Here is a 461373-nt window from a genome sequence, read left to right as displayed (position 1 = left end):
TTTGTTCATACCAAAAGCTGATTTAGCATTTGAAATAGATTATCCAAAAGGCTATCTTTTAACTTCAGAATTAAATTCAAATAGCTATGTTCAAAACCCTAAAGATCAAACAATTATATTGTCTGGTAAAAACCGACTTAGCACTAAACTTTTTTTAAGAAAAACTAAAGATTTCAAATACATTCAAAATGATAGTTTGACTCTTGTTTCTAGCATAAGTGATGAAGGGTTAGAGACCATTGATAAGGTTCTAATTACTGATAAGGTTTTAAAATTTTTAGATGAAAACCTAGGGAAGTATCCGCATGAAAAGTTGTTGCTTTCACAGATTGATTATGATAAAGACCCTATTTACGGAATGAATTTTTTACCTAAATTCATAAAGCCATATCCAAATCATTTTCAATACGAATTAAAACTTTTAAAAATATCTCTTCATAATTATCTCGAAAACACACTACTAATAAACCCAAGAAAAGAACAATGGCTTTTAGATGCCTTTCAGATATACTATGCAATGAAGTATGTAGATAATCATTATCCTGACATGAAATTCTTAGGTTCAATTGCAGATCTTTGGGGGGTTCGTTCGTTTCATGCAGCCGATATGAAATTCAATGACAAGTATACCTTAGCCTTTATGTTAATGGCTCGAACCAATAGAGATCAAAAGCTTACCATGGCTAAAGATTCTCTCTTAAAGTTCAATGCAAATATTGCCAATAAATACAAAGCTGGTGTTGGCCTAAGATATTTAGACGATTTTGTAAATCATGATGTGGTTGAAAATAGTTTATCATCCTTTATAAAGGCCAAAAAATTAAAGGAAACTTCGGCTAAAGAGTTTGAATCTTTTATTAAATCAAAAACCAACAAAAACATTGACTGGTTCTTTAGCGACTATTTAGATACCAGAAAAAAAATAGATTTTAAAATTAGAAAGGTTATTAAAAATAAAGATTCTGTTACATTAACTATAAAAAACAAACGAGGTAATAGTATGCCTGTTTCTCTTTTCTCATTAAGAAATGACACCATATTATCTAAAAAATGGATTGAAAACATATCTAGCAGTAAAACAATTACCATTCCAAGAAATGATGCCACAGAACTTGTTTTAAACTACAATAAAGTGATTCCAGAAATAAACATTAGAGATAATTGGAAATCACTAAAAGGCTTTTTTTTCAACAATAAACCCTTGCAATTTAGGGTGTTTCAAGATATTGAAGACCCTCATTATAATCAGGTTTTCTTTATGCCTGTAGTAGAATTTAATAATATTTATGATGGTATTACATTTGGTTCTAGAGTATATAACAAAACGGTACTAAGAAAACTTTTTAATTATAGAATAGAACCTCAATACGCCCTTAAATCTAAAACCTTTACAGGCTCCGGATTTGTATCCAATACACATTATTTTGAAAACTCAAACCTGTATAATTTAAGTTATGGTATCGGTGCAGCCTATTCGTCTTATGCCGAGAATCTTTTTGTTAGACAAATCACACCTTCAATATCCCTTTTGTTTAGAGAAGACAATGATTTTCGATCAAATAAAAGACAATCTTTAACTTTTAGATATGTAGATATTCATAGAGATAAAGACGAAAACAACGTTTTAACTTCTACAGAGCCTAATTATGGCATATTCAATGCGCGTTACATCAACTCAAACGACAATTTGATTAACTTCAATAAGTGGTATGTAGATTTTCAGGTGGCAAAGAACTTTAGTAAAGTGGCTTTTAATTATGAATACAGAAAACTGTTTGAAAGTAACAGACAGCTAAATTTAAGAGCATTTACTGGTGTATTTCTAAAAAACAATACTGATTTAGATTCAAACTATTTTAGTTTTGCTTTAGATAGACCAACAGATTATCTATTTGACTATGCATACCTAGGACGTTCTGAAGCATCAGGTATTTTTAGTCAACAATATATTACTGCTGAAGGTGGTTTTAAATCCAAATTAAATACACCATTTGCTAACCAATGGATTACCACTCTAAATGCAAGTACAACAATTTGGAAATACATATTGGCATATGGAGACATGGGACTCGTAAAAAACAAATTTGATACAGCTCATTTTATGTATGATTCTGGAATAAGAATCAATCTTGTTGCAGATTATTTTGAAATTTACTTACCGGTTTACTCAAATAGGGGCTGGGAATTAGGGCAGCCTAATTACGACCAGAAGATTAGATTCAAGTTCACAGCTGACCCTCAAGTTCTATTCGGTCTATTCAGAAGAAGATGGTTTTAACATGTTCTTTTTTACATTATTCTTATTAAAACATTGTTTTTATTAATTATTATATAATTATATATTGTAAATAATTAAAATGTATTAATTACTTATCAATCATTTACACATCCTGATAATTGCATAAAAGTTAAAGTTTGATTACTTTTGCGTGAGTGAAAAAATTCCAATATGCAAGGTATTCCTAGTTTAAAAAATATATCGTTTGAGGATTTCAAAACCGAAGTTATCAGTGATTATAAAATAGCTGTAAGAAGTAGAGAGTGTAGTTTATTAGGAAGACGTGAAGTACTTACAGGTAAAGCAAAATTTGGAATATTCGGTGACGGAAAAGAGATACCTCAGTTAGCAATGGCTAAAGCCTTTAAAAAAGGTGACTGGAGATCAGGTTATTATCGAGATCAAACCCTAATGATGGCCTTAGGTGAACTTACTGTTGAACAGTTTTTTGCCGGATTATACGCAAATACAGATATAAAACAAGAGCCAATGTCTGCTGGAAGACAAATGGGTGGTCACTTTGTTACCCACAGTTTAGATGATAATGGAAATTGGAAGGATCTAACAAAACAATACAATTCTAGTGCAGATATTTCTTGTACTGCCGGACAAATGCCTCGTTTACTAGGGTTAGCACAAGCTTCGAAAATATTCAGAGAAGTAGAAAATATCAAATCTTCCAATTTTTCAGTTAATGGAAATGAAGTAGCTTGGGGAACTATTGGAAACGCTAGTACCAGTGAAGGCTTATTTTTTGAAACTATTAATGCTGCTGGAGTTTTGCAAGTTCCTATAGTGATGAATGTTTGGGATGATGAGTATGGTATTTCTGTACATGCCAAACACCAGACTACAAAAGAGAACATCTCCGAAATATTAAAAGGGTTTCAGCGTGATAGTGAAAACAAAGGTTTTGAGATTTTACGCGTTAAAGGTTGGGATTATGCTAATCTTGTTGAAACCTATCAAGAAGCAGGTGATATAGCTAGAAATGAACATGTTCCAGTATTAATTCATGTCATGGAGCTCACTCAACCACAAGGACACTCTACATCAGGATCTCATGAACGTTATAAAAGCTCTGAACGTTTAGAATGGGAAAGACAGCATGATTGCAACTTAAAAATGCGTGAGTGGATGATTGAAAGTGGTATTTCTACTAATGAAGAGTTAGTTGAAATAGAACGCATTATTAAAAGAGAAGTTAGAGAAGCTAAAAAGAATGCTTGGAACACTTTTTTAAGACCCATAATAAAAGAAAAAACAGAATTAGTTTCAATACTAACTCAAATAGCAACTAAATCTTCTAACGGAGTTTTTATTTCTAAATTAAAAGACGCCGTAGCAAGTGTAGATGAGCCTACCCGAAAAGATCTTCTTTCTAATGCTAGAAAGACTTTACGGTACACAATTGGAGAAACATCAAATGAAAAACAGAAGCTAGCGCAATGGATTGACCGAATTTTTGAAACCAGTCAACCTAGATTTAGCTCACATTTATATTCTGAGACAGGGCATTCAAACACCCGTATTAAAGAAGTAAAGCCTACATTTAATGAGAACGCTCAACTAGTTGATGGTAGAATTATTTTAAGAGATAATTTTGATGCTATTTTCAGCAATTACCCTGAAGCTCTGGTATTTGGAGAAGACACCGGTACTATTGGTGATGTTAATCAAGGTTTGGAAGGATTGCAAGCTAAATATGGTGAACATAGAGTTGCAGATACTGGTATTCGTGAAGCTACTATTATTGGACAAGGAATTGGTATGGCCTTACGTGGTTTACGTCCAATAGCCGAAATTCAGTATTTAGATTATATTCTTTATGCTATTCAAACAATTAGTGATGATTTAGCAACAACTCACTACAGAACTAAAGGCAAACAAAAAGCACCATTAATAATAAGAACTAGAGGTCATAGATTAGAAGGAATTTGGCATTCAGGTTCTCAAATGGGTGGCATTTTAAATCTAGCAAGAGGAGTTAATTTACTAGTTCCTAGAAGTATGACTAAAGCTGCTGGTTTTTATAACACTTTACTTCAAGGTGATGATCCGGCAATTGTTGTAGAATGTCTTAATGGCTATAGATTAAAAGAAAAAATGCCTAATAACCTTGGAGATTTAAAAACACCAATTGGAGTGGTTGAAACCATAAAAGAAGGAAATGATATTACGCTTGTTTCCTATGGCTCTACACTTAGAATTGTATATCAAACCGCTAAAGAGTTATTAAGTTTAGGTATTGACGCTGAAGTTATTGATGTGCAGTCCTTGTTACCATTCGATTTAAATCATGACATAGTTAAGAGTGTAGAAAAAACGAATCGTCTTATGATCATTGATGAAGATGTACCTGGTGGAGCTTCTGCTTACATTCTAGACGAAATACTTAACAAACAAAAGGCTTTTCAGTATTTAGATAGTGAGCCAAAAACATTATCTGCTAAGGCGCACAGACCTGCCTATGGTGATGATGGAGATTATTTTTCTAAACCTTCCGCTGAAGATATTTTTGAGGCAGTTTACGGAGTTATGCATGAATTAAATCCCACTGATTTCCCTAAACTAAGGTAGAATAATACCCATTTTTATCATGAATAAAAATCTTATTGATTTAGCGCTATTAATTCTTAGGTTTGGTTCTGGAGGATTAATGCTAACACACGGTATTCCAAAAATTTCAAAGTTATTTGAATCGCCTATTAAATTTTCCAACCCTATCGGTTTGGGTGAAACCCCTTCCCTTATTCTCACGTTAATTGGAGAAGTTCTTGCTCCAATATTTATGATTATTGGTTTTAAAACCAAAATAGCTTCAGTACCAGCTATAATAACAATGTTTGTGGCCGCTTTTGTAATTCACCTTAGTGATCCAATTGGCAAAAAGGAAAAAGCAATATTATACTTAATGTGCTTTGTTGTTTTATTTTTAACAGGTGCCGGTAAATATTCTATTGATAGTTTTAAAAAAAGTTAAGCACTATAGGTTGATTGGATTATTACCCCATTGAACAGCAAATACAATTATTTGATTAATTCTTAATTGACATTCCTCAATAAAATAGTTAAATTCGTTCAACTTTCTTTTTAATCAACTAACAACTATACTATGAAACCTGTTTTTAGACTGTTAATCTTATCATTAGTCTCTTTAACCTTTTCTTGCCAGAACAAAACAGAAAAATCTGAAATTACAAAAATCAATTCTATTGAAGAACCAGAAGTAATAGCAGATAATCAAGACACTTTTTACCAATACTCTATCTGGTTTGCCTTTGTAAACAAAGTTTTTGATGGAAATTTAACAGTAAAAGAGCTTAAAACACATGGTGATGTTGGTCTAGGATCGTTCGATTTTTTAGATGGCGAATTGGTGATGCTTGATGGAGTACCTTACCGAATAAGAGAAAACGGTGAAATAAATGTTGGACAAGATAATGACGAAATAGTTTATGCAGATGCGGCTTTCTTTGATAAGGAAGAAGAATTTACTATTGAAGAACCTTTTAATTTTTCAGATTTAGCTTCAAAATTGGATACTAAAAAGAAATCACCCCATTACTTCTATATTTATAAAGTTCACGGTTCGTTCAAACATATTAAACTTGGCGGTGTACCAAAAGTAGAAAGGCCTTTTACTGAAGGGTTAGATGTTCTGATTCCTAATAGACCTGTTTTTGAAGCTGAAAATATTTCTGGAACCTTGGTTGGTTTTTATTGTCCAGATTATATAGGTGATATTAATGCTAGAGGGCATCACTTTCACTTTATAAGTGATGATAAAAAATGGGGTGGACATGTTATGGATTTTGAATCTTCAGGGGCGTTAGAAGTACAATCAGACACAAAAACAAAATACGAATTTGATTTGCCAGTTAGCAAGGAATTTGAAAACGTAGATTTAAGTAAGACGTTTCAGTACAACTAAAAATCATGTTTAAAGAATACCTTTTCATCCTAACACTATTTAGTGTTTCACTCTTTAGTTGTTCAACTTCAACTGAAATAAAATCTCCTTTGGTTGATTTTGCTAGGGAAAAGATTAATGAATCACTTGAAGAAAGTGGACAGGAAACACTTAAGATTACGTGGGTAATAGATAGCCTTCAACAAAAAGCACAAGCCTATAGCATCACTGTAAATTCAGATGAAATAACAATTATTGGCGGGGACGAAAGAGGATTAATGTATGGTGGTTTAGAGGTTGCTGAACAATTAGCATTAAATGGTGGAATTCAAAATACATCACATGAACCATTCATTCAGAATAGAGGCTTAAAAATGAATATTCCTTTGGATGCACGTACTCCAAGTTATGATGATTCTGGAGATGCAGCTATAAGAAATGTAAAAACCGTTTGGGAATGGGATTTTTGGAAAAACTATTTAGATCAAATGGCTACTAATCGTTACAACGTTTTGTCTCTATGGAATCCACATCCATTCCCTTCTATGATTAAACTAGAGAAATATCCTGATATAGCATTAGATGATATATACACTACCAGTTATAAACCTAACGGATTAGAAAATGAAATGGGTGACCCTGGACTAGTGTCCACGGTGGTTTTTGACAATTTAAAACTAGTTAAAAAACAATCTATTGATGATAAAATTCTTTTTTGGCAAAAAGTAATGCAATACGCCCATGATAGAGGCATTGATATATACTGGATTAATTGGAACATCTGCCCAAATAGTGTTGCTACGCCTGTTGAACCTATGTATAAAACCTATAGAATAAACATGCGCGATGAAAAACCTGGTAAACATGGTATCACTCATCAAATGGATAATCCTATTACAATAGCATATCATAGGGCTGCTACCAAGCAATTTTTAAAAACCTATCCGCATGTAAAGGGAATTGGCATTACTTCTGGTGAACACATGCCCTTAACTTGGGAAGGTTCTAACCGTGAGGAATGGGTTTGGAACACGTACGGAATGGGTATTCTAGACTTTAAAAAAGAACAACCAAATAGAGAAGTTAATTTCATTCACAGAGTTTGGCATTCTGACATGGAGCAAATAATGAAATATTGGGGTGATTACCCCGATACTTTTGATGTTAGCTTTAAATATGCCAAGGCTCGTTTATATTCTTCGCCTAGCATCAATTTCTATGATGAACACATTGAAAGCATGAAGCAATACGGTTTAAAATCTTGGTGGAATCTTAGAAACGACGATATTTTTGTACACCGATGGGCAAATACAAATTACGTTAGAGATTTTATTGCCAATATGCCTGACGACACCAAAGGCTACTATATGGGTTCTGACGGTTATGTGTGGGCAAGAGAATTTATAAGTAAAAATCCGGAGCTTTCTGGTGAATACGAATTTGATAAACACAAATTCCGTTTTATGCTTTGGGGAAGATTAGGTTATAACAATAAGCTTTCGGAAGAAATTATTTTTAAAACTTTCAAAAAACAATATGTTTCAGATGATGCTAAATTATTGTTCAATACGTGGCAAACCGCTTCTAAAATCATTCCTCAAGTAAATAGGTTTCATTGGCGTAATTGGGATGCAGATTGGTCTGTAGAGTCTTGTAGAGCACGTGAAAAATTAGGTGGCTTTAGAGATGTTTTCGATTTTGTTAATAATCCAGTAATGCAAAATCAAAATCTAATCAACTGTAAAAATTATGTAACAAAAACTCTTGCCAATGAAGGAATTACAGAAATAACACCAGTTCAAGTCACTGATAGATTGATTTCTTGGAGTAACACAGCAATTAACAACTCAAAACAATTATTCGCTGATAGCACGGCATCTGTTCAAACAAAAGCATTACTTTCGGATATTAAAGCTATGGGATATTTGGGCTTATTTTACGCAAACAAAATTGATGCAGCAACCAATTTGGCTTATTTTCAACAAACAAACGAAAAAAAATACAGTCATATTGCTATTAATTACATGAAAAGATCCCTAGAAGCTATTCAACAATATGCTAGTATTTCAAACACTAATTATCATTCTCAAATGTTAGCACGCCCGGGAGCCTTAAATTGGAATCTTATGGTTAATGAAGTTAAAAAAGAAGTAGTAGCAGTATCAAATCTATAATAAATGAAAGCGGTCTCAGTAAAAGAAATTAAGCAAGAACTCAATACACTTTCTCATAAAGAAGTTCAAGATATTTGTTTGAGATTATCACGCTTCAAAAAGGAAAACAAAGAACTACTCACCTATTTGTTATTTGAATCACATAACGAAACTGGATATATTGAAAGTGTGAAAGCCTATATAGATGAAGAGTTTGAGGTTATTAACAGAGATAGCTATTATTACATTCGTAAAAGTGTTAGAAAGATTTTACGGAATATAAAGAAATATGTTCGGTACTCTCATAAAAAAGAAACTGAGGTAGAGCTCCTACTCTATTTTTGTGAAAAATTAAAGGATTTCACACCAAGTATTAACCCTAGCACACAATTGCAAAACATGTATAATCGGCAATTGTTATTGGCTAAAAAACATATTTCAACATTACATGAAGATTTACAGTATGACTTTAATACATTGATTGAGGACTTTTAAAATGTTATAAGTTAACAACTTAAGCTATTTACGACTTGGTTTTGTGTGAAAAATTTGCGAACTTAAACCATCTTCAAATTTGTTGGAAGAATTTGTTACTAATCAAAACCCTCAGAAAATGAAAACAGTTGGAATTATAGGCGGCTCAGGATTTATCGGAAGTCACATTACAAAAAAATATTTACAAGAAGGTTTTAAAGTCAAAGTATCAGCTACTGATATTTCTAAAACAGAAAAATATCAGCATTTAAAAAACCTACCGAATGCAGAGAATTTGGAAATTCTACCATTAAAAGTTGAAAACAAAAATCAGCTCACAGAATTTATTAAAGATTGCAGTATTGTAGTTCACGGTGGTACACCATTTCAATTAGACGTTAAAGATCCAAAAACTGAATTATTTGACCCTACTATTAAGGGAACAGAAAACTTTCTAGAAGTAATCACAGAAATACCAGATGTTGAAAAAGTTGTTTTTATAGCATCTGTTGCCGCATATAACACCAATTTCCCTATGCCTCCAGGAGGAAAACAACCTAATGAGAATATGGATGAAACTGATGAACCGTTTATGAGCGAAGAAAGTCATCCGTATGCACAAGCAAAATTTATTGCCAACCAAACAGTAGAGAAGTTCATTAAAGAACATCCAAATACCAACTTTGAAATAACCAGTGTTTCACCTGTGGCTGTAATGGGAAAATCACTTTCAAACAGGGAAGATTCTACGTCTTCTGGATTGCAATTTTTATTCAAAAATAAAATTGCCCCAAACCCATTTGTACAAATGCTATTTGATACTGATGCTGAATTTGCAATCGTAGATGTTAAGGATGTTGCTAATGGCGTATATAATGCTAGCCTTAAAAGTGGCCTTCATGGTAAGAATTATTTATTAAGTAGTGAAAGTTGGAAAGTCTCAGATATTTCAAAAATGCTTAATAACGAAAAGATAAATGGCAATGCGCACGTTTTCTATAAAAATAATAGTGCAAAACAAGATTTAGGCATTGTGTTTAATCCAGCTATTGTTCCACTAAAAGAATTTAGCAATTAACTAATAGACCTCTTCTCAATATTATATTGAGAAGAGGTTACACTAAATTTCTAAGGTAATTAAGTTAACCATTAAGTTGTTTGTTTTCTTGATTTTATTAGAAAAATCAATGAACTTCATTTAACTTTGGATATAAATAAAATAGAATACAATTTATATCCATAAGACCATTAAACGAAATACAAATAGCCCCAACTTCATTTATTAAGTTTCTTCAAATTCAGGGGGTAAAAATCAATTCATATTAAACCTTACAAATCATTACGCTTTGTTTGAATGCTAGCAGCATTATTTTATCTTTGCGCAATCAAAAGGAAATAGACTTTATGAAGATTTCATATAACTGGTTAAAGCAATTCATTAAAATTGATTGGGCACCAGAAAAAGCAGGGGAATTACTCACAGATTTAGGCCTTGAAGTTGAAGGTATTGAAAGCTACCAATCTATAAAAGGTGGTCTTGAAGGCGTTGTTGTTGGAGAAGTTTTAACTTGCATAAAGCACCCTAACGCAGATAAATTAAAAGTTACTACGGTTAATATAGGTGAAGATACTCCTGTACAAATAGTTTGTGGTGCACCTAATGTAGCTGCTGGTCAAAAAGTACCTGTGGCAACTATTGGAACTACATTATATACTGAAGAAGGTGAAGGCTGGAAAATAAAAAAAGGAAAAATTAGAGGTAAGGAAAGCTTTGGGATGATATGTGCCGAAGACGAGCTTGGTTTAGGAAAATCTCATGATGGTATCTTGGTTTTAGACCAAAACCTTAAAGTAGGGACAGCTTGTGCTGATATCTTTAATATTGAAAATGACCATGTTTTTGAAATTGGATTAACGCCTAATAGGGCTGATGCCATGGGGCATTTAGGTACTGCCAGAGATTTAAAAGCAGGCCTATTACAAAAAGATCTTAATCTAGAATTAATCACACCATCTGTTAGTTCTTTTCATGTTGACAATAGAACGCTTAAAATTGATGTAGATGTCATCAATAAGGATTTAGCACCAAGGTATTGTGGTGTTACTATTTCTGGAATAAAGGTAAGCGATTCTCCTGCTTGGTTACAAAATAGATTAAAAACCATAGGTTTAAGTCCAATTAATAATATAGTTGATGCTACTAATTATGTTTTACACGATTTAGGTCAACCCCTCCATGCATTTGACGCCGTTAAGATAGCTGGAAATAAAGTTGAAGTTAAGACCCTGAAAAAAGGAACAAAATTTATCACTTTAGATGGTGTTGAACGTGAATTACATGAAGATGATTTAATGATATGTGATGCCGAAAAACCAATGTGTATTGCTGGAGTTTTTGGTGGTATACATTCTGGAGTAACAGAAAGTACAACAAGTATTTTTCTTGAAAGTGCCTATTTTAACCCAGTTTCTATTAGAAAATCAGCTAAACGTCATGGCCTAAATACCGATGCTTCTTTCCGTTTTGAAAGAGGTATTGATCCTAACATCACCGAATATGCTTTAAAGAGAGCGGCTTTGCTAATTCAAGAACTTGCAGGAGGAGAAATAACTAGTGATATTGTTGATATCTATCCTAATAAAATAGAAGATTTTCAGGTGCGCTTAAGTTTTGATAAGGCCAAAAAACTCATAGGTGAAGAAATACCAAGAGAAACTATTAAAAGTATTCTGACTTCTTTAGAAATTAAAGTAAATAATGTTACAGAAACTGGCCTAGGGTTAACGGTTCCTGCTTATAGAAATGATGTTCAAAGAGAAGCCGATGTTATTGAAGAGGTTTTACGTGTATATGGCTACAATAATATTAAGACAACCGAAAAGTTAAACGCTTCTATTTCTAGTACATCACGTTTTGACGATCATAGAATCCAGAATGTAGTTGGAAATCAGTTGGTTTCTCAAGGGTTTTACGAAATAATGGCAAACTCTTTAACAACTACCAAATATGTAGAGCTAAGTAAGCAGTTGAAAGAAGAACATAATATTTCTATGTTAAATCCTTTAAGTAGTGATTTAGGGGTAATGAGACAAAGTTTATTGTTTTCAGGCTTAGAAGCTGTAAGCTATAATATTAACAGAAAACAAGACGATTTAAAGCTTTTTGAATTTGGTAAGACCTATCATCAGTATAATGAGACAAGAGAAGAGTTTAAACATCTTTCTGTGTTTGTAACTGGAAATCGTTCACAAGAACGTTGGACTAACAGTGTTCAAAAAAGTGATTTCTTCTTTTTAAAAGGAACAATTTCAAGTATTTTAGATAGATTAGGTTTATCAAGATATAAAGTATCACCAGTCAAAAATGATGTTTTTAGTGAAGGTGTAAGTCTTTCTTTAGGAAAAAATAAACTTGTTGATTTTGGATTGGTTAACAAAAAAGTTTTAAAACATTTTGGGATTTCTCAAAATGTATTATTTGCTGATTTTAATTGGGATACTATTTTAGATATGGCTAAACATAACAAAGTTAAGTTTAAAGATATTCCTAAATACCCAGCTGTAAGACGAGATTTCGCTTTACTTTTAGATGAAACCGTATCATTTGAAGATATTGATAAAATTGCTTCTCAAACAGAAAAACAACTATTAAAAGATGTTGATTTGTTTGATGTTTATCAAGGTAAAAACTTACCAAAAGGCAAAAAGAGTTATGCAGTTAGTTTTACATTGCAAGATGAAAATAAAACGCTTACGGATAAGCAGATTGATAAAATCATGAAAAAGTTACAGACTAATTTTGAAAAACAATTGGGTGCTGAATTGCGATAACAGAGTATTACACCTAATTACTGTATTTTTAGTTTTAGGGGCTTTTACAATTAGTTTCGGTCAACAGCTTGAAACAGTTTCCAAAAAGGACTCTACTAGTTTAAAACAATTACTTAAGCACGATTTAAAATCTAGCTTTAAAAGTGTTGGATATGCCTTTACAAGACCAATCCATTGGAAAGGAAAAGATTATTTAAAATTAGGCGGTTTAATTGGTGGCACAATTGCTTTATCGGCAGCTGATGATGAAATTAATAGTTTCTTTCTTCAACAACAAGATGATTTCCCAAAGTTTATTAGGGATATAGGATGGTATTTTGGTAGTCCGCAAAATTACTTTATGGCCAATGCCAGTTTATATGGAGTTGGATTATTCACAAGAAATGAGCAAATTAGAAGAACTAGTGTTTTAATAATTTCATCATCGTTTACTACAGGAGTCATATCATCACTATTGAAAAGTTCTGTTGGAAGGGCAAGACCTAAATCAGGTTTAGGCAACTGGGAATTTGAACCATTTTCGGATGAACCCAGATTTCACTCTTTTCCGTCAGGACATACAGCACTTTCAATTACAGCTGCCCATGCTATTGCTAAACAATTTGACAATACTTGGGTTAAAATTGGGATTTATAGCATTGGTGCCATTCCTCCTATTAGTAGATTAGTTGATAACGCCCATTGGCTTACAGACATAGCTTTTAGCACTGCACTTAGTATTATTGTTGTAGATAGTATTGAGAAGTTTTTACATAAAATCGACTTATATCAAGAAAGAGCTTCAAAGAAAAATAAAATTTCTTGGAATGTTTCGTTTGGAACAAACAAGGTGGGACTAAGAGGTGCATTTTAATTATTTCTACTTTTAAGGTACCAAATACTTCTAGGAAATTTCCTTAAAATTTCTTATATTTAAGAGAACTCAAAATCTTAATGCTATGACAGATTCAAATTATATAAAAGTGTTTACAGGCAATTTAATTATTATTCAACGCATGATAAGTGAACTTGAAAAAGTAAATATTAGTCCAGTTATAAAAGACCAAACTGATTCTGGCATTATAACAGATATACTAGGAACTTCAGTTTCGCACTTTCAAGAAATTCATGTTCATAAAGATGAACTTGATAAAGCAGTTTTAGTAATTGAAGAAGTTAATTCTGAACTGCAAGCCTAATCTCACCTACGTTAGGGATTGCATCGGCATCCTTTTTTGAGTAGCGAAAAAAAGATATAGAGGAAAACCCGACCCGAAGGGTAACTCCCTAATTAAACTTTAAATTAAACCGTTACACCGTACATTTTATTCCGCAATTCTTTAATTTTTGCATCTTGCATATACTCATCAAAGGTAGTGTATCTGTCAATAATGCCATTTGGCGTTAGTTCTATTACCCTATTGGCAACGGTTTGAGCAAACTCATGGTCATGTGTTGTAAATAAGACAGTACCTTTAAAGTTTTTAAGCGAATTGTTGAATGCTGTGATACTTTCTAAATCTAAATGATTGGTAGGTTCATCTAATTGTAATACATTGGCTCTAAGCATCATCATTCTACTAAGCATACAACGTACTTTCTCTCCACCTGAAAGCACATTACACTTTTTAAGTGCTTCTTCACCGCTAAAAATCATTTTTCCTAAGAAACCACGAATGTTTACTTCTTCACGCTCTTCTTCTGTTTGGGCCCATTGACGTAACCAATCAACCAAGGATAAATCGCTATTGAAAAATTTACTATTATCCAAAGGAAGGTAAGATTGCGTAGTAGTAATACCCCAAGAGAATTTACCGGCATCAGCCTTTTCATTATTATTTAATATTTGGTAAAAAGCGGTAGTAGCCCTAGAATCTCTAGAAAACACAACAACCTTGTCGCCTTTATTAAGGTTCAAATCAATATTCTTAAATAGTAATTCACCATCTATAGAAGCCTCTAATCTTTCAATGTTTAATATCTGATCTCCTGCTTCTCTATCGCGTTCAAAAATAATAGCTGGATATCTACGAGATGTTGGCCTAATATCTTCAATATTAAGTTTGTCAATCATCTTCTTTCTACTGGTAGCCTGCTTACTTTTAGCAACATTTGCTGAAAAACGGCGAATGAATTCTTCAAGCTCTTTCTTCTTTTCCTCAGCCTTTTTATTTTGTTGTGCTCTTTGGCGTGCGGCCAATTGAGAAGATTCATACCAGAATGTATAATTACCGGAGAAATGATTTATTTTCCCAAAATCAATATCCGAAATATGCGTACAAACAGCATCCAAAAAGTGACGATCATGAGAAACTACTATCACACAATTATCATAATTTGCTAAGAAATTCTCTAACCAAGAAATAGTTTCATAATCTAAATCATTGGTTGGCTCATCCATTATCAAAACATCAGGATTTCCGAAAAGTGCTTGAGCCAATAACACACGTACTTTTTGTTTACCATCTAAATCACTCATTAAGGAATAATGTAATTCTTCCTTTATTCCTAGATTAGATAACATAGCCGCTGCATCACTATCTGCATTCCAACCATTCATTTCTTCAAATTGAACTTGAAGCTCCCCTATTTTCTCAGCATTTTCATCCGTATAATCAGCATATAAAGCGTCTATTTCAGTTTTAATTTTAAACAACGGTTTGTTACCCATTAAAACTGTTTCTAAAACAGTATGTTCATCATATAAATTATGATCCTGCTCTAAAACAGACATACGTTTACCAGACTCCAAAGACACGTGGCCTGAGGTAGCTTCTCTCTTTCCAGATATAATCTTTAAAAAAGTTGATTTACCAGAACCGTTGGCTCCAATAATACCGTAGCAATTTCCTTGGGTAAAAGTAGTATTCACTTCATCAAAAAGAATACGTTTTCCAAACTGAACAGAAAGATTTGATATTGATAACATATGCTTATTTTAATTTTTTGGCAAAAGTAGAAAAATGAATTGGTAAGTGGAAACTTATACCTTTTAATTTTAATTGATAATCATCGGTTTTTAATACCCCTTTAACTTATCAAAATCAACATTTAACAACGCATTAACAACAGTTTATAATTACATAACATATTTTTGTATAACAATATGTAACTGAAGAGGGATTTATGAAGTTATACCTTTCATTAATAGCAATAGCACTTATGTTTTTTAGCTGTAATAACAACAGCAATAAGACGAAGGTTGAATTTGCTTATATAGGAGGTGAAATTATAAATCCAAATTCTAAGTTTGTAATTCTTGAAAAAGGAACTACTGCCCTAGACACTATTAAACTGGATGGTAGAAATAGATTTATTTTTAAAGTTGATAGTCTAAAAAAAGGGCTTCATACCTTTAGGCATGGCGGAGAATACCAAATGGTTTTAATTGAACCAGAGGATAGTATCTTATTCAGATTAAACACTTTAGAGTTTGATGAATCTCTAGTATTTACAGGTAAAGGTTCTAAAAAGAACAACTATTTTATTAATGAATTTCTAGAAAATGAAAAGGAAGAAACCTATGTGCTTAAACTTTGCCAATTAAAGCCTGAAGCGTACCAGAAACATATAGATTCCATTAAAAACAGAAAGACAAAAAGCTTAGAACATTTTGAAGACAAGTATGAGGTTTCTGAATTATTTAAAAGAATAGCTAAGGCTAATATTGACTATAGCTACTACTCTAGTAAAGAAGTCTATCCATTTGCTCATTATGGAAAAAACAAAGGAGCCATATTAAAATCGCTGCCTGTGGGGTTTTATGATTATAGAAAGGACATTGATTACAATGACAACTTTTTAAAGGACTACCCTAATTACTATAATTTTTTAAGACGAAATTTCAGCAATTTATCTCTTGAGACACATTATGATCATGCCAAGAGTAAAGCTTTTCATAGGAACATGCTTTGTTATAACTTAGATAGATTACATCTTATTGATAGCTTAGTTACTAATTCTACTATAAAAGATGAGCTATTACATCATTTTACTATAAAATATATTTCTCTAAGTAATAACTCTGAGAGTAACACTATAATTCTAAATTCTTATTTAGAGAAAACTTCTAATGAAAAAGATAAAGCACTTATCTCAGGTTATGTTAATTCTTTGAAGGAACTAGGAGAAGGAACAAAGCTTCCAAGTTTACAGGTTGTAGATTATAATAATGAGGAGTACGAACTTAATTCTATAATAAACAGCCCTACAGTAATTTCATTTTGGTCTAGCACTTTATATGATCATTTTAAAGATAGTCATCATAAATTAAAAGAGTTAAAAGAAAAATACCCAGAAATAAAGTTTGTTACTATAAACATTGACGATATGGGTGTAGAAAAAACAAAACTATCACTAAAGAGTTGTAGATTTAACTGTAATGATGAGTATTTGTTTAAAAACCCTAAAGAATCAAAACGTTTATTGGCAATTTATCCTATGACCAAAACTATAATTATTGACCAAAACAAAAAGATAGTAAATGCCAATTCTAATATGTTCTCTGTTAATTTTGAAGAGCAACTTTTGGGGTTAATAAACAGATAGTCATCTAACTACCAAAGTGTACACTTTAGAGGTATTATCTGTGCACAATGGGTCATGATAACGTTCGTTACCATATTCATCATAGTAGTATTCATTTATAGCATCAACATCTAAGGAAACTCTTATAGTAAACCTTCCTGATTCCTGGGGAACACCTTCAAAAATAACTTCTCTGTATTCATAATAAACTTCAAGACCTTTTGGTATATGTCCTGAAACATTAAAATAATAATCATAGCCATCATCAAATGGTTCATTTTTTATCTCTGCTAAAATAGAATCAAAATAATATTGATTAACATAACCTACTTCTAAATCTCTATTTTGTAACTCCGGACGAACGTTAATAATACACTCTAAAATATCTTCACATGCAGTAAAAGAAAACATGGCAATAAGAAGAAGAATTGATATATATTGTTTCATGATTGATGAATTTTAAAACAATAACATCAAATAACATACCAAAATAATTGGTGTTTATCAAGCTGTATTTTGTTAATCTGCTGAGATATAATATATTTTTTCGCCAGTGAGATTATTAGTTATTGCCAAAGTATCTGTTTCTAGTAATTTATGGAACCTGTTATCATTAATTCTCACATGTTTTTGGTAAGCCATTGTCTCAAAGAACTCCTTATATTCCATTATTCCGCAGGTATCATTAATCATAACTTTAGAACACATTTGAAAATCATATCCTGCTTTAGTTTCTAAAATAAAAGTTTTGTTATGTGGTGTACAGAAAACTCCAACACACCTTTCACTACCATCTATTGCAACATAACTATGTCCATGAGGAGCTGGTAAAGGCCAAAAGAAACATGATGTACATAACAATAATATTAAAATGACTAAACACCTCACAATTTGTAGTGGTTCATCAAAAGTTTTTCATAAACTTTATCAGGTAAGATTCGTTTTAAAACAATTGAAAATTTTTGCATAAACTCCCCTACTTTGTAATGAACTTTCGGGTTGTTAGTGTTAATTATTTTAAAAACTTCCTTAGCCATTAAATTAGGGTCGCTACCAGAATCTACATGTGCATTCATCAAATCTAAAGTATTCCCGTATGGTCTTTTATAAGGAGAATCTTCTAATAATGGAGCGTGATATCTTCCTGCAGCAATATTTGTAGCAAAATCTCCAGGAGCCACATTTGTCATCTTTATATTAAAGTCTTTAAGTTCCATTCTAAAAGCCTCCGTAATTAATTCTAAAGCTCCTTTACTGGCACTATAAACACCTCTATAAGGTAAACCCATATAACCTGCAATAGAGGTTACGTTTATTATTAAACCATCATTTTGTTGACGCATTTGAGGCAATACCGTTTTAATAACATTTATGGGGCCAAAAAAATTGGTATCAAAGTTGTTCTTTAATTCTGTCTCTGGTATTTCCTCAATTGGACCAGTAATACCTGCCCCTGCATTATTGATTAGAACATCTATTCTCCCCTCTTTTTTAATTATTGTTTGAACAGATTCAACAATTGTGTTATTCTCCTTTAAATCTAATGCTAATATGGGAAACTTACTCTCTTTATAATTATCAGGATTTCTACTAGTGCCATAAACCACAAAACCTCTATCAAAAAGAAATTCACCTATAGATTTACCAATTCCTGAAGATCCACCAGTAATTAAAACAACTTTAGACATAAACTGAAGAAAAATAATTAATCAAAAATACAATTTTAATAATGAGAATAACATTCTCACAAGAATACAATAAACAAAAAAATCTTGATTCGCCAACGCTTTCAAGATTTAAGTTTTTTGTACAAAAAAAGGCAAGCTACCTACATCACACCGCTACGACCATTTACCTTTGCTGCGTTCCCGCCCTGGAGGATTCAACAGGAGCTGGTTGTGTAGGACTTGCCGGCTGCAAAGATACAACCCTTTTAAAATTTTCACAATGATTTTCTAAACTGATTTTAAATAAATATCTTGCTTTAAATTAAAAAAATACCATGCCTACATTCAAGTATCTCTTAATCATATTTTTAAGTGGTTTTATAATTTCTTGCGGGTCCAATTCCGGGAAGAAAAAAAATGATTTTATCCTTCAAACAAATGCTGAAAAAGGAAATATAAGTAATAATAATACTTTAAAACTCTCTTTAATCAACAAAAAGAACCATACTATAGACTCTGTAGCATACACATTAAACAATAACAGAATTAAGGAGAACACTGCCTTAAATAGTTTTAAGCTAGGGAAACAAACTATTGAGGCCAAAGTATATTTTGATAATGAAGTAGAAACTATAACCTCTGCAGTTACTATTCTTAATAGTATTGCACCTAAAATCTTTTCTTATAAAATCATTAACGAGTATCCTCATGATATTACTTCCTATACTCAAGGTATTGAATTTCATAATGGCTATTTATATGAAAGTACAGGACAATACAAAGAATCTAAGCTTAGAAAGATAAATTATAAAACTGGTGAAGTTTTAAAGAATATTAAACTGGCAGATGAGTATTTTGGTGAAGGACTAACCATTTTAAACAATAAGGTGTTTCAACTAACATGGAAAGAAGGAATAGGTTTTGTTTATGATGTTGAAACTCTTGAAAAAACAAGCAGTTTTAAGTATGGCAATAGTAAAGAAGGTTGGGGCTTATGTAATCATGATAATGTCATTTATAAAAGCGATGGTTCTGAAAAGATATGGCTCCTAAATCCAGAAACTTTGGTTGAAGAAAGTTATATTCAAGTATGTACTAATAAAGGTAAAATATCGCAGATTAATGAAATGGAATGGATTGATGGCAAGATATATGCTAACCGGTATCAAAAAAATGGTGTAGCTATAATTAACCCGCAAAATGGTGGTGTAATTGGAGTAGTTGACTTTACACCATTAAAAGACTTGGTTACTCAGCACGAAAAACTTGATGTTTTAAATGGTATAGCCTACAATCCAGAAACCAAAACCGTTTTTGTTACTGGAAAACGTTGGGATAAAGTATTCGAAATTGAGATTGTAGAATAATAAATATGCTCTAAAGATTAAACCAATTCTTAGTAATTTCCTTTTCTATAATTTGGTTCCCTTTATGAACAAACTCATTCTTTAATGAGTTATATTCATAATCTTCACCCCATTCTTTGAAGTTTTCAGCTACTTCTTTAATAGAATCGCAAATAAAATTAATTTCATCATTAGTCATGGTTGGATGAATGGACATACGAATCCACCCTGGTCTTTCAATTAAACAACCATCTAAAATCTCCTTTTCTATGGCTTTTGAAGTGGGCTCATCAACATTTAACAGATAATGCCCATAAGTACCAGCACATGAACAACCACCTCTAGTTTGAACTCCAAATCGATCATTTAATAATTTAACCACCAAATTATAATGAGCATCATCAATATAAAACGAAAATACTCCCAACCTATCCATATGTTTTGGAGCAAGTATTTGTAGGTTATCAATTTTAGAGAGCTTTTTAAATATAACCTCATTTAACTCATGTTCTCTATCCAAAATATTTTGAACTCCCATTTTTTCTTTCAACTGAATGGAAAGCGCTATTTTAATGGCTTGTAAAAACCCTGGAGTCCCTCCATCTTCTCTAGTTTCAATATCATCAATATAATCATGATCTCCCCAAGGATTGGTATAACTAACTGTTCCTCCACCTGGGTTATCAGGCACTAAATTTTTATAAAGCTTTTTATTGAAAATTAATACTCCTGATGATCCTGGTCCTCCTAAAAATTTATGAGGAGAAAAAGTGACGGCATCTAAATACTCGTATTCATTTGCTGGATGCATATTAATGTCAACGTATGGTGCAGAACATGCAAAATCAACAAAACACAATCCGTTATTTTGGTGCATAATACTTGCCACTTCGCTGTAATTTGTTCTAATACCTGTTACATTAGAACATCCTGTTATTGCTGCAATTTTAATAGGGCAATCTTTATGCTTTTCTATTAACTTTTTTAAATTTTCAGAACACGGTAAACCTTTATCATTTGAAGGGATAACTTCTACTCTGGCAATGGTTTCTAACCAAGACGTTTGGTTAGAATGATGCTCCATATGAGACACAAAGATAATGGGTCTTTTTTCTTCTGGAACCTCTGTGTTATCCTTTAAGTTTTCGTTAAGTTTAATACCTAGAATACGTTGAAACTTATTTATGGCACCTGTCATTCCTGTACCAACTGTAATAAGTACATCGTCTTTGGATGCATTTACGTGCTTTTTAATAATATTTCTAGCCTCGTGATAAGCCAATGTCATGACGGCACCTGTTGTTGATGTTTCAGTATGTGTATTGGCTACATAAGGCCCCATCTCATTTAAAATCTTTTCCTCAATAGGGAGGTAAAGTCTTCCACTAGCTGTCCAATCGGCATAAATTACTTTTTTTCTACCGTAAGGAGAATTGAAATATTCATCTACACCAACCGTGTTTTCTCTGAAAGCACTGAAATATTCCTCTAGGTTTGAATTACTTTGAGGTTTAGAACCAAATACTTTCTTTATACTTTGAGAAAATGTATTCATAATATAACTTTTAAGAAACAATCACCTTGGTAAAATATCTAACCAAGGTGATTCTTTACACTAAAACAAAAACCTTTTATTTAAAAAACTATTTTTTAAATTTTGAAACACCTCCTTTTAACCAAGTATAATACTCATCAACATCTGGTGTATAAGCAACAGGATCCAGCAAATTTTCTTCGTTATGATCCATTAGTACGTAAAGTGGTTGGGCATTAGATTTGTAGCGCATAATTTGTAATTCTGCCCATTTATCTCCTATCTTTTTAAATGGTTTTCCTGGATATAAATACTCTGATATTCCTTGTTCACTTTCATAAGGCTTACGCTTCTCATCTACATAAAGAGAAATCATTACATACTCCTTTTTAAGTAATTCTAGAACTTTTGGAGCTGACCAAACATATTCTTCCATTTTTCTACAATTCACACAAGACCACCCTGTAAAGTCTAAAAGAGCAGGCTTACCTACTTTTTTAGCATACGCCAACCCTTTCTCATAGTCATGGAACATAACAATATCATGAACACCATAATGCGCATCTTCAGGCAATCCTTCATGAGCTGATACTCCTCCAGACCCTAATTTAGTATATCCAACCCCATGTGGAGATTCGCTATAATTTAATGGTGGCGGGAAACCACTAATTAGTTTTAGTGGTGCTCCCCAAAGCCCAGGAATCAAATAAATGGTAAAAGCTAAAACTAAGAGCCCTAAACTTAATCTTCCAACAGAAATATGAGTTAACGGTGAGTCATGTGGCAATTGAATTTTTCCGAATAAATAAAATGCCAAAGCCCCAAAAACTGCAATCCAGATTGCTAAGAAAATCTCTCTTTCAAAAATATGCAATTGAAGTACAAGGTCTGCCGTAGATAAGAATTTAAACGCTAATGCCAATTCTAAGAAACCTAAAACAACTTTTACCGTGTTTAACCATCCTCCAGATTTTGGTAGAGAGTTCATCCATCCTGGGAATGCTGCAAATAAACCAAATGGTAATGCAATTGCTAATGAAAAACCTAACATACCAATAATGGGTCCAACTTTATCACCACCAGAGGCAGCTTCAACTAAAATGGTTCCCACAATAGGGCCAGTACATGAGAATGATACAATGGCTAATGCTAAAGCCATAAAAAATATACCTACTAAACCACTTCTGTTTGATTGAGCATCTACTTTATTTGCCCAAGATTGTGGTAACGTTATTTCAAAAGCACCTAAGAATGATACTGCGAAAATGATTAAAATCAAGAAGAAAATTAAGTTGAACCAAACATTTGACGCAAGAGCATTCATTGCCGCTGGTCCAAAAATGGCAGATACAGCAACACCTAATAGAACGTATATAACAACAATAGAAACTCCATAAAAAATAGCATTTCTTATACCTTGTGCTTTATTCTGACTTTGTTTAGTAAAGAAGCTAACAGTTAAAGGTATCATGGGAAATACACATGGTGTTAATAATGCTGCAAACCCCGATAAAAATGCGATAAAAAACAAAGCAAACAGTCCTCTTTTTGATTTTCCTGGAGCAGATCCTGAATTCCCTGAATCATCATTAGAATCAGATGCCGTTGTTGCAGCAACAGCATCACTAGTTTTTTGATCTTTACCTCCTAAATTGAATGTCAATTCAACCTCTTTTGGCATTAAACACTTTACATCATCACAAGTTTGAAATTCAACAAAAGCTGTAAGCGTATTTTCATCACCAACAACTTCAATCAACTGTTCAAATTTGGCACTAATATCGAAAGACTTAATATCCATTCCATCACCAAAAAGCTCAGTATACTCAGTATGTCCTTCTTCTTCAGTGGTATTTCCTTTTAATTTAAACGCTCCATTAGCATCATCATAAGTAAATGTTGTCGCAATTGGACCTCCATCTGGAACATTCTGAGAATACAAATGCCACCCAGGTTCTATGGCTGCTTTAGTGATTAATTTATACTCTGTATCTGATACTTTTTCTACAGAAGTTGCCCATTTAATTGGATCATATATCTGAGAGTTACCAATGGTAATACAGAATAACGTTATTAAAAAAATGATTTTTTTCATAATGGTTAGTTTAATTGAATCTCAATTTATTTAATGCTAAAAGTTAGTTCTTTTTCGGTTGGTGGTAAACAACGTGTATCATCACATACCATGAACTCTACAGCGCCAGATATATCAAACGGTGACTTACCTCTTAATTTGATTCTTTGTTTAAAAGAAGCTTTATTTTCGAAAAACTTTATTTTCATTCCAAAGATGGGATCATCTACGGTATGTCCTGCTTCCTCTTTAGTATTGCCTTTTTTAAGATAATTACCGTTTCCTTCAAAAGTAAAACTAGTTGCTATAGGACCACCTTCAGGTACAGTTTGTGAATATAAATGCCACTTGTCTTCAATTGTAGCAGTTGCCACCAATTCATATTCAGTGTCTGAAATTTTATTCACACTAGTTGACCATTTTACCGGATCTAATATTTGAGCAAAACCATTTGTGTTAATGGTTAAAACTAATATTACTAATAACTTTTTCATAATTATTTATTGATATTTCTATTTAAAAAAGGGCTATTGAGCAATAGCCCTTTTTATCATCTTTCTTATAAACTTATTGACTGACTAACTCAAAAAATTACACTAAAACAAATGTAAGAAGAAAGATGATTTTGTTTCATTTTAAATTTTATTTTGCTGGTTTAAATACTATTTCAAACGATTTTCCTTTTACCTGTAACTTTTTTGCTAAAGCTTGAATGTCTTTTATAATAATATTGTTTACAACATCTTCAAAATTATTAGCATCATTCATATTGTAACCATCCCTATAAAAAGTGGTTAACAAGGCCATATCATAACTATTATTGCTCTTAGATTGTTCTCTAGATTTCTTATAGCTAGTAAGTGTTTTATCTAAATCATCTTGCTTTATTTCTCCATTAGACATTTTAGTTAATTCATTATGAACAATAGCAATAAGTTTTTCAGCCAAATCAGGGTTACAATCAAAACTAATTGACATATATGATAAGGCTTTAGGTTCTTTTGTTAAAAAAGCTTGGGCTCTTGGACTATACACACCACCTTCTTCTTCACGGAGTGTTTCCTGTAATCTTAATTGCATAATAGCGCCTAAAGCTTGAGTAACAAACCTATTTTTTACAGTATAATCATTAGCTATTTTGAAAGATATATTCACATTAGTTTTAGGATCTTCCATTTTAAGGAAAACGTCTTCATCTACCTTATCACTAGCCCAAGATTGGGTTACATCTTTATAGGTTTCAGTACCAGTAGTTGTTGGTAAACTAGCAATATACATTGATAATAACGGTTCTAACTGTTCTGCTTTAACATCACCTACTATGAAATATTCGAAATCAGCTGGATTATCGAATCTGCTTAAATACACAGATTTCATTTTATCAAAAGTAACATCATTCACAAAATCTTGGTTAAAAACACGCTTTCTTGGGTTGTCGTTACCATATAAGGTAGTAGTGATACCATCCTTCATTTGCTCACCAATGTCTTTGTTTCTTCTTATTAAATAATTATTAATCCCTCCTTGTAATACCTGAAATGCTTGTTCATCAAAACGAGGTTTTTCAAAGTATAAGTGAACCAATTGTAACATGGTTTCTACATCTTTAGTTGTAGAAGACCCTTTTAAGTTTTCTGTAGTTTCTCCTAAACTTGGAGACATAGTAGCCGTTTTACCCGCTAAAACTTTAGGTAATTCTGTTGCTGAGTAATCTCCTAATCCAGACATTTGAATTATGTTTCCCAACAAATTAGCTGAAGGCAAATCTTCATCACTTATTAACGAATTTCCTCCATAACTAATTGCATTAAAAGCTACCGTATTTTTCTGCTTATCAACAAATTTGTAATGTACTTTAATGCCATTACTTAGGGTATAAGTTGTTGAGCCCAAGTCAGCATTGTTTTCAGTTTTAACAATACTTCCTTCGTTAATGGTTAAGCCAGAAATTAATGTTTTACCATCAAAAGCTTCTGTATAAGCCGTGATTTTTGGATCATTTTCAACCAATTGAATAATTTCCTTAGCCTGGGCTTCGGTTAAGTTGTTTTTACCTTCAACACCAGTTACATTAAGGTATCGGTTATTTTTAGAATACAATCTTTTAATGGTATTATGTAAAGCTTCTGGAGTGAATGACTCAAATAATTGTTTAGTAATTTCATATTCCTTTGCAATATCTGCAATAGTCTTATTGTTTAGATAATCATCTTTAATAAGATTAATTATTGAACCATGTCTTTTATCATCTTTCTTAGCTATTTGAGTTTCATAATAATTTGAAAACTCCTTAATAGTTCTATTAATTTCTGATGATGTATAGCCAAACTTAACAGCTCTTACCACTTCAGTTAATACAGCTGCAAAAGCTTGCTGTTGTTGCCCTGGTTTAGGGGCAATTCTTATTCCAAAAGCATTATTAGCTCTTGCCATAGATCTGTAACCTGCTCTAGCTCCCAAAAACGATGCATCTGGTTTTTGAGCTTCTTCATTAATTCTTGCAGACAGCATTTGAGTAGCCATAGATTCTAAAAGCGATGCTTTTAAATCTTCTACCGTTTGATCTTTTAATGATTTTTTATGACGAATCCCAAAATCTAACATAGATGTAGAAATTTCTTTATCCATTCCTAAGCTATAAAGCATCTCGCTATTTTCAGGAACTTCAACAATAAAACGCTCCCTGGGGTTTTCTATAGCTGGAATTATAGAGAATAGATTTTTTATTTTGCTTTCAATTTCGTTAACATTAATATCTCCAACAATAGCAATAGCCTGTAAGTCTGTACGGTACCAATCATGATAAAAATCACGTAAAGCTTTATATTCAAAATTCTCTACAATTCTCATCAAACCTATTGGCAATCTATCCGAATATACTGAATGATTAAATGTTATTGGAAGTGAGGTTTGATATAATCTCATTTGTCCATTTTGGCGTGTTCTCCACTCCTCCTTTATTACTCCTCTTTCAGCATCTATTTCATCATCGGTCAACAATAAATAATTACACCAATCATGTAATACCAGTAATCCTTTGTCTATAAGTTCTGGCTCTGTAGGTACATTGTCTATATTGTAAACAGTTTCATCAAAACCGGTGTAGGCGTTTATATCCCTACCAAAAACTAAGCCTTTTTCCTGAAACGTGTTTAAGATTCCTTTTCCTTTAAAATTCTCGGTTCCATTAAATGCCATATGCTCTAAAAAGTGAGCTAATCCTTGTTGGTCATCGTTTTCTAAGACAGAACCTACATTTTGAATTATATAATAACTAGCAGCATCTTTTACTACATCTGTACTCTTTATATAATAGGTAAGACCATTTGGTAAAACTCCTTTTTTTATGCTTTGGTCTACCGGGATTGGTGCGCTTAAATCTTGCGCTATTATACTTAAACTAAAAAATAAGCATATTATAGCTGATAATTTTCTCATTTTGTATTTCAGGTTTTTATGTTTATATAAAAGACGTATTATAAATCAAAACCCCTTATTAATGAAATGTTAAAATTTGTTATAATTATAAAAAGTAGAACCTCAAATGCGTATTGCCTTTCAGAAAATACGTGAAGGATTTGAAAATGATCCTACTATTTTGATTTTTATTTCTAAATTATTCTAAACTTATTTTCTTAATGATTTGTTATAATGTGTAGTTAAATAAACCCCACTACTTATATTTGTTTTTCAATTTAATTAATATATGCTTTTAGTTTTTAAAAATAGTAAGTCAATTGGCTTAACTATTATTTTTTTTCTACTTTCTCTTTTTACTCTTTTTGGCCAAAGTAAAAATATCAGTATTACAGGAAAAGTTTTAGAATCTTCAACCAATCAACCAGTAGCATTCGCGACTGTAATTTTGGTTGAGCATGAAACTAAAAATAATTTAACCGGTACAACCACCCAGGATGATGGTACTTTTAAGCTAGAAACTGAAGCTTCAAACTTTTATATAGAAGTTAGTTTTATTGGATTTAAAACGAAATCTATTAAAGATTTTAAAATAGCAAAAGGAAAAATTCAACTAGGTAATATAACAATTGAAGAAGATTTAGAACAACTTAACGAAGTGGTTGTTGAAGCAGAAATATCTAAAACCGAATTTAAGTTAGATAAACGTATTTTTAACATTGGCAAAGATTTAAGTTCTACCGGAGCCAGTGCGTTAGAGGTTTTAAACAACGTGCCGTCTGTAAATGTAAATATAGAAGGCGCTATTAGTCTTCGTGGTAGTCAGGGAGTACAAATACTTATTAATGGTAAACCATCAATAATTGCCAGTGACAGTGGAAATACACTGGGAACTATTACAGCAGATATGATGGAACGTGTAGAGGTAATTACCAATCCATCTGCTAAATATGATGCAGAAGGAACTTCGGGAATCATAAATATCATTCTGAAGAAGGAAGAGCGTAAAGGTTTGAACGGATCTGCAAGTGTTAATATTGGAGACCCTTCAAATTACAGTTTCGGTATGAGTTTAAATAGACGTACAGAGAAATTTAATCTTTTTAGTCAAATAGGTATTGGTTACCAAGAATTGCCAAATCATAGAAAAAGTATCAACAGAGATTTAATTGAGAATACAACTTTAAAATCTAATGGGACTGAATATAGAAATGAGACTTATTATAATATCATCTTAGGGACAGATTATCATATTAACGAGAACAATATATTAACGCTTTCAGGTAGTTTTGCATACGAAATTGAAGAACAACCCTCAAGTTTTGATTTTGATTTGTTTGATGGCACGGAACGGTCTATCTGGAAGAGGACTGAAGAAACAGAAGCTACAAATCCGAGGTATCAATATGAGCTACAATACAAAAAAGATTTTGATGACCACGAGGATCACATGCTCCTATTTAGTGCCTTAGGCCGGTTTTTTGGAAAAGACCAATCTTCTGATTTTAATGATGTAACCCTTGCTGGTCCTGACAGAGATGCAGATCAAAAAACCCGCACCGACTACAAAAATGCTAACTACACCTTTAAATTAGACTATACAAAACCTTACAACGAAAAATTCACCATTGAAACCGGTGGTCAATATGTGTTAGATAATACTACTAATGATTATGAAGTTCAAGATTTAGTTGGAAATGTTTATGAAACAGATCCCAATCAAACCAATATTTTTGAATTTGATCAAAACGTATTGGGTGTTTACGGAACCGCAGCTTATGAAGGAGAAAAATGGGGTATTAAGTTGGGATTGCGTATAGAAAATACAGACATTGAAACTTTGCTTGCTGATACCAATGAAAATAATGATCAAAACTATTTAAACCTATTTCCGAGTTTTCATTCTTCCTATAAACTTAGTGACAGTTATTCATTACAAATAGGCTATTCAAGGCGTATATCAAGACCAAATTGGCGTGATTTAAATCCATTTTTTAATATTAGAAACAACTTTAATATTAGAACCGGGAACCCTGATTTACAACCAGAATTCACAGATTCTTATGAATTAACCAATATTTACAATTTAGGTAAAGCATCCTTAAACTTTGGAGTATATTACAGGTATACTACCGATGCTATAGAAAGAAGAATTTCAACTTTCGAAGATAATGTGAACACATATAAGCCGTATAATATTGGTACTAATGATGCTTTAGGTATTGAAGTTAATGGTAAGTATCCCGTTGCGAAATGGCTAGTATTTAATGGAGATTTTAACTATAATTACTTTAAGCGTAAAGGTGAGTTTGAAGGTACTTCTATAGATTTTAATGCTGACCAATGGTCTGGAAAATTGACTAGTAAAATTGGTTTTCCGGGAGATATTGATTTTGAAATTACAGGAAATTACCGCTCAGGTACCAAAACAGTGCAGGGTAAAACTGCTGAAATTCTTTTTGCTGATTTAGGATTAAGAAAAAAAGTTCTAAAAGATAAAGGCACTATTAGCATTAGTGTTCGAGATGTTTTCGCCTCTCGAATAGAAGAATTTGAAACAATTCAAGATGACTTTTATTTATTTAACCAAAATCAAAGAGGTCGGTTCATCATATTTGGATTTAGCTACGGTTTTGGAAAAGGTGAGGCTATGGAGTATGGAGGAAAACAAAGTGGTGGCGGAAGAAGGCGTTAAACCATTTCAGCTTAACACCTTCTTTCTAACTAATTAAAAATAATTCTTATCTATTATTCTGGAATGTAGCTTTTATCTTTTACTAACATCCACTTATCTAGTTCAAAACCATCTTCTCTCATAGAGAAAGAAACAATGTATTCATCGGCTTTATCAAATGTTAATGTAATTGTTTGTGCATATCCACAATGGTTTTCAGGAACACGTTGTGCTGAAGACCAAGTCCAATTATGCTTTCCTTTACAAAGTTGAATTCTTTGTCCGCTTTCAGGCCATTCGCCATTTACACCAACATGTAAACCATTATCTTCTGGTCCAGTAGAATAAGCTCTTACCCAAACATAATAAGTTCCTGGAGTGTTGATTTTCACTTTATAAGATACCATACCGCCGATTCCTGGAACCGGAAAAAAGTTTTCACCCACAATCAACTTATCATCATGTGTTTTTCTTGTATCAGGCATAGCTTCAATATAAGCATCACCACTAGCTCCCTTTAAGTGGTCGTCATGACTGGTAAAAGGGAACTTTCCTCCTTTTTCATGTACATAGAATTTTCTTGGACTTCCATTATTTGAATTGTAATGAAATGCTTCGCCTTCAACTGCTAGCAAACCATTTTTTTCTTCAAAAGCTTCTACATCTTCTAACTTTTCATTTAAATCGAAAATCACGGGTGTCAATCTTAAAGATTTCCATCTACCACGAGACCAAGCAGTTTCATCAGCCTCTGGAATCTTACCATTAGTTAAAGCTTTTGAAGCTATTTTAATAGTATCACCCTTTTTCAAATATAACTTACCTACCGCCAAACTTGTGTTTTTAAATGATTCTGGAGTTTGAGGATTTTTAAGAAATTTCATTTTTTGTTTATTGACAGTAATAAAATAAGTTGATTCCCCATCATTTTCGGCCATTGTATTCAACTCACCAGAATAATAGCCTGTTTCCCCTTTAAAAATGGAAGAGGCACTCGCAAATTTATCTCTTTGACTTTTGTTACCAGCGTTAATAGCAAATGTTCCTCTTTTTTCTTCTTTATAATAAATTGCTTCGGAAGTTTTATCAATTTCGAAGTCTCCAATAGCATTTATGGTTATGCTGTTATTTGGAGTGGCAACGACTTTCTTTTTTGACTTATTTTGAATCAAGGCTACCCAATCTCCTTCCGCCGATGGAGGTGTTCCAATAGAAACAAGGCCACCACCTTTTATAGTTTTTGTACTTCCTGTTAAAAGAGCACCACCTGTTCTTGGATTATACCATTTCACGGAAAACTTTGCTTTTATTCCGGATAAATCTAATTTAGTTTCTTCTATTTTAGGTAAATAAACAGCGTAAATTGAACCTTTTTTAGCGTATACATAATCATGTTCATTTTTAGTAAGTCCATCATTTGAAGTCATTGTTTCAAATGGTAGATAATTATTAAAAAATTCCAAGGCAAAACGTGTTTGATCCCAAACATTATTGCGGGATCTCCAATCTTCACAAGTTAAATCATGATGTGCAAATTTGTATCCAAAATACCATTCTACGCCAGCGCCTCCTGCCATTAAATTACCCCAAAGCACTTCAGCTCTAATATCGTTATGTTCAGGATCATCGGCATCCGGTTTAGCACCTGTACTAGCAGGCCCAATCTCATCTTGACAAACTACCCATTGTTTACCAAATTTACCTGATTCATTTATCCATTTCACAGTTATATCGTGTACATTCACCGGATAGTGTGTTTGCATTGAAGGACCATCTAAATATTCATAACCTAAAAGCGGCGTTAAAAACAAGTCTTGTGCAGGTGTTGACGCATGAGTATGTAATACCACAAAATTCTGATAAGGGTCATGGGTTTTTATATATTTAGCCATGGCCTTTCTATCCTTATCTGTTTGTCCCTTAGGAGTCCAATGTAACGGACCATTCTCTTCACCTAAATTCCAGGTAATAGCTAAATGATGTGAAAAACGAGCAATTAATTCACGGTAATACAGTTTACGTTGTGTTTTTGTTTCACCAATATCTAAAAGTAATTCGTTCTCTGTTTCTTGAGTTACTATATGGAGCATTAACCCTAAATCATCCATATAATCAAACACAACTTCCCACTGATCTAACTTACTACAGTCAAATCGGTAACGCTCGTGTCTATTAGTCCAAGGCCATACATCTTTCCCATCTCCTTGAACATTCATTGTTAAGAAATAAACAGAGTTCATCCCTTCAGAAGCCAAATAATTTAAAGCTCCAATAATATTTTTACCTTTACCATTTTGCCATGTTGGATTACCTTCTTTCCAATCACTTGCATGAGCTTCATATTTATGAGAAGCTGGGGTTTGATCAAACTCATAATACCCTAAAAAACTCTCAGGACTATCAGCTCCTCCTTTTAAAAATGCTTCTTTTGAATCTGCATATCTTAAATATCGGTCACCCGTATATTTTAATCTTCCTTTTGTTCTGAAAGCAGAACCATCGTTATCAGATTCTCCTATTATAAATTTACCTTTAGCTCCATCAAAAGCTACTGCTTCACCTGCATGAATATCATCATTAACCGCTATATTCTCACCTTTTCTAAAAGAAACTTCATAAGACCACTCGCCTACTTCATCTGGCATAAACCTTACTTTCCAGATATTTCCTGATTTTGCACTAGTCTCTCCTGCATTTCCATCGGCAGCGAAAAAACCAGGAACAATCATAGTTTTATTTTTATTCTTAAAAATGACATTTAAACGATAGTTTAAAAACGGATTGTTTTCATCACTTTCACTTAATTGATCACCTTCAAAACTTAGGGTTATTTTGTGCCATTTTTTTAATGCACCTTCAATTTTTTGCGCATTCACACTACTACAAGTGAGAAGCAGAATTCCTAACAGAAACGATAGTTTTTGCATGTTAATAATAATTTAAGATTTAGTTTAGTTGATAATATTTATAAAGTTACTGGAGCGTTAATTTCGGCTGATTTATAAACCGCTTCCTGCACCTGTAATGTTTTAAGATAATTGTCTCCACTGGTTTCAAAACGTTCACCAGAAATTAGTTTGTCAATAAAGTCCCTTTGGAATATATAACAGCAATCACCTGCAAAACCTACATCCTTATGCACATAATTGTGCTTTTTCTCACTTTCTCCTAAGTTTTGAACCGTTATAGTCCCGTCTGAATACAATCGAATTGATCCTTTTGATCCATCAATTAAATATTCCCCGAAAGTATATCTTGATTTTTTAAAGTTGTTTTCGTTATAGCGATTTGCATCCCAAATGGCGTGTGAATTATTCTCGAAATTCAAAACCACCAATCCAGAGTCCTCCCCTTTTATAACAGGATTTAATCGTTTTAAAATAGCGTAAGCGCTGGTAACTTCACCAGCATGATAACGGAATGTATCAATAAAGTGAACTCCGGTTTCGTAAATAAGTAATTTTTTATAATCTCTAAAGTAAGGCTGTCTTCCTAAGTAAGCATCTTCTCCCCAACCATCACCCATTCTGGATCTGAAATTAAGACTGAATAAATCACCTATATCGTCGTTATTTATAATCTTTTTTATTTCTCTATGCCATGGTTGAAACCTAAAGTTTTCATGCACTACAAAACGTACGTTTTTAGTTGAAACATAATCAACAATCTTTTTAGACTCTTCGTATGTTGGTGCCAAAGGCTTCTGACAAATAATATGAACCCCATTATCTGCAGCAAACTTACACATTTCAAAATGTGATTCTGGTGGAGTGATAATATCAACAAAATCTGGTTTCTCGGTAAGAATCATTTCCTTATAATCTGTGTAATGATTCTTGACACCGTAAGGCTTCATAATGCCTTTTGCTCTTTCTAAATTAGAATTGCATAAGGCTGTTATTTCAACTTCAGGAATACGTTTCCAAGCTTCGTACTGAAACCTGCTAAAATATCCTGCACCTATGGCTACGCCTTTTAATTTAGTTTGCATCATTTAATTTTTTATTCGGATTCATGAAAGACCAACAAAAGATAGCCACCACCCCTAAAGCAGCAGCTACATAAAAGAATGGCTCATTAGAACCTGTCCATTCTTGTAAATAAGGAAATGCCAAGGCCGTTGTGAAAGCACCTAAATTTCCTGCCATATTCATCATTCCTGATACTTTACCAGAATTCTCTTCACCAATATCCATACAGAATGACCAAGATGGACTCAATGTCATATCAGCCCCAAAAATAGCGACAGATAAACATAATACAGCTCCTAAGGCACTGTCCATATATAAACTAGATAAAATACCTACTACAACCAATACAAAACCTATGGTTGCAGGTAATTGTCTTGAACGTTTCCACTGCCCTTTTCTGTAAATGCTGTCTACCATAAACCCAGACACCCAATTTCCCACAGCACCAGCTAGCAATGGTAACATAGCATAAAACCCTGTAGCAACTAAACTAAGTTCATATTTTGCTTTTATGTAAGGGAATAACCAAGTAAGCATAAAAAAGAAAATAAAATTACTCCCTATATACTGAATCATAGCTAGTATAACATTTTTTGAAGTTAGAATTGTCTTTAGAGGTAAATTTCCGCCTTCTTTTTCTACCTCTTGCTGCCTGTTTTTAACTATGAATTCTTTTTCAACTTCTGATAAGCCAGAATGTTCTTCAGGTTTATTTCTGAAAAGGAAATAAAAAACTATGGAACAAATAATACCAACGGCGCCAAAAAAGTAAAAAATAGCACGCCATCCCCATGAATCAATTAAATACGCCACTAATGGTAGTGCAAATGCAGCTCCCAATCTAGATCCTGAAAAATTAATGCCTTGAAAAACACCTCTTTCTTTAGTTGGTACCCAAGAAAACGCTGCTCTAGAAATATTAGGGAAAGCTCCTGCTTCACCAGCTCCAAAAGTAAATCTAAAAAAGAGCATAGATATATAATTCCATGCTGCTCCAGTTAAAGCAGTAAATATCGACCATAATACCATGATTGAAGTCATTACTTTTCGCACACCATATTTATCACCTAATGAACCACCTGGAACTTGGAATAATGCATAACCCAAGGCAAAAGCACTCAACACCCATCCCATTTCAATATCAGATAAGGACAAATCGGATGCAATAGAATCTTTTGCTGAAGATATACAGACCCTATCAATATATAATAAAAGTGTTATTAAAAAGGATCCTGCAAAGAACCAATATCTTTTAGTTGGAACATGTGAACTCATATTTTTAGCTTAGTTTAGTTATAACTTCTTTTAATGTTTTTGTTGTCCCCACATTACCGGGAAATACTATATATGGTAATGTAGGGAATTTTGTTTCACTACCCATTTTCCATACTGGGATACCGGGTTGAATTTGGCCAATTACTTTAGAACGCCTCATTTCTAATCCTTTAATTGCAAGGTCATGTGATGTAATACCACCTTTAGCTATTAGGTATTTAGGCCTTACAGATAAACCATTTACGATACCTACCAATGCCTTTGATATAGTTGATGCAATGTTAATGGTTGATGAAGTATCTGCTCCCGTAACCAATTTTCTACTAGTAAATACAATAGTGTTTTTACCTATTTTTAGGTTAGCATCTATTTGATTGATAACTGTAGTTAAATACGTCTTAGAATTACTGCTTAAAACTTGTTCAACATTAACTTCAAGTGTGGTGGTAGCATCAAATAGTTTTAAAGCTTCCTGAAGTTGTTCCGAAGATTTTTTTATATAAGATCCAACAATTGTTAAACCGCCATGAGAATTTGATTCTTTTAATAAGTCATCTTGATTTAATAGCCCTTTAGGTTTCAAACCTATATATGATGGTACGAATGAGCTAGATGTTCTGTATACAATTTGTTTTCCCAATTTTTCAGCACCTAATAAAGCATTGGTTACCTTATCCAAATCCGAATAGTTAACACTATTGAAAATGCAATAACTCCCTGCAGGTATCTTTAAAATATTTTCAGAAAGCACATCGGTATTACTCTGTCTAATTGTGTCTAATGAAATTGAAAAAACCTCTGTTGATTTTATTACTCCTCCTGACTTTTCTTCAATATACTCTTTTAGATTAGCCTTGGAATATTTAAAAGAATGATCTTGAGCAAATGGTGTTTCATTTACAGGAATTAGATCATCTTCATCTTGTATATAATGCGTATCATTAACGGTAACACGCTTACCTTCAAACATAACTGGAATAAAAACAGTAATAGCCTCATCTAAACCCAGTGTTTCTTTAAGCGTCTTTGGTTCTAAAGGGAAATGTCCACGCAGAGTGGAGTCACTTCTGCTTATAATACTGTAGTTTTTTCCTGTTATTTTAGAAGCTTGATAGATGTTTTGTGCTATTTCATTATAAATACCAGAGGTCTCAACAGCACTTAAACTTCTAGAATTAGTTAACAGAAAGAAGGTAGACGATTGATTGAATTCAGAAATTAAAGTCTTAACATCCCAATTAGTTAGAAGCGGAATATCATAAACTGTTTGATTTCCTGTTGGGTCATCATCAACAACAATACAAACCTTATTATTCGCTTTAAATAAAGACTTATTCAAAGACCTAAAGTCGGTTTTATCTTCCTCTGGTAATTTATTTAATATGTCTAATAATGAAACATTCATTAATACTTTTCTATAGCTATAACTCTTGCTGGAGAACCATCACCTTCACCTATTTTTAAAGGCAATGCAATTAATTCAACACAGTTAGATTGTAGTTTTTCAAGATTGGTTAATCCTTCAATAATCACTACGCCCTTTAATAATATTTGATGGATTTTTGTAACCTCTTCAATATTGTTAACATCAGCAACCGATGGCGGTTCTACACCAATCATCTTTACCCTTTGCTCAACACACCAATTTGCCAAGGCCTCACTTATTCTGGGTAATTCATCTCTATATTTTGGAGTATTGGCATACTGTGACCAATCTGTCCAAAAAATCAAACTATCGCCAGCAGTGAATTGCTGAATGATTTCATCTGGTAAATGTGCAACCTTAAGAATGCCTTTAGAACCTATATGACGAACATCTATAACCCAAGCTTTTCCAACAAAATCTGAAACTGGAATTTCATCAATAGTTTGCTTACTTACATTAAAATGAATAGGTGCATCCATATGCGTACCACAATGCGAATAAAAAGTTAAAGTACTCGCATTCCATCCATCTTTTTCAATAGTTCTACTAGTTTCTTTAGAGAAACCAGTAAAACTATTGGTATATGTTAATGTAAGATCTACAATATTCATTTATTAAAGATTTTTAATCACTGCATCTGCAACATCAGAAGTTTTTGCGCTTCCTCCTAAATCAACAGTTAAAACACCTTCAGAAGTAGATTTATCAATTGCTTCCATAATATTATTAGCAGCCTCCACTTCACCTAAATGCTCTAACATGATAGCCGCAGACCATATTTGTCCGTAAGGATTTGCAATATTCTGTCCCGCTATATCCGGAGCCGAACCATGAATAGGTTCAAACATTGATGGAAACTCTTTTTCAGGATTAATGTTTCCACTTCCTCCTAAACCTAAACTTCCCATAACAGCACCTCCCAAATCACTTAAAATATCACCGAAAAGATTGGTAGTTAAAACTACATCAAAAATCTCAGGTTTTAATACAAACATAGCTGTAGAATTATCAATATACATTTGCTCATGTTCTACATCTGGGTATTCTTGAGCCACTTCTTTAATTACTCTATCCCAATAAGACAAGCTATGAATCAAGGTATTAGACTTTGTAATGTGTGTTACTTTATTTCTTCTAGTTCTAGCTAACTTAAAGGCATAATGAGCTACTCTTTCTATACCCTTTCTTGTAAAAACACTGGTGTCTGTACCCATTCCGTTTGCTTCATCTGGTAAGTACTGCCCTCCCATTTGTACAAACTCTCCTTCGGTGTTTTCTCTAACAATTACAAAATCGATGTGCTTTTCTGAACGTAAGGGACGTGTAACCCCTGGATATGTTCTTACTGGTCTGTAATTCACATATTGATTAAATCCTGTACGAACTTTAAAAGTGTAATCTTTCGCAGGAAGTGTATCATCTACCGCAGGTAATCCAACAGAACCAAAATATACTGCATCAAAATTTTTAAGAACCTCTAACCCATTTTTTGGCATAAATTCTTCATTTTTAAGGTAATATCCTGCCCCCCAATCAAACGACTCCGTGTCAATTGTAAAGCCATGTTTTTCAGCAACAGCTTTTATTACTCTTAATCCTTCAGGTACAATTTCATTTCCAATGCCATCACCTGGTACAACTGCAATGTTATAATTTTTACTCATTTGATAAATTTTTGCGCAATTTATTGCACTAATTCTTGTTTTATTAAATTTTCAATGCAAATATAGAATAATATCATGTAAAATCATTAGAAAATGGCCTGTTTTGATGATTTTTTTGCGCAATTTATTGCATAAAACAACCTAATGCCTTAGTTTTGAGCGGAATTAATTAGCTTTAATGAAAAAGAAAACAACCTTGCTAGATTTGGCAAATGCCTTAGGTATTTCAACTTCTACCGTTTCTAGAGCCTTACAGAATAATCCTAGAATAAGTAAATCTGTTCGGGAAAAGGTGTTAGACCTTGCTAATGAATTAGATTACTTCAGCAACAAATTTCCCGATGCAATAGCACCTAAAAAACTAAACGCCATAGGTGTAATTGTTCCTAAAATAAGTTATCATTTATATGCTATGGCTATTAGTGGTATTGAGAAAGTAGCTGAGGAAAATGGTATGCACATTATTATCTGTCAATCTGACGAATCTTATCAGAGAGAGAAAAGTTTAACCAAAGAACTTCTTGATATAGGGGTTTCCGGATTAATTGTTTCGCTAGCGGGTGAAACCAAACAATTTGATCATTTTCTTGAATTGAAAGAGAAAAACATTCCATTAGTCTTTTTTAATAGACAATGCGATGAAGTCGAAACAGATAAAGTAGTTATTGATAATTTTAAAGCATCTTATGATGCAACTGAACACCTTGCTTCTATAGGATGTAAGCGTATAGCTTATATTGGAGGTCCAAAAATACTTCAGATAAGTAATACCCGTTTACAGGGTTACAAACAAGCTCTAATTGATGCTAATATTAAAGTAGATGAAAAGCAAATTGAATATTGTAATTTCACCCGAGAAAGTAATTTAAGTGCCGCCAGAAAACTTTTGTACTCTCCAAATCCACCAGAAGGCATTATAGCCTTTAGTGATCAAGTGGCTATTGCAGCAATGTTAGCAGCCAAGGAACGCGGATTAAATATTCCTGAGGACCTTGCTATAATAGGCTTTAATAATGAACCCGTTAATGAGCTTTTGGAGCCCTCTTTAACAAGCATTGACCAGCCAGCCTATGCAATGGGCTATGAATCGGCTCAATTAATTTTTGAAAGAATCAAAAACCAGTCAAAGCCACATACCCAAAAGGTTTTAAAGTCTGAATTAATTATTAGAAATTCTACTAATAAGAATAAGTTGAAGTAAAACTATACAGTTTAGATCAACTTTAAACGTTTGTCTTCTTCATTAAACCATTTGTTCCATTTTAAGTGATTATTCCTTGGTATTTTTACATTAAATACTACACTATCTAATAAGATAATATGAATACCATGAAGAGAACTCTTTCCATTATATGTCTGCTAATTATTACTGCCTGCAATACGGACAAAACAGAAAGAAACACAATAAATACCCAAGCTTTTTCAAATAGTGAAATTGATGCTAAGGTTGATTCCATTATGAGTAAAATGACACTTGATGAGAAACTAGTTCAAATTGAAGGTATACGTCCTAGAGATATTATGGTTGACGACAAATTTTCACCAGAATTAGCCAAAGAGGTTATGCCACATGGTATTGGTCATTTTTGTCAATTCTCATCAGGTTTAACTTTGAGTCCCAACGAATTACGAGATTTTGTTAGAGAAGTACAGCATTGGTTAATGACGAAAACCGAAACCAAAATACCTGCTATTTTCCACGAAGAAGCTATAACAGGATTTGCTACACAGGGGGCTACTACCTATCCGCAACAAATTGGCATGGGCTGCACCTGGAATCCTGAATTAATTCAAGAATGTTCAAACACAACCCGATTAAATATGCGTGCTGCAGGAGCAACTTATGCTTTATCTCCTATGTTAGATATGAGTCGCACCGCCCATTGGAGCCGTTTGGAAGAAAGTTATGGTGAAGACCCTTATTTAACCTCTTGTTTAGGAGTTTCCTTTGTAAAAGGTTTACAAGGAAATAATTTTAAAACAGGCGTTGCTGCAACAACAAAACATTTTGCAGGTTATGGCACACAAAATGACAATCCGAAGGAACTTTATGAAGATTATATCATGCCTCATGAAGCGGTAATGAAATTAGCAGGTTCTAAAAGCGTCATGCCTTCCTATGGGAAATACAAAGGAGTAGCTGTTGCTGCAAGCTCTGAAATGTTAACCGATATTCTGCGAACACATCTAAAATTTGACGGTGTTGTAATTAGTGATTACGGTGCGGTTAGCCTTATTCATAAAGGTCATAAACAAGCTAATTCTTTAAAAGACGCTGCCATTAAGGCTTTAACTGCTGGTATTGATATTGAAGTTTCAGCACCTGTTGCATTTCCTTTTTTACCTGAGGCCCTTGAAGAGGGATTAATTTCTATAGATGTTATTAATACTGCCGTAAAACGTTCATTAATAATGAAAACTAAATTGGGATTATTGGATTCAAAACCTCAAATAGGTATAGACGGAAACCTTAATTTTGACCCTCCAGCTTATCGGGATTTGGCATACCGAGCCGCCACTCAATCTATTGTATTATTGAAAAATGACGGTATTCTTCCACTAAAAAAAGATATTAAAAAAGTGGCCCTACTTGGGCCAAATAGCTCAACATATTATTGCATGCTAGGTGATTACACGTATCAATCCATGATATCATTTTGGCATAGTAAAGAGTTTGATCCAGAAAACCCAAAGCTGTATACATTACATGAAGGATTAAAAAGTCGTTTAGGGGAGCATATAGAAATAATGCAGGAACGAGGTTGTGACTGGAGCGCCCCACTAGAATCGATAATTGATAACAATGGATTAGGTGATGATAGATTAAGTAAACTTAAAATGATGACCATTAAAGGATTGCCTCAACCCGATTTAGAGAAAGCCGTTGCCTTTGCAGAAAAGAGTGATGTTATTATTGCAGCTGTTGGCGAAAACCTATACTTATGTGGTGAAGGACGCCAACGCAAAGGCATAAAGCTACCTGGTGAACAAGAAGCTTTTGTTCAAAAACTCATTGACACTGGTAAACCTGTGGTTTTAGTACTTTTTGGTGGAAGACAGCAAATTGTTAGTAAATTTAAAGATAAATGTGCTGCCATAGTACAAGCTTGGTTTCCGGGTGAAGAAGGCGGAAATGCTATCGCTGATATTTTGGTTGGCAATACAAACCCTTCTGGTAAATTATGTGTTACATATCCAGCTACTGAAAGTAAAATGGAAACCAATTACAAAAACGGATATGATAATGTTGACATACAATATCCGTTTGGTTATGGTCTTTCCTATACAAATTATGAGTATACAAGTTTAGAAGGACCTCCAGAAGTAAACCTGAACGATGACAGTTTCACACTTTCATTACAAGTAAAAAATACTGGAGAAATGGATGGCGATGAAATTGTTCAACTTTATGTTTCTCCAAAGGATACTAATTCAACCATGAAACCTATTCAGTTAAAAGGGTTTCAAAGAGTTTCTTTAAAATCTAAGGAACAAAAATCTATTACTTTTGAAGTATCTCCTGAGCAACTTGTTCAGTTTAAAAATAACCAATGGATTCTTGAACCTGGAAATTTTGAATTTAAAATTGGTGCTTCTTCAACAGATATTCGTTTAAGTGCTCCTGTTGAAATAATTGGCGAAAACAAAATACTTGAAGACGGAAGGCAGGTTTTCTTTTCTCTTAACAAGTAGAAACTACACCTTCACCCTTAACAAATTTCGGGTTTCTTTAATAAAAGTTTCAGCGTTATCAATGGCTTCCTGAATATTTTTATCGTCTGAAAAAAAGTACTTTCCAGCTAACATATCAGCTTTTCCACTAATTATGGTTTCTATTAAGTCAATAGAGTCTTGGATATCGGACATCTCACCATATTTGAGGATCTGCTCTAACTCCGGCATATATTTTCTTGCAACATTTGATTCTACCAATTCCTCTGTTCTATCATTTCTTATAAATCCGGGATTAAAAGCAAATACTTTAATATTTAAGTTTTCCTCTTCTAACTCCAAATTAACCGTTTCAGAAAATTTAACAACAGCCGTTTTAGCGGCTCCATAAGAAGAACCATATGGTTTGGGTTTCTGAACACCTCCACCACCAAGATTGATAATGTAACCTGAATTTCCTTCTTTCATTACATTAATTGCCGTTCGTGTTCCCACAAAAGCCGTGTATAGGTTTAGAGACACTTCTTTCCACCAATTTTTTGGTTCTAACTCCCATGTTGGACCAATGGCATTGTGGTTATTAACGCCAACATTGTTTATCCAAACGTCTATCCTATCAGACTCCTTAATGATACTTTCAACAACAGCAACTAGCTGTACATCATTCATCATGTCAACAATTCCAAACGATGCGCTCCCTCCTTCAGATTGAATATCTTCTACCAATTCTTTTAAAGCTTTTTCTCTTCTTCCTAAACAAATTATATGATGACCGTTCTTTGCTAGCCCTTTAGACAACAAGCTTCCAACACCTCCACTGGCACCCGTTATCACAATGTTTTTTTTATTCATACATGCGACTTTACTCTAATATTTGATTTGCTTTTTCGATTTCCCTCTAAAATAGTCATTGAAGTCATATGATGAATGTTCGCTTAAAGACGTCCATTCTTTTGGAATATTCATTTGAAGTTTCCTAATGATTTTTTGATACTTTTTGTTATTCGCCAGATTATACCACTCGTTAGGATCCTTTTTCATATCGTATAATTCGAGCGACTCATCTTCATATTGTGTTAGCCTATATCTTTTACCTCTAATGGCTATATTCCCCTCTCCATAAAAACATAGTGCTGGATTTTTCCACTTCGTTTTAGGCTTTATTACTAAATCTTTTATAGAGTTTCCTTCTAATTGATTTAAGGAAGGCAAATTGCACATATCTACCAAAGTTGGATACATATCAATTAGCCCAACGGGAGCATCACATTGTTTACCCTTTATTTGATTTACATCTTTAATTACTAAAACTGTACGCGTATCTCGTTCCCATAAGGCCTGTTTTGCCACCCTATTCTTTTCTCCTAAATGATACCCGTGGTCAGACCATAAAACTATAATGGTGTTGTTAGCGTACTCTGAATTTTCAAGGGCATCCAATACTTTCCCCACTTGAGCATCAACAAAAGCAATACAAGCTGAATAAGCTTGTATGACTTCCTTCCACTGCCCCCATTTTATAAGCTCTTCAGTAGTTGGCATCATTGGCGCCTCTGCCACTTTTTGGGCCATCAGAGAAATATCATCAAAATCGTCTTTTTTATATGGTGGGGTTTTTATGTTTTCTAAAGGAAACATATCGTACCACTTTTGCGGAACATGCCAAGGGACATGTGGCTTATTAAAACCAACTCCAAGAAAAAATGGCTTATTATGCTTTTTACTCAATTTGTCTACCGCCCATTTTGCAATTTTATAATCGCCAACTATACTATCGTGTTCTGGATAAGCACCCCAATCAGTCATGGTACGACCTACTTTATGAGGTAATCTTGCTGGGTCATAATTCACCCTTTTTTCGGGCCTAAGGCCATCCCAATTATGATAGCCTCCATATTCCTTAAAAGTACCCGCAGCATCTCCTCCATGATAAATTTTCCCTACAGCCATGGTCTTGTACCCAAATTGTTCAAAATAATCGGGCATAAAAATAGATTCGCTTGCAGGCCTACTTGCCTTTTTTATACTCTTATCAGTAACTTGCAAATAATTCCCAGAAGTTGAAGGATAAAGCCCTGTCATAATACTGGCCCTTGATGGTCCGCAAATGGGAGCTTGACAATGTGCATTTTCAAACAATGTTCCTTGTTTTGCTAGTCTATCAATATTAGGAGTTGGTACACTTAAAGGACCATTCATGCAACTTACATAATCGTTCAAATCGTCTATTGCGATAAACAGCACATTTGGCTTGTCTTGAGCTATAGTAAATTGTAAAACGAAAAAGGCAAGGCTTAAAAACTTAAGTTTCATTATCAAAATTTTTTATTGTTCACCAAAAAAATTGAGAAGGTGGTCACGTCTTCTAATTTGGTATTTATATTGGTTTTTATAAGACTCTCTTAAATCTAAGGCTTTTACGGCAGGTATTAATTTTTCACCAGATTCCCCAATCCATTCTACCATATTTAAAGCAGTTAAAAGCGCATAAGAACGTTGTTCTATAAGTTGCCTGATACACGCCACACCTTTGTCAACTTCTCCATTTTTAGTAAGAATCCATGCAGCCATAGCCTGCACTTCGTGAGACTCGTCATTGATTCCCTTAAAACCACTTTCTTTATCATTTAATAAAAAACAACCTACGATACCCCAATAACGTTCTCCAAGATCGTTGCTCTCTAACATCGCTCTAAGCTTAGACAGATTATTCGGATTCTTATCTAAAGCTAAGTCTGCTGCATTTAAAATTTTTTCGATATTAAATAAATCCTGATTTCTTGAAACTTCATAAATAGTACTGTTAGCTTCTTTTGCTAAACGTGCCATTTCGGACTCAGGAAGTAAGCCTGCATCGTTAATTTTAATCTGTTTTTCACGTAAGGCAACGCGCATATTAACTGCAACAGAACTAAATTCTTGATTATCTATTAAATTATTCACACAATCTGGGTCATTGTGCATATCGTAAAGTTCTTCTGTCCAACCTTTAGGTTTAAAAAACCTTGATTGCACTTCAGTTACATCCCCCTTTTTAACCGCTTCCTCCCAAGCTTGAGTTGCCTTCATTCGCCATAAATACTCCAAATATTGCATCCATGGCAAATACGGCATATAGTTTCTAATATAGAGATAGCGCTTATTGCTTACCGCCCGGGCATTATCAAAACGTTCATCCATTCGTCCGCGGAAAGCGAAATGATATTCTTGTTCTTTTTCGGTATCAGCACCTAGAAATATATTTCCTTGCATATAATCAGGTACTTCACTTCCGGTAATACTCAACCAAGTTTTAGGCATATCAACAAAACTTACCAATCTGTCTATTTTTGCTCCAACTTCATCCGCAGGCCAAAGTTTTTTATACTTTTCAGGAATACGAATTACCAACGGACAATGTAAACTGTTTTTGAAAAGGTAACGTTTGCTTCGTGGTAACACGCCTCCATGGTCTGACACATAAACTACAATGGTATTTTCTGCTAAACCTGCTTTCTCAAGGTTTTTTATAGCATCTCCAATTTGAGAATCCATTTTTTTGATGGCATCATGATAGTGCGCATAGTTTTTTCGAATATCAGGAATATCGGGATGGTATTCTGGTATCCTAGTTTTATTTGGGTCATGATTGGTATTATCAATTTCACCAAAGGCTCTACTTTCATGTGATGCTTGAAAATTAATAACCTGAAAAAATGGTTGTTGCTGTTTGAGTGTCTCCCAATTTAAAGTTTTGGGGTTATCCCAAGGCTCATCATTTCTACCTCCAATGTTATAATCTTTCTTTGCGAAATTACCTGTATAATAACCGTTTTCATTTAAAAAATCTGGATAGTATTTTATTTTATTATGTGGAATTTTGTATGAGCTTCTCATAGGGTGTGTACCCATAGAAATTGCCATAACACCCGTTATCCAAGTGCTTCTTTGTGGTGCGCAAACTGGTGCATTAGCAAAGGTGTTCATGTATTGAAACCCTTCTTTAGCCAAGGCATCAATGTTAGGTGTTTCGGCATTTGAATTACCATAACAACCAATCCATTCGGCGCTGTTATCCTCGCTTGTCAACCAAAGAATATTTGGTTTTTCATCTTGCGCATAAATTTCAACAATACAAAAAACCATTATAATAAATAAACTAGAAATACTTAATCGTTTCATTAATTTTATTTTTGACTCACTAAAAGTACGGAAACGATTTAAACTAACAGAACTGGAAATTACGCTAAAGTCATACTATACCAATTTAAGTTAAAGCCCTTTATTAATCTTCTTTATAACTAATTCGATCACGAACACCTCCACTTTTACGATGAATAATCACATCAGCATCATAACGTTTAGCTAAGGTTTTAGCCTTGGTAATTGCGGTACTTTGTTTCCTATGTTTAGAGGTTATACGCTTATTCCCTTCTCTACGAACAGCCCAACCTTCTTCATAAGGAACAACATGCTGGTTCCAAGTACGTTTGCGCATCTTGGCATATCCAAGAGCTTTGATGATAGCCTCTACTAATTCTTGTAAAATATTTAGTAAGGTGTTTTGTTTTGACATGAAAGTTATTGTTTTTGTAAATAGTTTCTGTTGATACCAAGAATAATGGAATTACAATGCTATTTATGACATTAAACCTCCAAATTTTCGGCAATAATTTTCTTTATTTTTTTGTTAAGAGAAGTCATAGCACTGTAACTGGTATGTTCTAAAACGATAACAACCAAATCATCTTCTAAATACTTTGTTAGTCCCGTTCTAAACCCATTCCATTTGCCGTGGTGGTATATAATTTTTTGCCCTTCAGTGTTAATTCTAAAACCGAAACCATATGGTACTTTTCTTCCATAAACTGTTTCTCCTTCTGAATACATTAGATCTAGCGACTCCTGCGAAATCAGTTTTCCACTATTTAAGCCCAGCGTCCACTTATACAAGTCTTCGATGGTAGTATATACATTTTTATCTCCTACAATAGCATCATTAACCGTATTATTAATTTTAAGATGCCTCCAACCTTTATACAATCTATATCCATCCAATTGATTTTCATGAATACTATCATTTTTTGGATTGTAGACATATGAATATTTCATCTGAAGAGGTTCAAAAATATTACTTTTTAAAAATGAACTAAAAGAAGTACCCGAAACTTTCTCAACAATAGAAGCTAGAACAAAATAACCCGTGTTTGAATAATCAAAATTACGACCTGGTTTAAAGTAACGTTGCACATTACTTGACTCCAACAATGCCATCATTTCACTGTTTGTTGGTGCTTCTTTACTCCTCCATTTATGTTCTGCCACCCAAAAATAATTGGGTAACCCTGCGGTGTGATTTAAAAGGCTTCTAATAGTTACCTGTTTATAGGGGAATCTTGGAAAATAAGCTGTTACGGTATCTGAAAGCTTAATTTGATTTCTCTCATTCAATAACATAATCGCAGCAGCAGTGAATTGTTTACTTACAGAAGCTAATTGGAATACCGATTTTTCGTTCAATGGAGTTTTCTTTTTGAAATCAGCATACCCCACTTGATTATTATACAAAATGTTTCCCTTTTTTGCTACTAAAATGGCCCCATGAAAATCATGTCTCTTATTAATACGTTTTAATAATGAATCGAGCTTATAACGTAGATGTCTAATTTCCTTCTCAGGATAGTACTGTATTGAAATCTGAGACTCACTATTGGTAGATTCAGTAGTAGTTATTTCAGTTTCAACAACCAAACTCTGAGAAGATGAAGAATTATTATACAAAAAAAAGACAGTTAAACCAATTATTAGGCTTAGGTATATATTTCTAATTCTTTTTTTCAAAAATGGAGCAAACATAAATTTCGTGCCAAGTTAATAATCATTCAGAAAAATTCAAAATGCTTTTATTATGCTTATTGATTATCCAATGCATGACTTATCCATTTCATTTCTGTGTATGCGGCAATTATTTCCCAATACAGAAATTAGCAAAAATATTCCCTAACAAATCATCAGAAGAAATCTCACCTGTAATCTCACCAAAATGGTATAATGCCTGACGAATATCAATAGCTAACAAGTCTCCAGATAAACCAGTTTCGAGCCCATCTTTTACTTTTGAAACTTCTTCTAAAGCTTTTAGTAATGAATCGTAATGTCTCGTATTAGTAATAATAGTGTCATTGTTTTTTAAGGCTCCGGTATTTACAAAACTTAATAAGGTGTCTTTAAGTTCTTCAACACCTTTACCCTGTTTTGCTGACATTAATTGAATTTCAGGAATTTCCTTTTGAATGATTTCAACTTGATCTTCTTGAATCTTATCCACTTTATTGGCCAACGCAATAAGCGGTTTTTGAGGATATTTATTCTTTATTTTTTCAAGCTCAACCTTAAACTGATTGCTTTGATCTTTAAACTTATCGGCATCAAACAAATAAATAACCACTTGAGCTTGATCAATCTTTTCAAAAGTCTTCTTAATACCTATACTTTCAACCACGTCTTTAGTTTCGCGTATACCAGCTGTATCGATAAACCTAAAGCCAATACCACCCACAGAAATTTCGTCTTCAATGGTATCTCTTGTAGTTCCAGCAATATCAGAGACTATGGCTCTATCCTCATTTAATAAAGCGTTCAATAAAGTGGATTTACCCACATTTGGCTCTCCTACAATAGCGACAGGAATACCGTTTTTTATGACGTTACCAACGGCAAAAGAATCTATCAATCGTTTTAATACTAAGGTAATTCTATCAATTAAATCTTTGAATTGGGTTCTGTCGGCAAATTCAACATCTTCCTCTGCAAAATCAAGCTCTAACTCTATAAGTGAAGCAAAATTTAAAAGCTCTTCTCTTAATTTAGCTATTTCGGTTGAAAAACCACCACGCATTTGTTGCATTGCAATTTGGTGAGAGGCTTCATTATCACTGGCAATTAAATCTGCAACTGCTTCCGCTTGACTTAAATCTAATTTGCCATTTAAAAAGGCTCGCAGTGTAAACTCCCCCGCACTAGCCATTCTACAACCATTTCTTAAATATAATTGTATAATTTCTTGTTGAATATAATTGGAGCCATGGCATGAAATTTCCACAACATTTTCACCAGTATAAGAATTGGGATCTTTAAAAACAGATACTAAAACCTCATCAAGTGTTCTTTCTCCATCAACAATATGACCTAAATGAATGGTATGGGTTGGCTGCTTAAATAACTTTTTGCCAGAAACCGATTTAAAATGTGCATCGGCAATAGTAATTGCATCCTTTCCGGACAAACGAATAATAGCAATGGCTCCAGCACCTGAAGGTGTTGCTAAAGCAACTATGGTATCAGTATTAATCATGCCACAAAAATAAACAATTTGAAACGCTCTTAAACTTATAATTCATTTGTTTCAGCTTAATAACCATTTGTAGCTTTAAAATACTATTTAAGATTGGAAATTTGCAGTAATAATTTACAGATTATACTACCATGTTTAAATATAAGTTTGCTTGTTTTTCTTGTTTCGCTTTATCGTTTTTATTATTGAATTGTAGTGGAAGTGATAGTAATGAAGACGTTAAAGAAGACCCCGTAATTGATACTATAAATCCGAGTATTAATTGTCCTGTTGATATAAATGTGTCTATAGATAATTTTTCCACTATTGCTGTGGTAACCTATACAGAACCTACAGGAACTGATAATGTTGCCGGTGCTACTACTAAGCAAATAGCAGGGTTGCAATCGGGTGATGATTATCCAATTGGAACCACAACAAATACTTTTGAAGTTACAGATGCTGCTGGTAATAAAGCTAACTGTAGTTTTAATGTTACAGTTACTCAAAATGGGCCATCAGAGGATATGCCATTTTTTGTTGAGACTAATTATACTCCGAACGGAAAAAAATGGACTAAAGTAGATTCTATGTCCGACGAATTTAATGGCAATGCGTTGGATGAAGTTAAATGGAAAAACACAGACCCTAATCAATGGATTGGAAGACCACCAGGGCTTTTTAAGAAGAATACGGTATCAATTGCTGACGGTAATTTAAGGCTAACGGCCGATGAATTGCCGGCTCCAGAAGTTGTTAATGGACATAACTTTACGCATGCAGGTTCATACATTACATCTACAACATCAATTGGTCCAGGGCATTATTTTGAATGTAAAATGAAGTCTAGCCAAACCTTTATGTCATCTACGTTTTGGTTAATTAATAAACGAAACGAAGGTACTGGTTGTGATAGACGCACCACCGAATTTGATATTCAAGAATGTGTTGGTGAAATAACAACTACGGCAAATTGGGCACAGTCTTTTAATAGTAGTATGCATTCTAATACTCATAGTAGAAATAATGATTGTCCTGAAACTCCTACTGGCTCAAATGGCAATAGTGAATCTATAACTGGTAAAACCTATGACGATTACCATGTGTATGCAGGTTGGTGGAAAAACCCAACAGAAGTTGAGTTATTTTTAGATGGTAAAAAAGTTGGAACAGTAACTCCCCCTTCTAGTTTTGATTTACCCATGTACATGAAACTGGTTGTTGAAACATACGATTGGAATCCAGTACCTAATGGTGGTGGAATGAACGGCAGTATTGAAGAACGCACTACCTCTTACGATTGGGTACGTACTTGGAAATTAGAAGACGAATAGCCTATTCTGTAGTTTCAACTAAATAAATCCCATCAGGTTTTATTAGAATTTGCTTTTGCTTATAAAGCGATCCTAATGCTTTTTTAAAGCTCTTTTTACTCATTTGGAGCTGTTCTTTAATAGCTTCGGGATTTGATTTATCAGTTAAGTTAATAAACCCACTATTGTCTTCCAGTTCTTCTAAGATACGTTGTGCATTAGGTTCAATGTTTCTATAACCAATTTGTCCTAAAGCAATATCTAATTTATTTCCAGGACGTACTTTTTTAACGATTCCTTTTAGCTTATCCCCTACACTTATATCTGTAAAAATATTGTCTTTATAAATTAGTCCAATATGTGTTTTATTTACAATAACATTCCACCCAATATCTGAAGGATGAGAAGCAATTAATTCTACCTCATCAAATTCCTTTACAGTTAACTCTTTATTACTTAAAAAACGATTTGTTTTACCAGAAGCTGCTAGTCTATCAGTTCTCTCATCTAAATAACAATGTACCAAATACCAACCACCAGGTTTCATTTTAAATGCCTGCTCTTTAAAAGGACAAAACAATTCCTTAACTAAGCCCCAATCTAAAAATGCACCATAATCTGTTACCTGATTACAACGCAATAAAGCAAACTCACCAAGTTGTATATAAGGTATATCTGTGGTTGCAACTAAACGTTCTTCATTATCTAAATACACGAACACATCAATCTTGTCCCATATTTTGAATGAGTCTGGTACATACCTATTTGGAAGTAGAACCTCTTTGTCTTCGTTATCAATTAAATAAATACCGTGGTCTGATTCACGGAGTATTTCTAATGTGTTTATTTGCCCTAATTGCATCATGTGGCAAAGGTATTAATATTAAATTCTAGAAAATAAAAAAGCGCCACAATAATTGCAGCGCTTTAGATATATTGAATAGTAGATTCTAATAGGCAGATTCTTTTCCAAAATGTTTAGTCAACAAATAATAAACTACAGCTCTATATTTATTTCTGTTAGACTTTCCATATTGATCCATAACAGCGGCAATACCGCCATCTAAATCTGCACTTGCACTTAAACCTAATTTCTTAATTAAAAAGTTGTTTTTTACAGTGCTTAATTCTGATTCATCTGAACTTGAAACAGTTGAAGAATCAGCATTGTAAATAGATGGACCACAACCAATAGTTACCTTAGTTAATAAATCCATGTCTGCGTTAACACCACATTTGTCTTTTAAATCTGCAGCGTATTTAGCAATTAATTCGTCACGTTTACTCATGATAAAAAATGTTTAATTGTTTATAAAATACTTTAATTGATAGCTGTTCTAAAGATACCAATTTTTAGACACAGCATTTATAACAAAGTCACATTTTCACTTAATAAACTTAAAATAGTTTAGAAGAACTTCGTCATTTAGGTTCTTAGGAGTGAATACTTCTAGTAGTTTTGGTTTGGCTCCTTCTGAATAAAAAGATTGAAGATTACTTTCTAGTTCTAATTCATTTGAAGTCGTTAAATATTCTAAACCATACATTCTACATAAATGTTCTGCGGTTAAGTTATGATTGGTTTCAAAATATGTATTGAAATTATCGGTATTCTTATGCCCCGGCAATATTCTGAAAATACCGCCTCCTTGATTATTAATGACAATGATTCTAAAACTTTCAGGAATGTGGTCATTCCACAAACCATTACTATCATACAAGAAACTTAAATCGCCAGAAATAAGTGTAGTTTGTTTCTCGGTAGCAACAGCACAACCAATAGCTGTAGATGTACTACCGTCAATACCACTGGTACCTCTATTACAATATACCTCTAGCGTCTTGTTTATATTGAATAACTGTACGTAGCGTACCGTTGAGCTATTACCCAGTTGAAGAATAGTATAATTTGGAATAGCTTTTAAAATAGATTGAAACGCTTTTAAATCTGTAAAATCAATATTGTTTAAGTATTCGGTATGTTTATAGCGTCTCTCTATCTTTATAGTTTCCCAACGAGGTCTGTAATCACTAGAAATAGACTTTGTTTGAGCTAATAACTTAGAGAAAAAATAATTGGGTTGAGTTTCAATAAATCTATTTAAGCTGAAAAAAGTATCATTGGCTTTTATAGTGTCAATATGCCAATGATGTTTTGGTTTCTGATTCCTTAAAAAGGCTTTGATCTTTTTTGAAACAATTAAACCTCCAAAGGTTAATATAATATCTGGTTGCAGATTTTTATACCCAGCTTCATCTAAAGGTGCAATGATTTTATCTATACTCGGGAAAAAGTTTTCATGATGAATATTTGAAGTTGTTTCAGTAAATACGACAACACTGTCGTCATTTGCTAAAATATTTAACCATTGCTGTTCAATTTGATTGGGCTGCTTTACCCCTACCAGAATCATTTTTCTTTTGGCAGCATTCCAATCTTCTATACAATTGTTCAGTAATGATTCATCAATCACTAATGGTTTTTGCTTTATGGGAATCACTTCTGGATCAACTGTTAATTTTTCAACACGATCATATAAAGGTTCATCAAATGGAGCATTAATATGTATTGGTCCACTTTTTTGAAAAGCTATATTAATTGCTTTGTTGATTTCCAACTCATTAAACTCCTGAATGGATTGTTTTAAGCCTAACAAAGTTTCAAGCTTATTTTCAAGGTTTTTAAAAATAGGAAGTTCTTCGCCTACTTGGTTTTCATCTTCCTTTAAATCCAATTTTAAATTTGCTGAATAGAGAATATGATTTTCAAATACATTTGGCTGATTAATGGTTTGCCCATCTCCTACACCAATTAGATGCTTTGGTCTATCGGCCGAAATAACAACCAACGGAATATCACTATAATACGCTTCGGCCACTGCCGGATAATAATTTAAAAGTGCACTACCAGAAGTACAAACTACTGCTGTTGGTTCCTGTAATTGTTGTGCTATACCCATAGCAAAAAAAGCAGCACAACGCTCATCTACAATACTATAACACTTAAAAAAATCATTATTGGAAAAGCCAATGGTTAAAGGGGCATTCCTGCTTCCTGGAGAGATAACAACATGCTTAATACCTTTAGCCTTACAAAGCTGTATAACGGTTTGCGCAAGTGGAATTTTCGGGTATATCATTATACGTATAAAATGAACCGCTAATGTAAGAAATCCGACTTAAAAGTTCTTGAAACATCTAACTAAAAAATGTGAAACCCTAGCTGACATTGTAATTACAAGATACTTTTAATCACCAAAGACTTTGCAATTGTTTCTTCCCATTCTTTTTCAGGATCAGAACTTAAGGTAACTCCACCTCCAACATAAATAATAGCTTCAGAATTTAGTAATTGCATGCAGCGTAGGTTTACATAAAGCTGAGTGCTATTTTTGGTTATTGAATAAGCTCTATTTTCAACATTACGTCTTCCAGAACGCGGAGTTTTAGTAGTTTCTAAATTTAATTCACCTAAAAAACCCGTATAGAACTCGCGGTTGTAGCTTTCATGCTCTAAAATAAAATCTTTAGCTGCTTGCTTTGGTAAGCCACAAACAGCTGGTGTTGGGTGAATGGCTAAAATGACTTTCTTTAAGTTAGAATCTGATTTTAAATGGGCCGAAATCATGGTTTTCAAGTGCAATAAATTCCCAGCTTTAACTGTATTGGTATCTGAAATCTTGATGCTTTCGGCGGATGGTTTTAAACAATCTACAATAAAATCTGTAACAATTTTTTGTTCCTGAATTTCTTTGTCTTGCCACTTTACATCCATCGTTCCATTATAAACTTGTGTTCCGGCTAATGCCATGATTGAAAACCGATTACCTTCAATTTTTACCAAAGTTTCAGGGGTTGCACCCAACCACAAGCCTACTTTTGGATGATACCAACAATACACAAAAGCAGATGCATATTTGTCTAATAGTTTTTTGAATATTGAAATAGGATTTGCTTCGGAAAGGCTTACTGTTTCCATTCTTGACAATACCACTTTTTTAAACGAATCATTTATGATGGCTTCAACGCCTCTATTAACCATTTTAATGTGATGGTTTTTGGCTTTTAAAACTGATTGAGATTCATAATGAGATGTCTCGACTACATCAGACGTAAAAAAAGGAATGTTAATTGATTCTGAGTTTTCTAAAGGAATTAAAACCGTCTCTTCTCTATCATCAAAAGGTGAAAACACAAAACCTTGTTCTGTAAATTCCGATGTAAAAAATAATTCGTTAGATTGTTGTAATAAACACTTAACCTCAGTTTTATTAGGTTTTCTATATAATACAAATGGTAATTGCTGATTGTATTGTAATTCAATTCGTTTAAAAAAATCTTCCAAAGTCATGTAGTTATTTGGTTCTTGGAAGAGAAACAGTCGTCAATTTACACAACGAGATTAAATTATCATCATCATCCGTCACTCTAATTTCAAACAATTGTGTGGTGCGCCCTCTATGAATAAACGTTGCCTTAGCATACACATTTCCACTACGCACACTCTTTATATGGTTGGCAGATATTTCAATACCTCTTACAAAAAACTGTTTGGTATCTAGAAATAATTCGGCAGCAAAACTTCCGCAAGTTTCAGCTAAAGCCACGGTGGCACCTCCATGCAATACGCCATCGGGCTGATGTACTTTTGGTGTTACAGGCATTTTTAAAACCAAAAAATCATCGCCAAAGTCAATCATTTCAATATTAAGCGTCTCTAACAAAGTGTCTTTTGCTATAACTTGAAATCGCTCCTGAATTACTTCTTTAGATAATTGCATAGAATAGTTTATTTTTAAACTTTGGTGCGTAAAAATACGAAATGCATCTATAATTTTAGTTTCATTTTAAAAGATTCCTACCTTTACTGGAATGACAAATTATGAAAATACCAACCCTTGAAGATAACCGTGTAAAGCTCACTTTATTAGGTATGAGCAATTATAAGAATTTGCTTGAGATTGCCCAAGAACCTAACTTGGTTCAATATTCTCCTAGTAAGATTGATACACCTGAAGATTTAAAGGACTACGTGCAAACAGCTGTTGATGGTTATTATAACCGAACCACTATTCCGTTTATAATTTTTGATAAACAAGCCAACGCCTTTGCCGGTTGTACACGCTTTGGACTTATTAATTGGAAAAACAAAGTACTGCACATTGGTTGGACTTGGATTGGACGGGATTTTCAAGGCACAGGACTTAACAAACATATGAAGTTTTTAATGCTTCAATATGCTTTTGAAACTTTAAAGTTTGATAAGGTAGAATTTAGAGTTGATGAACGTAATATACGTTCCAGAAAGGCTGTTGAAAAACTAGGAGCAAAACTAGAAGGTGTTTTACGTAAAGATACGCTTATGCTTGATGGGTTTAAACGAAGCACCTGTTGTTATGGAATTTTAAAGGAGGAATGGGAAGAACTTAAAAAAACAATATAAATACCTTAGTACAAAGAATACTGTCTCCCCTCAATAACCAAATAAACTGGTTTATGCCTTGTTGTGGGCTCAAAAAGAAGGGTTTGTTTTAAGCTCTTTTTTGGCTTTATGGTTTTCTTTTTTTTGCTTAAAGTTGGCAATCTAAGAGAATAAGTGTTACCCACTCTATCTACACCAAAAACTTCATATAAATTTATAACCACAGGAGTATTTCCATTATTCTTAATACTTACTTTGAATTCACTAAGTGAATTTGTCATATTACTTCTATAATTATATCTTGAAAAGGCTTCTACCCTCTTTAAAACAATCACTTCAACATGCTTCAAGTCTGGGTTTTGTGCAAAAGAAAACAAGAAAAAACAAAAGCAGATGACTGCTATAACGAATTGATTTGGGCTCATAGACAACAATTAATCACCAGGTGTCGTCTTAGTTGTAATGAGAACCACCCCATTAGCTCCTCTTGCTCCATATGCAGTTGCAGCAACTCCCTTTAACACGGAGACATTTTTTATGTTTTGAGGAGCCAGATTACTCAACATATCAAAGGCCTGCACATTCCCATCAATAACAATTAAGGCTGCACCATTGCCATTAATAGAACTCTTACCACGAATTACAACGTCAGAACCGCTCACCCTAACATTGGGAATTTGATTCAATATTTCATACACACTATAAAAATCAGAATAACTCTTATCACGCGTATTTACCGAAGCTACCGCATTAAGATTTTTTTCATCTAGTACATGTCCGTACGCAACAGCCAGTTCTTGATTTTTTGAATTGGGCTTAAGTATTAAATTTATAAAAGCTGTGGTAGTATTTTCAGTCACTTTGAAGCTTTCCGAATTAAATCCTTTGGCACTTACCCGAATTTTATCACCAGGTAAACAAGTAATCTTAAAAACGCCTATTGTATCTGTCAACACTATTTCCTTTGTTCTTAGTAATTTAACCTCAGCTTTAACAACGTGAATATCTTCAAAGGTTGTAACAACACCTTTAATGGTTCTTTCTTGAGCATTAGCATCTGAAGGGGTAAAGAATATTATCCCTAAAATCAAACTAAAAACAGTTAGAAATAGGTTTTTCATGGCTTATGATATTTGAATAATTCAAATATTAAAAGTATAAAAATTATACCATTAAATCTAAGGGTATATAGCTTGTTATTCCCTTAATTTAAAAAGGATATCTAACAATTCAATATTAGGGGCTTCAACAATCTCATAAGCCTCTGGAATACTAGCTGCTAAATCAGATGCTCTAAAAGCTTTAAGTGATTCTATAGAATCCCAAACGTAGATACCTCCGTATTGGCCAGTATCTGCCATTTTAACGTAATATTTTTGCAGCAGTCCCGAGATAGCCTTAAATTGAGGCTCTCGTTCTTTAGCTCTTCTTAAAAGTTCATCTTCAGGAAGGTTAGATTTTAATCTTATTATTTGTAGAATCATAATAATAGATGTTATATGTTGGTTTTCTTATTAAAAAAAATCAGTCTAAAGGCTCTACCCACAAATTTCTAAATTGTATTTTTGAACCTTCTGCTTGTAGACCAATACTACCCTTGGTAACCGAACAATTGGTGGCTACATTTTGAAGTACACCATTTACCATTAGCTCAATTGTATCACCTTTACAAGTAATATCATAGCTATTCCATTCTCCAGCTAGATTTTCGCTTGAAGATTCATATTTAGAGATTAATGGTTTATGTTCTGCAGTAGATGTATAAGTGCTATCTGCAAGTGTTGCGCTTCTTCCTACTCCGTGAACAATGAAGTCACCGGCATTTTCGTGTTTTAACTGACCCTGATAATGCCCAACCCAAATTAAATCATCTCCAGAAGTATGCACAAAAACACCACTATTTGTTGGCTCTTCTGGGTAACGCCATTCTACATGTAATTTGTAGTTTGAATATTCTTTAGTAGTTCTTAAATAACCAATAGGAACACCTACAGTTTCAATCATACCATTATTCACATAAAAATAATTATTTGGATTAACGGTGGAGTCACTTACAAAAATTGTCCAACCTTCTAGATTTTCACCATTAAACAAGTGCTCTCTTTTTGATGTACTGCATGATGCTAACACCAGGACGAAAATTATAATTGGGAAGAATGCTTTCATAAATCTATAGATTAAATTTCAATAAATATAAATGAATAATATTATAAACCATTATTTAGCAAGAATGGAAAAGTTAGTATCTTAATTCCCATATACATTTGTAGTATCAATACAATAAAAATGAAACAAACGAATAAAGCGTTTTATCAAGAAAGACTCAATATTATCATTGAATACATCAATAATAATTTAGACAGTGCAATTGACATTAAAACGCTTGCAGAGATCTCTAATTTTTCACCCTTTCATTTTCATCGTATTAGTAGAGCGTTATTAGGCGAGCCTATTGGAGCATATATTTCTAGAACGCGTATAGAAACTGCTGCCAAAATAATTCGATATTCAGATTTAGACATGGAAAGTGTTGCTTATAGTGTGGGTTTTGAAACACCATCATCATTATCAAAAAAGTTTAAATCTCATTTCGGAATTTCTCCTTCGGCATATCGAAAAAACAAAAGTTATACTTTAAAAACTGTAAAAAAAATGGACATTACATTAAACATTAAAAAACCAAAAATTTTAGATATTGAAGAGCAACGATGTATTTACTACAGAATGCAAGGAGCTTACCAAACACTAAATTATTCTGGAGCTTGGGAAAAGCTTTGGGGACAAGTAAAGGAGCAAAAACTGTTTACCAAGGGCATTCAGCACATTGGGCTTCCACATGATGACCCGAAAGTAACTAACGATGATAAAATTAGATATAACGCGTGTTTGATAATACATAAAGATGCTAAACCATCCGGTGATATTGGTACTAAAACTTTAAAAGGAGGTAAATTTGCAGTGTTTTTATATCAGGGCTCCTACAAATATTTTGAACAGGTTTACAACTATCTATTTAATGATTGGTTGCTAAATAGCGAATACGAAATAAGAGATGAACCAGTTAGGGAAAGGTACATCAGTCACCCAGATAGAGTGGCAGAAGAAAAACTAAAAACAGAGTTTTATATTCCAGTGAAGTAATTTATTAAACGAAACTTGACAAATCTAAAGCATTAATCTGCCCATGTGAAGCATGGGCAACAACTACTCCTTCTTTAACAACCAAAAGTTGAGGAGATTCATGCCTAACCTGAAATTTAATCCCAACTTCATTAGACACATCTCTATGATTAAGGATGTCCAAAAAGTATAAATCCAAATCATCCTCAGTAAAATTATAAGAATCAATGAACTGATTCATAACCATTCTGCTAATACCACATCGGGTTGAATGCTTAAATATAACTTGTGTTTTTTGGCTAGATTTTACTTTAATAGTTTCTAATTGCTGCAAGTCGTCTAAGGAAACCATGGCAAAATCTTTTCTTCCTTTTTTACAGCGGTTTCTGAACCAAATATTTTATTTAATAATCCCATATTTTTTTTGAATACTTATCTTTTCCTAGCCTTAAGTCGAAGTTATTACTTAAACTTACAAACTGACGAAAAGTCACACCAACACACTGTTTAAACGACATTTTGTCTTACAAAAATGCTTGGTAAGGTTATTGACAAAAACAAGATGTAAAGAAAATAAATTTAAGCTATGAACTTTGATAATTATACAATAAAATCACAAGAGGCCATTCAACAGGCGCAACAAATTGCACAAGGATATGGTCATCAACAAATTGAGAACGAACATCTCTTCAAAGGTATTTTTGAAGTAGACGAAAATGTGCTGCCTTTTATTCTAAAAAAGCTAAATGTTAATGTATCTATACTGGAACAAGCTTTAGATAAACAACTAGAAAGTTATTCAAAAGTTAGCGGTAGTGAACTCATGCTTTCGCGTGAAGCAGGCAAAACTTTAAATGAAGCTGCTCTTATTGCTAAAAAAATGAAAGACGATTATGTTTCTGTAGAACATTTAATTATTGCTGTATTTAAATCAAAAAGTGAAATTGGTCAAATGCTAAAAGACCAAGGTGTTACCGAAAAAGGTTTAAAAGCAACTATTGAGGAGCTACGAAAAGGTGAAAATGTAACCTCTCAAAGTCAAGAAGACACTTATAACTCTTTAAGCAAATATGCAAAAAATCTAAACCAACTTGCCAAAGAAGGTAAGCTTGACCCTGTTATTGGTAGAGACGAAGAAATAAGACGTATTCTTCAGATTTTATCTAGACGAACCAAGAACAATCCCATCTTAGTAGGTGAACCAGGTACTGGTAAAACGGCCATTGCTGAAGGGTTAGCTCATAGAATTATTGATGGTGATATTCCTGAAAATCTAAAAGATAAACAAATATTTGCCCTAGATATGGGAGCCTTAATAGCTGGTGCTAAATACAAAGGTGAGTTTGAAGAGCGCCTAAAGGCTGTTATAAAAGAAGTAACAACAAGCGAAGGCGATATCGTGTTGTTCATTGATGAAATTCACACTCTTGTTGGAGCTGGTGGCGGACAAGGAGCCATGGATGCTGCAAACATTCTAAAACCAGCCCTAGCACGAGGAGAGCTTAGAGCTATTGGAGCCACTACATTAGATGAATATCAAAAATACTTTGAGAAAGACAAAGCTTTGGAGCGTCGTTTCCAAAAAGTAATGGTAGATGAACCGGATAATGAAAGTGCCATTTCAATCCTTCGTGGTATTAAAGAGAAGTATGAAACGCATCATAAAGTCCGCATCAAAGATGAGGCTATTATTGGCGCGGTTGAGTTATCCACACGCTACATAACTAACAGGTTTTTACCGGATAAGGCTATTGATTTAATGGATGAGGCAGCTTCAAAACTTCGGATGGAAATCAATTCTAAACCTGAGGAATTAGATGTCCTTGATAGAAAAATCATGCAGCTGGAAATTGAAATTGAAGCCATTAAGCGTGAAAAAGATGAAAGTAAGTTAAAATCACTTCGCTCGGATTTAGCAAACATTAAGGAGGTTAGAAATGAACTAAATGCAAAATGGAGGAGCGAAAAGGAAGTGGTTGATAATATTCAAAACACCAAGCTGGATATTGAAAACTTCAAATTAGAAGCTGAACGCGCTGAACGTGAAGGCGACTACGGTAAAGTAGCCGAATTACGCTATGGAAAAATAAAACAAGCTCAAGAAGCCCTTGAAGCACAACAAGCTATTCTTGCAAGTCAACAAGAAAATGCCTTAATAAAGGAAGAAGTAACTTATGATGATATTGCTGAAGTGGTTGCAAAATGGACAGGCATTCCGGTGACTAAAATGGTGCAAAGCGAACGCGAAAAGCTTTTAAAATTAGAAGATGAATTGCACAAACGTGTTGTTGGACAAGAAGAAGCTATTGTTGCTGTTAGCGACGCTGTAAGACGCAGTAGAGCTGGTTTACAAAATCCACAAAAACCTATTGGTACATTTTTATTCTTGGGAACAACAGGTGTAGGTAAAACAGAGTTAGCAAAGGCTTTAGCTGAATATTTATTTGATGATGAAAATGCACTAACTCGTATTGATATGAGTGAATATCAAGAACGTCACGCGGTAAGCAGATTGGTTGGTGCACCTCCAGGATACGTTGGCTATGACGAAGGTGGACAATTAACAGAAGCTGTTAGGCGTAAACCCTATTCTGTTGTGCTTTTAGATGAAATTGAAAAAGCACATCCAGATACGTTTAATATTCTATTACAAGTATTAGATGAAGGCAGATTAACGGACAATAAAGGACGGGTGGCAGATTTTAAAAATACCATTATCATCATGACCTCTAACATGGGAAGTCATATCATTCAGGAGAAATTTGAAGCTATTAAAGATATGGACACGGCAATGGAATCTGCTAAAGTTGAAATCCTAGGCTTACTAAAACAAAGCGTAAGGCCAGAGTTCTTAAACAGAATTGATGACACCATAATGTTTACACCGCTTTCAAAAGAAAACATTGTAGATATTGTTGGTTTACAATTAAAAAGTGTGACAAAGATGATAGCGCAACAAGGAATTACATTTGACGCCACTCAAGAAGCTATTGCGTATTTAGCTGATAAAGGCTTCAATCCTGAATATGGCGCTAGACCGGTAAAACGTGTAATTCAAAAAGAAGTATTGAATGCTTTGAGTAAAGAAATACTCGCTGGTAAAATTACAACAGATAGCATAATTTTACTGGATTCGTTTGACGATAAACTGGTGTTTAGAAATCAAGGTGACTTGGTTGCTGAAGAATTTTAAAAATAATCTATAAATTGTTGTAACAATTCTTAATTTCAATAGTCTATTAGTTGGTTGGTTAGTTGAAAAAGCAACGTGAATTCTTTAATTAGATGATCGTTGCTTTTTTTATTGAATATCTTAATATAAAAAGCGGGCAGTTACGATGAAATGATCTCTAAATCCGGTAAAAATCATAAATCTTAGTTTAAATGCAATATTTTGAAAACTAAGAAGTTAAAAAATTATGAGTTGTCGTTCGTCGAAAATTAGCTCTTAAAGCAAATTTTAACAGCAATTATTTATAATTTAGTATCAAATGTAAAGCCCCAACTCTACATTTAAAATAATGATTAATAGCAACTATTTTATTTTATCTTAATAATAAAATAGCCCCTAAAACCTACTTATTAAGAATGAACATTTTTAAACACATTGAATTAACCCAGTTAGATCCGGCTACTACAGAACGTGATATTATTGACTTATGCCTTATGGCCAAAGAACAATATGTACACTCGGTCTGTATTAATAGTGCCTACGTTGCTTTAGCCAATGAATTATTAAATGACAGCGATATTAAAATATGCTCTGTAATTGGCTTTCCTTTTGGAGCTACCGATACCGCCTCCAAAATTCATGAAGCCAAAAGCGCTATCGCAAACGGAGCTACAGAAATTGATATGGTTTTGAATTTAGGCTTATTAAAAAGCAAGAATTACGTATCTGTATTAAAAGATATTAGCGATGTAAAAATAGCAATTGGAAACATTCCTCTTAAAGTTATTTTAGAAATATCTGAATTAAACAAAAATGAAATTATTAAAGCATGCCAAATATGTTTGGATGCTAAAGTTGATTTTATTAAAACGTCTACCGGATTTTCTAAAGGAGGAGCCACTTTAACTGTTGTAAAGATTATTAAAAAAACTATTAGAAATAATATTAAAATTTGTGCTTTCCATGGAATTGAAGATGAAGAAGCAGCTGTAAAATATATAGAATTAGGTGTAGATAGGATTGGTGTTTCAAGGCAATTTAAAACTAATAGTATGGCAGCTTAATAACTGTTAAATTACTCAATATATTTTAGGCTATATAGGTTATTCAACTTTATAGCCTTTTCTTTGCTAAACTGATTTTAATCATTGTTTAAAGATGAAAAAAAGAAGCATCTTAGCATATTGAAATTAAAGGTTGATTTCAAATAAAAATAACCTTAACTTTAACATAGTTTTGAAACCCTTAAACACCTATATAGACCACACACTTTTAAAAGCAACCGCAACAAAAGAAGATATTATTAAACTTTGTGAAGAAGCCAAGCAATATCGGTTTTTTTCTGTTTGCGTTAATAGCTGTTATGCTGCTTTAGCAAAAGAACAATTAAAAGACTCTGATGTAAAAGTTTGCTGTGTTATAGGTTTTCCTTTGGGAGCTATGTCTACCGAGGCCAAAGTGGCTGAGGCTAAAACGGCATTGGTAAATGGTGCCGATGAGATTGATATGGTAATCAATGTTGGGCTTTTAAAGAGTAAAGATTTTGATGCCGTTTGGAAAGATATCGAAGCGGTAAAACTATGCATGCCAAATAACATCTTAAAAGTTATTTTAGAAACATGTTACATTGAGGAAATAGAAATTATTAAAGCTAGCGAACTGGCTATTCAAAGCGGCGCAGATTTTATAAAAACCTCTACGGGGTTTGGGACTGGTGGCGCTACCAAGGAAGATGTTAAAATTATGGCCAGTATCTGTAAAAAATGTATAAAAATCAAAGCTTCGGGTGGTATTAAGGATACTAAAACGGCTTTAGAATATATAAATCTTGGGGTAGACCGAATAGGCACTTCTTCTGGAATAGCTATTATTGAAGGAACATCTTCTAATTCAAATTATTAAAATTTATGAGCGTACATATTGAAGCAAAAAAAGGTGAAATCGCAGAAACTATTTTACTTCCTGGAGACCCTTTACGTGCTAAATGGATAGCTGAAACTTTTTTAGAAAATCCAGTTTGTTTTAATAAGGTTAGAGGTATGTTGGGCTATACAGGAACATACAACGGCAAAAAAGTCTCAGTAATGGGAACAGGTATGGGTGTGCCTTCAATATCTATTTATGCTCATGAATTAATAACCGATTATGACGTTAAAAACCTAATTAGAGTTGGAAGTGCCGGATCTTATCAAAAACACGTAAAAGTAAGAGATGTTGTTTTGGCCATGGCTGCATCATCAAACTCTGGTGTAAATGAATTACGCTTTGACGGTGCAGACTATGCACCTACCGCTAATTTTGAGTTGTTTCAAAAAGCAGTTGAAGCCGCAAAAAGTAAAAACATAGATATAAAAGCTGGAAATGTATTTACTTCGGATGAATTTTATGCTGACGACTTTGAATCTTATAAAAAATGGTCCAAATTCGGAGTGCTTTGTGTTGAAATGGAAACAGCTGGATTATACACCGTAGCTTCTAAACATAATGTAAATGCCTTAACCATTTTAACTATTTCTGATTCTTTAGTAACCGGTGAACGTTTATCTAGCATAGACCGAGAAACCACTTTTAAAGATATGATGGAAATAGCTCTAGAGCTGGCATAATTTTAAAACATGAGATTTTTACTTTTAATTTTTGTTGTAGCTCTTACTTCTTGTGGAAAATCAAAAGATGCAAATATATCTAACAAATCAGATGCTTCAACATATTACTTTATTCGTCATGCTGAAAAAGACAGAAGTAATCCTGATTACAAAAACCCACATTTAACTGATATTGGTGTTCAACGCGCTGAAAATTGGAGCAAAATTTTAGATAGCATTAAATTTGACTTAGTATATTCTACTGATTATAATAGAACTAAAGAAACTGCAAAACCTACGGCTCTTAAAAATAATATTGAAATTACTATTTACAAGCCTCATCCTATTAAAGCAGGTACTTTCTTAAAAAACACCAATGGCAAAACTGTATTAATTGTTGGGCATAGTAACACAATACCTTCGTTTGTTAATGCCATTCTTAAACAAGAAAAGTATAATATTATAGAGGATAACAATAACGGTAACTTGTATATTATTTCAATAATTAATGGTAAAGTTTCAGATAGATTAATATCCTTTAATTAACCTTCACATTTTTTAATTGAATTTTAGAAAGCAACTCCAATCCATTGTTTTCAAAAAGAATCTCTAAGTTTTCCAAAGACTCACTTTTTTCTTTTGGTTTATAGTTATTGTAATCAACAAACCTGATACCGTTTACGAATCTTTCATTGTAAGCTTCTCTAAACCTTAATCCAATACCGTGGTTTTCGGCATAGGAATATGATAAATAATCAACTTTAAAAGTATCTTTATTAACAAAATAAAAGAAAATATCTTCATAATCTTCTCCTCCACATTCTTCATTAAAAATGACTTTAATTTTGTGGTAAGTATTGCCTTTTATGTTAACATCATTTAAATACGATTTATTAACCGCAGCATCGTTCAAGCCATAAGGTAAAACAGAAAAATAGTGTACAGAGTTTACAGATGCAGAGTACCTTGGTATCATACTATCTGAAACTTTCACTAACACATCATTAATTGTCCTTTTAAACCCAGAATTACTTAGTTTATCTGTGAATATAAGTGAATCCTTACTAAAGCTTCTTCCTAATTCAAAAGATCCATTATTTCTAATTGCGATATAATGAATATCTCTAAAATCGAATTCAATAGTTGACGTTTTAATTAAATCACCACCAGAAACTCTAATTGATTTATCAATAGTTACATTAGCATCTATAGGTTTGTTATTACAACCAAAAAAGTAGAATGCAACCAAAATCAATAATACAGTTCTTTTTAGCATAAACTGAAATTTCAATATCTGTCGAGAAAATCTAGAATACTTTACCTAGTTTTTAAAAGTTTCTTCGTGAACAACATTGCCATCGACATCATAATGAAGAAATTGAATTATTGGAGTTCCTGATTCCCTATATACTTTAGTTGCTAAAAACCCTCCTTTTACCCTTAAAAACTTATGCTGTGGAAGCACATTATCTTGACTCCAACCTCCAGCATGAAAATCGCTTACAGCACCTTGACTAAATTCTCTTAGCCCACTCACAGGATCTACCGAAGCATATTGCCAATGCCTATCTCCGTTAACTACAAAAACATTATGTTTAGCAAGATATGCTCTTAGCCACTCGCCTTCTGTTTGAAAGGCTTTGTTAGAGTGATTATCATTCTTTCCTTTAGGTCTATCGGGTCCAACAATAGGCGTTGGACTTATTAAAACTTTAAAAGTAGCATTTGATGATTCAAGGGTATTCCTAAACCATTCAATTTGTTCTTTACCCCATATAGTTTTGTCTTTACTATCTTCAATACTATTATCTGATCTAAACTCACGTACCTCAACAAACCAAACCTGCAAATCTTTCCCCCATCTTTGAGTTCTATATGGCTTATCACCTATTGGTGTTTGTTCATACCAAAGTGCTAAACCATCTTCAAAAGTTAATTCTCCTAAAGGTTTTTTCCCAGGATAAGCATCATCTCTAAGTAAATCGTGATCATCTTTTTCTATATAAAGTGGCGTTTGCATGTAAAACTCTTTTAATGAAGGCCATGAATTCATAGCGTGCCACTTATGTCTTGCCATTTCAATAGTTTTTACAAAAGGCCCCGGTTTATCATAATACACATAATCTCCAGTTTGAGAATGAAACTTTGGCTTTAGCTTTTTCATTTCATCATAAATCTTGAATCCTCTTTCAGGGTCATCATGACTCCAAAAAAACTGACATGTTGAGGAAGTAAAGAATATAGGACTAGTATCATCGGCATCCGGAGCTGTATTAAAACTTCCAAAAACTGTTGTTTCAGGTTGTCCTTTACCCATTCTACCAGTAAGTTTAACCTTGTAAAACATGTTGGGTTTTAAGCCTTCTACCTTTCTTTTATAAGTGTAATCTTTTAAAGCTGACACATAGGTCCAATCAATAATAATAGTGTCATTTTCAGAAACCAACTTCACTTTTATTTCTCCAAAACTTCCTTCTACAGCACCATCCATTTCATTAACAGGCATATTGTTATTAAAACTTTTGGGAGATCTAAACGTCTTATCCTGTCGTACGTGCTGTACAGGAACAGGTTTAGCTGATTTACATAATCTGGTCCAAATTATTGCTGAGTTCTGAGAAACTTCACCAATTTTAAAACCAGTTGTGAAGTACACAGCATCATTTTCTATTTGAGCGTGCATTGAAAAATTTAGAAATACAGCTAAAATACAGGTACAAAAAATCGGTTTAGGTAATGTCATTCTCAACCTTTTATTCTAGTATTAATGATGTTTTAGATTTTAAAACGGGATCGTTATACGTTTTTAACTGCCTTATAAGTTCAGATTTCATCTCTTTTGAAATTTGCTCGTACCCTTTTTGATTATAGAAATTAACGATTTCGTCTGGATCTATTACTAAATCAAATAACCAAGGTGAGTCTTTTTTAGATAATACTAATTTATAACGATTATTCAAACCACATACCCAATTACCTGCTGAACTTGTAATATATGTAATACGATCATCTATTAATTCTTTGGTGGTATTAGCCAAATCATTTGAAGCATTCAACCCTTCACTTTCTGGTATTTGTGGCATATTCATTAATCCTAAAACAGTAGGTGCAAAATCAACCATGGTTAAAGCCTTTTGAATGGTAATACCTTTATCTATTTTTTTGGGATATCTGATAACAAAAGGAACCTTGGCTGAAGTCTCATAAGGCAAACCTTTATTATGGCGTCTGTGTTCTCCCATTAAATCACCATGATCTGAGGTAAAAACTACAATAGTATTATCAGCCAAATTATTGTCATCTAAAAACTTTAACAATCTCCCTACATTATCATCAATACATTTAACCATTCCAAAATACCCTTGCATTTTATGTTGTTCCAAATGATCTGCACTATTTTTTCCCGTAGGTTCTACCCATTTTGGAAAGTTTTCTTTTGCAACTTTCATAGTTTTAGGCTTTTCAAATTGTAAATGGTCAAACATTGTATCATATGGTGCTCTTACAATATTTGGAGTATGTGGATCTGGAAGAGATATCATAACACAAAAAGGACCATCTTTATCCGCTTCCATAATATCAAGAGCCTTATTTGTTAAAAAATCTGTAGTAAACGTGGTTTCATCAGCTTGTTTAATACTCACTTTTACATTTTGAGTTTGAGGATTAAACTTTCCAACTAACTTAGGTTTACCATCAACTTCATCTAAAAGTTTCCAATGTCCTCTGTTAAACATGTATTTATTATTACTAAAACCAAATTGTCTTTCTGGAGAAAACCCAGGTTTAGCATCACCATCTAAATGCCATTTACCTAAATATGATGTTGCATAACCTTGTTGTTTCAACACTTCCGCAAAAGTCACTATATCATCCTTCATAGGAATATTATTAGAAACCACAGCCGTTTTAACTGGATACATACCTGATACCATTGAAGCACGAGAAGGTGAGCAAACCGGAGAAGACGCATAAAAATTCAAACAAATGGCTCCTTCATTTGCAATTCTGTTAATATTAGGTGTTTCTACCTCCACGCCTTTCCCCCAAACAAAAGCTTGGTCTTCACTCATATTATCCCGATAACAACCTAAGGTTCTAAAATTATGCTCGTCGGTATGAATAATTAATAAATTTGGTTTTTCCTGAGCTTTACAACTCAATGTTAATAATAGAGTTAAAGAAAAAAATATCTGTCTCATAGTTAAAATTTTATATTATAAAACTACATTATCAAATCTATAGAAATGTAGCTATTAATAATATTAATGTTCTTTTAGGTAAAATAAAAAAGCTTAAATCATATCTAAACAAAAAGAAACCATTTGCCCTGTAAATTTTTGAGAAAGCACATTTATTGAAGATTCTTTTAGTTGCAATACTCTTGGATAACCACCTGTAGTTTGACAGTCACGCATTAAAATGATTAGTTTTCCTGAAGGTGTTAGTTGCACCGTACCCGGAAGGACAAGTGATGTAATAATAGGCTCTAAACTATTTTCAAGCGGCTCATTTAATTGATAAGCCATCCTATTATTGTCTTTTGAAATTGTAAAGTCTTGATTAAAAAGTAACTCCTTTTGACTTTCTGAAAGCGTCCCAAATTCGGAGCCTTTGAAAACTTCTATGCCTTTTGAATTAAAATAATCAGTATTCATTTTTATTGATGCATGCTGATTTTCAAATAACTCGCTCTTGATAGAAACTTCTAAAATATCGTTTTTCTCAATTTTAGATTGATTTGTTATACCAGCGTACATACTGTAACTCTCCATAACCTTTTCGGTTGAAAAACCGCCAGAAACCGCTAAATAAGATCTAACACCATTGTTTAGCTTACCAAAAGAAAGAACATCTCCTTTTTTTACTGAAATAGGTTTATTATTCAGAATGAATGTGTTGTTTAGTTTAGGTGACATGTCCGCACCAGAAATACAAATGATTGTATTACAATCAAACTGAAGTTTTGGCCCTAACATGGTCATTTCTAAAACCGGAAGTTCATTGTTATTCCCTAAAATAGCATTGGCAAATGATGCTGCTTTTCTATCCATAACACCAGAACACGGAACTCCATACTTTTGATAACCAAACCTTCCAAAATCTTGAATTGTTGAATACATTCCTGGATTTAAGACCTTAATCACGAATCACCTCACTTTCTATTTGGAATACACCAGCTTCAACTAAAGTTTTTATATTTAAATGTTCCTTTTTTGAAACAGGATAAAACTGAATTCTGTCTCCCGCACTTGCAAAACTTGGAGATTCGTTTTTTATATTAAAAAAGTCTATTGGGGAATTGCCTATAACATTCCAGCCTCCGGGGCTTTCGTTTGGGTACACTCCTGTTTGCCCACCACCTATGGCCACAGCACCCTTTTCAATTCTTAATCTTGGAGTAGCTTTTCTAGGGGTATGTAATAAATCATCTAATCCTCCTAAATAAAGAAAGCCAGGTAAAAAACCAATGAAATAAACCATGTAGACAGATTGTGAATGAAGTTTAATTATCTCTTGAACAGATAACTTTTTTGAACTTGCTAATGCTACTATATCAATTCCGAAATCAACATCATAACAAACTGGTATTTTCCATAGTCTAAAAACTTGTTTTCCATTATCAGTATTCTTTCTATATACTTTTTTTATGGTCTCAATTTTGTCTGTAAAATCAATTTCCAAGGAATCATAACCAACTAATAATGAATTATATGCGTGATTCACTTGAATTGATTCTTCTTGTAAAAAGTATTCAATTTTCGACTTAAAACTCAAAACATCATTAAGAATAGATTCATCAATAGCCGGTGGCCATTCAACTAAAATAGAGTGCTCTCCAAAGCGTTTAAAAGTTAGTTGATACCCCATAAATTATTGAATTCTAATGTCGTTTTTAGTCAATTGTTCGTGCAATTTCCTTACTAATTTAATGGCTTCTGGGTTATCACCATGAACACAAATAGTTTGGGCTAATATTTGCTTTTCATTTCCAGCCGAAGTTTTTACAGATTTATTCTGAACCATGTTCAAAACATGTTGATTCATTGTTTTTTCGTTAGTGATAATGGCATTTTCTTCCCGCCTAGAAACCAAACTTAAATCATCATTATAGTTTCTATCTGCAAAAGCTTCATAAGTAATACTAATATTATTCTTTTGTGCCACCTCAGCAATAATAGATTTATAAGGAACGTATAACTGGACAGGGCGGTGCATACTTTTAATAACTTCAACAATAACGTTAGCTACCTTTTCATTTTTAGCCGCCAAATTATAAAGTGCTCCGTGAGGTTTTATATGATGTAATGTGGCATTTTCCTCGTATAACACCTTCAATAAATCTGTTATTTGATGCTTTAACGATGTAAATAATGCAGCGCAAGAAATATCCATTTTAACCCGACCAAAATTCTCCTTATCCGGAAACGATGGGTGCGCCCCTATTTTAACCTTATGCTTTTTGGCTAACCTAACTACCTCGTGCATGGTTTCTTTATCACCTGCATGTCCGCCACAAGCAATATTACAAGATGATATATAAGGCATTAACTCTGATTCGTTGCCTACCCCTTCGCCTATATCGGCGTTAATATCAATTATGTAATGATTCACTAAAAAATATTTAAACCTAATACTTTATTAAGTGCTGCCACCGAAAGTAAAACCGTTATCCCTAAGATAATAAATCCTAAAACATTTTGTTTGATATTGTTTTTATAAGCACCCAAAACAGATGACTTGTTCATAATCCATATTAAAACAATAGCAATAACTGGTAATAGAATTCCATTGGCAACTTGAGCAAATTTAATAATATCAATTGGTTTAAGACCCAATGATGATATTATAACCCCTAAGATCAAAATAAACATCCAAACAGCCTTGAACTTTTTAGATTTTAAATTTGATTGCCAACCCAAGCAACCGCTAGCCACATAAGCTGCCGCCAAAGGTGCCGTTATAGCACTAGTTATTCCAGCTGCAAACAAACCAACGGCCAGAAAGTATTTAGAAAAGCTTCCAAAAAGAGGCTCTAAGCCTTTAGCCAAATCAGCCGCATTTGTTACGCCTTCAGATTGAATTGCTGCCGCAGAAATAATAATGCACATAGATACCAATCCTCCTAAAACAACAGCAATAAAAGTATCCTTTCTAGCTAATGATAGATCATTTTGATTATGCCATTTTTCCTTAACCAACGAAGCATGTAGAAACAAGTTATATGGCACCACTGTGGTACCTATTAGCCCAATAATAATTAGCATACTTCCCTTGGGGAATTTAGGAACAAATACTCCTGAAAATACAGTCGCTAAATTCGGTTTCGTCATGATTGCTGTAGTCAAAAATGCTAAACTCATAAATATAACCAACGCTACTAAAACACGCTCTAGTAATTTATAATTCCCTATATAGAGTATTATAAAAGCAATCAAGCCAATAAGCATGCTTAAAATATTAATTGAAAAATCACCAATCTCAACATTAGGATTACCAACTAGTGTTTCCATTCCTAAAACCCCACCAGAAATATTACCAGCTTCATAAACGGCATTACCAATAACAATAGCCGATAAAATTAAAATGATGGTAAGCGTTTTTAAAATAGGATGTTTAATTTCAGTCCTAATAACTTCTGACAACCCTTTTTGTGTAATAATACCTAATCTTGCCGCCATTTCTTGTAAAACAATAGTAGCAACTATTGAAAGTAACATAGCCCAAAGCAAAGCATAACCAAAACTAACACCAGCTACAGTACACATAGTAACAGTTCCGGGACCAATAAAAGCTGCTGCTACTAATGGTCCCGGTCCTATATTTTTAAATATCTTTTTCAAAAAACTATTTCTATTTAAGTTGACTTAGTAATTCATCAACCGCTTTTTTTAATTGTGTATCCTTGTTTTTAGCTTTGTCATCAGGGTTATTATGCACCAAAATATCTGGTTGTGCAGGTCCTAATTCCATATTAGATTCCGTTTCTTTAACATACCATCCTCGGAATGGCATTCTAACATAAGAACCATCAATTAACCTCGTTGATCCAGTTGATATAACTGCTCCAAATGTAGGCACACCAACCAAAGTTCCTAAATCTAAAGCTTTATAAGCGTGCGAAAAAATTTCAGCATTAGAATAACTATTCTGATTACATAAAGCAATAGAAGGTTTGGTCCACGAAGCCAAAGGTAAACGTTCACTAAATGGATAATGGTTCTTGAATTTTTTATGTTCTGATGCTAAATCTTTAGCAGCACCGCGAGGAACTGTATACGCATGCTGTTTTACATTTAATACGGCCATAAGATAATCTGTAGTCCAACCACCACCGTTAAAACGCACATCTATTACAACACCTTGTTTACCATGACCAGCAGCCATCAATTCACGTTCAAAACGTTCAAAACTAGTCCAATTCATTCCTTGAATATGAATATACCCTAATTTTCCGTTAGAGTATTTATTTGTCAACTCTTTACGCTGTTTCACCCAAGCATTATAATTTTCTGCGCGATTACTGCTCTTAGGCCTAAGTATAACTTCTTTAGAAGTTCCTCCTCTATCAACTTCTAAATAAATCTTTTCGTTTGAAGTTCCTTGTAATAAGCTATAAGCATTCAGATTTTTAGAAAGATTGGTCCCGTTTATAACGGTTATTACATCTCCAACAAAAAGTTTACTTGAACTACGATCACCAGGCATATCAGAGACAACCGAGGTTACCTTAAGATTTCCCTTAGAATTAGGAATCACTTCAATACCCAATAATCCAGTAGACTCTCTCTGGGTTTGATTTCGTGTTTCTACCCTATATAATCCCATGTGGCTAGCATTAATTTGCCCAAGCATTCTATTAAACATGGTTTGGAAATCAGCGCGTGTTGAAGCACCTAAAGCCAAAGGTTCATATTGCTTTCTTAAGCTGTTCCAATTTTGTCCATGAAACTTAGGGTCATAAAAACCATCATTGATGGCTTTCCAAGCTTCATTAAAAATTTGTTTGGACTCTGTATTATAATCAATATCTAATTTAGCCGAAAACGAAAGACTTTCAGATTTACCACTAGACATATTTATATTGGCTAAACTTCCTCGTTTAGTATAATATATCTTTGTTAGCTTTTTATCTGCTGCAAAATTTGAAGGCCCACTATTATTTGATGTAATGGCCTTTTTATCTTTACCATTCCACTTAATCTTAAACAAATCAGATTCTATATCTGCGTTACCTCTACCTCCATTTCCAGTAGTATAATAAATTGTTTTACTGTCTTTAGAAAACAATCTTCCAAATTCACCACCAACAAAGGATGTTACTTGAACCTGACGCTCATGAATATCTTGAAAATCAATTACAACAGGTTCCACCTTGTCTTTTTTACCGTCTTTATCCTTTTTATCAGAACCATTTTTACTTTTGGCATCCTTCTTTTCATCTGAATCTTCATCCCAGTCTTGGGTTGTTTTTTCCCAATCTGCTTTTGTTAACCAGGTAAACCAAACATCATAATCACCGTTATTTCTATTGGAAGAAAACATCAGCTTCTTCCCGTCAGGGCTCCAAACCGGATTTCTATCTTGTTTTGGATGCATTGAAATATTAATTGGTTTTCTAGAATTATCAGCTTTGTGAATAAATATCTCACCATTAAAATCTAAATTGGTCAAACTATATACTAACCATTTTGAATCTGGAGACCAAGAAACTTCTCTAGCTGAAGACCAACCATTTAAAAGCACTTTTTCATTCGATAATTTTCCTTTAGCATCAATGTTAGCAACTACCAATTCTCCTCTTCCTCTATTGTATGCTAAAGATTTTCCATCTGGAGATAACCTTAAATTTGTTTCAGACTCATCAGTTTTTGTTAGTCTAATAACTTTGTGCTTTAAACTTTTAAAGATATTAGACTGATTTTCATCATTTGACTTTGCTAGGTAGATATCATTTTGCCCATCTCTATCTGAAATAAACACTACTGTACTATCATTCAACCATGTAAACGTTCTATCTCTGTAAGCCGAATTAGAAATATTTACAGTACGCTTTTTGTCTTTATTAGTTTCTCTTAAAAAAATCTCTCCTCTAATTCCTAATGCACTTAACTTCCCGTTTGGTGAAATAGCCACCTCACTAACATTACTAGAATATGTTTTATGCACTACAGGGTCAAATCTATAGTCCGACGTTATTTTTATTTTTATTTCCTTTTGTGTTTTTGCAGGTAAATTATAGACAAAGATTTGATTGCTTTTTGTCATTATCATATCTGCACTATTTCTACTTAAATGAAAGGAAAAAATCCCCATATCCTTAAAGTCGGTTACCTGAGATATGTTTCCACTCTTTTCTCCAGAACCATTAAGAATTAGTTTATGAACGTTATATTTTCCGCTTCTTGACGATTGAAAATAAACAGTGTTATCATCACCCCAATGTGGGTAAAAATCATTTCCGTCATAATCCGTGAGTTGTACATATTTATCGGAACCAATATTATACAACCAAATATCTCTATTTGCTGGTCCTTGATAAGCCTCTCTTTCAATACGGCAGGTACCCCTTGTAAAGACAATAAACTTTCCGTTTGGTGATAATTTAGCATCAAAGCCTGTTGCACTCATATATCTATATGGTGTTCCTCCTTTTTCATTTATTATATGAGTCTCTCCAGAACGTTCTACCTGAACAAAATTTCTTTTTGTTGAAAAAATAATGTCACCTTTACTGGTATAATCCGTTATCATATCGGATGCAGAATGATGTGTAAGCCTCTTTGAAAGCCCTCCATTAGATGGAATTATATAAATATCATTGTTCCCATACCTATCACTTTGAAAAGCTATAGACTTACCATCTGCACTCCAAAAAGGCCTAGTATCATAAGCTTCATGAACCGTTAAACGCCTTGTATTGTTTCCGTTAATATCTGATGTCCAAATATCGCCTTGAAAATTAAATGCAATAGAATTTCCATTTGGACTTAAAGCAGGAAAATTAATAATTGGGGATTGAGCTAAACCGTTTGCAATGAGAAAAACACTTAAAACTGCAAACAACTTCAGGGAAAGTTTCATATTCTAATTATTTTATAATTTAAAGGCTAAAAATAATATTAATTACACTAGAAACGGAACATATTAATTATAAATTAACATGATTTAACAAATAAAAACTACTATTTGTTACTTAACAGTATTCAATGCATAAATAGCGAAACTACCCAACCAGTGACTTCCCATATAATCATCACCAAAAATACTTGGCAACGAATAATTTATATGTTGATTTGCCACGTTCTTAAGGTGTTCGTAATCAGGAATACTAGCAATAGTATTTAAGTTCCAAGCTCTTGAAAAATTTACGCCATCTAAATGTACCAAATGACCATCAGTTCTATCAGATACTATACCGGGTTCTAAACTGTAGTTTTTATATTTTAATTGAGGTAGAAATGTACCTAACCAAGTTTTAAATTCTTCATGAGACAACAAACGTTTCATCAACGCTGCCTCTTCTAAACAAGGTGATAAAAAATCACTTCCGCTAGGTTCCCAAGACATCGGGCAATTTTCATCATTTTTAAAGAAATACAGGGCTCTATCTTTTATGGCTTTCTTTAATTCTGCATGATTTGTAGTTTCGGCATAATCATATGCGAACGATAACCCAAAAGCTGTATTAGTATGAGTTCCAACTCTTAAAGCATAATTAAGTTTTGGTAAATATTCAATATACTTTTCACAGATTAAATCTGTTAACGGTTGCAAGTTAGTCTCTAAAGTTCTAGCAGTATCATTATCCCAAGTATGAAGTTCTTCTGCCAGTTTTAAAAGCCAAGTCCAGCCATATGTGCGCTCATAAGATTTGTTGAGTTTTCCATGAAAATAAGCTACTTCTGCTTCAATGTTTTCTTTTGAAATATTGTTCAGCAAGCGTTCTTTAATTTCTTCGGCTTTTTCAAGGTTAGGAAACTGTTTTAATAAACTTACCAAACTCCAATGCCCGTGGACCGATGAGTGCCAATCAAAACACCCATAAAAAGCAGGGTGCAATGTTTTGGGAGACAATAAATCATCGTCACTGCCTAAAGTTTGAGACAACTTATTAGGATATTCAATATTCATACAATGTAGTGGTAATTCGGCCAATTTATTTGCTTGATCTAAATCTAACTTTGGAACTGGAGCCATTGTTTTATCTTCCATAGGTTGCACATATTTTATAGTTTCTTCTTTCTTAGAAGTGTTACAACTTATTAAGAATAACACTAATAAAGCACCAATAATATTTTTCATGTTTTGCAAAAATTTATTTCTCTTTTATGACGTTTAAATAAGCTAAAACCCCTAGAAGGTAATATTTTGAACAATACTTACCCATTTTTGACTATTTGTTGCACTCATACTTTACGCCTCCATAATATTAATAAATATATTTGTGTAAAACTACAGCTAAACAATAATCGCTTAGATATTCTAAACTAAAATGACACATAAATTTACAACTACAATCTTATCATTATTTTTTTCAATAACGTTTTTTGCACAACAAAACGATTGGGAAAACCCTAATGTAAATCAGATTAACAGATTACCAGCAAAAGCTACTTTTTATAATTATGACAGTGCCCAAGGTGCTTTAGCCGATACCCGAGAAAACTCAACAAATTACAAATCTTTAAATGGTGATTGGAACTTTAAATGGGTTGCAAAACCTGCTGATGCTTCTGATGATTTTCAAAAAAGTAATTTTGATGCCTCCAATTGGGACAAAATAGATGTGCCATCTAACTGGGAAATGAGGGGTTACGGAACACCTATATATACAAATTCAACCTATCCGTTCTTCAATGATTATCCTAATATCAATCATCATGATAATCCTGTAGGTCATTATATTAAATCGTTTACTATTGATGAAAGCTGGAATAATAAAGACATTATGCTTCATTTTGGTGGTGTATCGTCAGCTTTCTATGTATGGGTTAACGGAAATTTTGTTGGTTATAGTGAAGATACCCGATTAGCTTCTGAATTTGATATTACAAAACATATAAAACAAGGCGAAAACAAAGTAGCCGTAAAGGTTTACCGATGGTGTGACGGTAGTTATTTAGAAGCTCAAGATCACTGGCGTATGAGTGGTATTGAGCGCGAAGTATATTTACAAGCGGCCCCAAAAGTGAGGTTATCTGATTTCACGGTTAGAACCGATTTAGACGATAATTATGAAAATGCTTTATTACAAATTAGACCAGAGCTCATTGCCAATATAAAAAACAAGTACGTTGCTAAAGTTGGTGAATTTGGAAACACTAACCTGAAAACTACTGTTGACAATTGGGAATTAATCACACAATTAATTGATGCTGAAGGCAATAAAGTAGGTGAACCAACAGCTACGAAATTTGGTAAGATTTTAGGTGAGAATTATCCGCAACGTGATAATGTATATTTCGGGTTGATTGAAACCGAAGTGAAGGCACCCAAAAAGTGGTCTGCAGATGTTCCATATTTATACACATTACTACTTACTGTGAAAGATGATAAAGGGAACGAAACTCAACACACTAGTACCAAAGTAGGATTTAGAGAAGTTCAAATTGATGAACGCGGGCGTTTTCTTGTAAACGGAAATCCTGTTAAAATGATTGGTGTTAACCGTCATGACCATGACCATATAAATGGAAAAACGGTTACCAGAGAAGACATGGAAGTAGATGTAAAACTACTTAAACAATTCAATTTCAATGCTGTTAGGACATCGCACTACCCTAACGACCCATATTTCTACGATTTATGTGATAAATATGGAATATATGTGATGGATGAGGCCAACTTAGAGACTCATGGTGTTCGCGGACTGTTGTCTAATGTTCCTAATTGGAGTAATGCTTATTTAGAACGTGCGGTGCGCATGGTAGAGCGCGATAAAAACCACCCAAGTATTGTTATGTGGAGTTTGGGTAACGAATCTGGTACAGGACCAAACCATGCAGCTATGGCTGGTTGGATAAAAGAATTTGACCCAACACGTTATATACATTATGAAGGTGCTCAAGGCATTCCTTCTCACCCAGATTATAAAAAGAATTTCTTTAAGCATAGTCAAGGTAATCCTTCCGATGCACCATGGGTTGACATGATTAGTAGAATGTATCCGCAGCCACAAGAATTGCAAGATTTAATTGATGACACTGCTAGTTTTCAAAACACTCCAGTACTTATGTGTGAATATGCACATGCTATGGGTAATTCTGTTGGAAATATGAAAACTTATTGGGATGTTATCTATAAAAACGATCGTGCATTAGGTGGATATATCTGGGATTGGATTGACCAAGGAATTCTTAGAAAAGATGAAAATGGAAAGGAATATTATGCCTACGGTGGTTCTTATGGAGATACACCCAACGATGGTAGTTTCTGCATAAACGGAATTATAGCTTCAGACCGAACTCCAAAACCTGAAATTTATGAATGTAAAAAGGTAAATCAACCAGTAGTTATTTCTTCTGAAGATGCATTAAGTGGTAACTTTGAGATTTTAAATCGTCACCATGCTACAGATCTATCACAATACAATGTGTCTTGGAATATAACAGAAAATGGTAAAGTTATTCAAAGTGGTGAATTAGGTGCTTTGAGTACAAAACCGTATAAGTCTGAGAAATTAAATATCGATTTTAAAAAGCCGAAATTAAAAGCTGGCAGTGTTTATCATTTAAACATTATTGGCAAACTAAACGACAACACTTTATGGGCAAAAGCTGGTTACGTTGTTTTTGAAGACCAATTTAAACTAAATTATGAGGTTTCTGAACCAAGCCCATTAAAGATCAACAGGTCGTTAGTTGTTAAAGAAAGTGATAACACAATCACTGTAAATAACAATTCTATTTCATTAGAGGTAGACAAAGGCACTGGCTATATTACTAAGTACAAAGCAAAAGGTGTTCACATACTAGATTCTCCTTTAAAATTGAATTTCTGGAGAGCAGAAACTGAAAATGACGAAGCTTATAGAAAAGCCATGAAATTACAGTCGGAATTTGATTGGATGCATGCTGGCGACAAAATAAGTGTTGAAAAAATAAGTTTTGAAGCACCAGAAAAAGGAAAAGTAATTATTTATGTTAAAGGAAATATTGCAAACCCAAAAACATCTGTTGGCTTTATATATACTGTTCTTGGTAGTGGCGAAGTAAAAGTAAATTACAAAGCTAATATTGATAAAAACGCACCTAACGCTCCTAGAATTGGTATGACGTTCGATATTGCCAAAACTTATGGTAAACTAAGCTATTTAGGTAAAGGTCCACATGCTAACTATTCGGACAGAAATTATGCATCTCATGTTGGATTATATTCCGGGAAACCAGAAGCTATCAACTACAAATATGTGTATCCTGAAGAGTATGGCAATCATACCGAAACTAATTGGTTCCAACTAACTAATACTGCAAACAAAGGTATTTTAGTTAAAGGTGAGCAACCATTAAGTTTTAGTGTGGTGTCTTATAGTACAGATAATTTACAAGAAGCAAATTTCTTAAACGAATTGGTAGAGCGTGATGTGTATACTGTAAATATTGATTTATCTCAGCAAGGTGTTGGTGGAGACAATACATGGTCTCATCGTGCTCAAGCACATGAGGAGTTTAGAAATAAACCCGGTCTTTATAAATATTCGTTTTACTTAGTGCCTTTCAGTTCTAAGGTTAAGGCCGAAAAGATTAGTTTCTAATAATAATTCATTAAAATAAAAAGGGTGATTTTCAATGAAAATCACCCTTTTTATTTTAATACTACAAACTTCTAATCATAACAACAATAAATACTAACCTTGAAACTCTTTATGTCCATCACAGATTTGCATAGAAGGATGAAGTGCAACTTTTCCATCATCAGACAAGACTGCTTTTCCACGGCTAATCAAAAAATCTAGAGCATATTCTTTTGGAAAGGCATTTCCTGAGCATGCCCCAAAGTGAACATCTTTTCCCCAGGTATTACTGATAGCTTCAATTAATTCTTCGGGTGTCCATTGCTCATCGCTTTCTTCGATTAAAAAAATCACCTCATGTATATGCTTAATATTGTTCATGTCTTTTTCTATTTGTTGAATGCCTTGTTTTAAGAAGAAGGAACAGTTTAATTTCAGACCTAAAGGTCTTTATTTTATAAAAACTGTTCTATGATAATTGTCACCTTTAAAGGAAACAGACACTAGAGTGAATTTAGTTCTTTATCAATAAACCATTAATACCCAATAGTTACCGCCACCACCATGCTAATAGCTGCCATAACCATCAACATTATAAATATTGGCATTACAAAACGAATCCATTTAGTAAACGACACGCTAACAACACCAATCATAGCCATTAAAACAGCGTTAGTTGGTATAATTAAATTTGAAAAACCATCACCTAAAATAAAGGCTAAAACAGCCGTTTGACGTGAAAATCCTAATATATCCGCCAAAGGCGTCATAAGAGGCATAGATACAAGGGCTTGTCCGGAAGCGGATGGAATAAAGAAATTTAAAAAAGATTGAAACACCAACATACCTACTGTAGCCACCGATTTTGGTAATACAGATAAGGCATTTGAAAAATGAAACAAAATAGAATCCATAATCTGACTTTCTTGCATCACTACTGAAATCCCTCTAGCAACACCAACAATAAGTGCTGGGATTATCATCATTCTTAAGCCTTTTTCAAAAGCTGCCATAGATTCCTTACCAGACATACCGCTAATCCACATTGCAGCAAGACCAATACCCAAAAAGCCAGCACTCATTTCTAAAAGACCCCACCCCATTAATTGAACTGCAGCCAAAATACCACCATATCCAACCACAAGTACAACAACTATTATAAGATGTTTTTTAGACAATATAACACCTGAAATCTCATCTGTACTTAAGTTATCATCTTTAGAAAATTCAGCCAATGACACTCTCTTTTTTGCCCGAACCCTATTTCCATAACGCATTAAATAACCAAAGCCTAAAACAATACCGATTAGAAAGATAACTACTCTAAAAAGTATACCACTACCAATTGGTAATTCAGCAATCTGTTGCGCTATCTGAACTGTAAAAGGGTTAGTAATAGCAGTAGACCAACCAATTGAAACTGGTAAAATCCCAAGAGCTACTCCAAACATTTTATCATAGCCTTGTTGTTTTGCCAAAACCACCAAAATAGGTATGAGCGGTATCACTTCAATACTAATTCCCATAAATGAACTACCGGCAGAAATTAAAATGTAAATAAGAAGGAATAACAAGGTTGGCGAATTTTTAAACCTTTTTATTAAGCCAGCAAGAACAGCATGAATAGTTTTAGTTTCTAATATTAGAGCAAAAACAGCACCTAAAATAAATATGTAGAAAATAAGTGTAGCAGATTGTGTTAATCCCTTTGGAATGGCTAATAAAACGCCAAATACTGAGTTGGGAGATGCTTGTCCTATTTTAGGTTCTTCAATAAAAACACCTTTTAGAGAATAGTTTTTTGGAATCTCCTCAAAACTACCAGGGACCACTACACTTTGCTCAATTTTATGAACTACTCTACTTTCCCGTTGGTACGCCCCCGAGGGAATGACATAACTTAATGCAGCACAAAAAACAATTATTAAAAACAAGAAAATAAAGGTGTGCGGAATTTTAATGTTGCTTAAATTCATATAATGCTGTTTTAATTTAAAGGTTCTTGTTTAAGTTGGATTTACCCCAACCAACCTTCTCTATCTAAACTTCTATATTGAATAGCTTCACTAATATGTGAGCCATTTACGTTTTCTGAACCTTCTAAATCCGCAATAGTTCGTGCTACTTTTAGAATGCGGTCATAAGCTCTCGCTGATAGATTCAAGCGCTCCATAGCTGTTTTTAAAAGCTGCTTAGAATCTTCATCTAAAACACAATATTGTCTAATCTGTTTAGTATTCATTTGAGCATTGTAGTGTACGCTTTCATTTACCTCAAAACGATTACTTTGTTTATTCCTAGCAGCTGTAACACGCTTTCTGATATCTACAGAAGACTCTCCCTTTCTGTCTTCCGAAAGCTTCTCAAAGGGAACAGGCGTGACTTCTATATGAATATCAATTCTATCTAACAATGGCCCTGAAATTTTACTCAAATAACGTTGCCTTTCAGCAGGACTGGATGTTACAGGCGCATCAGGATCATTAAAATAACCTCCTGGACTTGGGTTCATACTTGCTACTAGCATAAAAGAAGACGGATATGTAACCGTAAACTTAGCTCTTGAAATGGTGACTTCTCTATCTTCTAAAGGTTGACGCATCACCTCTAAAACACCGCGTTTAAACTCTGGTAATTCATCTAAAAATAACACACCATTATGCGATAAAGATATTTCTCCGGGTTGAGGATAAGCACCACCACCAACAAGTGCCACATCTGAAATAGTGTGATGAGGGCTTCTAAATGGGCGTTGTGCCATGAGCCCAGTGTTTTCTCTAACCCTGCCAACTACAGAATGTATTTTAGTAGTTTCTAAGGCTTCCTGTAATGTCATTGGTGGCAAAATACTTGGTAAGCGTTTTGCTAACATGGTTTTTCCTGCTCCCGGTGGACCAATTAAAATAATATTATGTCCTCCAGCCGCAGCAATTTCCATACAACGCTTAATCCCTTCTTGCCCTTTTACATCTGCAAAATCATGTTCTGGAAAATCTAGGTTTTTTTCAAATTCTTTTCTGGTATCAATAATGGTTTGCTCTAAAGCCTCTCCTTTATCAAAATAGTTAATAACCTGTTTAATATTATCAACTCCAAAAACCTTCAAATCGTTTACTATAGCAGCCTCTTTAGCATTCTGATTTGGAAGAATAAAACCTTTAAAACCTTCTTCTCTAGCCTTAATAGCAATAGGTAAAGCGCCTTTTATGGGTTGTAGACTTCCATCAAGAGACAACTCACCCATTATTAAGTATTTATCTAACTTTTCTGCCTTAATTTGATTGGAGGCGGTTAAAATTCCAATGGCAAGTGTTAAATCGTACGCACTACCTTCCTTACGTAAATCGGCTGGTGCCATGTTGATAGTGATTTTCTTCCCGGGAATTCTATAGCCGTTGTTTTGAAGAGCCGCAGCAATTCGGTAATTACTTTCTTTAATGGCATTATCCGGCAAACCTACAAGGTGATAACCTATTCCAGAATCTACATTTACTTCAACGGTAATGGTGGTAGCTTCAACACCAAAAACCGCACTCCCAAATACTTTTTTAAGCATATAATTAGTTTTCAGCTTAAATGTAAGAAAAGTATTTTAACCTTGAAACTAGCTTTTCTGTTTTACCCCTTTTATGGTATATGTAGTTACCACATCGTCATTCACTTTTAAATGAACATCATACAACCCTCTTTTAAAAATATGTTTAAAAATTAAAATCCCTTCATTTTTATTGTATGAAAACGGTTTTATTGCTTTACCTCCAGAACCACTATCTATAACCAAACTAAATTTACCAATAGTATGATTATCTGCTACTTTAAATTTGAAGACAACCTCATTGTTTACAGGTGTTTCAGATTTCATCTTGACAGGTTCTACAGGGTGTATTTTATGCTTAAATGTATTACCATAAACCAACGGACCATTTAAAAAATCTTCGGTAGTTATCTGGTTTTTTGTCAATATCCATTTGGTATTTAACGGATAATGGCTTTTTACAAACAATTCTGGGTCTGCTAAAAAATAACCGTCGTTATACTGAGCAACAAAACTACCATTATCATAATGAAAAAAACCACTAGACCATGTAGGGTCAGACAAGTACCATTTCTCCTTTAATTGAACTACATTCCATGAGTGATTTGGAATACTTAACTGCCCCACATTAGAAGAAACCGTTCTTCCATAACCATGAACCATTTTGCAATTTAAACCAGCAAAAGAACACAACTCCTGAAGTAAATAGGCATACCCCGTACAAATGGTCTTCTTATTCTTAATAAGCTTTTTAAGTGCTCTTTCTTTAAATTCAGTATTCCAATCATGAAGTGAAATACTATCATTTTGAAATTTTCGTCTCTTTTTTAAATTGAGTAAATGATTACTATAATCATTCTTAATATTTAAACATACCCAAGTGTAAAGAGCTCTAAATTTTTCAACATCAGTATCTAGGTTTGAAGTAAGATTATGGGCTAATATTGGTAAATCCTTTAAAGACGCTCCTCGAAATTGTTTGGCAATGTCATCAGCTTTATCAAAATTAATATGCACAAAATCTGACCTTTGTGCATATTGTTTAAAACTTAAAAGAAAAAGTAGTAGTAATAAATACTTTTTCATTTAAAAAACACCTTTTATTTTTTGCCAAAGCGTGCGTTTAGACTTATAAGTTTGGTTTGTATCGACAGCTCCCATTAATTCAACAAGTTCTGCATCCATAGTAACATTAAGAACTGTTTGATCTTGAACTATTTTAACGCGCTTTGGTGAATAACCTAAAAAACTAAATACCAAAACATCTCCTTCTTTTAATTTCTGAGGAAACGTGTATTTCCCTTCAAAATCAGTTGCTGTTCCAATTTTTGTTCCTTTAAGTACAACACTTAATCCTGGTAAGGGTAAGTTTTCATGATCTAATACAACACCGGTTAATAACTCAGATTGCACATTGGTTTCACTTTGAGTAGTTCTAGTTTGTTGCGCATTAACATTTTGAAAAGCGAATAGTGATAAAACCACAAATCCTAAAACACTTAAGTAATTAAATAATCTGCCTTCTTTTAAGGAAGGCTTGTTTGACGAAAGATTGTTTGTTTGTTTCATTGTATTAAAATTTTATGTTCAAACGAAACTAGGCATAAGATACAAAAAAGAATACTACAATTGAGTGAACAGTAGGTTAGAATGAGTGAACGTGTTACTTGTAGTAAACTTTTTCTTGTTAAACACAAAAAATCCCGCAAGCACGCGGGATTTTCCGATTTGAAATAGTCATGATAAACCTGAAAAATCAGATTTAAATTTTAATATTATTTTGCGGTATTTAAAAATTTAGGCTTAATAACTAACATTGCCCAAGCCCAATTTTGTCCGCTTGCGGCGTTACTTTCGGTTACATTTTTCAACTCATACATTCCATCTGCTGCGAATAAGTGTGAATAACCTAAAACTAAAGCATAACCTTTAAATGCTTTTTTGTACACTAAATCTATTTCTGTACCTAATGATTTCTCTCCACTTGCTAATTCTTGTTCTGCACTGAAGTTAAGTATTTTGGCCATTAAACTAGATGTATCACTTAATTTGAAATCTGCACTAACATGTACATCAAATAAACCAACATTGTTTGCATGGTTACCTACGTAGAAATAATCCATAAATCCATTAAACTTATGGTTTGTTCCGTATAAAGGAAAGAATGCTCCTGTATTAGCAGCATCTGTTTCATCATTTCCACTGATAATCTCTAATCCAGCGCCTAACTTTACTTTATCAGATGCTTTTAACCCAAAATCTAACCCAAGTAAATAAGCTCCTTTAACATCTTTATAAGATGTTCCATATATTGCTTCACCAGTTTGTAAATAGGCGTTGGCAGCTATAGTTAATGCATCTTTACCAAATTTTAAATGTGCTCCAATAGTTTGCAAATTAGCAACATCATTTAAACCAGCTGCATCATTTTGAAATCCGTTATTCATTAATAATAAACTACCTGAAAAATTCTCCCATGATTGACTTAAGTGAGCCATTTGCATAGTTTTATAAGAAAAGAATCCTGAAGTATTATATACGTTATTAGCTGAAATAAATCCAGTTGGATGTGAATAATCCTGATTAAATGCAAAGGCTAAATCTAGGGCAAACTTATCTTTCTTATACTTTAATAAAGCGGCGTCATGGTTACGACCTTGTTGTGCCCAGTCTAAACCACCTAAGATACGTTGATCATCATATGATAATACTTGACGTCCCAATTTAGTTGACCAATTTCCACCTAAATTAAGTTCTGCCCAAGCTTGAAATATAGCAAATGAATTGTTTTGATCATAAGGTAGAATTTGTCTGTTTTCACCCCAAACCATGATGTCTTGAAAGCTTATATAAACTTTGTAAGCATCGGTTGAATATCCTGCATTTAATCGTGCTCTTGTTGAAATACCAAATCCTGGTTCCGTAGACTCCGGAAGTATACTTCCAAATCCGTGACGATATTCAGTACGTGGTCTAAACTCACCATCTAAAGTAAATTGTGCTTGTGCAAATTGAATTGCTAAGGCAAAAATTGTTAATAATACATATTGTTTTCTCATGTTTTCTAATTTTGAAATTTGATTTGTTTTAAGGTTTTAGTTTTTATTAGTTATGGTAACATGTTCGTGGCAAATATAAAAAGACCTGAAAGTCTCTTTTATGACAAAACTCATGTTTCAAACTGCTTTTTTTCTTTAAAAATTTAATGTTCTAAAAAATCTATAAGGTGTTTTCTGTACTTGTAATAATCATCATGTTCTAATACCGTTTTACGCGTTCTAGGTCTTTCAAAGTCAATATTTAAAACATCACCAATTTTAGCTCTAGGACCACTAGTCATCATTACTACTCTGTCTGCCAAAAAGATAGCTTCATCAACATCGTGAGTAATCATAACGGCTGTTATTTTTTCTTTGTTCCATATATCAATTAATGTATCCTGTAGCTCCCCTCTAGTCAATGAATCTAACATCCCAAATGGTTCATCTAATAGTAATACCTTTGGTTTTATAGCAAAAGCCCTGGCAATACCAACACGTTGTTGCATTCCTTGAGATAAATCAGAGGCTCTTTTATTAAACGCATCTTCTAACCCTACTTTTTGCAAATAGTATTTAGCAATATCATTACGCTGCGCTTTAGTAGCATCGGGAAAAACTTGATTAACTCCTAATAAAACATTTTGAAGTGAAGTCATCCAAGGCATTAAGCTTGGTGCTTGAAAAATAACACCTCTATCTGGACCTGGACCTTTAATATGCCTTCCTAATACCGAAATATTTCCTCCAGAAATTGGATTCAATCCTGCTATCATTGAAAGCATAGTAGTCTTGCCACAACCTGAGTGCCCTATAATGGTAACAAACTCTTCTTTTCTAATCTGAAGATTTAGATCTTCTAAAACTACATAATCACCTTTTGGTGTTGGATAAACTTTCTTTAGCTGCTTTAAATCTAACATCACCTCATTTGAAGGGAAAAGACCATTTTCTACAAAACCTTTAGTTTTCTTTTCTGCTGTAATTGTACTCATATGATGCTATTATTTAAATTGATAAACAAAATCTTTTGGTGCTATATCCGGAAGAACAAACTCTTCTTTAGCCTCAGACTTTCGGTCATTCCCTATATCCATTAAATACTCTATAATGGCGTTACGAGTTTGCTTATAATTCTCGTTATCATTCATCTCGGTTTTATCTCGAGGTCTTTCAATATCTATTTTAAACTCTGGACCTAAGGTTGCATTTGGTCCTGGTTTCAAAGGAATAATTCTATCGGCCATATAAATGCCTTCATCAACATCATTGGTTATTAATAATGCAGTGCGCTTATCTTTCCCCCAAATGTTTAAGATTTCATCTTGAAGATTTCCACGCGTTAAAGCATCTAATGCCCCCAATGGTTCATCCATTATAATCATCTCTGGTTTCATGGCTAAAGCTCTTGCAACTGCAACCCGTTGACGCATTCCTCCAGACAATTCCTTTGGCCGTTTGTTTATGGCGTGTGTTAAACTTACCATGTCAACATATTCCTTTACAAGCTCATTTAATTCTTTCTTGCTTTTCTTAGGAAAGGCTTCCTTTACTGCCATATACACATTCTGTCCAACTGTTAACCATGGTAATAGTGAGTAATTCTGAAAGATAACTCCACGTTCATGACTGGTTCCTGAGACAGGATTTCCTTTAAAAAGAACTTCGCCACTTGTAGGTTCTAACAGGCCATTTATTAAATTTACTAAGGTTGTTTTTCCACTTCCTGTAAACCCTACAATGGCTACAAACTCACCTTCTTCTATAGAAAGGTTGATATTTGAAAGTACTTCAGTAGCATATTCACCTTGACCATAAGTCTTATGTATATTATTTAATTCTAAGTATGCCATTTTTTCTGTGTTTAATAGTTCTTTTGTTGATCTGCTTATTCGAATTCACGATTAAACATTTATACAAATCCACATTATTTATATCGCGTCTGTTTTATCAAATGACACCCAGTTTTGTATGGTTAACATTAATCGGTCTAATAGGAATCCTATAATACCAATCACAAACATGGCAACAATAATTTTTGCGTTAGAATCATTCGCTCCATTTTGAAATTCTTCCCAAACAAATAATCCTAATCCAGGGCTTTGGGCTAATAATTCAATTGCAATTAAAACCATCCACGCTACAGATAAAGTAATTTTCAACCCAGTAAATATTAATGGTAATGACGATGGTAATACCACTTTAAATATTTTTTGGAAAGGCCCCAGCTTTAATACTTTGGCCACATTTATATAATCTTTATCCACAGATGAGACTCCCATGGCTGTATTTACTAATGTTGCCCACATGGAACAAAGTCCAACACTGATAAACGAAATGGTAAACGAACTATCCTCGTTAGAATCAATTAATAATGTTTTAACTATCATGAACACGAGCAAGTACCAAACTACAGGTGATACTGGCTTAAAAATTTGTATAAACCAGTTAAATGAACTTTTTAAAGTTGCACTCAATCCGATTAATATTCCTAATGGAACAGCAATTAATAAGGCTAATAGAAAACCGGCAAATACAGTTTTTAAACTTCTGAAAATTTGATCTACAAATGAAGGTCTACCGGTATAAGTAATTGCTGCCTTACCTTCTGCAATTCGCTTTTCATTTAAAGAAGCCGTTTTTTCTGCAAATGCAGCTTTATCAGCATTTATAATCTGATGATCTTTTAACAGGGATTTATACGAATCCCAAACCTGAACTGGAGATGGCAGCGTATTTGGCTGACAACTGATGTCTCCCGAAGCAATACATTCACGCATTGCTTCGGCAGCTTCAGGACCCTGATCTTTTAGTGCTTTTTCAATTTTAAATTCGGCCTCTGTGTTGTACAAAGACATTGAGCCCATGTGCCACAGACCAAGAAATAATAGAATGGAAGCAATTGGTACGACTACTTTTCGTAGGAAGCTTGTCAAATCTTCCTTTTCTAACTTCCCGGTAAATAAATCCTTTAAGGTGCTTAAAAAACCTAATCCTATAAATTTGGTTACTCTTCCTAATGTTATACTTTGCTTCATGACTTTCAAACTATTTATTCAGTGATTTTTTTATTGTACAGCCTTGTCTTTATTACCTATTGAAAAACTGTTAATATATCCAATTGGATCTTTGGCATCGTAGGTAGTTCCATCTATAAAATCAGCAGTTACAGGCTTATACCCGTCTGTTGTTGGAATATCAGAAGCAGGAATATTACCTTCCTCAACTAAAAGTTTTGCTGCTTTTGTCCAAATATCAGGACGGTAAATATCTTTTATAGTTTCTCCGTACCAATCTTCTGGTTTTGCTTCTGGAATTTGACCCCATCTTCTCATTTGAGTTAAGAACCAAATACCATCTGAATAGAACGGATAAGTAGCGTTGTACTTGTAGAATACGTTAAAGTCTGGCATTTCTCTTTTATCACCTTTCTCAAACTCAAATGTACCTGTCATAGAGTTTGCTAATACAGCTTCATCGGCACCAACATACTGAGACATAGATAATATTTTAACCGCCTCTGCTCTATTTCCTGGTTCATCTAACCATTTACCAGCTCTAATTAAAGCTTTTGTAACTGCTACTGCGGTATTTGGATTTTCTTCTACAAATTTCTTTGTCATTACAAATACTTTCTCTGGATTGTTCTTCCAGATATCGTAGTTAGTTGTAACCGGCACACCAATACCTTTAAATACAGCTTGTTGATTCCATGGCTCACCTACACAGTATCCATAAATAGTTCCTGCTTCAAGAGTTGCTGGCATTTGTGGTGGAGGTGTTACAGATAACAAAACCTCAGCATCAATTTGTCCTTGAACGTTTTCAGCTGTGTACATTCCAGGGTGTATTCCTGCCGCCGCTAACCAATATCTAATTTCGTAGTTATGTGTAGATACAGGGAACACCATACCCATTTTAAAGGCTTTACCATTACTTTTATAATCATCAATTACAGGCTTTAAAGCATCTGCCTTAATAGGGTGAACTGGCTTACCATCAGCTCCTTTTGGTACATTTGGTTTCATTTTAGACCAAACATCATTAGAAACTGTAATACCATTACCATTTAAATCCATTGAAAATGGTGTTACTAACTCTGCTTGACGTCCAAAACCAGCTCCCGCTGCAATTGGCTGACCCGCTAACATATGAGAACCATCTAACTGACCATCAATAACACGGTCTAATACGTTTTTCCAGTTTGATTGTGCTTCAACAGAAACAAATAATCCTTCATCTTCAAAGAATCCTTTTTCTTTAGCGATAGCTAAAGGTGCCATATCTGTTAATTTGATAAACCCAAAAGTTAATTGAGGTTTTTCAATATCTAATGTTTTTGTATTTGAAGTTTCAGTTGAAACGTTTTCTGCTAGAGTTTCATCTTTCTTCTTATTACCACAAGAAAATAGTAAAACCGCCATTGGCAGAATTAAGATTGATTTTTTGATTAGTGCTTTCATATTTACTGTTTTTATTGTTTCTAAGTATTATTACTTAATTTCAAGGCAAATATATAAGTAGCCTAACTTCCATTTCATGATGAACCCCATAGCCGAAACACTTTTTACGCCACAAAAAAACCTGCCTTTTGGCAGGTTTAAAACTTAACTATTTGATTATATGTTATTTGATAAATTTTATCATATAAGTACTTAAAGTTTTAAGCATACTTATAATTACGTATTTACTTAATTTTTTTGATATGCGGCATTCATCATTACATTAGACATTGTGAAATAAACATCTACCCAAGCATTTTTCACTTCGTATGTAAAATCATTCCCTAAACCTTCTTCCAATGTAGCCAACAGAGCTTCACCAACTATTTGATATTGAAAATGCTCTACTTTATATTCCAAATGGCGTCTCCCAAGATCTTCTAAAACCGGAATAAGAGTTTCAAAATTTGTTAATCCAGAAATAGCGACACCTAACATTGAAATAAGTTTCCTTGACTGCAATTGCATATCCGCTTGGTTTTTTGGAAATAAATGCCTTGAGGAAGGATCTAATTGAAATAATTTATGATAGAACATTTCAGCAACAGTATCTGATATTGGTCTTACCTTATTAAATGATTCTTGCACTAGGTAGATTGTTTTGCCATCCATATAGTAATAATATTTAAATTTATACTCCCTTATATCATAAGGACTAACACAACAAATCTAATTACTACAGAGAAGATTACATATAGTATATCGCAGTATAAAAACTGATTTTACACCATACTAACAAGATATAATATTTATACAGAACTAGTTTTTATCTATTTCTTTTAGCCATTCCTCTTGAGATAGAGCAATATACTTTTTGTCTGTACCGTATGGATCGTCTTCACCGTTAAAATATTTTTGAACGTCTAGCAGTGGTATAGTATCTTTTATTTTGGTAGGAACTTCGTAACGATGATTCCCATGAAAATCATGACACTGAATACAGGTGTTCCATTCCTCTTTAGCAATTAAGTCTTTATGAGAAATATCGATAGGGTCTTTTTCAACTACCAAATCCTGATGGCAATTCATACAGTAATTCGCAGTTTTCAGTGAAACACGTTCTTTATCATTATGTTCAGAGTGACAGGTGATACAAGTTGTAGCATCAATTACCTTTACAGCTTGCTTAAATCTAGGCTCAGAAAATCTATATGTTGGATGCCTGTCATTTGCCCTATCATGACATTCCAAGCAATTATCTACAGTTACGTTTTGTGTTCCAAAATCTACGCCTTGACTTCTTGCCCCGAATGCATGAGATATATTTGATTGTACCTGTTGCATTAAGTTACCTTTAGCATCATTATGACAGGTTACACAGGATAGATCTTGATGCCCCTTATTCATAGGGCCTATTGATATATATTCCTCTGTAGCGTCTAACGTAAATAAATAAAAGAGGGTACTTCCAATTAATAAACCTATAATTCCTCCAATAACCTGTCTTTTTCGTAAAGGGCTTACTTTAAACATAAAACTATCACTTTATTTATATTTCTATTACAACTTTTTCACTTAAAGGGTATGTAATACAGGTGAGTATGCTTCCACTTGCTACATCGTCATCGGTTAAAAGGTGTCCGTCAATCATTTTTACTTCACCTTCAATACATTTTGCTTTACAACTAGAACACATTCCTGATCTACAAGAATATGGTATTACTATATTATCAGACATTGCCTGATTCAAAATGGATTTATCTCCCCTCACTTTTATTAAATGTTCTTCTCCGTTGTACTTTAAAGTAACATCACTCAATAAGTCTTTACCTGATACTTTCACCTGAGGAGCTTTAAAAACCTCCAGCTTTATTTTATCTCTAGAAATCCCATTGTCTTTTAAAATATCCTTTATCTTTTCCATATACCCAAAAGGACCGCATATCATATATGCGTGATTCTCATAGGTCAAATCATGTTTTAAAAATATTTTATCAATGAGCTCATGAGTTGCCAAACCAACATGGTAATTATTATTAGGTCCATTATAAAAAGAAACAATGTGTTCTGTAGCAAACTTGTCTGGATATTCATTTTCTAAAGATTTAATCCCTTCATGGAAAATGATAGACTCCATATTTTGGTTGGCATAAACCAGAAGTACTTTAGAATCTTTTTCTTCCGTTAAAACAGACTTTATTATAGAAAACATTGGTGTTATCCCACTTCCTCCCGCAAACAAAATATATTGTTTTTTGGACTTATTATTGGGACTAATACAAAAAGTTCCTGCTGGATCATCAACTTCTAATTTATCTCCTACTTTTATGTTATCATGAACATAATTGGAAACTAGTCCTTTTTCAACACGCTTTATTGTAATCTTTAAATCTTTATCAGTGTACGGGTTACTACTAAAGGAATAAGCACGTTTCTGAATCTTTCCATTAATAGAAACATGGATAGTCAAAAATTGACCTGGTCTATATTTAAGTTTCTTAAAAATATTTCCATTTTTAAAACAAAGACTTACAGCATCACTGGTTTCCTTGATAATATCTTTTACTACTAACTTCATTTGTTATTTATAATAAAACACCATAACAATATGGAATACCATAAGTATGGTAATGATTAATGAAAGTGCTACGTGACTAATCATCCAACCCTTAAAAAAAGTTTCATTGTTACTTTTTATAACATCTAGATTGAAATACCCTAATATGGTATTTGAAAAGAATATATAAGACAGCAATAGCAAATAGCCATAACCCAAACTAACGCTATGAAAATAAAACACTAATGGACTTAGTGCCCCCAACCACTTATGAACATTCTGCATAGGCATAGCATATTTTCTTAGCTTTTTACTTGTTCTAACAACGGATAGCAGCCATTGAAAGACTATTAAAAGCGCTACCAATAAACCGGACCATCTTTTATACATTTGGTCTTGTTGAAATTCTTCTAGCCCACTCCACTCTATTTTAAAAAAGAATTGAACAAAGTATGCCACAAAAAGAAACAAGCCTAAATATGTAGATTTATTATTGCTTAATATCATATATATGCTGAAAATTAATTGAAGTTATAATCTGAATCTCAAAACCATAATTAGCAATGAGTTAGACTGTATTAAAACTTAAAAATTAACTATTTTGAAGCCACTAATTGCTTCATAGTTTCATAGGAAGCTAACTTTCTAACACTATCTAAGAAAACTTCAGGAGTTGGCAAATAATTACCCTCTGCAGGCCATTTTTTTCCAATTTCTGGCTTCTCACTGTCTTTAAAAGCATCTATTTCATCTAAGTATTCCATATAAATTTCAACTGTTCCTTTGGCATAAGAATTTAAAACTGCAATTGTCTCTTTATAAGATAAAGAATCTTTAGGATATTGCCAGGTAGTAGCACCCATAACATCACCTAATTTCCAATCTGATTTTGCAGTTTGCGGATGATCATTATGACAAGAAACACAAGCACCTGCACTGGCCAAATCAGCAAACATTGCCGTATGTAATTTTTGGTCTTCATCATAAAAGAATTGTGGTTTTTCATCCTTCTTTATCTCATTAAAAAGTTCGGCTTGTTTACCTTCAAATTTATTAGCTGCATTTACAGGAAAATCAGATCCTAAATATAAACCTAAAGGAACAGGGCTTTTTCTAATACTTGTAGCCACACCACGTAAAAACAGGGCTGGTAAAGGGCCTGCCTCAACATCATCTTTTCTCCAATCTTCATCAAATTTCATCCCTTGTGCTTTTCCTTTACCAACTATGGCTTTTGTATAAAGAGTTCTTGTAACATCATTCTCTTTAGCAACCATTTCTAGTACTTCTTCAACCGAAAATGCTTTTTCTTCACCTGCTATCTTAGCCCCTTCCTCCGGAACTCCTCCACAAGCTGTTAACATGATTCCAAAAATTGTTAGTGTTATAAATTGTATTTTAATTTTAGTAGTTTCCATTTTTCTTTCTTTTATTATAATTATTAATAGGCTGCTTCAATCATTACATCTGCCATTGTACCATAAACAGAACCCCAAGCCTCTTTAATTTCTGGAGTAAAATCATCACCTAAACCTGCCTCTAACGTACCTAACAAAGCGGTCCCAACCGTTTCATAATGAATAGGCTCTACTTTATAATCTACATGACGTTTACCTAAATTTTGCAAAATTGGAACTAAGGCTTCCAAATTGCTTAATCCTGCTACCGCAGCCGCCAGCATAGACATTAATTTGTTACCTTGTTCTTTCATAGCACCTTCAGCGTTAGGAAATAGAGGCTTCAATTGTGGGTCTAATTCAAAAAGCTTAGAGTAAAATATTTCTGCAGCAGCCGGAGCTATAGGCTTAACTTTTTCAAAAGATTCTTGTACAAGGGTAATTGTTTTTTGTTCCATAATTTATATTCTTTTTTTACATCCATAATACTTAGAAAAACTCATAAGTATTAATACTTAATTTATGAAACAAAACTAAATGGACTAAATTGAATTAAATATGGATATCTGCAGAAGAAAACATCTTTTTACATCTGTATTGTACCAAAAATAAAACAGCCTAAAAGCTGTTTTAACACCATGTTTTGAACATGAGAAAATATAAATTTTGAATATTAGCTGTCTAGGAAGAAGTTATGTTCGCTTATTTCTTTTCTAAGAAGATCTATGTTATTAATTCCAATCTTCTTACCACTAGCTCCAATTAATCCTTCTTTTTTTAAGGCAGAAAAAACTCTTATAACTTGTTCTTCAGAAGTTCCTGCATAATCGGCGTATTCTTTTCGGCTTAAAGGAAGGTTTAGAAATCCATTTACTTCACCAAACTTTCGGTTTATATATAAAATGGTATCTACTACCCGCTCCCTTACCGTCATTTGAGAAATAGACTTTACTTTGTTTTCACTTCTATTAAGCTCATTAGCATAAAATAGCATCATAGCATAGGTGAAATCAGGATTATTCATTAACACCTCCTGAAGAAACTCTTTAGAGAAATAATGTAATTCAGCATCCTGTAAAGCAATGGCACCAATAGAATAATACTCTTGTGTACCAAAGCCTCTATGACCTACAATTTCACAGGCTCGAGCAAAACGCACAATTTGTTCGCGACCGTTTATTCCAGTTCTAAAGACCTTAACGGTACCACTTTTAATAAAGAAAAGACCATTAACTGGTGCTCCTTCAATAATAAATTGCTGTCCCTTCCTGCATTTTAAAACTGTATTACTTTGAGGCACATCCGGATTGAAAAGTATTTCGGAGAAATTATGAATTAAACAACTGGTTCTCTTACAAATATTACATTCACCATTAGTGGAAGGGGCAAGTTTGGACTTTAGAAAGGAAGCAGTTGTAAGCATATTACATAATATTAAATTCAAATATACGTAATAATACTTAGTTTTTTCTATGCGAGCATATTTTTAGGAGGCTGATAAAAATGCCCATTCTTTTTTTTGATACTAAAAAAATAGGCCTATGAAAATTATCAAATATGCAACAGGCTTATTTTTTATATCGAAGTTTTCCTATTTCAATTCCAATAGCTGTTTTGGCTAAAATGGTAAATACAAATGCTCCTAATGCCCAAATTCCTAAGGTTACACCAATTTCAATTCCCGTAGGTGTGTATTCAGCTATTTTACCATAAGGACCAGGAATAAATCCAGGTACTATTAATCCGAATCCTTTTTCTATCCAAATGGCTATAAATAGAATAAAACATGCAAAGAATAACACTTTAAAGTTGTTCCTGAGCTTATGGAACGTAAGTATTACAGTTGCCAATACATTTAAAGAAATAGCTGTCCAAATCCAAGGTAGTAAGGCATTCTTACCATCTAATCCAAAGAAAAGATAATATGCACTTTCACTATGGTGGGTTGGTGCATAAAACTCTTTAAATAGCTCAGAAATAAGCATAATCAAATTAATTTGTGCAGCAACCGTAACTACCATTGCTATTTTCTTTATTGTCTTATCTTCTATTTTAAATGTGGTATAACTCCTTATAATTGCCAATACCAAAATTATCAAAGCAGGTCCTGCTGCAAAGGCAGATGCTAAGAAACGTGGTCCTAATAAAGCATTATTCCAAAATGGTCTTGCTTGTAAACCTTGGTACAAAAATGCTGTAACTAAATGAATAGCTACTGCCCAAAATACAGATATAAATGCACCGGGTACATAAACACTTTTCTTAGATTTTTTGCCTTGATAATGTCTAAACAATATATAAAAAGGTATGGTAATATTTAAAAACAGGTAACCATTCAAAACCAGTACATCCCATGTTAACATGGAATTAGGAAAGTTAAACACACCAATTCCAGGAATCATATGCCATAAAACCGATGGCCCTCCCATATCTGCAATTACAAAGGCTAAACACATAATTAATGCTGCTACTGCAACTCCTTCTCCAATTAATACCGCTTGTTTAAAGTCTATATCTTTTAATACATACGTTGGCATTACTAGCATTACTGCAGCCGCAGCTACTCCTACTAAAAATGTAAAATTCGATATATATAAACCCCAACTAACCTTATCTGTCATTCCGGTTACACTCAATCCTTGATCTAACTGAATGGAATAACAATACATACCCACTAACATAATAAAGGTAAGTGCAGCCATCCATAAATGGTACTTTCTTGAACCGTGCGTTATAGTATCTAAACTATCTCTAATTAAACTTTTTAAAACTTTAAATCGTCTCATGTAATTGATTCATTATTAATCCATAAAATACCAGAACTTCGGTTCCGTTCCTAGGTCTTCTTTTAATCTAAATACCTTTTTGTTCTCTAACACCCATCTAATAGTACTTTTTGGATCTAATAAATTTCCAAAAATACGAGCACCAGTAGGACAAGCTTCAACACATGCCGGATTCTTTCCTGCCCTAGAACGTTGTACACAGAACGTACATTTTTCCATAACCCCTTTCTTACGTAAGCGATTACCTAAATAATGTTGATTATGATTAACCTCAGCCTCTGGCACTTCTGGTTTACTCCAGTTAAAACGTCTACCATCATAAGGGCAAGCAGCCATACAATATCTACAGCCAACGCACCAATCATAATCTACCACAACTAAACCATCAGCTTCTCTCCAAGTGGCTTGAACAGGACATACTTCTACACAAGGAGGATTATCACAATGAAAACACTGTGTTCCCATGTAAAAATGCCCTTCAGCAGGCACTTCATGATAGTAATTATCATCAGCTTCATTAAAATTAAAACCTTTACCGTCCTTCATTTCATGAATTCTGATATACTGCATCTGAGAATCTCTGTCTTGGTTATTTTCCTCTACACAAGCATTCACACAATCCATATACCCTTGACATTTAGATATATTAAAAGCGTAACCAAACAGTACATCATCCTCTGCATTTTTAGAAGACATGCTTATATTTTTCCCTGTTCTCAATTCATAAGAACGCATCAATCTATCAACCGTAGCTTGTTTTTCTTCATCGGTCATCAATTTATAGTTTCCTTTAAATTGTTCTTCCCAATCTATTTGTGCTTTTTCTTTGCTTTCATCTCCACTAATCATACTACATGATGTACTTACTGCTCCTGCTCCTATTAACAAGCTAGCTGTTAATTTTTTGAAAGCCGAACGTCTATCCATTTTCACATCAAAAACTTGTTCAAAACCATCTTTGACTCTTTCTTCTCCTATAGATGCATTAATTGCAGCCTCAGCAAAGGCTTCATCAGTCATTTCGGTAGTTTCTGATGCATGAGAACCACAACCTCCTGAAGTTTTTCCGCAACCACAAGATCCTGATGACTCTTTATCCTTTCTTCCAAGATTTAAAGAAAACCATTTTTTGTTATTATTACTCATACCTTAAATATTGTAAAACCTTAATATCGTTTTATTAATCTCTTTCTTTAACTGTTTGCGTATTGTAACGTACTGGCCATCTCGTCTCAAAATGAGGCTTATGTGGGTTATGGCAATTAACACAAGTTAATGAAGCCCTTGGAGGAGCCCAACCACCAATACGTTTTCCATGTGCTCCACCTTTCCAATCTTCAAATTGCTTGGTATGACACTGGTTACATAAATTATAACTGTTATTAAAATCAATATCATTACCTGTTAAACTTTTCAAATTATCCATGTTATCTGGATTATGACAAGTCACACAATTCATTGTGTTTTCATTAGCATGATTTAACTTAATATCCCAATGCGCTTTCTTAACATCTTTACTTTGCATTTTAGCCAAAGGTTGCGTATGACATTCTGTACAGGCATATGATTTTATTTGCCCTTTTCTGTCTGGAATTAAAAACGTGTGCCCATCTTCAGAAATTTCTATAGTCTTAATGTCTTCTAGATATTGTTCTGATGAAATAGAAGTACCATGATAATTTTCACTTTCAGCTTCTATCTTTTCAATAACGCCATGATATTCACCTTCTCCATGCTTACATGAATAAAACACGATTAAGAACACAAAGCCACAAACTATTTTTCTCATTATATATTTATTGCACGTCATTATTAGCTCTTTTAAAAGTTCCTATATCGGTCATTTCTTTATTATTAAGAACATGACACTGCCTGCAGTTTACCCGCTCTGGATGCGATACCCTTATTTCTTTTGGAGCACTTGGTCCTGCATGACAAGCTAAACAGTTTTCATGTAATTGAATTTGATGCGGTATTACGGGTGGACTGCTCAATAAAGCCTTATTGATTCCAGCTTTTGGCGCATTTACCGCGGCATAAACACCAGGTTTAAACAAAGACTGTGTGTTTTGTTCTACATGACATTGCTTGCAGTTTACCAATTCAGGATGAGGACTTACAGGTGCATATGCATTGAATTTTTGCACAAACCCACCATTTTCATGACATTTTAAACAAGCTTTGCCTCCCATGTTTTGAGCTTCATTCACAACATGAGGTATACTTGGAGGCGCTCCATGATACGCCCTATTATCATAGTATGAATTTAATGATCGCTCATGATTTGCATCAACAGGCATATTACCATAATCTAATGCAAATTTTGATCTTTTAAACACCCCTGATTCCGAAGGAATAACAGAGATACTTTCGCTGCTATATTCTAAAGGAATATAGGCTTCTTCCAGTCCTGTTTGATAACTAAAATTCCAAATTGTAATAAACGCAATAAAAAGAATTACAAATAGAGATATAATACCTAGCCTTTTTTTCATAATCTATGCTTTTTCCACTTTAACAGCGCACTTTTTATAATCTGGCTCTTTAGAAATTGGACAAAATGCATCTAATGTTACATCATTAATTAGCATATTTTCATCAAAGAACGGTACAAACACCTGACCTTTAGTAGGCAAACCTCTTTCATTTATTGATGCTGGTAACACACATGAACCTCTTCTTGAACTTACTTTTATATTTACTCCATTTCTTATTCCCAATGCTTTAGCATCCTCTGGATGGAACTCCACATAAGCATGAGGCATTGCTTTGTGTAAAACAGGAATTCTACGTGTCATAGATCCGGTATGCCAGTGTTCAATAACACGCCCCGTATTTAACCAAAATGGATATTCATTATCTGGTGATTCTGCTGCTGGTTCATAAGGACGCTGCCAAATTACCGCCTTCCCGTCTGGTTTTCCGTAAAAGTCAAAATCTGTATCTTCTTTACACGCAGGATCATATTTCGAATTAAATCGCCATTGCGTAGATTTCCCATCAACATAAGGCCAAATAGCTCCAGATTCTTTTTTCAGTACTTCTAAAGGTGCCATTCCATGTTTTTTACCTTCATGAAACTGACGGTACTCATTATATATCTCTTCTACGTGATTGTCTTCTGAATATGGAAATAAATCGCCATAGCCCATTCGTTTTGCCACTTCAATAGTCATCCACGCATCTGGTGTTGTTTCTCCCGGTCCTTCAACCATTTTGTCCCAGTGTTGTGTTCTTCGTTCTGAATTTCCATACAAACCTGATTTTTCAATATGCCATGATGCTGGTAAAATAACATCAGCTACATCTGAAGTTGGTGTAGGAAACACATCAGAAACAACTACAAAACAAGATTCCTTTTCCATTCCAGGACGAAATCTACTTGTTTTTGGTAATGACACTAATGGATTAACAACCTGTGTCCAAATAAATTTAATATCGCCTCTATCAACAGCTCTAAACATTTCTGTAGCATGGTATGTTGGTTTTGATGGAATTCTTTCTACAGGAACTTTCCAAATTTTTGCGGCTAATTCCCTATGTGCAGGATTCATAACCACCCCTTTAGGTAGCTTATGAGTAAATGTACCTACTTCACGAGCCGTTCCACAAGCTGAAGGTTGACCCGTTAATGAAAATGGTCCGTTTCCGGGTTGTGAAATTTTACCTGTTAATAAATGAATGTTATACATTAAATTATTCATCCAAGTCCCTCTTGTGTGTTGGTTCATTCCCATACACCAATAAGAAACTACCTTTTTATTTGGATCTCCATAAATATTTGCCAAGTACTTAATGTCCTTTACAGACACTCGTGAATATTTAGCCACTTTCTCTGGAGTATAATCTTCTAAAAACTTTTTAAATGATTCAAAATCAATTTTCTCAGGTTTATCCGTGAAACTAAACTTATCCTCAGTACCATATCCTATATTGGTTAATCCCTTACTAAAATTACAGTGCTTTTCAACAAATGAATTATTTACCCAACCATTGTTTATAATTTCATAACAAATAGCATTTGCTACCGCTAAATCTGTTTGAGGTTCAAATAAAATTGATTTGTCTGATGCTGTACTAGAACGTGTTGTTCTTGTTGCGAAATCAATTATTTTAGCTCCTCTTCTATTCTTTTGCTCCAACATTCTAGAGAATAAAACAGGATGCATTTCAGCCATATTATTTCCCCATGTAATAAAATAATCGGCATAGTCAATGTCTTCATAACAACCCATTGGTTCATCAGCTCCAAATGTTGTTAAAAAACCTGCAACTGCGCTTGCCATACATAAACGAGCATTACAGTCTAAGTTATTTGTACCAATAGCACCTTTCATTAATTTAGAAGCCACATAACCTTCAGGAATAGTAGACTGTCCCGAAGTATACATTGCAACAGAATCTTTACCATGCTCTTCTATGGTAGATTTCATTTTGCTTGCCACTAAATCTAAGGCTTCATTTATTGGCGTTTTTACATATTTTCCATTCTTTTTAACCAAAGCGTGTGTTAATCTATCACTAGATTGTATACACATAGTTTGATGATAGCCTTTAACACAAAGCAGCCCTTTGTTTACAGAACTATTAGGGTCTCCTTTTACGGCAACGGCCTTACCATTTTCCACGCCTACTAAAATTCCACAGCCAACCCCGCAAAAACGACAAGGTCCTTTTTTCCAATCTAAATTACCTCCTTTAGGTAGATTTTTTTCTTGCTCTTCCGCAAACATTATTCCCGGGAACATTGTTGCAGCAGCAGTCATAGCAGCCGCTGTAGCCATTTTTTTTAAAAAACTTCGTCTGCTGTTAAGAACACTATTAGATAGAGTAGTTTGCATATTAATTATTTTTAGGTGCGTCAAATCCTGAAACCATTGCAAGTAATTTTAAACTCTCAATAGCTTCTAATTTTTCTTTTAATTGTTCGTCTTCTATTTTATCGTTGGTATCTGTTACTATAATGAGTAAATCTTTGTTTTCTGCAGGAATAACATCGCAATTAGAGAGTTGCGATATGGCTTGAATAAGCACTTCCTTTTTCCCATCATGAGGATGAGCTAAATAACTTTTAATCGGCATTTTAGTGTTTTCTTTTCTTATTTCGGATGTAAATATCCTGTTTAATCGCAGGAAAAAAACTGACTTTTGTCATGTTTCCATAAAAATTAGAATCGCTATATTTGCACGGATATAACGATAATGAAAATGATTTCTATTGAAGATGCTATTTCAGCTGTAAAAAACAATACTTCACCTCTGTTTGAAAAGACTACAAAGGTTGTTGAAAAAGCGAATGGCTATATATTATCTGAAGATGTATTATCACCAATAAACATGCCTCCTTTCAGGCAATCGGCGATGGATGGGTATGCATTATATTTACATGATGATTTAGCCTATAATTTAATTGATGAAGTAAAAGCAGGGGATGAACATCAGCCCGTTTTACAACTAGGAGAAGCCGTTAGAATATTTACCGGAGCTGCTGTTCCTAATACTGCAAATGCAGTCATGATGCAAGAAAAAGTTAAAGTAAATGGAAGCTATATTGAAATTGAACATCAGTTAAACTTAGAACATAATATCCGCCCATTAGGAGAACAAGTGAAAGCAGGTGCTATTGCCTTAAAAAAAGGCACAAAATTAACACCAGCAGGAATTGGCTATTTAACGTCTTTAGGAATTACCGAAGTTTCTGTTTTTAGAAAACCTAACATAGCTATTGTTACCACCGGAAATGAATTAATTGAACCCGGGCAACCGTTAACTCACGGCAAAATTTATGAGAGTAATTCTAAAATGCTCCAAAGTGTTTTGTATAGCCTAAAATATTATGATGTCTCTCTTCATAAAGTTGAAGATGATTATAGTAAGACGATTGATTTACTTAAGTCTGTGGTTAGTAAGAATGATTTGGTTTTAATAACCGGAGGCATATCGGTTGGAGATTACGATTATGTTGGAAAAGCCTTAATTGAAATAGAGGTTGAACAAGTATTTTATAAAGTGAAGCAAAAACCTGGAAAACCTTTGTTCTTTGGAAAAAAAGGAAACACTTCCATTTTTGCATTACCTGGAAATCCTGCTGCTGCCCTATCTTGTTTTTATGCTTATGTCTACATCGCTTTGCAAAAAATGATGAATAGAGAGCCTTTGGAATTACAAAGAGTTCAAGCTTTATCTACTTCAAAATTCATAAAGAGAGGTGATAGACCGCAATTTTTAAAAGCCATATTTAACAATGGTAAAGTGGAACTCTTAGAAGGTCAGAACTCCTCTATGTTGCAAACTTTTGCATTATCAAATGCATTGGTTTTTGTTCCAGCAGAAGTATCCGAAGTCAGATTAGGCGATGAATTAGAAACCATTTTATTACCGGTTTAAATTAAAAATTATGAGTTATAAGATTAAAAGTAGAATCTGGATTGAGTCTGAAAACAATGTATTACTTGGTGAAGGGCGTGTGCACTTGTTAAAAGCAATTCAGGATACAGGTTCTTTATCTAAAGCTGCCAAGTCACTTAATATATCTTATAAAAAGGCGTGGCAGCTGTTGGATTCTGTTAACAAATCAGCAAAAAAACCTGTTACCATTAATAGTATTGGCGGTAAAGGTGGCGGTGGTGCACAACTTACGGAATATGGAGCATCCTTAATCAAGGCTTTTGACGAAATTAACATGAATTGTTGGGCATTTCTAGATGACCAACTTCAAAAACTTGAGCGTTTATAAATGTTGGAGATAGAGAACATATATATCTTTTTACTAATACTTCCTATAGTCTCATTCCTTTATTCTAGTGTGGGGCACGGAGGCGCCAGTGGTTATTTAGCTTTAATGGCTATATTTTCATTTGCTCCAGAAACTATGAAACCCACTGCCCTACTACTAAATTTGTTTGTGGCCGGAATTTCGTTTTATTATTATTATAAAGAAGGGTACTTCAACAAAAAATTATTTATCTCATTTGCTATAGCCTCGATTCCATTAGCTTTTCTAGGTGGAACTATAGAAGTAGACGCTTCTATTTATAAAAAAATACTAGCCATATTATTGATATTTGCAATCCTTAAAATGTTGAATGTTTTTGGAAAAGAAAGTGATAGTATAAAACAGATTAAGATTTGGCAAGGATTAATAGTTGGTGGTGTTATAGGATTTTTTTCGGGGCTAATTGGTATTGGTGGTGGTATCATTTTAAGTCCGGTTATTTTGTTATTGCATTGGGGAAGAATGAAAGAAGCTGCTGCAGTTTCCGCCTTATTTATTTGGGTGAATTCAGCCTCTGGTCTAATTGGTCAATTAAGTAGTGGCGTTAAATTAGAAATGGCCTCTTTTGTATTAGTAGCCATTGCTCTTATTGGTGGTGTGTTAGGTGCATACTACGGAAGTAAAAAAATAAACAATAAAAATTTAAGATACATATTAGCATTCGTGCTTATTATAGCATGTGCAAAATTAATGTTCACTTAAAATGATAAAAAATAAAAACATAACGGGTATTATTCTAGCTGGAGGTAAAAGCTCTAGAATGGGGGCCGATAAAGGTTTTATAAAACTTAACAATAAAAGCTTTGTCGAGTACAGCATTAAGGCTCTTAAACCTTTAGTGAATGATATTATCATTGTATCTGATAACCCTGATTATGATGCTTTTGGATATAAAAGAATTTTGGATGAAATTAAAGATGCTGGCCCTGTAGCGGGTATATACTCTGGGTTAAATGCGTCTAAAACTGAAAACAACTTAATATTGAGTTGTGATATTCCGCTGATAAAAACGGGAGTTCTGGAAAAATTAATTGAAAGTATTGACGATGATTCAGAAGTCATCCAAATTGAAAGTAATGGTAAATCCATGCCATTAATTGCGCTTTATAAAAAACAAAGCGCTCAGGTATTTATTGATGCATTGCAAAATGATGAACGTAGATTGAGGAGGGTTTTAAATTCTTTGAAAACGAAAAATGTGGCATTGAATGACGAAGAACAAAATACAACTATGAATGTAAACACAAAGGAAGAACTAAAAACTATTGAAGATGCATATAAGGATTAAATATCTTGGACAAATAGTTGAAGTTACTGGTAAAGAAGAAGAAACTTTAGAAGTAGCTGGAGGACAAGTTTCAGATTTATTGGATGTTCTTAATAGTAAATATAACCAATTAAAAAACAAAGATTTTCAAATAGCACAAAATCAGGAATTGGTTTCTCTGGAAACGGAATTAACCGGTTTTGAAATTGCATTATTACCGCCATTTGCCGGAGGATAAATTATTAAATGATTAGATATAACAGACATATCATTTTATCTGAAATAGGTCTTGAAGGTCAAAACAAACTTTCAAAGGCCAAAGTATTGGTTATTGGTGCAGGTGGTTTAGGCTGTCCCGTATTGCAATACCTTGCTGCAGCAGGCATTGGTACTCTAGGTGTTATTGATTTTGATAAAGTAGAACTTTCAAATCTGCAACGTCAGGTATTATTTGGTTCGTCTTCAATAGGAGAAAACAAAGCCCTTGCCGCTAAGAAACGATTAGAGGACCTTAACGGCAATATAGAAATTAAAGCGTATCCGGAAGTGCTCACTTATCAAAATGCGCTTGAATTATTTAAACAATATGATATTATTGTTGATGGTTCTGATAATTTTGAAACGCGCTATCTGGTTAATGATGCCTGTGTAATTACCAACAAGCCTCTGGTTTTTGGAGCTATTTATAAATTTGAAGGACAAGTTTCTGTATTCAATTATCAAAACGGTCCAAGTTACCGTTGTCTATTTCCGCATCCTCCAAAAAAAGATGCGGTTCCTAACTGTTCGGAGATAGGTGTTTTGGGTGTACTTCCAGGAATTATCGGTAGTATGCAAGCTAATGAAGTTATCAAAGTTATATTAGGCATTGGCAATGTGTTATCGGGGAAATTACTTTGTTACAACACATTATCAAACCGAACATCTACCTTAAAAATTAACAAGAATGATACTGTCATTAATGACGTTTTGAATATCCAATCTACTTTTAAGGATAAAGCTTTAAATATCAATTGCGAAACTAATGAGATTGCTTCAATTTATGATTTAGCGACTAAAGAGAACATACAATTCATAGATGTTCGAGAAGTTCATGAGCAACCTAATATTGAAGGTACAAATGTCCTATCAATTCCTTTAGGTGTACTTCAAAACAATTTAGAACAATTAAAAAACGACACAGACAATTACTTCTTCTGTCAGTCTGGAGCACGAAGTAAAAGAGCTGTGGGCTTTTTAAAAGAACAAAATATAAGAAACTGTTTTAGCATTCAAGAAAGTGCAGAAGAAATAAAAAACTATTTAGAAGAACAACATAAAGAAAAGACCGATGTCAGATAAAAAACCAAAAAACGTATTTAGAGAAGGCCCTATTTCCTCAGATTTTATTGGAAATTCCATTTATAAACATCAAAGCAAAACAAGTATTGGTGCACATAACATTTTCCTAGGTCAGGTAAGAGCCGATGACATTGACGGAAAAACAGTTTCGGCAATTGAGTATACTGCTTATGAAGATATGGCTAATCAAAAATTTCATGAGATTAGAGAATCTGCCTTTGATAAATTTGATTTGACCTGCATGCACATTTACCATAGTTTGGGTAGTGTTAAAGCAGGTGAAATTTGTCTTTTTGTTTTCGTGTCTTCACCAAGACGTAAAGTAGTTTTTGAAGCTTTAGAATATATTGTAGAGGCCATAAAAGCCGATGTACCTGTTTTTGGTAAAGAGATTTTTGAAGATGAAACTCATCAATGGAAAGTTAATAGTTAAGTTATGGTAGATATCACACATAAAAGTACAACGTTAAGAACTGCTGTGGCTCAAGCTGTAGTTAAGGTTAGTAAACCAGAAACTATAGAGGCAATTAAGAATGATACTGTACCAAAAGGCAATGTTTTTGCAATGAGTAAAGCTGCTGGTTTATTGGGTGTTAAACGCACTCCAGATATTTTACCAGATTGCCACCCCTTACCTATTGAGTTTACCGGTGTTGAATATGAAATTAATGATTTAGAAATAACAGTCCTTTTCACTGTAAAAACCATTTATAAAACAGGTGTTGAAGTTGAAGCAATGCATGGAGCCAGCGTAGTTGCCCTTAATATTTACGATATGCTAAAACCAATTGATAAAGGCATAGAAATTCATGCTATAAAACTTCTAACTAAAAAAGGTGGTAAATCTGATTTTAAAGACCGCTTTAGAAAAGATTTAACAGCTGCTGTTGTTGTGTGCTCTGATACTATTTCTGCTGGTCACAAGGAAGATAAAGCAGGAAAAGCTATTATTGAAAAACTAAAAGCAAGTGAAGTAGCTATTTCAGAATATGTTATTATTCCAGATGAAATTGATGCTATTCAAAATAAGGCGAAGTCTTATCAAGAACAAGGAATAGATATGGTAATTTACACCGGAGGAACTGGTCTCTCAGGAAGAGATGTAACACCAGAAGCTTTACTACCATTATTAGATAGAAGAATCCCTGGTATTGAAGAAGCTATTAGAAATTACGGACAAGACCGTACCCCCTATTCTATGTTATCAAGAAGTATTGCCGGAACTATCGGGAACACATTGGTTCTAGCTTTACCTGGTTCAACCAATGGTGCAAAAGAATCTATGGATGCTATATTTCCATCTGTGTTACATGTATTTAGAATTTTAAAAGGTGCTAGACACGATTAATGACAAAACAAAAAATCATATTACAAGATAAATTCGGTAGAGACCACACTTACCTGCGTATCTCATTAACAGAACGCTGTAATTTACGGTGTACGTATTGCATGCCTGAAGAAGGTGTACAGTTGTCTCCTAAAAGTCATTTAATGAGCTATGAGGAAGTTTATGATATTGCTAAAACCTTTGTTGACCATGGTGTTACTAAAATTAGGTTAACTGGAGGCGAACCTTTTGTTCGTAAAGACATCCCTGTTATTCTTGAAAAGTTAGCATCACTTCCAGTTGAACTTTCAATAACCTCCAATGCCGTAATTATAGATAAGTTTATACACGACTTAAAAGCGAATGGCGTTAAAAAAATCAATGTAAGTTTAGATTCTTTAAGTAGAGATAAGTTTACTCATATCACTCGTAGAAATCAATTTGATAAAGTTTATAAAAACATTCTACTACTAGTTAAAGAAGGTTTTACAGTTAAGGTGAATGCTGTCTTAATGAAAGGCTTTAATGATGATGAAATTATTGACTTTATTAACCTCACTAAAGATTTACCTGTTTCTATTCGATTTATAGAATTTATGCCTTTTGATGGAAACAAATGGGATATGAGCAAAATGGTTTCTTACAAGGACATCATGGATAAAGTTAACCAACACTACCCTGTAGACATAGTTGAACGCTTGCAAGACGCTCCAAATGACACAGCCAAAAACTATACTATTAAAGGTCATAAAGGTAGTTTCGCCATTATAAGTTCTGTGACTAATCCGTTTTGTGATTCTTGTAACAGATTGAGATTAACAGCTAATGGTCAATTAAAAAATTGTTTGTTTTCGTCCACTGAATCAGATTTACTTACAGCTCTTAGAAATGGAAAATCAATTGAACCAGTCGTTCATAAAGCAGTACAATCCAAATTCAAAATACGTGGCGGTATGGATACTTTGGAAAAGCTCCAAAAACCAGACTTACATGGAAAAAACCGTAGTATGATTACAATTGGTGGATAAAAGAAATAAATTCTAATAAGATTGTAATTTAATCACTAATTAGGCTTAGAATTGAATATTATCTGAATTACGATACCCTGGATTATCTTTATACCAATCTTTGAATTCTAACCCTCCGGAAATTGCCCATGAATCAAAATGGTTGTAAGCCTTATTTACAGCTTTACTTTCTTTTGGCACCTTAAAATCATGTACAATATTAATAGCCCATGGGAACCCATTATTACTTATATAATTACCATCCGCATCATTATTAGTACCTTCTACTTCAAAAGTATTTAATCCAAGTGTGGTTGTATTCATGTAAGCTAAATGCACTTCCTTTTCTCTTAATTTATCTATTATCATAAAAGGGTTAAATGGTGCAGTTCCTAAATCATTGGTACTTACAGGAGATGTGAATTTAACCGATACTTTATTTTCGCTATTTAACATAGAATTAGAATCATCAAAAATTATTATTACAGCATTATCTTGACCTGCTTCCGTTCCATTTGCATTCTGATTAATATAATTGTGTGTTAAAATATTACCAGAAACACTTTCTATTTGCGATGGTAAAATTGATTCCAATTCAATACCAAATCCATTTGTGAAACTTGCTCTATTTGATTTTGTATTTATCATAAAATCTAATTGCACAGCTAAACCTTCGGCATTCAAAACAGCAACAACCCTATAATTTACAGCTAAATCATTAAAATCATAATCACCGTTTGTAGGCCATAAATCTTCAAAGGCTACAGTTCCCCAACCATATTTACTTGGTGTAAACATTTCAAAAGCTTTATTTGCATCATCAGGATAGCTATCATCTCTATCAACAATGCCATCACCATCAGTGTCTGGATCTTCTTCTGTTTGAGTAAATACCCTAAATGTTGTTAAATCATTAATAGTTCTTCCTAAGTCTGTGTTATTATTAGCGCTAACTCCATAATTATATTGCCAACCACCCGTTTGAGTATCCATAATAATTAAATCAGAACTATTAGCATTATTGGCGAGCCATAATTCCTGATTAGAATCAAAGGTCATTGAAGTAGGTTGAAATGGAAGATTATCTGAGCTTATTCTCGAACTTTGATATTCATTATTTGCATCCAATTCTAATCTGTAAAGACCAGAAAAGGTACACAAAAAGAGTGTTCCATCTTCTGCAAAGGCTAAATCACCACCACTTGTGCTATGCAATCCATTAATAACCCAAGTATTTAAATTAACACCATTTGTTGGGTTATATGTATATAGTTTATTCCCTGTAGAAAAATAAAGTAGTCCATCCCTATAGTTATAATCTAATCTTGGTCCGCCTCGACCAATATTAGCAACAATTTCCCAAGTATCATTTTCAATAGAATATTTCATCAAAGGATAAGGGCTGCTTTTTCCTATAGAATACAAGGTTTTATTTTCTTGGTCTATCGCACATGTCCAACTGCCCATAGGCATATCTGATAAATCAGTAAGATTACCAGTCAGAGGATCAACTTGAAATAATTGGGCTGAACCATTAACACAATATAAAAAATCGCTCACAATATCTGGAAAACCAGACTTCCCTGTCACACTTTTATTTGCTAAAGCATAATTATAATCAACTTTTTGGCCAACAATATTTTCAATAGAAGATGTATATTTTAAATTATCATTCCTTCTTATGTATACCTTATCATAATATTTTGGTAAACTTATTGTTTGACTTAACACACCCTTAAATGGTACTCCTGAAAAAACTAATTTACTTATTAAATCAGATTTGTAAAGATCTTCTGTTACTATTTCTCCTTCTTGGTTTTCAAACGTTTCTGTTCCGGCAAAGTATTTTTTATCTGAATAAGCATAAATATCATATCGGCCACTGCTGGTGTTATCATTTATTGTAATCTGCACTTCATGTTGGGTGCTAAAATCAAATCCATTTGGAACATTTATGGATATACCCTCCTCTTCTATCACAATATTCTCCTCTTCAATCTCAGGAACTACGTCACAAGAACAAACGAAAAAAAATAATACACTAAAAAAGGAAAGGCTATTCAAAATATTTTTCATAATACTCATATGTTGAAAATTGATCATAATATATAATGTAAACCCTAAATAATAGGTTACTATTTAAGTACAAATCTATTAATAGATTATCCTTACTTTTTAACTAATCTATGATTGACAATTTTAAAAGGTTGGTAGGCTTATTTATGTAGACGAATGGTTTTTTTAACAATCTCACCTAAACACGAAGGTTTATTCTCTAAAAGTTTTCATCATATTTATTCAACAAATGCTAGTCCATCAGGAACTTGACCAGTGGTTATCGTACTAACCAAAGTAAAATTTTTCATATCAACAACTTCAACCTTATCAGCATTGGAATTAGACACAAAAGCATACGAACCATTAGGATGCATCAAAATCCCAACAGGTCGAGGTGTATGGTAAAGTACTCTTTCTATAAAACCTTTTTTACCAGGAATACTTATTGTTTTTATTAATCTTTTAAACTGTCTATTAAATACAGTTATCGTTCCATCCCCAGAATTTGTCACCAAACAATACCTACCGTCAATAGAAAATTTGAGTCTTAAAGATTCATTTCCAGTTGGAATAGTATGTGTAATTTGATAAGTTTTAGTATTAATTACCGAAATAGAATTATCTAAATAATTAGTAACCCAAATTTCGGATCCATCAGGCGTAATATCAATACCTTCTGTTCCCAAACCACAAGGAATTATTCTAATTAATTGGTTTAAATTAAGATCAATTACACTAACCGAATTTGAATTAACATTTGTCACATAAGCAATAGGTTTAATTGGATGAAAAACTAAGAGATGACTGTAAATTTGCTGAGTTGGTATTTTATTTTCTACAATTCCAGTTTCGGTATTAACCACTAATAAATCATTACCTATACCCGTAACAATTCCGACTTTATTGCTTAAAGAAAAATTAAGAATTCCAAATGGTCTTATACTCTGCGCAAGCTCAATAGTTTTTTCAACTTTATTAGAATTAGCATTGATAATGGATATACTTTTACCTGCCAAATTTTGGTTTCCATAGTTTGCAACAACAACTTTTCTAGAAGGGTTTAAAGTTGTTATTTCACGAGGCCCTGAATCCATATATATTTCGGTCAACTCTTTACCATGAAATAGATCAAAAACTGTAATACTACTACTCAGTTTATTTACAATGTATAATTTTCCATTTGTTTGAATTGTATAAGAAGCTCTTCTTATTACAGCAGTGGAAACCACATAGAATACCAATAATAATAAAGCAATAAAGGCTAGATATTTAATGTGCTTCATAATCATTTAAAAATTACATACTTTTAAATTAGCAGCACTTTAATTACTGTTGATGATTAAGGTTAGTATAATGATTTTCAATATTCATTTTTGCCAAATAATCCATAACAGGAAATAAACTTTGAAACATTGTAAGTCTTATACCCTTCTTATTTAGAAAGCTTTGATTATAATTTAATATATCAACTTGATTATCTCTAATTGCTTTAAATAATAGACTTAGGTCTTGATATTTAATTAAACTATTGGTATTAATATAACCCAAATACTTTAAACTAAATTGGTTAGACATAAACCTAGCTCCTGCCTTGACTGCTGAATTACCTGATTTAAATCTTTTTATATCGACAATAGAAACATTAACACATTGTTCCTTTATCTCCTCCAAAATATTATAAGTATTGTCTTTACTGTTATTATTAACCAAACAGATCTCTATATCTTTTAATTTATTTAAATATTTAGCACAATGACTTATATCAATATCATTTTCATTATTGTAACATATGATTATGATTCCTAATTTCATTTTCTATTTTTTTGATATGTATTAGAGTTCTTTATTAAATAGAGTTATAACATTAAACGGCTCTTTTTGCCCGTTCCCAATTTACAGACTGTGAATTCTTTATATATCTAAAAAATCCAAGTACTACAGAAAGGTTCATGATGAAAAAATAATAAGGAACAAACAAAGCCTTTACTCGTGTTGATCTATTTTCCAAAAACCAACCTAGTAATGCGGCAAAATAAAAAAGTATCTGAAGCCAAAATAAAATGGAATAAAGTCCAACTTCAAACATTCCTATTCTATGCGCCAGTAAGAAAGAAACTGGAATTATTAAAAGCAAACATAAGGGCGTTAAAGTCCATCGTAAGACGCGATGTGATATATATTGAAATGAAAGTGTTCCAAATTTAAAAACATTAAGTAAAGACCTCAACCTTACTATTGATTGGATCCCTCCAGCCGAAATTCTAATTTTTCGTTTTAGTTCTTCTTTTACATTAGCAGAAGCTGTTTCAATAGCATATGCCTCTGGGTCATACTGTATTGTATACCCTTCCTGTGCAACGCGTAATGAGATTACAAAATCATCAAGCAAGGTGTCTTTTTCTACATGACGATATAATTTTGTTCTTATCGCAAATAATTCTCCAGCTGCCCCAACTACAGAATAAAGTTCTGCATCCCATTTCTTTAAGGTTGATTCATATTTCCAATATAAACCCTCACCTGCGCCTGAGGCAACATCACTTTCTTTATTTATTATGCGCTTTTCTCCAGAAACGCATCCTACAGTTGCATCACTAAATTGATTCACAATTCGTCTTACAGATTCTTTACCTAACATGGTGTTAGCATCACTAAAAATGACAATAGGCGTTTTTACAAATTCCATGCCTCTGTTCATTGCTCCTATTTTGCCATTTCTTGCATCTAAATGATGTACCGTAGTATTTGGATATTTATTTAATAATTCTGGTGTGCCATCATCAGATCCATCTGTAACCCAAACAATATTTAATTTATCTATAGGATATTCAAGCTTTAAAGAATTTTTCATTTTTGCCTCTACATAATTTTTTTCATTATAAGCGGATATAAATAAAGTTACTTCTGGTTCATAAGAACTATCTATATCTACTTTATTACCAATTTTGAAGGTTCTTCTAATCTTAATTATTAAATATAATAGAATACCATAACCAATATATGTATAGAACACAATAAATAATAATATCCAAAAAAACAGTTTTAAGAATTCCATGAGTTTAGTTTTTAATTTTTTCCCAAGAGCTTGTCTTGAAATTGTATTGTTTTATTATTCTAGCCGGATTACCAACGGCCACTGAATAAGGTGGAACATCTTTAGTTACAATGCTACCTGCTGCCACAATAGAATGCTTGCCAATAGTTACACCAGCTACCACTACTACATTTGCGCCAATCCAGGTTTCATCTTCAATAACAATTGGAGCTGTAGATACACCTTGCTCATGAATAGGAAGTGTTATATCTTCATAATTGTGATTTAAACCTGATAGGGTTATGTTTTGAGCCAAACGTATATCATTACCAATAGTTACGGGACCAATTATAGTATTACTCAATCCTATTTTAGTTCTATCTCCTATAATTACAGGACCAACACCATTGTTTATAGCCGAAAAATCTTCGATAGTTGACCTGTATCCTAATTCAAACTTATTCCAAGGAGTTACATCTAAACGTGTTCTTCTTCTTATGCGGGCTCCTTTCCCTTTTTTATGGTAAAATGGATTAACAAACCACTTTACCCATAATCTTGGTCTTGTCTGATTTGGAATAAGAATTGACCAATGTACAAGCTTCTTTAGCCTATCATTAGATTTTATTTTCTCTTTTAATCCCATTTCACTTTGTGTTTAGTAGCCGTTATTATAGCATTATAAATTGCTTCAACATTGTTCGTCCAAGTATGACTTTTAGCTACATTAATTCTATCTTTGGCACGTTCTTTTGAGTCTTCTATTAAGGCCTTTTCTATTAATTCTATGTATTGTTCTTTTGTAGAGCCTAGGTAAACAGAATCTTTAAACATCTCCATGGCTTTAGTTTTAGTTGCAATAATAGGTTTACCCATTGCTAAATATTCATCGATTTTTCGTGGATAATTCCCAATGGTTAAGTTGTTTATCAACTGTGGGTTCATAGCCACATCAAACCCTTTTACATAATTTGGGAGTTCAGAACTATCTTTTCTTCCTAAAAAATACACGTTTGGCAAGTTGTGTAATTCGGACTTCTTAAAATCCTCATCTTCTGGCCCAACCAAAACAATACTCCAGTCTTTTCTTTCGTTTGCAATGTGTTCAAGTAGTTTAATATCAAGCCTTAGTGTTGTTAAAGAACCAACATACCCAATTACTGGTGACGGTATATCATTAAAGTCATTAGGTACTTTTATAGTATCATCTTCATCACTAAAATGAGAAACATCACAACCTTGTCCTACCATATAACTATGAGGATTATATCTCAAACCAAACTCAGCAAAAAAATCAGAGTTAGTAGTAAGTACATCTGCTTTTTCAACAACGTGCGGTTCTATTCTCTCTCCATGCTTTTGCCAATAAGGTACTTTTACAAGATAATCCCTCATATAGTATGCATACACTTTTGGTTGAAGCAATTCTTTTAAATGAAGTCCAAGAAACATTGAGCTATCATTAAACAAAATGAAATCTGAAAAGTTTAAGCGTTTTATCGCCGATTTAATATCACTTGATAATAAATGAGCATTCCGCTTATTTAAAATTTTAAAAATACTGTGAGAACCAACCCAGTTTATAGATTCTACTGTGTTTTTGGGATAAACATTCCAAAGGTTATCACTTATCTTTTCAAGATTCGGAATTTGCCCTTTTGCTATTCTAATTCTTTTTTGAATTCTTTGATTATTCTTTTGTTTTATTCGTGTTATTCTATCCATTGGTGGATTTACATAAAGCACTCGATTATCTTTAGCAAATTCAAGGGCTATATTTTTGCAATTACTTCCAATTTCAATATCCCATGGTTGAATACCAATAATGACAATATCTTTTCCTTTTATCATAACCTTAGGTGTTAATTTCTTTATATAATTGTTTGTATTGCTCTAAAACTTGAAATGCCATTTTATTCCAAGAAAACTCTTTACTTCGTTTAAGTCCCCTATGAATTAGCATGTTTTTATAGTTTTCGTTAGAAACAATCTTCAGCATTGCACTAGATATATCCTCTATTTTATTTGGATCAATTAAGTGAGCTGCATTACCTGCTACTTCTGGCATTGAAGAAGTATTTGATGTAATAACTGGAACACCACAAGCCATGGCCTCTATAATTGGTATCCCAAATCCTTCCCTTAGCGATGGAAACAAAAAAAGTTGAGACAACTTATAAATTACTGGCAAGTCTTCATCTGAAACATATCCAGTTAAAATAATGTGATTGTAAAGATCTATAGCTCCAATGTCATTTAATGAAATTTTTAGGTCAGCATCTTTACATCCGAGCATCAAAAGCTTTTGTTTGGAAGTGGTTCTTTCCAAAAAATCTTTGAATGCTATCAGCACTTTTTTAGTATTCTTTCTTGGGTCTTTATTAGCTATATGCAGAAAATAGTTTTCCGGTAATTTATACTTTGATTTTACCCTTTCTATGTGATCAGCATCCATATTTACCGTAAATGTTTTATTCACTCCATTATGAACAGCTTTAATTTCCTTGTGTTTTAGCTTAAAATATTTAGTTATGTTCTCTTTTTCAAAATTTGAAACAGTAATAAGACGTCTACTATTCTTTATCACTTTACTCACAATAACCCTTCTATATAGATTGCCAAATTTTTGATATAGAGATGCTTTATTAAATAACAAATTCAATATACTACCTTCCATATAAATAATATCATGAAGTGTTGTAATCAAAGGAATGTTCTTATAATAAGGCGCAGTATTACTAGTACAATGTAATATGTCACAATTATATGATTTGGCAATTCTTGGCAATTTAAACTGCTCCCACCATGGATAAGGGCCACCCGGAATTTCTACAACCTTAAAGTTTGCTGTACTTTTAATTGCTGATTTATCCTGGTCAGGTTTTACAAAAATGAAATAATCATTCTCTTTATCTATAACTTGAAGATTTAAAATTAATTCACGAGCTACTATGTCCATACCATGCTTATGAGGACGAAATAATCTTTGAGCCTCTATACCTATTCTCATAATTTTTAATTTTTGATTGTTCCGTGCACGGTATGAATAAATTTCTTGTTCGCTCCTTTAAGTTTGAAAAGCAATAGTGCCATTCTAATAAAAGCCGAGGGCAATGAAATCAATGCTTTTAATGTCTGTAGATTATAAAATGATCTTGGTAGAGCTAAAACAAATGCAATAACTGTTATAAGCAGATTGAAATACCAGAAATTAGTAAGGCTTGGGTATTCCATGTTAAATATAAATGGTAAAGCAAAATAAATTAAGGATATAAAAAAGGTTAATCCAATAAGCAATATTCTTGGTGGAATCAACATTTGCCAAAGTTTATCAAAGAAATTAATATTACCTTTTAAGAAAAGTTCTTTACAACCACTGCCAAAGTATTTTTGTAAATAGACAAACTGTGTTGAGAGCCATCTTCTACGCTGGTTAGAAAAATCAGATGATTTTTGAATTTTTTCGTCCAAGACAATGGCATCTTGTAAATATTCAATTTCAATTTTATTCATGGCGAATTTAAACTCTAACTCCTTATCAAAACCTCCAATGGCCTTAACTGATGCCATCATTGATTTAAACAAATTGTAATTAAATGCCATTCCCGAACCTATTAGTCCAGAGGATAAACCCAAAACTCTATGACCTTTTCTAAATATGTGATTGTTTATTTCTTCACTTGCCGCATCTAATATGGCAAATGAGGTATTTAGATTTTTTGCCTTTCTATGCCCCTGTACTATTTGGTTTCCTTTTTGAAAAGCATCATTGATTTTCACCAAAAATTCAGGCTCCATAATATTGTCAGCATCTAAGACTAAAGCAACATCATAAGACTTACTAAGGTTGTCCATTGCAAAATTTAAAGCTTTAGATTTTGTACTTCTCTTAAATGATACCTCTGTAAGTATAATTGGAAGTTCATTTAGAGCTGCTATAGTTTGTTTTTTTAAAGAATCGGCAATAATTACCACATCAAAATATTCAGTGGGATATTTTTGCTCTAGTGCCATTTTAGCTACTTCAACAATCACAGTGTCTTCCTTATATGCGGGAATAAGTACCGCTATTCTATTTTGGACTTTACTATAACTAACTCTACGATTTTTGTAGAAATGGCCAGCAAAAGCAAAAACAAATATGTATAAACTGGACATCATGAAGTAACCAAACACACTGTATTCAATTCCTTTTAAAATATATTCTATTAATTGCATAAAAGACATAATTTTTAAGTGTTTATAAAACCACAATTATAAATTGGTACTTGTTGAGGCTTCTTTAATGGTTTGCTTTTGATTCTGAACTTTGAACTTTCTAATTGTATCTCTTAGCCTTAATCCATAACGATGAAGAAAAGGAAGGTATTTACCGCTTTTTAAATTATATATCATGGACTCAGAATCATAAATCATTTTAAAATTTTCTGTGCAGAATACAGGTTTCTTTGTCTTTCTATTGATTTCAATAGCTTGACACAAGTCACTCTCTACAAATAAATTGTAATTACTTAATTGATATTCCTTTGCTTTATGTCCAGCATGATTGTTAGCTTTTTGTCTCGCTTTCATATCTGGTAAATCCAGCATTACTAGTTTATCATAATGAATTCCATTATTCTTCAACCAGGTTTCTGTTTCAGTTCTATATTTTTCAAGTCTAGAGGTTACAATAGTCCCTATTTTACTCCCTGGAATATAAAGTGGTGCTGCATTAAGTAAAAAAGACTTATACAAAGCACCATCATCATTTTGCTCTTTTGATGGATCAACACAAAGCACACCATCAATATCAAAACATGCTTTTTCCAGAGTTGTATGGTTAAATATATTCCACTGAAAATATCTAGGTGTAGGAATGGCTTCAAAAGCAATATCTGCCATATTTTTGTTTTCTGGTGTAAAGTAGATTGCACAATATTTAATGTTGAATTTAGACTCTAAATGATTTAAATCTTTTTTACATTCTTTTATAGCTGATCCTGAAGCAATAGAGTCATCAACTACTAATATATTTTTATAATGACTTTCATTAAAAAATTGCTTCCTTGCTCCAGATTTGTAGATAACCCCATTCATAAAAGAATGAATATCAGTATAAGGTAAATTAAGGTATAATGCCATTAAATTAGCTGGTAACATACCACTTCTAGGAACTCCAACAATAAGATCAATATCTCTTGGTATTAAATGAAGCTGTTTAAGAATTACATTGTTTAAATCGTCTATACTTCTATAGTTCATAATACTAAATTTTTATAGTACAAACTTACATTTAGACAATACCGTATTGAGGGATATTTCGACGGATAGAGGTTTAGTGTAGTTGAATGGCAGTTTTTTGTTTCAACTTGTCCATTTTAGGTGAAATAAACATAAAAACCATACCAACATACATAAGTATACCTGTTGGCATTTGTCCGAATACACCATTACCATAAGAGGCCATCATAATTCCGGCCATACCACATACCAAAGCACCAATTTGGGATTTTAGCCAATCATCCTTTATCTTATACATAACATTATAAGCTCCTGTAATTAAAATAAAAAAGATCATAAATAAGTAGTAAATAAGCCCTACTGCTCCAGTATCTGCCCAAATCATTACATACCAACTATCAGTAGCGGTATTTGCCAAAAAAGTATGAGGTGTAAAACGTTGCCCCCAATTTCCTGTGGCCCCAACACCACCACCAAAAGGACGGGAAGCAAGATATCCCTTTAATTTATTCTGGTTAGCTAGTCGTACCTGAAGAGAAGCTTCATTTGGATCGAAAGCAGTACGCATCCTTCTAATTTCTGCATTACCTTGACCAATAGTTGTATAAGCAAAAAATATAAATACGGATATACCCAATATACCTCCTAAAACAAGAATTTTTATATTCTTTTTAAGAATTAAGAACATAATTCCACCTAGGGCAGGTACGGCAATAGCACCTCGGGTTCCAGAGATTAGCATTCCCAAAAAACCAGCTAACGCCACAAATGCAAAAAATGATTTTAATTTTAAATTACCCTTTTTGAATAAAGCCAAAATACCAAATACAACTCCAGCATGTCCTTGGGATGCACCAAATTGTCCAGCATCAGAATAAAAAGAAAAAACTCGAAGTTTTCCAAAAAGTATGTGAGTTTCAGCACCTCCTTGATTTAACCATCGCTGCTCAAAAGGATCTACTCCAAAATGGAATTGTTGAAATCCTTTTAGAGTCCCTAGTAATGATAAAATTCCCCAAATAATAAAAAAAGTATCTAAATCCTTTGACTTATTAAATAGTATAAATAACAACGGTATGGAAAGCCATTGATATAAAGCTACACCACGCATGGCATAAAACCAGGCCTCAATACTTTGAGCCTCAGGATTGCCTATTTGAAGTAAAATATAACCCATCCAAATAGTTACAACCCAAGTTAAACTTGATTTTGCTTTTATCCAATGAATTTTTTCGGCAAATGCTTTGAAAAATAATGCTATATATATTAGCACCAACAAGGCATCTATTGTTAAACCCCAAGGTGCTGTAACATATCTTCCCGCACCTGTAACAAAGAACCCCAAAATAATTAAAAGAAAAATACCCGTTTTTGGGTTTTTAAATATTACATACAATAGGGCAATAACAAAAAAAAGGGTAAGCCATAATATAAAGCCTAAAATTTCAATTTTAATAATAACTAAAGCCATTAATAATGCAATAGCAATTACAGGAATTAGAATATTGAGATTAGCTAATCGTAGGGAACCAGAATTGGCTTCAAAAGGGTTTATATCATTATTAAATGAACTCATACCTTTTTTTAAACCTTAAATTGTTGTAAAAGAACCTTAGTTTGAACCCATAGACCATTATAAAACCTATTGCCGCTTTTAAATATTTCAATTGAGGTTATTTTACATTCCTTATTAAGGAAGTACCAACCTAATCCTATTCCAATTGAAGTAAACACCAACGTAGATACGGCAACTAATTCTAAGGAATTAAAAATGTAAACAGCAATTAAATCACCAATAATATTTGCGCCTAACATTACTATTACTTTTAAGGCATTAATATTAGGTTTATTAATACTATCTAAACCTATTCCTGTCATTCTATCTATAGGTAGAAGTAGACCATATACAGAAAGTATTCTAACAAGTGTTACAATATTGAAACTTGTAGTTTCTGGATCTAAATATTGATAACCTGAAATTAATACAACAAAAAATTCAGCAAAAACAAACGTGATTATAGAAATAAACAAGAACAAATATGTTAAAGCGCCAGAGTATGAATGAAATAGGCCTTGTACTTTTTTAATATTTCCTTCTAAACTGGCTTTTGACATTTTAGGAAAAGCTGTAGCAGCAAAACTTCTCAACGGAATTTGTTGTAATTCTGTTAATTTTAATGGAATACTAAACAATGCAACTGCAGCAGTTCCTAGAGGGCTTATACTTATAATAAGTATGTCAGCATTCCTTAATAAATTTGTTCCTATTAATGTAAATGTACTATACTTACCAAAATTTAATAGAGTTTTATTGGTTCCTTTATTCGCCTTTTTTATGAACTTTAAACCATCCCAGTTATTAATAACACAAAGCGTAGATGTAAAAAGGTTTATAATAATCAATGCCCAAACTAATTCAATAACAGAAAGATTAAACACGATATAATTAAGGACTAAAAACAAAAAGAACAAACCACTATTAATAGCTTTTATAACAAGCATTTTTCCATAATTCATTTTTGCCTGCATTACAACAAGCGCATTGTTCCATGGTAGGTTTACAAATGCCAATATAGGGTACCAAGAAAAAAAGAGAACATAACCAGAATTATTTATAGAATCTTTAAATAGGAATTTAAAACCAATTAGCAATACTGTTATTATCAGAGTAGTAACAAAACTTATAAGCACATTAGAACCTATTAATTGAGCGCTTGCCGTTTTAGACGCACCACTTAAGAATCTAACCAAACCATTATTAGTTACTCCAAAACGTAACATTTCAACTAAAGCTCCTCCCGAAATAAATAATACCCATTGTGCAAAATATATTGGATCTAGGCCCCTAGCCAACAAGGCAAAACTACCAAGACCAAAAACCGCAATAATAAGGTTTCCCGCTAATGACAAGAAATTATCTTCTTTTAAAATTTTTGCTATAAATTGATACATACTTGTTATATATGACTTTCTGAATAAAACTGTAGCCTAAGAATATTTTTTATTCGTTTTCTGAATTTTGACCTTTGCTTAACCAACTCTCCTACAAGTGCCTCTACCTCATTTAATTCTACACCATTTATAATAAACTGTAATTTTGAAGGTGTAAGTTCTTTGACATTATTTAACAAGCTCTCATCCGCTTTAGACCAAAGTCTGTTTGACCTACACACGAGTAATGCTATATCTGAATTTATCATTAAATCTGCCGGATAATTAACTTCTAAAATATTGGGCAATTCGATAATCACAAAATCAGGAATTTGGTTTGATTTCTTAGGCATACTACCATTCAAATCTTCAAAAGTTTTAGCATTATAAAATGTTTTATCTACATTATATGCTGTTACATCTATACCATCTGTTTCTTTAATAGAAGCTTTTAAAAATGGATGATTATAGTCATTTCTTGGGTCTTGATACCCTAAAAGTTTATGCAGCAAAGAGTGTTTGGTTGTATTATTTTTTTGTTTTTCAATATTTGAATGATTCAGGAATAATACTGTTTTATCTGATTGCTCAAGTTTTCTGGCTATATTATTTGCAATTACAGTTTTACCTTCATCCTTTTGCATGCTGAAAATGGTTATCACCATTGGCTTGTTGACCGACTTTTGCTTTTTTAAAGTATGATTTAAATTTTGCATTGATAGTTCCATCAGTCTATCTTGAACACTTATCAAATCTATCAGTCCATTTGTTTTAAAAAGTTTAGCTAACATTCCCATTGCAGGAATATTGAGTTTGCCCTCAGCTATATCAATATTTTTTAATGTATTATCAAAAAATTCCATTACCAAAATGACTCCTAAAAGCATAATAAAACTTACTAACAAGACAGCAATAATGATTAATTTCCTTTTTGACGGCATAGGTTTTAAAGGATAATATGGCGGATCTACGGCTTTTAGGTTACTTGATAACTGGGTATCTTGATATTTTAATTTAGCAAGATTAAGTCCGTGTAAAATCTCAAGGTATTCTTCTTCGGCTACATTAATTTCACGCTCTATACGCTTAAGATTTGCACCTGCTGGTGCATAATTTGCGTATTTTTCTTCAAACTTTTTATTACGTGTATCCATAACATTAAGTTTGGCCTTTAGGTCTTCTGTCTCTACAACTTGGTCAACCCATTGAGGTAAAACTTTTTTTATAGGAACACCTTCAACGCTATTTTGAAATGAATATAACTGGCTTACACTAGATTCTATTTCTTCTTCTAGATTACTAGCTTCTTTTTTTAAGCTATTAAGATCATTTAACCGTTCTTCAGATTCTAAAGATTTGGCTTCCATCATCACAATCTTATATTGTAAATCTCCTAGACGCTTTTTGTTTTTTAAAATTTGGTCATTCTTATTCTGAATTAATTCTTGAATTTTTAGCTTTTGCTCAAGTTTTCTAGTTGAAGCCTCTGAACCCGCAAGATCAGCTCTCTTATTGCTGTATTCTACCTCAAGTTCTTCCTTAACAATAGCCACCGCCTTACTTTGCTCATAGTAATTAATTATACTATTATCTTGATTAAATTTTAGTAGTCGCTCTTCAATAGCTGTTAAGTTTTTTTGTGATTTTTCAAGTTGAGATTCAAAATACTTAACCACAGCATCAGACCCATTTTCTTTTAAATCTTTATACTTTCTTATACATACCTCATTAAAAATGGCCAAGGTTTGTTGACAAATACCTGGATCATCCGCCTCATAACTAATTTTCACTAAATCACTATTAGAGATACGGATAGATTTCACCTTTGATATAGTTTCTAATGAATATACTGGGTGTTCAAAATTTAATAAAGAATAAACAAAATTCACATTATCACTATTCATTAAAGCCATTAGGTTAGAAACCGTTTGCTCATAATCTATCTTATCAATAGATTCAGGTAAAGACTTTACCCCTCCATTATCATAATCATATGGAATTGTGTTTTCTGAATTAGTTTTGGATGATCTTACAACATATTTATATATGTCTTGTGGTATTTCGTTTTTAAGTTCATTATAGTTTTTACTTGAAATAAATCTATCATCAGGACCATCCAACAATAAATGTTGACTCAATAATCTTACTGCAACTTCTTCTTGAGTTTCTCTAGAATTAATAATGTTTATTAAGTTATCAAATGCAATATTGGATGCGAAATAATTAAAAGACTTATCCATATCTATAGATGAGCCAGAAGCCAAACCTGTAAATAGCATTGTTTGTGAGTAATATTTATGATTTGGATTACTTGTTAGGAGTATTGCAAGGCTACCTATTAGTAATGGCACAAATACTAGTATTACTTTATGCTTTAATATTAATTTTATGAAGTCTATAAGTTTCATTCTTTGGGGATTAAAATTATTTTAATAACCTTTTTAATATTTTGAATTAATTGCAACTCTTTTTTAATAGGTCAAACTTACATTCATAATGGAGACAATGGTGATATATTTCGATGGTTAGAACTTATGTGTAGTTGAATGGAATCTATTTTATGTCAAAAAATTCCATTTTGAATTAATTTGATAAAGTGACAAGAGCTAAAAGAGACTTTATTTAAAAGAAGAAAGCCTTAAGGAGAAGAGTTATTCTTAGATATTTAAATACTTAGTTTATTTGAAAGCCAACTAAGTTTTCTAACAATTTTTTAGAAATTAAAAAATCGGATTTTGCCTTCATGAATTCAGCTGCAATTCTTGATGTCATGTCTGAGATTCTAACATATTCTGTAATTTCAACTAGCCCATTTTTAAATTCCTTTTCTACCATTTCCATGTTTACTCTGGCATTACCAATGTTTTCAGATCTTAGTTCAAGTAAACTTTGCTTAAGCACCAAATCTTCATAATATCTAATCACAACTTCTATTAACTCATCTTCTTGTGATTTCACCATACTTTTAGCCTGTTCAAATTCAGCTTTAGCTTGTTTAATTTGAGATTTCCGGTTTATAACATCAAAAACAGGGATTTTTAAATATAACCCAACGTTATAATTAAATTGTTGTGTATTACTGGCTAGATTTACTGTTGAATTATCTCCAGTCACTGTTGCAAAATTGTTGAATGTTCCATATCTCGAATCAGCTTGAACACCAAAGTTTCTAGTCCAATATTTTCGTTTTGATTTTAGGTTAGATTCCTTAGCTTCTATTTCTAAACGTCTATACTTCACCAATCCGTTATTAACTAATGCAGAATCAATTAAAGTCTGCAATGATGGTATTAGAAGTTCAATAGATTCTGATTTAGAATCAGAATCCTCGTTCTGCGCCTTAACTTGTTGAATAGTTAGGCAAAAAAGGATCATGTATACTAATATTATTATCTTACTTTTCATAATAAAATTCCAATGTTATACTGAACTTTTTTGTAATAAGGCAGGTATTGTTTTCAAAATTATTTGAACATCATACCAAAAAGAATAATTGTTCCCTATAAAATAATCAGCATATTTACTATCTAACTGCATACGTTCTTGTTCTGACATATCTCCGCCTTTTCCACGCAATTCAACTTGCCATAAACCTGTTATACCTGCTGGTGCTAGAAAGCGTTTTGACAGTTCATCCTTGGTAAGTAGTTCTGCCTCATATACGGGTAGAGGACGATTACCAACAATAGACATATCTCCTTTTAAAACATTAATTAACTGTGGCAATTCATCAATACTTGTATTCCTTATGATTATACCAACTTTTGTAATTCTAGGATCATCTACTATTTTTATAAACGTTGATTTGTTTTTTTCTACTTCTTTTTTCTGATAATTATACCAGTAGTCACATATTTCATTATTGTCTACATGCAGAATTGGTGAACAAAACTGACCTTCATTTAACTTTTCACATTTTGGACAGGTCTTATTTAAGTTTATTGTTACTTCTGGTTTTTCCGAATTATATTGATTTTTTTCTTTTGCAAGTTTTTTTATTAATTCATCAGATCCCGTTCTCATAGACCGCAGTTTATAAAAATCAAATGTTTTTCTACCAACACGTTTTGCAATGTAATAGACTTTTCCCTTAGACTCTAATCGAATAGCTAGCATTATTATTAACAATAAAGGTGATAAAGCAATTAATGCCAATGAAGCAAAAACAATATCAAACACTCTCTTAGAAATAGGAATCTTATACTCTACTTTTTGATCTAAATCTTTACTTACTTTATTTCCATTTCCTTTGAAATTCTGTAATGATTGTGCTTTATCAATTATATGGTTAACCTCTGTACTTTTAACAACAAAATAATCACTAACACCTTTCTTAAAAGACTCTTCAAAAAGGTTTTTATTATACTCTTCAGATAATAATATAAAAGGTATATTCTTAAAAACTGGTTTTTCTTGAATACTTTCATATAAAAACATTCCACTATTACCAGGTAAATTATAATTACATATAATAACAGATATATCTTTAATTTTGTTTAAAAGTTTTAAGGCTTCTAAAGAATTACTCGCTGTAATAATTTCAAGATTTTTCTCTTTAGCACACTGGCCATAAGTTTCTGGTGAGTTTCCCACATAAAGTATAGTCATAACAAAAATATTTAATGAGTTTTTATGATTAGATTTGATTTAAAGGGTAGGTAATATTACCAATTACTAGAATAATGAATTGGGAATAAATTCTTTTTAACTACTTCCTCCAGTTCTTCAGGATTAAATGGTTTCATTAGGTAATCTTGAGCTCCTAATTGATAACATTTTATACGTTCTTTACTTTCAGTACGACCAGAAAGCATAATGACTGGCGTGTGCTTAGTATATCCCTTTAACCTAACTTCTTTCAGGAAATCGAAACCATTCATTTCAGTCATTTGAATATCACTTATGATTAAATCAGGTAAATCCTGCTCTAACCAAACTAATGCTTGTAATCCAGAGGTTTTAGTAACAACATCATATTGCGTTGACAAAAAGTGCTCTAATAATGTACATGTTGTTAATTCGTCATCGACAATTAATATTTTTTTCTTCATGATTTTGAATTTATTTTTATGTTTTGGATTTAGATTATCGTTTGGAAAAACCTTATTGTTTTTTCTAAACCTGTATCTAGTTTTATATTGGGGGTCCAGTTAAGTTCTTTTTCCGCAAGTGAAATCTCTGGCTTTCTCATCAATGGATCATCAGACGGTAAAGGCTGATAAATAATTTTTGACTTTGACCCTGTCATCTTTATGACTTTTTCGGCAAGCTCAAGAATTGTAAATTCACTTGGGTTTCCTATGTTTACAGGTCCAGTGAAACTATCTTGGGTTGCCATCATTTTAATCATACCTTCGACTAAATCATCAACGAATTGAAAACTTCTAGTTTGTTGACCTTTACCATAAACAGTAATGTCCTGGTTTTGTAGCGCTTGAACAATAAAATTAGACACCACTCTACCATCATTTGGATGCATTCTTGGACCGTAAGTATTAAAAATTCTAACAATCTTTATTCTAACATTGTTTTGTTTTTTGTAGTCACTAAATAATGTTTCTGCAGCACGCTTACCCTCATCATAGCAAGAGCGTTCCCCAATTGGGTTTACATTTCCCCAATACGATTCTGGCTGAGGATGAATCAACGGGTTACCATAAACCTCACTAGTTGAAGCTTGCAATATTTTTGCATTTACTCTTTTAGCCAAACCCAACATATTAATGGCTCCCATTACAGAAGTTTTTATGGTTTTAATAGGGTTATATTGATAATGCACAGGTGAAGCTGGACACGCTAAGTTGTAAATTTCGTCAACCTCAATATGGAATGGATTTATAACATCATGACGTATCAACTCAAAATATGGATTACTTAATAAGTGTACAATATTTTGCTTTTGTCCTGTGAAGAAATTATCTAAACAATAAACTTCATTTCCTTCATTTAGTAATCTTTCACAAAGATGAGATCCAACAAAACCAGCTCCTCCGGTTACTAGAATTTTTTTTCGTATCATAATAATTAATTAAATATTTTAATATGATAAACTTACTTCTGGTCTTAAAACGTCGCTATCAGTATTAACTCCAATACAGAAATAATCAAATCCATTTTTCTTCAGTTCACTTTTATCATATATGTTTCTTCCGTCAAAAATTGCTGGAACATTTAATAGTTTATGCATTATTTTAAAATTTGGAATTCTAAACTCTGACCATTCTGTTAAGACAGCTAAACAATCAGCGTTTATTAAAGTCTCGTATTGATCTTCACAATAAGTTATTGTATTTTCAAAATGATGTTTAGCTTCATTTAATGCAACAGGATCATATGCCCTAATATTAGCGCCTGCCAATAATAATTTTTTAATAATTTCTAATGATGGTGCTTCACGCATGTCATCAGTTTGTGGCTTAAAAGAAAGACCCCATAAAGCCACTGTTTTTCCTTTTAAATCGCCATCATAATATTTCATTATCTTATTAAACAAAACTGATTTCTGAGATTTATTTACAGCTTCTACTGCTTTTAATACTTTTAGCTCGTATTCAAATTCTTCTCCAGTTCTAATTAAGGCCTGCACATCTTTAGGAAAACAAGAACCTCCATATCCAATTCCTGGGTAAAGAAATTTGTTACCAATTCGGGTATCTGATGTTATTCCTTTTCTTACTTTATTAATATCTGCTCCAACAATTTCACAAAGGTTTGCAATATCATTTATAAAACTAATTTTAGTAGCTAACATAGAATTTGCTGCATACTTAGTCATTTCTGCAGATATAACATCCATAAATATAATTGGATGACCGTTAAGCGTAAATGGCTTGTATAGCGTATTTAAAAGTTCTTCTGCTCTGGTACTTTCAACCCCAACAACTATTCTGTCCGGTTTTAAAAAATCGTCTATAGCGGCACCTTCTTTAAGAAATTCAGGATTTGAAGCAACATCAAAATCAATATTAACTTTTCTTTTATCTAATTCTTCTTTAATGGCGTTTTTTACTTTTAAAGATGTGCCAACAGGAACTGTACTTTTAGTTACTACAAGTGTATAATCATTCATATGTTTACCACAATCTCTTGCAACTTGAATAACATACTTTAAATCTGCACTACCATCTTCATCTGGTGGTGTTCCTACTGAAATAAAAACAACATCAGAACACCTTAAGGCATCCGATATCTTTGTTGTAAAATGCAATCTCCCTTTATTCATATTCCTAGTGATCATTTTCTCTAATCCTGGTTCATAAATTGGGATAATTCCATTTTTTAGATTATCAATCTTTTGTTGATCAACATCAACACATGTAACATTAATACCCACTTCTGAAAAACAAGCGCCTGTTACAAGTCCAACATAACCGCTTCCAATAATTGTTATATTCATAATATTAATTTTTATAAAATATTTTTCTGATACAAACTTAATATGATGGGAAACCTTATTTAGGTTAATTTCGATGGATAGTAATTAACTGTAGTTGGATGGTAAATTTTTAATGTTTAAGGAAGTATTTAATAATATAAATGAATTGAAGGGTCATTATTTTATTAAAGCATTAACTATAAATGACTTAACATGGAGAAAAAAAAACAGCAATTCCCAACTATTAAAACTAAAGTTGACAATTGCCGTAAAATAAATTTATTTAAAGATTTAAAGGTGAACTTAAGTATTGGTTATACTTAAAATTAACTCACTTTTAAACTGGGTTTAAAGAATTATATTGATTATAAATATCCTTGCTTCCATATCCAGTAAACCACAAACGCTTATTGCTTTTAGAAGCTTTAAAATAAAGATCTAATAATGTTGACACCCCATTAGAGTTAATTTCATTAACACCCTCTATATTTATGGTTAACTCGTTATTCAAGTGCAGCAAATGCGTAAAATGATTCTCTAACAAACTCGAGGTTAATGTATTTATACTACCATCTAAATAAAATGTTCCTTCCTTTTCTGTAATTTTAAGTGACATGTTTAAAAGTTTAATAATTTCTATAGGATAAAACTAACCTGAATCCGTAAAGGAACTAATTAATTTCGTTTAGCAAATAGTTGAATGTGTTCATCAACAAGTAACTATAGATGAAATGCATTAAACCGATAAAAATGATTTAATATGTTTAAAAATAGATATTGAAAATCTACCTTATTTCTGAAAAGAAAAAAATAATAAGTATTGACTAGAAGAAATTATAATAAATTTAGCCGTTTCATCAATTCAGGGCGATTTGAACGACTTACCGGAATAACATCTTTCTTAATTAAAACACTATTGTCTTCAATGTCAATTATTTTTTTAACGTTAATTATAAAAGAACGGTGTACCTTTAAAAATAAATCTATGGGCAATTTATCTTCTATTTTCTTTAAAGTAGAATGAACAGTATAATTTTTATCTTCTGTCTTTATTTGAATATAATCTCCTTTAGCTTCAACTAAATAAATACTGGGTATATCAATTTTAATTAAACGTCTATCAATATTTACATATAAGTCATTACCTGATGTAGTCTCTATATTTTCAGCACCCGAATTTGTACCCTCTAAACTAGGTTTAAACACTGCATTTTCAGCCTTCTGAATGGCCTTTGTAAAACGTTCAGATGAAATTGGCTTTACTAAATAATCTACTATGCAATCATACTCAAAAGCCTGTATGGCAAAATTTGCATCAGATGTGGTAAGTACTATTTTTGGTGGATTCTTTAAGGTTTGAATAAAATCAATTCCAGTAAAGTCTGGCATATGAATATCTAGAAAAATTAAATCAACTTCATTCTGATTCAAAAATTTTATAGCTTGAATTGCATTAGGAAACTCTTCTATAACTCTCAGATTGTTAAAACTTGAACAAAAATGACTAATTATAGCTCGAGCCGCAGCCTCGTCGTCAATAATAATACAATTCATATATACTAATTATAATTTTTCTAAATAATTAGTTATGCTTATTAAAATAGATTCGAATTCTTGACCAAGGTTGGTATTGCCTTCTAATAAATTATTCTCGAATGCTACAGCAATCTCATAACTTTTTTCAAGGCCTAAAATACTAATTTTATGTTTAAGTTTATGCACGTTTTCCGCTGCTAACTTAAAATTATTGGATTTGTAATTCTGGTAATAAATCTTCCTCTCATTTGGAAACTCATCTTTTAAAATGTTTATAAGTTTCTCTTCAAAGAGTTTATCACCTCCTGACATGCTGTGAATATATGATAAATTAGGTTGCTCCATGCTTATTTTTTTAAAGTGAAATAAAATGTTGTTCCTTCATTTATTTTTGATGTTAACCAAATCTTACCGCCATAAAGGTTCACTATTTTTTTTACTATTGACAATCCAATACCAGTAGATTCTGGGTTATTTTCAAGTTTCTGAAAAGTTTTGAAAATTTTATTAAAATAAGACTTCTCTATGCCTTTACCATTATCCTTAACAAAGAATTCCCAAAAGGCATTTTTACTTAAAACACCTATTTCTATAATACCAGATGGTTTGTCATTATACTTAATAGCATTATCAATAATATTTTGAAAAAGTTGCTGAAGTCTAAATTTATCACCTTTTAAAATTGGCAATGGCACTTTTTTCACAATTGAAATGTGGTCTGGTACTTGAATAGTATCTTGAATATAATCAACTAGTTGGTCTAAATTAACATCATAGAGTTCTACTTGATTTTTACCTATAGTTGAATACTCTAATATTCCATTTATAAGCGTATCTAATTTTTCAACATTATTTCTTATCAGATTAATGCTCTTCTTTCCATTATCATCCAATTTATCATGATAATCATTCTTTAACCAGGTTGTTAATGTTTCAATGCTTCTTAATGGTGATTTCAAATCATGAGACACCATATGAGCATAATCCCCTAGCTCTTGGTTTTGATGTGCCAATTCATCCATTAACTTTTCACGTTGCTTATTAATCTTTACAATTTCTTTGGTTTGATTATCTATTAACTCTACTAATTTTAAACCGTCAATATCGGAGTTATCGAAACTATTATTTTCTGGAAGCTCATAAAACTTAAGGGTGTCAATAACACGCTTTAATTTATTTATAACTTCCTTTTGAGCATTAGCCTCTTGTTTTAATTGTTGATTTGCAATTGATAATTCCTCAGAACTTATAGACATTGCCCGTTGTTGCATAATAAATTGCTCTTCAAAATTATAGTAAGACCTATCTACCGCATCTAAAAAGATTTCAATATCTTTTGATACCAACAAATCCTTAGGCAAATATTTGCGTATTTGACGTTTTAAAAGTGAATTCATTATTCGCTTATTAGCGTTATTGTCATAGTTTGATTATGTAATTGGCAATTATTTTCTCCATGAAATGGTGCAATTTCTCCGTATGAATAAAATCCGCAAATAGCAGTATCTTGTCCTACTACGTCAACAACTTCTTCTATCTCATCTTCAACGCGCTGATCTAAAACTAGTTTTCGGCCAATACAACTAACCAATAAAGCTAATTCAGGCTTCTTTGTTCTTAACTCCAAAGCTTGTCTTGCTGCTCGTTCAGAAGCATTTGCAATATTATCAACATTAGTCATCATAAGCTGTACTTTAGAATTTTCAGGAATATCTCCTGCTAGAATCATAGTATTACTATTTTCATCTATATTTAAAATTGTTCTTACAAATGACTGTTCCTCCTCAGTAGATTTCACATCCAAAGGGTATAACAAAGCTGCAGCTGGGAGTTCATTAGATTTTTCTCCTAAATACTTTTTATACAAATCTAAAGCAGGCTTATCATCTAATTCATACAACACATTTGACTTAGATTTAGTAACGTTGCGCTCTGGTCCAAAAGGGGTCCAACCTCCATGAATAGAAAAAGAAATTTCTAAAGATTCACCATAAAAACCTATAGCCACAATCTCACCAGGTCTTGGATTTTCGTTATAAGAAGCCAAGGTTTTTTCAAATCGAGCTGCGTCTCCACATAAACCACCCGTAATTAATATATTTTCATTACTGACAGAATTCATACCTTTGGTTAACTCACTCCCATTAATAAAACTTCCTTCACTTAATACAAAAATGTATTTTAACCCTTCTTGAGGAAACTGATTAACTAGTTCTGCTCCGGTTTTAAAACTATTTAAATCTGAATTAAGAACATTACTTGTTTTAATTAAAAAAGAGCTTTTTTCAAACTCTATAGCTGTTATTGTGATACTATCTTCATCTACAGTTTTACTTGTAATATCTCCGCTAGTAGACCCAAATACAATGTCTCCATCAGGGAACATAGTCTGTATTTCATCATAGATATTATTATCTTCTAATAAAAACCTATTGCCCAATACTAAAACTAAAGGTTTAATAAGAGCAATATTTTGAGTCAAATACGTCCAAATTCCGTCTTTTCTTTTTACAATTTGTACGGTTTTCATTATTTATTTTTTAAGTGTAAAAAAGAAGGTAGAACCGGTTCCTAAACTACTTTCTAACCAAAGATCACCTTCATGTAAATCGACAATTTTTTTTACAATAGATAATCCAATACCTGAAGAGTCTTTACTTTTATTTAGATAATTAAATATTTTAAATATTTTCTCATGATGCTTTTCTTCAATTCCAATACCATTATCTTTAACAGAAAACTCATAATGTTGATCTAACTCCCGGCAATTAACTTCTATAAAACCTTCTGCTTTATCACAATATTTAATGGCGTTACCAATTAAATTTTGAAACAGTTGCTCTAATTTAGTTTTGTCTCCATTAATAATTGGTAATTCGGTATTTGCCTTTAAAGAAATATGTTCTGGCAGATATATAGTTTCTTTTATTTCTAATAAAACATCATTTAAATTAACAGGCTGATTTGACTGCGTTTCTTCACCAAGACTTGAATAGCTAAGAATATTTGAAATAAGTTGTTCCATTTTCTCTAAAGTAGATTCTATGAGACCAAAGTTTTTTAAACTTATTTCATCCAATTTTCCGAAATTATCTTCTTTCAACCAACTCACTAAAGCATTTATACTTCTTAATGGTGATTTTAAATCATGAGAGACAACATGAGCATATTCATGTAATTCATTATTACTTTTTTCAAGATCAATAAGTAATTTTTCCTTTTGCTCTTGTAATTTTTTAAAAGCGGTAATATCCAAATGAATACCTATTGAACCAATTACTTTTCCTTCTAAATTATAATTTGGTGCCCCACTAACCAGCCAATATCTAATTTCACCAAGCTTGTTTTTAATTTTTAACTCGTAAGAATTTGAATCTCCTTTTTGGCGTTTTAAATTTTCGTTTTTAATAATCTCAGCAACCTCACTATCAAGAAATAGGTCACTTGCTACTTTACCCAAAAGTTCATCTTGGGCATATCCAGACATTTCACAAAAACTTGAATTGCATAATAAAATTTCATCATCATTATTAACCTCCAATAAACCTAAGTTCATGTTGGCTGTAATAGCCCGATACTTTTCTCTTTCAGCCTCCAAACTTTTTTGATACTTATTATCTTGAGTAATATCCCTCAATATGCCTTGTGCAGCAACAGCAATACCCTTATCATAAATAATGCTGGCATTTACATGCACAAGTTTTATATCATTTTTGTTTGTTTTTATGTTAATTTTAAAATCTTTAATAGAACCTTCTTTCTGTAAGGATTTAAACGATTGAGAAACATAATCAATATCTTCTGGAAGTACCATATTCATAAGATTCCCGTCAGATTTATCAGATTCAAAATCGAATAAATGAGCAGCAGTAGCATTCATTTTTAAAATGTTTCCTGCTATATCAATAATAACATAGGCATCAACAATATTTTCAAAAACACCTTGAAGTTGAGAGTCTGTTTTTGTTAATTCAGACTCCACTTCCTTATACAATTCTTCTATTTTTTTCTTTGAATAATAGAGCTCTGTAGATTTTTGTTCTAAAATTTTTTCGGCAGCTTTTCTTGCCTTTTTTTCTCGTTTAAGAGCACGCTCTAATATGTCAATTCTATCTTGACTCATTAATTTTTATTGATAATAAACTTTACCTCAGTACCATCATTTTTTATTTTTTCCAAAACTATGGAAGCAGTTGTATTAAAGTGCTGAAAGGTTTTGTTCATTAAACCTAAACCAAAATGATGCATTGCTCTACTCGATTTATAAATCATAATTAGAGAATCATCTGTTTTTTCTACAAGCTCAAATGTTGGTAACTCTGCATCTGGATAAATTTTAATTACCTCTACATGAATATGATTTTCAATAGAAGCTAACATTTCTATCGGATCTGAATACATTTCAAAAAATAACGGATAACTTTTTTCTAAAACTGAAAAAAAATGCTCCGCATATACTAAGAGTAAATCATCAATGGCAATACCCGTATTTGAACTTAAATTTTTTAATAATTTAAGCATCTCAGAAAAGTCATATGTTCCTACTGAAGTGTAGGCACCACCAGACTGCAATTCAGATTGTTCTATGATTCTATCAACCATTTCTATACCAAACTTATCTTCAACTAAATCTAAGAATTCCGTAAATACAATACCTTTCATTTATATTTTTATTAATTCGTTAATACTCCAATAAGACAAAATATTTTCAATTTTAAAGACATAATCCTCATATTTTAAAGGTTTTAAAACATAACCAGCAATGCCAATTTTAAAACATTCTAATAAATCTCTTTTATTATTTGATGTTGTTAAAATAATGGTAGGTAAATACCTTAAATTATCATCATCTTTTAAGATTTTTAAAAACTCAAGGCCATTAATTTTTGGCATATTTAAATCTAATAAAATTATATCTGGAAGATCGTCCTTATTTTTTAAAACCTCCAAGGCTTCCTCACCATTATTAGCTTCAACAATTTTATGATGGAGTTGTAACGAAGATATAGCTCTATTCAACTTCATTACTTCTATCATATCATCCTCAATAAGCAAGATTTTCAAACAATTATTCATTTAATTTTTTTTAAGTGTGAAAATAGAACAAATCTATGTTTTAAATGATAAGTGTTCGATTAATTCAAATTAAGTATAGGTAAGATACGATTAAGTGTCGACGAATGGTATTATATAAAATAAGACATACACCCATTCAACCACTAGATAGAGATTCATGAATTCAAATTATATTGACTACTAAATTTTAAACAAATCAAAAGACAAAACCTCATCTTTATAGGCCACAGAGATCTCTTTTTTAATAAGTTTATTAGGCAAAGGAATAATTTTTTTAAAATAAGCAGAAGGATAACAATATGAATGCTTTAAGCTTTTAACCACATCTGGCATCATACATTTACTTTTATCTGTTGTTAAAACAAGGTGGTTTCCACTTATATAAAAGTTAAAATCGTCTTTAATATAACCAGGTATTTTTAATTCATAGTGAAAACCAGTTTCACTTTCCTGAATTGAAAAATTGTCTGTTTCTAATTTACTGGGCGCTTTAACATTTGATGCATGAGTAGTTTTATATCTGCGTCTTTTGTAAAAAGGTGTGCTGATAGCTGGTGTCATAATTTTACTGAGGGAATAAATTAACTATTAAATGACAATTAAAATAGAGTAGAATTCACCAAAACAACTTAGAAAAAAGCCTAATTTGGAATATTTTTCTATCTAGCAGAAGATCAATTAAATTTACGTCAAAAATCTGAATTGGGCAATATAAATTTTTTGTTTGGTAACTGTTTTTCAAAACAAAATGAAAAATAAAATAATGATAGTTTATAAAATTAATTTCAGAATAATGAGCTTATAATTTTAGAAGTCTTATAAAATTTACAATAGCATTTATTAATCCATCCATTTTCATTTATCCATTCTAGCTAAAAGCACTGTACTATAGATAAATTAGTTTAATTTTTAGGTATATTTGAGAAAACCAATCCAATAAATATGAAGAAGATTATTCCCTTCAGTATTATTTTATTTTTTTCAATATCCATATTTTCCCAAGAAACTGAAACATACTTTAAATCTTTGAAATTCAGGAATATAGGCCCTTTTCAAGGAGGTCGATCAGTTGCAGTAAGCGGAACTTCCTCTGACCCTTTTACTTATTATATGGGCTCTACGGGTGGTGGATTATGGAAAACAGTTGATGCTGGTCAAAGTTGGAAAAATATTTCAGACACTTTTTTTAAAACAGGTTCTGTAGGAGCTGTAGCCGTATCCGAGTCTAATCCAAATATTGTGTATTGTGGCATGGGAGAACATGCTGTTAGAGCAGTAATGACATCTTATGGAGATGGAGTTTATAAATCAACGGACGCAGGAAAGACATGGAAAAAAATTGGTCTTGATAAAACACAACATATTTCAAGAATTGTAATTCACCCAACTAATCCGAATATTGTTTATGTAGCCGCTCAAGGTGCTCTTTACGGACCATCAAAAGAGCGAGGTATTTATAAATCTATTGATGGCGGAAAAACATGGAACAATGTACTCTTTATTAATGAATTAACTGGGTGTAGTGAAATATCGTTAGATGTAAATTTCCCTGAGATTATTTATGCTGCAATGTGGCACCATCAAAGAAAACCTTGGAAGATTATTAGTGGAGGCTCTGGTAGCGGATTGTATAAGTCTGTTGATGGTGGCGAGACATGGAAGCCTATTAACAAGGGAATCCCCAAAGAAAAAGGTAAAACAGCTATTTCCGTTTGTCCTTCAAACTCTAGCAAAGTATATGCCCTAATTGAAAGTGATACTAATAAAGATTTAGGCGGTTTATTTGTTTCTTCTGATGCCGGTGAAAAGTGGACAAAAGTTAGTGGTGATAATAGATTAACTCAACGCGCTTGGTATTACACAGAGGTTTTTACTGACCCAAATAATGATAATGTAGTTTATGTATTAAGTGCACCAGCATTAAAATCTATAGATGGTGGTAAAAATTGGACCAAGTTAAGTGGAACTCACACAGATTTTCATGATTTATGGATTAATCCAAATAACTCCAAGAATATGGTGATTGCGAATGATGGAGGTGCTGGCATTTCTTTTAATTCTGGCAAATCATGGTCTACTCAATCTAATATGCCAATTGCGCAAATTTATCGTTTAAATGCGGACAACCTATTCCCTTATAATATATATGGTGGACAACAAGATTTTCCTTCTTTAAAAATATCAAGTCTTTCTTATGGCAATCCTTCTATTACTGAAAGTGATTGGTCTAATTCTGCTGGTGGTGAAAGTGCCTTTTTAGCCTTCGATCCAGATAACCCAAAATACGTTATGGGCGGGAGTTATTTAGGCTCTATTAATGTTCTCAATACAGAATCGAATACTAGAACTAAAGTAATGGCTGCTCCAATTCAATATTTAGGTGAAGAAGCCAGAAATATGAAATATCTTTACAATTGGAATGCTCCCATATTAAAATCCAAACATAATACAAATACATTCTATCATTGTGCTCAATTAGTATTAGAGACTAAAGATATGGGGAGCACATGGAAAGAAATCTCAAAAGATTTAACTCGTAACCTTAATGAGAAACAGGGAAAAGGTGGTGGCCCATACACCAATGAAGCCGTTGGAGGAGAAAACTACGGAACTATAAGTTACATGGCAGAAGCTCCCCAAGAGAAGGGCGTTTTCTATACTGGTAGTGATGATGGTTTAGTTCATCTCTCAAGAGATAATGGAAATACTTGGATTAACATCACTCCTAAAGACTTAAAAGAATGCTTAATTAATGCTATTGAAATATCCACTCATAATCAGGGAACGGCCTATATAGCCACAACAAGATTCAAGTTTAATGACCACACACCTGCCATTTACAAAACAACAGATTATGGAAAAAGCTGGAAAAATATAAGCTCTAATATTCCTTATGGTGCTTTCACTAGAGTAATTAGAGAAAGTCCTACTCAAAAAGATTTACTTTTTTGTGGAACCGAAAAAGGTGTTTTTATTTCGTGGGATGGTGGACAAAATTGGAAGTCCTTTCAATTAAATTTACCCATTACACCTATAACTGATTTAAAAATCCATAAAGGAGACCTGATAGTAGCAACCTCTGGTAGAGGAATCTGGATTCTTGATGATTTAACCATTTTATCTCAATACAAAGGTAAAACAGGAAGTCTAAAACTATATAAACCTAAGAATGCGTACAGAGGTTATTGGGGAAGTCAATTAAACAATAATAACAATAAATTTAAAGGGATGAGTACCTTTAGTGGGGTGAATCCAGCTAACGGAGTGGTTATTTATTATGAACTTCCAAAATTTAAAGATTCCACTCATATTAAATTAGAAATTAAAAATAGTTCAGGTGAGCTAATAAGGTTTTTTACGTCAAAGAAAGACTCTTTATTTAAGAAATATGAAGGAGGACCTCCTACTCCTTCTAAACTCGACAAAAAAGAAGGTTTAAACAGAATTGTTTGGGATATGAGACATAAAACCATGCCCGGTGTTCAAAACGTTTATATTGAAGGAAGTTATAAGGGCCATTTGGTTTCGCCAGATATCTATCATATAACTTTGAAAATTGGAGATTCGATTTCTTCTAACAGTGTAGTCAAAATTGTTGAAACGCCCTTCCATAGATTCAGTAGAGATAATTATAAAGCCTATGATTCTTTTATGGCTGAAATGGAGCAAAATTTAACTGATATGCATAAATACACTAATTTAATTTTTGATTTAAAAAGGCAGTTAAATGAAACTATTACTTTTTTGAAAAAGACTCCTGAAAATAAAGAATTAATCACAGAAGCAACTAACCTTGTTAAAAAGCTGAAAAAATGGGATGACGAAATGGTTCAACGTAAGTCTAAAGCTTATGATGATGTTGAAAATTTTCAAAATAAATTTACCGCTAATTATTTATTTTTAATTAACCAATCAGAGAACATCTTGCCATTAATAAACCAATCATCTAGAGACAGAAAAGAGGAGCTTGATAAGAAATGGATTATGTTAAAAGAGCAAGCAAAAACTTTAATAAAAGAAGATATTCCTGATTATAATAAAGAACTTTGGGATAAAGGTATTGGAGCTATAAAAGTTAAATAGACCAAAATCTTTTTGTAAAATTTAATCGAATGGAAGAAAACAATCAGAGGTGATATTATTTAAAACCAAATCTAACCCAAACTCCAAAGTTTGCCTGATGGTTTCAGAAGCATCTTCATGACATTGCAAGCATGCCCCGACTAATAGCATTCGTTTTTGCTCTTCAACCGTAAAAGGTCTAAAATCATGTCTAGTTGAATTATTTTTATTAATATAAACTGTTTCCAAAAATGGTATCCATGCATCTTCTGGTAAATTATCATGACTGTTTAAAGCGTATTCTGGTGTAAAAACCCACTTCCCCTTTTTATCCTTCATCTCATATTCTAAAACACCTTTACCATACCCTAAAGCTGCCGGATTGGAATGACATGACTTACAATCTCTAACCTCTTTTGTTGTTGTATGCGGAGAGTTTGGAGCATACAGCCTGTGAAATTTCATCACCTCATCTTCTGATTTGTTTGAAAAACTAGACATATCAATTGTCATAATCATTCCCGGAACAGCTGGTTCAATAACTTTACCTTCTTTATTTTCACGTACACCCATCGCAGGTAAAGAAGATGAAAATTCTGCTACATATTCTTTCCATTGCCCTTTTACATACCTTTTATCTAATAAGTCATAGGCACGTGGTTCTAAACTATCAAATTCATTATGACATCCAATACAACGCGAAGTCCATGAAGAGTGACAAGTTGAACAACTCACATTTTTATGAACATTATCTCTTGAACATATATCAGACTGAGGGTTTAAACTATGTAAACCACCATCTTTTTTACTTATTAAATAGGCATCCCCAATAGAGTCAACAAATGTATTCACTAAAGGGTGTCCACTCTTTTTCACAGCTATCATTTCATTATCCTGATGCTGATAATCTCTATGTAAAAAGACTAAAGAACTTTCTTGGTCTAAAGAATCATAAGGAATAGTATTAGGTTTATCTCTAAAGTGACAATCAGCGCACTGAATTTTTACAGCTTGCTCTTCATGGGAGTAAGATTTACCATCTCCCATTACTTCATGCGAAGAATGACAATCTATACATAATAGGCCTTTGGTGTGATGTACATCTGGCTGCAAGTTTTTATAAACACGCTTGTCATCTAAAACCGTATAACCTAAACTGTCCTTAACTTCAACTTCATCTAATAAGGTTTCTTGCAAACCTATATAATTAGTAGAAATTCTGCTAGAACGACTGTGGCATCCAAAACAATGCGTATCATTTACAAAAATATCTGTGGATGGGTGAAATTTAGGAAATTCATTTTTATTTGAAGTAATATACTTTTGTAAATCCTCCTTCGCTTTCTCCGAATAATTTAAATGACAAGCATTACAGCCTCCTCCTCTACTTAATTGATTAATCTCTCCATAAGTAACTTTTTCTGCACCTAAATGACAATTAGCACATAAATCTCTCAAATGCTTATCAGAAGCTGAATGTTTTAAATCTTTAATATGGTAATGATAATCTAAACTATCAGCCTCCCCAAAAACAAACCTATCTACTGCAACAATACCACTATTCGTAGTCATTAATGAGTTTTCAACCTTGTGGAGCTCATCAGCATGACATTTTCCACAAGTCTCTTTAGCGTTAGACAAGTTTCCAGGAATTAAGACCATGCCTTTGTGTGCTTCGTCTTTGTCATTAGATAGAATATTTCCTAAATGACAACTTGCACATCCAATAGATTCCGGATTATGATATTCTGAATATCCTTTGGTGTTCTGGTGACATTGTAAACAAGATTCATCTGAAGTATATGAAATGTCTTCATTTTTATTTTCGTAAATACCTTTTGGTGCAAACCACTGCGTGTTCCGAGCAAAAAATAATAATGCAATTATTAAAAAAACTAAAGCAAAAATAGCCTTCGAATATATCTTACTCTTCATCAATTAATTAGTTATTCAAATTTACAATAAATATAAACCATAAGCCCTAAAACCCTTGATATAGTTGGGGTGAATGTAACATTTGTTACATTTAAAATGCTGATTTTATGACATTTATCATAATCCCAACTAATATTAGGCAATACTTTTATCCAGAATAACACATAGTGTATATGAGTACCTCAAGAAGAAAATTTATTAAAATTTCAGCACTTGGTTTAGGCGGTGTTGTTGCCTCAACTTCAGCCTTAAATTTTGTTGGTTCAAAATCCTATTTGAATGAACTAGTTGCGCAAAATGTTATAAAGAAATTAAAAAAGACTGCAACATATTGTGAAGTTTGTTTTTGGAAGTGTGCTGCCTGGACTTATTCTGATGAACAAGGAAATATTAAAAAAATAATTGGTAATGAAACAGACCCGCATTGTTATGGACGCCTATGCCCTAGAGGAACTGGTGGTGTGGGTATGTATTCTGATGAAGACCGATTAAAAACACCCTTAATTAGAACCATTGTAGATGGTGAAGAAACTTTTAAAGAAGTTAGTTGGGATGAGGCTTTAGACTTAATTGCTTCTAAATTTAAACAGATTAAAAGCTCCTATGGGGCAGAATCTATTGCTTTATTAAAACACGGTTCACCAGGGAAACATTTGGAACACTTGTTTAAAGCTTTTGGCTCTGACACCATTGCGGAACCCGCCTATGCCCAATGTAGAGGGGCTCGTGAAGCTGGTTTTGCTTTAACTTATGGGTCTTGGGTTGGATCACCAGAACCTACAGATATAAGAGATACTAAATGCTTGGTACTAATAGGTTCTCATATTGGTGAGAATATGCATAATACCCAAGTTCAAGAGATGTCTGAAGCTATAGACAATGGGGCTACCATCATTACCGTAGACCCTAGGTTCTCAACTGCAGCAAGTAAATCTAAACATTGGTTGGCCATTAAACCTGCAACAGATATTGCACTTATGCTAGCATGGATGAATGTTTTAATTGAAGAAGGTTTATATGATGAAGACTATGTAAAGAGATATACCACAGGATTTAACGAGCTAAAAGACCATGTTTTAAACTTCACGCCCGAGTGGGCGTATGGTATTACAACTATTAAACCAGAAGAAATAAGAAAGACCGCCAGAGCCATGGCAAATGCTGCTCCATCGGTTATAGTACATCCAGGACGCCATGTTAGTTGGTATGGAGACGATACACAACGGGCAAGAACAGTGGCTATTCTTAATGCATTATTAGGTTCTTGGGGACGCCGTGGTGGTTTCTATTTTAAAGAAAGTATTAAAGTACCTAAATTCCCTTCTCCAAAGTATCCACATCCAAAATGGGATTGGAAGAATATCTGCGAAAAATACCCAATGGCTCAAATGGGAATTACAACAGAAGTTATAAGAGCAGCCATACCTAATAAAGAGAATAAATATCCTGTAAAAGCTATGATGGTTGCAGGTACAAATATTACGAAATCAATTCCTGAAAAAGAATTGCTTGAAAAGGCCATGAACGAAATGGAATTTATTGTTGTCATGGACACCATGCCAATGGATGTTACAGGTTATGCTGATGTAGTCTTACCAGAGTGTACTTATTTAGAGCGTTATGATGGTATTCGTTCCGCAACAAACAGAACACCTTCTATTGCGGTTCGTGTTCCTGCAGTACAACCAAAATACAATTCTAAACCAGGTTGGTGGGTTGCGAAACAAATTGGTGAACGTTTAGGCTTGGGTGACTATTTCAATTACAATGATTATAAAGAAGTTATAGAATGGCAGTTAGAGCAAATGGGAACATCATTAGAGGAAATGAATAAAATTGGGGTTAAACATTACCCAAGAAAATCTGGTCCTTTATATTTAAAAGAAGGTGAAAACTACGAATTCCCAACCGAAAGTGGTAAGATTGAATTGTATTCTAAAGAATTGAAAAATCTTGGATTCGACCCGTTACCAAATTACACAAAACACCCTGAACCTCCACAAGGTTTTTACAGGCTAAATTATGGTAGAGCACCTATGCATACATTTAGTAGAACTGCCAACAATCCTAATCTTAACGATTTAAAAAGTGAAAACAACTTATGGGTCAACCCAAAAGTAGCCAGAATAATTGGTTTAAGAAACGGGCAAGAAGTGTGGCTGCGTAATCAAGATAAAATCACTTCAACTTTTGGAATAAAAGTTAGGGTTACAGAACGCGTTAGATGGGATTCTGTTTACATGGTTCATGGGTTTGGACACGATAATAAAAAATTAAGTCGCGCCTTTGGAAAAGGAATCAACGATACGCAAATGATTTCTAAAACAATGGTAGACCCCATAATGGGTGGAACCGGAATGCGGGGGAATTTTGTTGAAATATTAACCGAAGATCCTCACAAAACATTAGAAGTATGAGATATGCAATGGTTATAGACACATTAAAATGTGTAGGATGTAGTGACTGCGTAGTTGCTTGTCAAACAGAAAATAATGTCCCTATAGGATATTGTAGAGATTGGATCACAGAAACTGTAAATGGAGCCTATCCTAATATTGAATTAGAACTAAAATCTGAGCGTTGTAATCATTGTGAAAATGCACCATGCGTCAGGTGTTGTCCAACGGGAGCAAGTCATATTATTGATGGAGGCATTGTTTTAGTTACTCCTAACGAGTGTATAGGTTGTGGTGCATGTATAGAGTCTTGTCCATATGATGCACGGTATCAACATCCTGATGGTTATGTAGACAAATGTACATTCTGTCACCACCGATTGGAAAAAGGACAACTACCAGCTTGTGTTTCTGTTTGTCCAACTAAGTGCATGTATTTTGGAGATTTAGACAATCCAAACAGTGAAGTGTCTAAACTACTAAAGAATAGAAAATATAAGACATTAGCTCCTGAAGCAGGGACTAAACCACATGTATATTATTTAATATAAAATTATAATTATGCAAGAAGAATTATTTACAAGCGGAAGAAACATTCCTAATATAGATCCTTCATTAGAAGTATGGCATTGGCCAATTTCCGTATATCTATTCTTAGGTGGTCTAGCGGCAGGAATATTACTCTTTGCCGGTGTTATTACCATTCTTGGTAAAGACAAAGAGTACCCAACTACAGTAAAATATGCGTCTATGGTCCCTCCAATAGCCTTAACATTAGGGCTATTAGCTTTAGTTTATGATTTAACAAACCCCTTGTACACATGGCAATTATATACAACAATAAGATTAGAATCACCAATGTCTTGGGGAGCATGGGTACTTCTAGTAACAACACCTTTATCTTTTTTATGGGTATTTAGTTATTTCTCTGAACTATTCCCAAAATGGAATTTACGATTTGATTTTCTAAAAACCTTTATGAAGTTTCTCAAAAGAAATAGAAAAAATATGGCCTATGCCTTAGTGCCTCTATCAATAATATTAGGTGTTTATACCGGAATTTTATTGTCAGCATTTAACGCAAGACCTTTATGGAATAATGCCATTTTAGGGCCACTATTCTTAACATCAGGATTATCTACTGGAGCCGCTACCATAATATTATTAGCTAAAACAGCAAAAGAAAGACATCTTTTTAGCAAGATAGATTTGGCACTTATCATAATAGAATTAGGTCTTATTGTACATATGCTTATGGGAATGTACGCTGGATCTCAAGTTCAATTAGATGCTATGAACTTATTAATTGGAGGTGAATTCACCTTAATGTTTTTTGGCTTTGTTGTAATTCTTGGGTTGATAATACCTGGAATCCTTGAAGCATTAGAAATTAAAGGCTATAAAGTACCAGTAGCTATACCGGCAATCCTCGTCTTGATTGGAGGGTTAATTTTCAGATTTGTAATGGTTGAGGCGGGACAATTAACTAGATACCTCTATTAAAAACGCTATGAAAAATAAAACACAAAACAGACATATTTATTGGAATCCATATTTTGGAGGATTCCTTTTAGGAATATTAATAATATTCACTTTCTACATCACTGGTAGAGGCTTAGGCGCAAGTGGTGCCATGAAAAGTAGCGTAGTTACCATTGTAGACGATGTTTCTCATGAACATGCAGAAAAAAGTGCGTATTACAGCAAATTTATTTCTGGTGACAAATCACCAATGAACAACTGGATTGTTTTTGAAACCTTAGGAGTTCTTATAGGGGCTTTTATCTCTGGAAGTATATCTGGCAGAATTGGTTGGAGGGTACAGCACTCGCCAAAAATTACAAGAAGACGCAGATTAATATTTGCTTTTGGTGGAGGTATTCTATTCGGAATTGGTGCTCAAATAGCTAGAGGATGTACAAGTGGCGCCGCATTAAGTGGTATGGCTGTTTTATCTACCGGAGGTTTTATTACTATGCTTGCCATATTTGGTACAGCCTACTTATTTGCTTATTTCTTTAGAAAAAACTGGATTTAATTATTAAAAAAACAAATTTATGGGACCACTAATTCCTTACGATATAATACCTTTTGAATGGAGCAGCATTATAGCCATAATAATTGGTCTATGCTTTGGATTCATTTTAGAAGCCTCAGGGTTTTCTTCTTCAAGAAAACTTGCCGGTGTATTTTATGGGTATGATTTTGCCGTATTTAAAGTATTTTTTACTGCTGCTATAGTATCTCTTATAGGTCTTTTATATATGGATTATTTAGGGCACATAGATATTAGCATGCTTTATATCCATCCTACATATTTATGGGGCGCTATCATTGGTGGAGCAATAATGGGTATTGGATTTATTGCAGGTGGATTTTGTCCTGGCACTAGTTTATCAGCAGTAGCCATAGGGAAAATAGACGCCATAATTAATGTTTTAGGTATTATGGTTGGCGTATTTATTTTTTCAGAATTATACCCACTTTTCGAGCCCATATATAATGGTTATTTCTACGGTAACATTACACTAGAAGACTCCTTAGGTATAAACCCCTACTGGTTTGTATTTATATTAACCATAGTTGCTATCATCATGTTTGCAGTAACGGATATGATTAGAAAACGTGTAAAAAAAGTATTTTACTAACTAATAACTTACAAAAATGGTAAATAGAAAATTAGTTAAATTTTTATCATTACGATACAAAATACTGGCATTCATATTTATTGTGCTGGCAGGTGGTTTAGTATTGTTACCAAAACATGAAAAGCAAGAAGGTATCAGTCCTGAAAAACTATTAGCCAATACTATTAACCCTGAGAGATATATTTCTACCGATGCTCTTGCTGAAAAAATGATTAATCAAGACCCATCTTTATTATTAATTGATGTTAGAAACGAAAGTGATTATAAAAAATATACACTTACTAACGCCATAAACATTCCATTAAAAAATATTTTAGATGAAGAATCTGAACCTTATTTAAATCAAGATGCCTATGACGTTATTCTTTTTTCAAATGACCATTTTCATGCAGACCAAGCTTGGATACTGTGTACCAGATTAGGTTACAAAAACCTTCATGTATTAAATGGAGGAATTAACAGTTGGTATAATACAATAATCAATCCTAAAATGCCTACAGAAGATATGGCTCATACAGAATTTGAACTGTATGCTTTCAGAAAGGCAGCCAGCATGTATTTTGGTGTAGCCTATCCAGAAAAAGTAAAAAAAGCAACAGTCATAAAACCGGTTACAAAACCATCTATTACTGCAGCTCCTAAAAAAGTTATTGTAAAGAAAAAGAAGAAAAAATTGCCAATAGAAGGTGGTTGCTAATATTCATATTCTAAAAGAACTACGATGAAAGAATTAGAAAAAACTAAACGTTTATCAATTGCAGCAGTATTAACCATTCTTGTAATTCTCATTGCGCTTTTATCATATAAAAGGCCTGAACATTTGTATACTGTAAATACGCAAGACACCCTAGAAAAAGTAGTTAATAACAACTATTTAATTACCCTAGAAGATCTTAACCAAGAAAACCATGTTTTAGTAGATGTGAGAAATTCATTTGATTTTAATAAAGGGCATCTAGATAATGCTATCAATATAACCTCACCAGAAATTCTGGAAGATGACAATTCAAGAATTATAAATAAAATAAAGGAAGAGAATAAAACAATTGTTCTATACGGTAACACCCCAAATGAAACCACATTACCATATCTACTATTATCACAATTAGGGTATGATAATTTGAAAATACTAACAGTCAAAAATAGTTACAATCAAAATAAACTCATCACAGAGAATTTTGTTATTGAAAATAATGCAACTGATATAGACGCCTTTATTCAAGAATCTGTAAAGAATAAGGAGGCAGCTATGAAAAAGCTAAAAGCTAGGGCCATACCAAAAGTACAGCCTACACCAAAAAAGGTGATACCAGTTAAAAAGAAAAAGAAAATGCCTATTGAAGGTGGTTGTTAGATTATTAGGCTAGAACGTATACTCTGTTTCTAAAATTAGAATTTCAATTGTTTGAAATCAAATCAATATGAAAAATAAAGCGCTTTTAAAAGCACAACTTATGGCTTGCTTTTCTGATGTTTTTGAAACACCATTAATCAATGAAATAGCTGAACATAGTCTGCATAGATTCTATAACAAAGGAGATATTGTAGTTGATTTAGACATGGAAATGACACACATTCCTATTATCATAAATGGACTAGTAAAAGTTACAAGAGAAGACATTCATGAAAATGAAATATTACTTTACTTTTTAGAAGAAGGTGACACCTGTGCGTGCTCTATTATTAATTGTATTAGTAAACAAAAGAGCATAATTAGAGCCACAACCGAAGTTAGAGCTGAAATCATTGAATTTCCAGTAAATAAAATTGAGGAATGGATGATTAAATATAAATCCTGGCGCGTTTATGTTATTGATAGTTATCATCATAGATTGGAAGAACTCTTGGTTGTTATAAAAAATTTAGCCTTCAAAAATTTGGATAATCGCTTGTATGCATATCTTTCTCATCAAGCTAAAATTAGACACACAGAAGATTTATCAATCACCCATAGAGAAATTGCAACCGATTTGAATACTTCCAGAGTTGTTATTTCAAGAATTCTAAAAGTGTTAGACCAAAAAGGAAAAATAAAACTTTCAAGACACAATATCCATGTTTTTGGTTCTTGAAATGTTTAGTAGGAAATTCTAAAATCTGACGTTTTCACTTACCGCTTTTCTTACCGAATCTCACTCCAATTTTCGAGCTTTCTTCAAGTTAGAAATTTACATTAAACCAAAGGAATAAAAAACGGCTTATCCTTCCCTATTTATCTAATCAATAAAATATTTAACTAATTGTTATTCAGTGTATTAATTAAACATTATTAGTCAATTACCATTGGTAACATTTGTTACATAAAAATGTGACAAATGATACTGAGTATACTGATTATGTATTACTTAAAGATGATAAAAATCATATAAAACCATTGCCTTCAAATATAATTTTAAAGTCAATAAACCTAGTTAATTATTTGAATTATAAACACTTATATTATGAAAAAGTCTTCAATATTTTTAATTGCAATTTTCGCGTCAGCAGCTGTTCTTTTTAGCAGTTTTACGAGCGTTGATAATTCCAATTTAAACCCACCTAATGAATTCGAGACTCTGGTAAATTACCTTGAAGCAAATGGTAATTTCATTAACGGAGAATTACCAATTATGATGGCAGATGAGGTTAAGAAAAACCTTAAAAATCCTAAATACCATATAATAGATATTAGAAATGATAGTTGGTTCGAATACGGACACATCAAAGGAGCCGCAAATGTACAATCTGCTGATCTTCTCACCTATTTTGGCAATACTATTACACCTTCTGAATTTGAAAAAATTATACTAGTATGTTATTCTGGTCAATCGGCTGCGTATTACTCAAGTTTATTAAGAATAGCGGGGTATAATAATGTATACAGCATGAAATGGGGCATGAGTTCATGGAGACAAGATTTTGCCGAAAATTCTTGGTTAAAAAACGTTAAGAATGATTTTGCAGACCAATTAGAAACTACTGAAAACAAGAAACCAGAAAAGGGTGCTCACCCAACTTTAGATACTGGACAAAACGAAGCAAAAGAAATACTAATGACAAGATTAGAAACCTTGTTTGCAACGCCTTATAGAGACTTCATTGTAAAATCTCCAGAGGTATTTGAAAATCCTAGCAATTATTTCATTGTTAACTATTTAGACCAAGAAAACTATAATAGTGGTCATATTCCTCAAGCCGTTCATTACACGCCTAACAATTCATTATCAATAACAACAGATTTATTGACCTTACCTACAGATAAAAAGGTAGTTGTTTACGATAGCACTGGCCAAAAAGCCGCTTATGTAATAGCCTATTTAAATGTATTAGGGTACCAAACTGGAAACCTTTCTTATGGTGAAAATGGCTTTATGAATTCAGTTTTAAAAGAAAAAGGTTGGGACGCTTTCACAAAAAAAGAAATTAACATGTTCCCTGTAATAGAATAAAAACCAAATAACATTAAATATAATATCATGAAAAAAATAGCTTTATTATTAATCGGATTATTTTTAGTACCAACACTTTTCCTGACATCCTGTGACAAAGGTGATGAACCTGGAGAAGGAACCGTTGTTCAGCCATCATTTGATCTTATGAAAGATTATATGGTAACTAACGGCTTAGACATTTCAAAAATTCTTAAAAATTCTGACAACGAAAAATTTGTTGCTGGTCCTCCGGCAGACGCAGGTGCAGCTTTAGACGCCTTTTTGGCAAAATATTATATCATAGATATAAGAGATGCCGGAACTTTTAGCGCTGGCCATATAGCAGGTGCAAAAAATGTTCCCTTTGCAAATATTTTAACAGAGGCTCCAAATGCAGGTTCTAAGCCAATTTTAATAGTATGTTTCTCTGGACAAACAGCGTGTTATGCAACTGCCCTTTTACGTTTGTATGGATACAAACATACACAAGCCTTGAAATGGGGAATGTCTGGTTGGAACCCTGCAACTGCAGTAGGTTCTTGGGATAAAAAAATAGGAGCCGATGAGGCCGAAAATCATGCTAATTGGACTTCTAATCCAGCTCCAAATAATATGGTATTCTCAGATCCTAAAATAACTACTTCTGGAAGTACAGGTGAAGCCATTCTTAAGAAAAGAGTTGAAGATGCCGTAGCTGCAGGATTTGGCGCCGCAGTGGTAAGTGGAACAGATGTTTTAAACAGTCCTGGTAGTTACTTTATCAATAATTATTTCAGTGAAGGTGATTATTCTGCTTTTGGTCATATAGATGGTGCTTATAGAATTTTACCATTAACTCTAGCAGGAAATGAATATAAAAATTTAGATCCTGATGCAACCGTTGTTACTTATTGTTATACAGGTCAAACTTCAGCAGTTATGTCAGCATGTTTAAGAGTATTAGGATATGATGCTAAATCATTAACCTACGGAATGAATGGTTTATACAATACTAATCCTGCTTGGGACAATACAGTTAATAAATGGGGTGGTGATTCAGGACCAAAAAATTTACCATTAGTTCAATAGAACACTCACAACACATTTAATATTCAAAACAAATATTATGAATAAACGTTTTTTATTATTGTTTGCTTTAATTACTATATTTTCAGTAAACAATACATTTTCACAAGGTTGTGAAGGTGATGAACCAGTAGCATCAGCATCAGGAGAAGTAGATCCATATAAACCAATATTATTTGGGTATCTACAGTCTCAATATGACTACAATTTTGATGGTGATGAAAATGAAAACTCTTTCAAATTTAAAAGAGCTAGAATAGGTGTAAGAGGAAAGGTTGATGAAAAATTCTCATACTACTTCATGCTTGAAGCTAGCCCTTTTATAGGGGGTGATGACCAAGAAGAAGTCTATTTAATGGATGCATTTGTAACTTATAATGCAGATAATTGGGCAAGAATATCTGCTGGTACTTACAAACAACCATTCGGATTAGAACTTGTAACACCTTGCCATATGTTAACTACTATTGAGAGATCTGTGGTAATAGATCAACTAGTTGCGCCACAACGTGATTTCGGTCTGGCTGTTTTTGGTGGTAATAAATACAATAAATTCAATTATGCCGTAGCCTTAATGAATGGTAGAGGGTTAAAGTTTAAGGACAATAATTCTAAAAAAGATATCATTGCCAGAGCTACTTATAAAGTAACAAATTTCTTAACTGTAGGTGGAAACTTCAGACATGGTTACCCAAAATTAAATAACAATGAAGATTCAAGAACTACTTATGGTGGCGAATTTTTAGCAGAATTTGATAAATTTAAAATACAAGGTGAATATATTCATGACACTGGTGCTTATCAAGCAGGAACAGGTGGTGGTTGTGGTATAGAGCCAATAGACTTAGACGGTTTAACATCTGAAGGTGCATATATCATGGCTTCTTATGATGTTAACGAAAAGTTTCAACCCGTATTTAAATATGAGTATTTTGATCCGGATGTTGATGTTAAAAACAATATAGAGTATTTAGAAAGAATGACTTTAGGAGTTAATTACTTCTTTAGCAAAAAAGTTAGGCTTCAATTAAACTACCTAGCAAATATTGAAACTGTAGTTAATGTAGACAATGACGCTTTATTAGGGCAAATACAAGTTAAGTTCTAATAAATTAGTTAATTGATTTTGTAATTTTTAGTTTAGTTAATACCTCCTGACATTTGTCAGGAGGTATTGTTTTATAATTGGTTATCTTTATTTATTAATTTTTATTTAGATAAGGTGAACAATCAAGAATCTATATTAAAAGAAAAACTAAAAGATTACTATTCTGAAATTTTTGAAGATAAATTAATAGATGAAATAGTAAAAGTGGGCCATTTTGATAAGATTAAAAGTGGGGAGCTTTTAGTTGATATTGGTGAAGACATGACCCATATCCCTTTAATACTTAAAGGGGTTGTAAAAATAATGCGGCAGGAAAAAGAAGGTGATGAAATTGTTCTTTATTTTTTAGAACGTGGTGACACTTGTGCTATTTCATTTGTAAACTGTATAAACAAAAAGCAAAGTATTTTTAAAGGTATAGTAGAACGGGATATTGAAGCGGTTTTTCTACCCGTTGAATACATTGACGAATGGTTAGCCAAGTTTAAATCTTGGCGTCATTTCATTATTGATAGTTACCACTTTAGGTTAATTGAAATGGTAGAATCTATAGATAGTCTTGCTTTTTTAAAAATGAATACCAGAATATTAAAATACTTAACAGATAAGGTGAAAATTAACCATGATGTTGATATTGAAATTACACATCAAGAAATAGCAAATGACTTAAATACTTCAAGAGTTGTAATTACTAGAATTTTAAAGCAATTACATGATGATGGAAAAATATATTCAACAAGAAACAGTGTTAAGGTTTTAGAATTTTATGAATAAAACCACTACCCTATTTTAGCTAAGACCTTCTTCTCAAAACTGCTTTTTGGTGCTTCACAAATTGAACATTCATAAGTTTCAGGAAGGTTTTCAAAAGGCGTATTAGGCCCAACATCCTGAGTAATATCTCCATATGTTTCACTGTAAACCGTTAAGCAATCAGAACATTGATATACACTTTCTTCAAGAACTTCCGTTTGCCTAACTTGTACTTCCTCTTCATCTCTTTCATTACCTAACTGCTCAAAATACAATTTACTTAATTCCATTAATAATCCAGGTAGTTCTACCTTATCTACATCTTGTACATGCATTATGTACTCACCTGTATTTGGATCGAAGTTTTTGGCATATAGTAAGTTATAAGTATCTCTTATCTTAAAATCACCGATATTTTCAGGTTGCCTATTTTTTTCAACAACAATTGAGGTAAAATTATGAGTATCGCTGTCATAACTTGTTATCCCAAAAGTTAAACCATAGGTACTTATATCATTTTGATCAAAATTAGTAACGAGGTATTTTTTAAGATTTAAAGCATCCATATCATTTACCGGTACATGCCAATTCATCTCTAACATAGAGTGCCTTACATTGATACCGAACTTACCTAAAAGCTTTTCCCATTGCAATCGGGTTCTTTCTGGAATTCCTTTTACAATAAAAGATTTCCACGGTGTGATAGATATTTTACCAATTTTATTTTCCGAACACAAATCACACATAGCCTTTAAAAACTCAAGGTCATATCTGTTATTTCTCCAATATAAACCCAACCAATAGCGGTCTGTCCCAATACGATTCATCCCCTCGTAATAAGGAAAAGGGTAAAAAGGAACATCCAAAGGTGTATCAACTGTTCTGTTATTAGTATCTACGGCATCACTTACCAATTCAAAAACAGTCTCAATGGTTTCAGGCTCCTCAATTAAAATGCTCTCAATGGCCCTTTCAATCTTATCCATATCCCAACTAAAAATTAGTGCAGGATACATGCGTGTTTTTTTCCAACCTGGAAGTCTTACATATAAATACCAATAATCTTCATGCTCAGAAGCAATAAAGTTAACATTCCCTGTGAAAAGAGGCACCAGTCTTTGCTTTGGGTCAGTAACATTTATACGTAATATAGGTTTGTATTTAAACTGCTCTAAAATGTATAAATACTTGTCACTGGTAAGCCATGAGGTATTTGAAAGAATTTCAGCAGACACGTAAGATGATGCTATATTTTCTACCTTATCTCTTTTAGGCTTTACAAATTTTATTTTATCAAATTCGTTAAACTTGGCTTCATCAATTTTTTCGGGAAAAATAATATCTTGACGAGACCCAAAAGATATGGCATCTAAACCTAAGCCTTCGGCAGCTTCACAAATGTATTTTAATTCTCCGGGTGATAAAACACCCCCGTTTATCATTAATCTATAAGGCTCCTCCATTATGCTAACACTTTAGATTTATGAAGTATTTCTCTAACTTCAGTTTTACAACTTCCGCAGCCTAATCCTGCTCCTGTTTGTTTACATAATTCTGTAAAATCTGTACAACCCTTTGCAATGGCTTCCTCAACATTACCTTCACCTACTTGACTACAAGAACAAATTAATTTACCCAAAACAGGTTTATCATTTGCTGCACCGCGAAGCAAGGTATTACGCTTCTCAGACATTTCAATTTTGCTTTCAATCAATGTTTTGAATTCGGCAAATTCATTTTTGTCTCCCATTAAAACAGCTCCTACCAATAAATCATCTTTAACGATACACTTTTTGTAGTAACGCTTAGAAATATCTGTAAATACCACCTCTTCATAACTTAAATCATTCTCAGGTACATTAATGTCTCCTATACTACAAAGATTTAAATCATTGAATTTTAAAATGTTCATAAGAACAGAGCCATCGTAGGTACTACTAATATCACCTGCAATAAAGTTTGCTAAAATAGTAGCTTGTTCTTCAGCAGCTGATGTAATTCCGAATAATTGATTCTTAAATTCTGCTATTTCTCCAATGGCAAAAATATCTGGATTTGACGATTGTAAATGCTGATTTACAACAACGCCTCTTCTACAAGTGATGCCATTTTCTTTAGCAATTTCAATATTAGGAATGGTTCCAATAGCATAAACTATGGCATTGGCAGTAATCATTTTACCACTCTTTAAATTGATGTTCAATTCTCCTGTATCCTCATCATCAAACACTGTACTTACTTCATTATCAAAATAAATTTGAATACCTCTTTCTTGAACATCAAGGGCTAACAATTTACTAGAAACCTTATCTAACTGGCGCTCCATTAAACGTGAGGCACGCTGAACAATGGTAACCCTTACATTTTTATGTTTTAATGCTGCGGCCAATTCTAAACCTAGTAATCCACCACCAACAATAACAACATGCTGTTCTTCTGGCGGCAATCCGGTATCATCTAGGTAAGATTTAAACCTATCTGCATCCATTTTATTACGCATGGTAAAACGACCTGGTAAATCTATTTGAACATCTCTAGGAATAAAAGCTCTACTACCAGTGGCCATTATGAATTTGTCAAAACTATGCTTTACGCCATTGCTATCAGTAATAACCTTAGCTGCCTTATCAACTGTATTAATTAAAGTCTCAGGATGCAAATGAACATTTAGTTTTTCTAACTCCTTTTGCTTTATTTTAAGTAATTGTTCCCAACTTAATTCTTCGGTAACATACTCCGGAAGTAACACACGATTATAGAACAAGTTAGGTTCTTTTGAAAAAACATGAATTTCGTCTTGTTCATTATGCTCTCTATAATTTTGAATAAACCTGAAAGAAGCTGCTCCTGCACCAGCTATTACAATCTTTTCTTTTGGTTTTGTATATTTTGAAACAGATACCGTAGTGAACTTGAAATCTGGTTCCTTAGAAATAGGATCTACATGCGTGTTGGTAAGATTGTTTGCTCTATTTAAATCGTTTTGCAATTGCTTACCCCAATGCATTGGTAAAAATACCACACCTTTTTTAATGGTCTCAGTCACTTTAGCACGCACTCTTACCGAACCATTTTCGCTATGTATTTCGGTGATATCGCCATCCTTAATCTTATTTAAGTAGGCATCAACCGGATTGATCTCCAACACAGGTTTAGGATAATGCGTTTTTAACCGTGATACCTTACCTGTTTTTGTCATAGTATGCCACTGATCTCTTACACGTCCGGTTGTTAGAATAAGCGGGTAATCTGGCGTTGGTTGTATTGAGGTGTTTTCAGTGGTTGTGGCTATATTAAAAATAGCTTTTTTAGATGGTGTATAAAACACTTTATCTTGAAACAAACGTGGTGTACCCTCATGACGATATTCATTAACCGGCCATTGGAAGGTTCCTTCGTTTTTTAATCTATCATAGTTCAAATAAGACACATCAATATTAGTGCCTTTTGTCATGGCACAATATTCATCATATATTTCTTCAGAAGAACTGTAATTAAATCCTCTAAAGCCCATACGCTGTGCAAAATCACAAAAGATTTCAGCATCTGGTCTTGCTTCTCCAGGAGCATCAATTTCTTTAGGTAAATAGGAAATACGACGCTCTGAATTGGTCATAGTTCCTTCTTTCTCTAGCCAACCAGCTGCTGGTAACACCAAATCTGCATATTCAACCGTATCTGATTTATATGAAATATCCTGAACTACCACAAATTTGGCATTCTTCATGGCTTTTTCAATGCGATGCGTATTGGGTAAACTCACCAACGGATTGGTACAAGCAATCCAAACAGCCTTCATTTTACCAGATTCTAAAGCATCAAACATTTCTGTAGCTGTCAATCCAGGTTTTGGGTTAATTTCATCCACACCCCAAAATTGAGCTACTTCCCTTCTATGCTCTTCATTCATTAAATCTTTATGAACTGCTAAAAGGTTTGCCATTCCACCTACTTCTCTACCACCCATGGCATTAGGCTGTCCCGTTAAAGAAAACGGACCCGAACCAGGTTTTCCTACCTGACCAGTAATTAAAGAAAGGTTTAAAAGGGCTACGTTCTTATTAACACCAACCACACTTTGGTTAAGCCCCATAGCCCACATACTAATAAACCCTTTAGATAAGCCAATAATATCGGCTGCTTTCTTTATATCTTTTTCATCAATACCACATAATTTGGCAGCTTTACTAATTTTTGTAGCAAAAACTTGTTCTTTGTAAGCTGCGAAACCTTCAGTATAATTATTTATAAAATCTTCATCAATTAAACCACGTTCGTATAAACGTCTACCAATAGCATTATATAGAATTACATCAGTTCCTGGAAGGATTTGCAAATGCAAATCTGCAAAACTTGCTGTATCTGTCTTTCTTGGGTCTACAACTATAATTTGAACATCAGGATTCTCCTCTTTGTGCTTTTCTAACCTACGGAATAAAATAGGATGACACCAAGCAGGATTAGCTCCGGTAATTAAAAACGTATCTGCTAATTCAATATCTGCATAAGAAATAGGCACACTATCTTCTCCAAAAGCCTTTTTGTATCCCACTACCGCAGAACTCATACACAATCTGGAGTTGGTATCTATATTGTTTGTTCCCAAAAAGCCTTTGGTTAACTTATTGGCTATATAGTATTCTTCGGTTAAACTCTGACCCGACACATAAAAACCAACGCTATCCGGCCCGTGTTTCTTTATGATTGATTTAAAAACGCTTGCTGCTCTATCTAAACCATCATCCCAACTTACACGCTCACGTGGATGAGAACGACTCCATCGCATTTCGGGGTATAAAATTCTATCGGAAGTATCATTAACAACATAATGCAGATTTCTACCTTTAGAACACAGCATTCCTTTGTTCACAGGGTGGTATTTATCGCCTTCAACAATAACCTTGTTATTATTATCTTTTTTAACGATGATACCACAACCTACGCCACAATACGAACATGTTGTCTTTACTTCATTCTTAACCATTTATAACAGCGTTTTACACGAATTAAATCAATAATTTTATACAAAACAAGAGTTGCGTTTCATTATTAGCAAACCCTTAAAAAAGCCTTTTTAAATCTTAAAATTGATAAAAATCGACTATTGAAATAAAGAATTTGGTTTTCCCCCTGTAATCAGGATTTACATACCCCTTTATTCTTTCTAGAGGTATTCAAAATTCTTTATTGTTATTCCCAATTTACCGAAATAACTCGGTAAATTTATTGGGAATAACCTTCTTAAAGAAAACCCCAAGCAAAAGCTCGAGGGGTACCTTTAATTTAACTTTTAACTTTTATAGGTTGAAGTTCTCCAACCTCTAAACTACCGGTAGTTGAAATAGGTGCATTAGCTTTTTCATCTTCCTTAGAAAACTTGATAGCTAAAGCAACTACACCAGTAACTACTACAACTAAACCAATCACAAAATATCCTTGAGATACCGCTGCAGATGATGCTGCAGATTGGGCAGCTTTTATAGCTTCTTCTCCTAAACCTTGATTAGCAGTTATTGCTGCTTTTTCGGCTAATGCCGATTTAGATTTTAGTAAAAGAGCCGCTAAAAATGCTCCTACATTACCTCCTGCTCCAACTATTCCTGAAACAGAACCAATGGCTTTTTTATTAATAAATGGCACTACTGAGAATGTTGCTCCCTCTGCCATTTGAACACTTAAACTAAATAGGATTAAGAAAACAAAACCAACAACAATACTGGTTGTAGTTGAGAAGGTTACCAACATAATTCCTTGAACACATAATATAAATGACAAGAATAACACACGACCTCTTAAACCCTTTAACCTCCCGAATCTATCTCCAAAGAAACCGCCTAATGTTCTGGCGAATATGTTCATTAATGCGAAGGACAATACAATGTTTCCAGCAGTTAATCGCTCTAACTGAAAGGTGTTCTGCAGATAGTCATCCATAGTTCCGTAAACCGTTAACTCAATACCGAAACTAGCAGCATATACCACAAACAAAATCCAAATTCTATAATCCTTTAATACAGCCAAAAAGCCAACTTCATCTTTCTTTTTCTCAATTTCAACACCGGCTTCTCTTAAATCTTTTAAATTACCCTGTGGTGTATCTTGTGTAAAGAAGTAGTATACAATCCCCATCAAGAAACAAACAATACCGGCAATCACCATAGAGTATCTCCATGCTTCTCCCTCTGCTACACCAAAACTAACTACAGCAGCAGCAATAATTGGCATTCCTAAACGGTTAGCACCACCACCTAGGTTACCCCATCCAGCAGATGTGGCGTTAGCAGTTCCAACTATATTAGAAGCAAACATTAAAGATGTATGTACTTGTGTAATTACAAATGATGCACCTATGAATCCTATAAATAAACGACAAACTAAAAACTGAGTTGGTGTTTGAACCAATCCGCATAAAATAACTGGAATAGCTCCCAACATTAATAGGAATGTATAACACATTCTTGGTCCGTACTTATCACAAAGTTTACCAATAAGTAAACGTGCAAATACAGTTCCTGTAACAGCTAAAATAATAGAGTTCCATTTTTGATCTGGAGTTAACCCAAGGTCTTTAACCACATCTGGCATAAACGGTACAATACCAAACCATGCAAAGAAACACATGAAGAATGATATAGCAGTAATCCAAAATGTACGTATTGAAACGTTTTTAAGGTTGAAAAGTGATAATTTTGTTGATTTTTGTGCTTGAATATTTATCATGACTACGTAATTTTACAATACAAAACTAAGTATTTTTACGTATTAATACGTAGTTTTTTTACGTAATTACCAATAAATATGAGATTGATAATTTAGGAAGTAGGATTTTGAAGATATGCTAAAACCACCCTTAAATTAGTGTTTATTTATAAGAATTAAGAAAAGGATAAAACTGATATGTAGTTGTTACTATGAAGTAGGATTGTAGGTATTTAATTATATTTGATGATGAACAAAATGAGGAACAAAGCCAATTGCATCTATCCATACGTTAGCTCTCATCAAACAAAAATGCACGATAAAAAACATCAAAATATAATTGAATTAAATAATGCTGAACGTTACGACTATTTAGTGCGCAAAGTTGCTGACTTTGAAACTATATTTTTGATTTACGGGAAATTTTGGCAAATAAGTACACCTAACATAAATGGAATTGAATGTATAATGGTTTTCCCTAAAAAAGATTTCGCACAAAGACATATAAAATTGGAAAAATCAAAATACGTAAAGAAAAAGAACTTATATAAATTCATTAATTGGTTGAGAAGAGATAAATCTGACGAATTAAATTTAGCTGTTTTTCTAAATCAAAAAAATGAGGCAAAAATTGTGAATTCATCTGAATTGAAAAATGACTTGCTGAAAGAGTGTAAACAGAATGAATAAAAAACAAGAGCTAACAATGTATAAAGTCAATTACGGTAGATTCGACTAAATCCGAATCCACTCGGAATTACGAGCGTCAATGTTTAGTCGAAAATTAGTAAATTTAAACCCGTAACTGACGGTTATAAAAGACCGTTAGGCACAAGCTGAAAAATGAAACCTAAGGAATTTAAAAACATATGGACTTTAGACGAGAACAATCTCAATCCAATCAGTCTGAAAAAACTTAATGGACTCGGGCTTTCAGAAAGCTCTATTGAATTTCTTGAAAAATCGGGATTACCAGATAGAGCTGCTCCTTTTCTATCTTTCACTAAAGATTCTAATGATGTTAATGATAGTGTTCAAAAATTGACAACTATTTATGACTTTTTAGAACCCGAATTTGAAAAGTACATAGTTATTGGCTCTTGTAATGACGGAGACCCAATTGTCATAAATACTGGAAATAATGACCGAATAGAATATCTGGACCACGAGGATTATTTCAGTTCGCAACCTTTTAATTCTGACCTTTCCGCTACCGGCAAATGTTTAATAGCTTATCGGGATTTTGTAAAAAGAGTGCAAATGGAAAATGGAGAAGATGCATTTCTCAACTCTGATTTTACAAATGGACAATTCGAAAAGCTAACGTTGGACTTAAAAAATGCTGATTCGGAAGTGATGGAAAGTGATGGATTTTGGCTTCAGCAGTTAGAAATGGACTTGGAATTAAGAAAAGATGCGAATAAATAAAAATAAATGCCAGTGCCTAACAATGGCTATTATGAAAAGCACTAGCCTATTCTTCAAAAGTTAATATTTATTATTTTCATTATCTCGTATAGATGGTTAATCAAAAGAACTGAGTTAAAACCCCTAAATCAACTGAAACTCCTTAGCCTTATCAGTCAATTCTTTAAGGTTAGAAACCTCTAATTTTTTCATCAAATTAAAACGATGTACCTCTGCTGTACGCTTGCTTATTTCAAGCTCCTCTGCAATATCTTTGTTGTTTTTTAACTCAAGAACTAAACTAAGTATTTGCTTTTCGCGTTTAGTCAGTTTAAAAGGTAGTTCTGAAAGTTCCTTTTTTGGAGCAACTGGAGCTGATGCATTCCCGCTAACAAAATTATTCATAATTATAGCAGATACATCACCAGAAAAATACTTTCCGCCAGATGCCACTTTATTTAATGCTTTTAAAAACTCTTCTTTACTGGCTCCTTTTAACAAATACCCATCTGCTCCTGCTTGGATTGATTTTACGACATATTCTTCTGAATCATGCATAGACAATACTAAAGTCCTAATACCTGCACCATTATCATTTAAAGTTTTTACCACTTCAATACCATTCATTTCTGGCATACGGATATCTACAATCAGCACATCGGGTTTGCTTCTTGCAATAACTTCCAAAGCCTCTTTTCCATCGGAGGCTTCATCAATTACCTCAACCCCATTCTGATCCTCTAAAAGTGCCTTTATACCATCCCTAACCAATTCATGGTCATCTGCCAGTACTACTTTAATTTTGTCCATAAAATATGTATTCAGATTACAAAAATAAGAAAATTAAGTATTTCTACGTAATTACTTATTTTTAAGTGCAGTCACTTCTATTTCAATCTTCATTTTGTTATTTGCTAAACCCGCAGATATCATAGTGGCGGCAGGTTTAACTTCACCTAAGTACTTTTTAAGTATTGGCCAACACTGTTCAAAATCTGATGGATTAGGCAACATATATGTAACTCTTACAATATCCGATAAACTAGCTTCTGCTTTTTCTAAAGTATCCTTAATATTAATAAGACATTGTTCGGTTTGCTCAATAATATCCTCACTAATGGTCATGGTGCTGTAATTATAGCCTGTAGTTCCTGAAACAAACACCCAATTATCTTGTACAACCGCTCTAGAATAGCCTATTTGCTCTTCAAAAGTAGAACCAGAGCTTATTAGTTTTTTTGCCATAACTTTTAATTTTTTAAAGGAATATTAAGTGTAACGCGAGTGCCTTTCCCTATTTCAGAATGTAAAAACAATCTACCATCGATATACTTAATACGCTCTCGCATAAAAGTCATACCCATACCTCCATCACCGTTTTTTACTTTTTTAACTTTACTAGGGTCAAATCCTTTACCATTATCATCAATTACAATACTTAGAATATCTTTACTACTGGATAGAGACACCAAAATATGAGTTGAGTCGGCATACTTAATGGCATTATTAATGGCTTCCTGAGTGATACGATAAATATTAATCTCTGATAAAGAATCTAATCTCCCATCAAAATCTGTCTTATTAAACAGTAATATTTCCTTTCCTGTTAGTCTAGCTAATTCCTGAGTAAGTTTAGTCAGGGCCGGTACAATTCCGTGATCCGCTAACTCAGGGGGCGTTAAATTAAATGTTGCGGTACGAACCCCTTTAATAATATTAGCCGTTAATTCTTTTAAATGCTCAATTTTTGAAGCAGTTTTTTCAATATCAGAAATATTAATGCTTTCTAAATTATATTTTAAACCTGTGAGCATTTGTCCGATACCATCATGCACATCTTTAGCAATACGGTTTTGTTCCTTTTCTTGGTTTTCTATAATCTTACTAGAAACAATTTTCTGCTGATCCATTTTCTCCTCAAAACTCGCCTTCGTCAATCGTTCAATTTCTAGCTGCCCTTCTTTTCTTTTGGTAATTTCAGAAGCAATAATTAAAAGTTCTGAGCGCTCATCAACAGGGTTAAATGGAATTAAAGCCATTTCTAACCATATATCAGACCCATTTTTGGTAGTAGCCTTAACTTCACCTTGCCAGCCGGTTTTCTTATTTTTTGAAATAAGATCATCTATTACTTCCTGTTCACTTTCATTAATAGATAGCATTCTAGAAAAGTTCACACCTTTATTAAATTTACTCAACTTAAATAGTTTCGAAAACTTATTACCCATGTGTAAAATGTCACCACTAGGACTTATACGTGCAAACAACAGTGTTTCATCCATAGCATGACTTAAAGCACGTAACTCCCTAATAGACTTCTCTTTAGCCTCACTTAAAACGTCAGCATTATAAGCCATTTCTTTGGCCTTTTTCTCAGCATAAATTAATTCTGAAATACTCTTTTTAACCGTTTTAGCTGTTGGCCAGAAAATAAATAAGAACTCCGCCGATAGTAACAGTAAAGTGAAAAACATTAAGAACATTTCTAACTTTCTTAACCAAGTCACCCTTTCTTCGGCTTCTAAATCGTATTGATTTACAATACCATCCATTTTAACCAAAAAATCTCCTTCACTTTGCTTGACTATATCAACTTCATTTATGAAATCTGAAACCTCAGAATTGTTCTCAATTTTTGAAATAATACTTTCTGAAGCTGATTTAATAGAATTAAAAGCAGGATTAATAGCATCAAACATTTTTGAAACAACAGGACTATTAGTCCCAGGCAAACCTAAACTATCACTACCTTTTTGGAGGGCATTATGTGAAGACACCCAAAGCGATAAGGTTTGCTTTAATTCACCTAATTCGGCCTTTCTGTTGTTTAGATTTTCTTCTGTAGAAAGCGATAAAATTTCTTTTGTGAGCTTTTGACTCAACATACGTTGCCTACCGGCAACATTTATAACACCAGAATCACTTTCTTGATCTTTTAAATGCTTCCTAATTAAAATCTGGCTAACAATAACAGACAGCGCAATAGCACTAAGCGCAATAATGTATAAACGCCGTAATCGTTCAAAAGTACTTTGGTCTAATGAATTACGATTGCTTGCCATTGCTTATTGCTATTATTACTGTATCGCTTGCTTTACCAGAGAAAGATTTTTATCTGAATAATTTAGTTTTAAAGCAGCTTCATGTCCTTTGTTAGACATTTTCTTCCAAGTCTTTTGTAGAATGTCAATCACTTTATCATCTGCATGTTTTGCCGCAAATTCTTCAAAATAGTAATCTAGAAAAACCAAACAAACTGTGTCTTCAAGCGTTTGAGACTCTTCGTTTTTCTTTATTAATTTTTTGCTAATTAGCTGAGATACTCTTTCAACATATTGATCATCATACCCTACTTGCTTTAGAATATCTGCAGTAAGTTCCGCATGCATTCTTTTTAGGGTTTCACGCCATTTCAAATAGCCCACTCTATCCATTGGGTACTCGTCTCTAGCTATTTTCCAACGGGAAATATGTTGTGCTCTTGCAGCAATTTGTAACGCCTTAGATGCATTAGGCTCAAATTGTAATAACTTACGCGTCATGCGTTGAGAATACAACAATTCTTTTGGGTAATCCATACCACTAACTTGGTATGTATTTATGTCTTCGGAGTTTAGTTTATCTATTAATGCAATTGCAGTTTCAAATCGTGTTGGTTTCATTACTTTTCATTTTAATCTGAAAAGCCAATATACACATTTCCGCCTTCAATTTTAACAGGATACGTAGCAATTTTATAATCTTCACCACCAAGATTAGAACCATCTTCTAAAGAGAAGTTTTTCTTATGCATTGGGCAAGCTACTTTTGGAATATCATCCTTGTCACCAATCATTCCCAATGCCAATACATTTTCCATTTTATGCGGACACATATTCTGGCAGGCATACCATTTTCCCGTTCTAGTAAAGTTATATACTGCAATTTGCTTGTCTTTATATTTTATGCAGGCCCCACTATTTTCTAAAAAATCAGAAACTTGGCCTACTTCAAACCATGTGGTAACATCGGCTTCTAAAACTGTTTGGTACTTACTTAGTATATCTTGCATCACTCTAAATTTTACTTTCTTAATTTTAATTTGGGCGTTCCCTTATTGGGTCGGGCTTTCCGCGTTACACGGTAACTAGCTCCAATACCTAACGCACTAAACCCAAGCTTTTGGCATTTTTTGCTCACGCATTGGCACAAACACAAGGTTATCATCTGTATCATCAGAATTCACAAAATGTTTGAAACGCTTAATCATTTCAGGGTTTTCAATAGCCTGTTTCCATTCACACTCATACTTATTAACCAACCCTTGCATTTCCTGTTCTAACTCTTCAGCTAAACCTAAAGAATCTTCAATCACCACTTGTTTTAAGTAATCAATACCACCTTCAAGTTTATCTAACCAAGGCGCAGTTCTTACTAAAGGACCTGCAGTACGTATGTAGTACATTAAAAATCTATCAAGATATTTAACAGCCGTTTCGTCGTCTAATTGTTCTGCCAATAAAACAGCATGTTTTGGTGTTGCTCCACCATTTCCACATACGTAAAGATTCCAACCACCATCAACTGCAATCAATCCAAAATCTTTCCCTCTGGCCTCAGCACATTCTCTAATACAACCAGAAACACCACCTTTTAATTTATGAGGAGAACGTAAACCTCTATATCTGTTTTCAATATCAATAGCAAAGGTTACACTTTCATGCATACCATATCTACACCATGTAGAACCTACACAACTTTTAACCGTACGTAATGATTTACCATAAGCGTGTCCACTTTCAAAACCAGCATCAATTAATTCTTTCCAAATCATTGGCAATTCATGAATCTGCGCGCCGAATAAATCAATACGCTGTCCACCGGTAATTTTTGTATATAAGTCATACTTTTTAGCAACTTCACCAATAACAATTAATTGGTCGGGAGTAATTTCACCACCAGCAACTCTTGGTACAACCGAGTACGTTCCGTTACGTTGAATGTTTGCCAAAAATCTATCATTCGTATCCTGAATTCCAGGTTGTTTATTAGGCGTTTCCATATGGATACTTGCAAAAATTGAAGCTATAAGTGGTTTACAAATTTCACAACCATGGCCTTCACCAAATAAGTTTAATGTTTCTTGATAGTCTTTTACTTTGTTAATTTTAATTAAATCGTATAATTCTTGACGATTAAAATCAAAGTGTTCACAGATAGTTTCTTTAACTTCCTTTCCTAATGATTTAAGTGATTCATTCACTAAATCAACCACCATGGGTTTACAACCACCACAACCAGTAGTTGCCTTGGTTTTAGCTATAACATCACCTAAATTATTGCAATCACCTTCAGTAATTGAGCAACAAATATCGCCTTTTGTTATACTCTCACAAGAACATACTTGAGCCGCATCTGGGATATCCATTACACTTCCAAATCCGCCTTCCCCATCGCCTCTAGAACCAATTAATAGTTCCTCCGCATCTTCAGGAATTGGTAATCCGTTCAAATATATTTGATGCAACATATTATAGTCTGATGCATCACCTACCAAGATTCCTCCTAATAACTTCTTGCCATCATGACTAACGTTAATACGCTTATATAAATCTTTCGTCTTATTTTCAAAAACAACAGAATATCCTTTTTCAACTGGCATAAACGGCTCACCATAACTAGCTACATCAACCCCAATTAATTTTAATTTAGTAGACATATCTATGTCTTCCGGCATGATTACATGAGAGTTACCTATTATTTGACTAACCGCAACCTCTGCCATGTCATAACCAGGGGCTACCAAACCATATATCATGTTATTATAAAGTGCAACTTCACCTATAGCATAAATCTCAGGATCCGAGGTTTGCATCTTGTTATTAACAACAATTCCGCCTCGGGTTCCCATTTTTAAATCACAGGTTTTTCCAAGCTCGTCACGAGGTCTAATTCCTGCTGAAACTACAAGCATTTCAACATCAATCTTGTCATACTCACCAAACTCCATTCCGGTGATAGCACCATCCCCTAGAATCTTATTTGTAGCTTTTGATAAATGAATATTGATGCCCATAGACTCTAACTTCTCTTGCAATACGTTACTCGACCTTCTATCTAATTGTCTTGGCATTAATTTAGGTGCAAACTCAACCACATGAGGTTCTAAGCCCATATCCATAACAGCTTTAGCAGCCTCTAACCCTAACAATCCACCACCTAAAACAGCAGCTTTAACTGTTTCATTTCTTCCTTTTTGAATCTCATCAGCATAAGCCAACATACCTTCAAGATCTTCAATGGTTCTATAAACAAAAACCCCTTTTTTCTCAATTCCATTAATATTAGGTACAAAAGGTGCGGAGCCAGTAGCTAGTACTAAATAATCATATTTATAGTGTAAATCTTTTGAAGTAGTGATTTTCTTTGAAGAACGATGAATATCAGTAATACGCTCATTACTTATTAATTCAATTCCATGCTCTTCATACCACTCACGTGGAGCCATTTCTAAAGCCTTCGCATCTTGATTATCGAAGAACTCACTTAAATGAACCCTATCATAAGCTGGTCTTGGTTCCTCACCAAATATGGTAATCTTAAAGTTTTTTGAATTCTCTTGAGCTACAAATTTTTCACAAAACTTATAACCTACCATACCATTACCTACAACAATGATTTTCTTCATATCTACGTATTTTAAACACAAAACTAAGTAATTATACGTAATTATATATGGGATATGCTTATGAAAAAACCATAACATTGAATTATTATAGATTTCTCAAATTGAAATATCAATATTTGCTTTATAAAAAAATATGGGGTTAGTTTTTATAGAAATCTTAAAAACTTAAGGAGTGAATTTTTCAACTGGTCTAACAATAATAATTCCTTGATCTGAGTTTGATTTTTTGGTCGCAGACACTAATAATGCTACTAATTCATTCTGTTTATTTAAATACACTTGCGGACGTTCAATCTTATCCAACAACAATGTTTTTCCGCCTTCCATTGGAGTGGGTTCATTTCTATGCCATAAAGGAATTTGAGAATACAAACTATAATCTATTCCGTTTTTTGATGTGTACAGCAATACAGATTTATCTATTCCTGTAACCTTTGCTTCCCAATCTGTACATATCACATTATATTGATTATTACTGTACCATACGGTTGGGTCCTCCAATTCAAAATCATTAGGCAGCCTATTCTTATTATCTCCAACAACATCGTACGGCCCCATAATATTTGGTGCTTTAAACGCTCTCATATATGCATCCCATCTACCATCTTTAGTGTCTTTTTTTGCTGGTTTAAATTTTCCTAAGGCATAAACACGCCCATCTTCATGCACCCATATAGATGGATTATTTGTTTTTATCAACGATTCCGAAAGTGCTTCCCAAGCGCCTTCAATAGAATCCGAAAATAAAAATCCGGTATGCCACTTTGGAATACCTAAATGATACAATAAAAACTTATTTCCAATTTTAATAATCTTTGGGTTATGAATGCCAGCAGTAGCCCAAGGGTGGTCTTCTGGTTTTATAACAACCTCTTCAAATTTGTACGGACCGAAAAGTGATTTTGAAGTAGCTCTAATCACATGGCTTTTCTTCCAAGCATCCCAACCATCAGCCTCTTTCCATCTGGAACAAAAAAGATGAAATGTATCATCAACTTGAATTACTGAAGGATCCCACAATGAATAGCCCTTCATTTCAAATACAGCTGTTTCAGGTACAGGCTTTAAGGCTTCAAGTAAAGGGTTAGAGTTCGTGTAATCAATTTTTAAATCACTGGAAAGCTTAGGCAGGTTATAATAATTAACATCAGATGTTTTCTGCTTACATGATACTACTATAAGTAAATACAGACTAACTATTGCTGTTTTAAATAATCTCAAATTTTATACTTTATCTACGGTTATTCTAATACTTTTTGAAGCTGGCGTTTTTGCAGTATGTGCATAACTATCCAAAGGTACTAAAACATTGGTCTCGGGGAAATAAGTAGCACAACAATTTTTCGGAATATCATAGCCAATAACTTTAAATTTATGTGCTTCTCTTACAACTCCATTATATTCAGATTTTAATCTCACTACTTGCTGTTCTTCAAGTCCTCGTTCTTTCATATCCTCCCTATTCATCATAATAATTCGGCGTTCATTGAAAATACCTCTATAACGGTCATCCAGTCCATAAATGGTGGTATTGAATTGATCATGACTTCTAATCGTCATCATAATTAATTCATCATCTTTCAATTTCCAGTCGGGTAGTTTATTTGTAGTAAAGTTAGCTTTTCCTGTTTTAGTTTTAAACTCTCTAATTCTAGCCCCATTCGGCAAGTAAAAACCTGATGGTTGCTTCAATTTCGTATTATAATCATTAAAACCATCAACCACTTCCTCTATATCATCTCTTACCAAACTATAGTCATCTTTATAAGCCAGCCAATTAATCTTGGATCGATCCTTCAGCGTTGCATTCGCAATGCCGCAAACTACTGCCACCTCACTAATTAAACTATCTGAACAAGGTTCTAAAACACCTTTTGTTGAAGACACAATTCCCATGGAATTCTCAACACTCTGTACTTGAACCCCTGTTTTTTGATAATCTTTTTCTGATCTTCCTAAACAAGGTAAAATAAGCGCTTCTTTACCCGTTACTAAATGTGAACGATTCAATTTAGTACTCACATGAACCGTTAAATTACAATTAGCCAATGCCTGTGCTGAATAATTAGTGTCTGGTACCGCTGATATAAAATTACCTCCTAAACCAAAAAACACCTTGGCTTCTTTCTTGTACATCCCTTCAATAGCTTCGATTACCGAATAACCGTGTTTAGTGGTTGGTTTGAAACCGTACTTATTTTCAATCTTATCTAAAAATGCTTTAGGCGCTGCTTCCCAAATACCCACTGTTCTATCTCCTTGAACATTTGAATGTCCACGGACCGGACAAGTTCCCGCACCTTCTTTACCAATACTTCCTTTGAGTAATAACAAATTAACCAGTTCACGAATATTATCAACAGCATTTTCGTGTTGAGTTAATCCCATTGCCCAACAAATTATAATCTTATTATTATTGAGTATTAAATCGAATACTTTGTCAAAGGTCTCTATTGAAACACCCGAAAGCCTCAGGCATTCATCAAAATTAAATGCTTTCAAATCTTTAACAAAAGCGTCATAGCCACTAGTATGTTCCTCAATAAATTGCTTATCAAAAACATGACCTTCTTGTTCTTCCTTCTCCAGTAATCTCAACAAAATTGCCTTAAAAAATGCCACGTCTCCATTAATGGTTACAGGTACAAACACATCTGTTAACTCTGTTCCTCCTGTTAACATTTTCAAAGGATTCTGAGGGTTGGTAAACTTCATAAAGCCAACTTCCTCCAAAGGATTAATAGCTATGATTTTACCACCATTCTTCTTACATTTCTCTAAAGCCACCAACATCCTAGGGTGATTAGTTCCTGGATTTTGACCAACAACCATAACCACTTCGGCCTTATATAAATCATCTAATGTCACAGAGCCTTTACCAATTCCTAATGTTTCAGATAAAGCTTTACCACTGGCCTCATGACACATATTAGAGCAATCTGGCAAATTAGCTGTTCCGTATTCTCTAACAAAAAGTTGATATAAAAAAGCAGCTTCGTTAGTTGTTCTTCCAGAGGTATAAAACACAGCTTCATCTGGAGAGTTTAAACCATTTAAATGTACTCCTACCTTATTAAAAGCATCATCCCAAGAAATGGGTTGATAATGTGTAGCTCCTTCAGGTAAAAACATTGGTTCTGCTAGTCTCCCTGACTTACCAATTTCAAAATCTGATAACTCTGCTAATTCATCTACAGAATTTTTTGCAAAAAAATCAGCTCCAATTATATTCTTTTGGGCTTCCTCTGCTATGGCTTTCATACCATTTTCACAATATTCACCTAAAATAGAACGATCATCATCAGGATCTGGCCATGCACAACCCGGACAATCAAAACCTCCCTTTTGGTTAATTTTAGTTGAAATTTTTAAAGCATCTATTGGTTTCATGTACTTAGAAACCATGCCAACAGCAGACTTTAAGGCACCAAAACCCACACTATTTTTAGGTGGTTTGGTAACTTTTAAATCTAAGAATACCTCTGGCGTTGCAGCCTTCTTTTGTGGTGTGTTGCTCATACACTTATACCTTAATTTAGACTCAAAGTGGCCAAAAATAATTTAATTTGAAGTTGAACACATATCTAATTTTAACCAATTAGTAATCTAAACCGTCAATAAACTTACTTAAAATTTATTTAAGGAGTTAAAATAGTTTATTTGTTTGAATTTAAAATTTGCCCTAAATCCAACTTTATTCAATTAGATAAACTAGTTTTGTCTACAGGCATGCCTGACGGTGACGCTGAAACAAGATCTAAAACACTTTCTGAAAGAATTGAATGTGAATAATTCTAAAAAAGTATCTAATGAAAAGAATCCTTATTAAAATTTTCATATTGCTTGTGATTATCTCTCCTAGTGATATTAATGCACAAGCTTTGGGTTATGATAATAATCGAATTGCATGTAGTGCAGATGGGAATGCTCAGCCAGATTTGGAATACACTGGCAGATGGAATTATGCTGATCCAGATGATTGGGGTGCTACACCGGCTACTCTAGCTATATTGGCAAAATTGAAACTTCAGAATAAATTAGTGCATTATTCATATAACAATTTTATGCCTTCGCCTCCCCACACAACAGTTAGAAATTATATGAAAGAAGGTGTTGATGGCTCCATAAAAAGATGGAATTTTAATAAAGACCTTTTCTTTAATGTAGGAACTCATAAAAGTGAAGCCATTAAGCATCTTAAAAATGAATTAGTAAAATCTACTGAGGAAAACCCCTTATATTTTATAAATATGGGACCATCAGAATTTCTTTATCAGGCTGTTAAGCTGGTTATAAATGAACGTAATGGAGAAGCATTATCTCATGTATATATTGTATCGCATAGTAATTATAACGATAATCATTTGAGGAGACCAAATCACCATACTATAGATCAGGTTATTGAACTTAGTGGAAATCGTTTAAAGTTTAAAAGAATAAAAGACCAAAACAACAAAAACAATCCAGATGAAGGTTGGAGTTCTTTGCATAATTGGAGTGTTTGGGATTGGTTAAAAAATCATAAAAATCCGGATATAGCTTGGATTTGGAAGTGCATGAAAAAGCACAAAGAATTTAGAGCTGATATTTCTGATGCTGGAATGGTTTATTACTTGCTTACTGGTGATGAAGACGGAAACCCGAGTAAATTTCAATCTTTTCTAGGAGATAAAATCTAAAACAAAAATAGTAACACACAAAAAAAGCGAGCCCTTAATATGCTCGCTTTTTTAATGCAATATGTCTTCTATTTACTAACCTACAACCTTTTCAGCTTGTAAATTATTCATATAGGGTTGTTTTGTTAAGCGTTGCCCAGTAGCTTTATAAATAGCATTGGCAACTGCAGCCCCTACTGGTGGTAAAGTTGGTTCTCCTAAACCGGTTGGAGCAATATCATTTTTAACAAAATGAACATCTACTTTTGGAGTTTGTCCCATTCTAATTAATTGATACGAATTAAAATTATTAGATTGAGGTTCACCATTATTAAACGTTAATTCTCCATACATGGTATGACCAATACCATCAATAACCCCTCCTTTAATCTGATTTTTAGCACCCAAAGGATTCACTACAATTCCACAGTCAACAGCACAAGTTACCTTTTTAACAACAGGCACACCATTAGTCATAACAATATCAGCAACTTCAGCAACATGGGTATTATGACAATAATAAACCGCTAACCCTTGGTAAACTTCAGCAATAGTGTTTCCATAATTAGATTTTTCTACTACCAGTTTTAAGACGCCTTGTAAGCGCTCAGGGCTATATTCAATTTTCGGGTCTGGATTACTTTTAGCCTTCTCTAACAAATCCATATGTAACTTAACACGGTCTACACCTAATTCTTCTGCTAACTCATCAAAAAAGCTTTGTTCAGCACTCGCTAAAAAATTGGTGTAGGGTGCTCTCCAAGCACCTGTGGTTATATTACTTTTATAATTAGCAGTATCTACCTGATAATTTTCTATAGCCGCGGCTGGAAAGAAATTAGGAATTAAACCATACATATTACCGTTTATAGCCGCCTCCTTTAAATGATAACCAGTTACTTTACCATCCTTTATTGAGGCTGCAATTCTATACTTTATAGCTGGTCTATAAACACCTGTAGACATATCATCTTCTCTGGAAGAAACCATTTTAACAGGCTTTTTAATAACATCAGCTATTTCAGCAACTTCGTACACAAAATCTCCATAAAGTCTTCTACCAAAACCACCACCCATTCTAGTAAGCTCCACGCTAATATCTTCTAAATCTCTACCTAACAAACCTGAGACCACTTTAGCCGCCTCCTCAGGAGTTTGTACCGGACCAACCAAACGCACTTTTTCAGGTGTTACACTAGCAAAAAAGTTCATAGGTTCCATGGTATTATGTGGTAAGAAAGGAGACTCATACGTACGATCCAAAATTTTATCGGCCTCAGCAAAAGCCTTTTTAATATCTCCATCCTTCCTTCTAGTTCTGAACTTATTCCCATCCAAAATCCCCATTAACTTTTCATCATGAAGCTCAGAATTTTCAACCTCTGAATCTTGTTTCCAAGTTGCTTTAAGCGCATTTTTTCCCTTTATAGCATCCCATGTGCTTTTGGCAATAACTACTACTTTATCACTTTGACTCAGTTTAGCAGTCCAACTAGTTCTTTCACCTTCAAAATATTTTCTTGTCTTCTCGCCAATTGTAATAACATCAATCACACCAGGAATTGTCAAGGCAGCAGTAGCATCATAAGTATCTAACACTTGTCCAAATGCGGGAGGCCTTAGCACAGAGGCATATACCATACCCTCTTCTTTATAATCTAAACCAAATAAAGGCTTACCGGTAATTATTTTATCAATATCTACATTAGCTGTTTCTTGCCCTATTATCGTAAAATTTTGAGGTTCTTTTAAAGTAACTTCCTCTGGAACTTCCAACTGCGCTGCTTCCAATACAACATCACCATACCCCAATGTTTCCCCATTTGCATTGGTAATCACACCTTGTTTTGCTGTACATGTTGAAGCTTCAACGTCCCATCTTGCTGCAGCAGCATTTACTAACATTTGTTTTGCCGTAGCTCCTGTCTGTCTAAGTGGCTCCCAATTTTGTCTTAGTGATTGACTTCCACCTGCAATTTGATTTTTATAATTCTCTGTATCTAAACCTGCTTGCACCACATAAACATCTTCCCAAAGCACATCCAATTCTTCAGCAATAAGCATAGGCATTGATGTTTTCACTCCTTGTCCTATCTCAGGGTTTGGGGCAAAAATGGTTACTTTGCCTTCTGGGGATATTTTAATAAAGGCATTAAAGTCGTTATAATTTAACTGACTTAAATCTATAGGCATTTTTGCCTCTTCCTTACATGCATTAAATAAGTTAAAACCTATTAGCATACCGCCACTAGCTAAAGCTGAGGTTTTTAAGAACGATCTTCTACTGAATGTGAATTTATCTGAAGTTGACATTGTTTTTCTTTTTAGGTTAGTTAACTTAATTTCTCAGCAGCTACTTTTATAGCTTCTTCAATACTATTATATGATGCACATCTACAGATATTTCCATTCATGGCATTTCTAATCTCTTCTCCCGTTGGATTAGGATTCTTTTCCAAGAATGCTGCAGCAGTCATTATTTGACCAGCCTGACAATATCCACATTGTGGCACATCAATGTCTTTCCATGCTTCTTGAACAGGGTGATCTCCATTTTCTGATAGGCCTTCAATAGTTGTAATTTTCATACCTTCGGCTTGAGACACCTGAAGTAAACAACTTCTCATCACATTACCATCAACATGTATGTTGCAGGCTCCACATTGCCCTATTCCGCAAGAATACTTGGTTCCTACAAGTTCTAATTGATCTCTTAAAACCCAAAGTAAAGGTGTATCCATATCGGCCTCTACAGTATGAGTTTGATTATTGATTTTTAAGTTGAAAGTTGGCATAATTCGAATTTTGCTTGAAGTTACTAAAAAATGTTTTTAATAAAAGCTCGAACTAATAAATTTAACAATGGGTTAACTAAACCTATTTTAGCTCTAAACATCCACATCTTACCAAAAAAAAACCATGTTAAATCATTTTAACATGGTCTTGAATATTGTACTATAGTGATTAATGCTTTATAAAACGTCAAGTTCTTTACCTACTTTAGTAAAAGCTTTTATTGCTTTATCTAAATGCTCACGCTCATGAGCTGCAGATAATTGCACCCGTATTCTTGCTTTTCCTTTCGGTACCACAGGATAGAAAAAGCCTATTACGTAAATACCTTCTTCTAATAATTTGGCCGCAAATTCTTGAGCTAAGGTTGCTTCATATAACATAACAGGTACTATAGGATGATCTCCTGGAACAATATCAAAACCAGCAACTGTCATTTCTTGCCTGAAGTATTTAGTATTTTCCTCTAATTTATCTCTTAAATGTGTGGAACTACTTAAAATATCTAGCACTTTTATAGAAGCTCCTACAATAGATGGCGCCACTGTGTTAGAAAACAAGTATGGTCTGGAACGCTGTCTTAACAACTCAACAATTTCAGTCCTAGCCGCAGTAAACCCTCCAGATGCGCCACCTAAAGCTTTACCGTAAGTACCGGTAATTATGTCTACTCTACCCATAACATTTCTGTACTCATGCGTGCCTCTACCCGTTTCTCCCATAAAACCTGTAGAATGACACTCATCTACCATAACCAAAGCGCCGTATATATCAGCTAAGTCACAAATCTTATCTAGTTGCGCAATGGTCCCATCCATTGAAAAGGCCCCATCGGTAACAATTAATTTTCTTCTTGCATCTTTAGCTTCTATTAATTGAGCTTCTAAATCCGCCATATCATTATGATTATATCTAAATCGTTTTGCTTTACATAATCGAATACCATCAATAATGGAGGCATGATTTAAAGCATCTGAAATAATGGCATCTTCGGGTGTTAAAATAGGCTCAAAAAGCCCTCCGTTAGCATCAAAAGCGGCAGCGTATAGAATACAATCTTCCATTCCAAGAAAATCGGCTGTTTTTCGCTCTAATTCCTTATGAATATCTTGGGTTCCACAAATAAAACGAACAGATGACAAACCATACCCATGACTGTCTATAGCTTCTTTTCCTGCTTTAGTAACTTCAGGATGTGATGATAAACCTAAATAGTTATTTGCACAAAAATTTAAAACCTCAGGAACGTTTGTGGTTCCTATTTTAGATCCCTGCGGTGTTGTTATTATGCGCTCAGTTTTAAATAAACCTGCCGATTTAATTTCTTCTATTTCTTGTTGTAAATCACTTTTTATATTTGAATACATGGTCTCAATTATTAAAATTAAATTAATGTTTTGTATTGGTTTCTCAACTTACTTAGCATTACCTTAGTAATATCACTTAAATTATATTCAGATTGCCAACCCCAATCATTGTACGCACAAGAATCGTCAATAGACACTGGCCAATTTGCTGCAATTTCTTGTCTGAAATCTGGTATATATTCTATTTCGAAATTAGAAATTCTTTTGCGAATCTCTTTTGCAACTTCCTCAGGTGAAAAGCTTAAACCTGAAACATTATAAGATGTTCTAATATTTATCTGTTCTTTTGAAGCTTCCATTAGCTGTAAGGTCGCCCTAATCACATCATCAATAAAAATCATAGGAAGCGTAGTATCCTTAGTTAAATAGCAGGAATATTTTTCATTCAAAACAGCTTTATGGTAAATATCAACCGCATAATCTGTGGTACCACCTCCTGGTAAAGATTGATAGCTTATAACACCAGGGTACCTGATTGACCTAACATCTAAATCATATTTATTATAGTAATATTGCCCCCAATTTTCGCCATCAACTTTACTAATACCGTAAACCGTTTCAGGATTTAAACTAACATTATTTGGCGTTTTTATTCTTGGAGCATTCTTTCCAAAAACAGCAATTGAACTTGGGTAAAACACTTTCTCAACTTTATTCAATCTAGAAACCTCCAATACATTAAGCAATGTTTTTGTATTGATTTCCCAACTTCTAATGCGATTTGATTCGGCGTTTGCAGACAATATTGCTGCCAAATGATAAATTTCTGTGACTTTATATTGCTTAACCACCTCTTCAATTCTTTTGAAATTAGTGGCATCAATGACTTCAAAAAGGCCTGTGTTGGATTCTCTTTTCATAATATCAGAAGCAACAACTTTATCTGCTCCATAGGAACCTCTTAGTGCCTGAGTAAGCACGGTTCCTAACTGTCCATTTGCTCCAATTACTAAAATCATAACACAATACCAAAAGCATTAGTTACTGCCAAAGTTAACATACAGAACACATTCAATTACTATATTGAAATTAATTAAGTAATAATAGTTTTAAATTACATTTATTACAGTTATATTTACTTTTAAATTTAAACTTTAAGCATTTCAACAATAATTTTTATTTAGGCTTTTATGGAAAATTTAGATGAAACCGATATTACCATTCTTAGAATTCTTCAAAACGATTCTAAAAAAACGGCTAAAGAGATTGCTAAAACTTTAAACTTAACTGTTTCTCCTGTTTATGAGCGTATTAGACGACTTGAAAACCAAGGGTTTATAAAAAAATATGTAGCTATACTTGATAAGAATCTTCTTGAACGCTCGGTGACTACTATTTGTCAAGTTTCTATGCGCTACCATAGTGAAGCTTTCATAGAAAAATTTGAAGAGCAAATTCAAAATTTAGATGAAGTTCAGGAATGTTACCATATGGCAGGTCAGGTAGATTTCATTTTGAAAATAAACACCAAAGGGCTAGAAGATTATCACAATTTTGTAAAATATAAACTGTCTAAGATTGAAAACATTGGAGTTCTAAACAGTACGTTTGTTTTGAAGGATATTAAAAACTCTTCGGAGTTTTATATTTAATTTAAATCTTGCACAAACTCTAACGCCCTACGCTCATTGTAATACACGTTCTTTTTATCAATAAAGGCAACATGCCCACCATGATTAGGCATTTCCAGAAAGATATTCGGTTGGTTTTTTGCTTCCTTAACCGGATAACACTCTGGAGATAAAAACGAGTCATTTAGTGCATTAATAATAAGTGTTGGGATTTTTATATTCGGAATAAATTGTAAACTACTACATTGTTTATAATAATCAAAAGCATCTTTGTATCCATGAGCCTTTGCGGTATAAATGTTATCAAAATCTTTTAGTGTTTTGATGCTCTTTAGTTGTTCTTGTGATAAACTACCTGGAAACTTTTCAATTTTCGATTTCAGCCTATTTTTTAAGTAAAACAAAAACCAAATGGCATATGGCCTGTTACCTACTTTATGAAGTTGCCTACTTGAACCATTCAAATCACATGGCACAGAAACAGCCACTGCAGCCTTAATTTCAGAAGGAACATCATCCCTTTCACCAAGATATTTGAGTATCATATTTGCTCCTAAACTGATACCATGAAAATAGATTTCTGAATAATTTTTTACAGAAATAATATGCTGTATAATGTCTTCTAAATCTTCAGTTGCCCCAGAATGATAACTTCTATATTTCAAATTTTCATCACCACTACAGCCTCTAAAATTCACGCTTAGAGCATCAATACCATTTTTATTAAAGAGTTTAGCAGCCCCAATCATATAAGGTCTTTGAGCATCACCTTCTAAACCATGAAGCAAAACAATAAGCTTATTTGTTTTTGGTTTAGAATAACTCCAATCTAAATCTAGAAAATCGCCATCGGATAACGAAATTCGCTCGCGTTCATGAACAACACCATTAACCTTCCTGAACAAACCAGAATAGGCAGTTGCAATAAAACCACTTCTAAATAAAAAAGGCGCCTTGTAAGTAGATTCTATTATCGGCATTCTTAAATAACTTCTAAAGATGTGAACTTAAAGCCAGTTCCGTTAAACAAACCTTTGTCGCTTAATTTCAATGAAGGGATTACCAAAAGTGCCATGAAGGATAAAGTCATATACGGAGCGTGTAATTTACTCCCCATTTTCTTCGCCATAGCATCAATTTCTTGATATAACTCTGCCACTTCTTCCCCGTTTTTATCACTTATAATACCACCTATTGGGAGTGGTAATATTTTTTCCTCTGAATTGGAAACAGCACAAACACCTCCTTTGTTTTTAATGATTAAATTAACGGCTTTACAAATGGCTTCATCAGACACCCCGATTGCTATAATATTATGCGAATCATGACCTACTGAAGATGCAATAGCCCCTTCTTTCAATTCGAAATTTTTGATAAATGCTAAAGCTGGCTTTTGGTTTTGGTAACGATTAACAACCGTCATTTTTAGGATATCATCATCAATATTCGAGATTAGATTACCATTTTCTGTTTTTGAATTAGCAACCAACTCATTAGTAATTAATTGCCCTTCTAACGCTTCAATAACTCGAATTTTTTCTGATAAAGATTCAATCTTAAAATCTGAAACTTGCTTTAACTCACAATTAAAATTATTTATTGATTTGAAGGAAACTGAATTAATTAAAGACACTCCCTCATCATATACCAAATCTCCATTGATATAAGTTTGAATGGTTTTAAAATTTGCCAAATCTTCAACAACAATAAAATCTGCAAAATCACCAACCCGCAATTGACCCACATCTAAATTATAATGGTCAACAGCATTAATACAAGCCGCTTGCAGCACCTTAAAAACATCAATTCCTTTTGCAACTGCTCTTGCACAAAGCTCATTAATATGGCCTAACATTAAATCGTCTGGATGTTTATCATCACTACAAAACATCATGTTTTCATAATGCTCTGGAAGCAATCCAATTAATGCTTCAAAATTCTTAGCAGCGCTTCCCTCTCGGATAAGTACTTTCATCCCTTTTTGAAGTTTCTCTAAAGCTTCTTCATGAGTAAAACATTCATGATCTGTTGTAATTCCAGCTGAAATATATTTGGTTAAATCATCTCCCATTAATCCAGGAGCATGACCATCAATAGGTTTATTATGGGCTTTTGCCCAAGATAGTTTTTTTAAAACCTCATCATCATCAAAAATAACTCCTGGATAGTTCATCATTTCTGTGAGGTACTTTATATCTGGGTTTCCAAGAAGTTCGTTTATATCATTTGAGTCGATAGTAGCTCCTGCAGATTCAAAAGTTGTTGCTGGCACGCAGGAAGGCGCCCCAAAATTGAATTTTAAAGGGACTTTCTTTCCATTTTCTATCATGAAATTAACACCTTCTAATCCACAAACATTGGCAATTTCATGTGGGTCTGACACCGTAGCCACTGTTCCGTGTGTAATCGCAATTTTTGCAAATTCACTAGGAACTAACATAGAACTTTCTATATGTATGTGAGCATCTACAAACCCAGGAATAATAAAGTACTCTGAGTCATTCTCCTTTTCTTCAATAGCAATTATTTTGTCATTTTCAACAGTTATTTCACCCTTAAAAATGCGCTTATTATGTATATCAACAATGTTGCCCTGTAGTCTCAATTACTTATTTTAATTCAACTTTAATAATCTCTTCGGTTTCTTCGGTTACTCTAAACCTATTATCTGCTCTTCGGTTTACAACCCAAACAATATTGTCTTCTGAACACAATAACAGCGTACTTTCTTTATCTAAAAGTGAAAGTTTTTCATCTTTGAAATACTTACTCACTTTCTTTTTTCCTTTCATTCCAAAAGGAAAAAACACATCTCCCACCTTCCATTGTCTAATTAATAGAGGAAACTTTAACAATGCCTTGTCTACATAAATTGCCGTAATACTATTATTCTGTATTTCATCTACTTCTGAAAAGGATAATATACCAAAAGGAGTTTCAACCTCCTGATTACTATCCGTAATAGTAATTTCAATTAATTCTCCTGGAACAATTTCACTTAACAATAAACTATCCTGATGCTTAATCAATCTATGTGTACTAGATAAAATATACTTGCCAGATTGCGCATCCAGTAGATTTAAGGCGTCATTCCACTCTGTGAAACCATAATCCTTAAAAGTTTCAAATAAATAAGCTCTTGGGTTATTCTGCTTTTTAAATTCAGACACATTAAAAGTCATTTTATTGTCTTCAATACTTTCTACAGCATCTTCAAAAAATAACTCTAAATGGTCCTCTACTATATCAGTAGCATCGCCTAAGTTATTAATGGTACTTTGGTAACTCTGAAGTAAACTAGGGTTGATTTCCTTAAGAATTGGAATCACCTCATGCCTCAATTTATTTCTTAAATACTTTGTAGAAGCATTGCTACTATCTACACGCCATATTAAGTTATTTGCCTTTGCATAATCAATCACATTCTCCCTAGAGAAGGGTAATAGTGCCCGTACAAATTTGTTGTTTACCTCCGGAATCCCAGTTAAACCATCTAAACCAGTTCCTCTTGAGAAATTAATTAAAAAAGTTTCTAAATTATCGTCGGCATGATGCGCGGTCAGTATATAATCAAAACCCAACTGTTGCGCTAATTCATCAAACCAATAATAGCGTAATTCTCTTGCCGCCATTTGAATAGACATCTTATTTTCACTGGCATAACCTTCGGTGTTAAAACTTTCCGTAAAAGCTTCAATATCCAAATTATCAGCTAGTTGAACAACAAATTCTTCATCACCATCACTTTCTTTTCCACGTAAATTAAAATTACAATGAGCTAGTGAAATATCTAAACCAAGTTGATAACATAAATGCGTTAACACAACGCTATCAACTCCACCTGAAATGGCAATTAAAAGTCTTGCGTTGTTGAGAAAGCTTAAATTATAAAGAATATGGTTTTTAAAAGGTTCTAGCATGACTCAAAGATACAACTTTGCATAGTTAATTTTTAGCTTTTACTAATTTTCATATGACAAAAATCATATCACAACTTCATGTTTTATTCTACCTTAATAAGGTAATTTTAAACTTGTTAAGTTATGTGTAATGTCAATAAATTATCCGATAAAAATACCTTAAACAAATTCAATCAGAAAGTAGTTTCAGCTACACAACATTTACAGGCCTACGTAAAACACCGGTTATACATAGCTGAATCCACCAAAATAATTCCTAAAAACATGTATAAATCACATGATATTATAGATGAAGGAATTGCCAAATTTTATGAACGTGGATATAATATTGATGCTGACCCTGCCATTATTAAAATTGAATTGTTTAAAATAGTTAATACCGATCTAGACGAATTGTTTAAAAAAGAAGCTTTTCATCAAAACACAATGAGTACTCAAACTATTTTAGAAGATGAATTGGAGGGATTAAAGGAAGTGTTTACTGCAGATGAAGGTTTTGAATTTATTATGAATGAAGAATTAAGTGATATTTCATATCACCAAGACCATGAAGAAAAACCTGTTTTTGTATATGATGATAATAATACATCCATTCAAAATGCTTTTGAAATTTCTGATATTTCTACCAAGCGTAACAAACATTTATTAGGTAAATATTATACATGGTTACCGCTAAGAGTATCAGATATTGTAGATTTATTTGTGTTTGGCAAATTATCGTTTGAAGAAATTGCGAGAGTTAAAAATATTGAATCAAAACGTGTTGAGCGTGTTTTAGAATTAGCTATTGAAGATTTTAAACAACATCTAATTTAGTTCTCAAGAACCTCGCGCATTGCCTTGGCTTTTACCAAGCATTCTTCATATTCCTTCAAAGGACTACTTTTGGCTGTTATTGCCCCTCCAACTGAATATGACACATATTTTTTTGAGGCATTGTATAGTATACTTCTGATAACAACATTAAAATCAAAATCACCTTCAGGTGTGAAGTATCCTATAGCTCCAGAATAAACACCGCGTTTTGACTCTTCAAGTTTTTCAATGATTTGCATTGCAGATATTTTGGGAGCACCTGTCATACTTCCCATTGGAAAAGTACTTTTAATAATATCTACAGGATTTGTTTGAGGCTCCACCTTAGAAGTTACTGTTGATATCATTTGATGTACTTGTTCAAGGGTATACACTTTACAAAGCTCTTCTACTTTTACACTTCCTTTTATAGCAGTTCTAGACAAATCGTTTCGCACTAAATCTACAATCATAATATTCTCACTGCGCTCCTTCTCGTCATTTAGCAACTCTGAAATCAGCTTTTCATCTTCTTCAATAGTTTTAGCACGTTTGGCAGTTCCCTTTATAGGTTGAGAAATAACTATTTTACCTTGCTTTTTTAAATAGCGTTCTGGTGATGCGCTTAATACATATTTATCACGAAATTTAAGATAAGAAGCAAAAGGTGGTTTTGAGATTTTATTAAGCTTAAAATAGGTTTCTAATGGATTAATCTTAGTGTCTTCAGCATAAAACTCCTGACAAAAATTAGCTTCATATACATCACCCCGATGAATATGATTTAACATGGTTTCAACCTTGTTAAAATACTCATCTTTATGGATACGAAGTTTAATTTTAATATCATTATGTACCTCCTTATTTGGTGACTGCCTGAATTCTTTAATTTCGATTAAATCTGCTTCAAGTTCGTCATCAACAAAATTCAAATACTGAATTTCAACGTCATCTTTACTAAATAAAAATATTTTTTTAGGCTGAAAAAAACATAAATCAGGAAAACCCAAACCGTCATAATTATTGGAGCTTAAATCCTCAACATCATTCTTTAAATCATAAGTTAAATAACCAAAAACCCAATCTTTAGTAGTGTTTTGATATTCCTTTAAATCATCAAAAGCCTTTATACTGTCTGTTTGAATACTTGTAAAAGCATCTACAGCCAATATAGCTTCATAATTAGAATACTCTTGATTGTAATTGTTAGAATCTAACCAAACAACATCATCAAACTGCTGCGCCCAATGCAAAACTTGGTTCTTAAATTCTTTAGAGTTTACCGGTGTATAAAGTCTTTTTGTCCTCAATAAAAAAGATTAAGTCGCAAAGTTACTTAGAATAGTTAAAAAATTAAGAATTTTGCTTGCAAGTTTAAATACATTAACCAATGTACACTTTAGAGAACAACAAACTTAAAATTACTGTAAAAAAAATAGGAGCTGAGCTTTGTAAAATAACTTCGGTTAAACATAACACTGATTTTATGTGGGATGGTAACCCAAATATTTGGAGTGGTTATGCACCAAATTTATTCCCAATAATTGGAGCATTAAAAGACGACTCTTATTTTTTCGAGAATAAAGTTTTTAAACTACCTAAACATGGCTTTGTTAGGCATAATAGAGACATTAACCTTAATAAGCAAACCAAAGATTGTCTTGTTTTTAAACTTATCCATAATGAAGAACTGTTAAAGAGTTATCCATTTATGTTTGAGTTTTACATTTCGTATAAACTAATTGATAACACCATTGAAGTTCTTCATACCATTAAAAACATTGATGACAACCCAATTTATTTTTCTTTAGGTGGACACCCTGCTTTTAAGTGCCCTGTATTTGAAAATGAGAAATATGATGATTATACTTTAGAGTTTAGTGAGGTTGAAAATTCTAAAACTCACATGGTAAACACACAAAATGGATTAATAATATCTAAAACAAAACCTATTTTCAACAACACAAATAAGTTGCCGTTAACACGTGATTTATTCAATGAAGATGCTCTTATTTTTAAAGATTTAAAATCTAGAAAGGTCGCTTTAAAAAGTAATCTAAATGGTGAAATTTTATCTTTTAGATATCCAGATTTTAATTATTTGGGTATTTGGGCGAAACCTAATGGCGACTATGTTTGTATTGAACCCTGGCTTGGAATTGCAGACAACGAAAACACCAATCAAGATTTCAAAACAAAAGAAGGAATTATAAAACTTGATGCTTACAAAACGTTTAAAGCAAGATACTTTATAGAAATAAACAACACGCTTCTACACTAAAATAATAAGCGTAACTTTGCCCACTAAATTGTACAATGTGACTTTCAGAGATTTAAATTTAAACACTCCTCTTTTTAATGCTCTTGATGATTTGGGTTTTGAAACACCTACACCAATTCAAGAACAATCTTTTAATGTAGTAAGCTCTGGTAGAGACGTTGTAGGAATTGCCCAAACAGGTACTGGTAAAACGTTTGCTTATATGCTACCTATTCTAAAAAACTTAACATTTTCTACCCAGGAAAACCCAAGAGTTTTGGTTTTGGTTCCAACGCGCGAACTAGTAGTTCAAGTTGTTGATGAGATTGAAAAGCTTTCAAAATATATTAATAACAGGGTGTTAGGAGTTTATGGCGGCACTAATATTAATACTCAAAAACAGGCTATTGCCGAAGGTTTAGATATTTTAGTTGCTACTCCTGGCAGATTATATGATTTAGCTTTAAGTAGGGTGTTACAATTAAAATCAATTCAAAAACTGGTAATAGATGAGGTTGATGTAATGCTTGATTTAGGGTTTAGACATCAATTGATAAATATATTTGATTTGCTTCCAGACCGACGTCAAAGCATTATGTTTTCAGCTACTATGACAGAAGATGTGGATGTTTTGATAAATGATTTTTTTAGAAATCCAGAACGTGTCTCTGTAGCTGTTTCTGGAACACCCTTGGATAATATTTCTCAAATCAGGTATAATGTACCTAATTTTTACACAAAAGTAAATCTGTTGGAACACTTATTAAATGACACAGAAACCTTCAACAAGGTTTTAATCTTTGTGGCTTTCAAACGTATGGCCGATAGGCTATTTGATAAATTAGATGAAAATTTCAAAGAAGAATTGTGCGTTATTCATTCTAATAAAACGCAAAACTATCGTTTAAGAAGTATTGAACAATTTAGAGATGGTCATAACCGTATTCTTATTGCAACAGATGTTATGGCTCGTGGTTTGGATATAGACAACGTATCTCATGTAGTTAATTTTGATACACCTTTATATCCTGAAAATTATATGCACCGCATTGGTAGAACGGGTCGTGCAGAGCGAAAAGGAGAATCTTTAGTGTTTTCTGCCGAGAAGGAACAAGATGCTATTGACGGTATTGAAGCTTTAATGGACATGAAAATTCCGTTGTTAGAATTACCGGAAATGGTTGAGATTTCATCGGAATTAATTGAAGAGGAACGCCCGCAAATAAAAGAACGAAATAACCCTACTAAAAGAAGAGACGAAGATGCTCCCGGACCAGCGTTCCACGAAAAGAAAGAAAAAAACCAAAAAGAAAATCTAGGAGGTTCTTATAAGTTTAAAATTGCAAAAAAGTATAAAAAACCTAAAACTAAAGGTGATAAGAATTATAATAAAAGGAACAAGAGGAAATAAATTTCAGTAAACCCCTAAAAAATGAAAGCAAAGCATTTTTTCGCACTATTAATCTGTTGTTTAATAAACTTTAAGGTATCTGCAAAACCTGATTGGGGTTCTACAGGACATCGTGTTGTTGGAGAGATTGCAACAAAATATTTGAAACCAAAAACCAAACGTGCCATTAAAAAATTACTCGGAAGAGAATCCTTAGCACTGGTTTCAACTTTTGCTGACGAAATTAAATCTGACAGACGCTATAATGAGTTTTACACTTGGCATTTTATTAACATGCCATTGGACGCTAAATATGACCCAGCTAAAAGACATCCAGATGGAGATTTAGTTAGTGGTATAGAGCAATGCATCAATATTATAAAAAGCGAAACATCTTCAGATGAAGACAAAGCTTTCTATTTAAGAATGCTAATACATTTGGTTGGGGATTTACATCAGCCAATGCACGTAGGTTTAGAAGAAGATAAGGGCGGAAATGATTTTAAGGTGCAATGGTTTTATGAAGATTCTAATCTGCATAGAGTATGGGACACAGAAATGATTGACACCTATGGCATGACATATACTGAATTAGCAGACAATGCTAGATTCATCTCTAAAAAGGACATTAAAGAACTTCAAAAAGGCACGGTAATAGATTGGGTAAATGAAACTCATGAATTAACTAAAAATGTTTATGGTTCTATAAAAAAAGGTGATAATTTAAGATATAGCTACTCATACAATCACTTCGATACAGTAAGATCACAACTTCAAATTGCGGGAATAAGATTAGCGAAGGTTTTGAATGATTTGTTTTAGGAAAGTAGAGCTTGTCATTCCAAGTCGAAGATAAGATGTCTATTCTCTAGAAAACCTAACCTTATTAGATTTCAATTCTTTACCGTCAACTAAAATAGTATTTGAGGTTATATAGGCAAAAACAGAATCTTTGATGTTTACAAACTTTGAATTAATATCAAACTCAATTTGTAATTTACGAAGTGTATCAGCTATCTTAATTTGCTCTCCATTTAAGCGGATGTTTTGAATTTCAAAATCATCATTTATTTTAAAGCCAATAAGTTGCTCTGAAGTATAGTTTTTTAACTGAGCAACAATGTCTTCTTCAAAATCTGGATGTTGAGATTTCAATTTTAATAAATCAAAATACTCTGATAGTTTTTGAGCTGATAAGGTTTCATAATTATCTATTTCAGAGAATTCAGCTGGCTTATTAATTTCAACCACTTCATTTTCTACATCGGTGCTTTCAAGTTTATAAGCTGATTCATTTTTACATGAAAATATCAAAACAAACAGCAATATGTTAACCATATACCTCATTTTACAATAAACTTTAGTTTCACAATTTGTTCATTCTTCATGGTTTTATGTAAAACCTGTATGCGTTTTAGGTTCTGTGTTGGGATTGTTAGCAACCTAATAAACTCTTCCTTTGTAAACACCTCTACCCCCACACTACTATCAAACAATTGATATATTTGAGCATCATTGGCAATTAAACCCTCAAGTTGTATTTTATGTTTTTTCCAATCTTTAACCTTTCCATTTGAGTAATAATGCAACATAAGCGCATAGTCATCGGTAAATAGTTTAACCGTTTTGTTAATATTAGAATCAATGTATCTAGTAATAGTATCTGTCTTATGGTAAGGTGACTGCACTACAAATTTCACAAAATCCGCCTTGGTTATATAAGAAAAACACCCTGAACTATCCGTTTTAAAATATAGTGGAGATTCATCGTTTTGTAAGACTTTAATATCGAGCACAATCTCTGTGATAGATCGGTTTTTAACTTCGTCAACAAAACAAAAATGAAACTCATTCTCTTTATCCAAACCCCAATACATCAATGCAAATACCAAAATTGGAAACCCTATAAACAAATATCTCTTTTCAAAGCGTCTCTTTTCAATAGTAACAGAAATAGATTCTTTAAATGCATGCCAATTTTCAAACTCAACATATTGAGCTAACAAATTAAGCATATCAATTCTAGGGAGTTTTTGGGCTTCGTTTTTAAAGTAAGTGTAAAACCATTTTTCACTTACTTTAGCTTTCACTTTATTAAAAAGATCTTCCTGAAACAAAACAATATCCTCTCCTTTCCATTTATTTATCGAATCTGGAGCACTATGATGCCTTAAAAAAGAAGCTGCAATAGCTTTTTTTAATTCATTGAAGTAATAAGCGTCTTCTCTATTCAAACTTTAATCAATTGAAAACAAACGCATTACAAATTGTAAAATAATTTACAAATGAAATACAATGCTTTTACAAGGCAACTCTTTCATGAGGCACTAGGTTTGTTTTTTAAATCTTAAAAATATAAAATTATGAAAGCAAAACCATTAAAAACATTATTTAAAATTACATTGACTTTCTTCATGCTTATTGTCATTTTTTCTTGTCAGAATACATCAAAACATAATGAAAGTGTTATGCTAGAAGAGGTTGAAGTAGCTCAAGATTTTGAATCAGTTTCAAATCAGGATTCAGAGAAAGCCCTAAAAGTTGGAGCAACAACCAGCAGCATACCGAAGAACTTAAAAATTATAAAATCGGCAAAGGCCAAATACAAAGTAAAGCATGTAAAAAAGGCTACCAATGAAATAAAGCAAGTAGCTATTAAATACGGAGCATACATTTCTGATATGCGGTTTGAAAACAATCTGTATCAAAAAGCTAATAGGTTTACTATTAAAATTCCACAACAACATTTTGATTCATTCATGGACTCAATTAGTGGAGTTGCCGAATTTATTGATTATGAAAACATAACAACACAAGATGTTACAGAAGAATATATTGATTTGCAATCACGACTTAATACTAAGCTTGAAGTTAAGAAGCGCTATGAATCAATTTTGCGTAAAAAAGCAATTACCGTAGAAGATATTTTAAATACTGAAGATAAAATAAGAATCATTCAAGAAGAAATTGAAGCAGCTCAAGGCAGACTTAAATATTTAAGCAATAAAGTCTCGTTTAGTACTATTCAAATTGATTTATATGAAACAGTTGATTATAAAGAAGAACCAGTAACATACAATAAAACCTTTTGGACAAAATCTAAAAATGCATTGTCATTTGGTTGGGAGCTTATTGAAAATTTATTATTGGGTATTCTTCATATTTGGCCATTAATAATTACTGGTACGCTACTTATTATCTATATTAGAAAACGTTTGTTGCTAAAGAAGTAAAAACAAAAATCCCTTTTCATTACATTGAAAAGGGATTTTATACTATAAACACTTAATTATTTATTTACTTAAGTACATTTTTCGTCTAGAATATAGATCATAAAACTGATCATCTTTCAGGCTATCAATGAACAAAATACTCTCTCCAGTACTCTTCATTTCAGGGCCTAATGTTTTATCTACATTCGGGAACTTATTAAACGAGAATACTGGTTGTTTAATGGCATAGCCTTCTAATTCTGGTTTAAAGTTGAAATCTTTAACCTTATTTTCACCTAACATTAATTTAGTGGCATAATTCACATAAGGTTCTCCATAAGCTTTTGCAATAAACGGTACCGTTCTTGACGCCCTTGGATTTGCTTCTATAATGTAAACCATATCATCTTTTACCGCAAATTGAATATTAATTAAACCTACCGTATTAAGTGCTAGTGCAATCTTTTTAGTATGGTCTTTAATTTGCTGCATTACGAATTCACCCAAATTAAATGGTGGTAATGTAGAGTTACTATCTCCAGAATGAATTCCACAAGGCTCTATATGCTCCATTATACCTATTATGTAAACTTCCTCCCCATCACAAATAGCATCAGCTTCAGCTTCAATGGCACCTTCTAAATAGTGGTCTAATAATAACTTATTATTGGGTATACTATGTAATAAGCTCACAACGTGTTCTTCAAGTTCCTTCTCATTGATTACAATTTTCATTCCCTGACCTCCTAATACATAAGATGGTCTAACCAATATTGGGAAATCTAATTTTTTAGCAACCGCTAGAGCCTCATCTGCAGTTTCCGCTGTATCAAACTCTGGGTAAGGAATATTATTCTCTTTTAAAAGCGTTGAAAAACTTCCTCTATCCTCAGCTAAATCAAGAGATTCAAAGCTTGTACCTATAATTTTTACACCGTACTTAGTAAGTTTTTCAGCCAACTTCAAAGCGGTCTGACCTCCTAATTGAACAATTACACCTTCAGGCTTTTCATGCTTAATAATATCATAGATATGTTCCCAAAAAACTGGTTCAAAATATAATTTGTCAGCCGTATCAAAGTCAGTTGAAACTGTTTCTGGGTTACAGTTAATCATTATGGTTTCGTAACCACATTCCTGAGCAGCATATACACCATGTACACAGCAGTAATCAAACTCTATACCTTGTCCAATTCTATTTGGTCCAGAACCAAGAACAATTATTTTCTTTTTATCTGAAACTATACTTTCATTATCAGAGTATCTTTTACCATCTGCAGTTTGCATATCACTTTCAAATGTTGAATAGTAATATGGAGTTTTTGCTTCAAATTCAGCAGCACATGTATCCACTAATTTATAAACACGATTAATACCTAGTTCTTCACGTTTGTTGTAAACCTGGCTTTCTAAGCAACCCAACATATGCGCGATTTGTCTATCACCATAACCTTTTTGTTTAGCTTCAAGCAATAAAGGTTTATCTATAGAATCTATATTGAAAGTAGATATTTCTTTTTCAAGGAAAAACAATTCTTCATATTGCTTTAAGAACCACATATCTATTTTGGTGATTTCATGGATTCTGCTCAATGGAATTCCCATTTTTATAGCATCATAAATTATGAAGACGCGATCCCATGAAGCGAACTTTAATTTTTCTATTACTTCATCATAATTCTTGTTCTCTTTACCATCAGCTCCTAAACCATTGCGTTTAATTTCTAATGATTGAGTAGCTTTGTGTAGAGCTTCTTGGAATGAACGCCCAATACCCATAACCTCTCCAACAGCTTTCATTTGAAGCCCTAATGTTCTGTCAGAACCTTCAAACTTATCAAAATTCCAACGTGGTATTTTTACAATCACATAATCCAAAGTTGGCTCAAATAAAGCAGAAGTAGATTTTGTAATTTGATTATTCAATTCATCTAAATGATATCCTAAAGCAAGTTTTGCAGCAATCTTAGCAATTGGATATCCAGTTGCTTTACTTGCCAATGCCGAAGAACGTGACACACGTGGATTAATTTCAATAGCAATAATATCTTCTTTCTCATCAGGACTTACAGCAAATTGCACATTACAACCACCTGCAAAATCACCAATACTGCGCATCATGTGAATTGCCATATCACGCATTTTTTGATAGGTTCTATCGCTTAATGTCATTGCCGGTGCCACCGTAATTGAATCTCCTGTGTGGATACCCATTGGGTCCATATTTTCAATAGAACAGATAATCACTACATTATCGTTAGAGTCTCTAAGTAACTCTAATTCGTATTCTTTCCATCCTAATAGTGCTTTATCTATCATCACCTCGTGGATAGGTGATATTTCTAAACCATGACGCAGTAGCTTATCAAAATCTTTTTCATCATAAACAATAGCAGCACCCGCTCCCCCAAGAGTAAAAGAAGAACGAATACATAAAGGAAAACCAAATTCTTGTGCTATTTCTTTTCCTTTTAAAAATGAAGAAGCTGTAGCTTGTGGAGCCATAGCTACACCTATTTTTTCCATTAACTCCCTAAACTGCTCTCTATCTTCTGTAATGTTAATAGCATCAATATTAACACCAATAAGTTCAACTCCAAAATCTTTCCAAATCCCTTTTTCATCAGCCTCAATAGCTAGATTTAGAGCTGTTTGACCACCCATTGTTGGCAAAACAGCATCAATTTGAGGGTGTTCTTTTAATATTTTTATTATTGACTTAGTATTCAAAGGCAACAAATATACATGATCTGCCATAGAAGGATCAGTCATAATAGTTGCCGGATTGGAATTAATTAAAATAGTTTCAATTCCGTCCTCTCTTAAAGAACGTAATGCTTGCGAACCTGAATAATCAAACTCACACGCTTGTCCAATAATAATAGGGCCAGAACCAATAATTAGTATAGATTTTAAATTAGGATTTTTTGGCATTTTTATAAAGTATTCTAGTGTAAATAAATTAGTTGCAAAAATAGTAATTGCTAAACATAAAAAAAGGCGTTACACTTAAGCAACACCTTTAATTTATAAACAATTGTTAATCATTATTTTTTATGTCTTGTTTCAGATGACACAGACAATTTCTTTCTTCCCTTAGCCCTTCTACGAGCAAGTACTTTTCTTCCATTAGCAGAAGCCATTCTTTCTCTAAAACCATGTTTGTTTCTTCTCTTTCTTTTTGATGGTTGAAACGTTCTTTTGCTCATTGTCTTATATCTTTAAATACTGAATTGTAATTTTTTTATTCTGATTTTGACCCTTTCTCAAAACTGAGCGCAAATATACAACAGTTTTTTATTTCACAAACCCATTTTAATAATATTTTTTATAGAAAAATTTAGTTTCTTTGCAATTCAAAACAAAATTGCAGAATTAATGGGTAAAAGCACCCATTTTAAATAAAACAAAAATATAAAATGTATAATAAAATTATAAAATTAATCATTGCTATTGGAGTTATTGCTTATGCTGTTTATCAATTTATTGAGGGTGAAATAGGTAATGGTATAGCCCTAATTTTTCTTGCGGCTGTTTTTGTATTTCTATACTTTAAGAATGAATTTATTCTTTTGGCGTTTTTAAGACTTAGAAAGCAAGACTTTGAAGGTGCAAAAAAATGGTTGAATAAAATTAAAAACCCTGAAGGTGCTTTAGTAAAAAAACAACAAGGTTATTATAATTATTTACATGGAATAATGGTAGCTCAAACTAATATGAATGATGCCGAAAAATATTTTAAAAAGGCCATTTCATTGGGGTTATCTATGAAACATGATTTAGCTATGGCTAAACTAAATCTAGCTGGTGTAGCTTTTTCTAAACGAAGAAAACAAGAAGCTCAAAAATTATTAACAGAGGCACAGCAACTAGATAAACATGGTATGCTAACTGATCAGATTAAAATGATGAAGCAAAATATGAAACGTGCTGTTGGACCCAACCAACATTTTGGAACTGGAGGCTCACTAAGATCCCAAAAAAGAAAAAGTAGATAATTAATTTACTGAACTAAATCATAATACCCTTCTTTAGGTATTTCAATTTCATAAAGTTTCCTAGTCTTATTATTGAGATGTCTTTCACGTAACCAAGGATTATGCAACTTCAGTATCTTATAATTAATACCGAATTTCTGCGCAAACTTTGAGAAATCAGTCACTGCCGAATCCACCTCAACTTTAAAAGTTGGTACATTGGTATATAAATCTTTTTCTCTAAAATTAAAACCATACTTGTCTGGGTTAGAAAGAATTTCTTTCAAAGCAACAATTCTAAACAAGTATCGGCCTGTTTCCTCTCCTAAAAGTAGATCGTAGTAATCCGTAACATTTTGCTCTTTCAATCTACGGGAAACACCTGCTTTACCAGCGTTGTAAGCTGCCGCAGCCAAAGTCCAAGACCCTAAACTCTCTTTAGCTTCTAAAAGGTATTTACAAGCAACTTCAGTTGCTTTCTCTAAGTGGTATCGTTCATCTACATTAGTATTGACCTCTAAACCATTTTCTTTTCCTGTAGCTTTCATAATCTGCCAAACTCCCCTAGCACCTGCAGGAGAAACGGCATTGGTTAAACCACTTTCTATTACCGCCAAATATTTAAAATCATCAGGCACGCCATGTTTATTTAATATCGGTTCAATTATAGGAAAGTGCTTTTTTGAACGTTTGAACATCAATAAACCATTAGATTGCCAATAGGTATTTACTAACAATTCTCGATCCATTCGTTCCAAAATATCTGGATTATTTAACGGAAGAGCTTCGCCCGCAAAATCTAAATCATCTGGTACTTGTAGTGCATAAACGTTATAATCGTTTATTAGTTTTTTTTCAAAATTTTCATCAGTAGGTGCGTCTTGGAGGGCATAAATAAATAAAATACATAAACTTAACAATCCCAAGCACGCTAAAAGGCGTTCTGCTATCTTCATCATTAAAAGTTTTGCCTAAAATTAACAAAATTGAGCTAATTTTCAAGAATAATACGGGCTAAATGTGTATTAAACCACTTGAATTTATTAATAATCATGATATGAGTACCTTGAGGAATGGTAATACAATCACTAATATTTTTAATTGGAAAAACAGCATCATTATCTCCATGAACATGAATAATACCTTTTGGAGCTTTATTTTGATCCCAACAAACCATATGCTTAATAGCCCAACTCAAATACCTATTATCATTAACAGATAAGAATTTTTTATACAATTTTAAACGCTTTGTAAAGTTCTTTCCGAAAGCATATTTTTCTAAAACATCAACCTTACTTGCCAAATGTGTAGGTAATAATTTATAGGCCCCAGTTGATTTTGCCAATTGCATATGTATAGGCATTTCATTTTTAGATTTTACACTAGAAACAATTATTAACTTCCTTAATTTGACGTGTTTACTCATTTCCTGCACTAATACACCACCAAAAGAAACACCCAGCAACACAATATTATCATGCTTTATTTTTTTGGTCATTCTAAGAGCGTAGTCGCTTAGAGATTCATTCTCAATTGGAAGCATCCATTCCAGATAATAAATTTCAAATATATCCTCGGGAAGTTTTATGTTTTCAAAAATTAATGGACTGGCAGCCATTCCCGGCATTAAGTAAATGGGTATTAACTCTTGACTCATAAGTTATTAACACTTATTTTACTTTATGTTAACATTTTTTTTTCGTACTTTTGCAAAACAAATTTATGCAAATAGCACTCACTATTTACTAGATTCCTTAAGAAATATAAAACAAATAATATTATGGTTGATGCTGCTGAGTTAATAGACAATGATTTTTTACGTCAGTTTGAAATGAAAATTGATAATCATTTAGCAAAAATTGAATACTCTCTACAGGAACGAAAAATATTCTTAACTAAGTTAATTATCCCAGAAGAAATTAAGAGTGAGGATTTTAGTAAAGAATTTTTAGCCACTGTTTTTGAACAAATTGAAACGCGCAATTTAAGTGTAGTTCCTACAAGTCCTGAAATCGCGAAATTTGTTAGAAGAAATAGAAAATACAAACGTATGCTTCCTGTTGGTGTAAGGATTTAATTTTACAAAAAAGACACATAAGAAAATCCGGAGTATTTTAACTTCGGATTTTTTTATTAATAACTTTGAATATCATCAGACACTTTAGAAAAAGTTAAATCTTGTGATGAACTTAACGCAAGTTGTCCGTTAGATTTTAAAATATACCTTAGCTCAGATACACCATTCAAATTAACAGTAATCATACTTTCTTGAGTATTCCAATCAAAATTGGTTGCGCTTGAGGTTATCTCACCAGAATTGTATGCATTGGTATTTATACTTATCCCTGTATTATCAGAAACAAAAACTAGTTTGGAAACAGAACTATAATCTTGATGTATATCTGTTCTTTCCCAGACTCCAATCAAATCAGTATTGAAATCAACATCGTCATTAGAACACGATGAAAATGATATAAAAGAAAATACAATTAACGCTAAAGTAAGTAGGTTTTTCATGCTTGGGGGCTTTACTTGCAACCAAAAGTACCTTGACATGTAGTCCCGTTCAAAAATAATCGGTAAACACCACCAAACATCGGTGTTTCACCAGTTATACCTTTAATTACTGGCAAAAATTTCAACAAACTCAAACCGAACTAGACCATCTTCATCAATTTTGGTAAGCTCAACCCTATGTAATGTATTGACTAATTCAGGATTCCAAGGCGTTTTAACCTTTACGTAATTTTCTGTAAACCCATAAATAAACCCTTCTTTATTTTCACTCTCAAATAAAACGGTTCTCTCACTACCTATTTGACTTTCGTAAAATGCACGCCGCTTTTTAACTGAAAGCCCTCTTAACATTTTACTTCGTTTACTTCTAACATTATTCGGCACTACTCCATCCATTTCAGAAGCTTCCGTATTATCTCTTTCTGAATATGTAAATACGTGTAAATATGAGATATCCAATTCATTCAAAAAATTGTAGGTCTCAAGAAAATGTTCATCGGTTTCACCGGGGAAACCAACTATAACATCCACTCCAATACAGGCATGAGGCATTACCTCTTTTATTTTAGACACCCTATCTACATACAATTCACTCAGATAACGACGCTTCATTTTTTTTAGCATCTCATCATTTCCACTTTGTAATGGCACATGGAAATGAGGCACAAACGCTCTGGATTTGGAAACTAAATCAATAGTTTCATTTTTTAGTAAATTAGGTTCTATTGAAGAAATACGCAAACGCTCTATACCTTCAACCTTATCTAATTCGGTAACTAAATCTAAAAAAGTATGTTCGTGTTTTTTATTACCAAACTCACCTTTTCCGTAATCCCCAATATTAACTCCAGTTAATACTATTTCTTTAATGTTTTCGGCAGAAATATCTCTTGCATTTTTAAGTACATTCTCCATAGTATCACTTCGTGAAATACCACGAGCTAAAGGGATAGTACAATATGTGCATTTATAATCACACCCATCCTGAACCTTTAAAAAAGCTCTAGTTCGGTCTCCGATGGAATAAGAACCCACATAGAAATCGGCTTCTTCAATTTCACAAGAATGCACTTCTCCAAAATCATTCTTAGTAAGATCGTTAAGATAATCGGTTATTTTAAATTTCTCTGTAGCACCAAGAACTAAATCTACACCATCAACATCAGCCAATTGTTCAGGTTTTAATTGTGCATAACATCCCACGGCCGCAATAAATGCTTTATCATTCGCTTTTTGTGCTTGCTTTACAATGGTTTTAAAACGCTTGTCAGCATTTTCTGTAACCGAGCAAGTATTTATTACATAAATATCTGCCTTTTCAGAAAAATCTACTCTGTCAAAGCCTTCGGTTACAAAATTTCTGGCAATGGTAGATGTCTCCGAAAAATTAAGCTTACAGCCTAATGTATAAAATGCAACTTTTTTCCTTGTTCTCATTTCCTTTTAAAAACTGCGCAAAGTTAGTAAAAAAAGAGCGTTTCATTTGAAACGCTCACTACAAAACTATTATTAAATATAAAATTATTGCTTAACTATCTTTTTTACAAAAATTCTGTTAATAGATTCTACTTTAAGAATATATATACCAGACGGAATGCCGGAAATATCATATTCAGATTGGCCGATTACCTCATATACTTTTTTACCTACAACGGAATACAAACTAACCCGTTCGGGTATAATTTTACCGTCCAAATTAATCTTTAAAATACCTGAAGATGGGTTAGGTAAAATAGATATGTTTTTCTTGAAAAATTCTTCATCAGAAAGAATTGTTATACTTCCACTAGCGTCATAAGCACAAACAGTCCCTCCACCAAAATCTACTGACATTTCATAAGTTGATGGTGGTGTTCCACTATCAATGGCATATTTAAGATTAACACCGCTACAACTTACAAAGTTGTATGTTAGAGCGCCATCAACAGTTATTGTTAAAGGCCAACCTATACAGCCTTGACCATTTTCTAATACAAATGTTGGTGTTGATGGTGTACTTCCTGCTGAAGTTTTAATAGAATTAGGACAAGTAAGTTGTGCATGAGAGAATACACAAAAAAAAGGCACAAGAAATGCCATAAAGTAAAGTTTCTTCATTTTAATTTGAGATTTTAATTGTTAATAATAGCAACATGGAAATACTTCCATTATTTTTATGACACTCAAACCCGAAAAAAGTCACAAGAATTAATTTCTTTTAGGAGAACAATAAAAGCCATATTTTTGAAACACTTTATGACAATAAAATATTTCTATACTATAGCTTTAATTGGCTTTTTTTTACTTAATTCCTGTAATAAAAACCAATCTAAATATTCAGAAAACTTAGTTTTTAGGTATAACGAATATGCCAATATTAACACTTTAGACCCGGCTTTTTCAAGAACACTACAGGACAACTCCATAAACAATCAGCTTTATAACGGCTTGGTTCAATTAGATGATGCTTTAAATATTGAGCCTTGTATTGCTAAAAATTGGACAATCTCTGGAGATGCCATAACATATACTTTCAACTTAAGAAATGATGTGTTTTTCCACAAACATCCTTTATTTGGAAAAGATTCTACAAGATTGGTGGTTGCAAAAGATTTTGAATATAGCCTAAATCGTTTGAGAGATAAAAAAGTGGCAGCATCAGGAAGTTGGGTATTAAACAAAGTTCATGACTTTAAAGCGGTAAACGATACTATTTTTCAAATTGAATTAAAGCAACCCTTTCCTGCTTTTATAGGATTACTTACTATGAAATACTGTTCAGTAGTTCCAAAAGAAATTGTTGAGCATTATGGAATAGATTTTAGATCGACACCTATTGGTACTGGTCCTTTTAAATTTAAACGATGGGAAGAAAATATCAAACTAGTACTTAGAAAGAACGAAAACTATTTTGAAAAAGATTCCGTTGGCAATACATTGCCGTATTTAGAAGCTGTATCACTTACTTTTTTACCTGATAAACAAAGTGAATTTTTACAGTTTGCCCAGGGAAATATCGATTTTGTTTCAGGTTTAGATGCTTCTTACAAGGATGAACTTTTAACTAGCACTGGAAAACTTCGAGATCAGTATCATGAAACAGTAAACATGATTCGAGGACCATATTTAAACACAGAATACCTCGGGTTTTATTTAGATTCCGAAACTCCTGAAATACAATCTAAACTCATACGAAAAGCGATAAACTACGGTTTTAATCGCAAAAAAATGATGCTTTATTTAAATAATGGGGTTGGTAATCCCGCTAATGGTGGATTTATACCTATTGGACTAGCAGGCTATGATAAATCTAATGGCTTTACTTATCAACCTGAAAAAGCGAAACAATTAGTAGAACAATTTAAAAATGAAAGTGGTATTCCAAATCCTGAAATCACATTGGTTACCACTAGTAATTATTTAAGTTTTTGCGAGTTCATTCAGCGCGAGTTAGAAAAAGTTGGTTTAACCATTAATGTTGATGTTATGCCTGAAGCTTCTTTAAGAAATGCTCGATCAAACGGAAAAGTTGACATGTTTAGAAGCTCTTGGATTGCCGATTATTTAGATGCCGAAAACTATTTATCAATATTCTATAGCAAGAATTTTGCCCCAAACGGTTCTAATTATTTTCATTTTAAAAACAAAATTGTAGATAGTTTATACAATAAAGCCTTTACCATTACCAATATTGAAGAACGTAAAATTTTATACAAAACCATAGATTCCATAGCCATGAATAATGCCATTATGGTGCCCTTATTTTATGATGAAGTGATACGTTTTACTAGAAAAAATGTAAAAGGTTTAGGAATTAACCCCATTAATTTATTGGATCTAAGACAAGTCAGAAAAAACTAAATGTCTTCCGAATGCTTTCCTATATCTTGAATTTCATCTTTAACTACAACAATAGTTTTTTTCCATTTAGTTTCAAGTATTATATAAAAGCCCCAAACCGCCAGTAATCCAGCAGGGATACCCAATAAATTCCACCCAAAACTATTATCCCAATCTATACCCCAATCAAAAAGGACGTCCAAAATCCCTAATAAAAATCCTAGCATCATGGCAGCGGCATAATAAACCACCACACTTAAAATAGCATATAACCACTTTTTTTGATTATACTCAATTGATAAATCATAAAATCGTTTTCCAATAAAATAGATTAGTAATAATCCTAACATAAGTTTTAATTCTTTTTAAAAAAATAAATATCGTCGTCTCCTTTACCCTTGATTCTTTTGGAAACCAAATAGCCGGCTGCACCGCTAACCGTCATAATTAATGAAAAATCGTCTTTATTGCTATTTAAAGGTTTTGGTAATTTTTTGGCTTTGGTAAATGCACCATCTGCACCTATAATACTTTTATAAATATCATATCCACCAAAGCCTCCGGGTCTATTTGAAGCGAAATATAAAGTGTTTTCTTCAGTTAAATAAGGAAACATTTCTCTGCTATATGAATTCACCATACTTCCAAGATTTTTTGGTTCAGAATAACTATTATTCCCCAATACCTCTACTTTAAAAATATCTGAGCCTCCTTTAGTGGTCTCTTTGCCTCCTCTAAAATTTGCAGTAAAATATAGTGTTTTTCCATCTTTACTCAGTGTAGGGTGGGCATAAGAATATCTCGGCTTACAAAAAGGAAGAACATTGAAATTTGTCCAGCCTATACCTTCCTTATATTCGGCAACCTCAAGATGAAAGTTATTCATATTAAAGTCACCTTTAGGTTTAGTTTTATTGGTATATCTTATTGTTATATATAGCTGTTTCCCATCCGGTGATATTGTTGCACTAGTAATATGTGACTTATTTTGTTTGGGATCAATAGTAAGAGGTTCAATACTTATTATGCCTCCAGCCCCATCTAGTGTTCCTTGAAAAACACCCAATGATGGTTCACCTTGATACCGCTTCACTTTTCCTTTTTTATCAACTAAATACGAAGTAAAAAGCACTTTTCCTTCACCAAATTGCATTAATCCAAAGTGCGGAAATTCATTATTTAAACTTAGATTAGTAATAGAATATTCCTCTGTTTGCGCATAAGAAATCAAACTAAAGAATAGGATTATAGGGCAAATTATAAGTTTCATAACTTAGTCTTATAAAAAACTAAAGTTACTAAAAGTTTTACTCTCTTCTATATTTTTTTGTTTCTTCAAAGACATATTCTAATATCTCCTTTTCCTGATTTGTAAATTCAACACCTCTTCTTTGCATTACAACCTTGGTAACCTCAAAAGCCTTTCTAGTTAAAAATGTAGTAAACCCAGATTTACCACCCCAACTAAAACTAGGCACGAAATTTCTAGGAAAACCACTACCAAATATATTAGCACTCACACCAACAACTGTACCTGTATTGAACATAGTATTAATACCACATTTACTATGATCTCCCATCATTAAACCACAAAATTGCAGCCCTGTTTTGGCAAAACCTTCGGTCTGATAATCCCATAACCTAACCTCTGCATAGTTGTTTTTTAAATTTGAAGTATTGCTATCCGCTCCTAAATTACACCACTCTCCTAAAACAGAATTTCCTAAAAAACCATCATGCCCCTTACTTGAATAACCAAAAATTACAGAGTTATCAATTTCTCCTCCTACTTTACTAAAGGGACCGATAGTGGTTGGTCCATAAATTTTAGAAGACATTTTGACAATAGCATTATCACACAAAGCAAAAGGACCTCTAATCATGCTTCCTTCCATAATTTCCGTGTTCCTGCCTATGTAAATAGGACCATTTTCTGCATTCAATGAACATAAAGGCAACTTTGCGCCTTCTTCAATAAAAATATTTTCTGAATGAAAAGCAACAGTCATTTCAGGAATCGGCTGAGAATTTCTATCCTTAGTAATTAATTCAAAATCTTCTTGAATAGCCACTCCATTTTTTGAAAAAATATCCCAAGTGTTTTCAATTTTAAGACATTCACCTTCAAACTCTAAAGCTGTGTAAGTATTAAGGTCTATATCTTCTTGCCCTTTATTAGCAAAAAAAGCTATAACATCTTCACCTTTAAAAATAGCTTGATCTTCCACAAGGGTTTTTATCATTTCCACCAATTCTAAATTTGGCAGATAAGACGCATTAACCATTACATTTTCGTCCATCTCTACCATAGGAAATTTATCAGAAAGATAATCTTCTGTTACAGTAGTAGTTGTTGTATCTAGAAAAGTTTCCCACTTTTCACGAATAGTAAAAATGCCAACTCTAATATCGGCTACCGGACGTGTGTAAGTAAAGGGTAATAAATTATTTCTTGATGGTCCGTCAAATAAAATGTAATTCATTTCGAAAGTTGAAGTTTTTCAAACATGAGGTTATGCTAAAACCTCTAAAGATTATAAATCAAAAGTAAAGTAATTACCCAAATAAAAAAAGCCTTTCTAAAACAGAAAGGCTTCAAAATATTATTATACAAACAACTTAGTTTATTTCTTAAACTTAGCGTATTTAGTTTTAAACTTATCAATACGCCCAGCAGTATCTACTAATTTAGATTTACCAGTATAGTAAGGGTGAGAAGTTCTTGAAATCTCCATTTTCACAAGTGGATACTCAACACCATCAACCTCAATAGTTTCATTAGTATCTGCAGTAGATTTTGTTAAAAACACATCGTCATTAGACATATCTTTAAATGCTACTAATCTATAATTTTCTGGATGTATACCTTTTTTCATCGCTTTACGCTTTAAATCTTAATTTTTCGAGGTGCAAATTTAACTATTCTTTATAAATAAACAATACTTTTTTGTTAATTTTTATTTCTACTTTTTGTGTAACTAATTGGTATCTTTGAATACTAACCTTTCAACTAACAAATTAATTAAAATATTATGGAAAAATCCTTTAAATCCATTGCTAAAGATTATGGATTATATCTTGGTACAATTCTAACTTTAGTTACTGTTGCTGCTTACGCAATTAACTTAGACCTTTTTGTAAACACATGGTTTGGAATTTCTATTTATATAATAGGAATTGCTTTAGGTATACTTGCCATTGTTAAAGCAAAAAAGCACCTTAATGGCTACATTAGTTTCAAAGAATCGTTTACAGCATATTTTATAAGTATAGTAATTGGTCTTTCAATAGTAACATTAGTCTCTTTCATAATATTCAATTTTATTGATACAGAAGCCGCGGTTATTTTAAAAGAGAAATCTCTTGACAAAATTGTTCAAGTTTATAAAAACATGAATCAATCGGAGGAAAAAATTGCGGAATTAGTTGAAAAAATGGAATCAGAAAATTTATTTTCACTAAAAAACTCGGCTATATCCCTGCTAATTAATTATTTATTGCCATTATCTATAATTGGATTGCTAGTTGCAGCAGCAATGAAAAAAAGTAAACCAGAGACCGAATAAATTCATTATTTTTGAAATCATCAAATTTTGACATTTTTTAAATGAATATATCTGTAGTTATACCACTACTTAACGAACAAGACTCTTTAAAAGAATTACATGATTGGATTGCTAAAGTTATGCTGTCCAATCATTTTTTGTATGAAATCATTTTTATTGATGATGGTAGTACAGATGATTCTTGGAAAGTCATATCTGATTTGGCTAATAAAAATAAAGCTGTAAAAGGTATCAGATTTTTAAAGAACTTTGGTAAATCTCAGGCGCTACATGCTGGTTTTGAAAAAGCCCAAGGAGAGGTAGTGATTACTATGGATGCCGATTTACAGGATAGCCCTGAGGAAGTCCCGGATTTATACAATATGATTGTTAAAGATGGGTTTGATTTGGTTTCAGGCTGGAAAAAGAAACGTTATGACTCTGTTATTTCTAAAAACCTTCCTTCTAAACTATTTAATTGGGCTGCCAGAAAAACCTCAGGTGTTAAACTACACGATTTTAATTGCGGATTAAAAGCCTACAATATTGACGTTGTAAAAAACATTGATGTTAATGGTGAAATGCATCGTTATATTCCGGTACTATCAAAAAATTCTGGATTTACTAATATAGGTGAAAAAGTGGTGCAGCATCAAGCAAGAAAATATGGTGTAACCAAATTTGGAATGAACCGTTTTTTACATGGCTTTTTAGATCTTATTACCATTTGGTTTATTTCTCGTTTCGGCAAGCGCCCTATGCATTTATTTGGGGCCTTAGGAGTGATTATGTTTGTTATTGGTTTTACAGCTGCAGGCTATATTGGTTTTATGAAGTTATACAAATTAGCCAATAACTTAAAAACAATTTTAATTACAGATAATCCTTGGTTCTATATTTCATTGGTAACTATGATTATTGGAACACAATTTTTTGTTGCGGGCTTTTTAGGTGAAATAGTTTTACGTACTAAACAAGATAAAAAACGATATTCCATAAAGGATGAATTGAATTTTTCATAATTAAAATTGTTTTTCCTAATAATTATTTAATTAATTTAAAATCACCTTTTTTAAAACTCAAGTTTTTAATCAATTGATTACTTTTGCATTGGAATTTTTTAACAGATTATGATTTACATTGAACCAAAGATTTTAGAGAGAATTAACACATGGTTAACTCCAACTTTTGATAGTGACACTCAAACTTTCATTAAAGAAAGTATTGCTAACAACCCAAAGGATATACAAGAAAGTTTTTATAAAGACTTAGAATTCGGCACCGGTGGTATGCGAGGTGTCATGGGCGTTGGAACCAATAGAATTAATAAATATACTCTAGGAAAAAGCACCCAAGGATTAAGTGACTATTTAAAAAAATATTTCCCTGGTGAAAACATTAAAACGGTTATTGCTTATGATTGCCGACATAACAGTAAAACGCTTGCAAAAGTAGTTGCTGATGTATTCTCAGCAAACGGAATTGAAGTTTATCTGTTTGAAGATTTGCGTCCTACCCCAGAGTTATCATTCGCTGTAAGGCATTTAAATTGCCACTGCGGTATTGTATTAACTGCATCACATAATCCACCAGAATACAATGGCTATAAAGTTTATTGGCAAGACGGCGGGCAATTAGTACCACCTCATGACGAAGCTGTAATCAATACTATTAATGAATTGGATTATGCCGATATAAAGTTTGATGCAAATGATGGTTTAATTAATTATATTGGTTCAGATATAGATGATGTATTTATTGATGCCTCAGTTAAAAATGGTAGTTTAGGCTTAAGTCAAGAAGCTAAAGACAATTTAACTATTATTTTCACGTCACTCCATGGAACATCAATTACAGCGGTTCCTGAAACCTTAAAACGTGCTGGTTATAAAAATATTCATATTGTTAAAGAACAGGAAGTACCAGATGGTGATTTTCCAACAGTAGCATCACCAAATCCTGAAGAACCTGCTGCTCTTAAAATGGCTTTAGAATTAGCCGATAAAGTTAATGCTGATATTGTTATTGGAACTGATCCTGATTGTGATAGATTAGGAGTTGCAGTAAGAAATTTAGATAATCAATTGGAACTTTTAAACGGGAATCAAACTATGGTTATGATGACTGATTTTCTTTTAAAACTTTGGAAAGCTGAAGGTAAGATTAAAGGGAAAGAGTTTATTGCCTCAACTATAGTATCTACACCAATGCTAACTAAAATGGCAGAATCTTATGGGGTAGACAGTAAAATTGTTTTAACAGGTTTTAAATGGATTGCAAAACTTATTTATGATTATCCAGAATTAGACTTTATTGGTGGCGGTGAAGAAAGTTTTGGGTATATGGTAGGAGATTTTGTTCGTGATAAAGATGCGGTAACTTCTACACTTTTAGCTATTGAAATTGCAGCTCATGCAAAGGCTAACGGAAGTTCTGTTTATGAAGAACTTATTAAGCTTTATGTTGAACACGGTTTCTATAAGGAAAAATTAGTGTCTTTAACTAAAAAAGGCATTGAAGGTGCTGAAGAAATCAAACAAATGATGGTTGATGCAAGGAAAAATCCTTTAACAGAAGTAAATGGATCTAAAGTGGTAAAAATTGAAGACTATCAATTATCCATTTCTAAAAACATGGTTACCGGAGTTGAAAGCCCAATAGATATTCCAAAATCTAATGTATTAATCTATTATACAGAGGACGGAAGTCAAGTGGCCCTAAGACCAAGTGGAACAGAACCAAAAATAAAATTTTACGTGAGTGCGAACACTGCTTTAGACAATTTGGCAGCATTCAAGACTACGGAACAAGAGTTGGACACTAAACTTGATACAATCCTTAAGGATATGAAACTCATTTAATGAACCACTTTTATAACATATTAAGGTACGCTATACCTTATAAGCGTTTCGCAATAGGACACATTATTTCTAATGTGTTTTTTGCGTTATTTGGAACCCTTTCATTCGTTGCATTAAAGCCTATGCTTGATGTTATTTTTAAAAGTGAAAAAGTGATTCCTACTGAAAAACCAACGTATTCCGGTTTAATGGAAATTGGAGAGTATGCAGAGAATTTTTTAGCATACCAAATGAATATTTTTACCGATGGAGACAAATCAAAGGCGCTTGTTTTTGTTATTGTATTAATTATTACCATGTTCTTTTTAAAAAACCTTTCTGGTTATTTAGCCAATTATTTTCTGGTTTTTTTAAGAAATGGTGTTATCAGAGACTTAAGAAATAATGTCTATAAAAAAACGGTTGAATTACCACTCTCCTATTTTTCTGAAAAACGTAAAGGAGATATTTTAGCTAGAGTTACCAGTGATGTACTAGACTTACAATATTCCTATTTATCCGTTTTAGAGCTATTGGTTAGAGAACCTTTAACCATTATTTTTACAATAACTGCCATGGTAATCATAAGTGCAAAACTCACCCTGTTTGTATTTATTTTTATCCCTATTATGGGTTTTATTATTTCTTTGATAGGTAAAAGTTTAAAACGGAAATCAGATCGCGTGCAAAAAGAACAAGGTTTGTTCTTATCTACCCTAGAAGAAACCCTTACCGGACTACGTATTATAAAAGGATTTAGCGTTGAAGATAAATTCAATGAAAAATTCCAAGAATCAACAAGTCGTTTTTACAACTTTTCAAACAAGCTACTAAACCGACAAAATTTAGCATCCCCAACTAGTGAATTTTTAGGTATCTGTATGATTGCAATTATATTATGGTATGGCGGAAATCTAATTTTAAGTGGCAACTCAAATTCTTTATTAGACGGTAGCACCTTTTTGGTGTATATGGGGTTATCTTATAATATTCTTACTCCCGCAAAAGCCATATCTCGTGGGCTTTACAATATTAAAAAAGGTGGTGCTGCAGCTGAAAGAATACAAGAAATTATTGATAGTGAAAACCCCCTAAAGGATAAACAAGACGCTATTGAAAAAGTAGGTTTTAGTTCTGAAATTGAATTCAAAAATATATCTTTTAAATATGAAGACGATTATGTTTTAAAAGATTTCTCCTTAACCATTCCTAAAGGAAAAACAGTCGCTTTAGTTGGGCAATCTGGTAGTGGAAAATCAACCATTGCAAACTTAATAACACGTTTTTACGATGTCAATAAAGGGCAAATATTAATAGATGGTATTGATATTAGAGACCTTACTACAGCTTCATTAAGGGCTCAATTAGGTATTGTAACCCAAGACGCCATTCTATTTAATGAAAGCATTAAAGAAAACCTGCTTTTAGGAAAAGAAAATGCTACTGATGAAGACATCATTGAAGCTTTAAAAGTAGCAAACGCATGGGAATTTGTAAAAGACCTTCCAGAAGGTATTAACACTAACATTGGAGATTCAGGAAACAAACTTTCCGGTGGTCAAAAGCAACGTTTAAGCATTGCAAGAGCGGTGTTAAAAGGCCCTCCTATAATGGTTCTTGATGAAGCGACTTCTGCACTCGATACTGAGAGCGAACGCTTGGTTCAAGTAGCACTTGAGAATATGATGAAAAACAGAACCTCAATAGTCATTGCCCACAGGTTATCTACTATTCAAAATGCCGATGAAATTGTGGTTTTAAACAAAGGTGAAATTGTTGAAAAAGGTAAACACAACGAACTTATAACCAAAAGTGGTATCTATAAAAAGTTAGTTGAAATGCAGAGTTTAGATTAAAACCTAAACCTTATAAAAGTAAAAAAGGATAGAGATTTGGGCTTCTATCCTTTTTTTTAGTTCATTGCTAGACTTGGGGACGACTAACAACATAAGTAGGTTTCTGGTACAAACATAAAACAAATAAGACTACTGCACAAGAAAAAAATGCACTTTATCTAATTAAAATGCTTTTTATCGATGTTTTTATTTTTAAATGACAGAAAATCAACCATTTAATTTTTTGAATAAATTTAAAAAATTTTAAATTTAAACTTTAGTATATTTATTTAGTCTAAAGACCAAATTTTGTTTGTGCCAAACGAAGAAGAACTATTACTACAACTAAAATCTGATGCCCATAAAGAGCAAGCCTTTAGAGCGCTTATATCGCTTTACAAAGAACGCTTATATTGGCACATTAGAAACATTGTTAAGTCTCATGATGATACAGACGATGTTCTTCAAAACACCTTTATAAAAGTTTTTAAAAATATTAATAACTTTAAGGGTGATAGTAAATTGTACTCGTGGATGTACAGAATTGCTACTAATGAATCCATAACCTTTATAAATAAAAACGCCAAAAGGTTACAGATAACAAGTGAAGAAGTTCAAGAGTTAGCCATTAATAATCTAAAATCAGATACATATTTTGAGGGTGATGCCATTCAATTAAAATTACAAGAGGCCATTGCCACTTTACCTGAGAAACAACAACTAGTGTTTAACATGAAATATTTTCAGGATTTAAAATACAAAGAGATGTCTGATATTTTAGAGACTAGTGAAGGCGCTTTAAAGGCCTCATATCATATTGCAGTAAAAAAAATTGAAATGCACTTAACTCAAGATTAAACCTTTATAAAATTATTTAGTCTTATAAATAAGATGAAAAAAAATAAATTACATAATATAAAAGAAAGTGGTTTTAATGTCCCTAATGGATATTTTGATTCACTTGAAGATAATATTATGAGTGAGTTAAAACTCAAAGAGTTCTCCAAGAATTCTGGTTTTAAAACACCCGATAATTATTTTGATGCTATTGAAGACACCATTCTAAATAAAGTTTCACTGAATAAAGAAACCAAAGTCATTAAGCTATTCAACAGAAGTACCATTGCATACGCTTCTAGTATTGCAGCGGCTGTTTTATTATTATTTAGCTTATCTATTTTTAGTAACCAGGACGAAGAACTGGATTATGAAACGGTTGAGAATTATATTTTAAATGAAAATTTTGACTCTTATGAGATTGCTTCTTTGTTAGATGAAGAGGATCTTTCCGAAGAAAACTTTATAGAATTTAATATTGAAGATGAAGCCGTAGAAGATTACATTTTTGATAATTTAGACGTTGAAGATTTATATTAAAACAATAAAATATAAACAAATGAAAACATATATACTCTCCATTTTAATATTTTTATTTACGTTCAGTCTTTCTGCACAAAAGCCTGACCATGATAAAATTCAATCTTTAAAAGTGTCATTTATAACTGAGCAATTAGATTTAACCAAAGAAGAGGCTCAAGCTTTTTGGCCTGTTTATAATGAGTTTGACAAGAAGAACAACAAACTCAGATATCATGAAATGCGCAGTATAAGACGAGAGATTAAAGAAAGCATAAGCACTCTTACTGATGCAAAAGCTGATGAACTTTTAAACAAGTTAAATAACTTAGAGTCTAGTTTACAAAAAAACAGATTGGAATTTGCTACTAAGATTAGAACTATTTTATCTCCTAAAAAAATAATTAAATTAAAGATTGCCGAGGAAGATTTTAAAAGAAAAATGTTAGACCAATGGAAAAGCCGAAGAAAAGGTGGCGGACCACAAGGTAACAGACCATAAAATTAAAAAGAGAAGCTAAAAGCTTCTCTTTTTTTATTCTCTAAAAGTTAGTTTAGATATTCTACCTGCACCAGCTGCATAAGCAACCGAATCATTTAAAAACCTGATTGTATAAAAACCTTCATCACTCAAGTGTTTCCAAGACTCACCGGCATCATTGCTATAATCAATACCTTTAAAACCAATTGCCACTAACTCCTTCCCTTCACTGTTAGGCATATATTGCACACAACTTCTGTATCCAGGGTTTTCATTTTCAGCAACTAATTGCCATGTTTTACCACCATCTGTAGTTTTAATTTTATTAGCGGTATTATCATCAGGTTTTGTATAATCACCTCCAATAGCATAACCGCTTAGTTCATCATAAAAGTCTATAGAATATATCCCTTCCGTTTCTTTATCCTTAATAATTGGCGTATCAAAAACCTCCCAAGTTTGTCCTTTATCGGGCGAATAATAAACACGTCCAGCGGTTGTAGCTACCCATGTCTTATCACCAACAATAGCAATATTGGAATCACTAGCTGCAAAAGCACCTTCGTCTTTGAGTCCTTTTGGTAATTCATCACAGGTCAGTTTTGTCCAAGAATTTCCTCCATCCCTGGTAATAATAACACTTAAACAACCATCGGTAGAATCGCCAATGGCAATACCTTCTTTATCATTCCAAAAATCCATAGAATCGTAAAAGATTTTGGGATGGTTTTCTTGATAGACTAGTTCTTTGTAATGATTGAAAATCAATGCTGGATTCCCTATACTTGCCATATAATAATGTGATGATGAATATGCAATAGATCTAAACTGCATTTCTAGGGAATCAAACTTTTGTTGACTAATAACCCATTCGTTTGAATTTAGGTATATTTCTCCGAAAGCGTTTCTATTTCCAGCAAATTGCAAAGTTTCATTTTTAAATATTTCTATCGCCCTAATACTTAACATAGAATCTTTTAAAATATGCTTTATTTCCACTTTAGAAATATTTCTAGAAACAAATTTATCTTCCTTTCTACAAGAAAAACAACAAACGACTACAACTAAAAACAACAATAATTTCTTCATAAACTTCAATTTCTATAAAAGTAAAAAAGCTCCGTAAAAAATTACGAAGCTTTTTAGAAAAATAGAAATCTAACCAACCAAAGATTAAGATTCCTCCCTTAAAATTTCTATATGTCTGTATAAACGTTCTACATCAATAGGCAGGGTGCCATTGTAAACTCCCCGTATATGGCCTTTTTTATCAACCAAAACAAAATTCTCGGTATGAATAAAATCACTTTCAACTTGAGTTTTTGTAAAATCTTCATCGGCAAAGTATCCATTTCTGGCCATAGCGTATAACTCATCCTTATCTCCTGTAACTAGGTGCCATTTATCTATATCTACATTATTGTTTGCAGCATATTCATTTAGTATTGGCACAGAGTCTCGCCACGGCATTACCGTATGAGATAGCAACATAATATCTTCATCATTTTTATAGGTCTCCTGGATACTGGCCATATTTTTAGTCAACTTCGGACAGATTCCAGGGCAACTAGTAAAAAAGAAATCAGCTATATATATTTTTCCTTCAAAAGTTTGATTATTTACAACCTCACCATTTTGATTCGTAAATGAAAACTCAGGAATTCTATGTGTAGCATCCTCCCAATTTGGTGTAAAATCAGCTGAATTAAAATAAGGCAACCTTGTTACATTGCCAGATTCTTTGACATCCTTTTTACAAGCAAATAGCATTGAGAAAATTAATAAAAAAGTTTTAATTCTCATTTTATTTCATCACTGTTTACTGTTACCGTGTAACACTTTTTTAATCCTATTAAACCAAAACGTTCACCATTAATCACTTCATAATTAGACTTAATACTTCCGTCAGGTTTCCAAAGTTTTTGAGACCCCACTTCCTTTCCCTTTTTATAATTGAAGTCTCTAAATAAACGGCCATCTGCATACCATTCTTTTACATTTCCATGAAATTCACCTCTATCATTAAAATGGTATTCAAACTTATGTGATCTATTTTCCCACCAAGCTTTATGAACCCCAATCTTTACACCTTCCTCATAAAAACGTTCAATGGCCAAAGCTCCGTTAACAAACCATTGCCTTTCTGCCCCATCCTTCTTTCCTTCAATATAAACTACTTCAGACTGTAGCTGTCCGTTAGAAAAAAAGTTCTGAAGTATTCCTGTAAAAGGATTTTCATCGAACTCTAAAACCCCATTATTAAGAATTAATTTTTCTTTAGAAACATCTAAAACTATAGTCTCTGGTTTCTTACAAGAAACGAGTATTAAAAGAATTAAGCAGATATGTAAGACCGAAAACTTCAATTATCTTGAAACATTTCCTGGGGTTCCAAAAAAACCATTACCATTTAAATATGGGTCTTCATTGGTGATATGGTAGTGATAAATACCATCAGGAAAATCCGCAGTTGCACCAAAATGCCCGTGATAATTATCTAAATCAGCATTGATAATGGTCTCTCCATCTTCAACAGGCCCGTAAACCGGAAAACCGTCAGAGAGCAAACCCAAAAAAGCATTCTCTCCAAACTCTTGGGTTAAGAAAGTGGGCTCAATATGATAATGGTAATTATCTTGTCCTGCAGGGTGTCCTAAATATTGATCAAAAGAATTAATTTCATTTGTTAGGGGTGATCCTCCTGCTGCATACTGATTAAAAAATACTACGCCATTTCTGGCTATACCAATGGGTCCCATTGGTGTTGCTTGCTTATTTGTAGCTTCCTCTGGTTTTAATGAAATTGTGAAAACAATATTTTGAGCTGCAATTCTATTTGGGTTTAAATTAAATTGGCTATTGTTTCCATTATAATCTTCATGCAGCGGATTTGTTTCCGGCCAATATGGACTAGTATGATTTGGCAAATCCTGAGTTGTAAAGGTTACTGTATTTCCGTTTACTGCATAGGACAATCCAGTGCCCGAAAACTTTGAAAGTATACCACTAATATCATAATCTGTATTAGTAGGTTGTTCATCTTCTTGAAGGACTTCTGAATCATCTCCATTGGAACATGCTATAAAAATCAAAACTAATAATACCGGTGAAAGGAATAAATTCTTCTGTAATTTCATATTTCAAGTTTTTTCTTTAAGACTGAACAAATAACAAAAGGTTTAAAAGGTATAGACAAATCAATATTAGTTACCTTTGCAATCTTATTTGATAAAGATGCGATTACACAGAAATTTATGCTTTGCGGTTATTGATGGTTTAACTTCTATTTTTAATGAAGATGAATATGCCGATAAGGTTATTCAGAAGCTATTAAAAAGAGACAAGCGCTGGGGAAGTAGAGACCGTGGTTTTGTTGCCGAAACCACTTATGACATTGTACGTTGGAAACGATTATATGCTGAAATTGCTGAAGTTAAAGAACCTTTTGATAGAGATAATTTGTGGCGTATGTTTGCTGTTTGGGCTACTTTAAAAGGCATTAAATTACCTGATTGGAAATATTTTGAAGGCACACCAACAAGAAAGATTAAAGGTAAGTTTGATGAGCTTTCCAAAAGCAGGGTATTAAGAGAGTCTATACCAGATTGGATTGACGACATGGGTGTTGCAGAATTGGGTGAAGTTAAATGGACCAAAGAATTAGCAGCACAGAATAAACAAGCCGATGTTATTTTAAGAACCAATACGCTTAAAACAACTAAAGAGAAGTTACAAAATTTACTGTTTGACCAAAATATTGAAACCGAATTCATTAAAGGTTACCCTTCCGCTTTAAAACTAACAGAACGCGCTAATGTTTTTGTTACCGAGGCTTTTAAAAAAGGCTTTTTTGAAGTTCAAGATGCCTCGTCTCAGATGGTAGCTGAAATGCTTGATGTAAAACCAGGCATGAAAGTAGTAGATACTTGTGCTGGTGCCGGTGGAAAAACATTACATATTGCCTCTTTAATGCAGAATAAAGGGCAAATTGTAGCCATGGATATTTACGAAAGTAAACTTAAAAAACTTAAAATTAGAGCCAGACGTAACGGTGTACATAATGTAGATTTAAAAGTTCTTGATTCTACCAAACCGATAAAAAAATTATACAATAAAGCAGATCGTGTTTTAATTGATGCCCCTTGTTCTGGCCTAGGTGTATTACGTAGAAATCCAGATGCCAAATGGAAATTAGAACCAGAGTTTATAGACCGTATTAGAGGAGTACAACAAGATGTTTTACAGAAATATTCTAAAATGGTAAAACCTGGTGGTAAATTGGTTTATGCTACTTGTTCTGTATTGCCTTCTGAAAATCAAAATCAAGTGCAGGCGTTTTTAAAGACTGAAGCAGGGACAGAATTTACTTTTGTAAAAGACAAAAAAGTTTTGGCTCATGAGTCTGGTTTTGATGGATTTTATATGGCGCTTTTAGAACGTAAAGCTTAGACTTGTCATTCCTAACTTGTTTCAGAATTACATCTTCCCTATCTTGGTTTTATGAAACCAAAAAACATCGTATTCGTAGGAAAAAGCATTGACAACTATATTGCAGGAAAAAATGGCGAATTGGATTGGTTAGACATGATTCCAAATCCAGACCAACTAGACATGGGTTATAATAACCTTATGGATGAAATTGATGCCATTGTGATGGGAAGAACCTCGTTTAAAACGGTTTTAGGTTTTGATATTGAGTGGCCTTATAAAAAGCAGGTCTTTGTTTTAAGCAGGTCTTTGAAAACCGTACCGAAAAACATTGAAGACAAGGTAACTTTAATAAAAGGTGATGAAAACGAAGTTTTAGAAACTATTCATAAAAAAGGATTTAACAAACTGTACATTGATGGAGGTAAGGTGGTTCAGAATTTTTTAAAGCAGGATTTAATTGATGAATTACGCTTAACAACCATTCCTATAGTTTTAGGTGATGGTATTTCGTTGTTTGAAGCGTTACCAAAATCTTTGGAGTTTGAGCATGTAAAAACCGAAGTGTTTTATAATGAAATTGTTCAGAGTTGTTATAAACGAAAGAGATAGGTTACCAAGATGAATAAGGGTTTAAAATTGCATCTCTCAAACCTTCTAGAGGATACCATCATTAATGTATCATCAATTGGTGGTGGAGATATTTCTCGGGCTTATAAAGCTGACACATCAAACTGCGCTTATTTTTTAAAAATGAATAGTGTCAGCGCATTAAATATATTTAAAACGGAAGCTTATGGTTTGGACCTGATTGCAAAAACAAACACCATAAAAACACCAAACATTATAGCTTTTGGCAAGTTTGAAAACGCTTCTTTCTTACTGATGGATTTTATTGAATCTAAACGGGCTAGCGCTGAAGATTATGAGATTTTAGGTGAACAATTGGCAGCTTTACACAAATGTACTTCGGAAAATTTTGGATTGGACAAAGACAATTATATTGGTAGTTTACCACAAAGCAATACTACGCACAATACTTGGGTAGAGTTTTACACGTATGAGCGCTTATTGCCACAACTTGAAATAGCAAAACAAATTGGCTTACTTTCTGGTTCTGAGAGTCCGCCTGAGCAACGCATTATAGGTCAATTGGAATCATTGTTTAACGGCATAAAACCGTCATTACTTCATGGTGATTTATGGAGTGGAAATTATTTAATTTCAAAAGTGGGTGAACCTTATTTAATTGACCCCGCAGTTTATTACGGACATAACGAAGTTGATATTGCCATGACAAAATTATTCGGTGGTTTTGGCAACACCTTTTATGAGTCTTATCATTCTCATTTTCCTTCTTACTCCAATACCTCAGCGCGTATAGAGATTTACCAATTGTATTATTTACTGGTGCATTTAAATTTATTTGGGAGTAGTTATTATGGCTCGGTGGTTACTATTTTAAACAAATACTTCTAATATAACTTAAGCGTTAGGGATTGAAGCATTTGTTGAAGCTCCCCTACACAGGAGGGAGCGACTGCTGAAAGCCATATCCATGGGTAACGTCCAAACAATTAAAACTCTTGTTAAAAATACTGTTAATAAGCCTCTTGTCTTTGATAAAAAAAGCCATCTTGAATAGTTAAAAATGTGTATTTTTGCACTTTCTTTAAACACACACAAATAAATAGATAATGATTCACTTCTTTGGAAACACAAATAGCAAAGTTTTTGCTGTTCAAACAACAAAAGAATTATCAACGGAGACCATCTCAAAATTAACGTGGTTATTTGGCAACCAACCTAAAATAGAACAAGCATCATTAGATGCTTTTTTTGTTGGTCCGCGTGCTGCCATGATTACGCCTTGGAGTACCAATGCGGTTGAGATTACCCAAAACATGGGTATTCAAGACATTATTAGGATTGAGGAATTTGATGCGGTTTCTGAAGATTTTAAGGATTTTGACCCAATGATTTCTGAGAAATTTAATGGACTGAATCAAGAATCTTTTACCATTGATATTGAACCGGAACCTATTTTGGATATTGAAGATATTGCGGCTTATAATGCGCAGGAAGGTTTGTCTTTAAGTGATGAAGAGGTAGCGTATTTGGAAGGTGTTGCGAAGAAAATTGATCGTCCTTTGACTGATTCTGAGGTGTTTGGATTTTCCCAGGTTAATAGTGAACACTGTCGCCATAAAATTTTCAACGGTACATTTGTTATTGACGGTGAGGAAAAACCAACCTCTTTATTTAAGTTGATCAAAGAAACTTCGAAGCAAAACCCTAACGATATTGTTTCGGCATATAAAGATAATGTGGCTTTTATTAAAGGCCCAAAAGTGGAACAGTTTGCGCCAAAACGTGCCGATATTCCTGATTTTTATACTACTGAAGATTTTGAATCTGTGATTTCACTTAAAGCGGAAACGCATAATTTCCCAACAACTGTTGAGCCTTTTAATGGTGCTGCAACCGGTTCTGGTGGTGAAATTAGAGATAGGTTAGCAGGTGGAAAAGGGTCGCTTCCTTTAGCAGGAACTGCGGTTTATATGACATCTTATTCTAGATTAGAAGAAAACCGTCCATGGGAAAAAGTTGTTGAAGAACGCGATTGGTTATACCAAACGCCTATGGATATTTTAATAAAAGCATCTAACGGAGCTTCAGACTTTGGAAACAAATTTGGGCAACCCCTTATTTGTGGTTCGGTATTGACTTTTGAACATGAAGAGGAAGCCAGAAAACTTGGGTTTGATAAAGTGATTATGCAAGCTGGTGGTATTGGCTACGGTAAAGCAGACCAAGCTTTAAAGGACACACCAAAAACTGGTGATAAAATTGTAATTCTAGGTGGTGAAAATTACCGCATAGGTATGGGTGGAGCTGCGGTATCTAGTGCCGACACAGGAGAATTTGCTTCTGGTATTGAGTTAAACGCTGTACAGCGTTCTAACCCTGAAATGCAAAAACGTACTGCAAACGCGGTTCGTGGAATGGTAGAAAGTGAAGAAAACTTTATTGTTTCCATTCATGACCATGGTGCTGGCGGACACTTAAACTGTCTGTCTGAATTAGTTGAAGATACGGGTGGAAAAATAGATTTGGATGCTTTACCAGTTGGTGACCCTACCCTATCTGACAAAGAAATTATTGGTAACGAATCTCAAGAACGTATGGGATTGGTTATTGGTGAAGACCATATTGAAACATTACATAAAATAGCAGACCGCGAGCGCTCGCCAATGTACACTGTTGGGGATGTTACTGGTGACGATAGATTTACATTCCAATCTAAAACTAAAGGTAATAAACCTATGGATTTAGCCATGGAAGATATGTTTGGTAGTTCGCCTAAAACTATCATGACGGATCATACGGTTGAAAGAAACTACGCTGATGTTTCTTATAATGCCGATGATTTTTACAAATACTTGGACCAGGTTTTACAACTTGAAGCGGTGGCATGTAAAGATTGGTTAACAAATAAAGTAGACCGTTGCGTTGGTGGTAAAGTGGCCAAACAACAATGTGCTGGTCCTCTACAATTACCATTAAACAACGTTGGAGTGATGGCGTTGGATTATAAAGGAAAAGAAGGTATTGCTACTTCTATTGGGCATTCGCCTATTTCTGGATTGATTAACCCTGTTGCTGGAAGTAGAAATTCAATCACCGAAGCTTTAACCAATATTGTTTGGGCGCCTTTAAAAGACGGATTGCAAAATGTATCACTATCTGCTAACTGGATGTGGCCTTGTAAAAATGAAGGTGAAGATGCACGTTTGTATGAAGCGGTTGAAGCCATTTCAGAATTTGCTATTGATTTGGGCATCAATGTTCCTACAGGGAAAGATTCGCTTTCAATGAAACAAAAGTACCCTAGTGAGGATGTGATTTCTCCGGGTACGGTAATTATATCAGCTGCAGCTAATTGTAACGATATTTCTAAAGTTGTTGAGCCCGTTTTCAACAAAAATGGTGGAGCCGTTTATTACATCAACCTATCGCAAGATGATTTTAAATTAGGCGGAAGTTCTTTTGCACAAGTCTTAAACAAAATAGGAAATGATGCTCCTAATGTAAAAGATGCTGGGTACGTTAAAAACGTATTTAATACCATTCAAAATTTAATCAGAAATGAGCAAATAGTAGCTGGACATGATGTGGCTTCGGGAGGATTAATCACTACGCTTTTAGAATTATGTTTTACCGATAATAATGTTGGAGCTGAATTAGACTTATCTGCTTTAAACGAAAAGGATACTATAAAAATATTATTTGCTGAAAATGCTGGAATTGTAATTCAAGCGAAGGATGCCTCCATTGAAACCGTATTGTCTAATGCGAATATTGATTTTGTTAACATTGGAAAAGTAACTGAAAGTGACAACTTAAGTGTAATTAATAATGCTGAAGTATTTACCATGACTGTTTCTCGCTTAAGAGATGTTTGGTACAAAACATCATACTTATTAGACCAAAAACAGACAGCAAATAATTTAGCTGAAGAGAGATTCAATAATTATAAAAATCAACCTTTACAATATACATTCCCAGAACATTTTACTGGTAAATTACCTGAAAAAGGAAACCGAAGACCAAAGGCCGCTATTCTACGCGAAAAAGGAAGTAACTCAGAACGTGAAATGGCAAATGCTATGTATTTAGCTGGTTTTGATGTGAAAGATGTTCATATGACCGATTTAATTTCTGGTCGTGAAACCTTAGAAGATATTCAGTTTTTAGGAGCTGTTGGTGGGTTTAGTAATTCAGACGTTTTAGGTTCAGCCAAAGGTTGGGCAGGTGCTATTAAATACAACGAAAAAGCAAATAAAGCCATTCAAAATTTCTTTGATAGAGAAGACACGCTATCTGTTGGAATTTGTAACGGATGTCAGTTATTCATGGAGCTTGAAGAAATTACTCCGGAGCATGACATCCATGGAAAAATGCATCATAATGATTCACATAAACACGAAAGCTCTTTTACATCAGTAAAAATACAGGAGAATAATTCTGTAATGCTATCAACGTTAGCAGGAGCTAACTTAGGGGTTTGGATTTCTCACGGAGAAGGAAAATTTAATTTACCGTATGCCGAAGTTAAGTATCATATTGTTGCAAAATATGGTTATGAAGGCTATCCTCATAATCCGAACGGCTCTGACTTTAACACGGCTATGATGAGCGACAAAACAGGTCGCCATTTAGTAACGATGCCACATATAGAACGCTCTATATTCCAATGGAATTGGGCTAACTATCCTGACGGACGTAAAGACGAGGTTTCTCCTTGGTTAGAAGCTTTTGTTAATGCACGTAAATGGGTTGAAAAGCACTAAAAACCTTTCCTTATAAAATTAGAAACCCCGAAGTAAACTTCGGGGTTTCAATCAAAAAAAGAAAAACGGAAAACACTATCTGGTTGCTTTAATAGCAGCTTGCGCCGCAGCAACTCTGGCGATAGGAACTCTATAAGGAGAACAACTTACGTAATTCATCCCTGTATTATAACAGAACTCAACAGAGCTTGGTTCACCACCATGTTCACCGCATATACCTACTTTTAGGTCTTTTTTGGTTGAACGCCCTTTGGTTGTTCCAATTTCAACTAATTGTCCAACACCTTCTTGGTCTAAAACTTCAAATGGATCTACTTTTAATATTCCTTTTTCAATGTATATAGGTAAGAACTTACCAGCATCATCACGAGAATATCCAAATGCCATTTGTGTTAAATCATTGGTTCCGAATGAGAAGAAATCAGCTTTTTTAGCTATTAAATCAGCAGTTAATGCAGCACGAGGAATTTCAATCATAGTACCAACTAGATATTCTACTTTATCATTTCTTTCCTCAAACACCTTATCAGCAGTAGCTCTAATAATAGCTTCTTGACTTTCAAATTCGGCAATTGTACCAATTAAAGGAACCATAATTTCAGGTTTGGCCTCAATACCTCTTTCTTTGAGGTTTAAAGCAGCCTCAATAATAGCTCTGGCTTGCATTTCGGTAATTTCTGGATAAGTAATTCCTAATCTACAACCTCTATGACCTAACATTGGGTTAAACTCTTCAAGTTCAGCAACCTTATTTTTAACCTCTAACAAAGTAATGTGCATATCTTCGGCTAAACTTCTCTGTGTTTCTAATTGATGAGGCACAAATTCATGTAAAGGTGGATCTAATAACCTTACTGTAACTGGTAATCCCGCCATTGCTTCAAAAATACCTTCAAAATCAGAACGCTGCATTGGTAATAATTCTTTTAATGCCTCTTTTCTACCTTTTACAGTATCAGCAAGAATCATTTCACGCATAGCCTTAATTCTATCAACTTCAAAGAACATATGCTCGGTACGTGTTAATCCAATACCTTGAGCGCCAAAATTACGAGCCACTTGTGCATCTTTAGGAGAATCTGCATTAGTTCTCACTTGCATTTTAGTGAACTTCTCAGATAAATCCATGATTTCTGCAAACTCACCACTTAATTCTGGCTCAATAGTAGGCACTTTACCTTCAAAAATATGACCTGTAGAACCATTTAAAGAAATCCAATCACCTTCATGATATTCATGACCATCAACAGTTAATGTTCGTGATTTATAGTCAATTTTTAAGGCACCTGCACCAGACACACAACATTTACCCATACCACGGGCTACAACAGCTGCGTGAGATGTCATACCGCCTCGGGCAGTTAAAATACCTCTTGCAATGTTCATTCCTTCTAAATCTTCCGGAGAAGTTTCAATTCTAACTAAAATACTACTCTTGTATCTAGCTGCTTCATCAGCGAAGAACACAATTTTACCTGTAGCTGCTCCTGGAGATGCTGGTAAACCTTGAGCTATTGCTTGTGCACTTGCTAATGCTTTTGGATCAAAAACAGGGTGCAATAATTCATCTAATTTATTTGGTTCAATTTGAAGTAATGCTTCTTCTTCAGTAATTAAACCTTCTTTACATGAATCCATAGCTATTTTAACCATGGCAGCACCAGTACGTTTACCATTACGTGTTTGAAGTATCCAAAGTTTACCTTGTTGAATTGTAAACTCCATATCTTGCATATCACGATAATGTAACTCAAGTTTTTCTTGGTACTCGTTTAACTCTTCATATATTTCTGGCATTAACTCTTCTAAAGAAGGGTAATTCGCAATTCTATCTTCTTCTTCTACCTGAGCCAATTCTGCCCAACGTTGAGACCCTATTTTTGTGATTTGCTGTGGTGTTCTAACACCAGCCACTACGTCTTCACCTTGTGCATCAATTAAATATTCTCCATTAAATATATTTTCTCCAGTTGCTGCATCTCTTGTAAAACAAACACCAGTTCCTGAATCTAATCCCATATTTCCATATACCATGGCTTGAACATTAACAGCTGTTCCCCATTCTGAAGGATAACCATTCATATTTCTATAATATATAGCTCTATCACCGTTCCAACTATTGAATACAGCAATTATAGCTCCTGTTAACTGATCCCAAGGATCTGTTGGGAAATCATGACCGGTACGTTTCTTTACAGCTTCTTTAAAGTCATAAACCAAATCTTTTAAATCTTGAATAGTAAACTCTGTATCTAATTCAATATCTCTCTTATGTTTAAGAGCTTCCATTATTTCTTCAAATGGATCAATATCCTCTTTAGACTCTGGCTTCATTCCTAAAACTACACCACCATACATCTGAATAAAACGCCTGTACGAATCCCATGCAAAACGCTCATTATTAGTCTGTTTTGCAATTCCTAAAACGGCATCATCATTAAGACCTAAATTTAATACAGTATCCATCATCCCTGGCATAGAAACTCTAGCACCAGAACGTACAGAAATAAGTAATGGATTTTCCTTATCTCCAAACTTAGTTCCCATGATGTTCTCAATATTAGCTATGGCACTTTCCACCTCATCTCTAATAAAGCCCATTGCTGCTTCTTCTCCTAATTGATTGTATTCTGTACAAACTTCAGTAGTAATTGTAAACCCTGGAGGAACCGGAATTCCAATAGAACTCATTTCAGCTAAATTAGCTCCCTTTCCACCTAGGAGATTTTTCATTTCGCGGTTACCATCGGCCTCCTTATTACCAAATTTGTAAACCCGTGTTTTCACATTTTCTAGTAATTCCATAATATTTATTTTTGATTACATTTTTTTCTAAAATTCCATATAAAAGTACGTTTTAACATGAGGTATTTTCATGACATAAATCATATAATCCCTTTAAAATCAATAGTTTTTTAAATATTTTTTGTAAAAACAAAAAACCCCGAAGCAATCATAACCTGCCTCGGGGTTTTTCAATAAAAAAAGAAAAAATGGAACTGTTTTAAATTTGCTTTTTATGCAAATTTCAAGTCTTTATTTATTTTTCTGTAAGCTTGTGTTACAGTTCGTTTCATTAATAATGATACAACAAATGCTACAATAAATAATCCCGCAAATACTGCAAGCGTATCATCTACAGATTTTGTTATATTTTTAACAACATCATAAACTGTTGGACCAACAACACCAGCTAAAGCCCATGCCGTTAATACCATACCATGAATAGCACCTAATTGTTTGGTTCCGAATAAATCGCCTAAAAAAGCTGGTAAAGTTGCAAAGCCACCACCATACATAGTAATTACAGTAAATAATATTACTAAAAATGCTAATTCCATCGATATTTGTGGTAATAACCAGAATGCTAAAATTTGGAAAGCAAAGAATACTATATAAGTATTTGCTCTTCCTAAGTAATCTGATAATGTAGACCACATAATTCTACCTAACCCATTAAACACCCCAATTAAACCAACTATTGCGGCAGCCTCCATTGGTGTATAGCTTAGTTTCTCCTGCATCATTGGGCTGGCAGCAGAAATTACTGCAATACCACAAGAAATGTTTATAAACATCATAATCCAGATATAATAAAAACGTGATGTTTTTAAAGCCTCATTAGCAGTGATATTTGAAATATCTGCTTTAATAGTTTTTCCTTCGCCTGGTTTGAAACCTTCTGGCATATATCCTTCCGGTGGTCTTTCAATATATCTAGCCGAAGCTAATATTAAAATCATATAGATGGCTCCTAAAATGTAAAATGCATTAGATACTCCAACTGAATCAAATAATGATTGCATTACGGGGCCAAATATTAAAGCTGCAAAACCAAAGCCCATAATTGCCATTCCAGTTGCCAAACCACGTCTGTCTGGAAACCATTTAACCAATGTACTTACTGGAGTAATGTATCCTAATCCAAGACCTATACCTCCAATTACACCGTAGCATAAGTAAAACAACCAAAGTGATTCTAATTGCACTGCAAGACCAGATCCTAAAATACCAAATCCGTAAAATAATCCTGCTGTTGTTCCACTAACTTTTGGACCAACTTTTTCTACCCATCTACCTAAAAATGCTGCTGATAACCCTAGTAATAAAATAGCAATTTTAAATGCCCACTTTATCACACTTCCATCAACATCGAATATATCCTTTACTGGGTTGGTCATTACTGAATATGCATACACAGATCCTATTGAAATGTGTATCCCCACTGCTGAAGCAGCTATCAACCAACGATTTTTTAATTTTTGTGTTTTCATGTTTTCCTAATTGTTTTTCTTCACAAAAGACTATTGTCTTTTATGCTTTATTCCGTTTTGACCCAAAAATTTTCACATCTTTTTTGTTCAGCTATTCTTAAAATTGAAAAACCTAATTCTATGGCCTTTTCAAAATCTTCACAGGCTTGTTCTTTCTCGCCTAATTCGTATTTGGCAAGACCTCTCAAAAAATAAGCGTTCTTGTTTTTGGGATTTAATTCTATTGATTTATTACAGTCAAGAACAGCTCCCTTCATGTCATGAGGAAATCTTGTCCCAGCTCTATTTATATATACTCTGGCATTTGTAGAATCTTGAGAAATGAAACTATCAAAATCTTGTTTAGCCTGCACTGATTTACCTATTGCTAAAAACACTCTACCTCTATTAAGTAGTAATTCTAATTGAGATGAATTTTCTATTTGTGTATTAAGTTTACTAAGGGTGTCTTCAAAATTTGGTCTTACCCAAAAGCCAAGTGTTGTCTTGATTCTTCCGGCGCAATTGTCTTCAATTAAATCAAATGACACATAATTGTCTGTTTGATCTATTTTATACAAGCCATATCCTTCACAAGCTTGACCTTTCTTATCTACAAACTTGATAGTATCATTCTTTATTTCATATTCAGCGACTACATCAATACTCTTATCATTTCCAAAATCGCCTTCAACAAGTCCATTTTTTTTGAAATTAAAACTTGTGTTTCCAGCATGACCTACCTTAATCCATTTGCCAACTATTGGGTGATCAATATTTACAGCATCTTGCTTTTTCTCAGAATTATTGCAACTAAATAGAATCCCATTAAATAGAAGAAATACCACCATAAATTTTGGTGTTATTCCTAAACTATATGAGATTTTATTTGTTTTCATTTTAATTAAGCTTCACTTCCTTGAAATAGTTTTTCAGTATTTCAACAGCTGATTCTAATTCTTCCTCAGTGTTCTCTCTAGCATCATTCAACTTATACTCCCAACCTAAAGCTTCCCATTTATGGATACCTAGTTTATGGTATGGTTGAATTTCAATCTTCTCAATGGTTTTATAATCTTTAAAATAGTTTCCCATTTCGTGTAACAATTCCGGGGTATTTGTAATCCCTGGAATTAAAACATAACGCAACCACATAGCTTTACCTGAAGCTTCTCTGTGTTTAGCAAAATTGAAAGTGGTCTCTTTATTTTTCTGACCCGTTAACATTTGATATCCATCTTCATGCATATGTTTGATATCTAGCATAACCAAATCTGTATACTTATCTAACAGTTCTTCAGTAAAGTGATTAAACACTCTGCCATTAGTATCTACATTAGTATGAATTCCTTCTTCCTTTAACCTCTGAAAAAAATGAACCAACTCTTTTGACTGCAATAAAGGCTCTCCGCCAGAAACCGTAACACCACCAAATTCACCAAAATAAGATTTCATATTAACAGCTCTTTTTACTAAGCTCTCTATAGGATATTCTTTTCCTCCGTGGGTATCTATGGTATCTGGATTGTGGCAGTACAAACATTTTAGTTTGCACCCTTGTAAAAACACAACCATTCGTATTCCAGGTCCGTCATGAGTGCCAAACGATTCAACCGAATGCACTCTCAATGTGTAATCTGCAGTTTTGATAAGGTATTAGATTTAAAGTTAGAACTTCCGAAAGGTACTAATTTTCGGAAGTCCTCACTCGACTAATTTTATAATTACATTGAATCGTGGAACGATCTTGTTATAACCTCCATCTGTTGCTCCTTTGTCAGTCTTATAAAGTTTACAGCATATCCTGAAACTCTAATTGTTAACTGTGGATACTCTTCTGGATTCTCCATAGCATCTAGTAACGTTTCTTTATTCAAAACATTAACATTTAAATGCTGTGCATTTCTTGAGAAGTAACCATCTAGTGTTGCAGATAAATTTGAGATTCTATCTTCTTCAGAAGCTCCTAAAGATTTAGGAACTATTGAGAATGTATTTGAAATACCATCTTGAGAATCTTTATAATCAATTTTAGCTACAGAGTTTAAAGATGCAATGGCTCCGTGAGTGTCACGTCCATGCATTGGGTTTGCACCTGGTGCAAATGGAACACCTTTAGCTCTACCATCTGGAGTAGCTCCCGTTTTCTTACCATATACTACATTTGATGTAATTGTAAGTACAGACATTGTAGGTTCTGCATTTTTATAAACTGGTAAGGCCTTTAATTCGTTATTGAAATCTTCAACAGCATCATGAGCAAATATATCTACTCTATCATCATCATTTCCATATTTAGGGAAATCACCTTCTATTTCAAAATCAATTGTTAAACCTTGTTCATTTCTTACTGGCTTCACTTTAGCATATTTAATAGCCGATAATGAATCTGCTACAATTGATAAACCAGCAACACCATATGCAATGTTAATATCTGGGTTAGTATCAATTAACGCCATTTGAGCTTTTTCGTAGTAATATTTATCATGCATGTAGTGAATGATATTCATAGAATCATTATACACACGTGCTACTTCTTTCATGGCTACTTTGTAGTTAGCCATTACTTTATCGAAATCTAAATATTCACCTTCCAATGGCTCAACACCTTCCACCATTTGAGTTCCTGTATTTTCACAACGTCCACCATTAATAGCTAATAAAAGTGTTTTAGCTAAATTGGTTCTTGCTCCAAAGAATTGGATTTGCTTACCTAAAGCTTGGTAAGACACACAACATGCAATACCGTAATCATCAGATCCACGCATTGTACGCATCATATCATCATTTTCAAACTGAATTGAAGATGTATCAATAGCTACCTTAGAACAGTAGTTTTTAAAGTTTTGAGGTAAACTATTAGACCAAAGAATAGTAATATTTGGCTCTGGTGATGCACCTAAGTTATATAAGGTATTTAAGAAACGGAATGATGTTTTTGTAACCTTAGTTCTTCCATCTGAGAACATACCACCAATAGCTTCTGTTACCCAAGTTGGATCTCCAGCAAAAATTTCTTCGTAAGCTCCCATTCTTAAATGGCGAACCATACGTAATTTCATTACGAATTGGTCAATATACTCTTGCGCTTCAACCTCAGTAATTACACCTGCTTCTAAGTCTTTTTCAATAAAAATATCAAGGAAAGAAGATACATTACCCAATGACATTGCAGCACCATCTTGTTCTTTTACAGCTGCTAAGTAAGCCATATAAGTCCATTGTACGGCTTCCTGAGCATTTTGAGCTGGACGAGATAAATCAAGGTCATATTTTTTACCCATCTCTATCATGTCTTTTAAGGCCTTAATTTGTTCTGATACTTCTTCGCGTAAACGAATAACAGCATCACTCATAGGCCCCTCTATACCAGCAAAGTCTTCTTTTTTAGCTTCAATTAATCTATCTATACCATAAAGAGCAACTCTACGATAATCACCAATAATACGACCACGAGCGTAATTATCAGGTAATCCTGTTAAAAGCCCTAAAGAACGGAACTTTTTAATTTCATCATTATAAGCAGAAAACACACCGTCATTATGACTCTTTACATATTTAGAAAACAATTCTGTAACAGTGTTACTTGGCACCAAACCATGCTCCTGTAGTGCTTTCTGAACCACTTTAAAACCTCCAAAAGGTTTCATTGCACGTTTTAATAATTCATCTGTTTGTAAACCAACTATAACCTCATTCTCTTTATCAATATATCCTGCCTCGAAATTGCTTATTCCAGATATGATTTCTGTATCAACAGAACGTACACCATTGTTTTGGCGCTCTTCTTTAGAAGCTTCTAAGCAAACATCCCAAAGTTTTTTAGTACGCTCACTAGGGCCCACTAAAAACTCATCATTTCCATAATAAGGAGTTACATTATTAATTACAAAATCTCTGACGTCAATAGCATCATTCCAAACGCTATTCTTAAATTGTTTTAATTCCATTTTTTTTACTTCTTTATTTACTATAATATGATCTCTTATTTTATACATCAAAATTACTCTACATATAAAACAATTAAACTGACTTTTGTCATAAAACCTTGATATAGCATGGTTTCAAAGCTAAAATACTTTACGAAAACGTTTGAATTTTTTTTTGATTTTAACGAATCATCAAAGGTTTTAAGACCAGACTTTACAAAAATGTAATACCCGTAATCTTTTTTATAATTATTGGCATTTTTTCCGGTCAAGAATTGCACTTTTCGTAAAAATTAATGAAAATGCGTTCACAATTTGAAAAAAATCTAAAAATTTAAAAGAATACCTTAACAATATGGTTAATCAACAATAAAAAAGATAATCCAATTTAAGAACCAACTAAAATCTAATAATATTTATCCTTTTGACTCAAATTTGAAAATCATATTTAATTTCATACTTTGCAATACAGCATTTCAAAAAAACACATGACAGAGATTACTAGAATTTTTGATTTTCCTCCGTATCAACTTGAGAAGTTTAGTTTAAAAAAAGCATTTACCTCAAAGTACGATGGTAAATGGGTTAGTATATCAACACAAGAATATATTAATCAATATAATCAGATAAGTAGAGGCTTATTAAGGCTTGGGGTTAAACCTAACGACAAAATTGCGGTTATCTCATCAACAAATCGTACAGAATGGAACGTTTTAGACATGAGTATTTTACAAATTGGGGCACAAAATGTCCCTATTTACCCTACTATTTCTAAAGAGGATTACGAGTATGTTTTAAATCATTCCGAAGCTACGTATTGTTTTGTGTCAGACGAAACTATTTTAGAAAAACTAAACCAGATAAAAGGAAACACCAAGCTTAAGGAGGTGTATTCTTTTAATAAAATTGCAGGCGAAAAGAATTGGCAGGATGTTTTAGATTTAGGCAAAGATGAAAGTAATCAAAAGGAAGTAGAAACCATAAGAGATTCTGTAAAACCTGATGATTTAGCAACCTTAATCTACACCTCTGGAACTACTGGAAAACCTAAGGGCGTTATGCTGTCTCACGACAATTTAGTATCTAATGTTATTGATAGTTCATCACGTGTTCCTATGGAACATGGTAATTCATCAGCATTAAGTTTTTTACCTGTTTGTCATGTTTTTGAACGCATGATTCTGTATCTATACCAGTATTGTGGTACAGAGATTTATTTTGCTGAGAGCATAGAAACCATTAGCGAAAACTTAAAAGAAATTAAGCCATCTATAATGACTGCAGTTCCAAGGTTATATGAAAAGGTTTATGATAAGATTATAGCTAAAGGTGCAGCACTTAAGGGCATTAAAAAAATGTTATTTTTTTGGGCCGTTGATTTAGGTTTAAAATTTGAGCCTTACGGAAAGAATGGATGGTGGTATGAGTTCAGATTAAAAATAGCCAGAAAACTAATTTTCAGTAAATGGAAAGAAGGCCTAGGTGGAAACCTGGATACTTTAGTCTCTGGAAGTGCCGCTTTACAACCAAGATTAATTAGAATATTTTCTGCCGCAGAAATGCCTATTTTAGAAGGATACGGACTTACGGAAACTTCACCGGTCGTCTCAGTAAACTGCCCTTATAATATGGGAATCCAGATTGGAACTGTAGGAAGAATTATTGATAATGTTGAAGTTAAGATTGCCGAAGATGGTGAAATTTTAGTAAAAGGTCCAAATGTAATGAAAGGGTATTATAAAGACCCAGTAAAAACCGCAGAAGTGATGAGTGGCGATTATTTTCACACGGGTGATATTGGTGAAGTTTGTGATGATAATTTCCTTAAAATTACAGATCGTAAAAAAGACATGTTTAAAACCTCTGGAGGTAAATATATTGTACCTGCACTTCTTGAAAATAAATTTAAACAATCTCGCTTTATAGAGCAGATTATGGTTATTGGCGAAGGGCAAAAAATGCCTGCAGCATTAATTCAAATTAATTATGAATTTGTTGAAGAATGGGCTAAAAGGCATGATATTACTTTTGAATCCAAAGAAGCCATTTTAAACAGTAAACAGCTTCATGAACGTATTCAAGAAGAAATTGACGAAGCTAACACCAACTTTGGTAAATGGGAACAAATTAAAAAGTTTGAAATAACCCCAGATATTTGGACCATTGATGATGGCCACCTTACTCCTACAATGAAAATGAAGCGAAAAGTGATTAAGGAAAAATACAAAGAACTCATTGAAAAAATTTATCAAGAGTAAGTGGAAAGTCAGTAATTTAAAACTTTAAAATTAAACACACTTCATTTCACAGCAACTTACTGAAATTTAATTATTTATATTATTTTTCATATTTTTAAGAATATCTAACTAATTAAAATTTAAAAAATGAAGACAAAAAATTTCTTAGTTGCCGGTATTGCTGGCGGTATTGTAGACTTCCTATTAGGGTGGTTATTTTATGGGATCTTATTTGTAGACACATTTCCACAACCTGAAGAAAGTTCACAAACCATGTTATTTATATTTTTAGGCTGTTTAACCTTTGGGTTGTTCATATCCTATATATATAATCAATGGGCTCAAATTTCTACTTTGGCTACTGGTGCAAAAGCAGGTGCTATAATTGGTGTTTTTATGGGTTTGTTTGACAACTTTTTTAATTTAGCAATGAATACGGACTTAACTTACTCATTGGCCGTTTTAAGTCTAGGAATTTACATAGTTATAGTAACTATAGTAGGTTCGGTTATTGGTTTAGTAAATGGAAAAATTGGGTAAATAATTTTCTCATTTATATTATAATTATGGCATCTTAATTATTAAGGTGCTATTTTTATTACAACGAATTTATATTTTTGAAAATTTATTATGCATGCATAATAAATTTTTCTATATTTGGCATTTAACCACCAACTATGAAGGACAAAACTATTGATTATATTCTTAGAACCACATGGCTTATGGTTCAAAAAATGTACAACGAAGAGGCTTCTAAATTTGAAAGCACCATGGCTACAGGCTTCACGCTTTTGAGTATTGACCCTGAAAAAGGCACGCCTTCAACTGCATTAGGTCCTAAAATGGGTATGGAAGCTACCAGCTTGTCCAGAATTTTAAAAACCATGGAAGGAAGAGGATTAATAGAAAGACACCCCAACCCGAAAGATGGTAGAGGCGTTTTAATTCATTTAACTGAATTCGGGCGTGAAAAAAGAGACTATTCTAGAGAAAAAGTACTCACATTTAATGAGACTATTAGGCGAAACGTTTCTGAAGAAAAAATGAACCATTTTTATGAAGTAGCTGAACTTATTATAGATATGGTTTCTAACAAAAAGATTTACAATCAAAAGTAATTTTAGATTTTAGGGGTAATGAGTAAACGAATAATTAAAAAAGTTGCGGTAATAGGTTCTGGAATCATGGGTAGCGGTATAGCTTGCCATTTTGCCAACATTGGTGTTGAGGTTTTATTACTTGATATAATTCCTAGAGAATTAAACGACATTGAAAAAAGCAAAGGGCTAACATTAGAAGATAAAGTTGTTAGAAATCGTTTAGTAGATGATTCTCTAAAAAAAGCTTTAAAAGCTAAACCCTCTCCTATTTATCACCAAAAATTTGCGAGTAGAATTACTACAGGTAATTTAGAAGATGAGATATCAGAAGTTAAAAATGTTGATTGGATTATTGAAGTTGTTGTAGAACGATTAGATATTAAAAAACAAGTTTTTGAAAGTATTGAAAAACATAGAACTTCAGGAACCTTGATTACATCTAACACTTCAGGTATCCCTATCAAATTTATGAGCGAGGGAAGAAGTGAAGATTTTCAAAAACATTTTTGTGGAACCCACTTTTTTAATCCAGCACGTTATTTAAAACTTTTTGAAATTATTCCTGGGCCTAAAACGTCACAAAACGTTCTTGATTTCCTTAATAATTATGGAGAACAATATTTAGGAAAAACATCAGTAGTGGCCAAAGACACGCCTGCATTTATAGGAAATCGAATTGGGATTTTTGGCATTCAATCTTTATTTCATCAGGTAAAAGAATTAGGCTTAACCATAGAAGAGGTTGATAAACTTACTGGTCCAGTTATTGGAAGACCAAAGTCGGCTACTTTTAGAACAGTTGATGTAGTGGGCTTAGACACATTAGTTCATGTTGCAAACGGTATATATGATAATTGTCCTGATGATGAAGCACATGAATTATTTAAACTTCCAGACTTCATCAATACTATGATGGAAAACAAATGGTTAGGAAGCAAAACAGGACAAGGTTTTTATAAAAAGATTAAAGGGGAAAATGGTAAGAGCGAAATTCTCTCTTTAGATTTAGAAACCCATGAATACCGCAGTAAAAAGAGAGCAAAATTTGCAACATTAGAGCTTACCAAAACTGTTGAAAAAGTAATTGACAGATTCAAAATATTAGTTTCAGGAAAAGATAAAGCTGGTACGTTCTACAGAAAGAATTTTGCAGCAATGTTCGCGTATGTTTCAAACAGAATTCCGGAAATATCAGATGAACTATACAAAATTGATGATGCTATGAAAGCAGGATTTGGATGGGAACATGGTCCGTTTCAAATCTGGGATGCTATTGGAGTTGAAAAAGGTATAGAAATTATGAAAGATGAAGGTTTAAAACCTGCTTCATGGGTGAAAGATATGTTAGCTTCAGGTAGTACGTCTTTCTATTCTATCGCTAACGGCGCGACACATTACTATAACATTCCATCAAAATCTCAAACTAAAAAACCAGGACAAGATGCGTTCATTATTCTAGATAATATTAGAAAGAGTAATGAAGTGTTCAAAAACTCTGGAGTAGTTATAGAAGATTTGGGAGATGGTATTATAAACTGTGAGTTCCAATCCAAAATGAATACCATTGGAGGTGACGTTTTAGCAGGATTAAACAAGGCAATAGATTTAGCCGAAAAAGATTTTGAGGGGTTGATTATTGGCAACCAAGGCGCAAATTTTTCAGTTGGCGCAAATATTGGTATGATTTTCATGATGGCTGTAGAGCAGGAATATGATGAACTTAATGGAGCAATCAAGTATTTTCAAGATACTATGATGCGTATGCGTTATTCATCTATTCCAACAATTTCTGCTCCTCATGGATTATCGTTAGGTGGTGCATGTGAACTCTCCATGCATGCCGATAAAGTTGTGGCTGCGGCCGAGACTTACATAGGTTTAGTTGAATTTGGAGTGGGCGTCATCCCTGGTGGCGCCGGTTCCAAAGAAATGGCACTTAGAGCTTCAGATTCTTTTAGAAAAGGTGATGTAGAATTAAATGTACTTCAAGAGTATTTTCTAACCATTGGGATGGCTAAAGTAGCAACATCGGCTTACGAAGCTTTCGATTTGGGAATACTTCAAAAAGGGAAAGACCTTGTTGTTGTTAATAGAAACAGACAAATTGCCACAGCTAAAGCTCATGCTAGATTAATGGCTGATGACGGCTATACGCAGCCAGTAAAAAGAAAAGATGTGAAAGTGCTTGGAAAACAAGCCTTAGGCATGTTTTTAGTTGGAACTGACTCCATGGAAGCCGCCCACTATATTAGTGAGCACGATCAGAAAATTGCCAACAAATTAGCTTATGTAATGGCTGGAGGAGACTTATCTGAACCCTCGTTAGTTAGCGAGCAATATTTGTTAGATTTAGAAAGAGAAGCCTTTTTAAGTTTATGTACAGAGCGTAAAACTTTAGAACGTATTCAGCACATGTTGAAGACAGGAAAACCTTTAAGAAATTAAACAATGAAAACCGCATATATAGTTAAAGCATACAGAACTGCTGTTGGGAAAGCACCAAAAGGTTTGTTCCGTTTTAAGAGAACCGATGAATTAGCTGCTGAGACCATTCAGCATATGATGAAAGAACTGCCTCAATTAGATAAAACTAGAATTGATGATGTAATTGTTGGTAATGCAATGCCTGAAGGTTCACAAGGTTTAAATATGGCACGCCTAATTTCCTTAATGGGTTTAGATAGCGTTGATGTTCCTGGTGTAACAGTGAACAGGTTTTGCTCATCTGGTATTGAAACCATTGCCATTGCTGCAGCCAAAATCCAATCCGGAATGGCAGAATGTATTATTGCAGGTGGTGCAGAAAGTATGAGTGCAGTACCCATGACTGGGTTTAAACCAGAATTAAACTATGATATTGTTAACGCTGGTCATGAAGATTATTACTGGGGTATGGGAAATACAGCCGAAGCCGTTGCTAATCAGTTTAAAGTATCTAGGGAAGACCAAGATGAATTCGCATATAATTCTCATATGAAAGCTCTAAAAGCTCAATCTGAGGATAGATTCCAAGATCAAATTATTCCTATAGAAGTGAATCAAACTTATATCAATTCCAACGGAAAAAAAGCAAATAAGAGTTATAACGTTACAAAAGATGAAGGCCCAAGAAAAGGAACTAATTTAGAAGCTCTCGCAAAATTAAGACCGGTGTTTGCTCAAGGAGGTAGTGTAACTGCAGGAAATTCATCTCAAATGAGTGATGGTGCCGCATTTGTTATGGTTATGAGTGAAGAAATGGTTAAAGAACTAAACTTAGAACCTATTGCCAGATTAGTAAATTATGCCGCAGCGGGTGTTGAACCTAGAATTATGGGAATTGGTCCAGTAAAGGCTATCCCAAAAGCTTTGAAATTAGCTGGTTTAAAACAGAACGATTTAGAACTTATTGAATTGAACGAAGCCTTTGCTTCTCAATCAATTGCAGTAATCAGAGAATTAAATCTTAACCCAAACATCATTAATGTTAATGGTGGTGCCATTGCTTTAGGACACCCATTAGGTTGTACAGGAACTAAACTTTCTGTACAGTTATTTGATGAAATGCGTAAACGCAATATGAAAGGTAAATATGGAGCCGTTACCATGTGTGTTGGAACTGGTCAAGGGGCTTGCGGTATTTTTGAATTTTTGAATTAAATCTCAAAATCTACTTAAACAATGGAAGAAAAAAATATATTAAGAGGTGGTCAGTTTCTTGTAAAAGAAACCAATTGTGAAGATGTTTTCACACCAGAAGATTTCAATGAAGATCAGCTTATGATGAAAGAAGCTGTAACCGAATTTGTTGATAGAGAAATTTGGGCAAAAAAAGCACAGTTTGAAAATAAGGATTATGATTTAACGGAGTCCTGCATGCGTAAAGCTGGCGATCTCGGATTCTTAAGCGTCGCTGTTCCTATGGAATATGGCGGCATGGGCATGGGTTTTGTAGACACTATGCTTGTTTGCGATTATATTTCTGGTGCAACAGGTTCTTTTAGTACCGCTTTTGGTGCTCATACTGGTATTGGTACCATGCCAATTACATTATACGGAACCGAAGAACAAAAGCAAAAATACGTCCCAAAACTTGCTACAGGGGAATGGTTTGGATCGTATTGTTTAACAGAGCCAAGTGCAGGAAGTGATGCTAACTCTGGTAAAACAAAAGCTGTTCTTTCTGAAGATGGTAAATCATATAAGATCACTGGTCAAAAAATGTGGATTTCCAATGCTGGCTTTTGTAGTCTTATGATAGTTTTTGCCAGAATTGAAGATGATAAATATATTACAGGGTTTATTGTTGAATATGACCCTGAAAACCCAAATGGTATAACCATGGGTGAAGAAGAACATAAATTAGGTATTCGTGCCTCATCAACACGTCAAGTATTCTTTAATGACACCATTGTTCCAATTGAAAATATGTTGTCAGTAAGAGGAAATGGCTTCAAAATTGCAATGAATGCTCTTAATGTTGGAAGAATAAAATTAGCTGTTGCTTGTTTAGATGCCCAACGAAGAACCATTACAGAATCTATTAAATATGCCAACGAGCGTATTCAGTTTAAAACGCCTATTTCTAGTTTTGGAGCTATTCGCCAAAAAATAGCAGAAATGGCCACTAACTGTTGGGTTGGAGAAGCCGGATGTTATAGAGCTGCAAAAAATATTCAAGATAGAATTGAACTAAGACAGACCAATGGCAAAGATTCTCACCCAGAAGCAGAATTAAAAGGAGTTGAAGAATATGCCATAGAGTGCTCTATACTAAAAGTAGCAGTCTCTGAATTTGTTCAAAGATGTACTGATGAGGGTATTCAAATTTTTGGTGGTATGGGATTCTCAGAAGAAACACCAATGGAATCTGCCTGGAGAGATGCCCGTATATCAAGAATTTATGAAGGCACCAACGAGATAAACAGGATGTTGAGTATTGGTATGCTTATTAAAAAAGCTATGAAAGGTCATGTTGATGTATTAACACCAGCCATGGCTGTGAAAGATGAGCTAATGGGTATTCCATCATTTGATACACCAGATTTCTCGGAATTATTTTCAGAAGAAAAAAGCATTATTAAAAACCTGAAGAAACTATTCTTAATGGTAGCTGGTGCCGCCTTAGAAAAATATGGAGAGAAAATTGAAGAACAGCAACAACTTATGCTAGCTTCGTCAGATATTTTAATTCAAATCTATTTAGCCGAATCTGCTATTTTAAGAGCAGAAAAAATGGCCAAAAAAAATGGAGAAGAAAATGCTAAAGAAGAAATTGCCATGGCGAAATTAAATCTATTCCACGCTATTGATGTTATAGAAACTGCTGGTAAACATTCTATTATTTCATTCTCTACAGGAGATGAACAACGCATGATGCTTATGGGATTAAAACGCTACATCAAATACGTTAATATGCCTAATATCATTGAATTAAGAAATATCATTGCAGACAAGGTAACTAAAGAAAATAAATATTGCTTTTAAGTATAAAAGTAGGTGACTAATTCAAATTTAAAAATGCTTCAAAAAACACTTTTTTGAAGCATTTTTTATTTTCAGTAAATTTATACAAACTAAGGCTATGAAAATTCTCATCTATATACTCCTTTTGATTCCCATTTCCTTTTTAGGTCAGGAACAAAAAAAACTTGAACCTAAACTAGAAAATATTTCATGGATTTCTGGTAATTGGAAAGGTGAAGCATTTGGAGGCATCACAGAAGAGAATTGGAGTACGCCTTCTGGTGGTTCCATGATGGCAACCTTCAAATTAATTAATAATAACAAAGTTTCTTTTTATGAAATTGAAATCATTAGGCAGCTTGAAAATACGTTAATTCTGCAATTGAAACACTTTCATAACGATTTAAAAGGTTGGGAAACAAAAGATGAAACCGTAGATTTCCCATTAAAATATATTACCAAAGACAAAGTGGTTTTTGAAGGAATGAGTTTTGAAAAAGTAAATGATAAAGAAATGAATGTTTATGTAGATATGCATGAAAAAGACGGAACCACAAAAACTATAAAATTTAATTACACCAAATAATTGGCATTATTTTTTGAAACCACTTTGGTTTAAAACTAAAAAACATTAAATAAATTTTAACTTAATACTATTCGATTTTAAATAAATTTGAATAAAATCAAAAAATGAGAAAAACTATCACCTTCCTCCTATTTTTATTTCTTTCTATCAATTTTGCTCAAGCACAAGTACTTTCAAAAAAAGAACATTTCACAAGACAAGATACGCTTAGAGGTTCTATAACTCCAGAGCGCGAATGGTGGGATTTAACCTATTATCACTTAGATATTAAAGTTGAACCAGATAAAAAATTCATTTCTGGTAAAAATACAGTTCAGTACAAAGTTTTAGAAAATAATTCCGTTATGCAAATTGATTTGCAACCACCATTAAAACTTACTAAAGCAATCCAAAATGAAGAAGAACTAGAAGTTAAACATGATGGTAATGCTCATTTTATAACCTTAAACCAATCTCAAGAAATTGGAACTGTAAATTCTTTAGAAGTACATTATGAAGGAAATCCTAGAGAAGCAATTAGAGCACCATGGGATGGAGGTATTTCATGGGAGAATGATAGTAATGATAATCATTTTATAGCATCGTCATGCCAGGGCTTAGGCGCCAGTGTTTGGTGGCCTTGTAAAGACCATATGTATGATGAAGTAGACAGTATGCTTATTAGTGTAAATGTCCCTGATAAACTCACAAATGTTTCTAACGGAAGACTTAGGTTGGTTGAGCAAATAGGTGATACAAAAACGTTTCATTGGGTTGTGAAAAACCCAATTAATAATTACGGTGTTAACATCAATATAGGTGATTATGTGAACTTTTCTGAGGTTTATGATGGCATGGCAGGAAATCTGGATATGAATTATTACGTATTAAGAGATAATTTAGAAAAAGCCAAAGAACAATTTAAACAAGCACCCAAAATGATGAAGGCATTTGAACATTGGTTTGGACAATATCCATTTTATCGTGATAGTTTTAAATTAGTGGAAGTACCCTATTTAGGAATGGAACATCAAAGTAGCGTTACCTATGGCAACGGTTATAAAAACGGTTTTAGAGGTGGAGATTGGTCTGGTAGCGGCTGGGGATTAAAATTTGATTATATTATTATTCATGAAGCTGGTCATGAATGGTTTGCTAATAACATTACCTACAAAGATGCAGCCGATATGTGGATTCATGAAAGTTTTACCACTTATTCCGAAAGCTTGTATTTAGATTATCATTTTGGAAAAAAAGCAGCATCAGAGTATATCATAGGTACTCGAAAAGCCATAACCAATGACAAACCAATAATTGGCACATATCATGTGAATCATGAAGGGTCTTCTGATATGTATTATAAAGGTGCAAGTATTTTGCATACTCTTAGACAACTCATAGAGGATGATGAAAAATGGCGTAAGATTCTAAGAGGATTAAATACTGAATTTTATCATCAAACTGTTACCACCAAACAAATTGAAGATTATATAAGCGAACAAACAGGCATTGATTTAACCGAGTTTTTCAATCAGTATTTACGAACCATTAAAGTTCCAACTCTAGAATATAAAATTGAAGGTAAAACTATAAAATACCGTTGGACAAACATCATTGATAAGTTCGACATGCCTATTCAAATTAAAATTAATGAAAAAGAACAGTGGCTATTCCCAAAGGCGGATTGGAACACGTTATCTTCTGATAAGAAAATTGAAACCTTTGAAGTAGATCCTGATTTTTATGTTGAATCTAAAAAGATTTAATCATTGAACGATTTCCCAGAACTTTATTTTGAACGAGATACCGATTGGTATGATTGGTTATTAAAAAACCACCATCAAGATAAAGGCGTCCATTTGATTTTCTATAAACTAGAAACTAAAATTCCTACCATGCGCTGGGAACAAGCTGTTAAGGTAGCGCTTTGTTTTGGCTGGATAGATTCGACTGTAAAAGGTTTAGGCAATGGTAAACGAATGCAATATTTCTGTAGAAGAAACCCTAAAAGCAATTGGAGTGCACTTAACAAACGTTATATAAAAGAATTAGAATCTTCCGGATTAATCCATGAGTTTGGTTACAAATCTATAGACCTTGCCAAAGAAAATGGTTGTTGGTCTTTTATGGATGACGTTGAAAACGGGATTATTCCATCCGATTTACAAACAGAATTTGATAAAAACCCAAGAGCTTTTGAAAACTATCAAGGCTTCTCAAAAGGTTACCAAAAAGGCTACTTATCTTGGTTAAAAAGTGCAAAAAGAGAAGCAACAAGAGCAAACCGGATTTCAGAGATTATTAAATATTGTAATGCGAACGTCAAATCTAGAAATCTCTGGTAAAAGTTCACTAAATTTAAAACTAAACTAAACCACCAACATGAGAAAATATGCTACGCTTATAATGCTTTTAAGTATTGTATTCCTTTCTGCTCAGGAAATTTCAATGGATTTATTAAAAAACATGCACCCACGTAATATTGGTCCTGGGGGTATGTCAGGTAGAGTCACAGCAATTGATGTAGTAAACTCAAATCCAGATATCATTTATGCTGGAACTGCTTCTGGTGGCTTATGGAAATCTACTTCAGGTGGTATAAAATGGGAACCTATTTTTGACAATGAAGTTACAGCATCTATCGGTGCGGTTGCTATCCAGCAATCTAACCCTAGTGTTATTTGGGTGGGTACCGGAGAAGGGAATCCTAGAAATAGTTTGAATGGTGGTTTTGGTATCTATAAATCTTTAGATGGTGGAAAAAACTGGATGTTAATGGGATTAGAAAAAACACGTCATATACATAGAGTAGTCATTGACCCTACTAACCCTAACATAATTTATGCGGCCTCTATTGGATCTCCTTGGGGAGAACATCCAGAGCGCGGTATTTACAAAACTACCGATGGTGGTAAAACTTGGAATAATATTCTATTTACAAACAATAAATCGGGAGCTGCCGATTTGGTGATGGATCCAACAAATCCAAATAAGTTAATTGCCGCCATGTGGGAACATAAAAGAGACCCTTGGTTTTTTAATTCTGGTGGAAAAGGTTCTGGTTTGCATATAACTCATGACGGTGGTGAAACATGGAAAAAGTTAACAGATAAAGATGGCTTACCAAATGGTGATTTAGGCCGTATAGGTATAGCCATTGCTCCTAACAAACCAAGCGTCATATACGCTCTAATTGAAGCCAAAAAGAATGCCTTATATAAAAGTGAAGATGGAGGTTTTAAATGGAATAAAATAAATGATAAAAATGACATTGGAAATCGCCCATTTTACTATTCCGATATTTTTGTAGATCCTGAAAATGAAAACAGAGTGTATTCGGTTTTCACCTATGTTAATGTAAGTGAAGATGGTGGTAAAAACTTCAAACAACTCATGCCGGCTTATGGTGCAAATAATGGCGTTCATCCAGACCATCATGCTTGGTGGATTCACCCAACAAATGGCAATTATATGATTGATGGGAATGATGGCGGTCTCAATATCACAAAAGATGGAGGTAAAACTTGGCGTTTTATTGGCAACCTTCCTTTAGCCCAATTTTATCATATAAGTGTAGATAATGACATTCCATATAATGTTTATGGCGGCATGCAAGATAATGGGTCTTGGAAAGGTCCAGCATATGTTTGGAAAGAACAAGGCATCAGAAATTCTTACTGGCAAGAAATTAGTTTTGGAGATGGATTTGATGTTGTACCAGATAAAGAAAATTCAAGATTTGGCTGGTCTATGAGTCAACAGGGTAATGTAACCTATTATGATGCGGAAACAGGGAACAACATGAGGGTAAAACCAACACATCCGGATGGAGAAACAAGACTTCGGTTTAATTGGAATTCTGCAATCAATATAGACCCATTTGATTCTAACACCATTTATTTTGGAAGTCAGTTTGTTCACAAATCTACCGACAAAGGACTTACTTGGACTATCATTTCTGATGATTTAACAACCAATGATCCAGAAAAACAAAAACAAAGTGAAAGTGGTGGTTTAACCTTAGATGCCACAGGAGCCGAAAACCATTGTACTATTTTGGTTATTGAACCTTCTCCATTAGAAAAAGGTATGATTTGGGTTGGTACAGATGATGGACGCATTCATGTCACTCAAAATGGAGGGCAGACTTATACTGAAGTATCAAAGAATATTAAAGATTTACCTGTTGGAAGTTGGATTCCTCAGATAAAAGCTTCTAACAAGAATAAAGGTGAAGCGCTTTTAATAGCTAATGATTATAGACGATTTAACTATACACCATACGCCTATAGAACTAAAGATTATGGAAGAACATGGAAACGTATTGTTGATGAAAAGGATGTTAAAAGCTATACGCTTTCAATAGTAGAGGATTTAGAAGAACCTAATTTATTGTTCCTAGGAACAGACGATGGATTATATGTTTCCTTTGATGCGGGTGAAAACTGGACAAAATGGACAGAGGGCTTTCCAACGGTATCTATAAAAGATTTGATTATTCACTCAAGGGAACATGATTTAATTATTGGAACTTTTGGTAGAGCCGCTTGGGTTTTAGATGATATAAGACCGCTAAGAGCTATGGCTAAAAACAAACAGATGATTAATCAAAAATTAGAGTTATTTGAACCGCCCACTGCTTATTTAGCTGCTTATCATCAACCAACAGGGAGTAGGTTTGGTGGTGATGCTTTATATAATGGTGAAAACCGAAAAGGAATAGCTCAAATTTCTTATTATGTTAAAATTGATAAGAAGAAAACTGATGATGCTAAAGAGGAGAAAAAAGATAACGAAGAAGATGTTGATTCAGAGACCTTGGAAGTTAAATGGGATTCCTTAACAATGAAAATTTATGATGGTGACCGATTAATTAGAACTTTAAAACAAAAAGCACCAAAGGAGAGCGGTATTCAAAAATGGATGTGGCCATCATTAAATGAAAAAGGACCTGACCGACCTTCTAGAACATTTAGAAAAAGTACTAGAGAACCAAGTGGCACAAAGGTAAAACCAGGCAAATACAAATTAGTTCTGCATTTTGGAGATCAAACTTCAGAAAAAATGCTTACTGTTAAAAGTGATCCGCGCTTAAACGTTACTAAAAATGCTATTAATGAAGTGTATAATGCTTCAAAAGAGCTTGAGACACTAACTCAAATAACTTCTGATGCTGTTAAACAATTAGCAGAGAGTAAGCAAATTGCTGATAAATATCAATCTGAATTGATAAAGCTTGACAAAGAAAAGTATAAAGATGCCATTAAATCTTGTAAAGACATCACGAAAAGTATAGATGCCTTATTAGATATGTACCTTGGAAAAGTTGATAAAAGACAAGGTATTACCAGAAACTCTGAAATGACTATTTCTAGGAGAATTAATTTAGCAAATGGTTATGTAAAATCAAGACAAAATGGTTTAACAAATACAGAGACTACACTTATTAATCATGCAAAAAAAGCTGTGAAAGATGGAATAGAGAAAACGAATACCTTTTTTAATGAAGATTGGAAATCATTCAGAAATAATATTGAGAAAATAAATATTTCAATATTTAAAGATATTAAGACCTTCAAACTAAATTAAAAAAAAGGCTCTGAAACATTTCAGAGCCTTTTTTTATCTTTTATTTTCTAACTATTCAACTCTCTTAAGAGCTTCTATATCTTCAATTTTAATCTGTTTTCCTACTGCAGAAATCAAACCCTCTTTTTTAAATTGAGAAAGCACCCTAATTGCAGACTCTGTAGCTGTTCCAACAATATTAGCAAAATCTTCTCTAGATAATAGAACGCTTAAAGTGCCATCAGGATTTGTACCAAAACTATTATGAATATAAATTATGGTTTCTGCTAACCTCTGTCTAACAGATTTTTGAGCCATATTTACAATAACATCATCCGCTTCTCTTAGGTCTTTAGCCATATCTTTTAAAACATCAAAAGTAAAATCAGGGTTTTTATGTAGATCAGCCAAAATCTCACTTTTCGGAATAAAACAAACTTCCATATCATTTAATGCAGTGGCTTGTAAATTAGAACGCTCTTCACTTACAACAGATCGTTGCCCTAGCAAATCACCTTTAACAACCATTTTCACAATCTGGTCCTTTCCGTTCGCACTTAACTTTGTCAACTTACAAATACCATCTCGTACACAGTAAACGCCATTTAGCACCTCTCCTTCTTCAAAAATAACTTCTCCCTTTTTAATTTTCCTAGAAGTCTTACAACCAGAAATTCGGACTAACTCATCCTTAGTCAAGGCTTTAAGAGAATTAAACTGTTTAATTATACATTGTTCACACTTACTCATACCATATTAATTCAAGATTTGTAAAAATAAGTAAATCATGACAAATATCATATTTAAATTTTCACTAACTTTTCACCTTTGCAACAGGTAAATTTGAGCAAATATTATGGAGCATAAAACATGTTTCCACTGCGGATTAGATGCTACATCTTCCGAGATTCTTTATGACGATAAATCATTTTGTTGTAACGGTTGTAAAACTGTTTACGAGATTTTTTCTGCAAATGATTTAACGTGTTATTATGATTTACAAAATGCTCCAGGAGCCACCCCTAAAGAAGTTGCTGGTAAATACAATTTTTTAGAAAATGATAAAATTGTAGACCAATTATTAGAGTTTAATAATGATGATATTCAAATTGTAAGTTTATACATTCCGCATATTCATTGTAGCTCTTGTATTTGGATTTTAGAAAATTTGAATAAACTACATCCTTCAGTAAGTTCTTCTATTGTGAACTTTGGAAAGAAGACTGTTAGAATAACTTATAACAGTGAACAGTTATCTCTTAAAAACCTTGTTGAGCTATTGAGTAGTATTGGTTACGAACCTTATATTAGTTTAGAAGACTATAGTGTTGGTAAAAAAAGAATTGACCGATCCTTAATTTATAAATTGGGTGTGGCAGGTTTTGCTTTTGGTAATGTTATGTTTTTATCATTTCCAGAGTATTTTGAAGTTGGTGAATTTTGGCTTGAACAATATAAGCACCTGTTCCGATGGCTCATGTTTGGATTTAGTTTACCCGTTGTTTTTTATTCAGCTCAAGACTATTTTATTTCAGCATATAAAGGGCTTCGATCTAAAATTTTAAATATTGATGTTCCCATTGCTTTGGGCGCTTTGGTTTTATTTGTTAGGAGTACTGCAGAAATTATTTTTGATGCTGGCTCTGGCTTTTTTGACAGTTTAACTGGTTTGATTTTCTTTTTACTTTTGGGTAAATTTTTCCAACAGAAGACCTATTCATTTTTATCATTTGAGCGTGATTATAAATCGTATTTCCCAATAGGCATTACCAAAATCAATCAAGAAGGAAAAGAAGAATCTGTTCAAGTTTATGATATTGAAAAAGGTGACCGATTGCTTATAAGAAACGAAGAACTAATTCCTGTTGATTGTATTTTAATTAAAGGGAAAGCCCGTATTGATTATAGTTTTGTTACTGGTGAATCTAAAACCGTTACTAAAAAATCTGGCGATAAGTTGTTTGCTGGTGGAAAGCAAATTGAGGGTAATATTGAAGTGGATGTTTTAAACTCTGTAGAGCAAAGTTACTTAACACAACTCTGGAGTAATGATGTGTTTAAAAAAGATAAACAATTATCGTTCACTACCCTTACAAATAGAATTAGCAAAAACTTTACTATTACTATTTTATTAATAGCATTGATTGCAACAAGTTATTGGCTTATAAATGATTCTAGTAAAGCTTTAAATGTATTTACAGCAGTTTTAATTATAGCTTGCCCCTGCGCCATAGCTTTGTCTGCACCATTTACATTTGGAAATATTTTACGCATTCTTGGAAAGAAGAAATTCTATCTTAAAAATGCCAGCGTTATAGAGCAACTGGCAAAAATAAATACCATTATTTTTGATAAAACAGGCACCATTACCTCAAACAAAGAAGCTACTATTAGTTATGAAGGTGAAACACTTTCTGATTTGGAGGAATCTCTATTAAAAAGTACTTTAAGAGGTTCAAACCATCCTTTAAGCAGATCTTTATATAATCTTTTAGCTGACCATGACATTCTAACTTTAGATAGTTATGAAGAGCATATTGGTAAAGGCATTGAAGCAAAACATCATGAGAAAAATATAAAAGTAGGCTCTGCTCCTTTTGTTGGATATTCTGCCGTAACCTCAACATTGAATACAGCCGTTCATGTGAGTACAAATAATGAATACAAAGGAAAATTTACTTTTTACAATGCCTACAGAAAAGGGCTTTCAAAACTCTTCAACCTTCTTAAAAGAGAGTACGATTTGGTCATTTTATCTGGGGATAATGCCGGGGAAAAAGAGAACTTAACAAAGTTACTCCCTCCTAAAGCTAAATTGTTATTCAATCAGAAGCCAGAAGATAAATTAGAATACATAAAATTTCACCAAAGCGAAGGCGCCAATGTTTTAATGATTGGTGATGGTTTGAATGATGCAGGAGCTTTGGCACAAAGTAACGTGGGAATTGCAATTTCTGAAAATGTAAATGTGTTTTCACCTGCTTGTGATGCTATTTTAGATGCTTCTAAATTTAACGAGCTTGTTAATTATTTGAAGGTTTCTAAATCGGCCATTAAAATCATAAAATGGAGTTTTGTACTCTCATTTATCTATAATATTATTGGTCTTTATTTTGCAGTTACCGGCCAGTTAGCACCTGTAGTTGCTGCCATTTTAATGCCTTTGAGTTCTATTAGCATTGTAGTATTTACAACCATTTGCACTAACATTGTTGGCAGGAAACTAAAATGATAATTGAGAGATATTTGGCGGATAGTTGCGTTAGGGATTGCAAAGAAAAGCCCACAACGAGGCACGAGTGAGGACTTGAAATGGAAAGCCCGACCCCGAAGGGGTAACGGCCAAAAAACGAAACCAAACATGACATTTGTCATATTTTTAAAAAACATATGAAAGTATTTTTGACGCGTAACTTCAATTAGGTATGAGTGTTATATATATTTTACTAGCTATAAGCATTGTTGTAGCTGTTGGTTTCTTTGTAGCCTTTATTATAGCTGTAAAGAGTGGACAGTATGATGATAGCTATACGCCGTCTGTACGTATGCTTTTTGAAGACGAACTTGTTAAAGAAAAATCAGATAATTCAATACTAACCAAAAAAGATTAACAACAACTATTATGGAAATGCAACAATTTCATTACGATAACAAAATCGTTACAAAGTTCATTTATGCCACAATAATTTTTGGGGTTGTTGGGATGGCAGTAGGTTTACTGTTAGCATTTATGTTTTTATTCCCAAACCTTACTGATGGTATTTCGTGGCTTAGTTTTGGTAGGCTAAGACCTTTACATACCAATGCTGTTATTTTTGCCTTTGTTGGTAACGCTATGTTTGCGGGTGTTTATTACTCACTGCAGCGCTTACTCAAAACACGTATGGCAAGTGACTTGTTAAGTAACATTAACTTTTGGGGCTGGCAACTTATTATTGCAGCTGCAGCTATTTCACTTCCTTTAGGGTATACCACTTCTAAGGAATATGCCGAATTAGAATGGCCAATTGACATTGCCATTGCTCTTATATGGGTAGTGTTTGGAGTTAATATGATTTGGACTATTTTAAAACGAAGACAACGTCATTTATATGTTGCTGTTTGGTTTTATATAGCCACATTTATCACTGTTGCTGTACTGCATATTTTTAATAGTTTAGAATTACCAGTAAGTGCCATGAAAAGTTACTCGGTTTACGCCGGTGTACAAGATGCCTTAGTACAATGGTGGTACGGACATAATGCCGTAGCATTCTTTTTAACTACGCCTTTCTTAGGATTGATGTACTACTTTGTTCCTAAAGCAGCTAACAGACCTGTGTATTCTTATAGGCTTTCTATTGTTCACTTCTGGTCGTTAATCTTTATTTATATATGGGCAGGACCTCACCATTTATTATATACTGCTTTACCAGAGTGGGCTCAAAACTTAGGTGTTGCCTTTTCTGTAATGTTATTAATGCCTTCTTGGGGTGGTATGATTAATGGTTTATTAACCTTAAGAGGTGCTTGGGATAAAGTTAGAACAGATCCTGTTTTAAAATTCATGGTTGTAGCTATTACTGGTTATGGTATGGCAACTTTTGAAGGCCCAACATTATCATTGAAAAATGTAAATGCCATTGCTCACTTTACTGACTGGATTATTGCCCACGTACACGTTGGTGCTTTAGCTTGGAACGGTTTTATGGCATTCGGTATTATTTACTATTTGATTCCAAGGTTATTTAAAACAAAATTACACTCATTGCCTTTAGCTAACATGCATTTCTGGCTAGGAACTTTAGGTATTATTATATACGCTTTACCAATGTATGTTGCTGGTTTCACACAAGCTAGTATGTGGAAACAGTTTAATCCTGATGGGACTTTAGTTTATGGTAACTTCTTAGAAACTGTAACTGAAATTATCCCGATGTATTGGATGCGTGCCATAGGTGGTACACTTTATATTGTTGGTATGTTAATATTAGTTTACAATATTATTGTAACTATTAAAAACGGTAGCAAAGTTGAAGATGAATTAGCTGAAGCGCCAGCATTAGAGCGCGTTACTAAAAAACGTACTGCTAGTGAAGGTTGGCATACTTGGTTAGAAAGAAGACCAATACAATTAACTTTATTAGCAACAGTAGCTATTTTAATTGGTGGTATTATTCAAATTGTACCAACCATAATGGTAAAATCAAACATTCCTACTATAGCCAGTGTAGAACCATATACACCATTAGAGCTTGAAGGTAGAGATATCTATATCCGTGAAGGTTGTGTGGGTTGTCACTCTCAAATGATTCGTCCGTTTAGAAGTGAAGTAGAGCGCTATGGAGAATACTCTAAAGCTGGTGAATTTGTTTATGATCATCCATTCTTATGGGGTAGTAAACGTACTGGACCAGACGTTCATAGAATTGGAGGTAAATATTCGGACAACTGGCACTTTAACCACATGTATGACCCACAAAGTACATCATCTGGTTCAATCATGCCACGTTACCCATGGTTAATTACTGGTTCATCTAGTACGCTTGATAAATCTGATACAGAAGCTAAAATGAGAGCCATGGTGAGCTTAGGAGTGCCTTATTCTGATGAAGATATTGCCAATGCACAACAAAGTATGTTAGACCAAGGTGCTCAAATTGAAGAGAACTTGCATTCTGATCCTGATTTTGCCGAAACATATGCGGCAGATAAGAAATATGCAGCAGATAACGGTGAAGAATTTGTTGAGATGAAGAACAGAGAAATTGTTGCTCTAATTGCTTATTTACAAAGATTAGGAACTGACATAAGCAAAGGAACAGAATAATCATCAAAACTAGTAATCATGTTAAAATTTGTAAAAAATCATATGGAGAGTATTACGGGAATAGAGATTTACCCTATTATCTCGTTGCTCATCTTTTTCATCTTTTTTGTAGCACTGTTTTGGTGGGTATTTACCGCAAAAAAAGACTACATAAACACTGTTAGTAATATTCCTTTAGACAACCAAAACGACGACACATTATGAGAAAATTAATTCCATCTTGGGTAAGAGTACCCATCGTATTCTTCATCATCTTCGGAGTTGTAGAATTCTTTATAGATTCAGGCGATAAACCAGCCTTCATAGAATACCCAGTAGTCTTGCTGTTTCTGTTTTTAGTTCTTCTAATTTTAATAGCAATTGAAGCTATAGTAGGAGCCTTAGAAAATGTAATGCTTCATAAATTAGATGAAGAAGCTAAAGCTAAATTTTTAGCTGAAAAAGAAAGTGGCTTTAAGTTCACTTGGTTGAAAGAAACATACACAAAACTTCTTGGTCAGAAACCTATAGAGGAGGAAGGTGAAATTATACTAGACCATAATTATGATGGCATAAAAGAGCTTGATAACAATTTACCACCTTGGTGGTTGTACGGGTTTTACATCACCATTGTTTTTGCGGCAGTTTATCTATTAAGATATCATGTTTTTGATGCTGGAGGACAATTTGATGAATTAGAAACTGAATTAGCCGATGCCAAAGCAGCTATTGAGGAGTACAAAAAAACAGCTAAAGATTTAGTTGATATTAACACCGTGACATTATTAACAGAGGCCGGTGATTTAAATGCTGGTAAAGATATTTTCAACACTAACTGTGTGGCTTGTCATATGGCTGATGGTGGTGGTGGTATTGGACCAAATTTAACTGATGAAAATTGGATTTTAGGTGGAGGTATTAAGAATGTATTTAAAACAGTTTCTGAAGGTGGGCGTTCCGGGAAGGGTATGATTGCTTGGAAATCGCAATTAAAACCATCGCAAATAGCACAAGTATCTAGTTACTTATTAAGTTTACAAGGTACTACACCTGCTAATCCAAAAGGACCAGAGGGTGATGTTTGGGTTGATGAAAGTGCGGAAACAGAAGCACCAGCAGAAACAGAAACAACATCAGAAACAGAGGTACCAGTAGAATAAAACTAAACAACAACTAAACTATATTTCCTGATTCCCTTTGTTTTTAATGAACAAAGGGAATCTTAAACTCGAATCAATTGGAAACCCCCGATAAAGAAAACTTTAGAGATTCTATTGGCACCATTACCGAAGAAGGTAAAAGGGCTTGGGTTTTTCCTAAAAAACCGAGTGGTAAGTATTACGACAGAAGAAAGCTTGTTAGCTACGGTTTATTGATATTCTTATTGGCTTCTCCATTTATTAAAATAAGTGGTAACCAGTTTTTAATGTTCAATGTACTAGAGCGCCGTTTTAACATTTTTGGGTTTCCGTTTTGGCCTCAAGATTTTCACCTGTTTGTTATCTCCATGTTAATTGGAGTCATTTTTATTACGTTGTTTACAGTTGCATTTGGTCGTATTTTTTGTGGTTGGATTTGTCCGCAAACCATTTTTATGGAAATGGTTTTCCGTAGAATAGAATATTGGATTGAAGGTGATAGAGGCAAACAAATGCGCCTTAAAAAACAAGCTTGGGATGCTGAAAAGATTAGGAAAAGAACACTTAAACATGTCATTTTTGTAATTTTTTCTTTTTTGATTGCTAATGTGTTTTTAGCTTATTTAATAGGAAGTGATAGGTTAATTCAATACATAATAGATGGTCCGTTTAGCCATATGGGAACATTAATCCCATTAATAATTTTTACGGCTGTATTCTATTTTGTCTTTGCTTGGTTTAGAGAACAAGTTTGCGTTATTGCTTGTCCGTACGGAAGATTACAAGGCGTTCTTTTAGATACTAAATCTGTTGTTGTTGCTTACGATTATAAGCGTGGTGAAGGCCCTAGCGGAAGGAAGAAGTTTAGAAAAAATGAAGATAGAGATGCTTTAGGTCATGGTGATTGTATTGATTGTAATCAATGTGTAAACGTTTGCCCAACAGGAATAGATATTAGAAACGGCACACAGCTAGAATGTGTTAACTGTACCGCTTGTATTGATGAATGTGATCATATAATGGAGAGTATCAATCTTCCAAAAGGGTTGATACGTTATGCTAGTGAAGATAACATTAAAAACAAAGTACCTTTTAAGCTGTCGGCTAGAATGAAAGGTTATATTGCTGTACTAAGTATTTTAATTGGTATTCTAACAGGAATGTTGTTTTTAAGAAATGATGTTGAAGCCAATGTTTTGAGGCTTCCTGGACAATTATATGAGCATAAAGAGAATAACATAATTAGTAATGTTTTTACCTATAAGCTGGTTAATAAAACAACTAAAGAGATAGAAGATGTAAGCCTGAAATTGACGTCGCACAAAGGGACTTTAAAGTTAGTTGCTACCAGTGATAACTTTACGGTACCAAAACAAGGTATAGCTGAAGGGACATTATTTATTGAAATAAATAATTCGGCATTAACAGGAGATAGAAATAAAATTAAAATAGGTGTTTACGTTGATGACAAATTAATCGAAACTTGTACGGCTAATTTTTTAGGCCCTAGAAGTTACAAGTAAACACTTAATTGGAGGTAGAAAGACGGAAGTAAAAGATTGCATTAAGGATTGAGGTATTGTTGAAGCTCCTTGAAAAGAGCGACTACCGAAAGCCTGACCCGAGGTATGAAGGGAAATGCTATAAAAAACAAAAGTGATGAAAGTAAATTGGGGAACAGGAATTGTACTGGCATTTATAGGGTTTATAGCTTTTATAATGTACTTTATTGTGTCTATGAATGTTGACGACAAATATGATCATGACTTAGTTACCGAAGATTATTATGCCGAAGAATTGGCGTATCAAAAAGAAATTGACAAACTAAAAAACGCAAAAGCTTTAAGCGAAAATATTACATACAAAAAGACTGAGGAAGGCTTAACCATTTTGTTCCCAAGCAATATTGATTATAAACAAATTACAGGAAAATTGTTCCTATATAGGCCATCTAACAAACAACTAGATTTTGAAAGTGACATTTCATTATCTAATCCACATTTGCTCATACCTGACACCCGTTTGGTAGATGGCCGTTGGAACATTAAAGTTGATTGGCAATATAATGGAAATTCTTATTTATTTAAAGAATCTATAAATTATTAATTATGCTGTTGTCAGCATTTGTTTTAGGACTATTAGGAAGTTTCCACTGTGTGGGAATGTGTGGTCCTATTGCCTTTATGCTTCCTGTAGATAGAACAAATTCCTTTAAAAAAGTTTCTCAAATCACTATTTATCACATTGGTAGACTATTAGCTTATAGTCTAATAGGGTTGGTTTTTGGTCTTATAGGAAAGAGCCTTTATCTATTTGGTTTTCAGCAACAGCTATCAATAGCTATTGGAATTTTAATGATTGTTTTGGTTTTAATACCGCAGCACAAACTAAATAAATACGGTGTTTCAAAACCCATTTATAAATTAATATCTAAAGTTAAATCTGCGTTGGGAAACGCTTTAAAGAAAAAATCGGCTGATACGTTTTTAACTATTGGATTCCTTAATGGGTTTTTACCTTGTGGGTTGGTTTATATGGCTGTTTTTGGAGCCATTACAGGTGGTAATGCTTTTCAGGGCAGTTTATATATGATACTTTTTGGATTGGGAACCATTCCTCTAATGACCACCGCTATTTATGTAAGTCACTTCTTAAAAGGTAGTGTTAGGCAAAAAATTCAAAAAGCAATTCCTGTTTTTGTAATTATTATTGGAGCTCTATTTATTGTTAGAGGCCTTGGCCTTGGTATTCCTTACATCTCTCCTGCTCCTGTTTATGACGTAGTGAATGGTGCTGTAGAGTGTCATTAAAACGATATTGTAATAAGCAGTTAGCTTTTAAATTCCTTTTCTCATTCTTTACACAATAACATAACACCTTCAACAACAACATATTAACATTGTTTCCTGTTGGTTTATAAGATTTTATTATAATAATGATTAATAAAATCAATAGCTTTATTTTCTTTATTAATAGTATTACTATTAATTTTGCACTTAAATTTATTAATTATGGATAAGCTATTTGCAAATTTGAAGATTATAGTACCTGAAAAGATTTATGTCAAAGATCCTGAATCATCAGATCTAGGTAAGCGAATTGTTGAGCATAGTATTAAACTTATTGATGAGGCAGGTTTTGAAGCATTTACCTTTAAAAAACTTGGTTCACTAATTGGCTCAAATGAGAGCTCTATTTACAGGTACTTTGAAAGTAAGCATAAGCTTCTAGTTTATTTATCATCATGGTATTGGGCATGGATTGAATATCAATTAGTATTTGAAACCCATAGCTTAAACCCCACTGACAAACTCAAAAAAGCAATTGAGATTATTGCAAGACGTACTAAAGAAGATTCAAAGTTTTCACATATAAATGAAGTAACTTTAAATAAAATCATTGTAAATGAAAACTCCAAATCCTTCTTAACTAAAGAGGTAGATCAAGAGAATAAAGACGGATATTTTGTTATTTATAAACGCATTGTTCATAGGTTGCGCGATATGATTAAGGACATAAATCCAGATTATGAATTCCCATCTAGTTTAGCCAGTACAATCATTGAAGGTAGTTTACATCAGCATTTCTTAAAGGATCATTTTAAATCCATTACAGATTGTAAAACTGGGGTTACTCCAGTGCATTTTTACCAAAACCTTGTATTTAACACCTTGAAATCTTAATCATGAAAAACAAACAAATGACCCCTTGGTTACGCTTAGTTGGACTGCTTCAATTAGAAAAAAGGGATATTTTACAAGTTTTTTACTATGCTATTTTTGCAGGTATCGTAGCCCTTTCATTACCCCTAGGTATTCAAGCAATTATTAACCTAATTCAAGGAGCTCAAATATCCACCTCTTGGATAGTTTTGGTTATTCTGGTAACTCTAGGCGTTGCATTTTCAGGTGCATTGCAATTAATGCAACTAAGAATTATTGAAACCATACAGCAACGCATATTTACACGGTCTTCTTTTGAACTAGCGTATCGCTTTCCAAAAATAAAAATGTCGGAGTTACGTAATTATTATCCGCCTGAATTGGCAAATCGTTTTTTTGACACTCTTACAATTCAAAAAAGTCTATCCAAAATTTTAATTGATGTACCAACGGCTGTTTTGCAAATATTATTTGCATTAATACTATTATCATTTTACCATCCGTTCTTTATCATTTTTGGTCTCCTACTTTTGATTCTCATTTTCGTGGTTTTCAGATTTACAGCTATAAAAGGACTTGAAACCAGCTTAAAAGAATCAAAAAACAAATATAAAGTTGCTCATTGGATCCAAGAAATAGCGCGTTCTGTCATTAGTTTCAAACTCTCTGGGAGCACAAACTTAGGCATAAATAAAAATGACGAATTAGTACATAATTACCTTAACGCAAGAGAAAGTCACTTTAAAATTTTGATGCTACAGTTTATCCAAATGATAAGTTTTAAGGTTATTGTAACCGCAAGTTTGTTATTAATTGGTGGTGCTTTAGTTCTAAATCAAGAAATGAATATTGGTCAGTTTGTTGCTGCAGAAATCATCATAATATTAGTTATTGCATCAGTTGAAAAGCTTATTCTAGGTTTAGAATCGTTTTACGACACCTTAACTTCACTAGAAAAAATTGGCCAAATTGTAGATAAAAATTTAGAAAGCCAAAGCGGAGAATCTCCTCAATTTAAAAAAGGTTTTCAAATTGAATTAGAAAAGGTGGCTTATGAAGTTGACAATAGAGATAAACATATTTTAAGAGATATCTCATTAAAAATAACTCCATCTAGTAGAATACTAATTAAAGGAGAAAGTGGTTCTGGTAAATCTACACTTTTAAGATTGATTGCAGGGGTTATTCAGGCTACTTCTGGTCATATTTACGTCAATGATATGTCCATAAACAGTCTACATTTAAACTTCTACAGGTCTCAGTTAGGGTTATCATTATCAGACGAAACCCCCTTTGAAGGTTCTATTAGAGAAAACTTGACTTTTGGAAACACTAATATTTCAGATGAAAAGATTTATGAAGTCCTTAATGTTGTAGGACTCAAAGCCTTTATAAAAGAACAATCAGAAGGTTTAAACACTATGCTTTATCCTGATGGAAGACAAATGTCATATTCTTTATCTAAAAAAATTGTCCTAGCTCGTGCAATTTTAAAAGATCCAAAAGTATTAATTCTTGAAGACGCTTTGGATAGGTTTAATAGAACGGAGACAAAAGCAATTGTTGATTATTTATCACACAAAGACCAGCCCTGGGCACTCATTGTTGTTAGTTTCAGTAGCGTTTGGATGGATAAATGTAAGGAAATCATCACTTTAGAAAAGGGTAAAGTAAAATCTAAAAACTAAATTATGCTCAATATATCTCATAACCAATTAAACAAAAAAATCGATTTGAGTAAATTCAAATCTGGTGAGAATATAATGAACCGAAAATATTATAAATTTTTCAATAGGTTTTTATTGGCTGCGGCTATTATTCTTTTTATTGTTTTGTTTTTACCCTGGACCCAGAATATTACAGGGCAAGGTATTGTTACTACATTAAAACCCAACCAAAGACCTCAACATATTATGTCTCAAATTCCGGGACGTATCGAGGAATGGTTTGTTCAAGAAGGTGATTTTGTAAAAGCAGGAGATACCATTTTAAGAATTTCGGAAGTAAAAAGTGATTACTTTGATGATAAACTGGTTGAACGTACTAACGACCAAATTGAGGCAAAATCGTCATCAGTAACTGCTTATGAAGGTAAAGTAGAAGCATTAAACAGACAGATTACAGCATTGCAGGATGAGCAAAGTTTAAAATTAGAGCAAACTAGAAATAAATTAATACAATCGCAGCTAAAAGTTAAAAGCGATAGCATAGATTTAGAAGCATCAAAAACGAATTTAAAAATAGCCGAAACACAATTTAATAGAATTAAAACCCTACAAGAAGAAGGGTTAAAAGCTATAAAGGATGTTGAAGAAAAAAGGCTAAAGCTTCAAGAAACTCAAGCTAAGTTCATTTCACAACAGAATAAATATTTAGCCAGTAAAAATGAAGCCATAAATGCTAAAATAGAGTTATCACGAACCAATGCTTCTTATGCAGATAAAATTTCGAAAGCACAAAGCGATATGTTTACAGCTCAATCTGGTCAGTTTGACACACAAGCCCAAGTAACCAAATTAGAGAACACATATACTAATTATAAAAAGCGTAGTAGCTTACTTTATGTTACAGCTCCACAAAGTGGCTTTATTAATAAAGCTTTAACTGGTGGTATTGGTGTTACCTTTAAAGAAGGTGAAGAATTAGTTGGTATCATGCCATCACAATACGACTTAGCTGTTGAAACATATGTAAGACCAATTGATTTGCCGCTACTTCATATTGGCGAAAAAGTACGTATTCAATTTGATGGATGGCCTGCAATTGTATTTAGCGGGTGGCCAAATGTTTCTTATGGAACTTATGGTGCCGAGGTTGTGGCTATAGAAAACTTTATTAGTGATAATGGAAAATTTAGAGTTTTACTTGCTCCAGATAACAAAGATTATTCTTGGCCTGAAGCCATAAGGGTAGGTTCAGGAGCTAAAACAATTGCACTTTTAGAAGACGTACCTATTTGGTTTGAACTTTGGCGACAGATTAACAGTTTCCCTCCAAATTATTATCAGCCTAAAGAAGCTAAAACAGCCTCAAAAAAAGATAAAAAATGAGACTTTTTTTAACATATATATTATTGCTTGTAATTAGCACGGTTAAAGCTCAGGACAATAATACAGTATTGACCTTAGATGAATACTTAGGCTACATTAAATCATTTCACCCTATAGTAAAACAAGCTAATCTTGTAATAAAAGAAAGTGAAGCAAAATTAATGAAAGCCAGAGGTGCTTTTGACCCTAAGCTTGAAGTTGATTATGATAGAAAAATATTTAAAGAAACAGAATACTATGATAAACTAAGTGCTAGTTTTAAAATACCTACTTGGTTTGGCATAGAGTTAAAAGGCAATTTTGAAGAAAACACCGGAGATTTTTTAAACCCTCAAGCAATTGTACCAACAGATGGCCTTTATAGCGCTGGAGTATCAATTCCTGTTGCCAAAGATTTATTAACAAATAATAGAATGGCTACTTTAAGGCAATCAAAATTATATATTCAACAAGCTCAGGCAGACAGACAACTTTTGGTGAACAATATTTTGTATAATGCTACCACAACTTATTTTGACTGGTTAAGACATTATAATGACAAACGAGTATATGAGAACTTTTTAAGCAATGCCGAAGTACGCTTTAATGGAATTAAAAAAAGTTATGAAGTAGGCGATAAACCAGCTATTGACACATTAGAGGCACGTATTACATTAAACAACAGGAAACTAAATCTTGAAAAATCTAAAATAAAGTTTATTAAATCTTCTTTAGAATTATCCAATTATTTGTGGTTGAATGAAAACACCCCTATTGAAATAACAGAAAACATAATTCCTGACACAAATACTATTGAAATCATTGACACAGTTTTAAACACCTCTGGTTTAGACATAGAGGGCTATAATATTGAGGACCATCCAAAGTTAAAATCTTTAGACTTCAAATATCAAAGTCTAAATATTGAAAAGAAATTAAAACTTAATAATCTTTTACCACAAATAGACTTACAATATAATTTCTTGTCTCAAACGCCAGAAATTGTGCGCTCCTTTAGCACATCTGCTTACAAAAGCGGTATAAACATAAATCTTCCTTTGTTTTTAAGAAAAGAACGGGGTGATTTAAAATTGGCTAAATTAAAGTTACAGGATACTAAATTTGAATTACAAAATACTAGATTGAGTCTGAAAAATAAAATTAATGCCATTAACCAAGAACTAGAATCTTATATTTTACAAAACGATTTTACTTTAACTATAGTAGATGATTATTCAAAACTACTATCTGCAGAAGAACGTAAATTCTTTTTAGGAGAGAGTTCTTTATTTCTTGTTAACTCTAGAGAATCTAAACTAATTGACTCTAAATTAAAAGCCATTGAAATAGAAAACATTTTTTTAAATACTAAAGCCAATTTGTTCAATGTTTTAGCCTTATCAGATATTCAATAAAAAAGAAAAGCATCAATTCCATAAATAATAGAATCAACGCCTTTCCCGAAATTAATTAACCAAGCTTTAAATATCTCTATATTTTAAATGTCATTACAGGTAGGGTAGCATGATTTGCAACATCTTCCCCAACGCTTCCCTGGAAGAAATGTGCTAAACCTTTTCTGCCATGCGTTGGTACAATTATTAAGTCTGCACCCAATTTATTAGCGCTATTTAAAATACCATCTTCAACCGTATAATCAGACACGTAATGAACATCACTCATATTATTTAAATTCCCTTCTGCTTTTGTAAAAAAGTTTACTACTTCATTTTCTATTTCAATTGAACTCTTAAACCTATCATTTGGAAGGTTTACATGAATCAGATACATTTTAGAATCCATATTACTAAACATATTAGAAGCTTTTAAATATGTTTCTATAGTTTCTTCCGAAAAATCACAAGCAATGGCTACAATATCAAAATTAGCCTCAAGCATATCATTTTTCACCACTAGTACAGGGATTTCAGAACTCCTTACAACCCTTTCTGTATTAGACCCAATGAAAAACTCTTTAGCTCCGCTAACACCATGAGACCCCATGACAATTAAATCGGCATCATATTTCTTAGCCACTTCATTTACTTCACTAAAAACTTTAAAATGCTTGACAATAGGCGTTATGCTAATACCTTCTAAATAATCTTTCTTTAAAAATTCTTCGAACTTCTGTTCTGCCAATTTCAAAAAGTAAATTATCTTTTGAGGTTGTTCTCCAGCTCCCGTTAGCATAATATCAGACATTTCTAACATATGTAAGGCCAGCAATTCTGCATTATTCTTTTTAGCAAGTTTGGCTGCTGCTTTTAATGCATATTCAGAGTATTCTGAAAAATCAATAGGTACAATAATTTTTTTCATCATGATTCCATTTTAAATTAAACGGTCATAGAAAACAACTGTGTATTTGGTTGCCTTCTTTGTAATAATAAATCGAAAGCCATACAAATGTTTCTAACAAATGGTTGACCTTTTTTAGTCACCTCAATACTGTTTGAATCAATACTGAGTAATCCGTCTACTTCCATTTCTTTTAACCTTATTAAGGTTTCCGGAAGCTCTTTAAAGTACAATGTATCTTGAGTCCATGCGGTTTTAAAACCACACATTAAATTAAGTATATGTTTTCTAATTATCAAATCTTCTTCGTTAAGAATATGCCCTCTGTATACAGGAATAATATCCTCTTTAAGGGCTTTGTAATAGTCTTCAATCTTCTTTACATTTTGAGAAAAACCATACCAACTATCACTAATTGAAGAAACACCTAACCCAATCATAGCTTGAGTCTTAGACGCCGTATAACCCATAAAATTTCTATGTAATGAACTGCTGTCCATAGATTTATAAAGCGAATCTGCTTTAAGAGCGAAATGATCCATTCCAATTTCATGGTATCCTACCTCCGCCAATAATTCCTTCCCTAATTCATATTGTGCCCTTTTTAATTCTGGTGAAGGCAAATCAGAATCTTCAAACCCGCGTTGTCCATTTCCTTTTATCCATGGCACGTGGGCGTAACTGTAAAACGCTAATCTATCCGGAAGTAATTCTTTTGTCTTTAATATAGTTTCCTTAACATGTTTTAAATTCTGAAATGGCAAACCAAAAATTATATCATGACCAACCGATGTATATCCAATTTCTCTGGCAGCTTCAGTAGCCTTTTTTACATTTTCAAAAGGTTGTACTCTATGAATTGCTTTTTGAACCGTTTCGTTATAATCCTGAACTCCATAACTCACGCGTCTAAAACCTATATTATATAAAGTTTGAAGGTGTTCTCTAGTGGTATTATTTGGGTGACCTTCAAAACTAAATTCATGGTTTTCTGCCAATACAGAATTTTTTAAAATACCGTTTATTAACAAGCTTAAATTCTCTGGACTGAAGAACGTTGGCGTTCCTCCTCCCAAATGCAATTCTTTTATAATGGGTTTCTCATCAAATAAATCTAAATATAGATTCCATTCTTTTAAAACCGCTTTTATATAAGGTGATTCTACACTATGCTGTTTTGTTATACGTTTATTACAACCGCAAAACGTACACAAACTTTCACAAAAAGGCAGATGAATATAAAGGCTAATACCTTCTTCTGAATTACTTTCTTTGAATGATTTTATTAACGAATCCGTCCAATTATTTAACGAAAAGGTTCCATTATCCCAATAGGGAACCGTTGGATAACTCGTATAGCGAGGACCCGCGATATTATATTTATTTACTAACGCTCTTGACATACCTAACATTTACATAACAAAATTATGACGATTGTTCATTTAAAAACATGATATATGTCATACCTATATTTGTAATTCTGTTAATATTGATTACCTTTCACTTCGTTAAAAACCTATCGAAATCACTAAAACCAAACTCATGAAAAAAATTAGTTTTCTCTTAATAGCTTTAATGATAAGTACTGTTGCTTGTAAAAAGGAAAAGAAAGAAACTAAACAAGTTGAAGAAGCATTAACTACAACTGAAAAGTATGTGGTTAAACCAGAGGCAACTTCAATAAAATGGACAGCCTATAAAACTACTGATAAAGTAGGTGTTGGTGGGGAGTTTACGTCTTCAAAGTTTGAAATAAAGTCTGGAGATTCTCCTCAAGAAGCCTTGAATAACTTAAACTTCTCTATTCCAATTAGCAGTTTATTTACTAACGATGCTACTAATACGCGCGATGCTAAAATAAAGGCTTCGTTTTTCGGTGCTATGTTAGATACAGATTTTTTAAAAGGAACTATTAGTTATGTTGATAATAAATGCAATGCATCATTGACTATGAATGGTGTTACTCACAACATACCACTTGATATTCAAATTGAGGAAGAAAGACGAGTTACTTTGACTGGGGTTATGAACCTTAAAGACTGGAATGCTCTAAATGCTTTGGCTTCTTTAAACAAGGTTTGTTTTGATTTACACAAAGGAGCAGATGGAGTTAGTAAAACTTGGGAAGATGTAGCTATTGAAGTGAGCACATTCTTAAGAAAAAACTAATCTTTTTATAGTTCCATAAATTATAATTTGCACCTTATCTTAATCTAGATGACCGTACAAACCATGTTAGAAAAATTGGTTTCATTTCCTGTTTTGGGTGGTGAAAGCAATTTAGAAATTATCCATTGGATAAAAGATTACATTGAAAGTTTTGGTATAAGTACTACCCTAGTTCCTAACAAAAAAAACACAAAAGCATCACTTCATTGTCGCATAGGTCCCGCAGTTGATGGAGGTGTTATCCTTTCCGGTCATACCGATGTGGTTCCTGTAAAAGGACAGCCTTGGACAACCGACCCTTTTGAACTTATTGATAAAAGTGATGGCAACTTATATGCTCGTGGTAGCTGTGATATGAAAGGATTTTTAGCTTGTTGTTTGACTGCACTACCAGATATGGTTGAAGCAGAATTAAAAACTCCAATTTATTTTGCCTTTACTTATGATGAAGAAATAGGTTGTTTAGCGGCTGAAGCTCTTATTGAAAACATTAAAGCTAGTTATTCAGAATTTCCAAAGTATGCTATAATTGGCGAAGCATCTATGTTAAAACCCATTATTGGTCAAAAAAGCATACATATAATAGACATTACAGTAAACGGTTCTGAAGGTCATAGCAGTAGAATTAAACAGGAAGTTAGCGCAGTTCATGAAGCAGCTAGAATTGTGCTTTGGGCGGAACAAAAAATGAACGATTTAATTGATTCTGGAAGCTCAGACGAACGTTTCAATCCACCACATTCATCGCTTCACACGGGCATGATAAATGGCGGTATAGCGCCGAACATCATTGCCAATAAAACCACCCTATCTTTAGATATTAGGTGTCTTCCTCAAGATGACGCAAATCAATTGTATCAAGATTTAAGAGATTACTGTAAATCTCGCGAAAAAGAAATGCAATCAATATTTTCTGGTTTTGAAATTGAGGTTACAGAAAACCATCCTATTGTCCCTTCATTTAGCACCAGTGAAACATCTGCAGCTGTACATTTAATCTCGAAAATTACGGGAAACAAAGAATGGCAAACAGTGTCATACGCTTCAGAAGCAGGTCATTTTGCCAATGCCGGATTTGAAAGTATTATATGTGGGCCTGGATCAATTGCTCAGGCACATAGAGCAGATGAATTCATTTCTAAAGACCAATTGAATAAAGGGATTGAAATGATGTATGCTTTAGTTAAACATTTGGAAACAGCTTAATAATACACATTACCTTTTTGTATTTATAAATATCCTGTATTTTTACCCCAAGCTAAATTATTATGAATCCGTCAGCACAAGGTTGGATAAAAAAGTTATTACAAGAAGTTTCTGAGAACAATACTCTTTTAAGTTCTGAGGAAACTAATTTTTATGATGCTTTACGCGGATGCGGTTTTATTTACGGAAGCAATTTAGACGTAGTTTTAGGTATTATTCCGAAAAACGATTTAACAGAAGAGGAATTATCTAAAACTAACCTTCTCATAGGGCTACTTTACACACATCATAAATCAAAAAGTACAATTTCTTTTATAGAAAGTGTTATTGGTTTCTACACAGGAATTAACGCCTTAAAAACGTCATTTTTTCGTGAACTTTTGGGCGGTAAAAAATCCAGCGAACAACTTGAAAAAATTATACGAAAACGCATTCAGATTGATGCCAACGCGCTCACAAAAAACTTTAAGTATTTCATTATAAATGCTTTGCTATATATTGATGTATTAGCGTATCAGGAATACCTGAAAAATCAATCTATTTCTATTGATTACCTTAAAAAATTAGAAGCCTCAATTGAAGCTATAATTTTAGATGTTTTAAATTCTAAATCGGTTAAAAACCAATATGACGACAGTTTAATTAAGTTGTTTGAATCGTCTTTGCGCTATCACGACAGTAAACCATTAGCATACCAAAACGCCATTTTTAATATAAAGACTCCCCAAGAGAAAAGTTATATTCTGGATTTGGGATGTATGGCCACTTGGACAGACAAAAAAATTGACAAAAACGAGCAACGTTTTTTAATTCAGTTGGGTACAGATTTAAACGTTCCAAAGGAAAGAATAAAAGAGTCTATTACATCAGTAAATTTATTTTACTCTGTCAATAAAGATAATATTGCTTTACTAAGTTCTAAAAACATAGTTCAGAGTTTTTACAACAACTCTAGTAAAATGGTTACTAAGCTAATTTCCAGAAACAGAAAACGTTTGTATCAAGAGTTAAAGGACAGCAAAGAACTTATGGTATTACTTAGTCAATCCACCGTGAGAGATTTAAGTGATGGTGAACAAAAAAAAGTACAAGAGCAATTATTAGATATTTTTAAGTCTATACCAAGTCTAGCTATTTTTATGCTTCCTGGCGGTGCATTATTATTACCTTTAGTTATAAAATTTATCCCAAAACTATTACCATCTGCTTTTGATGAAAATAGGATTGAGGAATAGCCCCGTACAAAAAGTCCTTGTAAATCAGTACCTTTAAAACAACTAACCAACCTCTTTTCAACTATGAAACATTTGTTTTCATCTATTCTCTTATTTTTTTGTTTTATAGGAATTGGTCAAACTACAGAAGACTTAAATAAAGTTACAAGTACCTTTCTTGAAACATTAAATGAAGAAGAACTTTCTTCAATTCAATATAAGTTTGAAGATTCACTCAGAACAAAATGGACCAACCTTCCTGTAGGAATTGAAAAAAGGCCTGGTTTAAAATTCGGGGACCTTTCAGAAAAAAGCAAAATTAAGTTTCATGATATATTAACTACTGTTTTTAGCTCTCAAGGTTATTTAAAAACCACCAGTATTATGAGTCTTGATGATATTTTGAATCAGGTTTATCAAACAGCTTTTGAGAGAGAGTTTATTACTGAAAAAAATCTTAAACAAATTAAAAATCTTGAATGGGATTATAAAAACTACTTTGTTTCAGTTTGGAATACACCAAGTTTAACTGAACCTTGGGGGCTTAAATTTGGCGGTCATCATATTTCTATAAACTTAACAATTAAAGGTGACAAATTATCGGTTACACCGTTGTTCTTAGGCACAGATCCAGCTGAAGTACCCATTACTAAATATGCGGGATTAAGAGTTTTAAGCAATGAAGAAGATTATGGTTTAAAACTAATTAATATGCTTTCTAAAGAGCAAAAAAAAATTGCAACCATAAGTAATGATGTGCCTAAAGATATTATTACAAATCCTTCTAAACCTCAAAGAATCAATGACTATTACGGCATTAAGGCAAGCGACCTAAATGAAGAACAAAAACATCAATTAATACTATTAATTAAAGAATACGTTAATAATTTAGAGACTAGAAAAGTCACTGAAATCCTAAAAACAATAAAAACTTCTGGGGTTGAAAACATCTATTTTGCATGGATAGGTAGTTATGAAAGAAGAAAACCACATTATTACATCATTCATAGTCCGGATTTTATTATAGAATATGATAATGTTGGATTTCGTAATGATGGGAATCACATTCATTCTATATTTAGAGAAAAGAAGAATGATTTTGGAGAGGATATTTTAAAATCCCACTATTTAGAACATAAGCATTAAAGAATTAGTGGGCTTAATGACTTCAAAAAAACACTATTTTAAAATAAAGATTTATATTAATAATCATTTCCCAAACAATTCCTCTAAGGCTGGCTTTAAATGGTGATATCCAAAATAAAACCCTTTATCTTCAATTTTCTTTGAGCTAACTCGCTGACTTGAGAACAAAAGCAAGTGCATTTCACCCAAGACTTTTTTCATTAAAAACTTAGGTATATTAGGTAATATTAAAGGTCTACCCAAAACTTTAGCTACGGTTCTAGTTAGCTCTTTATTTGTAACCGGATTTGGTGCAACGCCATTATAAGTACCAATTAATTTACTATTAATTATATATAAAAACATATTAGCCAAGTCGTGAATGTGTATCCAAGACTGCCATTGTTTACCATTACCAAATGCCGCTCCTACTCCAAATCTAATAGGCTTTGACATTTGTGGTAAGGCCCCTCCTTCATTAGATAATACCAATCCAATTCTAATTTTTGATACTGCAATACCTACTTCTGAAAATCCATTAACAGCACCTTCCCAAGCTTTTACAACATCTCCTAAAAAAGAATTATCTACTTCTTTAAAAGATTCTTCATAATAATTAATTAAAGAATTAGGATATATTCCAATACCGCTTGCAGAAACAACTTGCTTAATATTATGTGACTCTCCTTTTAAAGCATTAATTAATAACTGAGTCCCATTTATTCTACTTGATAGAATTTCATTTTTGTATTCCGGTGTCCAACGTTTTGAAACTGACGCCCCAGCCAAATGTATAATGGCATCTACATTTTTAAAACAAGCCTTATCAATTTCTTGATTAACTAGATTCCAGTAAAATCCTTGGTAATTGGTATTATTCTTAATTTTAGATTTATTAGTAGTAAGATAATTAATTGAAATACCTTGCTCCTGACAAACCTTAACTATTTGTTGACCAATAAGACCAGTTGCTCCTGTGATTAAAACCCTCATACCCTAAAGTTACAAAATGAAGTCACCATTACCCTTATATTTAGGTAAGGTTTAACAATTAATAAAATTCATGATTGACAAATGTCAATCTGACCGCCACTTTGCAGCTCTAAGCATTTCTCTTTTCCCTGGAGGACCAGGAAGTTTTTCAACTGTAAAGCCAACAGACTGCATTGCTCTACGCACGCTCCCTTTTGCGGAATATGTTACTAAAACACCATTTTCTTTTAAGGCGTCATACATTTTTTTGAAGATATACTCTGTCCATAACTCAGGTTGAACACGAGCACCAAAAGCATCAAAATAAATAATGTTATAAACTTCTTTCTCTTTTATTTCATCAAAGAACTTCTTCTGTTTTTTTAAAGAAAACTGATCTGAAATTTGATGTTTTTCTTCCCATGACACTTCATGTAGTTTATCAAAAATCAATCGATCTGAATTTAATTCCGAAGCATAATTGAGTCCACTCACCTCTTCTTGAGAAATAGGGTATGCTTCCACACCTACATAATCTACTTTTGTTTTAAGCTTTTCAGATTCCAACAAAGTAATTAAGGCATTTAGTCCAGTACCAAAACCTATTTCAAGAATTGATAATGAATTAAGAGGTTCTTCAATATGAACAGTTTCTGTATTAGATTGACCATAGTAATGTAAGCCATGTTTTATAAATACATGATAAGCCTCTTGAATTGCTCCGTGTTTTGAATGGTATTGTTCGTTCCATTCAGGAATATGAATAGTTTTAGAACCATCTGCAGTAGTGATAATTTCTCGTTTCACTACTTAATATAAAGCTTCTTAATTCTGGGAATTGGTCCCATACACGTCACCTCATGACAAGATATGCACGAATTGACAACATTATTATAATTGACTAATATATTATCAGTATTACTTTTAAATAAAGCCTTTTGAGTTTTAATAAACAGCTTAGAGTTAACCTCAAACAAAGAATCTCTGTCCGAAGGATCTGTAAGTATTGCGCTATGAATATTTAAAAAAATTTCAGGAAACTCATTAAGTATTTTTCCATCTCTAACTTGCTGCTTAAGACTTAGGTTATAAGCATACATTTCGTTCATAAGGTTAGCCATTTCAGATGGCTTAACCATAATCAATTCCTTTTTTTCTTTTGGCTTCTCTTCGTTGTCTTTACACCCAAAAACAAAAAGCAATATTAAACAACTTACAACTACTTTCATTTTATTGCTTTAATAAAACACCATCAGCTTCAAAAGAAAGTGTTCTTTTAGGCTCTACAATAGCAGCTATTTCTTCTTCAGATTTTCCGGCATCTTCGGCATAATGGCGCAATTCTTCAACAGAAACTTCACTCACAAATGCCTTACCATTCACAATAACTTCACCTTCAGCATTTAATGGCATAAAAAAACCATAATCTTTAAAACGCACAAAAGACTCACTATCATTCTCTAAATCTAAACGCATCCAACAACCTTTTTTCTGGCAAACACTATTTATTTTAGCTTCAAACTTTGCATCAACCGTATCACCAACTTTTAAATCTTTATATAACTCTACAACTTCAGTTGCAGATTTAGCTCCTTCAGCTTCAATTTTATCTCCAAATGAAGTATATTCTATTTTAGCAATTTCTTTCTTAGTTTCTTCAACTTTATTCTTACAAGAACTTAACACTAAAGTGCAAAAAATTAACACGATTATTGGTTTCATAATATGAAAATTTGAATTTTAAATGATTTATACAAAGATACCTTTTTTTAACCTTTTTATTTTAACTTTGTCCAGTAAAACAACTAGATTATGAGTGCAATAATCAATAACATTGAGATTGTAAAAACGGAGTCTTCAAAAATAAATGAAGTTGACTTTGATAATTTGAAGTTTGGAAGTGTATTTTCAGACCATATGCTAGTATGCGACTATAAAAACGGGAAATGGGAAGCACCTAAAATCATGCCTTACCAGCCTATTACATTAGATCCTTCTGCTAAGATTTTCCACTATGGGCAGTCTGTTTTTGAAGGTATGAAAGCATACAAAGACATTAATGATAAAGTCTGGTTATTCCGTCCGTTAGACAATTGGAAACGATTAAACATTTCATCTAAACGTTTAGCAATTCCTGAACTACCTGAAGATTATTTCATGGAAGGATTAAAAGCGTTGTTAGAACTAGATAAAGATTGGATTCCGACAAACGACGGAAGTTCATTATATATCCGTCCTTTTGTATTTGCTTCAGGAGAAGGATTTCACGCATCTCCTGCAGATGAGTACAAATTTATAATTTGCACAGCACCTTCTGGATCTTATTTTTCTGGTGACGTAAAGGTATTAATTGAACAGACCTATTCTCGTTCAGCAAATGGTGGTGTTGGTTTTGCAAAAGCTGGCGGTAATTATGCCGGCCAGTTCTACCCTACTCAATTAGCAGTTAAAAAAGGCTACCAACAAGTTATCTGGACTGATGACAACAATCATGAGTATATTGAGGAAGCCGGTGCTATGAACATTTTTGTTCGTATAAATGACACCTTAATTACAGGACCTACTAGTGATAGAATTCTTGACGGTATTACACGTAAGAGTATTATTGAAATAGCAGAGTCTCAAAATATCCCTGTTGAAGTTAGAAAGCTTTCAGTTAAAGAAGTGGTTGAAGCAGCAGAAAACGGAACACTTAAAGAGATGTTTGGAGCAGGAACTGCGGCAGTTGTTTCACCGATTTCAGGTTTTGGATACAACGGTGTAGATTATGATTTACCTAAGTTTGACGACACCTATGCCAGCTACTTTAAAAAGCGTATTACAGATATTCAAACTAATAAATCTGAAGACCCATTTGGGTGGCGTTTTAAGGTTGAATAATAAAAGAAATAAACAGAAACAAAAAAGGCTGCCTTTAATTTGACAGCCTTTTTTAATTAACGTACTTTATTTACAATACTATTGTTTTCCCAGGAGTAGGTACCGGATAATTACCTAAGGCATCAGGTAAAATAGGTGGTGTGGAACTCATATTTGTATCGTCTGTATAATTAAACAACGCTACTTGAGATTCTATTGCCTTGTCCCATTTCATTTCTTTACCAGACCACCCGGACATTCTTCCGAAGGCACCAGTCATTGATGATTGAGCAGCGTAAAATCCATCATTAAAGTATTCTTTACCATGATAAATACTTTCCATTAATACTTTTTGTACTTTATCATGAGCTCCATGGAATTTACCATGTTCTTCGCTACTTGCTGAGAAAATCTCTTTTCCCTTATGGTTATAAATTTTGGCACTACCTGAAATTACACATTTACCTTTTGTACCATAAAACCATTCTCCATTTTTGTTTTTACAATTTGGAATGTTTCTACTGTAACTATGCACAGAAACGCCGTTTTTGTATTTAAAATTAGAGGTTAAACTATCAAAACCTCCTAACGATCCTGAGAAATCTTTACCTGGAGATTTTCCTCCCATAGCCAATACAGATTGCGGATGCGCTTCTTGTAATACCCAGTTAACAATATCAATATTATGAACATGGTATTCTTCAACATTTCCACCACTTACCCAAGAAAAAGATCTCCAATGTCTGTTTTGGAATTCCATTTCCGTCCAGTGATCTTTTCGCGGTCTGGATAAATCCCCAATTGGTCCACCCATCCAGTAACACTCAGCAGATAATATATCTCCAATAGCACCATTGTGAAGTTCATTAACTACAGCTTGATATCCGGTTGAATATCTTCTTTGAAGTCCACCAGCAACGAATAGTTTCTTTTGTTTTGCTAATGCTGCTGCGGCCATAACTTGTTGAAAGCCTACGGAATCTACACATACTGGTTTTTCCATAAATACGTGTTTACCCTGATTTATACACTCCTCTAAAATTTTAGGTTTAAAGGCAGCTGGTGTTGTAATAAAAACTACATCGGCTAATGCAATAGCATCTTTATACCCTTGAAATCCAGTAAACTTTGTTTCTTCGGTAACTTTAATTCTAGTTTTATCTTTTACCGCATCTAATAATACTTTTTCCTTTCTATCAATAATATCTTTAAACAAATCGCACATAGAAACTAGTTCTGTTGGAATGTCTAAATCTAAAGCCGCCTTTACTGCTCTTGCTCCTCGTCCTCCACAACCAATGTAAGCAATTTTAAGAGCATCGTCAGATCCACTATTGAATCCAATACCACTTGCCATTACACCGGTTGATGTTAATAATCCTGCCCCAACTAGGGCTGAGTTTTTTATAAAATCTCTTCGTTCCATAATAATATTTATGTTTTATTCAGTTTGTTGTTATTCTAACATGGAAGAGAAGAACATTTCCGCCTCTTCTTTACTTGGTTGTTTTAAAGGTCTTACTAATCTGAAACCGACAAATTCAGAATCTGTATTCCACCAGAAGCTTTTTGGTAATTGTGGGTCTCTAGCCTTCCAATCATCTGTAGAGGTAATTCTATTACTACTTCTACATCCAGCAGCATCATCTATAAAAGACCCTCCGCGAACTGATCTTGGATACAAAGCATCAGGAAAACCTCTAGGGTCCTTTTCACCATCTTTAATTGAAGTATAGAAATCTGCATAATACTGATCTAAACACCATTCAGACACATTTCCATAGATATCATAAAGCCCATTCGGGTTTGGTTTTTTCATTCCAACTACATGTAGTTGATTATTTGCGTTTTCCGAAAACCAAGCATATTCATCTAAATCTTTCTTCTTTTTTCCAAAAAAATAAGGTGTATCTGTACCCGCTTTTGCAGCAAATTCCCATTCTGCTTCTGTAGGGATTCTGTAAAAAACACCTGTTCTTTTATACAACCAACGACAATAAGACAAGGCGTTGTATTGTGTCAATCCAACAGTTGGTTTCATATCTTCGTCTCCTAATCCCTTTGAAGGATCTTCATAAGGACTCGATGGTCTTGATATCACTACAGGGTTAGGTTTACCATCAGCCAACAAATCTCTTGTTGCATCCGTAAACAATAAAAATTCTTTATGGGTTACTTCATAAACTCCCATCCAAAAAGAACTAATTTCTACTTGCTTTTGGGGTAATTCATCTGCTTCCTTTTTCTTATCTTTTGCTGAAGCTCCAAGCATAAGTGTACCGCCCTCAATTGGAACCATTTTAAAAGAAACATCGGTTCCTTCAATTTCTTGTGTATAGGCTTCAAAATCTGTTTGAGCAATTCCTTTTATTGAAAAAAGAGCTATTGCAACAATTAAAATTTTTAAAATTTTCATTAAATAGGTAATTAAAATTATTTAGTAAAACTCACCTTGAATTTTACATTCAACTCATCTTTTGTTTGGAGCTTTCCAAAAAAAGCCGTCGGTTTTACAATATCAAACATTGACAGTGTAAGATCTTTATTTCCTTCAAAAGAAATAGTATTCATTTCGGCATCAAAAATACAGTCAAAACTAACCTCAAACGGTTTTTCTACTCCAGCTGCTGAAATGATTCCTTTTGATTCCAAAATAAAATTATTGCCGTCCACAGATATAATTTTATTCTCTGTTGATGTATATGTTACGGAAGGATTAGCTTCACTTAACAATGCCTTTTTTATTTTTGAATTCATTATTGGTCCACGACCACTTTCCATTTTTTCAACAGGAAAACTAAATTCCAAAGTTGAATATAATGAAGCTCCAACCTCCATTTTAACTTCATTAACCAATGTAAAACTACCTGTTGCCTCTTGAACTTCAACAGCCCAATCACTAACCGTAGAAGAACCATCTATCTTCATTTCAGCATTTTCAGAAAGTTTATATTCTGTTTGAGACTGCATTCCAAAATTAATTGAGAGTAGTAAGACAAGTAGCTTAAATATTCTTGTATTCATTTTTAAATTATTAGTTACTTATTTCTGAAATACTTTTCGGTTTCGAAAAAAATTCCATGATTATTAAATATTAGTATTTCTACATTATTATGCCTATTTAATATTGTGGTGATTTCAGTTTTATCAGTAACAATATTAAACGTAGAAGCCAAATAATCTGCTGTAGTGGCACTATCTGCAATTACAGAAGCACTTAAACTATGTGTAACTGGCATAAAGCTCTTAGGATTAATTAAATGAGAATATTTTTTTCCCTCAATTATTCTAAAACGGTAGGTATTACCAGAAGTAGCTATAGCTTGTCCAGATTTCAATTGTACCACATAATTATGCTGATTGTTAGATGAAACTCCCACGGTCCAATATTCTTCATCTTCAGGACTACCAAAAACTCTTATATCACCAGCGGCTTCAATTAAAAAGGAATTAAAATTCATGTTTTTTAAATACTCATAAACTTTATCAATAATAAAACCTTTAGCTATACCTCCTAATTCAAGTTCACTTTTACTTTTAAGAATTAAACAGTAGTTGTCATTTCTTAACACGTCATTAAAACCTACCTCAGCACCTTTTCTCCTGAGGTATTTATCTGATGGGATTTTACCCTTCTCCTCGGCCTTATTCCATAATTCTATTAAAGGCTGGATAGAAACATCAAAATACCCGTCAGTTTTGTTAAACGCCAATTGTGAATAATTCAAGACTTCAATCAATTCAATTGACGGATTAGGATATTTTCCTTTTTTGTTTAGAAGACTAACCTCACTTGATAGTAAATAATTACTTAGAATAGCGTTTAATTTATCTACGTACAAATAGGTTTGATTAGCGGTTTTGTCGGCATCAGATTTATTAGTAGTATAGAAAACTAATTTGAAGTCACCACCCAATTTTTTTTCATTATAGGTAAATTTTTTCGCATAAGAATTCAATGTCGTAAAAACGGCAATTACAACTATTATTATCCCGAAAAAACTATTAGTTTTCACTCTAATTATTCTCAAATATTAATCACTCTCCAAAGTTAATTTATTACCCGCATTTTTTATATGATTAAATTATCGTTTTATTGTAAAATATAACCAATTTAATTTTTACTACCTTTAAAAACTAATACTTTCAACCAAATTAAAAAGTAAAAAATCTCCATATCATGAATTTTGACGAATTACTAAACACAAAGATTAATTCGATAAATTTTACGCAAAAATTGTTTGAACGTACTAACCTAGGGTTTTTTGCTAAAAACAAAGAAGGGAAGATAATAAGTCTTAACTCTTTCATGCTTTCTATTTATGCAGTTGACGAGAAATCTGATGTTTTAGGCAAGAATGATTTTGACTTTTTACCAGCTCATTTCGCCCAATCTATAACGAAGGATGATTTCTATGTATTAAAAGAAGGCAAACCAATAATTGACAAAATAGAAATGGTCCCTTTTATTGATTTTAAAACCTACTGGCTAAAAACTTCAAAATACCCCATTTATGATAACGATAATAACGTTGTTGGTTTAATTGGAATAACATCTAAACTTACTGAGCATGGAGAATACACTTTTAAAAATAAAAAACTTAAAAGCGTATTGAATTATATGCAACAAAATATTGATAAAAAAATATCCTTGGATGATTTATGCGAAGTGGCTTTAATGTCAAAAACCTCATTACTCAGGCATTTTAAAGAGGACTTTCAAATATCACCGATTGCATATTTAAAAAAAGTACGATTACATTTAGCATGTAATATGCTAAGAAATTCTGATAAAGATTTAACCACCATTGCTTACTCCTGTGGTTACCATGACCAGAGCCATTTTAATAAAGACTTTAAATCTGTTTTAAATGAAACACCAAAGAAATATAAGCTAAGACACGAAAGTTTAAATGAATCTAATTAGTTACGCTTTTTACCTCTCTAATATGGCTTGAATATCTGGCTTAAAATAATTTGGTCCTTTTAGCACCTTACCATCTTCTCTGTAAATTGGCTCTCCATCTTCTCCTAATTTACTCATGTTACTTCTTTGAATTTCTTCAAACACTTCTTCAATTTTATATTGAAGACCATGCTCTATTATAGTTCCGCATAAAATGTAAAGCATATCACCTAAGGCATCTGCCACCTCAACTAAATCTCCATCATTTGCAGCATCTAAATACTCTTCATTTTCCTCGCGCATCAATTTGTAACGCAATGTGTTTTTTTCAGATCCTAAATCTGCTTTAGGTGTTTCTCTGTGTCCTATTTTGAATGCTGTATGAAATGCCTTTACTGCGTCTATTTTGTTCTTCATAAATGTGCTCCTTTTAATCGAATTTCTTTAATTTGCATAAAAGTAACTATATGTTTAGTAAAGGTCAAATCATATTTGGTGTTTTATTTTTTATTGTCTTCGCCATTATTATAGGTTTTACATACCGAAAAGATTTAAAACTTCATAAACGGTTTTATTCTGGTAGTATTTGGATACTTATTGCCTTTATTGCTTTTATACTTTTTATAGCCGCTATAAAGTTTTTCTTCAAATAACTTTAAAATTTTCAATACAACTAACTGGGAAATAATTAGTTAAAACTGTTATATAAATAAACAGCTTTAATTGACGCAACCTTTTTTTGGCCCGAGCATCTATTTTATAACTAAACCAATTAAAATGAAGACTCTTTTAATTATCTCAGTTCTTTTAGTGATTAACCTTGTATTGTTAGTATTTAGTGTAAATAAAAAAACAGAACCTTGATTTAAGATTCTGATTTTTATTTTTAAACGTATTCTAAATTTTTAATTTACCTCTGGTAAAAAATTATAGTCTTTACTATAATCAAGCATTTGTCCAGCAAATGTTTCAGGCTGAGTCACCTTTATAGACTTAATTTCTCCCGCATCATTTTTCTCTGCTACTAAAACCGGATTTACAAAACCAGAATACGGTGCCGATGTAAATTGTTTATTTCTTTCTAAAACTTCAGCATGAATTGCTTGGTCTACTTTTACACCGTAACCTTCAACTAAAGCTTCAACAGCAGCATAATCTCCTTCTGATTTTATACGTTGTGTTTCTCTTAATAAATCACCAAAAAGAACACGAAGCTTTTCATAATCATTAATATTGAAATATGTTTTTCCATCCTTAGTTACCTTTTCAATAACATTATCAGCTTTTCCTTTTTCATAAACCCAAGCACTCACCCACTGTCTGTTACGCATATGTGCTTCCTCAACATCATCACCCAAATTTAAACGAATTAACTGCATCATCAATCCGTTTCTTATATAACCATCAAAAGCAGCTTTACCAACAGCTTTCCAATCATCCACTAAATCTAGCTCCTGAAGTTTTGAATCATATAAAAAATAAAGGGCCACCAAATCTGCTCTACCTTCCTCTAAAGTAGACGCATAATTTTTAAGTGTTTCTTTAGTTTCACCAACTCCTGGATTTAACACACCAGAAGCATGCCCAATAACCTCGTGTAAAGCTGTGTGCAATTTATCTGCCAATTGCCCATGTTTTTCTTCCAATTCATATTCTTCTTCATCATGAACAAACTCTTTTAAGCGACCAGAACTTGTAGAATTATTATAAGCCTGAGTAATATTACCCAATGAAACTGATTTGCTTCCAACAGCAGCTCGTATCCAGTTAGCATTTGGCAAATTCACCCCAATTGGTGTACTTGGAGACGCATCACCCGCTTCTCCAGCAACATTAACTACTTTATAAGTTACCCCAACCACATTAGCCTTTTTGTGTGCATCCATAATTGAAGAATTGTCTTCAAAGTACTGTGCGTTATCAGAGAGCACTTTCATTTTTTGAGACATATCGAAATCATTAATTTGCACAATAGTCTCATACGAACCTCTATATCCTAAAGGGTCATTATAAACTTCAACAAAACTGTTTATATAATCAATATTTCCTTCTGTGGCATTGGTCCAAGCTACGTTATAATCATCCCAAGTTTGCAAATCACCAGTTTTATAATAATCTATCAATATACCAAGTGCATTACCTTGAGCGTCATTTTCAGCAACACCCTTAGCCAATTCTAACCATTTGATAATTTCATCAATGGCACTTCCGTATAATCCTCCAGACTTATAAATACGTTCTTTAACCACACCATTTTCTTTTACTAATTGAGAATTCAACCCAAATGACAATGGTTTTTCTGGGTTAGGAGATTTTTTTGAAGCATAAAAACTCTCTACATCTGCATTAGTAACATTTGGCCCATAAAAATTAACAGCAGAAAGCCCCACATTGTCAATACCTTTACCTTGGTTTACTTTTTTAGAATCTGCCTCATTAAAAATAACATCAAAAGCTTCACCTTCTAAAGTAGTATTTGTACTAGCTAATAATTGTTTTAAATAATCTGAAGAAAACTCAGGAGTTAATTTGTCATTTGAATAATGATGGTGAATACCATTACTGAACCATACACGTTTTAAATATACTTCAAAAGCCTTCCAATCATCTCCAAATTTATCACCATTATAAGTAGTGTAAACATTTTCCAAAGCTTTTCTAATAGTTAAATTATGACGATAGTTTTGATCCCACATAATATCTCTACCACTCAATCCGGCTTGGGTTAAATAATATACTAATTTTTGCTCCTTTAAGCTTAATCCTTCCCACCCCGGAATTTGATATCTCAGCACCTTTATATCTGCAAATTGCTCAACATTATAGTTGAATGTTTCAGATGATTTTACTTCGGAAGTTTCCATAGTTTTCCCAGATTTACTATCAACACAACCGAACAATAACGTAGCCATAAATGCCACACTCAGTAAAAATCTTAGTTTCATTTTATAAGTTTATTTGTTTTATAATTATTTTAATAATCTACTAAATACCGAATTTTAATTAATATTTAAAATGATATTACTCAGTTTTATATAAAATCCTAATTTAAAGATTAGCAAATGTAATAATTTATTAACCGAAATGAAAAATGATTATCTTTGATTTGTTAACCACTCAAAACGCTTCAAATGAAAACCTTTAAGTATATTTTATTCCTTTTATTAATTGCCATTATTGGTACTTCAATTTATATTGCTGTACAACCAAACTCTTTTGAGGTTACTAGAACCAGAACTATGAAAATTCCTGCTGCAGTTATATATTCTAATGTTATTGATTTTAAGAATTGGCAAGATTGGTCTTCATGGGTGGAAGCAGATCCTGATATGAAAATTACTTTAGCCGATAAAACAAGAGGTGTTGGCGGTTCTTATTCTTGGGAAGATAAAGATGGCATAGGCACTATGACTAACTTAGAAGCTGTACCAAACACTTCCATTCAGCAGGAAATGCAGTTTGGAGAGTTTCCAAAATCTGATATTTCTTGGAAATTTCAGCGTACAGAGGATGGTTCTACAGATGTTACTTGGACCATCTCAGGTAAAGATTTACCTTTCGGCTTTAAAGCCTTTGCTACTTTTTCAGGTGGTATGGAAAAACAAATTGCACCTCATTATGAGCGCAGTTTAGAAAAATTAGATAGTATTGTTTCGCTTCGTTTAAAAGCTTTTTCAGTTAATGTTGATGGTATTACAGAATATGGTGGGGGCTTTTACATGTACAAAACAACAGCGGCTACTGGCACAAATATTAGCCAATTAATGGGAAAACAATATGGTGAAATAATGGGCTATATGGCCAAAAATAATATTGTTGCTAGCGGCATGCCTTTTACTATTTATAATGATATGAATCCTGAAACAGGTAATATTATTATGAGTAATGCCATTCCTATAATGAGCAAAGTAACTGTTGAAAAAGAAAGTGAAATACTTTGTGGGTTTATGTCTAATTTGAAAGCTTTAAAAACTACTTTAAAAGGCAATTATACTAACTTGCCCAAAGCATGGGAAGCAGCCATGGGCCACATTGCAAAAAATGGTTTGGAAATGTCTGATGTTAAACCTTTTGAAATTTATACAAACGATCCAGGGAATTTCCCAAATCCTGCAGATTGGGTCACAGAAATTTATATACCTCTTAAGTAATTCATGAAACATATTTTATTGGTTTTTATTGGTGGCGGCTTTGGTAGTGTGCTACGTTATATTATTGGCAAATATTTAAACAGCTCACAAACTGGATTTCCTTATGGTACTTTTGCCGCTAATATTATAGGAAGTTTGTTTATTGGTGTTATTTTGGGTTTAGCTGCTAAAAACAATTCGCTAAGTCAAAGTCAAACACTATTATTAGCAACTGGTTTTTGTGGTGGATTCACTACCTTTTCAACATTTGCTTATGAGAACCATATGTTTTTAAAAGCAGGCGATTTTACAAGTTTTGCAGTTTACACCATTGGTAGTTTTATTGTAGGGTTTTTAGCTGTGTTTTTAGGAATGTTTTTGGTGAAGTAGAAACTTGACTTTGTAGAAATTTTCGACTACCTTCGTTTAACAGCCGATAAATATCACTGAAACAGAACTTTACCTTTGCCTTAGCCTCCTTAGAATTATCAAAAAAAATGATAAAATTCTTCCGGAAAATTAGAAAACGATTGTTGACTGAAAACAAATTCAGTAAATACTTAATTTACGCTATTGGAGAAATCATCCTTGTCGTTATTGGGATTTTAATAGCGCTACAAGTGAACAATTGGAACATTGAAAGAAAGAGTGAACTCAAGGTAAACGAACTCTCTAATAATTTGCTACAGGAGTTAAGAGGGCTAAAAAGATTAATGGATAATCAGCTGCAGGCTGTGGAGTATCAGCAAAACCTAATACAATATGTAACCAATAATAATAAAATCCAGATGGACACGGTCTTTCGCCTATCAAAATTCGATAGTTTCCAAGTAGACCCATTAAATTTTGCATTCTCATATATTGTGTATTTAAACCCAAGAGGAGATTTGTATAATAGTGCTATCAATGAAGGGACTTTAGCTCTCCTTGAATCAGAAGATATAGTCAGTAATTTAAATACAGCATATACTATGAGTGAAAAGAGGTGGGCGGAACATGTTGATGCAGAGAACTTAATTAACACTAGGATACAAACTTACATATCAAATGCATATAAAGATATATTCAATGCAGCTGAATTTGTAGATCAAAAAGGGGCTTGGGATAAAACAACAACACATAAAGTCTTGCAAAATATTCACGCGGATGGTGAATTGAAATACCTTCTTTCAGCAAAACTCCAAATTCTTCGATTCAAATATGCATCTCTAAAAAAACGAAACTACCGAAAAGTTGAAGAACTTATTGATTACTTTGAAAGTAAACAGAAATGAGTTTTCCAGATAAAAATGAAAGGCTAACAAATAATATGAATGCATGCATTAAACTGCTGGCTTGAAACTAATTTGCAAATAAGTTACTAAAGAAGAAATTAAATAAGTCTAACGGCAGAGTATCATACCTAGGCTCAAACGAATCTCTAAAATTGTCATTTCTTAAAAGCCTTAACCCCAGCTTCAATCTTAACCCTTAAATAATTTTGCCTTGGTACAATAGGGCAAGAGTATCTTTCACTATAAGCACAATAAGGGTTATAAGCTTGGTTAAAGTCTACAATCATGGTATCTCCTACTGGTATTCTAGCATCCACATAGCGCCCGCCTCCATAACTTTCTTCTCCGCTAGTTTCATCTAAAAATGGTAAAAAGAGATAATCTTCATAACCTTCCTTTTCAATTAAACCTTTATTTTGAAATATATCCAATTTTAAATCTTTTCCATTCAATGTAAAAGATAATTCACCATATTTAACGTATTCAGGTCGCCTGTCTGTAGTGGTCTTCATTTTAAAAGATTTTTCATTTGGTGTTCTTTTAAAATTGGCGGTAACTACAAAAGTAGAATCGAACTTAAAAAAATCTAAACCCGTAAAATGCTTTCGGTCTTTTTCAGTTAAAGGAGATTCAGTAGCATCTTTAAACTGTGCATTCATCTCTTTTTGAAACTCAGTTTCTCCTTGTATACGTTGCTTTTTTTGTGCGCAACTAACTGAGGTTATTAACAATAAAAAAAGGGCTAGGTTTTTCATTCGTTTATTTTTTTTCTAATCAAATGTACAACTTAAGAAAATTTTATATAGCTTTGGAGCATCAAATAATTTTGAAATGAGACACATCGTCGCTATTTATAAGAAACAATGTATGACTTCCTTAACCAGAAGGACATGTTGGGCTTATTATATATTGTGGTGATGTTGATATAAAATATTACAATATTAAAAAGTCCGACTTCTCAGTCGGACTTTTTATTTTTAGTTGATTATCAACTGTTTAATTAAACCAATTTATTTATGACTTAGAACATTAGAAATCATGAAAACACTATTTAACAATTACGTAAACACATTTAAAGGACTATCAACAGAGGTATGGTGGCTGGCACTTATTACACTTATTAATAGAGCAGGTACCATGGTCATCCCTTTTTTATCTCTTTATTTAACCAAGAGCTTAAATTTCTCGGTTAGTGATGTTGGTTGGATTATGAGTGCCTTTGGTTTAGGTTCTGTGGTGGGTTCATGGTTAGGCGGCAGGTTAACAGATCAAATTGGATATTATAAAGTAATGGTTTTTAGCTTACTAAGCACTGGTATTCTTTTTATTGCTTTACAGTTTTTAACTACGTTTACATCATTCTGTATTGGAATATTCTTGGTTATGACGGTAGCAGACAGTTTTAGACCTGCCATGTTTGTAGCTATGAGTGCTTATAGTAAACCAGAAAACAAAACAAGATCTGTTACGCTTATAAGGCTTGCTATTAACCTTGGGTTTTCTGCAGGACCTGCTGTGGGTGGTTTAATTATTACTGGCTTAGGCTATAGCGGTTTGTTTTGGGTAGACGGTATTACCTGTATTGCAGCTACTTTGGTATTAGTAAATGTTCTTAATCCGAAGTCAACTAAAATACTAGATAAAGTAAAAACCAAAAACCCGAAATCTGCGTATGGAGATAAGGCTTTTATAATATTTTTATTCGCCATGATGCTTTTCGGAATTGTATTTTTACAATACTTTTCTACAATGCCAATTTATTACAACGAAGCGCATTATTTAAGCGAAATAGAAATAGGCTTGCTTTTGGGTATGAACGGATTTATCATTTTCGCATTTGAAATGCCACTGATAAAATGGTTAGAAAACACAACCTTTACAAAATCTGGACTCATGCTTTTTGGAGCCATATTAACAGGCTTAAGTTTTTTAATATTGAATTTTACATCATGGGTTGGCGTATTGGTAATAGGTATGCTGCTAATGACTTTTGGTGAAATGATTGCCTTTCCTTTTTCTAATGCCTTTGCCATGGATAGAGCCAAAAAAGGTAACCAAGGTGAATACATGGCCCTGTATAGTATTTCATTTTCAATAGCACATATTTTTGGGCATAATATGGGGCTACAAATGACAAACCAATTAGGCTTTGAAAACACCTGGTTTGTAATCACAGGGTTAGCAGCGCTTTGTGTATTCCTTTTATTTGGCTTAAGACAATATCTAAATGGCAAGAAAAAAAGAAAAGCCATACTAATTGAAGAAGAAGAAACAGAAATTTTATGGATTTAAATCAGATTACCATACCATCATTAGATGTTGTAAAAGCAAGTGAATTCTATAAAATCTTGGGGTTGCGTCTTATTGTAGACGCACTCCCAAGATATGTTAGATTTGAATGTACCAAAGGAAATTCTACTTTCTCTATACACGAAGTTGAAGAGTTACCTAAAATAAGTGGAATTACACTCTATTTTGAAAATGAAAATTTAGATGAATTGGTTAAGGGTCTTCAACAAAATGGAATTGTATTCAAACAATTGCCAGAAGACAAACCTTGGTTATGGCGTGAAGCACATTTAAATGATTTGGATGGAAATCATATTATTTTATATCATGCAGGTAAGAACAGAAAGAATCCACCTTGGAGGATAGATTAATTACTTTATAGGTTTTATTTCCTTTTGCTTAACAACATCAGAAAGTACAATTTGGGTTTTACTTTCTCCATAAATAATAAGCTGATCTATAAAAGTTTCTAAATGCTTGTGATTTTTTAGGACTACTTCCATAACAATATTCTCGTCGCCAGTAATTCTGTAACAGTTAACTACCTCATCAAAAGTTTTTACTTTTTCCAAAAAAGGTTTTAGCTTACCCATAAAAGCTCTTAAAGTAATTATGGCTTTTAACTGATAACCCATTTCAAATGGAGAAACTGCTGTCTTGTATCCTTCAATAACACCTAAATCTTCCATCTTTTTAATGCGCTCTGAAACTGCCGGCGAACTAATACCAACCTGACGTCCTATTTCGGCATTTGAAAGTCTAGCATTTGTTTGTAAACACTTCAAAATCTTCTTATTAAGCTCGTCAATTTTCATTTAAAGTAATTTAACTGTATAAACATTTAATTTAAAGCAAAAATACACATTTACTTTAAATATTAAAGTTGAATATGATTTCTTGTGAGTAATTTTGATAAAATTGCAGTGAAAAATTAGATGATGTTACACAATACCCCACCAAACCTATCGGAATTACCGATTTATAGAAAAGCTCTTGAAATTTTAGCGCTTTCTCAGAACATTTCTACGTACCTAAATGACGACTTAGCTCCGCTAAAAGAAGATGGTACTGAAGACTCAAACATTTACTTTACTGGTGATATTGTTCAACAGTCTGTTTCGTTAGTTCCGGAAATTGCAAATGCTGAATTACAACGTCATTCTGAAAGAAAGCACAAGCATGTTGCCTCATTAAGACAACTAACTAATTTACTATATAAAAACTCATACCGTTTAGAAAGATCAAACAGTAACGGTAAGGACTTTTTACCAATTCTAAGAAACGAATTAAAGAAGTTTAAGAAGTTACAACGTAGTTGGATGCTAAGTTTATAATGTTACCTGCCATGTGGTTCCATGTTTGGTAGTTTTCCTAAATCTCGAACATAGTAATCAAAATGTCTCTTTACTTGAGCAAAGACCTCTGATCTGTATTCTCTAATACCGTGATCAGCTCCTTCAAAAAGAATAAACCTTGTTGGATGTTTGGCCTCGTATAATTTATTTACTAGAGTCATTGATTCTGTTGGAAGCACTCTCCAATCTGCACTACCATGTAAAATTAATAATGGCGTAGTTTTACACATTTCGTCGGCCCAAAAAATAGCCGAACGTGTTTTAAGTTCTTTCTCTTTATTCTCAAAATAGTTCGGAATTAACTCGGAATACACGTACTTCTCCATTTCTGGTCTACTAGTGATATTCGTAAAAGAATCTGCCGCCCCGGCCACAACAGCCGCCGCTTTAAAATCACAAGTTCTCTTAAGTGCCAAATAGGTCATCATGCCTCCTCTACTCCCTCCTTCTATACCTATTCTTGAAGTATCCGCATTTGGTAATTCTTTTAATAAAGGTATCAGGTTCAAAACATCATTTACATCTTTACCTCCAAACTCCTCTTGCCCTTCTCCACCATCATTTCCTCTATATTGGCTTGCCACAACAACGTAATTCCAACTTGCCATTTCTCCTAAAAAAAATGCAATTCCATAAGGATTCCAAGCTCCAAACTCTCTATTCCCTCCTCTATTTGCTATAATACACGGATAAACACCTTCTTTTTTGGGTTCTGAGATATACCCTGTCACTCTTAATCCATCCGACAAATATATAATCTTGCTAAATTTCACCTTATCTAAAACCTCAAGAATATGCTCATTACCTTTTAAACGACTCATGATTGTATCATGAAGCTTATATACTTCTTTACTTATAATTTTGCCATTTTGAGTGTGTGAAAAACAGAAACTAAATACCAAAAACAGTGTTAAATACCTTACTTTCATTATGATTTATTTTTAAATGTAAGTTACTTAAAAGAAGTATATAAAATAAAAAAGCACACCCAAAAGGATGTGCTTTATGTGAGAGACTTCAATTTTTTCATCAATAATTATTGATATCAGCTATTAATCAGACTATTATGATACAAATTGAATGGCACGAATTTACACCTATTGACAATACTTTTTTGTAAAAAAAACACTTAACGATTGATTTATGTCAATTTTAGATAAAATAAAATTAGTCCAATTCCAACCTAGATAATGTCTCTGGACGCATATTAAGTAAAGATGCTAAATGTTTCTTAGGTAAGCGCTTTAGTTTCTCAGGCTTAATAATTTTTCTATAATAATCAAATCTTTCTTTAGCCGAAGGAATTCTTGCAGCAAAAGCCCTGTATTCCGCTTCAATAAAATATTCTTCCAATAATATTCTATATAAACCTTCCATTTCCGGGAAGTGTTTTAAAGCAAATTGAAGGTCATCAAAGCTTAAACTTTCTGTATACGTATCTTCTAAACACTGTATATTTTCCAGGGCTACCTTTTTCCTAAAAAACCCAGAAATAGACGTTATCATTTCACTATCAACACTTGCCCAAGTTGTAATTTCATTATCATTGTGTATAAAAAAACCTCTTACAAGTCCTTTTCTTATAATGTACAATCTATCAGCTATTGTTCCATTAGTAATAATAAAATCTCCTTTATTAAATTTTTTATTAACTATTCTTTGAGCCAGATATTTATTAAGCGATTTCGATAAAGGCATTATCGAATTCAACATAACAATGCTAAAAAGATTATTGTATTTGGTTACAGACATTAATCAAATATAAGATAAAATGTCTAAAAATAAGAAAACAGCTACTTAATATATTCACATTAGAATAACTTTAGAATTACATGTTCCTTCTATATTGTCCACCAACTTCAAAGAGTGATTTGGTAATTTGCCCAAGCGAACAAATCTTGCAAACCTCCATAAGAATTTCAAAAATATTCTCGTTTTTAATAGCTGCAATTTGGAGCTGCTTTAACAAACGCTCTGTATCCTCTCTTTTATGCAAGTTTTCTAAAGTCTTAATTTGAAATTTCTTTTCTTCCTCTGTTGCCCTAATTACTTCAGCAGGTAAAATTGTTGGAGAACCTTTACTACTTAAAAAAGTATTCACACCTATAATTGGAATTTCACCATTGTGCTTTAATGTTTCATAGTATAAACTTTCTTCCTGAATCTTACTGCGTTGATACATAGTTTCCATAGCTCCTAAAACACCTCCTCTTTCTGTAAGTCGATCAAACTCTAACAACACCACTTCTTCAACCAAATCAGTTAATTCTTCAATAATAAATGCTCCTTGAATGGGGTTTTCATTTTTAGCTAAACCTAACTCTTTATTGATAATGAGTTGTATAGCCATCGCACGACGAACAGACTCTTCTGTAGGTGTAGTTATAGCTTCGTCATAAGCATTTGTATGAAGTGAATTACAATTATCATAAATAGCGTATAAGGCTTGAAGTGTTGTTCTTATATCATTAAAATCTATTTCCTGAGCATGCAAGCTTCTTCCTGATGTTTGAATGTGGTATTTCAATTTTTGAGCGCGTTCATTAGCACCATATTTATATTTCATTGCTTTTGACCAAATCTTTCTTGCCACACGACCAATAACCGCGTACTCTGGGTCTATACCATTAGAAAAGAAAAAGGATAAATTTGGTCCAAACTTATTAATGTCCATACCTCTTGAAAGGTAATATTCTACATAAGTGAATCCATTTGACAATGTCAATGCCAACTGTGTTATTGGATTTGCACCTGCTTCAGCAATATGATAGCCTGAAATAGAAACAGAATAAAAATTACGTACATTATTATCAATAAAATATTCCTGAACATCACCCATTAAACGCAATGCAAACTCAGTAGAAAAAATGCAGGTATTTTGTGCTTGATCTTCTTTCAAAATGTCTGCTTGTACTGTCCCTCTAACTTGAGAAATGGTTGCTGCCTTTATTTCTTTATAAACCTTAGGAGGTAACACTTGATCTCCGGTTACACCCAATAACATCAGACCTAATCCATCATTTCTTTCTGGCAGTTCTCCGTTATACTTTGGCTGTTCTTTTCCTTTATATATCTTGGCAATTTTAGCCTCAACTTCAGATTCAAGCTCATGTTCCTTTATATATATTTCACATTGCTGATCTATGGCAGCATTCATAAAAAACCCTAACAACATTGGAGCTGGACCATTAATAGTCATACTAACAGAAGTCATAGTATCAGCTAAATTAAAACCTGAATACAATTTTTTGGCATCATCTAAACAACAAATGCTTACACCAGCGTTTCCTATTTTCCCGTAAATATCTGGCCTATAATCTGGATCATTACCATAAAGTGTTACACTATCAAAAGCTGTTGACAATCTTTTTGCGGGCATTCCCATACTTACATAATGAAACCTTCTATTGGTACGCTCAGGGCCTCCTTCTCCAGCAAACATTCTTGCAGGGTCTTCTCCAACTCGCTTAAATGGAAATAACCCTGAAGCAAAAGGAAATTCCCCTGGTACATTTTCTTGTAATATCCAACGCAAAATATCGCCCCATGCTTCATATTTAGGTAAAGCTATTTTTGGAATTTCCAAATGCGATAGCGACTCGCTATGCGTTTCTACTTTAATTTCTTTATCCCTAACTTTAAATGAATAAACAGGAAGTTTATATCGATTAACTTTTTCATCCCATTTTAAAATGAGTTCCCAATTTTTGGGCTCAAGATTTATTTTTACCCCATCAAATTCTTTGAAAAGTAATACTAATAACTCTTTCTTGTCGTCCTCGACTTGTTTCAGAATTTCTTCCTGATTTATCCCCAATTCATTTAAATAAGATTGCTCTTTGCCTTTCGAAATAACAGCAACAATATTTATAGTTTTATAAATACCAAAAAGCTTTTGTGCGAGTTCTACCTGTTCATTAACATTTTTATCATAATTTCTATTACTATCGGCAATTTCAGAAAGGTATCTATTTCTTGAAGGAGGAATTATAAAAACCTTTTCACTCATTTCTTTGGAGACCTCAAAAGTAGATTTTAAATCTGCCGCAGCTTTTTCAACTAAAACGTCCATGACTGCTTTGTAGAGTGAATTCATTCCAGGATCATTAAACTGTGAAGCAATAGTTCCAAAAACTGGTAAATCTTCTTGAGGAGTCTCCCAGAGATTATTGTTACGCATATATTGCTTTTTCACATCTCTTAAAGCATCCAACGCACCACGTTTATCAAACTTGTTGACAGCAACCAAATCAGCAAAATCAAGCATGTCAATTTTTTCCAATTGTGTTGCAGCACCAAATTCTGGAGTCATTACATAAGTGGCAACATCACAATGCTCAACAATTTCAGAGCCTGATTGTCCTATTCCGGAAGTTTCCAAAATAATCAGATCAAAATTGGCAGCTTTCAAAATATCAACCGCTTCATCAATATGTTTAGAAAGCGACAAATTTGATTGACGTGTAGCCAAACTTCGCATATAAACCCTTGGGTTATTAATAGCATTCATTCTGATTCTATCCCCCAAAAGTGCACCACCAGTTTTTCGTTTTGAGGGGTCAACAGAAATAATCCCAACAGTTTTCTTTGGAAAATCAATTAAAAAACGTCTTACTAATTCATCCACCAAGGATGATTTTCCTGCTCCACCAGTTCCAGTAATTCCCAAAACGGGGGATTTAGAATCTTTTATTTTATTTTGAATTTTTTCTAGAGGATGTTTTGAAATTTCAGGGAAGTTCTCAGCCGATGAAATTAATCGGGCTATTGCACCGTGATTTTGTTCTGAAAGAAATTCATCCTCACTTTTTAAACTATCTCCAATGGCAAAATCCGATTGTTTTACTAAATCATTTATCATACCTTGAAGCCCCATTTCTCTGCCATCATCAGGAGAATAAATTCTAGCTATACCATAATCCATTAGGTCCTTAATCTCATCTGGAAGAATAACTCCTCCACCTCCACCAAAAATCTTAATATGTCCTGCCCCTCGTTCATGAAGCAAGTCAAACATATACTTAAAGTACTCATTATGTCCCCCTTGATAGGAGGTTAAACAAATAGCATTTACATCTTCCTGAATAGCTGTATTAACAACCTCCTCCACACTCCTGTCATGCCCTAAATGAATCACCTCAACCCCAGTTGCTTGAATAATTCTACGCATAATGTTAATAGATGCATCATGACCATCAAACAATGAAGCAGCTGTAACAACACGAATATTATACTTGGGTTTATAGGGTTTTATATGTTTCATCTTTAAAAAAAAGTCTATTTTATTGATGCAATTTACGAAATATTCAAAAATTTTATCGATTTATCGAATATTTTCAAAAATATCATCTTAGATTATTTCTTCTCTATTTTTAAGCTAATTTTACCAACCGAAATACGCAAAGCCCTATGAATAAGATTACTATTTTAATTCATTGTAACGATAGACCAAACATTATTGCCTCGGTTACCAATTTTATTGCACATCAAAACGGTAACATTGTATATATAGACCAACACGTAGATAGAGAACAGAATATCTTTTTCATGCGATTGGAAAGTGAGTTTGGGTCAAAATCTTTTTCCACAGAAGCCTTTAAGGAAGCTTTTAAAGATGTACTTGCAGATAAGTTTGATATGAAATGGCGTATCTATTCTTCGGAAAAGAAACCTAAAATGGCTTTATTTATTTCGAAATATGATCACTGCCTTTACGATTTGTTAGGACGTTATAATTCTGGAGAACTTAACTTAGAAATCCCATTTATAATTAGTAATCATAACGATTTAAAATCTATTGCCGATAATTTCAAAATTCCGTTTTTCCATGTACCTGTAACAAAGGACACCAAGAATGAAGCAGAAAACGAACAATTAAGGTTATTAGAAGAACATGGTATTGATTTCATTGTATTGGCCAGATATATGCAAATTGTTTCTCCAAAGCTTATAGACAAATACGACAATAAGATCATAAACATTCATCACTCATTCTTGCCAGCTTTTGTTGGCGCTAAACCATATCATTCTGCTTATAAACGTGGTGTTAAAATTATTGGTGCTACTAGCCATTATGTTACTGAAGAATTAGATGCAGGACCAATTATTGAACAAGATGTAACTCGTGTAACGCATGCGCACTCCATTCCAGATCTTATAGCCAAAGGGCGCGATTTAGAAAAAATAGTTTTAGCAAATGCGGTAAAACTTCATGCCGAAAGAAAAGTGATGGTCTACAATAATAAGACGGTTATTTTCTCATAAAAGTATTTCCTAAATAATTCCAGAATTTTCACAATCAATCTTGTGACTTATTTTTTTATTCGTGTCTTATTAAATAGAAAACTAATAGAACGCGAAAAAATGATGAGGGATTGTTTAGTTTAAAATTGAAGAAAAGACACCTTTCTCTCAAGGTGTCTTTTTTGTTTCTAACTTAATATTAATTCATATATTTAAAACAAAAATCATGGCCCGAAAACTTTTAATCCTACTACTAGCTATATTCCATTTTACGGCGTGCGCCGAATTACAACAAGTTATTAATGAATTACCTCAAGGTGGAGGCATTAGTAATACAGAAATTGCCTCTGGTTTAAGACAAGCTTTAGATTTTGGTATTGACAAGCAAGTAACCAAACTTACTCAAAAGGATGGTTTCTTTAAAAATGAATTAGTTAAAATACTACTACCAGAAGAACTTCAAAAGGTAGATAAGACTTTACGCGATATTGGATTAGGTAAATTAGCTGATGAAGGCTTAAAAGTACTCAATAGAGCTGCCGAAGATGCGGTAAAAGAAGCTACGCCTATTTTTGTTGATGCTGTGAAAGGAATCACTTTTGCCGATGCCAAAAATATTCTGCTAGGAAATGATAACGCTGCAACTCGATATTTAACTGGTAAAACTGAAACTGCTTTATATGGTAAATTGAATCCTGTTATTAAGAATTCCTTCTCTAAGGTTGGGGCCGATGATATTTGGAGCAACTTAATATCTAAATACAACAATTTACCTTTTACAAAAGATGTAAATCCGGATTTGACCGATTATGTTACTAAAGAAGCATTAGATGGTGTTTATACTTTGATTGCTATTGAAGAAAAAGAGATTAGAACTAAGTTATCATCAAGAACTACAGATTTACTAAAAAAAGTATTTGCCCTACAGGATTAAAATCTTCGTTCTCAATATTTTAAAACCACACTATTTGGAACCAGAAAAAATTCAAATTAGCACAACTTTTTCTAATTAGAGGTTTTCTTTTTATATAGTCCATCAAAGGCTATGGCAATATCTTTTCCGTCTGTTATAATTTCCCAATACTGACGTACTGTTCCATCTTCATTTTTTGTCCAGGTGACTCTATTTTTTACCCTTTGCCCTTTTTCATTGGTTTCTTCTTCTGTGCTTAAAATCATTTGGTTTTCAACCCTACTTCCTTTTAAATGCAAAACCCCTCCTTGATTATCTATCCAAATTTGTTCCCACTGTTTCGTTTTAACATTGTAAAAATTGTTGCTTGTCCCCGTATAATTCCCTTTGGCACTTTTCCAGTTTTCTAGAATCACGCAATTATTTTGAATTTGAGTGATATTACTATAACCAGCAATAGTTTCATTCTTATTGAAGACTTCCCATTCACCTAACCAAAAATCGAACGCATCATTGTTTTCTGTACAGCATTTACATGAATTCTCTTGAGCATTCAATGTAAAAGAAAACATTATAAAAAGCATAAAAGTTAAAAATCTCATATTCGCAGAAGTTTAATGGTTTTCTTAAAATTATTCAAAAAGAAGCAGATTTTACATTGTATTAACAAAACATTAAATTATGATTTTTATGAATAGTACTAATCTGACATAATCTTGTTTTTAATATTCCAATAAAAAATGTATATTTAATTACTTGTTATTCAAGGCTAAATGAGCAATACCGAATTAATAAAAAGCAGAAGAGAAGCTCTCAACAAAAGATATAAAGAACTTGTTGAGCAAGCTTATAATTTAAGACAAACAGATTTTGCTTTAAGTGACTTCTCTGAGTTTAAGGCTATTGAGCTTTTAGATGAAATAAATCGGTTAAACTACCTATCAAGAGACATTATTCAACCAGTTTCTTAAATTTTTCATTTTTCTTACATCCAATTTGCGTTAATTTTCGTATTTTATAATAGAAAAAGAAACGTTATGGACAATCAATTTTGTAAAGTGGGAAAAATAAAACCCAACTTAAGTAAAGTTTTAAGTCTTAAGGAGATCGAAAAAAGAATCAATAACTTTGTAGATGATATAAACAAAGTAGATTTTTCTGAAAGTATGAAAGCCAGAATTTAATCTAAAATTGCTTTCATCTCTTGCTGAAGTTCTGCTGCCTTTTTAGCTGCGGCCTGAGCAAAGTCATCTTCTTTTGAAGCATAAATAATACCTCTGGATGAATTAATTAATAATCCAATAGATTTATTCATCCCATACTTACATACGTCTTGTAAATTACCTCCTTGAGCACCAACACCTGGCACCAACAAAAAACTATCTGGAATTATTTGCCTTATATCTGCTAAATATTCTGCTTTGGTAGCTCCCACAACATACATTAAGTTTTCAGAATTATTCCATGTCTTAGACGTTTCTAAAACTTGCTTATATAATTCCTGATTATCAACCGTCTTAGTCTGAAAGTCAAATGCTCCTTTATTTGAAGTTAAAGCTAATAAAATTGTATGTTTATTTTCAAAAGCAAGAAACGGCTCAACTGAATCTTTACCCATATATGGTGCTACGGTAACAGAATCAAACGCTAAATCTTCAAAAAAAGCTTTAGCATACATGGTACTAGTATTTCCAATATCACCACGTTTAGCATCCGCAATAGTAAATATTTCTGGGTGATTTTCGTTTAAATAATTGATTGTTTTCTCCAAAGCCTTCCAACCTTTTAAACCATAAGCTTCATAAAACGCTGTATTAGGTTTGTACGCCACACATAAATGATGTGTAGCATCTATTATTGCCTTGTTAAAAGCAAAAATTGGGTCTTCTTCCTTTAAAAGGTGTTCCGGGATTTTATTTAAATCTACATCCAACCCAATACAAAGAAAGGATTGCTTTTTTTTGATTTCTGAAATGAGTTGGTTTGTTGTCACTGAAAGTATTAAATAGTCTCGTCACCAGCTTTCAACTTCTCAGTATTTTCAGCTAGCATAAGTTCATCAATTATTTTTTGAATGTCTCCGTTTACGATGTTCTGCAAATCATAAAGTGTTAAACCAATCCTATGATCGGTAACACGACCTTGAGGGTAATTATATGTTCTAATTTTAGCACTTCTATCACCCGACGACACCATACTACCACGTTTAGCAGCATCGGCCTCTTGTTTTTTAGCGAGTTCCAAATCGTACAAACGTGACCTTAAAACCTTAAATGCCTTTTCTTTATTCTTATGTTGAGACTTTTGGTCTTGACACTGAGCCACCAATCCTGTTGGTATATGAGTTAAACGCACGGCCGAATAGGTTGTATTTACAGATTGACCACCTGGACCCGAAGAACAGAAATAATCTATCCGAACTTCTTTAGGGTCAATTTCTACATCAAATTCCTCTGCCTCTGGAAACACCATACAAGTAGCTGCACTGGTGTGAACACGCCCTTGAGTTTCTGTTTGAGGCACACGTTGTACCCGATGCACTCCGGCTTCAAATTTCAAGGTTCCATAAACATCTTCACCAGATACTTCAAACTGAATTTCTTTAAAACCACCATTGGTGCCTTCACTAAAATCTACAGTACTTACTTTCCACCCTTTGCCCTCACAGTATTTGGTATACATTCTAAATAAATCACCTGCAAAAATACTTGCTTCATCACCACCTGTTCCAGCACGTAATTCTACTACGGCATTTTTGGCATCTTCTGGGTCTTTAGGAATAAGTAAAACTCTAATCTCTTCTTCTAATTTTGGAATGCCTTCTTTAGCCTCATCATATTGCATTTTGGCCATCTCAACCATTTCGGCATCGCTTCCGTCGGCAATAATTTCTTCGGCTTCGGCCAAATTATTAGAAAATTCAATGTAAGCTTCGCGCTTATCCATTAAAATTCTTAAGTCTTTATACTCCCTATTAAGTTCAACATAACGTTTCTGATCTGAAATAATATCTGGCTGAATGATTAAATCACTCACCTCATCAAAACGTTGTTTAACTATTTGTAATTTCTCTAACATCTACCTGCTTTAATTGGTGACCAAAAATACGATAAATTATGAATTTTATGTTAGTCTCAGACTGCCGATGTTTCTTAAAAACAGAATATTTTTATCTATGGTACGTTTTTATTGATACCATGCAGCAGTTATCATCAATATTAATGTTTTACAGACCATTAGTTTTATGGTCCTTTCTCATAAATATTATACTATCATTCTTTAAAGTTGAGATAATAACCATACTTATTACCAAATTGTTTTTGATTGGATTTTTATGGTATATCACCAACGAAACTAATGGAAAACAGAAACTCTTATTCTGTAAAAACCTTGGGATTTCTACATTAAAACTTTTTTCACTTCTTTATCTGATAGACTTGTTATTAAGCATTCCTTTTCTTATCATTCTTAGAGAATTTGTATAAAAAAAGGAAGCCTTTCGGCTTCCTTTCACATCAGGTTATTGATTGCTAACCACACTTTGAAGAACCGCAATCCTTACAAGTTAAACAACCCTCTTGGTAGATTAAATTATCCGAATCACAATTTGTACATGTTTGCCCTTTTGCTTTTGTGCCATCAGCCACATAACGCTTTAAGGCTCTACCAACACCATTTTTCCAGGTATTTATAGATTCTGTATCTAATTGTAAACTGTTAATTAAATCAACAATTTTGTCTATTGGCATTCCGTGACGAAGCGTACTTGAAATTAATTTAGCATAATTCCAAAACTCTGGATTGAATTTATGCGACAGTCCTTCAATAGTAATTTTATATCCGCGTTTATCCTTAAACTGGAAATCATATCTAGATGTACCGTCTTCGTTTCTGTTTTTAATAATAAGTCCGTCATTAACCCAACGTGGAATTAAAATACCATCTTCATCATCAATTAAACCAGTAAATATTTCATAAGGCTTACCTTCAATTAAACCGATAAAGGCGATCCACTTTTCCTTATTATTCTGAAAACGAACCACATCGGCCTCCAAAGTTTGCGGACGTTTTATTGGAAATGGTGTTAACGTATTATTGGCTTCATCCTCCTTTTTATCATCGTTTGAAATTAACACTCCCGAACGAGATCCGTCTCTATAAACTGTAACTCCTTTACAACCAACTTCCCAAGCTTTCAGGTATAATTCACCCACCAATTCCTCAGAAACATCATTTGGTAAATTGATAGTTACACTAATTGAATGATCAACCCATTTTTGAATAGCTCCTTGCATGCTAACCTTACTCATCCAATCAACATCATTTGAAGTAGCGCCGTAATAAGGCGATTTTTTTACAAGTACATCCAACTCTTCTTGCGAGAAATTTTTAGAAGTGTCTATACCATTCACTTCCATCCATTGTTTAAACCTATGGTGGAATACAACATATTCTTCCCAAGAATCACCAACTTCATCAACAAAATCAATACGAACATCTTTATCGCCTGGGTTTACCTTTCTTCTTCGCTTATACACAGGTAAAAATACAGGTTCAATGCCGGAAGTGGTTTGTGTCATTAAACTTGTTGTTCCAGTTGGTGCGATGGTTAAAAGTGCAATATTACGCCTACCGTATTCCAACATTTCGTAATACAGTTTGCTATCAGCCTCTTTCAACCTATTTATAAAAGGATTTTCCTTTTCTCTATCAGCATCAAAAATGGTGAACGCTCCGCGCTCTTTTGCCAAATGCACAGATGCTCTATAAGCTTCAATTGCAATGGTTTTATGAACCTTTAAAGAAAATGCATTTCCAGCTTCACTTCCGTACTGTATACCCAGAGCCGCTAGCATATCTCCTTCAGCTGTAATACCAATTCCAGTTCTACGTCCTTCCTCAGCTTTTCTTTTGATATTAATCCATAAATCTCGCTCTGTACCTTTAACCTCATCCAATTCTGGATCAGAATCGATTTTTTCAAGAATCACATCAATTTTTTCTAGCTCTAAATCGATAATATCATCCATTATTCTTTGAGCATAAGACACATGCTTTTTGAATAAATCAAAATTGAAAGACGCCTTATCGGTAAATGGGTTTTCTACATAAGAAAATAAATTAATAGCTAGTAAACGGCATGAATCATAAGGACATAAAGGAATCTCTCCACAAGGATTTGTAGATACCGTTTTGTAACCTAAATCTGCATAACAATCTGGAACAGACTCATTAATAATAGTATCCCAAAACAGAATTCCAGGTTCAGCAGATTTCCATGCATTATGAACAATCTTACTCCAAACATCATTAGCCTGAATGTTCTTAGACACCTTTGGGTTAGCACTGAATATTGGATACTTTTGTGTGTAATCGGTTCCGTTTTTAACGGCTTTCATAAATTCATCATCAATTCTAACCGATACATTAGCACCAGTTACTTTTCCCTGCTCCAATTTAGCATTTATAAAATCTTCAGAATCTGGATGATTTATAGAAACCGAAAGCATAAGTGCCCCTCTTCTTCCATCTTGAGCAACTTCTCTTGTGGAGTTTGAATAACGCTCCATAAAAGGCACTATTCCCGTTGATGTTAAAGCTGAATTTTTTACTCCAGAACCTTTAGGGCGAATGTGTGATAAATCATGACCAACACCACCACGACGCTTCATAAGTTGCACTTGCTCCTGATCAATTTTCATAATACCTCCGTAAGAATCTGAATCTCCAGAGTTACCTATCACAAAACAGTTTGAAAGTGATGCAATTTGATACGGATTACCAATACCTGCCATTGGACTACCTTGAGGAACAATGTATTTGAAGTTTTTAATTAAATCAAAAACGGCATCTTCACTTAATGGATTTGCATATTTAAGTTCTACCCTAGCAATTTCTTTTGCTATTCTACGATGCATATCATTTGGAGTCTTTTCATAAATATTTCCATCTGAATCCTTCAGAGCATATTTATTTAACCAAACGCGAGCTGCTAAATCGTCATTTTTAAAGTATTCTAAAGAGGCATTAAAGGCTTGGTCTTGGGTATAAGTTTTTGGTAGTGTTTTGGTTAGGTTTTCTTTCATGAGGTTTGCAGAAGTTTTGTTCTAATTAGATTAAAAAATTTGAACGTGAAGATACACAAACCTAACAATTCAAAACATGACAAAAATCATAAAGTTTACAAGAAAACACAGCTAAAATACTGTTTTACAGTGTTTTAATTATTTATCAACATAAAAAAGTTAACAAATATTTCGAAAAGAATTTGGTAGTAATTTTTAAAAATCTACAGCGAAACCAACTCCCAAAAATTGCTTCCATTGGATTTTAGCACCAGCCTCATCAAACTCACCCTCTACATCAGTTTCTTTAGAAGTTTTCACATCATCATCATACCTTATATGAGATCCAAATCTTGCGCGTACATAGTTATTCACCTTAAAATCGAAATCTAACCTCCAATCTAAATCTACGTTACCAAAGTTATTAATGTAATCTGTATATAACCCCACTTTATGAACCATATTAATGTTTTCAGCAACTTCCATTTCGTAACTATTTGTTACCAAAATCCCTAACTCCTTTCTAATACGCTTACCAGGAACAACAATATTACCTTGGTCATCTAAAACTGCCGGATCTACACCAAACGCACCTGCATTTGCCAAATCTTCGTCTAATACAAAAGTTGCCTTTAAAGTAACTGGTGAAAAATAAAGAGATAATTTATCTATTCGCTTTCCGTACTCCATTCCCCCTCCAAAGAACAAATACCCAGGTGCCATCAATCTAGAAATAGGAGTTTCTTTGTTAGGATACTTGTAACCATTAGCAAACTGTGTTCTAAAATTAAGCCTTGCAGAATAATACCAGTTAGACTTAATATCTGGCTTATAGCCCATATTTGAGTTTATTTCAAATAAATCATCAGTTTTTCTTAACTCTCTTGATTGCTGCTTATTGACACCATACCGCATGATTAAATTATTACGCCATGAAAAATATTTATCAGAATAATTTCTAGAAGACTCTAAACCCAGTAGGCCTGAAATTGAATTAGCACCACCGGCATTCCAGTTAACAAAAGCAACTTCACTTAAATCTACAGACGCTTTGTTCTTTATTTTCCATTGGGGACCATCGTATTTTTTTGGCTTTTCCTTAAGATAGAGTGAATCCGGTTGTGCATTTGAAAATTGAAATGAGAAGCATACTAGGGCAAATAGGATGTATCGCATGGTTTTGTGTTAGGTTATTTTAAGTTCATCTCTCATCAACAATCATTCCATTATGATGAGAACGTAAAAAATTCTAATAGCTAAACTCTCCAAACTCACTTTTTATTGTAAGCTTCTTCTCTTTTGATGCTTCCACCCTACCAATAATTTGGGCATCAACATTAAATGACTTAGAAATTTCAATGATATCATTTGCAATTTCAGGACTTACGTACAACTCCATTCTATGCCCACAATTAAACACTTGATACATCTCCTTCCAATCCGTTTTTGATTGCTTTTGAATTAATTTAAAAAGGGGTGGAATTGGAAACAAATTATCCTTTATTATATGATTTTCATTTACAAAATGAAGGATTTTAGTTTGAGCACCACCAGAACAATGAACCATTCCGTGAATATTCCCACCATCGTATTTTGATAAAATTTGCTTAATAATAGGCGCATAGGTCCTTGTTGGAGACAACACTAGTTTGCCAGCATCTATTGGAGAATCTTCAACCAAATCGGTTAATTTAACACCACCAGAATATACTAAATCTTCAGGTACTGAAGCATCAAAACTCTCTGGGAATTTTTTCGCCAAATACTTATTGAACACATCGTGGCGCGCAGAGGTTAAACCATTACTTCCCATACCACCATTGTATTCCTTTTCATAAGTTGCCTGTCCAAAAGAAGCTAACCCAACTATAACATCACCTGGTTTAATATTCGCGTTATCAATAACATCAGAACGTTTCATTCTTGCTGTTACTGTAGAATCTACTATAATAGTTCTAACCAAATCACCAACATCAGCAGTTTCTCCACCCGTTGAATGAATGGTTACTCCAAACGATTTTAAATCTTCAAGCAACTCTTCTGTTCCGTTAATAATCGCAGAAAGAACCTCACCCGGAATTAAATTTTTATTTCTTCCAATGGTAGAAGAAAGCATAATATTATCCGTAGCTCCCACACACAACAAATCATCTATATTCATGATTAGCGCATCTTGAGCAATCCCTTTCCAAACAGAAACATCTCCTGTTTCTTTCCAATACATATAAGCTAAAGACGATTTTGTCCCAGCACCATCAGCATGCATAATCAAGCAATAATCCTCATCATTTGTTAAATAATCAGGTACTATTTTGCAGAATGCTTTTGGGAATAACCCTTTATCAATATTCTTAATAGCATTGTGAACATCTTCTTTTGATGCCGAAACACCACGCTGTGCATAACGTTTTGAAACTTCTTGACTCATAATATTATAATGTGGTGCAAAGGTAATTTTTTAAAGCAAAACTTTAGGGTTTTTTAAAGTCTGTTTTACTAACAGTTTTTTAACGAATGACAACTCCCTCAATAATTGAGCTTTTTGATTTTGTGGAAAATTTCGGTTAATTTCGTTAGGCTATCAATATAATTCACTTTTGCTGAGTTTATCATAGTATAAAAACCAGAACATTATTACGACTATTGCTATAGTTAGCATTTAGTTTTAGTCGTCAAAAAATAAATTCTTGAACTGGTAAATATCATGAAAAAACTATTTTTTATAATAATCATTTTACAAGTTCAATTTGGTTTTACCCAAAGAGAAGCTAATGTCTGGCATTTTGGTGCTGGAGCCGGATTAGATTTTAATTCTTGTGAACCGGTTGTTGTATTTAGCGAAATGAGTTCATCTGAAGGTTGTACTTCTATTGCTAATAGCGATGGTGAATTACAATTTTATACTGAAGGCACTACCATTTGGAATAGAAACCACCAAACAATGTCTAATGGATCAGGACTTTTAGGACATCGATCTGCAACGCAATCAGCAATGATTATTAAACGCCCTGGAAATTTTAACGAATATTATGTTTTTACGGTAGACGAAATAGGCAAATCGAATGGCTTAATGTATACTGTTATAGATATGGATGGTGATGGCGGTTTAGGTGTGGTTACTTCAAAAAACATATCCTTAGTTGCTCCAATAGTTGAAAAGATTCATGCAACAAAACATGCTAACGGTACAGATATTTGGTTAAGTGTACATGGTTTTGAAAACAATACTTTTTATTCATTCTTAGTGACTTCTGCTGGTATCAACCACACCCCTGTAAGCAGCTCTGTTGGCCCTCAAATTTCAGGAGATGACGTTGCAACTATAGGAGCCATGAAGTTTTCCCCAAACGGAAAAAAATTAGCTATTTGCAATTATGAAAACGGCATTGATTTATTGGATTTTGACAATAATACCGGACTTTTTGGCAACCTTGTAAATGTGACCTCTAATTTACATAATTATGGTGTAGAGTTTTCCAGTTCAAACAATATTCTATATGTTACCACTGCTTATCTAGACGTTGATAATAGACTACTGCAATTCAATTTAAATGCTCCAGATATTCAAGCCTCGGAAACCGTACTTTTAGACCTTGCAGATTCAGGAGGATTCGGTTCAGTACAATTGGGACCAGATCAAAAGGTCTATCTATCTATTATAGGCAGAAAATCTTTAAGTGTTATTAATGACCCCAACACACTGGGGGTTACTTGTGATTTTATTGAAAACGGAATTAGTTTAATGGGAGCCACTGCCAAAGGCGGTTTACCATTATTTCTATTTCCCATATTTCATAACAAAATGATTGTTGAAGACACCTGCTTTGGAGATACCACCTCTTTTTTTCTTAGTGAAGATATTGAAACCATTGAATGGGATTTTGGAGACCCAGCATCTGGAGTTAATAATACAGCTACGGATAACGAACCAGAACATACCTTTAGTGCTCCAGGCATATATACAATAACTACCAATATTCCCGCAGGTTGCGGAACTACTCAAACCATAACAAAAGAAATAGAAATATTTAATCCACAAACTTCAACATCTGTTCAACTGGTTCAGTGTGATGATGATTCAGATGGATATAGTTATTTTAATCTTAACGAAGCCAATAGTATATTATCTCCAAATTCAGATAATCAGGTATTTGGATTTTACAGAACCGAAGATGACGCTATCAGGCGAATAAATAATATTTCGGAAACAAATTCCTATGAAAACGTTATTGTTAATTCAGATTCCGTTTGGGCCAGTGTCGGAAATGATAGTGGATGTTATAATGTAATTGAAGTCAATTTGATAGTTTCACAAAGCAATGTTTTTGACACATTTCAAACCTTAGAATATACTCTTTGTGATGATGATATAAATGACGGCATTACCACTTTTGATTTCAGTAGTGCCCAAAACTCCATTGAAGCATTATTCCCCAATCAAGACATAGATATTATATATTATGGAAATTTAGAAGATGCCCTAGCTGAAACTAATAATATTTCTGATATTACTTTTTATGAAAATACAGGTTACCCCTATTCTCAGAACATCTATGTTAGGGTGGATGATAATTTAAATAACGACTGTTTAGGAATAACCACTCCCATTTTATTGACCGTTTTGGGAAGACCCCAATTTGATTTAGATACTACAGCAGAATTTTGTCCTTTTGACACCCCTTCTCTAACCATAGAAGCTTATAACCCAGAAGATATTTACACTTATGAATGGACAGACTCAAATGGAGCTATAATTAGCACCCAAATAGACGCTATAGTCAACGCAGGCGGTATTTACACCTTAATAGCAACTTCAAACACTGGTTGTAAATCCACGCCAAAAGAAATTGAAGTTACAGCATTAGAAAAAACAGAAATCACATTGGATATGATTACTATTGAAGATGGTCTAAATAACAATACTATAACCATTAATGAATCAAGATTTGGAACAATTGATTACGAATACGTGCTAGACAACGAATTTGGATTTTATCAAGACAATCCATTTTTTCAAAATGTAACTGCCGGAACACATACCATTTACGCACGTGGAAAAAATAATTGCAAACCCAGTTCTATTGAAATTTCAGTCATTGGCTTTCCAAAATTCTTTACACCTAATAATGACTCTTTCAACGAAACATGGAATCTTAAAGGTATTAGTAATGAATACGCCTCAAGTTCCCGAGTTTCAATTTTTGACCGATTTGGAAGATTAATTAAACAGATAAATCCATTTGGTATTGGATGGAATGGCACCTTTAACGGTGAGAAATCAATGCAATCTGATTACTGGTTTATAGCTGAATTAATAAATACTGATGGAGAAATAAGAATCCTAAAAGGCCATTTTAGTTTAATTAGATAGTCCTAAAACAAACTACCTTGTAAACAACAACTCTCTATACTTAGTCAACGGCCAAATCTCATCATCAACCATCAATTCAAGTTTATCACAATGGTAACGAATATCATCAAACAAAGGCTTTACTTGGTCACAATAGGCCGATGCTCTTTTTTCTATATCTTCAATTTTATTAGCCTTCTTCCGTTCATCAATCAGTTTAGTTACATTGGTATTAATTCCTTTAATATGATTTGAAATTTCCTCAATTAAACTAATCTGCTCTTTTGAAATCGACTTAAAATCTTCATCAAATATTTCTTTTAAACCTTTTACATTTTCTACTAAAATATTTTGATATTTCACTGCCGTTGGCACAATATGATTTCTAGCAATATCACCTAAAACACGTCCTTCAATTTGTATGTGCTTTATGTACGCCTCAATCTCTATTTCATAACGAGCTTCAACCTCAATCTTGCTCATGACATTCATTTCTTCAAACAAATCGATGGTTTGTTTTGAAATTTTAGCTTTTAGGGCTTCTGGAGTCGATTTATTATTACTCAATCCACGTTTTTTTGCTTCCTTTTCCCAAACTTCACCATAACCGTTACCGTCGAATAATATAGGCTTACAAGATTTAATATACTCTCTTAAAATATTAAAAACAGCCTCATCTTTCTTTAGGCCTTTTTCATCAATTAACTTGTCTACTTCAACCTTAAAATCTTTTAATTGTTTTGCAACAATTGTATTTAAAATGGTCATAGGGTTACCACTATTAGCCGTAGAACCTACCGCTCTAAATTCAAATTTATTACCAGTAAATGCAAAAGGAGATGTTCTATTTCTATCTGTATTATCTAATAAAACATCTGGTATTTTACCTACTACATTCAGTTTTAATTCAGTCTTTTCTTGAGGTGATAATTTACCTTTGGTAACACCTTCTAACTCTTCTAAAACTTTAGTTAATTGCTCTCCAATGAACACCGAAATGATAGCAGGAGGGGCTTCATTAGCTCCTAACCTATGATCATTACTTGCGGTTGCCACAGATGCTCTTAGCAATTCTTCATGCGTATGAACCGCTTTAATAGTATTTATAAAAAAAGTTAAAAATTGAAGACTACTCATAGGTGTTTTCCCCGGAGCTAATAAATTAACTCCGGTATCTGTAGAAAGGGACCAATTATTATGTTTCCCAGACCCATTGATTCCTGCAAATGGTTTTTCGTGGAGCAAAACTTTAAAATTATGACGAGATGCTACACGCCCTATAACATCCATCAATAAAGAATTATGATCTACTGCTAAATTAGCTTCCTCATAAATAGGCGCTAATTCAAACTGATTGGGTGCCACCTCATTATGTCTTGTTTTAGCAGGAATGCCTAAAAGCATACATTCATGCTCTAAATCACGCATAAAATTAAGCGCTCTGTTAGGTATGGCTCCAAAATAGTGATCATCTAATTGCTGACCTTTTGCCGAGGAATGCCCCAATAAAGTTCTACCAGTTAAAATGATGTCTGGTCTACTGGCAGCTAACATTTTATCAACCAAGAAATACTCCTGTTCCCACCCTAAAGAAGAGGATACTTTTTTTACATTTTTATCAAAATACCGGCACACAGCTGTTGCGGCATCATCAACAGCATGAAGCGCTCTTAATAATGGCGTTTTATAATCTAAAGCTTCACCGGTGTATGCCACAAAAATAGTTGGTATACAAAGTGTAGACCCATAAATAAATGCTGGAGACGTTGGGTCCCAAGCAGTATATCCCCTAGCCTCAAAAGTGTTTCTAATACCACCACTAGGAAAACTAGAAGCATCTGGTTCTTGTTGCACTAACTGTCCACCATCAAACTTTTCAATAGCCATACCTCCGCTAACTGTTTCAAAAAAAGCATCATGCTTTTCGGCTGTAGTTCCTGTTAAAGGTTGAAACCAGTGTGTATAATGCGTTACTCCTTTAGACAATGCCCAATCTTTCATAGAAGCTGAAACTTGATCAGCAATGTTCCTATTAATCTTGGTTCCGTGCTGTACCGCGTTCATAACCCCAACAAAAGCATCCTTAGTTAAATACTGGCGCATGGTGTTTTCATTAAACACATTTTCCCCAAATATTTCAGAACGCTTTTTACTTTCTTCAATAATAATTGGCTTATGAGCTAATGATTCTTTTATGGCGTGAAATCTTAATGTAGGCATTGACTTATTAAATTGATTTAATTAGAATTACAAAATTAACCATAGTGCTTAAACCACAAAAAATCCCGTTAACAATTTTTCAATATTTATATAAAAAACTATACTTTTTTTAATAGATACCCTAAAAAAATAGGGGATGAATAAAAATAACATAGCTAAATACTAAAATACCCCTTAATAATTTAAAGTATTTATATAAAAATATATATTTGTGCTGATAAAATTTAGAATTCAATATAAAATATTCATTATGGCAAAAATTAAATTAGAATACCTTTGGTTAGATGGTTACAAGCCAACTCAAAACTTGAGAAGTAAAACTAAGGTTGAAGAGCATGAGAACTTTCAAGGAACATTAGAAGAATTAGATAACTGGTCTTTTGACGGTTCATCTACTAGACAAGCTGAAGGTGGTTCTTCAGACTGTATCTTAAAACCAGTAGCTATTTATCCAGATCCAGACAGAATTAACGGATACTTAGTAATGACTGAGGTATTAAATGCAGACGGTACGCCTCATGAATCTAATGGTAGAGCTTCTATTGATGATGATGATAACGATTTCTGGTTTGGTTTTGAGCAAGAGTATTTTATAATGGATACGCATACCCAACTTCCTTTAGGATTCCCAATTGGTGGTTACCCTGCTCCTCAAGGAATGTATTACTGTTCTGTTGGAGGAAAAAACACACACGGAAGATCTTTAGTTGAAGAGCACGCAAACTTATGTATTGATGCTGGATTAAACTTTGAAGGTATTAACCAAGAGGTTGCTTGCGGACAATGGGAATTCCAATTATTTGCCAAAGGAGCTAAAAAAGCTGGGGATGAAATTTGGATTGCACGTTATTTATTAGACCGTTTAACTGAAAAGTATGGTTACTATATTGATTATCATCCAAAACCACTAGGAAAAGATATGGACTGGAATGGTTCTGGTATGCATGCAAACTTCTCCAACACTACATTAAGAACATGTGGAGACAAAGCTACTTACGAAGCTATTTGTGAAGCTTTCCGTCCGGTTGTAAAAGAACACATTGAAGTTTACGGTGAATTTAACGACCAACGTTTAACTGGATTACATGAAACTGCAGCCATAACAGATTTCTCTTATGGAATTTCAGACCGTGGAGCTTCAATCCGTATTCCAATTATTACTGTTGAGAAAGGTTGGAAAGGTTGGTTAGAAGATAGAAGACCAGCATCTAACGGTGACCCATACAAGATTGCAGGAAGAATTATTAAAACTGTTAAATCTGCTAAAATCTAATAAGATTTAGTATAGATTTTGTTCATAAAAAAAAGCGCTTGCCACTGGTAAGTGCTTTTTTTATGCGTCTACTTTTTTGGGAGTTACCACAAAGTGGTCAAGCTTTCTCTACTCGCTTCCTCCTGCGTTGGTGCGCTCAAACATACCATTCATTCCTTAGTTCACTTCTTTACCAACGTTATTTAAAAACTGCATATTTTTTATTCAGATTTTGAAGTTCTTTGCTTGCTAATCAAAATATAAATGAACTTAGGCATTAAAGCAGGTAATATCGCGTACCTTTACAAACGGATTACATACCTTATGATATCAATCATTCACTATCTTTTTTGTTGATGAGCTTCCAAAGCAAATTTTTTATTCATTAGCAGACTTCATACTTATAGTTGAGTTATCATTAACCAGTCTCCAAACACAGTATTTTATTAGACATAGGTAATTTATAAAAACTTATGGGCTATTCATCATTTTAATTATACAAGCTTATGAAGTTTAATTCGGGCAATACTCAGGCTGAAAACTGTATCACTACAGTATTATTATTAGCAGCCGGAAGCGGGAGTAGACTTTTGCCACTTACCAAAGAGTCTCCAAAATGTTTAACCCTTGTTAATGAAGTTTCAATACTTGCCAGACTTGTCGAAAATTTAGCCTCACAGGGAATAAAAAAGCTAGTAATAGTAACAGGGCATTTAAATGGTTCGATTGAGGAGTTTCTTGGGCACACATATAAAACTATTGCCATAGAGTATTTACATAGCCCGCTTTATAAAACAACCAATAATATATATTCTCTGTGGATGGCAAGAGAAATTATGGATGAGCCTTTTATTCTTATAGAAAGCGACCTTGTTTTTGAATCTTCACTTTTAAGTGAAATGATATATCCTGATAGAATGGCGGTAGCTGGAATTAAAGATTGGATGAACGGAACTACTGTAACCATTAATAAGGACAATAAAATATTAGGCTTTAAAAAAGACACTACTTTTTGCAAAGCAGCTACAAAATACAAAACCGTTAACATATACAGTTTTTCTTTAGCATCATGGAGTCTCATTGCAGAAAGATTAGATAAACATATTCAGGAGAACAAAGTAAATGGATATTATGAAACTGTTTTTTCCGAATTAGTAGATGAAGATCTTCTTTCCTTTGATGCCGTGTTTTTTGATGAAAAAGCATGGTATGAAATAGACACTGTAAAAGATTTAACAGAAGCAATGAAGTTATTTCCAATAAAGAGTTTAATTGTAGAAATTAATAACAGTGAACCTAGCTATTCAATTGGGTAATAGTACTATTATAAATGGAAGACATGAATACCGAAGAGACTCACAGTTCTAAAAAAGTTGACACAACAAGTCAATTAAGCATGTTCCGGTTTATTTTAGATTTACCCAATATGGTTACATTATTAGGGCTATTAAGTGCTTTGTTAGGTATTTATGCTGCCATAACAGGAAAAATTTATATAGCTGTGGTTTTTGGTGTTTGGTCTGTGGTATTTGACTGGTTAGATGGCTTAGTTGCAAGTAAATTAAAGAATAGAACAAACGCTCATAGGGCTTTTGGAGGTCAATTAGATTCCTTAATTGATATGGTTAGTTTTGGGGTTTTACCAGCAATTATTCTATTAAGTTATTCTAATTACAACCCCTGGTTTATCCCAGGTTCGTTTGCTATTATTGCTGCCTGTGCTATTCGGTTAAGTTATTTTAATATTTATGGACTTACTAACGGAAAGACCTATACAGGATTAGCCGTAGATTATAATGGACTTATTATCTCTTTGTTCTTTTTAATTGAAAGCTTTTTTAGTTCAGATATTTTTCCCGAAGCTCTATATATTCTTGTGATAATAATTGTTTATTTAAATGTATCGGCTATTCAAATTCCTAAATTTCCTAAAACAATACTAATAGGCATTATTATATATGCTATAGCTTTAACTATTCATTTGGTTAATCTATAATCAGGGGGTAAACTCCATAAAACCCAATCCTCGTAAAATTAAGTGTAGATTTTTTTATTATCTGCTTTTTGGGCGTTACCCTATCAGGTTAGGCTTTATTCGTTGTTTATTATTTTAAATTTTTGAACTCATGAATATAAATATTTCACTACTCACTTCCTCCTCCATTCGAGAACTCAATCATTTAGTCTGCAGTGAGCGCAGTCGAAGCATTTAATTCCCAACGCACCTATTTGCTAGTTATGTATTAGCCTAGAGTTATATTAATTTTTGAGAAGGTTAGTTAAACGGTATAGCTATTAACAGTATCCTCTCTCAGAACACTATTGATTATAGCTTTTTAGTATACCTCTTTTTATTTATTTCTTTGAGACAAAATACATCTCTATTTCACCTTTGCCCTTTGCTTCAATTTTGCCTCTATATTCAAAGGCAAAGTCTTGGTGATTTTTCAAAAGTTCATAAGTTGCTTGACTGATGTTTACTTTACCAACTTGTCCATTACTTTCCATTCGGCTGGCTGTATTTACAGAGTCACCAAATATATCATATGCAAACTTTTTTTTACCTACAACTCCTGCCACAACGGGCCCAGAATTTATTCCTACCCTCATATTCCAACTTATCTCGCTGTTCTCATTTCTTTGTTTAAGAAACTCTACCATAAGGAATGCGGCTTCAACACATCTAAGGGCATGATCAGAATTTTCTCGAGGTAAGCCACTTGCCGCCATATAGGCATCTCCTATTGTTTCTATCTTTTCTATGCCAATTTCTTCTATAATATCATCAAAACGACTAAATATTTCATTTAGCTCGACAATAAGCCTTGTAGCCGGAATCGAGGACACAAGTTTTGTGAAGTCTTTAAAATCTGTAAAAAGTATCGATACGCTCTCATACTTTTTGGGGGCAGCTTTTCCTGTTTCCTTAAGTTCTTGGGCTATATCTTCCGGAAGGATATTAAGGAGTAAACCCTCTGAGCGGTCTTTTTCAATTTGCAATGAAGCTTTTGATTTTCGTACATAATTCCAACGAATGTATAAACTGCCAGCTAATAGTAGAAAAAACGCTCCAACACCTAGGCTTATGTTTCTTGTTTTTTCTTTTTGGCGTATCTCTTCTTCATGTACTTCTTGTATTAAACGCGTTTCTTCTACATTGGCAATACTATCTTTCAATATAACTTTTTCAAATTCCATTTTCTGGAGTTTTTTCGAAATGTCTTCGACATGCAAACTATCCTCAAGAACAATGACTAGCTCATAGTGTTTTAACGCTTTGTTACCATCCCCCATAGCTTTGTATGTCTTATATAGGCAAGAGCATCCATCTTTCTGTATTTCCAGTGATTCAATGCTTAAGGAAAGGTCATAACCTCTATGGCAATAGTTCAGGGCTTTGGCATATTCTCCTTGTTTCTGGTAAATCACTCCAATACTAGTCAGGGAACTAGCAATTCCAGGTTGCTGCCCAATTTGTTTGTTAATCTCTAGGCTTTGTAGGTAATAATCCATCGCTTTGGTGTAATCTCCTTGGTTCATATAAATCTCTCCAATATTACTGAGTGCAACTGCCGTTTCATTTTTATAGCCTATTTGTTTATTGTACTCTAGACTTTTCAAATTATAGTCCAACGCTTTTGGAAAATCCCCTTGTTCCATATAAATAGTCCCAATATTACTTAGTGTAACTGCCGATTCATACTTAAGACCCATTTGCTCGTTAATCTGAAGGCTTTGTTTGTAATATTCTAGCGCTTTAGGGTATTCACCTAGTTTATCGTAAATAGTTCCTACATTATTAAGGGCAAAGCCTAAGCCACTTGGATTTCCAATTTGTTCGTAGATTTCCAAGGCTCGCTTGTAATAGTCTAGCGTTTGGGAATAGTCGCTTCGATTAGCCCATGATACACCCTGGAGGGTATATCCTCCAGCTTGGGCTTTGGGGGAATTGTTATCGAATCCGAACAAAACCAATTCTTCTGCCAGAATAAATGCCGAGTCTGGTTGGGTAAAAAGGAATCCTTCCCAGATATAGTCAGAGTATGCTTTAGATCTAATTAAATCAGATTGGGATTGATCTTGCCAAACAGCATAGAGCGAATCGAGGTTTACTTGGGCTTTTAAGTAAAACCCGCATAATACGCAAAGCGCTAAGATGATATTTTTATACATAGCGTCCTATTTCAAATGACATATAATGGCCTTATGAATATAAATTGTACAGAAATTTTGTTTATATCCAACGATACTGCAACAAGTCCAGCACAAGTAAACGAAGTTAGCCAAATTTTCGCACAAAGTCAAGCTGCGATATTGCTCTTATGACGCACTAAAACTTCCCTCTAGTAAAAATTAAAAACATAAACACCCCATAAGCAAAAACCAAGAAGAAACCTTTAACTCTAGTGATTTGTAAACGCTTAGGTAAAAATATTAAAGGAATTAAAACGGCCGAAATACCTATCATCCAGAATATATCGTTCGACAGAATTTGAGGCTCTGTTACCGGAATTGGTTTTACCAAAGAGGTTATTCCTAAAACCGAAGCTATATTAAATATATTAGAGCCAATAAGATTACCCAATGAAATAGCCTTCTCTTGTTTTGCTGCAGCTATAACAGAGGCTGCCAATTCTGGCACACTGGTACCTATAGCAATTAAAGATATACCAATTACAGCTTCACTGACCCCAACAGCCCTAGCAATTTCTTTAGATCCATCTACCAACCACTCACTTCCAAAATAAAGCGCGGTGCCTCCCATTAGTAACCAAAGTGTAATTTTAAAATTAGATACTGTAGCCAAAGTATCATCAACCTCCTCAACCACCGTATTTTTTTTAGAGCTTTTAATTAATACATATAAGAATATAATTAAGCCAACAAACAAAGTCCCGCCTTCAAGAGCAGATAACACACTATCATTTTTTAAAAAGAAGTAGAGCGCAAACGAAAAAATCATCATTACAGGCCAGTTCAGTCTGTAAAAAGATCTGTCTACTGCAATAGCACCCACCATGGCTGTAATACCTAGAACCAAACCAATATTTGCAATATTAGATCCAACCACATTATTTATAGCAATAGCAGGAGAACCAGATAAAGCGGCGTTTAAACTCACTAACAATTCGGGAGCAGAAGTAGCAAAAGATACCACGGTCATACCAATAACCATTTTTGATATATTGAACTTAAAAGAAAGTGCAACAGAAGATCTTACCAAATATTCGCCCCCTATTACCAACAATATAAACCCAAGGATTACCCAAAGTACACTCATGAAAAATATTTTTTGCGAAGATAAATTAAAGTTGGAAGTTAAATGTGAGTGTGCTTAAGTTATTTAATGTTATACAAATAGTTTTATAGAAAAGTAGTAATAATTCAAAATCGATTAACTGCACATGTACTAATACGTTCATCGAATTTTCGATGAACGACAATCCTCTCTAAATAATATTTACAAAATTTGAGATACCAAATCTATAAAAACAATTACTATGAAAAAATTAGCTTTAGTTATGTTTTGCTTTGTTATAGGGCTTACTTCTTGCTCTAAAGACGCTATTGAAGTTATTGGAGTTGAAGTTTCTGGTACTTACAGTTTATATGGTAAGTATATGCATGATAAAACCTTTACCAAAGGTACGCAGTACGTAAGTGTAACAGATGAAACACTACGCTTATAGACCGCTATTATAGCTAACAAAGACATGTGGATACTCATTAGAGGCAACGTTTTCTATTATAAAATTGATAAAGATGGAGCTTATCCGCCACAGTCTGTTTAGGAATGTGGTTATGATTTAGATAAGGAAGGTTTTAAATGCGAACTCATTATAGATTAGGGTTTTTAAATTAAATAATGAGTTCAGTCCGGCTTTTGAAAAAGAGTCGGATTTTCTTTTTATAGGGTTAACAAAAACTAAATATTTCGTTAAATAACTATTAAATTAGTTGTATAACTATAAAAATAGTTATAGGTTTGTTTTGCGTTAAGGATAGTAGCGGCATCCTTTTGCAAAAGCAAAAGATATAGTGTATAGCCTGACGCCAGTGAAACGCAGCGTAACGCCCAAAATAGTTATTACATGGAAAAACTAACAAATAAGGAAGAGGAAATCATGCATATTTTATGGAAACTGGAAAAAGCTTTTGTAAAAGATGTTCTTAATGAGATTAAAATAGATAAACCACATTACAACACGCTTTCTACTATTATTAGAAACTTAGAAGACAAAGGTTATGTTGGTTATACGGCTTATGGAAAAACCCACCAGTACTACCCGATTGTAACCAAAGAAGCCTACAGAAAAGGGTTCATGAATACAGCCATAAGCAATTATTTTAACGACTCTTATAAAAATGTGGTATCGTTTTTTGCAAAAGAAGAAAAGATTAGCGTTACTGAGCTAAAGGAGATTATTGATTTAATAGAAAAAAATAAGTAATCATGGAATATTTACTAAAAGCCAGTGCGGTTCTAGCCATCTTTTATTTGTGTTATAAATTGTTTTTACAACGTGATACGTTTTTTGAATCTAATAGAGGGTTTTTGCTAATGGGTCTCATTTCGGCATTTTTAATTCCGCTTGTAGTGATTCCAGTTTACGTGGAACGTGCTCCTATATTAATAGACAATTTTATTATTGAAAATGCCATTAGTGTTACGCAGCCCTTAGAAGAAACCATAAGTCTATTAGACATTTTACTTTATAGCTATATTGCAGGAGTTGTTTTCTTTTTGTGTAGATTTTTAATACAGCTTATTTCTCTAGTTACAATCTTAATTAAACATGAATCTATTAAAAAAGGAAGATTTACTTATGTTAGAACACACAAAAATGCTACACCTTTTTCATTTTTTAATTGGATTGTTTATAACCCAGAATTGTTTAATAAAACTGAGCTAGAACAAGTATTAACACATGAAAAAGTTCATGCCAGACAACACCACTCCATAGATATACTCTTAACTCAATTGGCCTGTATTGTGCTTTGGTTTAATCCGTTTATGTGGTTATATAATAAGGATTTAAAACAGAACCTAGAATTTATTGCCGACCAAAATGCCCAACAAAAATCTAACTGTAAAAAAAGTTACCAATACACTTTATTAAAAACAAGTATGCCAACTCATCAATTGGCTTTAACCAATAATTTTTACAATTCATTAATCAAAAAACGAATAGTTATGTTACACAAATCAAAATCTAAAAAATCAAATTTGCTAAAATATGCTTTGGTTATTCCCATTTTAGTTATTTTTCTAATGAGCTTTAATACCAAGGAAATATTTGTAGATGCCGAAGTGGTTCCTGAGGAAAATCATCTTTTAGACGCCTATGAAAGTGATGAAAACTTGTTTATTGAAGACCATGCTGTTGATGTAAACAACCAAAAAGAAATAATGGCCACTTCGAAGAAAGACGTTGAAATGTTTTTAATAAGTAAAACATTTTCTGACGCTGATTTTGATAAGTTAGAAGAAAAACTAAAAAAGAAAGGCATTACCGCAAAGTTTAAAGGCATTAAACGGAATAGTAATAACGAGATTACCGCCATTAAAATTAATTTAAGCTCAAAACACTCCAGCGCCAATTATAGTATTAATGGTGATGAACCCATAAAACCAATTAAAATTTCTTTTGAAGATAACGGAAAAAGCATTTCTATTGGTAACTCATTACATCACAGTAGCGCTTACTTTATTTCTAAAGATGGCAAACATAAAGTTCATAAAACCGGAAAGGGTAATAATGTGTTCTATTTCTCAGATGATGACCATGGAACTCATGAAGATTTTCGCATTATAAACGGAGATACTGTTAAATGGACTACTTCAGGAAAAACTATTGAAATTATTACAGATGATAATCATGATAATGACGTGCATGTCATTCATGAAGATATTCATATAGTAAATGGTGATACTTTAAAATGGAAATCTAAAAAAGGGAATAACCATTTTAAAATTAAAAAAGGTAAAAATATTGAAGTTATAACAGATGACGATGATGAAAAACACATAGAAATTATTATTGACAGTGATGATGATTTAATTAACGATGAAGAAGATGTTATTATCATAAAAAAATCAGGAACAAAAGACAAGGTAAAGGTTAAAAAAAACAAATCTGGAAATATTCTTTTTATAGGAGATGAGGATGGTAAAGAGCCTTTATTTATTATTGATGAAAAAGAAATAAATAAAGATAAATTTGAGAACATAGATCCTGATAAAATTGAATCAGTATTTGTTTTAAAAGGTGAGCAAGCCATTGAAAAGTATGGAGACAAAGGAAAAGATGGTGTTGTTTTAATTAAAACAAAAGACCACAAGCCAACTTCATTTTTTAAAACTGGTCTTGAACCACTTATAATAATAAATGGTAAAGAAGCTTCTAAAGATGAAATGGATGGGCTTGATAAAAATAATATTCAAACCATTGATGTTTTGAAAAATGCCTCTGCAACTTCTAGCTATGGCACAAAAGGAAAAAACGGAGTAATATTAATAAAAACAAAAAATAAAAAAAATGAAAACCCATGGAAGATTAGTACTGGCGTAAAATTATCCAATGGAAAAAATCAGGTGGTTGGTAAAAACCCCTTATATATTATTGATGGAAAAGAAAGCACGGTAGAGGGGTCTAAAGATTTGTTACCTGATGATATTGAAAAAATTGATGTTTTAAAGGACGGATCTGCAATAAAAAAATACGGTGATAAAGGTAAAAACGGTGTAATCTTAATTACCACTAAAAAGGAAAAGTAATCTATCAAACTAATCATTTAAAAGCACTCCTGTCGGAGTGCTTTTTTTGTATTCAACTATTAGCCAAAAAGATAAAACTCCAAATAAAATGCTTTTTAAAAATGCAAATCCCCTTGGTTTTAAAAACAGGCCTAAAAAAACACCTATAATTGTTTCAATTTAAAACCATATTTAAACTTTAAAATAACAATAAATAACTTTCGTAAAGAATGTCACTGATTTATTGAAACTAATTTCATTATTTTACTTACATTTTCATATTCAATTTCATCGATTTATTAAAAAACACTTGGAGGTCATATTAGTAAATATATATATTAAAAAAACATTGATATAATAATACTATTTACTAACCCTTAAACCCTTTAAAATATGATGACACTTGCAAAAATTGTAGTTGATATAATTCTTATAATTATATCAATCTTCTGAAACCTGAAAATGTAAAACTTAGTTCTAGAATAAGTTTTACTATTTTTAACCTTTAAACAGGTACTAAAAATGCAAAAACAAGTATTTAAAGCATTAGCAAAAATTAACAAAGTAATCTTACCTAGTTATTCTAAAAAAAGGTTAGATCTTGCCAAAGCAACAAAGCTTCAATTGGCCATTATAGGTTGGCGATGGTATGTAACCAAAAATGCTTTAGATTAGATTACCTAAGGAGACTTTATTCTTACAGCCTACCTTTCAATAATTCTTTATAATCATCCGGAGAGTCAATATCTATTAAAGTTTTTTTATGCGTTGGCAATATTGAAAGAATATTAGTAACATCACTATTCAAAAGGGTCTTTGCCCCTTTATCTCCATTCAGTTTTAATAGACTGTTGAAATGCTTCTTTGGGAAAATAGCAGGAACACCATTTTTATTGACATAGTCTGATGCTATAACCCTATCAGAGTTAGCATGGTAGGTATCCATTAATAAATCGAGATAATCTGAATCAACAAAAGGTTGATCTGCCAACATAATTAAAACAGCATCTGGAATATTTTCTAAGGATAAAACATAATTAATTCCAGCCACAATGCTAGAACTCAGTCCTTCTTTCCAATTAACATTATCAATAAAAGTTACCTGATTTGACGTAACTTGATTTTTGATTGTTTCTGAATTTGCACCTAAAACACAATACACATTTTTTGCTTTTGACACTAAGCCCTGTGAAATGGTGTTTTGTAAAAGTGTAGAATTTTGAAACCATAGGAGTTGCTTGGTCTTCCCCATTCGTGAAGCGCTACCCGCAGCTAATATGAGTATGCAAATATCCAGTTTAAAGGTGAATTTTTCCTGACAAGGTTTTTAAAGAAAATGGTTCTCTTTTTCTAGTCACTGCTAAAATTTCAGACAATATTGATAATGCTATTTCCTCGGGAGTAACCGCTCCCAAATTTAGTCCTGCCGGACTGTGAATGCTATCTAATAAAGCTTCGTCTAAATCTTCAATATATTCAAACAATTCATTTTGAAGTTGCTGCCTTCTTTTTACTGATCCTAAAATACCAATGTAAGACAATTTGCAATCCTTCAGTTTCAATAAATATCGAAGGTCTTGAGCATAATTGTGAGTCATTAAAACTACCGAACACTCATCATCAATTATATCTGCAACAAAGGTCTCAGGTGTACTGGAAACGACTGTTTTTGCTCCAGGAAAATCTTTTAGCACCTTAGGATCACTCATAGAAGTAATAACATCAACCTCCCAACCCAATAATGAAGCCATCTTACAAAGTTTTACAGCATCATGCTCACCACCAATAATCAACAATTTAAAACATGGTGGCAAAGTTTGAGCAAAGATCTTTATACCTTCCTCTAAGGAACTAAGCACAAATGAATTTGAAAAACTATATGTTTTAATATCATTAAAACTAATTACGGAACCAAAATTCCCAACACAATCATCTTCTCTCTTAAAAAAAGATTTTATTTCAAAAGTGCTTCTATCTTCAATATTTTGAAAAAAGACTTCTTTTAAATCATCTGAAACATAAAACGACTCAATCAAAATATATAATGAACCTTCGCATCCTAATCTGTATCTTCCATCATAAACCATGACTTTAGATTGTCCAGTTGTAAAAACGGTTTGAGCTCTTCTGAGCACCTCCTTCTCCACACAACCACCACTAACAGCACCAATCATTTCACCATCGTCTGTTAATAACATTCTAACACCAGGTTTTCTATAAGATGAGCCTTCCAAATCTACAACCGTAGCTAGAACACTCTTATTCCCCGATGCCTGATTTTGAATAGCAGCTTGAATTATTTGCTGTAACTCGTGTGTCATTACGTTTAAGTTTAAATTCTAAATATAAAGCAATAATTTTAAAAAATGGTATTACGCCTACGCTTCCTTAATAGATGTTATTGAAGTAGATTTATAAAATATGAACCATATACTCAAAAATAGAAATACTATGATTCCAATAGTACATGACAATTCATAATTCAATTTAAAACCTTCTGGAGCTACCAAAATATAAGTAGTTACAACAATTGTCATAAACGCAGCAGGAATTAGAATAAACCAAGCCTTCTTGCCTTGTTGTTTCATATAAACAGCCGCAGCCCACAAAACGATAGTTGCTAACATTTGATTGGACCAACCAAAGTAGCGCCAAATAATTCCGAAATCTATATTTGTTAAAGCTAATGCTACAAGAAAAATTGGAATGGTTACTATCAACCGTTTTAAAATTTTAGACTGACTAACATCGAATGAATCTGCAATGATTAATCGTGCACTTCTAAAAGCAGTATCTCCAGATGTAATTGGTGCTGCAATAACACCAAAAACAGCTAATATTCCACCTATCTTACCCAATGTAGTATTACAAATTATATTTACTACCCATGCTGCATTATGCCCTTCTTCTGCCATAGTTGCGCCTAATTCTTCAACACCACCAAAAAATGCCATGGCAATAGCAGCCCAGATTAAGGCCACAATACCTTCGGTTATCATTGCACCAATAAACACTTTCTTTCCATGAGCTTCATTGGAGATGCATCTGGCCATTAACGGAGATTGCGTTGAATGAAACCCAGAAATAGCACCACATGCAATTGTAATAAACAGCAATGGAAATACAGGATAATCACTTGGATTAGCATGCATATTAACGAGATTCTGAGGAGATAATTCTGGTATTGTATAATCTAGAAACAATAATGCACCCAGTAATCCTACAGCCATGACTAAAAGTGAAAAACCAAATATAGGATACACTTTCCCAATTAACTTATCAATTGGAATCATAGTAGCCAACAAATAATATAAAAATATACATGCCACCAAAATAGACACATCCACACCTATTAATCCTTGTAATATTGTAGCAGGTCCTTTAACAAACACAACACCAACCAATATTAAAAGTACAACAGCAAAAATTCGCATGAATTGTTTCATACCATTACCCAAATACTTCCCTACTATTTCAGGAATACTGTCACCACCATGTCTTATGGACAACATTCCGGAAAAATAGTCGTGAACACAACCGGCAAATATGGTTCCTAAAACAATCCAAAGAAAAGCTACTGGCCCCCATAATGCTCCGGCAATTGCACCAAAAATTGGTCCCAAACCTGCAATATTTAAAAACTGAATTAAGAAGATTTTCCCTAATTTAAGCGGTAAAAAATCTACACCATCTTGTTTTGAAATAGCTGGTGTGGGCCTGTCTTTATCAATTTCAAATTTTCGTTCAATGAATGAACCATAAATAAAATACCCAGCTACTAAAACAACAATACTTATTAAAAAGCTTATCATAATTCAAATTTAATTTTACTACAACCTATCTTCATGTTTTTCGAAGAACTGCTGAAGTTTGTCTTGTTGATTAGCATTAAGATTATTCTGTTCACTCAAATACCAATAAACTCTTCGGGCGATTAAAAAATTACCATCTAAAAAAGGTATAAGCCCCTTATTAATTTGTTCCGAATTTGGATTTTTATCTTCCATCAGTCCAAGAAAAACGGAAAACTCTTGAAATGACTTCAAATGCACCATCTCTTTATTATAAGAATCAAAATATGCTCTAGGTATTTCTCTTTTGGTATGCTGTAATGATCTCATTACTGCAATTCTTTGAAGTTTACCTCCATTAATAAAAACCTCTTTAAGCGCAGATGAATAAACTTCTATTGGCGCTGATTCCAAATACGTTATTGAAGATTTTATTAAAGTATCATTTAATGACACCCTCTTTATCACAGGTTCTACATACTCTATTTCATAGTTTTTTCTTTCCTTTAAAGCCTCCAAAGCTATTGGATAAAAACTAATATTATCATCTACTATAAACTCAAAAAGCTTGCTATTGGTAGACGATTCTCCTGTGGTTTTCCTAATAGTTTTTACAATCTCTCCGTTAGCCCAATGCCATAAAGTATAACACGTTAAGGCTGCACCTGGTACGGTGTCTTTTTCGTCTAATTCTAGAGCAGTTGCCCCTGATACAGCATCAACATCTTCATCACCATGATCAACTACCGTTAAAACTTCACTTATTTCAACATCCTTAAAAGGGGAATTTGTATTAGCCAAAACCGAATGCAACTTCTTATAATCTTCTGGTTCAAAAAAATCGGCTTCATATTTTTCTAAAGTAGCTCCTTCCTCCAGCACATATTTTTGATAAACCCCTATACTATTCCAATACAATCTCACTGGAATGACTTTACAAACCTCTTCCAGACAAATTACCGATTCTACATTCATTGCATAACCAATAGTCACGCTGTCTTTATTTTGAATTTCAGTTAGAATGGTATGAATTGCACCTATTTCTCCTGGATGATATACTTCTACCTCATGATTTATCTCAATAATATCGTTAGACATTACATCCAAGTCATTGGAAAAAAGTATCCAATAAGGAAAAAAGAGGAATGATATTAATTTTAATTTATTTACCATTATGAGTAACAACGAATCTCAAACAATTTAACATTTACAGCTCCGTATGTTTCCTTAAGTTTTAATTTCACAGCTGTTGTTTTTAAATTGTCAAACTTAAATTTTATTAATCTGGTTCTATTATTTTCTATACTACCTAAATCATGCCATTTACCATTAACACGTGCTTGTAAGCTTAATGACTTTAGCATTTCTTTTGGAACATGATTTCCGTAAAGTTCATTATTTCTACTATCTTTTCGCATCATAATATTTCGCTTCACATTAGTATCGCACTTTAATTCAACCGAAGACAAATCAACAGGAGACTCCCACTCTAATTGCAGTTCTGCATTTAGCCCATCGGATTTCCAATGATTTATTGCTCCATCAATATCTCTAGAAATACCGTTTAAAAGATTTTTAGGATCTCCTGATAAGGTACTCGAACCAAAAATTAAACTAGATTTTTTAGCCAAATCTTTAGGATCATTTGCTGGTCTTTTAGGTATAAAAGCATCATCACGCATTAGCATTTCTTGCAACTCGCTAATATGATTCTTTCCAACTTCCCTAGGTAAAACATTTTTCCTATTACAAATAGTAGCTGCTGTACCAACAGCTTGCCCCTGAAGCGAACAAGTTGCCATAATTCTTGAAGATGATAAAGCAATATGTGTTTGACTCACATTCCTTCCAGCAAACATTAAATTAGACACATTTTTAGAATATAAACTTCTGAATGGAAACTGATATACTTCTTCAAAATGATAATGGAAATAACTGGGAGGTTCCGAAATATCTTCAATACCTCCTGGGTTATGTTCATCTAAAGACCAACCTCCAAAAGCAACGGCATCATAAAAATGTTTATGCTCTGTCATATCTTTTTCAGAAACTATATAATCACCTATAAAACGGCGAGATTCTCTTCTTGAAGGTAAAGACCCAACCCAATCAAGGGCCAAATTTTCAGCCTCAGGAAAATTACCAGAGTTTTTAATATAATCCCAAACCCCATGTAAATAACCCATAAGCTTATGTCTGTTAATTTCTGCATCTCCAATAATATCACCATCACTACCAACTTCTATCCACCAAATACCATCTTGAAACCCAGCAAACTTTCTTCTTTTATGTCCACCCTCATGCGTATATTTAATAGCAAAAGACGGAGGTATATATTTCATTGGTCTACCCATATCTTTTGAAGACATTAAAAGAGTTGCTCCCATTTGCCATCCATCTGGTTCATCAGGCGCATAGGTTTCATCAAATTCTGCCTTTCCTTCTCTTCCCGTTCTATATTCTGCCCCAGCCGAAGCACCTAATAAACCATCTCCAGAAGAATCAATATAAACCGGAGCATTAATGGTGTACAATGTCTCTGTTGTACTCTGCCAACATTTAGCAGATTTTATTTTATCCCCATCCATAACCGCTTCAATAGCCTGAGTATTTAACATTAACGTTAAATTAGGCTCTCTTACAACAAAATCATACATCACATGATCAAAAACCGGAAATGATTCCTGTTCATTTTCAAATCTATTATGCAATAGAATTTCTTCAATGATACCTGTTTCTCGTTCGGCTTTACCTTTTAAATTATTCACACCATTCAAATGTACCCTCATTTCACTGGAGGCATTTCCTCCTAAAACAGGTCTATCTTGTACTAATACTGTTTTTGAGCCATTTCTGGCTGCAGCAACCGCCGCACATATACCAGCTGCACCACCACCTATTACTGCTACATCATAATTAACAATTTTCTTCCTATTTGGAATTCCTTTTTTTCCAGTACCTAAATGATACCATTTATCTTTATTTCTATCATCTAAAATATCATTTGTAGAAGCGCATGAAGACGCAATAATTGGAACCACTCCAGCTGCTACAACTGCTTTTGTACCTTTTTTAAAAAACTCTCTTCTTTTCATTTGTTTCAGTTTTGCCTAAGGCACTTATCAAAATAAGTCCTTAATATTTTAGTATTTGTGTTTTTTAGTTAATTAAAAGTATCACTCAATAAATTATTATTTAATTGCAGATTTACTTCCTTTCCATCCAGCATTAAATTGTACCATAAGTTTAGTAACCAATTCTGGACTTTCTTTAGCAATATTTTTGGTTTCTAAGGGGTCGGTATTATGATCATATAACTCAATGAATACAGGTTCTTTTTCAGGATTAGTATGGTCCTTCCATACAATAAATCGATAGTCTTTTGTTCTCATGGCACATCCCATTAAATTATTCTCAAACAAAACTCTATCCCACTTATCTCCCTGTTGCTTAATTATTCGTCCCTCTACCTCTTCTAGCAAATGTCCAAAATATGTTTCACGCATTGCAGGGCGAATAGGAAAAGCACCCCATTCTCTTAGAGCCGGTGAAGGAAACTGACTAAAAGCAGCCGTTTTCCATTGCCTATTAGGGTTTTCTAATAAAGATTTAAAACTAGTACCCTCAACATGGTCTGGCATCTCTAAGCCAGCCAATTCAGTAAGAGTTGGATACATATCAATTAATTCCACCAAAGCATCTGTTGTTTTACCACGACTTCCCTTTGGCATATCTGGAGTCCAAATCATCATTGGAACACGTGTGGCTATTTCGTAATTGGTAGCTTTTCCCCAAATACCCATATCGCCCAAATGCCAACCATGGTCACTCCAAACAATAATAATTGTATTATCTCTCACTCCCACTTCTTCTAAGGCACTAATCATTTTACCAATTTGAGCATCAACATAACTAACACAAGCTAAATACGCATGCTTTAGTGTAATAGCCAGTTCTTTATTTATCTCACCCTTTTTAGGAATACCACTTCTAACGCGCAATTCAAATGATGGATGTAAACCAACTTGAGCACCATTTTCTGGACCAGTAACTTGTGCAGATAGCTTAATTTTTTCTCTATCGTATAAATCCCAATATTTTTTTGGAGCCACCCAGTTTAAATGAGGTTTATTAAAACCTAGTCCTAGAAAGAAAGGCGTATCTGGTGTTGTAGCCAACATATCCTTCATGGTTGCTATAGCCATTTCGGTATTATAACCGTCTCCATAAGTATTATCGGGAACATCTGCACTTTCGTAAGCATTTCCCATGGCCAAACCGTATCTGGCCACTTTTCCATATTTATCAAACATGGCTTTTCGAGTTTCAGACCGTTCCTTAATATTTTCCCCTAATGCAAACCCAACAGGATCTTTAACTCCTTTTATCATCATACTACCCAAAGCAGGTAATCTACTCCACGACTTTTGATCATCTTTATCACCATGATGAAAAATTTTGCCACAGTAAACTGTTTCATAACCATTGTTCATAAAGTGTTGTGGAAGCGTTACTACATCAGGGTTCACTTTTCTAAATTTGATATAGTTATGAAATACACCACTAGTCTCTGGCCTAATACCTGTTAATAAACTTGCTCTGGAAGGCCCACATATAGCTTGTTGGCAATATGCCTTATTGAACTGTAATCCTTGACTTGCCAGTTTATCCAAATTGGGGCTTACGGCAATTTCAGAACCGTAACTACCTAATTCTGGTCTTAAGTCGTCTATACCAATAAAAAGAATGTTAGGAGACTTAATCTGTTCTGGTGTTTTGTCTTGACAACCAAAAAAGACTATTATTAGTAGCGAATAAAAAAAGATTTTCATTGAATAATTAATTTAATATTAAAGGCAACCAAACACTCATTTCTGCTTCTCCTCTATTTGACCAAGCAAAGTAAGGTACAAACTGAGCATTATAATTTTCCCATTTCAAACTTTTAAGCTCTCTATACATTCCTTCTTTTGGCTGTTTACGAAGTTTTATATTTCCTGAAATAGTGGTTACACCACCCAAAATATCAGACTTGTAAGTCGGCGTTAATTTTGAATCTACGGGCAAATAGGCATCCAATATACTAGTATCCTTTGGTAAATCTGGTGATTCTAAACAATAAACCACAGGGCCTCTCTTTATAGCAGCTTGATTTCTAACTTCTTCAATTAGTGGGTTTCCTTCTAACAATTTAACACTCATTGGAAGATTAAGTGATATTACATCTCCTTCTTTCCACTTACGATTAATAACTGCAAAGGTTCCTGGTTTAGAATTAGAATTGACCGATTTGCCATTTACCTTAAGCACATAAGTAGATGCCCAATCAGGAATTCTTAACATAAAATCAAATGCATCTTTTTTACATGCATCAATTGTGATTTTTATATCACCATCCCATGGGTAATTTGTTTCTTGCCTTAGTTTAATACTAGAACCGTCTGCCATTTTGGTATCTAACTTATTGCCTCCATATAAATTAACAGCTAATCCGTTTTCAGCTAAACTATACGCCCAAGCCGAAGATTTAACTATGGTCCTAACCAAATTAGGAGGACAACAAAAACATGGTATATAAGGCGTTCTATCTGGATAATCTGTAATACCCATTTTATGGCCAGCAGTTCTTCGTAATGGGTTGGTATAAAAATAGGAGTCACCTTTTAAGCTTATTCCAGACAGGGCACTATTGTACAACACTAACTCCATAATATCGGCATGTTTAGATTCTCCCTTCACACCCAACATTCTATAATTAAACATGGCATTACATAAGTTAGCACAAGTTTCATTATAAGCATGAGCATTATGCATTTCGTAATCTATTGTAAAAGCTTCATGAACAAAATCTCTGTTAGAAGAACCACCATCGTGCTTTTGTCCACAAGCTCCAGTAACAAACATTTTTTTGTCTACAATATTTCCCCAAATCTTATCTAAAGCATCAATTAATGCTTTTTCACCAGTTTCTGCATACACATCGGCAGCTCCTGCATAATAATAAAGCGCTAAAACAGCATGCCCAACGGCTTCATCAGATTCACGCAAAGGTGTTCTTTCTTGGGTCATATCTCCTATATGCTGATGTCTTACTGTTGCATGTGGTTCAACCTTAGACTTCCCTCTCATATTGATAAAAATCTCAGCTAAATCTAAATACTTTTTATCTTTTGTGGTTCTATACAACTCAACCAAGCCCATTATTTGCACCTGATTAAAACCAAAACGTGATAATTCTTTTGGTTGAGGTTGAAATATGCTATAAAGGTTATCGGCATGTTTAATTGCTATATCTAAAAAATTAGTTTTACCAGTAACTCTGTAATAAATACAGGCAGCTATATACAAATGCCCGCTATTGTACATTTCATGATACTTTCTTTCAGAAAAAGGATCTATGTTTTTTAGTTGCGTTTGAGTTTGCAAATAGCCATTTTCTTGTTGAGATTTTCCAATTATTTCAATATGTTGATCTAATTCTTCTAAAATCTTCTCGTCCTTATTAATGGCATAAACGTAGGTTGCAGCTTCCATCCATTTATAAAAATCACCATCATGCCAATTCATTCCTTTATGCTCACCTTCTTTTAAACCTGCAGCAATTTTAAAATTATTTAAAGAGTGCCCTACATCTCCTTTAAGAACTTCTCCCATATATGGCACCATAACCTCTTCAGCTACTTTAAATTTATCTGCCCAAAATCCATCCGTCCATTGGCAATCTCCAATATTTAGACTTTTTAATTTCACATGCGGACTGTACGCCGTATTTATCGCTCCTTTACTTGCATCTAAATCCAAGTCTTTACTAGTTCTTATATTTAAGGCAATGTTGGTATCTGATACATTTTCTTGGTTTTGTTTACATGAAACCATCAGCGCAAGACTGAATAGTACAATTAGTAAGTTTTTCATTATTCTCATTTTAGTTTAGTTGTATTTTAATTGCTTAGTAGCTGATTCATTTGCAGGTTTAAACTCTTCTTTATTTTCTTATATTTTTTGTCCGAGGCCAAGTTTTTCCATTCGTAAGGATCTTTCTCATTATCATAAAGCTCTTCTTTACCATTTACATAGCGGATATATCTATATTTCTTAGATCTAACAGAATAGCTTTGCTCGTTAACTTTATTGCTTTTAAAATTCCCTCTAACCACTGTTAAAGCTACATCCGGCCCTTTCCAATCATGCCTTTCTGGACTTTCTAAAAATGGTTTTAAGCTATAACCGCTTAAAGGTTTACCGTTTTTAGTTTTTAAATTGCTTGACTTGATATTTGAAAAATCGGCAATTGTGGGAAACACATCTATTAGAGACACAGGGTGATTAATTCGTTTACCAATACTGGATTGCATCTGTGGAGCTTTAACTATTAATGGAACCCTTGTGCTCTCTTCCCATAAGTTATTCTTATATAAAAAATCCTTCTGACCATGATTATATCCATGATCACTCGTTAAAATTACGATAGTATTGTCTTTAAACTTACTTTCTTTTAAAGCTGTTAAAACCTTTCCCACCTGAGCGTCTGCAAAACTAACACAGGCCAAATAGGCTTGTAAATATTTCTTCAAACCATCCTTAAGAGTAGGATAAGAGGCCCTCAACTCTTCTAGGTGTTTTGCCCATGGTGGCGTCCATGGAAAAGTTGATCTATAAAACGTATCATCGGTATCATTTTTCTTAATAACAGGCACTTTAAGCTTCTCTAAAGGATACATACCAAAATACTCTTGTGGGGCCACTAATGGTGTATGTGGGCGCACGAAACCAACAGCCATAAAAAATGGCTTATCTAATTCGGTCTTCTCTAAAGCCTTTAATTTTTCTACAGCCCATTTTGCATGTTGCTCATCGTTAAGCAAATCTCTGTCTTCTTCATTAACATATTTAAAAGGCTTCCGATTGGCTACATCATACCACCCATTATTACCTGGGAATTTATCATCTTCAAGAATGTTTGGAACATTAGCTAGAGATGTAAACAGACCGTCATTTTTATTTGTTGAATATTCTTTTGGCATTATAGGGTGCGGTACCACTTTTTTTCCGTTGAAAGCGTAAGGTCCAAAGTTGTTGGGTATTCCATACTGATGCCAATCAGATTTTACTCTATGATGCATTAACTTACCAGTTCCAAAAGTGTGATACCCATTATCGCCCATGAATTTAGGAAGCGATTTACAGTTTTTTAAAACCTCATTTTTTGTCCAATCTGTAAACCAAAAATTTTCCGATACATGTGGGTAAATTCCGGTAAGGAAACTTGCTCTGGAAGGAGCGCATATTGGTGCGTTAGTATGTGCGTTGTCGAATACAGTACCTTCTTTGGCTAAGGCGTCCATATTTGGTGTTTTTACCTGGGGGTGCCCTCCTAAAAACCCTGTATTATCATTTAAATCATCTAATACAATAAGTAGGATATTGGGTTGTTCCTTTTCTTGAGCAAATACACTTTCTGATAAACATAAAACAAGAAGCAAAAAGCTAAGGTTTGAAATCTTAAGCATTTAATCTATTTTAATATTTGTATAAATTTAAGCCAAAGCATCGTTTCAAAAACAATAAAATGCATTACAAAAACTTAACATTTAAATAAATCATCATTATATTAGCTTAACAAGATGAGAATGAAAAAATCAAATGAAATTTTTTAAACTACTATATTACAGCATTTTAAATTATTATAGAATTACTTTTTTTTTCATTGTAATACTTAACTTGGTGCAATTTGAAAGATTACATTCTCAGCAATTCAAGACTCATTTTAATGAAGGACTAGTCTCCATTAAAACACCAAACGATTCCGTACCAATTATAATAGAAAAGCTTAAAGAGAATGCCATATTAGAAAACGACACTATTTCACTTATAAGAAGCCTAATTTCATTAAGTGCTTTTGAGCGACATAGACTTAATTTCAACAAAGCATTTGGCTATGCGGGTGAAGCTCTATTTTTGGCGGAATCACATAAAGACAGACTCTATATTGCTAAAACTCAGGAAGAACTTGGTACTCTAACCTATTTATACAAACAAGATGAAGAGTCTGGTAATTATTTCACCAATGCTCATAAAACTTATAAAAACCTTTATACTGAGGGAAGTATTAACATTTCGGAATTATATAGGTCTTATTATAATTTGGTAATGCACAATCAACGTATTGCTAACCAAGATAACTTACGCGCTCATATTGATACCTGTAACAGTTTAGCTAAAAAATTTAAACCAGATGCTATATCAAGACTTCACTTAAACGAAAAAAAATCTAGTTTAAATGAATGGAATGGAAACTTTAATAAAGCCTTACAATTATTACACTCTGTAGCCATTGAACTCGAAAATACCCAACCAGACTCTGAACTTAAGCAAGAGAACAAACGTTTTTTACTTATTGTTTATGGGAGAATGGCGGTTATTTATGTTAAAATGAATAAGCCAAAGTTGGCTGAAACTTATTTTGAAAAATTTGTCAAAATTCAAGGGGTTCTTGGTGAAACCACTTTTTACAGATCATTTTTATACTCTAGGTATGCTGAAGTTTTGTATAATCAAGGATCCTTTGCAAAAGCCTACGAATATGAACAAAAGTCTAATGCAATTGGTAATGCATATTTGGACCCTAGAAACGAACAAAACAAAGACTTTATAACAACCAGAAACCCATATAAAGAACAGCTTATTAAAAAAAACGAGCAGCTTAACCTTAAAAATCTAGAACTAGCTAAACAACGTGAAGACATTCTGCGTTTTAGAGTTATACTTTTCGTTATTCTATTGGTTTTAGTTATTGTTGGTTTTCTTATTCGATCTAGAATTAGGTCCTTAAAGTTTCAGAAAAAGGAACAGAATTCAAAGGAACTATTAAACATAAAAAATAAGGAACTAACTGCAAACACGCTTCAACTTATTGAGAAAGAGGAAGTCATTAAAACATTAAGTAATTATGTAAAAGAAACCATTAAAGATAAGAAGGCTCAATCTCTATTAAAGTCTCTTGAACATAGTTCGGTAAGCCTTTGGGATTCTTTCAATTCGCGATTTAAAGAACAAAATATTGGATTCTATGACCGGCTTCAGAAGAAATCACCAAACCTTTCTTCTTCAGATTTAAAATTATGTGCTTTGATTAAACTAAATTTCTCTGGCAAAGAAATGGCCTACCTTTTAGGTATTTCATTGGGTAGCGTACATGTAGCCAGACATAGACTTCGTAAAAAAATGAAGCTAGATAGAAATAAGAATTTAACACAATTCATTAACACTATCTAGCTTATAGTTTAGCCTATTATTTTACTTCTAATAGCAGAATCCCATTAGTTTTTAATTCAAAATTACCATCCAAAATTTGACCTGTAAACATATTTTTGATTGAGCTGATATTTCCATTTTTTAAACTTAAATTCAACTTAGCAGTATGTGCACCTATATTTAAAATATTAACCAAATATCCTCCGTTTGGATTTTTTACAACTCTCCAAGTACAGCCTTTGTGATGTGTTCCATTATCTTCGGTTAGAACAACTTCTGATAAACTTTCAGAAATAGTCTCTAAAACCTCTTTTTTAATATCTTCAACCGAAAGTTCTTTGCCCAACATTATTAAACTTCCATTTCCTTTTAATAGCGATTTTTCTCTATTTTGCCCATATTCATTTTTAGACAAACTATTTTTACTATCAACTATTACTGTTCCTCCATTATTCAAATAACCTTGTAACGCATCAAACTCCCCATCAGTAACAAACTCTGTGTCATAAACTAAAATTGCATCCCAATTATCATTATTCTGTTTTTCAATTATTTTCTGTGATGCATAACCCATTGGAAATCCTTCAAAATATAAAGCTTCATACATAGGGAATTGCTGCGTCATATGAAACTTTTTATTGATGGCTGAGGTTTCAGAATGAAACAATCTTACCGGTCTTCTCTGTTTTCTTAAAGCAAAAACTTCTTCAGAAAAAGAGTTTAAATCCATCATAACCTGAGTATATTCATTTGCTACATTTGGCTGCATATTTACTGATCCAGCATATGAACCTGCTAATGCGGGATCAAAAAAGTCCAATTCACCTTCTAGCCTATCCTCTGGAGAACCATCCGGATCCCTAGCCCAAAACCATGCTATTTGAGCATCCATTCCATGAAGCGTTGCTAACCACGTTGTATTTCTAACATAATCTGAAGACGTATCTAACTTTCTCCACCAAGATGCAGACAAAAAATGAGATTCTGAATTAAAATGAATTTTGTTAGGTGAAACAGACTCCATAAAATCATAAGCTACACTCATTTCTTCCCAGAAATATGAATATTTTTCCTCCCACTCTTCTGGTTCTTTACTCCTAATATCACGTTCTCTTATTTTGGCATCATCACCAATCATTGTTGTTAACTCTGTTAAACTTTCAGCATCAATTCCATGCGAACGTGCATTTTCAGAAAACAGATTTGGCATTATTTTAATACTTGTATCTGCATCTGGATTAACTTTATGCAATTCTCCTTGTAGATAAGTAAACCAATCTACACTTCTATCCATATTATATCTACACCAGTCATACCAAATTGGTTTACCTCGTAATGCTTTATCAATTGGGACTTCAATTTCTACATTATTAAAATCTACAAAAGAGGTTTCCCAATTTTTGTTCAACCCCGAAATGTTTCCATTATATTTTTTTGAAAGCCAAACTTTAAATTTACTTATGGTGTGTGATGACAACTCTGTCATTTCCTTAAATCTCGCAGTCCAATGATTTTTTTCAGAATACCAGTGAGGTTCATTAGACAACACATATCCCATTTGGGTTACTTTTTTCCCTTTGGTCAATTCACCAGCTTTTTGAATAACATCGCTCCAAACCTTTCTAGCCAAAGGATTATCAATATCAAATCCTGTAAACAATGAACGTCCTTTTGTTAGGTCTGGGTCTTTTTGATGCACCCAGTCTGGCATACCCATATTCCAAAGAATCATAAAACCGACATTGGTGTCTGGAATTTCAGTGATAAGTTCAATCTTTTCATTGAATGTTCCATCTTCATTAAGAATATATGGATTTATTGCACGGTCCATATTGGTCTCATAAAGCCTTTGCCCTCCATGATACACAGCACCTAAATGATCGTTGTAAACACTTTTATTTGTTAGAGGTTGCCCTACAGTTTTAGAGAAATAATCATATAAGAAAACAGGTTTACCGTTACTTAAAAACATATCTTTCGCCACTTCAATATTTTCCCAATCTACTTTTGAAACAGGTCTTCTTATAATAGACCCATCAATAACTCCAGTTAGGTTTTTAATCCCTTCATCTAAAATTTCAATTACCTTTTGTCTTTCGAAATTAGGAAGCTCCTCTGCAGATTTCTTTTTATCAGCTTCAAAGGGTGCATAATATCCAAAGAGTTTTTCTATATCTTCCATATGAGCTTCATCCCAATTGGCAAACTTTAAAAATTCTTTAGAAAACCATAAGGTGGTTTCTTCTCTTGTAACATCTAAAGATTTTTTACGAGCTTCAGCCATTAAATTTTCTAGTTTATCAATTTTATCTAAAGCTTTTTGCTCTAAAGGCGATTTTTTATCACAGCTTATTAAACTGAATATAAAAAGCAAACAGAGTATACTTTTCAATACCATGAATTTATCAATTCTCATAATTTTAATTTGTTTGAACATTATCACTATTGAGGGAGGTTACCTTTCCAGCCCTTGTTAAATTGTCCCATTAATTGTTTAACTAATTCAGGGTTGTCATCAGCAATATTTTTGGTTTCACCAGGATCTGTTTGATGGTCATACAATTCATAAAACAAAGGCTCACTATCTTTATTTGTATAGTCTTTCCACACTATGAATCTGTATTTTTGGGTGCGCATTGCATATCCCATTAAATTATTTTCAAATAATTCTCTATCCCATTTATCTTTCATTTGCGCCTTAATTTTCCCTTCAACCTCTTCAATTAAAGGCCCAAAATAAGTTTCTCTCATTCCTTTAGAAAGTGGGTTAGCCGCCCATTCTCTTAAAGCCGGTGTTGGAAACTGACTAAAAGCAGCACTTTTCCATTCTTGACTTGGATCTTCCAACAATGGAACAAAACTATGACCTTCTAAATGACTTGGTTTTTCTATACCTGCTAATTCACATAAAGTAGGGTACATATCAACCAACTCTACTAAAGCATCAGACTTTTTGCCACGAGTTCCCTTTGGCATATCGGGAGTCCAAACCATTAAAGGTACTCTGGTTGCAATTTCATAATTTGTAGCTTTACACCAGATTCCCATATCACCTAAATGAAAACCATGATCACTCCAAATCATTATTATAGTATTATCTCTTAATCCAGCTTCATCTAAAGCATCAATCATTTTACCTATTTGGGCATCTATATAGCTTACACATGCTAAATACGCATGCTTTAAGTTTCTTGCCATCTCATCATCAATAGGCCCTTTTTTGGGAATACCGTATCTAGCACGTAATTCAAATGAAGGATGCAAGCCCATAGAAGCACCATTTTCAGGAGCATCAGTTAGTGTTGCTAATTTGATTTTTTCAGGGTCATATAAATCCCAGTATTTTGAAGGAGCCATCCAATTTAAATGAGGTTTCTTCATACCCATACCTAAAAAGAAAGGTTTATCCGGATTTTTTTCTACCATATCTTTCATGGTAGCTATGGCTAATTCTGCATTATACCCATCTTCGTAAAAAGTATCTTCAACATCAGCTCTTTCATATGCCGGACCTTTTCCTAAACCATTTCTTGGTGCATTTTCGCCATATTTAGCGATAACCTCAGCGGTAGCTTTTTTAGAAAACTCTTGGTTTTCAGGTAAAGCATATCCACCAGGAGCCTTACTCTTTTTAATGGTCATTTTATCATGAGCTGGCTCTCTACTCCATGATTTTTCATTATCTGCCCAAGCAGGTTTATGAAAGATTTTCCCAGTATGAACAGTTTCATACCCGTTACTTTTAAAGAGTTGAGCAACAGTTACAATATGCGGATTTGCTTCTCTAAAGTATGTGAAATTTTCAATAACATTTATGGTCTCAGGACGCGCACCTGTCATTAAACTTGCTCTGGAAGGACTACATATAGGTTCTTGACAGTATGCTTTGTTAAACAGCAAACCACCTGAAGCAAACTTATCTAAATTTGGCGTAACTGCTATTTCCGATCCATATGCACCTATTTCAGGTCTTAAATCATCAATAGCCAAGAAAAGAATATTCGGCTTTTTGGTAGGTTGAATATCTTTAGGTTCTTCTTTAGTTTTACAACCTAGAAGTATAGTAAGCAAAAGCACTATTTTTAGCAGTCTCATAATTATTGAAAAGTTATTAAATAAATATCCTTCAAATTACGAAAAAATAGATGCTAAAAACAGTGCTTGACTTACCTTATGCTTATATTATTTTAACCTTGTTTAAAAGTGTTATTTTACCTGAAGGGTTACTTCTTGATTATCATAACCTTGAGCCTTAGCTATAACTTTTACAGTTCCAGCATTTTTAGTTGACTGAAGAATCATTAAACATCTTCCTTTTGCAGTGGTAAGACTATTAGATTGAAAATCCTGAATATTACTTCTAGCTCCGTTATCAACTCCTAAAATTTTAGCATCACCTACAACTTCAAATTCTATTTTAGCATTTTCGGTTTTTACTGGAAGTCCATCTTTATCAACCAACTGCACTATAAAATGTGAAACATCATAAGCATCTGCCTTTAATTCTATTTTATCGGCTGTTAAAGTAAAGCCTATAGGTTCTGAAGTGGTTTTCAATTCTGTTGAAATCTCATCTTCACCAGAAGTAGCTTTCGCTATTAAAGTTCCCACTTCATAAGGGATTGTCCAACGGCATAGTTTATCTGGACTATCAGCTCCTTTTCTACTTCCCAATGATTTTCCATTTAAGAACAGCTCCACAGAATCAAGGTTTGAACACACCTCAACAACAACAGGTTCACCGTCTTTATAATTCCAGTGCATATTGGAATCTCTCCACTTATAAGCATTGCTGTTTTCAGGTAATTGTTGACCAGAAATACTTGTTTGTTTAAAACCAGATTTAGCCACAGGAAGAGTTCCAATAGAAATATGAGGTTCATCTACCCAAATACTTTTAAAGTAATTCCAGCCTTGGTATTTAAATCCTGCTAAATCTAATAAATCTCCCCAACCACTTTTTTCCGGCCAGTCTCCATCTCGTTCACCCATGTAATCAATACCAGTCCACATGAAAATACTAAATACGCCTGGTTTTTCAAGTACTTGTTTCCAATCATCCCAGGTTCCAGGATTTTCATTAATAGTAATATGTCTATCTGGCCAATGCTCCTGAGCCCAAGCTATATCCAGATTTCTATAACTAAATCCTGAAATATCAACGGCATCAGCATAACCGCTCACCATACTTGTTTGAGGCACAACCATGTTAGTTGTAACAATTCTTGTAGGATCCAGTTCTCTTGTCCATTTTGCCAATTTATGAGCTGTTTCTGCCAAAATATACTCTCCTTTTTCAGCTGCATCATAATTAGCTTTTATCTCTTTAGGCGTTAATATTGGAGCACTTCCCCAATACCCTCCAGACGCTTGAGGGTCATTAGGGTCTTTCCAGAATCCTGTATCATATCTGTAATGCAAATAAGTCCATTCAATTTCATTACCAATACTCCATTGAAAAACTGATGGGTGGTTCCTATCACGCAACATGGTTCTAGTTAGATCACTTTGCGCCCATTCTTGAAAATGCTCTACATAACCACGAGTGATATAATCAAAACTGCGATCGTGATAGTTCTTTCTCTTATCTTTTGCATAATCCCATTCATCAAAAAACTCATCTTGCACCAAGATTCCCATTTCATCACATAGATTCATAAACTCTTCTGAATATGGATTGTGTGCTGTTCTAATAGCATTGACACCACAAGCTTTTAAAGCTTCAAAACGCCTTCTCCAAACACCTTCTGGCACAGCAGCCCCAACTAATCCGGCAGCATGATGAATACAAACCCCTTTTACATTGGTTTTCTTTTCATTTAAATAAAACCCTGTTTTGTTATCAAAACGAAGGCTTCTAATTCCGAAAGGCGTGGTATATTCATCAACCACCTTTCCATTTTGAGAAACAGTAGTAACAGCCTTATACATATTTGGATTTTCGGTATCCCAAAGCTTAGGATTTGAAAGCGAAAAATCTTGTTCAAAAACTTCCTTATTATTAGCACTTAAACTTAATTGTTCTTCTTTTGAAGCAACCTGGTTACCATCACCATCAATTATGTTTGTAGTTAAAGTAAACTCACTGTTATTCGCCAACTGATTGTTAACAGTAGTTTCTAAATGAATAGATGCTTTTTCTTTTGTTGCAACTGGTGTGGAAATAAATGTACCCCATATTGGAATATGTAATTTATTAAGGGTAATTAATTTCACATTTCTGTAAATACCACTACCTGTATACCAACGTCCGTCGGCATATCTGGAATGGTCTACATGAACCGTTAATACGTTTTCTTTATTCTTGTTTAATAGTGGTCCTAAATCAAAATAAGTTGGAGAATAACCATATGGATTCTCTCCTAACTTTTTACCATTTAACCAAAAGGTAGCGTTGTTATAAACCCCATCAAACAATACATATACACTTTTATTATCAATATCTTCAGGTGTTTCAAAATGCTTTTGATACACGCCAACTCCACCTGGCAAATAACCTGTACAACCTTCAAAACTTTCATCAAACGAAAGTTCTACACTCCAGTCATGGGGTAATCTGATATCGCGCCAATCGGTATCCTTTAATGGAACGTTAGTTGGTAAAACCGTGTCTTTTTGAAGTTGAAATTTCCAATCGAAATTAAAATCTAATTCTCTGCTTAATGCTGATGTATTTGTAGTTGTTTTTTCCCCGCAAGAAAACAAACAAATTACAAGTAATAGTGTGGTAAAAATGTGCTTGTTCATTCTAAGTTTAGTTTAGAATGCAAGTTAATTAACAAATACCAAATTAGTAAAATATATACCTTAAATATTTAAGTTGTCTAGTTTATTTATAGTCTATTAAAGCTCATGATTTGTCAATTTATTACTCTTTTTCGGTCATATGTATTCTAAAAAAATAGTATAACTTAATCTCCTATAACTACAGGAATCCAAACACTCATTTCTGCTTTACCCCTATTTGCCCAAGCAAAATACGGTACAAACTGTGCTTTATAAGTATCCCATTTTAAATCAGACATTTCTCTATACATCCCTTGTTTATTATCTTTTCGAAGTTTTATATCTCCAGTAATTGTTGAAATACCACCTAAAAAATCAGGTTTATAAGTAGCCGTTAAGGTTGATTTTAATGGTAAGTAAACATCTAAAATATCTGTTCCTTCTGGTAAATCTGGTGATTCAACGCAGTATACAACTGGCCCTCTTTTAACAGCAGCTTGATTTCGTACCTCTTCAATTAGTGGATGCCCTTCTAATAGCATAACATCCATTGGCATGTCTAAAGTTAATACATCTCCTTTTTTCCATTGTCTATTTATCACAGTGAATGATTTGGCTTTCACTTCCATATTAATCGGTTCTCCGTTAACTAAAACTTTAGACCCTTCTGCCCAGTCTGGAATTCTTAATAAAATATCAAAAGGTTCTTTTTTACTTTTTTCGACAGTAATTTCCACTTTACCCTCCCAAGGATAATTGGTAACCTGTTTTAATTCAATATTTGAACCATCTAATAGTTTAGTAGACAATTTATTTCCTCCATAAAGATTCACCGCAACACCATTCTCAGTTAAACTGTATGCCCAACCAGAAACTTTAGTTATTGTACGCACTAAATTTGGAGGACAACAAAAACATGGAATATAAGGTTGGCGAACATCAAATTCAGTATCATTTCCAGGATCATAACCATCATGACTAACTCGTAATGGATTAGCATAGAAATAATCCTTCCCTTCTACACTAATTCCTGATAAAGCGCTATTAAAAAGTACCAACTCCATAATATCAGCATACTTAGATTCTCCATGAAGCCCTAACATTCTATAACTAAACATTGAATTACATACGTTAGCACAGGTCTCATTATAAGCAGATAAATTTGGCATCATATACTCATTAAGAAACCCTTCATGAATCATATCAACATGTTTAGACACACCATGATGTGTTTGCCCACAAGCACCAGTAACGTACATTTTCTTATCTACAACGTTACTCCACAACCTATCTAAAGCTTTAATTAATGCTTTCTCCCCAGTTTCGGCAGCCACATCTGCAACACCAGCATAATAATACAATGCTAGTACTGCATGCCCTTCAGCCGTTTTAGCCTTACGTATTGGAGTGCGTTCCTGAACCATATCACCTATATGCTTATAACTAGACACATCGGTTGGTTCTACTTTTGATTGCCCTCTTAAATTAATAAACAACTCAGCTAACTCTAAATACTTCTTGTTCTTAGTGTTTCTATATAATTCAACCAAGCCCATTATTTGAGTTTGATTAAAACCAAAGCGTTTAAGTAAGCCTTTTGGTTCTGGCATAAACTTACTATATAAAAAATCTGCGTTTTTTATAGCTATATCTAAGAAATTGGATTTTCCTGTAATGCGATTGTGAATACAGGCACTGGTATAGAGATGCCCAAAATTATACATCTCATGATGTTGTCTATTTCCAAATCGGTGCATTTCCTCTTCCGTTTGAACCTTGGTGTGAATATATCCGTCCTCTGCTTGAGCTTGTTTAATAATATCAATATATCCATCAATTTCTTTAACAATTTTTTCATCTTTATTCTGAGCATAAACATACATTGATGCTTCTATCCATTTATAAAAATCACCATCATGCCATTTCATTCCCTTATGCTTCCCCTCCTTTAATCCGGCGGCAATCTTAAAGTTGTTCAAAGCATGCCCAACATCACCCGTTAAAAGTTCTCCCATATATGGGACCATAGTTTCTTGTGCCACTTTAAATTTATCCGCCCAAAAACCCTCTGTCCATTGACAATCGCCAATATTAATACTCTTAAACTTTACATGTTTACTTTCTGAATTATTTAAAATTCCATTTTCTTGTGCAAAAGAAAATAGAGATAATAAAAAACATAGGAGGAATAAAATATTGAACTTCATTATAGAAAAGATTTTGATGACATTAACAAACTAATTTATTCAAATGAACAACAAATCATGAAATAATATGTATCTATAAATAATTTAATTGTACATCTCAATATAGAATCAATATTTACTAGCCCATTATTGATATAAACCAAAAATATTTTACCCCACTTAAGAAATTAGTGAGCATAAATAAAAATAGGAAACTAGTGAACTTAAATCAAATTACTTTTTGCCAATAAAAACTTTAGAATTGAGGTTTTTGATAGTTTTTTGAGAAGATTCACCATTAGACCAAGTGATTTTAACTTTTACTGATTTATCACACTGTCCTAAACCAAAATTCACAAAATTATCAAAGCCCTGAGAATATTGTGCTCCTGTAAAACCAACACGATATACCTGTTTACCAGCACAAGAGTTAATCTCTACTACCGCCCCTAATGCAGATACATTTGCTTTTTGAGAATTCCCAACTTCAATTGTTATGTATTTATTGTTTGCAGCATCAAGCAATTCATTTTTAAACAAATGCCATTTTCCACGTTCATTACCAATAACAACATCTACTTTTCCATCTTTATTATAATCTATAACCTCAACAGCCATTCCAATAGCTCCTAATTCTTTAGAAACAATACCGTGATTTTGAACTTTTTTAAACCCTGATTTCCCTTGGTTTAAGAATAAATGTGATTGATTGTCATATACTAGTTTTCCTCTTCTAATAACTAGAATATCTTTGAAACCATTATTGTCAAAATCGGCTACCGTACTTGCCATGGTATGCTCTCTATTAAGTAAACCTAGTTTTTCAGTAACATCTTTAAATTTTCCGTTCGAATTTTCTAAAAGAATATCATTAAATCCTTGAGGGTTATTATAGGGTTTATAACTTTTCACTCCGTGCACTACTCCTGTAGAAGGCGCCCAAAGGAATCCAGCAATTCGCCATTTTCTGTTGCCAACGTAACCAATGTACCAGCCTTTCTTTTCATTATAATTAGCATTATCTGGAAAGCCAAGAGCATCACTATTAACCAATCTTATATCCTTTCCTGAATGCGTTTCTCCTTCAAATTCATAATCATACGAAGCCTCTCCTATAAAATATGTATCATTATTAGGCCATTGCGATTGGAAATTTTCCATTTCCAAAACATCGCCAGTTTCTAAATCATCAAATTGAAATTCTCCTCTTGTAGTAAAGAATCCCCAATCTTTTGTTTCTGGGTTATAAAAGTTTTGTCCGCTCTTGAAGTCATTCCCTCTTGTGATAAATAAATCTAAATCACCATCATTATCATAATCAATTTCACAAATACTGGTAGTTTCTTCTATACTATACGGAAATATTTTATCTGTAACTTCAGAATAAGTTAAATCACCATTTCCTCTAAAAGCCCTTGTTTTTCCATGACCATATAGAATAATATCTAAGATGTTATCTGTGTTAAAATCTGTCACCACAGTCTTTTGTCCGTTTACCTTTATAGCAGGCAATGTTGAATGAAGAATAAGTTCACCGTTCCCATTATTTTCATATACATAGTTCTCGCTTTCTCCTTTTTTAGCACTATCAGGAAACGCAAAATTTAATAAATCTAAATCTCCGTCATTATCACCATCTATAAATCTTACTGTACGGCCTCGCATTAAAGCCAAGGGTTCTTTAAAATCTTGAAGTGACACAAACTCCCGACCTACAACTCTATACATTTTAGAGTTTCTGGCATTACTACCAGAACCACCACCACGAGACATTACTACTTCAAGGTTTCCATCATTATCAAAATCGCCCACAGAAACACCGTGTAAATCACCCATAATGATATCATAAGGTTTAGCAAATTTACCCTTGTTATTCCATTGCACCTGAATACCAAAACCATGATCGTTTATCAATAAATCTTGATAACCGTCTTGATCCAAATCTGCCACAACGGGTGCATCCCACTTTCTTAAGTTTTTCTCTTGACGAGGAAATTCTTTGAAAATTTCTTGAAACGAGTTTGATTGATTTGATTGTGCAGTAACGTTATTTAGTAAAAAAAGACTAAATAAAAAACATAAGGCTTGCACCTTGACTCTATAATTATATAAACTCATGAGGATTATTTAAAATTAAAAGCATTAAAGTTTTACCAAACAACAGGCATGAACACTGTCATTTCAGCTTGCCCTCTATTGCTCCAGGCATAATATGGAACCAATTGTGTTTTATGTGAATTAAATACAGGCTTTGTAACTCTTTGATACATATCATCAGTTTTTCCTTGCCTTAATAAAACTTCTGTTTCAACAACAGTAACTCCTCCTAAAAAATCGGGTTTGTGAACTGCCTCAAAAGAAGTATTTCCTTGTAAGTACACATCTAAAATCCCTGTATTTTCAGGTAAATCAGGCGTTTCCATGCAATAAACAATAGGGCCTCTTTTAATAGCCAATTGATTTCTAACCTCCTCAATTCTATCATGACCTTCAAGAAGCGTAACTTCCATTGGCATACTTAATACAATAGTATCCCCGGCTTTCCAAGTTCTAGTAATAGTTGCAAATGTTCCAGGGTTAACATCAACTCCTGCATCTTCACCATTCACCTTTAATGTACTTCCTACTGCCCATTTTGGAATTCTAAATTTAATATCAAAAGCTGAATCTTTACATTCATCAACAGTAATTTTTACTATTCCTTTCCAAGGATAATCTGTGTCTTGCGATAATTTTAAAGAAGAGCCATCTATCATGGTTGTCTCTAAATTATTTCCTCCAAATAAAACAACAGCTACTCCATTTTCTGATAAATTATAGGCCCAACCAGAACTTTTACAAATAGTTCTAACCAAGTTTGGTGGACAACAGAAACATTCTAAATACGGTTGTCTCACAGGACTCTCGGTTACATCAGCATGAGCATCATAATTCCTAGTATTGTTTACCATTCTTAACGGATTAGAATAGAAATAATCTTTTCCCTCTAAACTTATACCAGACAAACCACTATTATATAACACCAACTCAATAATATCTGCGTATCTAGATTCCTCTTTAATACCCATCATTCTATGACTAAACATAGCATTACATAAATTGGCGCAGGTTTCATTATAGGCTGTCATATTTGGCATCATATAAGCATCTATAAAACCTTCTTCAATCATGTCTAAACTGGTTGAAGCCCCATAGTGAGCTTGCCCAACAGCACCAGTAACATACATTTTTTTGTCAGTTACGTTTTCCCATAATTTATCTAAAGCATCAATTAAAGCTTTTTCACCAGTTTCGGCATAAACATCGGCAGCCCCAGCATAGTAATACAGTGCTAGAACAGCATGACCTACAGCTTCTTCAGATTCTCTCAACGGTGTTCTTTCTTGAACCATATCTCCTATTGGATATCCTTCAGTTGTAGAATCGTGCTTTATTTCATAAGTACCTCTACGGTTAATGAATTTTTCTGCCAGTCTTAAATATTTTTCATCCTTTACAGTTCTATACAACTCAACCAAACCCATAATTTGGGTTTGATTAAATCCAAAACGTTGGTAATGTTTTGTATCTGGCATAAAATAAGCATGTAACAAGTCTGCTTGCTTTACAGCAATATCTAAGAAATTATTTTTTCCCGTTAATCGATTGTGAACAGAAGCTGCAATAAACAAATGCCCAAAATTGTACATTTCATGGTACTTCCTGTTCTCAAACCTATCAACACCTTCGGTAATTTGAACATGGGTATGTATGTAACCATCTTCTTCCTGAGCCCTTCCAATTAAGGCTATATATTCATCTAATTCATTTAATATAGACTCATCTTTAGAAAGTGCATATATATATGTTTTGGCCTCCATAAATTTAAAGAAGTCACCATCATGCCAATAAAATCCTTTGTGCTCACCTTCTTTTTCTCCAGCAGCAATTTTAAAGTTATTTAATCCGTGACCAATGTCACCACATAAAAGATCTCCCATATAAGGAAGCATCTTTTCTTGCGCTGTTTCTACCTTTTCTGACCAAAAACCTGAAGTCCATTTACAATCACCAAAATTGATGCTTTTTAATTTTACATATGGACTTGCAGAAGTGTTTGTTATTGCTTTATCGTGATTACTCATGATTATTTATTTTGCCTTTAATATTTTTTAATTTTTATAATTCTTGCTAATGGATAAATATTAATCGTACTTCTCCATATATTTTTTAACCAACTCTGGATTTCTGAACCAATCCATTCGGTTAGTGTCATATTTTTCGAATTGCTGTTTAAGCGTCCATAAAGGACGTTCTAAAGTCAACTCCCATTCCCATAGTTTTTTAAACATACTTTTTAAACGATCAGGGTGTTCCGCAGCCAAATCGTTTTGTTCTGTTAAATCTTTGGATAAATCATATAATTCTGCTGGTCTATCTGCAAAACGGATGAGTTTCCAATCGTTCTGCCTATACACAGCACGTACATCTTTTTTCCAAAATAAATCTTGGTGTGGTCTTGCTTTATTTACTCCAGTAACAAATGGAATTAGATTAACACCATCTACATCTTCCAAATCGGCAACATCACCACCAGCCGCAGCATAAAATGTTGGTAATAAATCGAATGTACTTACTGGATAATTATACACAGTACATGCTTTAAATTTACGAGGCCACTTTATTAAATATGGCACTCTAAAACCACCTTCTAAATGGTTTGATTTTGTTCCGCTTAAAGGTAAGTTTAATGAAGCATTTTTATCTGTTGGCCCTCCGTTATCATTAGAAAAAACAACTATTGTGTTTTCATCTAAACCTAATTCTTTAAGCTTATCCATTACCTTACCACAGGCTCTATCTAGTGATAATGTCATGGCAGCAACTTCTTTACGCTTACCCTTTAAATTAGGGAACTTTTTCAAGTCTTCTTCGGTAGCTTCCATTGGAGTATGTACAGCATTAAATGCTAAATAAATAAAAAACGGTTTATCTTTATTTTTTTCAATAAATGAAACTGCTTCATCTGCAAAGACATCTGTAGCGTAACCCTCTGGTTCTTCATAATTTCCGAAATTTCGTTCCATTTTATTATCATGATGCACACCTTTAAAATCTTTATAAGGGAAATAACTCCTTCCGCCTCCTCTAAATCCGTAAAATTCATCAAAACCTCTTCTTAAAGGATGAAAACGATCGGCATTACCTAAATGCCATTTTCCATACATGGCATTTGTATAACCTAAGTTTTTTAAATAATCTGCCATGGTTACTTGATCTACCGGTAAACCCATATCATCTCCTAAAAATTTAGAGTTTTCACTCATATAACCAGGAACATTGATTTCTTGATATCCAAATCTTTGTTGATATTTCCCGGTCATAAGTCCAGCTCTTGAAGGACCGCATGTAGCATCAGTCACATAACCTTCGGTAAACCTAATTCCTTGATTAGAAAGTTTATCTAAGTTTGGGGTTTTCATAATCTTGCTACCATGAAATCCAAAATCTGCATATCCTGCATCATCTGAAAACAAGAAAATAATGTTTGGTTTATCTTGAGCTCTTGATTCTGATTGACAAGAAACCAATAAAAGTAAGACCAATAAATACTCGATATTTTTCATAAACTTTAGTGACATATTTTGTGTTAAATTAAATAAAATAAAGCTACTTTAAATTCAGGTTAAAATTACTTTGCTTTTAAAACAAAAAATAAACTTTAAATATCCTATTATGAAACTTATTTACCCTAATTATGTCTTAATCTGAGGTAATATTGTTAAAATACATGAAGATATTACCTAAATTATACAACTAAACAAAAGGTGTTGTTCAAAATTCATTAAACAACACCTTTACTTTTATACTTTTATCTTTTAACTACTTCTTTTGAAGTTTTTGTTGAATTTCTTCAATGCTTAAACCTTTGGTCTCTACCAAGTATTTGGAAAGAACTACCATACCAATGAACACCGTTACCGCATAAAAAAGCAGAGTATTACTTATACCAAAACTAGAGAGCTGTGTTGGAAAAAAGGTTTGAATAAGCCAACTTGTTGTACTTGTTATTAAAGTGAAAAATGGAATAGCAATACCACGTATTGAAGTGGGGAATATTTCTGAGAATAACACCCACATAACCGGACCGACGGAAAAATGGAATGCCGCAATAAAACTAAGGATTCCAATTAAAATTAAAATAGCGTTAATCTTAGCTGACTTTTGAATCAATAAACTAGAATGCTCTCTGGCCTCCTCTTTACCTATAGATTCTATAAGCGCTCTCTTTAATTCAATATCACTACCATACTCGACATCAATCATATTGTTTAAGCGCTCTGGGTTTTCGATTTCAGTAATTTCAGAGATAGCATCTTTTGTGAGGGTATATGTTGCTGTATTAAAACCATAAAAAGCAATACCAAGGCTTATTACAATCCATAACATACCTCCCAAAATCATAGGCCTGCGTCCTAACCTATCTACAAGTAACAAACCAAATACTGTAAAAATTAATCCAGTTAAACCTGTCCAAATAGCTTGCATAAAGGCTGCATTCTTTCCAAGTCCTATCTGCTCAAAAACAGTTGGCGCATAAAACAGAATAGCATTAATACCAGAAGTTTGTTGCGCTATTGCCAAAGTAATAGCGACAATAAAAATTACGCGATACTCCTTTCTGAAAATTCCTTTAAATTGTGCTAAGATTGAACGCCCTTCAGAATCGTCAATACTCTCTTTCATTTCTTCCATATGCGCTTCTATTTTATCAACAGGCATTAGCTTTAACAAAGTTTTTTTAGCATCTTCCTCTCTTCCTTTGAAAAACAACCATGTTGGACTACGAGGAACCATAAACAAAAGTCCTAGCCATATAATTGCCGGAATAATCTCAGACCCCAACATCCATCTCCATGTGTGCTTGTCAAATCCAAAATCTGCTACCCATGCAGCATCAGATGCTCCCCATTGTAATATTAAATAATTAATAAAGTAGGCCCCAGATAGTCCTATTACAATATTAATTTGAATCATAGTTACCATTTTTCCTCTAAGCGCAGGTGGTGCAATTTCACCAATATACATAGAAGCTAAAGAAATTGACGTAAACGCTAAACCTCCTAAAAACCTAAATGATAATAAGCTAATATAATCTGGAGCCAAAGTTGAGCCCACAGCAGAAACCACATATAAGGTAGCAATTATTTGCAAGGTCCTTTTTCTTCCTAAAATATCACAAGCAAAACCAGCAAAGAAAAGTGCCAACAAAACACCTGCAGCAGGGGCACCTACCACCATACCTAGCTGAATTTCATTTAATCCAAATTCTTGAGAAATAAAATCAACTGTTCCAGATATTAAAGCTGCATCTAAACCAAAAACGAAGCCTCCCATGGCTACTATGGTTGAATAGATATAAGCATTCCTTTTGTATGAACTCATAATAGTTTAGATTAAAAAGTTTAGTTAGTTTATATGTTTGAAAAGATATTAATCATTTAATTGTTTGGTAATCTCCTTAAAGGCATTCATAACAATTCCAACGTCAACTGCATAAGAAATGTATTGAACACCAACATCTCGCCACATTTTTGCTTTTTCAGGCGATTCTGTGAAAGTACCCACAGATTTACCATATTTTTGAGCAACCTCTACAGCCTCTTTCATGGCATTTACTACTTTTGGATGGTCTACTTCTCCAGGAACACCACATGATTGAGATAAATCATAAGGTCCTAAGAAAATAACATCTATCCCGTCAACCTTAACAATTTCAGATAGATTATTAATTCCTTCCATACCTTCAATATGAATAATTGAAATGACTGAATCATTTGCTTTTCCAAAATGGTTTTGCGGACCAATATTAGTATATTCTGCAGCACGTACATATCTGCACATACCTCTTTCTCCTTTCGGATAAAATTTTAAAGCTTTCACCAATTTATCGGCATCAGCTTTTGTACAGATTTGAGGCACTTGAATACATTTAACACCAATATCAAGTGTTCTTAAAATTAGAGTTTCTGAATTCTCTGTAACTCTAACCACAGGAGTTATTCCCCTGGCTTCGGCAGCTCTAACCATATTTTGAACGGACTCAATACTATATGGACCATGTTCCATATCTATGATTACAAAATCAAAACCGCTTAATGCGGCTATTTCTACGATTGCTGGATCTTGTAATTTACAAAAAGGGCCAAAAACTGTTTGACCCTTTCTAAGATTTTCTTTTAATAAGTTTTTTGTCATTTTTAAATTGCTGTTGATACTCGTTTTTTAACTAAATAGTCTTCCAACGCTAAATGTGAGCAGTCATGACCAATACCACTATTTTTATAACCTCCATGAGGTAAATAAATAGCGTATTTCACACCATTGATTTGAATTTCACCAAATTCCAATTCTTCGGTAAATCTTTCAATTCTTTTGTGATCATTTGTAAAAATGTAAGATGCTAGTCCAAATTCAGTATCATTTGCTAATTCAAGTACCTCATCGTCAGTTTCAAAAGCCATAATTCCAGCCACTGGTCCAAAAGTTTCTTGGGTAAATAATTTCATATCGGTTGTAACTCCGGTAACAATAGTTGGCTCAATCCAGTTTCCTCCTTCTGGGAATCCTTCTGGAATTTTACCACCATACTCTAAGGTACCACCTTTACTTACTGCATCGTCAACCAAATCGAACATTCTATCTCTATCTTTTTTACTAACTACGGGGCCCATAAAGACATCAGGATTCTCCTTAATTCCGAAACCTAATTTGACTTCCGAAGCTCGCTTCACATATGCTTTGACGAATTTATCATATATATTTTTATGAACAAAGATTCTATTGGCTGCGACACAAATTTGACCTGAATTTCCAAATTTTAATCCAATTGCTAAATTTAAAGCGGTTTCAAAATCTGCATCTTCAAATACAATAAATGGTGCATTCCCTCCCAATTCCATACCAAATTTTTTGATAGAAGTGGTACTATCTGCAATAACACGTAATCCAGTTGCTGTAGAACCAATCATAGTCAATACTGAAGGAATTTTACTTTTAGTTAAAGTAGTAGCCACCTCACTACTCGGTCCTGATAATATATTCACAACTCCTGCCGGGAAATTTATACTTTCCAAAATTTCACCAATAATATATGAAGATAATGGAGATAAGGCAGATGGTTTTATAATTATGGAACAACCTGAAGCTAAAGCAGGTCCTAATTTAAACCCTACATTCAAAAGAGGGAAATTCCATGCCAAATATGCCACAGCAACACCTGCTGGTTTAGATATCATTTTATGAGTATGCGTATTCTCGTAATCAGGAATTTGCTCTTCTCTAAGGTTTTTCATTGCTGCTGGATACCACTCAAGAGCATTAACCAAAGCCTCTATATCTTCATAAGCTCCAGCATATGTTTTACCCATTTCATGAACCATAGCAGTTCTTAATTCATGTTCTTTTTCTAATACAGCCGAGCGCAATTTACTCATCCACTCAGTTCTTTCTGCCAATGAAAGTTTAGACCAATACTTAAATCCTTTTTGTGCAGATTCCAATGCTTTCTCAGCATCTTCTTTTCCTGCTTTTGCAACTTGAGCTATCACTTCACCTGTTGCAGGACAAACAACATCATCTTTTTCCCCGCTAACAGAGTCAACTAATTGTCCGCCTATATATAATTTTTTATACCCGAAATTTTGAGTTTTCATGTTCGTTTATTTAAATAGTAATCTTTTTAGTTTTTTTTCCTGCGAAACTTTCCAACATATCTTCATCAACATCAATACCTAATCCTGGTCTGTTTGGCACTTCAATAAAACCATCTTTCATTTCAATTGAAGGGAAAGTTAGTTTTTCTCTTAATCCATTCTCAGTTTGGTCATATTCCATTAAAAATTCTGGTTGATACATACGCCCAGGAACTGATTCAAGATTAGAAATAAAATGAAGAGCTACATGAATACCTATAGACGTTCCCCAGGTATGCGGAATAACATCAATACCATTAGCACTAGCCAAGGCCGCAATGCGTTTAGCCTCTGTTAAACCACCACTTGCACAAATATCAGGTTGAATGATGTCTACAGATTTATTTTGAATTAATTGTTGAAAGCCAAATCTTAAATATTCGCATTCACCTCCAGAGATTGGAATAGTAGTTTTTTGCCTTAACTCATTGTATTGCCCATAAAACTCTGGGGATATTGGTTCTTCAAACCAACCAATGTCATATTTTTCAATTTTCCTAGCTAATTCTGTAGCTTCTCTCAGGGTATACGCATGATTAGAATCTACCATAAGCTTGATATCAGGACCTATAGCTTCTCTCACCATCTTAACATATTCAACATCTTCTTTTATCCCTAATCCAACTTTCATCTTCATAGCTTTAAACCCTTGGGAAACATATAATTTCGCTTCTTCTACAAAATCTCTTGAAGGATTATCATAATCAGTATAATAAAAACCCGTAGCATATGGTTGCACCCGGTTTCTATGTGCCCCACCAAGTAAAGTAGAAACTGGCAAACCTAATATCTTACCTTTTAAATCCCAAATAGCAATATCTATTGCACTCATAGATGCCACAAGAATACCTCTTCTAGCAAAATCAAGTGTCTTACGATACATTTTATTCCAAACCACTTCATTTCCTAAAGGATTTTCCCCTACCACAAAAGGCTTTAAAAGTTTTATTCCCGCCTCCAAAACCGGTGCAGGCCCATAACCTTCTCCCCAACCATATGTACCATCTGAAGCCGTAACTTTAACAACGCATATACAACGTTCAGAATATTCCCATTGAGAAAAGAAAAAACTCTTTGAAAGTTTATCCTTTAAAATAAAGGTTTCTATTTTTTCAATAATCATTTTAATAATAATTTATGTTTCAGAAATTTACTAATAGTAAACCCCTTTTAATTTCGATACTAAATTAGTAGATATAGCTTCATTATAAATTTCATAATTTACCCTAGAGATAACGAATATTACCTTATTTAAGAGTGAAATAGCATTTATTAAAAAGCATTGGAAGATACATAAAAAAAGTATTAGCATATCTCTATACTAATACTTTTTATGCATTTGAATATTTGAATATAAGCTTTAGGGGAGCTGAAAGGTTTTATCAAAATTTGGCATATTGTCAGCACGCCATTGTTCACCTTCTTTTTCAATATGAAACCATCTTGGTTCCACATGCGTTGTACTCCATTCTTTGGATTCAGAAACCAATTCATTTAAAATTCCAGGATGTTGACTGCTTAAATCTTTAGTTTCTCCTAAATCATTCTTAATATTAAAAAGTTTCCATTTTTGTTGATACACTTTTAAAGCTTTCCACTCATTTTTTCTGACCGCCACATCACTAAACCCTTTTCTATGGCGCATAATAAACAAAGATTCATCTTTTCTAGGGTTTTTTCCTTGAAGGAAATCATTCCATATATCTTTTCCATCCAACTGCTTTCCGTCTGGAATTTTTGCATTCCCTAAACCAGCCAAAGTGGGATACATATCTAATGCTGATACTGGATGCTCAAATGTTTTTCCACTTGGAACCACATTAGGCCAATGAAAAAACATAGGTACACGAAAACCACCTTCATAAGAACTCCCCTTACCTTCTTTAAGCGGATAATTATTGGCTCCGGTTACTGTCTTTCCTCCATTATCACTAAAGAAAACAATCAAAGTATTATCATACTGACCAGTTGCTTTAAGTTTTTCAACTATTTTTCCAACACCTCTATCAACGGCATAAACCATTGCTGCATATGTTCTTCGTTTTTTATCCTTAATATGCTCAAACACCTTTAAATCTTCAGCTTTAGCTTCCATTGGTGTATGGGGTGCATTGTAAGACAGATACATAAAGAATGGGTTCTCTTTTTCACCGGCTTCACCAATAAACCGAATTGCTTCTCTAGACAGAGCATCAGTTACATATTCGGTTTCATCAACTTCCTTTCCATTATGTTCTATCGGACGTAGGTACTCCCAAATAAAAGCTCTTCCGCTTTCCTTTTGTCTCTTATAAGCAGCCTTAAATTGTTCTGGAAAATAGTTATGACCTCCCCCAAGAAAACCATAAAAATCATCAAAACCTCTGGTATTTGGATGGTATTCTGTTTTATAACCTAAATGCCATTTACCCATAACACCAGTATAATAACCAGATTGCTGTAGCACTTTACTAATAAAGGTCTCTTTAACATCAATCCCTTTAGATTCATCTCCTTCTGTAGGTAAATTAAATTGAGATCCTATTTTATGTGCGTATCTACCTGTTAATAAACTAGCACGACTTGGACCACAAAACGGATGCGCTACAAAGGCGTCACTACAAATAGTTCCATTTGATGCCAAAGCATCTAAATTAGGTGTAGTAATGTCTTTTGAGCCATTAAACCCAACATCTGCATAGCCTAAATCATCACATAATATCATTAGAATATTAGGCTTAACTTTTGCAGAATGAACAGTTGATTGCGAAGAATCAGTGCTAGCTTTATTCTTTGTGGAATTGCATCCCAATAATGAAATTACAAAAACAAATAAAACCAATTTAGAAGATAATGATGAAAACATATACTTAATAGGTATTTAAACTTCTCATATATTGGGAATACCAGTACATAAGAAGTTATATAATAATTTCAATTAGTTTTACAAATTCTTGAGTTCTTTTCTCATTCTTGCCATAAATGGGGCAACCTCTTTATATGGTTTCCCAACTAATTGTGAAAAATAACCATTAAACGTTTTACTAGACTCACGGTTCTTTTCTTTCTTTTGATCTTCCGTAATTTCACCGCTTTTAAAAGCTTTATTGGAATCCATAAAAGACTTAACCATTACCATTCTATTTTCAGAAAGCTCTTTTTGTTGGCTCTCATTTAAACTATATTCTTTAGCAGCTTCTTCAACAAAATGTTTGTTTTGTTTTTCATGCCACTTAGTTTGACCATAAGTAAATGCAAAAGACATTATTAATACTAATGTTAAAATGATTTTTTTCATGACTTTAATTTAAAATGTTAATTATTTATTTAGTTGTTATTTCTTTTGCCATACTCTGACATACTCAATCTCAAAATCTACTACACCATCTTCTTTTTCTCCTTCCGGACTATAAGTTTCTAGTTCTGCTTTACTTTTAGGTATATCATGCCAAGGGAAACACTCTTGGTCTAGCCATAAGGCAATTGGAACCGTAGCAACATAACCATTATAATCTTCTGGTAAAGTGATTTTTTTTCTGTTTTCCTTAGCCCAAGCAGTTACTTCTTCAGCAGTTACTTCAGAAAACAATTTACCATCAACATAATACTTCATTCCGTATTCACTCCATTCTACACCATAAACATGAAAGTCATCAGCAACTTTAAAGCCTAAATCTTTACGCTCTGTATATGTCGGTTTTCCAGTTACTGGTTTGTTCCAGTCTCTAATAGACCACCATAATTCACTATCCAGGTGTTTTTTATTTGGATTTGTTGTACCTCCATAAAGCTCGTAAAAGTCAACTTCTAATCGTTCTCCCATGGCCCAAAACGCACTAGATATTGGCGCTTTAGCTGCTTTGCTTTTTATTTCCATGTAACCATATAAAAACTCTTTTCTACCTATAAAACAGGCTGTTGTAAGGTTTTCATAAGGCAAAGCTTCTCCAAATACAGGTTTTCTTATTTCATCGCTAAACGGAAAATCTGGCTCCCAACGCGTTTCTAAAATAAGTTTACCATCTTCCAATCTGTAGTTTTTACCAGAAAACTGAGATGGCGCTCTACCCTTCCATACTTTCTTATTTGGTTTATCTGGATGCTTATAAAATGGTTTCCCATTTTTAAACTTGCCAACAATATACCATCTATCCTCATCAATAGTTTCGGCGTCAAACTCATCACTAACTTCTGTATTTAACACCCAGCCACCTTTGTTTTCCTTATCCGTTTGAGGAAGTATAACTTGTTCTGTTTTATTCTGACTTTGACTAATAAATGATATTAATAAAAACATCATTAAGATTATAGTATTTTTCATTTTACCTATTTTATATTCTAGTTAAATCAAGATTTTTGCCAAACTCTAAGATACTCAATTTCAAAATCAACGATACCGTCATCCTTCTTATCATTTGGACTATTCAATTCTAAATCAGATTTACTATCTGGCACCCCATGCCAAGGAAACGTCTCCTGATCAAACCAAAGAAATATCGGTTTTGTGACCACAAAGTTTTCATTTGCACCATTACCACCATTACTATTCGCTACATCATCATAAGCATTAATAGTAGCTCTTGACACAAACTTAAATAATTCACCATCTAGAAATATCTTCACACCATTTGCATCCCATTCAAATCCATATACATGAAAAGCATTGGCAACTCTAAAACCAAGATCATGATGCTCCGTATAGGTTGTTCTACCCTGTCCTGCAGATGTCCAATCATGTATAGACCACCATAGTTCTCTATCTCTCCATTCTTTTCCTGGTTGTCTGTGATCTCCAAACATTTCAAAAAAATCAAACTCCGTATTATTTCCGGTAGCCCAAAATGAACTTGTTACTTCCGCATCAGCAGCTTTACACTTAACTTCCATATAACCATAAAGAAATTCCTTTTTGGCAATAACGGCTGCGGTGGTAATATTTTTATACTCTTCACCAGTATTTGGATGGGTTGCTGGTGAAAAATTATAGTCAGGCTCCCACCTAGTCTCTAATTTTAGTTTACCATCTTCAAGACGCACATTATTTGTTGAAAATTGCGATGGCGGCCTACCCCTAAAGTTAGACTTATACTCACCGTTTCTACCTTGAATTAACCATTTAGACTCATCTAGTACAGTTCCATCAAATTCATCACTAATATCAGTATTTAAAGTCCACTGCCCAATATTAGTTTGATCTGACAATGGATAATTGTCGTTTGGTCCTTCATCAATAGGGTCTGGTTGTTCTACTTGTTCGCCTTCATCATCAGAAGGAGAATCACTCCCAGAACAACTTACTACAGTAACTAAAAATACTGTACAAATAATCCAGCTTAATGTTTTTCTTATTTCTATCATTTTTTTATTTAATCTACACTACAAAACAAAACAAAAAAAGTCATGAGGGATTTTCAAAAGTTACCCTTTACATACAGTATTTTACCAATGTGATTATTAAACCAAGAAAGAATTAGAATAAAGGCTTAAAACCCGAAAAGTTTTAGTAACAACACACCCAAAAGTCCGGAAAGCCCCATAACCAAAGATTGCATAGTTAATGTTTTATAAAGCCGTTTTGGCGGTATTTCATGAAGCCTATTTAATAACCAAAATAAACTAGAATTGGCATGAACCACACAAAAAGAACCACAACCTATTAATGCCGCAACCATTTCTGGAGACACCGGCAAACTATCAATCATAGGTGCCAACATGGAAGCACTCCCTACTAAAGAAACTGTAATTGAACCTGTAGAAACCGTTAAAATTGTAGCAACTGCAAAAGGCAATAGAATACCTAAAAACGGAAAATTAGCAAATACATCAACTATTTGGTTTTGAATACCCGCTTCTTTAATTACAAATCCCAAAGCACCACCTGCTCCAGTTATCATAATTACTAATGCAGATTTTAAAATTGCTTGTTCAACTAAGGCATTTAATTTACTAGATCTACCAGGGCCTCTTAATTGAAACAAAGCTATAAAAGCACCTATTAAAACCGCAATTAATGGAATGGTTAAAAAATTAAATATAGTTGTAAATAGATTATTGTCCTCCAATGTTACAAATGAACCCATTCCTATTAAAACAATAGGCACAACTATTGGTAACAAATCAAGAACCACATTCCCTGTATCTTCTGTATTGGATGAATCTGCACTTTCATTATCTTTAAATAAGGTACTTTTTAGTTTTTCGTCATACTCCAACCATGAATTCTTGCAATAGAAAATAACCCAAAGCACACCTCCAATCATAGCAAAAACGCCCACAATAATATTAATCATAAGCATTCTCCCTAAATCTAAATTAAGCAATTCAGCTACCGCTAAAGGGCCTGGAGTTGGCGGAATTAAAGTATGAGACACCATTAAACCAGCTACCAGTGCCAACCCAATATATAATACTGGCTTTTTACTTTTTACAGATAAAGACTCTGTAACTGGCTGCAAAAGAATATAAGCCACATCAACAAATACGGGAATGGATACAATATACCCTGTAAAACCCATAGCCCAAGGTAATTTCTTTTTACCAACACCTTTAACAATGGTATTTGCTATACGGAATGCACCACCAGTATCTTGCAATACTTCACCTATAAAAGCACCAATTATGATGATAATTGCAATACCTTTTAAAGTTCCACTAAATCCTCTTAAAACAACATCTACAGATTCTTTACCTCCTAAACCAAAGGAAACTGCCATAGCCAATGCAGTTAGAATTAGCGCTATAAAAGGATGCACCTTCCATTTTGATATTGCAAAAATCAAAAAAAGAAGAAAGAATATTAAAATAGAAAGGTTTAGCAACATATGTAATTACCTAAGTGATGTAGCGAATTGAATTAGAATGGCTTATTATTCAATTATTATTTACAAATTAAACATAAAGTTATTTAGCAGTAATAACAAATATTACCTCTTAATTGCATGGAATTACCCCAAAAGGCAAAAATAATATAGACCCATTTATAGCTTATATCTATAACCTTTTGGAGTATCACCCATAATTTGCTTAAACTGTTTATTAAAGTTTGGTATAGATTTATAACCAACTAAATAGCAAATTTCCGATATAGGATGATTTTCTTGTATTAGCATTCGGGCTGCATTTCTAATTCTTATTTGATTAAGAAATTCTGTAAACGATTTATTAGTCATTTTTTTAAAAAATCTACAAAATGAATTAGTGGTCATACAAGCTATTCCAGCAACATCTGCCAATGAAATTGTATTCATATAATTATTAGAAATATACTTAATAACGCTATCTAAACGGTCAGGATTATCTGTAGAAAATTGACGCATATCTGAAGATGATAACTGTTTTTTATCTTCTACTAAAGATAGCCTGAAAAGGAAATCCAATAATCTTATAGATTGTTCACCTTTTGACAAAGTTGAAATTTCAAGAATCTCATCATGTAACTTTCTACTAACTTCCTTACCAAACACCACCCCATATTTAGATTCTTCTAATAATTTATTTACACTTGCAAACTCCGGATTATCAAAAGTACCATCTCCCATAAAGTTTTTCAAAAACTTCATGACTATGGTTTTTACCTTTAAATCACCACCTTCTTCGTAATAGGCAGGATCATTTCTAAATAGATGTGGCAAATATGCACCTAACAAAACTAATTCACCTGGAGAAAAATGTGAAACATTATCACCAACAAAACCAATACCACTACTTCTTGAAATATACAATAATTCAAACTCAGGATGGTAATGCCATGCAGAATCTAAACAAGGCACCTCTTTTTTAACGATGCTGATACGCTTGTTAACGAAACTCTCGTTGTTTTTTAAGACTAACTTCATTGTAATAGTTTTTGATAATTCAAAGAAACGAGCAAATAATGTTGTTTACATACTCTATTTTACCCCAACATACATCTAAATTAACTAATAATAGGATATTATGCAATAATTATAATCTAATTTAATTCTTTTAAAAGTTAAGGTACTTATACAAATATTATGTTCCCAATAAAGCTTTAAAGAATTCTTAACCATCTAATTCCGAACATGATAAATTAGAATAGGTATAAGGTAATTTATAAGAATAAAAAACAATGATTCCTATTTAAATTGCGCTTAATATTAACTTTAATTAAACTAATTATTATGAAGAAAACTTTACTTCACAAATTATTCCTTTTCACATTCATTTGTGCTTTAGGAATTTATCAGACCAATGCACAAGCAGATTTAGTTTACACATTTGATGGTGCTACTTGGGAAGGCTGGAATGAAGGTGGTGGTGGCACTGGAGCTTGGGCCTCATTATTTGGAAACAACCCAAATGGCGAGTTAGAAATAACATGGCCAACAACCTCCAACAATGCTATAATGTACGCTCCAACGACTGTTGAAGCTCTAGATACTAATTATAAGTATATGCAACTAAAAATAAGCAATAATTCTAGCCAGGTGGACTTATTAAGAATTAGAGCAAGAGATGCAGGTGGTACTTGGTTTAATGCTAAGGACATTGCTATTACAACTCACGGAAGCGGTGTATTTGAAACTTTTGATTTTGAAATCACAAATGCAACCTGGACTGGTACTTTACAAAAATGGCAAGTTATTTTTAGAAGAAGTGATAACGGGGACATAACTGATGGCGGAACTGTTTTTGTAGATAACATACTTGTTTCACAATCTTCAACATTATCTACCGATAACAAAAATGCCTTTGAATTTGCAGTGTATCCAAACCCTGTAAAAAACGTTTTACATATAAATACTTTAGAAGCCATTGAAAAAGTGGAAGTATTTGATTTATTAGGTAAATCTGTTTTAAGTCAATACAATGTAATGGATCAAGTTGATGTTTCTGCATTAAACAAATCACTTTACATTTTAAAATTAACTTCTGACAAAGGAGTTTCTACCAAAAAATTCGTAAAAGAATAGTTTGGTTATTATAGTTTTTGATTAAAAAACGTCTCCTTTTAGAGGCGTTTTTTTGTACTAAAATATTAGTAAAATACCTACTACAACCTTATTTTTTAGTAACCAATTATAGGCTAAAAAAGAATCGCTACTTTTAGCTATAAAATAAATACCACCTTAATTACTAAAAAGTTACATATTTTATTCTTCATATATTTCCATTCGCCTAAACTCAGTACTTTGATTTATAGTCTCAAGTTTAATCATTATAACATAACAAAACTTAAACGACATCAACTTTACCTTTACCAAGCTACCTTTTAAAGTTGTCCTAAAATAAAACTTAATAATACATAGATTTAGTAAGAACCTTGAAAGATTATTGATCTAAACAAAATCTTATCTTAATTGATTAAGATTTAATTGTTTTTATTAAGCTGTTCTGTATTTTAATTGTGACAACAACCATTGAGAATTGTTATAATATAATCCATAAATAATTACATTCACTTTACAGTATAATACTATTTATACCCAATAATAAAAGGATGAAACTTTCGTTCCATCCTTTAACTAACTAAAATAAATTAACTACTTACTACATTAATTAAGCATTAATTAAGCATTAATTATAAATTTCAACCTCAGACAATATAACGTCATGAACTGTTGCTCCATCAACAGTTAACGTACCTGCACCAGAGGCTTTATCTGCAGAAACTACATAAGTCACTGTTGCTCCATCTACTTGTTTACTCACGGTAATTTCATAAGTAGTATCTGTAGAAGTATCTGAATATCCTGAGGCTACAAAACTTTTTGCATTTACCTCAGATATATATTCAATAATCAAGCTCTTTTCTTTATAAATATTAATTTTAAAAGGTCCACCATTACTTATATCTGTAAGACTATATACTGGTGTTAGTGCCGCATCAAAGTCTTTAAAATTGCTTTCTTCATCGCAAGCAAACAATGCTAAGACCATTACAAATACTCCTATATATTTTTTTATACTTTTCATATTATAAACTATTAAACTATTCAACATTATGGTCTTTCCTCAATTTCTATAAACTTCAAATTATCTATATACATAACTTGTGCTCCCGTAACACCAGGGTTTTCTGCAGCGTGTGGTCTAAACGTATACCTTAAATTCTGTGCTGGAGTAATTTCGGCTGTTGTAAACGTATTAGACACTGTAATCCATTCTCCTCGAGGTTCATTTTCAATGTTCCAAACTTGTCTACTAAATGTTGGCTTATTAAATTCTGTTCTAAACGTTTTTAAAGTTGTTCCAGGCTCTATAAACAAATCATATGTAATTCTATAAGTTCCTGCTGGAATAGGCGCAATTCTAGCGAGCCCAAAACTCCAAAGATTAACATTAGGAAGCGGGTTAGAAGCTGGCGTACTCCACTTCATACTGGCGTCTCCATCAGATGATTTTGTTGTTACTCTTTCAAAAGCAAAGTTTCCGCCACCAAGAATGTTATTATTTCCAGTAAAATAGTTTAATGCAAATGCTCTATTAGCAGCTCCACTTGGTTGTTCAAAACTGGCATGCGCTTTTTCAGGAATAATATTACCTCCAAAATGCATCATGACATTCTCTGGTCCAAATGCTCCAAGAGGTCTTTCATCAGCAGATTCAATACTTCCACTTCCATTATATGATACGGTAACCTCATCACTATTATAAATTGGTTGCGATAATATTAACTCAATAAAAATAGCATTGTCTTCACTTACTCTAGCTGAAACTACATCAATGTTCTGATCAAAACCGGTTACAGAATTTGTTACGTGAACTGTAAAATTTCCTTCTTCACCAGAAAATGGCACCACCTCACCATTTACTCTAAAACGAATTACTTCATCTTCATTTTCAGTAAAAGCGCCATCAAATTCAAAAGGTTGACTAGATTGTATCACCTTAACTTTTAGCGGTATTACTTTTTCCCTAACATATCTTGGTAACTCATTAATTCTTTGAGACCTAATAGTTCCAGCATTAAATGTACCAAGCTTAAAGAATTTTATTTCTTGTTCTTGACCTCCCACTTGATTAGGAACCCCATCAGGAATAATCCAAGTAGTTGCATTAGGACGACCTATAGTTGTATTATCCATATAGGTTAAACCTGTTGCAGCCTCAATTTCAACAGTAGGCCAACTGGCCTCATCTTCAATTGAGGTTTCTTGGTCTCCGGTTATGTTCAAAACCTCAGCTCCATCTTTTGAAATAGAAAATGCAGGTAATATTTTAGCAAAAACATCAAAAGTAAACGTGGTGTCTATTACCCATAATCCATCGCTACCTTGAACTGCTTCAAAGTTTCCTTCACTTGATTTGTAGGTTACTTTTTCATTAAATTTATTTAATAACCTAACTTTATTAAAACCACTATTTCTAAAAAGCACAAATGCCTTTGGATCTGATAAAGTAAGTCCCACATCTTCTTTTACAAACTCATCCAAAATAGAATCTCTTGAAGTAAACCCTGTATTTAAATACTTGTTTCCTTCTTCAATTATCCACTCATGGCTTACTGCTCCTTGAGACAAATCCATAAAAGGCATGTGTGTATCTACGTTGATACTAAAAGGATCATTTACAAATGGTTGCGTTCCAATTAACCAAGACACATCAGACAATTCATCTGGCGCTGTATAATCGGCATATTCTTGTTCCTCACAAGCACTAATACTAAGTAAAATGCCACAAAGGATAATATATAATTTAATATTTTTCATAGTATTTTTAATTTATATTTGGATTAGCATTAGCCTCTGCAAATGGAATAGGATAATATTTCTGAGTGCTCTCATTAAAGTTCAATACAGATGTGTCATACTCATAATCTACTACTATATGCGCTCCTGATGGTTGTTGACCTTCTAAGGAAGGGAAATTAAATCTAGTTCTTGTGTTCCCTTCATCATTCACATAGGTAAAATTAACCCCATATAACACAACTTGAGATAACTCCGCTAATCTATCCTTGAAACTATATCCATCTGATTTTTCCCATCTTAAGAAATCAAGCCAACGAATAACATGACCTTCAATGGATGTTTCTAATGGCTTTTCAATATACATTAAGTGTCTCATTAACGAATCTTCATCATAAACCACATCATCATAAGTTCGATTGGTATCAGCCCCTTGAGCCCCAAGTAATACAAGACCCCATCTTTTTCTAATATCATTTATCAGCTCTATTGCACCATCTACATCACCCGTTTTAATTTTACATTCAGCCTGCATTAAAATCACTTCAGCTAATCTATTTACAACAACATTTTTCTCTGATAAAGTAGCAGACCCTGTAGGTAATTGACCTTCGGTAGACACAATATCATGATTGGTGTATTTCTTCCACCAAGCAAATCCCCAAGCCGTTCCATGGAATCTTCCATATGCACTTGTCTGTACTTCATAATAGGTAGTCTGTGTATCATCTACAAGCGCAATCATAGAAGACGCCCTTAATGGTACATTTCTTAACGTAAGACCATTATCTGGATCATTATAATAATTACGGTTATCCAATGGATCCATTGGTTCCGTTTTATAGGCATAGGCGATCCACGCTGGTCCAACAGCTCCGCGAGTATTAGACGTTTGTTGATTCAGCCAGTTTGTTCCTGTCTCTCCTGTCCACCTGCTTTCATTGGTTAAATCTGCATCTGCAGCACTAAAATTGATTTCAAAAATTGATTCGCCATTGAATTCGCCTGCATTTGTAAACATTTTATCCAAATCATACTCAAGTTCATATCCATGGTTGTTTATTACATCATCAAAATACGGTATAGCCTTAGCGTATTCTAAATCTTGTAAATAACTATGACCTAGAATAGTTGCCGCTGCACCTGAAGTTACTCTGCTTACATCTCCATCAGGATATTCTCCTTTTTTATATAAATTGGCGTATGCATATTCTAAATCTTGACGAACAAAAGCAATAACATCCTCAGCAGGAGACAGCGCTTTTGCATAATCTTCATTAGTAATAGGTACAAAATCTCTAATTATAATACTACCTTCATTAAATGTAGTGTATAAGTAGTAATGGAATAAACCTCTGAAAAATCTAGCCTGTGCCATTTGAGATGCCCATTCTTTTTCATCATCAGTAGTTTCTTTTATATTATCAAGCGCTTCTATTACTTGATTCGCTCTAAAAATTCCTTGATAACAGGTTTGCCATTTATCAATAATCTCGTTTGTACCTCCATTATAAGTATGTAAGTAAAAATCCTCTGTATTTTGAGGTACAGGGCGCCCATAACCAGGGTATCCCATATCTGAACGCAAGGTTTCGGCTATAATATTTAATACAGCCGGGTGGTGTAATGTTTGATACACCGCATTTAAACCTGAATTGGTTTCTGTTAAGTTTCTCCAAAAACGATCAACACCAATAATATTTGGGTTTTGTTCTTGTAAAAACTCGTTATCTGAGCAAGAGAACAAAGAACTCATTGCAAAGATTAACATTATTGATTTTAAAAGTATATGTTTCATCTGTTAATATTTATTGTTTTAGATGTCATATGTAATTCGCATGTTATTCATTTCTGTAAATATTGAAATGGTTTAATTATGCTCATTTCATAACAAATAAAAGTTATATAGATTTATCACTAAAAGTTTAAATTCATTCCAAACAAATATTGGATAGAAATTGGCCCTGTGTCCTTATCAAGACCTCTAGACACTATTCCTCCTCCAATTTCTGGGTTGTAACCAGAATATTTGGTAAAGGTCAAAGGGTTTTGTGTTCTAACATAGAACCTTAAGTATTTTAACCCCCATTTCTCCACTTTTCTTTTAGGAATTGCATACCCTAAAGACACCTGTCTTAACCTTAAATAAGAGCCATCTTCTAACCATAAATCACTATACCCTAAATAATTTGGATGTCTTCTTACATCATTTCTATAAGCAGGTATTGGCGAGTCTTGGTTTGCCTCAGACCATTGGTAAATCAAATCTTTGTGTCTACCAAATCCGTATGCCCAAGCATCAAAACCATTCATGATTTCTTGACCTAAAGCTGCATACCAGTTCATAGAAAAATCCCAATTTCTATAATTTAAGTTTAAAGTATATCCTATTTCGTATTTTGGTAATCCGCTACCACTATAAACACGATCATTATCATCTAAAACACCATCATTATTTTGATCAACAAATCTGGTATCTCCCATTCTTACATTATTATCAATTAACTGATAATTAGCTAATTTCTCTTCAGTATCAATGATACCATCTGTTCTCCAAAGAAAGAATGACCCCGCTTCATGACCCTTAGCTAAAGCAGTAACTCTAGATTGTTGCGGTGCTCTTCCTACTAGACCAAAATCATTAGTTAACTGGAAATTTGTATCGCCATTAATCTTGGTAACTTCGTTTTCATTGGTGGAAAAAGTACCATTCATTCTAAATCTTACCTTTCCAATGTTACCTCTATAAGCAGCAGTTAACTCAAGTCCTTGATTAACCATATTACCAACATTAAGAGTAACCGTTGCATTATTACCACCACCGGCAGATAATGGTAAAAACACTGGGAATAACATATCTTCTTTGTCTGCATAATAGTATTCTGCAGTAAGTGTCAATTTGTTTTTTAGAAAACCTAAGTCTATACCAATATTTGATGTGGTAGTAGACTCCCATTTTAATGTTTTATTCGCAAAATCAAGTTGGGTTGCTCCTAAATTCACTAAATCATCGGTACCAGAACTTCCTATATAATTAATGTTTTGTTCTATTCCTGGAATAAATGAATACGGTCTAACACGATCATTACCTATAGTACCATGAGACAACCTTAATTTGAAATTATTTATAGTGCTTTTGTATTTGGCCCAAAAAGGTTCATCTGAAGCATTCCACGCAAAAGACACTCCAGGGAAAGTTCCCCATTGTTTTTTTGGAGACACTAAGTAAGACACTAAAGAAGAACCATCTCTACGTACACTGGCACTTAATAAATAGCGTCCTTTATATCCATAAAGCACACGTCCAATAGTACCAATTCTAGTAGTTGTATAATCAAATCCGGACGTTACACTTTGGTCACCTGTTGCCAAGTTTAATACTCTAGCATCAGGATTAGTAGCTTCCAAACGTCTTGCTCTAAAGGCGTCATTTTGGTATCTTTCACGATCTGCAAAAAATGTAAAAGTAAACTTATGATCGTCTGCAATAATCTTTTGATAGGTTAAACCTGCATTAATATTTAATGAACGATTATAATTTGTTCTATTATCTATGTAACTGTTTATTGGCTGCGATTGTAAAATCCCCTGAGTATTATAAATCTCTTGATAAGGCCTATATTCTTTTCTAAAGGTGTTGAAAGTAGTTAAACCAACGTTACTACTAATTTTCAGTTCTTTAGTAATGTCATAATCTAAGCGGAATGAAGCATTTGTTCTAACACTTTTTTGGTTTGTTTCCGTTCTTAAACTTTCTAAAACCCAACCTAAACGATTTACATCATCTCCACCTTGCTCAAGCTCATCAAAACTATCCAAATCTAAACCATTTTGAGTTGGACGGTATACAATTGCTTGCGACAATAAATTTGCTTGAGCTATATCTCTACTATCCTGAATAAGAGCTAAACTTGTTTGAATTCTAATTCTATTTTTTTGATATACCGTATTAACACGAGTATTAAAGCGCTGATATGCAGAATTTACTTGTATTCCTTCCTGATCGAAAAAACCAAGCGCTACATTATATGTAATATCTTCTGTACCCCCAGAAACATTTAAATTGTGTGTTTGGGTTGGTACATCTTGTCTAAATAAGATATCATTTAAATTCGTTTCATTTTGAAACTGAATAGGGTTTTGCAATATCTGCAGCCTTACTTCATCATCAAGTGCACCCGCAGTATTTCTTTGGGTTACAACATCAAAATAAGTTTGCTCTACAGAATTCATTAATGGCACAGCGGCTTGCCTACGTTGAATTGCGTAATTACCATTATACCTAACTTGCAATGACCCTGGTTTCCCTTGTTTTGTTGTTATAATAATAACACCTGTTGCTCCTCTAGCACCATAAATTGCCGTGGATGCAGCATCTTTTAAAATATCGATAGTCTCAATATCCGTTGGTGGAATTCGAGGATCTCCTTCTTGCACAATACCATCTACAACATAAAGTGGCGTATTATTATCTAAAGAAGTAATACCCCTAATAAGTATTTCTGAATCACCTCCTGGTGTAGAAGAGGCTACTACATTAACCCCCGCTGCTTGCCCTTGAAGTGCAGAACCTAAATCTGAACTCACAATTTTCTCTAAAGCTTCCGCTTTAACTTGTGTTACTGCACCAGTTAGTTCTTTTTTCTTAACGGCTCCATAACCAATAACAACAACTTCTTCTAACTCGTCCACCTCTGCAATTAGCACTACATTAAGTTCTGCACCAATAACTTTTAAGGATTGTGAAGTCATCCCTAAGTAGCTAAATGTAAGTGTATCACCTATAGTAGCTTCTAAAGAATAAACACCATCAAAATCAGTTACTGCTCCTGTTGTCTTGCCATTTTTCACCAGAATAACAGATGCACCTGGAATAGGCATTCCATCTTCGCCTGAAACAACACCATTTACAGTTATGCTATTGGTTTGTGCGTGTAACACATAACCAAAAAACAGAAATGTAAAAAGCAAACATTTGCTCAGTAAATTTCTCGTAATTAATACGCTTTTCAATCTCATTTGTTTAAATTTAATTAGCTTGTTTTTATTATAGGATTACCCTGTTCGATATTTCATGATGAATATCGAAAAACTCAATAAGAACAAAGGGTTTCCTAGATTTATTTTTGGTAAAATTACATACAGCCCCAGCAGTATAAATATCATTATTTACCCTTAACATATACTATTTTACCAAGCTTAATAAAACTAGGCTTTTAGCAGAACGATAATTCTCTTAAAACCAAAAAACTCGCAACATTTCTGTTACGAGTTTTTGCGCTATTAATCAAAACTATTTCTAAATTTTAATAACTTTTTCAATAGTTAGTTTGTCGTCTGCATTTATCCTCAAAATATAAGTGCCTTTGGGCAAATTAGACACATCTATTCTTGGTCTATTTGCATTGGTACCGTTAACCTTTTTAATTAATTGGCCAGTGATTGAAATTAATTCTAATTCTAACTTCTGAATAGACTGTTTAAAACTTAAGTTAACAAAATTTGATGTAGGGTTTGGATATAAACGTAAATCTGAACTTAATACATCTTCAACCCCTAAAGTTCCAGAGGAGCCAATTTCACCAGCAACAGAACTTGCTGTTTCATTATAAGCCCATAAATTATAATTGGTAGTCTCTGAAGTTGACCAATTTGCCGAATTATTTATACTAGCTCTTAACTGCGAAGCTGCACCCGAAAGTGCTCCTGTATAAATTCCATTATCTTGATCTGTTCCAACTGCATTGGCATTCACCCCATTTGTTAAAGCTGTTGGTAACGCACAAAACGTATTACCTCCACCAGTTCCCCAGCCACCATTTGTGTTTAATCCTGTAATCCAAGAACTTGAATTTGGGTCTGTTGGTAAAACAAACGGATCTACTTGATAAATTAGAATACCATCACCACCTGTTGCCATATCAAAGTCTCCATCGCTACTTTCAACAATCTTTCCTGTATGATCATGAGACATGGTACCCACAACAACTTCGGCGTCTCCGGTTACTCTTTTAACTAGACCGTCTGAATCTAATTTAAAAATATCACCAGAACTAAAAGCTGCTCCTGCTGTCCAAGTCCAAACATCATCCACACTATAATCTCCTGTCCAACCATCCTGTGTTCCTTTCCAAGATCTATTGGAAATTGAAATTTTTGTTGTAGCCGAAATATCTTTTAACAACATAAAAGCCACAGTTCCATTATTAGTACCCTCTGCCTTAAAGCCTACAATTGCAATGTCTCCAGCTGTTAATGTTGTTGGAGCAATAGCATCTAAAACAAAAATACTTACAGGGGTTGCACTAACACTTCCAACCGTTGTAGTCTGTAAAGTTAATGTAAGTGTTTCACTAGTTTCATCAAGGCCATCAGCTACAGCTGCTATATTAATATTAACACTATTTGTTCCGTTAGCTATTGTTACCATTCCAGATAATGTTGGATAATCTGTACCATTTGAGGTATCTCCACTTATAATATAAGTTACATCAATATCTTCCCCTGCATTTATACCTTCGGGCAAACTCACTGTAAAAACTCCATCTATCTCTCCTTCAACAGCATCGGTTACACTTATGATACTAATTTCACTTATTTCACTTTCAAGTAGCAATAAGGGACTTTCAAACAACTGGTCATACGCTGGCAATGTTCCATCATTCCATAAAAAACTATGTGGATGCCCACTACCATTTCCATCATTATCATACCATAATGGTTTTACATCTTTAAAATCAGCTACAATTGCAATAGCATCATCTAACATGTCTTGAATGATTTGTTCTGCATTAGGCTCACTACCTCTTAAATCGGTCGTTTCTCCTGGATCATTTAAAATATCGTATAGTTTCCATTGACCACTAGAAGTTTTAACAATTTTCCATTTATCTGAAGATAACCCTCCATTATGAAATCCATTTTGAGGTCTCATTATAACAAGAGTTTCATCTGGTCTGGCATCTGTTCCTGCAATTAAATCATCCATAAAGTCTACCCCATCTAAGGTCTTATCAATTGGAATAAGGTTATTACCTGCTAAATTCACAAGGGTTGGATATAAATCCAGAGAACTTAATTGATGATTATACGTTGTTGGTGTACTAATTTGAGCTGGCCAATGTACAAACATGGGTACTTTATGCCCACCTTCTTTAACACTTCCTTTTAGAGCATCAAGTGGCCAGTTTACAGCACCTTTACTAAAAGTATAACCGCCATTATCACTTAAAAATATAATTAAGGTGTTGTTATACTCCGTCATATCTTTTTGTAACTCAGCAATAACCCTCCCTATATTTTCATCCATATTAGCAACCATTGTAGCATAGGTAACTCGAGCATCGGTTAACTCATCTATTTTCGCTTGTTGATCTTCTAGAGGTAAATTGGTTACGGGGTTAGAGTTTTTAATATAATCACTATTATTTACTAAACTCTCAAAATTAGGATTATCTAATTTAAACTGAGCAATTTCTGCCGCAGGAGCTTGCAATGGTGTATGCGGTGCATTATATGATAAGTACATGAAGAATGGGTCTGATGAAGGGGCATTTGCAGCTATATAAGCGATAGCTTCATCTGTAAGTACATCTGTTAAATAATCTTCATCAACGGCATCACTAAATTCACTTTCTGCTACATAATCTCTATCTCTCCATAACGGATCTTGATATTCATTAGTTACAGGATTACTACCTCCTTGCCTATTATAAAAATTATCTTCATATATACTTTCAAAATAGTTTTTACCACCACCAAGCATTCCAAAGAAATAATCAAAACCTCTATCCAAAGGTTGATAAGAACCATCTGAAAACCCTAAATGCCACTTACCAATAGCTGCCGTATTATAATTGGCACCCTGAAGTAGATTAGAAAAATAGGTTTCATTTGTTGGCACTCCTAATGTTGTAGTTATATCATTAGGTAAATTGTATTGTGCTCCAATTCTATGAGGCATAATTCCTGTCAGTAGGCCTACTCTACTTGGTCCGCAAAACGGATGTGCTACATGGGCATTTGTACAAATAATACCGTTATTAGCTAGAGCATCTATATTTGGTGTTGGTATTACTCCTCTTTCAGCAGGAAATGGATACGTACTATTATAAGCATCTCTATTAAAACCTACATCACCGTAACCCAAATCATCCGCTAAAATCACAATAACATTAGGACGTGTATTCGCAGTTTGTGCAAAAACATTCAATGCAAGAAAAAGCATTGAAAAAGTTACGTTAATCTTCAAATTTTTTAATTTCATTTTTTTAACCTATTTCAAGGTTGTAAAATTACTTTGAACATAAAATATAATTACTTGAATATTTACCCTTGACTTATCTTAATTTACCTTAATTATATAATTATAAAATGAAACCAAGCCATAAATCAGTCTTCATGTAAACAACTACAGCATGTATAAAGGTTAAATAAAAACATCTTTTTTTATTTCGAAAACAAGAAAATTCCTTTGAAGAAAAACATTTAAGAAATTAGTTTTAGGCAGCAAGTGAAGTCAGTAGAATTATTTGGATAAACTCCAAATGGTTTTCACAAAAAAACAAAAGTTTCACTTGAAAATAACTTGACACAAACACATAATATACTTATTATCAGTTTTTTAACATATTTCAATATTTAACATTAATTTAAGGTTTTGAACTTTTGTACTAGCATATAAGACATTTGTTTCCCTATAAATTCGCTTTTTTATACAAATTTGTGCATCAAACATTTAAAACTAACAAAATATGAAATTCAAATTACTTGAAAGAACGCTATTCAAAGGGTGGCAATTCAAGGCTTTTCTAATTGCATGTATTTGTTCTATTGGTATGAGTGCGGCGCAGGCGCAGACAAAAACCATTAAGGGACAAGTGACTGGCGATGGAGAACCTCTAGCAGGAGCCACAGTAATAGTTGTTGGAACATCTAACGGAGCTGTTACAGACTTTGATGGAAATTATGAGATTAATGCGGCAACTGGAAATAAGCTTCAGTTTAGCTATCTTGGTTATGTTGACAAAGTGATAACACTTGGTGACCAAACAACCCTTAATATATCTTTACAGGAAGACCTTTCTACTTTAGATGAGGTAGTGGTTGTTGGTTATGGTACTCAGAAGAAGAAAGAGTTAACTGGTGCTGTAGCGCAAGTTAAAGCTGATGACATTATGAATGTTGCAACCTCCGATTTAGGTTCTGCACTTCAAGGGCAGATTGCTGGTGTATCTGTAACTGCTAGTTCTGGTGCTCCTGGTGCTGAAGCTAATGTACAGATTCGTGGTTTAACCTCGATTTTCGGTGCTAACTCTCCATTATATGTAGTAGATGGTATTCCTTTTGATACAGACCCACGATTAAGTATTGAGGAAGTTGAAACCATAGACGTATTAAAAGATGCCGCTTCTACAGCAATCTATGGTACTAGGGGAGCTGCTGGTGTTATCTTAATTACCACAAAAAAAGGTAAGGTAGGACAAATGAAGGTAGGTATTAACAGTTATTATGGTATTCAAACTATTACTTCAGGTACACCTCTTATGGAATCTGAAGATAGATGGTATTCGCAATTTCTATTATCTCAATCTTCACAAGGACGTGTTTATGGTAATACTTGGACCCTTATTGACCGTGCAGGACATCAATTAGCTAACAATAGTAGTTTAAAAGATGTTGTACAAAATGATGATGCGCCTATTCAAAACCACAGTTTACGTGTCTCTGGTGGTAAAGATGGTTTAACCTATAACATTACTGCTAATTTCTATAAACAAGAAGGTGCTATTATTAAATCGGGATTAGACAGATTTAATGTAAGATCTAATACTTCATATTCAAAAGGTAAATGGGATATACAAACAGGTATTTCGTTTAGAACAGGTGAACAAGAATATTCTCCTTGGGGATTAACAAGAGAAATTATCAGGTTTTCCCCTTTCCAAAGGCAAATTAATGCTGGTGAGTTAGGAACAGATGAAGCCGGTGAAGGATCTAGTGCGGCAAATCTTTCATATTTAGGATACAGATTAGCACAAACAGACCATGAAGAGCAAGATTACTTTGATGGAGCAATAACGCTTTCCTATAATTTCACAAAGGATTTAAAATTCCAAACAAGAGGATCTATTAGTAGATATAACACCACAAGAAGAAGAATTAACCCTAAGTATACGGCGTATGATTGGGAAGGTAATGAAATACCAACTCAACAAAGAGCTCAGATTTACAATGAGAGTACGCAGTCTAAGAAGTCTACTTTAGAAAATATTCTTACCTTTAACAAAAGCTTTGGTAATCACAACATTAAGTTAACCGCTGTGTATTCTGCTGAAAGATATAATTACTCACAGTTTTGGGGTAGAAAATTTGATTTATTCAGTAGTGAGCTAGATGTACTAAACAATGCATTAGAAGACCCGCAAACGGGATCTGGAACTAATCGTTGGACTCAAGATAGAGAAAACACGCTAATTGGTATGTTAGGAAGGCTACAATATAACTATAAAGGAAAGTACCTATTAAGTGGTAGTGTACGTAGAGATGGATCTTCAAGATTTAGAAAAGACCCTTGGGGTGTTTTCCCATCATTCTCTGCTGGATGGAATGTTTCAGATGAAGATTTCTGGGCACCATTAAAGAGCACGGTATCTTCGTTTAAAATTAGAGCCAGTTATGGTACTACGGGTAACCAAGGTATTAGCGATTATAGCTATGCGCCAACCATTCAAATTGAAAACGATTATCTTTTCGGAAATAGTGATGCCTCTTTATTAAATGGAGCTATTCAAGAAGGTTTTGCAAACGAAAATGTGAAATGGGAAACCTCTCAATCTACTAACTTCGGTTATGACTTATCTTTCTTTAATAATAAGTTAACATTCTCTTCTGACGTGTATAGAACTAACAAAAAAGACATGTTATTCTCAGTATTACTCCCTCCAACTGTAGGTGGTGGAACTGGACAAAATGCGGAGGTAGTATTGAACGTTGGTGATATGGTTAACCAAGGTATTGAAATGGCTGCAAATTACCGTCATAAAGGTAAATGGTCTTGGAATGCTGGAGTAACATTTACCAAAAATGAAAATACCATTACAAAAATGGCAGACACCAATAAATTAATTTACTTTGATGATAGTAATATTTCTGGAGGTGATAATGATAGAGATTATGTTTCTGTAATAACAGAAGGCTTAGAAGCCGGTGCCTTTATGTTAATTAAAACAGATGGTATCATCAAAAATCAAGAGGAATTAGATGCCTATAAAGCTGAATACCCTACAACACAGCAAAAGATTGGTGACATAAGATTACTAGATGCCTTAACAGTTGATACTGATGGCGATGGCATCCCAGATGCTGGAGATGGTGTTATCACTCTTGATGATAGACAATATTCAGGGTCTGGTACTCCAGAGTTTGAAATGGGATTCAACTTTAACACTTGGTACAAACATGTAGACTTTTCTATGCAATGGTATACAGCTGTTGGCGGTGAAGTTATGAACGGTAATAAAGCTTATGCTTATCAAGTAGGTAATCACCAAGATTTAGTACACCAATGGTCACCTCAAAACATGGATTCAAATATACCTGTGAATAGAGGTTCTCAAACACATGATAACTATAGAGGTAGAAATGATATGTGGTTAGAGGATGGCACCTTTTTAAGATTACGTAATATCACATTAGGATACAGTATTCCTAAAAACAAATTAGAAAAAATTGGAGTGTCTAAGTTACGTTTCTATGTAACCGGACAAAATCTTATAACTATTACCGGATATGATGGGTTTGACCCTGAAGTTGGTAATAATGGTCTAAGTACCAGAGGTATTGACAAAGGTACTTATCCTATTAGTAGCCAGGTTAGAGCTGGTTTACAACTTGAATTCTAAAAAAAAATATGATTATGAAAAAATTATTAAAAATTAACATTGTTCTGATCATAGGCTTTTGCTTAACTATGACAGGATGTAAAGATGATTTTCTTGTACAAGATAATCCAAATGCCATATCACCGGCCACATTTTGGAATAACATACAAGATTTAAATTATGGACTGAATGCTGTTTACGATGCGTTTTCAAATGGAAACAGCTATAGATTGGTAGATGAATTAGCTCGATCTGATTATTCTTGGGCTAATGGCTGGCAAAGACCAAATAACACCAATATATACTACCAACAAACCTTTAACGAGGCTAGTGATGCTAATAGACACAAATGGGCTAATTTATACACCACCATTTTTAGAGCCAACCAAGTAATTGCTGCTTGTGAAGACTTAGCAGGAACTCATGGTAGCGAAGACACCGAGGAAGATGCTAATTTAGTTTTAGCACAGGCAAGATGGCATAGAGCTTATGCTTATTTTAACCTTCACAACCATTTTAATAATGGTCAGGTAATTATTTGGGATGAAGTTCCAACCTCTGAAACAGGTTATTATAAAGCGGTAAGTTCTTCTCAAGAGGTTCTAGATTTTTATAGAGCCGATTTAGAATTTGCTGAAGCTAATTTACCTAGTACTTGGTTAGAAGATGCTAATGATGATAGTGATTTAGGTAGGGTAACATCAGGATCTGCAGTAGCTCTTTTAGGGCAATCATATTTATTTGATGGTGATTTTGCTACAGCTTCTACATACTTTAAACGTGTTATTGATAATTATGGCTATGCATTAACGCCACACCCTATGAGTAACATGACTACTTATGATGAGTTAAACGAAGAGTCTATTATAGAAATTATTTATACACTTGCTTTAATAGATGGTAAATCTTCAGCTTCTACAGCTAACGTTAACCAGTTACTTACCGGTAAACAAGGCTGGTGGGGTGGCGTTGCTTCCAACTGGTTAATTCAGGAATACCGCAATGACCCATTAGATTTTTCTGATGAAAGAAACATGGTTACATTACCAGATGGTAGCCCAGGATTTAGAAGATATACGTTAAGAACGTCTTACTCAGTAGCTATTGCTGATGATGATGACACGCCTTACTATGGCTTCTCTAAAACAGGCCTCGGAACCAATTTTAATGTTAAAATGACTTGCTTCTGGAGAAAACATACCAATTGGGACATTGGCGCTTCTGAAAGAGAAGTTGAAGGTACAGATGGTACAACCATTTCTGGTGTTAATGAACGCTTACTACGTTTAGCTGAGATTTATTTAAACTATGCAGAATGCCAGATAGAATTAGGAAATGTTGATGAGGCTATGCTTTATATTAATAAAGTAAGACGTAGAGCTGGGGCTCAATTATTAGGCCCTGCAGGATCTGGAGAATTTCCTTTTAATGATCATGACAACCTTACTTACGATGCTACTAGCTTAAGAGAACACTTAAGACATAAAGAGTATCCATTAGAGTTATCTTGTGAAGGTCCTGGAGGAGATAGAAGTATTGACCTAAGAAGATGGGGTATTAAAAAGCAACGTTACCAAGAATTAGCTCAAAGAGAATATGTTGGAACATCATTCCAAATGGAAAATGATGAAGGTAATTTAATCTGGAAATGGGGTGCGCTCTGTGATGAAGTAGCAATTGGTGATGGTGACCCAGATTGGGCTGAATTCCAAGAAGCTGCTGTAAACTATAATGAGGCATTACACGCTTATTGGCCATTACCAGCTGCTGAGGAAATTGCTAATCCAGATTTATACAATTTTTAAATAAAAAAGATTAAACATGAAAAAAATATATTTAATTGCCGTTGTTCTAATCACCGCCTTCTGGGGGTGTCAGGATGACGATTACGACAAGCCAAACAGTTTTTCTGATGTAGGACTGTACCACAGTCAAGCACAGGCGCCGTTAGACATCAATATTTTTGAGTATATTACTTTTGCTAACTTATCTCAAAACTTCACACACCATGAGTGGACTATAGACGAAGGTAATTTCTTTTTAGAAGGACCTTTTCAATGGAGAGACTCTATGGAGCTTTATGAAAAACAAATCATTAACCCAGGTGAGACAAAATCTGAAGAGAAAACAATCAACGTTTACTTCAAGAAATCTGGATGGAATGAGGTTAGAATGTTTAACATTTTTGATGAGTACGTAGAGTTTAGAGGATATAGCTTTGAAAGAGGTTATTATACGCAACCTGCAGAAAATGTAGCTGGTAAATGGGTAATTGACACTACACTTATGGTTTACGTGCGTGATACCATTGTTCCAGAAATTGAAGTAAAACAAGGAGGGTCTCTATTGGATATTACAGGAACAGACACCATTTATGTAGAGGCTGGTGATGCTTTAGAGTTTACAGACAAAACTACTATTGGTGAGCCTACAGGTAGAAATTGGTTTATAAGAACGTTTCCTGTTGATGGGCAGACTGAACAAATTGCTGGTAGCAATCAAGAGGTAGCCAACATTGTATTCAAGAAGCTTGGTGTTTTCCAAGGTGGTATTAATGTATCTAGAAGTGGTCAAAATATTCCTGCTGATAATGATAGGTTAATAATATCAAGACCTTTTAAAGTCATTCCTTCATCTAAACCATTTGAATTAACGGGTAACATTGCTGAGCAAGAAGATGAATCCATTAGAATACCATTTAATGGTGAGTTTACACCATTCTTCCAAAAAGAAGCATTCTTTGAGGTTAAAGTTAATGGTACACCTTTCGCAATTGCAAATGTTGAAGTTGATGCTGATGACGCTACATTCTTAAACATTACGTTAGAGGATCCTATTTACAGACCAGATGTTATCACAGTAAGTCTTTTAGATGGCAGCGGTATAGAATCTACAGATACGCGTACACCAGTATCCTTTACTGATGAGCCCGTGATCATGCATGATGTAAATTTGTTCCCTCCTGGTATTGCAAGTGTTGAAGATGGTGGTTTTCAAGGAGATGATAGTTGGAGAGCATGGTGGAGTAACCAAGGAACTGTTGAAGTTAGTTCTGAACAAGCTGCTAGTGGAAGCTTAAGTTTAAAATGTACATTAGTGCCTGGACAAAATAAGGTTGAAATTGGATGTGATTTTTCACAACCAATTATTCTAGACCCAGATGCAGATTATATCTTTAAATATAAAAGATATATAGCACCAGGTTCAACCATTTCGGGAACATCTGGATTCTGGTTACTTCAAAATTGGGGTCAAAAAGGATGGTCTAACTTTGGTGGTGAAGCTCAAGGAGAGTGGATTCAAAAAGAGTTTACTTTTAAACAATCTCAACCTATATCTCAAATATATGCTAGAGCACTTCTTGATGGAAATGCAGATTCAGATGCTGTTATTTACTATGATGATTTTTATATAGTGAAGGTAGAAGAAAGACCTTAATTTAGGGCTTTTTAAACTTAGATTTTTATAACAAAAGCCTATTTGATTTTTCAAATAGGCTTTTTTAAACTTATATTGTTGCTTTGCATTTCCTTAAATAATTAAGAGCATATGAAAACCCTTCCTTATTTGCTTTGTACCTTTTTTTTAATGCTTTCATTAAGCATATATAGTCAAACCTTTCAACGCTTTGAACATATTGCTAACTTAGATGGACTGCATGAAAACAATGGTGTTGCAGTTGCCGATTACGATGGTGATTATGATTTGGATTTGTTTGTGGTTGCAAAAGCACAAGATATTAATGGTAATCCTATTTCTCAAAGCAAATTATTCAGAAATAATAATGATGGCACTTTTACAGATATAACAATCGCATCGGGGTTGGCAAACCTATTTCCTGCTTCTGAACCAAGTAAAGATATTGGTTATCAAGATGGATTTAAATATGGAGCTCATTGGGGGGACTATGATAATGATGGGTACCCAGATATCTTCTTTACGCATGCTTATAAAGTTCAACTTTTTAGAAATAATGGAGATGGAACCTTTACTGAAACTACAAACCAAGCTGGAATAGAAAGAACCAATAATTGTAATAATGCTGGAGCCACTTGGTTTGACTTTAATAATGATAGTTATATTGATCTTTATATATCTGTTTGGGGCGGATGTAACGGTAACATATTTTATGTAAATAATGGAGATGGTACTTTTGAAGAGAGGTCTGAATTCTATGGGATAAATAGTCCGGAACAGTCTTATATGAGTATCCCGTATGACTTTAATGAAGACGGATGGATGGATTTGTTTGTTTCTAATGATTTTTATGTACCTAACAATCTATATATTAACAATTTTGGAAGTATTTTTGAAGATCAAGCTGCAAACTACGGCATTGACCAACTTGCTAATTTTATGGGGCTTTCCATTTCTGATTATAACAACGATGGCAATTTCGATATTTATGTTACTGATATAAACATGAATCTTTTGTTTACAAACAACGGAGACAATTCTTTTACTGAACAAGCCGAAGAAAAAGGTATTTTACGCACCGGATGGAGTTGGGATTGTCCTTTTGCAGATTTTGATTTAGATGGTGATGAGGATCTTTTTGTGGTAAATGGTTTCAAACAATCTTTCCCTGAAGGAGAAGCCAATGTATACTTTGAAAACAATGGCCCAAATGACTATACTTTTACCGAAAAAACAGGAAATGTTGGACTTGGCGCTATAACTATGAGTGTGGGTGCAACACCATTTGATTATGACAACGATGGTGATCTAGATTTATTTGTTTCTAACAGTGACCAAGAATCATTCTTTTATCAAAATACTACCATAACAACAACTTCAACTCAAAACCCGCGCTGGTTTAAAGTTATGCTGGAAGGTACTACATCTAACAGAAATGCTATTGGCGCTAGTGTTTCAATAACCACTAATGAAGGAAGTTTACACAGATACGCCTCTGGTGTTGGTTTTTTATCACAAAGCATACAACCGTTACATTTTGGTTTATCTGATGCCACAAGTATTTCTGAAATTGAAATAAAGTGGCCTTCCGGACTCATTGAAACATACAACGATTTACCCCTAGATAATATAATTCTAGCAAGAGAAGGAAATGGTTATGAAATTATTGATACCTCACAAGCTGTTAAAGTTAAAGGTTGTACAGACCCCAATTCTTGTAACTTTAACCCAGAAGCTGTAGAAGATGATGGCTCTTGCTCTTATTTGGATGGTTCTCAAATTTCAGGCCCAACATCTACAGGTTATTTTAATGAAGAAATTTACACTTATAATAAAACTACTAACTCTACTCTATCTTGGGAAGTTATCGGAGGTGAGATAATAACAGGTCAAAATACCGAAACTATCAAAGTTCTTTGGCATCTTGAAGACGAAGGTGAAGTATCAGTTATTGAAACAAGCACAAATTGTGCTACAGAAAAAATAATATTACCAGTAGATTTAACAATCTCTAAAATAACAGCTAATCGATCAATTGCAAGAATTTGGAATGAAGCTTTGCTACATGCCATTAGAAATGATTATGCGCGTCCTACGGTACATGCCAGAAATCTTTTTCATACAAGTGTGGCGTTATACGATGCATGGGCCATATTTGATGAAAATGCCAGAACCTATTTATTAGGTAATGAAGTACACGGAATTGTAATTCCCTTCTATGGTTTTGAAACAGAAGAACCTATTGAAGAAGCTAGGAAAAAAGCCATGAGTTATGCAGCTTATCGTTTACTTAGTCATAGGTTTAAAAACTCTCCAAACTTAGCGGAAACTCAACACACTTTTGATTTATTAATGACTGACTTAGGTTATAATATTAACTTTACGGATACAGATCACACAAATGGTAATCCAGCTGCTTTAGGTAATTATATTGCACAAGCTATAATTGATTATGGCTTTAAAGATGGTGCTAATGAAGCAGGTGCTTACGAAAACAAATTTTACGAACCCGTTAATACGCCTTTAACACCGCAATTACAAGGAAATGTAACCTTAACGGATCCAAATAGGTGGCAACAACTAAGCTTATATCAGTTTATTGATCAAAGTGGGAACTTGATTGCTGGTAACACCCCAGATTTTTTAGGCCCTGAATGGGGGCAAGTACTACCTTTCTCTTTAAAAGAGGATAATAAATCTACATTTACCAGAGATGGATACAATTATCAGGTATATCATGATCCATCACCACCTCCTTATCTAAACTTAAATTCTGAAGACACAGATAGTCAATCCTATAAATGGGGATTTTCATTAGTATCAGTTTGGGGTTCACATTTAGACCCAGCTGATGGCGTTATTTGGGATATTTCACCAAAATCTATTGGAAATTTTGACATTAATAATATCCCTCAATCATTTGAAGACTTTCCAGATTTCTACAACGAATTTGAAGGTGGCGACCCAAGTCAAGGTCATTCTATTAATCCTCATACAAATGCCCCTTATCCAGAACAACTAGTTCCTAGAGGTGACTATGCGAGAGTATTAGCAGAATTTTGGGCAGATGGTCCTGACTCTGAAACCCCTCCCGGGCATTGGTTTACATTACTAAATTATGTAAGTGACCACCCTGCATTACAAAAAAAATTAAATGGAACTGGTGAAACAATGTCTCCATTAGAGTGGGATGTAAAAGCTTATTTCTTAATGGGAGGCACTATGCATGATGCTGCTGTTTCTGCATGGGGTGTTAAAGGGTGGTATGATTATATCAGGCCCATTTCAGCCATTAGATATATGGCAGAATTAGGTCAAAGTTCTGATAATATGCTTTCTAATTATCATGTAGGTGGTATTCCGCTCAAACCTGGTTATGTAGAAATTGTAGAAACTGGAGACCCGTTAGCCGGAACTATGAATGAGCATGTAGGTAAAATAAAATTATACACATGGCGAGGTCATGACTTTATTGGTAACCCCAGTACAGATATGGCAGGTGTTGGCTGGATTTTAGCAGATAATTGGTGGCCCTATCAACGCCCTAGCTTTGTAACACCACCTTTTGCGGGCTATGTTTCAGGGCATTCAACATACTCAAGAGCTGCCGCAGAACTCATGACACTCATAACAGGAGATGCTTTCTTCCCAGGAGGTGTAGGAGAGTTTATTGCCAAAAAAGATGAGTTTTTGGTGTTTGAAGAAGGCCCCAGTGTTGATGTAAAACTACAATGGGCAACCTACAGAGATGCATCAGACCAATGCAGTTTATCTAGAATTTGGGGTGGTATACACCCGCCTGCTGATGATATTCCTGGAAGGCTTATTGGTGAGAAAATTGGTAAAGAAGCGTATAGTTTTGGGGTTGAATATTTCACCGGAAAAGAAGAAACTAACACGCCTTCTGCCTATAGTTATAAAGTGTATCCAAACCCTTTAAACGATGAGTTTAAAGTATTTATTACCAACACAACATTAACCGATGAGTTTCAACTTGCAGATTTAAAAGGTAGTGTTATTGCAACCTTATCCAAACAACATAATGAAGAAACAGGTGTTACTGAAATACATTTACCTTATAGTTTAGCTTCTGGAGTTTACGTTTTAACAATAAATAATGAATCTAAACTTATTGTAAAACCATAAGTGCAACAAATGGTTTTTTAACTTTTATTCTATAAAAAAGAACATTTGTTCTAATCTTCACCTAATATCAATTTTATATTTGAAATAACTAATTAAATATAAAATATGATGAAAAAATTACTTTTACTTTTAACTTTAACGCTCACAATTACTTCTTATTCTCAAGTAAATGTAACATATGAAACTGGAGGGCAAGCTTACACACTTGGAACCAACGGTGGAGTTACTTTAAATGAAGCCATTTCAAATGATGAGAAAACAGGAATTAATTTAAGCGACAACTGTGGAAGAATCACTGAAACCAATGGAGCTTTTGATTGGGATTTTGCTGTATGGAATGATCCTAAATTTAATCTTAATGCCGCTCAAGGACATTTTATAAGTCTAAAAGTTTTGTCAAAAAATGAAACCTCTTTTACATTAAAAGCACAAACAAGACATTGGACTGGTGCCGCTAATGAATTCAACCAAATTGAACAAACTGTTAATGTAGCATTAAACACATGGACTACAGTAGAATTTGACTTCTCTTCTGCCACATTTAACAATAACTGGACCAATCAGTTTGCGTTTCAATTTAATAGTGCCAATGGTGCTAGAGATGGGGATGTATATTACATAGATGATATAGTACAAAGTACTAATTCCGTTTTAGGTGTGGAAGACAAAAGCTTAAACAAGCTTACAATTTCGCCAAACCCCGTAACAAACAGATTTAACATTCCAGATTACCAAAAATTCAAGTCTGTATCTATATACAACCTAATTGGTCAAGAAGTAAAACAATTAACCTCTGAAAGAACAATTGACGTATCAGATTTAACAAGTGGAATTTATATCCTTAAGACCGATACTGGATCCACTTCAAAATTTGTGAAACAATAATTAATAGCACAAATTCAACTAAACTAAACATGAAAATGCAGCATATTTAATGCTGCATTTTCTATTATAATCAACTATATATTTTATCAAATAAACACTATTTGACAACCTTCTTGGTCTGCTCTGTTATAAAAATCGCCAATAGTTAATATCCCATCTAATTCATCAATTAAATCTTTTTCTTCTAGGTGGAACATATCAACCGCAAGCTTACAACCCCAAAGCCTACAACCAGAATCAGAAAGAATTTCTATAAATTCACTTACAGGAGGCATATCTAGTTTTTCCATTTCCTTTTTCATCATTTTTGTTGCTAAGGCTTCCATTCCTGGCAAACCACCAATCATTGTTGGAATGTGCATTCCAGGGTTCCCCACTGTTGCAACATGTAAATTATCCATTTTCTTCTTTTGTATAGCTTCTAATCCAAAAAATGTAAAGAATATTTCAGATTCTATGCCTTCCATTCGTGCCCCATTTGCCATTACAAAAGCTGCATAAGCATTCTCAATAGTAGCCTTAGACAATATGAACATCATTTTTTTTACTTTAGTTCCCATAATTTATAGTTTTAATACTATTATTTAAATACAACTTTTTGGTTTTGGTACGCCTGCAATTTTTGTTGACACTTTTAAAGGCCCACCAGGAAATAATGCATAGAAACTTTTAATATCTATAACACCACTTTTTTTAATTCCTCTAATTGATAAAGCTGCTCCTTCATTAACTTTTTCTTGAATCCATTTAACAACTTCCCAATGTCTATCTGTCATTTCAATATTATAATCAGTAGCAATTTCAGTTCCAATTTCTTTTGTCCATTGAGCAAAGTCTGTTAAATACCCTTCCTCATTAACATTAATTTCCGTTTGTGCTATTACTTTTTTCATTTTTTATAATTTTTAGTTTAATTTTTTTCCTTTGGTACTCATATTTCTAGAAACAAATGGAATAGGAATCCCTTTGATTAACATATTCCAATAAATCCATCTGAATGCTAATTTTCCCCAATGATTAAAAACACTCTCTTTTAAGAGTTTTAAAGGCCCTATTCCTGCAAATGGAAATGTACCCTCAACCGGTTCGTATTCGTAATTAAAATCAATTAAAAGGGCTTTATTTTCACCTGTTTCAATAAAGCAATTAGCATGACCATCAAACTCCTCTTTTAATGGCTTTCCTTCTACATATAACAATATATTATCTGTGAGAGTTTCGGCTTGAAAATGAGCCACAGAACCAGCTTTAGAGGCAGGTACATTGGTAGCATCTCCAATTACAAATATATTTTCATGAGCTAATGACTGTAAAGTATTGTGATGTGTAGGCACAAAGTTTAAATCGTCTCCTAAACCAGAACGTCCAATCACCTCATCACCCATATTAGTGGGTACAGTTACTAATAAATCAAAATCAACTTCTTTATCTGCGTAATCAATAATTTTACTATTTTCATTATCAACGCGCTCTATGGCAAAATCAATTTCTAGATTTACATTCTTTTCTTTTAATAAATACCCTAAAGACTTAGAACATTTTTCTTTTGTAAATGCGCCTGATAATGGCGTGACATAGGTGATTTCAACTTTATCTCGCATCCCCTTTTTCTTAAAATAAGAGTCTGCCAAAAAGGCAAATTCTAAAGGCGCTACAGGACATTTTATTGGCATTTCAGTAATATGTACCACTAGCTTACCACCCTCCCATTCTCTTAATTTATTTCTTAAAGCTAAGGCTCCTTCATAAGTATAAAAATCAAAAACCGATTTTTGCCAATTTTTACCTTGCATACCCTCAACCTCATCTGGAGCAATTTTTGAACCTGTGGCAATGATTAAAATATCATAGTCTAAAGTTTCATCTTCAAGACTAATCTTATTCTCATCAGAAATAATTCTGTCAATTTTTTTCTGAATATAGTTAACACCTTTAGGGATAAACTTCTTACCTTCTTTCTTTACCTGATTTTCATTATAGATATCAAATGGTAAAAACAAGAAACCAGGCTGATAATAATGTGTTTTGTATTGATCAACTATAGTTATTTCCCATTCTTTTTTGGGAAGTTTTGAAACCAAATGATTAGCCATCATGGTTCCCGCTGTTCCCGCTCCTAAAATCACTAAATTTTTCATTTCTTCTTTTGATTTAAAGTATTAAAAAAACCTGAAATATTGATTCCTTAATACTTGGTAAAAGTACATTGAATCATCTCTCTAAAAAATGACAAAAGTCATGTAAACCCTTGTGTAACAATGGTTACACAAGGGTTTAGAAATCAAAAATAACATCAAAAACCAATGAAAAGGTGATAATTATCATAGTTGGTTTTTTAATGTGCAGGTAACTTTGTCTAGTAACAATTTTGTCAACAAACATGATTGCAAAAAACGATAACTAACAAAACCTTTTGCAGCATGTCTTAAATACTTCAATTATGAAAACTAATTTTTTTAATTATCTATTATTGTTGTTTACAACAGCTGTTTTCTCTCAAGCAGGTCATATTATGCAAGGTGTTGGAGCAGTAAACATGTCTATGGGAGGTGCTTCTACGGCTCAACCTCTAGATATATCGGGAGCATTACAATGGAATCCTGCTGCAATATCTACTTTTAATGAAAAAACTTTAAAGTTAGATGTGGGTTTATTCTTTTCTTCACCTGAATTAAGTTCAGGTTTACCACCAAATATGCTTTGGCAACCAGGAGATTTTGGACCAGGAGCACCTGGATCTCCAGCTGTTAATGGAACCACTCAAGACGACAGAGGTATATCTCCAATGCCAGCTATAGCCATGGTTTGGGGTAAAGAAGGTAGTAAACATACTTTTGGCCTATCTGCTTTTGGTATTAGTGGTTTTGGCGTTACGTTTCCTCAAGAAACAAATTTACCTATGGATATGAGTGGAAACCCTAATTCAAATTGGGATCCTAACAACTCTAACCCTATTAACTGGCCACAAGGATTAAATGGTTTCGGACATATTGAGTCTGATTATATGTTATTACAAGTAGGTTTATCATATGCCTATGAATTATCTGATAAGTTTTCTATTGGTGTTCAACCAAATATAAATTATGCGTCATTAGAATTGATGCCAAACCCCACATCTAACCCAAATATGTCTGGTTATCCTTCATCTGATGCTTCAACCTCCATTGGATTTGGAGCACAATTTGGATTATTCTATGACTCTGGTATTGGTTTAAAACTTGGGGCTTCTTATAAAACTACTCAAAAGTTTAGCGATTATGAATTTGATAACACTTACTTAGATAATTCAACTAGTACAAGTGAATTTACTATGGATTATCCTGCTATTCTTTCGCTGGGTGTAGGTTATTCTAATGATAATATTGATTTAGCACTTGACTTTAGAAGAGTAGATTATGAAAACACCGATGGTTTCTCAACTACGGGATGGACACAAACAGCTTCTGTTGCTGGATTTGGATGGGATAATATCTCCATTCTTTCAGCCGGTATTCAGTATAAGGGTATTAACAAGTTACCATTAAGATTAGGATATACTTATAGTTCAAACCCAATTCCGGAAGAAGTAGCTTTTTTCAATGTACCTGCAACAGCGATTATAAAAGATGCTTTCCAATTTGGGCTAGGATATGAAATTAATGATAACTGGAATTTTGATGCTGTTTACCATTATGGTGATAGTGGAGATGCTACTTCAGGAAAGATACTCAATCCTAGATTAGCTTCACCTTCAAACCCATTAGGTGCTATACCAGGATCGTCTGTATCATATTCTATGACAACATCTCTAGTTCAGTTTGGTATCAGTTACACATTTAATAAATAAAATACTTTATAATAAAATAATAAAAAAGCAAGCTAAATAGCTTGCTTTTTTTGTGGCAAATAACACCACATACTAACCTAAACCAAATTTAAAGAATAACTAATTCTTTACCTTAAATACCTTTTCCAAAATGGTTTCCATTAAACACCATTTTGTAATAGAAGACTGCAATAAATTAGCCCCAACAAATGCTGTAAACCAAAGCCAATTCATATTTACTTTTATAGCTAATACAAGACTTATTAATATAAATGTTCCTGCTATAGCTCTTATTAATCTATTTATCATAATTCTGTTATTTATAATTTTTACGTTCTATTAAATAATATACAAGTGGCACTACCAATAATGTTAAAATAGTAGCTGTAATTGTTCCTCCCATTAAGGATATTGCTAATCCTTGAAAAATAGGATCGAATAAAATCACAAAGGCTCCAATTACAACCGTTCCAGCTGTTAATAGTATTGGGGTTGTTCTAACCGCTCCAGCTTCTATGACCGCTAATTTTAATGGCACGCCATCTTTAAGTCTTAGGTTTACAAAATCAATAAGTAACACCGAGTTTCTTACCATAATACCTGCTAGAGCAATCATACCAATAAATGATGTAGCCGTAAAAAACGCTCCTAACATCCAGTGACCAAGTACAATTCCCACCATTGATAATGGAATTGCAACCATCATAACAATGGGTGCCTTGAAGTTTTGAAACCAACCTACAATTAACATATATATAATTATGATTACTCCTAAAAAGGCTACTCCTAAATCTCTAAATACTTCTAGGGTAATTTGCCATTCGCCATCCCATTTAACCGTGTAATCATCTTCAAAATCTGGTTGATTCATATATAGTTCATCCATTTTATAACCTTCGGGAAGATTAATAGCATTTAGCTTATCAGACATTCCTAAAATGGCGTAAGCAGGACTTTCTAATTCACCAGCCATGTCTGCCATTACATAAACCACCCGTTTTTGGTTTTTACGGTAAATACTCTTTGCTCTAACTTGTTCTTTAATTTCAACCAAATCACCAACACTGACCATATTTCCATGTTGAGATTTAATTTGAAGTTGAGCAATGTCGGTTAAAGATGATTTATCTTTTTCATCTAAAGCTAATACAATGCCTACTTGTTCTGAAGCGTCCTCTTTATATAATGTGGACACCGCATTTTCAGCCAGTGCCAAATTCATGGTATAAACAATTTGTTGCGGAGCAACACCATAGAGCATTGCTTTTTGTTTGTCTATTACAAATTCATATTCCGTTTGGTCATCCTCAACCATCCAATCAATATCAACAACATCGGGCGTGTTCTTTAAAATATTCTGAACTTCATTGGCAACTTCAATTTGTTTATTGTATTCGGGTCCATAAATTTCAGCAACTATTGTAGATAATACAGGTGGTCCTGGTGGTACCTCAACAATTTTAAGGTTCGCATTAAATTTTGAAGCTATCTTTTGAATATCGGGTCGGAACAATTTGGCAATGTCATGACTTTGTTCAGATCTATCATGCTTATCGGTTAGATTCACCTGAATATCCGCCATGTTACTACCACCGCGCAAATCATAATGACGCACTAAACCATTGAAAGTTATTGGAGCCGATGTCCCCACATAACTTTGATAATTAACAACCTCAGGTCTAGTGGATAAATACTGAGCAACTTCCTGAGTAACTACTGCAGTACGTTCTAAAGTAGTGCCTTCAGGCATATCAATAACTACCTGAAATTCATTTTTGTTATCAAAAGGCAACATTTTTACCGCTACTGATTTGGTAAAAAACATGGACAATGACCCCAATAGTAAAACTATGGTTACACCAAGAAACAACCATCTTTTTGTTTTGTTTTCAATTAAAGGGCGTTCAAACTTTTCATAAAGTTTATAAATAGTAGATTCTTCAATCGTTTTTTCTTTTTTCAGTTTTCCTTTTTTGGCTCTTTCTCTCAAAAACAAGAATCCTAAATAAGGGGTAATAGTTAAGGCTACAAATAGAGACAGTAACATTGCTATAGAAGCTCCTATTGGCATAGGGCTCATATAAGGCCCCATTAATCCAGATACAAACGCCATTGGTAATACAGAAGCGATAACAGTGAATGTTGCTAATATGGTAGGGTTACCTACTTCATTAATTGCGTACAATGCAGCCTCTTTAAATGCTAATTTTTTCATTTTAAAATGACGGTGCATGTTTTCTGCAATAATAATAGAGTCATCAACCACAATACCTGTAACAAATACCAATGCAAATAAGGTAATTCTGTTAAGCGTATAGTCCAACATATAATAACTCAACAAGGTTAATGCAAATGTTATTGGTACGGACAGAAATACTACCAAACCACCTCTCCAACCCATAGCTAACATTACCACAAAGGTTACAGCTATAATGGCTCCAATAAGGTGCATTAAAAGTTCTGATACTTTTTGAGAAGCGGTTTCTCCATAATTTCTAGTAACTTCAACATGAACATCATCAGGTATTAAAGTTCTTTTTAGATACTCTACTTTATCTAAAATCACATCAGAAATTTTCATGGCATCTGCACCCTTTCGCTTTGCGATAGAAATAGTTACAGCAGGATATTCTGATTGAAATGACGAAACCTTATCGCTGGCTTGTCCAAAACCTAAAGACACATAACTTTTTGGTAATTCTGGCCCGTTGACAACGGTTGCGACTTGCTTTAAATAAATAGGCTGATTTTGCTGAACACCAACCACCAAATTCTCAACATCTTCAACAGTTTCTAAAAACCTACCTGTATTTACAAGAAACTCTTTATCATTACTACTAAACTTACCAGCGCTTAACTGTTGATTGTTAATTTTTATCATTTCTGAAACCGATAAAAAATCTAACCCGCTTGCCGCTAGTTTATCTTTATCTATAACAACACTCAATTGGCGGTCTCTCCCTCCTATTTTTTGAGTTATAGAAACATCATTTACCTTTTTTATTTCATTATTTAATTCATTAGCAATCTGTTTTAGTTGAAAATCGTCATAATTCTCACTCCATAATGTCAATCCTAACATTGGCACGTCATCTATGGCCCTTGTTTTAATTAAAGGCATAGAAACACCCTTGGGCATGATATCCATGTGTCGATTAATTTCATTATAAAGTTTTACAAAAGAGCGTTCAATGTCTTCTCCCACATAAAACTGAACAATTACCATCCCCTGTTCTTTCATAGAAGTAGAGTAAACATATTCTACCCCTTTTATATTAGACAGCAACTTCTCTAAAGGTTTTATTACTCTACTTTCAACCTCTGTTGGACTCGCTCCAGGATACCTAACAAAAATGTCTGCCATGGGCACATCAATTTGCGGTTCTTCTTCACGAGGAATTAAAAACGAACTGTACACTCCAATAACCATAAACACCACCATGAGAAGCACTGTAAGCTTTGAATTCATAAAGCCTTTGGCTATTTTGCCTGCTAAACCTTCTTTCATAATGTAATTATTGGATTGTTACTTTTGCTCCGTTATACAGTTTTGTTTCTGATGAAATGATATAACTTTCACCAGCCTTTAAACCTGATAACACTTCAATTTTATCACCAAATGCCCTACCCAGTCTTAACCATCTTAACAAAGCTGTATTACTTTGACTCACAGTGTAAACCCCATATAACTCACCTTTTGTAACTAATACATTTGTTGGAATTAGAACATTATTACTACCTTTTGTTTTTTCAATTGGAAATTGTACCGTTGCAAACATTCCTGAAAGCAATTTTTCGCTAGTTGTATCTAAGATTACTTTTACCAAATATTGCCCACCCGTATTTTTCGCAGATGTACTAACCTCAACAATTTTACCTTTTACGGTAGTGCCTAACGATTTTATCTGAACGTCTACTTCTGCACCATTTATAATTTGAGATATTTCAGTTTCAGGAACCATTGCTAATACTTCAAATTCTCCGGGAGTTTCAACTTCAAGCAAAGGCATTCCTGGATTTGCCATATCACCTTCATTAATAAACTTGTTACTTACAACGCCATTAAAAGGGGCTCTAATATTAATATAACTAAACTGGGCCTGCACTTCATTTTTCATTTGACTTGCAGCTTCAAATCTTGCTTTAGCCATATTATGATGTGCTGTAACATCATCTAATTCTTTTTGAGAAGCACTTCCACTATCAAAAAGATTTTTAAATCGATTATAATCTTTCTCTGCATTTTCAAATCCTGCTTTGGCTTCTGTAATATTTGCATTTACTTGAGCTAATTTTGCGGACATATCAGCGTTGTTCATACTCAATAACAATTGCCCTTTTTTTACTTTATCACCAACTTTAACATGAATCTTACTTACATGTCCCATAATTCTTGTACTCAAATTAGAGCTATTTACTGCTTGTACTTTCCCGCTGACGGATAAAAATGGAGTATCATCATTGTCTAAGACTTGTTCTATACTTACCGTTATAGCCACATCATTATTTTGCTTTTTTGCTTTTTCACTTCCACAACTAGTTGTGAGTAAAAAAACTACAATCAACGTAAAACGAAATATATTCTTCTTCATAATTATTTATTCTTCTGTTAAAAATTTTAAGTAGGCTTGAATGTAGTTATGCTCAAAAATGGTTTGGTAATATTCTAATTGCTTTTGGCTAAATTTTGCTTCTACCATTAGCAAATCAGATGTCTTTTCTAATCCTTCCTTAAATCTATCAGTAAAGATTCTTAAAGACTCTTGAGATTGTTTTAAAGCTAAAGCCGTTAAATCTAATTTGTTTTGAGCATCAAATAACATACGTTTTGCTCTGTTCAACTCAAGGTTGCTTTGTGATACATATTGAGTATATTCTAATCTGGATTTTTCAAATTCGGCTCTACTTTTTTGCGACTTCGCTATGCGTTTAGAACCTTGAAATATATCCCAACTTAATTGCGCGCCAAATAAATACCCATTTGCATCGGCTTGAAAAATTTGGTCGTCGTATAATTCATAACTTCCAAAAGCATTTAGTCTAGGTAAAAAAGCCATTTTATCGGATTGGTAATTAGCTTTATAGGCTTCCGAAACTAAAGCCATAGCCTTAATATCTGAACGATTTTCAGAAAATGTCTTATCCATCATTGCAACACTTTCAATGGTTAAAGTATCGATTGGACGATAAATTTTATATGCATCGTCATTCATTAAAAAAGATAGATAATTGGAAGCATTTTCAACATTACTCTTGGCTGTTTGCAATTGATTTTTAACCTCCGTTACTCTAACTTCTACATTTAAAACATCGGCTCTTTGCAAATAGCCTTGTTTAAAACTGTTGTCAGCTAAACTTTTATTTGCTGTTGCAGCTTCTAAGGCCTTTTCTAGAACCTCAACGCCTTTATATGCCAACTGTAATTGCATATATGCCTTTTCAACTTCAAACTTCAAATATTCCGTAGTTCGATTTTTTTGTAAAGACATAGCTTCCATCTTAGATTTGGCAGCTTTTCGTTGATAAAATCCGTCAACATTTATCAATGGTTGCTTAATCTCCAACTTGGTAGCGTAGTTTTCAATTTGAGATGGGTCATTAAGAAGCGCTGGATTAAAATCACTTTGCGTTAAAATCTCCTGGTTTAATTTTGATCCGAAGGCCATTAATGGGTTTGTTGTTGCCATAGCTGTATGACTTGCCGTAATACTAGGAAGAAATATAGCATTGGTTTGTCTAAAATCTGCCCTTGCCTCATTAAAGGCTTGCTCAGATAATTTTATATCAATGTTATTTTCTGAAACCTTGTTTAAAACATCTGTTTTTGAAATTGGCTGGATTTCTTGTGCATTTATCTGAAATACAGTTAATAAATGAATTATAATTATTGCAATTAGATTTTGTTTCATTCCTTTAAAATTTGATGCAAAATTAATGTAGCACACCACATGTGTTTGTAACATAGGTTACTGACCAAAAAAGGTCCCTTAAAACTCTAATTACATTTTTCTTGACTTCCAGTAAGAATAGATGTATAAGAATCTGAAGTTAAATATTGAGGTGTATAAGTATCACCATTTATTTCTATAGCTTTCACGAAACTTCTTAAATGATTTTTTGAGCCACATTGCAAACTATTGAAAATAGACTCTATAGAAGCATTAGATATGTTATCCATGAAATTTTGAAGGTCTACAATATCTAAATCCTCAATGGTAGCACCAATTTGTAATGCTTTAGATTTATTAATAGCTCCATCTATCTTAAACTTATTATATAAAGCTTGAAGTTCTTGATTATTAAATTCTCCGTAAGGTAAAATGGTATAATCAATGTTATTTTTATCCAGTAAACTCGCAACGGCATTCATATGTGATTGCTCACTTTTTTTAATATTATCAAACTGATTTAAAGACCACAATTCACTTAAATATGTATAAGTGTCTCTAGCCAATTTCTCCTCCTCTAGCATAAATAATAGGGCGTTTTCTTCAACCTCTTCTAAACCATTTATAGGTATTAAACTTTCTTCCTCTTTTGAATCACTGCTACAAGTACTAATCAATACTACTGAAAGCACTAATACTAAGACATAAATTCCTTTTAATAGCTTTATATTTTTCATTTTATTAGAATTTTGTAATGTTATATAAAGGTATCTTGTATAATTATATTGACTCGTAACCAATGTTACATGAAACCATTAAAGAATTAAAAAAGAAAAAGCACTTATTAAATAAGTGCTTTTTGCTAACCAAAAAAACGAAACATCTTCACCAATTATAAATCACCTAAACCTTAAAAAGATGAGTGAAGACATTACTAACTAATATAACCTCAAATTTTCTTTAACTATTATGCCTTAATTGTATTTCTACTTTTTAACTATTTCAACTAAATCCGATTTCTATTACGCATAGGAAATCCTTTTCTTTTCTCTTCGTTATAATGATCTTCAAACCATTCTGGTTGTTCAATATCATAATTATAAATATAGTCTGAGACTTTCTCTAAATCTTCGTTTGAAAGAATTAATTTAGGCATGACACCAAACCTGCGTACCGCACCATACATCCTCGCATTGTCTTCGGTAGGATTATCAAACCAAATTTGTAAATCTTCTGAAAACTCTTTCTGAGTAGTTTCTTCTGAAATATAATGCTTCTTTACTGCAATTAATGGTGGGGCTAGTCTTTGTTCATGACTTGCAGTAGGGCTATGACATATATTACATTGAGTTTCAATAATTATTTTTCCCGGATGTACTTTTTCGGTATTATAATCAATTGAATAAGACACTTTTTTTGTTTTTTGACAACTTGCCAAAAAGAATAAAAGAGCTATTACTATAAGAGGTCTCATAAACAATTACTTTACTCAACCAAAAGTAAGACTACAAAATACATTTAGACGTAACTAATGTTACAGATAAGTGTTGATTAAAAATAAAAAACCCATAACTTAAAAGTTATGGGTTTTTGTGACCACGGCAGGATTCAAACCTGCAACCTCTTGAGCCGTAATCAAGTGCGCTATTCAGTTGCGCCACGTGGCCGTTTTTGTGGGTGCAAATATACTATTTATTAAAACTATACCAAACAATTTATTTCAAATTTATAAATGCGTATTTTTGAATTATGACAAAAGAAATTCTTGACCAAAAATTTGGCTACGTACTTGATGACTATTTAATAAATGAGATCTCCAATGTGGGAATATTTAAATCGTTTTCAAAAGATGATATTATTATAGACATCAACCAACCAATGCTTCATATCCCACTATTATTAAGTGGACATATAAAAATTTTAAGAGAAGATATCGAAGGTAATGAGCTGCTTATTTATTTTTTAGAAGCTGGTGAAACCTGTACCATGTCGCTAACGTGCTGTATGGGAACTTCAAAAAGTAAAATTAGAGCAGTTGCCGAACAAGAATCGAATCTTATCATGATTCCTGTTCAAAAAATGCAAGAATGGTTTCATGGCAACGAAAGTTGGAGGAGTTTTATTTTGGAAAGTTATCAAAACCGATTTGATGAAATGCTAGACGCTATTGATAGTATTGCTTTCTTAAAAATGGACGAAAGATTATATAAGTATTTAGTTAACAAATCTGTGTTCAATGATTCTTCTACAATTCTTATTAAACATCAGGATATTGCTGAAGACTTACATACCTCGCGTGTGGTTGTTTCTAGACTTTTAAAGCAGCTTGAAAACGAACAAAAAATTAAACTAGGGAGAAATAAAATTGAAGTCATTTCTCTTTAAGTAACATTTGTTACATAACAGGTTTAGTATCATCATACTTTTACATAAAATTAAGAAAAATGGAAATTATTTTAAATCCGTGGCCTTGGTATATATCAGGACCGCTAATAGCCTTTGTAATGGCTATATTGCTGTATTTTGGCAAAACATTTGGTATGTCGTCAAGCCTAAAAACCATGTGTTCTGCGCTGGGAGCTGATAAATTCTCAGACTTTTTTAAATTCAACTGGAAAGAACAAAAATGGAATTTAACCGTTGTTTTTGGAGCTATTATTGGAGGTTTTATTACAACCGAATATCTTTCAAATGATGTAGCCACAGATTTAAATAAAACTACCATTGCTGAATTACAGGAAATGGGGTTTGCAAACCCAGGAAGCACACTGGTGCCAAATGAATTGTTTAGTCTTGATAGTCTAATTTCAATTAAAGCCATTCTCCTTTTAATTATAGGTGGCTTATTAGTAGGTTTTGGCACACGATATGCCAGTGGCTGTACATCTGGTCATGCCATAACAGGCTTAAGTAGTTTACAAAAACAATCTCTAATTGCTGTTATTGGTTTTTTTGTTGGAGGTTTAGTTATGACTAATTTTATTTTACCCCTAATCTTTTAAGTTATGAAATATTTGAAATATTTATTGGTTGGTATTTTCTTCGGAATTATTCTTGTAAAATCTGAAGCCGTATCATGGTTCAGAATCTATGAAATGTTCAGGTTTCAATCATTTCACATGTATGGCATTATTGGTACAGCCGTAATCTCTGGAATTTTATTTTTACAAATTTCTAAGAGGATTGCCCTTAAAAATGTTAGAGGAACCCAATTAGATGCTCCTAAAAAAGAAAAAGGTTTTATTAGATACCTCATTGGTGGTGCAATTTTTGGTTTGGGTTGGGCACTTATAGGAGCATGTCCTGGTCCTATGTATATTTTATTAGGTACGGGTGTTTATAGTATGATAATTGTAATTATTGCTGCTTTACTAGGCACATTTTTATATGGAGTTATAAAAAGTAAACTTCCGCACTAAATGGACAACACCCAAATATTAGGATATTTAGGCGCTTTGGTTGTTGGTTTAGTTTTAGGTCTTATTGGTGGAGGTGGTTCAATTCTTACTGTACCCTTATTAGTTTACCTTTTAGGATATAACCCAATTATAGCTACTGCGTATTCACTATTTGTGGTTGGTACAACATCATTAGTAGGCACCTTTAAAAAACACAAGGAAGGTCTAGTGGATATTAAAACAGGCTTAGCATTTTCATTCCCATCATTTGTAGCTGTTTATCTATCAAGGAGGTATTTAGTTCCAAATATACCAAACAACCTTTTTAGCATTGGTAATTTTACACTTACCAAAGAAATGGGCATTATGGTTTTCTTTTCAATAATCATGTTTTTGGCAGCCATTTCAATGATAAAAAACACAAAAGAGGACCTTCTTCCAAATGTTAAACAAGCCTATTACAAAACATTTATTCAGGGTTTAATTATTGGAACTATCACTGGAATTATTGGTGCTGGCGGTGGGTTTTTATATGTTCCTGCTTTAGTCTTATGGGCAAATATCCCAATGAAAAAAGCTGTTGGCACCTCACTAATTATTGTCACAATAAACTCTTTAATTGGCTTTACCGGAGATATGCAAACTCTAGAAATAGATTGGATTTTCTTACTCTCATTTACCTTTATATCAGTTTTAGGAATATTGCTTGGAGTATTCCTTTCAAAATTTATAAGTAGTAAAAAACTAAAGAAGAGCTTTGGCCTTTTTACCCTAATTATGGCTGTTTATATTATTTATAGAGAAACCAGCTAAAGCAAAGTGGGAAGTATTACAAAGTAAATTTTTAAAGTTTAGTAATTTTACAAATAATAAGAAGACTAATTTATATAATGAAAATAGAACAAATTTATACAGGATGTTTAGCTCAAGGTGCTTATTATATAGAATCTAACGGAGAAGTTGCTATTATTGACCCATTGCGTGAAACACAGCAATATGTTGATAAGGCACAAAGTGAAAACGCTAGAATAAAGTATATTTTTGAAACTCATTTTCATGCCGATTTTGTTTCAGGCCATGTTGATTTAGCAAAAAAAACGGGTGCAACCATTGTTTATGGTCCAGGAGCCCAAACCTCCTATGACATTCATTCAGCCAAAGATAACGAGATCTTCCAACTTGGAAATATTTCAATTAAGGTATTACACACACCAGGACATACCTTAGAGTCTTCAACCTTTCTTTTAATTGATGAACATGGAAAAGATTATGCTATTTTTTCAGGAGACACCTTATTTTTAGGTGATGTTGGAAGACCTGATTTAGCAGTAAAATCAGATTTAACTGAAGAAGATTTAGCTGGCTTATTATTTGATTCTCTTCGAAATAAAATTATGCCTTTAGCTGATGATGTTATTGTATATCCTGCACACGGTGCAGGTTCTGCATGTGGCAAAAATTTAAGTAAAGAAACCGTTGGTGTTTTGGGGGAACAAAAACAAAATAACTATGCATTGAGAGCTGATATGACTAGGGAAGAATTTATTAAAGAAGTTCTTGATGGTATTACACCACCACCTCAATATTTTGCTAAAAACGCTATGATGAATAAATCTGGTTATGCAGATTTTGAATCCGTTCTAAAAAAAGGTAATGTAGCCTTAAATCCAACAGAATTTGAAAATATTGCCAATCATGAGGGTGCCCTAGTCTTAGATGTTAGAACCGAAATAGAATTTATTAATGGCCACATACCTAATTCTATTTTCATTGGAATCCATGGTGGTTTTGCTCCTTGGGTTGGTGCATTAATAGTAGATTTACAACAACCAATTCTTCTTATCACTCCAGAAGGAAAAGAACAAGAAACAGTAACTAGATTATCCAGAGTAGGATATGATAACACCTTAGGTTATTTAAAAGGAGGTATTGAATCTTGGAATGATGCAGGAAAAGATATTGAAACCATAGAATCTATTTCTGCTGTAGAATTGGCAAATAGGAACAAAGCTAGCAACATTGAAATTCTTGATGTTAGAAAAGATGGCGAATACAAATCTGAACATTTAGAAGGTGACAATGTACATCATTTTGCTTTAGATTATATAAATGATAATATGAATTCCATTAATAAGGAAACTCCATATTATTTACATTGTGCCGGAGGTTACAGATCTGTTATTGCTACTTCTATTTTAAAAGCTAGAGGATTTGACGTTATTGATGTTGCAGGCGGTTATGCTGCTCTTAAAAAGACAGATTTACCGAGAACTGATTTTGTATGCCCAACAACTTTATAAGTTGTAATTGACTAATGAGTCATTGTACTTAATTTAGGAAATACTTTTCTGTTATAAGTTATATCAAATCTAGGGTCAGATACATAAGGCATCCGTTCTTGTTTTATAACCTCAACACTTAAAAAATCAAATTCTTCAACCACCTTACCAGTAATACGATAAACACCTTTACCCCTAAAAGGACAACGTTTTGCTACAGAAGGAAAATGAACCGTATCTAACCATTGCCCATCTTGATCTAGAAAAGTACCAAAATGCATGCGGTATCCTTTGTGAGTAGTAGTGTTTTTAGCTGTAATCAAATACCCGTATATAGTAACAACTCTATTCTTATATTGCTCTAAATGGGCTACTAAAACCTTATTAGTAGGTGGTGTTTCTAGCAACAAAAACATATTGTACATAGTAAAGTTTAATAGTTCTAATTGATCAAAGGCATTTTCTAAATCTGTAATAGTAAATTGAGGCAATACAAATTCTCTAGCACCAACTCTAAATAATTGTGGTTGTAATTCATCAATAGTTAAATGATTGCACTTATAATAAGCTTCCCATAACAAGGTCCGTTTATCTTTTCCTAAACTTCTAAAAGCATCAATTCTTATTAAAATATCTAATTGCTCAATAGACATAGGGATGCGCTCCATAAAGTCATCTAAAGAGTTAAACTTTCCTTGTGCCCTAGCCCGTAATAGGTTAATCATATTCCGCTTTTCAAACCCTTGTAAATGTTGAAACCCTAAATAAATATCAGCATCTTGAATAATAGTTTCAATATTACTTTTATTAATACAAGGTGGATGAATAATACCCCCTAACTTTTTAGCCTCATGTAAATAGAGTTCTGCTCTATAAAAACCGCCCCCGTTATTAACAGTAGCCACCATATATTCTAAAGGGTAATAACACTTTAAGAATAAACTCTGATAAGATTCTACTGCATAAGAAGCAGAATGCCCTTTTGCAAAAGCATACCCCGCAAAACTTTCAATTTGTCTCCACACTTCAAATATTACAGCATCTGCCTCTCCCCGTTCCCTACAGTTAGAAATAAATTTCTCCTTAACTATCAAAAACTCCTCTCTAGAACGGTATTTTCCGCTCATGCCACGTCTTAAAACATCGGCTTCACCTAAATCCAAACCAGCATAATGATGCGCTACTTTAATAACATCTTCTTGGTATACCATCACGCCATAAGTATCGGGCATGATATCCCACAAAACGGGGTGTGCGCGCTTTCTTCGTTCTGGATTTTTATGGCGTAAAATATACTCTCGCATCATACCACTTTTAGAAACACCAGGACGTATAATAGAACTTGCTGCAACCAAGGTTAAATAATCCCTCACTCCAAGCTTTTTAAGCAACATACGCATGGCGGGAGATTCTACATAAAAACATCCAATACACTCGGCACGTTCTATCATGGCGTTAATACGCGCATCAACAAAAAAGGGTTTCGCATTATGGATGTTAGGTAAATTTACTTCGGGTTTATTTTCTTTAACAATAGCAATAGCATCTTTAATTTTTCCTAAGCCACGTTGTCCTAAAATATCAAATTTATACAAACCAACATCTTCTGCAATATGCATATCAAACTGCACCGTTGGAAAGCCTTTAGGAGGCATATTGGTAGCTGAAAAATAATGAATAGGTTTTTCTGAAATCAAAATTCCGGCAGCATGAATGCTAACATAATTGGGGCGTCCTTCTAAATACTTAGCGTAACGCAGTACCAGTTTAGATAACTCATCAAGCTGATTATAGCTAAACTTACCAGAGCTCAATTTATCTATTTCATATTTTGGCAGTCCAAACACTTTGCTTAATTCGCGTACCGCTCCTCTGTACTGAAATGTCACATAAGCTCCTAAAAGAGCCGCTTGCCCATTAGCTCCAAATTCTTCAAAAATGAAACGCGTTACGTCTTCTCTATCCCAAGTTGAAAAATCAATATCAAAATCTGGTGGTGTGCTACGGTATAAATTCATAAACCGCTCAAAATACAGGTCTAATTCTATGGGGTCTACATCTGTGATTTCTAATAAATAAGCAACAATACTATTAGCACCACTACCCCTACCTACATAGTAGTAATCTTTTGATTTTGCATATTGTATGATCTTCCAATTAATTAAAAAGAAGCTAACATAGTTTTGCTGCTTTATAAGGCTTAATTCCTTTTTTAAACGTTGCTGGATAGTACCTGAGACAACCTCGTATCGCTTGGGTAATCCATCATAACAAAGTGATACTAAAGCTTCAAAATCTTTTTCTTTACTTTCATGAAATGTAGATAAATTTTGATTTTTTCTATTGCTAGAAAAGTCAAACTGAATGCCACAACGTTCTAATAATTGTGAAGTGTTTTCAATAATATGAGAGAAATCTTCAAACTTTTTTTCTATTTCTGAAACTGACATCATTTGATGCCCTAACTTCCCTTGTTGTTCTTTAGAAAGCTTACTTAAAAGCACATTATTATCAACAGCCCTTAATAATCGGTGTATATTGAAATCGCGTTTATTTCTAAAGCTTACAGTATGCAAGACTACCAATCTGTCTTTAAAACGGTTGTATTTTGAAAGTTGAAGTTTATTAATATCATCAATGGATACTCCTATAAATTCATTTTCAGCAAATACTTCTTTCTCTATTTCTAATAACCTTTTAAAAGGGTAAATAGTTATGGCATTTTGAAACCGAGGAGCTATATCTGGAAACTGTTCTTCTTTATGTAAATGTTTTGATAAAAAGTCATTCAACTTCAAAAACCCTTTGTTATTTAGGGCTAAACACACATAACATTGCTGCGCTTTATTTCTAAAATCTACACCTACTACGGGTGTAATAGCATACTCTGGTGCCCGCCTAATAAAATTTAAACACCCTGATGTATTATTAATATCTGTAAGCGGAAATATGTTGCGCCCATAATCTTGCGCCAATGCTAAAAGTTCTTCTTCTGCCATGGTGCCATAACGTAAGCTATAGTAAGAATGGTTGTTTAAAAACATAATAAAAACTATTGTGTACGATGTGCCAATACAATAGGTGGCTCCCCGTTAAAAGGGTTGGTAAAATTGCCAACCGACCTTGCGCCTTCTCCCAATGCAGATGCCCTTACTACACTTCTTGATCCGTAACGCAAACGAATCTTATCCATAGCACTATAAAGGCTTACCGTTCGTTTCTCGTCATCAAATAAATTTATTTGATAGGTACCTGAAGTTATTCCTCCATACCGCACACCAACTAAACGAATGAGCACACGTCTATCGTAGAGTTTATCAAATAGTTCTTGTACTAATGGAATTAAATGATGGTCTGCCGATGTATATGGTATTTTTAATTGCTTAGAATAAGTTTGAAAATCAGAATACCTAATTTTTACAGTAACTACCGATGCAAGCTTTCCTCCCCGGCGCAATTGAAATGCCAAATCTTCAGCCATAGCTGCAAGCGTAGTTTTTATTTTTGAAATATCTGTAGTGTCCCGTCCATAAGTACGTTCGCTAGAAATAGATTTCCGTTCATGATATTCTATAATGGGTGTATTATCAATACCATTAGAACGTTGCCAAATAACACGTCCGTTTTTACCAAAAACAGAGGTCATCATCTCCACAGGCATTTGTTGCACCGTATGAACCGTTTTTATTCCCATATTACAAAATGCCCTAAAAGTCTTCTCACCAACCATGGGGATCTTCTTAATAGAAAGGGGTGCTAAAAATTGTTTTTCTAAACCAAGTTCAATCTTTAACTGATTATTAGGTTTAGCCTCATTAGTAGCCACTTTAGAAACTGTTTTATTTTCTGAAAGTCCGAATGATATTGGTAAACCCGATTCCCTAATTATTTTGTGCCGTAATTCCGTGGCATATTTATAACATCCAAAAAAACGATCCATCCCAGAAAGATCTGCATAAAACTCATCAACACTAGCCTTTTCTAAAACAGGGACTTCGCTCTGTATAATCTCTGTAACCAACTTAGAGTATTTTGTATACGTACCTGCGTTCCCTTTAATAAAAATGGCATGCGGACATAATTGTCTTGCCATTTTTGCTGGCATTCCGGAGTGTACTCCATAAGCCCTTGTTTCATAGCTAGCAGCACTTACCACACCTCTATCTCCTGTTCCTCCAACTATAACAGGCTTATTATTTAGCCTACTATCTAAGAGTCGTTCACAGGAGACAAAGAATGTATCTAAGTCTAAATGTAGAATAGTACGTTTCATCTGTTTAAATTATTTTCTTTCATAGGTCAGATGCAATTCGCCATTAAACATTTCGGTGGGCATTACTATTGAATTATTATGGCTCATTTCATAGAAAATCAAAATGTATTAAACATTTTGTTCTACAAAAATATAGAACATAAACAAATATTCTATATTTGTATGTATTTTAATTATTAACAAATTAGTTTCTCTTTTAAAATTCACTGTAGATGAATGATTTACATGAAAATCAAGTAGCCCTTTTAAAATTGCTTAATGAGCAGGTAGACAACCCACTTACTATAAGACAAATTCAAGAAGCTTTAAATTTTTCTTCCTCTAGTATGGTGGCGCATCACATTCAAAAACTAGAACAGAAAGGCTATTTAAAACGCAATCAGCATAACCCAAGAGACTACCAAGTATTTCTTAATCCGGAGCGACCCATTATTTATTTGAACCTCTACGGAAATGCACAATGTGGTAAAAACGGTACTATACTAGATGGTAACCCTATAGATAAAATACCCATCGCATCTAGATTGCTGAAATTTCCTGCTAACGACGGGTTTATTGTTACAGCCAAAGGAAACTCTATGGAGCCCTTTATTAGAGAAGGTGATTTAGTTATAGCACAAAAGAAAAACGATGCTATTAACGGTGAAAAGATAGTATGTGTTTATGGAGAAAAAGTGCTTATAAAAAAGTTTTTTAAACAGAATGACACCATTACTCTTACCTCTTTAAATAGTGAACATCATCCGCCTATAATTGTAAATGACTATTTTAAAATTGAAGGCGTTGTTAAAAATGTTTTGAAATACAGTTAAAGCTAACATTTATCATCATAAAGCATTATTGTTTACAGTAATTTTGCACAAAACCTTTTTCATGAAAACAACTTTAGAAATACAAAACTTAAAATGTGGAGGTTGCGCCAACACCATCATCACTAAATTGTCTGATTTAGAACTTGTTGATGATGTAGTGGTTAATAACGATGATAATTCAGTGACGTTTTCATATAAGAATGAAGAAACTCTAAATGCTGTAAAAAACTTACTTGCAAAACTTGGTTATCCTGAAGTAGGAGATAAAAACGCCTTAACTACAAAAGCAAAATCTTTTGTTAGTTGCGCAATTGGAAGAATGAATAGTTAAACTATTTCTGCACTTAAACCAGCGTTTAACAACATCGTGCAACGTGGTTCTAAATCTTTAAGTTCACCTGTTTTAACAGTACACTTACCTTTGTAGTGAACAATGATAGAACATTGTTCTGCTTGTTCTGGTGTATGCTCACAAGCATAGATTAACGTTTCTATAACGTGATCAAAAGTATTCACATCATCGTTATACAACACAATCTCATTTAGATTTGCTTCCTTTTCTAGAACATCTAATTCTTCTTGTATTTTTTCTTTTGTACTCATAGCTATGGCTCAAATTTATAAAAAATATTTTATAACCACTTTAAGCAAGAAACAGATTTAGATTCATTATTTGAAGACACTTTGTCTAACAATCCTGTATTAGTATCAATTTTAAAAACCTCAATAGTAAATGAGTCCTGATTTGCTACCAATAACCAGTTACCACAAGGTGATAAATTAAAATCTCTTGGTGTAACTCCAAACACATCTTGAAAACCAACAAAACTTAAAATCCCCGTATCTTCAGCAAAACTAAAAATGGTTATAGTCTCACTTCCACGATTTGAACAGTATAAAAACTTGCCATCTTTAGATAATTTAATTGCCGAACTTGACGGCAGACCTTTATAACTATCAGGTAATGAATTTATGTTTTCTATAACTTGAAATTTACCATCATTCAATTTTAAGATTGAAACATCTGCAGTAAGCTCATTCATTAAAAACCCGTAATTTCCATGGGGATGCATAACCAAATGCCTTGGCCCACCACCTAATGGAGTATCAATTCTATAAGCGTCAGTTAACCTACTATTATCAATATTATAAACCAACACCTTATCAATACCTAAATCTGGCACCAACACCTGATTATTAAACTTATACACCATATGTGTATGTGCTGCTTCTTGTCGTTCTTTATTTACACTACCACCAGAATGTTGCAATATCTGCGAATACGGATTTAAAGAACCATCATTATTGATTGGATATATGTGAACATTTCCTGTCCAATAACAAGCCACAGCCAATGTTTTCTTATCAATGAAGTTGATATGACAAGGCAGCCCACCTAAAATGGGCTGTTTGTTTATTAATGTTAAGCTTTTATCATCATTTATTTTATATGCCAGAACATGCGGATTCTTTTCAGGCATTACTTCCTGAAAACTGTATAAATACTGTTTATCTGCAGAAATAACTAAATAGGCCGTGTTGATATTTTCCTCAACGTACAAACGTTTTAATTCACCTGTTTCTTCATTAAAATTGAAGGTAGAGATACCTTCTCCAAAACCTTCTAATCCGGGAAGTACTTCTGTTGTGTATGATCCCGTAAATAAAATCATGTGCTATTGATACTTTAAGGCTACCCAATTATTTCGCTCCAAAGTTTCTTGAATTTTAAGTCCGTATTTAGAAACTTCGGCATCAATGATTGGAATATCGCTATTATAAAATCCGCTTAAAAATAACATCCCGTCCTCATTTAAGCAAGAAAGATAGGTCTTCATGTCTTGAAGCAATATGTTTCTATTGATATTAGCAATAATAACATCATATAATTTACCTGATAAAAGGTTGGCATCTCCTTCTAAAACCGTAATGTGTTTGCGGTTATTGCGTTCTACATTTTCTAAGCTATTGAGGTAACACCAATTATCATAATCTATGGCGTCTATAGGTTGTGCGCCTTTCATTTCTGCCAAAATTGCCAAAACACCGGTACCGCAACCCATATCCAAAACCGATTTATTTTCAAAATCATTTTTTAAAATATGCTGAATCATCATGTGCGTGGTTTCATGATGCCCTGTTCCAAAACTCATTTTAGGCTCAATGACAATATCATATTGGGTATCAAACTTTTCATGGAACGGCGCCCTAACAGCACAAATATCATCCACAACAATGGGGTTAAAATTCTTCTCCCATTCTGCGTTCCAATTGGTTTGCTCTATTTCTGAAAAGTCATAGGTAATTTCAAATTCATCCGAATTTAGGATTTGAACCTCATCTAAAATAGTATCCTGCCACTCTTCTTTTTGAATGTAAGCTGTAACACCTGTTTCGTTTTCTACAAAACTCTCAAAACCTGCGTAACCTAATTCTGCAATGAGAATTTCTACTGCAGGTTGAAGCGGTGATACTTTAAACTCGTAACCAATATAGATGATGTTTGCCATTATTTTGAGTTTAACTTAGCGGAAAAACCCGCGTTAGTGATTGAAGAGGAAAGCCCACAACGAGGTACGAGTGAGGACTTGAAACGTAAAGCGCGACCCCGCCATTAGCGGGGTAACGCCAAAAATACTATTTACTTAAAATGCGTTTACTATAGCAAAGAAATCTTCGGCTTTAAGTGCTGCACCTCCAATTAATCCGCCATCTACATCTGGTTTAGAGAAAATCTCTTGTGCATTACCTGGTTTACAGCTACCGCCGTAAAGAATAGATACACTATCTGCCAAATCATTACCATATTTATTTGCTAATGTTTTTCTAATAAATGCGTGCATATCTTGTGCTTGCTCTGGTGATGCCGTTTCACCGGTACCAATGGCCCAAACAGGCTCATAAGCCAATATGATGTTTTTAAATGCTGTAGCCGGTAAATGGAATAAACCATTCTTGATTTGCCCATCTACAATGTTTTCTTGATTTCCTGATTTTCTATCGGTTAATTCTTCTCCGAAACAGAAAATTACGGTCATATCATTTACCAATGCAGCATCTACTTTTTTAGCTAAAAGCTCATCTGTTTCATTAAAGTATTCTCTACGCTCACTGTGTCCTAGAATTACAGTTGTTACGCCAATACTTTTTAACATGCTTGCACTAATCTCTCCGGTGTAAGCACCATTTTCTGCAAAGTGCATGTTTTGAGCTGCTACTTCTATATCAGTAGTTCTTAAAGCTTCATAAGCATGATATAAATTAGTAAAGGTAGGTGCTACCAATACTTCTGCGTTAGATGTTTTTGTTTGATTTTTTAAATCGGCTAACAATGATTCTGTTTGCGATAAATCGTTGTTCATTTTCCAGTTTCCAGCTACGATATTCTTTCTCATAAAATGATTACTTTATGGTTATTATTATATTATAAACGCTGCTAAAGTACTTATTTTTTTAGAGCCTGAATAAGATTTTTGTCATTAGCTTCAACAACTTTAAATACAACGATTTCGCTAGCCTCATTTATCACCATATATCTTGGAATCCAGTCTAAATCCAGAAAATTTCCGAAGGCTCCCTTCCATCCAGATTGCATATAATAATGTTCACCCACCACGTCATGTTTTTTTATACCTTTTTTCCAAGGCTCTTGCCCTCTATCTAAAGATAAAAACACATAAACCACATCTTCATATTCTGCTTGCAATTCTTTTACCTTTGGCATACCACGCAAACAATCTCCACACCAAGAAGCCCAAACATCAATAACAATTGTTTTGCCTTTATGTTTTTCTAATATAGATTGAAAAGTAACCTCATCACCTTCTAAAGTAATAAAAGTGTCATTTAAGGCTTCTTCACTAAAATGAGTGGGTACTTCTGTGTTACAGCTAAAGAAACTAATTAATAATATTAATAGATAGTTCATCTTGTTCATATTTATTGCAATTTGACTTTTGGATCTAACCAAGCATAAATTAAGTCGACAAAAATATTAATCATTACAAACATGGTCGCAATGACTAATACTGATCCCATAATTACAGGCAAATCTAAAGTATTAAGCGAGTTTACTATTTCTTTGCCTAAACCATTCCACCCAAAAATATATTCTACAAAAACAGCTCCTGCCAACATAGATGCAAACCAACCTGAAATAGCGGTAACCACCGGGTTCATAGCATTCTTAATGGCGTGTTTTTTTATAATTTGAAATTCACTTAAGCCCTTTGCTCTGGCTGTTCTAATATAATCTTGATTGAATACTTCTAAGAGCGAATTACGCATGAGTTGAATAACCACTGCTAACGGGCGGATTCCCAAAACAATTGCTGGTAATATTAAGTTCTTCCATTTTATGTGCATAGCTTCACCAAAATCATCCAATTCATAAAGGCTGCCTGTCATTTCTAAATTCGTGTATTTATGTAATACAAACCCAAATAACCACGCAAACAAAATAGCACTAAAGAACGACGGCACACTCATACCTAAGGTACTAACCACTTGAATAATCTTATCTAACCATTGATCTTTAAACAATGCCGAAACAATTCCTAAGGCTACTCCTAAAAGAATAGCGATAATAATGGCAGAAACAGCCAACACAAAAGTGTTTGGAAGTGTTTCTCCTAAAACTTCTGAAACACGTTTCCCTTGTTTAGTGAATGATTCTCTTAAATACGGAAACTTTAAAACGGTAGTTGTGTTACCAAGAGTGAATAATTTGGTTGCTGAATACTTACCGCTTTCTAGCGATGTATAATCTTCTTTTAAATTTGAATGAAAGGATAACGGAGACAAATCGTTTAAATAATATAAATACTGTGTAGAAATAGGCTTATCAAACCCGTATTTCTGTTTTACTAAAGCCAGTTGTTCTGTGTCTTCATTTTGCCCTAACATCATTTGAGCAGGGTCTCCGGGAAGCACATTAAACAACAAGAAAATAACCGTGATTACCCCAAATAATGTGAGTAATGCATAAGTGATTTTATTTAGTAAGTAACTAATCAATAATATTTATTTGTTAACCTGAATACTATAATTCCAAATCATCAACATCATTCCAATGGACTTTCTGGATTACGGTTCCTTTATCTAATTCCAAAATACCAGGATTGGATCGCACCACTGTTTTCAATGCTTTTTCATCACATAAATACCATTCAAAACTCAAACCGTACGTTTTGTTAATACTTTGTTTGGTTTCTTCTCCAGATGCTGTTAAACCAATAACTTTATATCCATTTTTAATGGCCTTTTCAGAAAGTACTTTTAGCCTTTTTGCTCCTTCTCTTTCAATCTTTTCTAAGCTATAAGACACTATCACAATAAGATTTTCCTCATTTAAAAATTGTTCTGTAAAATCACCATCATCACTTTCAATAGAAAAATCATAAATAGGTGGCTCGTAGCCTTTTTCTATTTCTTTGGTATCAACACTAACAAATTCGCCCTCAACGGTAGGATAAGAACCATTAGTTTTGATTACTTTTTCTTCACCGTTTATATTAAACTTCCAAGCATACTCAACTACTGGTTTTGGTGCATCTTCCGGTATTGTCATACCTTCAGTTATATTTTTCCCAATTGCATAACCCCTAAAATCTATTGCAGGCAAATGCATTAGTACATGATACCCAAACCATAAACTAACTATAAAGCCTAATAATGCCAATACAGTAGTTGGTAATTTACCAAAAATTGGTTTTATATATTTTAATCCTGCTAGCAGAATAAGGATAAAGAACAATAATATCAAATCTTTAGTGAAGCTTTCCCAAGGTGTTAACTTTAAGGCATCGCCAAAACAACCGCAATCTTTTACTTTGTCAAAATACGCCGAATAAAACGTTAAGAATGTGAAAAACACAATCATTAATAGTAAGCTCCAAATAGTGAATTTAGGTTTATAGCCAATCAGTAGGAACACTCCCAAAACCACTTCAAAAACTACCACAAAAATTGAAATTCCTAAAGCATACGGATCTAAAAATGGAAGGTTTAAAACATCTGCCCCAAAATATTCCTGAAGCTTATATGAAAACCCAAGAGGATCATTCAACTTTATAAAACCTGAGATTATAAAAAGAACTCCAACAAAAATTCTGGATAAACTTACTAGTGCTTTCATATTATTCTTCATTAAGATGAATCATAGCAAAAACTGCATAATTAATCATATCCTGATAATTAGCATCAATACCCTCACTAACCAGAGTCTTACCAGCATTATCTTCAATTTGCTTAACACGAAGTAATTTTTGCAAAATCAAATCTGTTAAACTACTCACCCTCATATCACGCCATGCTTCACCGTAATCATGGTTTTTGTCTTCCATTAATTTTTTGGTGATACCAATGTGCTTTTCGTATAACTCTACGGCTTCATCAGTAGATAAATCTGGCTGTTCAACAACACCTCTTTCAATTTGCACCAAAGCCATGATACAATAGTTAATAATACCAATAAATTCACTTTCTTGACCCTCATCAACTTTCTGAACACCGTTCTGTTGCAAACCTCTAATACGCTGCGCTTTAATGAAAATTTGATCTGTAAGCGAAGGTAAACGTAATATCCTCCAAGCGCTTCCGTAATCCGTCATTTTCTTTATAAATAAACTTTTACACGTATCAATTACCGCGTTGTATTGTTTTGAAGTATCTTGCATGAATTAAATTGTATTTTGCGTAAATTTCGCATAAAAAAGTTTAACCATCAAGGTTTCTGGTTTAAAGTTTTAAACCATGTACAAACACCTAACAAAACGGTATAAATGACCATTAATTGCAAAGGAAAACTTATAGATTTATCGTCGCCAAAAGTGATGGGGATTTTAAATATCACCCCCGATTCTTTTTTTGATGGCGGTAAATATAATGATGAAAAAGAAGTACTAAGGCAAGTTGATAAAATGCTCGATGAAGGCGCTACTTTTATTGATGTGGGTGCTTATAGTTCTCGTCCTGGAGCTGATTTTGTTAGTGAGGAAGATGAGCTAAAGCGTATAATTCCAATTGTAAATTTAATTCTAGAACATTTTCCAGAGACCTTAATTTCTATTGATACTTTTAGAAGCCATGTCGCTAAACAATGTATTGAAGCTGGTGCTACATTAATAAATGATATTTCTGCTGGAAAGCTTGATGAAAATATGCTGCTAACAGTTGCTGGTTTACAGGTACCTTATATCATGATGCATATGCGTGGTAATCCTCAAACCATGCAACAACAGACGGATTATGATGATATTACAAAGGATGTTTTGTTTTATTTCTCTGAACGTATTGCAGCCGCTAAATCTTTAGGGATTATTGATGTTATTGTTGATCCCGGGTTTGGTTTTGCCAAAACTTTAGAACAGAATTATGAGCTTTTAAGTAAACTAGAATTATTTAAAATGATTGAAAAACCTTTATTAGTAGGTGTTTCAAGAAAATCTATGATTTATAAACTATTAGATTCTTCACCTGAAAATGCTTTGAATGGCACTACCGCATTAAACACCATTGCTTTACAAAACGGCACTTCTATTTTACGTGTACATGATGTTAAAGAAGCTATGGAATGCGTGAAATTAGTGGAATCGTTGAGTTGTTAAGTTGTTATGAAAAAAATTGCATTGTTATTTGCTTTGGTTTTAGTCTTTTCTTGTAACAAGAAAGTCATTGAATTACCAGAGATTAGTCATTCAAATATTACAGAATTAGAGGATGTTTCAGCAGCTTACCTGTTTTATGATGAGACCAAGCCCGATAGCCTTGAATTAAACCGAAAAAACTTAATCAGCACAACTAATTGGTTGGTTAATGTAGATAAACGTTTGACTTTAAAACAGGCAATTCCACACATTAAATTTCTACAGAATAAAAAAGCTAATGCTGGTCATAAAAACGAAAACGCTAAAAACTATTTTACGTGTCATGATACTAGTAGAAATAATTTGGGGTTTGTTGAGTTTACGGATGTCATTTATCATGAAGATTTATCATATAAATTCACTCCAAAACATTCTCAATTATACAACAACAAAATTTTAAACATCCATATTAAATCATTAGAAAAAATCACGATTTATCCAACATCCGAAGAAACATTTATTGAATCCAGTAGTAATTCCACCTTAAAAAATGATTTAATAGCCACTATAGAAAAATCAGAAGAAAAATTTCAAATTGAGATTTCTTATAACGAAAACTTACAATTTCAAGATTATATTACTATTAAATCTAAAATCTTAGAATTAGACTTAAAAAATGTTACAATCTCAAATCACGAATTCATAATAGATTCACTCTAATTTCTTAAATTTACCAAAACCTATTTCCTATTGGACATCTTTAACGACATTTTAAACCTACGCTTTATAGATTATCTCGATGTTGTTTTGGTGGCACTACTACTCTACTACCTTTATAAACTAGTAAAAGGAACGGTAGCTATTAATATTTTTCTTGGAATCATTATTATTTACGGTGCTTGGAAACTCACTGAATTCCTAAACATGGAATTGCTTTCGGGTATTTTCGGTGGTTTTATGAAAGTTGGAATTATCGCATTAATTGTAGTGTTTCAACCTGAAATCAGGAAATTTTTACTCATGGTTGGGTCTACTAACTTTGGAAAACGGGTATCTTTTTTACAACGTTTTAAATCTGACTCAGCAAACACCACAGATATTGAGGCGGTTGTAGCAGCTTGTAACAAAATGTCTATGTCTAAAACCGGGGCTTTAATAGTTTTTGAAAATAATAATAATCTAGATTTTTTATTGTCCTCAGGCGATGAAATGAATATTAAAGTCACTCAACCCATTATAGAAAGTATCTTTTTTAAAAATAGCCCGCTTCATGATGGCGCCATCATTATTAGTGACAACATTGTAAAAGCTACAAGAGTTATTCTACCAGTTAATAACGAAAAAAACATACCTCAAAGGTTTGGACTGCGCCATAGAGCTGCCATTGGCATTACCGAAAAAACAGATGCTTTAGCACTTGCTGTAAGTGAAGAAACCGGACACATCTCTTATTTTAAGGATGGTGAATTTGTAGTCTTTGAAGACTCTAACCAACTTACTAGTTTAATTAAGAAAGATTTGGTGTAATGAATTGTAGAAACTGTAATACTTCATTAAGAACAGATTATAGTTTTTGTCCTGACTGTGGCGCTAAAGTAATTAGGAATAGAATCTCAGTTAAAAACTTACTTTACGATTTAATAGAACGTTATTTTAACCTAGATAACACTTTCCTAAAAACCCTTTGGCATATGCTTATCAAACCACATATTGTTTGTGGAGGTTATATTGCCGGTATAAGGAAAAAGTATCTAAACCCTGTGAGTATGTTGGCCATTGCTTTAACATCTTCCGGGTTTATCCTGTTTCTAATTAAAAAAGTAGCTTGGGATAGTATTGACTTTTCAAGTATAAGTTATGCACAGACAAGTACTGGAGGTAGTGGTACAGAGAAAATTATATCTGCTACTATGGAATATAGTTCTTTAATATACTTCCTATACATACCAATGATAGCCTTTGCTGGTTTTGTGGTATTTAACAAAAAACAATACAATTACGCGGAACATTTTGTTACCGCTATATATGCTCTTACAAGTTTTAGCATTATTTCAACGGTATACCAAGCTATATTATTACTGGTAAATCCTCAAGTGTACATAGATACAGCCTTAATATATGTAGCCTTAATGATTTTTTTCTGTGTTTATGTGTCTTACAAAAACTCTAAATTCAGTAAAACATCTTTACTTTGGAGAGTACCTACATTTTTGCTAATATTTTTCATGGATTACTTAGGAATCTCTATGTTGTCAATAGTAATGTTGTTTTTGACAGGTGATATTTCTATACAAGACTTTGTTCCGAAGAATTAAACAACAACTTCCTCTTGTAAAAACTGAACTTCGTAAAGATTTTTGTAGTAACCATCTTTCTTTTTAAGAAGCTCGTCATGTGTACCTTGTTCTACAATAATACCGGCATCCATAACTATAATTTTATCTGCTTTTTTAACCGTAGCCAAACGGTGCGCAATAACAATTGACGTACGTCCTTTAGTAATTTTATCTGTAGCATTTTGAATAAGTTGTTCAGAATAAGAATCTACCGAAGAAGTGGCTTCATCTAACACTAAAATACTTGGGTTGGTTACATAGGCTCTTAAAAATGAAATTAACTGCCTTTGACCAGACGACAGCATCACTCCACGCTCTTTCACGTTATAGTGATAGCCATTTGGTAAACTCATAATAAATTCGTGAATACCAATATCTTTAGCAGCCTGTTGTACCTCGGCCTCTGTAATCTCAGGATGATTTAAAGTAATGTTACTTAAAATAGTATCAGCAAATAAGAACACATCTTGTAATACCACCGCAATTTGTGTTCGTAAGGACGCTAGGGTAACCTCTCTAATATCTATATTATCCACTAAAATGGCACCATCTTTAATCTCATAAAAACGATTCAACAAATTAATAATAGTAGACTTTCCTGCTCCGGTAGCACCAACAATAGCAACCGTATCGCCAGCATTAACTGAGAATGAAATCCCTTTTAAAACTTCTTCATTTTCAACATAACTAAAGTGTACATCATCAAACTTAAGGTTGCCCTTAAAATGTTCTGCTACCATAGTTCCTGTATCATCAATTTGAGATGTGGTATCTAAAACTTTAAACACTCTGTTTGCAGCCACCATTCCCATTTGTAGCGTATTAAACTTATCAGCAATCTGCCTTAACGGTCTAAACAACATAGGAATATACATGATAAACTCTACCAAGGTTCCTTGAGTAACCGTACCAACAATAACATTCAATCCGCCATACCAAGCTACTAAACCAATGGTAACTGATGATGCCAAATCTGCTATAGGAAAGAAAAAGGAATTATACCAAACCGTTTTTAACCATCCCTTTTTATGGCGCTCATTTATCGTCTTAAAATTTTCGTGCTCAACCTTTTCACGGGTAAAAAGCTGAAGGATTTTCATACCCGTTATACGCTCTTGAACAAAAGAATTAAGATTAGACACCTCTGTTCTTACCTCCTCAAAAGCCACTTTCATATACTTTTGAAACAGTCGAGTAGCATATAATAATATGGGGAGCATTATAAATACAATTAAGCTCAACCTCCAATTAGAATTCAGCATAAAACCAAACACTACTACCATAGTAAGGATATCCCTGAAAATCATGAACAAACCTTGACCAAAAATATCAGCAATACGCTCCATATCGGTCACTGCTCTCGTGATTAAAACACCAACAGAAGAATTATCATAATACTTCATTTTAAATTGAAGCAAATGATTAAAAAGTTTTATCCTAACATCTTTTACTAGGTTTTGCCCTAACCACGCTGCGTAATAAATAAACGAAAGTTGAAATATGGTTTGAAACATTAAAACCCCAAACATAATAACCACGTAGACCAAAAAGGTTTCAGAATCACCTAAAGAGATTCCTAAATCAATAGCCTCTTTAGTTAATCTTGGCATAACCGCACTTAAAAGCGCTAAAAGAATTACCAAAACAAAAAGCCCAATAAAAACACCTTTATAAGGTTTTATATACTGAAACAGCCTTTTAAATAGCACAAAATCAAATATGTTTTCCTTTTTCTTAGTCATTAAGTTTTATACTGTCTGGGTATTCCACATGAGTTAAATATAAGGCATGTGCAGGAACCGAAAATCCCGCCTCACTCCTATTTTTAGATTTAATTATAGTATGCAAATCGTTTACATTAATTTTCCCTAAACCTATATTTATCATGGTACCTACAATGGCTCTTACCATATTGCGCAAAAACCTATCGGCCTTTACAACAAAATGAAGCTCATCATCCTTAAAAAACCATTCGGCTTTCATGATATCACAATTATACGTTTTTACATCGGTATTCGTTTTAGAAAAGCATTGAAAATCTTTATACTCAAATAAAATTTTCGAAGCTTCCTTCATTTTCTCCACATCTAAATTCTGCTTCACATAAAGCACATTATTAAACGTAAACACATTTTTACTTAGTATAATTCTGTATAAATACGTTCTACTTACAGCATCAAAACGTGCATGCGCATCTGCATTTACCTTTAAAACACTTTTAATAGCAATATCCTTCGGTAAAAACGAATTGAGCTTATAAGTTAACTGTGTTTCCTCAAAACCAACCTCGGTATCAAAATGCGCAAACATTTGTGAGGCATGCACTCCGGTATCGGTACGTCCTGCGCCAACAATAGCAACAGGTTCTTTTAAAAGCGTAGATAAGCCTTTTTCAAGAACTTCCTGTACAGAAATAGCAGTGGGCTGATTTTGCCAACCATGATAAGCACTACCATTATAAGAAAGTTCTATAAAATACCTCAAACTGTATTATACATTTATTGAAACAGCAAAGATATACAGTTTTGTTATTCCACAACAGATAGAAATCTTAATTAATTACTAAATAATATGGGCGTTACCCAATTTTGTTTTTTGATGCTTCACCATGTTCAGCATTACAAAATTGCGTCAGGCTATATTCGTCGGTTAATATTTAAAATTAATGAACTCATGAATATAAATATTTCACTACTCGCTCCCTCATGCTTCGGGGAGCTCAAACATGCGCTCAATCCCTAACGCATCTACCTGCCAAATTATGGGTGTGGAATGAAGTTAATATGTTTTTGAAAAAGTTCGTTAATGCAAAGATAAAGTTCCATTTTAATGAACTTTATTGGTTGTTAAACGAAGGTAGCCGGAAAATTATAAAAAGTCAATCATTTATCAATAACTTTACAGCAAGAAATTACATGACTGAAATAAATTCAACACAAGTAAATTCAGCATAAATGACCAAAATACTCCTACTTTCTGATACTCATGGATACATTGATGACAACATTCTTAAATATGTAAAACAAGCAGATGAAGTTTGGCATGCTGGGGATATAGGAAGCCTAAAAGTAACTGATGCTATAAAAGCTCTAAAACCTCTAAAAGGTGTTTACGGCAATATTGATGATGCCAAAGTAAGAGTCGAATTCCCAGAGCATAATAGGTTTATGTGCGAAGATGTGGAGGTTTGGATTACACATATTGGCGGCTACCCACCAAAATATAATGTTCGTGTTGCAGAAGCTATAAAGCAAAATCCACCTCGGTTATTTATTTGTGGTCACTCTCACATTTTAAAAGTAATGCCTGATAAGAAATTAAACTTGATTCACATGAATCCTGGTGCTGTTGGCAAACATGGGTTTCACAAAACCAGAACCATGTTGAGATTTACCATTGAAGGCAAAAAAATTGAAAATTTAGAGGTTATTGAATTCCCTGTAAGACACCCAAAAGAATAAGCTTTTAAATTAGCTAGTATTATATTATTTAACACATTGATTCTGTCTTTTAATATGTACTTTTGCAGCTATTTAAAAAAACATAATTATTTATGAGTCAAGTAAAAGAAAATGATACTGTTAGAGTACATTACACAGGAAAGTTAAACAATGGTCAAATTTTTGACAGTTCATTAGAGAGAGAACCTTTAGAATTCCAATTAGGACAAGGCATGCTTATACCTGGTTTTGAAAAGGGTGTTATAGATATGAAAGTAAATGAAAAAAAGACTATCAATATTCCAGTATCTGATGCTTATGGTGATATTCAGCAAGAATTACTATATGAGGTGAAAAAAGAACAATTGCCACCAGAAATGTCTCCAGAAGTTGGTATGGGATTAGCTTCTAAAGACCCTGAAGGTAATGAAGTACAATTTCGCGTAGCTGAAGTAAATGAAGATCATATTATTGTAGACGCTAATCATCCATTAGCTGGACAAGATTTAATATTTGATTTAGAGCTTATTGAAATAAAATAAGTAGCTCTAAACTAGAAATAATCTAAAAGTCTGGACTTAGTCTAGACTTTTTTTTGTCATTGCTAATAAAAAACGGCAAAAAAACAATAGAACTTTGAACAACACCAATGCCTTAGCAAACATTTGCGTTAAGGATTGAGGTATTTGTTGAAGCTCCTCAAAGAGAGCGACCACCGAAAGCCTGACCCGATAGGGTAACGCCAAAAATAAAAAAGCCCAAGATCTTCACCTTGGGCCTACGCACTAATACTACTAAGATATTAGGTTTTATCGTAATCGATCTACAGATTTTACAAGATCTTCATCCTTTTTAATGGCCTTATTGGCTAATGCCAAAAACACGATAGAAATAATAGGAATGAACATCCCAATACCTTTCTCAGAAACGTTAGTTTCTCCAGATATGTTTAGAGATTGATATACAAAAAATCCTAGTAAAATAAAGTTTAATATGATGTTAAGGCGCCCTAAAATAAATTGAGACTTCCTGTTTTTGTATCTAAATATAGCTACTACAGAGAAAAAAGCAGAAGTTAAAAAAGCAGCAAAGACATAATTAACATCTTTTGCCCATACCTGGGTACCGTCTTCTAAACCCCATAAATTAAAAACATATATTAACCCACCCGAAACACCGGCTGCAATAATTAGATATATAGTTTGTATTCTCTGTAACATGTAAGTTTTTAAAACTGGACAGCAAAAATAATAGTTTCTTGCAGAAATAAGTACTAAAACTTAAAATAAAGTTGTATAATTGCAGTAATAATTCTCAACAATCGCTGTTACAGGCGATTAAATTCTCCAGATTAAATATATTTTTTTCTCAGAATTACTCAAAATTTAAATTCAAAAATATATACATTCAATATAAACATCAATGTTTGAAATTTCGCAATTAAAAGAAAAAAAACTCTCTGATTTACAAGAGATTGCAAAAGAATTAAGTGTCCCTAAGTACCGTTCTTTAAAAAAATTAGATCTAGTATATCAAATACTTGATTTACAAGCTGCTGACCCTAAGTCTATTAATAAAGTTACAGAAAGTAAAAGTCCTGAAGAAGAAAAAAAAGCAAGACAAAAAAGACCTAGACAGCGTATACAGAAACCTGTGGGAAACACAGAAAAACCAGCTCCTGAAAAAGCGACTCCAGAGAAAAAGGAAGCGCCTAAAAAAGAAGCTGAAAAACCCGCACCAGTTGCTGCAGCTTCTGAAAAGAAAGAGACTGCACCTCAGCAAAAAAAGGAAGACCACAAACAAGATAAGCCTAAGCAACAAAGTAATCAGCAAAGGCAACATCAACATAAAAATCAGCACAAAAATCAACATAAAAACCAAAAGAATGGAAATGTTGATACCGGTAACAAAGACAATAGAAACCGTTATCGTGAACCTGATTATGAATTTGATGCCATTATTGAAAGTGAAGGTGTATTAGACATCATGCAAGATGGCTACGGATTCTTGCGCTCTTCTGATTACAACTACCTTTCTTCTCCTGATGATATTTATGTATCTCAATCTCAAATAAGATTATTTGGATTGAAAAAAGGAGATACTGTTCTAGGTAATGTAAGACCTCCTAAAGAAGGTGAAAAATATTTCCCTTTAATAAAGGTGAGTAAAATTAACGGTCAAAATCCTAATGTTGTTAGAGACCGTGTAGCATTTGAACACCTAACACCATTATTTCCTCAAGAAAAGTTCAATTTGGCTGATCGCCAAAATACTATTTCTACTAGAATTATGGATTTGTTTGCTCCTATTGGTAAAGGGCAACGTGGTATGATAGTATCACAACCAAAAACTGGTAAAACAATGCTTTTAAAGGATGTGGCCAATGCTATTGCTGCAAATCATCCTGAGGTTTATCAAATGATTTTATTAATTGATGAGCGCCCAGAAGAGGTTACAGACATGCAACGTAATGTAAGAGGTGAAGTAGTAGCTTCAACTTTTGATAAAGAAGCTCATGAGCATGTTAGAATTGCTGACATTGTTTTAGAAAAAGCAAAACGTTTGGTAGAATGCGGACATGATGTTGTGATTCTCTTAGATTCCATTACCCGTTTGGCAAGAGCATATAACACCGTTCAACCTGCATCTGGTAAAATATTAAGTGGTGGTGTTGACGCAAATGCATTACATAAACCAAAACGTTTCTTTGGTGCTGCTAGGAACATTGAAAATGGTGGTTCTTTAACTATCATTGCCACAGCGCTTACAGAAACTGGTTCTAAAATGGATGAAGTAATCTTTGAAGAATTTAAAGGAACTGGTAATATGGAACTTCAGTTAGATAGAAAAATATCTAACCGTAGAATATTCCCTGCTATAGACCTTACATCTTCAAGTACTCGTAGAGATGATTTATTACTTGATGAAAACACCATTCAACGTATGTGGGTAATGCGCAAATATCTTGCTGACATGAACCCTGTTGAAGCTATGGAATTTATTAACGATCGCTTTAAACAAACCAGAAATAACGAAGAATTTTTGATATCCATGAATGGATAATCTTTACTAACTAAACTAACTAAATGAAGCCTTAACAGAAATGTTAAGGCTCTTTTTTTACCATTAAGCTTATGCAAACTTTATTCAAACCATATGCAAACTAAAAAAATTATATGCAATGAGTTAAATGGCCTACTTTTTGAGGCATGTGCACCAAACTTTAATCGCCATTAAATGTATATTTGCGCATATATAAGAATAATCACAATGCCAATTCCTTTAGTTAGAAACCTTTTCTTTATTTTTTTATTAATTCCGTTGTTTTCAATCAGTCAAGTTGAAGAACTTAAAGAAAAAGAAGGCATTAAACTTTTTGTAGACTGTAATTGTGATAAAGCTTATGTTCGACAAGAAGTTAAACATGTTGATCACGTTCGTGACCAAGGTTTAGCCAATGTTATTCTTTTTATATATGATATAGCTAATGGAAGTGGAGGTAGAACTTACAAACTTGAGTTTACTGGTGCCTCGTCTTTTGAGGGCATTACCAGAATCTTAACTTTTGATTCTAACGCTAATATGACCTCAGACGATGTGCGTAAAAGGTTAACCTGGAGAATAGGCAGAGGACTATTGCCTTATATAATAGAATCTAACTTAGAAAATAGAGTAACCTATAAGATTAAAGGCGCGCCTAAAAACGAAGAAGTTGAATTTAATGACCCTTGGAGAAACTGGATTTTTGAGGTTTATGGACAAGGGAAATTCAACAAAGAAGCTAGTAGAAAACGATTTGAATATAAAGTTGGTTTAGAAAGTGATAAAGTTACCGAAAAATGGCGTGTAAGAGCAGATGCTCAGTTAAGTCATTTAAACAGTAAGTTTATTAGAAATGATGAAGAATTCACCAGTACTAGGGATAGATATTGGGGATCAGCAAGTATTGTTCGTAGTATTTCAGACCATTGGTCAACTGGTGTTTTTGGAAATCTTAGTCATGATACCTACACAAATATTGATTTATCAATGGGCTTTACTCCCGCCATTGAATACAATATTTTTCCTTATAGTGAAGTTTTAAAAAGAGAAATTGTATTTGCCTATAAAATTGGTTATCGTTATAACAACTATATAGAAACTACTATTTTTGGTGTTGAAGATGAGTCCATCTGGAATCATGCTTTCGATATTCAAGTACGCTATCGCCAACCATGGGGTAATGTCTTTTCCAGAATTAGAGCCTCTAGTTTTTTAGAAGACTTTTCCAAAAATAGGTTCCAAATGAATAGCAGTGTTTCGGTAAGAATTATTAAAGGCTTTTCGGTAAGGTTTTCAGGAAACATAGAATTTATTCATGACCAAGTTAATCTTCCAGCCGGAGACGCCTCACTAGAAGATGTATTGCTGCAACAAAAGCAAATAGCTACCGATTTTGAATTAGGTTTTTCAGTAGGTGTCTCATATACCTTTGGGTCTGCATTTAATAATATTATTAATACAAGGCTTTAATAATTATTCTTTACTTTATAATCTCTTTCAACTCCTTCTCTGTAAAAACGGAGCCATTTTCAGGTTTTAATTCTCGAAGACTCTTTAGTTTTTCAACATCCATTTCTTCCCATTCACCTGCGAAAGCACTTTTTAGATATTTCATAACATCTAATACATCCTTATCTGTAAAATCAGGATTGTTTACTAACCCAGGCATAGTAATATTAAAATCATATACCTTACCATCAACATGTACAGGACCAGACAAACCATGCAATAAAACTAAAGCCAAGCGTTCTGATGATCCTGAAATGTACTCTGATTGCACTAGAGGTGGTGCTAAACTTTCAACACCCTCTCCTTCAACACCATGACAAGTAGCACACAAATTTCTATAAATTCTATACCCTGAAGTTCTGGAATCTGTACCCCCCTTTTTTCTGGTATAAATGGAGTTTTGTTTCTTGTTTTCCCTATTTACAATTACTTCATTTAAAAGCTCATTTAAAAGATAATCATCCAACTCTTTTTCTCTAATATAGTTTAAATATTCAGTTTCAACATTGCCTAAACTACTCACCAAAGCCTCTTGATATAAAGGTTTTTCTTTATATCTAGATGAGACTTCATATATCAAAGGAAATAGTGATTTTGCATCAACCTGAAACCATTTATCTAATGAACTAAGCATATATAAATCTATTTCAGGATGGTTTTCTTTTGATAATCTTTCAAGTATATTTTTAAAAGATGCAAAAGTATCTTCTGACGCAAACTGACCTGATAAAACTAAACCATGACATTGGGTTTTAACAGAACTACCATTAGTTAAAACTTTTTCTAAATCTTTAAATTTCAATGCATCTAAACCATTCAAAGTATGCAATGCATGAATTTGTGCTATCTCATTATCAGAAGTAAACAAAAGAACTTTTAACAACGAAATCGCACTCTCATCATTTTCATGAATAAGAACTTGTTGCGCCCTATCTCTTAACCAACCGTTTTGATTTTCTAATAAAGACACTAACTCTTTTATTTCTAATCCACTTAAGTCTATAGGCTTATACTCACTGTTATTATTTCTAGCTACCTTTAAAATACGACCCTTACCAATTAAAGTATCTAATTTCTTTTTGGCTAATGCATCACGCATATAAGGTGTCATAAAAGCTCTATCTTGTATAACCCCTCTATGCATATCAACAATATACAAATTACCGTCTGGTCCATTATTAAGATTAACAGGACGAAATCCTTCTTCGGTAGCTGCCAAAAATTCTACATTGGCTTTGGCTTGACTTCCTGACACCTTATCCGCCTCAAAAGTTAAAATGTTACGCTTTACAATATTAGCTTCTGGAACACAAACAAAAGCATTCTCTTTAAAGGCTTTCGGAAATTGATTTCCCCTGTAAATTAAAGGCCCACATGCAGACGTAACATTAATTAGCAAACTATCTTTATCTAAAACTCCTTTTACATACCCTCTATTTACTGATGTAGGATGTAAAGGGTAAACTCTTTGATCAGGAGTAAGAACATTATTTAAACCCGTTTTGGGTTTATAAAATTTGTTTTTTATTAAGGTATTTGGCAACATATAGTCTCCTAAAAGTTGTACCGAATTGGTATTGTAATACAATCTTCCGAAATTGTCTTTACTAATTCCCCATTGCCCTCTAAAAGTTGTGGGCTCCTTAATCCAGTTACCTTCTTTTCTTTGATATCTAAAATACGATTTGGCATTATAAATCCAATTATCAATATGCATCATTAAACCATTTGGTTGATGCTCAACATTTCCACCTTCAGAATACAAAGAATCAACTAAAACTTTATTTAATGGCTTATCATTATCTATATTAACAAACCAAAGGTTAGGCGGTTCGGCATACAAAAGCCCTCCATAAACATGAGCAATTGCCCTAGGCAAAACCAAACTATCGATAAATACTTTAGCATGATCAGTAATACCATCATTATCTAAATCTTCCAGAATAGAGATTGTGCCATTTGGCTCATCATCACCTGCACCACTTAGGTTTCTCATGTAACCTTTCATTTCCACAACCCACATACGCCCTTGATTATCAAAATCCATTGCAACTGGCGCTTCAATAAAAGGTTCTGAGGCAACAACCTCTATATTAAAACCTTCTTCTATTTGATATTTATCAAGAGAGATTTGGGGTTCATCAAATGTTTTTGGCTTACATGAATAGCTCAATAAACCAGATATGATAGTAAGTAGAAAAAAGCTTTTATAGGACATAAAATAACTTCAATAATTCTGTTTTCAACACAATATTATTAAATCTCCTTTAATCTAAGGAACATTATTATCCAGGATTAGGCAAGAAATGTTTTCAACTCTGAAATTTCACCAAAAAAAAGCCTTTCTTTTCAGAAAGGCTTTTAAAATATTGTTTTAGCTTATCTTATAAAGCAGCAACATGCTTAGCCAAACCAGATTTAAGGTTAGCCGCTTTATTAGCATGAATAACGTTTTTCTTAGCTAATCTATCTAACATAGAAACTACCTGAGGAAATAAAGCCTCTGCTTCTTTCTTATCAGTTAATTCACGTAACTTCTTAATAGCATTACGCGTAGTTTTATGCTGATATTTATTTATAACTCGCTTAGCTTCGTTACTTCTAATTCTTTTTAACGCTGACTTATGATTTGCCATTTTGTTTTATTTCTTATTAAAAAATTGTAGCCCGTAGGGGAATCGAACCCCTCTTACCAGGATGAAAACCTGGCGTCCTAGCCGATAGACGAACGGGCCATTTTGGTTAATTCATAATTTAATGAACATACAATTCGTGATTGCGGATGCAAAAATACAACTATTTTTAAATGTTGCAATACTTAATCAAAGTTTTTTAAAAAAAATTTAAATTAATATGCTTTTGCGAACAATACTCTACCTTTTGAAGGGTTTCCAGAGTAAACACACACACCATCTTCTGATTCACTCTCTAAAGGAATACATCTAATTGTTGCCTTAGTAAGTTCTTTAATCTTATCTTCTGTTTCATTAGTACCATCCCAGTGAGCAGATATAAATCCTCCTTTAGTTTCTAACACTTTTTTAAACGAATCAAAATCATCAACCTTGGTAATATGGTTATTTCTGTAATCTAATGCTCTTTTAAATAAACTTTCTTGAATTTCTTCTAACAAATCTTCAATAACCACAGATATTCTATCTAAAATAACCGTTTGCTTTGATAATGTATCTCTTCTTGCCAATTCAACTGTTTCATTCTCTAAATCTTTCGGTCCAATGGCAATACGCAAAGGCACACCTTGCAATTCATGTTGTGCAAACTTAGCCCCAGGGCGAAGTGTATCTCTTTTATCAAACTTAACTGAAATACTTCGATCTCTCAAATCACTAATAATATCTTCGGCAACTTTACTAATAGCCTCAAACTGTTCATCATTTCTATATATAGGAACAATAACTACTTGATAAGGCGCTAAGTTGGGAGGCAATACCAATCCGTTGTCATCGCTATGAGTCATAATAAGCGCTCCCATTAACCTAGTAGAAACACCCCAAGAAGTAGCCCAAACATAATCTTGTTTTCCTTCTTTATTTGCGTATTTAACGTCAAAGGCCTTTGCGAAATTCTGCCCTAAAAAGTGAGAGGTTCCAGCTTGCAATGCCTTCCCGTCTTGCATTAAAGCTTCAATACAATAAGTATCAACCGCACCAGCAAAACGTTCACTTTCTGTTTTAACCCCCTGAATTACAGGAATAGCCATGAAATTTTCAACAAAAGTAGCATACACATTATTCATAAGTTTGGTCTCCTCAATAGCTTCTGCTTCTGTTGCATGAGCCGTATGACCTTCTTGCCATAAAAATTCTGCTGTACGTAAAAACAAACGCGTGCGCATTTCCCAGCGTACTACATTTGCCCACTGATTAACTAATATTGGTAAATCTCTATAAGACTGAATCCAATTTTTATAGGTATTCCAAATAATGGCCTCACTGGTAGGTCTAACAACCAACTCCTCTTCTAATCTAGCTTCTGGATCTACTCTTAACTTACCAGGTTTGTCAGGATCATTTTGCAATCTGTAATGTGTTACAACAGCACATTCTTTTGCAAAGCCTTCAGCATTTTTTTCTTCAGCTTCAAACAAACTTTTAGGAACGAATAACGGAAAATATGCATTTTGATGACCTGTTTCTTTAAACATTCTATCTAATTCTGCTTGCATTTTTTCCCAAATAGCATAACCATAAGGTTTAATAACCATACATCCTCTAACTGCCGAATTCTCCGCTAGGTCTGCCTTGACAACCAATTCGTTATACCATTTCGAATAATCTTCTGCTCTACTTGTGAGTTTTTTGCTCATATATTTTTTTTGGCACAAATATTGTGACTATGTTAAATAATAAAATAGTTCAGCAAAACTAACTATTTTTGTTATGTCCAACAATAAAATTATACAGATATGCGCTTAAATAAATACTCAAAAAGAAAAGTGTCATTCATAGCCATGATTGGTTTAATGTTTGGCTTAGTGTCATGCGGTTCTTATCAATACGTTGGTGGTGATGATGATGGTATTTATGGAGGAGAAGTAATACAAGTAACTCAAACACCTAGGGAAACAGTTGTTGAAGTACCTAATAAGACTAATAGTAATTATTATAAAAATTACTTTACAAATAAGTCTTTGCAATATGAAAATTTAATTGGGGACGATGCTGTTTTTACAGATATTGATTCTTATGAATCTGATAATTACGTTGAAAACGATTCTATATATAATGACTATCAAGGTCATGCAGGTTGGGGACAACAAAGCAATAATGTTACCATAAACTATATTGATAACGGATGGAACAACTGGGGTTGGAATGCAGGATTTGGTTGGGGTTGGAATAACTGGCGTTGGAATAGATGGGGTTGGAATGACTGGAACTATGGTTGGAACAACTGGGGTTGGAATAATTGGGGCTTTTATGACCCATGGTGTCCACCTTTTTACGGTGGTGGCTACTATGGCGGTTGGGCTTATAGTCCTTGGAGATCTGGATATTATGGAAACAGATATTATAATGGTTATTACGGAAACAGATATAACAACAATCGTGGTTTAGCTTATAGCTCTAGCAGAAGAGGAAGTTATTACTCTGGAAGAAGCTCAAGAGGCCTATCGAGCAGTAATAATTATAGCACATCTAGAAGAAGTAGTGTTTCTAGCAGATCTACAAAACCTACAACTTCTAAATACAATTCTGCCAGAAGAAGCAGTGTTTCTAGTACTTCTAGTAGAGCAACTACATATAACAGAACCGAATCTAACAATAGAGGAACATCTCGTATTAGTAGTGTAAATAGAAACCCTTCTAGTAATTATAATGTTAGACGCTCTTCTAGCCCAAGTAATGTTAGAACCTATACAAATTCACAAGGAAGAAAAACAACAGTGTCTAGGACACCGACATCAAATTCTAAAACCAGATCTTCATCACCTGCAGTAAGAAGAAGTTCTAGTAGCGTTTACAAACAACCTACAAGGAATTATAGTAGCGGCTCTTCAAGGTCAACATACTCATCGCCATCATCATCTTCTAGAAGCTACAGTTCTTCTAGTAGTAGAAGTTCTAGTTCAAGTGGATCTGTTTCTAGATCTTCAGGAAGTAGCAGAAGCTCAGGTTCTTCAAGATCATCAAGTGGAGGTGGAAGACGCAGATAATCTTTATTAATAAAAACAAAAATTCAACTATATGAAAAAGTTAAGTTTGCTATTCATAGGCTTGCTATCTATGTCCTCAATTTACGCTCAGGATTTAACTGATGCATTAAGATATTCTCAAGACAATATTCAAGGAACAGCTCGTTATAGAGCACTTAGTGGTGCCTTTGGAGCTTTAGGAGGCGATATGAGTGCCGTTAGTTTAAATCCAGCAGGTTCAGCTGTATTTAGCAGAAGTCATGCTTCTATATCAGGTTCTAACGTAGATATTGAAAATACATCAAACTATTTTGGAAGCTCTGGGATTACAAACGAATCTAACTTTGATTTAAATCAAGCTGGTGCTGTTTTTGTTTTTACTAGTAACAACAATAACTCTCCATGGAGAAAATTCACCTTAGGCGTAGCCTATGAGCGAACCAACAACCATGAATATAATTGGTTTGCCGCTGGTACCAATACAACTAATGATCCCGACTTTAGTAATTCTATTGCTAGTTATTTTTATGATTTTGCTGATGGAAAAAGGCTTGATGAGATTTCTTCATTACCAGATGAATCATTAGCAGATGCTTATCAAGATATAGGCAGTATATATGGCTTTGCCCATCAACAAGCTTTTTTAGGTTTTGAATCTTTTATTTTAGAACCAGACGACATAAATGATGATGCCAACACTTTGTACTTTTCAAATATTGCTTCTGGTAACTTTGAGCATGATTATACATATGCTGCCACTGGATACAATGGCAAGGTATCCTTTAATCTAGCAGCCCAGTATGAAGACAATTTATATTTAGGTTTAAATTTAAACTCTCATTTCATAGATTATCAGCGCTCCTCTCTTCTTTTTGAAGATAATATTAATGCAGGATCAACAGTTAATTTTGTTGAATTCGAAAATACGTTATCAACTACCGGTAACGGGTTCTCATTTCAATTAGGAGGTATCATGAAACTAAGTGACGAATTTAGGGTTGGTGTAACTTATGATTCACCAACTTGGTATACAATAGAAGAATCAACTTCTCAATATTTAGGAACCGACGGTGCTAATGGGTTTATTGAAATTTACCCGCAGGTGTTAAATGTTTATCCACAATATAGAATGCAAACACCTGGAAAACTCACAGGCAGCTTAGCCTATATTTTTGGAAAACAAGGACTTATAAGCTTTGACTATTCTAGAAAAGATTACGGAAGCACTAAGTTTAAACCTGAGTCTGATGCTTATTATCAAGATTTAAATGCTAACATTAATGATATGTTTACCCAAGCTTCAACTTATAAACTTGGCGGTGAATACAAACACCAACAGTTTAGCTTTAGAGGTGGTTACCGCTTTGAAGAAAGCCCATACACAGATGGAGTTACAATAGGTGACCTCAATGGTTATTCTTTAGGTTTGGGTTATAATTTTGGCAACACCAAAATAGATGTTACTTATGATCAATTTGAAAGATCTTATAGCAATGAATTATATCACTTAGATTTTGGCAACGCACCGCAGGCTATGTTAGATAGAATAAACTCTAATATTACAGTATCTCTAAGTTTCAATATTTAATAATTTCACACAACATAAATAAAAGCTTGAATATTTATAAATATTCAAGCTTTTATTATGTAATTACAATTGATGAAACGAGACCAAGACCATGGTTTGTCGCGTTAGGGATTGGAGCAAGCTACCTTGTAGTGCGGAAAGCCCGACCCAAAGGGTAACGCCCAAATGCATAATCCACTAATTAATTGTTTGTTAATAGTAAAGGTAAAATAAGTGAATTACTTATCTTTGCAGACTAAAATTGATTTTTAAAAATGAAAATTGATAAAGATTTTGAAGATTTTGACGCTTTAGGAAATGAGCATATAGGCACATCGCAAAATACACCCATGCGAAGCGATGCCTTTAGACTTACGAATGATGAAAAAATTGACATCATTAAAGACGATGTGCGTCACATTATGGAGACTCTTGGCTTAGACTTAAGTGATGACAGCTTGCAAGGAACACCAAATAGAGTTGCAAAAATGTTTGTTAATGAGATTTTTGGAGGGTTAAATCCTGATAAAAAACCGAGTGCTTCAACATTTGACAATAAGTACAAATATGGTGAAATGCTAGTTGAAAAAAACATTACGGTATATTCAACCTGTGAGCACCATTTATTGCCCATAGTTGGTAAAGCACATATTGCCTACATTTCAAATGGCACTGTTGTAGGTTTATCTAAAATGAATAGAATCGTAGATTACTATGCTAAGCGACCACAAGTACAGGAACGTTTAACCATACAGATTGTAAAAGAACTTCAAGAAGTCTTGGGCACTAAAGATGTTGCCTGTGTTATAGACGCTAAACATTTATGTGTGAACTCTAGAGGTATTCGAGATATTGAAAGTAGCACGGTAACTTCTGAGTTTGGTGGTAGATTTAAAGATAAAGCCACAAGACGTGAGTTTTTAGATTACATTAAATTAGATACAAAGTTTTAGTAAACCCTATTTCTGTTTATCAACAACCTATGCAGCTTTATAAAGACCAACAGTTAAAAATATACAATTCACTTACTGGAGAAAAAGAAGTTTTTAAAACTATAAATGAAGGTCATGTGGGCATGTATGTTTGCGGACCTACCGTTTATAGTAATGTTCATTTAGGAAATGTAAGAACTTTTATGTCTTTTGATGTCATTTTTAGATATCTGAAACATCTAGGTTATAAAGTAAGGTATGTTAGAAATATAACAGATGCAGGTCATTTAGAGAATGACGCTGATGTTGGTGAAGATAAAATAACTAAAAAAGCACGTTTAGAACAGATTGAACCTATGGAAGTAGTACAGCGCTACACCGTAGATTTTCATAATATTTTAAACACATTAAACTTTTTACCTCCTAGCATTGAACCAACTGCTACTGGACATATCATAGAACAAATTGAGTTAATAAGCACTATTATTGATAATGGCTTTGGATATGAAGTAAACGGATCAGTTTATTTTGATGTTCACAAATTCAATGAAACTAATGATTACGGAAAGCTAAGTAAACGTAAATTAGAAGATTTAATTCATAATACACGTGAATTAGATGGTCAAAGTGACAAAAAGAATCCACAAGACTTTGCTCTTTGGAAAAAAGCAGAACCGCAACATATTATGCGTTGGCCCTCACCTTGGGGCGATGGTTTCCCTGGCTGGCATTTAGAGTGTACAGCTATGAGCACCAAATATTTAGGAGAAACCTTTGATATACATGGTGGTGGTATGGATTTAAAATTCCCGCACCACGAATGCGAGATAGCACAAAACGAAGCGGCTATTGGAAAATCTCCTGTTAATTACTGGATGCATGCTAACATGCTTGAAATGAACGGACAGCGCATGTCTAAATCTACAGGAAACATAATCAATCCAAACGAATTACTATCTGGCAATAACGATAAGATGAGTAAAGCCTACTCACCTAGCGTTATCCGTTTCTTTATGGCTCAATCATCGTATAGGAGTGTTCTTGATTTAACTGATGATGGTTTAAAAGCTAGTGAGAAAGGTTATAACCGCCTTATGGAAGCCATGGCTTTAATATCTAGTTTAAAGGCTTCAGGCTCTTCATCAATCAATATTAATGAATGGCTTCAAAAATGTTATGATGCCATGAATGATGACTTTAATACACCTGTTTTAATTGCCAATTTATTTGAAGGTGCCAAATTCATCAATCAAGTAAAAGAAGGCAGCGCAACATTAACGGTTGAAGATTTAGAAATACTTAAAAACAGTTTAAACACTTTTGCTTTTGACATTTTAGGTCTTTTAAAAGATGCCGAAGCACAATCTGGGGGTGATAAGCTTGCTGGTACTGTGGATGTTTTAATTAAATTAAGACAAGAAGCTAGAGCCAATAAAGATTTTGCGTTATCAGATCAAATTAGAGATGAATTAGCCTCTATTGGTATTGTTCTTAAAGACGGAAAAGACGGCACCACGTTTACTGTTAACTAAAATTCAATTTGTTTGATATTAAGTTGTTTAGTTGATATTTGATTTAACAACTCCCGGGCATACAACAAACAAATCAAAATGAAAAAAATACTCATAGCACCGTTTTTGTTTTTGATAAAAGTGTATCAAACACTTATATCTCCATTAACACCAGCTACGTGTAGATACACTCCAACCTGTTCTCATTACAGCAAAAAAGCATTACAAAAGCATGGCATTTTTAAAGGAGGCTGGTTAGCAATTAAACGTATTTTTAGTTGTCATCCTTGGGGTGGTTCTGGGTATGATCCTGTGCCTTAATCTTTACTTCTCTCCTTAATTTTACACGAAAATTTCGCTAAATTCGTTTAACAATCGATAAATTTCATTGAAACAGAACTATATCTTTGCATTGTACACAAAACCTAAAATGAAAATCGGAACTAAAATATTAATCCTATTTCTGACTTTGAATTTCCTTTCTCGCAAAGGTTCAGCGCAAGAAACTGAAACAAAAAAACCAATTCCCGAATTTGACTTCTCAAATAATGAAAAGTTCATAGAAACAAAGCTTAAAGACCTAGTAATCAATGATTATGACAGTGTTTTCAGTCCTTCACAAAGGAAAGAGCTATCTGACATCATTTATGACTATAAACATTGAAACAACGCGTCAAATAGTTGTTGTGACAATTGATAGTATTTCACCTTATTCGGATATTCACAAATATGCAACTGATTTAAGCAATTATTGGGGAGTTGGAGATGCTAAAAAAAATAATGGACTGACAATTGTTATGTGCAATCCTTGTAAAAAAATTGGAATTGCAACTGGAACTGGCACCGAACTGATTTTGACAAACGAAATCTGCAAAAAAGTAATTGACCAAACTATAATTCCCGAATTTAAAAATGGAAACTTTTATGACGGAATTAAAAACGGTGTGGTTGAATTAATAGAAAAATGGAAATAAAAGTACTGAGTACAAAAATGTATAACTGCAATTAGGACGGATTCGACTGCGTCTGAATCCACTCGGAATTGCTAAAGTCGGTGCTAACAAAAAATTAACAGATATAAACCCGTTACGGACGGTTAAACGAATCCATAAAATTAGAATCGTTAATTCTCCGGAATATGCTTCAAAATCTCTAGCACAAACTTCCAATACTTTTGAGCCGAAGAAATTTGAGCACGTTCGTCTGGTGAGTGGGCACCTTTTATGTTAGGGCCAAAGCTTATCATATCCATATCAGGATAATTCGTTCCTAAAATACCGCATTCCAAACCAGCATGACAAGCAGCCACATGTGGTTTTTCTCCATTTAAATCTTCATAAAGTTTGGTCATTACTTTAAGAATAGCCGAATCCATATTAGGTGCCCAACCTGGGTAATCCCCCGAAAGCTCCACCTCACAACCGGTTAACTCAAACGTAGCTCTTAAGGTATTTGCTAAATCCATTTTAGAACTTTCAACTGAAGAACGTGTTAAACACAAAATTTTTATATCTCCATCTTTAATAAGTACTCTTGCCAAATTATTGGATGTTTCTACTAAATCTGGTATTTCAGCGCTCATTCTAAAAACACCATTCTGAGCTGCGTATAGAGCTCTGGTAACACCTTCTTGAACCCCCAAATCCATAATAGTTTTAGGCGTTTCACATTTAGAAACAACAACATCTAAATCAGGTTCCATGGTTTGTAATTCTTTCTTAATCGCATTTGATGCTAAAGCCATTTCCAATAAAAAGGCATCTTCATGAATAGCATCAATAGCAACTATTGCTTTGCTCTCTCGAGGAATTGCGTTACGCAAACCACCTCCATCAATTTCAGAAATTCGTAAACCATAATTCTCAAAGCCATCAAATAACAAACGGTTCATGATTTTATTAGCATTTCCTAAGCCTTCGTGAATTTGCATTCCTGAATGTCCCCCTTGAAGACCTTTCACGTCAATAACAAATCCTATTTTAAACTCAGGGGTTTCCTCTTCATTATATGCTCTAGTGGCTGTTATATCAATTCCTCCTGCGCACCCTACACCAATTTCATCATCCTCCTCTGTATCTAAATTCAATAAAATACCACCTTCTAAAATACCACCTTTTAAACCCATGGCTCCAGTCATACCAGTCTCTTCATCAATAGTAAAAAGAGCCTCAATAACCGGGTGTTCAATTTCTGTACTTTCTAAAATAGCCATTATGGTAGCAACTCCTAATCCGTTATCAGCACCAAGCGTTGTTTCTTTTGCACGTACCCAATCACCATCTACATACATATCAATACCTTGGGTATCAAAATCAAACACAGTATCACTATTTTTTTGATGCACCATGTCTAGATGAGATTGCATGACCACAGTAGTTCTATTTTCCATCCCTTTGGACGCAGGCTTTTTGATAATAACATTACCCACTTCATCAACCACGGTTTCCAAACCAAGATTTTCACCGAATTCTTTCATAAACGCAATAATACGCTCCTCCTTTTTTGATGCTCTCGGAACTGCATTTAAGTCTGCGAATTTATTCCAAAGTTGAGTTGGTTCAAGTTGTCTTATTTCTGTACTCATAATTTTCAGATTCTAATCACACAAAGATACGTTTTACCGCTAAGCATTAATAAACATTTATGTATTTTTGATTCATGCTGAAATACAAAAAACTAATTCTGGCGCTTAGTTTGATTCCTCAATATTTACTGGTGTTGTTTCTTTCAAAACAACCTGAATATGTAGAATCTTTTTACAGTAATGGTTTATACATTTATATCTCTAAAATATTTAGATATGTTCTTGGTTGGCTACCATTTTCTTTTGGCGATTTAATTTATGCTTTCGGTATTATTTACTTATTGAGATGGTTATTTAAAAACCGAATGCGCCTAATTAAAGATACCAGAAAGTGGGTTATTGATGTCTTTTCAGCAGTAGCCGTTTTGTATTTTGCTTTTCATTTACTTTGGGGCCTTAATTATTACCGGGTACCATTGCACAAAAGTCTTAATTTAAAACATGAATACAGTACCGAACAGTTAATTGAAGTAACTAAAAAACTGATTGATGCATCGAATAAATTACACTCTAAATTATCTGTAAACGACAGCATTAAAGTAGACCTCCCTTTTAGTAAGAAAGACATTTTCAAAATAACTACAAATGGCTACGATAATTTAAAAACCGTTTTTCCTCATTTAGAATACCAACCCAAAAGCATTAAAAAATCTTTATTCAGTTATCCGTTAACTTACATGGGATTTAGTGGTTATTTGAATCCATTAACTAATGAAGCACATGTTGATGGTCTTATTCCAACTATTAAATTCCCAACCACATCGGCTCATGAAATGGCGCATCAATTAGGATATGCCGCTGAAAATGAAGCCAATTTTATTGGGTGTTTGGCATCAATACATAATGAAGATGTCTATTTTAAATATTGTGGATACACCTTTGCCCTAAAATATTGCCTGAACGATATATATAAACGTGATGAAGCCTTATTTGAAGAAATTATTGAAACTGTAAACAAGGGCATATTAAAAAACTACGAAGAAGTAAGAGAGTTTTGGGAAGCTCATGAAAACCCAATTGAGCCTTTCTTTAAACTGTTTTACGGAGGTTATTTAAAAGCTAATCATCAAACCAAAGGCATGAAAAGTTATAGTTACGTGGTAGCACTTTTGGTTAATTATTTTGAAAAAAATGCCTTGTAATCGACTAATATTGAGACGTAAGCTTCCTTGTCACTACAGTTATTAAAGAAAAAATCGTTCTTTAGGCAAAGTACATTTTTGATTATGAAGACAATTTTAATATTTTTTTTGTCTATCACTAGCCGCTTTTGCTCAACAACCAAAAGAAGAAACTAAAAAAGTAACCCAACTTAGTAATTTCATGTATTCTAATAATGAAAGTCCATCTTTCAGTTATTTGAAATAAATCAATACTAAATTTTATCGAAACTGTTAAGAGCTACATAATACCTCTTAGAATACATTAAAATAATTTACTTTTGCTCTCAACATGAACAAAGAAATTACCAGCACTCAAAACACGTTAGTTAAACAACTTGTTCAATTAAAAGACAAATCTCGTGAACGAAAGAAATCAGGTTTATTTTTAATTGAAGGACAGCGTGAAATTTCTTTAGCCTTAAAAGGTGGTTATAAGCTAGAAACTATTTTATTTTACCCTGATTTAATTTCGGAAGAGGAAATTGATTACTTAATTGGAAATGAAATAAAATTGATTGAGATTTCAAAAGAAGTCTATCAAAAATTAGCCTACCGTGATACAACTGAAGGTGTTTTAGCTGTTGCTAAAACTAAAAATCAGGATATCAATGATCTGGTTTTTACGAACAACACTCCCCTTATACTTGTAGCCGAAGCACCAGAAAAACCTGGTAATATTGGAGCTATTTTAAGAACCGCTGATGCTGCTAATGTTGATGCGGTAATTATAGCTAACCCAAAAACAGATTTATATAATCCTAATATTGTTCGATCAAGTGTTGGTTGTGTTTTTACTAACCAAGTAGCAACCGGAACCACTTCTGAGATTATTACTTTTTTAAAGTCAAAGAACATTAATTTATACTGTGCTGCTTTGCAAGCCTCTTTAGAATATACTACTCAAGATTACACAAAATCTTCTGCTATTGTAGTTGGTACTGAGGCTACCGGACTGAGTGATGAATGGATAGAAAACTCCACTCAGAATATTATAATCCCCATGCAAGGAGAAATAGACTCTATGAACGTGTCTGTTGCGGCGGGAATTCTTATTTTTGAAGCCATTCGTCAAAGACAGTCTTAACTCATAATTCAAATGACAGCAAACACACTATTTTATATTATCATAGCAATCATAGTGCTTAATTTTATCGTTGATAAAATTCTAGACGCCTTAAATGCAAAACATTATAATAATGAATTACCTAAAGATTTACAAGATGTTTATGATGAGGAGGAATACAAAAAATCTCAGAATTATAAATCTACCAATTATAAGTTCGGGATTTTAACATCTACATTTTCCATACTTTTAACTTTAGGATTTTTAGTTTTTGATGGATTTGAATTTGTTGATAATATTGCTAGAAGTTACAGCAGTAACCCAATTATAATTGCTTTGATTTTCTTTGGAATCATAATGATTGCCAGTGATATTTTAACAACTCCTTTTTCATTTTACAGCACCTTTGTGATTGAAGAAAAGTTTGGATTTAACAAAACCACCAAAAAGACTTTCTTTTTAGACAAAATAAAAGGCTGGTTGATGCTGGCTATTTTAGGTGGTGGTCTTTTGGCATTAATTATATGGTTTTATCAAGTAACAGGTAAATATTTTTGGTTGTATGCTTGGGGACTAATAGCCATATTCACCATTTTTATGAATATGTTTTACTCTAAACTCATTGTACCTCTTTTTAACAAACAAACACCATTAGAAGAAGGCTCTTTAAGGGATAAAATATCAGCTTACGCCCAAACAGTTGGTTTTAAACTCAATAAAATATTTGTGATTGACGGTTCTAAACGAAGTACCAAAGCAAACGCATACTTTTCTGGTTTTGGAAGTGAAAAACGTGTAACACTATATGATACTTTGATTAACGATTTAGAAGACGAAGAAATTGTTGCTGTTTTAGCTCATGAAGTTGGGCATTATAAAAAGAAACATATCATATTTAATCTAGTGGCATCAATATTGTTAACTGGTTTAACACTTTACATTTTATCATTATTCATTTCACAACCTATCTTGTCGCATGCATTGGGTATTGAAACTGCTAGTTTCCATATTGGGCTTATAGCTTTTATGTTACTCTACTCACCTATTTCTGAGTTAACTGGGCTGATTATGAATGTATTCTCCAGAAAATTTGAATACCAAGCAGATGATTATGCCAAAAACACTTATAAAGGAGAACCTTTAATTACCAGCCTTAAAAAATTATCAAAAAATAGCTTGAGTAATTTAACACCACATCCAGCTTATGTATTTATGCATTATTCACATCCTACTTTGCTGGATCGAATTAAAAACTTAAGGAAGTAAACATACACTGCCGACGGATTTTCAGATTTGACTTTATGAAAATTTTCATCTACTTTAGTTTGCATATGTTGAACTTGTTTCAGTTATATAGGGTATGAAAACAATTTATATTCATAAGACCAATAGGTGCAATTGAATAAAACTATGAGTGAAACAATCTAAGTTAATACTTCCGATAATCGTAATCTCTCAATTCTGTTGTACATCACTCTGGTTTGCAGGGAATGGTGTGATGGCCGATTTGATGGTAAATTTCAACCTTAAAGAAAGTGCTTTAGGACACTTAACCTCGGCTGTACAATTCGGTTTTATTTTAGGAACACTGATATTCGCCGTTTTAGCTATTGCTGACCGATTTTCACCATCAAAAGTGTTTTTAACGTGTGCTTTACTCGGCTCCCTATTTAATGCGGGGTTAATATGGGAAGGGAACAACTTATCAAGCATCCTTTCACTTCGTTTTATTACAGGCTTCTTTTTAGCCGGTATATACCCAGTAGGAATGAAAATAGCTGCGGACCATTATGAAAAAGGATTAGGTAAATCACTTGGTTTCTTAGTTGGTGCCTTGGTGGTTGGCACTGCATTCCCACATTTAGCGAAGGAAATGACTGGAGCTTTTCCATGGAAATCTGTAATGGTCTTAACTTCATTTCTTGGAGCGTTAGGTGGTCTATTGATGTTTATTATGGTGCCTGACGGTCCATACCGAAAACCAGGAAACAAGTTAGAAATATCAGCTTCTTTTGATGTATTTCGAAATCATAAATTTCGTTCTGCGGCCATCGGTTATTTTGGCCACATGTGGGAGTTGTATGCCTTTTGGGCATTTGTACCTATCATACTAAGGACATATAGCGTGAAACATCCTGAAGCTGCATTTAATGTTCCGTTATTGTCTTTCCTAATTATAGGAGTCGGTGGATTAGCCTGTGTACTCGGTGGATATCTCGCACAAAAATTAGGAACTAAACGAATAGCATTTATAGCACTTCTCTTATCTTGCGGATGCTCCCTTTTTTCTCCTTTGATGTTCTTGACCGAATCTGAAAGCTTTTTTATTGGTTTTCTTCTTTTTTGGGGAATGGTTGTTATTGCAGACTCCCCTCTATTCTCAACGCTAGTCGCTCAAAATGCCTCAGCAGAAATAAAAGGGACAGCACTTACCATTGTAAATTGCATTGGCTTCTCAATAACTATAATTAGTATCCAGCTTCTAAATGTTTTGCAGGCTACAATCAACCCAATATATATTTATCCAATATTAGGATTAGGCCCAATATTGGGTTTGATAGTATTATACAAAAAAAATAAACCGCACCAAACAAAACCTAAACTGCATTGAAACGGAGATTAGCGACACCGTTAAACAAATCTTCCCAAAAACAAAACCAACACACCAACAACACAGAATTAGTAAACAAGTGCGTTAAAGATTGAACCATCTGTTTGAAATCCTTTTTGCCAAAGTAAAAAGATTGAGTCGTGAAAGCGTATTAAAACGCCCAAATAAAAAAGCATTACCTTTGCCGCTTGAATTCCTCAGCGTGAGGATGTGTTACTAGAAGTTTTAGGAAAAGTATGTCGATTCGCTTCTTTATGTAACACCACATAATAAATCGCATACATATTACAGAATGAGCACATTCCAAGATTTAGGTCTTAATGACGACCTATTACAAGCTATTACAGATTTAGGGTTTACAAAACCCAGTGAAGTACAAGAAAAAGCAATTCCGATTTTATTAGATTCTGAAACAGATTTGGTTGCCTTGGCACAAACAGGAACTGGTAAAACAGCTGCTTTTGGGTTTCCTATGCTACAAAAAATTGATATAGATAGCAGAACAACTCAAGGCTTAATTTTATCACCTACCAGAGAGCTTTGTTTACAAATAACAAACGAAATGAAACAATACGGTAAGTATTGTAAAGGACTTAACGTGGTTGCCATTTATGGTGGATCTAGTATTACAGATCAAGCCAGAGAGGTGAAAAGAGGGGCACAAATTATAGTGGCTACTCCTGGTAGAATGAAGGATATGATTAGCAGACGCTTGGTAGATATTTCTAAAATTCAATATTCAGTTTTAGATGAAGCTGATGAGATGCTAAACATGGGTTTTAAAGAAGATATTACTGATATTTTATCGCACACACCTGATGATAAAAATACATGGTTGTTTTCTGCAACTATGCCTCGTGAAGTTGCTGCTATAGCTAAAAACTTCATGTACAGTCCGGAGGAGATTACTGTTGGAAATAAAAATGAAAGTACAAATCAAGTATCTCATGAGTATTATCTAGTTAACGCCAGAGACCGTTACCAAGCATTGAAACGTTTGGCAGATGCTAATCCAGATATATTCTCAGTTATTTTTTGTAGAACAAAACGTGATACTCAAAAAGTGGCGGAGCAACTAATTGAAGACGGTTATAGCGCGGGTGCTTTACATGGTGACCTAAGTCAGAATCAACGTGATTTGGTAATGAAATCGTTTAGAAACAAACAAATACAAATGCTTGTAGCTACCGATGTTGCTGCACGTGGTATTGATGTTGATGATATTACACACGTTATTAACTACCAATTACCAGATGAAATTGAAACCTACACCCACCGTTCTGGTAGAACAGGGCGTGCTGGAAAAACAGGTGTTTCTATGGTCATTGTTTCTAAAAGTGAGGTTAGAAAAATTAAGAGTATTGAGCGCATTATAAAGAAAGAATTCACAAAGAAAGACATTCCTGATGGTATGATGATTTGTGAAATACAATTGATGTCTCTTGCCAATAAAGTTCACAATACTGAGATAAACCATGAAATTGATAAGCACTTAGACAGTATTAATGAATTGTTTGAAGATGCCAGTAAAGATGAGTTAATTAAGAAGTTTTTCTCTGTTGAGTTTACACGTTTTTATAATTATTATCAAAAATCTAAAAACCTTAATATTTCTGATGCGGGTGATAAAGGACGTGATTTTGAAAGCGAATCTAAATCTACAAGATACTTTATTAACGTTGGTAAAAAAGATGGTTTTGATTGGATGAGTTTAAAAGACTTCTTAAAAGAAGTTTTAGAGTTAGGTAGAGATGATGTATTTAAAGTTGAAGTAAAAGATAGTTTTTCATTCTTTAACACCGAAAATGATCAAAAAGAGAAAGTACTTGCTTTCTTCACCGACTTTAAACATAATGGACGCTTTGTAAATGTTGAAGTTTCTGAAAATCGTGGTGGTAGAGGAAGACGTGATGGAAGAAGAAGTGGTGGAAGACGTGATGGCCGCGGAGGAGGCGGACGACGTAATGATAGAAGAGGTGGTGACGAAAGACGAAGTGGTGACGAAAGACGAAGTGGTGGTGAAAGACGTTCTTCAAGACGAAGCGACTCCGATGGAAACCGAGGAGAAAGACGCCGTAGCGAAGGGGAATCTAAACCAAGGCGCTCAGATTCTGGATCTAAATCAAATAACTTTGGAGCTTCAAGACCAAGACGTTCCCGAAGGTAATTAAACTTAATTGTTAATTTTAAGTCAAAATATCATACAAAAAGAAGTGTTACTATTTTGTTTAGTACTTTTATAACCAAATTAGAGTTATATTTAATATTTATGAAGCGCTACCTACTAGTTATTTGTTTTCTTTTTACATCTGCTATATTATTGGCACAAGATGATACAATGGCTATTGGTGTCGTTTTAAATTCAACCAATAACAAACCTTTAGAGAGTGTAAATATTGTTAATCTTAATGAAGTAAAAGGAACCTCTACTAATAGTAAAGGAGAATTTGAAATCAGTGCAAAAGTTAATGATACGCTTCACTTTTCTTACCTTGGGTTTAAATCTATAAAAGTTAGAGTTACTAATGATTGGTTAAAGTTTGGAAGCTCTGAAATAAAACTAACGGAATTAGCTTTAGCGCTTGAAGAAGTAGTTGTTAATCAGCTTAAACTAACCGGATATTTAGAGGTTGATATTAAGCAGGTACCGGAACCTAATGATAATTACCGTTATCAAATTTCTGGTTTATCAAGTGGTTATGAGGCTGGCAAACCTAAAGGCATTAATAAAATAATAGGTTCTATTTTCAATCCAGCAGATTTTCTGCATAGAATGTTTGGCAAAAAACCAAACGAATTACGGAAACTAAAAAAGATGAAAGAGGATGATAAGATTAGGAACTTATTAGCTTCTAGGTTCGATCGCGAAATGCTTGCTGCCTTACTTAAAGTTGAAAGAGTAGATTTAGATGAAATAGTTAGTCAATGTAATTATTCACAGGGATTTATTCAAACGGCTAACGATTTACAAGTTCTTGATGCCATAAGTGAATGCTACGAAGAATACAAGATATTGAGTAGAGGTAGAAATAATAGGCTATAGATAAAAAAAAGAGAAGGGAAAGCTTCTCTTTTTTTTATACTCTAGAGTGAAGTGCCACCCTATTCCCCTCACAATCAATAAACACCCCCATATAACCATGCTCTGGTGATATTTCCGTTTTAGGTTGGTATATTTTACCTCCTGCAACCTCCACTCTATCCAATTCATTTTGCACATTATCACTCATAAAATAAACCAATGTACCCTCTTGACTAGGAATATATGTTTCCTGCTTTATTAAAGTTCCAGCTGCTCCTTCTTTACCTTCAACAAAAGGAAACCAGCCCATAATTAAACCTCCAAAATTTTGAACATCTAATTTAATTTGAAAGACATGCTCATAAAATACTTTGGCTCTATTCATATCTGACACAGGAATTTCAAACCAACCTACCATATTTCTATCCATAATTTCTATTTTTATTAGTGGACTGAATTTACAAAATTTATGACTTATTATAGAAACGAGCTACAATCTTGTCATAACTCTTAATGGTTTTAGCTATCCAATCTAACTTCTTTTCTTGTATTTCAGTTACCGAAAGTCGCCAATTAAAATCCGTCTGTTTAAGTTTAGATGTAACATGTTGTAATATGATAGCCGCCGAAACAGAAATATTCAAGCTTTCTGTAAAACCGGCCATGGGGATTTTCAAATAACAATCGGCTGACTCTAAAACTTCATCAGACAATCCTTCTGTTTCCCTACCAAAGAAAAAACAAGACTTTTTGGTTATATCAAAATCGTTTAAACTACAGTCGTTAGTATGAGGCGTAGTTGCAACAATTTGATATCCTTTTTCTTTTAAATCTTCAATACAATCTCTAACGGAATGATAACGATTTAAATCCACCCACTTTTGAGCCCCCATTGCAATTTCTCTATCAATACGTTTGGTGTTTTGCTCTTCAATAATGTTCACTTCCTGAATACCAAAAACATCACAACTTCTAATAACCGCACTGGTGTTATGTAATTGATATACATCTTCTGTAGCCACAGTAAAATGCTTGGTTCGTTTAGAAAGTACTTCATTAAAACGTGTTCTCCTGTTTTCTGTTAAGTAAGTTTCTAAATAATCAAGTAAAGCAATATCAATCATATAATTCTCTTTTTTATAAAGACTAATATAAGGCATCATCAGAAATCTAGTAAAATTGATTTTAATTAAAAGTTTAACTTTCTTCATTTAAAAAAGTACTTTCTCAAAATAATCAACAATTAATTTATCTTTGCAGCACTTTTAAGGAATACCAATGCGCATAGATATTATTACCGTTTTACCTGAGTTACTAAAGAGTCCGTTTGAAGCCTCTATTTTAAAACGTGCCATTGATGCTAATTTGGTGGAAGTTCATTTTCATAATTTAAGAGATTACACAACCGATAATTATAAAAGTATTGACGATTATCAATTTGGAGGTGGTGCTGGTATGGTAATGATGATTGAACCCATAGACAAGTGTATCTCTGGCTTAAAAGCAGAACGAAATTATGATGAGATAATATATATGACACCAGATGGTGAAACATTAAACCAAGGTATCGCTAATCAACTATCATTAAAAGAGAACATTATTATTCTATGCGGTCATTATAAAGGTGTAGACCAACGTGTTAGAGACCATTTCATCACCAAAGAAATCTCTATTGGCGATTATGTATTATCAGGTGGCGAGTTGGGTGCTGCTGTTCTTTGTGATGCGGTAATTAGATTAATTCCAGGGGTTTTAGGTAATGAAACTTCTGCACTTACAGATTCGTTTCAGGACAATTTATTGGCGCCTCCCATTTATACACGCCCAAGAGAATATAATGGTTGGGATGTACCAGAAGTTCTATTTAGTGGTAACTTCCCAGAGATTGAAAAGTGGCGAGAAGATCAGGCCTACCAACGTACTAAAGATAGACGACCAGATTTATTGGAGGAATAAATGAGTATTATCACAGAAATATTTATTGAATTCATTTTTAGAGGTTTAATTGTTCATGGTCTTTGTTTATACACCCGATTTTATTTTTTTAAACTTATAGGAAAGCCAAAATCAATGAAATATTTGATTGGTGAAAAAAATGTAAATGATATCACAGATAAAGTTCAGCAACCGGTTTTCAATGCAATAATTGGTTTAACTGTTTTTGCATTAATAAGTATCTCAATTGCCTATTTAGTCTACAACTGAAATTGTGTTAAGGATAGAAGCGGCATCCTTTTTATTATGGATTCCTGCTTTCGCAGGAATGACAGAATTAAATGATATAGCGAATAGCCTAACCTGAAAGGGAACACCAAAAAAAACACCAACAAAATATTGTAGATTATTAATTAATACTTATTTTTGCACCCAATTTCGGGTTAACCTCTGGCGAAAATCGTGAATGTTGTTCTGAAACAACCATTATAAATTAAAAAAGATGGAATCTTTAGTAAAATTTGTTCAAGACGAATTTGTAACAAGAAAAGACTTACCAGAGTTTGGAGCTGGCGATACAATTACAGTTTATTACGAAATTAAAGAGGGTAGCAAAACTAGAACTCAGTTTTTTAGAGGTGTAGTTATTCAACGTAGAGGATCTGGATCTTCTGAAACCTTTACAATTAGAAAAATGTCAGGATCAATTGGAGTAGAGCGTATCTTCCCAATTAATTTACCTGCATTACAAAAAATAGAAGTAAATAAACGTGGTAAAGTACGTAGAGCACGTATATTCTACTTTAGAGGCCTTACTGGTAAGAAAGCTAGAATTAAAGAGAGCAGACACTAGAATTACTTTAAAAACTAAAACAATTAAAAGCCTTGATTTAAAATCAAGGCTTTTTTTATTAACAAAAGTTAATAAGTGTGGTTTATAACCGGTTGATATCTAAACCCTTAAAAAATTTGTTTTTTTGATTTCTGGTCTTATCTTAGCAGAAGGAATAACAACAAATTCTTAGGAATTGTTTTCATTTTAAGAGTGAATTAATGTTATTTCTAATAAGGTAACGTTCTTTATTATAATTGTTTTTTGAGATTTTGAGGTGCCAGGTGTATGCGTGGATAACCAAAAAATCATGATACTGTAAAAAGTCCTATATGCGAAAGCAGGTAGCAACTGGTGCAGTTGAAAGCTTAAAAATGTAACAAAAGCGAAAGTGATTGTTGTAAATATGAGCAATGCTTGAAACAAACCCAACGTGAAAACGAAAGGAAACTTGATAGCATCAAAAAGAACAATTAACTGAGGCATTTTAGTAATTAGGTCAATACATTTTGAAAATTACACATAAAATGCTTCATTGAAATACAAGACTGAAGTTGAAAAGGTTTGATGAAAATTTAAACCGATTTGGTAGACATACTAAATAGATAACAGAATTGTAATTTCAAAGAAAGCCATATCAAAGGAGATTTAATTCTGCAGTGATATGGCTTTTGTTATTTTATAACTTCAATGACCATTTTTTATCAAATTCGTATTGGTAAACCAATTTTTTAAAATTCTAACAAATTTGGAAGAATCACTACTTTTCATTTAATAGAATCGCCAATTTAATGGGCTATTTTTGTATATTCGCATCGCTAAAAATGAATCTGCTAATTTTTATAAGTTTTTAGCATTCTAATAATTCTCAAAAAAAGCGACACTAATGTCTAAAATTATTTATACTAAAACTGACGAAGCTCCGGCTTTAGCAACGCGTTCTTTTTTACCAATTGTTGAATCTTTTGTGGAGTCTGCAGGAATTGATGTTGAATCGAAAGACATCTCTTTAGCAGCAAGAATACTAGCTGCATTTCCAGATTATTTAAATGAAGATCAACGTGTTTCTGATGATTTAGCACTACTTGGCGAACTGGTTAAAAAACCTGAGGCAAACATCATCAAATTACCTAACATTAGTGCTTCTGTTCCTCAGATAGAAGAAGCTATTGAAGAATTACAATCTAAAGGTTATGCGGTACCAGATTACCCTAGTGAACCAAAAAACGATGAACAAAAAGACATTAAGTCTCGATACAATAAAATTAAAGGTAGTGCGGTAAATCCTGTATTAAGAGAAGGAAACTCAGATAGACGTGCACCTAAAGCTGTTTCTCATTACGCTAAAAAGAATCCTCATAAAATGGGGAAATGGGAAAAAGACTCTAAAACTCACGTGGCTTCGATGGAGGCTTATGACTTTTATGGGTCTGAAAAATCTGCTACGATAACTGAAGCTACTGAATTTAAAATTACTTTCAATGGTAAAGAATTAAAGGGTCACGCTCCTTTATTAGCAGGAGAAATTATTGACACATCAGTAATGAGTATAAGTGCTCTTAAAGCATATGCCGCAAAAGAAATTGCTGATGCAAAAGCAAATGGTGTATTGTTATCATTACATATGAAAGCTACGATGATGAAGGTTTCAGACCCGATTATTTTTGGTGCTATTGTTGAAGTTTTCTATAAAGATGTATTTGAAAAATACGCAGAACTATTTGATGAATTAGGTGTTGACCCAACAAATGGAATTGGTGATGTTTATGATAATTTAGAAGGTCACCCTAAAGAAGATGAAGTAATTGCTGCTATTAACGCTGTATATAAAGATGCACCTTCTGTTGCCATGGTAAATTCTGATAAAGGAATTACAAACCTACATGTACCCTCTGATGTTATTGTAGATGCTTCAATGCCTGCTATGATACGTTTAGGAGGACAAATGTGGAATGCGGAAGGGCAACAACAAGACACCAAAGCTTTAATTCCAGACAGATGTTATGCTGGTGTATTCCAAGCCACAATTGATTTCTGTAAAGAAAATGGTGCTTTTGACCCTGTAACAATGGGAACAACTCCTAATGTTGGACTAATGGCTCAAAAAGCTGAAGAGTATGGATCTCATGATAAAACTTTCCATTTAGATGAAGCTGGAACTGTTGATGTTGTTGATACTAACGGAAATATACTTTTATCTCAAAAAGTTGAAGCTGGTGACATTTTTAGAATGTGTCAAACCAAAGATGCTCCAATTCAAAATTGGGTTAAACTAGCAGTAGATAGAGCTAGAGCAACTGGTTGGCCTGCAGTTTTCTGGCTAGATGAAAACAGAGCCCATGATGCTGAACTTATTAAAAAAGTGAACACCTATTTACCTAATCATGATACATCTGGATTAGAAATTTTCATAAAATCTCCAATTGAAGCTACGTTATATACTTTAAAGAGAGTAAAAGTAAACTTAGATACAATTTCTGTAACAGGTAACGTATTGCGTGATTACTTAACAGATTTATTCCCGATTTTAGAATTAGGAACTTCTGCTAAAATGTTATCAATTGTACCTTTAATGAATGGTGGTGGATTATTTGAAACAGGTGCTGGTGGTTCTGCACCAAAACACGTAGATCAGTTATTAGCTGAAAATCATTTACGTTGGGATTCTTTAGGTGAATTTTTAGCATTAGCAGTTTCTCTAGAACATTATGCCGAAGTTAACAACAATCAAAAAGCCAAAATTCTTAGTGAAACTTTGGATGATGCTACCGAAAAACTACTTGATAACAAAAAGAGTCCTTCAAGAAAAGCAGGTGAGTTAGATAACAGAGGTAGTCACTTCTATTTAGCTATGTATTGGGCGCAAGAATTAGCAAATCAAAATGAAGATACTGAACTCAGAGACCATTTTAAACCAATTGCTTCAAGCCTAGCTGCTAATGAAGAAACTATTATTAATGAATTAAATAACATTCAAGGGGAGCCTGCTGATATTGAAGGATACTATTTCCCAAATGAAAACTTAGCTAGTTCTATAATGAGACCAAGCAAAACCTTAAATAAAATACTAGGTTAAACAAAAAACCTAACAACTTGTTAAAAGCTCCTTTTCTAGGAGCTTTTTTTTTACATTTATATAAAATTGCATATAGATGAGACACCTTTATTCAGGTTATCTTTTAATATTACTACTCGTATCTCACATAGGTTTTACTCAAGAAAAATTTACTTTAAGCGGAATTATTTCGGAAAACACTAGTAATGAAACACTTATAGGTGTAAATATTATTTTTCCAGAAATTAAATCTGGAACTACAACAAATGAATATGGGTTTTATTCTATTACTTTACCAAAAGGAACATATAAAATATCTATAAGTTATTTAGGCTATACTACCATAAATGAAGACTTAGAATTAAACAAAAACATAACTAAAAACTTCAGTTTGTTTAACGCTTTAGAAAACTTAGATGAAATTGTTATCACAGAAAACATTGAAAAATTAAGCATCCAAAAACCTCAAATGAGTGTTAACAAGTTAACTTCTTCAACCATTAAAGAAATACCTGTTGTACTTGGTGAATCAGATATTGTTAAAGCCATTACACTTTTACCTGGAGTTACAAGTGTTGGTGAAGGTGCCTCTGGTTTTAATGTGAGAGGTGGCGCTGCAGATCAAAATCTTATTCTTTTAGATGAGGCTACAATCTACAATTCATCACATTTATTTGGGTTATTTTCCGTGTTTAACCCTGATACTATTAAGGATCTACGCTTGTATAAAGGTGGAATTCCTGCCCGGTACGGAGGTAGAGTATCTTCCGTTCTAGATATTTATCAAAAAGAAGGTAACAGTAAAGAATTTCACATGAATGGGGGTATTGGACTTGTCTCCAGTAGATTATTAGCTGAAGGACCATTAAAAAAAGATAAGGGGTCTTTTTTACTCGGTGGAAGATCTAGTTACGCTCATCTATTTCTGCCACTTTTTGACATTGACAACATAGCTTATTTCTATGATTTAAATACAAAATTGAGTTATAAACTAAACTCAAAAAACAATATTTATATATCAGGTTACTTCGGGAGAGATGTTTTTAGAATTGAAGATACTTTTGAAAACACTTATGGTAATTCAGTATTAAACTTCAGGTGGAATCATTTATTTTCAGATAAGTTATTCTCTAATTTATCTCTAATATATTCTGATTATTATTACGATTTAAAACTAAGCTTTGTGGAGTTTGATTGGGTTTCAGGAATTAGAAATTTTAATCTAAAATACGATTTCAAACACTATCTATCCAATAGCCTTAAATTACAATATGGTTTAAATAGTGTGTACTACAAATTCAATCCAGGAGACATTAAACCAACCACAGAAACATCAGGTATAAATCCCTTTAAACTTATAGATAAGTACGCATTTGAAAATGCGATATACTTGGATGTAGAACATAATCTTTCCAATAATTTATCCTTATCATATGGGTTAAGATTAAGCTCCTTCTTAAGATTAGGGCAAGATGAACTTAATGTTTATAACAATGATGAAGCCGTAACCTTTAATGATGAACTTCAAATCTATGAAAAGGCAAATCCAATTAGTACTGAAACTTTTAAAAAGAGTGATGTTATTGAAAACTTTTTCAACTTTGAACCTAGATTTTCTATGGCTTATCAGCTAAATTCAAATACTTCAGTAAAAGCTAGTTATAACAAAATGTATCAATATTTACATTTGTTATCAAACACCAATGCTCCAACACCTTTGGATATTTGGACACCCAGTGGAAAATATGTTAAGCCACAATCATTACATCAGTATGCTGTAGGCTATTTTAAAAACTTTAAAAATAATTTGTATTCTATAGAAGTTGAAAGTTTTTATAAAACCATAAAAAACAGAATAGATTATATTGATGGCGCAGACTTAATTGCCAACAACGCCATAGAACAAGTTATCTTAAATGGGGAAGCTAGAGCTTACGGACTAGAGTTTCTTTTAAGAAAAAACGAAGGAAGATTTAAAGGGTGGTTAGCCTATACCCTATCAAAATCTGAACAACAAACTAAAGGAAGAACAACCACCGAGACTGGAATTAATAATGGAGCATGGTACAAAACACCATTTGATAAGACTCATGATATTTCGCTAACAACCAGTTATAATTGGAGTGAAAGGGTTAAACTAAACGCAAACTTTTTGTTACAAACAGGACAACCAGTTACGTTTCCTAATAGCCAATATGAATACAACGGTATAAATATTCCAAATTTCGGATTAAGAAACGAAAACAGACTTCCATCATATAACCGATTAGACGTGTCGCTCACATACACACCAAAACAGAAAAAAGAAAAAAAATGGAAAAGACATTGGGTATTTAGTATTTACAATGTTTACAATAGAAAAAATGCAAACACCATTTCATTTGGTCAAAATTATGAAACTGGATTAAATGAGGCTACAAGACTAGCCCTCTTTGGAATTGTACCATCAATATCTTATAATTTTAAGTTTTAAGGTCATGAAAAAAATAGTTTATATAATCATTCTAGGCTTTTTAATTTCATCCTGTGAAGATGTCATTGATGTTAATTTAAAAACCGCCGAACCAAGGTTGGTCATTGATGCTTCATTATCTTGGGTTAAAGGCACACAAGGTAACGAACAGGAAATAAAACTATCATTAACAGCTCCATATTTTGATAATAACATTCCACCTGCAACAGGAGCAACCGTTACAGTTTCAGATTCAAATAATAATACTTTTAATTTTATTGAACAAGGAACTTCTGGTATTTACACTAACAATACATTTATTCCTGAAACTTATAGCACTTATACGCTTTCCATTAATTATAACAATGAAATTTACACTGCTATTGAGACATTATTCCCTGTGGTTCCCATTGACTATGTTGAACAAAACGACAACGGTGGTTTTTCTGGTGATGAGATTGAAATAAAAGCGTATTATACCGATCCAGAACTTGAAGAAAACTACTATTTATTTGAATTCTCAACTCCTGGTAAGGTCCCGACTTTAGAAGTTTATGATGATGAATTCAACAATGGAAATCAAATTTTTGGTTTCTATTCAGATGAAGATTTAGAAACTTCGGATAATATAACCATAAAGATTTCCGGAATATCACAACGTCATTATGACTTCATGTTTATTCTGCTGCAACAAACCGATGATGAATCTGGTGATCCTTTTGAAACACAGCCAGCCACCGTGCGAGGGAATTGTGTGAATCAAACCAACACAGATAATTATCCGTTAGGATATTTTAGACTGACCGAAACCGATGTTTTCAATTATACCGTTCAGTAAATCAGCTAAATATTAGAGTGTTTACAAGATCTTATTTTGGTTTTAAGACTTACCTTAGAATATTTTAAATCTCGATTATCGATTAAAATAATGTATTTTTGAAATATGAGTTTTACTAAAACTACCGAGCAAGATTCGCACTATAACCATCTTGAAAAGATGAGTGTTGGTGAGTTACTTTCCAACATAAATAAAGAAGACCAAACAGTTCCATTAGCTGTTGAAAAAGTTATACCTAAAATTGAGGCATTAGTTGATCAAATTGTAGCCAATCTGAAATCTGGTGGAAGATTATTTTATATTGGAGCTGGTACAAGTGGTCGTCTTGGAATTGTAGATGCCTCAGAATGTCCTCCAACATTTGGGGTGCCTCATGAGTTAGTTATTGGACTTATTGCTGGTGGTGATTCTGCCATTAGAAAAGCAGTAGAATTTGCTGAAGACTCTATCAGCCAAGGATGGAAAGACCTTCAATCTTATCAAATTTCTGACAAAGATGTAGTTATTGGTATTGCTGCATCTGGTACTACGCCATATGTTATAAGCGCTTTAGAAGAATGCAATAAGAACAATATTATTACAGGTTGTATTACTTGTAATAGTAATAGTCCGTTATCTCGAGCAGCACAGTTTCCTATTGAAGTTATTGTAGGACCTGAATTTGTTACAGGAAGCTCTAGAATGAAAGCAGGAACAGCCCAAAAATTGGTTTTAAATATGATAACCACATCTACTATGATTCAGTTAGGTCATATTAAAGGTAACAAAATGGTTGATATGCAGCTTAGCAATAACAAACTGGTTGACAGAGGAACTAAAATGATTATGAATGAGTTAAATATTGTAGAAAAAGAAGCTCAAGAACTTTTAGCTAAATACGGAAGTGTTAGATTAGCAATTAAAAATTATAATGACTGAGACTAAAAGAACCGACAGAGAAGTTTTGGCCAAAGGCCTTAAAACAATGGGAGGCTCTTTAGCCTGCATGTTTATTGGACCTACACTTATTTATATTTCACAAACTAAATTAAATAAGCCCATTGATACCATAATGCTAGTCATTGCCATATTAATCTGTGGTCTTGCAGTGTTTTTTGCTTTTAAAGGCATAAACACCATTTTAGACAGTATGTTTAAAAAGAAATCTTCTTAGTTCTCCACGTTTGCTTTTGGAGTAGTAGGATTATACCCAAAATCAGAATCTTCAAAAGTGATATTCAACCCTTCCAAAATATAATTAATAATAGCATAATGATGAATGGTATGACTGTTAGCTTGAGAAAACAGGGAAGCCATGGTATATTGCATTTCAATTTTTCCTAAGCCTAAATCATCAATTACAGTAACTACTTTGTCCATTTCAAATTTAGAAGATTGTAACTTGTCCTCTATCATACTTAAATAAGATAAAGCATTGCAACATTGAGATTCTACATCCCTATTTCTACTTCTTGCTGTTAAATCAACAATGTTTTCCTGTGTAATGTTAAAAACACAATCATAAAAATCCAATATATGCCTTACATGAGTACCAACACTAGAATAATAAGGTGAAATAGAGGTGTTACACAAATCACTATCGTCAAGTTTTTCTAATAAATATCTAGATTTTTGAAGGGTTTGAAGAGTAGATTCAATAATAATATCCATGCAAACTAAAATAACTAAATAATTCGAAATTAAAAATTAAAAAATTAGTCATTTAATAGTTCTAACCTTACAATAAATTTAAATTATTAACTTAGTAAACTCCCCATAAGAAATAATTTGCCGATTTAATATTTTATGATTTGATTACATGAAAACTATCACCCATGTTTTCTTTATTTTTTCTTCACTGTTTTTTACGGCAATTAACTATGCTCAAACTGTAAGAGTAACAGCCCAAATACCTGAAAAGCAAATATCATTTCATAATCTTAATGTTGACAAAGGGCTTTCTCAAAACAGTGTTGTTTGTATTGCACAAGATAGTATTGGGTATTTATGGTTTGCAACTCAAGATGGTTTGAACAAATATGATGGTAAAACCTTTAAATACTACAATAAACAATTTGAAGATGTCACAAAACTCACCTATAGCAAACTTGGAAAGATATACATTGACAAGACCAATACTATGTGGATTATTTCAAATTCTGGAAAATTGGAAAAATACAATCCTGTAAATGATGACTTTACTCTTATAGAAAATATTTCATCTGTTAGTAATTTATATCAAGACGAAAAACTTAACCTTTATATTGGCACATACGAAAAGGGACTTTTAGCTATTAACAGAAAAACAAAAGATACGGTTCAAGTATTCAATAAAGAAGACCAAACAAAGACCATTTATGATTTTTTAGAGCTAGAGAATCATATTCTAATTTCTGCTTCTAACGCTATTTATAAAGTAGCCAAGAAAGATTTTAGTTATACCAATGTTGTTTCCAGCAATCAACCAATTAACTTTAGTACGCTTACCAAATTATCTGATAGCACAATTAGTATAGGCACTTACAGCCATGGTTTATATTTGTTAAACAGCAATGATTCAATCACCAAATTTAAAGGGTTTAAAAATCATGCTTTCCCTACAGATTTAAATATCGAATCAACTTTATTAGATAGGCACAATAGATTATGGTTAGCCACCTATGGCAGAGGCATTTATGTTGTGAATTTTGATAAAAAAATCATTGATAATTTCATGGTTCAAGGTCACAATCCTTATGCTTTACATTATAATGATGCTCTAGACCTTTATCAAGATTTCACTGGTAATATTTGGGTGGGAACTGATGGTGCTGGATTAAGTTATTTTGATGAACACCTTTTAAAATTTAATGTACTAACTAATGACCAATTACCCAGAAACGTGAATGTTGATGTTGCCAGAGCAATTAGTGTAAACCCGAAAGACAATCTGGTTTGGGTAGGTACTTCGGGAAAAGGGCTAACATCTTTAAACCTTAATACTAAAGAATTCAGAACATATACAACCAACAACTCTTGTTTGAAATCAAATCGAATAATGAGTTTAAAACATATTGACGATGAACTTTGGGTAGGATATCAAGATAAAGGTTTAGATATTTTTAGTGAAAATAACGGCTGTGTCACATATAATATTAACATTGAAAAAGAACTTCAAACTACACCCATATGGTGTATATCTCAGGACATAAAAAATAATATTTGGTGTGGAACTGGCGGAAAAGGGCTTTTGCTAATTGATAAAAACCAAGGGATTTTAGAGTCTTATACTCATGAAGAGTATAATCCTAATTCCTTATCAAGCAATAATATAAGATCAATTTGTAAAGGGAATAATGGAGTGCTTTGGATAGGAACTGAAGATTCAGGTTTATGTTCTTTGAACCCAGAAACAAAAAAAATAACCAGATATAAGGAAATTCCTGATAAAATAAAATCAATGCATTATGATTCGGAATCTGACATATTGTGGGTTGGGACCAATGGAAAAGGATTAAAAAAACTCAACCCACAAACTAAAGAAACTAAAGCTTACACTATTAATGATGGACTTCCTAATAATGTTATTTATGCCATAACAAATGACGATAATGATAATCTGTGGTTAAGTTCCAACAGAGGTATTACCATGTTTAAAGAAACATCAGGAGCTCCAGTCATTGTTAATTATGACCAATACGATGGGTTACAAGCATTTGAGTTTAACACTGGTGCTTCTTTTAAAGACCATAATAACAATATGTATTTTGGCGGATTAGAAGGAATTAACTGGTTTAAACCAGAACAACTTACTTTGAATCAGGTAAAGCCAAGAACCATAATAAACGATTTTATGCTATTTAATGAAAGTGTAGAATTAGTGCGCAATCAGGTTTTTAAGCATGATGAAAACACTATTAGTATAAGTTTCTCTAGCTTACACTTTTCACAACCAGAGCTAAATAATTACAAGTATCAACTCGTTAACCATGATACAGATTGGATTGAATCTGGTAATATAAATACTGCCTATTATAGCAATTTAGAACCTAACACCTATACCTTTAAAGTTATTTCAAGTAATTACGATGGCATTTGGAATGAAATACCAGCAGAATACACTTTCTCTATTAAAAAAGCATGGTTCAACACCATACCCGCTAGGCTTAGTTATATTATTCTTGGACTGCTTTCGATATTAGGGGTCTATAGATATTTTAAATGGCGTTGGCATATGAATGCACAGTTAAAACTTGAGCATGCAGAAACACAACGCCTCAAAAGTTTAGATGAATTCAAGTCTAAATTATTTACCAATATTTCTCATGAGTTCCGCACACCGCTTACCCTTATATTAGGTCCTGCAGAACGTCAGCTATCAGATAAAAATGTTTCTCAAAAAAATAAAGAAGACCTTTCATTAATAAGTCAAAATGCTAAACGTTTATTAAACTTAGTAGATCAATTAATAGACCTAGCAAAACTAGAAAGCGGTCATATAAAGTTGAATGTTGAAGAAGGAGACCTTTCATCATTAATCCATCAATTAATAAGTGCCTTTAAATATCAAATTCAAGAGAAACAAATTGATTTAAAAACAAAAATAAGTGCTATCAATTCTGCTTGGTTTGATAGAGATATTGTTGAGAAAATAGTGGTTAATTTAATTGCCAATGCTGTAAAATATGCTCCCAAAAAAGGTTTTATAAATTTTAGTTCAATTTTACAAGACAATCATGTGGTTATTACCATTATTAACAATGGCAGCAACATTAAAGCTGAAGAAGTAAATAACCTTTTTACAAGATTTTATCAAGAAAACCCAGACTCCGATGGTGTTGGTGTTGGTCTAGCCTTGGTAAAAGAACTGGTAACCTTAACCAATGGAAGCTTAATAGCAAATGCCATCAATGAGGATGAAATTCAATTTACCGTAACCATTCCAATTAAAAAAGAAGCTTTTAAAGAAAGTGACATCATTGAAACTCCAACTTCCTCAGAAACCAACACGATTATTGATACTGCTGAAATTAACAATGAAAGCAATGAAGAAGATAATAACCTCTCCACCATAGAAAAACCAATTGTTTTAATTGTTGAAGATAACAAACAATTAAGACAATATATAAAATCTATTTTAGTTGATAAGTATAAAATAATAGTGGCCGTAAACGGTAAAAAAGGTCTTAAAAAAGCATTAAATAAAATTCCTGATTTAATTATTAGCGATATCATGATGCCCGAAATGGATGGTATTGAACTCTGTAATACCTTAAAAAGTAACACACTCACAAGCCATATACCTGTCATACTATTAACAGCAAAAACCGGAGAGCAAAGTGAATTAGAAGGGTTAGATGTTGGAGCCGATGATTTTATATCTAAACCATTTAACTCCAAAATTTTGGTTAAACGTGCTGAGAATCTAATCAACTTTAGTAAATCTCTTCAAAAGAGATATTCACAACATACCAGTTTAAGACCAAAAGATATTGCGGTTAATAATTTAGACGAAGCTTTTTTATCTCAGATTGAAAATATATTAAAGGAACATCTATCCGAATCTAATTTTAATGCTCAGACATTTAGCGAACTTATGGGTATGAGTAGAATGCAACTTCACAGAAAATTAATGGCTCTTACTGGTTTATCTACATCACAATTTATCAGGTCTCAACGTTTAAAATTATCCATTACATTGCTACAAGAATCAGATTTAACCGTTTCAGAGGTAGCATATCATGTTGGTTTTAATACCGTTTCTTATTTTATAAAGTGTTTTAAAGAGGCCTACAACAATACACCAAACAACTATATATCAAATAGTTAAACACTATGTTACATATGTAATATCATTTGTTACATAAATGATATCCTCTTTTACAAAGGCTCAGTACTTTTACATCACAATAAATTCTTAAACCCATTTTAAATGACTCAAGAAGATGTTTTAGAAAAAGAAAATGGCAATAAGAATATTATATATCTAAGCATAGATCATTTAAAAAAAGGGTCATACAACTTACGTATCACCTTAAAAAATAAAGTTATAAAGTCAGTCTTTTTCAATAAAGACAAACTATAAAGATGCTATTAATTGATGTCAAAAAGGGGGCAATGAATCATGTACATTGAAGTTGTCCCTTTTTTATTTTACAAATGGCTCTTTACCTACATTACAGATTAATAGCAACAAATATTTTAAGTTTCACTTAATACCATAAGTCATGAAAATTAGGTTTCTATTAATTATTACCATGCTTTTCACCTATAACCTCTCACATGGTCAATTATTAAAAAAATTAAAAAAGAAAGCAGAACAAGCAGCAGAACGTAAACTAGAAGAAAAAGTAGAAAAAGAAACTTCCAGAACAATGGATTCTGTGCTTAATCCAAGTAAAAAAACAAAGAAACAAGAATCTCCAGATTCCTCAGAATCGGAAAGTGAACAACCAAATAAAAAAGTTCTGGTACGGGGAGGCAGCGGAAACAATCCACCTTCAAATGAAAATGAGAACACCTCTCCATCTAATGGTGATGGTTCAAGTCAAAATGAGCAAACATCAAATATAAATCATCAACCATGGGCTAAATACAACTTTGTCCCCGGAGACCATATCATTTTTGAAGATGACTTAACAGTTGAAGAAAGTGGTGAATTTCCATCCCGTTGGGATTTATTCCAAGGCACTGCCGAAAACGCTTCTTTAGGTTCTAACAACATTATCAATTTTGAAAACAGAGCCATTATTACACCTTTAATGGATAAAGACGATTATTTACCGGAGGCTTTCACCATAGAATTTGATGCCTATTTTGAAGATGTTCCAGGTACATGGCAAAGTTACAGGCTAAGATTTTGGGAAGGACAACATCATCTCAGTGTGAGTAGAGAAGAAAATTATCACCCCTTACATATTCAAAATAACGGGGCAAAGTTTCAGATTCGTGCCAAAGGTAAAGACAGAAAGTATAATGGAGAAGGCGATCAGTTCAAGGAAAATATACCTGGGTGGCGACATGTAGCAATTGCCTTTAATAAACGTACTTTAAAAGTATTCCTAGATCAGCATCGGGTGCTTAACATCCCCAATCTTAATCTTAAACCAGCAATTGTAAGTATTGAAGGCTACTCTTATAGAGACGGTATTAGAGCTATTAAAAATATCCGTATAGCTGAAGGTGGAAAAAAACTATATAATCGTGTCATGTCTGAAGGCAAATTTGTAACCCGAGGTATTCTTTTTGACGTCAACAAAGCCAGCATTAAAAAAGAATCTATGGGTGTGCTAAATCAAGTAGCAAAAATGATGAACCAATATGCCGATATGAATTTTAGAATTGAAGGACATACCGATAGTGATGGCGCCAACGATTATAATCTACAACTCTCACAACAACGTGCCGATGCAGTCAAAGCTGCTTTAACAAACCTAGGGATTGATACTTCCAGAATGCAAACCAAAGGAATGGGTGAAACCATACCAATTTCTGATAACAAATCACCTGAAGGTAAGGCAAATAACAGACGCGTAGAATTTATTAAAATTTAAAAATCTCACAGAAAATGAAATCTCTTATATCAATCTTTTTATCATTTTTTTGCCTGTGTTTACACGCACAATCATCCTTTTCAGATGCTCCTTCAGGGAAGCAGGGTGACTTCCCCGCTAATTGGGACTTAGTTAGAGGGAGCGCCGAAATTGCTTCACTAAATGGCGAGTCCATTATTTATTTATCCAATAAAGCCATTATTAAACCCAAAATTGAAGGCAATAATTATCTAAGCAATTCTTTTACACTTGAATTTGATGCATTTTATGATGAGCTGAGTAAAATTGCAATACACCAATATTATGAAGTTCGCTTTTGGGAAGGAGATAGCTATTACGTGCCAAATAAAAGTAGCAACTTTTTCAACCCATTATATGCGTACTGCCATGGTGGTAAAATAGATGGTAGGCTTAATGGTTCAAAAGTAAAATATGATGGATATAAGCAATCAATGAATTCTGCAAAAAATGAATGGAGACATATAATTATTTCTTACAACAATGGAGCTTTTAAATTAAGTATTGATGGTTTTCAAGCTATAAACATACCAAACCTCCCTTTTAGTCCACAAATGCTTTCTATTGGTGCTTTCTCCAATGAATATGGTGATTTTGTTAGAGCAATTAAAAATATTCAAATCACCGGAATTAAATTCACGAATTCTAGCAATAATTCTAAAGTACAGGGCACAAGAGTTGTATTAGTAGTGGACAAAACAACTAAGCAAGTTAAGAATATAGAATTATTTGAAACTATGAGGAATAAAGAATTAGTTAATAAGAAATATCAGAATAGTACTTTCTATTCCGGTATACTATATGGTGGGTACTCCATTAAACCTGTTAACAATTCAGCGATGTCATTTAATATGAAAAAGGAATATATCCCAGGAGATCAATTTATTCCCGGTGATCAGTTCATTCCAGGTGATCAGTTCATTCCAGGAGATCAGTTTATTCCCGGTGATCAGTTCATTCCAGGCGACCAGTTCATACCTGGAGATCAGTTTATTCCAGGTGATCAGTTCATTCCAGGCGATCAGTTCATTCCGGGTGATCAGTTTATTCCAGGTGATCAATTTATTCCAGGTGATCAGTTTAACCTAAAATCAATTAATACAAAAATTATTGCTATAAAAGATGGTAAAATTCTATTAAGAACTATTAATAATTAAACAATTATGATAAACAAATTATTAAGCATAGTACTATTAATAACCTTTATAGGTAGCACTTCTCCTAAAAAAATTGGAAAAACCATATACAAAGCCATTAAAAGCGAAAATATTAAAACCGTAGAAAGTCTAATTCTCTCAAAAAATGAATTTTCAGAGCTCATGCAAAATATGGATCCTAAACCCAAACAAGAACAAATTGATATGATGCTAAAAAATTATGATGATAGAAAGAAAAGGTTTCTAGATTCCTATTTTGATGATATTAAAGAATATGATTTAAGCACCATGAAAGTAGAAGCCATAGAGTATGGCTACCATATTGGTAAACCAGGTAAAGATTTAAAAGTAACATGGCCAGAATCTAAAGACTACAAAATTAAATACAATAGCTCTGAATTGGTCAAAATTCAATATAGTGTAAAACTAAAAGATGAAACTAATAGCTATTCATTACAATTTGAAATGATGAACTATAAGGATGAATGGCGGTTTATAAATATGTTAAGACCGCCATACATCCAAACAAACGAATAAGTTTGAGGTTGCAAAATTCAACTTAAAATAAAGCAATTATGAAACCTTTATGCGCATTGATGTTTTTAACGGTGTTCCTTTTAGGGAGTACTGCGCAAGCACAATTGCTAGATGCTCTTAAAAAAAGAGCTAAAGAAAAAGGATTAGAAACCCAAGAGGTATCTTATGATCCAAACGCTGCTCAACAAAATAGCACCAACTACACTGAAATAGAGATTAACAAAGCAGAAGATTTTTTTACAAAAGATGTAATCATGGAAACCTATAATGCCAATGATGCATTAGTACAAACCTCTTTTTTTGATAAAGAAGTTATTGCCATGAGAACAGAATCTAGAGTAACACCAAAGCCAATTTACCATGACAGAAAGGGTAAATTCTATGCGTATAATGCTGAGATAGGCAAATACGAAAACATGTCTTTATTACCAAGTAGCTCCATGGGTTTTATGACTGCAGGTATGACCACACAAGTTTACAAACTGCCACAAGAACCCTATTTCGAGGCATTTGAAGCATTATCCAACTTAGACATTGCTATGAATTTTTTAGTGCTTGAATTAGCGTTTATCTATAAACCATTTCATTTTGAAGATGATGAAGCCTACAGTCTATCAGAAGTATCTTGTGGTAATAGAACATGTAAACGGTTTAACTACAATGACCAAGAATTAAAAGGTAGCTACATTCAATTTGATGACCATGACAGATTGGTTGAATTCTATATTATTTCAAAAGGCAAACAGCTAACACAAGATGAAAGGAATCCATCAGGAAAGTTCAAATACTACTATAAAGAATCTGAAGTCATCTTACCCGAAAACGTGGTAGAACGCTCTATGGTTCCAGGTCCTTTAGGTAAAATCATTCCATTAGAAAAAGGCTTAGAGCCTTGGAAACATAACAAAAAAGACAAAAAGAAAAACTAAATATCATGAAAACAAAAATTTTGGTTTTAATAGTATTAAGCTTAGGGCTTATATTCCCAATACAAGCACAACAACCTAACCTAAAAAGTTTATTAGGAGGCAAAAAAAACGTAAAACTGCCTGCCAGTTATCAATTTGAATGGAAATATAAAGTCACTATTACAACCAAAGGCAATCAAAATTTAGATATGATATATCTGATAAAGCCAAACGCCAATTACTTTGGGGTACAAATGGAAAGTAAAGAAGCCAAACAAATGGATTTTATGTGTGTAGTGGCAGACATGAATCTAAATGCATTCACCATGTTCATGGAATCTGCGGGTAGAAAAATGGCTATGCCACAAGGCATTCCAAAAGACTTTGGTAAAAAAGCTAAAGACCCTAATTATACTTATAAAGAAATTGGTACAAAAGAAATATTAGGTTACAAATGCTTCGGAATGCAAATAGAAGATGATAGCTACATAGCAACTGTTTATTATACCATAGAAGCGCCTATCTCCTTCAAACAATTGTTTCATTACTCTAAAGATGCAGCTCCCAAAGGCTTTGACCCTGCACTTATTGAAGTTATGAAAGACGAAGCCTTAGTCATGGAAATGAATGCAGAACATAAAAAGAAAAAGAAAGAAAGTTTTACTTTCAAGGCAGTAAGCCTTAATGAAGAAGCAATTTCTATCAACACTAAAGAATATAATTCTTTAGGATTTTAATGCTTTTTTAAAATCTCGAGTATCGAGTAAAAACTAACCAACCAATATCAAAATTATGAAGTGTGCTTTCAAATGTCTTTTACTATTCTCTTTTTTGGGTTTTAGTATATATGGGATATCCCAAACCACAGAAGAAGAAAGAATAAAAAAGTTGCAAGACAGTATAATAAATCTGCCTCACATGAAAGCCATGTTTGAAGCGAATCCTCAAATGAAAGAACTGGTAATGCAGCAACTAAAAGCTGAACAAGAGCAGAAACAAAAAGTCCGAACAGTTCAGAAAGTAAAGCCTAAAAACTCAAATAAAGGTTGGTATTGGGAAAACACCATAGCAAGCACCAATAATAGGTTTAAAGAATGGTCTGGTGGTGAGGCAGATATTAATATGATTTACAAAGGTTCCGGATTCAAAACCTTTAAAATTGGTGTTATAAAAGCAGATGGGACTATTGTATTCAATCTACCAAATCAAGTGAATACCCAAACATCTTTAGAGCGCAATTAGGTCCACAAGGCCTCATCTTCGATATTTATAACAAAGGAATAGCAAATTATACAAATAAACAATCAGGATTTATTACAAATATGAGTTTTCCAATTTTACAAAATGGCAAACATATTGGCAACTTAACTATAGGAAATTCAGTTAAAGTTACTAAAAACCTAACAACACAAAGCGCCATAGATTCTGGTGATGAAGGCTATATACTCTACTGGGCATATGCTAACGAAAAATGTGGAATAAACTTAAACCAAAACTGGAACGGTGAAGTTAGAAAAGATGGTACCAAAACCAGAACCATACAAACAACTGTAAACTATAACCTGAATTTTAAACCAGGCTGGAATCTTATTAAAACTGAAGTCATAGGCAAATATCAATTAGAGCACGAAAGAGGATTAGATAAATCGTGGTTCAAAAGCCATAGGCACTCAGTAATTGAAGGCATACCAAAGAACATTACCTATTTTTTTAGGAAAACTCCATACTAACCAACCAATTATAACTCAATTATGAAAATTCAAAAAGCCTTATTAGCAGTCGCTTTAGTTTTAGCATTTGGTTGCAAAGCAGAAAAAAAAGAAACCGTCATTGAAATAGTTACTAATGTGATGGATTTTGTAACAGTAGATACCGTTCCATCTGGTTGGAATACCTTCAAGTATATTAACAAATCTACCGAACCTCATTTTGTTTTATTCGATGATTATCCTGAAGGTAAAGGAGAAGAAGATGCTAAGAGGGTGGTTGCACCAGTTTTTGAAAAAGGGATGCAACTAATTATTAAAGGTAACATGGATGAAGCTATGACCGCTTTTGGTGAACTTCCAGAATGGTTTAGTAAAATTGTCTTTGTAGGTGGATCAGGCTTAATTTCTCCAGGGCAAGAAAACACATTTACTTTAAATTTAAAACCAGGCAATCATATTATTGAATGCTACGTTAAAATGGAAAATGGTATGTTTCATACGTCCATGGGAATGGCCAAAGAAATTTGGGTAGCAAAAAAAGACAGTGGCAATTCACCTCCAAAAGCAGATATTAACATATCTATTTCCAGTACAGAAGGTATTTCTTGGGACAAAGACATAATAAAAGGCAAACATACCTTTGCGGTATATTATAAAGACCAAATGGTTCATGAAAATTTTGTTGGTCATGATATTAATTTGGTTAGACTAGATGACAATGCAGATCTTAATGCATTGGAAGCTTGGATGAATTGGTCACTTCCTAAAGGCTTATCTAATCCTGCTCCTAAAGGTGTTACCTTTTTAGGGGGCACAAATGATGCGCCTACCGGTAGTATACAATATTTTAAAGTAAATCTTGAACCTGGTCTTTACGCTTTTATCTCTGAAGTACCAAATTCAAGATCAAAAGGTCTATTTAAGCAGTTTACCATACCGGAATAATCAAAACATTTACCATGTTACATATCTTTAACTATTTGTTACATATGTGGTATGGTTAGAAAATATATTTAAATAACTTCGAACGTCTCCCCTACAAGTATCATTAATAGCAAAGGTTTTTTATAAGCCTATGCCTCCAATCTTATAGTAAATTTTAAAAATTGTTGAACATAATATTGTGTTCAACCCTAAATAATTGTGTAACATTTAAAATTTAATAAGATGAAACCAGTATTACCAACCAATCGAAAAAACAAAAGTCAAGTACTTTTAAAGACAATTTTAACAAGTTTACTCTTGTGTTTTGTGTTTAACAGCTTTAGTCAAACTGTTCACACTGTAGATAACCGGCCAGAGTCTGGAGCCCAATTTCTGCAAATACATGAAGCCATAGCAGCTGCAAATCCTGGGGACATTATTTATGTACACCCCTCACCTACTGCTTATCAAAATACCACAATAAACAAATCAGTTACCATTATTGGTCCAGGTCATAACCCAGCAAACTATAATGGTTTGAGAGCTCACATTAACTATTTATACCTTGGTGGAAGCGTCCCAAATACAGTTATTAGTGGTATGAGTATGTGGCATTGTGGCCCTAATGGTTTGTCAGATGGTTCTGGCTTACATTTTATTAATAACAGGGTTTCTATTAGTCTTAGTGCTTCTCAAGGAACATGCAATGATTGGATAGTAGAAGGGAATTACTTTGATGTGAGCTATTCAGCAGCAGTTATAAATACACATGCTACGATTACCAATAATATGCAAATACGCAATAATATTATAGAAGGAAGGATTACAAATTTAAATCACACAAATATAGTTACAAACAATCTCTTTATTCAAGCAGACCCAAGTGGAGATGCACAAGTGTTTAATGGTATTTCAAGTATAACCAGTCCAATTGTAACCAACAATATGTTTGTCTTTACAGATCCAGATATTACCGGTCTTACAAATTCAGGGAGTACCCCGGTTACTTATACAAATTGTTTAACATGGAAAATAAGTGGTGCAGATTTAACACCTCTTTCGGGTACAGGAAATTTAGATAATACAGATCCATCATTTAGCAATATCCCTACAGACTTATATGATTTTTACAATAACGATTATACCTTACAGGGAGGTTCTTCTGCAATAGGTGCTGCCACAGATGGAGGAGATATTGGCATTTTTGGACGTGGTTTTCCTTTTGACACTACTGGAAGACCACATTCTATGCCCCATCCAACGGAAATGACTATTACAAATACAGTGGTACAACCTGGGCAAGACTTAAATGTAACCTTTAAGGCCACCCAAAAAAACTAAGTCATGAAAAAGCTAATATTAATAAGCTTTTTATGCGGTTTTTTTGTCAATCTATGCTTAGGTCAAGATATTATAGAAGCCGAATATTTCTTCGACACAGACCCAGGGGTTGGTAATACCGGTAATACCTTACCTGTTACTCAAGCTGGTGTAATTGATGAAACCTTCGCTATCTCTACTACTGGCCTAACAGATGGTTTACAC

At 33.3% G+C, this 461373-nt stretch carries 386 protein-coding genes, 2 tRNA genes and 1 other RNA gene (1 of these 389 only partly in view); 170 read left to right on the top strand and 219 right to left on the bottom strand.

Features of this window, described 5'->3' with window-relative positions:
- The 10 genes from FUA22_RS16935 to FUA22_RS16890 all read left to right on the top strand — a co-directional run.
- Nucleotides 1–2278, top strand: partial view of a gluzincin family metallopeptidase gene (locus FUA22_RS16935; protein ID WP_147769771.1) — the 3' portion only. The gene continues 554 nt to the left of window position 1, outside the view; 2278 of the gene's 2832 nt are visible here — the last part of the coding sequence; its start codon lies off the left edge, out of view; the stop codon is at nucleotides 2276–2278.
- Nucleotides 2279–2449: 171 nt separating this feature from the next.
- Entirely contained in the window at nucleotides 2450–4858 is a 2409-nt protein-coding gene (locus FUA22_RS16930; protein ID WP_147769770.1) for an alpha-ketoacid dehydrogenase subunit alpha/beta, read from the top strand.
- A 19-nt stretch (nucleotides 4859–4877) separates the two neighbouring features.
- Complete coding sequence (locus FUA22_RS16925; RefSeq protein WP_147769769.1) at nucleotides 4878–5261, top strand: DoxX family protein; 384 nt, start codon at nucleotides 4878–4880, stop codon at nucleotides 5259–5261.
- A 132-nt stretch (nucleotides 5262–5393) separates the two neighbouring features.
- Nucleotides 5394–6212, top strand: coding sequence for an acetolactate decarboxylase (gene budA / locus FUA22_RS16920; RefSeq protein WP_147769768.1), 819 nt, complete (start codon nucleotides 5394–5396; stop codon nucleotides 6210–6212).
- A gap of 5 nt (nucleotides 6213–6217) precedes the next feature.
- Nucleotides 6218–8365: a beta-N-acetylhexosaminidase family protein gene (locus FUA22_RS16915; RefSeq protein ID WP_147769767.1), complete on the top strand. Its 2148-nt coding sequence runs from the start codon at nucleotides 6218–6220 to the stop codon at nucleotides 8363–8365.
- Nucleotides 8366–8368: 3 nt separating this feature from the next.
- Nucleotides 8369–8839, top strand: a complete 471-nt coding sequence (locus FUA22_RS16910) for a hypothetical protein (RefSeq protein ID WP_147769766.1) — start codon at nucleotides 8369–8371, stop codon at nucleotides 8837–8839.
- A 118-nt stretch (nucleotides 8840–8957) separates the two neighbouring features.
- Nucleotides 8958–9896, top strand: coding sequence for an NAD-dependent epimerase/dehydratase family protein (locus FUA22_RS16905; protein ID WP_147769765.1), 939 nt, complete (start codon nucleotides 8958–8960; stop codon nucleotides 9894–9896).
- Between the two features lie 326 nt (nucleotides 9897–10222).
- Entirely contained in the window at nucleotides 10223–12649 is a 2427-nt protein-coding gene (gene pheT / locus FUA22_RS16900; RefSeq protein WP_147769764.1) for a phenylalanine--tRNA ligase subunit beta, read from the top strand.
- Nucleotides 12618–13502 carry a phosphatase PAP2 family protein gene (locus tag FUA22_RS16895; protein WP_147769763.1) on the top strand — a complete coding sequence of 295 codons (885 nt, stop codon included), beginning with the start codon at nucleotides 12618–12620 and terminating at the stop codon, nucleotides 13500–13502. Before pheT ends, FUA22_RS16895 begins: the two co-directional genes overlap by 32 nt.
- Before the next feature lie 85 nt (nucleotides 13503–13587).
- Nucleotides 13588–13827 (top strand): putative signal transducing protein, encoded by a 240-nt coding sequence (locus FUA22_RS16890; RefSeq protein ID WP_147769762.1) that lies wholly within the window; start codon nucleotides 13588–13590, stop codon nucleotides 13825–13827.
- A gap of 104 nt (nucleotides 13828–13931) precedes the next feature.
- Here the strand turns inward: FUA22_RS16890 and FUA22_RS16885 are convergent, their stop codons facing one another.
- Entirely contained in the window at nucleotides 13932–15557 is a 1626-nt protein-coding gene (locus FUA22_RS16885; protein WP_147769761.1) for an ABC-F family ATP-binding cassette domain-containing protein, read from the bottom strand.
- Between the two features lie 197 nt (nucleotides 15558–15754).
- Here FUA22_RS16885 and FUA22_RS16880 point away from each other — a divergent pair, with 197 nt between their 5' ends.
- Complete coding sequence (locus FUA22_RS16880) at nucleotides 15755–17176, top strand: TlpA family protein disulfide reductase (RefSeq protein ID WP_147769760.1); 1422 nt, start codon at nucleotides 15755–15757, stop codon at nucleotides 17174–17176.
- On the opposite strand, the gene FUA22_RS16875 is transcribed toward FUA22_RS16880, so the two are convergent.
- The 4 genes from FUA22_RS16875 to ffs all read right to left on the bottom strand — a co-directional run bounded on the left by FUA22_RS16875 (nucleotide 17177) and on the right by ffs (nucleotide 19068).
- On the bottom strand, nucleotides 17177–17602 hold the full coding sequence (locus tag FUA22_RS16875) for a hypothetical protein (protein WP_147769759.1): 426 nt from the start codon (nucleotides 17600–17602) through the stop codon (nucleotides 17177–17179).
- A 72-nt stretch (nucleotides 17603–17674) separates the two neighbouring features.
- A complete protein-coding gene (locus FUA22_RS16870; protein WP_206667121.1) occupies nucleotides 17675–18043 on the bottom strand; it encodes a hypothetical protein in 369 nt (122 codons plus the stop codon).
- Entirely contained in the window at nucleotides 18040–18843 is an 804-nt protein-coding gene (locus tag FUA22_RS16865; protein ID WP_147769757.1) for an SDR family oxidoreductase, read from the bottom strand. The genes FUA22_RS16870 and FUA22_RS16865 overlap by 4 nt, the downstream gene beginning before the upstream one ends.
- A 126-nt stretch (nucleotides 18844–18969) precedes the next feature.
- Nucleotides 18970–19068, bottom strand: an RNA gene (ffs, locus tag FUA22_RS16860) — signal recognition particle sRNA small type.
- A gap of 89 nt (nucleotides 19069–19157) precedes the next feature.
- Between ffs and FUA22_RS16855 the strand changes: the two genes are divergently transcribed.
- Entirely contained in the window at nucleotides 19158–20189 is a 1032-nt protein-coding gene (locus FUA22_RS16855; RefSeq protein ID WP_147769756.1) for a glutaminyl-peptide cyclotransferase, read from the top strand.
- Between the two features lie 10 nt (nucleotides 20190–20199).
- Here the strand turns inward: FUA22_RS16855 and FUA22_RS16850 are convergent, their stop codons facing one another.
- From FUA22_RS16850 to FUA22_RS16835, 4 genes are all read right to left on the bottom strand, one after another.
- Nucleotides 20200–21723 (bottom strand): aminotransferase class V-fold PLP-dependent enzyme, encoded by a 1524-nt coding sequence (locus tag FUA22_RS16850; RefSeq protein WP_147769755.1) that lies wholly within the window; start codon nucleotides 21721–21723, stop codon nucleotides 20200–20202.
- 88 nt (nucleotides 21724–21811) lie between these two features.
- Nucleotides 21812–23797: a protein-disulfide reductase DsbD family protein gene (locus tag FUA22_RS16845; RefSeq protein WP_147769754.1), complete on the bottom strand. Its 1986-nt coding sequence runs from the start codon at nucleotides 23795–23797 to the stop codon at nucleotides 21812–21814.
- A 26-nt stretch (nucleotides 23798–23823) separates the two neighbouring features.
- Nucleotides 23824–24270, bottom strand: a complete 447-nt coding sequence (locus FUA22_RS16840) for a protein-disulfide reductase DsbD domain-containing protein (protein ID WP_147769753.1) — start codon at nucleotides 24268–24270, stop codon at nucleotides 23824–23826.
- 148 nt (nucleotides 24271–24418) lie between these two features.
- Nucleotides 24419–27214 carry a M16 family metallopeptidase gene (locus tag FUA22_RS16835; protein ID WP_147769752.1) on the bottom strand — a complete coding sequence of 932 codons (2796 nt, stop codon included), beginning with the start codon at nucleotides 27212–27214 and terminating at the stop codon, nucleotides 24419–24421.
- A gap of 268 nt (nucleotides 27215–27482) precedes the next feature.
- On the opposite strand from FUA22_RS16835, the gene FUA22_RS16830 reads away from it, so the two are divergent.
- The gene (locus FUA22_RS16830; RefSeq protein ID WP_147769751.1) at nucleotides 27483–29888 is read left to right on the top strand and encodes an outer membrane beta-barrel family protein; all 2406 of its coding nucleotides are present in this window, start codon (nucleotides 27483–27485) and stop codon (nucleotides 29886–29888) included.
- Nucleotides 29889–29941: 53 nt separating this feature from the next.
- On the opposite strand, the gene FUA22_RS18550 is transcribed toward FUA22_RS16830, so the two are convergent.
- From FUA22_RS18550 to FUA22_RS16795, 6 genes are read right to left on the bottom strand one after another with little or no spacing between them, the layout of a single operon-like run.
- The gene (locus FUA22_RS18550) at nucleotides 29942–32794 is read right to left on the bottom strand and encodes a DUF5060 domain-containing protein (RefSeq protein WP_206667120.1); all 2853 of its coding nucleotides are present in this window, start codon (nucleotides 32792–32794) and stop codon (nucleotides 29942–29944) included.
- 38 nt (nucleotides 32795–32832) lie between these two features.
- Nucleotides 32833–33861: a Gfo/Idh/MocA family protein gene (locus FUA22_RS16815; RefSeq protein ID WP_241664844.1), complete on the bottom strand. Its 1029-nt coding sequence runs from the start codon at nucleotides 33859–33861 to the stop codon at nucleotides 32833–32835.
- Nucleotides 33848–35113 carry an MFS transporter gene (locus FUA22_RS16810; RefSeq protein ID WP_147769750.1) on the bottom strand — a complete coding sequence of 422 codons (1266 nt, stop codon included), beginning with the start codon at nucleotides 35111–35113 and terminating at the stop codon, nucleotides 33848–33850. Before FUA22_RS16810 ends, FUA22_RS16815 begins: the two co-directional genes overlap by 14 nt.
- Nucleotides 35114–35117: 4 nt before the next feature.
- Nucleotides 35118–36518, bottom strand: coding sequence for a four-carbon acid sugar kinase family protein (locus tag FUA22_RS16805; protein WP_147769749.1), 1401 nt, complete (start codon nucleotides 36516–36518; stop codon nucleotides 35118–35120).
- On the bottom strand, nucleotides 36518–37150 hold the full coding sequence (locus tag FUA22_RS16800) for a cyclase family protein (RefSeq protein WP_147769748.1): 633 nt from the start codon (nucleotides 37148–37150) through the stop codon (nucleotides 36518–36520). Before FUA22_RS16800 ends, FUA22_RS16805 begins: the two co-directional genes overlap by 1 nt.
- Before the next feature lie 3 nt (nucleotides 37151–37153).
- Nucleotides 37154–38203 carry a tartrate dehydrogenase gene (locus tag FUA22_RS16795; protein WP_147769747.1) on the bottom strand — a complete coding sequence of 350 codons (1050 nt, stop codon included), beginning with the start codon at nucleotides 38201–38203 and terminating at the stop codon, nucleotides 37154–37156.
- 178 nt (nucleotides 38204–38381) lie between these two features.
- Here FUA22_RS16795 and FUA22_RS16790 point away from each other — a divergent pair, with 178 nt between their 5' ends.
- The gene (locus tag FUA22_RS16790) at nucleotides 38382–39404 is read left to right on the top strand and encodes a LacI family DNA-binding transcriptional regulator (RefSeq protein ID WP_147769746.1); all 1023 of its coding nucleotides are present in this window, start codon (nucleotides 38382–38384) and stop codon (nucleotides 39402–39404) included.
- 128 nt (nucleotides 39405–39532) lie between these two features.
- Nucleotides 39533–41896 (top strand): glycoside hydrolase family 3 N-terminal domain-containing protein, encoded by a 2364-nt coding sequence (locus tag FUA22_RS16785; RefSeq protein WP_147769745.1) that lies wholly within the window; start codon nucleotides 39533–39535, stop codon nucleotides 41894–41896.
- Nucleotides 41897–41899: 3 nt separating this feature from the next.
- On the opposite strand, the gene FUA22_RS16780 is transcribed toward FUA22_RS16785, so the two are convergent.
- The 6 genes from FUA22_RS16780 to mnmE form a co-directional block, all read right to left on the bottom strand.
- The gene (locus FUA22_RS16780) at nucleotides 41900–42727 is read right to left on the bottom strand and encodes an SDR family NAD(P)-dependent oxidoreductase (RefSeq protein ID WP_147769744.1); all 828 of its coding nucleotides are present in this window, start codon (nucleotides 42725–42727) and stop codon (nucleotides 41900–41902) included.
- Nucleotides 42728–42742: 15 nt separating this feature from the next.
- Nucleotides 42743–44188 carry a sulfatase gene (locus tag FUA22_RS16775; protein WP_147769743.1) on the bottom strand — a complete coding sequence of 482 codons (1446 nt, stop codon included), beginning with the start codon at nucleotides 44186–44188 and terminating at the stop codon, nucleotides 42743–42745.
- A 12-nt stretch (nucleotides 44189–44200) separates the two neighbouring features.
- Nucleotides 44201–46036, bottom strand: coding sequence for a sulfatase family protein (locus FUA22_RS16770; RefSeq protein WP_147769742.1), 1836 nt, complete (start codon nucleotides 46034–46036; stop codon nucleotides 44201–44203).
- 103 nt (nucleotides 46037–46139) lie between these two features.
- The gene (locus FUA22_RS16765) at nucleotides 46140–46430 is read right to left on the bottom strand and encodes a DUF2188 domain-containing protein (RefSeq protein ID WP_147769741.1); all 291 of its coding nucleotides are present in this window, start codon (nucleotides 46428–46430) and stop codon (nucleotides 46140–46142) included.
- Between the two features lie 71 nt (nucleotides 46431–46501).
- Nucleotides 46502–47635, bottom strand: a complete 1134-nt coding sequence (locus FUA22_RS16760) for a serine hydrolase domain-containing protein (protein ID WP_241664843.1) — start codon at nucleotides 47633–47635, stop codon at nucleotides 46502–46504.
- A 184-nt stretch (nucleotides 47636–47819) separates the two neighbouring features.
- On the bottom strand, nucleotides 47820–49208 hold the full coding sequence (gene mnmE, locus FUA22_RS16755; RefSeq protein ID WP_147769739.1) for a tRNA uridine-5-carboxymethylaminomethyl(34) synthesis GTPase MnmE: 1389 nt from the start codon (nucleotides 49206–49208) through the stop codon (nucleotides 47820–47822).
- A 131-nt stretch (nucleotides 49209–49339) separates the two neighbouring features.
- Here mnmE and FUA22_RS16750 point away from each other — a divergent pair, with 131 nt between their 5' ends.
- Nucleotides 49340–50521 carry an HYR domain-containing protein gene (locus tag FUA22_RS16750; protein ID WP_147769738.1) on the top strand — a complete coding sequence of 394 codons (1182 nt, stop codon included), beginning with the start codon at nucleotides 49340–49342 and terminating at the stop codon, nucleotides 50519–50521.
- A gap of 1 nt (nucleotide 50522) precedes the next feature.
- On the opposite strand, the gene FUA22_RS16745 is transcribed toward FUA22_RS16750, so the two are convergent.
- The 5 genes from FUA22_RS16745 to FUA22_RS16725 all read right to left on the bottom strand — a co-directional run bounded on the left by FUA22_RS16745 (nucleotide 50523) and on the right by FUA22_RS16725 (nucleotide 55281).
- Nucleotides 50523–51365, bottom strand: a complete 843-nt coding sequence (locus FUA22_RS16745; protein ID WP_147769737.1) for a CvfB family protein — start codon at nucleotides 51363–51365, stop codon at nucleotides 50523–50525.
- Nucleotides 51366–51450: 85 nt separating this feature from the next.
- Entirely contained in the window at nucleotides 51451–51789 is a 339-nt protein-coding gene (locus tag FUA22_RS16740) for a DUF2853 family protein (RefSeq protein ID WP_147769736.1), read from the bottom strand.
- Between the two features lie 96 nt (nucleotides 51790–51885).
- On the bottom strand, nucleotides 51886–53640 hold the full coding sequence (menD, locus tag FUA22_RS16735; protein ID WP_147769735.1) for a 2-succinyl-5-enolpyruvyl-6-hydroxy-3-cyclohexene-1-carboxylic-acid synthase: 1755 nt from the start codon (nucleotides 53638–53640) through the stop codon (nucleotides 51886–51888).
- A gap of 95 nt (nucleotides 53641–53735) precedes the next feature.
- Nucleotides 53736–54851: a chorismate-binding protein gene (locus FUA22_RS16730; RefSeq protein ID WP_147769734.1), complete on the bottom strand. Its 1116-nt coding sequence runs from the start codon at nucleotides 54849–54851 to the stop codon at nucleotides 53736–53738.
- A 4-nt stretch (nucleotides 54852–54855) separates the two neighbouring features.
- On the bottom strand, nucleotides 54856–55281 hold the full coding sequence (locus FUA22_RS16725; RefSeq protein ID WP_147769733.1) for a PaaI family thioesterase: 426 nt from the start codon (nucleotides 55279–55281) through the stop codon (nucleotides 54856–54858).
- 101 nt (nucleotides 55282–55382) lie between these two features.
- Between FUA22_RS16725 and FUA22_RS16720 the strand changes: the two genes are divergently transcribed.
- Nucleotides 55383–55943, top strand: a complete 561-nt coding sequence (locus FUA22_RS16720) for a GNAT family N-acetyltransferase (protein ID WP_147769732.1) — start codon at nucleotides 55383–55385, stop codon at nucleotides 55941–55943.
- 5 nt (nucleotides 55944–55948) lie between these two features.
- Here the strand turns inward: FUA22_RS16720 and FUA22_RS16715 are convergent, their stop codons facing one another.
- From FUA22_RS16715 to FUA22_RS16700, 4 genes are all read right to left on the bottom strand, one after another.
- Complete coding sequence (locus FUA22_RS16715) at nucleotides 55949–56347, bottom strand: hypothetical protein (protein WP_147769731.1); 399 nt, start codon at nucleotides 56345–56347, stop codon at nucleotides 55949–55951.
- A gap of 9 nt (nucleotides 56348–56356) precedes the next feature.
- Nucleotides 56357–57043: a TonB-dependent receptor plug domain-containing protein gene (locus FUA22_RS16710; RefSeq protein ID WP_147769730.1), complete on the bottom strand. Its 687-nt coding sequence runs from the start codon at nucleotides 57041–57043 to the stop codon at nucleotides 56357–56359.
- 75 nt (nucleotides 57044–57118) lie between these two features.
- Nucleotides 57119–57406 carry a YdhR family protein gene (locus tag FUA22_RS16705; RefSeq protein ID WP_147769729.1) on the bottom strand — a complete coding sequence of 96 codons (288 nt, stop codon included), beginning with the start codon at nucleotides 57404–57406 and terminating at the stop codon, nucleotides 57119–57121.
- A gap of 40 nt (nucleotides 57407–57446) precedes the next feature.
- The gene (locus tag FUA22_RS16700) at nucleotides 57447–58088 is read right to left on the bottom strand and encodes a 3-keto-disaccharide hydrolase (RefSeq protein WP_147769728.1); all 642 of its coding nucleotides are present in this window, start codon (nucleotides 58086–58088) and stop codon (nucleotides 57447–57449) included.
- A 120-nt stretch (nucleotides 58089–58208) separates the two neighbouring features.
- On the opposite strand from FUA22_RS16700, the gene FUA22_RS16695 reads away from it, so the two are divergent.
- The gene (locus tag FUA22_RS16695; RefSeq protein ID WP_206667119.1) at nucleotides 58209–59063 is read left to right on the top strand and encodes an AraC family transcriptional regulator; all 855 of its coding nucleotides are present in this window, start codon (nucleotides 58209–58211) and stop codon (nucleotides 59061–59063) included.
- A 4-nt stretch (nucleotides 59064–59067) separates the two neighbouring features.
- Here the strand turns inward: FUA22_RS16695 and ytxJ are convergent, their stop codons facing one another.
- Nucleotides 59068–59394: a bacillithiol system redox-active protein YtxJ gene (gene ytxJ / locus FUA22_RS16690; RefSeq protein WP_317132117.1), complete on the bottom strand. Its 327-nt coding sequence runs from the start codon at nucleotides 59392–59394 to the stop codon at nucleotides 59068–59070.
- A gap of 234 nt (nucleotides 59395–59628) precedes the next feature.
- Between ytxJ and clpB the strand changes: the two genes are divergently transcribed.
- The 5 genes from clpB (at nucleotide 59629) to FUA22_RS16665 (ending at nucleotide 65345) form a co-directional block, all read left to right on the top strand.
- Entirely contained in the window at nucleotides 59629–62235 is a 2607-nt protein-coding gene (gene clpB / locus FUA22_RS16685; protein WP_147769726.1) for an ATP-dependent chaperone ClpB, read from the top strand.
- Nucleotides 62236–62630: 395 nt separating this feature from the next.
- Nucleotides 62631–63278: a deoxyribose-phosphate aldolase gene (gene deoC, locus FUA22_RS16680; RefSeq protein WP_147769725.1), complete on the top strand. Its 648-nt coding sequence runs from the start codon at nucleotides 62631–62633 to the stop codon at nucleotides 63276–63278.
- Nucleotides 63279–63450: 172 nt separating this feature from the next.
- On the top strand, nucleotides 63451–64116 hold the full coding sequence (deoC, locus tag FUA22_RS16675; RefSeq protein ID WP_147769724.1) for a deoxyribose-phosphate aldolase: 666 nt from the start codon (nucleotides 63451–63453) through the stop codon (nucleotides 64114–64116).
- Nucleotides 64117–64121: 5 nt separating this feature from the next.
- Nucleotides 64122–64820 (top strand): purine-nucleoside phosphorylase, encoded by a 699-nt coding sequence (deoD, locus tag FUA22_RS16670; RefSeq protein ID WP_147769723.1) that lies wholly within the window; start codon nucleotides 64122–64124, stop codon nucleotides 64818–64820.
- 9 nt (nucleotides 64821–64829) lie between these two features.
- The gene (locus tag FUA22_RS16665) at nucleotides 64830–65345 is read left to right on the top strand and encodes a SixA phosphatase family protein (RefSeq protein ID WP_147769722.1); all 516 of its coding nucleotides are present in this window, start codon (nucleotides 64830–64832) and stop codon (nucleotides 65343–65345) included.
- Here FUA22_RS16665 and FUA22_RS16660 read toward each other — a convergent pair.
- The 9 genes from FUA22_RS16660 to FUA22_RS16620 all read right to left on the bottom strand — a co-directional run bounded on the left by FUA22_RS16660 (nucleotide 65338) and on the right by FUA22_RS16620 (nucleotide 77105).
- Nucleotides 65338–66075: a DUF6503 family protein gene (locus FUA22_RS16660; protein WP_170309958.1), complete on the bottom strand. Its 738-nt coding sequence runs from the start codon at nucleotides 66073–66075 to the stop codon at nucleotides 65338–65340. The two genes, FUA22_RS16665 and FUA22_RS16660, sit on opposite strands and share 8 nt — an antisense overlap.
- A gap of 45 nt (nucleotides 66076–66120) precedes the next feature.
- Nucleotides 66121–67482: an alkaline phosphatase D family protein gene (locus FUA22_RS16655; protein ID WP_147769721.1), complete on the bottom strand. Its 1362-nt coding sequence runs from the start codon at nucleotides 67480–67482 to the stop codon at nucleotides 66121–66123.
- Between the two features lie 70 nt (nucleotides 67483–67552).
- Nucleotides 67553–69001, bottom strand: a complete 1449-nt coding sequence (locus FUA22_RS16650; protein ID WP_147769720.1) for a sulfatase family protein — start codon at nucleotides 68999–69001, stop codon at nucleotides 67553–67555.
- A gap of 93 nt (nucleotides 69002–69094) precedes the next feature.
- On the bottom strand, nucleotides 69095–69946 hold the full coding sequence (locus FUA22_RS16645) for a 5-oxoprolinase subunit C family protein (protein ID WP_147769719.1): 852 nt from the start codon (nucleotides 69944–69946) through the stop codon (nucleotides 69095–69097).
- A complete protein-coding gene (gene pxpB / locus FUA22_RS16640; RefSeq protein ID WP_147769718.1) occupies nucleotides 69939–70670 on the bottom strand; it encodes a 5-oxoprolinase subunit PxpB in 732 nt (243 codons plus the stop codon). The genes FUA22_RS16645 and pxpB overlap by 8 nt, the downstream gene beginning before the upstream one ends.
- 3 nt (nucleotides 70671–70673) lie before the next feature.
- Nucleotides 70674–71414, bottom strand: coding sequence for a 5-oxoprolinase subunit PxpA (gene pxpA, locus FUA22_RS16635; protein WP_147769717.1), 741 nt, complete (start codon nucleotides 71412–71414; stop codon nucleotides 70674–70676).
- A complete protein-coding gene (locus tag FUA22_RS16630; protein WP_170309957.1) occupies nucleotides 71414–72643 on the bottom strand; it encodes an Nramp family divalent metal transporter in 1230 nt (409 codons plus the stop codon). Before FUA22_RS16630 ends, pxpA begins: the two co-directional genes overlap by 1 nt.
- A gap of 10 nt (nucleotides 72644–72653) precedes the next feature.
- Nucleotides 72654–75884 carry a S41 family peptidase gene (locus FUA22_RS16625; RefSeq protein ID WP_147769716.1) on the bottom strand — a complete coding sequence of 1077 codons (3231 nt, stop codon included), beginning with the start codon at nucleotides 75882–75884 and terminating at the stop codon, nucleotides 72654–72656.
- Between the two features lie 108 nt (nucleotides 75885–75992).
- Nucleotides 75993–77105: a DUF2891 domain-containing protein gene (locus tag FUA22_RS16620; RefSeq protein ID WP_147769715.1), complete on the bottom strand. Its 1113-nt coding sequence runs from the start codon at nucleotides 77103–77105 to the stop codon at nucleotides 75993–75995.
- A 190-nt stretch (nucleotides 77106–77295) separates the two neighbouring features.
- Between FUA22_RS16620 and FUA22_RS16615 the strand changes: the two genes are divergently transcribed.
- Nucleotides 77296–80556, top strand: a complete 3261-nt coding sequence (locus tag FUA22_RS16615) for a glycoside hydrolase family 2 TIM barrel-domain containing protein (protein WP_147769714.1) — start codon at nucleotides 77296–77298, stop codon at nucleotides 80554–80556.
- 93 nt (nucleotides 80557–80649) lie between these two features.
- Here the strand turns inward: FUA22_RS16615 and FUA22_RS16610 are convergent, their stop codons facing one another.
- The 23 genes from FUA22_RS16610 to FUA22_RS16500 form a co-directional block, all read right to left on the bottom strand.
- Nucleotides 80650–80889 (bottom strand): DUF2492 family protein, encoded by a 240-nt coding sequence (locus FUA22_RS16610; RefSeq protein ID WP_170309956.1) that lies wholly within the window; start codon nucleotides 80887–80889, stop codon nucleotides 80650–80652.
- Between the two features lie 182 nt (nucleotides 80890–81071).
- Entirely contained in the window at nucleotides 81072–82511 is a 1440-nt protein-coding gene (locus tag FUA22_RS16605; protein WP_147769712.1) for a YfcC family protein, read from the bottom strand.
- A 41-nt stretch (nucleotides 82512–82552) separates the two neighbouring features.
- Nucleotides 82553–84091, bottom strand: coding sequence for a YifB family Mg chelatase-like AAA ATPase (locus FUA22_RS16600; RefSeq protein WP_147769711.1), 1539 nt, complete (start codon nucleotides 84089–84091; stop codon nucleotides 82553–82555).
- Nucleotides 84092–84139: 48 nt separating this feature from the next.
- A complete protein-coding gene (locus FUA22_RS16595) occupies nucleotides 84140–85156 on the bottom strand; it encodes a transglutaminase domain-containing protein (protein WP_147769710.1) in 1017 nt (338 codons plus the stop codon).
- Nucleotides 85157–85639, bottom strand: coding sequence for a carboxypeptidase-like regulatory domain-containing protein (locus FUA22_RS16590; RefSeq protein WP_147769709.1), 483 nt, complete (start codon nucleotides 85637–85639; stop codon nucleotides 85157–85159).
- Nucleotides 85640–85845: 206 nt separating this feature from the next.
- Nucleotides 85846–87129: an alginate export family protein gene (locus FUA22_RS16585; protein WP_147769708.1), complete on the bottom strand. Its 1284-nt coding sequence runs from the start codon at nucleotides 87127–87129 to the stop codon at nucleotides 85846–85848.
- Nucleotides 87130–87272: 143 nt separating this feature from the next.
- Entirely contained in the window at nucleotides 87273–88103 is an 831-nt protein-coding gene (locus tag FUA22_RS16580; RefSeq protein WP_147769707.1) for an ABC transporter ATP-binding protein, read from the bottom strand.
- A gap of 9 nt (nucleotides 88104–88112) precedes the next feature.
- Entirely contained in the window at nucleotides 88113–88961 is an 849-nt protein-coding gene (locus tag FUA22_RS16575) for an ABC transporter ATP-binding protein (protein ID WP_147769706.1), read from the bottom strand.
- A 78-nt stretch (nucleotides 88962–89039) separates the two neighbouring features.
- The gene (locus FUA22_RS16570) at nucleotides 89040–90146 is read right to left on the bottom strand and encodes an ABC transporter permease (RefSeq protein ID WP_147769705.1); all 1107 of its coding nucleotides are present in this window, start codon (nucleotides 90144–90146) and stop codon (nucleotides 89040–89042) included.
- A gap of 30 nt (nucleotides 90147–90176) precedes the next feature.
- Nucleotides 90177–91571 (bottom strand): CmpA/NrtA family ABC transporter substrate-binding protein, encoded by a 1395-nt coding sequence (locus FUA22_RS16565; RefSeq protein ID WP_147769704.1) that lies wholly within the window; start codon nucleotides 91569–91571, stop codon nucleotides 90177–90179.
- Nucleotides 91572–91799: 228 nt separating this feature from the next.
- Nucleotides 91800–92222, bottom strand: a complete 423-nt coding sequence (locus tag FUA22_RS16560; protein ID WP_147769703.1) for a globin family protein — start codon at nucleotides 92220–92222, stop codon at nucleotides 91800–91802.
- 147 nt (nucleotides 92223–92369) lie between these two features.
- Entirely contained in the window at nucleotides 92370–93083 is a 714-nt protein-coding gene (locus tag FUA22_RS16555) for a cytochrome c3 family protein (RefSeq protein ID WP_147769702.1), read from the bottom strand.
- Between the two features lie 16 nt (nucleotides 93084–93099).
- The gene (locus FUA22_RS16550; protein WP_147769701.1) at nucleotides 93100–94128 is read right to left on the bottom strand and encodes a ferredoxin--NADP reductase; all 1029 of its coding nucleotides are present in this window, start codon (nucleotides 94126–94128) and stop codon (nucleotides 93100–93102) included.
- Between the two features lie 3 nt (nucleotides 94129–94131).
- The gene (locus FUA22_RS16545) at nucleotides 94132–94614 is read right to left on the bottom strand and encodes a hypothetical protein (RefSeq protein ID WP_147769700.1); all 483 of its coding nucleotides are present in this window, start codon (nucleotides 94612–94614) and stop codon (nucleotides 94132–94134) included.
- Between the two features lie 89 nt (nucleotides 94615–94703).
- Entirely contained in the window at nucleotides 94704–95525 is an 822-nt protein-coding gene (locus FUA22_RS16540) for a c-type heme family protein (RefSeq protein ID WP_147769699.1), read from the bottom strand.
- 23 nt (nucleotides 95526–95548) lie between these two features.
- Nucleotides 95549–95962, bottom strand: a complete 414-nt coding sequence (locus tag FUA22_RS16535) for a globin family protein (RefSeq protein ID WP_147769698.1) — start codon at nucleotides 95960–95962, stop codon at nucleotides 95549–95551.
- A gap of 215 nt (nucleotides 95963–96177) precedes the next feature.
- Nucleotides 96178–96927, bottom strand: a complete 750-nt coding sequence (locus FUA22_RS16530; RefSeq protein WP_147769697.1) for a Crp/Fnr family transcriptional regulator — start codon at nucleotides 96925–96927, stop codon at nucleotides 96178–96180.
- Nucleotides 96928–97072: 145 nt separating this feature from the next.
- Nucleotides 97073–98290, bottom strand: coding sequence for a sulfate reduction electron transfer complex DsrMKJOP subunit DsrP (gene dsrP / locus FUA22_RS16525; protein WP_147769696.1), 1218 nt, complete (start codon nucleotides 98288–98290; stop codon nucleotides 97073–97075).
- 15 nt (nucleotides 98291–98305) lie between these two features.
- A complete protein-coding gene (locus tag FUA22_RS16520) occupies nucleotides 98306–99436 on the bottom strand; it encodes a 4Fe-4S dicluster domain-containing protein (RefSeq protein WP_147769695.1) in 1131 nt (376 codons plus the stop codon).
- A 34-nt stretch (nucleotides 99437–99470) separates the two neighbouring features.
- Complete coding sequence (locus FUA22_RS16515) at nucleotides 99471–100079, bottom strand: cytochrome c3 family protein (RefSeq protein WP_147769694.1); 609 nt, start codon at nucleotides 100077–100079, stop codon at nucleotides 99471–99473.
- Between the two features lie 7 nt (nucleotides 100080–100086).
- The gene (locus FUA22_RS16510) at nucleotides 100087–100785 is read right to left on the bottom strand and encodes a multiheme c-type cytochrome (protein WP_147769693.1); all 699 of its coding nucleotides are present in this window, start codon (nucleotides 100783–100785) and stop codon (nucleotides 100087–100089) included.
- Between the two features lie 3 nt (nucleotides 100786–100788).
- On the bottom strand, nucleotides 100789–103131 hold the full coding sequence (locus tag FUA22_RS16505) for a molybdopterin-dependent oxidoreductase (protein ID WP_147769692.1): 2343 nt from the start codon (nucleotides 103129–103131) through the stop codon (nucleotides 100789–100791).
- A 1-nt stretch (nucleotide 103132) separates the two neighbouring features.
- Nucleotides 103133–103372, bottom strand: a complete 240-nt coding sequence (locus tag FUA22_RS16500) for a hypothetical protein (RefSeq protein ID WP_147769691.1) — start codon at nucleotides 103370–103372, stop codon at nucleotides 103133–103135.
- Nucleotides 103373–103498: 126 nt separating this feature from the next.
- Here FUA22_RS16500 and FUA22_RS16495 point away from each other — a divergent pair, with 126 nt between their 5' ends.
- The 9 genes from FUA22_RS16495 to moaA are packed head-to-tail and all read left to right on the top strand — an operon-like array spanning nucleotide 103499 to nucleotide 110028.
- Nucleotides 103499–104677 (top strand): molybdopterin molybdotransferase MoeA, encoded by a 1179-nt coding sequence (locus tag FUA22_RS16495; RefSeq protein WP_147769690.1) that lies wholly within the window; start codon nucleotides 103499–103501, stop codon nucleotides 104675–104677.
- A gap of 10 nt (nucleotides 104678–104687) precedes the next feature.
- Nucleotides 104688–105026, top strand: coding sequence for a winged helix-turn-helix domain-containing protein (locus FUA22_RS16490; protein ID WP_147769689.1), 339 nt, complete (start codon nucleotides 104688–104690; stop codon nucleotides 105024–105026).
- Nucleotides 105027–105767 (top strand): sulfite exporter TauE/SafE family protein, encoded by a 741-nt coding sequence (locus tag FUA22_RS16485; protein WP_147769688.1) that lies wholly within the window; start codon nucleotides 105027–105029, stop codon nucleotides 105765–105767.
- A gap of 1 nt (nucleotide 105768) precedes the next feature.
- Nucleotides 105769–106353, top strand: a complete 585-nt coding sequence (gene mobA, locus FUA22_RS16480; RefSeq protein ID WP_147769687.1) for a molybdenum cofactor guanylyltransferase — start codon at nucleotides 105769–105771, stop codon at nucleotides 106351–106353.
- Nucleotides 106337–106570, top strand: a complete 234-nt coding sequence (locus FUA22_RS16475) for a MoaD/ThiS family protein (protein WP_147769686.1) — start codon at nucleotides 106337–106339, stop codon at nucleotides 106568–106570. The genes mobA and FUA22_RS16475 overlap by 17 nt, the downstream gene beginning before the upstream one ends.
- Before the next feature lie 8 nt (nucleotides 106571–106578).
- Nucleotides 106579–107673: a HesA/MoeB/ThiF family protein gene (moeB, locus tag FUA22_RS16470; protein WP_147769685.1), complete on the top strand. Its 1095-nt coding sequence runs from the start codon at nucleotides 106579–106581 to the stop codon at nucleotides 107671–107673.
- Nucleotides 107663–108106, top strand: a complete 444-nt coding sequence (locus tag FUA22_RS16465; RefSeq protein WP_147769684.1) for a molybdenum cofactor biosynthesis protein MoaE — start codon at nucleotides 107663–107665, stop codon at nucleotides 108104–108106. Before moeB ends, FUA22_RS16465 begins: the two co-directional genes overlap by 11 nt.
- A 3-nt stretch (nucleotides 108107–108109) precedes the next feature.
- The gene (moaCB, locus tag FUA22_RS16460; protein WP_147769683.1) at nucleotides 108110–109021 is read left to right on the top strand and encodes a bifunctional molybdenum cofactor biosynthesis protein MoaC/MoaB; all 912 of its coding nucleotides are present in this window, start codon (nucleotides 108110–108112) and stop codon (nucleotides 109019–109021) included.
- Nucleotides 109021–110028 carry a GTP 3',8-cyclase MoaA gene (moaA, locus tag FUA22_RS16455; protein WP_147769682.1) on the top strand — a complete coding sequence of 336 codons (1008 nt, stop codon included), beginning with the start codon at nucleotides 109021–109023 and terminating at the stop codon, nucleotides 110026–110028. Before moaCB ends, moaA begins: the two co-directional genes overlap by 1 nt.
- Nucleotides 110029–110073: 45 nt before the next feature.
- Here moaA and FUA22_RS16450 read toward each other — a convergent pair whose 3' ends face one another.
- The 26 genes from FUA22_RS16450 to FUA22_RS16325 all read right to left on the bottom strand — a co-directional run bounded on the left by FUA22_RS16450 (nucleotide 110074) and on the right by FUA22_RS16325 (nucleotide 137801).
- Nucleotides 110074–112083: an LruC domain-containing protein gene (locus tag FUA22_RS16450; protein WP_170309955.1), complete on the bottom strand. Its 2010-nt coding sequence runs from the start codon at nucleotides 112081–112083 to the stop codon at nucleotides 110074–110076.
- Nucleotides 112084–112301: 218 nt separating this feature from the next.
- Nucleotides 112302–113348 (bottom strand): beta-propeller fold lactonase family protein, encoded by a 1047-nt coding sequence (locus tag FUA22_RS16445; RefSeq protein WP_147769680.1) that lies wholly within the window; start codon nucleotides 113346–113348, stop codon nucleotides 112302–112304.
- 43 nt (nucleotides 113349–113391) lie between these two features.
- On the bottom strand, nucleotides 113392–113877 hold the full coding sequence (locus FUA22_RS16440) for a glycosyltransferase (protein ID WP_147769679.1): 486 nt from the start codon (nucleotides 113875–113877) through the stop codon (nucleotides 113392–113394).
- Between the two features lie 52 nt (nucleotides 113878–113929).
- The gene (locus tag FUA22_RS16435) at nucleotides 113930–115120 is read right to left on the bottom strand and encodes a glycosyltransferase family 2 protein (RefSeq protein WP_147769678.1); all 1191 of its coding nucleotides are present in this window, start codon (nucleotides 115118–115120) and stop codon (nucleotides 113930–113932) included.
- A gap of 4 nt (nucleotides 115121–115124) precedes the next feature.
- Complete coding sequence (locus FUA22_RS16430; RefSeq protein WP_147769677.1) at nucleotides 115125–115745, bottom strand: acyltransferase; 621 nt, start codon at nucleotides 115743–115745, stop codon at nucleotides 115125–115127.
- On the bottom strand, nucleotides 115736–116950 hold the full coding sequence (locus tag FUA22_RS16425; protein ID WP_147769676.1) for a glycosyltransferase: 1215 nt from the start codon (nucleotides 116948–116950) through the stop codon (nucleotides 115736–115738). The genes FUA22_RS16430 and FUA22_RS16425 overlap by 10 nt, the downstream gene beginning before the upstream one ends.
- Nucleotides 116951–116954: 4 nt before the next feature.
- Entirely contained in the window at nucleotides 116955–118109 is a 1155-nt protein-coding gene (locus FUA22_RS16420) for a glycosyltransferase family 4 protein (protein WP_147769675.1), read from the bottom strand.
- A gap of 5 nt (nucleotides 118110–118114) precedes the next feature.
- Complete coding sequence (locus FUA22_RS16415; protein WP_206667118.1) at nucleotides 118115–119317, bottom strand: glycosyltransferase; 1203 nt, start codon at nucleotides 119315–119317, stop codon at nucleotides 118115–118117.
- 36 nt (nucleotides 119318–119353) lie between these two features.
- On the bottom strand, nucleotides 119354–120343 hold the full coding sequence (locus FUA22_RS16410; RefSeq protein ID WP_147769674.1) for a phosphoribosyltransferase family protein: 990 nt from the start codon (nucleotides 120341–120343) through the stop codon (nucleotides 119354–119356).
- A gap of 73 nt (nucleotides 120344–120416) precedes the next feature.
- Nucleotides 120417–121898: an O-antigen ligase family protein gene (locus FUA22_RS16405; protein WP_147769673.1), complete on the bottom strand. Its 1482-nt coding sequence runs from the start codon at nucleotides 121896–121898 to the stop codon at nucleotides 120417–120419.
- 8 nt (nucleotides 121899–121906) lie between these two features.
- Nucleotides 121907–123274, bottom strand: a complete 1368-nt coding sequence (locus FUA22_RS16400; protein WP_147769672.1) for a lipopolysaccharide biosynthesis protein — start codon at nucleotides 123272–123274, stop codon at nucleotides 121907–121909.
- A 5-nt stretch (nucleotides 123275–123279) separates the two neighbouring features.
- Entirely contained in the window at nucleotides 123280–125661 is a 2382-nt protein-coding gene (locus FUA22_RS16395) for a GumC family protein (protein WP_147769671.1), read from the bottom strand.
- Nucleotides 125662–125926: 265 nt separating this feature from the next.
- Complete coding sequence (locus tag FUA22_RS16390; RefSeq protein WP_170309954.1) at nucleotides 125927–126628, bottom strand: TolC family protein; 702 nt, start codon at nucleotides 126626–126628, stop codon at nucleotides 125927–125929.
- 45 nt (nucleotides 126629–126673) lie between these two features.
- Nucleotides 126674–127861, bottom strand: a complete 1188-nt coding sequence (locus FUA22_RS16385) for a sugar transferase (protein WP_147769669.1) — start codon at nucleotides 127859–127861, stop codon at nucleotides 126674–126676.
- A 56-nt stretch (nucleotides 127862–127917) separates the two neighbouring features.
- Complete coding sequence (locus FUA22_RS16380; protein ID WP_147769668.1) at nucleotides 127918–128304, bottom strand: response regulator; 387 nt, start codon at nucleotides 128302–128304, stop codon at nucleotides 127918–127920.
- A gap of 29 nt (nucleotides 128305–128333) precedes the next feature.
- On the bottom strand, nucleotides 128334–129272 hold the full coding sequence (locus FUA22_RS16375; RefSeq protein ID WP_147769667.1) for a UDP-glucuronic acid decarboxylase family protein: 939 nt from the start codon (nucleotides 129270–129272) through the stop codon (nucleotides 128334–128336).
- 18 nt (nucleotides 129273–129290) lie between these two features.
- A complete protein-coding gene (locus FUA22_RS16370) occupies nucleotides 129291–130649 on the bottom strand; it encodes a UDP-glucose dehydrogenase family protein (protein WP_147769666.1) in 1359 nt (452 codons plus the stop codon).
- A gap of 316 nt (nucleotides 130650–130965) precedes the next feature.
- Entirely contained in the window at nucleotides 130966–131244 is a 279-nt protein-coding gene (locus FUA22_RS16365; RefSeq protein WP_147769665.1) for an STAS domain-containing protein, read from the bottom strand.
- A 218-nt stretch (nucleotides 131245–131462) separates the two neighbouring features.
- Complete coding sequence (locus FUA22_RS16360; protein WP_147769664.1) at nucleotides 131463–132182, bottom strand: LytR/AlgR family response regulator transcription factor; 720 nt, start codon at nucleotides 132180–132182, stop codon at nucleotides 131463–131465.
- A gap of 9 nt (nucleotides 132183–132191) precedes the next feature.
- Nucleotides 132192–132509, bottom strand: coding sequence for an Hpt domain-containing protein (locus FUA22_RS16355; RefSeq protein WP_147769663.1), 318 nt, complete (start codon nucleotides 132507–132509; stop codon nucleotides 132192–132194).
- A gap of 2 nt (nucleotides 132510–132511) precedes the next feature.
- On the bottom strand, nucleotides 132512–133561 hold the full coding sequence (locus tag FUA22_RS16350; RefSeq protein ID WP_147769662.1) for a sensor histidine kinase: 1050 nt from the start codon (nucleotides 133559–133561) through the stop codon (nucleotides 132512–132514).
- Nucleotides 133561–134694, bottom strand: coding sequence for an FIST signal transduction protein (locus tag FUA22_RS16345; RefSeq protein WP_147769661.1), 1134 nt, complete (start codon nucleotides 134692–134694; stop codon nucleotides 133561–133563). Before FUA22_RS16345 ends, FUA22_RS16350 begins: the two co-directional genes overlap by 1 nt.
- A 3-nt stretch (nucleotides 134695–134697) precedes the next feature.
- The gene (locus tag FUA22_RS16340) at nucleotides 134698–136287 is read right to left on the bottom strand and encodes a PAS domain-containing sensor histidine kinase (RefSeq protein ID WP_147769660.1); all 1590 of its coding nucleotides are present in this window, start codon (nucleotides 136285–136287) and stop codon (nucleotides 134698–134700) included.
- The gene (locus FUA22_RS16335; RefSeq protein ID WP_147769659.1) at nucleotides 136287–136826 is read right to left on the bottom strand and encodes a heme NO-binding domain-containing protein; all 540 of its coding nucleotides are present in this window, start codon (nucleotides 136824–136826) and stop codon (nucleotides 136287–136289) included. Before FUA22_RS16335 ends, FUA22_RS16340 begins: the two co-directional genes overlap by 1 nt.
- Complete coding sequence (locus tag FUA22_RS16330; RefSeq protein ID WP_147769658.1) at nucleotides 136827–137240, bottom strand: response regulator; 414 nt, start codon at nucleotides 137238–137240, stop codon at nucleotides 136827–136829.
- Nucleotides 137241–137420: 180 nt separating this feature from the next.
- Nucleotides 137421–137801, bottom strand: coding sequence for an Hsp20/alpha crystallin family protein (locus tag FUA22_RS16325; protein ID WP_147769657.1), 381 nt, complete (start codon nucleotides 137799–137801; stop codon nucleotides 137421–137423).
- 381 nt (nucleotides 137802–138182) lie between these two features.
- Here FUA22_RS16325 and FUA22_RS16320 point away from each other — a divergent pair, with 381 nt between their 5' ends.
- Nucleotides 138183–141323: a WD40/YVTN/BNR-like repeat-containing protein gene (locus tag FUA22_RS16320; RefSeq protein WP_147769656.1), complete on the top strand. Its 3141-nt coding sequence runs from the start codon at nucleotides 138183–138185 to the stop codon at nucleotides 141321–141323.
- Nucleotides 141324–141344: 21 nt separating this feature from the next.
- Here the strand turns inward: FUA22_RS16320 and FUA22_RS16315 are convergent, their stop codons facing one another.
- Nucleotides 141345–143237: a hypothetical protein gene (locus tag FUA22_RS16315; RefSeq protein WP_147769655.1), complete on the bottom strand. Its 1893-nt coding sequence runs from the start codon at nucleotides 143235–143237 to the stop codon at nucleotides 141345–141347.
- Between the two features lie 173 nt (nucleotides 143238–143410).
- Here FUA22_RS16315 and FUA22_RS16310 point away from each other — a divergent pair, with 173 nt between their 5' ends.
- The 12 genes from FUA22_RS16310 to FUA22_RS16255 all read left to right on the top strand — a co-directional run bounded on the left by FUA22_RS16310 (nucleotide 143411) and on the right by FUA22_RS16255 (nucleotide 154638).
- Nucleotides 143411–145654 (top strand): molybdopterin-containing oxidoreductase family protein, encoded by a 2244-nt coding sequence (locus FUA22_RS16310; protein WP_147769654.1) that lies wholly within the window; start codon nucleotides 143411–143413, stop codon nucleotides 145652–145654.
- Nucleotides 145651–146184, top strand: a complete 534-nt coding sequence (locus FUA22_RS16305; protein WP_147769653.1) for a 4Fe-4S dicluster domain-containing protein — start codon at nucleotides 145651–145653, stop codon at nucleotides 146182–146184. Before FUA22_RS16310 ends, FUA22_RS16305 begins: the two co-directional genes overlap by 4 nt.
- A gap of 10 nt (nucleotides 146185–146194) precedes the next feature.
- Nucleotides 146195–147136, top strand: coding sequence for an NrfD/PsrC family molybdoenzyme membrane anchor subunit (gene nrfD, locus FUA22_RS16300; protein ID WP_147769652.1), 942 nt, complete (start codon nucleotides 146195–146197; stop codon nucleotides 147134–147136).
- Between the two features lie 7 nt (nucleotides 147137–147143).
- Entirely contained in the window at nucleotides 147144–147671 is a 528-nt protein-coding gene (locus tag FUA22_RS16295; RefSeq protein ID WP_147769651.1) for a YeeE/YedE thiosulfate transporter family protein, read from the top strand.
- Nucleotides 147672–147690: 19 nt separating this feature from the next.
- On the top strand, nucleotides 147691–148281 hold the full coding sequence (locus FUA22_RS16290) for a YeeE/YedE thiosulfate transporter family protein (RefSeq protein ID WP_147769650.1): 591 nt from the start codon (nucleotides 147691–147693) through the stop codon (nucleotides 148279–148281).
- Between the two features lie 16 nt (nucleotides 148282–148297).
- The gene (locus tag FUA22_RS16285; protein ID WP_147769649.1) at nucleotides 148298–148978 is read left to right on the top strand and encodes a rhodanese-like domain-containing protein; all 681 of its coding nucleotides are present in this window, start codon (nucleotides 148298–148300) and stop codon (nucleotides 148976–148978) included.
- 24 nt (nucleotides 148979–149002) lie between these two features.
- The gene (locus FUA22_RS16280; protein WP_147769648.1) at nucleotides 149003–149635 is read left to right on the top strand and encodes a rhodanese-like domain-containing protein; all 633 of its coding nucleotides are present in this window, start codon (nucleotides 149003–149005) and stop codon (nucleotides 149633–149635) included.
- Nucleotides 149636–149702: 67 nt separating this feature from the next.
- The gene (locus FUA22_RS16275; RefSeq protein ID WP_147769647.1) at nucleotides 149703–150353 is read left to right on the top strand and encodes a Crp/Fnr family transcriptional regulator; all 651 of its coding nucleotides are present in this window, start codon (nucleotides 149703–149705) and stop codon (nucleotides 150351–150353) included.
- A 369-nt stretch (nucleotides 150354–150722) separates the two neighbouring features.
- On the top strand, nucleotides 150723–151709 hold the full coding sequence (locus FUA22_RS16270) for a rhodanese-like domain-containing protein (RefSeq protein WP_147769646.1): 987 nt from the start codon (nucleotides 150723–150725) through the stop codon (nucleotides 151707–151709).
- 27 nt (nucleotides 151710–151736) lie between these two features.
- Nucleotides 151737–152759, top strand: a complete 1023-nt coding sequence (locus tag FUA22_RS18500; protein WP_170309953.1) for a rhodanese-like domain-containing protein — start codon at nucleotides 151737–151739, stop codon at nucleotides 152757–152759.
- A gap of 37 nt (nucleotides 152760–152796) precedes the next feature.
- Nucleotides 152797–153864: a porin gene (locus FUA22_RS16260; RefSeq protein WP_147769645.1), complete on the top strand. Its 1068-nt coding sequence runs from the start codon at nucleotides 152797–152799 to the stop codon at nucleotides 153862–153864.
- A 114-nt stretch (nucleotides 153865–153978) separates the two neighbouring features.
- On the top strand, nucleotides 153979–154638 hold the full coding sequence (locus FUA22_RS16255) for a Crp/Fnr family transcriptional regulator (RefSeq protein ID WP_147769644.1): 660 nt from the start codon (nucleotides 153979–153981) through the stop codon (nucleotides 154636–154638).
- A gap of 5 nt (nucleotides 154639–154643) precedes the next feature.
- On the opposite strand, the gene FUA22_RS16250 is transcribed toward FUA22_RS16255, so the two are convergent.
- The 3 genes from FUA22_RS16250 to FUA22_RS16240 form a co-directional block, all read right to left on the bottom strand.
- Nucleotides 154644–156080, bottom strand: coding sequence for a rubredoxin (locus tag FUA22_RS16250; RefSeq protein ID WP_147769643.1), 1437 nt, complete (start codon nucleotides 156078–156080; stop codon nucleotides 154644–154646).
- Nucleotides 156080–159601: a nitrate reductase gene (locus tag FUA22_RS16245; protein ID WP_147769642.1), complete on the bottom strand. Its 3522-nt coding sequence runs from the start codon at nucleotides 159599–159601 to the stop codon at nucleotides 156080–156082. The genes FUA22_RS16250 and FUA22_RS16245 overlap by 1 nt, the downstream gene beginning before the upstream one ends.
- Before the next feature lie 299 nt (nucleotides 159602–159900).
- Complete coding sequence (locus FUA22_RS16240) at nucleotides 159901–161337, bottom strand: MFS transporter (RefSeq protein WP_147769641.1); 1437 nt, start codon at nucleotides 161335–161337, stop codon at nucleotides 159901–159903.
- 291 nt (nucleotides 161338–161628) lie between these two features.
- Between FUA22_RS16240 and FUA22_RS16235 the strand changes: the two genes are divergently transcribed.
- Together FUA22_RS16235 and FUA22_RS16230 are read left to right on the top strand one after the other, a co-directional pair.
- Nucleotides 161629–162006 (top strand): DUF2750 domain-containing protein, encoded by a 378-nt coding sequence (locus FUA22_RS16235; RefSeq protein ID WP_170309952.1) that lies wholly within the window; start codon nucleotides 161629–161631, stop codon nucleotides 162004–162006.
- 153 nt (nucleotides 162007–162159) lie between these two features.
- The gene (locus tag FUA22_RS16230) at nucleotides 162160–162744 is read left to right on the top strand and encodes an SUKH-4 family immunity protein (RefSeq protein WP_147769639.1); all 585 of its coding nucleotides are present in this window, start codon (nucleotides 162160–162162) and stop codon (nucleotides 162742–162744) included.
- A 123-nt stretch (nucleotides 162745–162867) separates the two neighbouring features.
- Here FUA22_RS16230 and FUA22_RS16225 read toward each other — a convergent pair whose 3' ends face one another.
- The 8 genes from FUA22_RS16225 to FUA22_RS16190 form a co-directional block, all read right to left on the bottom strand.
- The gene (locus tag FUA22_RS16225) at nucleotides 162868–163533 is read right to left on the bottom strand and encodes a response regulator transcription factor (RefSeq protein ID WP_147769638.1); all 666 of its coding nucleotides are present in this window, start codon (nucleotides 163531–163533) and stop codon (nucleotides 162868–162870) included.
- Between the two features lie 51 nt (nucleotides 163534–163584).
- Nucleotides 163585–163968, bottom strand: coding sequence for a RidA family protein (locus FUA22_RS16220; RefSeq protein ID WP_147769637.1), 384 nt, complete (start codon nucleotides 163966–163968; stop codon nucleotides 163585–163587).
- Nucleotides 163969–163973: 5 nt separating this feature from the next.
- Nucleotides 163974–165785 (bottom strand): sensor histidine kinase, encoded by a 1812-nt coding sequence (locus FUA22_RS16215; RefSeq protein ID WP_147769636.1) that lies wholly within the window; start codon nucleotides 165783–165785, stop codon nucleotides 163974–163976.
- A gap of 15 nt (nucleotides 165786–165800) precedes the next feature.
- Complete coding sequence (locus tag FUA22_RS16210) at nucleotides 165801–166385, bottom strand: DUF4202 domain-containing protein (protein WP_147769635.1); 585 nt, start codon at nucleotides 166383–166385, stop codon at nucleotides 165801–165803.
- 11 nt (nucleotides 166386–166396) lie between these two features.
- Nucleotides 166397–166774, bottom strand: coding sequence for a nitrite reductase small subunit NirD (gene nirD, locus FUA22_RS16205; RefSeq protein ID WP_147769634.1), 378 nt, complete (start codon nucleotides 166772–166774; stop codon nucleotides 166397–166399).
- Between the two features lie 96 nt (nucleotides 166775–166870).
- Nucleotides 166871–169390: a nitrite reductase large subunit NirB gene (gene nirB / locus FUA22_RS16200; protein WP_147769633.1), complete on the bottom strand. Its 2520-nt coding sequence runs from the start codon at nucleotides 169388–169390 to the stop codon at nucleotides 166871–166873.
- 165 nt (nucleotides 169391–169555) lie between these two features.
- Nucleotides 169556–170611, bottom strand: a complete 1056-nt coding sequence (locus FUA22_RS16195) for a glycoside hydrolase family protein (RefSeq protein ID WP_147769632.1) — start codon at nucleotides 170609–170611, stop codon at nucleotides 169556–169558.
- Between the two features lie 3 nt (nucleotides 170612–170614).
- Nucleotides 170615–172909 (bottom strand): FdhF/YdeP family oxidoreductase, encoded by a 2295-nt coding sequence (locus FUA22_RS16190; protein ID WP_147769631.1) that lies wholly within the window; start codon nucleotides 172907–172909, stop codon nucleotides 170615–170617.
- A gap of 290 nt (nucleotides 172910–173199) precedes the next feature.
- Here FUA22_RS16190 and FUA22_RS16185 point away from each other — a divergent pair, with 290 nt between their 5' ends.
- The gene (locus tag FUA22_RS16185; RefSeq protein ID WP_147769630.1) at nucleotides 173200–174069 is read left to right on the top strand and encodes a hypothetical protein; all 870 of its coding nucleotides are present in this window, start codon (nucleotides 173200–173202) and stop codon (nucleotides 174067–174069) included.
- Between the two features lie 75 nt (nucleotides 174070–174144).
- Here the strand turns inward: FUA22_RS16185 and FUA22_RS16180 are convergent, their stop codons facing one another.
- From FUA22_RS16180 to FUA22_RS16165, 4 genes are all read right to left on the bottom strand, one after another.
- A complete protein-coding gene (locus FUA22_RS16180) occupies nucleotides 174145–176361 on the bottom strand; it encodes a xanthine dehydrogenase family protein molybdopterin-binding subunit (protein ID WP_147769629.1) in 2217 nt (738 codons plus the stop codon).
- Between the two features lie 20 nt (nucleotides 176362–176381).
- Nucleotides 176382–176843, bottom strand: coding sequence for a (2Fe-2S)-binding protein (locus tag FUA22_RS16175; RefSeq protein ID WP_147769628.1), 462 nt, complete (start codon nucleotides 176841–176843; stop codon nucleotides 176382–176384).
- Nucleotides 176844–177020: 177 nt separating this feature from the next.
- The gene (gene kbl / locus FUA22_RS16170; RefSeq protein ID WP_147769627.1) at nucleotides 177021–178208 is read right to left on the bottom strand and encodes a glycine C-acetyltransferase; all 1188 of its coding nucleotides are present in this window, start codon (nucleotides 178206–178208) and stop codon (nucleotides 177021–177023) included.
- Between the two features lie 17 nt (nucleotides 178209–178225).
- On the bottom strand, nucleotides 178226–179167 hold the full coding sequence (locus FUA22_RS16165) for an NAD-dependent epimerase/dehydratase family protein (protein WP_147769626.1): 942 nt from the start codon (nucleotides 179165–179167) through the stop codon (nucleotides 178226–178228).
- 171 nt (nucleotides 179168–179338) lie between these two features.
- On the opposite strand from FUA22_RS16165, the gene FUA22_RS16160 reads away from it, so the two are divergent.
- Nucleotides 179339–179800, top strand: a complete 462-nt coding sequence (locus FUA22_RS16160; protein WP_147769625.1) for an Lrp/AsnC family transcriptional regulator — start codon at nucleotides 179339–179341, stop codon at nucleotides 179798–179800.
- On the opposite strand, the gene FUA22_RS16155 is transcribed toward FUA22_RS16160, so the two are convergent.
- From FUA22_RS16155 to tilS, 3 genes are read right to left on the bottom strand one after another with little or no spacing between them, the layout of a single operon-like run.
- Nucleotides 179797–180759, bottom strand: coding sequence for a YheT family hydrolase (locus FUA22_RS16155; RefSeq protein WP_147769624.1), 963 nt, complete (start codon nucleotides 180757–180759; stop codon nucleotides 179797–179799). The genes FUA22_RS16160 and FUA22_RS16155 overlap by 4 nt on opposite strands.
- Nucleotides 180760–180761: 2 nt before the next feature.
- Entirely contained in the window at nucleotides 180762–182384 is a 1623-nt protein-coding gene (ade, locus tag FUA22_RS16150) for an adenine deaminase (RefSeq protein WP_147769623.1), read from the bottom strand.
- Between the two features lie 4 nt (nucleotides 182385–182388).
- Entirely contained in the window at nucleotides 182389–183699 is a 1311-nt protein-coding gene (gene tilS, locus FUA22_RS16145) for a tRNA lysidine(34) synthetase TilS (RefSeq protein ID WP_147769622.1), read from the bottom strand.
- A 264-nt stretch (nucleotides 183700–183963) separates the two neighbouring features.
- On the opposite strand from tilS, the gene FUA22_RS16140 reads away from it, so the two are divergent.
- Complete coding sequence (locus tag FUA22_RS16140) at nucleotides 183964–184515, top strand: hypothetical protein (protein ID WP_147769621.1); 552 nt, start codon at nucleotides 183964–183966, stop codon at nucleotides 184513–184515.
- On the opposite strand, the gene pabB is transcribed toward FUA22_RS16140, so the two are convergent.
- The gene (gene pabB, locus FUA22_RS16135) at nucleotides 184512–185804 is read right to left on the bottom strand and encodes an aminodeoxychorismate synthase component I (protein WP_147769620.1); all 1293 of its coding nucleotides are present in this window, start codon (nucleotides 185802–185804) and stop codon (nucleotides 184512–184514) included. The two genes, FUA22_RS16140 and pabB, sit on opposite strands and share 4 nt — an antisense overlap.
- Nucleotides 185805–185884: 80 nt before the next feature.
- On the opposite strand from pabB, the gene FUA22_RS16130 reads away from it, so the two are divergent.
- From FUA22_RS16130 to FUA22_RS16120, 3 genes are read left to right on the top strand one after another with little or no spacing between them, the layout of a single operon-like run.
- A complete protein-coding gene (locus tag FUA22_RS16130) occupies nucleotides 185885–186775 on the top strand; it encodes an aldose 1-epimerase family protein (RefSeq protein ID WP_147769619.1) in 891 nt (296 codons plus the stop codon).
- A 37-nt stretch (nucleotides 186776–186812) separates the two neighbouring features.
- Nucleotides 186813–188165, top strand: a complete 1353-nt coding sequence (locus tag FUA22_RS16125; protein WP_147769618.1) for a DEAD/DEAH box helicase — start codon at nucleotides 186813–186815, stop codon at nucleotides 188163–188165.
- Nucleotides 188166–188186: 21 nt separating this feature from the next.
- Nucleotides 188187–188966 (top strand): S1/P1 nuclease, encoded by a 780-nt coding sequence (locus FUA22_RS16120; protein ID WP_147769617.1) that lies wholly within the window; start codon nucleotides 188187–188189, stop codon nucleotides 188964–188966.
- A 39-nt stretch (nucleotides 188967–189005) separates the two neighbouring features.
- Here the strand turns inward: FUA22_RS16120 and FUA22_RS16115 are convergent, their stop codons facing one another.
- Together FUA22_RS16115 and FUA22_RS16110 are read right to left on the bottom strand one after the other, a co-directional pair.
- Nucleotides 189006–189482: a hypothetical protein gene (locus FUA22_RS16115; RefSeq protein ID WP_147769616.1), complete on the bottom strand. Its 477-nt coding sequence runs from the start codon at nucleotides 189480–189482 to the stop codon at nucleotides 189006–189008.
- 5 nt (nucleotides 189483–189487) lie between these two features.
- Nucleotides 189488–190378: a hypothetical protein gene (locus tag FUA22_RS16110; protein ID WP_147769615.1), complete on the bottom strand. Its 891-nt coding sequence runs from the start codon at nucleotides 190376–190378 to the stop codon at nucleotides 189488–189490.
- 129 nt (nucleotides 190379–190507) lie between these two features.
- Between FUA22_RS16110 and FUA22_RS16105 the strand changes: the two genes are divergently transcribed.
- Nucleotides 190508–191377, top strand: a complete 870-nt coding sequence (locus tag FUA22_RS16105; RefSeq protein WP_147769614.1) for a DUF4349 domain-containing protein — start codon at nucleotides 190508–190510, stop codon at nucleotides 191375–191377.
- A 60-nt stretch (nucleotides 191378–191437) separates the two neighbouring features.
- Here FUA22_RS16105 and carB read toward each other — a convergent pair whose 3' ends face one another.
- Both carB and rpmH read right to left on the bottom strand, forming a co-directional pair.
- Nucleotides 191438–194290 (bottom strand): carbamoyl-phosphate synthase large subunit, encoded by a 2853-nt coding sequence (gene carB / locus FUA22_RS16100; protein ID WP_147769613.1) that lies wholly within the window; start codon nucleotides 194288–194290, stop codon nucleotides 191438–191440.
- Nucleotides 194291–194403: 113 nt separating this feature from the next.
- On the bottom strand, nucleotides 194404–194565 hold the full coding sequence (rpmH, locus tag FUA22_RS16095; protein WP_027878648.1) for a 50S ribosomal protein L34: 162 nt from the start codon (nucleotides 194563–194565) through the stop codon (nucleotides 194404–194406).
- Between the two features lie 210 nt (nucleotides 194566–194775).
- On the opposite strand from rpmH, the gene FUA22_RS16090 reads away from it, so the two are divergent.
- Nucleotides 194776–195354: a DUF2892 domain-containing protein gene (locus tag FUA22_RS16090; protein WP_147769612.1), complete on the top strand. Its 579-nt coding sequence runs from the start codon at nucleotides 194776–194778 to the stop codon at nucleotides 195352–195354.
- A gap of 5 nt (nucleotides 195355–195359) precedes the next feature.
- On the opposite strand, the gene FUA22_RS16085 is transcribed toward FUA22_RS16090, so the two are convergent.
- Both FUA22_RS16085 and FUA22_RS16080 read right to left on the bottom strand, forming a co-directional pair.
- On the bottom strand, nucleotides 195360–196289 hold the full coding sequence (locus tag FUA22_RS16085) for a lytic transglycosylase domain-containing protein (RefSeq protein WP_147769811.1): 930 nt from the start codon (nucleotides 196287–196289) through the stop codon (nucleotides 195360–195362).
- A gap of 35 nt (nucleotides 196290–196324) precedes the next feature.
- Nucleotides 196325–196990 (bottom strand): alpha/beta hydrolase, encoded by a 666-nt coding sequence (locus FUA22_RS16080; protein WP_147769611.1) that lies wholly within the window; start codon nucleotides 196988–196990, stop codon nucleotides 196325–196327.
- 123 nt (nucleotides 196991–197113) lie between these two features.
- Here FUA22_RS16080 and FUA22_RS16075 point away from each other — a divergent pair, with 123 nt between their 5' ends.
- Nucleotides 197114–197410: an N-acetyltransferase gene (locus FUA22_RS16075; protein ID WP_147769610.1), complete on the top strand. Its 297-nt coding sequence runs from the start codon at nucleotides 197114–197116 to the stop codon at nucleotides 197408–197410.
- Between the two features lie 56 nt (nucleotides 197411–197466).
- Here the strand turns inward: FUA22_RS16075 and FUA22_RS16070 are convergent, their stop codons facing one another.
- The 3 genes from FUA22_RS16070 to FUA22_RS16060 form a co-directional block, all read right to left on the bottom strand.
- Nucleotides 197467–197850, bottom strand: coding sequence for a hypothetical protein (locus tag FUA22_RS16070; RefSeq protein WP_147769609.1), 384 nt, complete (start codon nucleotides 197848–197850; stop codon nucleotides 197467–197469).
- Between the two features lie 102 nt (nucleotides 197851–197952).
- Nucleotides 197953–199287, bottom strand: a complete 1335-nt coding sequence (gene mtaB / locus FUA22_RS16065; protein ID WP_147769608.1) for a tRNA (N(6)-L-threonylcarbamoyladenosine(37)-C(2))-methylthiotransferase MtaB — start codon at nucleotides 199285–199287, stop codon at nucleotides 197953–197955.
- 84 nt (nucleotides 199288–199371) lie between these two features.
- On the bottom strand, nucleotides 199372–199947 hold the full coding sequence (locus FUA22_RS16060) for a T9SS type A sorting domain-containing protein (protein ID WP_147769607.1): 576 nt from the start codon (nucleotides 199945–199947) through the stop codon (nucleotides 199372–199374).
- A gap of 138 nt (nucleotides 199948–200085) precedes the next feature.
- On the opposite strand from FUA22_RS16060, the gene FUA22_RS16055 reads away from it, so the two are divergent.
- Complete coding sequence (locus FUA22_RS16055) at nucleotides 200086–201690, top strand: ABC transporter substrate-binding protein (RefSeq protein WP_147769606.1); 1605 nt, start codon at nucleotides 200086–200088, stop codon at nucleotides 201688–201690.
- Here the strand turns inward: FUA22_RS16055 and FUA22_RS16050 are convergent.
- The 4 genes from FUA22_RS16050 to FUA22_RS16035 all read right to left on the bottom strand — a co-directional run bounded on the left by FUA22_RS16050 (nucleotide 201687) and on the right by FUA22_RS16035 (nucleotide 204545).
- Entirely contained in the window at nucleotides 201687–202019 is a 333-nt protein-coding gene (locus FUA22_RS16050; RefSeq protein ID WP_147769605.1) for a hypothetical protein, read from the bottom strand. The two genes, FUA22_RS16055 and FUA22_RS16050, sit on opposite strands and share 4 nt — an antisense overlap.
- Before the next feature lie 5 nt (nucleotides 202020–202024).
- A complete protein-coding gene (locus FUA22_RS16045) occupies nucleotides 202025–202939 on the bottom strand; it encodes a TolB-like translocation protein (protein ID WP_147769604.1) in 915 nt (304 codons plus the stop codon).
- 37 nt (nucleotides 202940–202976) lie between these two features.
- Complete coding sequence (locus FUA22_RS16040) at nucleotides 202977–204152, bottom strand: GlmU family protein (protein ID WP_147769603.1); 1176 nt, start codon at nucleotides 204150–204152, stop codon at nucleotides 202977–202979.
- 141 nt (nucleotides 204153–204293) lie between these two features.
- A complete protein-coding gene (locus FUA22_RS16035) occupies nucleotides 204294–204545 on the bottom strand; it encodes a type B 50S ribosomal protein L31 (protein ID WP_147769602.1) in 252 nt (83 codons plus the stop codon).
- A 156-nt stretch (nucleotides 204546–204701) separates the two neighbouring features.
- Here FUA22_RS16035 and FUA22_RS16030 point away from each other — a divergent pair, with 156 nt between their 5' ends.
- From FUA22_RS16030 to FUA22_RS16000, 7 genes are all read left to right on the top strand, one after another.
- Nucleotides 204702–205235: a DUF4199 domain-containing protein gene (locus FUA22_RS16030; protein WP_147769601.1), complete on the top strand. Its 534-nt coding sequence runs from the start codon at nucleotides 204702–204704 to the stop codon at nucleotides 205233–205235.
- Between the two features lie 41 nt (nucleotides 205236–205276).
- Nucleotides 205277–206236 (top strand): glycosyltransferase family 2 protein, encoded by a 960-nt coding sequence (locus tag FUA22_RS16025; protein WP_147769600.1) that lies wholly within the window; start codon nucleotides 205277–205279, stop codon nucleotides 206234–206236.
- A gap of 108 nt (nucleotides 206237–206344) precedes the next feature.
- Complete coding sequence (locus FUA22_RS16020; protein ID WP_170309951.1) at nucleotides 206345–208075, top strand: phospho-sugar mutase; 1731 nt, start codon at nucleotides 206345–206347, stop codon at nucleotides 208073–208075.
- The gene (locus tag FUA22_RS16015) at nucleotides 208075–209910 is read left to right on the top strand and encodes an ABC transporter ATP-binding protein (RefSeq protein ID WP_147769599.1); all 1836 of its coding nucleotides are present in this window, start codon (nucleotides 208075–208077) and stop codon (nucleotides 209908–209910) included. Before FUA22_RS16020 ends, FUA22_RS16015 begins: the two co-directional genes overlap by 1 nt.
- Nucleotides 209911–210204: 294 nt before the next feature.
- Entirely contained in the window at nucleotides 210205–210747 is a 543-nt protein-coding gene (locus FUA22_RS16010) for an RNA polymerase sigma factor (RefSeq protein ID WP_147769598.1), read from the top strand.
- A 33-nt stretch (nucleotides 210748–210780) separates the two neighbouring features.
- Nucleotides 210781–211266 carry a hypothetical protein gene (locus FUA22_RS16005; RefSeq protein ID WP_147769597.1) on the top strand — a complete coding sequence of 162 codons (486 nt, stop codon included), beginning with the start codon at nucleotides 210781–210783 and terminating at the stop codon, nucleotides 211264–211266.
- A 19-nt stretch (nucleotides 211267–211285) separates the two neighbouring features.
- Complete coding sequence (locus tag FUA22_RS16000; RefSeq protein WP_147769596.1) at nucleotides 211286–211747, top strand: Spy/CpxP family protein refolding chaperone; 462 nt, start codon at nucleotides 211286–211288, stop codon at nucleotides 211745–211747.
- A gap of 33 nt (nucleotides 211748–211780) precedes the next feature.
- Here the strand turns inward: FUA22_RS16000 and FUA22_RS15995 are convergent, their stop codons facing one another.
- From FUA22_RS15995 to FUA22_RS15980, 4 genes are all read right to left on the bottom strand, one after another.
- Nucleotides 211781–212815: a WD40/YVTN/BNR-like repeat-containing protein gene (locus FUA22_RS15995; protein ID WP_147769595.1), complete on the bottom strand. Its 1035-nt coding sequence runs from the start codon at nucleotides 212813–212815 to the stop codon at nucleotides 211781–211783.
- An 84-nt stretch (nucleotides 212816–212899) separates the two neighbouring features.
- A complete protein-coding gene (locus tag FUA22_RS15990; protein ID WP_147769594.1) occupies nucleotides 212900–213529 on the bottom strand; it encodes an SCO family protein in 630 nt (209 codons plus the stop codon).
- Complete coding sequence (locus FUA22_RS15985; protein WP_241664842.1) at nucleotides 213526–214092, bottom strand: toxin-antitoxin system YwqK family antitoxin; 567 nt, start codon at nucleotides 214090–214092, stop codon at nucleotides 213526–213528. The genes FUA22_RS15990 and FUA22_RS15985 overlap by 4 nt, the downstream gene beginning before the upstream one ends.
- Nucleotides 214093–214863, bottom strand: coding sequence for a YHYH protein (locus tag FUA22_RS15980; protein WP_147769593.1), 771 nt, complete (start codon nucleotides 214861–214863; stop codon nucleotides 214093–214095).
- A gap of 97 nt (nucleotides 214864–214960) precedes the next feature.
- On the opposite strand from FUA22_RS15980, the gene FUA22_RS15975 reads away from it, so the two are divergent.
- The 4 genes from FUA22_RS15975 to purL all read left to right on the top strand — a co-directional run bounded on the left by FUA22_RS15975 (nucleotide 214961) and on the right by purL (nucleotide 221508).
- The gene (locus FUA22_RS15975; protein WP_147769592.1) at nucleotides 214961–216175 is read left to right on the top strand and encodes an RsmB/NOP family class I SAM-dependent RNA methyltransferase; all 1215 of its coding nucleotides are present in this window, start codon (nucleotides 214961–214963) and stop codon (nucleotides 216173–216175) included.
- A gap of 51 nt (nucleotides 216176–216226) precedes the next feature.
- Complete coding sequence (locus FUA22_RS15970; protein WP_147769591.1) at nucleotides 216227–216766, top strand: dihydrofolate reductase family protein; 540 nt, start codon at nucleotides 216227–216229, stop codon at nucleotides 216764–216766.
- Nucleotides 216767–216775: 9 nt separating this feature from the next.
- The gene (locus FUA22_RS15965; protein ID WP_147769590.1) at nucleotides 216776–217633 is read left to right on the top strand and encodes a fructosamine kinase family protein; all 858 of its coding nucleotides are present in this window, start codon (nucleotides 216776–216778) and stop codon (nucleotides 217631–217633) included.
- A gap of 218 nt (nucleotides 217634–217851) precedes the next feature.
- Nucleotides 217852–221508 (top strand): phosphoribosylformylglycinamidine synthase, encoded by a 3657-nt coding sequence (gene purL / locus FUA22_RS15960; protein ID WP_147769589.1) that lies wholly within the window; start codon nucleotides 217852–217854, stop codon nucleotides 221506–221508.
- A 75-nt stretch (nucleotides 221509–221583) separates the two neighbouring features.
- On the opposite strand, the gene ppdK is transcribed toward purL, so the two are convergent.
- From ppdK to pflB, 5 genes are all read right to left on the bottom strand, one after another.
- Nucleotides 221584–224313 (bottom strand): pyruvate, phosphate dikinase, encoded by a 2730-nt coding sequence (gene ppdK, locus FUA22_RS15955; protein ID WP_147769588.1) that lies wholly within the window; start codon nucleotides 224311–224313, stop codon nucleotides 221584–221586.
- Between the two features lie 212 nt (nucleotides 224314–224525).
- Nucleotides 224526–225782 carry an L-lactate MFS transporter gene (locus FUA22_RS15950; RefSeq protein ID WP_147769587.1) on the bottom strand — a complete coding sequence of 419 codons (1257 nt, stop codon included), beginning with the start codon at nucleotides 225780–225782 and terminating at the stop codon, nucleotides 224526–224528.
- Nucleotides 225783–225829: 47 nt separating this feature from the next.
- Nucleotides 225830–226660, bottom strand: a complete 831-nt coding sequence (locus FUA22_RS15945) for a tetratricopeptide repeat protein (RefSeq protein WP_147769586.1) — start codon at nucleotides 226658–226660, stop codon at nucleotides 225830–225832.
- A gap of 1 nt (nucleotide 226661) precedes the next feature.
- Nucleotides 226662–227384, bottom strand: coding sequence for a pyruvate formate-lyase-activating protein (gene pflA / locus FUA22_RS15940; protein ID WP_241664846.1), 723 nt, complete (start codon nucleotides 227382–227384; stop codon nucleotides 226662–226664).
- Between the two features lie 101 nt (nucleotides 227385–227485).
- On the bottom strand, nucleotides 227486–229711 hold the full coding sequence (pflB, locus tag FUA22_RS15935; protein ID WP_147769584.1) for a formate C-acetyltransferase: 2226 nt from the start codon (nucleotides 229709–229711) through the stop codon (nucleotides 227486–227488).
- A gap of 467 nt (nucleotides 229712–230178) precedes the next feature.
- On the opposite strand from pflB, the gene FUA22_RS15930 reads away from it, so the two are divergent.
- The 10 genes from FUA22_RS15930 to FUA22_RS15885 all read left to right on the top strand — a co-directional run bounded on the left by FUA22_RS15930 (nucleotide 230179) and on the right by FUA22_RS15885 (nucleotide 244626).
- Nucleotides 230179–231948: an AMP-dependent synthetase/ligase gene (locus FUA22_RS15930; RefSeq protein ID WP_147769583.1), complete on the top strand. Its 1770-nt coding sequence runs from the start codon at nucleotides 230179–230181 to the stop codon at nucleotides 231946–231948.
- 126 nt (nucleotides 231949–232074) lie between these two features.
- Nucleotides 232075–232467: a hypothetical protein gene (locus FUA22_RS15925; protein ID WP_147769582.1), complete on the top strand. Its 393-nt coding sequence runs from the start codon at nucleotides 232075–232077 to the stop codon at nucleotides 232465–232467.
- 137 nt (nucleotides 232468–232604) lie between these two features.
- The gene (locus FUA22_RS15920) at nucleotides 232605–233045 is read left to right on the top strand and encodes a MarR family winged helix-turn-helix transcriptional regulator (protein ID WP_147769581.1); all 441 of its coding nucleotides are present in this window, start codon (nucleotides 232605–232607) and stop codon (nucleotides 233043–233045) included.
- Nucleotides 233046–233063: 18 nt separating this feature from the next.
- Nucleotides 233064–235472 (top strand): 3-hydroxyacyl-CoA dehydrogenase/enoyl-CoA hydratase family protein, encoded by a 2409-nt coding sequence (locus FUA22_RS15915; RefSeq protein ID WP_147769580.1) that lies wholly within the window; start codon nucleotides 233064–233066, stop codon nucleotides 235470–235472.
- 3 nt (nucleotides 235473–235475) lie between these two features.
- The gene (locus FUA22_RS15910; protein ID WP_147769579.1) at nucleotides 235476–236666 is read left to right on the top strand and encodes an acetyl-CoA C-acyltransferase; all 1191 of its coding nucleotides are present in this window, start codon (nucleotides 235476–235478) and stop codon (nucleotides 236664–236666) included.
- Nucleotides 236667–236687: 21 nt separating this feature from the next.
- Nucleotides 236688–238493, top strand: a complete 1806-nt coding sequence (locus FUA22_RS15905) for an acyl-CoA dehydrogenase family protein (protein ID WP_147769578.1) — start codon at nucleotides 236688–236690, stop codon at nucleotides 238491–238493.
- A 97-nt stretch (nucleotides 238494–238590) separates the two neighbouring features.
- Nucleotides 238591–239058, top strand: coding sequence for a DUF6265 family protein (locus FUA22_RS15900; protein WP_147769577.1), 468 nt, complete (start codon nucleotides 238591–238593; stop codon nucleotides 239056–239058).
- 104 nt (nucleotides 239059–239162) lie between these two features.
- Entirely contained in the window at nucleotides 239163–240803 is a 1641-nt protein-coding gene (locus FUA22_RS15895; protein WP_147769576.1) for a M1 family metallopeptidase, read from the top strand.
- 3 nt (nucleotides 240804–240806) lie between these two features.
- On the top strand, nucleotides 240807–241382 hold the full coding sequence (locus FUA22_RS15890; RefSeq protein ID WP_147769575.1) for a YdeI/OmpD-associated family protein: 576 nt from the start codon (nucleotides 240807–240809) through the stop codon (nucleotides 241380–241382).
- Nucleotides 241383–241419: 37 nt separating this feature from the next.
- Nucleotides 241420–244626 (top strand): VPS10 domain-containing protein, encoded by a 3207-nt coding sequence (locus tag FUA22_RS15885; RefSeq protein ID WP_147769574.1) that lies wholly within the window; start codon nucleotides 241420–241422, stop codon nucleotides 244624–244626.
- A 51-nt stretch (nucleotides 244627–244677) separates the two neighbouring features.
- Here FUA22_RS15885 and FUA22_RS15880 read toward each other — a convergent pair whose 3' ends face one another.
- On the bottom strand, nucleotides 244678–245355 hold the full coding sequence (locus tag FUA22_RS15880; RefSeq protein ID WP_147769573.1) for a Crp/Fnr family transcriptional regulator: 678 nt from the start codon (nucleotides 245353–245355) through the stop codon (nucleotides 244678–244680).
- 106 nt (nucleotides 245356–245461) lie between these two features.
- Here FUA22_RS15880 and FUA22_RS15875 point away from each other — a divergent pair, with 106 nt between their 5' ends.
- The 12 genes from FUA22_RS15875 (at nucleotide 245462) to FUA22_RS15820 (ending at nucleotide 259638) form a co-directional block, all read left to right on the top strand.
- Complete coding sequence (locus FUA22_RS15875; RefSeq protein WP_147769572.1) at nucleotides 245462–247837, top strand: heavy metal translocating P-type ATPase; 2376 nt, start codon at nucleotides 245462–245464, stop codon at nucleotides 247835–247837.
- A gap of 193 nt (nucleotides 247838–248030) precedes the next feature.
- Nucleotides 248031–248216: a cbb3-type cytochrome oxidase assembly protein CcoS gene (ccoS, locus tag FUA22_RS15870; protein ID WP_147769571.1), complete on the top strand. Its 186-nt coding sequence runs from the start codon at nucleotides 248031–248033 to the stop codon at nucleotides 248214–248216.
- A gap of 11 nt (nucleotides 248217–248227) precedes the next feature.
- Entirely contained in the window at nucleotides 248228–250414 is a 2187-nt protein-coding gene (gene ccoN, locus FUA22_RS15865) for a cytochrome-c oxidase, cbb3-type subunit I (protein ID WP_147769570.1), read from the top strand.
- Between the two features lie 18 nt (nucleotides 250415–250432).
- Nucleotides 250433–250618 (top strand): CcoQ/FixQ family Cbb3-type cytochrome c oxidase assembly chaperone, encoded by a 186-nt coding sequence (locus tag FUA22_RS15860; RefSeq protein WP_147769569.1) that lies wholly within the window; start codon nucleotides 250433–250435, stop codon nucleotides 250616–250618.
- Nucleotides 250615–251553 carry a cbb3-type cytochrome c oxidase N-terminal domain-containing protein gene (locus tag FUA22_RS15855; RefSeq protein WP_147769568.1) on the top strand — a complete coding sequence of 313 codons (939 nt, stop codon included), beginning with the start codon at nucleotides 250615–250617 and terminating at the stop codon, nucleotides 251551–251553. The genes FUA22_RS15860 and FUA22_RS15855 overlap by 4 nt, the downstream gene beginning before the upstream one ends.
- Nucleotides 251554–251630: 77 nt before the next feature.
- On the top strand, nucleotides 251631–253055 hold the full coding sequence (ccoG, locus tag FUA22_RS15850) for a cytochrome c oxidase accessory protein CcoG (RefSeq protein ID WP_147769567.1): 1425 nt from the start codon (nucleotides 251631–251633) through the stop codon (nucleotides 253053–253055).
- 136 nt (nucleotides 253056–253191) lie between these two features.
- Nucleotides 253192–253638, top strand: coding sequence for a FixH family protein (locus FUA22_RS15845; protein WP_147769566.1), 447 nt, complete (start codon nucleotides 253192–253194; stop codon nucleotides 253636–253638).
- A gap of 2 nt (nucleotides 253639–253640) precedes the next feature.
- Nucleotides 253641–254342, top strand: a complete 702-nt coding sequence (locus tag FUA22_RS15840; RefSeq protein WP_147769565.1) for a sulfite exporter TauE/SafE family protein — start codon at nucleotides 253641–253643, stop codon at nucleotides 254340–254342.
- A 201-nt stretch (nucleotides 254343–254543) separates the two neighbouring features.
- Entirely contained in the window at nucleotides 254544–255215 is a 672-nt protein-coding gene (locus FUA22_RS15835) for a TetR/AcrR family transcriptional regulator (protein WP_147769564.1), read from the top strand.
- A gap of 2 nt (nucleotides 255216–255217) precedes the next feature.
- A complete protein-coding gene (locus tag FUA22_RS15830; RefSeq protein WP_147769563.1) occupies nucleotides 255218–256882 on the top strand; it encodes a peptidase domain-containing ABC transporter in 1665 nt (554 codons plus the stop codon).
- A 3-nt stretch (nucleotides 256883–256885) separates the two neighbouring features.
- Nucleotides 256886–258244, top strand: a complete 1359-nt coding sequence (locus tag FUA22_RS15825; protein WP_147769562.1) for an HlyD family secretion protein — start codon at nucleotides 256886–256888, stop codon at nucleotides 258242–258244.
- Nucleotides 258241–259638, top strand: coding sequence for a TolC family protein (locus FUA22_RS15820; RefSeq protein WP_147769561.1), 1398 nt, complete (start codon nucleotides 258241–258243; stop codon nucleotides 259636–259638). The genes FUA22_RS15825 and FUA22_RS15820 overlap by 4 nt, the downstream gene beginning before the upstream one ends.
- A gap of 76 nt (nucleotides 259639–259714) precedes the next feature.
- Here FUA22_RS15820 and FUA22_RS15815 read toward each other — a convergent pair whose 3' ends face one another.
- Nucleotides 259715–260548: a universal stress protein gene (locus FUA22_RS15815; protein ID WP_317132114.1), complete on the bottom strand. Its 834-nt coding sequence runs from the start codon at nucleotides 260546–260548 to the stop codon at nucleotides 259715–259717.
- Nucleotides 260549–260562: 14 nt separating this feature from the next.
- Complete coding sequence (hemN, locus tag FUA22_RS15810; RefSeq protein WP_147769560.1) at nucleotides 260563–261927, bottom strand: oxygen-independent coproporphyrinogen III oxidase; 1365 nt, start codon at nucleotides 261925–261927, stop codon at nucleotides 260563–260565.
- 139 nt (nucleotides 261928–262066) lie between these two features.
- On the opposite strand from hemN, the gene FUA22_RS15805 reads away from it, so the two are divergent.
- The 4 genes from FUA22_RS15805 (at nucleotide 262067) to FUA22_RS15790 (ending at nucleotide 266259) form a co-directional block, all read left to right on the top strand.
- A complete protein-coding gene (locus tag FUA22_RS15805) occupies nucleotides 262067–262693 on the top strand; it encodes a YceI family protein (RefSeq protein ID WP_147769559.1) in 627 nt (208 codons plus the stop codon).
- A 48-nt stretch (nucleotides 262694–262741) separates the two neighbouring features.
- Complete coding sequence (gene argE, locus FUA22_RS15800) at nucleotides 262742–263899, top strand: acetylornithine deacetylase (RefSeq protein WP_147769558.1); 1158 nt, start codon at nucleotides 262742–262744, stop codon at nucleotides 263897–263899.
- A gap of 62 nt (nucleotides 263900–263961) precedes the next feature.
- Complete coding sequence (locus FUA22_RS15795) at nucleotides 263962–265134, top strand: LETM1-related biofilm-associated protein (RefSeq protein ID WP_147769557.1); 1173 nt, start codon at nucleotides 263962–263964, stop codon at nucleotides 265132–265134.
- Between the two features lie 63 nt (nucleotides 265135–265197).
- Entirely contained in the window at nucleotides 265198–266259 is a 1062-nt protein-coding gene (locus FUA22_RS15790; RefSeq protein WP_147769556.1) for a DUF3500 domain-containing protein, read from the top strand.
- A gap of 63 nt (nucleotides 266260–266322) precedes the next feature.
- On the opposite strand, the gene FUA22_RS15785 is transcribed toward FUA22_RS15790, so the two are convergent.
- From FUA22_RS15785 to FUA22_RS15770, 4 genes are all read right to left on the bottom strand, one after another.
- Complete coding sequence (locus tag FUA22_RS15785; protein WP_147769555.1) at nucleotides 266323–267231, bottom strand: TIGR01777 family oxidoreductase; 909 nt, start codon at nucleotides 267229–267231, stop codon at nucleotides 266323–266325.
- 84 nt (nucleotides 267232–267315) lie between these two features.
- Nucleotides 267316–268017, bottom strand: coding sequence for a tRNA (5-methylaminomethyl-2-thiouridine)(34)-methyltransferase MnmD (gene mnmD, locus FUA22_RS15780; RefSeq protein WP_147769554.1), 702 nt, complete (start codon nucleotides 268015–268017; stop codon nucleotides 267316–267318).
- On the bottom strand, nucleotides 268017–268439 hold the full coding sequence (locus tag FUA22_RS15775; RefSeq protein ID WP_147769553.1) for a hypothetical protein: 423 nt from the start codon (nucleotides 268437–268439) through the stop codon (nucleotides 268017–268019). Before FUA22_RS15775 ends, mnmD begins: the two co-directional genes overlap by 1 nt.
- Nucleotide 268440: 1 nt before the next feature.
- Nucleotides 268441–268932: a DUF4920 domain-containing protein gene (locus FUA22_RS15770; protein WP_147769552.1), complete on the bottom strand. Its 492-nt coding sequence runs from the start codon at nucleotides 268930–268932 to the stop codon at nucleotides 268441–268443.
- Between the two features lie 90 nt (nucleotides 268933–269022).
- Between FUA22_RS15770 and FUA22_RS15765 the strand changes: the two genes are divergently transcribed.
- The gene (locus FUA22_RS15765) at nucleotides 269023–270090 is read left to right on the top strand and encodes a branched-chain amino acid aminotransferase (RefSeq protein WP_147769551.1); all 1068 of its coding nucleotides are present in this window, start codon (nucleotides 269023–269025) and stop codon (nucleotides 270088–270090) included.
- A 70-nt stretch (nucleotides 270091–270160) separates the two neighbouring features.
- On the opposite strand, the gene FUA22_RS15760 is transcribed toward FUA22_RS15765, so the two are convergent.
- From FUA22_RS15760 to FUA22_RS15745, 4 genes are read right to left on the bottom strand one after another with little or no spacing between them, the layout of a single operon-like run.
- Nucleotides 270161–271495: a Gfo/Idh/MocA family protein gene (locus FUA22_RS15760; protein WP_147769807.1), complete on the bottom strand. Its 1335-nt coding sequence runs from the start codon at nucleotides 271493–271495 to the stop codon at nucleotides 270161–270163.
- 30 nt (nucleotides 271496–271525) lie between these two features.
- Nucleotides 271526–272485 (bottom strand): formylglycine-generating enzyme family protein, encoded by a 960-nt coding sequence (locus FUA22_RS15755; RefSeq protein ID WP_147769550.1) that lies wholly within the window; start codon nucleotides 272483–272485, stop codon nucleotides 271526–271528.
- Between the two features lie 17 nt (nucleotides 272486–272502).
- Nucleotides 272503–273093, bottom strand: coding sequence for a YceI family protein (locus FUA22_RS15750; protein WP_147769549.1), 591 nt, complete (start codon nucleotides 273091–273093; stop codon nucleotides 272503–272505).
- Nucleotides 273094–273107: 14 nt separating this feature from the next.
- On the bottom strand, nucleotides 273108–274085 hold the full coding sequence (locus tag FUA22_RS15745; RefSeq protein WP_170309950.1) for an FAD:protein FMN transferase: 978 nt from the start codon (nucleotides 274083–274085) through the stop codon (nucleotides 273108–273110).
- A 164-nt stretch (nucleotides 274086–274249) separates the two neighbouring features.
- On the opposite strand from FUA22_RS15745, the gene FUA22_RS15740 reads away from it, so the two are divergent.
- Nucleotides 274250–274996, top strand: coding sequence for a helix-turn-helix domain-containing protein (locus tag FUA22_RS15740; protein ID WP_147769547.1), 747 nt, complete (start codon nucleotides 274250–274252; stop codon nucleotides 274994–274996).
- 9 nt (nucleotides 274997–275005) lie between these two features.
- Here FUA22_RS15740 and FUA22_RS15735 read toward each other — a convergent pair whose 3' ends face one another.
- Nucleotides 275006–275392, bottom strand: coding sequence for a pyrophosphohydrolase domain-containing protein (locus tag FUA22_RS15735; RefSeq protein WP_147769546.1), 387 nt, complete (start codon nucleotides 275390–275392; stop codon nucleotides 275006–275008).
- Nucleotides 275393–275880: 488 nt separating this feature from the next.
- A complete protein-coding gene (locus FUA22_RS15725; RefSeq protein ID WP_147769544.1) occupies nucleotides 275881–277920 on the bottom strand; it encodes a dipeptidyl-peptidase 3 family protein in 2040 nt (679 codons plus the stop codon).
- 186 nt (nucleotides 277921–278106) lie between these two features.
- Between FUA22_RS15725 and FUA22_RS15720 the strand changes: the two genes are divergently transcribed.
- From FUA22_RS15720 to FUA22_RS15710, 3 genes are all read left to right on the top strand, one after another.
- Nucleotides 278107–279126, top strand: a complete 1020-nt coding sequence (locus FUA22_RS15720; protein WP_147769543.1) for an SRPBCC family protein — start codon at nucleotides 278107–278109, stop codon at nucleotides 279124–279126.
- Nucleotides 279127–279129: 3 nt separating this feature from the next.
- Entirely contained in the window at nucleotides 279130–279495 is a 366-nt protein-coding gene (crcB, locus tag FUA22_RS15715; protein ID WP_147769542.1) for a fluoride efflux transporter CrcB, read from the top strand.
- Between the two features lie 107 nt (nucleotides 279496–279602).
- Nucleotides 279603–280379, top strand: a complete 777-nt coding sequence (locus FUA22_RS15710) for a DUF6090 family protein (protein ID WP_147769541.1) — start codon at nucleotides 279603–279605, stop codon at nucleotides 280377–280379.
- A gap of 155 nt (nucleotides 280380–280534) precedes the next feature.
- Here FUA22_RS15710 and FUA22_RS15705 read toward each other — a convergent pair whose 3' ends face one another.
- Nucleotides 280535–281134 carry a DUF1684 domain-containing protein gene (locus FUA22_RS15705; protein ID WP_147769540.1) on the bottom strand — a complete coding sequence of 200 codons (600 nt, stop codon included), beginning with the start codon at nucleotides 281132–281134 and terminating at the stop codon, nucleotides 280535–280537.
- 283 nt (nucleotides 281135–281417) lie between these two features.
- On the opposite strand from FUA22_RS15705, the gene FUA22_RS15700 reads away from it, so the two are divergent.
- Together FUA22_RS15700 and FUA22_RS15695 are read left to right on the top strand one after the other, a co-directional pair.
- Nucleotides 281418–282671, top strand: coding sequence for an MDR family MFS transporter (locus FUA22_RS15700; protein WP_147769539.1), 1254 nt, complete (start codon nucleotides 281418–281420; stop codon nucleotides 282669–282671).
- Nucleotides 282662–283039: a VOC family protein gene (locus FUA22_RS15695; RefSeq protein WP_147769538.1), complete on the top strand. Its 378-nt coding sequence runs from the start codon at nucleotides 282662–282664 to the stop codon at nucleotides 283037–283039. Before FUA22_RS15700 ends, FUA22_RS15695 begins: the two co-directional genes overlap by 10 nt.
- Here the strand turns inward: FUA22_RS15695 and FUA22_RS15690 are convergent, their stop codons facing one another.
- Nucleotides 283040–283483, bottom strand: a complete 444-nt coding sequence (locus tag FUA22_RS15690; RefSeq protein WP_147769537.1) for an Lrp/AsnC family transcriptional regulator — start codon at nucleotides 283481–283483, stop codon at nucleotides 283040–283042.
- 123 nt (nucleotides 283484–283606) lie between these two features.
- On the opposite strand from FUA22_RS15690, the gene FUA22_RS15685 reads away from it, so the two are divergent.
- Nucleotides 283607–284002 (top strand): hypothetical protein, encoded by a 396-nt coding sequence (locus FUA22_RS15685; protein WP_147769806.1) that lies wholly within the window; start codon nucleotides 283607–283609, stop codon nucleotides 284000–284002.
- 2 nt (nucleotides 284003–284004) lie between these two features.
- Here FUA22_RS15685 and FUA22_RS15680 read toward each other — a convergent pair whose 3' ends face one another.
- The 3 genes from FUA22_RS15680 to FUA22_RS15670 form a co-directional block, all read right to left on the bottom strand.
- On the bottom strand, nucleotides 284005–284952 hold the full coding sequence (locus FUA22_RS15680; protein ID WP_147769536.1) for an alpha/beta hydrolase family protein: 948 nt from the start codon (nucleotides 284950–284952) through the stop codon (nucleotides 284005–284007).
- Between the two features lie 238 nt (nucleotides 284953–285190).
- Nucleotides 285191–285775, bottom strand: coding sequence for a Crp/Fnr family transcriptional regulator (locus FUA22_RS15675; RefSeq protein WP_147769535.1), 585 nt, complete (start codon nucleotides 285773–285775; stop codon nucleotides 285191–285193).
- A gap of 76 nt (nucleotides 285776–285851) precedes the next feature.
- Nucleotides 285852–289286, bottom strand: a complete 3435-nt coding sequence (locus FUA22_RS15670) for a methylmalonyl-CoA mutase family protein (protein ID WP_147769534.1) — start codon at nucleotides 289284–289286, stop codon at nucleotides 285852–285854.
- A 146-nt stretch (nucleotides 289287–289432) separates the two neighbouring features.
- Here FUA22_RS15670 and purU point away from each other — a divergent pair, with 146 nt between their 5' ends.
- Together purU and FUA22_RS15660 are read left to right on the top strand one after the other, a co-directional pair.
- Nucleotides 289433–290287, top strand: coding sequence for a formyltetrahydrofolate deformylase (gene purU / locus FUA22_RS15665; RefSeq protein WP_147769533.1), 855 nt, complete (start codon nucleotides 289433–289435; stop codon nucleotides 290285–290287).
- Between the two features lie 205 nt (nucleotides 290288–290492).
- A complete protein-coding gene (locus FUA22_RS15660) occupies nucleotides 290493–291200 on the top strand; it encodes a DUF4197 domain-containing protein (RefSeq protein ID WP_147769532.1) in 708 nt (235 codons plus the stop codon).
- Between the two features lie 71 nt (nucleotides 291201–291271).
- On the opposite strand, the gene FUA22_RS15655 is transcribed toward FUA22_RS15660, so the two are convergent.
- Nucleotides 291272–291781 (bottom strand): hypothetical protein, encoded by a 510-nt coding sequence (locus tag FUA22_RS15655; protein WP_147769531.1) that lies wholly within the window; start codon nucleotides 291779–291781, stop codon nucleotides 291272–291274.
- 171 nt (nucleotides 291782–291952) lie between these two features.
- On the opposite strand from FUA22_RS15655, the gene FUA22_RS15650 reads away from it, so the two are divergent.
- Together FUA22_RS15650 and FUA22_RS18495 are read left to right on the top strand one after the other, a co-directional pair.
- Nucleotides 291953–292150: a Lacal_2735 family protein gene (locus FUA22_RS15650; RefSeq protein ID WP_147769530.1), complete on the top strand. Its 198-nt coding sequence runs from the start codon at nucleotides 291953–291955 to the stop codon at nucleotides 292148–292150.
- 66 nt (nucleotides 292151–292216) lie between these two features.
- Nucleotides 292217–292363, top strand: a complete 147-nt coding sequence (locus FUA22_RS18495) for a hypothetical protein (RefSeq protein ID WP_170309949.1) — start codon at nucleotides 292217–292219, stop codon at nucleotides 292361–292363.
- Here the strand turns inward: FUA22_RS18495 and pyrF are convergent.
- The 5 genes from pyrF to FUA22_RS15620 form a co-directional block, all read right to left on the bottom strand.
- On the bottom strand, nucleotides 292360–293172 hold the full coding sequence (gene pyrF / locus FUA22_RS15645; RefSeq protein WP_147769529.1) for an orotidine-5'-phosphate decarboxylase: 813 nt from the start codon (nucleotides 293170–293172) through the stop codon (nucleotides 292360–292362). The two genes, FUA22_RS18495 and pyrF, sit on opposite strands and share 4 nt — an antisense overlap.
- Nucleotides 293173–293180: 8 nt before the next feature.
- Entirely contained in the window at nucleotides 293181–294257 is a 1077-nt protein-coding gene (gene prfA, locus FUA22_RS15640) for a peptide chain release factor 1 (protein WP_147769528.1), read from the bottom strand.
- A 452-nt stretch (nucleotides 294258–294709) separates the two neighbouring features.
- Nucleotides 294710–297265: an adenosylcobalamin-dependent ribonucleoside-diphosphate reductase gene (locus FUA22_RS15630; RefSeq protein WP_147769527.1), complete on the bottom strand. Its 2556-nt coding sequence runs from the start codon at nucleotides 297263–297265 to the stop codon at nucleotides 294710–294712.
- Nucleotides 297266–297460: 195 nt separating this feature from the next.
- Nucleotides 297461–298420 (bottom strand): DUF3078 domain-containing protein, encoded by a 960-nt coding sequence (locus FUA22_RS15625; protein ID WP_147769526.1) that lies wholly within the window; start codon nucleotides 298418–298420, stop codon nucleotides 297461–297463.
- 73 nt (nucleotides 298421–298493) lie between these two features.
- Complete coding sequence (locus FUA22_RS15620) at nucleotides 298494–299672, bottom strand: AIR synthase related protein (protein ID WP_147769525.1); 1179 nt, start codon at nucleotides 299670–299672, stop codon at nucleotides 298494–298496.
- Nucleotides 299673–299948: 276 nt separating this feature from the next.
- On the opposite strand from FUA22_RS15620, the gene FUA22_RS15615 reads away from it, so the two are divergent.
- Nucleotides 299949–302615 carry a T9SS type B sorting domain-containing protein gene (locus tag FUA22_RS15615; protein ID WP_147769524.1) on the top strand — a complete coding sequence of 889 codons (2667 nt, stop codon included), beginning with the start codon at nucleotides 299949–299951 and terminating at the stop codon, nucleotides 302613–302615.
- Nucleotides 302616–302627: 12 nt separating this feature from the next.
- Here FUA22_RS15615 and FUA22_RS15610 read toward each other — a convergent pair whose 3' ends face one another.
- On the bottom strand, nucleotides 302628–304814 hold the full coding sequence (locus tag FUA22_RS15610; RefSeq protein ID WP_147769523.1) for a glutamine synthetase III family protein: 2187 nt from the start codon (nucleotides 304812–304814) through the stop codon (nucleotides 302628–302630).
- Nucleotides 304815–305064: 250 nt separating this feature from the next.
- Here FUA22_RS15610 and FUA22_RS15605 point away from each other — a divergent pair, with 250 nt between their 5' ends.
- The 3 genes from FUA22_RS15605 to FUA22_RS15595 all read left to right on the top strand — a co-directional run bounded on the left by FUA22_RS15605 (nucleotide 305065) and on the right by FUA22_RS15595 (nucleotide 308062).
- The gene (locus tag FUA22_RS15605) at nucleotides 305065–306087 is read left to right on the top strand and encodes a glutamine synthetase beta-grasp domain-containing protein (RefSeq protein WP_147769522.1); all 1023 of its coding nucleotides are present in this window, start codon (nucleotides 305065–305067) and stop codon (nucleotides 306085–306087) included.
- Between the two features lie 485 nt (nucleotides 306088–306572).
- Entirely contained in the window at nucleotides 306573–307382 is an 810-nt protein-coding gene (locus FUA22_RS15600; protein ID WP_147769521.1) for a phosphocholine cytidylyltransferase family protein, read from the top strand.
- 23 nt (nucleotides 307383–307405) lie between these two features.
- A complete protein-coding gene (locus FUA22_RS15595; RefSeq protein ID WP_147769520.1) occupies nucleotides 307406–308062 on the top strand; it encodes a CDP-alcohol phosphatidyltransferase family protein in 657 nt (218 codons plus the stop codon).
- A 359-nt stretch (nucleotides 308063–308421) separates the two neighbouring features.
- Here the strand turns inward: FUA22_RS15595 and FUA22_RS15590 are convergent, their stop codons facing one another.
- On the bottom strand, nucleotides 308422–310239 hold the full coding sequence (locus FUA22_RS15590; protein ID WP_147769519.1) for an adenylate/guanylate cyclase domain-containing protein: 1818 nt from the start codon (nucleotides 310237–310239) through the stop codon (nucleotides 308422–308424).
- Nucleotides 310240–310396: 157 nt separating this feature from the next.
- The gene (locus FUA22_RS15585; protein WP_147769518.1) at nucleotides 310397–311347 is read right to left on the bottom strand and encodes a calcium/sodium antiporter; all 951 of its coding nucleotides are present in this window, start codon (nucleotides 311345–311347) and stop codon (nucleotides 310397–310399) included.
- Nucleotides 311348–311567: 220 nt separating this feature from the next.
- Between FUA22_RS15585 and FUA22_RS15580 the strand changes: the two genes are divergently transcribed.
- The 4 genes from FUA22_RS15580 (at nucleotide 311568) to FUA22_RS15565 (ending at nucleotide 315499) form a co-directional block, all read left to right on the top strand.
- Complete coding sequence (locus FUA22_RS15580) at nucleotides 311568–311756, top strand: hypothetical protein (protein ID WP_147769517.1); 189 nt, start codon at nucleotides 311568–311570, stop codon at nucleotides 311754–311756.
- Nucleotides 311757–312158: 402 nt separating this feature from the next.
- Nucleotides 312159–312518 carry a BlaI/MecI/CopY family transcriptional regulator gene (locus tag FUA22_RS15575; RefSeq protein WP_147769516.1) on the top strand — a complete coding sequence of 120 codons (360 nt, stop codon included), beginning with the start codon at nucleotides 312159–312161 and terminating at the stop codon, nucleotides 312516–312518.
- 2 nt (nucleotides 312519–312520) lie between these two features.
- Nucleotides 312521–314845 (top strand): M56 family metallopeptidase, encoded by a 2325-nt coding sequence (locus FUA22_RS15570; RefSeq protein WP_147769515.1) that lies wholly within the window; start codon nucleotides 312521–312523, stop codon nucleotides 314843–314845.
- A gap of 501 nt (nucleotides 314846–315346) precedes the next feature.
- Nucleotides 315347–315499: an SsrA-binding protein gene (locus tag FUA22_RS15565; RefSeq protein WP_147769514.1), complete on the top strand. Its 153-nt coding sequence runs from the start codon at nucleotides 315347–315349 to the stop codon at nucleotides 315497–315499.
- A gap of 22 nt (nucleotides 315500–315521) precedes the next feature.
- Here the strand turns inward: FUA22_RS15565 and FUA22_RS15560 are convergent, their stop codons facing one another.
- The 8 genes from FUA22_RS15560 to FUA22_RS15525 all read right to left on the bottom strand — a co-directional run bounded on the left by FUA22_RS15560 (nucleotide 315522) and on the right by FUA22_RS15525 (nucleotide 327125).
- Nucleotides 315522–316103, bottom strand: coding sequence for a nucleotidyltransferase family protein (locus FUA22_RS15560; RefSeq protein ID WP_262713241.1), 582 nt, complete (start codon nucleotides 316101–316103; stop codon nucleotides 315522–315524).
- A gap of 19 nt (nucleotides 316104–316122) precedes the next feature.
- Nucleotides 316123–317145, bottom strand: a complete 1023-nt coding sequence (locus FUA22_RS15555; RefSeq protein WP_147769512.1) for an XdhC family protein — start codon at nucleotides 317143–317145, stop codon at nucleotides 316123–316125.
- 57 nt (nucleotides 317146–317202) lie between these two features.
- Nucleotides 317203–318636: a carbon starvation CstA family protein gene (locus FUA22_RS15550; protein ID WP_147769511.1), complete on the bottom strand. Its 1434-nt coding sequence runs from the start codon at nucleotides 318634–318636 to the stop codon at nucleotides 317203–317205.
- A gap of 18 nt (nucleotides 318637–318654) precedes the next feature.
- Complete coding sequence (locus tag FUA22_RS15545) at nucleotides 318655–319713, bottom strand: hypothetical protein (protein WP_147769510.1); 1059 nt, start codon at nucleotides 319711–319713, stop codon at nucleotides 318655–318657.
- 74 nt (nucleotides 319714–319787) lie between these two features.
- Nucleotides 319788–321710 (bottom strand): FAD-dependent oxidoreductase, encoded by a 1923-nt coding sequence (locus tag FUA22_RS15540; RefSeq protein WP_147769509.1) that lies wholly within the window; start codon nucleotides 321708–321710, stop codon nucleotides 319788–319790.
- Between the two features lie 96 nt (nucleotides 321711–321806).
- Nucleotides 321807–323447 (bottom strand): sulfatase, encoded by a 1641-nt coding sequence (locus FUA22_RS15535; RefSeq protein ID WP_147769508.1) that lies wholly within the window; start codon nucleotides 323445–323447, stop codon nucleotides 321807–321809.
- A gap of 7 nt (nucleotides 323448–323454) precedes the next feature.
- Nucleotides 323455–325530: a glycoside hydrolase family 127 protein gene (locus FUA22_RS15530; RefSeq protein ID WP_147769507.1), complete on the bottom strand. Its 2076-nt coding sequence runs from the start codon at nucleotides 325528–325530 to the stop codon at nucleotides 323455–323457.
- A gap of 26 nt (nucleotides 325531–325556) precedes the next feature.
- Complete coding sequence (locus tag FUA22_RS15525; protein ID WP_147769506.1) at nucleotides 325557–327125, bottom strand: sulfatase; 1569 nt, start codon at nucleotides 327123–327125, stop codon at nucleotides 325557–325559.
- 214 nt (nucleotides 327126–327339) lie between these two features.
- On the opposite strand from FUA22_RS15525, the gene FUA22_RS15520 reads away from it, so the two are divergent.
- Entirely contained in the window at nucleotides 327340–328890 is a 1551-nt protein-coding gene (locus FUA22_RS15520) for a helix-turn-helix transcriptional regulator (RefSeq protein WP_147769505.1), read from the top strand.
- A 16-nt stretch (nucleotides 328891–328906) separates the two neighbouring features.
- On the opposite strand, the gene FUA22_RS15515 is transcribed toward FUA22_RS15520, so the two are convergent.
- The 17 genes from FUA22_RS15515 to FUA22_RS15435 all read right to left on the bottom strand — a co-directional run bounded on the left by FUA22_RS15515 (nucleotide 328907) and on the right by FUA22_RS15435 (nucleotide 355329).
- Nucleotides 328907–331285, bottom strand: a complete 2379-nt coding sequence (locus FUA22_RS15515; RefSeq protein ID WP_147769504.1) for a type 1 glutamine amidotransferase family protein — start codon at nucleotides 331283–331285, stop codon at nucleotides 328907–328909.
- A 26-nt stretch (nucleotides 331286–331311) separates the two neighbouring features.
- Nucleotides 331312–332964: a sulfatase gene (locus FUA22_RS15510; protein WP_170309948.1), complete on the bottom strand. Its 1653-nt coding sequence runs from the start codon at nucleotides 332962–332964 to the stop codon at nucleotides 331312–331314.
- 111 nt (nucleotides 332965–333075) lie between these two features.
- Entirely contained in the window at nucleotides 333076–335616 is a 2541-nt protein-coding gene (locus FUA22_RS15505; protein WP_147769503.1) for a glycoside hydrolase family 2 TIM barrel-domain containing protein, read from the bottom strand.
- A 164-nt stretch (nucleotides 335617–335780) separates the two neighbouring features.
- Entirely contained in the window at nucleotides 335781–337802 is a 2022-nt protein-coding gene (locus tag FUA22_RS15500) for a glycoside hydrolase family 127 protein (protein ID WP_147769502.1), read from the bottom strand.
- Nucleotides 337803–338015: 213 nt separating this feature from the next.
- On the bottom strand, nucleotides 338016–339899 hold the full coding sequence (locus FUA22_RS15495) for a CRTAC1 family protein (protein WP_147769501.1): 1884 nt from the start codon (nucleotides 339897–339899) through the stop codon (nucleotides 338016–338018).
- A 32-nt stretch (nucleotides 339900–339931) separates the two neighbouring features.
- Complete coding sequence (locus FUA22_RS15490) at nucleotides 339932–341905, bottom strand: glycoside hydrolase family 127 protein (protein ID WP_147769500.1); 1974 nt, start codon at nucleotides 341903–341905, stop codon at nucleotides 339932–339934.
- Nucleotides 341906–341965: 60 nt separating this feature from the next.
- Nucleotides 341966–343387: a sulfatase-like hydrolase/transferase gene (locus FUA22_RS15485; protein WP_147769499.1), complete on the bottom strand. Its 1422-nt coding sequence runs from the start codon at nucleotides 343385–343387 to the stop codon at nucleotides 341966–341968.
- Between the two features lie 256 nt (nucleotides 343388–343643).
- Nucleotides 343644–345206 (bottom strand): MFS transporter, encoded by a 1563-nt coding sequence (locus FUA22_RS15480; RefSeq protein ID WP_147769498.1) that lies wholly within the window; start codon nucleotides 345204–345206, stop codon nucleotides 343644–343646.
- A 48-nt stretch (nucleotides 345207–345254) separates the two neighbouring features.
- Nucleotides 345255–346019 carry an HpcH/HpaI aldolase family protein gene (locus tag FUA22_RS15475; RefSeq protein ID WP_147769497.1) on the bottom strand — a complete coding sequence of 255 codons (765 nt, stop codon included), beginning with the start codon at nucleotides 346017–346019 and terminating at the stop codon, nucleotides 345255–345257.
- Between the two features lie 2 nt (nucleotides 346020–346021).
- The gene (locus tag FUA22_RS15470; RefSeq protein WP_147769496.1) at nucleotides 346022–347476 is read right to left on the bottom strand and encodes an NAD-dependent succinate-semialdehyde dehydrogenase; all 1455 of its coding nucleotides are present in this window, start codon (nucleotides 347474–347476) and stop codon (nucleotides 346022–346024) included.
- Between the two features lie 10 nt (nucleotides 347477–347486).
- The gene (locus FUA22_RS15465) at nucleotides 347487–348638 is read right to left on the bottom strand and encodes a mandelate racemase/muconate lactonizing enzyme family protein (protein ID WP_147769495.1); all 1152 of its coding nucleotides are present in this window, start codon (nucleotides 348636–348638) and stop codon (nucleotides 347487–347489) included.
- 237 nt (nucleotides 348639–348875) lie between these two features.
- The gene (locus FUA22_RS15460; protein WP_147769494.1) at nucleotides 348876–350360 is read right to left on the bottom strand and encodes a sulfatase-like hydrolase/transferase; all 1485 of its coding nucleotides are present in this window, start codon (nucleotides 350358–350360) and stop codon (nucleotides 348876–348878) included.
- A 78-nt stretch (nucleotides 350361–350438) separates the two neighbouring features.
- Nucleotides 350439–350792 (bottom strand): hypothetical protein, encoded by a 354-nt coding sequence (locus tag FUA22_RS15455; RefSeq protein WP_147769493.1) that lies wholly within the window; start codon nucleotides 350790–350792, stop codon nucleotides 350439–350441.
- A gap of 36 nt (nucleotides 350793–350828) precedes the next feature.
- Nucleotides 350829–351815 carry a family 16 glycosylhydrolase gene (locus FUA22_RS15450; protein ID WP_241664841.1) on the bottom strand — a complete coding sequence of 329 codons (987 nt, stop codon included), beginning with the start codon at nucleotides 351813–351815 and terminating at the stop codon, nucleotides 350829–350831.
- Between the two features lie 26 nt (nucleotides 351816–351841).
- Entirely contained in the window at nucleotides 351842–352852 is a 1011-nt protein-coding gene (locus FUA22_RS15445; protein WP_147769492.1) for a family 16 glycosylhydrolase, read from the bottom strand.
- 125 nt (nucleotides 352853–352977) lie between these two features.
- Nucleotides 352978–354315: a GntP family permease gene (locus FUA22_RS15440; RefSeq protein ID WP_147769491.1), complete on the bottom strand. Its 1338-nt coding sequence runs from the start codon at nucleotides 354313–354315 to the stop codon at nucleotides 352978–352980.
- Nucleotides 354316–354471: 156 nt separating this feature from the next.
- Nucleotides 354472–355329 carry an AraC family transcriptional regulator gene (locus tag FUA22_RS15435; RefSeq protein WP_147769490.1) on the bottom strand — a complete coding sequence of 286 codons (858 nt, stop codon included), beginning with the start codon at nucleotides 355327–355329 and terminating at the stop codon, nucleotides 354472–354474.
- A gap of 306 nt (nucleotides 355330–355635) precedes the next feature.
- Here FUA22_RS15435 and FUA22_RS15430 point away from each other — a divergent pair, with 306 nt between their 5' ends.
- Complete coding sequence (locus tag FUA22_RS15430) at nucleotides 355636–356427, top strand: T9SS type A sorting domain-containing protein (protein WP_147769489.1); 792 nt, start codon at nucleotides 355636–355638, stop codon at nucleotides 356425–356427.
- A gap of 604 nt (nucleotides 356428–357031) precedes the next feature.
- Here the strand turns inward: FUA22_RS15430 and FUA22_RS15425 are convergent.
- From FUA22_RS15425 to FUA22_RS15405, 5 genes are all read right to left on the bottom strand, one after another.
- Nucleotides 357032–357430: a hypothetical protein gene (locus tag FUA22_RS15425; RefSeq protein ID WP_147769488.1), complete on the bottom strand. Its 399-nt coding sequence runs from the start codon at nucleotides 357428–357430 to the stop codon at nucleotides 357032–357034.
- A 26-nt stretch (nucleotides 357431–357456) separates the two neighbouring features.
- Complete coding sequence (locus tag FUA22_RS15420) at nucleotides 357457–359166, bottom strand: hypothetical protein (protein WP_147769487.1); 1710 nt, start codon at nucleotides 359164–359166, stop codon at nucleotides 357457–357459.
- A gap of 7 nt (nucleotides 359167–359173) precedes the next feature.
- Entirely contained in the window at nucleotides 359174–360943 is a 1770-nt protein-coding gene (locus FUA22_RS15415; protein ID WP_147769486.1) for a RagB/SusD family nutrient uptake outer membrane protein, read from the bottom strand.
- 119 nt (nucleotides 360944–361062) lie between these two features.
- Nucleotides 361063–364164, bottom strand: a complete 3102-nt coding sequence (locus FUA22_RS15410) for a SusC/RagA family TonB-linked outer membrane protein (protein ID WP_147769485.1) — start codon at nucleotides 364162–364164, stop codon at nucleotides 361063–361065.
- Nucleotides 364165–364444: 280 nt separating this feature from the next.
- Nucleotides 364445–367411, bottom strand: a complete 2967-nt coding sequence (locus FUA22_RS15405; protein WP_147769484.1) for a sulfatase-like hydrolase/transferase — start codon at nucleotides 367409–367411, stop codon at nucleotides 364445–364447.
- 487 nt (nucleotides 367412–367898) lie between these two features.
- On the opposite strand from FUA22_RS15405, the gene FUA22_RS15400 reads away from it, so the two are divergent.
- From FUA22_RS15400 to FUA22_RS15380, 5 genes are all read left to right on the top strand, one after another.
- Complete coding sequence (locus FUA22_RS15400) at nucleotides 367899–371048, top strand: SusC/RagA family TonB-linked outer membrane protein (RefSeq protein ID WP_147769483.1); 3150 nt, start codon at nucleotides 367899–367901, stop codon at nucleotides 371046–371048.
- Nucleotides 371049–371062: 14 nt separating this feature from the next.
- Nucleotides 371063–372832 (top strand): RagB/SusD family nutrient uptake outer membrane protein, encoded by a 1770-nt coding sequence (locus FUA22_RS15395; RefSeq protein ID WP_170309947.1) that lies wholly within the window; start codon nucleotides 371063–371065, stop codon nucleotides 372830–372832.
- A gap of 16 nt (nucleotides 372833–372848) precedes the next feature.
- Nucleotides 372849–374465 (top strand): hypothetical protein, encoded by a 1617-nt coding sequence (locus FUA22_RS15390; RefSeq protein ID WP_147769481.1) that lies wholly within the window; start codon nucleotides 372849–372851, stop codon nucleotides 374463–374465.
- 111 nt (nucleotides 374466–374576) lie between these two features.
- Nucleotides 374577–378590 carry an FG-GAP-like repeat-containing protein gene (locus FUA22_RS15385; RefSeq protein ID WP_206667116.1) on the top strand — a complete coding sequence of 1338 codons (4014 nt, stop codon included), beginning with the start codon at nucleotides 374577–374579 and terminating at the stop codon, nucleotides 378588–378590.
- A 105-nt stretch (nucleotides 378591–378695) separates the two neighbouring features.
- Nucleotides 378696–379475 carry a T9SS type A sorting domain-containing protein gene (locus tag FUA22_RS15380; protein ID WP_147769480.1) on the top strand — a complete coding sequence of 260 codons (780 nt, stop codon included), beginning with the start codon at nucleotides 378696–378698 and terminating at the stop codon, nucleotides 379473–379475.
- Between the two features lie 86 nt (nucleotides 379476–379561).
- Here the strand turns inward: FUA22_RS15380 and FUA22_RS15375 are convergent, their stop codons facing one another.
- The 3 genes from FUA22_RS15375 to sqr are packed head-to-tail and all read right to left on the bottom strand — an operon-like array spanning nucleotide 379562 to nucleotide 381613.
- Nucleotides 379562–380035, bottom strand: a complete 474-nt coding sequence (locus FUA22_RS15375; RefSeq protein WP_147769479.1) for a DsrE/DsrF/DrsH-like family protein — start codon at nucleotides 380033–380035, stop codon at nucleotides 379562–379564.
- Between the two features lie 24 nt (nucleotides 380036–380059).
- Nucleotides 380060–380368, bottom strand: coding sequence for a TusE/DsrC/DsvC family sulfur relay protein (locus FUA22_RS15370; RefSeq protein ID WP_147769478.1), 309 nt, complete (start codon nucleotides 380366–380368; stop codon nucleotides 380060–380062).
- A 12-nt stretch (nucleotides 380369–380380) separates the two neighbouring features.
- Nucleotides 380381–381613: a type III sulfide quinone reductase, selenoprotein subtype gene (gene sqr / locus FUA22_RS15365; RefSeq protein WP_147769477.1), complete on the bottom strand. Its 1233-nt coding sequence runs from the start codon at nucleotides 381611–381613 to the stop codon at nucleotides 380381–380383.
- 302 nt (nucleotides 381614–381915) lie between these two features.
- On the opposite strand from sqr, the gene FUA22_RS15360 reads away from it, so the two are divergent.
- Nucleotides 381916–383301 (top strand): OmpP1/FadL family transporter, encoded by a 1386-nt coding sequence (locus FUA22_RS15360; protein ID WP_147769476.1) that lies wholly within the window; start codon nucleotides 381916–381918, stop codon nucleotides 383299–383301.
- A gap of 99 nt (nucleotides 383302–383400) precedes the next feature.
- Here FUA22_RS15360 and FUA22_RS15355 read toward each other — a convergent pair whose 3' ends face one another.
- The 7 genes from FUA22_RS15355 to FUA22_RS15325 all read right to left on the bottom strand — a co-directional run bounded on the left by FUA22_RS15355 (nucleotide 383401) and on the right by FUA22_RS15325 (nucleotide 390835).
- Nucleotides 383401–383589, bottom strand: a complete 189-nt coding sequence (locus FUA22_RS15355) for a YgaP family membrane protein (protein WP_147769475.1) — start codon at nucleotides 383587–383589, stop codon at nucleotides 383401–383403.
- Between the two features lie 7 nt (nucleotides 383590–383596).
- Nucleotides 383597–386788 (bottom strand): efflux RND transporter permease subunit, encoded by a 3192-nt coding sequence (locus FUA22_RS15350; RefSeq protein ID WP_147769474.1) that lies wholly within the window; start codon nucleotides 386786–386788, stop codon nucleotides 383597–383599.
- A gap of 7 nt (nucleotides 386789–386795) precedes the next feature.
- On the bottom strand, nucleotides 386796–387872 hold the full coding sequence (locus tag FUA22_RS15345) for an efflux RND transporter periplasmic adaptor subunit (RefSeq protein ID WP_147769473.1): 1077 nt from the start codon (nucleotides 387870–387872) through the stop codon (nucleotides 386796–386798).
- Nucleotides 387873–387878: 6 nt separating this feature from the next.
- The gene (locus FUA22_RS15340) at nucleotides 387879–389189 is read right to left on the bottom strand and encodes a TolC family protein (protein WP_147769472.1); all 1311 of its coding nucleotides are present in this window, start codon (nucleotides 389187–389189) and stop codon (nucleotides 387879–387881) included.
- 86 nt (nucleotides 389190–389275) lie between these two features.
- Nucleotides 389276–389905 carry a DUF2202 domain-containing protein gene (locus FUA22_RS15335; RefSeq protein ID WP_147769471.1) on the bottom strand — a complete coding sequence of 210 codons (630 nt, stop codon included), beginning with the start codon at nucleotides 389903–389905 and terminating at the stop codon, nucleotides 389276–389278.
- 269 nt (nucleotides 389906–390174) lie between these two features.
- Nucleotides 390175–390642: a hypothetical protein gene (locus tag FUA22_RS15330; protein ID WP_147769470.1), complete on the bottom strand. Its 468-nt coding sequence runs from the start codon at nucleotides 390640–390642 to the stop codon at nucleotides 390175–390177.
- A gap of 119 nt (nucleotides 390643–390761) precedes the next feature.
- Nucleotides 390762–390835, bottom strand: a tRNA-Arg gene (locus FUA22_RS15325).
- 82 nt (nucleotides 390836–390917) lie between these two features.
- Here FUA22_RS15325 and FUA22_RS15320 point away from each other — a divergent pair.
- The 5 genes from FUA22_RS15320 (at nucleotide 390918) to FUA22_RS15300 (ending at nucleotide 394866) form a co-directional block, all read left to right on the top strand.
- Complete coding sequence (locus FUA22_RS15320; RefSeq protein WP_147769469.1) at nucleotides 390918–391553, top strand: Crp/Fnr family transcriptional regulator; 636 nt, start codon at nucleotides 390918–390920, stop codon at nucleotides 391551–391553.
- Nucleotides 391554–391612: 59 nt separating this feature from the next.
- Complete coding sequence (locus FUA22_RS15315; protein ID WP_147769468.1) at nucleotides 391613–392170, top strand: YeeE/YedE family protein; 558 nt, start codon at nucleotides 391613–391615, stop codon at nucleotides 392168–392170.
- 3 nt (nucleotides 392171–392173) lie between these two features.
- Nucleotides 392174–392587, top strand: coding sequence for a DUF6691 family protein (locus FUA22_RS15310; RefSeq protein WP_147769467.1), 414 nt, complete (start codon nucleotides 392174–392176; stop codon nucleotides 392585–392587).
- The gene (locus FUA22_RS15305) at nucleotides 392588–393379 is read left to right on the top strand and encodes a sulfite exporter TauE/SafE family protein (protein ID WP_147769466.1); all 792 of its coding nucleotides are present in this window, start codon (nucleotides 392588–392590) and stop codon (nucleotides 393377–393379) included.
- Nucleotides 393380–393456: 77 nt separating this feature from the next.
- Entirely contained in the window at nucleotides 393457–394866 is a 1410-nt protein-coding gene (locus FUA22_RS15300; RefSeq protein ID WP_147769465.1) for an MBL fold metallo-hydrolase, read from the top strand.
- Nucleotides 394867–394877: 11 nt separating this feature from the next.
- On the opposite strand, the gene FUA22_RS15295 is transcribed toward FUA22_RS15300, so the two are convergent.
- Both FUA22_RS15295 and dinB read right to left on the bottom strand, forming a co-directional pair.
- A complete protein-coding gene (locus FUA22_RS15295) occupies nucleotides 394878–397889 on the bottom strand; it encodes a DNA polymerase III subunit alpha (protein ID WP_147769464.1) in 3012 nt (1003 codons plus the stop codon).
- Between the two features lie 8 nt (nucleotides 397890–397897).
- Nucleotides 397898–399118: a DNA polymerase IV gene (gene dinB / locus FUA22_RS15290; RefSeq protein WP_147769463.1), complete on the bottom strand. Its 1221-nt coding sequence runs from the start codon at nucleotides 399116–399118 to the stop codon at nucleotides 397898–397900.
- Between the two features lie 212 nt (nucleotides 399119–399330).
- Between dinB and FUA22_RS15285 the strand changes: the two genes are divergently transcribed.
- Together FUA22_RS15285 and FUA22_RS15280 are read left to right on the top strand one after the other, a co-directional pair.
- Nucleotides 399331–399930 (top strand): LexA family protein, encoded by a 600-nt coding sequence (locus FUA22_RS15285; protein WP_147769462.1) that lies wholly within the window; start codon nucleotides 399331–399333, stop codon nucleotides 399928–399930.
- Between the two features lie 61 nt (nucleotides 399931–399991).
- On the top strand, nucleotides 399992–400261 hold the full coding sequence (locus FUA22_RS15280; RefSeq protein WP_147769461.1) for a heavy-metal-associated domain-containing protein: 270 nt from the start codon (nucleotides 399992–399994) through the stop codon (nucleotides 400259–400261).
- Here the strand turns inward: FUA22_RS15280 and FUA22_RS15275 are convergent.
- The 8 genes from FUA22_RS15275 to FUA22_RS15240 all read right to left on the bottom strand — a co-directional run bounded on the left by FUA22_RS15275 (nucleotide 400258) and on the right by FUA22_RS15240 (nucleotide 406607).
- Nucleotides 400258–400533 (bottom strand): ATP-dependent Clp protease adaptor ClpS, encoded by a 276-nt coding sequence (locus FUA22_RS15275; protein ID WP_147769460.1) that lies wholly within the window; start codon nucleotides 400531–400533, stop codon nucleotides 400258–400260. The two genes, FUA22_RS15280 and FUA22_RS15275, sit on opposite strands and share 4 nt — an antisense overlap.
- Before the next feature lie 29 nt (nucleotides 400534–400562).
- Entirely contained in the window at nucleotides 400563–401603 is a 1041-nt protein-coding gene (locus FUA22_RS15270) for a lactonase family protein (RefSeq protein WP_147769459.1), read from the bottom strand.
- Nucleotides 401604–401606: 3 nt separating this feature from the next.
- Entirely contained in the window at nucleotides 401607–402440 is an 834-nt protein-coding gene (gene prmA, locus FUA22_RS15265) for a 50S ribosomal protein L11 methyltransferase (protein ID WP_147769458.1), read from the bottom strand.
- Between the two features lie 135 nt (nucleotides 402441–402575).
- Entirely contained in the window at nucleotides 402576–403325 is a 750-nt protein-coding gene (gene tpiA / locus FUA22_RS15260) for a triose-phosphate isomerase (protein ID WP_147769457.1), read from the bottom strand.
- Between the two features lie 50 nt (nucleotides 403326–403375).
- Nucleotides 403376–403858 (bottom strand): TlpA family protein disulfide reductase, encoded by a 483-nt coding sequence (locus tag FUA22_RS15255; RefSeq protein WP_147769456.1) that lies wholly within the window; start codon nucleotides 403856–403858, stop codon nucleotides 403376–403378.
- Between the two features lie 11 nt (nucleotides 403859–403869).
- Nucleotides 403870–404946 (bottom strand): ABC transporter permease, encoded by a 1077-nt coding sequence (locus FUA22_RS15250; protein ID WP_147769455.1) that lies wholly within the window; start codon nucleotides 404944–404946, stop codon nucleotides 403870–403872.
- A 25-nt stretch (nucleotides 404947–404971) separates the two neighbouring features.
- On the bottom strand, nucleotides 404972–406066 hold the full coding sequence (locus FUA22_RS15245; protein WP_147769454.1) for a BT_3928 family protein: 1095 nt from the start codon (nucleotides 406064–406066) through the stop codon (nucleotides 404972–404974).
- A gap of 1 nt (nucleotide 406067) precedes the next feature.
- Entirely contained in the window at nucleotides 406068–406607 is a 540-nt protein-coding gene (locus FUA22_RS15240; RefSeq protein ID WP_147769453.1) for a DUF1599 domain-containing protein, read from the bottom strand.
- Nucleotides 406608–406712: 105 nt separating this feature from the next.
- On the opposite strand from FUA22_RS15240, the gene folP reads away from it, so the two are divergent.
- Genes folP through FUA22_RS15220 form a run of 4 tightly spaced genes read left to right on the top strand, consistent with a single transcriptional unit; the run spans nucleotide 406713 to nucleotide 409831 of the window.
- Nucleotides 406713–407537 carry a dihydropteroate synthase gene (gene folP, locus FUA22_RS15235; RefSeq protein ID WP_147769452.1) on the top strand — a complete coding sequence of 275 codons (825 nt, stop codon included), beginning with the start codon at nucleotides 406713–406715 and terminating at the stop codon, nucleotides 407535–407537.
- Between the two features lie 6 nt (nucleotides 407538–407543).
- On the top strand, nucleotides 407544–408236 hold the full coding sequence (locus FUA22_RS15230; protein ID WP_147769451.1) for a hypothetical protein: 693 nt from the start codon (nucleotides 407544–407546) through the stop codon (nucleotides 408234–408236).
- Nucleotides 408237–408266: 30 nt separating this feature from the next.
- Nucleotides 408267–409043, top strand: coding sequence for a diadenylate cyclase (locus tag FUA22_RS15225; RefSeq protein ID WP_147769450.1), 777 nt, complete (start codon nucleotides 408267–408269; stop codon nucleotides 409041–409043).
- Nucleotides 409043–409831: a DUF3667 domain-containing protein gene (locus FUA22_RS15220; protein ID WP_147769449.1), complete on the top strand. Its 789-nt coding sequence runs from the start codon at nucleotides 409043–409045 to the stop codon at nucleotides 409829–409831. Before FUA22_RS15225 ends, FUA22_RS15220 begins: the two co-directional genes overlap by 1 nt.
- Here the strand turns inward: FUA22_RS15220 and FUA22_RS15215 are convergent.
- Nucleotides 409828–411594, bottom strand: a complete 1767-nt coding sequence (locus FUA22_RS15215) for an ABC transporter ATP-binding protein (RefSeq protein ID WP_147769448.1) — start codon at nucleotides 411592–411594, stop codon at nucleotides 409828–409830. The two genes, FUA22_RS15220 and FUA22_RS15215, sit on opposite strands and share 4 nt — an antisense overlap.
- Nucleotides 411587–412336, bottom strand: a complete 750-nt coding sequence (truA, locus tag FUA22_RS15210; protein ID WP_147769447.1) for a tRNA pseudouridine(38-40) synthase TruA — start codon at nucleotides 412334–412336, stop codon at nucleotides 411587–411589. Before truA ends, FUA22_RS15215 begins: the two co-directional genes overlap by 8 nt.
- A 470-nt stretch (nucleotides 412337–412806) precedes the next feature.
- On the opposite strand from truA, the gene FUA22_RS15205 reads away from it, so the two are divergent.
- On the top strand, nucleotides 412807–413313 hold the full coding sequence (locus FUA22_RS15205; protein ID WP_147769446.1) for a metallophosphoesterase family protein: 507 nt from the start codon (nucleotides 412807–412809) through the stop codon (nucleotides 413311–413313).
- A gap of 92 nt (nucleotides 413314–413405) precedes the next feature.
- Entirely contained in the window at nucleotides 413406–413834 is a 429-nt protein-coding gene (locus FUA22_RS15200) for an FKBP-type peptidyl-prolyl cis-trans isomerase (protein WP_147769445.1), read from the top strand.
- Between the two features lie 267 nt (nucleotides 413835–414101).
- Here FUA22_RS15200 and FUA22_RS15195 read toward each other — a convergent pair whose 3' ends face one another.
- The gene (locus FUA22_RS15195) at nucleotides 414102–414512 is read right to left on the bottom strand and encodes a DUF4293 domain-containing protein (protein ID WP_147769444.1); all 411 of its coding nucleotides are present in this window, start codon (nucleotides 414510–414512) and stop codon (nucleotides 414102–414104) included.
- Between the two features lie 202 nt (nucleotides 414513–414714).
- Between FUA22_RS15195 and rho the strand changes: the two genes are divergently transcribed.
- Together rho and FUA22_RS15185 are read left to right on the top strand one after the other, a co-directional pair.
- Nucleotides 414715–416355 carry a transcription termination factor Rho gene (gene rho, locus FUA22_RS15190; RefSeq protein ID WP_147769443.1) on the top strand — a complete coding sequence of 547 codons (1641 nt, stop codon included), beginning with the start codon at nucleotides 414715–414717 and terminating at the stop codon, nucleotides 416353–416355.
- 207 nt (nucleotides 416356–416562) lie between these two features.
- The gene (locus FUA22_RS15185) at nucleotides 416563–417804 is read left to right on the top strand and encodes a DUF481 domain-containing protein (protein WP_170309946.1); all 1242 of its coding nucleotides are present in this window, start codon (nucleotides 416563–416565) and stop codon (nucleotides 417802–417804) included.
- Between the two features lie 10 nt (nucleotides 417805–417814).
- Here FUA22_RS15185 and FUA22_RS15180 read toward each other — a convergent pair whose 3' ends face one another.
- The 4 genes from FUA22_RS15180 to proS all read right to left on the bottom strand — a co-directional run bounded on the left by FUA22_RS15180 (nucleotide 417815) and on the right by proS (nucleotide 422170).
- Nucleotides 417815–420016, bottom strand: coding sequence for a DUF7133 domain-containing protein (locus tag FUA22_RS15180; protein ID WP_241664840.1), 2202 nt, complete (start codon nucleotides 420014–420016; stop codon nucleotides 417815–417817).
- Nucleotides 420017–420227: 211 nt separating this feature from the next.
- Nucleotides 420228–420479: a 30S ribosomal protein S20 gene (gene rpsT / locus FUA22_RS15175; RefSeq protein WP_147769440.1), complete on the bottom strand. Its 252-nt coding sequence runs from the start codon at nucleotides 420477–420479 to the stop codon at nucleotides 420228–420230.
- Nucleotides 420480–420506: 27 nt separating this feature from the next.
- Nucleotides 420507–420578, bottom strand: a tRNA-Glu gene (locus FUA22_RS15170).
- Nucleotides 420579–420691: 113 nt separating this feature from the next.
- Entirely contained in the window at nucleotides 420692–422170 is a 1479-nt protein-coding gene (proS, locus tag FUA22_RS15165) for a proline--tRNA ligase (protein WP_147769439.1), read from the bottom strand.
- Nucleotides 422171–422269: 99 nt separating this feature from the next.
- Here proS and FUA22_RS15160 point away from each other — a divergent pair, with 99 nt between their 5' ends.
- From FUA22_RS15160 to FUA22_RS15135, 6 genes are all read left to right on the top strand, one after another.
- Nucleotides 422270–423520, top strand: a complete 1251-nt coding sequence (locus FUA22_RS15160; RefSeq protein ID WP_147769438.1) for a hypothetical protein — start codon at nucleotides 422270–422272, stop codon at nucleotides 423518–423520.
- A 31-nt stretch (nucleotides 423521–423551) separates the two neighbouring features.
- Nucleotides 423552–425087: an OmpP1/FadL family transporter gene (locus FUA22_RS15155; RefSeq protein ID WP_170309945.1), complete on the top strand. Its 1536-nt coding sequence runs from the start codon at nucleotides 423552–423554 to the stop codon at nucleotides 425085–425087.
- A gap of 254 nt (nucleotides 425088–425341) precedes the next feature.
- Entirely contained in the window at nucleotides 425342–426019 is a 678-nt protein-coding gene (folE, locus tag FUA22_RS15150; RefSeq protein WP_147769437.1) for a GTP cyclohydrolase I FolE, read from the top strand.
- 29 nt (nucleotides 426020–426048) lie between these two features.
- Nucleotides 426049–427530 carry a cysteine--tRNA ligase gene (cysS, locus tag FUA22_RS15145; protein WP_147769436.1) on the top strand — a complete coding sequence of 494 codons (1482 nt, stop codon included), beginning with the start codon at nucleotides 426049–426051 and terminating at the stop codon, nucleotides 427528–427530.
- A 78-nt stretch (nucleotides 427531–427608) separates the two neighbouring features.
- Entirely contained in the window at nucleotides 427609–427830 is a 222-nt protein-coding gene (gene yidD / locus FUA22_RS15140; protein WP_147769435.1) for a membrane protein insertion efficiency factor YidD, read from the top strand.
- Between the two features lie 275 nt (nucleotides 427831–428105).
- A complete protein-coding gene (locus FUA22_RS15135; protein WP_241664839.1) occupies nucleotides 428106–428483 on the top strand; it encodes a TPM domain-containing protein in 378 nt (125 codons plus the stop codon).
- Between the two features lie 149 nt (nucleotides 428484–428632).
- On the opposite strand, the gene FUA22_RS15130 is transcribed toward FUA22_RS15135, so the two are convergent.
- Nucleotides 428633–430093 (bottom strand): aminoacyl-histidine dipeptidase, encoded by a 1461-nt coding sequence (locus tag FUA22_RS15130; protein ID WP_147769434.1) that lies wholly within the window; start codon nucleotides 430091–430093, stop codon nucleotides 428633–428635.
- A 74-nt stretch (nucleotides 430094–430167) separates the two neighbouring features.
- Here FUA22_RS15130 and FUA22_RS15125 point away from each other — a divergent pair, with 74 nt between their 5' ends.
- From FUA22_RS15125 to FUA22_RS15100, 6 genes are all read left to right on the top strand, one after another.
- Nucleotides 430168–431235 (top strand): DUF3810 domain-containing protein, encoded by a 1068-nt coding sequence (locus tag FUA22_RS15125; RefSeq protein WP_147769433.1) that lies wholly within the window; start codon nucleotides 430168–430170, stop codon nucleotides 431233–431235.
- A 310-nt stretch (nucleotides 431236–431545) separates the two neighbouring features.
- Complete coding sequence (locus FUA22_RS15120; RefSeq protein WP_147769432.1) at nucleotides 431546–432340, top strand: TrmH family RNA methyltransferase; 795 nt, start codon at nucleotides 431546–431548, stop codon at nucleotides 432338–432340.
- 12 nt (nucleotides 432341–432352) lie between these two features.
- Nucleotides 432353–433585, top strand: a complete 1233-nt coding sequence (locus tag FUA22_RS15115; protein WP_147769431.1) for a M48 family metallopeptidase — start codon at nucleotides 432353–432355, stop codon at nucleotides 433583–433585.
- A 148-nt stretch (nucleotides 433586–433733) separates the two neighbouring features.
- Nucleotides 433734–434930 carry an MFS transporter gene (locus FUA22_RS15110; RefSeq protein ID WP_147769430.1) on the top strand — a complete coding sequence of 399 codons (1197 nt, stop codon included), beginning with the start codon at nucleotides 433734–433736 and terminating at the stop codon, nucleotides 434928–434930.
- 292 nt (nucleotides 434931–435222) lie between these two features.
- Nucleotides 435223–437097 carry a DEAD/DEAH box helicase gene (locus tag FUA22_RS15105; RefSeq protein ID WP_147769429.1) on the top strand — a complete coding sequence of 625 codons (1875 nt, stop codon included), beginning with the start codon at nucleotides 435223–435225 and terminating at the stop codon, nucleotides 437095–437097.
- Between the two features lie 102 nt (nucleotides 437098–437199).
- Entirely contained in the window at nucleotides 437200–437973 is a 774-nt protein-coding gene (locus FUA22_RS15100) for a carboxypeptidase-like regulatory domain-containing protein (protein WP_147769428.1), read from the top strand.
- Between the two features lie 34 nt (nucleotides 437974–438007).
- Here the strand turns inward: FUA22_RS15100 and FUA22_RS15095 are convergent, their stop codons facing one another.
- Both FUA22_RS15095 and FUA22_RS15090 read right to left on the bottom strand, forming a co-directional pair.
- Complete coding sequence (locus FUA22_RS15095; protein WP_147769427.1) at nucleotides 438008–438382, bottom strand: VOC family protein; 375 nt, start codon at nucleotides 438380–438382, stop codon at nucleotides 438008–438010.
- Between the two features lie 37 nt (nucleotides 438383–438419).
- Nucleotides 438420–439076: a TrmH family RNA methyltransferase gene (locus FUA22_RS15090; RefSeq protein ID WP_147769800.1), complete on the bottom strand. Its 657-nt coding sequence runs from the start codon at nucleotides 439074–439076 to the stop codon at nucleotides 438420–438422.
- 154 nt (nucleotides 439077–439230) lie between these two features.
- On the opposite strand from FUA22_RS15090, the gene trmD reads away from it, so the two are divergent.
- From trmD to FUA22_RS15055, 8 genes are all read left to right on the top strand, one after another.
- On the top strand, nucleotides 439231–439908 hold the full coding sequence (gene trmD / locus FUA22_RS15085; RefSeq protein WP_147769426.1) for a tRNA (guanosine(37)-N1)-methyltransferase TrmD: 678 nt from the start codon (nucleotides 439231–439233) through the stop codon (nucleotides 439906–439908).
- A 114-nt stretch (nucleotides 439909–440022) separates the two neighbouring features.
- On the top strand, nucleotides 440023–440157 hold the full coding sequence (locus tag FUA22_RS18660; protein ID WP_262713240.1) for a hypothetical protein: 135 nt from the start codon (nucleotides 440023–440025) through the stop codon (nucleotides 440155–440157).
- A gap of 232 nt (nucleotides 440158–440389) precedes the next feature.
- Nucleotides 440390–440740, top strand: coding sequence for a 50S ribosomal protein L19 (gene rplS, locus FUA22_RS15080; protein ID WP_147769425.1), 351 nt, complete (start codon nucleotides 440390–440392; stop codon nucleotides 440738–440740).
- 865 nt (nucleotides 440741–441605) lie between these two features.
- The gene (locus FUA22_RS15075) at nucleotides 441606–443795 is read left to right on the top strand and encodes an NADP-dependent isocitrate dehydrogenase (protein WP_147769424.1); all 2190 of its coding nucleotides are present in this window, start codon (nucleotides 441606–441608) and stop codon (nucleotides 443793–443795) included.
- 76 nt (nucleotides 443796–443871) lie between these two features.
- Nucleotides 443872–446247: a TonB-dependent receptor gene (locus FUA22_RS15070; protein WP_147769423.1), complete on the top strand. Its 2376-nt coding sequence runs from the start codon at nucleotides 443872–443874 to the stop codon at nucleotides 446245–446247.
- A 4-nt stretch (nucleotides 446248–446251) separates the two neighbouring features.
- A complete protein-coding gene (locus FUA22_RS15065; RefSeq protein ID WP_147769422.1) occupies nucleotides 446252–447064 on the top strand; it encodes a DUF4249 family protein in 813 nt (270 codons plus the stop codon).
- Nucleotides 447065–447169: 105 nt separating this feature from the next.
- Nucleotides 447170–447982 carry an N-acetylmuramic acid 6-phosphate etherase gene (gene murQ / locus FUA22_RS15060; protein WP_147769421.1) on the top strand — a complete coding sequence of 271 codons (813 nt, stop codon included), beginning with the start codon at nucleotides 447170–447172 and terminating at the stop codon, nucleotides 447980–447982.
- Nucleotides 447975–448217 carry a DUF6095 family protein gene (locus tag FUA22_RS15055; protein ID WP_170309944.1) on the top strand — a complete coding sequence of 81 codons (243 nt, stop codon included), beginning with the start codon at nucleotides 447975–447977 and terminating at the stop codon, nucleotides 448215–448217. Before murQ ends, FUA22_RS15055 begins: the two co-directional genes overlap by 8 nt.
- Here the strand turns inward: FUA22_RS15055 and FUA22_RS15050 are convergent.
- A complete protein-coding gene (locus tag FUA22_RS15050) occupies nucleotides 448214–448714 on the bottom strand; it encodes a DinB family protein (protein WP_147769419.1) in 501 nt (166 codons plus the stop codon). The genes FUA22_RS15055 and FUA22_RS15050 overlap by 4 nt on opposite strands.
- A gap of 148 nt (nucleotides 448715–448862) precedes the next feature.
- Here FUA22_RS15050 and FUA22_RS15045 point away from each other — a divergent pair, with 148 nt between their 5' ends.
- The 12 genes from FUA22_RS15045 to FUA22_RS18485 all read left to right on the top strand — a co-directional run.
- Nucleotides 448863–452852 carry a hybrid sensor histidine kinase/response regulator transcription factor gene (locus FUA22_RS15045; protein WP_147769418.1) on the top strand — a complete coding sequence of 1330 codons (3990 nt, stop codon included), beginning with the start codon at nucleotides 448863–448865 and terminating at the stop codon, nucleotides 452850–452852.
- A 102-nt stretch (nucleotides 452853–452954) separates the two neighbouring features.
- A complete protein-coding gene (locus FUA22_RS18490) occupies nucleotides 452955–453107 on the top strand; it encodes a hypothetical protein (protein WP_170309943.1) in 153 nt (50 codons plus the stop codon).
- A 142-nt stretch (nucleotides 453108–453249) separates the two neighbouring features.
- Nucleotides 453250–454575, top strand: a complete 1326-nt coding sequence (locus FUA22_RS15040; protein ID WP_147769417.1) for an OmpA family protein — start codon at nucleotides 453250–453252, stop codon at nucleotides 454573–454575.
- A 14-nt stretch (nucleotides 454576–454589) separates the two neighbouring features.
- Nucleotides 454590–455750: a hypothetical protein gene (locus FUA22_RS15035; protein WP_147769416.1), complete on the top strand. Its 1161-nt coding sequence runs from the start codon at nucleotides 454590–454592 to the stop codon at nucleotides 455748–455750.
- 6 nt (nucleotides 455751–455756) lie between these two features.
- Entirely contained in the window at nucleotides 455757–456287 is a 531-nt protein-coding gene (locus tag FUA22_RS15030) for a hypothetical protein (protein WP_147769415.1), read from the top strand.
- A gap of 38 nt (nucleotides 456288–456325) precedes the next feature.
- A complete protein-coding gene (locus tag FUA22_RS15025) occupies nucleotides 456326–457216 on the top strand; it encodes a hypothetical protein (RefSeq protein WP_147769414.1) in 891 nt (296 codons plus the stop codon).
- Nucleotides 457217–457221: 5 nt separating this feature from the next.
- The gene (locus FUA22_RS15020; protein ID WP_147769413.1) at nucleotides 457222–457932 is read left to right on the top strand and encodes a DUF4412 domain-containing protein; all 711 of its coding nucleotides are present in this window, start codon (nucleotides 457222–457224) and stop codon (nucleotides 457930–457932) included.
- A 181-nt stretch (nucleotides 457933–458113) separates the two neighbouring features.
- Entirely contained in the window at nucleotides 458114–458437 is a 324-nt protein-coding gene (locus tag FUA22_RS15015) for a hypothetical protein (RefSeq protein ID WP_147769412.1), read from the top strand.
- An 80-nt stretch (nucleotides 458438–458517) separates the two neighbouring features.
- On the top strand, nucleotides 458518–458925 hold the full coding sequence (locus tag FUA22_RS15010; protein WP_147769411.1) for a hypothetical protein: 408 nt from the start codon (nucleotides 458518–458520) through the stop codon (nucleotides 458923–458925).
- A 21-nt stretch (nucleotides 458926–458946) separates the two neighbouring features.
- Complete coding sequence (locus FUA22_RS15005) at nucleotides 458947–459849, top strand: hypothetical protein (RefSeq protein ID WP_147769410.1); 903 nt, start codon at nucleotides 458947–458949, stop codon at nucleotides 459847–459849.
- A 222-nt stretch (nucleotides 459850–460071) separates the two neighbouring features.
- Nucleotides 460072–461169 carry a hypothetical protein gene (locus FUA22_RS15000; RefSeq protein ID WP_147769409.1) on the top strand — a complete coding sequence of 366 codons (1098 nt, stop codon included), beginning with the start codon at nucleotides 460072–460074 and terminating at the stop codon, nucleotides 461167–461169.
- A 3-nt stretch (nucleotides 461170–461172) separates the two neighbouring features.
- A partial coding sequence (locus tag FUA22_RS18485) for a hypothetical protein (protein ID WP_170309942.1) occupies nucleotides 461173–461373 on the top strand: 201 nt, incomplete at its 3' end.

It is taken from the genome of Seonamhaeicola maritimus (assembly GCF_008056315.1).
GTDB classification, from domain to species: Bacteria; Bacteroidota; Bacteroidia; order Flavobacteriales; family Flavobacteriaceae; genus Seonamhaeicola; species Seonamhaeicola maritimus.
This window is presented reverse-complemented; position numbering and strand designations above follow the sequence as displayed.

Excerpts from the sequence above, each read along its gene's own strand:
- FUA22_RS16930 (WP_147769770.1), top strand. The coding sequence starts at position 2,450 with ATGCAAGGTATTCCTAGTTTAAAAAATATATCGTTTGAGGATTTCAAA.
- FUA22_RS16925 (WP_147769769.1), top strand. The coding sequence starts at position 4,878 with ATGAATAAAAATCTTATTGATTTAGCGCTATTAATTCTTAGGTTTGGT.
- budA (WP_147769768.1), top strand. The coding sequence starts at position 5,394 with ATGAAACCTGTTTTTAGACTGTTAATCTTATCATTAGTCTCTTTAACC.
- FUA22_RS16915 (WP_147769767.1), top strand. The coding sequence starts at position 6,218 with ATGTTTAAAGAATACCTTTTCATCCTAACACTATTTAGTGTTTCACTC.
- FUA22_RS16910 (WP_147769766.1), top strand. The coding sequence starts at position 8,369 with ATGAAAGCGGTCTCAGTAAAAGAAATTAAGCAAGAACTCAATACACTT.
- FUA22_RS16905 (WP_147769765.1), top strand. The coding sequence starts at position 8,958 with ATGAAAACAGTTGGAATTATAGGCGGCTCAGGATTTATCGGAAGTCAC.
- pheT (WP_147769764.1), top strand. The coding sequence starts at position 10,223 with ATGAAGATTTCATATAACTGGTTAAAGCAATTCATTAAAATTGATTGG.
- FUA22_RS16890 (WP_147769762.1), top strand. The coding sequence starts at position 13,588 with ATGACAGATTCAAATTATATAAAAGTGTTTACAGGCAATTTAATTATT.
- FUA22_RS16885 (WP_147769761.1), bottom strand. The coding sequence starts at position 15,557 with ATGTTATCAATATCAAATCTTTCTGTTCAGTTTGGAAAACGTATTCTT.
- FUA22_RS16880 (WP_147769760.1), top strand. The coding sequence starts at position 15,755 with ATGAAGTTATACCTTTCATTAATAGCAATAGCACTTATGTTTTTTAGC.
- FUA22_RS16875 (WP_147769759.1), bottom strand. The coding sequence starts at position 17,602 with ATGAAACAATATATATCAATTCTTCTTCTTATTGCCATGTTTTCTTTT.
- FUA22_RS16865 (WP_147769757.1), bottom strand. The coding sequence starts at position 18,843 with ATGTCTAAAGTTGTTTTAATTACTGGTGGATCTTCAGGAATTGGTAAA.
- FUA22_RS16855 (WP_147769756.1), top strand. The coding sequence starts at position 19,158 with ATGCCTACATTCAAGTATCTCTTAATCATATTTTTAAGTGGTTTTATA.
- FUA22_RS16850 (WP_147769755.1), bottom strand. The coding sequence starts at position 21,723 with ATGAATACATTTTCTCAAAGTATAAAGAAAGTATTTGGTTCTAAACCT.
- FUA22_RS16845 (WP_147769754.1), bottom strand. The coding sequence starts at position 23,797 with ATGAAAAAAATCATTTTTTTAATAACGTTATTCTGTATTACCATTGGT.
- FUA22_RS16840 (WP_147769753.1), bottom strand. The coding sequence starts at position 24,270 with ATGAAAAAGTTATTAGTAATATTAGTTTTAACCATTAACACAAATGGT.
- FUA22_RS16835 (WP_147769752.1), bottom strand. The coding sequence starts at position 27,214 with ATGAGAAAATTATCAGCTATAATATGCTTATTTTTTAGTTTAAGTATA.
- FUA22_RS16830 (WP_147769751.1), top strand. The coding sequence starts at position 27,483 with ATGCTTTTAGTTTTTAAAAATAGTAAGTCAATTGGCTTAACTATTATT.
- FUA22_RS18550 (WP_206667120.1), bottom strand. The coding sequence starts at position 32,794 with ATGCAAAAACTATCGTTTCTGTTAGGAATTCTGCTTCTCACTTGTAGT.
- FUA22_RS16815 (WP_241664844.1), bottom strand. The coding sequence starts at position 33,861 with ATGATGCAAACTAAATTAAAAGGCGTAGCCATAGGTGCAGGATATTTT.
- FUA22_RS16810 (WP_147769750.1), bottom strand. The coding sequence starts at position 35,113 with ATGAGTTCACATGTTCCAACTAAAAGATATTGGTTCTTTGCAGGATCC.
- FUA22_RS16805 (WP_147769749.1), bottom strand. The coding sequence starts at position 36,518 with ATGAATGTTTCATTATTAGACATATTAAATAAATTACCAGAGGAAGAT.
- FUA22_RS16800 (WP_147769748.1), bottom strand. The coding sequence starts at position 37,150 with ATGAATATTGTAGATCTTACATTAACATATACCAATAGTTTTACTGGT.
- FUA22_RS16795 (WP_147769747.1), bottom strand. The coding sequence starts at position 38,203 with ATGAGTAAAAATTATAACATTGCAGTTGTACCAGGTGATGGCATTGGA.
- FUA22_RS16790 (WP_147769746.1), top strand. The coding sequence starts at position 38,382 with ATGAAAAAGAAAACAACCTTGCTAGATTTGGCAAATGCCTTAGGTATT.
- FUA22_RS16785 (WP_147769745.1), top strand. The coding sequence starts at position 39,533 with ATGAAGAGAACTCTTTCCATTATATGTCTGCTAATTATTACTGCCTGC.
- FUA22_RS16780 (WP_147769744.1), bottom strand. The coding sequence starts at position 42,727 with ATGAATAAAAAAAACATTGTGATAACGGGTGCCAGTGGAGGTGTTGGA.
- FUA22_RS16775 (WP_147769743.1), bottom strand. The coding sequence starts at position 44,188 with ATGAAACTTAAGTTTTTAAGCCTTGCCTTTTTCGTTTTACAATTTACT.
- FUA22_RS16770 (WP_147769742.1), bottom strand. The coding sequence starts at position 46,036 with ATGAAACGATTAAGTATTTCTAGTTTATTTATTATAATGGTTTTTTGT.
- FUA22_RS16765 (WP_147769741.1), bottom strand. The coding sequence starts at position 46,430 with ATGTCAAAACAAAACACCTTACTAAATATTTTACAAGAATTAGTAGAG.
- mnmE (WP_147769739.1), bottom strand. The coding sequence starts at position 49,208 with ATGATTAATACTGATACCATAGTTGCTTTAGCAACACCTTCAGGTGCT.
- FUA22_RS16750 (WP_147769738.1), top strand. The coding sequence starts at position 49,340 with ATGTTTAAATATAAGTTTGCTTGTTTTTCTTGTTTCGCTTTATCGTTT.
- FUA22_RS16745 (WP_147769737.1), bottom strand. The coding sequence starts at position 51,365 with ATGATGCAATTAGGGCAAATAAACACATTAGAAATACTCCGTGAATCA.
- FUA22_RS16740 (WP_147769736.1), bottom strand. The coding sequence starts at position 51,789 with ATGAGTAAACGTGACGAATTAATTGCTAAATACGCTGCAGATTTAAAA.
- menD (WP_147769735.1), bottom strand. The coding sequence starts at position 53,640 with ATGATATACCCGAAAATTCCACTTGCGCAAACCGTTATACAGCTTTGT.
- FUA22_RS16730 (WP_147769734.1), bottom strand. The coding sequence starts at position 54,851 with ATGACTTTGGAAGATTTTTTTAAACGAATTGAATTACAATACAATCAG.
- FUA22_RS16725 (WP_147769733.1), bottom strand. The coding sequence starts at position 55,281 with ATGCAATTATCTAAAGAAGTAATTCAGGAGCGATTTCAAGTTATAGCA.
- FUA22_RS16720 (WP_147769732.1), top strand. The coding sequence starts at position 55,383 with ATGAAAATACCAACCCTTGAAGATAACCGTGTAAAGCTCACTTTATTA.
- FUA22_RS16715 (WP_147769731.1), bottom strand. The coding sequence starts at position 56,347 with ATGAGCCCAAATCAATTCGTTATAGCAGTCATCTGCTTTTGTTTTTTC.
- FUA22_RS16710 (WP_147769730.1), bottom strand. The coding sequence starts at position 57,043 with ATGAAAAACCTATTTCTAACTGTTTTTAGTTTGATTTTAGGGATAATA.
- FUA22_RS16705 (WP_147769729.1), bottom strand. The coding sequence starts at position 57,406 with ATGATTCTACAAATAATAAGATTAAAATCTAACCTTCCTGAAGATGAA.
- FUA22_RS16700 (WP_147769728.1), bottom strand. The coding sequence starts at position 58,088 with ATGAAAGCATTCTTCCCAATTATAATTTTCGTCCTGGTGTTAGCATCA.
- FUA22_RS16695 (WP_206667119.1), top strand. The coding sequence starts at position 58,209 with ATGAAACAAACGAATAAAGCGTTTTATCAAGAAAGACTCAATATTATC.
- ytxJ (WP_317132117.1), bottom strand. The coding sequence starts at position 59,394 with ATGGTTTCCTTAGACGACTTGCAGCAATTAGAAACTATTAAAGTAAAA.
- clpB (WP_147769726.1), top strand. The coding sequence starts at position 59,629 with ATGAACTTTGATAATTATACAATAAAATCACAAGAGGCCATTCAACAG.
- deoC (WP_147769725.1), top strand. The coding sequence starts at position 62,631 with ATGAACATTTTTAAACACATTGAATTAACCCAGTTAGATCCGGCTACT.
- deoD (WP_147769723.1), top strand. The coding sequence starts at position 64,122 with ATGAGCGTACATATTGAAGCAAAAAAAGGTGAAATCGCAGAAACTATT.
- FUA22_RS16665 (WP_147769722.1), top strand. The coding sequence starts at position 64,830 with ATGAGATTTTTACTTTTAATTTTTGTTGTAGCTCTTACTTCTTGTGGA.
- FUA22_RS16660 (WP_170309958.1), bottom strand. The coding sequence starts at position 66,075 with ATGCTAAAAAGAACTGTATTATTGATTTTGGTTGCATTCTACTTTTTT.
- FUA22_RS16655 (WP_147769721.1), bottom strand. The coding sequence starts at position 67,482 with ATGCACGCTCAAATAGAAAATGATGCTGTGTACTTCACAACTGGTTTT.
- FUA22_RS16650 (WP_147769720.1), bottom strand. The coding sequence starts at position 69,001 with ATGAGACAGATATTTTTTTCTTTAACTCTATTATTAACATTGAGTTGT.
- pxpB (WP_147769718.1), bottom strand. The coding sequence starts at position 70,670 with ATGGGGTATCAACTAACTTTTAAACGCTTTGGAGAGCACTCTATTTTA.
- FUA22_RS16625 (WP_147769716.1), bottom strand. The coding sequence starts at position 75,884 with ATGAAACTTTCCCTGAAGTTGTTTGCAGTTTTAAGTGTTTTTCTCATT.
- FUA22_RS16620 (WP_147769715.1), bottom strand. The coding sequence starts at position 77,105 with ATGAAAAATATTATTGGTGCTTTATTAGTGTTATTCTTAATAAGTTGT.
- FUA22_RS16615 (WP_147769714.1), top strand. The coding sequence starts at position 77,296 with ATGACACATAAATTTACAACTACAATCTTATCATTATTTTTTTCAATA.
- FUA22_RS16605 (WP_147769712.1), bottom strand. The coding sequence starts at position 82,511 with ATGAATTTAAGCAACATTAAAATTCCGCACACCTTTATTTTCTTGTTT.
- FUA22_RS16600 (WP_147769711.1), bottom strand. The coding sequence starts at position 84,091 with ATGCTTAAAAAAGTATTTGGGAGTGCGGTTTTTGGTGTTGAAGCTACC.
- FUA22_RS16595 (WP_147769710.1), bottom strand. The coding sequence starts at position 85,156 with ATGAAAAAGTATTTATTACTACTACTTTTTCTTTTAAGTTTTAAACAA.
- FUA22_RS16590 (WP_147769709.1), bottom strand. The coding sequence starts at position 85,639 with ATGAAACAAACAAACAATCTTTCGTCAAACAAGCCTTCCTTAAAAGAA.
- FUA22_RS16585 (WP_147769708.1), bottom strand. The coding sequence starts at position 87,129 with ATGAGAAAACAATATGTATTATTAACAATTTTTGCCTTAGCAATTCAA.
- FUA22_RS16580 (WP_147769707.1), bottom strand. The coding sequence starts at position 88,103 with ATGAGTACAATTACAGCAGAAAAGAAAACTAAAGGTTTTGTAGAAAAT.
- FUA22_RS16575 (WP_147769706.1), bottom strand. The coding sequence starts at position 88,961 with ATGGCATACTTAGAATTAAATAATATACATAAGACTTATGGTCAAGGT.
- FUA22_RS16570 (WP_147769705.1), bottom strand. The coding sequence starts at position 90,146 with ATGAAGCAAAGTATAACATTAGGAAGAGTAACCAAATTTATAGGATTA.
- FUA22_RS16565 (WP_147769704.1), bottom strand. The coding sequence starts at position 91,571 with ATGAAAGCACTAATCAAAAAATCAATCTTAATTCTGCCAATGGCGGTT.
- FUA22_RS16560 (WP_147769703.1), bottom strand. The coding sequence starts at position 92,222 with ATGGATGGCAAAACAATCTACCTAGTGCAAGAATCATTTAATAAGGTA.
- FUA22_RS16555 (WP_147769702.1), bottom strand. The coding sequence starts at position 93,083 with ATGTTTAAAGTAAGCCCTTTACGAAAAAGACAGGTTATTGGAGGAATT.
- FUA22_RS16550 (WP_147769701.1), bottom strand. The coding sequence starts at position 94,128 with ATGAAGTTAGTAGTAAAAGATATTATCAAGGAAACCAGTGATGCTGTA.
- FUA22_RS16545 (WP_147769700.1), bottom strand. The coding sequence starts at position 94,614 with ATGATATTAAGCAATAATAAATCTACATATTTAGGCTTGTTTCTTTTT.
- FUA22_RS16540 (WP_147769699.1), bottom strand. The coding sequence starts at position 95,525 with ATGGAAACTACTAAAATTAAAATACAATTTATAACACTAACAATTTTT.
- FUA22_RS16535 (WP_147769698.1), bottom strand. The coding sequence starts at position 95,962 with ATGGAACAAAAAACAATTACCCTTGTACAAGAATCTTTTGAAAAAGTT.
- FUA22_RS16530 (WP_147769697.1), bottom strand. The coding sequence starts at position 96,927 with ATGCTTACAACTGCTTCCTTTCTAAAGTCCAAACTTGCCCCTTCCACT.
- dsrP (WP_147769696.1), bottom strand. The coding sequence starts at position 98,290 with ATGAGACGATTTAAAGTTTTAAAAAGTTTAATTAGAGATAGTTTAGAT.
- FUA22_RS16520 (WP_147769695.1), bottom strand. The coding sequence starts at position 99,436 with ATGAGTAATAATAACAAAAAATGGTTTTCTTTAAATCTTGGAAGAAAG.
- FUA22_RS16515 (WP_147769694.1), bottom strand. The coding sequence starts at position 100,079 with ATGAGAAAAATAGTTTGTGGCTTTGTGTTCTTAATCGTGTTTTATTCA.
- FUA22_RS16510 (WP_147769693.1), bottom strand. The coding sequence starts at position 100,785 with ATGAAAAAAAGGCTAGGTATTATATCTCTATTTGTAATTCTTTTTATT.
- FUA22_RS16505 (WP_147769692.1), bottom strand. The coding sequence starts at position 103,131 with ATGCAAACTACTCTATCTAATAGTGTTCTTAACAGCAGACGAAGTTTT.
- FUA22_RS16500 (WP_147769691.1), bottom strand. The coding sequence starts at position 103,372 with ATGCCGATTAAAAGTTATTTAGCTCATCCTCATGATGGGAAAAAGGAA.
- FUA22_RS16495 (WP_147769690.1), top strand. The coding sequence starts at position 103,499 with ATGATTTCTATTGAAGATGCTATTTCAGCTGTAAAAAACAATACTTCA.
- FUA22_RS16490 (WP_147769689.1), top strand. The coding sequence starts at position 104,688 with ATGAGTTATAAGATTAAAAGTAGAATCTGGATTGAGTCTGAAAACAAT.
- FUA22_RS16485 (WP_147769688.1), top strand. The coding sequence starts at position 105,027 with ATGTTGGAGATAGAGAACATATATATCTTTTTACTAATACTTCCTATA.
- mobA (WP_147769687.1), top strand. The coding sequence starts at position 105,769 with ATGATAAAAAATAAAAACATAACGGGTATTATTCTAGCTGGAGGTAAA.
- FUA22_RS16475 (WP_147769686.1), top strand. The coding sequence starts at position 106,337 with ATGCATATAAGGATTAAATATCTTGGACAAATAGTTGAAGTTACTGGT.
- moeB (WP_147769685.1), top strand. The coding sequence starts at position 106,579 with ATGATTAGATATAACAGACATATCATTTTATCTGAAATAGGTCTTGAA.
- FUA22_RS16465 (WP_147769684.1), top strand. The coding sequence starts at position 107,663 with ATGTCAGATAAAAAACCAAAAAACGTATTTAGAGAAGGCCCTATTTCC.
- moaCB (WP_147769683.1), top strand. The coding sequence starts at position 108,110 with ATGGTAGATATCACACATAAAAGTACAACGTTAAGAACTGCTGTGGCT.
- moaA (WP_147769682.1), top strand. The coding sequence starts at position 109,021 with ATGACAAAACAAAAAATCATATTACAAGATAAATTCGGTAGAGACCAC.
- FUA22_RS16450 (WP_170309955.1), bottom strand. The coding sequence starts at position 112,083 with ATGAAAAATATTTTGAATAGCCTTTCCTTTTTTAGTGTATTATTTTTT.
- FUA22_RS16445 (WP_147769680.1), bottom strand. The coding sequence starts at position 113,348 with ATGAAGCACATTAAATATCTAGCCTTTATTGCTTTATTATTATTGGTA.
- FUA22_RS16440 (WP_147769679.1), bottom strand. The coding sequence starts at position 113,877 with ATGAAATTAGGAATCATAATCATATGTTACAATAATGAAAATGATATT.
- FUA22_RS16435 (WP_147769678.1), bottom strand. The coding sequence starts at position 115,120 with ATGGAATTCTTAAAACTGTTTTTTTGGATATTATTATTTATTGTGTTC.
- FUA22_RS16430 (WP_147769677.1), bottom strand. The coding sequence starts at position 115,745 with ATGGGATTAAAAGAGAAAATAAAATCTAATGATAGGCTAAAGAAGCTT.
- FUA22_RS16425 (WP_147769676.1), bottom strand. The coding sequence starts at position 116,950 with ATGATAAAAGGAAAAGATATTGTCATTATTGGTATTCAACCATGGGAT.
- FUA22_RS16420 (WP_147769675.1), bottom strand. The coding sequence starts at position 118,109 with ATGAGAATAGGTATAGAGGCTCAAAGATTATTTCGTCCTCATAAGCAT.
- FUA22_RS16415 (WP_206667118.1), bottom strand. The coding sequence starts at position 119,317 with ATGCAATTAATAGAATATATTTTAAAAGGAATTGAATACAGTGTGTTT.
- FUA22_RS16410 (WP_147769674.1), bottom strand. The coding sequence starts at position 120,343 with ATGAACTATAGAAGTATAGACGATTTAAACAATGTAATTCTTAAACAG.
- FUA22_RS16405 (WP_147769673.1), bottom strand. The coding sequence starts at position 121,898 with ATGAGTTCATTTAATAATGATATAAACCCTTTTGAAGCCAATTCTGGT.
- FUA22_RS16400 (WP_147769672.1), bottom strand. The coding sequence starts at position 123,274 with ATGTATCAATTTATAGCAAAAATTTTAAAAGAAGATAATTTCTTGTCA.
- FUA22_RS16395 (WP_147769671.1), bottom strand. The coding sequence starts at position 125,661 with ATGAAACTTATAGACTTCATAAAATTAATATTAAAGCATAAAGTAATA.
- FUA22_RS16390 (WP_170309954.1), bottom strand. The coding sequence starts at position 126,628 with ATGATCCTTTTTTGCCTAACTATTCAACAAGTTAAGGCGCAGAACGAG.
- FUA22_RS16385 (WP_147769669.1), bottom strand. The coding sequence starts at position 127,861 with ATGACTATACTTTATGTGGGAAACTCACCAGAAACTTATGGCCAGTGT.
- FUA22_RS16380 (WP_147769668.1), bottom strand. The coding sequence starts at position 128,304 with ATGAAGAAAAAAATATTAATTGTCGATGACGAATTAACAACATGTACA.
- FUA22_RS16375 (WP_147769667.1), bottom strand. The coding sequence starts at position 129,272 with ATGATACGAAAAAAAATTCTAGTAACCGGAGGAGCTGGTTTTGTTGGA.
- FUA22_RS16370 (WP_147769666.1), bottom strand. The coding sequence starts at position 130,649 with ATGAATATAACAATTATTGGAAGCGGTTATGTTGGACTTGTAACAGGC.
- FUA22_RS16365 (WP_147769665.1), bottom strand. The coding sequence starts at position 131,244 with ATGTCACTTAAAATTACAGAAAAGGAAGGAACATTTTATTTAGATGGT.
- FUA22_RS16360 (WP_147769664.1), bottom strand. The coding sequence starts at position 132,182 with ATGAATTGTATTATTATTGACGACGAGGCTGCGGCTCGAGCTATAATT.
- FUA22_RS16355 (WP_147769663.1), bottom strand. The coding sequence starts at position 132,509 with ATGGAGCAACCTAATTTATCATATATTCACAGCATGTCAGGAGGTGAT.
- FUA22_RS16350 (WP_147769662.1), bottom strand. The coding sequence starts at position 133,561 with ATGAATTCACTTTTAAAACGTCAAATACGCAAATATTTGCCTAAGGAT.
- FUA22_RS16345 (WP_147769661.1), bottom strand. The coding sequence starts at position 134,694 with ATGAAAACCGTACAAATTGTAAAAAGAAAAGACGGAATTTGGACGTAT.
- FUA22_RS16340 (WP_147769660.1), bottom strand. The coding sequence starts at position 136,287 with ATGAGTCAAGATAGAATTGACATATTAGAGCGTGCTCTTAAACGAGAA.
- FUA22_RS16335 (WP_147769659.1), bottom strand. The coding sequence starts at position 136,826 with ATGAAAGGTATTGTATTTACGGAATTCTTAGATTTAGTTGAAGATAAG.
- FUA22_RS16330 (WP_147769658.1), bottom strand. The coding sequence starts at position 137,240 with ATGAATAATTGTTTGAAAATCTTGCTTATTGAGGATGATATGATAGAA.
- FUA22_RS16325 (WP_147769657.1), bottom strand. The coding sequence starts at position 137,801 with ATGACACCAGCTATCAGCACACCTTTTTACAAAAGACGCAGATATAAA.
- FUA22_RS16320 (WP_147769656.1), top strand. The coding sequence starts at position 138,183 with ATGAAGAAGATTATTCCCTTCAGTATTATTTTATTTTTTTCAATATCC.
- FUA22_RS16315 (WP_147769655.1), bottom strand. The coding sequence starts at position 143,237 with ATGAAGAGTAAGATATATTCGAAGGCTATTTTTGCTTTAGTTTTTTTA.
- FUA22_RS16310 (WP_147769654.1), top strand. The coding sequence starts at position 143,411 with ATGAGTACCTCAAGAAGAAAATTTATTAAAATTTCAGCACTTGGTTTA.
- FUA22_RS16305 (WP_147769653.1), top strand. The coding sequence starts at position 145,651 with ATGAGATATGCAATGGTTATAGACACATTAAAATGTGTAGGATGTAGT.
- nrfD (WP_147769652.1), top strand. The coding sequence starts at position 146,195 with ATGCAAGAAGAATTATTTACAAGCGGAAGAAACATTCCTAATATAGAT.
- FUA22_RS16295 (WP_147769651.1), top strand. The coding sequence starts at position 147,144 with ATGAAAAATAAAACACAAAACAGACATATTTATTGGAATCCATATTTT.
- FUA22_RS16290 (WP_147769650.1), top strand. The coding sequence starts at position 147,691 with ATGGGACCACTAATTCCTTACGATATAATACCTTTTGAATGGAGCAGC.
- FUA22_RS16285 (WP_147769649.1), top strand. The coding sequence starts at position 148,298 with ATGGTAAATAGAAAATTAGTTAAATTTTTATCATTACGATACAAAATA.
- FUA22_RS16280 (WP_147769648.1), top strand. The coding sequence starts at position 149,003 with ATGAAAGAATTAGAAAAAACTAAACGTTTATCAATTGCAGCAGTATTA.
- FUA22_RS16275 (WP_147769647.1), top strand. The coding sequence starts at position 149,703 with ATGAAAAATAAAGCGCTTTTAAAAGCACAACTTATGGCTTGCTTTTCT.
- FUA22_RS16270 (WP_147769646.1), top strand. The coding sequence starts at position 150,723 with ATGAAAAAGTCTTCAATATTTTTAATTGCAATTTTCGCGTCAGCAGCT.
- FUA22_RS18500 (WP_170309953.1), top strand. The coding sequence starts at position 151,737 with ATGAAAAAAATAGCTTTATTATTAATCGGATTATTTTTAGTACCAACA.
- FUA22_RS16260 (WP_147769645.1), top strand. The coding sequence starts at position 152,797 with ATGAATAAACGTTTTTTATTATTGTTTGCTTTAATTACTATATTTTCA.
- FUA22_RS16250 (WP_147769643.1), bottom strand. The coding sequence starts at position 156,080 with ATGGAGGAGCCTTATAGATTAATGATAAACGGGGGTGTTTTATCACCC.
- FUA22_RS16245 (WP_147769642.1), bottom strand. The coding sequence starts at position 159,601 with ATGGTTAAGAATGAAGTAAAGACAACATGTTCGTATTGTGGCGTAGGT.
- FUA22_RS16240 (WP_147769641.1), bottom strand. The coding sequence starts at position 161,337 with ATGATAAATATTCAAGCACAAAAATCAACAAAATTATCACTTTTCAAC.
- FUA22_RS16235 (WP_170309952.1), top strand. The coding sequence starts at position 161,629 with ATGCACGATAAAAAACATCAAAATATAATTGAATTAAATAATGCTGAA.
- FUA22_RS16230 (WP_147769639.1), top strand. The coding sequence starts at position 162,160 with ATGAAACCTAAGGAATTTAAAAACATATGGACTTTAGACGAGAACAAT.
- FUA22_RS16225 (WP_147769638.1), bottom strand. The coding sequence starts at position 163,533 with ATGGACAAAATTAAAGTAGTACTGGCAGATGACCATGAATTGGTTAGG.
- FUA22_RS16220 (WP_147769637.1), bottom strand. The coding sequence starts at position 163,968 with ATGGCAAAAAAACTAATAAGCTCTGGTTCTACTTTTGAAGAGCAAATA.
- FUA22_RS16215 (WP_147769636.1), bottom strand. The coding sequence starts at position 165,785 with ATGGCAAGCAATCGTAATTCATTAGACCAAAGTACTTTTGAACGATTA.
- FUA22_RS16210 (WP_147769635.1), bottom strand. The coding sequence starts at position 166,385 with ATGAAACCAACACGATTTGAAACTGCAATTGCATTAATAGATAAACTA.
- nirD (WP_147769634.1), bottom strand. The coding sequence starts at position 166,774 with ATGCAAGATATACTAAGTAAGTACCAAACAGTTTTAGAAGCCGATGTT.
- nirB (WP_147769633.1), bottom strand. The coding sequence starts at position 169,390 with ATGAAGAAAATCATTGTTGTAGGTAATGGTATGGTAGGTTATAAGTTT.
- FUA22_RS16190 (WP_147769631.1), bottom strand. The coding sequence starts at position 172,909 with ATGAGCAACACACCACAAAAGAAGGCTGCAACGCCAGAGGTATTCTTA.
- FUA22_RS16185 (WP_147769630.1), top strand. The coding sequence starts at position 173,200 with ATGAAAAGAATCCTTATTAAAATTTTCATATTGCTTGTGATTATCTCT.
- FUA22_RS16180 (WP_147769629.1), bottom strand. The coding sequence starts at position 176,361 with ATGTCAACTTCAGATAAATTCACATTCAGTAGAAGATCGTTCTTAAAA.
- FUA22_RS16175 (WP_147769628.1), bottom strand. The coding sequence starts at position 176,843 with ATGCCAACTTTCAACTTAAAAATCAATAATCAAACTCATACTGTAGAG.
- kbl (WP_147769627.1), bottom strand. The coding sequence starts at position 178,208 with ATGTATTCAAATATAAAAAGTGATTTACAACAAGAAATAGAAGAAATT.
- FUA22_RS16165 (WP_147769626.1), bottom strand. The coding sequence starts at position 179,167 with ATGATTTTAGTAATTGGAGCAAATGGACAGTTAGGAACCGTGCTTACT.
- FUA22_RS16160 (WP_147769625.1), top strand. The coding sequence starts at position 179,339 with ATGGAAAATTTAGATGAAACCGATATTACCATTCTTAGAATTCTTCAA.
- FUA22_RS16155 (WP_147769624.1), bottom strand. The coding sequence starts at position 180,759 with ATGCCGATAATAGAATCTACTTACAAGGCGCCTTTTTTATTTAGAAGT.
- tilS (WP_147769622.1), bottom strand. The coding sequence starts at position 183,699 with ATGCTAGAACCTTTTAAAAACCATATTCTTTATAATTTAAGCTTTCTC.
- FUA22_RS16140 (WP_147769621.1), top strand. The coding sequence starts at position 183,964 with ATGTATAAATCACATGATATTATAGATGAAGGAATTGCCAAATTTTAT.
- FUA22_RS16130 (WP_147769619.1), top strand. The coding sequence starts at position 185,885 with ATGTACACTTTAGAGAACAACAAACTTAAAATTACTGTAAAAAAAATA.
- FUA22_RS16120 (WP_147769617.1), top strand. The coding sequence starts at position 188,187 with ATGAAAGCAAAGCATTTTTTCGCACTATTAATCTGTTGTTTAATAAAC.
- FUA22_RS16115 (WP_147769616.1), bottom strand. The coding sequence starts at position 189,482 with ATGGTTAACATATTGCTGTTTGTTTTGATATTTTCATGTAAAAATGAA.
- FUA22_RS16105 (WP_147769614.1), top strand. The coding sequence starts at position 190,508 with ATGAAAGCAAAACCATTAAAAACATTATTTAAAATTACATTGACTTTC.
- carB (WP_147769613.1), bottom strand. The coding sequence starts at position 194,290 with ATGCCAAAAAATCCTAATTTAAAATCTATACTAATTATTGGTTCTGGC.
- rpmH (WP_027878648.1), bottom strand. The coding sequence starts at position 194,565 with ATGAGCAAAAGAACGTTTCAACCATCAAAAAGAAAGAGAAGAAACAAA.
- FUA22_RS16090 (WP_147769612.1), top strand. The coding sequence starts at position 194,776 with ATGTATAATAAAATTATAAAATTAATCATTGCTATTGGAGTTATTGCT.
- FUA22_RS16085 (WP_147769811.1), bottom strand. The coding sequence starts at position 196,289 with ATGAAGATAGCAGAACGCCTTTTAGCGTGCTTGGGATTGTTAAGTTTA.
- FUA22_RS16080 (WP_147769611.1), bottom strand. The coding sequence starts at position 196,990 with ATGAGTCAAGAGTTAATACCCATTTACTTAATGCCGGGAATGGCTGCC.
- FUA22_RS16075 (WP_147769610.1), top strand. The coding sequence starts at position 197,114 with ATGGTTGATGCTGCTGAGTTAATAGACAATGATTTTTTACGTCAGTTT.
- FUA22_RS16070 (WP_147769609.1), bottom strand. The coding sequence starts at position 197,850 with ATGAAAAACCTACTTACTTTAGCGTTAATTGTATTTTCTTTTATATCA.
- mtaB (WP_147769608.1), bottom strand. The coding sequence starts at position 199,287 with ATGAGAACAAGGAAAAAAGTTGCATTTTATACATTAGGCTGTAAGCTT.
- FUA22_RS16060 (WP_147769607.1), bottom strand. The coding sequence starts at position 199,947 with ATGAAGAAACTTTACTTTATGGCATTTCTTGTGCCTTTTTTTTGTGTA.
- FUA22_RS16055 (WP_147769606.1), top strand. The coding sequence starts at position 200,086 with ATGACAATAAAATATTTCTATACTATAGCTTTAATTGGCTTTTTTTTA.
- FUA22_RS16050 (WP_147769605.1), bottom strand. The coding sequence starts at position 202,019 with ATGTTAGGATTATTACTAATCTATTTTATTGGAAAACGATTTTATGAT.
- FUA22_RS16045 (WP_147769604.1), bottom strand. The coding sequence starts at position 202,939 with ATGAAACTTATAATTTGCCCTATAATCCTATTCTTTAGTTTGATTTCT.
- FUA22_RS16040 (WP_147769603.1), bottom strand. The coding sequence starts at position 204,152 with ATGAATTACATTTTATTTGACGGACCATCAAGAAATAATTTATTACCC.
- FUA22_RS16035 (WP_147769602.1), bottom strand. The coding sequence starts at position 204,545 with ATGAAAAAAGGTATACATCCAGAAAATTATAGATTAGTAGCATTTAAA.
- FUA22_RS16030 (WP_147769601.1), top strand. The coding sequence starts at position 204,702 with ATGGAAAAATCCTTTAAATCCATTGCTAAAGATTATGGATTATATCTT.
- FUA22_RS16025 (WP_147769600.1), top strand. The coding sequence starts at position 205,277 with ATGAATATATCTGTAGTTATACCACTACTTAACGAACAAGACTCTTTA.
- FUA22_RS16020 (WP_170309951.1), top strand. The coding sequence starts at position 206,345 with ATGATTTACATTGAACCAAAGATTTTAGAGAGAATTAACACATGGTTA.
- FUA22_RS16015 (WP_147769599.1), top strand. The coding sequence starts at position 208,075 with ATGAACCACTTTTATAACATATTAAGGTACGCTATACCTTATAAGCGT.
- FUA22_RS16005 (WP_147769597.1), top strand. The coding sequence starts at position 210,781 with ATGAAAAAAAATAAATTACATAATATAAAAGAAAGTGGTTTTAATGTC.
- FUA22_RS16000 (WP_147769596.1), top strand. The coding sequence starts at position 211,286 with ATGAAAACATATATACTCTCCATTTTAATATTTTTATTTACGTTCAGT.
- FUA22_RS15995 (WP_147769595.1), bottom strand. The coding sequence starts at position 212,815 with ATGAAGAAATTATTGTTGTTTTTAGTTGTAGTCGTTTGTTGTTTTTCT.
- FUA22_RS15990 (WP_147769594.1), bottom strand. The coding sequence starts at position 213,529 with ATGAGAATTAAAACTTTTTTATTAATTTTCTCAATGCTATTTGCTTGT.
- FUA22_RS15980 (WP_147769593.1), bottom strand. The coding sequence starts at position 214,863 with ATGAAATTACAGAAGAATTTATTCCTTTCACCGGTATTATTAGTTTTG.
- FUA22_RS15975 (WP_147769592.1), top strand. The coding sequence starts at position 214,961 with ATGCGATTACACAGAAATTTATGCTTTGCGGTTATTGATGGTTTAACT.
- FUA22_RS15970 (WP_147769591.1), top strand. The coding sequence starts at position 216,227 with ATGAAACCAAAAAACATCGTATTCGTAGGAAAAAGCATTGACAACTAT.
- FUA22_RS15965 (WP_147769590.1), top strand. The coding sequence starts at position 216,776 with ATGAATAAGGGTTTAAAATTGCATCTCTCAAACCTTCTAGAGGATACC.
- purL (WP_147769589.1), top strand. The coding sequence starts at position 217,852 with ATGATTCACTTCTTTGGAAACACAAATAGCAAAGTTTTTGCTGTTCAA.
- ppdK (WP_147769588.1), bottom strand. The coding sequence starts at position 224,313 with ATGGAATTACTAGAAAATGTGAAAACACGGGTTTACAAATTTGGTAAT.
- FUA22_RS15950 (WP_147769587.1), bottom strand. The coding sequence starts at position 225,782 with ATGAAAACACAAAAATTAAAAAATCGTTGGTTGATAGCTGCTTCAGCA.
- FUA22_RS15945 (WP_147769586.1), bottom strand. The coding sequence starts at position 226,660 with ATGAAAACAAATAAAATCTCATATAGTTTAGGAATAACACCAAAATTT.
- pflB (WP_147769584.1), bottom strand. The coding sequence starts at position 229,711 with ATGGAATTAAAACAATTTAAGAATAGCGTTTGGAATGATGCTATTGAC.
- FUA22_RS15930 (WP_147769583.1), top strand. The coding sequence starts at position 230,179 with ATGACAGAGATTACTAGAATTTTTGATTTTCCTCCGTATCAACTTGAG.
- FUA22_RS15925 (WP_147769582.1), top strand. The coding sequence starts at position 232,075 with ATGAAGACAAAAAATTTCTTAGTTGCCGGTATTGCTGGCGGTATTGTA.
- FUA22_RS15920 (WP_147769581.1), top strand. The coding sequence starts at position 232,605 with ATGAAGGACAAAACTATTGATTATATTCTTAGAACCACATGGCTTATG.
- FUA22_RS15915 (WP_147769580.1), top strand. The coding sequence starts at position 233,064 with ATGAGTAAACGAATAATTAAAAAAGTTGCGGTAATAGGTTCTGGAATC.
- FUA22_RS15910 (WP_147769579.1), top strand. The coding sequence starts at position 235,476 with ATGAAAACCGCATATATAGTTAAAGCATACAGAACTGCTGTTGGGAAA.
- FUA22_RS15905 (WP_147769578.1), top strand. The coding sequence starts at position 236,688 with ATGGAAGAAAAAAATATATTAAGAGGTGGTCAGTTTCTTGTAAAAGAA.
- FUA22_RS15900 (WP_147769577.1), top strand. The coding sequence starts at position 238,591 with ATGAAAATTCTCATCTATATACTCCTTTTGATTCCCATTTCCTTTTTA.
- FUA22_RS15895 (WP_147769576.1), top strand. The coding sequence starts at position 239,163 with ATGAGAAAAACTATCACCTTCCTCCTATTTTTATTTCTTTCTATCAAT.
- FUA22_RS15885 (WP_147769574.1), top strand. The coding sequence starts at position 241,420 with ATGAGAAAATATGCTACGCTTATAATGCTTTTAAGTATTGTATTCCTT.
- FUA22_RS15880 (WP_147769573.1), bottom strand. The coding sequence starts at position 245,355 with ATGAGTAAGTGTGAACAATGTATAATTAAACAGTTTAATTCTCTTAAA.
- FUA22_RS15875 (WP_147769572.1), top strand. The coding sequence starts at position 245,462 with ATGGAGCATAAAACATGTTTCCACTGCGGATTAGATGCTACATCTTCC.
- ccoS (WP_147769571.1), top strand. The coding sequence starts at position 248,031 with ATGAGTGTTATATATATTTTACTAGCTATAAGCATTGTTGTAGCTGTT.
- ccoN (WP_147769570.1), top strand. The coding sequence starts at position 248,228 with ATGGAAATGCAACAATTTCATTACGATAACAAAATCGTTACAAAGTTC.
- FUA22_RS15860 (WP_147769569.1), top strand. The coding sequence starts at position 250,433 with ATGTTAAAATTTGTAAAAAATCATATGGAGAGTATTACGGGAATAGAG.
- FUA22_RS15855 (WP_147769568.1), top strand. The coding sequence starts at position 250,615 with ATGAGAAAATTAATTCCATCTTGGGTAAGAGTACCCATCGTATTCTTC.
- FUA22_RS15845 (WP_147769566.1), top strand. The coding sequence starts at position 253,192 with ATGAAAGTAAATTGGGGAACAGGAATTGTACTGGCATTTATAGGGTTT.
- FUA22_RS15840 (WP_147769565.1), top strand. The coding sequence starts at position 253,641 with ATGCTGTTGTCAGCATTTGTTTTAGGACTATTAGGAAGTTTCCACTGT.
- FUA22_RS15835 (WP_147769564.1), top strand. The coding sequence starts at position 254,544 with ATGGATAAGCTATTTGCAAATTTGAAGATTATAGTACCTGAAAAGATT.
- FUA22_RS15830 (WP_147769563.1), top strand. The coding sequence starts at position 255,218 with ATGAAAAACAAACAAATGACCCCTTGGTTACGCTTAGTTGGACTGCTT.
- FUA22_RS15825 (WP_147769562.1), top strand. The coding sequence starts at position 256,886 with ATGCTCAATATATCTCATAACCAATTAAACAAAAAAATCGATTTGAGT.
- FUA22_RS15820 (WP_147769561.1), top strand. The coding sequence starts at position 258,241 with ATGAGACTTTTTTTAACATATATATTATTGCTTGTAATTAGCACGGTT.
- FUA22_RS15815 (WP_317132114.1), bottom strand. The coding sequence starts at position 260,548 with ATGATGAAAAAAATTATTGTACCTATTGATTTTTCAGAATACTCTGAA.
- hemN (WP_147769560.1), bottom strand. The coding sequence starts at position 261,927 with ATGTCAAGAGCGTTAGTAAATAAATATAATATCGCGGGTCCTCGCTAT.
- FUA22_RS15805 (WP_147769559.1), top strand. The coding sequence starts at position 262,067 with ATGAAAAAAATTAGTTTTCTCTTAATAGCTTTAATGATAAGTACTGTT.
- argE (WP_147769558.1), top strand. The coding sequence starts at position 262,742 with ATGACCGTACAAACCATGTTAGAAAAATTGGTTTCATTTCCTGTTTTG.
- FUA22_RS15795 (WP_147769557.1), top strand. The coding sequence starts at position 263,962 with ATGAATCCGTCAGCACAAGGTTGGATAAAAAAGTTATTACAAGAAGTT.
- FUA22_RS15790 (WP_147769556.1), top strand. The coding sequence starts at position 265,198 with ATGAAACATTTGTTTTCATCTATTCTCTTATTTTTTTGTTTTATAGGA.
- FUA22_RS15785 (WP_147769555.1), bottom strand. The coding sequence starts at position 267,231 with ATGAGGGTTTTAATCACAGGAGCAACTGGTCTTATTGGTCAACAAATA.
- FUA22_RS15775 (WP_147769553.1), bottom strand. The coding sequence starts at position 268,439 with ATGAAAGTAGTTGTAAGTTGTTTAATATTGCTTTTTGTTTTTGGGTGT.
- FUA22_RS15770 (WP_147769552.1), bottom strand. The coding sequence starts at position 268,932 with ATGAAACCAATAATCGTGTTAATTTTTTGCACTTTAGTGTTAAGTTCT.
- FUA22_RS15765 (WP_147769551.1), top strand. The coding sequence starts at position 269,023 with ATGAGTGCAATAATCAATAACATTGAGATTGTAAAAACGGAGTCTTCA.
- FUA22_RS15760 (WP_147769807.1), bottom strand. The coding sequence starts at position 271,495 with ATGGAACGAAGAGATTTTATAAAAAACTCAGCCCTAGTTGGGGCAGGA.
- FUA22_RS15755 (WP_147769550.1), bottom strand. The coding sequence starts at position 272,485 with ATGAAAATTTTAAAAATTTTAATTGTTGCAATAGCTCTTTTTTCAATA.
- FUA22_RS15750 (WP_147769549.1), bottom strand. The coding sequence starts at position 273,093 with ATGAATACAAGAATATTTAAGCTACTTGTCTTACTACTCTCAATTAAT.
- FUA22_RS15740 (WP_147769547.1), top strand. The coding sequence starts at position 274,250 with ATGAATTTTGACGAATTACTAAACACAAAGATTAATTCGATAAATTTT.
- FUA22_RS15735 (WP_147769546.1), bottom strand. The coding sequence starts at position 275,392 with ATGAAGAACAAAATAGACGCAGTAAAGGCATTTCATACAGCATTCAAA.
- FUA22_RS15725 (WP_147769544.1), bottom strand. The coding sequence starts at position 277,920 with ATGAAACTAAGATTTTTACTGAGTGTGGCATTTATGGCTACGTTATTG.
- FUA22_RS15720 (WP_147769543.1), top strand. The coding sequence starts at position 278,107 with ATGAAAACCTTTAAGTATATTTTATTCCTTTTATTAATTGCCATTATT.
- crcB (WP_147769542.1), top strand. The coding sequence starts at position 279,130 with ATGAAACATATTTTATTGGTTTTTATTGGTGGCGGCTTTGGTAGTGTG.
- FUA22_RS15710 (WP_147769541.1), top strand. The coding sequence starts at position 279,603 with ATGATAAAATTCTTCCGGAAAATTAGAAAACGATTGTTGACTGAAAAC.
- FUA22_RS15705 (WP_147769540.1), bottom strand. The coding sequence starts at position 281,134 with ATGAAAAACCTAGCCCTTTTTTTATTGTTAATAACCTCAGTTAGTTGC.
- FUA22_RS15700 (WP_147769539.1), top strand. The coding sequence starts at position 281,418 with ATGAAAACACTATTTAACAATTACGTAAACACATTTAAAGGACTATCA.
- FUA22_RS15695 (WP_147769538.1), top strand. The coding sequence starts at position 282,662 with ATGGATTTAAATCAGATTACCATACCATCATTAGATGTTGTAAAAGCA.
- FUA22_RS15690 (WP_147769537.1), bottom strand. The coding sequence starts at position 283,483 with ATGAAAATTGACGAGCTTAATAAGAAGATTTTGAAGTGTTTACAAACA.
- FUA22_RS15685 (WP_147769806.1), top strand. The coding sequence starts at position 283,607 with ATGTTACACAATACCCCACCAAACCTATCGGAATTACCGATTTATAGA.
- FUA22_RS15680 (WP_147769536.1), bottom strand. The coding sequence starts at position 284,952 with ATGAAAGTAAGGTATTTAACACTGTTTTTGGTATTTAGTTTCTGTTTT.
- FUA22_RS15675 (WP_147769535.1), bottom strand. The coding sequence starts at position 285,775 with ATGTCTGTAACCAAATACAATAATCTTTTTAGCATTGTTATGTTGAAT.
- FUA22_RS15670 (WP_147769534.1), bottom strand. The coding sequence starts at position 289,286 with ATGAAACATATAAAACCCTATAAACCCAAGTATAATATTCGTGTTGTT.
- purU (WP_147769533.1), top strand. The coding sequence starts at position 289,433 with ATGAATAAGATTACTATTTTAATTCATTGTAACGATAGACCAAACATT.
- FUA22_RS15660 (WP_147769532.1), top strand. The coding sequence starts at position 290,493 with ATGGCCCGAAAACTTTTAATCCTACTACTAGCTATATTCCATTTTACG.
- FUA22_RS15655 (WP_147769531.1), bottom strand. The coding sequence starts at position 291,781 with ATGAGATTTTTAACTTTTATGCTTTTTATAATGTTTTCTTTTACATTG.
- FUA22_RS15650 (WP_147769530.1), top strand. The coding sequence starts at position 291,953 with ATGAGCAATACCGAATTAATAAAAAGCAGAAGAGAAGCTCTCAACAAA.
- FUA22_RS18495 (WP_170309949.1), top strand. The coding sequence starts at position 292,217 with ATGGACAATCAATTTTGTAAAGTGGGAAAAATAAAACCCAACTTAAGT.
- prfA (WP_147769528.1), bottom strand. The coding sequence starts at position 294,257 with ATGTTAGAGAAATTACAAATAGTTAAACAACGTTTTGATGAGGTGAGT.
- FUA22_RS15630 (WP_147769527.1), bottom strand. The coding sequence starts at position 297,265 with ATGAAAGAAAACCTAACCAAAACACTACCAAAAACTTATACCCAAGAC.
- FUA22_RS15625 (WP_147769526.1), bottom strand. The coding sequence starts at position 298,420 with ATGCGATACATCCTATTTGCCCTAGTATGCTTCTCATTTCAATTTTCA.
- FUA22_RS15620 (WP_147769525.1), bottom strand. The coding sequence starts at position 299,672 with ATGAGTCAAGAAGTTTCAAAACGTTATGCACAGCGTGGTGTTTCGGCA.
- FUA22_RS15615 (WP_147769524.1), top strand. The coding sequence starts at position 299,949 with ATGAAAAAACTATTTTTTATAATAATCATTTTACAAGTTCAATTTGGT.
- FUA22_RS15610 (WP_147769523.1), bottom strand. The coding sequence starts at position 304,814 with ATGCCTACATTAAGATTTCACGCCATAAAAGAATCATTAGCTCATAAG.
- FUA22_RS15605 (WP_147769522.1), top strand. The coding sequence starts at position 305,065 with ATGGCAAAAATTAAATTAGAATACCTTTGGTTAGATGGTTACAAGCCA.
- FUA22_RS15600 (WP_147769521.1), top strand. The coding sequence starts at position 306,573 with ATGAAGTTTAATTCGGGCAATACTCAGGCTGAAAACTGTATCACTACA.
- FUA22_RS15595 (WP_147769520.1), top strand. The coding sequence starts at position 307,406 with ATGAATACCGAAGAGACTCACAGTTCTAAAAAAGTTGACACAACAAGT.
- FUA22_RS15590 (WP_147769519.1), bottom strand. The coding sequence starts at position 310,239 with ATGTATAAAAATATCATCTTAGCGCTTTGCGTATTATGCGGGTTTTAC.
- FUA22_RS15585 (WP_147769518.1), bottom strand. The coding sequence starts at position 311,347 with ATGAGTGTACTTTGGGTAATCCTTGGGTTTATATTGTTGGTAATAGGG.
- FUA22_RS15580 (WP_147769517.1), top strand. The coding sequence starts at position 311,568 with ATGAAAAAATTAGCTTTAGTTATGTTTTGCTTTGTTATAGGGCTTACT.
- FUA22_RS15575 (WP_147769516.1), top strand. The coding sequence starts at position 312,159 with ATGGAAAAACTAACAAATAAGGAAGAGGAAATCATGCATATTTTATGG.
- FUA22_RS15570 (WP_147769515.1), top strand. The coding sequence starts at position 312,521 with ATGGAATATTTACTAAAAGCCAGTGCGGTTCTAGCCATCTTTTATTTG.
- FUA22_RS15565 (WP_147769514.1), top strand. The coding sequence starts at position 315,347 with ATGCAAAAACAAGTATTTAAAGCATTAGCAAAAATTAACAAAGTAATC.
- FUA22_RS15555 (WP_147769512.1), bottom strand. The coding sequence starts at position 317,145 with ATGACACACGAGTTACAGCAAATAATTCAAGCTGCTATTCAAAATCAG.
- FUA22_RS15550 (WP_147769511.1), bottom strand. The coding sequence starts at position 318,636 with ATGATAAGCTTTTTAATAAGTATTGTTGTTTTAGTAGCTGGGTATTTT.
- FUA22_RS15545 (WP_147769510.1), bottom strand. The coding sequence starts at position 319,713 with ATGTCTAACGATATTATTGAGATAAATCATGAGGTAGAAGTATATCAT.
- FUA22_RS15540 (WP_147769509.1), bottom strand. The coding sequence starts at position 321,710 with ATGAAAAGAAGAGAGTTTTTTAAAAAAGGTACAAAAGCAGTTGTAGCA.
- FUA22_RS15535 (WP_147769508.1), bottom strand. The coding sequence starts at position 323,447 with ATGAAAATCTTTTTTTATTCGCTACTAATAATAGTCTTTTTTGGTTGT.
- FUA22_RS15530 (WP_147769507.1), bottom strand. The coding sequence starts at position 325,530 with ATGAAAAACTTACTAATTGTACTATTCAGTCTTGCGCTGATGGTTTCA.
- FUA22_RS15525 (WP_147769506.1), bottom strand. The coding sequence starts at position 327,125 with ATGCTTAAGATTTCAAACCTTAGCTTTTTGCTTCTTGTTTTATGTTTA.
- FUA22_RS15515 (WP_147769504.1), bottom strand. The coding sequence starts at position 331,285 with ATGAGAATTGATAAATTCATGGTATTGAAAAGTATACTCTGTTTGCTT.
- FUA22_RS15510 (WP_170309948.1), bottom strand. The coding sequence starts at position 332,964 with ATGAGACTGCTAAAAATAGTGCTTTTGCTTACTATACTTCTAGGTTGT.
- FUA22_RS15505 (WP_147769503.1), bottom strand. The coding sequence starts at position 335,616 with ATGAACAAGCACATTTTTACCACACTATTACTTGTAATTTGTTTGTTT.
- FUA22_RS15500 (WP_147769502.1), bottom strand. The coding sequence starts at position 337,802 with ATGAAGTTCAATATTTTATTCCTCCTATGTTTTTTATTATCTCTATTT.
- FUA22_RS15495 (WP_147769501.1), bottom strand. The coding sequence starts at position 339,899 with ATGAGTTTATATAATTATAGAGTCAAGGTGCAAGCCTTATGTTTTTTA.
- FUA22_RS15490 (WP_147769500.1), bottom strand. The coding sequence starts at position 341,905 with ATGAGTAATCACGATAAAGCAATAACAAACACTTCTGCAAGTCCATAT.
- FUA22_RS15485 (WP_147769499.1), bottom strand. The coding sequence starts at position 343,387 with ATGAAAAATATCGAGTATTTATTGGTCTTACTTTTATTGGTTTCTTGT.
- FUA22_RS15480 (WP_147769498.1), bottom strand. The coding sequence starts at position 345,206 with ATGAGTTCATACAAAAGGAATGCTTATATCTATTCAACCATAGTAGCC.
- FUA22_RS15475 (WP_147769497.1), bottom strand. The coding sequence starts at position 346,019 with ATGACAAAAAACTTATTAAAAGAAAATCTTAGAAAGGGTCAAACAGTT.
- FUA22_RS15470 (WP_147769496.1), bottom strand. The coding sequence starts at position 347,476 with ATGAAAACTCAAAATTTCGGGTATAAAAAATTATATATAGGCGGACAA.
- FUA22_RS15465 (WP_147769495.1), bottom strand. The coding sequence starts at position 348,638 with ATGATTATTGAAAAAATAGAAACCTTTATTTTAAAGGATAAACTTTCA.
- FUA22_RS15460 (WP_147769494.1), bottom strand. The coding sequence starts at position 350,360 with ATGTTTTCATCATTATCTTCTAAATTGGTTTTATTTGTTTTTGTAATT.
- FUA22_RS15455 (WP_147769493.1), bottom strand. The coding sequence starts at position 350,792 with ATGAAAAAAATCATTTTAACATTAGTATTAATAATGTCTTTTGCATTT.
- FUA22_RS15450 (WP_241664841.1), bottom strand. The coding sequence starts at position 351,815 with ATGAAAAATACTATAATCTTAATGATGTTTTTATTAATATCATTTATT.
- FUA22_RS15445 (WP_147769492.1), bottom strand. The coding sequence starts at position 352,852 with ATGATAGAAATAAGAAAAACATTAAGCTGGATTATTTGTACAGTATTT.
- FUA22_RS15440 (WP_147769491.1), bottom strand. The coding sequence starts at position 354,315 with ATGTTGCTAAACCTTTCTATTTTAATATTCTTTCTTCTTTTTTTGATT.
- FUA22_RS15435 (WP_147769490.1), bottom strand. The coding sequence starts at position 355,329 with ATGAAGTTAGTCTTAAAAAACAACGAGAGTTTCGTTAACAAGCGTATC.
- FUA22_RS15430 (WP_147769489.1), top strand. The coding sequence starts at position 355,636 with ATGAAGAAAACTTTACTTCACAAATTATTCCTTTTCACATTCATTTGT.
- FUA22_RS15425 (WP_147769488.1), bottom strand. The coding sequence starts at position 357,430 with ATGAAAAGTATAAAAAAATATATAGGAGTATTTGTAATGGTCTTAGCA.
- FUA22_RS15420 (WP_147769487.1), bottom strand. The coding sequence starts at position 359,166 with ATGAAAAATATTAAATTATATATTATCCTTTGTGGCATTTTACTTAGT.
- FUA22_RS15415 (WP_147769486.1), bottom strand. The coding sequence starts at position 360,943 with ATGAAACATATACTTTTAAAATCAATAATGTTAATCTTTGCAATGAGT.
- FUA22_RS15410 (WP_147769485.1), bottom strand. The coding sequence starts at position 364,164 with ATGAGATTGAAAAGCGTATTAATTACGAGAAATTTACTGAGCAAATGT.
- FUA22_RS15405 (WP_147769484.1), bottom strand. The coding sequence starts at position 367,411 with ATGAAATTAAAAAATTTGAAGATTAACGTAACTTTTTCAATGCTTTTT.
- FUA22_RS15400 (WP_147769483.1), top strand. The coding sequence starts at position 367,899 with ATGAAATTCAAATTACTTGAAAGAACGCTATTCAAAGGGTGGCAATTC.
- FUA22_RS15395 (WP_170309947.1), top strand. The coding sequence starts at position 371,063 with ATGAAAAAATTATTAAAAATTAACATTGTTCTGATCATAGGCTTTTGC.
- FUA22_RS15390 (WP_147769481.1), top strand. The coding sequence starts at position 372,849 with ATGAAAAAAATATATTTAATTGCCGTTGTTCTAATCACCGCCTTCTGG.
- FUA22_RS15385 (WP_206667116.1), top strand. The coding sequence starts at position 374,577 with ATGAAAACCCTTCCTTATTTGCTTTGTACCTTTTTTTTAATGCTTTCA.
- FUA22_RS15380 (WP_147769480.1), top strand. The coding sequence starts at position 378,696 with ATGATGAAAAAATTACTTTTACTTTTAACTTTAACGCTCACAATTACT.
- FUA22_RS15375 (WP_147769479.1), bottom strand. The coding sequence starts at position 380,035 with ATGGGAACTAAAGTAAAAAAAATGATGTTCATATTGTCTAAGGCTACT.
- FUA22_RS15370 (WP_147769478.1), bottom strand. The coding sequence starts at position 380,368 with ATGAAAAAAGTAATAGCACAAACGGAAATTAATGTTAATGAGGAAGGG.
- sqr (WP_147769477.1), bottom strand. The coding sequence starts at position 381,613 with ATGAAAAATTTAGTGATTTTAGGAGCGGGAACAGCGGGAACCATGATG.
- FUA22_RS15360 (WP_147769476.1), top strand. The coding sequence starts at position 381,916 with ATGAAAACTAATTTTTTTAATTATCTATTATTGTTGTTTACAACAGCT.
- FUA22_RS15355 (WP_147769475.1), bottom strand. The coding sequence starts at position 383,589 with ATGATAAATAGATTAATAAGAGCTATAGCAGGAACATTTATATTAATA.
- FUA22_RS15350 (WP_147769474.1), bottom strand. The coding sequence starts at position 386,788 with ATGAAAGAAGGTTTAGCAGGCAAAATAGCCAAAGGCTTTATGAATTCA.
- FUA22_RS15345 (WP_147769473.1), bottom strand. The coding sequence starts at position 387,872 with ATGAAGAAGAATATATTTCGTTTTACGTTGATTGTAGTTTTTTTACTC.
- FUA22_RS15340 (WP_147769472.1), bottom strand. The coding sequence starts at position 389,189 with ATGAAACAAAATCTAATTGCAATAATTATAATTCATTTATTAACTGTA.
- FUA22_RS15335 (WP_147769471.1), bottom strand. The coding sequence starts at position 389,905 with ATGAAAAATATAAAGCTATTAAAAGGAATTTATGTCTTAGTATTAGTG.
- FUA22_RS15330 (WP_147769470.1), bottom strand. The coding sequence starts at position 390,642 with ATGAGACCTCTTATAGTAATAGCTCTTTTATTCTTTTTGGCAAGTTGT.
- FUA22_RS15320 (WP_147769469.1), top strand. The coding sequence starts at position 390,918 with ATGACAAAAGAAATTCTTGACCAAAAATTTGGCTACGTACTTGATGAC.
- FUA22_RS15315 (WP_147769468.1), top strand. The coding sequence starts at position 391,613 with ATGGAAATTATTTTAAATCCGTGGCCTTGGTATATATCAGGACCGCTA.
- FUA22_RS15310 (WP_147769467.1), top strand. The coding sequence starts at position 392,174 with ATGAAATATTTGAAATATTTATTGGTTGGTATTTTCTTCGGAATTATT.
- FUA22_RS15305 (WP_147769466.1), top strand. The coding sequence starts at position 392,588 with ATGGACAACACCCAAATATTAGGATATTTAGGCGCTTTGGTTGTTGGT.
- FUA22_RS15300 (WP_147769465.1), top strand. The coding sequence starts at position 393,457 with ATGAAAATAGAACAAATTTATACAGGATGTTTAGCTCAAGGTGCTTAT.
- FUA22_RS15295 (WP_147769464.1), bottom strand. The coding sequence starts at position 397,889 with ATGTTTTTAAACAACCATTCTTACTATAGCTTACGTTATGGCACCATG.
- dinB (WP_147769463.1), bottom strand. The coding sequence starts at position 399,118 with ATGAAACGTACTATTCTACATTTAGACTTAGATACATTCTTTGTCTCC.
- FUA22_RS15285 (WP_147769462.1), top strand. The coding sequence starts at position 399,331 with ATGAATGATTTACATGAAAATCAAGTAGCCCTTTTAAAATTGCTTAAT.
- FUA22_RS15280 (WP_147769461.1), top strand. The coding sequence starts at position 399,992 with ATGAAAACAACTTTAGAAATACAAAACTTAAAATGTGGAGGTTGCGCC.
- FUA22_RS15275 (WP_147769460.1), bottom strand. The coding sequence starts at position 400,533 with ATGAGTACAAAAGAAAAAATACAAGAAGAATTAGATGTTCTAGAAAAG.
- FUA22_RS15270 (WP_147769459.1), bottom strand. The coding sequence starts at position 401,603 with ATGATTTTATTTACGGGATCATACACAACAGAAGTACTTCCCGGATTA.
- prmA (WP_147769458.1), bottom strand. The coding sequence starts at position 402,440 with ATGGCAAACATCATCTATATTGGTTACGAGTTTAAAGTATCACCGCTT.
- tpiA (WP_147769457.1), bottom strand. The coding sequence starts at position 403,325 with ATGAGAAAGAATATCGTAGCTGGAAACTGGAAAATGAACAACGATTTA.
- FUA22_RS15255 (WP_147769456.1), bottom strand. The coding sequence starts at position 403,858 with ATGAACTATCTATTAATATTATTAATTAGTTTCTTTAGCTGTAACACA.
- FUA22_RS15245 (WP_147769454.1), bottom strand. The coding sequence starts at position 406,066 with ATGAAAGCACTAGTAAGTTTATCCAGAATTTTTGTTGGAGTTCTTTTT.
- FUA22_RS15240 (WP_147769453.1), bottom strand. The coding sequence starts at position 406,607 with ATGCAAGATACTTCAAAACAATACAACGCGGTAATTGATACGTGTAAA.
- folP (WP_147769452.1), top strand. The coding sequence starts at position 406,713 with ATGACCATTAATTGCAAAGGAAAACTTATAGATTTATCGTCGCCAAAA.
- FUA22_RS15230 (WP_147769451.1), top strand. The coding sequence starts at position 407,544 with ATGAAAAAAATTGCATTGTTATTTGCTTTGGTTTTAGTCTTTTCTTGT.
- FUA22_RS15220 (WP_147769449.1), top strand. The coding sequence starts at position 409,043 with ATGAATTGTAGAAACTGTAATACTTCATTAAGAACAGATTATAGTTTT.
- FUA22_RS15215 (WP_147769448.1), bottom strand. The coding sequence starts at position 411,594 with ATGACTAAGAAAAAGGAAAACATATTTGATTTTGTGCTATTTAAAAGG.
- FUA22_RS15205 (WP_147769446.1), top strand. The coding sequence starts at position 412,807 with ATGACCAAAATACTCCTACTTTCTGATACTCATGGATACATTGATGAC.
- FUA22_RS15200 (WP_147769445.1), top strand. The coding sequence starts at position 413,406 with ATGAGTCAAGTAAAAGAAAATGATACTGTTAGAGTACATTACACAGGA.
- FUA22_RS15195 (WP_147769444.1), bottom strand. The coding sequence starts at position 414,512 with ATGTTACAGAGAATACAAACTATATATCTAATTATTGCAGCCGGTGTT.
- rho (WP_147769443.1), top strand. The coding sequence starts at position 414,715 with ATGTTTGAAATTTCGCAATTAAAAGAAAAAAAACTCTCTGATTTACAA.
- FUA22_RS15185 (WP_170309946.1), top strand. The coding sequence starts at position 416,563 with ATGCCAATTCCTTTAGTTAGAAACCTTTTCTTTATTTTTTTATTAATT.
- rpsT (WP_147769440.1), bottom strand. The coding sequence starts at position 420,479 with ATGGCAAATCATAAGTCAGCGTTAAAAAGAATTAGAAGTAACGAAGCT.
- proS (WP_147769439.1), bottom strand. The coding sequence starts at position 422,170 with ATGAGCAAAAAACTCACAAGTAGAGCAGAAGATTATTCGAAATGGTAT.
- FUA22_RS15160 (WP_147769438.1), top strand. The coding sequence starts at position 422,270 with ATGCGCTTAAATAAATACTCAAAAAGAAAAGTGTCATTCATAGCCATG.
- FUA22_RS15155 (WP_170309945.1), top strand. The coding sequence starts at position 423,552 with ATGAAAAAGTTAAGTTTGCTATTCATAGGCTTGCTATCTATGTCCTCA.
- folE (WP_147769437.1), top strand. The coding sequence starts at position 425,342 with ATGAAAATTGATAAAGATTTTGAAGATTTTGACGCTTTAGGAAATGAG.
- cysS (WP_147769436.1), top strand. The coding sequence starts at position 426,049 with ATGCAGCTTTATAAAGACCAACAGTTAAAAATATACAATTCACTTACT.
- yidD (WP_147769435.1), top strand. The coding sequence starts at position 427,609 with ATGAAAAAAATACTCATAGCACCGTTTTTGTTTTTGATAAAAGTGTAT.
- FUA22_RS15135 (WP_241664839.1), top strand. The coding sequence starts at position 428,106 with ATGACAGTGTTTTCAGTCCTTCACAAAGGAAAGAGCTATCTGACATCA.
- FUA22_RS15130 (WP_147769434.1), bottom strand. The coding sequence starts at position 430,093 with ATGAGTACAGAAATAAGACAACTTGAACCAACTCAACTTTGGAATAAA.
- FUA22_RS15125 (WP_147769433.1), top strand. The coding sequence starts at position 430,168 with ATGCTGAAATACAAAAAACTAATTCTGGCGCTTAGTTTGATTCCTCAA.
- FUA22_RS15120 (WP_147769432.1), top strand. The coding sequence starts at position 431,546 with ATGAACAAAGAAATTACCAGCACTCAAAACACGTTAGTTAAACAACTT.
- FUA22_RS15115 (WP_147769431.1), top strand. The coding sequence starts at position 432,353 with ATGACAGCAAACACACTATTTTATATTATCATAGCAATCATAGTGCTT.
- FUA22_RS15105 (WP_147769429.1), top strand. The coding sequence starts at position 435,223 with ATGAGCACATTCCAAGATTTAGGTCTTAATGACGACCTATTACAAGCT.
- FUA22_RS15100 (WP_147769428.1), top strand. The coding sequence starts at position 437,200 with ATGAAGCGCTACCTACTAGTTATTTGTTTTCTTTTTACATCTGCTATA.
- FUA22_RS15095 (WP_147769427.1), bottom strand. The coding sequence starts at position 438,382 with ATGGATAGAAATATGGTAGGTTGGTTTGAAATTCCTGTGTCAGATATG.
- FUA22_RS15090 (WP_147769800.1), bottom strand. The coding sequence starts at position 439,076 with ATGATTGATATTGCTTTACTTGATTATTTAGAAACTTACTTAACAGAA.
- trmD (WP_147769426.1), top strand. The coding sequence starts at position 439,231 with ATGCGCATAGATATTATTACCGTTTTACCTGAGTTACTAAAGAGTCCG.
- FUA22_RS18660 (WP_262713240.1), top strand. The coding sequence starts at position 440,023 with ATGAAATATTTGATTGGTGAAAAAAATGTAAATGATATCACAGATAAA.
- rplS (WP_147769425.1), top strand. The coding sequence starts at position 440,390 with ATGGAATCTTTAGTAAAATTTGTTCAAGACGAATTTGTAACAAGAAAA.
- FUA22_RS15075 (WP_147769424.1), top strand. The coding sequence starts at position 441,606 with ATGTCTAAAATTATTTATACTAAAACTGACGAAGCTCCGGCTTTAGCA.
- FUA22_RS15070 (WP_147769423.1), top strand. The coding sequence starts at position 443,872 with ATGAGACACCTTTATTCAGGTTATCTTTTAATATTACTACTCGTATCT.
- FUA22_RS15065 (WP_147769422.1), top strand. The coding sequence starts at position 446,252 with ATGAAAAAAATAGTTTATATAATCATTCTAGGCTTTTTAATTTCATCC.
- murQ (WP_147769421.1), top strand. The coding sequence starts at position 447,170 with ATGAGTTTTACTAAAACTACCGAGCAAGATTCGCACTATAACCATCTT.
- FUA22_RS15055 (WP_170309944.1), top strand. The coding sequence starts at position 447,975 with ATGACTGAGACTAAAAGAACCGACAGAGAAGTTTTGGCCAAAGGCCTT.
- FUA22_RS15050 (WP_147769419.1), bottom strand. The coding sequence starts at position 448,714 with ATGGATATTATTATTGAATCTACTCTTCAAACCCTTCAAAAATCTAGA.
- FUA22_RS15045 (WP_147769418.1), top strand. The coding sequence starts at position 448,863 with ATGAAAACTATCACCCATGTTTTCTTTATTTTTTCTTCACTGTTTTTT.
- FUA22_RS18490 (WP_170309943.1), top strand. The coding sequence starts at position 452,955 with ATGACTCAAGAAGATGTTTTAGAAAAAGAAAATGGCAATAAGAATATT.
- FUA22_RS15040 (WP_147769417.1), top strand. The coding sequence starts at position 453,250 with ATGAAAATTAGGTTTCTATTAATTATTACCATGCTTTTCACCTATAAC.
- FUA22_RS15035 (WP_147769416.1), top strand. The coding sequence starts at position 454,590 with ATGAAATCTCTTATATCAATCTTTTTATCATTTTTTTGCCTGTGTTTA.
- FUA22_RS15030 (WP_147769415.1), top strand. The coding sequence starts at position 455,757 with ATGATAAACAAATTATTAAGCATAGTACTATTAATAACCTTTATAGGT.
- FUA22_RS15025 (WP_147769414.1), top strand. The coding sequence starts at position 456,326 with ATGAAACCTTTATGCGCATTGATGTTTTTAACGGTGTTCCTTTTAGGG.
- FUA22_RS15020 (WP_147769413.1), top strand. The coding sequence starts at position 457,222 with ATGAAAACAAAAATTTTGGTTTTAATAGTATTAAGCTTAGGGCTTATA.
- FUA22_RS15015 (WP_147769412.1), top strand. The coding sequence starts at position 458,114 with ATGAAAGCCATGTTTGAAGCGAATCCTCAAATGAAAGAACTGGTAATG.
- FUA22_RS15010 (WP_147769411.1), top strand. The coding sequence starts at position 458,518 with ATGAGTTTTCCAATTTTACAAAATGGCAAACATATTGGCAACTTAACT.
- FUA22_RS15005 (WP_147769410.1), top strand. The coding sequence starts at position 458,947 with ATGAAAATTCAAAAAGCCTTATTAGCAGTCGCTTTAGTTTTAGCATTT.
- FUA22_RS15000 (WP_147769409.1), top strand. The coding sequence starts at position 460,072 with ATGAAACCAGTATTACCAACCAATCGAAAAAACAAAAGTCAAGTACTT.